The sequence below is a fragment of the Viridibacillus sp. FSL H8-0110 genome (assembly GCF_038003565.1).
GTDB classification, from domain to species: Bacteria; Bacillota; Bacilli; order Bacillales_A; family Planococcaceae; genus Viridibacillus; species Viridibacillus arenosi.
In genome coordinates, this window is record NZ_JBBOPJ010000001.1 from 2,133,844 (window position 1) to 2,595,216 (window position 461,373).

Here is a 461,373-nt window from a genome sequence, read left to right on the forward strand (position 1 = left end):
ATCGAGACTGTCAGAAACAATTTGTACGCCATATGCGTCAGCGATACGATTCAGTTTTTGACGATCGGACTTATTCATAATATGAATGCTTTTGGGTGATACGACACCTTCTTTTACCCAACCTTGAATCATCGCTTCAGCCATTGAACCTGCACCAGCAAATACAATTGTTTGCATAATTGTCGCCTCCTGTTTTTTTCAATAAAAAAAGCCTTCCCATCCTTATATAAAAGGACGAAAACGCATGTTTCCGCGGTACCACCTTGTTTTGCTAAATGACTTTAGCACAACTCTCGATCCTTATTATCGCTAAGGGACGGCTATGTTTTCATAGCAGCTCAGAAGTAGGTTCTAAAAATTGAGCGGGTCATGTGACTTTCAGCCGGTGGTCACACTCTCTTTACACCATCAATATTTGTACTATTCTTCATCTACGCTTTTTTGTATGTGATTGCAAGTATAGTGTCTTAACAATTTTTTGTCAACATTATTAGGTGACGATTTCTAGCTAATCTTGTACAATGAAGTGAATAGCTATTCATTTTTGTAGGGGGTTTTTGAAATGTTTCATAAGATTATTACACCAACGCCATTTGCAGTAGGGACTGTAAATTCCTATTTATTAAAAGGGGACGCATTATCAATTTTTGATGTGGGTACGAAAACGCCCGAAGCGTATGAGGCATTAGAATTGGGTTTAAAAGAAGCGGGCTATCGCTTTGAAGATATAGAACAAGTTATTTTAACGCATCATCATCCAGATCATATGGGGTTAGTCGATGCATTTCCAAACGCAAAAGTGTTAGGACATGTATACAACGATGCTTGGTTACGCAGAGACCCAGTTTTCCTCGCCTCACATTTCGATTTTTATATGGACCGTTTAAAAGAAGAAGGTGTGCCAGAAGAGTATTTTAATTGGGTAAAGAAGATGACAAGGTCAACTGATTTTGTAGGGACTCGCCCATTAACCGCGATTTTACATGACGGAGACGAAGTGCCAGGGCATCCAGGACTTATAGCAATGGAGACATTAGGTCATGCGCAAAGTCATTTAGCTTTTTGGCATAATGAGAAGAAAGCGATGATAGGCGGCGATTTACTCATTGGACATGTATCGTCAAATCCATTAATTGAGCCACCACTTAATCCTAAGGCAAACCGTGCGAAATCGCTATTACAGCAAAATGCTTCATTGAAAAAGCTATTAACTTTACCGATTGATGTCCTTTATAGCGGTCATGGGGAAGAGATTCGAAATGTACATGAACTAGTAAAGGAAAGACTTGAAAAACAGCATAAGCGTGCGATGAAAGTATACGGAATGTTAGAAGGTAGCCCCAAAAATACGTTTGAACTGAATGTTGAACTGTTTCCATATGCTTATGAGAAAGAATTAGGTTTAACTTTGTCTGAAACAATTGGTCAGTTAGACTATTTAATCGATGAAGGGCTAGTTAAAGAGAAGATGAATGATAAGGGCGTCTATCTTTATGAGCAAGCATAAAACCATTCTCGTAACAGGAGCGACAAGTGGTGTTGGTAAGTGTATAGTAAACATTCTTGCGACTGAAGGGCATACAATCATTGCAACAGGGCGTTCGAAGGAAGCTTGGCAGTCTTTTACTGCTCCAAATATCCAAATGATTCAAGCTGATTTATCTACTATAGAGGGTAATCATGCTTTACTTGAAAAATTGCCCGTAATTGATATTGCCATTTTCTCTGCTGGAGTTGGAACATTTGCTTATGCAACAGACTTATCGGATGCTGAAATAGAACAAATGCTTCATGTGAATATTCAAGCACCTATCATTCTAACAAAGGCGTTATCACACCAAATGATAGAACGTAAAAATGGTCAATTTATTTTCATTGGCTCACAAGCAGGAAAGGTAGCAACACCGAAGGCTTCAGTCTATGCAGCGACAAAACATGCTATCATAGGCTTTACAAATGCACTTCGAATGGAGCTTGCCCCATTTAATGTGCAGGTGACAACGATTCACCCAGGTCCAATTGACACACCGTTTTTGGATCATGCTGATCAAACTGCTACATATCGTGATGCAATGAAAAATGTGTTATTAACACCAGAGCAAGTAGCTGAAGCGACGGTCAAAACAATTGGCCGTAATGTTAGAGAAGTGAATTTGCCGTCATATATGGCGATTTCAAGTAAACTATATGCCGTAGCACCATCCCTTGTTGAAAAATTAGGGAAGCGATTTTTTAATAAGAAGTAAAAGTCTTATGAATATACATCGATGTATAAATTGTATATCGTGACATTAGTTTTCAGATAATGGTTTATGCAGAAAAAACTGCATGGATTGTATAATTAGATTTAATCATTAAAAGGGCTATTCTAGTAGGGTATTCTACTTAGGAAAGCCCTTTTTATTATATATACAAAGGTTTAATAAGTGTTCAAACAGGTTTTGTGGGGACTTTTTAGAAACTTTAAATATTTTTTAATAATGCAAGAAAATACACTTGTGTTCATTTTTATTCCGTGATATGATAATTGCATAAATATTAAATATAAACGTATAAACATACACGACACGGAGGAATGTCACATGGCTAAAAAAGTAGTTCTTGCATATTCAGGCGGTTTAGATACATCAGTTGCGATTCAATGGTTAATCGATCAAGGTTACGAAGTAGTAGCTTGTTGCTTAGACGTAGGTGAAGGTAAAGATTTAGATTTCGTGAAAAAGAAAGCATTAGAAGTTGGTGCGATTGAATCTTACATGATCGACGCTAAAGACGAGTTCGCTGAAGAGTACGCATTAATCTCTCTTCAAGCTCACACATGGTACGAACAAAAATATCCTTTAGTATCAGCACTATCTCGTCCACTTATTTCTAAGAAATTAGTAGAAATTGCTGAACAAACAGGCGCAGTTGCAGTAGCACATGGCTGTACTGGTAAAGGAAATGACCAAGTTCGTTTCGAAGTTTCTATTAAAGCATTAAACCCAGATTTAGAAGTTCTTGCACCAGTTCGTGAATGGGCTTGGAGCCGTGAAGAGGAAATTGAATACGCAAAATCAAAGAATATTCCACTTCCTATCTCTTTAGATTCACCATTCTCAATCGACCAAAACTTATGGGGCCGTGCTAACGAATGTGGTATCTTAGAAGATCCTTGGGCTACACCACCAGAAGAAGCGTACGAGTTAACAGTATCTCTTGAAAATGCTCCAGATACTGCTGATATTATCGAAATCGAATTCGAACAAGGTGTTCCAGTAGCAATTGACGGTGTTTCTTATAAACTAGCTGACTTAATCTTAAAATTAAACGAAGTAGCTGGTAAACATGGCGTTGGCCGTATCGACCACGTTGAAAACCGTTTAGTTGGTATTAAATCACGTGAAGTTTACGAAATTCCAGGTGCACACACTTTACTATTAGCTCATAAAGAATTAGAAGATATTACACTAGTAAAAGAAATCGCTCATTACAAACCAGTAATTGAGAAAAAATTAACTGAACTTATCTATGAAGGTTTATGGTTCTCTCCATTAAGAACTGCTTTAGAAGCATTCTTAAAAGAAACACAAAAATTTGTTAATGGTACAGTTCGTGTGAAACTATTCAAAGGCCATGCAATTGTTGAAGGACGTAAATCTCCTAACTCTCTATATGACGAAAAATTAGCAACATATACAAAAGATGATGAATTCGATCATGCTTCTGCAGTAGGTTTCATCGAACTATGGGGTCTTCCAACAAAAGTGAACTCTATGGTAAACAAAGGAGAAAAGAAGGTGCAAGCATGAGTGGTAAACTATGGGGCGGACGATTCCAAAATTCTGCAGAACAATGGGTAGATGAATTCGGAGCATCCATCGGGTTTGACCAACAGCTTGTAACTGAAGATCTAGAAGGCAGTATTGCTCACGTTACGATGCTTGGTGCTTGTGGCATTTTATCACAAGATGAAGTCAACACGATAAAAGATGGTCTCCATCAACTACAACAAAAAGCTACTGAGGGCTCTCTTGAGTTCTCAATTGCTAATGAAGATATTCACTTAAATCTTGAGAAAATGCTAATCGATTTAGTTGGTCCAGTTGGCGGTAAATTACATACTGGCCGAAGTCGAAATGACCAAGTCGCAACAGATATGCACTTGTTCCTTAAAAAACGTTTGCAAGAGGTTATTTCTTTAATAGAAGCTTTCCAAAAAGCAATTGTTACGCAAGCGGAAGATAACATTGATACACTTGCACCTGGTTACACGCATTTACAGCGTGCGCAGCCAATCTCATTTGCACATCATTTGATGACGTATTTCTGGATGCTAGAACGTGATAAACAACGTTTTCAAGATTCATTGAAACGTACTGATATTTCGCCTCTTGGAGCAGGTGCTCTTGCTGGTACGACTTTCCCGATTGATCGTGAAATGAGTGCTGAGCTACTTGGTTTCTCTGCAGTTTATCAAAACAGTATGGACGCTGTAAGTGATCGTGATTTCATCGTTGAGTTCTTAAGTAACGGTTCACTTTTAATGGCGCACTTATCACGCTTTGCTGAAGAGATCATTCTGTGGTCAAGTGAGGAGTTCAAATTCATCGAGTTAGATGATGCGTTCTCTACAGGTTCAAGTATAATGCCACAAAAGAAAAATCCTGATATGGCGGAATTAATCCGTGGTAAAGCAGGTCGTGTATACGGTAATCTAATGGGCTTACTAACTGTCTTGAAAGGAATTCCATTAGCTTATAACAAAGACATGCAAGAAGATAAAGAAGGTATGTTCGATACATTGCATACAATTGTCGGCTCGCTTAAAATCTTCGAAGGAATGGTTCGTACAATGACCGTTGCAAAAGAAACATTGCATAAAGCAGTGCATCAAGATTTCTCTAATGCAACAGAACTTGCGGATTATTTAGCAACAAAAGGTATGCCTTTCCGTGAAGCACATGAGGTTACGGGGAAACTTGTATTCATTTGTATCCAACGTGGCATTTACTTGTTAGACCTATCAATTGAAGACTTGCAAGAAGCAAGTTCATTAATTGAATCAGATGTGTACGATGTATTAGCACCAGAAGCAGCAGTGCAACGTCGTCACTCTTTAGGTGGTACTGGTTTTGAGCAAGTGAAAATTCAGATTGCAAAAGCTAAAGAATGCATATAAAAAATAGATTGGAAGAACGTTCGCAGAGGGGAACTGATTCCATAAGTTATGGGCATACATATATGTTCCAGCAAAACCAACTTCCAGAGGGAAGTTGGTTTTTTGTATTTGCTAGTGAAAATCTTGCAATTTACTACTTTAGTATAACAATTAACTCAACTATTACGAACTAACTTCTAGTTTATAGATTTCTATTTTTTATGGAACTATTGATTAGTTATTACTACTTTCAAGTACCTAATAAGGTTGTATTAATGTCTAGTTATATTTCCAATTAAACTTCAGGCATACATTTTTTAAAAACTGGGCAAACTACTTAAATATTTAAGAAAGGCGTGTGGTACTTTTGAAATTTAAATTGGTCCGTACCACGAAAGTTGAACAGCTTATTAAAAAGTCTAATAACAAGAAAAATCAGGCTGAGCAAACCATTGAAACGTTAAAGAAAAATACACGCAATGTAGATGATGTTTTATTCAAAAAAATTCCTACAGATGAAGGCGTTGTTACTGTTATTTATTCTTCATCACTTGTAGAGAAAATGACGCTGCAATCGATGGTTTTTATACCTTTAGCTAATCATATAAATCAAATTCACCAAGTATCTGAAGTAATCGACGCTTCTGATCTCAAGGGTGTTACTGCAAAGTTAGACTCTGGCCAAACGCTATTGTATTTTCATGAAACAAATACAATATTAACTATTGATACATATAGTGCGCCAACACGTGCTATAACGAGTACGATGACAGAGTCAACGGTTATTGGACCACAAGATGCGTTTTCAGAATCATTAGAGACAAATATATCTTTAGTTAGAAGACGTATTCAAAATCCGAAGTTGAAAAATGAAGATCAAACCATTGGAACAGAAGCTAACATAAGAATTTCAATAATGTACATGGAGGATACTGTAAATAAGGAGAGTTTAGATACTTTAAAAAAGCGAATCAATAAAATTGATTATCCTTCATTTACGGATATTTCCGTGTTAAAGCAATTAATTGAAGATAATCCTTTATCACCATTCCCACAGTATTACATGAGTGTACGACCGGATAGTATTAGTCGATATCTTATTGATGGCAGAATTGTTATTTTCATGGATAATAGTCAAGCTGCAGTCGTTTGTCCTACATCATTTTTTGAAATGTTTATCTCTATTGAAGATTATTACAATCGTTGGACAACGGCTTCTTTACTTCGAATGCTGCGATTTTTTGGGTTTTTCTTAACAATCATGATGACACCTATGTATATTTCTGCATTAACTTTTCATCCCGAGATTCTTCCATATGAACTACTTCTAAATCTACAAGAATCAAGAAGCAAAGTTCCATTTCCACCACTTTTTGAAGTATTGTTTATTGAATTAATCATAGAAGTATTAAGGGAAGCTGGATCACGAATGCCCGCTAAAGTAGGGCAAACGATCGGTATCGTAGGAGGTATTGTAATTGGAACTGCAGCGGTAGAAGCCGGATTAATAAGTAATATACTTGTAGTATTGGTTGCAACTTCTGCATTACTTTCATTTCTTCCTCCAATTTTTTTAATGAGTAATACAAGTAGATTTATTCGATACTTTTTTATTTTATCTGCAGGTTTGTTTGGTTTGTTTGGACAAATGTTGGCATTTGCTTGGCTAATAACACATTTAGAAGGGTTAAAATCTTTGGGAACGCCGTATTTGGCACCCATTATTCCTAGAAAGGCTTCAGATTTGTTGGATAGTATTATAAGATTTCCGAATGCATTATTAAAAAGTAAGACGGGCATTTCAAAATCACAGAAAAAGTAAATGTTACAAAAGAATTGAGGTAGATTAAGTTGAGTACAAACAAACAGAAATTTTTAAATAGATATCATGTTATCTTTTTGGTGCAAAGCGTAATGGTTGGTACTGGAATACTCACTCTACCTCAAAAACTGAGTGCTTTAGGTTATAGTCAAACACTTTTTCCTATCCTTTTTGGGATAATTGCAAGTCTAACACTATTACCGATGATATGGATTAATAGTAAGTATCCTAATGAAAACTTATTCCGGATCAATGAAATACTATTAGGGAAATTGTTAGGGAAGTGTGTCAATTTATTTATTGTCTTGCAATTTTTGGTTTTTTCAGCAGGGATTATCAGTAGTTATTTACATCTTATACAAAGTACAGCACTTCCAGAGCAAACTATTACTGCACCTGCTTTCTTTTTTCTATTATTACTTATTTATATAGTCCGTGGAGGGATTAGATCTGTAGCAAGGTTCTGCATCTTAACTTTTTTTATAACTCTGCCTATGGTTTATTTTCTTCGTTGGGCAATTGAAAAAGGAGATGTGAGTCATTTTCTTCCTATATTCAATTTTAATAGCAAAGAATTTTATGATGCGATGAAAAAAGGTTATTTATCTATCTTAGGCTATGAATTAATTATGTTTTATTTCCCGAATATTATAGATCAAAAAAAAGCGTATAAACATGCATTAATAGGGATCTGGATAAGCATAGTTCTTTGTTTTATAACAACTGCAGTAAGTGTGATGTATTTTTCAGAATGGCAGTTAAAATATGTAGAGTTTTCGGTATTAAATTTGTTTAAAGCTGGAGAATTTTCTTTTATTGAAAGAATCGATATTATAGGAATGACACTGTGGGTATTTCTAATTTTGTCTACAGTTACAGTATATTTATGGTGCGCGAAAAGAGGCATGGATTCATTACTATCTAAAGAAAAGAAAAATTATATTTACATTCTTGCACTAATTATTTTCCTGATTGTGAAGATGCCATTTCCTCAAGAATTCCAAGAAAAATTATTTTCAGCAAGCAACTATGTTGGATATGTGATAGTAGTTTGGCCGATTTTTTTGGCCATAGTACATTTACTTAGAAAAAAGCAGGTGCAAGCATGAGCAAAAAAATTATATTGATATCTACTGTTTTTGTACTCATTTTTTTGGTAGGTTGTTCAGAGAAAGAGGTAAAAGTACCATTAGAAGAAGTAGGTATGGTTGGTATAATGGCATTTGACTATATAGACGAAGATACAACTAAATTAACCGTAGCGATTCCACAATATTCGCCAGAAGCGCAACGGAATACACAGATTTTCTCAGTGAAAACAGACTTAGTTTCTAAGGGAATTGTTAAAATTGAGAAACTTTCAGATAAAAAAGTTATTTTAAACCAATTACGTGTTGTTCTTATTAATGAGGAATATGCACGAAAGGGAAAAGTGCAGAAAGTCATTCAAAATTTATATAGAGATGCTGAAGTAGGTAATAAAGTACTTATTGCAGTAGTTAATGGAAATGGAGAAGATTTGTTAAAGGGCGAATATTTGGACAAACCAAATATCAACTTTTATTTAAATGATTTATTACTGCCTAGTATCAATACTGCTTTTAATCCGAATACCAATATTCATGATTTTATATACACGTTAACAAATCCAGTATTTGATCCGATTATTCCGATAATAGAAAAAGTCGACGATAAAATAGAGATTAAGGGAGTTGCTTTGTTCAAGAATAAAAATATGTTCGAGAGTATTACACCAAGTGAAGCACTCATTATTCAAGCATTACAAGGTAAAAAGAAACTTGCACCATTACCATTAGATTTAAATAAAGGTAATGGCAAAGAAGTAGTCATGCTCGATTTAATTGAAAGTAAGGTTAAAGTAAAAAGTAATAAAAACCATGATTCTCCAAAGCTAACTATTACATTAAATGTAAAAGGAACGCTTAGTGAATATAAAGGTAAAAGAGAGCATGAATTGAATACGCCAAAAAGTATAGCAATTCTAGAAGATGATATTGATAAACAACTGAGTAAAGACATTGAAGATTTTTTAGACAAACTTAAAGGTTTGAAGATCGACCCAATTGGTCTAAGTGAAAATTTTCGAATGTATTACAAAGGGGAATGGAATAAAAAACTGACGGAAAAAACCATTGCTAAGTTAAATGTGGATGTCCATGTTAAAACGTCTATTATTAGTACAGGTACTTTAAAATGAATTTGACACATTCTTTTGAAATTGCACATAAACGGTTTATCGTATTAAATTTAATCTACCTTTATTACACTTGAATTATTGGAATAGTTGATTCAATTGCTAATTCTGGTAGTTCAAGATGGGTTTGGTTTAAGTTTCTTCCGTAAATCTAATTGAATAAATGATGTGAAAACTATAGGTAATCCTTTATGATTTTATAAATAATAAAGGGTTATTTTTTTGTGGGCATTTTAAAATGAATTGAAAAATAAAAAAATATTTAGGAAACCGAAATTATTTTATTTTTTATCTTCAATCATTTCAGAATATTTGATAAACTGGTACTTGTGAAGAAAAGAAGGTGAATAGAGATGAAGGTATTTTTTGAATTAGGTTGGTTCTTTAAAGAGCGTAAGAAGCAATACTTAGTGGGAATTTCGCTCTTAATCATGGTGGCAATGTTACAGTTAGTACCGCCAAAAATTATTGGTGTTGTTGTCGATGAAATTGGCGGTGGCAACTTAACTGTGGGCTCGCTAGTTAAATGGTTGAGTCTATTAGCTGCTTCTGCAATATTGATGTATGTGATTCGCTATTATTGGCGGATTATGATTTTTGGATCGTCTATGACACTAGCTAAAAGGTTACGTGCAAAATTATTTCATCACTTTACGTCGATGGCACCGTCCTTTTATCAAAAACGTCGTATCGGAGATTTAATGGCACATGCCACAAATGATGTATCAGCTGTGCAACAAACAGCGGGAAATGGTGTTTTAACTCTTGTAGATTCTATTACAACAGGGGGCTTTGTAATCTTGGCAATGGCCATTACGATCGATTGGAAGCTTACGTTAATCGCTTTAATTCCAATGCCGTTTATGGCGCTGTCAACGAATTATTACGGTAAACTTTTACATGCACGTTTTCATCATGCGCAAGCCGCGTTTTCGGACTTAAATGATAAAACGCAGGAAAGTATTACTGGAATAAAAGTGATGAAGACATTTGGTCAAGACAAAGAGGATATCGCAGATTTTAAACGATTATCTGACGAAGTTGTTGCGAAAAATACACGAGTGGCAAAGGTGGATTCACTATTTGATCCAACAATTTCACTTGTTGTAGGTATATCATTTTTCTTAACGATTATATTTGGATCTAAATTTGTCGTTGCTGGCGATATGACACTTGGCGATTTAGTATCGTTTACATCATACTTAGGTCTGCTTGTGTGGCCAATGTTGGCATTTGGTTTACTTTTTAACATCATGGAGCGAGGTAGTGCATCATATGACCGAATTCAAAATCTATTATCAGAGAAAATGGATGTTGAAGATAAAGAAGATGCATTATCCATTCGACCACATGGGGATATCGAGTTTAATATTAATTCATTTACATTCCCTGGTGATGAGACACCGGCATTAAAAGATGTACAGTTCAAGTTGAAACGTGGTGAAACACTCGGTATTGTCGGCAAGACGGGAGCAGGTAAAACTGCGATATTAAAACTATTAATGCGTGAATTTGACGGCTACGATGGGGAGATTCGTTACGGAGAGCATGTCATAGGAGATTATCAAGCAATAAAATTACGCGAAGCAATTGGCTATGTGCCGCAAGAGCATTTCTTATTCTCTGCATCCTTATATCAAAATATAGCTTTTACAAACCCGGATGTTGGTGAAGATGAAGTGACAAATGCTGCGCGAATTGCACAAATTCATGATGATATATTGCGCTTTACGGAAGGTTACAATACCGTCGTCGGAGAGCGAGGAGTATCACTTTCTGGAGGACAGAAACAACGGATATCGATTGCACGAGCGTTGTTAATGAAGCCTGAACTGCTCATATTAGACGATTCTTTATCAGCAGTTGACGCAAAGACAGAAGAAGCCATTTTAGAGTCATTAAAAGAAGCTAGAACAGACGCTACGACAATTATTACGTCCCACCGATTAAGTGCACTTGTCCATGCGCATCTCATCATTGTTTTACATGATGGGGCAGTTGTAGAAAAAGGAACACATGAAAAGTTAATGGCACTTAAAGGTCGTTATTTCGAAATGTATCAATTGCAACAACTTGAACAACAGGTTGAAGAGGGGGTGAGTCAACATGAATGAAGAACAAAAAATCACCCTAACAGGTAAGGAACAGTGGCAAGTATTAAAGCGACTCCTTACATATTTGAAACCACATAAAAAGTCCATTGTGATTGCATTAATGTTGCTCTTAATTACTGTTCTCGGCGATATACTCGGACCATTGTTAATTAAAATATTTATGGATGATTATTTAACACCACGTCATTTCCCGACAAATACGTTAATCACCTTAGCTGCGGTATACATTGGCATTCAAATATTGAATTCGGTTATTAGTTATTTACAGATGCTTCGTTTCAATGTGCTAGCTCTTAAGGTAATCCAGCAGTTACGAATAGATGTCTATACAAAGGTTCATAAACTAGGTATGCGCTATTTTGATAAAACACCAGCTGGTAGTATCGTATCTCGTGTAACGAATGATACGGAAGCCATTATGGATATGTTCGTTAGTGTATTAATTGGCTTTGTACAAAGTGGCTTTTTAGTCATCGGAGTATATATTGCAATGTTTGCATTAAACTGGAAACTGGCATTAGCAACAGTTATTTTACTACCTATTCTTTTCTGTATTGTCTATATTTATAGAAAATATAGTGCCTTTTATTATATGGATATGCGTGAAAGACTGAGTCAATTAAATGCCAAACTTGCAGAATCATTATCTGGTATGTCGATTGTGCAGGCATTTCGTCAGGAAAAACGTTTCCGAGATGAGTTTGACGAGATAAATGAAAAGCATTATAAAGCAGTGATGAGTAGTATTAAACTAGATGGTTTATTATTAAGACCTGTCATTGACTTGGTGTATGCGTTTGGTCTAATTTTAATGTTGAGCTTTTTTGGGATAACATCCTTTAGTGAACCGGTAGAAATCGGTGTCATTTATGCATTTGTCAGCTATATTAATCGCTTTTTTGAACCGATTAATCAAGTCATGCAAAGACTTTCAATTTTCCAGCAAGCGATTGTTTCTGCATCACGCGTCTTTACATTATTGGACGACAAGGAATTAGATCCTCAGCAACTCGATGATTCTTCTGTGAAAATGTCAGACGGTCATATTGAATTCCGAAATGTAACATTCTCATATGATGGTAAGACTGATGTTTTGAAAAATATTTCATTTACCGTTAAACCTGGTGAAACGGTCGCGCTTGTCGGTCATACTGGGAGCGGAAAAAGTTCAATTATTAACCTATTAATGCGATTTTACGAGTTTGAAAGAGGAGAGATTTTAATAGATGGGCAGTCGATTAAAAATTTCCCGAAACAAACGTTGAGACAGCAGATGGGTCTAGTATTACAAGATCCATTCTTGTTTTACGGAAATATTGAAAGTAATATCAAACTCTTTAATGAAAACCTGTCGGAAGAAGATGTCAAAGCTGCAGCAGAGTTTGTGCAAGCAGATCAATTTATCGAATCCATGCCAAATGGCTATAAACATCAAGTGTCAGAACGTGGTTCCACATTCTCAAGTGGGCAAAGGCAGCTCATTGCATTTGCGCGAACTATTGCAACGAATCCGAAAGTGCTCGTATTAGATGAAGCAACAGCAACAATCGATACAGAAACTGAAGTAGCCATTCAAGGAAGTCTCGACAAAATGCGTCAAGGTCGTACAACAATTGCCATCGCGCATCGCCTAAGTACGATACAAGATGCCGAGCAAATATTAGTGCTCCACCATGGTGAAATTGTCGAGCGAGGAACACATCAAGAGTTACTTGCTAAAAATGGCTTGTATCATAAGATGTATCAGTTACAAAATGGATTAGTTCAAGAAGTAGGATAGTGCAAGTATAGTCTCCAGGAAGCTGCTGGTAGTTAGTGGCTTTTTGGGGATTTTTTTGTGGGGATTTTAGGAGTTGAGTAGGGGTAAGAGGTTGCGAGTAGCGCTAAAGGGCACGAGTAGCGCTAAAAGGAGCTCGAGTAGCGCTAAAGAGATTGCGAGTAGCGCTAAAAGGAGCCCGAGTAGAGCCAAAGGGATTGCGAGTAGCGCTAAAGGGCACGAGTAGAGCCAAAAGGAGCCCGAGTAGCGCTAAAGAGATTGCGAGTAGCGTTAAAGAGAGTTCAAGTAGCGCTAAAGAGCCCGAGTAGCGCTAAAGGGATTGCGAGTAGAGCCAAAAGGAGCCCGAGTAGCGCTAAAGGGTCCGAGTAGCGCTAAAGGGATTGCGAGTAGCGCTAAAGGGAGCCCGAACAGCGCTAAAGAGCACCAGTAGCGCTAAAAGGAGCCCGAGCAACGCTAAAGGGAAGCCGAGTAGCGCCAAAGAGGCACCCCAATCAAGCGAGTTTTTTCTCATAGTTATATATCATATTTTCTTAAATAGCTATCGCTATATTCATTGCATAATTTTGTCATGAAAAATTCACAGACAAAAGAAAAGATATTTCTTGAAAAGTTTGGTACGATGGGTACAGAAACTTTAAGGAGCGACAACAAATATGAATACTGATTTTAACTATTTTTTAGCATTTGGTGCAGGTATTCTTAGTTTTATCTCACCATGTACGTTGCCGCTTTATCCAGCATTTCTATCTTACATAACAGGTGTGTCATTTGATAAGTTAAAGAATGACAAAGGAATGCTTCAAAAAACGGCCATTTTGCACACATTGTTTTTCTTACTAGGATTTACAATGATCTTCCTCATTTTAGGGCTAACTACATCTTATCTTTCAGGGTTCTTCTTCAAATACGATGACTTGATTCGTCAAGTTGGTGGGATATTAATTGTTATTTTTGGACTAATGATTATTGGCGTCTTTACACCGGACTTTTTAATGAAAGATCGCAAATTCCAATTTAAAAATAGACCAGCAGGTTATATTGGTTCTTTCTTAATTGGTTTAGCGTTTGCTGCGGGGTGGACTCCCTGTACTGGACCTATCTTAGGTGGTATTCTGTCGTTAGCGGGTACAAATCCAGGATCAGGTATTTGGTATCTACTAACATATAGTCTTGGTTTCTCTATTCCATTTTTCCTTTTATCATTCTTTATGACAAAATTAAGTTGGATTCGTAATCATAGTCAGAAAATCGTTAAAATCGGCGGTTATGTGATGATAATTGTTGGGATATTATTATACTTTGATGGAATGACACTGATTATTAGATTATTACAACCAATTTTCGGTGATTTCATGGGATTTTAATTGGCTTACTACACTTATTAGTAGTATAGTATTTTTAGTTTCAAATTAGGGGTTGAGTGTTTGACGAAGGTATTAGTAGTAGATGACACGATGTTCATGCGTCATGCCATAAAAACGATGTTAGCGGATTCAAGTTATGAAGTCGTTGGCGAAGCGATTAATGGCAGAGAAGCAATTGAAAAGTATCGTGAATTATTACCAGATGTTGTAACGATGGATGTAACAATGCCGGTTATGTCGGGTTTAGATGCAACGAAAGTGATCATCGAAGAATTTCCTGATGCGAAAATTATTATAATCAGTGCATTAGGGCAGCAAAAGATGATTTTACAGGCACTCTCGCTTGGTGCTAAGGATTTTATTACGAAACCTTTTGATCAGCAACGCTTAATGTCTACGATTGTAAAAGTAGTGGAATATTAGTTATGTTAGGAGAGGGTCTATTATGTTGAGTTCAATTCCTTCTCAATATATGGTCATAGGCTCAACTGTCGCTGTTGTCTTTATGGGGATTATGGCGATGACAGTGAGAGCCAAATCGGCTAAAAAACCTGCTAGTGCTAAGAAAATCATTATCCCACCGATTGCGATGTCTACTGGTGCTTTAATGTTTTGCTTTGAATATTTCAGAGTACCTTGGACACAAGTGTTAGAAGCAATTATAGTAGGTATTATCTTTTCAACTGTATTAATCGCGACATCGAAATTTCATATTGTTGAAGATGACATCTTTTTAAAGCCGTCTAAAGCATTTTTCTTTATTTTAGCTGGTTTATTGATTGTCCGTACAGTGGCGAAAATTTATCTAAGTGGTGCATTCCATTTAGGTGAACTTGGCGGCATGTTCTGGATTTTAGCATTTTCAATGATAGTTCCATGGCGAATTGCGATGTTAGTTCGTTATAAAAAGCTTGAAAAACAATTAAATGCAAAATAAAAAAGGTTCTTCTCTATGTGAAATGGAGAAGAACCTTTTTATTTATTACCTAATCAAGAAGATGTTCGTACGGTGTTGTATCGATTTTCATTTGAGTTAATTTTTTACGTAAAAATTTATGATCTCGTTTAGGGGAGGCGATGATATATCCTCTAATAATTAAATCAAATGAAATAGATGACGCTTTTTCCTCTAATGCCAACTCTCCAATTTTGCCTGCTATTTTTTGCTTTGCAACAGGTCTAAATAAATCAGGAACAGGACTTACAAGCTCTGTTAATAAAGCTTTAGAGTCGTCACCCCATAAATGGATTGTCTCACCAACATAATGTTCTTCCCAATCCATAGCAGATTTACCATCTTCTTTAGGCATCCTTTTTAAGAACTTACGGAACATAAAGAATCCGCCAATTGCCATCAAGCCTATGAATAAAACTACCCAAATTAATATAAACCACAGAAACCAGCCAGTTAACAAACCTCTCACCTCTTCTATACTCTTCTACCATTATAAAAGGAAGTTGAAAAAAATTCACCTGTTGTCTCCTTTTCTTTTAAAAAATTCTATTTAATTAGTGAAAGGGGGGAACAACATGGCGACTTTTAATTTTAGTAACGCAACACTGCGCTTGTCATTCGTAGTAGGTACAAATGACAAGGGAGAGCCAGTAGAAAAGAAGAAAACGTATAACAATATTAAGAAAGGTGTACAAGCAGAAGCATTAGTAACAGTGTCAAATGTAATTGCCGGTTTAACAAGCAATGCTATGAGCAAAGTTGAGTTTAATGAATTACAAGAAGTACTAAGTAACTAATTTAAGAAAGGGAGGGATTATTAATGGCAAAAGTATTACAGTTACAATTTAAAACTGCAGGTGACAAAAATTATACGCTAAACGTCGATGCTCCAAAGTACTCACTGACCGAACAGGAAATTAGTGATGCGATGGTGGCTATAATCGATAGTGCTGTATTTTTAGTGCACGGCGAGCCTATAGCAACGATTAAAGGCGCTCAAATAGTAGATCGCCAAGTGACTGAATATCAAGTACAAGCATAAGCATAGTAGATTGTCTCGTTCGCCATCAAGGCTGATGGGGCAATCTTTTCTATTTGCAAAGGGGGGAATGAGATGGAGCAATGGCTGACGTTTATACAGGAAGTAGGCTTTCCTATTGTTGTATCATTTTACTTGATGCACCGTGTGGAGTCTAAACTAGAATCGATTCACGATGTGCTAGTCTCTTTAAAAACATAATCCTTCACAAATTCGTCTTAAACGAATAGTACAGCCTTCTTGTGTTATTGTATACAATTCGTTAAGATTGTTTGTATGAAGGAGTGAATCACCCATGAAAAAAAGACATTTAACATTGCCATTATTATTAATATTTGTATTAGTATTATCTGCTTGTGGCAACGGGAAGTTTAAAGCGGATACAGATTGGAAAGTAGAACCATTTGAATATACCAATCAGAACAATGAAAAAGTATCGTTAGATTCTTTAAAAGGTAAACCTTGGTTAGGTATGTTCATTTTCACAAGATGTACTACTGTATGTCCACCGATGACGATGAATATGACGGATATTCAAAAATCTTTCCAAGACAAAGGGTTAGAAGACTATAAGATTGTTGGATTTAGTGTTGATCCTGAAGTCGATAAGCCACAAGTATTAAACAAATACTTGAACAGCTACCCAGTTCCAGATAGTTCTAAATGGGAATTTTTAACTGGTTATTCACAAGATGAAATTGCAGACTTTGCTTTAAAATCATTTAAAACGTTAGTAAAAGACAATCCAGCAGATGACCAAGTGATCCACGGTACAAGCTTTTTCTTAGTTGATCAAAATGGTGTTGTTGTTAAAAACTATAGTGGTGCACAAGATGTACCTTTCGATACAATTGCCGTCGATATGGAAACAATAATTGAAGATGGTAAATAAAAAAACGAGCGATTCTTATTGAGTCGCTCGTTTTCTTGTCTATATTATGCTTGCTTGTCTTTTAATAAATCGCGAATATCTTTTAATAATTCTTCAGTAGTAGGTGCTGGTGGTGCTTCAACAACAACTTCTTCTTTTTTCTTCTTGAGGCTCAATTTAGAAATGATTCGAATGAACATGAAAATTGAGAAAGCGATGATGAAGAAATCTAGTGCACTTTGGATAAAGTTCCCGTATTTTATATCTTTGTAATGTAAGTCAGTGAATGATACTGTGCCAAGTAATAAAGAGACTATCGGAGTAATAATATCATTTACTAACGAAGTTACGATTTTTCCGAATGCCCCCCCGATTACAACCCCTACGGCTAAATCTATTACGTTGCCTTTTAAGGCGAACTTTTTAAAATCTTCCCACATATATATATGTACCTCCTAAATAATTGGGTAAACAAATTGAGAGTAAAATGGTTGTTATGTACATTTATACTAATACCCATTTTTTTATAGTATCAAACCTCTTTGTCAGAAACTAGCGGAAAATTACTCATTTAGGTAATTTTTTGTTTTCGTGTTATAATATTTTATTTAGTAGGACTGTATAACTTTTTTTAGAATTGAGGTTTTTTATGAATAAAGTATTTATTGCTGTATTACTTGCAACGGCACTTGCAGCGATTGAAGGTACCATTGTTGCAACAGCAATTCCAAGTATTACTACCGATTTGTCAGGCGTTGAGTTAATTAGTTGGATCTATTCAGCTTATTTACTGACATCAGCTATTGCGACGATTATATTCGGTAAATTAGCTGACTTATTTGGTCGAAAAAAGATGATCATCATTGGGATATCCATTTTCTTATTAGGCTCATTATTATGTGGTTTAGCACAGTCGATGGAGCAGTTAATCGTATTCCGTGCAATTCAAGGGATTGGAGCAGGTTCGATCTTACCGATCACTTTAACGATTGTCGGAGAATTATTTGACACTGAAAAAAAACGTGCAAAAGGCCAAGGTTGGATTAGTATGGTCTGGGGCGTATCGGGTGTAATAGGACCACTAGTTGGTGGCTTTATTGTTGACCAATTAACATGGCATTATATTTTCTTATTGAATATACCGTTTGGTTTAGGATCTATTTTCATGATTGCTAAATACTACGAGGAAGAAGTGCAAACTGCGAAGCGTAAAATCGATTATGCTGGAGCGCTATTTTTCTCAATTGGGATGGTTGCATTACTCTATACGATTATTGAGGGAAGCAATACACAAAATTGGTTCGGTTCTAAATCAATTATTTTATATGCAGTAGCGGCTATTGCACTAATCATATTTGTTCGAGTAGAGCTAAAGGCAGAAGAACCAATTGTACCCCTTTCTTTATTCAGAAATCGCCGCTTGAATATAGTAAATGGTTTAACGCTATTTGTAATGGCCATTGTCATTAGTATTTCGGCATACTTGCCTATTTTTGCACAGTCGGTTTTTGGTAAGAATGCTACGCAAGCTGGTTTAATGTTGACACCATTATCTGTTATGTGGACAGTAGGGGCAATTTTAGGGAGTAATTTAATAGGGCGTTTAACAACTAAAACAATTATTCAAATTGGTACAGGGTTGTTAGTAATCGCTACATTTATCTTAACTACTTTATCTGCTGATTCAAATGAAATACTTGTTTATGTTGGAACAGGGTTATTAGGTGTTGGTATGGGTTTAATAGCACCAATGTTAATCATTGCTGTACAAACTTCTGCTAAAAGAGATCAGTTGGGAACATCTATTGGCTTGAATTCCTTCATTAATACATTTAGTCAATCCGTTGGAGCCGCAATTTTTGGTATGTTGTTTAATCTAGCAACAAGTGAAAAATTAGCTAGCTTTGGTAAAGGCGACATCAATTTAAATGGTCATTTTGATACAAATATATTTTCTAGTGAAGAAATTGGTCAACTGGTCGATATAATAGCTAGCGGTATTCGTGTCGTATATTCAGGTTCTTTTGCATTTGCGATTGTCGCATTTGTGTTAGCGTTCTTTATAGCTAAAAAGAAACCAATCTAATAGTCGATAATATTCCTTAATAATGTGATGATAGGTGTTTAGAAAATGGTAAATAAAAAGAAGCAACAATTGCATATGAAATTGAAGCTCTGGCTGATCATTTTACTAATCCCGGTATCGATTGCACTTTATACAACGACAATCATCATGTGGCAGCAGTTAAAAGAGCTGCCGATTATTAAAAAACTTGGTACTGAAGATATGAAAGATATACCAGCATTTGATATTGAAATTCCGAATAAGTATATTCCGATTTATCAGAAGGCGGCAAAGAAATACCATATTCCATGGACTTTACTTGCTGCACATCACCGCATTGAAACACGATTTTCGACTATGAAAACGTTAGAATCACCCGTTGGAGCGGTAGGTCATATGCAATTTATGCCTTGTACTTTTGTTGGCTGGAATCATCCTTCTTGTAAAGACCTTGGAAAAGGCAATATTCAAAAGAAGGAATTGACTGATCCTAAAACTATTAAAAGTTATGGTGGTTATGGTGTAGATGCAAATGGGGACGGACAAGCAGACCCATATAATATTGAAGATGCTATTTATAGTGCTGCCAATTATTTAGCCGCTAGTGGCGCAGCAAATGGTAAGATAAAAAAAGCTGTATATCATTATAATCATGATGACGTATACGTAGAGAATGTACTCTATTATTACAAACTCTATGATAAACATAAAAAAGAGCTCGTTTTTAATAGTAAAATCGCTTTAGAGGCTTCAAAAAAATAGAGTTAGTAGTATTAGCTCTCTATAGAAAAAATTAAAAAGAGCACACCGCTGTTTACATAGTGGTGTGCTCTTTTGTTATTAAAGATATGAGTAAACTTATTAAGATTTAGATTGCTAAACGTGAGTATTTTATGAATGTTGAGATAGATGATTAAACTAAAAAGGATTGTTTTAGGTGAATGTCGAATGTTCTATGACTGTAGTGAGGATTGAGTAGTAAGTTACTTTATTAATAAAGAGAATTAGCAGGGGGATGTATTTTATACTGATTTAAGAAGAAGAATGCCAAATTACAGGTTGAATTCAGATGCTGATGAAATCAAGAAGAAAAATTAATAATACAAATTTGAGTGCTAAAAACGTTGCTTCAATAATTAAAGATAGGTTCAATTTATAAAATACCTTTGGAAAAACATTTGCAACTAGAGAAGATTATAAATACAAAAAGGATAGATAAGGCAAATATTGTTTGCCTCGTCTATCCTTTCATGTGCTCATTACTTGTTCATGCCTCTTAAAATTAAACTTGCGACGAAAACTAAAATCACGCCACCGATAATTGAAGGGAATACGTAGAAGCCTTGAACTTCCCAGCCCCATGAACCAAGCAATTTCCCACCAAGCCAAGAACCTAAAATCCCTGCAACCATATTACCTATGATTCCTCCGGGTATATCTTTACCTAATATTAAGCCAGCAACCCAGCCGATTAATCCACCTACGATTAAATATAAAATAACACTCATTTATGATCACTCCTTTAGATGTATATTATTCGTATAGCCCTATTGGAGTGAATTTAAACCTTTTTTATTTTTTAAAAGCAATTACCTCTGCACCAAGTGTGTTTTTGAAGTGGTTTAACGCCCATTTGTGCCCATTTTCGTCAAAGCTTGCAACACCATTTTCGTAGATATAAGTTTTGAATCCTTTGTTGTATGCATCTACTGCAGTATGTAGTACACAAATGTCTGTGCAAACACCTACTAAGTGAATTTCTCGAATGCCTCTTTCAGCTAAAAGCTGATCTAAGTTTGTACCAGCAAATGAGCTGTAGCGTGTTTTATCCATCCATAGAATGTTACTTTGATCTTGATAATCTTTGAAAATTTTTTCTAATGAACCAAAGAGTTCTCTTCCTTCAGTATCTCGAATATTATGAGGAGGGAACAGTTTAGACTCTGGATGATAGTCATCATTTGCTTCATGTAGATCACAAGAAAAAACGATGAACTCTCCATCTTTGATAAATTGTTCTGTTAGTGAAGCTATGGTTTGTTCGATTGCTTGACCAGCCTTTCCACAAGTTAAAGCGCCATCTTCCGCCACAAAATCATTCGTATAATCGATTACAAGTAAAGCTTTCTTCATATTATTATGACCTCCAAACATGCCTTTACATATATCATTACATAGAGAGGTGGAATTGTCATATTAAACTTATAAGTTTGAATTTTTGCAAAATAAGTTGTTTGTGATTATAATATGGAAAAAGAAGGGGGAAATACTTATGAATCAAACCTTAAAGAAGAAATTTAATAAACAAGGATTAGTATTTGTTCTTATACACACAATTTTCTTCTTAAATCTTACTGTGGATTTATGGGAGATTCGTTAGTCGCTGACAAGTTGAAAATGATTATGATTAGGATTATTCAAATGTCCTTTTAGCTGGAAAAGTAAAACATCATTATTAGATGGGTTCCTCGCTAAAGGGGCATTTTTTGTTTTTTTAATATATAGATAGGGTGTGAGGCAATGTCAACGTTTGATCGTGCCTTTGAACATTTAGAGTGTCCATTTGCGTGGATTGATTTAGACGCACTTGACGCAAATATTGATTTTATCAATCAACATACAAACGGGAAAAACATTCGAATTGCGACAAAATCGATTCGCTCGAAAGATCTTCTCACTTATATTGCTTCAAAATTACAATCTTTTTCGGGTTGGATGACTTTTACTGCAGAAGAGACGTTGTATTTGATAAATGAGGGGTTTGATCATTTTCTTATTGGCTACCCCATATTCGAACCGAAGAGTACTAGAAAGCTTATAACACATGTGAAAGATGGAAAGGACATTACCTTTATGGTAGATGATGTGAGACAAATTCAATTCTTGCAAGACATTGCAAGTGAATACGACACATCTTTACATATTTGTATCGATATCAATCTTTCAATGAAAACCCCCTTTATTTACTTTGGGACAAGGCGTTCATCTTTACATTCTTTACCGCTACTAACACAATTTCTATCAGAAGTAACAAAGTTTCCAAATGTTGTAGTGAAGGGCTTGATGGGATATGAGGCGCAAATTGCTGGAGTAATCGATAAACCACTTCAAAAATTGCAAGCACCGATGATCCGGTTTTTGAAAAATAACTCGAAGAAAAAGTTGGCAGTCTTTCGTAAACAAGCTGTTGAGGAGCTATTGACACGCTTTTCAACGATAGAAATTGTTAATGGAGGAGGTTCAGGGAGCTTACAATATACAGCGGCTCAAGAAGAAGTGACTGAGGTGACAGTAGGATCGGCATTTTTTGCACCAGCACTTTTTGATCACTATCATACATTGAATTTACAACCAGCAGCTGGTTTTGCGTTACGTGTCACGAGAAATCCTGAACCGAATATCGTTGTTTGTCATGGAGGAGGATATATCGCTTCTGGTTCAATAGGCAGGGACAAACAGCCAGTACCCTATGACGAACAAAATTATCGTTTTTATGATTTAGAAGGTGCTGGTGAGGTGCAAACTCCTCTTAATGTACGAAGTGGTCATCAAATAAATATTGGCGATAAAATCTATTTTCGTCATGCTAAGGCAGGAGAGTTATGTGAGCGCTTTCTTTGTCTGGAAGCGAAACGAAAAGATCGATATATAAATAGTTTTGCAACTTATAGGGGGGACGGGAAATGTTTTCTGTAAAAGATTGGATTGATCAAAAGGAATGGACAAATTGGTCAGGCAACGTGGTCAGTAAACCATCTAGATCCTTATTACCACTTTCTACTGAACATCTATCGCAGATAATAAAAAAGGTAAGTGAAAATGGTCAAACGCTTCGAGTTACTGGTGCTGGACATTCTTTTAGCCCTGTAGCAATGCCTGATGATATAGCTGTATCTTTACACAATATGAGAGGATTAATCAATGTTGATCAGGCATCAGGGGAAGTAACTTTATGGGCAGGAACTTATTTATATGAAATTGGGCCAATGCTAAAGGATTACGGACTAGCACTTCAGAATATGGGGGATATTCAGGAGCAAACAATAGCGGGAGCTGTTTCAACTGGAACACATGGTACAGGAATCACACTTGGATCCATTTCAAATCAAGTGATTGCTTGGGGGTTTGTAGACGGACTAGGAGAATATCATGAACATAAAAGGGCAGATGATGAATTGTCCAATTCCTTACATTTATCACTTGGTTTATTAGGGGTTCTTGTTCAAGTGACACTTCAAACTGTGCCATTATATAGCTTGAAATGTGTTTCAACACAATCCATATTACCAGTAGCATTACAGGATTGGTCACAAATGATACGAGAGAATCGTCATTTAGAATGGTTTTACTTCCCCGGTAGTGAGAAAGTACAAGTGAAAATGATGAACATGATTCCAATAATTGAACAATCGAAATCGTCCAAAGTGATTGAAAGCGTCAAAACTCAATTTGTGGAAAATGGTTTGTTTTATCTGATGTCAGAGCTATGCCGTAAACAGCCAAAAAGAACAGCTCTCGTCAGTAAAATTTCTGCATCAAGTGTGCCAAACGGTATGAAAACAGGACTTAGCTATGAAATTTTTCCAACACCACGTCATGTTAAGTTTTTAGAGAGTGAATATGCGATACCATTAGAACACTTTGAAGCATGTATGGAAGAGATACATTATACGTTACTATCACATCCATTCCGAGTACATTTTCCGATTGAATGCAGAACGGCGTCAGGTGAGATGGGATATCTAAGTCCTACAGGAGGAGTAGAATCAGCATTTTTAGCATTTCATATGTATAAGGGGATGGATGAGAAGCCTTATTTTAGATGGGTGCAACATCTAATGACGAAGTATAACGGTCGACCTCATTTCGGTAAAGTAAATGCATTAACCGCTGAAAGAATGCTAAAATTATATCCAAATCTGCCGAAATTTTTAGAGCAGCGTGACAAATATGATCCAAATGACGTTTTCATGACAGCTTATTTTAAGACGTTGTTTACAAAAGTAGAGTGCAAAAGTCTAATAATGTAACGCCTTCCGAGCTCCACTCCATTCATAACATAACAATGGGATGGGGCTTTTTTTTATATCTAAATTAATGCAATTTATAAATTCTTCGAAAAATTTAAAAAACGTTCATAATTCAGCTAAAACCAAACTAAAAGGGAATGAAAACGCATACACAAATAATTAAATATTTTAAATTGATAAACAATTCAAAAAATAAGGTTGACGTGGGTTCAAATACGTACTATGATAGCAACAATTTAAAAAAACGTTTGAGACAACATTCAAAAACGTGACTATGTTATTTAAAGAAAGAGTGATAGGTATGGGAAACCAGTTAATTTATCTTGATGGAGATTTTGTTAAGAAGGAAGATGCGAAAGTATCAGTTTATGACCATGGCTTTTTATATGGTGACGGAGTGTTTGAAGGTATTCGTTCATATAACGGAAATATCTTTCGTTTAGAGGAACACTTAGTAAGACTCTATGAATCAGCAAAATCCATTTTACTAGAAATTCCATACACAATCGAAGAAATGACTGAAGTAGTGAAAGAAACTATTAAAGTAAATTCTCTACAAAGTGCTTATATCCGTTTAATCGTTTCACGTGGTGTTGGTAACTTAGGGATAGATCCTAGAAGTTGTAAGCAAGCAAGTGTAATTGTAATCGCTGAGCCACTAGCTTTATTCCCAGCAGAGCTTTACGAAACTGGTATTGAAATTGTTTCAGCTTCAAGCCGTCGTAACCGTTCTGATGTATTAAGTCCAAAAACGAAAACATTAAACTATTTAAATAATATTTTAGTTAAAATAGAAGCTAACCTAGCAGGTGTATCTGAAGCGTTAATGATGAATGGTGAAGGTTATGTAGCTGAAGGCTCAAGCGACAATATCTTTATCATTAAAGACAATAAATTAATCACACCTCCAGGTTATATCGGTGCTTTAGAAGGAATTACGCGTAATGCAATCTTAGAAGTTGCTGCTAAAAAAGGTTACGAAGCAACTGAAGGTGTATTTACTAGACATGATGTATATGTAGCTGATGAAGTATTCTTAACAGGTACAGCTGTTGAAGTAATCGCTGTGGTGAAAGTAGACGGCCGTGTCATTGGCGACGGTACACCTGGTAAAGTGACGAATGACATTTTAGAGGGTTTCCGTGCAATCGTTGAACAAGATGGCGTGAAAGCTTACGACGAAAAAACTACAGTAGTGTAATGAGGGGCGTTTAATATGAGAAGTGACATGATAAAAAAGGGAGTCGATCGTGCTCCGCATAGAAGTTTACTATATGCAACAGGTGTTAAAACAAAAGATTTAGATAAACCATTTATAGGAGTTTGCAATTCTTACATTGATATTATTCCAGGTCATGTTCATCTTCAAAAGTTTGCTGAAGTTGTTAAAGAGGCGATACGAGAAGCGGGTGGGATTCCATTCGAATTCAATACAATCGGTGTAGACGATGGGATCGCTATGGGCCATATCGGAATGCGCTACTCATTACCAAGCCGAGAGCTAATCGCAGATTCTGCAGAGACAGTTATTAATGCACACTGGTTTGATGGTGTATTCTACATTCCAAACTGTGACAAAATCACACCAGGAATGTTGATGGCAGCTGTTCGTACGAATGTTCCTTCTGTATTTGTATCAGGTGGTCCTATGGAAGCTGGTGTTTCTTCTACTGGAGAGCAACTTTCATTAACTTCTGTATTTGAAGGCGTTGGTGCTTATAAAAGCGGTCAAATGACTGCAGAGCAATTAAAGGACATTGAAGATAACGCGTGCCCGACTTGTGGCTCATGCTCAGGGATGTTTACGGCAAACTCTATGAACTCTCTAATGGAAATGCTAGGAATGGCTTTACCAGGCAACGGTACGATCTTAGCAACTTCTGATGCACGTCATCAATTAATTAAAGACGCTGCAAAACATTTAGTCCAAATGATCAAGGATGATTTAAAACCACGCGATATCATTACGAAAGAAACAATCGATGATGCTTTTGCCCTTGATATGGCAATGGGAGGTTCAACTAATACTGTATTACATACATTAGCAATCGCTCATGAAGCAGAAATCGATTACAACATAGAAGATATTAATAAGGTAGCTGAACGCGTACCATATTTATCGAAAATAATGCCAGCTTCAAATTATTCAATGCATGATGTTCATCTTGCAGGTGGTGTTAGTGCAATCGTCAACGAGCTTTGTAAAATTGATGGGGCAATTCATAAAGATCGAATCACTATCACAGGTAAAACAATTGCTGAAGATGTAGCAGGACATGAAATTACAAATACAGATGTCATACGTACAAAAGATAATCCATATAGTCCTGTAGGTGGTTTATCAGTACTTTTCGGTAACATTGCTCCTGAAGGTGCTGTTATTAAAGTAGGTGCTGTTGATCCGTCTATCAAAGAATTCACAGGTGAAGCTATTGTCTTTGATTCTCAAGAGGAAGCTCAAGAAAACATCGATAATGGCACAGTTCAAGCAGGTCATGTTGTAGTCATTCGTTATGAAGGACCTAAAGGTGGACCAGGAATGCCTGAAATGCTTGCACCAACTTCTGCTATTATGGGACGTGGTCTAGGTAAAGAGGTAGCACTTATTACAGATGGTCGTTTCTCAGGTGCTTCACGAGGTATATCAATCGGGCATATTTCTCCAGAGGCGGCTGATGGTGGGCCGATTGCATTAGTAGAGAATGGTGACATAATCTCTATTGATCTAACAAACCGTACGATAGAATTACAAGTTTCCGCTGAAATTTTAGCGGAAAGAAAGCAAAATTTAAAACCATTCGAACCAAAGATTAAAAAAGGTTACTTAGCACGTTATTCGAAGCTTGTAACGAGCGCTTCTACAGGTGGCGTAATGAAAATTTAGTATGACAATTAAATATAGAAATCGTTGATGAGGTTAAAGGTTATAGATTTTAGTATTCACAGAGAGCCGGTAGTGCTGGGAGCCGGTAATACAACTATATCCGACATCCCCTCGGAGTGGGTTGCTAAACACGCAAGTAATTAGGTAACCCCGGGCGCAACCAATTGCGCTCGTTAGATAAAGAATAGATTCGTCTATTCAAGAGGTAGTCTTTTGACTATGAACAAGGGTGGTACCATGAAAAGCTTATTTTCATCCCTACGTAAAGGTTTTCTTTGCGTGCGGAGAAATGGGCTTTTTTTATATAAAAAATTAGGGAGGAGTTATATGATGAATGCACAAGTTCCACTAAAGAGTAGAGAATCAGCACCGGAAGAGGCCAAACAAGAAATTAAAAAGCAACAAAATGGTGCTGCATTGTTCATCGAATCGTTAAAAAAACAAAATGTTGAAATTATTTTCGGATATCCAGGTGGTGCTGTCTTACCATTATATGACGCACTATACAAAGATCCGATTAAACATATACTCGCCAGACATGAACAAGGGGCAATTCATGCCGCAGAAGGTTATGCTCGCGTATCAGGAAAAACAGGAGTCGTAATTGCTACGTCTGGACCTGGAGCTACAAATCTTGTAACAGGTATTACAGATGCCATGATGGATTCTCTTCCACTTGTTGTCTTTACAGGTCAGGTTGCAACAACAGTTGTTGGAACCGATGCTTTCCAAGAAGCTGATATCGTTGGCATCACTCAACCGATTACAAAGCATAACTATCAAGTGAAGAACATTAACGATATTCCAAGAATCGTAAAGGAAGCATTCCACATTGCTTCAACTGGTCGAAAAGGACCAGTACTTGTTGATATTCCAAAAGATATTGCAAATACCATCTTCGAATCGGAAGTAGATGATAATGCACCGATTAATTTACCAGGTTATCAGCCGACATTGCATCCGAACTTTTTGCAAATTCAAAAAGCAGTGAAAGCTATTGGTGAAGCAAAACAACCTTTGATCTTAGCAGGTGCTGGAATACTAGCGGCAGATGCATCAGTTGAATTAACTGAATTTGCTGAAAAACACAATATTCCGGTAACTAATACTTTACTTGGACTTGGCAGTATTAACGGTGAACACGAGCTTTTCTTAGGGATGGCAGGTATGCACGGGACATTTACGTCTAATATGGCGATTAGTAACTGTGATTTACTTATCAATATAGGGGCACGCTTCGATGATCGCCTTACAGGAGATCTAAGCAAATTCGCTCAAAAAGCGAAAATAATTCATATCGATATTGATCCAGCCGAAATTGGAAAAAACGTTCCAACTGATATTCCAATTGTTGCAGATGCAAAAGAAGCATTAAAAGCACTATTGAAACAAGAGATTGAAACACCTGATACGTTGCTATGGCACGAGTATTTGGCAGAATGCTTAGCGGAATATCCATTATGGTATGACGCAAAAGAGCCAGATACAGTTTATCCGCAACAAGCTGTGGAGCTAATAAACCGTATTACAAATGGTGAAGCGATCGTCACAACAGACGTAGGTCAACACCAAATGTGGACAGCACAATACTACAAATTTAAAACCGACCACAATTGGGTAACGTCTGGCGGACTAGGAACAATGGGCTTTGGCTTCCCAGCTGCAATTGGAGCTCAATTTGCTAAACCTGATCAAAGAGTTATCTCTATTGTAGGTGATGCAGGCTTCCAAATGACATCTCAAGAACTTGCACTATTGAAAGAATTTAACTTACCAGTGAAAATTGTTATTTTAAATAACAGCTGTTTAGGGATGGTTCGTCAATGGCAAGAAACGTTCTATGAAGAGCGTTATTCATCTTCCTTAATGCCAGTTCAGCCAGATTTCGTGAAACTAGCTGAAGCTTACGGTGTGAAGGGTTACCGCATTAATACAATCCATGAGGCTGAAAATATACTGACTGAAGCACTGTTATCAGATGAGCCAGTACTAATCGATTGTCGTGTAAAACAACTTGAAGTTGTTAATCCAATGGTAGCACCTGGTAAAGGATTAGATGAAATGATTGGGGTGAAAAAAGGATGAAAAGAGTTATTACAGTAACTGTGATCAACCAAAGTGGTGTATTAAATCGCGTCACAGGTTTACTCATGAAAAGACAGTTTAACATCGAAAGTATCACGGTTGGTCATACAGAACAACCGGGTATCTCAAAAATGACTTTCATCGTACATGTAGAGGATGAAAATAAAATTGAACAATTGGTCAAACAGCTTTCAAAACAAATTGATGTGATAAAAGTAAATGATATCACTGACAAATCAATTGTTATACGTGAGCTTGCACTAATTAAAGTTGTTGCTCCACCGAATTTGCGCATGGAGATTAACTCAATTGTCGAGCCTTTCCGTGGTTCCATTATCGATATGGGTAAAAATGTTGTAACTTATCAAATTGTTGGAAACCCAGAGAAGATTGACGCATTCATTGAATTGATCCAGCCATATGGTATTAAAGAGCTAACACGTACTGGTGCTACAGCGTTTGTACGTGATGCACAAGTAAAACCAACAGCGCAACTTTCGATTTTATAATAAAAAGCTTCTAAAAAAACTATTAAAACAATCAGGGGGAATTTAAAATGGCAAAAATGTACTATAACAACGATATCAACGAGGCAACTTTACAAGGTAAAAAAATCGCAGTAATCGGATATGGTTCACAAGGTCATGCACACGTTCAAAACCTAAATGAATCAGGCTTCGACGTTACAGTTGGTATCCGTCCAGGAAAATCTTTCGATAAAGCTGAGCAAGATGGCTTAACAGTAAAAACAGTAAAAGAAGCAGCTGCAGAAGCAGACGTTATCATGATCTTACTTCCAGACGAACGCCAAAAAGCAGTTTATGAAGAAGAAATCGCACCAGGATTACAAGCTGGAAATGCACTAGTATTTGCACATGGTTTCAATGTACACTTTGGCCAAATCGTACCACCAGCTGATGTTGACGTATTCTTAGTAGCTCCAAAAGGTCCAGGACACTTAGTACGCCGCACATACGAAGCTGGCGCAGGTGTACCAGCATTATTCGGTATTTTCCAAGATGCAACTGGTAACGCAAAAGATTTAGCACTAGCTTATGCAAAAGGTATCGGTGCAGCACGTGCTGGTGTAATCGAAACTACTTTCAAAGAAGAAACAGAAACAGATCTATTCGGGGAGCAAGCAGTTCTTTGCGGTGGTACAACAGCTCTAGTAAAAGCTGGTTTCGAAACTTTAGTAGAAGCAGGTTACCAACCAGAAATCGCTTACTTCGAATGTATGCATGAACTAAAACTAATCGTTGACTTGATGTATGAAGGCGGTCTAGCTAACATGCGCTACTCAATCTCAGATACAGCTGAATGGGGAGATTTCGTATCTGGTCCACGTGTAATCGATGCATCTGTAAAAGAACGCATGAAAGACGTTTTAACAGATATCCAAGAAGGTAAATTTGCAAAAGAATGGATCAACGAAAACGAAACAAACCGACCTAAATACAATGCAATTAAAAAAGCAGAATCTGAGCACCAAATCGAAGTAGTTGGAGATAAACTTCGTGAAATGATGCCTTTCGTAAACAACGGTAAAAAGATTGAGAAAGAAGTGGTAAACAGTGCGCAAAATTGAAATTTTTGATACTACACTACGTGATGGAGAGCAATCAGCAGGTATTAATCTAAATACCGCTGAAAAGCTTGAAATTGCGAAACAGTTAGAACGCTTTGGGGCATCTATTATTGAAGCAGGTTTTCCTGCTTCTTCCCCTGGCGATTTCGAAGCTGTACAACGTATTGCAGGTACAGTTAAAAACTCAATCGTTACAGGTCTTGCAAGAGCAATCAAAAAGGATATTGATATTACTTGGGACGCACTTAAAAAAGCAGAACAACCACATATCCATGTATTCCTTGCTACAAGTCCAATCCATATGCAATACAAACTAAACAAAACACCAGATCAAGTTGTGGAAGCTGCCGTAGAAGCTGTCAAATATGCAAAAAATACATTTCCACTAGTACAATGGTCTGCAGAAGATGCTTTCCGCTCTGACCGTGAATTTCTTGTACGTATTATAAATGAAGTAATTAAAGCTGGTGCAACTACTATTAACATTCCAGATACAGTAGGTTATGCAAGCCCTGCTGAATATGGCGCACTATTTAAATATTTAAGAGAAAATGTCACAGGTAGTGACAAAGTAAACTTCTCCGCTCACTGTCATGATGATTTAGGCATGGCCGTTGCAAACTCAATCGCAGCAATTGAAAATGGCGCCAATCAAGTTGAGGGTACAATTAATGGAATCGGTGAACGTGCTGGTAATGCAGCATTAGAAGAAATCGCTGTTGCAATGCACATTCGTAAAGACATTTACGGTATCGAAACTGGCATTAACTTGCAAGAAATTAAACGTACGAGTCAACTCGTCAGTAAACTTACAGGTGTCGTTATTCAACCAAATAAAGCAATCGTAGGTAAGAATGCCTTCGCTCATGAATCAGGTATACATCAAGACGGGATGTTAAAGAATCCTGAAACATATGAAATTATTACACCTGCTTTAATTGGAGAAAGTGCGGTTCCTCTCGTATTAGGTAAACACTCCGGAAGACACGCCTTCAAAGACCGTGCTGAAACGATGGGCTTTGACTTAAGCGACGATAAAATCAATCGCGCATTCGCGGAATTTAAAAAGTTAGCTGATCGTAAGAAGGAAATTAATGAAGAAGATTTATTAACTTTACTAACAGATCAACAAATTCAATATGAAGAAATATCAGTGTATGAGCTGAAAAGCGTTCAAGTTCAATACGGTACTGAGAACATTCCAACTGCTACCGTGCAAGTAATTCAACCAGACGGTGAAGAAGTAACAGTAGCGTCAACCGGTTCGGGTTCTGTTGAAGCAATCTTCAATACTTTGGAATTACTGATTAATTCTAAGGTTGAAATTTTAGACTACCGTGTAACTTCTGTAGGGAAAGGTCGTGATGCATTAGGTGAAGCAGTTATTAATTTAACATACAAAGACCAAAAAGTTACTGGTCGTGATGCAGCACAAGATGTTTTGGAAGCTTCAGCAAAAGCGTATTTAAACGCTATCAATAGACAGATTATTCAATCGGGTTTAAGAGCTAAAGAATTAATTCGTTAATCATATAGAGGAGGAGTTTTTATGGAAAAGAAAATTACAGTACTACCGGGTGATGGCATTGGCCCCGAAGTTGTCGCTTCGGCCGTGTCAGTATTACAATCAGTCGGTAAAAGATATCATCATACATTCCACATCGCTTATGGTGCAATAGGTGGATCAGCAATTGATCAACATAATGATCCGTTACCTCAAGAAACGATTGCCCTTTGCGAAGAAAGTGATGCAATCCTACTTGGAGCAGTTGGGGGTCCTAAGTGGGATCAAAATCCAGCTGAATTACGACCAGAAAAAGGTTTACTACGCATTCGTAAGCACTTTGATTTATTCTCAAACTTACGTCCAGTGCAAGCAATTCCGTCACTTTTGAAAGCTTCTCCTCTAAAAGAAGATATTGTGAAAGATGTTGATTTACTAATCGTTCGTGAATTAACTGGTGGTTTATATTTTGGCGAACCTCGTCAACGTACGGAAAAAGCGGCTCTAGATACATTAGTGTACACACGATTTGAGGTTGAACGTATCGTTGATAGTGCTTTCCAATTAGCACGTGTACGTAGAGGGAAATTAACGTCTGTTGATAAAGCAAACGTTCTTGAATCTTCAAGACTATGGCGCCAAATTGTAGATGAAAAGAAAGTTGGTTATCCAGATGTCGAAGTTGAACATAGTTTAGTCGATTCTACAGCAATGAAATTAATAACGAACCCAGCAGCATATGACGTTGTTGTAACGGAGAATATGTTCGGTGATATTCTAAGTGATGAAGCTTCAGTAATTACAGGTTCACTAGGTGTGTTACCTTCTGCAAGTATACGTTCTGATAATTTCGGATTATATGAGCCCGTCCATGGTTCAGCTCCTGAAATTGCAGGACTAGGCATTGCGAACCCAGCTGCAACGATTTTATCTGTCGCGATGATGTTAAAGTATTCATTTGGCTTAAATGAAGAAGCAGCTGAAATTGAACGTGCTGTAGCTGCAGTATTCGAAGATGGTTATTTCACAGGAGATCTCGCAACTCCAGGAAGTCGCGTATTAACAACAGCTGAGTGGACTGAAAAAGTCATTAATGAACTAGACACTAGCTTCGTTTCAGATAGCATTATGACATCATATATCTAAGAAAAGGTGATATTATATGGCAAAAAATATAATCGAAAAAGTATGGGATCAACATGTCGTTTATCAAGAGGACGGGAAACCGGATTTGCTTTATATCGACTTGCATTTAATTCACGAAGTAACATCTCCACAAGCCTTTGAAGGACTTCGTTTAAACAATCGTAAAGTACGTCGTCCTGACCTATGCTTTGCAACAATGGATCATAATGTGCCGACAAAGAATTTACCTACGATTAATGACCCAATCGCTAAAAAACAAATTAACACATTAGCAGAAAACTGTGCAGAATTTGGTGTTCAATTAGCAGATATGGGACATCCAGATCAAGGGATAGTTCACGTAATCGGACCACAACTCGGTTTAACACAACCGGGTAAAACAATCGTTTGTGGTGACTCACATACATCAACTCACGGTGCATTCGGTGCAATTGCGTTTGGTATCGGTACAAGTGAAGTGGAACATGTATTATCAACTCAAACCTTATGGCAAAACAAACCAAAAACGATGGATATCCGTGTCAACGGTGAACTTGGCTTTGGTGTAACTGCAAAAGATATCATTCTAGCAATCATTGCGAAGTTTGGTATTGATGTAGGTACTGGTCATATTGTTGAATTTACAGGTGATGCTATTCATCAATTATCGATGGAAGAACGAATGACAATATGTAATATGTCAATTGAAGCAGGGGCAAAAGCGGGCTTAATCAGTCCGGATCAGATCACTGTAGATTATATTAAAGGCCGCGAGTATGCTCCACAAGGCGATGCATTCGAGGAAGCAAGTGAGTACTGGCTATCATTAGCGTCAGATTCTGATGCTACATATGACCGTGTGCTTGAAATTGATTCAAATGAAATCGAACCATTTGTCACATGGGGTACAAATCCTTCAATGGGTTCGGGTATTTCAAATCACGTACCTTATGCAGCTGATTTCGAAGAAGAATCAGATAAACAAGCACATAAAAAAGCACTACAATATATGGATTTACAAGAAGGTACACCATTAACTGATATTGCTATTCAACATGTGTTTATTGGTTCATGTACGAATTCACGACTACATGACTTACGTTCTGCAGCAGCAGTTATTGAAGGTAAAAAAGTAAATGAAAATGTAAAAGCAATTGTTGTACCAGGTTCATTCACGGTTAAAAAGCAAGCAGAAGAGGAAGGGTTAGATAAAATCTTCTTGGATGCGGGCTTTGAATGGCGTGAATCAGGATGCAGTATGTGTCTTGCGATGAACGAGGACGTGGTTCCAGCTGGAGAAAGATGTGCTTCAACGTCTAATCGTAACTTCGAAGGACGCCAAGGTGCTGGTTCTCGTACGCATCTTGTGAGTCCACAAATGGCAGCAGCTGCCGCAATCGCTGGACACTTCGTAGATGTTCGCGAAATTTTAAATGTACCTGTGTAATGGAGGCGTAGAGGATGGAACCAATTAATGTAGTGAATAGCGTACTAACACCACTTAATAGAAAAAATGTTGATACCGATCAAATTATTTCTAAAGAGTTTTTAAAACGAATCGAACGTACAGGTTTTGGTCAATTTGTTTTTTACCACTGGCGCTTCGATCAAAATGATCAACCAATTGAAGATTTCGTATTAAATCAACCACAATATCAAGGCTCTAAAATTTTAGTAGCGCACGAAAACTTTGGCTGTGGATCATCACGTGAGCACGCACCATGGGCTATTTTAGATTATGGATTCAATGTAGTTATCGCACCAAGTTTTGCGGATATTTTCCATAATAACTGTTTCAAAAACGGTATTTTACCGATTAAGTTGTCTGTTTATGAAGTAGAAGAATTACTTGCAGCAGGCGAAGCTTCACCACTTGAAACAGAGGTGAATTTAGAAGCTCAAACTGTAACAGCGAATGGTAAAGTATACAATTTTGAAATTGACCCTTACTATAAACAAATGCTATTAAATGGCTGGGATGAGATTTCTTTAACATTCCAATATGATGAGCAAATTACGAAGTATGAAGCAACTCGCAAAGCGTATTAAATAAGTATAAAAACTACCTAGTGTCTAAATTGGCATTAGGTAGTTTTTAATGATTTATGGGGATATTAAATTGTTTGTTTTTTAGTTGATTTTTGAAAAGGGGTGTAACGTAATGTTTCCAATTTTAAAGACTGAACGGCTAATTTTGAGAGAACTAATAGAAGATGATGCACAGGCTATATTAGATTGCTTTTCAAATGTTGATGTATTACGTTTCTATGGGCAAAATCCACTAACAAGTTTAGATCAGGTGAAACAAATTATCGGGAATTTTTCGAGGAATTATGAGAAAAAAATAGGTATCAAATGGGGAATTGAACGAGAAGGTATGGATGGAATTATTGGAACAATTGGGTTTCAAGAATGGTCCCATGAACATAAGAGAGCAGATATAAGCTACGCACTTTCTCCTGAATACTGGGGAAGTGGATATGCAACTGAAGTTGTTAAGGAAGTAATTACTTATGGATTCGAAAAGCTTGGCATAAAGCGTATTGGAGCGGTCGTTTTTGTGGAAAATACTTCTTCGAATAAGTTATTAGAGAAATTAGGCTTTGAAAAAGAAGGCGTTTTGAGAAATTATATGTATCAAGATGGTGTTCCACATGATACTAATATTTACTCTTTACTAAATGATAAATCCATCTAGAAAACTAAACGAGGCAGGAAATAAAATTTTAGATAGTAATTTAATCGCTTTTCTAGTGGAATAAATGAGCTAACATGAGAGTTATCTTACCATATTGCCTGGGAAATCAGATATAACAGAATTGAATTTTCTGAAAATAAATCAAATACATCAAGCGAATTGATTGGTTAAGATCGATTCGTTTTTTTTTATGTGGATCTTTATACTGTGATTCGTATCTATAGTATTTACTTTAAATAGTCTTAGTCAATAGATTCAAAGGTGTCATCCAACAAGTTTTCTGTAGAGATCTTTACAGAATTATTGTTTGATTATCTCAAATTCTAAACGGTTCTTTGTTAAATTAGTTGTAAATATTGTACAATAATTAGTAATACATATAGAAAGAGTGGAGAGTAATGACCAACCATCAAAATCCAATACTGTTTTATGACGGTAGTTGCGGATTCTGTCAGTGGGCAGTTCAGTTCGTCTTAAAACATGAACGGAATCACGATATTCTTTTTGCTCCATTACAGGGTGAAACTGCAAAAAACACATTATCGCTGAATCTTACGAAGAATCTCGATTCAGTTGTAGTGAAAAGTCCAGCTGGCATATTGACTGAATCAGAGGCTGTGTTTTTTTTACTCCCTTATTTAAAAACACCTTTTTCCTTGTTCACTATTTTCAAACTAATTCCCTTATTTGCCCGAAATCCAGTATATCGTCTGGTAGCTCGCAATCGTCATAAATTAATGAAAGCACCTGCTAGTTGCCACTTACCAAGTTTAGATGAACGAAAAAGACTATTACCATAATTCGATTTGTATTCACATGTAGTCTTTCATTTAATAGAGTAAAGAAAAACCATCGAGCTTTTAACTTGATGGTTCTTCTACTTTTTCCGGACTATTGGAAGCATTTAATAAAACTACTCCGCCAATTATTAATACTATGCCAAGGAATGTCATAATGCTAAATGGATCATCCCATAACAATATACCAATAACCGCTGTTATAGCTGTCCCTATTCCTGCCCAAATAGCGTAAGCTAAACTTAATGGAATCGTTTTAAGACATAGTGATAAGCAGTAAAATGCTACGCCAAAACCAATTATTACACCAATAGAAGGGAGCAAATTTGTAAATCCTTCTGATAATTTCAACATTGTTGTGCCAAATATTTCGCTAATGATGGAAATCCCTAAAGCTATATAACCTTTCATACTATAACCCCCGAATATCTAAAGATTAATGAACGCTACCACTAGAGAGTTTTAATACAACAACTCCACCAATGATTAGCACTAATCCTAAAGCTTTTTTTAAATTAAAATTCTCTTTATACACAATTACACCTACTAAAGCGGTTAAGGCTGTCCCTACCCCTGACCAAATTGCATAAGCTGTGCCTAGTGGTATTGTTTTAAGTGATAAAGATAAGCAATAAAAAGCTGAAAACATGCCAATAATTACACCAATGGAAGGGAGCAACCTTTTAAATCCGTTTGAAACTTTTAACATAGAACTACCAAATACTTCACTAATAATGGCTACGGCCAAAATTATATATGGATTCAAGATATTGACCTCCTACTTTGTCATGCTAATTAATTTTTGAATAACATCTTCACGCAATTTTTCATCTAATGGAGCTATATTAAACAGTTCTGAATAGTATAGTCCATCTATAGCTAATCGAATAATAGTTGCTGTTACTGGATCTATACTATCTTGCTCCACTTTATTTTGCATATACTGATAGCTTTGAGACATGCTTGTTAATAAATCTGGATTTAACATAGAAGAAGCAAGTAGTCCTACATTTAACTCGGCATTGTTACTCAAATCCTCTTTTGTTGCTTCTATTAAAGCGCGGCTCCATCTACCTTTTTCTATCGAGTCATTCATAGCGTGCTCATTAAATCGAGAAGTGAAATCTTCGAAGATATATTGAGTTACTTCCAATAATAATGCTTCTTTATTGGGAAAGTGATACAATAAACCACCTTTACTAATCCCAGCTTGCTTTGCCACTGAATCTAAAGTTAGTGAGTTTATATCATTTTCCAAAATATAGTCTTTAGCAGATTTTAGAATGTGTTTGCGCTTGATTGTTGCTTTTGATTCCATGTGTAAGCCTCCCCTTGAATAAAACCGTCCAGATGGTCTTTTTTGTGTTTTTATTGTACCGTCTAGACGGTTTTTTTGTCAATATAAAATGCTATGCTTAATCGAAAAAAAGGGTGTTATAGCAGAAAAACATTTGATTTCCACTAACTGTCTTCTAATGAACTATGTGTTTTAGACACTATGTAACTGAATATAGTTAATATATAAACCTCGTTAGTCTATATTATGAACACATCACTGCTGCACAATTTTTTCATCAATCTATGTATACTTCTACCACCATTTAAATAAGAAAGAATAACACAACTTCGAAAGAAAACAATGCTTTTTATAAATTAATAACATTAACGATTTTTTGTATAACTTAAGCAAAGACAACAAACCTATTATGTATATTATCAGATGATCCACAATTATTATTTAACATTAGTTTTTAATATAGTATTTCCTTTGGTTATAATAGAATAGAGGTGACATACAATTGAACTATAAAAAGATTACCAGAAAAAAGATTTACGAAGAAGTGGCTGATATATTATTAGAAATGATTAAAGATGGTCAGTTGAAACCAGGAGATCAATTAGACTCTGTACAAGAATTGGCAGTCAATTTTCAAGTAGGAAGATCAGCAATTCGTGAAGCACTAACTTCCTTACGAGCAATGGGACTTATTGAAATGCGGCAAGGGGAAGGGACATTCGTCAAAACATTCACTGCAGATAATCTAGCTTATCCTATCCAAAGTGCAATACTTATGACGGATAAAAACATTCAAGAGTTATTAGAAGTACGACAAATTTTAGAAACGGGCATTGTCGCAAGCGCTGCTCAAAAAAGAACCGCAGAAGATTTGGAAGTGATGCGTGTTCATTTAATGGAAATGATCAATCACAAAAAAAACTCTGATCTAGGGGAGAGAGCTGACTTAGCCTTCCACTTAGCCATTGCTAAGGCTGCGAATAATGTATTACTTAGCACATTAATGCAACATGTGTCTCATCTAATGTCTGAATCTATGCGTGAAACACGTCGTATTTGTTTATATGATGAAAAAAAAACATTAGATCTATTAAACGAACAACACCATTTAATATACAAACAAATAGAAGCACAGGATGCAGAAGGTGCAGCAAAGGCGATGAAGGCACATTTGCAATTTGTGGAGTCAGTTTTAGCGCAATATATCCAAGAGGAAAATGACTAATCTATAAGTCATTCTTCTATGTTAAATTAACAGAAAAATTCGTATTTTCAATAAAAGGATTGGAAAACCATTGTTTATTCCTGTATCATTAATAAAAAACAAGTCATCAGATGACCATATCTTTTGGGGGGTATGTACATGAAAGTAACACTATTTGTAACATGTCTTGTGGATATGTTTGAAACAAATGTGGGAAAAGCAACTGTGGAGTTATTGGAGCGACTGGGTTGTGAAATTGATTTTCCTACAGCGCAAGTATGCTGTGGTCAACCGTCTTACAATTCTGGATATGTTGAGCATACAAAAGCTGCTATTAAAAAAATGATAGAAACGTTTGAAGCAGCGGAAGTTGTTGTCACACCATCAGGTTCGTGTGCAACAATGTTTCATGAATATCCAAAAATTTTAAAAGATGAACCTGGTTGGTCTGCACGTGCAAGGCTATTGGCTGAAAAAACGTACGAACTAACTGATTTTATCGTCAATGTATTAAAGGTAGAAGATGTCGGAGCTAAGTTAACTGGAGAAGCAACTTATCATCCATCATGTCATATGACACGCTTATTAGGGATAAAAGATGCACCCTATACACTTTTATCCAACGTAGAAGGCCTAGAAATGAAACCTTTACCGTATGCGTATAATTGCTGTGGTTTCGGGGGAACGTTCTCCGTGAAAATGGGGAATATTTCGGAACAAATGGTTGATGAAAAAGTTGATGCTGCAATCTCTACAAATGCGCAGATTTTAGTAGCATCTGACGGCGGTTGCATTATGAACATTGCTGGACGAATGCAACGTAGGCAGGTACCGGTGAAAGTAATGCATATTGCTGAAGTATTAAATTCACATTAAGGGGTGAGCGTATGGCTGTAAAAATTACGGATGGGAATTTTAAAGACAAAGTAAAAGATAATTTACAAGATGATTTTATGCGCGGTGCGGTGTCTGGTGCACAGGATCGCCTGCGTTCTCGCCGATTAGAAAACGCTGAGGAACTTGGGAACTGGGAAGAATGGCGCTCTCACGGGGAAGAGATTCGCCAACATGTGCTGGAAAATTTAGATTATTATTTACAAGAGTTATCTGACAACGTACAAAAGCTTGGTGGTCACGTTTTCTTTGCACAAACCGCAGATGACGCTAATCGATATATTGAAGAGGTTGTTAAAAAGAAAAATGCAAAAAAGATTGTCAAATCGAAATCTATGGTTACTGAAGAAATCGGCTTAAATGCTGTATTAGAAAAGGCTGGTTGTAATGTGATTGAGACCGATTTAGGGGAATATATTTTACAACTTGACGAACACGACCCACCATCCCATATAGTCGCACCTGCATTACATAAAAACAAAGAGCAAATTCGTAAGGTATTTGAAGAGAAAATAAACTATAAAAAATCTAACGATCCAACAGAATTGGCACGTCATGCACGTGAGACACTACGTAATGAATTTTTAACTGCAGATGTCGGTATTACAGGTTGTAACTTTGCAATTGCTGAATCTGGTTCGATTAGTTTAGTAACAAATGAAGGGAATGCTCGTCTAGCTACGACTGTTCCGAAAACGCAAATTACCGTTATGGGTATGGAGCGCATTGTACCAACGTTCGAAGAATTAGAAGTACTCGTGAGTTTATTGACACGAAGTGCTGTTGGGCAAAAACTAACGAGTTATATCACGGTATTATCAGGGCCACGCCGTGAAGGTGATGCTGATGGTCCTGAAGAATTCCATCTAGTCATCGTGGATAATGGTCGTTCAAAAATTCTAGGTACAGAATTTCAATCAGTATTGCAATGTATACGCTGTGCTGCCTGCATAAATGTCTGCCCTGTATATCGTCATATTGGAGGTCATTCATATAACTCAATCTATCCAGGACCAATAGGCGCTGTTTTGACTCCGTTACTTGCAGGATATGATGACTTTAAAGAATTACCTTACGCCTCTACATTATGTGGTGCTTGTACAGAAGCATGCCCTGTGAAGATTCCGTTGCATGATTTACTTCACAAACATCGACAAATAATAGTAGAAAAAGAAGGTAAAGCACCAATTTCTGAAGGTTTGATGATGAAGGCGTTTGGTATTGGGGCAGCCTCCAATCCGCTATATACAACAGGAACAAAACTCGCAACAAAAGTGATGAAGCCCTTTATGAAAGACAAAGAGTTTATATCTAAAGGACCGGGACCATTAAAAGAATGGACGATGATTCGCGAATTCCCTACACCAAAAAATGAACGTTTCCGCGACTGGTATAAAAACCGTGAAGGAGGAGACAATAAATGATCCAACAACGTGCACCATTTATAAAAAATATCGCAACAGCACTTGGCCGAGAAATGAATACAACAAAAAAGCCTGAACGAAACTGGAAGTACAATCCGCAAGCAAAAACACTTACTGATCTATCCCGAGATGAGCTAGTGCAAGTGTTTCAGAAACAATGTAGCAATATTCATACAGACTATATTGAAACAACTGCAGACCAATTAAAAGAAGTGTTAGCAAATCGTGTAGATTTGTATGGAGGTGGTCCTGTTTCTATTTGGAAAGATGAACGCTTTGACACATTCGGTTTACGTAATCTATTGGAAGAAGAATGGCCACAAGCTAGTATTGAAGTGAATGAATGGAATGTAGAAAATGGAGATGACAATATTATACTTGCAGAAAAAGCGAATGTGGGTATTACTTTTAGTGATATAACACTTGCCGAGTCTGCAACAGTTGTTTTATTTTCAACAGGCGGTCAAGGGCGATCAGTCAGTTTGCTTCCGCAAACCTATATTGCGATTATCCCAAAAAGCACAATTGTCCCAAGAATGACGCAAGCAGCACAAATCATCTCTGAAAAAGTGCAAAATGGTGAAACAGTGCCGCCATGTATTAATTTCATATCTGGACCAAGTAATTCAGCTGATATTGAGATGAATCTAGTAGTTGGTGTGCACGGACCAATAAAAGCAACTTATATAATAGTAGAAGATCGATAATTAAAAACATGTCTACAGTTGCTTTTGTAGACATTTTTTTAATTTCGTAAAATTTGATGTATTCTGTATTAAAATGAAAAATCAACATTTTCGAGAGTGCTTATGGCATTTGGAAAAGGTCATAAATATAACTTATCACATACTATAATATTAATGTAATTTACTTATGTATCTATTTAGTATATTATTGTTGGTGGAGAAAAGAAGCTATTATTAAAGCCTTTTCATTAGTTAATTAGAGGGGGAACCAACCTATGGCAAACAAAAACTTGCATAACAGCCGTGCTTCATTCGAGGTAAATGGTAAACAGTATAACTTCTACCGTTTAGCTGCTATCGAAGAAGCTGGTATCGCAAATGTATCACGCCTTCCTTATTCAATCAAAGTGTTATTAGAATCTGTTTTACGTCAATATGACGGCTATGTAATCAAAGAGGATCATGTTGATCAATTAGCAAAATGGGGCGCAGATGTAGACCCTAATGCTGAAGTTCCTTTCAAACCATCACGCGTAGTATTACAAGATTTCACTGGTGTACCAGTAGTAGTTGACTTAGCATCTCTACGTTCTGCTATGAAAGAAATGGGCGGAGACGCTAACGAAATTAACCCTGCAATTCCAGTTGACCTTGTAATTGACCACTCAGTACAAGTTGACAAATATGGTACTGCAACAGCTTTACAAGCTAACATGGACCTTGAATTCGAACGTAATGCTGAGCGTTACAACTTCTTAAAATGGGCTCAAACAGCTTATGACAACTTCCGTGCTGTACCTCCAGCAACTGGTATCGTTCACCAAGTTAACCTTGAGTACTTAGCTCCAGTTGTACACGTGAATGAAAATGCAGACGGAACTTTCGAAACATTCCCAGATTCAGTGGTTGGTACTGACTCACATACTACAATGATCAACGGTATCGGCGTACTTGGATGGGGTGTAGGTGGTATCGAAGCTGAAGCAGGTATGTTAGGTCAACCTTCATACTTCCCAGTTCCAGAAGTAATCGGTGTTAAATTAACAGGCGATCTTCCAAACGGAACTACAGCTACTGACTTAGCTCTTAAAGTAACTCAAGTACTACGTGCTAAAGGTGTAGTTAATAAATTTGTTGAGTTCTTCGGTCCTGGGATTCCTCAATTACCATTAGCTGACCGTGCAACAATTTCAAACATGGCTCCAGAATATGGTGCTACATGTGGTTACTTCGCAATTGATGAAGAATCGTTAAACTATATGCGTTTAACTGGTCGTGACGAAGAGCACATCCAAGTTGTTGAAAAATACTTAAAAGAAAACAACATGTTCTTTGATCCTGAATTAGAACCAGTTTACACAGACGTTGTTGAAATTAACCTTGCTGAAATCGAACCTAACTTATCAGGTCCTAAACGTCCGCAAGATTTAATTCCACTTTCAAACATGAAAAAACGTTACCACGAAGTAGTAGTAGCTCCTTCTGGTGTACAAGGTTTTGGTTTAACTGAAAAAGAATTCGATAAAACTGCAACTGCTAAATTCGCTGAAGGCGATGTAGAAATTCCTGCAGGTGCTGTAGCAATCGCTGCAATCACTTCATGTACAAATACATCTAACCCTTACGTATTAATCGCTGCTGGTTTAGTAGCTAAAAAAGCTGTTGAAAAAGGTTTAACTGTTCCTAAATGGGTTAAAACTTCATTAGCACCAGGTTCAAAAGTTGTTACTGGATACTTAAATGATTCTGGTCTAACTTCTTACTTGGACGAAATCGGTTTCAACACAGTAGGTTACGGCTGTACTACATGTATCGGTAACTCAGGTCCATTACTTCCTGAAATTGAAGAAGCGATTACTTCAAATGATTTATTCGTAACTTCTGTTCTTTCAGGTAACCGTAACTTTGAAGGTCGTGTACACCCACTAGTTAAAGCTAACTACTTAGCATCACCACCACTTGTTGTTGCTTATGCATTAGCTGGTACTGTAGATGTAGATCTTCAACATGATTCATTCGGTAAAGACAAAGATGGCAACGATGTATTCTTCGCTGATATCTGGCCTTCAACTGAAGAAATTAACAATGTTCTTAACAAAGTTGTAACTCGTGATCTATTCCAAAAAGAATATGCTCGCGTATTCGACGAGAACGAAAAATGGAATGAAATTGAAACTTCAACTGATTCTCTATATACATTTGATGAAAATTCAACTTACATTCAAAACCCACCATTCTTCCAAAACCTTGCACCAAAACCAGAAGACATTAAAGGGCTTTCTGGCTTACGTGTACTTGCGAAGTTCGGTGACTCTATCACAACTGACCACATCTCTCCTGCAGGTGCGATTGGTAAAGATACACCAGCTGGTCAATACTTACGTGCTAACGGTGTAGAACCACGTAACTTCAACTCTTACGGTTCTCGTCGTGGTAACCACGAAGTTATGATGCGCGGTACTTTCGCTAACATCCGTATCCGTAACCAAGTTGCTCCTGGTACAGAAGGTGGTTACACTACTTACTGGCCAACAGGCGAAGTTGAGTACATTTACGATGCAGCTATGAAATACGCTGAAAACGGTACTGGTTTAGCTGTACTTGCTGGAAAAGATTACGGTATGGGTTCTTCACGTGACTGGGCTGCGAAAGGCACTAACCTTTTAGGTGTTAAAACAGTTATCGCTGAATCTTACGAACGTATTCACCGTTCAAACCTAGTAATGATGGGTGTTCTTCCATTACAATATGTTGATGGACAAAGCGCTGAATCTCTAGGCTTAACTGGTAAAGAAGAAATCTCAGTTAATATTGCTGAAGGTGTTAAACCTCAAGATATCTTAACTGTAACTGCTAAAGCTGAAGATGGTTCTGTTAAAGAATTTAAAGCTCTTGCACGTTTCGACTCAGAAGTTGAAGTAGATTACTACCGTAACGGCGGTATCCTACAAATGGTACTTCGTAACAAATTAACAAAATAAGTTAGGTATGATTCTTTAAGAGTCTTCCTTGCCTTGTATACATGTGTAGCGTATCTTAATTGTATGCTACACATGTATTTTTTTATTTGAATATGGAAGATAAATGATATTTTGAGTCAAATTGAGAATAAAATAGTAGAGGTGTACCAATTGGAATTTATGAAAAAGAAGAGTTTTCAACTTTTCGCATCTTCAATTGCCTTCCTCCTTGCTCTTAATGTGCCGGTTGCATACTTAAATACAGTTCATGCAGCTCCAGTAGAGCAACAACAAGAGGACAATGAGGAAGTTGAAATAGGTGAAGCAGTTGTACCGCAAGAAGTAATTACAATAGAAAAAACATCAGATAAAGTTGAACCGGAAATACAAGAAAAACAAACCTCTGTAGAAACGCCAGAAAACCCTGAAACAACGGAAGAAGAAACGATTGTAGAATCACCAGAGGTTATTTATACATATGTAACAGTGAATGAAGATAGTTTATTATTCGAACCAAATAACACTACAAAAGCTCTATTACAATTAAATGATTCATCAACCATTTACCACGTGAATCGTACAGATAACGTAAATTGGTATGAATTATCAATTGGTCATAGTACATATTGGATTGCACGTGAAAACCTAAGTGAAGCAAACATAGAAGTTGTAGTACCTGAAGTGAAAAAGACAGTTAGTTTTACAACTAAAAAATCCTTCAAAATTTTTAACGAGCCAAGCACAAATTCGACAGTTTTGGCGACAGGAACCCAAGCAACAAAGTTAAAAACAATCAATATTGTCGACAACTACTTTGTAGTAAACATAGGAAATCAAACTGGTTATATCGCATTTAAAGATGTCGAATTATCATTTAAATCAACAGATAAGGTCGAAATTGCGAATAAATCAGTGACACTATATACAGTTACAAATAGTAAATTCAAAAAAATCGGTACATTAAAAAAAGGTGCTATTTTTAAACCGACAAAAACAACGAGTAAGTACCATTACATTAAGAAGAGTGGTAAACAATATGCCGTTCCGATTGCTGGCACAATGCCTACAAAGAAGGCAAGCTCTTTATCCACGCTGAAATCAGCAACTTATCCAATCACTTTGTATGCAGAAAAAGCCTCAGCTGTGTACGATCAAAATGGTATCAAAATCGGTTCATTAAACAAAGGACAAACTGTGCACTTAAAAGGTATATCTAAAGGTCATGGTATTATTGAATATTTAGGCCAATCAGGGTATGTCGATTTAACAAATTATTATCATAAAAACATTGTTAATCCGACAAAAAACGTCACTTATAAGGCATATTCATACTATGTAAAAGTTTTCGCTAAACTATATCCTGAATTTACATCTCTAGAGAAAATTGGTGAATCTGTAGAAGGAAGAGCAATCTATGCGTTAAGAGTTGGGAACGGTAAGAAAGAGATCTTAGTTGATGCAGCCATTCATGCTCGTGAACATATGACTACAAATGTAGTGATGGAAATGATAGATAACTACTCTTATAGCTACAACAAAAAGACAAGCTTTGCAGGCTATAATGTGCGTCAAACCCTTGATACTACAAGTATTTGGTTTGTTCCAATGATTAACCCTGATGGGGTGACATTAGTGCAAAATGGTATAAATAGTATGGCAAATAAGAACTTAATCAAGAAGATCAATAAAAGCTCAAATTACAAACGTTGGAAAGCTAATGCTCGAGGTGTCGATTTAAATCGAAATTTCGATGGTGAATGGAAATATGTACCTTTTAAACCTAAAACCTATAAAGGTTACAAAGGTCCTCGTGTATTCTCAGAACCCGAAGCGCAAGCACTCAAAGCTTTTGTCGAACGTCATAAATTCAAGTCTGACATTTCATATCACTCATCTGGTCAAATTCTATATTGGTTTAACTTCCAAAATAGCGCTAACTATAAGCGTGATTTAGCGTTAACACGTCAAATTAGCCGGGTAACTGGGTATTCAATCATCCCACCTCTGTATGCGAGAGGAAGTGGATCATCTGCTGATTGGTTTATCATGTCACAGAAAAAGCCTGGTATTACAGTTGAAATTGCACCGTATGCAGGTGAAGGTCCAGTATCTCACCGACATTGGAATAATGTATGGAAGAAAAACAAATCAATTGGTTTGTTAGCATCAAAAGAAGCAAGTAAACGATAATGAAAGGCGAAGCTAATGGCTTCGCATTTTTGTAATAGAGAAGTATAAATTCAATAGTTTGATGTCGAATTACGCTATATATAAGGCTTTTGTGAGTAATTTTAGCTAGACTTCTGTATAATAGAGTTATGAGGTGAATTAAATGTTTGTTAGTAATAAAGAGATAGAAATCCGTTATGCGGAAACAGACCAAATGGGTGTAGTATATCACTCGAATTATATCATTTGGCTTGAATTGGGACGTACACAGTTAATCCATGACTTAGGATTTTCAGTGACACAACTTGAGGCAGATGGTTATGTATCACCAGTGATGGATATTTCCATTCAATACAAAGCTTCGATGAGATATGGCCAAGTTGCGACAGTTCGAACTTGGATTGAATCCCACGGAAAGTTACGTACAGTATATGGCTATGAGGTTCTTCATGAAGATGGCACTGTAGCGGTAACTGCAAAATCAGAACACATTTTAGTGAAAAAAGATAATTTTAGACCTGTTTCTTTAGGTAGAGTAGACCCTATATGGGATGAAAAATATAAAGAAATTGAAAGAAAAGAAGCTTAATGGCATTAGGTGTCACTAGAGCTGAGCTGGAATTATGGAAAGAGCGCGTGACAGCTGGTGAAATCGCTTTTCTTACTCATTATTGGAAGGACGAGCGTTTCCCAGGTTGTAAAACTGTGACAAAAGCAGGTTGTGCTGACGTCGAAAAACTCATCAAATGGGGAGCAAACTATGGTTTAAAACCTGAGTGGATCGATTATAAGCATTACCCGCATTTCGACCTTTTTGGCGACTTTGAACGCCGGATTTTGTTAAATGAAGGGCAATTACAGCTGTACAATCGCTTTTATGCATAACAAAAGCATGGCGCACTTAGCGCCATGCTTTTCGTTTGTTTTATTAAGCTTCTTTTGTATAATCATATTTAATCTCATTAAGTGTTTCATCCACCAAGATATGTAGATCGTGATTGTCGAAAAACCACAAATCATCTTCTTCGATGTAGAAAAGTATTTTATTCTTTTCAACTTCAACTGCAGGATTCGTAGACTGTTCACGATTCATACCAAGTGAAAAACCTTCATGAAAAGGGCTAGAACCACCATAGCGAGCATAAAATCGAATTTGGTCCCCGTCATCTAAATCCATTTCTTTTTCAAACCATTCTAGTGCTTCATCTGATACGATAATTTTCATGCGATGTACACTCCTTGTAGTTTACAACCATTTTACCTTAGGCTCAGTGCCTGCTTTAATACGCACAATATTCGAACGATGTCTGTAAAAAATAAAGGCTGCTAAGATTGTAATGATGATTAATAAAAAATAGTCTTGCTCAAAGAACGTATATATAATAGCATAAACAAAAGCTACTACAGAAGCAAACATAGAAGAAAAGCTAACCATTTTGGATACTTTTAAGCAAAGTATGAATGCAATAAATAAGATGATGAAAATTGGCCAATGGTAACCTAGTACTACACCAGCTGATGTGGCTACCGCTTTACCACCACGGAATTTTGCGAATACAGGGAACATATGACCAACAACTGCTATTGCTCCAGCAATCAGTGGATGAATGCCACTATCTGCAAAGTAAGCAAGTGTAGGTAATATCGTAGCTATCGTTCCTTTTAAGATATCCATAAGTGTTACAACAATACCTGCTTTTTTACCGAGAATTCGGAAGGTATTCGTTGCACCAAGGTTTCCGCTGCCATGTTCGCGGATATCGGTTTTATAAAATAATTTACCGATCCATAAACCTGAAGGAATTGAACCTATCAAGTATGTCAAAATGATTAATAGAATCATATTCATAAAAAACTCCTTCTTTTTTAGTAGTTGGTACTAATAGTTTATCATAATAGTATGTTGGTACACAATATACTCATCTTCTTAGATTATTATCTTATTCTTATTTTGCTTTAGATTCAACGTATTGGTACAATAAACTCTATATGAAATTAAATTACCGCTTGTTGACAGTAAAAGAGAAAGTGCGTAATATAATTTTAAGTGGAACGGGTGTTTGTATTTAGGGGGAATTTTTTTGACAGATAAACAAACAGTCATGTCTTACAATGATGATGCGATACAAGTACTGGAAGGATTAGAAGCTGTTCGTAAACGTCCGGGTATGTATATCGGTTCAACTGATAGCCGAGGATTACATCATCTTGTTTATGAAATTGTCGACAATGCAGTCGATGAAGCATTAGCTGGCTTTGGTTCACATATCATTGTGAAAATTCACGAGGATCAAAGTATAAGTGTACGTGACTACGGTCGAGGCATGCCAACAGGTACGCACAAAACAGGTAAACCAACACCGGAAGTTATTTTTACCATTCTGCATGCAGGTGGTAAATTTGGACAAGGTGGCTACAAAACAAGTGGAGGATTGCACGGTGTAGGTGCTTCCGTAGTAAATGCACTATCCTCATGGCTTGAAGTCACTATTCACCGTGACGGCACAAAATATAGAATGCGCTTTGAAAATGGTGGTAAACCCGCCACTACATTAGAGAAAATCGGTACAACAAAAGAATCGGGAACATGTATACATTTCCTACCAGATGACACTATATTTTCAGCGACAAAGTATAATTTTGACACCCTTGCTGAACGGTTACGAGAATCTGCCTTTTTATTAAAAGGCTTAAAAATCGAGCTAATTGAAGAACAAACAGGCAATCATGAAACGTATCATTACGAAAACGGTATCGAGGCATTCGTTGCATACTTAAACGAAGAAAAAGACGTTCTACACCCAGTCAAGTATGTTGAAGGATCACAAGACGAAATTGCAGTCGAATTTGCGTTCCAATTCAACGATGGCTATTCAGAAACAATTTTATCTTTCGTTAACAACGTTCGTACTCGTGACGGGGGCACACATGAAACCGGTGCCAAGGCAGCTATGACACGAGTATTCAATGAATATGCACGTAAAATTGGCTTACTAAAAGAAAAAGACAAAAACTTAGACGGCTCAGATATTCGCGAAGGCTTAGCGGCTATTATTTCCGTTCGTATCCCTGAAAACTTACTACAGTTTGAAGGACAAACGAAAGGGAAGCTAGGTACTAGCGAAGCGAGAAGTGTCGTCGATTCAGTTGTGTCTGAGAAATTACTTTATGTGTTAGAGGAAAACGCTGAACTAAGTGCTTCCCTTGTACGTAAAGCAATACGTGCGCAACAGGTACGTGAAGCAGCGCGTAAAGCACGTGAAGACGCACGTAACGGTAAGAAAAACAAAAAATCTAGTGCATTATTGTCTGGAAAGCTAACTCCAGCACAATCTCGTAACGCTTCTAAAAACGAATTATATCTTGTCGAAGGTGATTCTGCGGGCGGTTCAGCAAAACAAGGCCGTGACCGTACATTCCAAGCGATTTTGCCACTGCGTGGTAAAGTCATCAACACCGAAAAAGCAAAATTACAAGATATCTTAAAAAATGAAGAAATCGCTACGATTATTCATGCAGTTGGTGCAGGAGTAGGAGCTGACTTCACTATTGATGATGCTGCATACGATAAAGTCATCATCATGACCGATGCCGATACAGATGGAGCACATATCCAAGTCCTATTATTGACATTCTTTTATCGCTATATGAAACCGTTAATTGAAGCGGGTAAAGTATATATTGCACTACCTCCACTTTATAAAGTTTCAAAAGGGGTAGGTAAAAAAGAAGTATTGGAATATGCTTGGACTGAAAAAGATTTACAACAAGCGATTGATAAAATTGGCAAAGGCTATATTTTACAACGCTATAAAGGTCTCGGTGAGATGAATGCCGACCAATTATGGGATACAACAATGAATCCAGAAACAAGAACATTAATCCGTGTTAAAATCGACGATGGTGCGCGAGCTGAACGCCGTGTTACAACACTTATGGGCGATAAAGTAGAGCCACGTCGTAAATGGATAGAATCTAACGTTGATTTTGGTCTAGAAGAAGACTCCAATATTCTTGATAATGAATTCATTCAAAATGAGGAGGACTTAGTATGACACAGACCGAAAGTTATCAAGATTTACCACTAGAAGAAGTCATCGGCGATCGGTTTGGTCGATACAGTAAGTACATTATTCAAGATCGTGCCTTACCAGATGCTCGTGACGGTTTAAAACCCGTACAACGCCGTATATTATATGCAATGTTTATGGGAGGTAATACACATGATAAACCCTTCCGTAAATCAGCAAAAACAGTCGGTAACGTAATTGGTAACTACCACCCACATGGTGATAGTTCAGTTTATGAAGCTATGGTACGTATGAGTCAAGACTGGAAAGCGCGTCATATGCTAATTGAAATGCATGGTAATAACGGTTCAGTCGACGGAGATTCAGCGGCAGCAATGCGTTATACAGAAGCGCGTCTATCTGCTATTGCAGCTGAAATGCTTCGTGATATTCAGAAAGAGACAGTGGATCTTGTACCAAACTTTGATGACCAAGATATGGAGCCTACTGTATTACCTGCTAGATTCCCAAATCTACTTGTTAACGGCTCTACTGGTATTTCCGCAGGTTACGCAACGGATATTCCTCCACATGCATTACACGAAGTATTAGACGCTGTTTTAATGCGATTGAAAAACCCAATTGCGACTGTAGATGAGCTTATGACCGTTATCAAAGGTCCAGATTTTCCAACCGGCGGTATTATCCAAGGTGTGGAAGGTATCAAAAAAGCATATGAAACAGGTAGAGGGAAAATTATTGTTCGTGCAAAAGCGGAAATTGAAGAGCTTAAAGGCGGCAAGGAGCAAATCGTTGTTACTGAAATACCATATGACGTTAATAAAGCAAACTTAGTCAAGAAAATTGATGAAATGCGTTTAGATAAACGACTTGAAGGAATTGCAGAAGTACGTGATGAATCAGACCGTACAGGTTTACGGATGGTCATTGAACTAAAAAAAGAAGTACCCGGAAAACCAATTCTGCAATATTTATATAAAAACACAGACCTTCAAATTACTTACAACTTTAATATGATTGCGATTTATAAACGTCGTCCAACGATGATGACATTGCCATTACTATTAGATGCATATATCGATCATCAGAAAGAAGTAGTAACAAGACGTTCTCAATTTGACTTGAAAAAAGCGAAAGATCGCCTACATATCGTAGAAGGATTGATGAAGGCATTATCGATTTTGGATGAAGTTATTCATACAATCCGTCAGTCAAAAGATAAAAGAGATGCTAAAAACAACTTGATGTTAAAATTCGAATTCACTGAAATTCAAGCTGAAGCAATTGTTTCATTACAGCTATATCGTTTAACTAATACCGATATTACGGAATTACGTGAAGAAGAAGAAGAACTTAAAGCGAAAATTGCTGAATTACAAAGTATTTTAGAAAGCGAAGCAAAACTAATTAGTGTAATTAGGAAAGAATTACAAGATGTGCGTAAACGTTTTGCTGAACCACGTCGCTCAATTATTGAAGCTGAAATTGAAGAAATAAAACTGAATTTAGAAGTTTTAATTCCAAGTGAAGATGTTGTGGTGACAGTTACTAAAGATGGTTATGTTAAACGTACTAGTCAACGTTCTTACAATGCTTCGAATGGTAAAGACTTTGCGATGAAGGATTCCGATCATCTATTGTACGAATCCCAAATTAATACGCAACAGCATCTATTGCTATTTACTAGCAAAGGACATTATATTTATCAACCTGTACATGAGCTACCGGATATTCGTTGGAAAGACTTAGGTCAGCACATCTCAAGTATTGTGCCAATTGATTCGGATGAAGTAATCATCAATGCACGCGGGGTAGAAACATTTGACCAGGATGTATTTGTTATGACAATCACTAAAGGTGGCCAAATTAAACGCTCACCACTGAATGAATATGTAGTTCAACGTTATTCAAAACCAATTAAAACAATGAACGTGAAAAAAGGTGACGAAGTAATTTATGCGGATCTCGTAACGATTACGGATGAAGTCATCTTGACTACTCATTTCAGTTATTCCGTTCGATTCCCAATGGAAGATGTACCCGTTACAGGTGTTAAAACAGCTGGTGTTAAAGCCATTAACTTAAAAGAAGAAGATTACATTGTAGCTGCAAATATAATCCCTGAAAATGATAAAGGTGATTTAATGCTTGTTACACATCGTGGTGCAGTGAAGAAAATGGATGTCTCTGAAATAGAAGTGAGCGGTCGTCCAAAACGCGGAGTCGTAACAGTTCGTGAGTTGAAAAAGAATCCTCACCGTGTCTTTACAGTCATTTATGTTCATAAAGGTGATTTGTTACTTTTAGAAACTGAAAAAGGTGTTCAAGAGCAAGTACATGAAGATAATTATCGTAATGCAGACCGTTACTCAAATGGTTCATTTGTAGTTGATATTGATACTGACGGTGAACTTACAAGAGTTGTGAAAATGAAGCCTACAAAATAATATATGTAACATTACAGGAAGAAAGGAGCTCATAGTAGCTCCTTTCTTTTTAAGGAGAAGAATATGTGGAAAAATCGGAATGTTTGGATTGTTTTAATTGGTGAATTAATTGCAGGACTTGGATTATGGGCGAGCATAATCGGTAATCTAGAGTTCATGCAAGAAAAGGTGCCTTCTGACTTTGTTAAGTCACTTATTCTATCAAGTGGTTTACTAGCTGGAGTGATGATGGGGCCATTAGCTGGACGTATAATCGATCAATCCCGTAAAAAAACTGTGTTAATTTACTCTAGTGTTGGGCGTGTTGTAAGTGTTGTCTTTATGTTTATAGCATTAGCGACAGGATCTATTTGGTGGATGGTTGTTTTCTTAGTACTTTTACAAATTTCTGCATCTTTTTATTTTCCAGCACTTCAAGCTACTTTGCCTTTAATTGTAGGTGAAAAGGATTTATTGCAATTAAATGGTTGGGATATGAATGTTTCTACAGTTGCTCGTGTTGCAGGGACCGCCTTAGCCGGTTTGATATTAGTATATTCGGCTATAGGTACACTTTATTTGCTCTCATTCGTCGCGTATATTGCATTGCTCTTGTTTACTTTTATGTTAAAAATCCCAGAAGAGAAACCTCAAAGCACCGCTCAACCCGAGGAAAGTACTAAAAAGGGAAGTGGCTTTAAAGAAGTATTCCCAATGCTTCAAGCAAATCTGGGTGTGAAAATGACGTTTATTTTATCGTTTATACCTCTCTTATTTTTAGGTTCATTTAATTTATTAGTCATTAAGATAAGTGAATTTCAAGATTCTGCGATGATTAAAGGGATGATTTATACTGTAGAGGGCATTTCCTTTATGGTTGGTTCCTTTGCTATCAAATATATTGGGGAGAAATGGAGGATAGAGCGAATCTTATTTGTTTGTCTCATTGTCATTGGAAGTGGGGAAATGCTGTTGTATTTTGCAGGAAGTTCGTTCCTGACATTAATAACATTTGCGCTCTTCGGATTCTCTTTAGGTTGTTTCTTCCCAACAGTAATGACGATATTTCAAAAACAAGTACCGAAAGAATACCATGGACGCTTCTTTTCTTTCAAAAATATGCTAGATCGAATTATGTTTCAAATAGTCTTATTGTCCACAGGTGCTTTACTAGATTTTATTGGCCTACAATTCATGGTGCTGGTATTTGGCGCTATCAGCGTACTGGTAACGACCTATTATTGGTTACAGATGAAACGTGTTGGGGTTCAGATTGAAGCGGAGCAAATATAACTAAAATATAAATTAATTCTCTTTATTAAAAAGGATTTTTTCTTTATTCATAGAATTCTTGAAGAAGACTACAATCTGTAAGGAGGATTACTTTGAGCCAAACATTTAGACAGTTTTTAGATAGCTATTTAGAGATTTGGAGAACATGCTCATTTGAAGAGATGAAAGCACTCATTTCCAAAGACTATCAAGCACGAGAGGTTACGCAAAATGGGATAGTCGATTATGGATATGGTGAATCATTAGAAGGTTGGGCTCAAGGGTTTAATTTTGTGAAAAGTAAGGAAGCAAAATGGGACGTTAGAGAAATAGGCATAGTTCCTTTAGGTAGAGATGAATGCATGGCCATACTATCTGCAACGATTCTACTTGAAGGTCAAAGTCCTCTACCAGCTAATCTGTTTTTTGAAACTTTCCGCTTTAAAAACAATGGTTGGAAACATGTTAGAAGCTACACTGAAACTGGTGTACCCGTTGAACAATTAAATGGTTTATCTATTAATAGAAACACTGTAATGACTGAATAATAATGTAAGTTTGAATGAGGGTATTAAAAAAAGCATTTCTGTTGAAATGCTTTTTTATATTCAAATTACGTTCAATAATATAGTTTTAATCATTTATTTCTTTTCGTGCACCTTTACATAGACAGTACCAAACAAGTTGTCATCAAAATAAGCATCCATTTTCCACATACCACTTTCCGGTAGCGACATATTCGATGGCATACTCATATCAGCACCGTTATGTGGTTTTACAGTATTTTTGCCTCCAATTAATACAATTGGATCACCACCATCTTCATGGGTAGCTAATACTTTTAATGGACGTTCTAGCTCTTCTTTCGTTCCCCAAAAATGCCACATATACTTTTGAGTTTTATCTGGATAAAACTTAACTACTTCACTATCATCGTATATAAAGCCAAGTTTTCCTTTTTCACCAATCATCGTATATCCACCAGATTCAAATAAAGAACTTTCTTTCCAAACGTCCTTCTTATTACAGCCAATAATTGTTAAGATAGTGAATATAACAAAGGTTATAATCAAACTCTTTTTTAGCACTAATATTCCACCTCCCTCATTTGATAATTATATTCTCTTCTGATTCATATAAACCTTTAATTTCCATTTTAAAATATATACGGAATTCTTATAGGCATTTTATTGTTCACTGTTAATACATATCCTATTTTTCATCAGTACCTTTGGATGGGGATACATTAAAACAAAATTCTACAAGCCTGATATATCAAACGAATATGCCCCTGTTGTTCAATAGGATGTGGTATTTGCTTTTGGATTCCCCACTAGTCTTTTTAGGCATCTTGTTTATTGAATAACCATATTATTTGGCTTCATTATCATATTGATAAAAAAATATATTAAGCCTTATTTTAAAACACGTAGTATGTAGTGATAAAACTTAATAGTTCTAACAAGATTAACCCCGTTCTAAATTAGGACGGGGTTGAAAATTTAGGTGTTTATTTGGGGATTATCTATTTTCCTTCTATAATTTCATTAAAAATTAGTCCTTCTCCATTTATTTTAATTATTTTAAGTCGATTGGTGTATTTGATATATATGGATTTGTATTGTTCTACACCGTTTTTATCTATAAGAAGAAGAACGCGTTTACCTTCGTTATCTGTTATAGTTTGAAAGTTAAATTCTTTATTATCAATTTGCTCAATAATATTATTATATTCAGGTAATGAAGTCCATTCCTCATGATTTGAACTTTCATTAGATTGATTTTGATCATTTTCTTGTCGAACTTCTTGTCCTCCCTCAGTTTGCGAGAGTTGCTCATTTTTTTCTGTAACCTCGTTATTGTTTTTATCTTCTCCTTTACTGTTACAAGCCGTTAACATGATTGCAACAGCAATTAAAGTAATAATCGTCTTGTTCATTATTTTTTTCATCTCCTGTTGATTTATTCCCCTTAATTCTAAAAACAAAACCCTATCACTCTTTAAGGGGAAATAAAAAAACTTGTTCTAGCTTAATTAATTTGTTTTAACCAATATAGAGTTTATTCAAATTCTTATTCTATTAATTGGGCAAATTGCTGAATAGATATACTTATATAAAGAATTACTCGAAGTTGATGTAACTCCGAGTAATTCATTAGCACATATTCTTAAAAGGAAAATGAAATAGTCCTTCTTGAATCGCTCAAAGAATAAAAAGCTACATTTTAAATAAAGTATCTAGAGTAAAACAGAACTTAGTAATATACCAATTACAACGGCAGAGATTGTTGAAACTAAACCAGGGAGCATAAAGCTATGGTTTAGAATATATTTTCCGATTCGAGTTGTTCCGGTACGGTCAAAGTTTATGGCTGCCACTACTGTCGGATAGTTTGGAATGAAGAAGTAACCATTAACAGCTGGGAAAATGGCAATTAATAATGCTGGATTAATACCAAGCGTTACACCAAGAGGTATTAGTGTTCGAACCGTTGCTGCTTGGCTGTATAGTAAAATAGAAAGTACAAATAATGCAATAGCAAATAACCATGGAGCTGCTGTGACTAGGCCAGAAATCGAACTGTTAATAAGTTCAGCATTACCATTGAAGAATGTGTCACCCATCCAAGCGATACCGAAAATAGCTACTACTGCTGAAGCTCCGGCTTTAAACACACTACCAGAAACAATTTCGTCAACATTTGCTTTACAACAAATAATGATTAAAGCAGCAATTGTCAGCATAACGATTTCAATGGTAACAGGCATAGACATAGGTGTAAATACGCCGTCAATATCCCAACCTGGACGTAATTTTTCAAATGAACCTAGAGCAACGATTAATACTGCGGCAAGTAAGAATAATACAACAGAAAGTTTTGAAGCATTAGTTGGAAAGAATGCTTTTTTATCTTGTTTAATTGGAGCTAAGCCTTCTTCTAAGCGTTTCAAATAAATCGGATCTTCTGGTAGCTCTTTACCTTTTCTACTAACAACAAAAGCAGCTATCATACAACCGATAAAAGTAGAAGGTATAGAGATCATTAAAATATCTAGTAAAGTAATTTCGAAATCAGCTAATAAAGCTAATAATGCTACAGTCGCTGCTGAAATAGGACTGGCTGTAATTGCTTGCTGTGATGCTATTACTGCGATTGACATTGGTCTTTCAGGACGAACACCTGATTCTCGGGCTACTTCGGCAATAACAGGTAAAACGGAGTATGCAACGTGTCCAGTTCCTGCACAAAAAGTAAAAACGTAAGTAACGATAGGAGCGATGAATGTAATCCATTTAGGATTTTTTCTTAATGCTTTCTCCGCAATATGAACGAGATATTCCATACCACCTGCGGCTTGAAGAGCTCCTGCAGCAGTAATTACTGATAAAATCATCAGCATAACATCAATAGGTGCGGAAGTAGGTTCTAGGCCGAAAAGAAATACAAAGATTGCTAATCCAACACCACCCATTACTCCAAGACCAAGTCCACCTATCCTAGCACCTATAAAGATGCAGATTAACAAAATCAAAAATTGTATCCAGAACATATCAGTTTCCTCCAATTACGAATGGTCATTTTATTACGATAAGTTTTTGATATGTAAACCTTGTTTACATTCTTTGTCGAATGATTCACAAATAGACATTTTATTAATAATAGCCATGAATAGAACTTTTAGTTTTTCATGAATGAAATTGTAGGATATCCGTTGTAAACGATTAGAGAGAAGGGTGCTTTAGGATTCAAAAGGGATGAAATTTATGAAAGATAAATTCTTAATATACATATTGTTAGTCATATCGGTTTCAATTGTTGGGAAAAGATTTAGCCGTTAGACATTATTTTAACTATTAGCCTTGGCACACCGATTTTTTCTAGTTTGGTTAAAAATACTTAAACCTATTCCTTCGGGGAAATAGAAGGAATAGGTTTTGGCCAATTTCATATTGGATTAAATATCTTTGATCAGGGGGATTTTCTTTTATTGTATGGATTATTCTTTCATATTTCCAAAATGAAAGATGTACTAACGGGGTAGCATTTTTGTAATATATGAACTGTTTAATTTTGCTAAATCAATAAACTTTGTGAAAGAATGTACGGGTGCTTTAGTAGAAGATCTTTGAGCGTTCAGACAGTTCTTTTTTCTTACTTAACAAAAGGGACAGGTTAGTTAAAGAAGAAGGAGTAGAAGACTATTTTAAATAGATTTACCATAGTGGAATTTTAAATTTCAACACTATATTGAATGAATATCTGAAATGAAATGCTCAGTAAATTGTGAACTAATATGTATATGTGGAAAGAAACGATTAAAAGGGTCACTCGTTGGCAAGTGACCCTCGATGTCAGAAAAAAGGGATGTGTAAGGCGAAATTACCTTAACTTTACAATTACTATCATGGGTTAGCTAGTAAAAGAGGCTTTGAGTTAATGTATGAAGCTAACGCCAACAATAATTAGAAGAATGAATAGGACAACGATTAAAGCGAATGAAGAATTGTTACGTCTACCATAGTCATTATAGTTTTGATTTCCCATAATAAATTCCCTCCTTTCTATAATCTAGAATATGTTTAGTTATATAAAGGATATAAGGTATTCATCTAATCAATCATTCATTTGAAAAAAATAAATAAACGTGTTACCTAGTTTGTGAAAGATTTTGGTTGGTGTGGAGCTGCATGAAATCCATTTGAAGTAGAAATTTATGAATCTATATAAAAAAGATTACTGAACACTTTGCAGAAAAAGGTCACCGAAGACAACAAACCAGGAGATTTGAGGATAAATTAGCTTTACACTACTATTACATTGAGTGATAGCTATCTAAAGCGGTTATGGAGACTAATTGATTTTAGAAAAATCATTGACAATGTTGAAGACTTTTATCCATTATTAGATAATCTGAATAGAAGCTAAAGCGTAATTTTTCACACATAAATATTGGGTGTGTTGAATTGATTAATACATGAAAGTAGTCCGACAAATTAGAATAATGAATAGAACAACAAATAGAAGGAATGTTGAATTATCTCCATATTTATTGTCTCCACAGTTACTGTTAAAATTGCACATATTTCCGGAGTATCCCATAAAAATATCCTCTTTCTTCATTATTCTATTCATCAAAGGATAGGAGGGGCAGGACAATAGGGAACTAATAAATAAGGTAATCCATTACTTATGACTAGTATCCAAGAATTTGTAAAGAACTTAAACGATTATCTTAAGTTTTCATTATTTGATAATAATGAATAACACAACATATATCTGTTCGTAAATCCATATACATACATTGATAGATAAAATTCTTCTTGGTATAAAATAAAAACGCTAAAATTTTGCGAGTGATAAAATGTGAAAAAACTTACATTTAAAATTATAAATTTTTTAATACAAAAACCTCGACTGCTATCAGTCGAGGTTTTTTGTTGCTTCAAGGAAAGAATTCTATATAGACGAAACATTATGTAAAAAACTATCTAGTTTGAATTGTTGGAGTGAATGAGGAGTAAATAATATGAATAATAAAAAGTATAATGACCTTAAATTAGGCGACTTATTCAACTAAAGGGCCAGGTTAGTTGAATAAGCCATTTGTATTTATTATATTATGCTAATTACCCCGACCATTCATATACTTATTCCTAACATGTAACATTAGCAATACAACGCTCTACATACACCAGTACTTCTTTCGAAATCGGGTATAGGCCCGTTTCCTCAGAGGGCAGTTTTCTGACTTCCCAGAACTTATCCATCAATGTCGTATCTCCTTGAAAAGTATCGTTTGATATTTCTATTAACTCGCAAGCTATTTGGTGACCTGCCTCTGATTCAGGTTTAATATTGTGTTTTATACACCACTCAATTCGTCGTAGCAAAGAAATATACTGATGTGTTGTCGAATCATTGTTGCCGAGATTTGGAATTGTCTCTTGCAAGATTACCTTTTCATCAACTTCAAAATAGTCAATCCATTTTTTAGAGCTATTTTGTGAAATTTGAATAAGTTGAGAGACACGTTCCCAAGACAAAGATTCTTCCAAGTCGATCATATTAATTAAAGATTTTGTATTAGAAATGCTTGTTTGAAGTTTGGAAAGTTCATCTTGTAGATAATTGTGATGCGAAATTAGAATTTGTTTATAGGATAGTCTATCTAATAAATCGCGAATATTTTCGAGTGGAAGTGAAAGTGATTTTAGAATGATGATTTTTTCTAATTTAAACATATCCTCTTCTGAATAATATCGTCGTCCATTATCATCTTTAAAACTTGGTGTGAGGAGATTAATCTGATCGTAATAACGAAGTGTGCGAACGGAGACATTTCGCTGCTTTGATACCTGTCCAGTAGTCCATCGTTTCATTTTATTCCCTCCTAAAAATAAAGCTTGCAGGTGACGTAACGTCATCTAATATAGTTGGATTATACCATATAAAGGAAGAGTGATGGCGGATGAAAACAAATGAAATGAACTGGAAGGAAGAAGACCGTTGGGGTTTGAAAGAATTTATATTTTTAATGTTACTTGAATTTGTATTTGTAATTGGGTGTATTAAATTCGTTGTTCACCCAATTTATTCTCACTGGCTTGATAATGTTCTATATGCTGGAACATTAATGGGATTGACAATAGCAATTATTCTAATTTTAGGTGTTTATTTTATTGCTCTCCGTCCGAAAAAACTTTCTTGGAGTGAAGTAGGGATAAAAAGATTCGCTGTTAAGGATTGGAAAATCATTGTTATATTTTCTGTTATCTTAATGGTTGGTGCCGTGATAATTGTAGTGCTTACTAGTTTTATAGGGAATTCGTGGGAGAACAGCAAAACCGAGGCAATACAGCAAAATGTAACTTTCGTTACGGTTCTAATTGCCTTTATTTCTGCGGCGGTTATCTCACCAATATACGAAGAAATTTTTTATCGCGGTTTTTTATATCGTTGGTTACGTACACGTATAGGATTTATTGGAGCAATTTTACTTAGCTCAACAATCTTTACAATTGTTCATATTCCAACATATAATGTAATGCCAGTAAATTTCTTTAGTGGTATCATTTTTGCTTTAGCGTATGAACGAACTAATTCGATCTGGCCATCAGTTATTATTCACGGTTTTACTAATGGGATTATGGTTTTGTTGACAAGTTTGGGATAAAGATGTTGTTATGAGTAGCCGGAACATACCATGCTAACTACCAGATACAAGAGCTGAAAAAGACTGCTAATAAGCAGTCTTTTTTATTATGCAGCCTGTCGGGTAGCATTCCTGTAATGAATAAAATGAATTATGTAAAATCAACAAAGTTTGTGAAATAATGTACTTAAACTAACGGTGCTTTACTTCAATAAGTAAACAATAAAATATGAACAATATTGTTTAATAAAGTCTAGTAATAGATACTCTTGTTACTAGTGTTGACTATGATTATATTCGATAGGTGTACAGTCAAAAAAGAAAAGAAGGTATTACTATTAAACGTAATGACCTTCGATTTTGTTTGTTTATTTTTTTAGTTGCAAGCAATTCCGTCTTTATTTCGATCCAACCGATGGTCTCCAAAGCCAGCTGCCTTTGACTCGTTCATAAATTTAGTTGCTTCAGAAGCGTTGCTAAAATCTGAACAATCCTTATCTATTTTAAAATTGTAAATTGTAGTAGAAGATGTTTTGGCTTTTTCATCCTTTTTAGATTCTTCTTTTTCTACTTTTCTTTTATCATATTCTTTCTTTGCCTCTTCTTGAGATTTCTTCATATCTTCTTCCATCTCTTTTACATAATTTGCGGCTTCAATTTTTCTTTGTTTTTCTTCTAATTCACTCTTCTCTAGTTCAGCTATATGTTTTTCGTAAACACAGGGGCCAATAGACCAAATTAATATTAATAATAAAATAATTAGTAAAATAACTCCTTTGGTATATGTTTTTTTTCTTTTCTTTTTATAGTAGCACCATATTGTTGTGAGAATGACTGCAAGGAATAATAAGAGGTTCCAAGTTGAACCTACAATACATTCTAAAACAAGCATAAACAAATATAGACACACAAGTATAAGCAACAATATTATTACTTTTATAGTATCCTTGTCCTTCATTTTGTTCCTCCGTTTATTTCTAGTTAATTAACACTAATCAATTTTAGTTATAAAAGCTCGATAAGTAAATGAAAATTTGGTTTGAGAAAAAGGAAGAGAATGAAAAAATTAAATATTATATATTTTATGAATATATAGTAATATTTGAAACTCTCTTTATATCTAAACGTATATATTAGAAAGGATGTTGAAATACGGATTATAAACATGTGAAAAAAAAGAGGTGTCTTTCTTTATGTACAAACAGATATTCCAAAAAATACATATCTAAAATCGCAAACGGCTAGTTATACCAAAGGTTTTTTACGGGTCAAATCATTGATATATCAACATTTATAGAGGGAGGAATAGTTATGACTAAAAAGCAAAAGATTACAATTGTTGGTGCAGGGATTGTTGGTGCGTCTATAGCTTATAATCTATCAAAGGAAAATCAGAATGTCACTTTAGTTGAGTGTCACTCAAAAGCAGGATATGGGGTAACAGAGAAATCTTTTGCTTGGATTAATCCATCAGGTCGTGTTCCAAATAACTTTCAACATTTGTATGACGAGTCACTTGCAGAATATCATGTATTGGAAAAAGAGATACCAGAATTGAAGGTAGATTGGAACGGTGCACTTACATGGGGAAATCTCACAAGCATCAATAAATCTCATGTGAAAAAAATAACTCGTCAGCAAATATCGGAGTTAGAACCTCATTTGAAAGAATATCCTGAGGAAGCTCTTTATGCTTATAAAGAAGGCGCGGTAGACCCTAATGTCCTAACGAATCTTTTGGTAAAGATAGCGGAAGAAAACGGGGTAAATATATTATTCGATACAAAAGTGACACAAATAAAAAAAGAGGGTACCAAAGTTGTTGGCATACATACTTCAAAAGGTTATATAGAATCAGATGTAATTGTATTAGCAACTGGTACAGCGTTACCTGAGCTGTGTAAACCTCTTGGTCTTGATATTCCTATTGAGTCTTCACCATCAATTATTATTCGTATGAAATCTCCAAAAAAGCTCATTCACACCTTAATTTCTAATTCAAGATTTGAGGCAAGACAACTATCCGATTATACACTTATTGCCGCTGAAGATTATTTGGATGAGTATGGAGAAAACGGACCAGAGGCGATTGGAAAAAGAGCATTTGAAACCCTTCGCTCCGATTTGGAAGAAGGGGAACATTTAGAGTTAGAAAGTATCAAAGTAGGAATGAGGCCTATGCCTAAAGACGGTTACCCCATTGTCGGTTTTCATGATCAGATAAAGGGACTTTATTTAGCAGTTATGCATTCTGCAATCACATTATCTCCTGTTATTAGTCGATTGGTTGCGAAGGAAATTGTGGATAATGTGCAGTTGGAAGAATTAGAAAGCTGTAGAATATCTAGGTTTTATCCACTAAATGATAAATCACTAATAGATAAATAAATCTTATTGATATTTTCCAAACTTTAGCAGAAGATAAAGTTGTTTTAGAAATGGACATTTTTAAAAGTCAAATGACTAAATGGTTGGCCACTTTACCTAGTTATTTCAAGCAATGCCTCGACATTTCGGGGTGCGAAAGTTGAGTAAATACTAAAAGTTCTTATTGAACAAACGAGTGCTTTAGTGGAATAAGGAGATTTAAACATCTAGCTGCATTCTCATTCTGTTTAACAAAGGCTTCGTTTTATCGCAGACTAAAGAAAATTGAGTAGGATGTTTAGAACTAATTTATAATAAATATTTTGTAATTGTAAAGGGAGAATATAATGTACTCTATAGGTAAATTTTCTGAAATATGTAATATTCCCGTTAAAACATTACGCTACTATAGCGAGATTGGATTACTAAAACCTTCTTACATAGATTCTGTAACAAACTATCGATATTATGACTATGACAAAATTCAAAACATGAAAAAAATTATGCTTCTAAAAAGCTGTCAATTCTCCTTAGCTACGATTAAGGAATTTATTGAAAGCTCTGATCAGATACAATGGAAAAGAATATTAGAACATAAAATTGATGAACTTGTGGATCAAAAAAAACAAATGTCCAAACAAATAGAAGAGATGAATAGGTTAAAAATACAAATCGAAAAAGAGGCTTCTATAATTCCAGGACCTTTTTTATCCGACTGTTCTATTGAAAATCGAAAGGAAATACTAGTTTATACGATTCGTGAGAAAATAAAGGTTAAATTTATTGATAGGTTGGTTAAAAATTTATTTGATCGAGTTTACGCTTTTAATCTCGTGATTACAGGTAAACTAATGGCTATCTTTCACGAACGAGATTTGAATCAAAAAGAGGCAGATGTAGAACTACTTCTTCCAATAAAAGCTACGAACAAAATAGACGGTTGTAGAATTTTAGCTAGTGGGAAATATGCATGTCTGACTGTTAAAGGTCCTTATTCAGAGCTGGAAGTAGGATATGAAATGTTGAAAAATTGGATAATGGAACAGAATCTAACCCATGTAGGGAAAGAGATAGAGATTTATGAAAAAGGACTTGTTCCTTCCGATTTTAACATAAAAGAGATACGACCGGATTTAAACAGACATCCCTCAGAGTTTATCACCAAAATATGTATACAGGTTATCAAGAACGATAGTTAAGTAACAGTTTTATATAGAAATAGGGTAAACTCTCCACCTACTGGAGGGTTTATTCTTTATATATACAAAGAAATAACGGAGGGAAATTACTATGTATCATCCGAGATTAAAAGGTAATGCTTACGAGGCAAGTAAGCATTATGCAGAAATCCTTTATAAAAATGGATTTCGATTCCCGATAGTAACAGAAGAAAAGTTGAAATTCGGTGAGCAATGCAAACCTATTCTTACTGAATTTGACCCTAGTATTGTGAAGGAAATACAAGGATTTGCAGAAGGTTGTCATTCTTCTTTCGAAGAAGTAAGTTCTTTTCTTTTAAGTATAGGAGTATTTGAATTGGCCGGTCAATGTAGTATTTTCTCAGCTTTTAACGGAAGCGAAATGGTTATTGGCCGTAATTATGATATGCTCTTTAATCTGAAGAATTTTACAGAGTCCTCACTAATTTGTTTTGGAGGCAAAAATAAATATGTAGGTCATTCAGATTGTTTTATTGGAAAAGTTGATGGTATAAATCAACATGGTTTATTTGTAGGAATTACATCAGTTCCTCATGTGGGAATTAAGCCAGGATTGAATTTTTATTTTGCTGTTAAATATATTTTAGAAAATTGTTGTACTGTGGGAGAAGGAATAGAAGTGTTGAAAAGATTTCCAAGTTCGGTAGCTAATAACTACTTGTTAGCAGATCCATTAGGGAGTATGGCTGTTGTAGAAGTTACCCCTAATGACTATCAAGTACGCCTTCCTACCAATAACTATATTCATTGTACCAATCACCATGAAAGTACATCATTATCTGAAAGCTGTAATTGGAGCAAATCAAAAGAACGTTTTGAAACATTAGATATACGTCTTAAAGAAAACGTCAATAAAATGACTCTTTCCATTGCACAATCAATTATGTCAGAAACCAAGGGACATGTTTGTTTAAATTTAAAAGAATATAATTTTGGTACGCTCTTCTCTGTTGTAGCAAACTTAAATACATTAGATATACTTAGAGCCGAAGGTCAACCAAACAAAGCAAAATATAAATCAGATATACGATTGACAGATGCTGTTTTAAAATAAACCCTTCATGTCTTATAAAAACACTAATCAAAAATTCGAACTTGAAAGAGACAAATATGAATTCAATTAAAGCTTCTTTTTCTTATCTTGAATAGATGAAACAAAATTACAGAACAGAAACCATTCTTTATGAATGTTTGTAAAACATTACACTTAAACTAACGAGTGCTTTAGTAGAAGATCTTGGAGCTGTTCAGACAGCTCTTTTTTTATTCATCTAAAGGGGCAGGTTAGTTGAATAAAAAAACTAAGTTAATTGGAGTTCGCTTACAGATTGGTCTAAAACTGGATTTTAGCGTATATAAATTCAAGTGGTGATTGAAAATGATTTCATTTATTCTTTTATATTTAATAGGAATACCTGTTTCAGTACTACTGTACTCATTTTCAGCAGCAGTTCCAATCGTCATGCGACATAATCTAATTGTTTATTGCCATTAATATATTCTGGGCGATTTATGATGTCTGTCAATTTGCGTTCTTGAAATGCATTTACACAAATTAGAAAAAAGAGTTATCCGATGATCATCGAACAACTCTTTTTTTTAATATTTTCAGTTTTTAATTGGATTTTTTATGAGAAATGTCAAACAAATTATACTTACATTTACTATAAGAGCAAATATAGTATTAAAATCATTTAAGGGCATTAACATAATGAAGAGTGAAAATATTGCAGAAACAAGCGGAATAAATTCCTGTAAAGTAGTAATCTCTCCATTTTTGTGAAGCTGATAAGATTTAAAAAAGAGGATTAACAAAACAATAGATGTCAGTAATAGTCCTGCATATCCCCAACCATCTTCAATAAACCAAGGTAAAAAGCGCATCCGTGATGTAAAAATAAATAAATTTAGTATTAACATACTCACTATTAAACTATTTATAAAGGTAACGGTTCTATTTCTCTTCATTTGAATCACTCTCCAAAACTTGATTTCGCATTTTTCATTTACTAATTGAATAATTTCCTTTATCAAAAATACCTCGCTTTATTTAGTGTAATTTTACACGATAAGAGAGTTTTTTGTCAATGATAATATATTATTTTGTGGTTTTAGCTAAGCTTACATTCAATTTATTAATAATAACTATAAATTCAATAATTTATATCACGAAGTGTTGTAAACCGTTGATACATGAATGTTTATAGTGAAAGTTTAGTAAAAGAAGAGTTAAATATAGTATTAGCAAGAGCAATGAAGAGGTGAAGAAGAGGAATCTGTTTCAAAGAAAGGCTTACATAACATGTTATAAAATAATTGTAGATGCTTACTAAGTAGATATAGGTGTAGGGTATGAAGAATTTTATATTACTTTAAGTTGAAATAGATTACTAATTATATATGATATTCATATTTAGACTATTTAAACAAAGTACGTACATTATAAATCAAGGAGAATCAAAGTGAAGAACTATATTATTGTATCTATTGGCTTATTATTGATTTGTGGTTGCTCTCAAACAAGTTCAAAAGAAAGTAAAGGTTTTATGGAAATAATTGGTGATATATCGGTATCTAAAATTGAAGTTATTGATGGACGAACTGGGGAAAGACATAGTACTACTGAAGATGAAAATATAGAACAGTTTTATCAGCTTCTAAGTGAAAGAGAATATAAAGAAATGAAAAATCATGAAAAAGTAAAGGGATATATATATTGCGCTGTTCTATATTCAGGAAAAAAAGATTTTAATGTAACCTTTTTAGATGATGAAATTGACATCAATGGTACTTATTATTCACTAAATAACCCAATATTAGAAGAAGATATATTCAAACTTTTAGAGTAAGGTAGACAGTTTAACGGCTGGAGGTTGATATGAGTCAATCCTGAAGTGTTTTAAAGGGTTATTCTTAGAAATTTATTATGAAAAACACATTCATAGTTAGAAAGTTTTATGTCATTTTGAACAGACTTTATTCGAAAGCTCCAATAACTTAACTTAAAAAAATTAAAATGGAACAACTAAAAAAGCATCTCCATCGGAATAATGATCTCCCTGGAAATGCTTTTTGTGTTTATGGAATTGCACTTGTAATTTGTCTTTTTTCGTTTTAGTAGTTCTTGTATGTGTGCTAAAAGCAACTTCTCCACGCTGTGTTGTTACATCCTTGCCTAAATTGCGTAATACATGCTGTCTATGACGTTTTGCTTTTGAGATAGCCAAATGATATCACTCCTTCTTTGAATTGCCTTTAGCATACATGAAGAGAGGGATAGAAGCAATACATAAAGCACCTAACAACGCATTTTAATTGAAAAGAAATCGATGAACTATCTCTTATCAGAAAATAGGATATAGTGTATGGAGTTATGAAAGATGAATTAAATTCCTAAAGGTTAGAGCCAATTAGTTTACTTTATTAAAGACTTCAATTATTATTATCTAATTGCGACAAACATTATCCAAGTTAGATTGTATTGATAATTTCCTAAGTAAATAAATCTATTCATGTATATTGAAAAATAGAAAAAAGAGGTGATATTATGCAAATGAAAAAAGGAGTGGAACAGTCTATATCGGCTATTCTTATACTCAATCTACTGCCCGATAAAGCAGTGCTACCAGGAGAAGCCATTAGTGAACAGTTAGGAACTTCCGTGACTTATTTTCGGAAATTACTAAGAAAACTAGTTTGCGCTGATTTAATCATGTCCGTTCCTGGTGTAAAGGGTGGCTTTCGTTTAAATAAAAGGCCAGAAGACATTCGAATCTACGATATATACCTTGCGATCGAGGGTCAGCAATCGCATTTTGCACCAAGTGATGTACTTGATGATGTATTGAATTTAAAGAAGAATGATAGTTGTCGTTTGATTACTGAAATCATGGATGAAGCTGAAACTGCATGGCAGTCAGTTTTGAAGAACAAAACCATTGCGAAGTTATCAGAAGAATTACAACAAGAACGTTTTGCAAAAGAAGTTGAGATGTTACAACAATGGGTAAAAGAAAAGATGGTTTTATAAGACCTAGACACCCTTTTTGGAGGAATTAAGTATGAATCATTTTCAGTCACATCAAGGATTTTCGCATTCTTTTAAGGAAAACCGATTAACACTCGGTTTAGCATTTCCTTTAGAGGCATATACAGGAAGCACTCCTCAAATGGATATCGATGATCAAATAAAGCTAGCCAAACTAGCAGAAGATTATGGATTTGCCGCACTATTTGTGAGAGACGCCCCGATTTATGATCCAAACTTTGGTGACGTCGGCTTCCTATATGATCCTCTAATGTTCTTAACATATGTCGCAGCGAATACAAAAACTATTGCACTTGGAACGGCAAGTATTGTGACACCTTTGCGAAATCCACTGCATTTAGCAAAATCAACTGCAACATTAGATCAATTGTCAAATCAACGTTTCTTGTTTGGGACGGCGACAGGTGATCGCCCAATTGAGTTTCCAGCCTTTAAAATAGAGTCAGAGAATCGATCAGCCCTTTATCAAGAGAGTATTTCCGTTATGAAGACCGTATGGAACGAGACATTTCCACAAATTCAAACTGACCACGTTGCATTGACACATGGAGATGTAGTACCAAAGCCTGCTTTACAGGATATTCCTGTATTTGGGACAGGTTATTCAGGACAGACGTTAGAATGGCTAGCAAAAAATACAGATGGCTGGCTCTTCTATGCACAAGATGTAACAAGTCAGCGCACGCTAATTCAAAAATGGCGGCTTGCTAATGACACGTTTAAGCCATTTATCCAGCCAATCACGATTGATTTGTCTGCTAATCCCAATGAAGCACCAAAACCAATTGCAGGTGGCTTCCGAGCAGGGCGGAATTTTATCATAGATTACCTTTCTGCATACGAGGCAGCAGGTGTTAATCACATTATGTTTGGAATGAAATATAGTCAGCGTCCTGCTGAGGAAGTCATTCAGGAGCTAGGGGAATTTGTTGTTCCAAAGTTCCCGGCTATTAAGTAGAATCTCAGTTTCAATGGCTTATATTGTTTCAATGAAATTCTAACGTTTTATCGAAATTAGAGCACTATGTATTTAATTAAAAATATAGTCAGTCGGATTTTAAAAAAAGAGAAAAGAGATGAAAAAAATGATACCAAGTTTAAAGCGTATTAATGAATTGGCTAAAAAGCAACGTGAGAGTGAATTGACAGCTACTGAAAAGGTAGAGCAACAAGTATTAAGAGAAGATTACTTACGTGAAATTCGTGGACAAGTACTTGAAACTTTCTCAGGTTTGAAGGTAATGGATCCACTAGGAAACGATGTAACTCCTCAAAAATTACGTTCTGAAAGAAAAATTGAATCCAACGAATAAAAGGGAGTTCTCACTATGAAATTAAGCGTATTAGACCAAGCACCTGTTACTGGGGGAAATGAAGAGAGAGACGCCGTTACAAAGGCGGTAGAACTGGCAGTCCTTGCAGATGAACTAGGATATCATCGTATGTGGATGGCTGAGCATCATAGCTCAAGGACTTTTGTCAGTGCAGCACCTGAAATTATCGTTAGCCATATTGCTTCGCGAACTAAGAATCTTAGAGTCGGTACAGGTGGGACTATGATGATGCATTACTCACCGCTAAAAATGGCTGAAGTATTTAAAACACTTAGTGCACTAACACCTGGACGTATTGATTTTGGGGCAGGGCGCGCACCGGGAGGCGATCAACTTTCGATATTAGCCTTATCTGAAGGGCGTCAGCCGATGTATCACAATATGTACGAGGAATTTGAAACGACCCTTCAATTAATTAATGATGAAGTACCTACAGAAGATTTGTATAAGCAAACAATTGCAGCACCATCAAGTATCGTATTACCCGAGGCATGGCTTTTAGGCTCTAGTGGTAATAGCGCCTTAAAAGCTGGCTCTTTAGGTGTAGGTTATTCCTTTGCACAATTTTTTAACGGCAAAATGTCGAAAGAAATTTTCGACACTTATAGAAAAAGTTTTAAACCATCTGTCTATATGGAAAAATCCGAAATAAATGTTTGTTATATGGTGACAACTGCTGAAACTCGTGAAGAAGCTGAATTTGAAGCTGGTCCCTATGATCTGTTTAGTTTATTCTTTATGCGTGGTCAGATTATACCAATGATGACGCCAGAAGAAGCACAAAATTATCAGTTGACTGAAATGGAGAAAATGCAAATTCAAGATAATCGAAGACGTCATCAGGTCGGTTCTGTAAAAGAAATCGCAACCTTTTTGGAAGAAGAACAAGCTAAGTATGGTTTTGATGAAGCGATGATCTGTAGTATTCCAAATTCGCAAGAGAAGCGTTTAGAAGTATATAGCTTATTGGCGCGTGAACTTTTATAAATAAAATGTGAATCAAATTTAAAGTTTACAGTACACTTAGCAGAAGTATTGTAAATTAAAAATGTACATTACTAAGAGTTATAGTAATGTACATTTTTTGTTTATTGAGTATTCAATTTTGATAGTACAGGAACATTTTGTACGGATGTCTCTGTACTTACTTTATTTTGAGCGCCAGTTGGATCGAATTCATTTTCTGATTTTGCTACGATAACAGTTGCAACACCGTTACCGATTAAGTTTGTTACAGCACGAGCTTCAGACATGAAGCGGTCAACTCCGATTAATAATGCAATACCTTCTACTGGAATCATCGGGAAGGCAGCTAAAGTTGCAGCTAGAGTGATAAAGCCTGAGCCTGTTACACCTGCAGCTCCTTTAGACGTTAACATTAATACCCCTAGTAACATCACTTGTTGCCAGATTGATAGAGGAACGTCATAAGCTTGTGCGATAAACATAGCAGCCATTGATAAGTAAATGGACGTACCATCAAGGTTAAAGGAATAGCCAGTTGGTACAACTAATCCAACTACTTGCTTCGAACATCCGTAGTTTTCAAGTTTCTTCATCATTGACGGTAGTGCTGATTCAGAAGATGAAGTACCTATTACTAGGAAAATTTCATCTTTAATATAGGCGATAAATTTGAAAATATTAAAACCAAAGTATTTTGCAATCGCACCTAAGATGAGAACGATGAATAAGAACATTGTAATATAAACAGATACCATAAGCAGACCTAAATTAAATAGTGATTTAACACCGAAGTTTCCAATAGTATAAGCCATTGCACCGAATGCACCGATAGGAGAGAGCTTCATCACCATACCGATAATTTTAAAGAAAATTTCTGATGTTTGTTCAAATAATTTAATAACTGGTTTTGAAGCCTCTCCAAGTGAAGCAGAAGCGACACCAAACAAAATAGCACAGAATAGAACTGGTAGTAATTGTCCAGCTGCTAGAGAGCCGAAGAAGTTATCCGGAATGATACTCATGATAAAACCAATTAAGCCTTCACTTTCAGCAGCTGCAGTTGTATATGCTGATACATCGCTGCCATTTGCTGCAGAAGTATCTAAACCTTTACCAGGTTGTACAAGGTGAACGACTAGCAATCCAATAGCTAATGCGATCGTTGATACTACCTCGAAGTAAAGTAGTGCTTTCCCTCCGATTTTACCAACCTTTTTCAAATCACCCATATTCCCTATGCCGATGACAACCGTAAGGAAGATAATTGGTGCAATTAACATTTTAATCATTTTGATGAAAATATCTGCTAAAACTTTTAACTTAGCGCCAAATTCGGGGAACACTGCTCCTACGACAACACCAAGTAGAATGGCGATAATTACTTGTACAGTTAGGTTTTTAAAATTGATTTTCAAATGTGTACCTTCTTTCTATAATGTGTTTTGATATCGCTTTCATTGCTATTATCATAAATGTAAAGAAAACGTTTTCATATATTTTGGTGATAATGTTCTTTTCGGTCGTTTTGGTCTTTTTATTTTTCGACTATTAAAAAATCTTCCAAATGTATATATGGCAAGGGTTTACAGGTTATATTTTAATCGAAGGCTATTATTTTATTTTTATAGTACAGATAATAAAAATCTTTATGTACTAGTACAGTGAATTATTTCTCCGTACAAAAAAGCCACCTGAGATAAACCCAAGTGGCTATATACGAAAGTCTTGTCTAGCAGATCGAGTGCTATATAGGACATTTGTATACTAGTTAATGTGCAGTATTTTCAGAATCCAATTCCTTTTTATAACCGTTTGTTGGATCGAATTCATTTTCCATTTTCGCAACAACTACTGTTGCAACAGAGTTACCGATAATATTCGTAATCGCACGTGCTTCACTCATAAATCTGTCTACGCCGATTAAAAGGGCAATCCCTTCGACAGGAATCATAGGAAAGGCAGCTAAGGTTGCGGCTAAAGTTATGAATCCAGACCCTGTAACACCAGCGGCCCCTTTAGATGTCAGCATTAATATACCAAGCAAAGTGATTTGTTGCCAGAAAGATAGTGGCACGTCATACGCTTGAGCGATGAACATCGCAGCCATTGATAAGTATATAGACGTACCATCAAGGTTAAAAGAATAGCCAGTCGGTACAACTAAACCGACTACTTGCTTAGAACAACCGAAGTTCTCTAACTTACGCATAATAAGCGGTAAGGCTGATTCAGATGAAGAAGTTCCAAGTACAATAAACAGTTCATCTTTAATATAATTTATAAATTTGAAAATATTAAAGCCGTAATATTTTGCTATGGAGCCTAATACGATAATGACGAACAAGAACATCGTAATATAGACTGATAACATCAGTTTACCTAATGACCACAATGATTCAAGACCAAAGTTACCGATTGTATAAGCCATGGCACCAAATGCGCCAATTGGGGACAATTTCATAATCATACTAATAATTTTAAAGAAGATATCTGCTACTTGTTCGAATAATTTAACAATCGGTTTTGCAGGGGCACCGATTGAAGCTGTAGCAACACCAAACAACACAGCACAGAATAATACAGGAAGTAATTCTCCAGCTGCAAGAGAACCAAAGAAATTCTCCGGAATTATACCCATGATAAAACTTGTAATGCCATGTTCAGATTCAGCAGCTTGTTTTGTAAATTGTGCTACATCACCTGCAGTTGCAGAAGAAGTATCTAAACCTTTCCCTGGTTGGATAATATGTACTACGATTAATCCTATTGCTAGAGCAATAGAAGATACGATTTCAAAATAGATTAAAGCTTTTCCACCAATTGAACCAACCTTTTTCAGGTTTCCCATACCTCCAATGCCAATTACGACTGTAAGGAAGATAATTGGAGCAATTAACATTTTGATTAGCTTAATGAAAATATCAGCAAGCACTTTTAATTGTGACCCGAAAGTAGGGAACAATGCGCCTACTATAATACCAAGAATGATTGCACAGATGACTTGAACTGTTAAGTTTTTAAAGTTAATTTTCATATGACTGGCCTTCTTTGTAATTTTATTTGGTATCGCTTACAACGATTCCATCATAACGCTGTTGTAAATGTTTTTAATGTTATGGTTTTAAAACTCTTTTTGATCATATTGGTCTCGAATTGTGTTAAAATTTAGATTCGCTCCAAAATGCAGTCATATCAAGGGATAAGAAAAAGCCTTGGAGTAATCCAAGACTTAAAAAAACTTAATACACAATTTTAAAAAATCCTTTTGTACTAGTACAGTTGTGTAATTGTTGTTATTTATTGTTAATTTCTTTTTCAATTTCCTGTAAAAATGTTTTACTTACTTGTTTACGATAGTTTTCGTAAATTGGTTTGAAGAGCTTTTGCCATTTTTGTTGTTCATCATATGATAAAGTTCTGATCTGAACATCGGATAATTGTTGTAAACTCTCCAAATCCTTATCATTCATGTGCTTTGAATGTTCAAAATTCCAAGAAGTAGCCTCATTAATAGCCTCTACTACTTTTTCCTGCAAATCGGTTGACAAACTATTATAAAAATCCTCATTCATCATAACAGCGTATCCAAGTACACCGTGATTTGTAATCGTTAAGTTCTTTTGGAGTTTATAAAAGCCCTTAGAGTAAATGTTGGAAATAGTGTTTTCTTGTGCATTCAATTCTTTTTTTTCAAGCTCTGTATATAATTCATCAAACGATGTTGCAACGGGGGTTGCTTGAAATATAGTAAACTGTTGTTGTAAAACCTTACTTGGCATGGCACGCACCTTAAGTCCCTTAAAATCTTCAGAGGTAAGTATCGGTTTGCCAGATGTTAGTATTTGCTTAAAACCATTATTCCAAAAAGCCAATCCTTTAATATTATAGCGTCCTAGTTGATTCAGTAACTGCTCTCCGAAAGGCCCTGTTAAAACTCGCTTCACATCATCTTCTGTATGAAATAAATAAGGTAAATCAAGCACTGACCATGTAGGCAACGTTTTTGTCATTTTTGAAAAGGATGGAGCAATCATTTCTACTTCTCCATTTTCCAATGCTTCCAATTCATTATTATCATTATAGAGCAAACCGTTTGGATAGATCACAACGCGGATACGACCATCTGTTTTTTGCTCTAATAATTCAGCGAATTTTATAGCAGTTTGACCCTTAGGTGTATTTTCCGCCACAATATGACTAAAATTGATAACGATTTGGTCATTTAAACCACCTTGTTCTTCATCGATTGGTAATGAGGAGTCTAATCCGAATTGTTGTTGATAGCCGATGATACCAATAAGTACTATTAAAGTGATGAAAGCTGTAGTAATATATAAACGCATTTATGTACTCCATAACATTTAGACTTTTTTCTTTACATTCTAACATAGTTTCTAATGTTACAATGAAGGCATTCTATAAAACATTCTAGGGGGCGCCATGAAAACAAAGCAAATATCGATGAATAGCAAAATAATGTCGCTCACCTTTTTCCTCATCGTTTTTTCATTATTAGTTGCAGGTATTTTCGTACTTGGTAACATAATGAAAACTAAAGAAAAAGAGCTAGGTACTGAAGCAATGTTAATAGCTAGAACGGTCGGAAAGCTACCGGAAATAAGGGAGCAGCTTGCTTCAAATAGATCCTTTGAGAAGAAGTCTGCTACTATCAATCAAACCGTAGAAGGTATCCGTGTCATAAATAAAGCGGATTATATTGTCGTTCTAGATATGGAGCATAGAAGGTTATCCCATCCTGTCAAAAGCATGATAGGGCAAACATCTAATACCGTTGATGAAAATGCAGCTTTTGTTGAACATTATTATATTTCCAAAGCAAAAGGTGAAATTGGTAGTGTAGTGCGTGCATTCGTTCCTGTTATGAGCGAAGAGCACAAACAAGTAGGAGTTGTAATCGTTGGTTATAGCTTACCAACTGTATTCGAGATTATTAAAAGCATTCAAAATGAAATTATTATAGCGACAATGCTGAGTCTTTTTTTTGGAGCATGGGGGGCATGGGTATTAGGCCGTCATATGAAGAAGCAGATGTTTGGCTTAGAGCCTCATGAAATTGCACGTCTTTATGTGGAACGGACAGAAACATTTAATGCAATGCATGAGGGTATTATTGCGATTGATAAAGAAAACACAGTAACCATTTTCAACAAGAAGGCTCGTCAAATTCTAGGTGTAGAGGGTGATGACTTTATCGGCAAGAAAATCTATCATATTTTACCTGATACACGTTTACCCGAAATTCTAGACTATAACGAACCTGTTTATAACAAAGAGCTCTTCATTAATCAGCACAGTATTATGAGTAATCGCGTGCCAATTGAAGTGAATAATGAAACGGTCGGGGCCATTGCTATTTTCCAAGATCGTACAGAAGTGAATAAGCTTGCAGAAGAATTAACAGGGGTTCAAGAATTTGTACAAGCACTTCGTATTCAAAATCATGAACACAAAAACAAAATGCATACTATAGCAGGCCTATTACAGCTTGGACATTACGATCAAGCACTAGCTTATATTGTAAAAGTTAAAGAACAACAAGATGATATTACGAACTTCTTAGATGAACGGATTAAAAATCAGAATATTTCCGGCCTATTATTAAGTAAAATTAATCACGGTAAAGAACTAGGCATTGAAGTTGAAATTGATATGAATAGCCAGCTGTCCTATTTACCCGAAACACTAGCATTCAATGATTTTGTAATCCTTCTAGGCAATCTAATTGAAAATGCATTTGATGCACTATTAAATGTAGAACGAGAAGAAAAGCATGTTTTAATAAGTATCGATCAAGATGAACATACCTTATCCATTTTAGTGGAGGATAATGGGGCAGGTATTCCAAATGATAAACTGGAGCAAATTTTTCAAAATGGTTTTACAACAAAAGCTCAAAAAAATCACGGTATAGGGTTATACTTAATTGATGGAATTGTGAAAAAAGGAAACGGTACTATCGATGTATCCAGTACACCTGGTGAAGGTACAAGCTTTTTCATCACTTTTTATTTGTAAAGGAGGGCTTGAGTATGCTTCCCATTTCTGTGTTATTAGTAGAAGATGACCCGATGGTGCGTCAAGTAAATCGCCAATTTATAGAGCGTGTAAAAGGGTTTCGCATAGTCGGTACTGCAGGGAACGGTATCGAAGGGATGAAACAGATTAAGCAGTTGAAGCCAGATCTAGTCGTCATGGACATTTTCATGCCAGAACAAGACGGTATTAAAACGCTGCAAAAGCTTCGTGAAAGTGATACAAAGGTGGATGTCATCACAGTGACAGCTGCTAACGATATGAAAACAATTCAACATGTGTTACAACTCGGAGTATTTGATTACATTATGAAACCATTTACATACGAACGCATTAAACACACTCTTGAAAATTACATGCACTTTAAAGAAAAAGTATCCGAGAAAAACGAATTGACTCAGCGTGAGCTAGATGAATTATTACATCATCAACAAAATACTAGAAAAGAGCCCAATAACTTACCAAAAGGTCTAAACGGTTCTACTTTAGAGAAAATTGTTTCTTATATTGAAAAACAAGAAGCAGCCATTTCTGCTGAAGAAGTTGCCAATGGTGTCGGCCTTGCACGAGTTACAGCGCGTCGTTACCTTGATTATTTAGAAAAACAGCAAAAAGTCGTCATCGATATTCAATACGGTGGCGTTGGTAGACCGATTAATCAATATCGGATTATTCATTAATGTGGTATTACCGCGATTAGTTGAATTTTGGAATTGTTGGAGTTCTACAATTTTTACAAAAAAGATGCCAAGTTAGCAGTTAATTAGAGTTGGTGAAAATATGTCCAGAAAAATAAATAAATTATTAAAAGCATTTCCAATGGAATTAAAGGAAGATGTGATTAAAGTTTTAAGTATAGTTAACCATTCAAACAAGTTAGACTTTTCATATGGTTTTGAGGTTAATTATAGGGGAAGTAAGTTGAATATTCCTGAACGCATATATATTAATGAACCTTCCTTATTACAATACAGTTCATTAACAGATAGACAACAAGTAGTATTAAATTGTGTATTTACAAGGCACCATGATGGTTTTATTAGAGAAGAAAATTTAAAAAAGTTAATTAAGCAATGCAATGACTACAATTGGATAATTCCCTATATAATTCAACTTACAGGGGAGTATGTAATCGAAATTTTACAAGTGATCAAAGATAATTTAGATAGTATTGATAAGAGTATCATAAAAGAGTTTATTGCAGAAAATGCAACATTTTATAATACAATTGAAAGTAGAGTAATCAGTTATTGGAATTGTAATTATCGAAGTAAATATCCAGCCAAAACAGATTATGTAGGTTATGAAATCATTGAATATTTCAATGCTTAAATGTTCTTTATATTGAGCTTAATTTTAATGGGGGATCCAATATTTTTTTGGAATCCCCCTAATTTTATTTGGAAAAATCAAAATGCATTTTTCGAACTCATCATCAAATGATAAAAATTCTCCTACCGAATGTGATACAACACTTCATTGATCAGATTTCTACAATAGTAGTAAAAAAGCTTGTGATTCTATAAAATCAACAAGCTCTTTTATCAACCTTTAAATATCTCGGAGTGTACCCCATACTACAGAAATATGTGGTTTCGTATTAACAATCAAATCTTTCATTAAAGAATCATTGAATGATACTTGAATAGATTCCTCGCCATTATTTTTAGTAATGACTAAAACTTCTACTTCTTCTAAATTCAATTCCATTCGTATCCTTTTTCCGTCTCTCCAAATTAATCTTAGTCGATTTATCGCAGGTTCAATAATTACTTCAAGTATTTCGTTATCTCGTCTCAATACAATGTGCTTTCGTTATAATACCAATCCAAGTCTTTGTCTAATATATCTGGTATGGATTCAAATACATCAATCAGTTCATACATTTCTGGGAAAGTTTCGATGGTATTCATCTTCTCTCTAATGATTCTATAGTCTATCAATTATTAAAACGTTTTCTATAGTATAGATTATTATTAAAATAATTATCTCGTTCTTTATAATTTAATTTTTGAAATCGCATATTTCTATGTAAAGAAGACAATTGGTTTTTTCACAAATTTATTACTGCGAATTGTATTAGAGTTCTCCTATTTTCCCAGTTAACTGCATAGATTGGTGATAGCAGACAAATAGTAGAATGAAAGATATTTTTTGTGCAACAATTTAAGATTATGTAGTTTTCATAGGGGGTATGAAGGATGAAGAAGATTATTAATCAACCTGAACAAGTGCTAGTTGATATGTTAGCTGGATACAAGCTAGTGCACGATGACGTGACGTATTTAGAAGATACTCATGTCATTACACGCGCTCAATTTACATCTAATAAAGTCGGCATCATTAGTGGTGGCGGAAGTGGGCATGAGCCTGCACATGCGGGTTTTGTTGGTCTAGGGATGCTAGATGCGGCTGTATGTGGACATGTTTTTACCTCTCCTACACCCGATCAAGTATTTAGTGCTATAAAAGCTGCAGATCAAGGCTCTGGTGTTTTCCTTGTCATTAAGAATTATAGTGGGGATTGCATGAATTTTGAAATGGCAAAGGATCTAGCAGAGTTAGAAGGTATTGCAGTAGACTACGTTATAGTCAATGATGATGTGGCTGTATTCGATAGTAGCTATACAGAGGGGCGTCGAGGAGTTGCCGGCACAATTCTAGTGCATAAAATTATCGGTGCAGCCGCAGAAAAAGGGGCTTCACTTGAAGACATTAAGACGCTAGCAGAAAGTGTCGTAGCACATCTTGCCACTGTTGGCGTTGCTATAAAACCTGCCATTGTTCCTGAGGTTGGTAAGCCTGGTTTTGACTTAGATGAGGATGAAATGGAATTTGGTATTGGGATACACGGAGAACCCGGTTATAGCCGTGAAAAAATCAAAACTTCTCGTGAAATTGCAGAAGAATTAATTCATAAAATTGAAATGGAAACCAAATGGACGACGGATCAAACTCTTGCTGTACTTATTAACGGTATGGGTGCTACGCCACTTATGGAGCAATATATTTTCGCACATGATTGTTTAAATATATTGCAAGAAAAAGGCTACAAAGTACAATTTAAAAAAGTTGGGAATTACATGACTGCTATTGATATGGCAGGTGTCTCTTTAACATTATTACAATTAGAAGATCCGAAATGGCTTGAATATTTAACTGAAAGTACACTAGCGCCTGCTTGGTAAGGGGGAGTTTCTAATGATCATCACAAAAGATTTGGCACAAAAATGGTTCACCGTATTTGCAGAAAAAGTAATTCAAGATAAAGAACAATTAAGTGAATACGATCGTATTATAGGTGATGGAGACCACGGCATGAACATGGCAAGGGGAGCGCAACAATTACTCTCTTCATGGCAAGAGTCTGTACCTCCTCATTTAGCAGATGTATTCAAGCATGCTGCGATGAAATGGATTAGTGGGGTAGGTGGAGCATCAGGGCCCCTATATGGTACAGCGTTTCTTGAAATGGCAAAAGCCATTGGCACGAAAGAAGAGTTACAGCATGATGAATTAATAAATGTAATCAAAGCTGGATTTGATGGGATAAAAAAACGAGGAAAATCAGATATCGGCCAGAAAACAATGCTAGATGTATGGGCGCCAGCTATTGAATCCTTAGAAGAAAAACAGCTAACAACAGAGATATTAGAAACAACTCTAACAAAGGTTACCGAGTTAAAGGCAACTAAAGGCAGGGCATCCTTCTTAGGGGAGAGGTCTATAAACGAAGTAGATCCAGGTGCCGCTTCCTCTAAACTGTTTTTTGAAGCACTATTAGAAGCAGGTGATTTAAATGACGACTAATATCGGCATAGTCATGGTGTCACATAGTAAGGATATCGTAAAAGGTTTGTATGACTTAATACACCAAGTTGCACCTAATGTGTCTATCACATTTGTAGGTGGAACAGTGGATGGTGATATTGGCACCAGCTTTGAAACAGTTCAACAAGCAATTGAAGAAAATACAAGTAATCAACTGTTCGCTTTTTATGATTTAGGTAGTGCCAAAATGAATCTAGAAATGGCTGCGGAACTCTCAGAGAAAGAAATTGAGATTATGGATGTCTCGTTTATTGAAGGTGTCTATTGTACAGCAGCACTATTTGAAATGAACGCGGATTTACCTGCAGTTATAAATGAGTTAGAGAAATTAATGATTAAAAGATAAGGCTAAACTAACTCTGATAGTCTATTAAAGTTCGATAAAAATCACCTCTTTCGTTTTTATTAGAGGTGATTTTTTATTGTATATTTATGTTAAAGTAAATTTGGAGATAGTGAAGAAATGTACTTAATCAAAAAGGACTTTTTGGGTAATCAAGGAGTGCATTAAAAATGTTAATTATTCTTGTAGTATTTAATTAACACTAAAAATGGGAGTGATTAATATGGGAGATACTCTATTTACCGCATTTAGTCTTTCAGGTAACAATGGATTAAGAAGCCATTTAAAAATGAGAGAGAAATCAAATCGTTTTACCCTCATTCAATCTACGGAAATATCTAATAATGTAATGCAGTATCTTTATGATCGCAATGGAATACAAATTTATAGCTATGCATTTCTCTTAGAGGACGAAAATGGCATTGATTCGTATCTTTTTATTGAAAACAATGAAATATTTGAACAATTTGTTTCTCATCTAAAGGAAAAAAACGCAGAAGAGCTTAGCGTTGACCTTTATTTAGATGTTCATAACCATGAGCAGACAGAGCAGAAGTTAAATCAATTGTTCCAAAAAGAAAATACGGAAGATGAATCGTATTTTTGTCATTTATTCGGCCAACAAATGTGGCATGGAAATGCTTATATGGTTGCGAATCGTGCTGCATTACTAGGAATAAAAGAGGCGATTGAAGTTGCTTTAGAAAATGAAGAGTCTAGAGTGACAATGTTTCCTTCTGATGGGGAAGCCTACGATTTGTTTATCAAATGTACAAATGAAGGGTTTGATTGGGAACAAATTAAACTACCTTATCATAATCCAGAGGTAATTGAAAATAACAAAGATCAAACAAAAAAACCTGCTAAATTTTTTGAAAGATTCAAAAGGATATTAGCATTTGCGGATTAATATAACTAATTCCAAGCGAAACTGCAGTGGTTGTTTTTTAATTATTAAAAATAAAATTTATTTTAAAGCTACAATTGACCCTATACAGTTAAAAAGCCAAGAAAACAGGTTTTATTCTTTCGGGATTTTTCGATTTTAAGAAATGGGATACCTCTTTTTGAACCAATCAATATAGATGTATATCCAACGGAACGATTTTTTATTGAGGGGGAAAATGGAGTCGGGAAGTCTACTCTATTAAATTTTATACTTGGAATAGAGCAGTTAGAAACTATAGGTGAATATCGAATAAGTCTACCTCGTCCTCTATCAATACTAAGTCAAAAAAACAAAGTGGATATAGATTATTTTTCAGTGCTCAATCAATTACCTACGAAAGAAGCAAAAGAAGAATATTGGCATCTATTGTATCAATTAGGAATTGAACGTTCTAGCTTTTCCGATAAATCTAGTGAAAATTGGAGCGCTGGTGAACAGAAAAAAGTCTTTTTAGCGAATGCATTATTAGGGGAAAATGAGTTGTTTATTTGGGATGAGGTAACCAACTATTTAGATATGTTCGTGATCAATCAGCTGATAGATTCTATAAAGAAATATAAACCCACTATGATTGCTGTAGACCATAATGAATATTTTGTTAATGCTATAGCTACTAAAAAGATAGAATTAAAATCTTTTTGAAAAATGATTTTGCTGTAGTAGTAAATGAAATCATTTGAAGTACAAGAAAAGGAAAGAGAGCAAATTTATTTTGCTCACCTATCCTTGCATTTTACACCCGCACAATATATAAGAATTTAGAGGTGATTTAGAAAGATGATTTCTTTTATACTTTTTTATTTAATAGGAATACCTTTCTCTGTACTGCTGCACGAAATAGGGCACGCACTAGGTGTCGTAATATCCTCAAATGAAGAAGCGCATGTTTATCTCGGTTCAAAAAATGACTCCAATAACGAAAATTTTCGAATTGGAAGAATTCACTTTCATATCAATTGGGCATATTTTGGGTTCTGTGCTGTAAATAAAAACAAGTTAACGAAAGTTCAATTTACAATAATGTCTTTAGGTGGACCCATCGTTTCTTTAATACTATTTAGTGCCTCTTACTTTTTAATGGTTGGATTATCACATTTTGAACCTAAAAACTATTTTAAAGGAATGACAATTATTAATTTCGTTCTGTTTATCAGTACGATTATTCCAATTCGCTATCCAAACTGGGTTAAACCGTATGCAGGGCTCCCATCAGATGGTTATCAAATACTTAAATTATATAAAGATAATAATAATTAATAAGAAATACTTAGAAGTGTAGTGAATAAATTGATAGAGATATAAAGTGGGGGTATAAAATGGAGAAAGTTCATGAGAAATTAAAGGAATTAGATTCAGGTGAAGAAGGAATCGAAGTATATTCTCAATTTATACAGAGGATGATTTTGTCTATAAATAGTGATTTATCTGTGTCTCTTGCTTCTTCTTCTAAACTTATCCCTCTACTTAAAGAAGGATGTCTCCTTTTTCAACGTGGGACATCCTTTTTAAAACATAGTCTTTCAATTAAAGCATTCAATATGAACACCAGGTATCCTAATGCGGGTTTTCTTTTCACACATGTAGATAGATATTTCTTAATATGTCATTATGTAGAGCCTATTTTTGAAAATGGAACTCAATGTTTATAAATGGTCCGAGTTTTTCGAAATTTTTAATTTGGATGCATGAATATTAATCTAAATTTCTTTTCTTTAATGCCTTCTTCTACAGAGAATTGAAATGTATCCAGCTTCAGAATCGAACTCACCGATCTTTAATAGATGGCTATAAAAAAACTTTTTTTATATAGATTTATTTGTACAAACATATCATCTATTAAAGACCAATCTTATCTTTCCAGTATAAAACAAAGCGCTATATATTAAAGCAATTCCTGACATAACGATAATACCTATGAAGATAGACATCTCCCAAGGAGCTAAAAACGCTCCTAATATAAGAGCACCACTACTAATCATACTCGCCCCATTGAATCCTAGCCCAGAGAGAGCAAGGTATGACCCCCTTTTATCTGCTGGTATACAATTAGCCTGCTCGGTTTGAAATACAGGGGAATACATAAGCTCGCCTAAAGTTGCTAATGCACCAAAGAGTAATAGAAGATAGAAATGATTCGAAGAGGTTAAGAAGGTATAACCCAATCCGTACACTGCAAGCCCTGATAGGATTGATTTCTTATTATTCATTGTATTTGTCCATCTTGATACTAAAAAGGTGAAACAAACTACAAGTAATGTGTTTTCAAAGCTCAGCAAGCTAAACATTCGAACGCCTTCAATTTCAAATCCGAAAATCTTCACCGATTTAAAGGTTTCCGCAAGCCGAACACTAATATATGTACTTAAAGAAAACTCCGCAGAAAAGATAAACATCATACCTAGTGTCAGTTTCACAAAACGATGATCCATTAAAGCTGTTTTATAATTACTAATTAAATCTAACAAGATATTATCATGCTGTTTTTCTATTGTTGGTATAGAATCGTCCTGCAGCCAAATAAGATATGCAATTGCGATAAAAACAGTAGTTACTGTCAAAAAGCTAAATAACATAATTTGATGATTCATATAAAGAAGTCCACCTAAAATTGCACCAAAGCTAATTGATAAATTCAAAAGCCAGTAATCAATCGCGAAGACAGCTTTCCGGTTTTCAGCTGTTGTAGAATCTAATATAATCGCCTGCATGGCTGGTCGTCCAAGATTACTAGATACAACATAAATAAGATACAACGCAGTAAACAACCAAATTAGACGTTTATTTGGAATTAAACAAAGCGTCATCAAAAATAATAGTGCGAATGTCGTAAAAGAAGTTATTAACAGCACCTTTTTTCGGCGAAAACGGTCCGCAATATAACCTCCAACTAAATTAGTAGCAAAATTAATTCCAACTGATAGAAGTAACAGTGAGCCAGCAAATACTTTATTCACTTCATGAGCAAAAAACAAAGCGATAAATGGCATAACTGCATTAAAAGCAATTCGATTAAAAAAGGATGTTATTAATCTCAATTTAATATTTTGTGGTAAATCTTTCAATTTCATATTGTCTACCTCCTAGATTTACTTTATATTAAACTGGACTAATAAGTTAAAAAAGGGACAATTTTATATATTATGTCCACTTTTAGAGGTGACTACTATGGAAGCAGCCTTACTAAAAATCTATCGATCATTTCAATCAGGGACAGTAAAACAAAAGGAGTTAGCAGAATTACTTGAATTAAGTGTGAAGCAAACATCGAGATTACTACATAGATGGGAGAAAGAAGGGTGGCTTAACTATACTCCTGGAAAGGGGAGGGGAGTTCAATCTTCTTTGAGTTGGTTACGTAATATAGAGGAATATTATGAAGGTGAAATGCAAGCTAAATTAAAAAATGAATCAGTGGAAGAAGCAGCCAAGTATTTAAACTTTGATTGGTCTGCAGGAGCAAAACAAAGACTTACAAAGATTTTTCAATCAAGATTCGGTTACGAACAAGACGGAACAGACAAATTAATCATTCCTAAAAGGCATCCCTTTATTACAATTAATCCAATAGAAGCAGCCGATGCTTATAGTGCAAATCTCGTATCAAACTTATATAACCGCCTAGTTCATGTTGATGCTAACGGTGATGTAACGTCGGAAATTGCTCATAGTTGGGAGCAGGATAACGGCAGACTACGACTTTATTTAAGAAAAGATATCCATTTTCATGACGGGTCAATACTAACTGCAAAAGACGTAGTGAATTGTCTCAATAAACTACGAAATCATCCAACCTATCAAAAAATATGGGCACCAGTAGAAGCAATTGTTTCTCCAGCACCTCTTGTGGTTGAACTGCATACGACATGTAGTTATTGTTTACAGCTTTTAGGATTAATTAGTGCAAGTATTTTCAAAGAAACCAACAATCAATTATATGGTACAGGTGCATTCTTTTTAGAAAAAAGTTCCCCTTCGATAACTATCTTAAAAGCCTTTTCAGAATATTTTCAAGAGAGGCCATTGTTAGATACTGTTGAATTTGTTACTGTTCCAAAGGATTTTGATAAAATTTACCGATCATCTCAAACCACAGTATCCACAGATACTATAGATGTGCAAAGTGATTCTGGTTTTGGAATTGTTATATTAAATATTTGTCACGAATCAGCTATACAAAATAAAGCGTTACGTCAGTTTATTCACCATATAATAGCAAGACATCGAGAAGAAATTGTAGATCTAAATCAATATCATCATAATTATTCTCCAAATCATAATGGTTTCCTAATTGGTAACAGTAAGCCATATACAATTGCAGAAGTCGAGTGTCCAAAAGTAGAAAAACCATTATTTATAGAGTATGTAAATTATACAAAGGATCTAACGATGTGGTTGAAAAACCTATTAGAACATGAAGGCATTCCGGTAGAACTGCGTTATGTGAAATTTCAAGATCAACTAAATAATCGTTGTTTAACAAATAAAGCCGATATTATCATACATGGAGAGATATTTGAGTTAAATCAACAGCTCTCATTCTTTCAATTTATGACAAGTGATAATTCTGCCGCTTCTGATGTAGTACACGCCCATCCATTAATTACTGATCTAATTCAAAAATATGTTGAAACACCATTTGAAGAGTGGACCAATCTAAATTTACAAATAGAAAGAAAATGTATTGATGAGTCTATTTTAATTCCTTTATATTATGAAAAACGTATTATTCCTTTCTCAACTGATATTCAAAATGTAACAATTAAGCATTTTGGCTATGTTGATTTCTCTAAATTGTGGATGAAACCATTAAATTCTGATTAGATTTTTTGACCTGTTTCCATAATTTTATTTCAAACAAGCATTTAAGCAATCACTGTTATATTTAGTTTAAGGAAATTTCTTAGATTTAAAAAGGATGTCTCACGTTTTAACGTGGGGCATCCTTTTATAAGTTATTAAATATTAAAAAACGACAAAAGCGACTATTAGAAATGGTTCTTCGATTTTCTAAACTAAGTAAGAGCTAAAGATCTCTTACCTTGGATAGTAAGAAAATCCTGGGAACTTAACAACAGGATATTTTACTTTTCGTAGGGCATTCAATAGTTCTGGTCCAACATGCAAATTGTCTGCTACTAGGTCAGAAGGGGTAAGCGCCATCCATTGGTTTAAAGATACATCAGCAAACCGATCACTCTTGAACATTTCCAAAAACCACAAACTTTCAGTACCGGTATTTTGAATGTAGTGTCCATTAGCAAATGGCACATAACCGACATCTCCAGCACGATAATCAAATGTTCGAGCTATACCGTTGCCACTAAATACCGTCATGCGTCCCTGTCCAGACAGGTAATACTGCCACTCGTCGTTATTTGGATGCCAATGCAGTTCTCTCATTGCTCCCGGCTCAATCTTGACAAGGGCCGCAGCGATTTTTTTTGAGATAGGAAAGTTTGAAGAGTCTACTATACGTACAGTGCCCCCAGGTATTTGCATTGGTTTTTGCGCTAATAACTTGTGCTTGAACGTTTCAGGAATTGTTCCGTAAGGGGATTGTACCTTTTCACTTTGCAGGGGACCTGGAACCTTGTCTTGAAATATATACACCTGCTTTGATGGTATATTGTCAAACGTACTAATAGGGACTCCAAAATTAGCAGACAATACATCTTTTGGCGTGTGAGCAAACCAATCTGAGATGGATAAAGTATTCAAGTCGGAAAAAGCGCCGTCATCGAAGACGAGTAGGAATTCACAGTGTTCCAACCCTTGGATTGAATGTGGTAGTCCAGGGGGGAAGTACCAAAGATCGCCTGGGCCAACATCAGCAATAAAGTTACGACCTTCTGAATCAATGGATGTAATTCGTGCATGACCTGATATCATAAAAGACCATTCTGCTTGTTGATGCCAATGTAATTCTCGAACACCACCAGCCGTCAAGCTCATGTTTACACCAGCAAGAGTAGTCGCTATGGGCAATTCTCTAACAGTAATCTCTCTTGACCACCCACCATGACTTAACGTCATAGAGGTGTCTGAGAATGAAAAATGCATATTAGGGAGTAAACCAGCATCTGTCTTCGGTGGAACTAACATATCAGGGTTTTCAAGATCTCTCATAATATCTCGGGGTCCAGTATCATATCCTCCTTCGCCGTTACTTCGAAAAGGCTGAGGTATATTTTCTTCTATATTTTCGTTCGGATTATCGATTTCATAAACTCCTCTCTTTGGATTACTCGTGGGATAAAAACATACATAATGATATATGATGAGAAATCTGTCTAAATGACTATCTACCTCAAGTAAAGGTGTTTTCTGTATTTGAAGAAGAACTCCAAAATGAATAAATCCGTCCATTTAATTTTCAATGAAGTTTCAGAAATCGCATCCAAATCATTAAGGAATAAGGGGTATGTCTACAAAGCTGCCATCGATCCAAGATCTCCTAATCCATATATTAAGATCCAGATTGACGAAACAAATGAAAAAATCAATAAAGATAATGTTGAACTTCAAAAAGAGATTAAAAAGGCTATTTTCTCGAACACAAAAATGAATTTTACAGTAACGTTAAAAGGACAAAGTGGAGATGAAATTAGAGATCAGAAATGGCAACCAATTTTCACAACTATAAGTGAAGAACTGGATAAGGAATTTGAGGAATACAGAGGATTTGCCTATTCATTTCACCCAAAACTTTTGCAAATCACTATAAAAACCGACTTGGAAAAATCTAAAGGTGAGTGGAATCCAGCTAAAAAGATAAAGAAGATTGAGGAATATGTAAATGAAATTATAAAGCTAAAAAGGGTAGAGTTATTGGTTGAAGCAGTTCCATATCAAATTATTATTAGGAGTAAGGATAACAAGAGAATGAATTAAGTAGAAGAACATAGTCAATTATTTAACTAATTTTGGCCCTTTCCTATGAAAACGGGGTCTAATATCACTGCTTTTATTCAAAAGCTCAAGTTTTCAAGGCTGCGCTAATGGCCCTTAAAGTATTTAGCGGAGAACCTGTAAAACCATGACTTTTTATTAAATAGCACCCCCTAAGGAGGTTTTTCTTGGGGGGTGCTTATGTATAAAATAATTAAAAGGAATTAACATAGTCCTTTCTCTTTTACTTTCAATATCTTATGGAATTATTTTATATGATAAATCTTGATTTGGTCGTAATTTTAATATCACGTACTTTAAGTAGGTCTTCTATTGATTTACGTGATGGATGTCCTGGATTTCCTTGGATTGTAAGGGAACTTATGTTTTTATATTTAAACATATGTAGACAATCTTCTTTTTTATGTTTCTTTAGCAGGTTTGATACGGATAAGACAGCTTTATCGTGCAGCTCTTTTGAAAATTTATTCTTCGGTACATTTCCCCAAGCTAGAACAATGATATCGCTTAATTTAATAATTTCCTTTATTTTTTTGAAATTACCCTTCATGGTTTTTTCGAATGATTGAGTATTGTTTTCTATTTCGAGATCCAATAAGTGTGAGTTTTGTTCGAAGTAGGGGAATAAGTTTAATATATTGATGACTCCGTATTGAAATTGCCTACTATCTCTGAAAAAAGAGCAAACTTTATTTACCGTTGGATCGGAATGTTCTCTACTTGCGTTATTAGGATTCATCATTATAATTGTCGCGCTTGATTTTGACTGAAGCGGCGTTTTAAGTTGCAAAAAATAACGTATAGTATTATCTGCTTCTGGATAAATATTAGAGACTATGATTTTTTCTGGGTATGAATATTTTTTATTTTTATTCATGTTTAACAATCCCTTCTTCATCTTTTGCATGTTAATATAATATACCAAAACTTAAAATTTATACATATATTGATATTTTTGATTAGTTAATGGATATCTCATTTTCTACGATTCATGACTGTGAAGGGGCACTTTAATATATACGCAAGTTTTGATTTATAAATATTGAAATCATCATTTTTTATCTTCAGGAAAATAGTAAGTAAATTTATTCTTATACAAAATTTCTTGATTTTGAATAAACATATAAATGTTAATCACTTTAATTTCATGAAATAAGTTACAATTAAAATGTAAAGTTAAGTGCAGGATAAAATTAAAAATGAAGGTGAGTATTATGAAAATAAGAAGATTAGTTGCAACAGACAATATACCAATGGATTTGTTGTTACAAGCCGATCCTTCCGAAGAGATTGTATTAGAGTATTTACAAAGAGGTGAATGCTTTGTGATGGAGGATGAAGATAGCATTATTGGTGTATATGTTTTAATCCCTACACGTCCCGAAACTGCGGAGTTAGTGAATGTTTCTATTCACGAAGACCAACAAGGAAAAGGCTTAGGTAAAATGCTAATTCAGCATTCCATTGCTACTGCCAAGTCAAAAAAATATAAAACAATAGAAGTTGGAACAGGCAATTCGAGCATTTCACAAATTGCACTTTACCAAAAATGTGGATTCCGTATCACACATGTAGATAGAGACTTCTTTATACGTCATTATTCAGAGCCAATTTTTGAAAATGGTATTCAATGTATAGATATGGTCCGACTTTCTCAAGATTTATATTAGGCAATCGGCTTTAAAATAAAACAACTTAGTGTTCTCCTGACGCTTGCTCAATTTAACGAGTGTTTCTAATACTATTCAGGAGTATTAAATACCTCAAAGGCTGCAGAATATGAACGGGAATTAATTGTTAACTTCAATTCTATAATGTCATCGGTCACTACCTATAGAGTAATCTGCCAATTTTATTACATGTTAGCATTACCTCAAATAATTGAATTGTGTTTAACTTGAACTGAGCATCCCTTGAATTTCAAGTGATGCTTTTTAAATTCAGGCTATTGTGAAATGAGAATATTACTATTCCGCAAATATCTTTGAGTATATAATTGGTGCTTTATTTTTAGAAGATACATCAATAAGAGCAACTTCTTTTATTTGACCAGATATAGTAGCATTTCTTTGTGAACAGTAATCGAATGCTTTAGATAATTTTACTGGAGACAACCTATTCGCTATAGTGCAATGCGGTATCCAACGATTAGGTATGTACAATGAATCCGGGTCATCATTAAATTGGTCAAAATTTTTATGATGGTTAGTATGTAATTCAATCAAGTCCTTTGTAACGGTAGGTGATAAGAACAATGCTCCCGAATTAAGAAATGAACCAATTGTATTAAAAGTAATATCAATCGCCTGTGTACCATCATAATAGTCATCCATTTGTTGTGTAAAAAAAGATTGGTTTAAGTCATTATAGCTTGCTAATGTAATGTGCGGTATTCTATCTTCCACTTCATATGCATAAAAGGAAATCGACTGTTCTTTTAACTCTTTCCAAATATCTTTAATAATCTGTTCTGTTTTTTCATCAAACAAAGCTATTAATCCGTACATAATAATTCCACCTCTTCGTTAGTTAAAATATTTTTGTCACAATCATTGAAATTATTTTAACATAAATATCCATTTGGAATATCAATTTATTATAAGAGAAATCTAGAGATGAAAATGATTTCAATTTAATTTTTATTAGAAATGATCAATCGCAATCTTATTAACAATAGGTACGACAGAGAGGGTAGTAGACTGTTTTAATTAGGCTAATTATCAAAAGAGCCGGTTTTCATGGTAGGCCAAGGTTAAAAAACGAGTAGTGAAGATTCTTCGCACCAGATACAGCTTAATATTTGATTTCTGTAAAAAAGTGCTTGAATTTGTATCTTACTTCCTATATATTAAAAGAGACTAAAGGGTATCTTTTTTGGAGGTTATAATGAGAAAAGGTGAATTAACAAGGCGTAATATTATTCTGAAATCTGCTACAATTTTCAACAAAAAAGGTTACATGACAACATCGATGAATGACATTATTCAGGAAACGAATATTCAAAAAGGAGGGATATATCGCCATTTTAAAGATAAAGAGCAGCTTATGGTCGAGTCTTTTCATTTTTCTACTGAAATAATGCAAAATCATTTTCAGGCGAGTGTTTCACAACACGAGAATGCCACGGACAGATTATTCGCATTTGTTGAGTCCTTTTTAGAATTAAGTTTAGGAGAACCGATAGCAGGTGGGTGTCCTATTTTTAATGCAGCTATAGAAATGGATGATTTAGACGGGAATGCGTTACTGCCATCTATCAATGAAGCAATGGATATAATGATAAATTGGTTAGTTAAAATTATAGAGGATGGTATTAGTAATCAGGAGTTGAAGCAGTCTGTAAAGCCATACGATACGGCGATATATATTGTTTCAACATTAGAAGGTGGGCTCGTATTAGACCGATTAAAGAATGATGGACAATTAACAAAGATCATAAGCAATAATTTGAAACAATATATTTCAATGATTGCGACTGAGCGGCAATAAAGCCGTCTTTTTTATAACTAAAAAGAGACTGAAAGGTATCTTTTTTAAGGGGGATTATTATGAAATATATAGTATTCATTTCTTTCGTAGTAATTATTTTATTTTTGAGGAGATATATCATACAGCATATTTTCACACCGAAAGTAAAGGTGGATAAAAAATACCCGAATTCAACTTATGAAGACATTAAAATTGAGCTGAGTATTGGAACAATGCGAGGATGGCTTATTAAAAGTGAGCGGGCAAGAGGTTGCTTTCTATTGGTACATGGATGGAGTTCTAATAAATCAGACATGTTACGATATGTCGATCCCTTATTAGCTAACGGTTTTGACGTGATAACTGTAGATGTTCTTGGTCATGGGCAAAGTGAGTCATCAGAAAAACAAGTGAGTATTGAATCGTTTGTCCAAAGTATAACAGCAACGATTGATTATTTATCGAAGAGGCCAGATATTAATAGTAAAAAAATCTATATTTTAGGGCATTCAATGGGTGGGGTAGCTGCAAGTATTGTGAATTCTACAGATTCGAGGATTAAAGCACTTATTACAGATTCAATGCCTACATCATTAAAAAGTATTAGCAATTCAATGGCTGAGAAAGTATCACTTCCATATATTCCGTTTGGATGGCTATTTGTCAGCTGGTTTCTTTTACGGGGAGGTGTTTTTTTAAAAGCTAGAAGAGAATGGTGTTTAGAAAGAATATTAAAAAACCAACAGGCTCCATCTCTTGCCGTACACTCTATTCAGGATAAAAAAGTAACGATTTCAAATGTGGATGTCCTATTAAATGATAGCAACTTTAAACAAGTAATTAAAGTTGCAACAAAAGGCCATCACAATTGTGTAAAAGATAAAAATTTTTGGGATAACGTTTTTCATTTTATAGCAAATCATGAGGGGGATACAGTAGATGAAGTATATTGATACACTTGTAATTGGTGCAGGTCCAGGAGGATATGTGGCAGCCATTCGCGCTACTCAAAAGGGGCAAAATGTTACTATTGTAGAGAGAGAGTATTTAGGAGGAGTTTGTTCGAATGTCGGTTGTATCCCATCAAAAGTGCTGATTTCAGTAGGTCACCGTTTTGAGCAAGCAAAGCATTCTGGTGATATGGGTGTTGTTGCAGAAGAAGTAAAACTTAACTGGGCAAAAGTGCAAGAATTCAAAAGCGGCGTAGTTTCTAAATTAGTAGGCGGCGTTAAAGGTCTATTAAAAGGCAACAAAATCGACATCGTGAACGGTGAAGCATACTTCGTAAATGCAAATACAGTACGTGTAATTGATGGTGGCAGTGAACAAACGTACACATTCAAAAATGCAATCATTGCAACAGGTTCTCGACCGGTTGAAATTCCAACATTTAAATTCACTAAACGAGTAATTAATTCAACTGATGCTCTTACTTTACCAGAAGTACCGGAAAAATTAGTTGTCATTGGTGGGGGTTACATCGGTACTGAACTAGGTTCTGCTTATGCGAATTTAGGTTCTCAAGTAACAATCATTGAAGGGGGGAAAGACATCTTAGCTGGTTTCGAAAAGCAAATGACACAAGTTGTGAAAAAAGGTTTAAAGAAAAAAGGCGTAGAAGTTGTGGTTGGCGCATCAGCTAAAGGCGTAGAAGAAAATGAAAACGGCGTAGTTGTAACATATGAAGCTGATGGAGAAGAAAAAACAGTTGAGGCTAACTATGTATTAGTAACTGTAGGTCGACGTCCAAATACGGATCAATTAGGTCTTGAAGCAGCAGGTATCGAATTCGCTGAACGCGGTTTACTAAAAGTAGATAAACAATGTCGTACTTCAGTACCTAACATTTATGCAATTGGAGATATCGTATCTGGTCTACAACTTGCACATAAAGCATCTTATGAAGGTAAAGTGGCTGCCGAAGCAATCGCTGGCGAAAATTCGATCGTAGATTATTTAGCAATACCTGCCGTATGCTTTACAGATCCAGAGCTTGCAACTGTTGGTTTCAATGAGGAGCAAGCAAAGGCAGAAGATATCGAAGTGAAAACAGCAAAATTCCCATTCGCTGCAAACGGCCGTGCATTAGCTTTAAATGCAACTGAAGGTTTTGTGAAACTTGTTGCACGTAAAGAAGATAATTTATTAATTGGAGCTCAAATCGTTGGTACTGGTGCATCTGATATGATTGCAGAGATGGCTCTTGCGATCGAGGCGGGTATGACTGCAGAAGATATCGCATTAACAATCCATGCTCACCCAACTTTAGGTGAGATTACAATGGAAGCAGCTGAGGTTATTATAGGGAGACCAATTCATGTTGTGAAAGCATAATGGGTATACTTCGATTATCAAAATGATCATATTGTTTTTTAATAGATTTAGAAATAGAAATACTCAAAATCAGAACCTAATTTGAGCAATCTTTGTTCAAATTAGGTTCTTTTCATATGCAGCTAAATTAATGTTTGAAAAATTATTCAATATTTATTCCAAAGCACCAGTGATAATTCTAGTTCAACTTTAAAAATACGGTTAAATTTTATTCAAAACGGTACGATTTAGTTTCAAATCTCTAACAAATCCTATCAAATCTACACGTAAATTACTCCATTTGGCTCAATAATGGAATAACTTAACTGAAGCCTTACAAATTCAACAAGCCACAGATAATATCTAAATTTAAAAATTATAAGAGAAAAATTCTAGAAATTCAGTTCTTTGTTCTCCCACTTACCTAACATAAATATAAATTAGAATATATCTCAAACAAAATTTTACAAGTTCAAATTAAGAAATCTTTAATTTGACTTAAGGTATTTTTAAGATTTCGTATTTATAATAAAGTTACTAATACACTAAAGGGTATAAACAGAATTAAAATTAATATTGAATGCTTGTTTTGGTATCTCGCACTTATACAGAAGTTTATTCTCTAATTGTAATTGATGAATAGTGGAATTAAGTAAGTTTTTTCATATGAAAGAAAAGAACAAAGAAATTACAAAAATGAGAAGTAACCTAATTTTTTTTGTTTAGGTTAATTGTATCTAAAACAGGAGAATCATTTCTCATATCAACAAAACATTAAACAAAAACACCCCTCCTTCGAAGTAGGTTTGGTAAAAACTTAATGAAGTCAAAAAAGCACCTCTTATTGAGTAATATGGTAAAATTTGTAGTGGAGGAAATTCAATTTGAAAAAGAAATATATTTATATTCTATTAACTGATACGGGTACTCTTTTTTCGAAAACCATAAAACAATATACAAAAGCTCCTTACAATCACGCATCTATCGCTTTTGATTTAAATTTAAATGAAATGTACAGTTTCGGAAGAAGGAATCCAAGAAACCCTATAAATAGTGGGTTTGTAAAAGAAGATGTATTAGAAGGTATATATAGGGCATTCCCACAAACAAAATGTGTTCTATATAAATTTGAAGTGGATGAAGAAAAAATAGAAAAAATGAAGAGCATAATAGATAAATTCGAGAAAAATAAAGAATTATATTATTATAATCTACTAGGTATAGTTGGTGTAGCATTTAATGAACCTATTGAACCCCGGAATTCCTTTTTTTGTTCACAGTTTGTGGGAGAAGTTTTAAATAGAGCTGGTGTTATTTATTGGGATAAACGCACATCATTAGTTACACCAAATGATTTTAGAAATTTACCAGGATTTGAAGTGGTATTTGAAGGAATGCTATTTGAATATGAACCTATTAAAAGTAGAATCTTAGTTCAAGAAAGTTGACATTATTCATTTTTTTAAATGTAACATACTAAAAGATTCCATTGATCTTAAAGTAAAACTTATTCATCATAGTGCAAAGATTATTTTGGAAAAGTATTTCAATGTATATTTTTGTTCAACCTTCATTTAAGCTGCCTTCTAATAAATTTTATACGGTTTACTTTTTACAGTATTTTAATATGCTATGATAAAAAGTATAATTATCAAAATATTAGGGGGCTTTAAATTGATTACATTAAAACCGATGAATCAAGAAGAGTTTAATCAGTATCTGTTTTTTGCTATTGAAGACTTTGCAAAAGACAAAGTGACTTCAGGCAATTGGAGTGAAGATGAAGCAATTGATCTCTCTAAAAAAGAATTTTCTCGTCTATTACCAAAAGATGAGAAATCAGAGCATAATCATTTATTCTCAATCTTTCACAACCAACAGTTAGTAGGAATGATTTGGATTGCTCAAACATCAACTACAAATCTAAATGAAGGCTTTATTTACGACTTTATCATTTATGAGCAACATCAAGGGCGGGGTTATGGTAAGCAAGCTATGAAAGAAACCGAAATTATTGCTAAAAAGCTAGGTATTAATAAAATTGGACTACACGTATTTGGCCATAACAAGATTGCTCGTGGATTATATGAAAAGTTAGGCTATGAAATTACGAATATATCAATGTCTAAATCCATTTAATAAAGGCATACATAGTACATTATTGTATTATTATCAAATAATTTTTTGTAAAACCAATTTAACATTTCATTGTAGAAGAAACATTTCTGAACGATTTTTGTTCAAAATAGTTTCTTTTTATTTGCTATGAAATAAAAATTCTAATTCAAAATGAATTTAATAATGTGGTACGCCTTAATTCAAACAAAAAAATCGCATTTTCATGATTAATTGATTCCGAATGCAATGTCGTTCGTCTTTTAATGAAAGGGGGGATTTGATGATGCAGGAACCGTTTAAACAACTCTATATTTTACATAGTGATGGCATTTATAAATACATATTTTTCATGGTTAATAATAAGGAACTTGCCGAAGATTTGACGCAAGAAACGTTTTTTAAAGCATTTAAGCAATTTCAAACCTTCCGGAACGAAGCTGCAATCATTACTTGGCTAAAGCGAATTGCAAGAAACCTTGTCTATGATTATTATCGCAAGAAGCGATTAATTCAATTCTTACCACTTACATTTAAGATGGAGTATCAAGACGATACACAAACGCCGGTTGAATTACTTGAAACAGCTGAGGAAATGGCGGTTCTTTATGGGGCATTAAGAAAGTTGAAATTAAATCATAGAGAAACGATTGTATTACGAAAAATTGAAGGCCTATCAGTGAAAGAAACAGCTCAATTCCTCGAATGCACTGAAGCGAAGGTTAAAAACAACACAGTTCGTGCAATCGCTGCACTAAAAAAGGTTTTACAAGAAGGGGGTCATGATGATGGAGTGTTTAGATGACAAATTACAGAAATTAAATACAATAAAGCGTTCACAACAGGAGAAGTTACATACGTTTGAAAAACTATCGGATCGGATTGACAGCCTACCCACAAGGAAAATAAATTGGCAAGTTCCTGTAGTACTTGCATCTACTGTTGTTATCTGTATCATTGTACTCCTGACGACTCTTAATAGCCCTTTACAAAAGCCATCATTAACAACAGCTACTGAACCAATAACCAATTTTACTTCTACAGTGGAACTAAAACGCATATATTATGTTGATTGGCCTAATAATATAAGTTTTGACAGCTTTCTAGCAAGAGCTTCAAAACTTTACTTGGATATGAATATAATTGAGGATAAACAACAACTTTCAACATTTAGTTATTATTTTAGTCACCTAAAAGAAGTTCAGCATATAAATAAGAGTGAACTTGAACCTATTAATGACTTCGTTTTGACAGCAAAAGACAGACGAGAATGGCGCATCAAAATTTATAAAATACCAGGTGAGTCATCAATTTTAAGAGACATGCAAACCAACAGATATTTTCAAGTCAAAGACGAAACTGGCAACTTTGACGAAAAATTACTAAATGCAGTCTTTGTACAAAAAAATATAAAAGAGTTCTATTTGAGTCTAATTGTGAACGTTATTCCATCATTAGTATTTTTAATACAATATATAGCAATCAGAAACACTTATATTCCTGCCATTCCTAAACTTCAAAGAAAAAATCGAGATCGTATAATTCAATTGGTCATTTGGATTATTAGCTTATTCACCATTATATTTCTTGCTCTTTACTATCATCCAATAAATATACTAGTACTATTATCCATCCTAACATTAGCCATTTTGAGCAAATTTTATTTCGATTGGATATTCATTCGTGAACATCATGATATAAAGTTACAACAAAAATATAAGTTGTATTTAAGTATACAAATTATTATTTACTTATTAATGATTTGTATGTTAATCGTCATCATCCACTAACCATACTCTAAATCGCCCTAATAATCTAAAATTCGACGAATAAATAATGATGAACTTCCCAATGATGTTTTTAGACATACAAAAAAGGGAAATACATGTTAATCAAGAAATTTATGATGGAGGGGGATTAAGAAATGGTAATTCTATTATTACTTGTGCTCGTGATTCTATGCATGATCCCTTTGCTTCTTTTGGATTCACGAATAGGAATGAAAGAGGCGAATATAGATCGTGCGATTGAAATACTTGAGGATGAACTTGAAACAGGTAAGTTAAAACTCTTTAAGAAACCTCAATTCAAACCTAATTTCAAATTAAGATTTGCTCATATGAAGCAAAAAACAGCTAGTAGATGGCAAGGCTTTAAAGAAAAGTCTATTCATTATAAGGATAAATTCCAATCATGGCAGCAAAGTTTAATCAATTCTTATCGTAAATAATGAGTAAATTAAAATACCTCAGCATTTAATGCTGAGGTATTTTTTTTTGTAAACGGATTAGATTTAAATCTACTCATTTAAATAACATACGAGAAGGTAAAAGAAAGTGATTAATCAGATTAAATTCATTGGCCTACAAATTACCTATTAATATTGTTATACTAAAAATAGGCACATATAATAGATTATACGTCTGAAAACCCTTATTTCTATACGTGTTTATACCCTCCTATAGGTATACGTATTCATAATCATTAAAAGAGGTGTAAGCTCATGTTATTTTTTGAACGAATTAAAATGATGGTTCCTCCTATTCCATAGCTACAAAAGATTGTAATACCTGAGATTTTCTAAGTTATAGGAGGGTTATTAGAAATGAAAAAAGTCTCAGTACCATCGTTAATGTTAATGATTATTCTTGTGGCATTTCCACAAATAAGTGAAACAATTTATACACCATCGTTACCCGATATTTCTAAAGCTTTAAACGTTAGCAGCAATGCTACTCAACTTACACTCAGTATATACTTTGCAGGATTTGCTTTAGGTGTGTTTTGTTGGGGATGGTTGTCTGATATAATAGGGCGTCGTCCTGCTATGCTGTGGGGAATTGTAACATATGGTGTAGGTAGTCTTTTATGTTTTATGGCTAACTCCATAGAATTATTATTCATAAGCCGCTTTCTTCAAGCATTTGGAGCAAGTACAGGTTCAGTCGTCACACAAACGATTCTTCGTGAAAGCGTTGATGGTCATAAACGTCATGTAATGTTTGCACAAATTTCTGCTGTCATTGCATTTACGCCAGCAGTAGGACCATTAGTTGGAGGTTGGGTTGATCAAACTTTTGGATTTAAGGCAGTATTTTTCACATTGGTTGTAATGAGTATCGGGATTTTTGTATATACATTTACAGCATTGCCTGAAACAAAAGCGTCTTCTGATACTAATAATAAAATAAGTATTTTTCTTGTATTAAAGAGGATTATTACTGATCCAAAGATAATTGCATTTGGATTGCTCATAGGAGGTACAAATGGCATATTGTTCAGCTATTATGCTGAAGCACCATTTATCTTTATTGAGTATTTTAAAATGTCGCCAGGTTTATTTGGTTTTTTAGGGATAGTCGTAGCCTTGTCTTCAATAATAGGAGCCAACTTATCAAAACGTTTACTAGCTGTTTATATACCTGAAAAAATTATATATATTGGATGTTTAGTAATGGTAGTAGGGGCAATGATCTTATCAGCTATTGTACTGACTGGAACGAATCCTACTGTATTCTACGCAGCAGCAATTCTGGTAGCAATTTTCATACTCTTATTAGGGATAGGAATTGCTCTACCAAATTGCCTCAGTTTGGCACTTGTGAATTTTCAAGATGTCGTTGGAACGGCAGGAGCATTATTTAGCTTAGGATATTATTTATTGGTTACACTGATTATTTGGGGAATGAGTCAACTGCATACAGGTTCTCTAATAATAATGCCATTGTATTTCCTTGCGCTCGTTGTCATCATGGTAATTACTAGCAGAATATTTATTTATAAAGCTAAGTATTAAAATAAATTAATAGATATAAAAAGGGCTGTCCTAAAAGTAGGTGAAAACCAACTTTTAGGACAGCCCTATGTCATTATCTAGGTTCGAATCTATACGTCGAATTCTAAATTAATGATTTTCCACTCATCCTTAACCTTTTTAAACACTAAATGTAGGAATGTCGGAGGGCTAACAAGCTCTACATTATTACTTTTATAAAATTCTCTAATGAAAATGTTAAATGTTTGATTATCATTATTATAATCGTAACCTTGAATTACCCAATCATCTAAATAGTTCTTACCGTCAAGTGTATATAATAGCCAATCTACATTATCAATGATGACATATAACCCATCAGCTTTACTTTTTAACGTTAATTCCTTTGCCAATAATGCTTGTAGTTGCTTTTGATTGCCTGTTTTTTGCGCTTGAACAAAGTCTCTAGATAAGTTACTTATAATTGCGAAGTTTTCTTTTTCTATCTTATAAACATTAATCTCTTTTTTTAGTTTTTTTATTGTTTGAGTTGAATTTTCTACTTTGTTTTCATTTTCCTTTGGTGTATCAGTATTAGCTTTAGCGTGTTGAACTTCTACAAAACCATTTGTATTTGAACAAGCTGTAAGTAACATTAAACCACAAACCAATAATACCCAAATCTTTTTTCGCATAAATTACCTCCTCAAACTTTTCTTATTAATGCTGTTTCGACGTATGTTATAATATTTCCTTTTTTACTTATAGAATTTCAACGATAATTAACATTTTTGAAATAAATCTGTCTTAAGTATAATCAAGATCAATTTTGAAATTATTATGTGAAAGATTGGAAAGAAATATTCGGAGGTGTGTCTAGATTGGAGAATTACAATTATTGAATGATTAAGAAAGTGAAAAAGTAACCCTACTAGGTTGATGGAGCTTATGAGAAGATATCACCTAAGTATTAAAGGTGATAGGAATTATTATTCCATAAGAGTAGGCACTAATTAGAAAAATAAAAAAACACCTCAAATTAGAAGGTGTTTAATAATATCTGTCAATGTAATTGAGTTTTCTTTTATATCTATAAAATAGCCATTTGTAATATACGATTATTATCCTCTTGAGTTAATAATTCCATAATATATTAGATCTTCATATCGATTTTCTTTCCTCACATGGTCTATTAATATCCCTTCTTGGTTCATTCCTAATTTCTGCAAAACTCTTCCGGAAGCTGGATTTGAACTGAAGTACCGAGCAAATAGTTTATGGTATTGTTTTTCATCAAATGCGAATTGTAATATAGCTTGCGCCGCTTCTGTAGCATATCCATTTCCCCAAAATTCTTCACCAATCCAATAGGCTATTTCACCATTATTAAACTGTTGATTGTTAGATAGTGCAATAGCTCCATATAATTCTCCTGTCTTCTTATCTGTTATAGCAAATTCATATGATTTATTAGCATTAAAATTATCATGATGGTGTTCGATCCACGATAAAGCATCCTTTATAGCATATGGATAAGGTAGGTACAATGTATTTTTATAAATATTATAATTATTACAAAGTTTAGTAACAGCTACTGCATCAGATTTTTGGAATAGTCTTAGTACAAGCCTTTTAGTGGTTATTTTTTTATTTAGATTATCAAATATCATAAGAAATCCTCCCTACATCATGTGAGATAGTACTAATATCGAGTAAGTTAATTGAACAAATAGTACTTCTCTAATTTTACGATGGTAAAAACGAGACCCCAATTAAACTAATGTAACTTTCCTAGTTCTATAATTCGACAGAAAAAAGGGATACCCTTTATTAATCTACCGCAGCCATTATCAAAGTGAGAAAACATTAATAATTATTACTCGTTCATTTATTCTTGATTTTGATAATACGAGCTAACTAATGAAAATAAGCCTTGATTTATTAATCACGGCTTATACTCAGAACCTCTATCTTTTCTTGTATCTACTTCTCAACTTTAGATAAAGTGTAGAACGGAGTGATGAATGAAAATTCGAGAATGTAGATAAAAAGGAACAAAAAAACTGAGTAGAAATTTCCCTTCAATCGTCTATAGTTAAGAAGGAGGGATTAAATGGACAAAATGTCATTTCAACAATTATATCAAACACATAATGAAGCGATTTATCAATATATATTTTATCTGGTTCAGCACAAAGAATTGGCAGAAGATTTGACACAAGAAACATTTTATAAGGCCTACAAGCAGTTTGCTACGTTTCGTGAAGAAGCCGTTGTTAAAACTTGGATAAAGCGTATTGCGAGGAATCTTGTCTATGATTATTTTCGACGCAAGCAAATTGTGAAGTTTATACCATTTGTACATAAGGATGATTTTATTGAAAAAGAGACACCTAGCGATATTCTAGAACGGGGAGAAGCAGTTGCAACTTTATATGAGGCACTTAAAGAATTAAAACTGCCGTATAGAGAAGCTCTTGTTTTACGAAAGATTGATGGGCTGACTATCAAAGAAGCGGCTGATTTTCTTGGATGCTCTGAAAAGCAAATAACAAACAATACTGCTAGAGCATTAAAGGCATTGCAGAAGATATATGAGGAAAGGGGATATACATATGTCACAGAACTATGATTCAGAATTCAACAAGCTAAAGAATCCTCCTCGTAATTTACATATACAACAAGGAAATTATGATGATTTACTACAAAGAATTGAAGAAGTCGATATAAAACCGAACTTCTGGCCACGACTCCAATATCCTCTTATCCTCATCGCGACTTGTTTTGTGCTGTTAATCACAGTACTTACATTAAGTCCAAATAATAATAGTGAAAAACCTTATTATAGTGCTTCTATGGGGTTAGAGGGGGTATCTAGTCAACAGATTGAATCAATTTATACGCTAGGTCTTGAAAATAACACAACAAATAATGATAAGTTTTATGGCAAAAGATCAAAAGCTTATATTAATGTACAAAAAGTGACCGATCCCTCATATATACATTCGATTATCACTCATATTCAAAATAATGAAAAAGCACAAATAGACAATGAACAATTATCAGCTATTGCAGATTTAATAATAGTTGTTAAAGGTCAAGAAATAAAATTAAAAATATTTGAGAATACATCTCAAGAGTTATTTGTGCAAAATTGGGAAACACGTGAAATGTTTCAACTAAATGATCTTTTTATTCTTGAAGATTTAATGAAAATCGAAGAACAAAATAATGAATGGAGAGATTTTTTTATAGCATTAGGATTAGTTTTAGTTTTTCAATATTTAATCAAAACGATTTTAATTAGAGTGTTTAACATGACCTTCCCTAAAGTGCGAGTCAAACAGAGTCCTTTTAGAATAATTGTTTCAATAGTGATAACTGTAGTTGCTCTAAGTTTAATAAATATCTATGATTCAAATATGGTAGCGATCAGCTATTTTTATTTTGGTGCTTACATCGCATTATTGTCTAGTATAGATCTATTATTTGGATGGCGTTTATATAAAGAAAATGGAGTGTTGTTAAGAAATATTTTACAGCTACTTCTTATTCCTGTATTTTTAATTATTATGGTTATTGTTAAATAATTTCAGTAAGCTGGTCATATAAATTGACCAGCTTTTTTTCTAAGAACTATTAACTTTGTGGATATCACTTCTACACAAACAAGCATTTGTTTTCGTTAAAAACTAAATAAGAAAAAGAAATCCACCAATTACTAAAAAACTTATGACAGCTAATAGTAAAACACCAGAAGAATCTTTAATAGACTCAAGTAATACTTCTTTGATAGTGACCATATATATTGTGCCCGCGGCTAAACTAATAGCAAAGGACCAAATCATTGGATTGCCAATACCGATTGAATTTCCTATGTAAGCGCCAATGCCAACTGGAAGAGAAATAATCAAAGTTAAAAAGAACAAGGTCCATACTCCAAGACCAGCTATAAATAAAGGAGTAAATACAATAATGCCCTCAGGTATATTATGAAGTAGGATAGTGTGTAACAGCGATTCCTTGACTGCTGAGTTTTGATTTGCTCCTAGCACAATTCCTATAGGTAAATTGTGAAATGTAATGCTAAGCATTAACAATATTCCAGTTTGTAGAGCACCCTTTTTCACATGATTTTTGGTTGCCCCAAATAGAATATGCAAAACTTTATGAGCAAATTGAAACAATACCACTCCTGCAAAGAAACCGAGAATGAAAGTGATCCAGTTGCCAAGAAAGATCGCTTCAGGTGCAATTTCAAAACTTAGCAAACCGAGAGTTAAACCTGCACAAATACCGTAAATGATATCAATTTTCTTTTGAACACCTTTTAATATCCACGCAATTATGCCACCTACGCTAAAGCCACCTACAGTGTACACATAACCAATAACATAAATTAAACTCACTATATCATCCTCACTCATACTAACTGATTGTCTGTCTATAAGTTAATATGAATTCAGCCATGAATTTATGAAGGGTGATCATAATGACTAGATTATGAATGCTCTCTTTGAAGAGTAGAGAGTAGCAAAAATCTCCTTTAAGTTAATGAATTGGGACGAAACTCGGTAAAACTTCCAAATTAACAGTAAAAATATTCACTAATGATTAATGCGCATTAAAAAAAGTACACTATTTAAATAGCCTAATAGTGTACTTTGTTTAATATTTTATCGAACTACAACGCCCCATTGAAGTGCATTGTACGCACGTTCAAAGTTTGACTTGCTTACCCAATATTTTTCCTTTTTACTATTTGGATCTGCTACATAGTATGAGCCGTTGCTGTTGTATCCGATGACAGTAACAACATGCATATTATCAACGATTTTCTTTGTACCTGCACTGCCCATTTTCCATTTGGCCCAAACTGGCTTTTTAAAATCCAATGTTACGTAGACAACAACTGGATTTCCTTTATCTAATTCTTTTTTGATTTGAGAAGTAGAGTAGCCTGATACATTTGCAACTTTACTGTTATATTCTTTACCATAAGTAGTTAATGGTTTTGGGAAGATGGATTGGAATACGCCATTTTGGTTTGCATAAGGATTGCCACCAGCAAAACCTTTATACGGATTACCACCCTTGTCTTTTGGCATATCATCTAAAAATGTACGTAAGCCGACTTTTGAATACCCTTTGTATTTTAAAGCCATCAATAAACTTGCTCCTTCACAGCCAAATGGAGCATTCACAGGTGATAATTGACTTACAAAAGGTACTTTCAACGTTTTACTAGAATAGTTTTTGACGACAGTACTTGAAATCCAACCTATTTTGTTATTTACCTTTACCTTATGCCAAGTTGTAGAACCTACTTTTTTTGTAGCATAAGAAGTAAAAACTTTTCCTTTTTTCGCTGAAGCAATCACTTTATATTTAGTTCCTGCATTTGCACGAACGTTTGATATGTACAAAGTTTGAATCTTCTTAACAGGTGCACTAACCTTAGTAATATGTCTATGCATTTCAGACCCAGCAGTAATTGATGTTGTTTCTGATGTTGTTGAGCTAGTTGCTGACAAGCCGCTTAATAATAAAGAAAAACTCATCGTACTAGCTACTAGAATGTTTGTTTTTTTCATTTTAAAAACCTCTCTAAGTTGTTTTTTGTTAAGGTAACTCTCCACAAAAATTCTCCATCTTTTAAAAAGTTGTCTAATTACAACGAAAACGGATAAGATACCATTAATATCATATCATGTATGTTAATTGTTTTGTAAAAGGCAGCAATCATGGAACGAAATATTACTTTAAAAGAACGATATTATTAGAACATTTTCTAAATATATTTGTTGTATATAAACATTGATTGAAATGGTTCATATTAAAAAGTAGAGAACTCCAATAATAAATAGCATGATCATTGAATGAAGTTTTTTTATATTCATATATTAAACAAAGGCAAAGAGTGAAACTAATGAAATTCTCCATTATAGACATACTTAATTGTGATAGTTAAAGGAGAGAAATAAATGACAAATGTGAAAGCAGAAAAGAATTCGCTTTGGGAATGGACAAAAGCCTTATTCATTGCAGTTGGACTAGCGTTTATATTTCGCTTCTTTCTATTTACTCCCATTATAGTAGAAGGCGAATCAATGATGCCTACTCTAGAAAGTGGGGAACGAATGATTGTTAATAAAATAGGTCACCCTGATCGTTTTGATATCATTGTGTTTCATGCAACTGAGGACAAGGATTATATTAAACGCGTAATTGGCTTACCTGGAGATCATATTGAGTATAAGAGCGATCAATTATACATTAATGGTCAGCCGCATGAAGAACCTTATCTAAATAGATATAAAAGGAGTCTATTGGATGGAGGGACACTAACTGAAGACTTTACACTTGAAGATTACACTCAAATGTCTGTTATCCCAGAAGGTTATGTCTTTGTAATGGGGGACAATCGAAGAAATAGTACTGATAGCCGAATCATTGGTTTAGTTCCAATGAATAATATAGTAGGGAACGCTAATATAACGATTTGGCCAATTGATGATATAGGGTTCATTGAAAAATACAAGTAAATAATGGGCGTATTCTGTAGATGTAATATAGGATACGCCTCTATTTTCGTTCTATTAGGAACTCAATTATTATTTATGGATGGAATTCTTGTGGATGAACTCAATTTAGGCGGAGATACGATTAGGTTCTATGTATTTATAGCGAATGTTGGCGTTAGTTTTTTAAATATTATTAGTTATTTTATAAGTAAAAATAAAGATTAGTATGATTGTTAATAAGCTGATAACAGTAAAAATCGTTTAAAATGACAAAAAAAATTTAAGAAAACCAGATGTATAACAAAAAACTAAGTTAGACTTGTTGACTAAGTCTAACTTAGTTTATTTTTATTAAGACTCCAGTTGCTTGAATTACGATTCTTCTTTTTCATTTGGATAGTCAATAGAATTAGCTATTTCAACTAAAATTTCAGTTGTCACCTTATGAGAAACCCTTTTATCTATGTTTAGCATATACTGCCACTTACCTCTTTCGAAAACAAGTACATTAAAATCTGAAACTCTCATCAACGTTGCTTCATTTCCATTCTTTAGTTTTAAAGTGTCCAATATATATTTCTTTCTTATAGGAACTTTCGCTTCGATAGGTCGAATATCGATTTTATAATGATTTTCAGAAGCCTGATCATTTATAAAAACCACTTCGAATGAGTGATCATACTCACTAAATCGTCCAAAATAATGAGTAAAACTTATTGGTGGCACTCTAAGTGGTAACTCCAGTTTTTCATTATAATGTTGTGCGAATTCGTTTGAAGCGGCTACTACGGTTTTGTAACCAATCTCAGGATATATCTTTTCATATGGACTAGGTTTATCATTTGCTATTGCAAATACAGTTAAAAAGAACAGTGAAAAAGATAAAAACAAAAGCAGGGAAAAAATCTTTTTCATATTTCACCACCTCATAATTACGTTGACTGTATTATTCCCAGTCTTATCGAAATTATAAAGTGGTAAGTCTTTGTAATAAGAGACAATTTTATAAGCAGCACTCATAAACAATGTTTAGTTTTCCATAGAGGTTGCATGATTTTAGTCGGAAATTTATGTTAAAAAAGTTATAAAATTTATAAAGAAATGTAATCACACAAACGAGACATTTTAGTGCATTAAGAAAAAGAGTTTTATACTTAAGGCGAGAAATCTTAAATAGCGGGAGATACGCTTCTATTATAAATTTGTGGGTGCAATGTTATAAAGGGAGACTGGTTTTCCTATCACGACCACTGCCAGTTCTTGTCCGAAGACTGCTACCGCCGTCATTCTCCCAACGATCAATGTCCAAGTAATCATCTTCCCAGCCTTCAGGTATTCCTCCGCCACCTGGAGGGGTTCCAGTTCCTATAACTGAAATACTCACAATATCAACAATGTCATTTTATACATCATCCTTTTTTTAATATTTCATACCTATATCTATATTATGTAATGTATATGTTTAAGTTCATTGCCTATACCAAAAAGAGTGATATTCATTGGCAATTCTTTATAGATTATCTCTTTTTAGATAAATAATCTCCTTAAATTAATGGGGAAAGCGTTGATTCAAGAAGAATAGATGATTTCAATGTTGAAGTTGTATCTGTATTAAAAAGGTATTATTAAATGTATATAGAAGTATTTATTAACAACTGTTTGAAAAGGATGATTCAAATGAGAAGATTATTATTATTATTTTTAACTGCACATGCAAAAAATTCAATTGAACGAACGCTCAATTAGCTTCGTTTTAGTTCACAAGATTTAGGAGGAATAACTAATGGGGCAATCTAGTATTATTTTTTTTGAAAGAAAATTTCCGAGTGCAAACATGATTCTTATTAAGGATCAGTTACCGATCCTAATTGATACTGGTTTTGGGAGTGATGTAAAGGAGACTGAGAAATTAATAAAAGAAGTAGGTGTTTCACCAGAAGAATTACACCTTATTGTGAATACGCACTATCATAGTGATCATGTTGGAGGTAATTTTCATTTCCAAAAAAAGTATGGTGTTACGATTGCTGCTCATAAATGGGACGCCGATTTAATTAATTCTTGTGACCCTGAATCTTGTAGTGCAGAATGGTTAGATCAACCTGTAGAACCTTATCGAGTTGATACGAAGCTCTCGGATAATGATGAGATTCATACAGGAAGTAGAATCTTGAGAGTCTTGCACACACCGGGACATACGTTAGGGCATATTTCTTTATATGAACCTGAAGAAGAGATATTAATATGCGGGGATCTCTTTCATAAAAATGACATTGGTTGGTTAAATGTTTTTCGAGAGGGCGTCTCGTCTATCCAACGATCACTTGAAAGTTTGGATCAGTTGTCCAAAATCCGGATTCAACATGCATATTCAGGACATGGATCTGAAATAGAGAATACTAAAGCTTCCATAGATGCTGCAAGGGAACGGTTCGAAAAGTGGCTCAAGATGCCAGAAAAAATTGCATGGCATGCCTGCAAAAGGATATTTTCATTCACATTAATTATAAAAAACGGTTTGGCAAAAGAAGAAGTTGGAAACTACCTACTAAAGTGTGGTTGGTTCCAAGATTTTGCACGCTACTCTTTCCAGCTTCAACCAGAAGAATTTATCCAAATCCTGCTAGATGAAATGATTCGTTCCGGAGCAGCAAGCTGGCATAATAATCATTTAATCGCCAACACTCCATTCCAAGCACCACAAAAGAAATGGATGGACAAGAACATCAAACCGAAAGAATGGAAACTTCAAGATTTTCTCAATTAATTAAAAGGGGAGATTTATATGCCATTAAAAGTAGGAGATATCATTACATTTGAACGGACTTTTACAGTAAGAGATGTTGAATTATTCACAGAAATTTCAGGTGATGAAGGGATTCATCATAGAACACCAGATGAACAGGGAAGACTTGTAATTCAAGGGTTATTAACGGCATCTCTACCAACAAAAGTAGGTGGAGATCATAACGTATTGGCTCGTAATATGAATTTCGAATTTTTAAGACCTGTGTATACGGGGGATACAATTATTTGTGAAGTGAAAATTGAAAAATACGAAGCGCAAGCAAATAATAGAACAGCTATTATCGCATCCTTTATATGTGAAAACCAAAACGAAAAAGAAGTATTAAAAGGGGATTTCTCAGGTGTAATACTTGAAGCTCTATAAACTATCTTCAACAAACAAAGGCTTTGAGTTCAATTATATAGATTTCAAAAATGCATTGGGTAGAATTTATCCAATGTTTTTTTATTAATTCGAAGAAAAGCTGTATTTATTCCTGCAATAATATACTATATGTCATTAGTTTTAAGGTGTAATAATTATATGAAAATACCTTAAAAGGAGTTTTAATATGAATATTGCATCTGTTATAATATACTGTTTTATTGTTACTTTTACACCAGGACCTACTAATATCGTTATACTATCTACAGTACATAACTTCGGGGTAAAAAAAGCCTTGGAATATACATATGGTGCAACTATTGCTTTTGGTGCCTTGCTTATTATTTCTGCAATGCTAAATACAGCACTGATAACGGTTATACCGAAAATATTAATTGTTATGCAGACGATTGGAAGTATTTATATGCTTTATCTCGCTTATCAAATTTATAAAATGGATTCATCAGACTCAAATGGAACTAAAGATGGTACCTTTATGTCAGGTTTCACTATGCAGTTTTTAAATCCTAAAGTTGTACTATTTACAATGACTGTTTTTCCTAACTTTATTTTGCCCTATTATACCTCAATGTCTGTGTTGACAATCAGTGCTTTAGTTATAACTATCATTGGATTTTTAGCATTTATTACTTGGGTACTTTTCGGTGCAATCTTTAAAAGTTTTTTGCAGAAACATGAAAAGATGGTTAATGTAATAATGACACTATTTTTAGTGTATGCTGCCATTATGATTTGGATGTAGTAGGGTGATTAGAGGTGAATAAGATGGATAAATTTATTTATAAAAAAACGGCAGGTATTACGGCGTTATCAGCAAGTCTTACGGATTTTAAGTATAAAAAGCATTGTCACGAGGAGTATGCAATAGGTGTAACATTGCGAGGAATTCAACATTACAATTTGGACGGTAGTTTACAATTATCATATAAAAATGGTGTAATGCTATTTAACCCAGAACAAGCACATGACGGAATGGCGCATGATAAGGCAGGTCTTGATTACGTAATGTTATATATTGAGCCACAATTGCTTTTAGAAGTTATTGAGAAAAAGGATATAGTACGTTTTTCTTCTCCTATTGTGTATGATTATCAACTTGAACAAAGAATATTAAGTCTTTCTAATGCAATATTAAATGAAAAAGAAGATGCTTTGTGTAGTGAATTACTCATATCCCTCACAGATAGCCTTATTCAAAGTAACCTTTCTACAGATCATAAGAAAGATAATACTTTAATTAGAAAAGCAAAGGTTATGCTCCATTCGAACTTAGAAAATGTACTTAAATTAGACGAGATATGTAATCAGCTTAATTTATCGAAATTTCAATTTATTAGATTGTTCAAAGCACATACTGGGATTACACCATATCAATACTTTCTTAACTGTAAGATAGAACGAGCAAAGCAGTTAATAGAAATGAATAGAGATATTTATTCAGCAGTAGCAGAATGTGGTTTTGTTGATTTAACACATTTAAATAAACACTTTAAAAGCGTATATGGAACAACCGCATTTGAATATATGTCTCATTTAAATTGAGAACTATTACTAAGCTTGTGGTGTTTGATTGCATTAAGATTTTTGGAAAAAGATTTGGCAAAAAGATAAAGAAGAATTATGATACACTCAAGTTGCAACTGATAAATTTAGCATTAGTTTATCTTATTTCCGGTTTATGTTAATAGCTGAACGTACCTGATTGTTGGTTTTTATAGTTTAATAGTTCAGAGAATAAGGTGGAGGATTAAATCGAATGATAATTGTTAGTTTTATAATAATTGCTTGGATACTTAGTTGGTTTAAGTTTGAGCAGATTTTTATTCAAGCATTTAAAGAACTTTTTAACAAGGAAATTTCTACGGCCAGCTACTATTTCATATTCGCATGTTTAGGCGCAATTGGCGATATAGTGGCACTATTAAATGGTAGTTATTTTGATAAAATTTAATATGTTTTCATGCTTTTAAATGTGAAGTTTTATTTTTGAATATTCATTGTATTTAATAGTTTTAAGTAGAATTAAAGTAAAAAAAGTGACGAGAATTTATATATCTCGTCACTTTTTTATTATAATTTTACAAGTGTTCTACCTTTTGCTTGCCCCTTAAGAAGGATAGGGAGAACATCTGGAAGTTGTTGTAGTGTTACTTCTTGCTGTATGAATTTTTCTATGTTTTTTGGCTTGAAATCTGTCGCTAAACGGTCCCAAACTTTCATACGTGTTTCCATAGGACAATACACAGAATCAATTCCAAGTAAATTTATTCCTCTTAAAATAAATGGGAAGACGTTTGTCGGAAGTTTAGTCCCTGCTGTTAATCCACTTACTGCTACTGAACCGCCGTATTGAATTTGGCTTAATAAAGATGCTAGTGGTTCGCCCCCAACTGAATCGACGGCTGCAGCCCATTTTTGTTTGCCTAACGCTCTAATTTTCCCATCAAATACCTCTTCACGAGAAACAATTGTAGTGGCCCCAAGGCTTTTCAAAAATTCTTGTTCAGATTCTTTACCTGTACTTGCCTCAACTTGATAACCAAGAGTTGAGAGAATAGAAACTGCAAAGCTACCAACACCTCCAGTTGCACCTGTTACAAGTATCTTACCCTTTTCTGGAGAAACACTATTTTCTTCTAATCGCAGAACGGAAAATGCCGCAGTAAAACCAGCTGTTCCAATAATCATTGCTTCTTTTATCGTAAGGCCTTTTGGAAGTGGAACTATCCAATTAGCTGGAATACGGGCATACTCACTATAGCCACCGAAATGAGAGACACCAATCTCATAGCTAGTCGCAATAACTTCATCACCTTCATGAAAGCGAAGGTCATTAGATGAAACTACGATACCTGCTAAATCAATTCCAGGAACAAAAGGATAGGTGCTAACGATATTACCATTTGGAATAGTAGCCAAACTATCTTTATAATTGATCGATGAATAGGATACTTTGATTAACACATCACCTTCGGGTAAATCTTCTAGAGTTAGATCTTTAACTTTAACCGTAAAATCATCCTCTTTATTTACTACCAATGCTTTAAATCTATCTATCATTTGAACCACCCCTGTATTATACTTCGACTTTAGAATAACAAAATTATTCTGACCGGTCAAAATAATTTTGTTAAGTTTAAATTAATGTATAATTGTTTTATTAAGTTTTACGGAGGTAACTATGAAAAAGAAAGAAGAAGTACGAAAAACACAAATAATGAAAGCAGCCTATAATGCAGTTTCGGAATTAGGTTATGATAACGTCACTCTACAGCATATTGCGGATAATGCTGGCGTATCAAAAGGGGTTGTTCATTATTATTTTAACAGCAAACAAAACATACTATTAGAGTTACTAGAATCCATCACAAACCAAATTTATAGATATGAATTAGAAGCGATTGATAAACACCAAACAGCTATTGAAAAACTTAAAGCTTATCTTGACGCAGTTTTTATTTCACCGCAAAAGAATAGAAAGTTTTACAGTGTCTATTTAGATTTTTTAGCTCAAGCAAATGGAAATGAAGACTATAAAAGAATAAACATGAACTTTTATGAGAATTGCTGGGGAATTGGGAAAGAGATAATTGAATTAGGCAAAAAAGAAGGTGTATTTAGACAAGAGAGTGACACATTAACAAATGCAAAAATGATGAGAGCCCTTATTGATGGTTCATTAATTCAATGGTTAACATGCAATGAAGAAGAGCTACATCAATTCTATAAAGATTCCTGTATAAATAGCATCTTAAATTTACTACAATATTCGAAGGAATAGGTTGAAAATGCTGTGATAAACAATTAGTAACAGTTGATGGAAACGAATTAAAAGAAGTTGTTTAAATGAAGATTTCCCGGCTAATAAGGTCTGAACTCGTTGTTGAACAGAGTTCGGGCCTTTTATTTTTTCCTTCAATATCTTTTCAACATTATAATATTGCGGTTAACTACTGAACTTAGACAACTAAGCTTATGCTATAGGTTATCTGGTGCATTATGTTTCTAATGCCATTGAAATGAAACTTTTAAAGCTAGGTTTTATAGAGTTAAAGGTGTTGTAAAAGCTAATGATGTAAATGAAGCTCTATTGGTATTAGAAAAACGTGTAATTGTTGAAAACAAAATACATATGATTATGTTTGTGTGTTGTTTAGAAATTGTTAAATTTATCGAAGTTGTATAAGAAAAACAACCAGTTGTTGTTTCTCTTTTGGAATACATTATATAAAGTCTGAAAATTCAAAACATTATACAGGTATTTATCGCGAACTAATATATAAAGACTGATTGAGGAGGCGTAGGATCATATGGAAGTATTGTGTTATGAACCAAGTAAAATACGGATAAATTCTAGAAAAACACTAATAATGGACTTTTTAGCAGGTGATATTGTGATTAAAATCAATGGTGAATTGTACTTTTTAGAGTCAACCAATGGACATTGCATAGAATTTGATATAAATAAAAATTGTATTGTAAATGATAACTCCACTTATAGGTTCACTAATAATACAGTACTTACCCTTCGAGACCTTGCTGAAAAAAGCAACCTTATTGCGGTTATTAAAACATATACAAATCGTTTCGTTACAAAATTACAAAAGTTAAATGAACCACAAATATCACCAGAAACGGATAAGCTCATTGCTGAAATTGAAAAGAAAAATTTAGAGTGGCTGATTGATATTGCATTAGACATGAGAGATAAAGAAATGTTTTTTAAATTAATAAAAGGACCATAGATTAAAAGTTGCCATATGTATTCAATTCTTAATCTAAAGTTATTTAATTATCCTAATATTTTGAATTTATTACTCGAAAAGATTTATAATAAAGAGAGAGTATTTATAAGCAATTATTAAATACACATTGGATTGGTGACTATCCAAAAAAGTCGAGTAGTGTAAATTCTTCATCATTAGGGGTGTATAAATGACTGAACAAATTAGTATTTTTACCTTAAACGGCATATCTGAAGATCCATTATTTAAAAAAATTGAGCAGTTGCTGGTCGGAGAACAGGTTATGATCCAAAGTTACATGGTGGAGCGTACAAACAAATTTTACGAAATTCAAAATGATGAGGTACATGAATGCTTTCAAACCACTCAAGAATGCTGTAACTATATTGACAATATAGACTATTGAATGTCATTAACAACATCACAGATACAAAAAGAATTAAAAGAATAGAAGTAAAGCAAATATATGTGAAGACATACCAATTTGACTAAGTACCTATATTAATGAACTGATTAAGAAAATTTTGATGAAATGATTAAAACCAATACCCTTGCAACAATGAATGAATAGGAGGGTATTGGTTTTATCATGTTGATATGAAAAAACGGTATTAGTAAACACGAATAATTTGTCTACTTGGGAGGGTGAATTCCAACAGAAGTATTTTAGGTTTTTATTTATATCTTACCTTCCGCAAGCCACGGAATAAAGCCGTCTAAAAATCTCTCTGTAGCTGGCATGAAATAAGCTCCGAAATGATAATCTGGATCTAATGTAGTGATTATTAATGTCCCTTTCGTGCTGACTTTATCAACATACATAACAGCGCCACCATCTTCGGTTGTAATTAACTTTTCAGCTCCATTTGGTGGCCAGAAAACACCGTGCTGATGCCAAGTAGCATCGGTTAATGTAAGATAATTAAACAAGTCATAGTGAGGAGCGGCTAATACTAAACCACTTTTCGCTCCTTTTTCAAGCCACCACCAGAAATTCGTTTCGCGCTCCTCCCATTTTTGGTTCGGAAGCCATTCCCAAGGCTGTGGACCAAATGCAACTACAATCCCGCCGTTATTAGCAAATGAACGTACTTTGTTTGCTGCACGCATTAATAATTTTTCGTTTAATTGAGAAGGGAAGAGGAGTACGTCAAATTCCTCTAATACTGTTTGCTCGAATTCTGGAAAATAGATTAGTTGGGTAATATATTTGTTAAATTTAGGTTCATTAAACGTTCGGTTATGGGGGGCATTGCCACTCATAATTACTGCTATTTTTCTCATATGTTTTTACTCCCTTGATGTAAAGCATTAATTTCAGAATGTATCCATTGTAGTAATTGTTCACTAATACGGTCTGTTGTTTTGTTTTGTTTGTAATACCAAATAAGGTCTTTACCTGCATGTGCTAAAATGGTGCCTTTAGTTGTATTGCGGTCAATATACGTGACAGGTTCATTGTTTGGCAATGTGACCAGTACTTCTGCATCCGTTGGTATAGGATGGTGACCACGTGCAAAGAAGCCCGATACACCTTTGTTGTATGTCATATCGTCAGGGTCAACACCTGCAAATATCCCTTGGTCTTTTATGATAGTAAGAGCGTAATCACTATGGTGATTAATGGTTTTCGGGATGAAATGACTAGCACCAGGTAACCAATCAATATACAGATGTCCACAGAAAACAATTAGTTTTTCATCATTTAAAAATTGTTCGATTAATCCTTTATGTATAGCTAGAAAGCGTTGGTCAACGAATTCAGGGATGATCAATGCTTGAATAGAAGATAAATCTGTTTTATCTAAATCATACTGATCAATCAATGTCATATTGTCATTGATAAAAGGGTTAGTTCTTCGTTCAAGTCCAAATGCATTGCCTGGATCTAAAATTAAAATCTCTTCTTTAGTTGTCATAATAATCCTCCAAAATGCTTGTGAATGGTGTATATGCCTATAATTGATTTCATCTTATCATTAATGATAATCATTATCAAATAGAATTTGAATGAATATATGCTAAAAAAGAACATATAAGAAAAAAATAACAAATGGTTACTAAGTTGGTTTGTTGAAAAATGTCGAAAAGTATTGACTCTTAGGATTAGTATCCTGTAAAGTATAAAGTGATATTGATAATCATTATCATTCGTTTATTTGAATCAAATTAATTTAGGAGAGTTGAACTTATGAATTGGAAATACCCATTATCAGCATTAGCCATTTCTGCGTTATTAGTAGGTTGTAATCAGACGGACAATGCTAATAAATCATCATCAAAAGAAACAGTAGAATCGAAAGAAGAAACTATTATAAAGGACGAATTAAATCGCGAAGTAAAAATTCCAACAAACCCTGATCGCGTTGTAGTAGGTGGCATCCTACCTTATTTTTCTACTTGGTATGTTGCTACTAATTCTACAAAAGAGATCGTGGGTATGCATCCAAACTCATTTAATGCTGCTTCGCATTCAATCTTAAAAGACATTTCACCAGATATTTTAAAAGCGGATACATCTTTTATTAAAAATGGTGAAGTGAATATAGAGGAATTGATGAAAGTTAATCCAGAAGTCTATTTTGAAATCGCATCGGACGAGAAGTCAATAAATAAGTTAGAAGAAGCAGGTGTTCCCACAGTCGCACTACAAGCAACATCAGATTCGGATGATCCATTAGAAATATTAAATCGATGGTTAACATTAACTGGGGAAATTACAGGAACAACAGATAGACCAGAGCAAATTATCGATGAAGGTAAAAAGTATCAACAAGAGATTAATGATAAGCTTGCAAATGTCAAAAAAGAAGATAAGCCAAAGGTAATGATTCTTCAATACCATAGCGATAAAGAAATATCAGTAGCAGGCTCTAATATGCATGGCAATCGATGGATTAAAGCAACTGGTGGTAAAGATGTTGCAGAGGCTGATGTTCAAGGAATTAAAGCAGTCAATATGGAACAAGTGTATAAATGGGATCCAGATATCATCTACATTACAAATTTTACCGAAACACAACCAAAGGACTTGTTCAATAACACGATTAAAGGACAAGACTGGAGTCAGTTAACAGCCGTGAAAAATAAACAAGTGTTCAAAGTACCTCTGGGCATTTATCGCTGGTATCCACCAAATGGAGATGCACCTCTTATGCTGAAATGGATGGCACAGCATAACCATCCAGAATTATTCGATTATGATATGACTGAAGAAATTCAAAAATACTACTCAAAATTCTATAACTATGATGTAACAGAAGACCAAGTAAAAGACATATTAAATCCATCTTCTGAAGCTGCAAAGTATTAAGAAAACAACAAGTGAAGGTGAATTGAAATGAGAAAAAATACTTTGAAATGGGCTATATTATTACTACTGCCAATACTATTTGGTTTCTTGTCACTTAGCATAGGTCGCTATCAGGTAGATTTAGTAGTACAAATGAAAATTTTATTATCTCATGTGTTTGATATCGAGCAAACGTGGTCACAAATGGAAGAAACAGTTGTTATGAAAATCCGTTTGCCTCGTATTCTACTTGCAATGCTAATTGGTGGCGGTTTGTCTATTGCTGGTGCAGCATTTCAAAGTATGTTTGCGAATCCATTAGTTAGTCCTGATATTCTTGGAGTTTCTGCGGGTGCAGGATTTGGTGCTTCACTTGGTATTTTGATTATTGGTCATGGCTTTACTACACAAATTTTTGCTTTAATAATGGGTATTCTAGCTATTCTATTTACATTCATAATTAGCGGTATGAAGAAGAATATGCCGATATTTATGATGGTTTTAGCAGGTGTTGTAACAAGCGCTTTGTTCCAAGCACTCATCTCATTAGTGAAATTTGTTTCAGATCCAGAAGAAAAATTACCGTCTATTACATATTGGTTAATGGGGAGTTTAGGAACAGCTTCTTACAAAGATCTATGGGTAGCTGGGCCACTCATATTAATAGGTATTATTATTTTATATGCCCTAAGATGGCGTATGAATATCTTATCTTTATCAGATGAAGAGGCACGTTCTCTTGGTGTATCCACTACGAAATTAAAATGGCTGGTTATTTTTGCTGCGACATTGATAACGGCTTCTGCTGTTTCAATCTCCGGCATTATTGGCTGGGTAGGCTTAATCATTCCACATATTGCTCGAATGATTGTTGGGAGTAATAATCAATATGTCTTGCCTGCATCAGTTTCAATCGGAGCAATTTACTTATTAGTTATTGATACACTAGCTCGTTCGATTACAGCTACCGAAATTCCTTTATCCATTTTAACAGCGATTGTAGGAGCTCCATTTTTCGCTATATTACTTAGAAAAACAGGCGGTGGCTGGCAATGATATTAGCAGTAAAAGATGGGAATTTTTATTATAGTAAAGGGAAAATTAAAGAAAAAACTCCTTTTTTGTATCATGATCCAATCAACTTTGAGTTAAAGCCAGGGGAGATTTTATCAATTTTAGGTCCAAATGGTGCAGGTAAAACAACAATGTTGAAATGTATAATGGGATTGCAGCCTTGGAAACAAGGGGCATCTTATTTAGACGGTAAACCAATGAGTTCTTTACCCCAAAAATTCATTTGGCAACAAATTGGTTATATACCTCAAGCATCCAAAATGACATTTGCTTATTCAATTTTAGATTTAGTTATAATGGGTAGGGCGATTTATATCGGGGCTTTTTCAAAACCTTCTGATATCGATCGTAAATTGGCATTTGAGGCACTCGAATCTGTAGGAATAGCTCATTTAGCAGAGCAATCTTGTAACTCAGTAAGTGGTGGAGAATTACAGCTGGCACTTATTGCACGTACTCTCGTGTCTAATCCGAAAATCCTTGTTTTGGATGAACCAGAATCTCACTTAGATATTCATAAACAGAAAATAATATTAGAAACTATTCAAAATCTTGTCCGAGAGAAGAATATTTCTTGCATTATAAATACGCATTATGCTAATCACGCAATCTATTTTGGAGATAAAGTATTATTAGTGGCGAAAAACAAACCTGTTATCACAGGAAATGTAAATGAGTTATTAAATGAAAAGAACATGTTGACTTACTTTGGTATTAAAGTGAAGAAACTACAAATGACAAATCAAAATTTAACATTTAGTGTACTGGTTCCTGAATATTTTGGAATGAAAACAATTTAATAGCAAAATGATTGTAAAAGAAAAAATCCTCTTTAAGTAGATACTGATACACTCTACCTAAGGGGGATTTTGTTATGCCATAAAAACAATAAATACTTTTACATGTCAATGAATTCAAAAAGCAGTATAGATGGGGAAAAAAAGAAGAAACCATAAAAACATCTAAGTTTTTATTTTTAGAGTAATCGCGTTCATTTGTTTGATTATTATAGTATTTATTTCCATTTTATTTAAGGCAAATAATGGGCAATATATATGTAAGCAAAAATCAATTGTACGCCTTTTATATTTTCAAATCGCTTTTGATTTATAAAATGATATTAATTATATTTATGAATCTAAATCCAATATGAAGTTAACACATTACCAAGTAATTCAGCTGTAACTTTTACACGATTGTTGCAAAATATGAGGTTTTTTTAGCAAAGGGAGTACATATTACTTATTCAATAATTGTGTAATACACTCAGGTGAAAATATATTAAAGGGAAGGAGATATTAATGGTCAAGAAAATATCTATTTTAGTTTTGTTTTTATTCATACTTGTATTAACTGGTTGTGTGAATGATGAAGCAGCAAAAGAAGAGATCATTTCAGATGAATCATTTGATGTTGAAAATGTTGATTTTTATAAAGGTAAGGCAATGGAGAGCAATCAAGTAATTGTTGAAACAGCAGACATGATGTATAGAGAGAACGCTACAGTTTTTACATTTCAAAAGGGTGATAGTAGTACGACAAAATTAAAGAAAACTAAAACCAAAGCAGAATATGACAAGATTAAAATTAGATATATACTAGAAATTGGAAAAGAAGATTTAAAAGAAATAAGTACTCGGTATAGTGATGTGATTAAAAATACGTTACCAATAGATGATCATTGAAACTGCTGTATATATAAAATAAAGATTGTTCAAAAGTAATCCGTACATCCCTAAAATAGCGCAATTAAAAAGAATTCGTTTATACAGAACGAATTCTTTTTTGTAGTGGAGAGCATATCCAAACATACTTCTGACTTATAATCCTTCTGTTATCAGCTAGTATTAAATAATAAAAACGAGGTAACTATTAAATTAAAACGTAAAAAGTGTATTTATTTAATAATATTTAGTACCAGGTGCTATAAATAAGTGTTAATATAATTATGATAAATAACTTGGAGGTTTTTTTATGTTTCAATCAAAAGCGAGAATAACAGCTATCGGTTCGTATGTACCTGAACGAACATTAACTAATACAGATTTAGAAATACTTGTTGAGACAAATGATGAATGGATAGTGCAACGTACAGGAATAAAAGAGAGAAGAATGGCGCGAGAAGATGAGTTTACAAGTGATTTAGCTTATCAGGCTGTTCTTAATTTAATGGAGCGATTCGATAAATCTGTTGAAGATGTGGATTTAATCATCGTTTGTACGATGACTCCTGATTACAAAACGCCAAGTGTCGCTTCTACGCTGCAGGCAAAGTTAGGTATAAAGAATACAGGCGCTTTTGATTTAAATACTGCATGTTCCGGCTTTACTTACGGATTATATGTAGCTAATGGGATGATCACATCAGGATTAAATAAAAAAGTCTTGGTGGTTGGGTCTGAGACTTTATCTAGAATTACTGATTATACCGATAGAGCTACATGTATTCTATTTGGAGACGGAGCTGGAGCAGTACTTTTAGAATATGATGAACAACAACCAAGTTTCATTTCTTCACATATAGGTTCTGAAGGTGAAGGTGGCAAGAGTTTATATTGTTCAAATTTATCTAACATGATGAATGGTGAAGAAATATTAGACAACGGAAAATTTGTTCAAAATGGGCGAGCGGTATATAAGTGGGCTGTCACAACAGTACCAAAAGGGATGAGAACGGTATTGCAAAATGCTTCAATGGAATTAAAAGATGTAGATTGGTTCGTCCCTCACAGCGCAAATCTAAGAATGATTGAGTCAATATGTGAGAAAAGCGACTTTCCTATTGAGCAAACATTATATAGCCTAGTGGATTATGGTAATACTTCAGCAGCAACAATACCACTATCATTAGATCAAGGTGTTCGTGAAGGCAAAGTTAAGAACGGAGATAAAATCTTATTATACGGATTTGGCGGTGGTTTGGCACACGCAGGATTACTTATCAATTGGACGGTTGAATAGAGAAGTTTAAAAGGCCAAATATTTACAAGAAAACTAAGTAGATATAGGGCAAATTTGGGTTATGTAATTATAAATTTATATATAAGATTCATAAAATTTGATATGAAGCAAGAAAGATGAGTGGCTGTGGTCACTCATCTTTTATTTTGGATGATTTCAATAGTTTTAGTAGTGAAAATTTATTAATGACAATGCATAAGTTGCATCTATTATCGATAAATATAAAATAGCATTCATTTTAGTACATACTTAAAGATTAGCAATATGAGAAGGTAAAGAAAGGTGATTAAAAATCATGATTAAGAAGACGATTATTTTACTTTTTTTTATAATGATTATCTTAATGTTACTAACTTTTTCAATAAAGCCTACTATTAATTTTGATAATAATTACTATGCTCAAAAGATTTCAGATGCACTTGATACATATATAGAAAGCGATGAGCTAATCGAATCTCTTACAATCAAAAATGGAAAAACCTTTTTTTATTCGGATATATACCGTAAAACAATTCAAATCTTTTACTTTGAAGATGGAATACTTAGTTATAACGGCAAAATGAACTATGAAGTGTGGAAGAGAAAGGACCACGAAGGCGATCCAGTAGAATGGATATATCATGAGTTAGAAAATGGTGAAAGTATTATTTGGGGAGTATCACTTACAGATGATACTATAGAGATAAATAATAAAGTAAAAGTTCAAGATTATATTCAATTAGAAAATGGAGTTAACGTCTTTTTCTCGAAAAATAAAGCAGAACTTAATTTACCTATTGAAGTGACATTGAAAAACAATCAAACACAATGAATGATTGGAAAATAGTATGCAATATTCATTCTGCAATTAATACAAATACAAAGGAACCGCTTCTTCTTTATATAAGGTGCAACTAACCTAACTAAGTTATAAATTTAAGGTTCAAATCTCATATGATTTGAACCTTTTGCTTTTGTTAATTTAATATGTTTTATTCCAATTTATATATGTAAGTTTATTATTCACCTGTATGTGTGTAAAAGTTAAAACTTGAAAGGTAACTTACATACAGACTAAAACTTTTATTTGATAAAACTAAACCTGTATTTTAGTTATTTTGACAAGTAGACAATCTGAAAAATCGAATTACTTAAACTTCCAATTCATGTATAATTAATGATATATAAGGAGTGATAGTGTTGAATAAAACAAATAAGTTGATTAGCTCATTGTTACTTAGCGGATCGATACTGACGTTAGGTTTAACAAGCTCAATCGAACCTAATGACATAGTGGATTCAAAACAAAAGATAGATGCTGCTGCCGATAATCATAGCAATATCACGATGGTTGCTGCGACAGTTAAGTACAAGGTGACCATCAATGGTAAACCTGTATCTCTTCATAATAGCTCTATTAGAATAGGCCCTAATCATATATTACCTGCAAAAAGCTTTATAAGACTCTTAAGCGGAACTACTACTTTTAATAGCAAAACTAAAGTGTTAACTATTAAAAGTGATGGTACAACTTCTACAATCAAACAAGGATCTAAAGTAGCTACTGTAAATGGCAAGAAAATAACGCTATCGACAAGTGCTCAAGCAATCAATGATGTATTCATGATCCCACATGATCTAGTGGCCAAAGCTACAGGCACAAAAGTTTCTATATCAACAAGTGCAAAGACAATTGAAATCACTCAGGCTTCACCAATAATCCCATCGCGTATCAAGACTAAATATCAAGGCCATACATATGGTGCTGATAACCAATACCAGTATGATAAAACAATGGCTTATGTTAATAATTACTTCAAGAACTACAAAAGAAGATTTGTTTTTGGTTTTTGGCAACACGAACAATATGTGGATTACTTTAAAAACGGGGTAAAAGTACCGCTTGATTATATTAGTGGAGATGATTATTATGAAGGTTTGGATGCCGCTGAGCGTTGGGGTGAAGATTTAAGAAATAATAAAGTACCTTACTCCCAGATTGTGAAAGTCGCTGAGGTTGAGCTGGAAGCTAGAGATTTTTTACGTGTCGCGCCATTTTACAGTCGTAATGTAGATGATTACGATGTATATTCTGCATACCACATCTTATACAAACGTAAAGGTGATTCAGACTCTTATGCACATGCACAACAAATTGTATTTGATATGAACGGTTATAAAACTAGAGTAGTATCTATACCACCTTTTTCATGGCTAGAAGTACAAATAAACGGAAAATGGTATATTCAATACGATGAATATTGGGGTGACACATGGAGACTTTCTACTTCATCAGGGATTCAATAGTTGTTTGCTCCGTGAATTCTATTGCAATTGAAGTTACATTCAGCGAGACATGATTTTTTTGAGGGTACTTGTTTATTTCCACTAATACTATTAGAGTGGGGTAAATATTCTCATTAGTAAATCAAGGAATAGGAACGATATTAGTTCAAGCTGTTGTAGAATTTACAAATAAAAGTGAATGCTCGATGCTAAAATTAGTTACAACGTATGATCGTATGATAAGGTGGGGAGTTTAAATGATATTCTTTATAATTATTCTGCTTCTAGTTTTTTCATATGACTTTACTAAAATGAGAAATCAAATGGATCGGATTATCGAGCAAAATGATGAAATGATTCAGCTAATGAAAAAAAGGAAAGAAGAGGAATAGATGCTATTTAGCTTAGAGAGTGAAAACATTGGTATTTGAAACATTATCAAGCCAACTTTCTGTAGTGATCACTCTAGCTTTTGGCGTATTGTTAATTGTTCTATATCCACTAATACATAAAGAAAACAGATACTTTGCTTGGTTAAGCCTTATCAGAGCATTTAGTAAACAACCGATTGAAGAGATATCTATATTTTTGAAACAGGTAGGAATGGATATGGAAGAGTGATAATAATGCACAGATAATCCCAAAGAATATATTATCAAGACAACAATAAAAAAGGCAGATAAATTAAAGGACATTATATATATTATATGTAATGTCTTTTCTTCAACTAACGATCCCTATTAGAAGAAATTTTAATCTCCAACACGTAAAAACTTTGGAGGTTTTCTCTGTACAAAATGTTTTTCAATAGACTTAAGAACTTCATCATTTCCGGGTAATGAGACTGTTTCTATCGCATCCTCAAAAGACAACCATTGATAGTCGCTATGTTCATCATTTAATTTTACATCTTGATGGTCTTCCACAAATCCAATAAATACAGGGGCAACATATATATAATTTTCTTGAGGTGAATATATTGGTCAAATTTGTTAGATGCATATAATAATACATTTGTAATCCCTGTTTCTTCATTTATTTCTCTGAAAGCAGCTTCCCAAGCCTTTTCACCTTCTTCAATACTACCACCAATATAACACCAAACATTCCGAAGAACAGAAGTATTTCTTTTTAAGAGTAACACTTTATATTCATCTTCTATCTTTTTTAATAAAACGGTCGCAATCCCTGTACATCGTATTGGGACTTCAAAATATTCTTCACTCAATCAAAACACCTCTTTGTTTTTATATCTCTTTTCACTTACAGTCCAGTGTGTTGGACGTGAAAGCAAATGCGGTAATTTTGTTTGTTCATCACCTTTTGCAGCATTAACTTGAACTTGTGTGAGAAAGATACTGCCAGTTAGATTTGCCCCTCTTAGATCGGTATCTCGGAAATCAGCTCCAATAAGGTCAGCCATGCGTAAATCTGCGTCTCGTAAGTCTGCCCCAATAAGATATGCCCCTCTTAAATTAGCTCCTCTAAAGTCCGCACCTCTAAGCTTTGCCCCCATCAAATCTGCTCCTCGACGGTCAAGTGTTTTTCTTTTTTTAGAGTCCATATGCTGAGAGATTACTTTGCTTCTTACAAGTTCACTAGTGTTTAAAAGTAAAGCATTAACTACTACTCGGTGTGATGGTACATCTAGCTTTAAAAGTTCATCTGAACTAAGTTGGCTAAGTCGTTCCGTTTCATGAAGTGCAGTGCTAAGTTTTCTATGTATTGGACTTGCTTCCTTCAAATTCAGCGCTTCAGTCAGATACCAGATCATTTCATGAAGTTGATGCATAGTTGGGAAAACATCAAACATTTTCTGCGCTATTTGTGTATTTTCGCGCCAGTCGATTCCTTTAAATGTAGTTTGAGAAACTTTTTGTCCTGCACCGAAGCAGTCAAAAACTGTACAACCTTTAAATCCCTCTTGTCTCAGATTATTATGAATGCTACATCGAAAATCCGATTGCAAATTAGAGCATGGCTTACCCGCCACTTTATCAATTGCAAAATCAACCGAAGCTGCGAAGGGGAGCGCAACACAACATAAACCAAAGCAGTTTTCACAATCTGCATGTAAATCACTGCGACTAATATCGAGTTTTGGAATAGGTAAATCACTATTATCAATCATTTAGTGTACTTCCTTTGCTTAGTATTTTAATAAATTAATATGTAATTTGAATAAATAGTTAGTTTGGTATTAAGATTAGAAAAAAACATTTTCTATTTTTTTTATGTTATCATTGTTCAAATTTACCAGTCAACTTTTGGATGTATTTACATAAATTTATTTATAGGAAATATCTTATAAATCATACGACTCAATAATATATATGGATAAATTTGCTATAATTATAAAAACGCTATAAAAACTATATGAGAAAGGAGCGACAACATGAATAAAAATGAACTAATATCACTATTCCATAAAGAACTTAGACAAGAAGCTCAAACACAAAGTTATTTAAGAGAGGAAACAGAGCATGTAGTACGACACATTTCACAGTTTGGCGAATCAGGATTCATAGTCACATCTAATGTAAATGAAGATAATGCAAGAACAATCATAAAGCAGGAGTTAGACTATTTTAGTAACCTAGGACAAGATTTTGAGTGGAAGGTGTATAGCTATGATAAGCCTGATAGTTTGAAAGATATTCTTGAACAAGAAGGCTTTAGAGTAGATACAGCAGAAGCTCTTATGGTGATGAAGCTAGATGATCAGCATCACTTGCTAAAAAACAATCAATATTTCGGTTTAAAGGAACTAACGGATGAAAAAGGCATTCAAGATATTGTTGATCTAGAAGATGCAATCTGGAATGAATCACATGCTGAGCTGGGTAAACGGCTTTGGAGAGATAAACAAAATAATCCTGAAGCCTTATATCTTTATGGGATATATGAGGAGGCTAAGCTCGTAAGTGCCGCATGGATGTACATAGAGGCCAACTCATCGTTTGCAAGTTTATGGGGAGGTTCGACGCTACCTATGTATAGAGGAAAAGGATACTATACATCTTTGCTAGCTGTTCGCGCAAAAAAGGCATTTGAAAAAGGGCATCCTTTCCTTACTGTTGATGCCAGTCCAATGAGTAGACCAATCCTTGAAAAGAGTGGTTTTCTTTGTCTAGCATACTCTTACGGTTGTCAGTCGCCTTCTAGTAAATTGTAGAACATCCTTTCAAAATTACGAGCATGTTTATTGAATAAGAAATATAAGAGTGATACATAATTTATTTAACTCCTATGTATCACCCTGTATCATTTATTACTTTAGGGATATTGATAACATATACTAGGCTAACTTTGAAATGAAGGAATCGTTTTTCTCTTTGCTAAGGAAGCACCTGATGTGCTGAAGCAGTTCTCTTTAAATAAATGATGAAATTTATTAAATGAGTAAAGCTAGTACTATGGACGGGCAATAAACCGCATCAACAGGTAGTAGTCCAGCATATAATAATTGTCATCGTCTTTGATATTCACAGCATTGGAGACAAAGACATTTGACTTCTTAGTTTATCTCCCATACTTTCTTCTGCTGCCTGTCCTTCTCTGAAAATGGCTTCGATTATTCGATAAAGACTTGCATGTGTAAATGATTTAAAAATAATCAAAAGGAATTTATGTATAATTCGAGAATTATAAGAATATAAGGTATAGATTATTTTGGAGGGGATATTCATCAATAAAAGGGTCAGAGTAATGATTAGTTTAATTAGTTGCCTGATTTTATGTGTTTTTGGGGTGTATAGTTTAATAACTGCAAGTGCATCTGTAATTCCAGCTGTCTTATTTACCATTGGTGGTTTTATTGGATTTATAGATGGAATTTATGAAATTAAAAACTTTTATATTGCATGACCGTTTGAAGTGAATGTGAATGAACTTTAAAAAGAAAACACCGTACCCTGATATTAGCAATATCAAGGTACGGTGTTTTTTACATATTTTTAAAAAAGCTCATGATGTCGTAGGGTTAAATGACGGAATTATAAGTATGACAACTGAAAACAAGTAAATAATAGTAAAACATCGGATTATTGGAGGAGGCATCATGGCTAAAAATTATCAATTTTATATAAATGGAGAATGGCGTGAAAGTCGCTCAAAAGCAAGTATAAGCATTTTATCGCCTTATTTACGTGAGGAAATTGGCCACGTTCAAGCTATTTCTCAGGATGAAGTAGATGAAGCAATAAACGGCGCAAAACTTGCCCAAAAAGAATGGTCTCAACTTTCTGTACGTGCTCGTGGTGAATATTTATATAGATGGGCTAATGAATTACTTGCAATGAAAAACGAAATTGCTCAATCTATCATGGAAGAAGTAGGTAAAACATTTAATGATGCGGTAAAGGAAGTGGAACGTACTGCAGATTTTATTCAATACACAATAGAAGAAGCAACACATATGCAAGGGGAAAGTATGTTGGGCGAAAATTTCCCAGGGGGAAATCGCTCTAAAATTGCGGTGACTCATCGTGTCCCACTTGGAGTCATTCTTGCCATTTCACCGTTTAACTATCCCGTGAACTTATCTGCCGCAAAGATTGCGCCATCTCTAATTGTGGGAAATGCAGTTATTTTCAAACCAGCAACTCAAGGTGCAATTAGTGGTGTGAAAATGATTGAAGCTCTTCACAAAACAGGCTTACCAAAAGGCGTTCTTAATCTTGTAACTGGACGAGGATCTGTTATTGGTGACTACCTTGTTGAGCATCCTGACATCGATATGATCTCATTCACAGGCGGAACAGAAACTGGACAACATATTGCAAAAATTTCGAACATGATTCCACTTGTAATGGAGCTTGGAGGAAAAGACCCAGCTATCGTTCGGGAAGACGCTGATTTAGTGTTTACTTCGAAACAAATTATTTCAGGAGCATATTCATATTCAGGCCAACGTTGTACAGCAATTAAACGTGTTCTTGTAAACGAAACTGTTGCTGATGAATTAGTATCATTATTAAAAGAAGAAATAGAATCCTTAACAGTAGGTTCTCCTGAAGAAAATAATATTATTGTACCGCTAATCGATGATAAATCTGCAGACTTTGTACAAGGTTTAATTGATGATGCATTAGAAAAAGAAGCTACATTAGTTGTGGGAAACAAACGTGAAGGAAATCTAATATACCCGACCTTACTAGACAATATTACAACAGATATGAGAGTTGCTTGGGAAGAACCGTTTGGCCCAGTACTTCCTATTATTCGAGTGAAATCAGATAAAGAAGCCATTACACTAGCAAATGCGTCGAAATTTGGTTTACAAGCAAGTGTTTTTACTAAAGACATAAATAAGGCATTTACTATAGCACCTCAAATTGAAGCAGGTTCTGTCCAGATAAACGGAAGAACAGAACGTGGACCTGACCACTTCCCATTCATAGGAATCAAAGGTTCAGGTATGGGAACACAAGGTATAAAACGGAGTATAGAAGCAATGACTCGTGAAAAAGTTACAATTATAAATATTTATGAATAATTAACTTTAGAGAATCCTCTCCACTCAAAATAAAAGGGGCGTCCACAATTCGTTATCGACTTAATGGACAGCCCCTTTTCAGTGTGCTTAAACTATTGTTATTTAAATCATCATTATTGGTAATTCATTGCAACTTTAACAAGTGTGGTACCTAATTGTACATCAATAGGTTGCTCATTTTCTGCTAATGTATTAAACGTGATGTCATTTACAAGTAAATTTTCTCTCATTAAATCTTCAAAACGAAGGATCATTTCTTTTACTTCAGTACTTGCAACAATGTTAAGAGATACATACATCTCGACTGGTAAATCTAGTTTCTTTCTTGTGTCTTGAATTGTACGAATAAGCTCTCTTATTTGTCCTTCTTCTATTAATAAAGGCGTTAATTGTACATCTAGCAATACTTTTAATTGCTGATCACCAGCTAGCTCAAAACCAGGTGTTACAGCAGATTCTACAAGAATGTGCTCAGATTTTAAAGTATAGCTGTTTTCATTTACATTAATTTGTACTTCGCCTTGAGAAAGAATTGTTTGTTTTTCTTCTTCCGGCATATTTTCTACATATTGCTTAAAGGAATTGACCGCTTTACCAAATGCAGCCCCAGCCGTTTTGAAATTCAGTTTGAAGCTAGCTGATTCATATTTAGTGATATCATTAGCAAATGTAACCGTCTTGACGTTTAATTCATCTTTTATGATATTTGTATAAGCATCTAATGAACTAGAGTCTCCATTTTGCCAAACGATGATTTGATGAAGCGGTTGCTTGGTTTTTAATGAAGTACTATTACGAATACTTCTTCCGAATTCCACTATTTTCAAAATTGTTGCCATATCTTTTTCTAGCTCCGGATTAATGACTGTTTTATCCGCTTTTGGGTAGTCTTGCAGATGTACACTACTGTTGTGTAGTTTTAAGTGAATATCCTCTGCGATATAAGGTACAAAAGGTGCTAGTAAGCGGCTAACTGTACTTAATGTCTCAAATAGGGTAGAGTAAGCTGCTTTTTTGTCTTCTGATAGACCTGAAGCCCAGAAACGATTTCTAGAACGTCTTACATACCAATTACTCACTTCATCAACTAACGCTGCAATCTCTCTTGTAGCAGCTGTAAATTGGAACTCATTCATAAACTCTTCTACAACTTTGACTGTATTATGCAAACGAGAAAGCATCCATTGATCTAAGATTGTTTTCTTGCCTGTTTGATTTGAATCATATTCAAATCCATCAATTTTCGCATACATAGCATAAAATTTATACGTATTATCTAATGTTTCAACTAGTTTTGATTTTGCATCTTGCACGGTCTTTTTCGAGAATCGTTTAGGATTCCAAGGGGAACTATCGATCAAGAATGCCCAACGTAGAGCATCAGCACCGTATTCTTGAATCAATTCAACTGGATCTAGGGCGTTGCCTTTACTCTTCGACATTTTCTGGCCGTTCTCATCTAATACATGACCTAATGATAAGACGTTTTTATATGGTGCCTGCCCAGTAAATAGGGTAGAAACTGCTAATAGGCTATAGAAGAAGCCCCGTGTTTGGTCAATACCTTCTATAATTACATCTGCAGGGAATTGTTTTTTAAACTTCTCTTTGTTATCAAATGGATAGTGGTGTTGCGCAAATGGCATTGAACCGCTGTCAAACCAAACGTCAATAACTTCTGGCGTTCGTTCCATCTGTCCATGACATTTAGGGCAAGCGCACTGGACATCATCAATATAAGGCTTATGAAGCTCTATACCATCATCTAAATTAGTTGTAGCGATCTCTTTTAATTCTTCAATGCTACCAGGAGCTACTTCATAGCCACAATCATCACAAATCCATACATTTAATGGGGTACCCCAGTAGCGGTTTCGGCTAATATTCCAATCCACTAGATTTTCAAGGAAGTTTCCAAAACGCCCGTTTTTGATATGCTCAGGATACCAAGTGACTATTTCGTTATTCGCAAGCATTTGCTCTTTCAGTGACGACATATTGATAAACCAGCTATCTGTCGCATAGTAAAGAAGCGGTGAATCGCAACGCCAGCAGTGTGGGTAGCTATGCTCATACTTTTCTTTGCTAAATAGCAGACCTTTTTCAGAAAGCATTTTAATAATATCTACATCACAGTCTTTTACAAATCTGCCCTCAAGATCAACTACCTCTGCTGTGTAACGACCTTGCAAGTCGACTATATTCACAAAAGATAAGCCATTTTGTTGAATAGTTTTATAGTCATCTTCACCATAGGCCGGTGCAATATGAACGATACCGGTACCACTGCTCTCCGTTACGTATTCAGCTAAGACAACGATATGTCCTTTTTCGACAGTTGCATAATTGAATGGAGGCAAATAACGTATCCCTTCAAATTCATGTCCTTTATGCTCACTTAGAACTTCAACATCTTCACCTAGCACTTTTTCAACTAATGATTTTGCGACAATGAAGATCTCTGATTCTTTTTTAACTCTTACATAAGTTAATTCTGAATTCATAGCAAGTGCTACGTTAGCAGGTAAAGTCCAAGGTGTTGTCGTCCAACCTAAGAAGAATTCATTTTCTTTATCAGCTAATTTGAATTTCACTGTAGCAGATAAATCTTTTACATCTTTATAGCCTTGTGCGACCTCATGTGAACTTAATGATGTTTGGCAGCTAGGGCAGTAAGGTGAAACACGATGCCCTTTATATAACAAGTTGTCTTTATGCACTTTACTCAAGATGTGCCATACACTTTCGATATAGTCATTGCTTAATGTCATATAAGGTTCATCCATATCAACCCAATAACCTAATTCTTCGGTAAATGAACGCCATTTCTTCTCGTAAGTGAAGACACTTTCCTTACATTTCTTAATAAATGGCTCTATACCATAACGTTCAATCTCTTGTTTACCCGAAATACCTAGTTGCTTTTCAACACCTAGTTCTACAGGAAGACCGTGTGTATCCCAGCCTGCTTTTCTTTCTACTTGGAATCCTTGCATCGTTTTATAACGTGCCACAACATCTTTAATCGTTCTGCCAAATGCATGGCCTACATGGGGTAGACCGTTTGCAGTTGGTGGACCTTCATAAAAAACAAACGGTGTGCTTCCTTCTCTTGCATCAACAGAAGCTTGAAAAGTATCTTGTTCTGTCCAGAGGTTACGAATGCGTTGTTCACGTTGTACTGTATTTTCTTTACCTTCAATCGAATTCATTGATATCGCTCCAATACTAAATTATATAAAAACATACAAAAAACCCCGTCCCAAGTAAGGGACGGGGTTAACCGCGATACCACCCTAATTCTATTGAAAACCGCTCAATAGCACTCAGCAACGTACAATCATACGTGTTCCTTTTAACGGCGGACACCCGGATAGACCTACTGAATCTTCAGACTATCTTCTCAGAGAGGATCTTCACATTACACTTAAACACTGACTTGCACCGATCTGTCAGCTCTCTAGGGAATAAGATGTAACGCTACTCTTTCTCATCAACGAATTTGTATGCTTTTATTGAGAATTATCGTAACAGAACAGAAAAAAATTGTCAAATTATTAAAGAAGGTATCTACACATTAAAGGAAATGAAAGAAGGGGAGGGATGATACTAGTTTATTGTTGTAGAAACCTGGATATTTAGAGTTTAGATAATGTAGATAGAGAATAGTGAAATTTAATTATACAAAAATGAAAGTTTTGTTAAATGGGATAACTGAAAATAGTGTAATCTAAAAAGTATATTATAAATTCAAAAGAATCTATAAATAAAATAGCGAATTTAATAGAAAAAGTGTGTTACACTATAACGTTTTAGAACACAGAGATACACAAATCTATTTTTCATGAACGCTCAAAGCAACCAAAATATGCGAATGAATACTTTAGAACCATTGATACATAAGCGTTTGTGAAGGTTTATTCACCTGTATTTTTATTGCAGAAACTATACATTTTAGGACGAATAAAGGAAAATTAATATAATTTTTATAAATATTTGTCACTTCTTGGAATAAGGTTTGAGTTTTGATATGTTACTATTATTTTTAACAATCTATTTTTTTCCGATAGGTAAGACAACAAATACTATTTACATTTAGTGATTAACAAATGTGAAGCGGTGATCAAAAATGAAATTTATTGAAATAGGAATTGGCAACACGTGGATTGTTAGGACAGAGATAGAATTAGAGGACGGTTCTGAATTTGAGGAACGAGGTATAATAGGACCGATTATTTTAAAATCGGTTTATCTTCGAATTTGGTTATTTAAAACGGTAGTAATCCTAGATTCAAAGGAAGGTTTAAAGAAGTTGAAAAAGAAGCGAAACTCCCTTAAGTTAGTATTGGGTATTCAAAGTAAATAAGATAAAGAAGGAAACTTCGCATTTATGTAATTAAAATTTGTGCTACAGCCGTTTACGAAGTTCTTTTAGTTCGTCACCTATTTTTTTTATTTCTTCTGTTTGCTCTAGAACATTATTATTTAATCTTCGTACAGCTTCAAATACAGCAAAAATCGCGCAAATAATTATAATCCCAATAACTCCCATTTTACACCTTCTTTCTAATTACATAATAGTACTTATCATAGCTTAATTGGACTATTATGTAAATGTTATACAGTTTATAGATAGAATAATTAGAGGATAGGTACAAATTATTTAAGAGGTGATAATGGAATGAAAAGAAATACAGTAATTTGGATAATAATCATATTAATTTTGATAGTAGTTTTGCCCCTATTAAACTGGATTTTATTAGACATTCAACCATGAGTAGCATGTTTACATAAAAGAAACTAAGGTGCATCATTTGAATTAGTTTTATAGATTCGTCTTGCTAATCAAGTCGAATGTTTCTCAACTTCTCTATTGTAGATAGACACTTAAGCATCCTGTATTGTTTATAAGCAGCAATATAGAATTCCTTATTTATTTTGTTCATTACTTGTATCGTTCAATTCATTAATCAGTCGAACTGCTTCTTCTACATGTGCCACATCAAGAATTTGCATGTTTAAATTTTGTTTCTGCTGAATTTCCAAAGCTTCTTTTCTATTTGCACTTGGAACGATCATCAATGAAAAACCGGATTTTTCAGCAATTTGCATTTTTTCTTTTAAAATCCCTATGGCTAATACGTCTCCCGTTTCGCTAATTGCCCCTGTAACAGCAATCTTTAAGTCATTTTGCAAATCGCCCCTCACAATAAGTCCTGTTAACGCTAAACCTAACCCAGCGCTACTTCCATCAATATGATCGTTATTTAAAAATTTGTTAATCCTTCCATGCTCTTGTCCTAAAAAATGATTCACGTTTTCTCTCATTTGTTCTACGCTATCTTTCCCAAGATGGAACCACTTCAATAATTGTCGGTTCTTACTTCCGTACCGGTCCGAATTGGTGATTTTAGTAATATCCAGATAGTCTATTTGTTGTTCTTTTAAAAGGTCTATAACAGCGTTTTTGTTTTCAGTAAATTGGAAATCAACTCGATTTACCCCTATTAAATAGATTCCTGAACCTTCGTATACTTCTAAAGGATCTGTATATCTGTATGCAGCATGTGTGTATGCATCATAAAATATCAGAGGTATTTCGTAACAAAATAGTAGGGCCATCAACAATGTAATTAACACGACTTTTCGTTTGATAGCACATTTTTTCCGATACACAATAAGCGCAATCGATAAAATGATTAAGCTAAGCAATAAAATAACGACAAAAGAAACTCCACTGATCACATCTTGAAGATACAATAACAGTAATAAGAAATAATAGATCATCGTAAAAAACACATTCACTATATAAGGTAAACTTCTTTTGAGTTTAATGATAATACCTTCACTCCTCACTTTAGTGCAAGTATATTTTTAATTTCTAGAAAAATGCAGATAATCCCTTTGTTTTGGAAATTATCATTTTTTTCAATTTCACATAAAAAAACCGTTTGTACGTTTGTACAGCGTAGATTAACGCTTTATAAACGTTTTTTTTTGCCTATTGAACCATTATGGAGCATTGTTTCAATCTTAAAAGAAGGAACTTTTTATACCTTACTTTAATTTATACATTGCTTTATAAGGTATGAATGTTTTATAATCTGTTTGTACCTAACAAAGCAAGGTATTGTTGAAGGAGAGAATTACGTGGAAATTGATAAGGAGATATTACGAGGTTATATAGACACAATCATTTTAAGCTTGCTTTACCATGACGATATGTATGGTTATGATCTGAGTAAAGAAGTTAAAAAACAAAGCAAGAATTCATTCGAAATAAAAGAAGGAACTTTGTATTTATCTTTTAAACGTTTAGAGAAAAATGGCTATGTAACGAGTTATTGGCAAGAAGGAAGTGCAGCGGCTAGAAGAAAGTACTATCATCTCTCGAATACAGGAAAAGAGTATTTAACCCATAAAAAAGCGGAATGGCTTTTCATGAAACAATTAATGGATCAATTTTTGGAAGGAGTCGAGTAACATGACACTAAGTAAAGAAACGAAAAACAAAATCAATCAATTCGTGAAGCAGAATACCAAGCTAAGTGTAAGTGATAGTAAAGAGCTTACATACTTTGAAGAACTTGCGATTCAAGCGAATCAAACATTAGGGGAGGCGAAGAAGACTGCTGCTAAATTTAAATGGTCTTCACAAAAGAATAATGAAGCACAAGAAGAGTTAATGAGTTATATGGACGATTATATTCAAGATTTAATGATAGAAGAAGGCATTTCTGAAGCAGATGCATTTGAAAAAGCTAAGGCATCGTTTGCAGTTGAAAATCCAGACAATCCTATGCTAGATAGAAATGCTAAATGGATGCAATATCTCGAACCAAATATTGAGGAAGCAATAGGGCTATATTACGCAGCATTTATGTTCATCGGTTTAACATTAGGTGCGTTAGTAGGGGTTATTTTACAAATGGTCGTTCTAAAAGAGAGTATTGGATTATTATTCTTTATTATCACGGGTATTGGTTTAATGATGGGGCTAGCTTTCGGGATGCTAAAAAATGCGAAAATCCGATTAAATAGCACAAATTAAAATAAAAATAAGAAAGAGCCTGTTTTGTTAGTCTTATCAAAACGAGGCTCTTTCACTTATTAATATATGTTGATATAGTTATAGAAGTAAGAAGAGGATTACGAAGCATAAACTTGTGTAATCCATTCGAGTAGAGCTTGATAGACAACATTTATAGTCAGGACAATAAATTATTACAATTAGAAATACAGGTCTTATGAATTTCTTGTTGAAAATGGAAGGTTGGACATAGAAATTGGCAATATTAGCGTCTTTGATTTTTTTAGTAACACTTGTACTAGTCATTTGGCAGCCAAAAGGATTGTCTATAGGGTGGTCTGCATGTGGTGGAGCCATCATTGCATTAATTTTAGGAGTAGTGGATTTTACTGATGTATTAGATGTTACATCGATCGTTTGGAATGCGACGTTAACTTTTATAGCAATTATCATTATTTCACTCATATAAGATGAAATAGGTTTCTTTGAATGGTCTGCACTTCATATGGCTAGGGCAGCAAAAGGAAATGGTCTTAGAATGTTTATCTATGTCACTGTTCTAGGAGCATTAGTAGCAGCATTTTTTGCAAATGATGGTGCAGCCCTTATTCTAACTCCCATTGTATTGGCTATGGTTCGAAACCTACAGTTTGACGGTAAAAAAGTATTTCCGTTTATAATAGCAAGTGGATTTATTGCTGATACAACCTCTTTGCCCTTAGTCGTAAGTAATTTGGTAAATATAGTATCGGCGGACTTTTTCAATATTAGTTTCTCTGAGTATGCATCACGAATGATTATCCCCAATTTCTTTGCACTTATTGCAAGTGTTATAGTATTGATTTTATTATTCCGTAAAGTTATTCCGAAGAATTATAACCCAACAGTATTAAAGAAACCTGTTGATGCAATTCGTGATGTCACAATGTTTCGTTTATCGTGGTACGTATTAGGAATACTGCTAATTGGTTACTTTTCAAGTGAAGCTATTGGTATTCCTGTATCATTTATTGCAATCCTTGTTGCATTGTTCTTTCTAATAATGGCTAGAAGAAGTAAAGCCGTTAATACCGGAACAGTTATTAAAGGGGCACCATGGAACATCGTTTTCTTCTCAATTGGTATGTACGTAGTTGTTTACGGTTTAAAAAATGTTGGTTTAACAAATGTTGTGTCTGATGTTATTCAATGGACAGCAAACCAAGGATTATTTGCTGCGACAATGGGTATGGGTTTCTTAGCTGCTATTCTGTCATCGGTAATGAATAATTTACCTACAGTTATGATTGACGCACTAGCTATTTCAGAGACTACTACAGACGGAGTTATACGTGAAGCATTGATTTATGCCAATGTTATTGGTTCTGATTTAGGACCAAAAATTACACCAATTGGCTCTTTAGCCACGTTACTTTGGTTACATGTTTTATCCTTAAATGAAGTCAGAATTTCATGGGGTACATATTTTAAGACAGGTATAATATTAACGATTCCCACGTTATTTCTTACATTGCTTGGTCTTTATTTATGGTTAGTAATTATTCATTAAAATGAAATTTTCAAATTAAAATACCTTCTTGCACAGTATAAACATCAAATTTACTGAGCTTGAAGGTATTTTAATTATTACGTAGTAATTAAAAGATTGACTAATCTATTTCAGTACTTTTTACTAAACTAATGTTAATACAATCGACGCATTGATTCAATCTCCACAATTCGCTCACGTCTGTCTAAAGAGTCCTCTCGGTCAATCATTTGTTCATCATGGTGAATGGGCTCGTCTATCATTGCACCTTTCTCATCAATTATTTTATCTGATTGCCCTAAATCATTAAATGGATCTTGACCAGTAACTAATATGGTTCCGCCAGCTTCTAAAATTCGTGTGTAATGTGCATTTTCTTCATCCGTTAATTTCAATTTCTTTAAACCTTCTTCAATAGCGGAGTCATCAGAAAACCATGACTTAAACTGGTCAACCCAATTGCCTGTAGGATGTCTTTTAATGTCCGAATCCCATTTTAAATTCGCAAATTTACTACTATCCTTAGTGAAAATGTGAATATTGTTGCTTATAATACCTCCTGAGCGTAATTCTTCAATTTTAGTTAATACCGCCTGAGTACCATAGACAACTACAATCTTTTGACTTAAGTTGTTTTGCATGTCAATTCCTCCTTAAATAATTATGCTCCTTAGTTCTTTACCCTTAATGGAAAAAGTATAAACGCAACCCAACTACTGTCATTTATGTACATTCTTTGTTTGAATTCTAGGTGTGCAGCCTTCAGTTAAGTACCTACTTCCTTCATTTTGTAAACATTAGAAAAGACAGGTTAAAAAAACCTGTCTTTTCTGGTGGATTATGATTTTTATCCAACAGTGTCCATAATAGCTACCTTAACAGTAGCCACCGCCACCGCCACCGTAACCACCGCAGTTCATGAAACTTGCGCCAATGATAATTAAAAGAATAAATAGAACGATAAGTAACGCGAAGCCTGATCCATTATTACGACCACCTTCGTACCCGCCATTGTCATTTCCCATATTGTACACCTCCTATACATCTGATAGTTCATTCTATGTCAAGATTGAAAGAGTGTTTGGGTTCATTGATTTAGTTTTATGAAATTATTTTAAAATTACCGAAAATAAAACCCGCAAGGTATTACACGTCTCTTTAATTATTAACTTCTTTCAGGTTGTTTCAGGCTGCTTACAGTAAATAGAAACGTTTATGCTATTGAATGTTTTATAGAAGGTGGACGACTAGTGGGCTTGTATCTTTTGAAATAGAGCATGTATTGACATAGAAATTAATAAGAAATTGCTTCATCAATAGTTGTCTATATAAAACTAATTACCAATACTTTTATTGGAAAATCAGCCCTAAATGTTATAATTATCTAAAAAACGGTGGGGATTTCATGATAAATGCTTTAAAAGCGCGTTTAATTCAAAAGAGCAATTATCTTACACAAAGTGAAATAGAGCTATTAGAAAAAGCTATTATTTTTGCTGAGAAAGCACATCATGGACAAAAGAGGGCTACGGGAGAGCCGTACATCACTCATCCCTTAGCTGTTTGCGAAATACTGTTAGAGTATAAGGCGGATATAACCTCTTTAATTTCAGCATTACTACATGATGTAGTGGAAGATACGGATATTTCTATTCATGAAATTCAACTTAACTTTGGTAAACAAGTTTCTACAATCGTAGAAGGATTGACCAAAGTTGAGAAAGGTCTACTTGAAAAAGAAGAGTACAGTGCAGTCAATACAGAAAAACTGCTAACTGCTTCTATTATTGATATTAGAGTAGCAGTTATTAAAATTGCAGATCGATTGCATAACATGAGGACTCTTTCAATAAAAAAAGTTGAAAAGAAAATCCCTTATGCAAATGAAACAATAATCTTTTTTGCGCCACTTGCTGAGCGACTAGGGTTATACAAAATTCAAGACGAGTTAGAGGCATTATCATTCAGTTATTTGAACCCACCCAAGTCTAATACAGTTCAAAAGTTAATAAACAACTACGCTAAAAAATTTAATGATATTTTTTTAATATGCTCTGATAAATTACAAAAGGAAGGTAATTCTCTAGTTATTGATTTGGATTGGGGTAAAGAACCGTTATATAGATCTTATTGTCTTTTACTAGAAGAACATGCCATATCTGATTTATTCTCCATAAAAGTAATTACAAATTTACCGCTGCATTGTTATACTGCACTTGGTATAATACATAATCTATATACACCAATAGAGGATCAATTAATGGATAATATTGCAATAGTGAAAAGTCCATTTTTAAAACATTTAAAGACCAAAGTACTTATCGACAATATCGAAGTAAACTTCATCATTCAGAGTGAGTATGATAAAAATCTAAATGATACTGGGGTATTTGCCTTATTAAAGAGTGGTTTATCAAGTAGTGAAATAACGAATTTAAGTAGAAATTTGTTAGGGGACTCTATACACACAGTAAAATCTATCTCAAATTCGCCAATCGAATTTTATGATTTAATAGCTTTCGAATTGCTTCAAAGGGTAATTACAGTGTATACACCAAAAATGGATGTGATCTCTTTACCAAAAGGCTCAACTATTATTGATTTCGCTTTTTCATTAAATTCACAATTAGCTAGGTGTATGTCTGCTGCAATAGTAAATGGTAAGCGTCGCCCCGTTTATAAAGTACTAAATGATATGGATATTGTAGAAATAGTTACGACAAACAAAGAGATGGTCAAATCTGATTGGTTAATTCATGCTCAAACTTCGAAAGCTATTAAAGAAATAAATGAATTCCTGAAAATGTAATTATTTAATGATTTTAATATTGAGTTGCTGGAGCAGCTCTTTTTTATTGACGTTTCAAGAAAAATTTTTATAATATTCCTTGGCAACCATTTAAACAATTCTTTCGTTATAAGTATTAGATTTTACGCTTTTTATAAAAATTATGAAATCTAACGGTGATTCCAACAATAAAGTAGTTACTATATATCAGAAAGATTAGGTGAATGATTATGGAAGAGAAAAAGTGGTATAAACAGAAGAAATATCAAATTATACTTGGTATTGTACTGTTATTAGTATTAGGGGTAGGTGGCTACGCATTTAGCTTATATAATTCTTTCAATTCCGCTCTTGATAATATGCATCATCCTGTAGATAAAACAGATAAGAGAGAAAATGATATATCTATAAAAAAACAAGATCCTTTCTCTGTATTATTGTTAGGTGTAGATGAGAGAGCTAACGATTCAGGTAGATCAGATACAATGATCGTATTATCAGTAAATCCAAAAGAAGAATCTGTGAAAATGTTAAGTATTCCTCGAGATACAAAGACTGAAATTGTAGGGAACGGAACAGTAGAAAAAATTAATCATGCTTATGCTCGTGGCGGAGCAGAAATGGCCATTGCAACAGTCGAAAACTTCTTAGATATACCAATTGATTATTATGTGAAAGTAAACATGGAAGGCTTTAAAGATATAATTGATACGCTGAATGGTGTCACAGTTGTAAATGATATGGATTTGACCTACAAAAACTATCACTTCCCAAAAGGCGAGATAGAGCTGAATGGTAAAGAAGCGCTAATATTCTCTCGTATCCGATATGAAGATCCTCGTGGAGACTTTGGTCGTCAAATTAGACAAAAACAACTTATTCAAGCAGTTTTAGATAAAGGAACAAATCTATCATCGCTATTAAAAATAGATGATATTCTTGGTAATTTAGGAGATAATATTAAAACGAATTTCACATTGAAAGAAATGTTAAATATTCAGAAACAATATAAATCATTGAATAAAAATATAGAGCAAATTCAATTTGAAAAAGGTAGTGGAGGAAAAGAAGCAGGGGTATGGTACTATTACCCTGATGCAAATGAGCTAAGCGAAATTAAACAAACGTTTAAAGGTCATCTTTTATTAAAATAGAACCTATGTATTAAAATCCCGTATCCTTTGTGGAATACGGGATTTTTATATTTTATTCCATAACGAATAAATTCTAAAGATACATAAGTACTTGTAGAAAAAGGTCATATCGCCATTAAAAAAACTGTATAAATTAACAAGCACATTTTTCTTTAAGACGTTGAAGATTCTCAAATTGTAAAAAAAGAGGGGGAAATCACATAGATTTTGTTAGAGACTACGCAATGTACATGGCGATTTTCGGTGTGTTTGGATCAAGCTGGTTTGGCTGGGCACAGGAAAAACCGAGAGAAAGCTGGAGAAAGTTTTTAGGAATTGCTTCTGTATTCTCGCTTTTAGTTGGATTAGGAGGCATATTTTTAAGCGTGACAAATTGGCATCAACCAAGCGCATTGTCGGAAGCGGGAGCATACAAGAGTTACTTAATCTTCTTGTATGCCGAATTCTTCGTAGCAGGGTTCGGCGCTTTCTTATTGATTAAAAATAAAAGAAAAGACTACGTGGCTCCTTGGGTTGCCTTTATCGTCGGCATACATTTTATCGGGTTAAAAAGTATCTTCGAAGACGCCAGTTTATATCTCTTAGCAACTTTACTCATAGCAATCTCAATCATCTCAATATTTCTCTCTAAAAAGCTTAAAGTAGCCAATAGCGCTATAACCGGCATCGGAGCGGGTATAGTACTGTTTTGCTATGCAATATTAGGATTAATCCGTTTTATACTTGCTAACTAAATAGAAAACCTATCAGTTTCGGCTGGACGACATTTTTTTGGAAATACAAAACCAAAAGGAAATATTCAAACAACCTCTGAAATATAGATGTATAGATAATAAAAAATATATCTGTTTTCAACAGACGAAAAACACCCTAGGAGATGATGAAATTGGAAATACAGGTGAATCAAATTGAATTAAATGGACTTACTTTTCAATATCGTGAGAGTGGGGAACCTTCTGCACCGCCGCTTGTAGCACTTCATGCGCTGGGAAAAAGTTCAGAATCTTGGGATCAAGTTGCTGCAGTATTAGGAGAGAATTACCGCATTTTAGCTTTAGATCAACGTGGGCACGGTGGGAGTGCGAGAACGAGTACATACACTTTTGAACTGATGTGCGAGGACTTGCTTCATTTTGCGAATGCTTTGAATTTAGAACGTTTTACGCTACTAGGTCATTCCATGGGGGGAACAGTATCCTATCTTTTCTCAGAGAATTTCCCAACAAGAATAGAAAAGTTGATTGTTGAAGATACTCCTCCTCCTTTTCCGGATAAGCAGATCGAGATTCCCTCTAACCCAACTAAGCACCTACCGTTTGATTGGCTAGTTGTGCCTTCTATTCTAAAACAACTTAATGAACCAAACCCCGAATGGTGGGCGCGCCTTGCGGATATTAACCAACCTACTCTTATAATAGGCGGTGGATCCAGCCATATTCCTCAAAACAAATTACTCGAAGTTTCTAAATTAATCCCGAATTGCGAATTGGTGACGATAGAAGATGCCGGTCACTTTGTCCATGATGATAATTTACCAGTCTACTTAGCTAAGGTAAAAACTTTTCTTAATGCATGATTTTCTGATTGCTTTCACTGTTACCCCTGACTCTTTTTTAACAAATGGGCATGAAATTTTAACGAAATTATTATTATATTTAAGTGCAGTGAAGTAATTACCTCAAAAATTAAATAGTTTAAAATAACCCCGTCTTTAATTAGGACGGGGGTTATTTGTGTTTGAGTTTATATTAGTACTAACACTTTGCATTTGAAGGTCCAAAAAGGTTAATTATCCAACGCCTTATATTGTCAAAAGGTTCTGATTCACAGCCTTTTTAGAAAGACCACAACAATGACAAAAAAACATTGTAATTTAGAAAAGTTAGTGACTTTACTATCCATTGAGTCGCAAAAAGACCAGATTAATTTATCAAATGCCAAAAAAGGCTTTATGAGCGTTTTTAAAGGGGTTTAATTAAAAGGGTAGGGAAGTGCTGTGTTTTAAAATTTAACATGGTTATGAATGTCCTAGCGGGCCTTAAAAGTACAGAGATATGGATAATGAGATGTTTTATCCTATTTAAAATAAATAATATTATTGTTAGGTGTTGTTAATCTTTATTAGAAATAACTTTACCTTGTGGTGTACTTATAGAATATTTTAAAAGTATTAGTTGGATAAAACTTTCTGAAAAATCTTAAGTAGATTAGAAAGGAGCATATTGGAAATCTAATGATGTTCTGGATATTCTTGCTGATAGAACTAAAGTGATCCAGAATGCCTCAGTATGTTAAATGCTTGTGAATGAGTTACTTGATCAACCGAATGCGTAAAATGTATAACTGGATAGTTTAAATGGATCTATGTATGAATTTAATGAACATCAACAAAACGCCATTTCACCATAAATTTCAAAAATATCTCACTGTTTCAAGTATACTTATGAACTGAAACGCAACTTCCTATAATGTATATTATGTTCGGGGCGTTTTGTGATTAAGAGTAAAAGTGGATTTTCATCACTCTACTCTATGTTTGTAACTCGTGTTTTTCACATCTTTTAGATCTATGTATTGTACGCTATATTCAATGACATCGTTTATATATACTTGATGTTGTTTCGCAAAAACCTTCAAAGCTTCTAAAAGATCAGCATCGTATGTTGTCTTATACTGTACTCGATCTGTCGGACGGGTTGCTTTATCATAGACGATTGTATTTTGATTTAATACTGCTTGTACACCTGATTCCAACAAGTAATTGATATGAGTATCATAATCATCAGCCATTACTTTTAGTTTTTCCAAAACCGCAGCACTTATATTCGTGCGAAATTTAACTCGGGCTATATCTGTTGCTTGAATCAATTTCCCATTTGATATTTTCCACATAAAAAACACCAACTCCTAGCTTATTTTTAATAAAAAGTGCCCTTTCCCCTAGTATACAAACAAGTGTTCTTATATGCAATAGTCAGGTTCTTATTACTACACGGAGATTTATTCAAAAAAATGGATGATACTCTGTATAGATAATGTATTTTTACACTATATAAGGTTAAATTACATTGTTTTAATGAGAAAAATGCCCTTTTTACGTGTGTAGAACATTTGTTCTTAGTAGCCAAAAAGGGCATTTTTTCTGAAAGAAATAAATGCTGAAAGATAAATTCATTACAAAAAAGCGTCTAGAAATTATATATTACCAAGTGAGTCCCTGCCCTAAATATACACCAAAGAGATTAGATGGTTTCTTTTTATCTATAAATTATTGGTACTAATTCGTTACCTCTGTTTTCTAACACTTATGACGACGTTACATATGTGCGGAGAGAAAAAGTATTTATTTTGAGTTAACCGCAAGATTCATAGATTAACAAGGGTTTAACTTATGTATTCATAAACTTTAAAGGAAAAGCTTTTAGTGAGAGAGAATATTAAAATAACTCTTAATTTGGAGGGAAGTTTATGTTTATCGTAAATGTTGAAGGTGCAATTTACAAAAATGAAAAATGGCTTTTAATAAGACGCAGCAAAAAGGAAGAACATGCTGGCGGCTTACTTTCTCTAGTTGGTGGTAAAGTTGAACTAGATAATACATAAACTGATGTATTAGAGAAAACATTAAAAAGAGAAATCTTTGAAGAAGTTGGTATTGAGGTTTCAAATCTTAGATATGTGAATAGTTCTTTTTTTGTTACGGAATCAGGATTAAACGTAATAGACATTGTTTTTCAATGCGATCACGAGTCTGGAGAAGCATATGCTAAGTGTATAGATGAGGTAGACGATGTTTATTGGATGTCGACAGAGGAGATTTTACATAACTCAGAAATACCAATTTATCTAAAGGAAAACATAAAGTTAGCTAAAAAGTTAATAGCTGTTTAAGTGACTTTATTGGTGAAAAACAGTTAGACAATGATATAAATGGCCGTCTAAGATAAAAAGTCGCTTTCCCCTTGTTGCGGTGAAAGCGACTTTAATTTATATAGACGCCCATAGAACGTTAAATTCGTATTATAGGCGGGAATCGTTGCAATTAAAACAAATCAGGCACGAGTAAATCAGTATTCGCCAAGGATTTTGACGGCTTTTTCTGTGAGTGAAGTGTCAATTGCTTTGTCGAAGTCGAACTCCCCTTGTGTTGCACCATTTGCTTTATACATATCATATTGCGCATGAATGTCATCAATACGCATTTTACCATCTGGATCAAGGCCAGTTACAAATACTTTTTCCCATAGCTTCGCATCTTTTAATGCTGTATGTTTTGTCATGATGTCGATGATTTGCTCTTTGCCCTCACCTTTGATGAACGCATCATTATAGTCACGTACCCCTTTTAAATAAGCCAACATAAAGCGAAGCGAAACGTCTTGCTCTTCTGTCATAAATTTAGGAGATGCTAATACTAATGCGATTTGAGAATCTGGCGCAAAATCTGTTGTATCTCCAAAACGTGTTAGTATGCCTTTTTCGATGCCTTGAGCGATTAATGGTTCAATACTAAGTGCAGCATCAATTGAGCCGTTGTCGAGGGCACCAAGCATGCTACCGAAGTCATTCATTAGTGTGAATTTAACATCCTTATCAGTCAATCCTGCATGTTCTAGCATTCTTTGATAGATATAGCCATCAATCGCGTTCTTTGCAGAGACGGCAATCTTTTTTCCTTTGAAATCTGAGTAGTCATTAATTTTACCTTTCATATGGTTACCAATTACAAATGAGAAATAGGATTTCCCTTGTACGTTATGCCCTTTATCTGCAATAATTTTAACGTCAATTCCCTGTGCAATTGCATTAAAGAAAGAGGCTGTTGATATTCCTCCTGCAATATCTACTTCACCCGCTGCAAGTGCAGGTAACATGTCATCACTATTTGCAAATTGAGCAAATTCTACCTCAATATTATAATCCTCGAAGTAACCTTTCTCTTTAGCGATATAAAAACCTGCCCCTGATGCCGCTCCGTCCTCGGCAATAACAACTTTCGTTTTTTTACTTAAAGCAGCCAAATCGCTTGACGGATTGTCTTTACTTATTTCGTTATTGTCTTTCGTTCCTGTAGTTCCCTTATTTCCTGTTTGTTTATCCGAACACCCCGCAACGAACATTGCAAGGATTAGGAATGGTATAAATAAACCTAACTTTAACCATTTTCGCATGTCATGCCCCCTTTTACTAACTACTTTCTTGATTTTTGCACTTCATCTTGCAGATGCTTCCAAATGTCTAAAAAATGACCTGCTGTACGTTGGTCCGCTCTTATTTGCTCTATATTTCTAGGTCTTGGTAAATCATTTTTAATCTCTTTCACAATTCTACCAGGTTGCGAACTCATTAAAAGAATTCGATCGCTTAGTAGCAACGCTTCATCAATACTATGCGTTATAAATAGCACTGTTTTCTTTGTTTCTTCCCAAATAGATAAGAGTTCTTCTTGTAATATAAATTTATTTTGCTCATCAAGTGCTGCAAATGGTTCATCCATCAGTAAGATTTCAGGATCATTGGCAAATGCACGTGCAATACTTACACGTTGCTTCATACCTCCAGAAAGTTCCTTTGGATAAAGTGTTGAAAACTTTTCTAGGCCAACTTTTTCTAAATAGTAAGATGTACGCTCTTTGATCAATTCAGCTGGTAGATGTCTCATTTTCAGACCGAATGCAACATTATCTTCCACGGAGAGCCAAGGAATAACGCCTCTTTCTTGGAAAACCATCGATTGCAGAGGTCGATTTTCTTCACTCTCCACAATCTTAAATTCACCAACACTCGTTGTTTCGAGACCGGCTAAAATACGTAGCAACGTTGTTTTACCGCAACCACTTGGACCAACGAGACATACAAATTCACCTTCTGAAATATTGAGAGAAATATGATCCAAAGCAGTGACACTACTATTTTTCTTGTAAAATACTTTCGTCATATCTTGAATTGAAATTTTAGTGTTGTCTTCCACTGCTTCACCTCCAAGATAAAATCTTATTCTGTATCGCCCTTAGCAAAAGTGAAAATAAGTAGCCGAAAAATGAAATGAGTATAAGCCCAACGAACATCTCTTTTAGCATAAAGGCTTTATAAGAGGTCCAAATTAAATAGCCTATACCTGATGTAGCGCCCATCATTTCAGCTGCCACGATCGTTAAGAGAGCAATTGCCTGACCCATTTGAATCCCTTCCATCATGACCGGTAGCGCCCCAGGGAATGCAATTTTCAAGAAAAAGTCCTTAGAGCTAGCTCCGTAATTTTTGGCGACATCTAAATAGATGGAGTCAATATTAATGACTCCTGCCGTTGTATTGATGACAACTGGGAAAAATACACTACCAGCAATCGTTACAACTTTAGAGAAGTCTCCGATTCCAAATAGGATAATGATAATGGGTAACAAGGCGAGAGTAGGAATTGGCATAAGCGCCATTACAATAGGTGAGATGAAGTGCCTAATTGGTGAATACAGACCCATCAATAGACCAATGACAACGCCTGGTATAACCCCAAGTAGGAAACCCACAATAATGCGGTAAAGGGATATGCCAATATGGTTAGCTAGCTCACCACTCATTGCCATGGAATAAAATGTACTTACGATTTCAGATGGCGGTGGAAAGAAACGTGCATCAAGCAAGTTGGTTTGGGAAAGGAACTCCCATAACAGCAAGAGAAAAATAGGTGAAGCGATTGTAAGCATCTGCTTCATACGTTCTTTCAATTGTCTTTTCTTCCATTCCTGTTGTTCGACTTCGACAGGATTGTGATTTTTATTCATTTTATCGTCCCTCATTCTTCACCACCTCTTCATACAAATGATATGTACTTTGCCCTCGAAGTGTGTCACTGGCCTATAAGAAAAGGAATAACGCCTAGTTGCTATTAGCTTGATTAAACCGCTGGAAAAGAATAAATCACATATAAACACAAAAAACCCGGAAATTAAATTCCGGGTTTGATTGCACTTATACCTTCATGATCGTTATAACTGTGACTGTCGTGATTTCGCTGAAGTTCTCAAAAGTTTGTTATGCAGAGTTACCTCTGTTTGTCCATTCACTTGAGATTTTTGACGCTTATCCCTTGCCCAGTTGTGGTGGATTTGTTGAGATTTTGGATCTAAGTGTTCCGGCCTACTCATCGTGTTCCGCCTCCTAGTCATGGTGGATTTATAAGTGAAATCGTAAATAGTATAGCTTACTTACTAATAATAATACGTATCGTTAATTGGTAATTTTTTATTCTATTTTAGTGAATACAAAGGATTATTAAAATGAAATTTGCTCATCCTATAACGTCTGAATCCACCATTTTATACTGTTCTAAAGCAATTGTTATTTGCTGCTGACGCTCATTACCAACAATCAGTAATACCATCACATTCTCCTGTCTTTTAAAGTTCCCCATTAATTTTTATATTATTAATTATTCTACACAATTTATTACCAAAATTAAACAAATTATTTACATAACACATTATTGAGTACACGCATATTATAAAGGGTTAAATATAGTTAAACAGAGGTGACTCATTGTTTATATATGTTGTGAAAGCGGGAGATTCTTTATTTTCCATTGCATCAAAATATCAAGTAAATATGGATAGTATAAGAATTACAAATGGTTTGCAAATACCAAATATAGTCCCGGGGCAAGATTTGCTAATTCCTACAAATGTGTATATTGTTCAGCCTGGAGATTCCTTATATAAAATTGGTCAAATGGCTTTAGTGCCAGTTGAAACGATTAAGCTATATAATGGTTTACACACGAATAATTTATCATTGGGAATGCGTTTATATTTGCCACCTAGAACCAAATATAGAGCAGCCAATTTCAGCTATTTAACTCCTACTACACCAGCAAGAGATATAGAGTTGATAAATCAATTTGCAGATAGCAATTCTTATTATGGTGTTTTTGAATATCATATTTCAAATGACGGTACACTAAGTCCATTGTATCTACACAGCATTAATACATTAAGTCGGCAAAAACAAGTAGCGCCAATTGCTGTCATATCAAATTTAACTGAAACAGGTTTTAGTTCAGAAGTAGCAAGAAGTATTATTAGTAATCCGACTATAAGACAGCAAGCAGTAAATAATATTTATAACGTAGTAAAAGACAATAATTTTGCTGGGGTCAATATTGATTTTGAATTGCTTAAAGATTACGATGCAGCTGATTATGTGACTTTTATCCGCATGGTGAGAAATCGTTTAAGTCCAGAAGGTTATACTACGTCTGTTGCATTACCTGCTAAGACAGATGATACTACGCCATGGACAAAAGGTTATGATTATAAAGGGATTGGTGCTGCAGCTGATTTCGTCTTTCTGATGGCCTATGATTTTCATCATGGAGGTGGTGAACCAGGACCGGTGGCACCAGTAAATGAGGTACGACAAACAATTCAATATGCTAAAAATCATATGAATGCCAATAGAATCATTTTAGGTGTTCCAAATTACGGATATGATTGGACAATGGCTGAAGATGGTTCTGTCATAAGTGCTCGAGCCATTGCAGTAGGTGATGCTGTAAATACCGCAATGTCTTATCAAGTACCTATTCAATACTCCACTCAATATCAGCAAGCTCACTTTGAGTATTGGGACGCATTAGGTAATCGACATATTGTTTGGTTTGAGGATTCAAGATCTCGTGCACGTAAACTTCAAATGGTTGTAGATTACAAAATTAAAGGTATAGGCATCTGGCAACTAGGATTATCATTCCCTCAATCAGTTCATTTAGTGAGGCATTTTTTGAGTAAAAGAATTGTTATATAAGTTGACTAGAAAAAAAGTAAAAATAATAGTTCTTAATACATTCCTATGAAAATATAAACCGCAATTTTCTAATGCAAATAGAAAATTGTGGTTTTTTGTATTATAAGTACTTGAAGGGAATATAGCTATATCTATTGAATTATTAAAAAAGTATTAGTCGCTAAAGGTGGTGGATTCATTTGATGCCGGTAACAATTATTGAATTGACTTTTATCTTTGTAATTATTTCAGTTATTGGATTATTAGCTCTTTTATTACCTAAGTGGTGGAGGAGATTTACTTGGGGTTTAGCTTGTTTGATTCTTATAATTACAATTGGTTTTTATGTATCGCGACCTTTTATTGTTCAACATCAAACAGAAAAAGCTATTGAGAATTTAAACATATATTTAAAAGTAAAATATGTAGGAGAGTCTTGGGAAATTACTGATACAGATGCGTACCGCATAAAACCAGATGCGTATCTACATGTTAGATTTGATAATGAGCGCTTCGTAACTTATAAATATCAAATTACTAAAAATCAAATAAAACAAACTGGATCCTGGATTTCTACTTCTGGTTTAACACCAGAAGAAGAAGGAGTATCTCCTATTCATGCTGAAAAATAGTATAATTAAAAATAAGAAGCACATTAATCTGTGCTTCTTATTTTCTTAACTTTACCTGCTTCCTTCCACAAAACCCTTAACAATATGAATGGCAGACCATTCACCTTCAGATGTTTCAACTATTGGATAAACTCTTGGGAATAGTTGAGCAGTTATTTCCTCTACAGACATACCTTTCTTATGCAAATTAATAATTTGCGACTGTAACACTTCTAAATGGTCAATCTTGTTTTTTATTTCCTTATGGCCATCTTCTATATATCCTGCGTGGCAGCAATACATATCTTTAAAATCATAGGTTAATAATTTCCGTAAGGATTGTAGAGTATCGACGATATTTTCTTCTGCTAAAATTACTTTCGTTTTTTCCTGAATAAACAAATCACCAGTAAACAATGCACCAGTTTCCTTGTTTAGGAACGCTAAATGATCTTGAGTATGACCAGGTGTATTAATTACATCCCAAGTCGCATTTTTTGATTGGAACGTCTCTCCGATTGCTTGGGCTTGAAATGGCTCGCTTTGTCCCCAAAAGTACTGACGATACTTTGGATAGATATATTCTTTACTACAGCGCTCGACAGAGTCTTTATGAATATAGAAAGGGATATCTCTCTGTTCTTTTATCCAAGCTGCACAACCAATATGATCCTCATGGAAATGCGTAAGCATCACTTGTTCAAAATCAGCTTGCTCGAAAAAAGAACGAAATGATGGAAGCAAAGATTGTGCTCCTGTATCAATCAATATGCCATCTACTGCAAAACTAAACACATTCATCTTCACCGGTCCAAGTGCAATTGTACTATTCGCTAGTTGTACATCATTATGTTTTGAAACATCTATCGATTGTTCTAGTTTCACCATCATATTCTCTCCTTTATGTACTATCCCTTATACTTTATCAGAAAATTAAAACTATTAAAATATAAATAGATTAATCCATTTAAGAAAAATAAAAAAGCAGGGCGGCTACCCCTGCTTCATTAAAATTCAATTGTACAAATATTATTTTTTTCCGCCGACATTAAATGCTTTTAGCTCTTTTTCAAATGTTGCTTGATTTAATACAAGCTGCATTCCCTTTGATTCATCTATTGCTAATTGCATATGCTTTTTATAATTTTCTAGATTTTTCAATTGCAGTGCAATTTCTGCTTCTACAGCATGTGTCATCCATGCTTGGTCAAAACTATAAGTGCGTGCTTTCTTATAATTTTTTTGTAAAACGTCAGCAAGTGCTAAATGGTAGCTTCTATTAGGTTCTCTTTTAATTTCCTTAGCAAACTTAATCGCATTTTCATATTGCCCTAGTCGATAGCTACGTAAAAATTCAAAGCTATTACGGAGATCTGGCTGCTTATATTTCGCAATGATACGATCTATCTCTTTCATTTCATCCTCTAACGTGCCTTCTTTTACTGCAAGAACATGTGCGAAAAGTGGATTTCTACGTTGATTACGCATCGCTCGTTCAATTTTCTTCGCATCTTTAGATAAGTACATAACAAGTACATTATTATAAATCACGGCAGCCACAGCAATTATAAAGACGACAACTATGACCCATGTAGGAGCATTAAACCATGCAAGTACGAAACCAATTACCGCTAAAAACAAATACAGTAAAACTAACCTTAAATAATACAAACTCTTCACCTCGAGCTTATTGTACATTAATTTTATAAATAAAGCTTTTGATATATATACGAAATCAATTAAAAAAGCGTAGAGTATAATACTCTACGCCGGACTTTTAAACGATTGGCACCCAAACTTCTATATCGTGTAAATCTTGGCCGATATATTTCTCAAAACTCATAGATGGACGATGTGTAACTTCCTGATTACTGAATAATTTTCGGAATGTATCTTGAATCTGGCCGATTCCACCAGCAACTTTACCGACTAAGTATCGACCTTCAGGAATCTTAACAGTCACTGCTGTAATTTCATCTGGTAGAAGATGATCGTCAATACCTGCGACGTAATCTAAACCGTCTTCATTCATTTGAATACAAACACCATATGATACGTCCTGCGATACGCTATAGCCTTCAAGGACATTCGCAAGTTCCTCCCACTTCTCGGGAATATCTGACGTTTTTCCTTGATGAATACTCAAACCTTTCACAACAAGCCCATCAATTTCTTCGATACGTGTCTGCATTCAAAACACCCCTTCTATGCTTTTTTAAGTTGCTTCTCGTACAATTCTATCCATTCATCTACTGTCATTTTACTGACGAGCTCAGCAATTAACGCATATGGTATATTCTTGGCATTCGAAAACCGTATGCAACTCTTACCCATATTGAGCTTAGTAGTCATATGTTTCGGGTATTCAGTAACAAACCAGTCAAGTAACTCCGGTTTAGAATAGATCCCCATATGATACAGAGAAAGGTGTTGCTTTTGAGCTGCTACACCTATGAATGGTAGCGGTTCATCAGGACTGCAGTGATAGCCATTCGGATATATTGACTTCGGTACTACGAAGTTCGGCATCGAATACTGCATGACCAATTCAAAACCTGGTGGTAAATTTTCTTGCACCGTTTCGAAGAGTTTTCGAAACGCCTCACGCCTGTTTTCATCAACATTTTCAATATATTCTGAGATTTCCAACTCCAGCCCTCCTTTTCCAATTATTATACGCAATAATATTGAAAATACAAACAACTAATTACTTTTTATTGGATATAGCATTATTTTATAAAAAAGAATTATCCAGTAAAAAGGATAGCTTAATCGATATCGCACTGCTGAAGGTTGAATAATAACAAATATAATATTTTTTTATTACCAACTTTCTAGGGATTTTTGTCTGTTTAAAATAGATTTTCAATGTATTTATAAATAGATTTATCTTTAAATTCGTAAAGGTTAGCATTATTTTCACTACCCTCATAATTAAAAACAGAAAAAACCTGATTATTTTCAATTCGTAATCCAAATTTTCTATCCCCAGCTATCCATATAGTAATCCAGTAAGATTCATCTATTTTGATAGAACTTTCTTTTACTTTTTTTATTTCTGCTTCGGAAATGGTAGATACAAATACATTTATGTCTTGTTCTTTAGTATAGAGTATTTGCTTACTATCCGATCCTCTAATAAGTTCTATTTGACTTATAACTCCAACATCTGCTTTTTCCCAAAATTCATTTTTGAAAGAAGCTTTACCTACTCCACTAAAGAAGATATAACAAAAAACGAATCCAATAATAATAACTAGAGATATAACAAAAACGCTCTTATTTCCTTTCATCAAATCCCCCCATCTCATCACTTTATTCCAACTTTTAGGTATTTATAAATTTTTTATGTCATTTGGTGAAATAAAAATTGAAGGTTTCGATTCAAAGAATACAAAAAGAAAGAAATGAAAGCCCAATCCTCTCAGTATTATTAATAAGAGAATTGGGCTTATTTTATGATTAGTTAATCATTATAAACGGTACAATAGGATTCAATAAACGAATGGATCATACTATCCCCTTCAGGCGTACCGATGGATTCGGGATGAAATTGCAGGCCAAAGACTGGATATATTTTGTGTTGAATAGCCATTATCTCGTTATCATCAGTAGCTGTCGCAGTTACTTTAAAGGCTTGTGATAACGTTTTAGGCTCGATCACTAGTGAATGATACCTCATAACAGAGAGCGGGCCATTAAGCGCTGAGAATAGGCCAGCTTGCTCGTAATCAACTAAAGATAATTTACCATGCATGATATTTTGTGCCTGCACGATCTTTGCACCAAAGGCTTCTGCAATCGATTGGTGACCTAGGCAAATACCGAGAATGGGAAACTCTTTATAAAGCTCTTGTACAATCTGTACAGAAATACCCGCTTCAGATGGCGTACCAGGTCCAGGTGAAATGATAATAGCCTCTGGTCGCATATGACGGATATCGTCTATAGTCAGCGCATCATTTCGCACGACTTGAACATCTTTCCCTAATGCACTCACTTGTTGATAAAGATTGTATGTGAATGAGTCATAATTATCGATTAATAGGATCATTTTCGCACCTCCAAAAGCGCTTTTGCTTTATTAAGCGTCTCCTCGTATTCGCTATCTGCAATTGAGTTATAGACAATACCAGCACCTGCTTGCACATGTGCTTGACCGTTTCGAACAACCATTGTACGAATAGCTAGGGCCATATCCATATCACCGGAAATTGAGATATAGCCTACTGCCCCGGCATATACACCACGTTTTGTCGTTTCTAACTCATTGATAATTTGCATTGCACGAATTTTAGGTGCACCTGACACAGTGCCTGCGGGCAAGCAGGTTGCTAGTACATCTAACACATGAATATCGTCTTTTAACTCGCCAGTCACTTCAGAAACAATGTGCATGACATATTTGTAGTATTCAATATCCATATATTTTGGTAGCTTCACTGAGCCAATTTTGGATAGTTTACCGATATCATTGCGTCCGAGATCGACTAACATACGATGTTCAGCAATTTCCTTTTCATCTTCAAGTAAACTTTTGGCAAGTTCAGTGTCTTCTATAGCCGTTTTACCACGAGGACGCGTTCCGGCAATCGGATTTGTGGTAACAAGTCTATTTTTAACCTTTACTAGACTTTCAGGTGAAGTACCTAAAATGATATAGTCTTCAAAATCCATATAAAACATATAAGGTGAAGGGTTAGATGTACGTAATTTTCTATATAAAGAAAATGGATTTCCTGAAAATGGCGATGAAAAACGTTGTGAAAGTACGACTTGGAATATATCACCTTGCTTTATATGTTCCTGAGCGGTTTTGACCATATCACAAAACGACACTTCATCCATTGATGATTTAAATTCTAAAGTATCTCCTTCCACTTCAGGTTGTGACACAGTTGTCATTTGTAGGCTTGTCACAATCTCTTGAATACTTGCCTTCATTTCTTCAGGACTACGACCACTATTAAACAAATCAATCGCAACAATTGATACAGTTTGTTGTAAATGATCATAAATAATAAATGAATCGTAAAAAAGCATATGCATATTCGGCATGTCTAGCTCATCTGGCAAAGAATTACCGATTTTTTCAAAATAAAAGGCAGTTTCATAACCGATATAGCCTATTGCTCCACCAAAGAAGGCAAACGGATAGTCTTCCTGATTTAATGGTAGCATTTCTTTTAAAACATCAATTGGAGAACGTTGTAATTCACTCTGCTGCACTTTTTTCAAAATTATCGTACCATTTTCCGTACTTTTTAACTCTGCGATTGGATTCAAGGCGATAAATGAATATCGACCACTTTCTTGGTGCTTAGCAGACGATTCAAAAAGCATTTTCTTTCGACCTCTTACTGCTTGATAAATGGATATCGGTGTCATCATATCCCCTTGAAGTGTTACCATCTCATACTCTCTCGTCTTAACTGTCATTTGCTCAAACTCCTTTTCTCAGCTCATCTCAAGTAACACAAAAAGCCCCCCATAGAGACTATTCTCTATGGAGGGCGGAAATTCCGCGGTACCACCTCAATTGCAGCAAAAAACGCTACCACTATAAGCGATATAACGATTCGCCAATCGAACTGCCATACTCAACTTTCAAGCAGTCACTCAAAGGTCCATTCCATCAGTTGCTACGTATCGGTTTCCACCTAACCCGACTCTCTATCCGCGCATTCCTTAAGTACTAATCCTTATCTACGAGTTCTGTTATACAATTGTGGTAAAATGTTACTTGCATTTATTATAAAGAGAAGTGTCTTAAAATTCAATCATTAATTTATGGAGACTTCTTATTGAAGTAAAACAACACTTAGGCAACTTATAAAATGCTATGGTAACAAAACTATTTCAAATTACTACATATGCTATACTTTGAACTATTAAAATATTAATAGTTCAGTATAAAGGAAGTGTCTTATGAAAAAATTCAGTATTATTTCTTCAGTAATTATCGTTATATTAGTCATTGCTTATGGCTTAGTAGGAAATTATTTTTACAATTTTGCTTTAAATGCTAATACGGAAAAAGAATTTTTAACAGGTAATCCACATTTAGCTAAATCAAAAGCTGTTTCAGCAGAAGTAGCAAAAACAAGTGAATTAGCGGATGTTGCCTTTTCCAAAGAACATCCACCTATTACAACAAGTATTGTTTCTTCAGATAAATTAACATTAAAAGGTCATTTATATGAAAACAACAATACAGATCATAAATGGGTCATTATCGATCATGGATATACTTCGAATAACACGCTGATGGTTCGATGGATACGTAATTTTTATGAAAAAGGATACAATGTGATAGCACCAGATCTTCGTGGACACGGAGAAAGCGATGGAGATTACATCGGCATGGGATGGGATGATCGAAAAGACATGCTTTTATGGATCAAGACAATTACTGATAAAGATCCAAAAGCTGAAATTGTCTTATTCGGAATTTCCATGGGAGGGGCCACTGTCATGATGACCTCTGGCGAAAAATTACCTTCAAATGTCAAAGTAATTGTTGAAGATTGTGGTTATTCATCTGTTATAGATGTATTTACATACCAGCTTGATGACTTGTTTAATTTACCTAAGTTCCCTGTTATGAACGCGGCTAACACTATAACGAAAATTCGTGCAGGGTATGATTTAACTGAAGCCTCTGCAGTCAAACAAGTGGCGAAGAGTAAAACACCTATGCTATTTATCCATGGCGATAAAGATACATTTGTCCCTTACGAAATGCTAGATGAAGTATATAACGCAGCTAATGTTGAAAAAGGAAAATTAATTATTCCAGGGGCAGGTCATGGAGAAGCTGAAAAAGTAGATCCTGAGAAGTATTGGAATACAGTCTGGGGATTTGTGAATAAATATATTGATTAATATAGAGAAACATTGATCTGGGAGTAGGTGCTCCCAGATCTTTTTTACATTAAGAAGCCAAAATCTTTACAATTATAGATTTTGGCTTCAATTCTTAACAATTTAGTTATAACCGCGCTTTTTGGCTATAACCACATTTCCTTAATATGGTAATTTCCATATGATGTGCGATTTTATGAGTTTATGCTTATACAATCAAGTTACTCATTTTATAATAAATTCAACAATTTAATCTTTTTATTTAATTTCTAACTCTTGCGGAGGCTCACCTTTTTTATTTAGAAGTGTAATTCGTTCAGGATCAATTTTCAAAATGACCATTTCTTCAGGTTTATCAAATATTAATCCTGATAGCTTACTTAGAATCTTCGTTTTCTTACTTTCATCATCAAATTGAGTGACTTTTCCTTCATACTCTACATAGGCATCGCCAAAACCGTTACCGTCATAGCCAAGTAATATGTGTGTAAAAGGATTTTCGTGCAGAGTATCATATTTAGTTGTCTCTTTACTTGTTGCTGTGTAGAGAGTCAAATCATCATTAAAAAAGGTCATGTAGCATGAATACGGTTTGTTATTATGCACTGTAGCCATTGTCCCAACTTTACTATCTTTTAAAATAGACAGAATATTATCGTTTAAATCATTCATAAAGAAAACAACTCCTTATATATTATACGTTCTAGTGTATATTTCCCTATAAGGAGATATATAAACATTATCTATTCCGATTTGTTTTGAAAAAATGCAAGCATATATCGTAAGTAATGTCGAGTCGTTGTTATTCTATCTTCTAATGATTTAGCAATGACATCATAAAATGCCGTCCCAGCGTCTGTTCCTTTTAATTTCCGTATAGTACGTCTTTCATCAGGCCAGTAACCTACGAGTAAATTCGTTTCTTCCATTTCACGTGCGATTTGATATAAATAACCGTTTGAAGGAGTCCACCCAAACACATCTTCTAGTTGTTGACCTACTTCTGCCATATAAAAGGATGATCTTGTTTGACTTAGTTTAAGTGCCAAATAGCGTACGATATCCTTTACTGATATAAGTTTTGAGAAATAAGCACGAAATTCTTCAGGAAGCGGATGGTTAGGTGCTTCTGGTTTTTCCCCATTTTTTGTTAAGGCGTAATAAAAACGATCCAATACGAGTACGATTTCATGGAATTGCTGGAAATAAAGTTTTTCATATCTGCGGAGTCGTTCAATACCTAGATCAGTAGCATGATAAAATAGACGTTTTTGTTCTTGTCTCACTTTTAAAGCCCCATCTGCTTCTAGTTGTTTAGCAATGCGTGCAACATATTCATAGCCAACTGGGCGTCCGGGGAAGTTATTTTGAAAGGTTTTATGTATTTCAACAGAATAACATTCCGTTTGTTGTGTTTTGAATAGCCAATATAGTGCTACAGTGTCCCTAATGCTAAAGCCAACAGTTTGTTGAAACGTTTTTTCTTTCATATACAACACCTTCCATTTAATAGTTTTATTTACATTTATTATAAACCTCGTTAGTCCATATGTTCAACAAAAAATATACCCCCATATATACTCCCCTCCCCTTTTATTATCAACCACTTAGATTAAGCGGTTTAAGAGGATAAGAGACCTATATGGAGGCGACTTTTTCTATGATTGCACATTAACTAAAGTACTTTTACTACGATTATGTGCTTGATCAATAGCATAAAAAGAAACAGTTGAATTTCTCTTTAACTTTTTAATTTTCAAAGTGAATTTACCTGAAGATTTCACTTCGGTTTTAGCCAATATCGTTTTCCCTTTATTCATTTCAATTATTGAAAACGGTTCAGCAGTACCCGTTATGATTGTTGAGTGACTTGTTACCTTATTTACTTTTGGCTTAGCTGGTGCCGTTTTATCTATAACTGTCAATCTTTTTACTGGGCTCGAATTGCCTTGTTTATCTGTAATATAGACGGTTAATTGACTATTAGCCTCTTGTTTTTTTATAGCAGCAATATAGCTACCATTTGATTGGACAGTAGCTTGAGCTATTTTTTTATTGCCTTTATAAATTAAAAAAGTCGTATTTGCTTCGGCAGTACCGCTTACATTTATACTCCGATCAGATACCTTTTTTACTGAAGGTGAATGTAAGACTTTCTTCAGAGGTGTTTGAATGATGATTGCTACACCTTTCGATATATTTTTAGATTCGTCTTCTGTTTTCACTTCGATTTTATACGTTTGACTAGGGTTCAGATTACGTATTGTATATGTAGATTCTTTCGTCGTAGCCACTTTTTTATTATTTACGTATATTTTAGACTGTTTATAGTCTTCGCTTGACGGCTTTCTCCAATTAATCGTTGCAGCATTAATTTTAATTGATGAAGCTATTAATTTTGTCACCTCAGCAGGGGGGCTGATGTCCTTTAACGTATGCAATTGCAGGTCTGTACCATTGGATGATCTTCCGTCTCGACTTACAACTTTCAAAGTAATCTTATAGTCTTTTGAAGCCTGTAATTTTTTCATTGTATATTTATTTGAAGTAGTGGTTGTTACTAGTTTATCATCTAAAAAAATGGCTACTTTTTTAACGTTCGTATCATTTGGTAATGAAAAACTAACAGTCGCTGTATGATCGGTTACTTTTTCAATTTGAGGATCAACCAAATCTTCAATGACTGAGTCTTCGGCTTGTGGGTATTGAACTAGACCATGCCCATATAAATTGTCAATACCTGTTATACCAAGGTCAATTGCCTGTTCATCTAATTTTGCACGTAATTCTTTCGCTGATAAAAATGGATATTGTTGTTTTAATAGTGCGAGAATCCCTGTAACATGAGGAGCTGCATAGGAAGTACCGCTAGCATAAATCAATTTGCCATCCTTATTTATCGTTGGTACAGCTTCACCTGGAGCAGTAAGATTCATTGATGACCCTGTATTTGAGAACGAACTAATCTTTTGTTTAGCACTAACAGATGAAACGGCAATAACTTGACTATATCTTGCAGGATACGTAACATTTCTGTCATTGCCATCATTTCCAGCTGATGCAACAATTAAAATACCGGCGTTATAAGCTTTTTGAATAGCATTTCGTAGTGCAGGTACATCAATATATAATCCAGATGAAATATTAATAATGTCCATTTTGTTTGCAATTGCCCAGTCAATTGATTTGACGATTTCTGTTGTAGTCCCACTCGTTGTGCCATCCGCATATTTCAAGGAATACAATTGAACATTTGGTGCAACCCCAATAACATCACTTGTTTTTTGGTCTTTTAAATAGCCACCAACTCTCGCTCCAATGACTGCAGCTACTGATGTACCGTGACCATTATTTCTTATACCTCCACGATCCACATTGTCTGATTCTTTAATGGTTGTTTCTGGCATATCCCTTACAAAGGATACTCTTCTCGCAACATTTGGCAAATCATCAATGAGGTTAATCCCTGTATCAATAATTGCTACTTTTACTTTATTGCCAAAAATACCGCTATCCCATGCTACAGGTGTATTAATTAAACTTAGATTCCAAGTAGGTACTAACAAAGGTTGAACCGGTGTATCCAAATCAGCTAAAGTCATAGGTGCTTCTTTTGTATCAACAAATTCAATGTTCGGATCTTTTTTTAGTTCAGATAATTGCTGTTCAGTTAAAGTTGCCTCAACCATTTCCACGTTATGCAGTACTTCATTGACATCTTCCACGTCACCTAACACCTTCTGCTTACCTTCTTCATTCTTATATGAGATCAACGCATTGATTGTATCTTCTTCAGCGTAAGCGGATTGATGGTTATCGGATAAGGTCCATAAAGCTGTTAAAGCAAGACATGAAATACTAATATTTTTCCATAATTTCTTCTTCACTGTTATGAGACCCCCTTTCTTCATTTTTTTAGCATAAAGTCTAATATTATGTATATTTTATTCTACTTAATAGACTTTCACAAATTTAATATATTTTTAGCTCTATGAAGATTACGTGTTTCATAAGTAAAGAATACGTGTAACCCTCCTTACTGGAAGAATTGCGATTTTCAACATAATTCCAGCAATGTTTATCTTATCCTTTTTATAAGCAAAAAAGATCTTCGAGTCCGGATGTTCGATTGTTCATTAAGTCTGTCATTGATATCGAAACAGACTTAGAAAACGAAGAATGCTGATTGAAATTGAAAGCAAGCTGTATCAAAAAAAGAACTGTTTTAAAAGTCTAGATTTACGACTTTCGAAACAGTTCTTGTTCTTTTCTAGTTGTTCAACATCCCGTATTTCACTTTTATTCGTTCTAATTTTTCACCAATCGGTTTGGCTAAAACGAGTAAAAAAACGACATTTGATACTACATAGACAATCGTAAACGGAATAGCTGTTGACATTGCAATTAAATACCTTTTCCAAGAAAACAATCCATCATAAGAAATGACCGTCCAAATGTCCATACAGAAGGAATACATTATTCCAGCAAAAACCCCATAAATAATAAGTGCTATTTTACTTTTCATCCAACCTTTTTGTCCTAATAGACCAGCGATAAAACCAAGGATTCCCCATGTAAACATTTGAAATGGCGTCCAAGGACCTTGTCCGAAAAAGATGTTCGATGCTATGGCAGATGTCGCTCCTGTAAGAAAACCTGCTTCCGCTCCGAAAGCAAATCCGGTAATGGCTGTAATGGCCGTCACTGGCTTGAAAGCTGGAATCCAAATGAATGCTGCACGACCTGCAACGGAAATAGCCGACATAACAGCTATCGTTAAAATTTCTCGTGCTTGTGGTTTTCTTCTTTCAAATGAAACAAAGAATGGCACACATGCTAATAATACGATAATCATAGATATAAGATTGTATTTACGATCATTTAAGATAGTCACTCCAATAAGCATGACGATTGGAATAACTACAAAAATGATGATACTGGAGAAAATTAGACGTTTACGGGAGTAGTTGTCTGCTCGAGCTGTTGATTTTGCTTGCATAACGAAATCACGTCCTCACTTGTCACTGCAAAATCATATAAATGACGCGACATTCGATGCGCTGCAGTTGTATAAAAATTATTTCCACTGTAAAACAGTTTTGGTTCATCCTCAGAAACAATATTGCCATCAAAGAACATTGCACAACGGTCAGAATATTGCGCTGAAAACTCAATATCATGTGTAACCATTACAACGGCCACACGACGCTTTTTAAGCGCTTGTAGTACTTCGGCGAATATTTCCTTAGAATATGCATCAATGCCCTTTGTAGGTTCGTCTAGAAGGATTATTTTAGGGTTTAGTAACAAGACTTTTGCTAAAGCAACTTTTTGTTGTTCTCCCCCGCTCAAATCATATGGATGACTATCTAATAAATGTCCGATATTAAGTGTTGTGATAATTTCATTCAACTGTACATTGGCTGCCTCTTTTGAGATGCCTAAGACGTCTATTATACTATCGAATTCAAGTTGTACTTTCTTTTCAACGAGTAGTGTTAATGGGTCCTGTGGTAAAACAGCTAAATTATTTCGATACAATTCGCCATTTGAAAACTTTTTAATGGATTTACCATTGATGAAGACTTTTCCTCGATACGGTTTATATAAACCTGACATTACACCTAGTGCAGTTGTTTTCCCTGTACCGTTCCCCCCTAAAATACTAACAATCTCCCCAGCACGTACTTGCATGGAGAAACCTCTTAATACATCTTGAGCATTCTTTTCATAACGGAACCATGCTTCTTTAACTTCCAAGACAATGTCATCAGGTGGAATCTCTGAACTCAAATTACTTTCTAAAGCTCGTAATTCATTAGTAAAGTGCTTTGTTAGCCAATTTCGACCATCTCTTATGGTTAGTGGAACAATATCATTGATTTGCAATGCATTATTAATACGCACTGGTGTTGGTAAGCCTAGCATCATTGGATGAGAGGCATCGAATGCTTTTAATTGCTGTGCAACATCCTGCGGGGAATCATTACAAATAATGCGCCCTTTTTCCATGACCACAACGCGATCTGCTATTGGGAAAACCTCTTCTAAGCGATGTTCTACAAGAATAATTGTTAATCCAAGTTCTTTATTTAACTTTTGCAAAGTACCGATGAATTCCGTAGCCGCAATTGGATCAAGCTGAGATGTCGGTTCATCTAAAATCAATAATTTGGGTTGCATTGCCATAATCGCTGCAAGATTTAGCAGTTGCTTTTGGCCGCCTGATAATTCCATCGTACTTTTTCTAAACCACTGCTGAATACCGAAGAAATTCGCCATTTCAGCCACTCTACGTCGAATTGTCATCGTGTCTAATCCTAAATTTTCTAGACCGAAAGACAACTCATGCCACACTTTATCAGTGACAATTTGATTTTCTGGATTTTGCATAACAACACCTATTTCAGAAGCTGCCACGCGATCAGGTAAATCGGCCAATGCAATACCCGCATAAAGTATAGTCCCTGATTTATCTCCATGAGGAGCTATCTCTCTTTTTAAATGTTTTAATAACGTACTTTTACCGCAGCCAGATGTACCACAAAGAACAGCAAATTCACCTTCTTCAATTATTAAATTGATATCATCTAATACTCGCTCGTGTTTATCTGGATATTGGAAATTTACATGTTGTATTTCAATGAGCGCCATTTAATTGCCTCCCGAATTTCAATCACAATAGGTATTACTAGTAAACTAGCATAAGAAATATAAAGTCCTATGCTAATTGGAGTTAAAGCTAATTCAGTAAACGTTGGATAAAAATAATACGTCGTCATACCAAAGTAACTGCCAATAATATTCGTTAAAAGAAGTGTTAATATGATCCCGAGCAAAAAACCATCTCTTTTTTCAAAAACGAATAATGAAAATGTGGAACGGTTTTTCAAGCCATAACCACGTGCTTTCATCGAATCAGCCGTCTCAATTGCATTTTCAAGCGCCCAAGTTATAAGAATGGAGATAATGCGAATCCCGCTTTTTACTCTTTGCCATGGGTTGCCGGCTGAAATATCCATGCCTATTGTTTTTTGTGCATGTGAAATAATAGTAATTTGATGTTTAAAACGCGGGACAAGACGTAATGTTAATGAAATGACCAGCGCTAGTGCGGGAGATACCTTACCGAATAAATAAAGAAATTTATCGGATGTCATTACAACGTTATAACAACCAAACCAAAAAATGACTGAACAGATCATAATCGACATCGCAAATCCATAAACAATAGCCTCTAATGTTATAGCATTATAATCTATGTAAAATAGAATGATTTCCCCATCATGACTAATAAGTGGATTAATAATTGCAGCGATAAAAAACATCGGCACGAAAAATTTTAAGCCGCTAACAAATGATTTTCTATTCAGTAATAGACTTAATGTAATTGCTCCAATACATGTAATGAGTAAATAAACTGGATGCATATAGAACATGGAAAGTCCGATGACAGATGCAAAATATGCGAAAAGGACAATGGGGTGATACGTTTCAAATGCTTTCATGATGCATAGTACTCCTCTTTAATCATTATTTACCTATGTCGCGACCTAGATCAACAGTGTATTGGAATTGAATATTGTCTCCATTTTTCACAGTAACTGCGCTAACCCCATAACTAGGGAACTGACCGTTTACAGAATACATCCAGCCACTTAGATCACCTGCATCAAATTCATATAAATGATTCATGCCTTCAATATAGACCGACCCATATTGATTTTCACCCGCTCCTTCATACTCAAGATGAATACCATGTTCATTTGTCGCACGTCTTAAAATAGACCAAACCGTTTCATCTTCGTTTAAGATTTCATATTTAGTTGACTTTAAAATAACGCCGTTTTTTGGGACGTATTTTTCACTTTGTAATGCAGGTTTTAACATATCCCAATGTGTCAGCAATGTTGTAGCACTAATGGAGATGGTCACATATTCTTTTTTCTTTTCATCTTCTTTATTAGGCTTACTTGGCTTTTGAGCGACGTTATTATTTTCGGGTTTTTTATCTTTGTCTGGCTTTTGATCTTTTGACGGTGATTTATCCTTAGATGGAGCTGGACTTTTATCTGGCTTCTCTTTATTTGAACTAGTCGAAGTATCGTTACTAGGTGTTTTCGAAGTTGGTGTTGATTCAGTTTTAGATGTGCTAGTTGGTTGATCTTTTTTTGGCGTTACCTCTGCTTCATTTTTTTGTTCCTTTTGCTTTGTTTCTGTCTTTTTCTCTTCTTCTTTATTTGGCTTTTCAGCATCTATTGTTGAATCCTTTTCTATTTCTTCCTTTGTTGATTCTTCACCTTTATCTCCTTTAACGATTACCTTAGTCTCACTTGCTCCATAAACACTTTGTTCTTGCTCAGTTTGATTATTATATTCTTCAACTGATTGAATCTTACAGCCAGTGATAATGATCAATGAGAGAATCATCATTAGCCATAATGGTATTAATTTTTTCATATATCGCACCTCTTCTTATAGATGGGAATAGGGTGCTGGAGATAAACTCCAACACCCTTCCTATATATTTCAAGTTATTTCGTTTTAACCGTTACTTTTGTCACGTTACTTTTGTTACCAGCCTTGTCTTTGGCATAGACTGTTAATTTAGTATTAGCCTTTTGATTTTTAATTTTAACAGTAAATTGCCCCTTACTATTTACAGTACCTTTACCGATAGACGTTTTACCTTTTAGTACATACACTTTTGCACCTTTTTCAGCTGTACCAGTCACTTTATTAGTCGACTTTGTTACTTTTTTAACTGATGGTGCTTTAGGAGCCGTTTTATCAGCTACTTTTAATGTGAATGCTTTGCTCTTATTTTTAGATGCATCTGTAACATAAATTTTCAATGTTGAATTAGCTTTTTGCTTTTTGATTGTTAAAGAGTATGTGCCTTTTGTAGATGCAGTAGTTGATGCTAGTAGCTTAGAGCCGTTATAAATCGTAACTTTCGCTCCTGCTTCAGCTTTGCCTTTAACAATTGTTGTTTGATCACTAACTTTATTAGCTGTTGCTACTTCAGGTGCTGTAATGTCAAATTTAAGTGACTCTGCAGCATCAGACATATCATAAATACGGTTTTTGCCTTTTACAAAGCGGTCATATGCAGCAAGTGCACGTAATCCTTGATCTGAAGACATTAAGTTTGGAATTTTAAGTGATAAACCGCTTTTTAATCCACCTGTAGCACTATCTACAAAACTTACTAGGTTAGAAACAGCCCAGTTACCATTACCTTTGACGAAACGTGGATCCGTCTTTGGATTTGTTTGATTAGACGTTAAATTGATGATGAATTGAGATACCGTTTCAGGGCTGTCACCTTTTGCCCACTCTGAGTAGAAACCACCTTGTTCACCTAGTTCTTTACCTAAATAATCATTTGCTTTTTCAACTGCTGCTTTTACCTTGTCATCCTTTGTATAAGGTGCTAAAGCCGTAGCCGTCATTGATGTTGAATCTTTATCAGATCCATAATCTAGAGCCCACGCAAATGATCCATCTTCAAATTGATCTTTTACTAAATCATTTACTAATTTAGTTCTTGTAATCTCTGCATATTTCGATTCCGTTGATAAATCATAATTTTTCGTATCAATAGCATTTAAGAAATGAAATTTATTCCCATTAGTTAATTTTTCTGCTTTTTCTGTAGCTAAATATGTATCATACATAGACTTAACTAAATCATATCCCCCAATATTACGTGGATCTTTGTTGATTGCTGTTAGTGCAATAATGACTTTTGAATATTTACCAACGTCTTCAGAGATTTTGCCATCTTTACTTTTAACCTCTTTGACTAGATTATTGTAATAAGTTTCATAGTATTTAGATGGAACTGGTACGCTAGCACGAGCGAAATCAGTTACGTAGTCTTCATCACCAAATGATGGATTCGGCACTTGTTGTAGTAAAAATGCCGCTGTTGAATTTAGAACGTTTTTATAACTGACATCTTTCGCTGGTACTTGAACTGTCGCTGACGTATTTTCTGCAGCGTTTACTGTCGACAATTGTCCTGGTAGTTGTGAAAACGCTAATAAACTTGCCATACCGATTGGTGCTGCCCATTTTCTTACCCATTTACTTTTGTACATGTTGAAATCCCCCATATCTTTTTGTGAATTATTAGTAGTTTTCACTTCAAAAGGATACAAAAAAATGTAAAAGGGCAAAAAAATATCCCTTTACACAATGCAAAGAGATTTTGGACGGCGAAATGCCAGAAAAATGTACAGTTATATACAAAAAGGCCTTCGATGCTCCAAATCTCCCCCTCGAAGATTGAAACTACATTATAAAAGCAGGTCTCCTGGCTTGTGTATCTATTTACTCTTGTTCCTTCCCAGCGCATTATACATGCACCAGTGGTTTGCAACAATTTCATCCACACTTACAGTAGCGGGGCTGCATCGGATTTACACCGATTTCCCTTTTAGCTTATGATCAACATAAGCACTCTTATAAGAACTATTTAATTGTCTATTAATCTAAAGTATTTCATAAAAGTTTTAGAATGTAAATTAATATTTTTTATTGTATTAAAATTCAGACTTTTTCGTATTAAAACAATAAAAACATAATAAAACCCTACCTGTTTTTAGCAAAGGGTAGGGTTTTTATAAAATTACTATGGCATCAGACTTCGTAATCATCGCTTCCCTTCGTATGTTGATTGAATGCGTTTAACTGCTCTACTGTTAAGTTTCTCACGTAAAGATAAAAATTCATCGACTCCATACCATAATTTTCACAAGCTAGACAATACGTTTCATAACCTTCTCTATACATTTCCATGTGGATACCCTCCTGTTATATAACAAATTAATTATTTTTTATTACTATATAACAGCCAGAGTTATCTGTCAATTGATTCATCAAAAAATATTTACCGTTTTTTCAACATAAAAACACCAAACTTTTTAATTGAAAGTTTGGTGTTTTATATTAAATAATCGATGTCCCAGTCTTAACTTTGTCCTTCGTAACAAGACTTACTACAACAAATGCTACTAAAGATAAGATAATCGGCAACGTAACCGTATGCATACCTAATACACTTGGCATTATTTGATCAATGTAGATATAAGATGAAATCCCGATAATCATCGATGCAATTGCACCGTATTTGTTTCCTGTTTTCCAGTAGAGACCAAATACAACCGGCCATAAGAATACAGATTCCAATCCACCGAAAGCAAATAAGTTCAGCCAAATAAGTAAATCTGGTGGACGTAGAGCTACTAGTACCACTGCTATCCCAATAACTGTAGTCACATAGAAACTTGCTTTTTTAATCTGTGCATCTGATGCAGTTGGTTTTATATAGTTTAAGTAAATATCCTTTACCACAGTTGAACTTACTAAAATAAGTAAAGCATTGACGGTAGACATAATGGCCGCCATTGGAGCAGCTAGAACAATTCCTGCTAAATAAGGGGGTAATACTTTTAGCGTTAGTAAAGGCATCACTTTATCGCCTATTTCTACGCCTGGTAATACTGGACGTGCTAGTACACCGATTAAATGCATGCCAAACATAACTGTAGCAAGTGCAATTGTGCCAATGATAATGGCTGTATGCATGCCTTTTGAGTTTTTATATGACATGGCACGAACGGCAATTTGAGGTAAGCCAATAACACCTATCCCAATTAAAATCCAAAATGTCGAAACATATAATGGCGTTAAACTACGATCTGCCCCATAAGGAGATACAAGGTTTGGATTTTCAGCTACTAAATCACTCATGATATTCGATATTCCACCACCAGCAATAACCGTAGCGACAAGTAAAATAACTGTCCCAATGACCATTACAGAACCTTGTACTGCATCTGTTAATGCTACTGCACGGAAACCGCCAATAATCACATAAATTAATACAGCACCTGCAAAGATAAACAATGCAGTAGAATAGTTTAAGCCTGTTAATGACTCAATTAATCGCGCTCCACCAATCCACTGAGCTGCCATAGAAGCAAATAAAAATAAAATAATACTGATTGCAGATACAATGACAACTATTTTGCTTTGATATCGTTCTCGTAAAAAATCAATTAGTGTTATTGCTTGATATTTACGTGCAATAATTGCAAATTTTTTACCGAGAATCATTAGAACGAAGTAACCTGCTGGTAACTGTGCCATGGCCAAAAGTACCCAACCGAGGCCTGTATTATAGGCAACACCTGGTCCACCAATAAAACTACCAGCACTTCCGTAAGTGGCCATCATTGTCATCGCAAGTAAGAAGCCACCCATTTCACGTCCGCCAAGGAAATATTCTTGCAAGAACGAATTTGATTGCATGACTTGGCGATTCGCCCATATCCCAATTCCAAAAATAACTACTAGAAAAACAACTAATGGAATAATCACTTGCCAATGTATCATTTGTGTTCACCCTCCTCATCGTCAAATGGCACATCTTTGAAGAGGAATTTAATGACGAAAATTATAAGGATGACCATGAAAATAGTACCTGCAATACAGCTATAGAAAAACCACGCTGGAAAACCAAGTACATATGTATAAGAAGACGGATCTCCTGATCCCATCCCATAAGCAAAGCCAAACCAAATACTAAAATTGATGATTACAAGAATCACCCCAATGATGGCTTCACGATGCGCAATCTTAAATCGCTTATCATTCATATAACAATCTCCTTTGTGAAGAATCACAACATATTAAAAATAAGTTGCTTTTATAATAATACGTTCTCATTTAAAAAATTGAAAGTATAGAGTTTAGATTACATAATATTATTATGTAAACTAAAGAAATAAGTATTATTTTTGTATAAAAACATTAAATTATAATAAATGGTAATTAATGCTATGATGGTTTATTTCCGAAGTAGCTAAGAGGAACCCTATTTACTCATTTAGGTTGAGGGGTAAAAGAAGGAATACCTTTAAAAACAACAAACTGGCAACTACAAGATGTAATTCAACGTTATCTAGAACAAGTTAGAGGTGGCATCCCATTTGGCGCTGAGCAAGCTAATTTCAAGTATAAAGTGGTTCACCACTTTATACTTGAAATATTGGACATAGATTGTGGATTTAGTGGCATAAAATAAGCTAAAGATATATAAAAAAGCGCCCTTAAGTTATGTTTCTAACTTGAGGGCGCTATAAAACTTAAAGTACGCTTAAATTATCATCTTTTAAATCACTAATGAACATGCAGCCTGGTCCGTGCGTAATCATTATAGCTGGTTTACTTTCCATCGCTACAGCTTGAGGCGTAACACCACAAGCCCAAAATACCGGAACCTCATCTTCTTTGATCGTTACAGCATCTCCAAAATCAGGAGTATTTACATCTGTAATCCCAATTCGGCTTGGATCTCCGATATGAATCGGTGCGCCATGAACATCTGGAAAGCGAGAAGTAATTTGTACAGCTCGGATTGCATCGGCATGTTTCATAGGACGCATACTAACAACCATTGGGCCTTCGAAAATACCTGCTTTTTCACATGGGATATTCGTTTTATACATAGGTACATTACAGCCTTCTTCTATATGTCTTACTGGAATACCACTTGCAAGAAGTGGTGTTTCAAAAGTGAAGCTACATCCTAGTAGGAAACATACCATATCATCTTCCCAATAATCTGTAACATCGGTTACTTCTTCAGTAAAAACACCATCACGATATATTCGATATCTCGGAATATCTTTGCGAATATCTGCATCAGATGCAATAGAGTTAGGTGTATATGACCCAATATCGGATACATCTACTAGTGGACAAGATTTTGGATTGCGTTGACAGAATAATAAGAAATCATAAGCATACTCTTTCTTTAAAATCACTAAGTTTGCTTGCGTATAGCCTTTAGCCATACCTGCTGTTGGTCCAGTCAATTCACCATTTCGAATTAATGCTCGAATAGCATCTGGAGTCATCGTATCGTATTGTGTCATCACAATTCCCCTTTCTTTTTCACTAGCTAAATAGTTTTGGTAATTCGATAATAAGTGTACGAACGCTAAGTACAGCCATAACAACTACAACAAAAATACCAGGGATGGTTAACCACATCGGATGCTTATAATTACCAACAACATCTTTTTTATATGCTGCGATCAATAACGTACCAAGTGCAAGCGGTAAGATTATTGCATTGATTGCTCCTACTAAAACTAGAATTTTCACAGGTTTACCAACGAATGCAAATGTGATAGTTGATACAACGATAAAGGCGATAATTACCCAGTTATGATATTTTTCAATTAATGGATGGAATGAACGAATAAATGATACTGATGTATATGCAGCACCTACTACAGAAGTAATAGCTGCAGCCCACATAATAACACCAAACATACGATAACCGATTTCACCTGCAGCTAATTTAAAGACAGAAGCCGGTGGGTTAGCAGGGTCAATTGCTAAACCTTGGTGTACAACACCTAATACTGCTAAAAACAGAGCTACACGCATAATACCTGTAGCAGCAATACCCGTTACAGAACTCTTTGTTACATCTGGTAAAGATTCTATACCTTTAACACCTGCATCAAGTAAGCGGTGGCCACCGGCGAATACAATGTAACCACCAACTGTTCCTCCAACTAAAGTTACGATTGATAAAATATCCAGTTTTTCAGGTGTAAATGTATTAGCTAATGCATCACCAACTGGAGGCGATGTTGTAAAAGCAACGTACATCATTAGTAAAATCATGATAAAGCCAGCTGCTTGTGCAACCTTATCCATCGCTTTACCTGCCTCTTTTACAAGGAAAATGAAAATTGCAAAAATTGCACTTATTACTGCACCCGTAATCGGATCTAAGCCGAGCATAGCATTTAATCCTAGACCAGCTCCTGCAACGTTACCAATATTAAATGCTAGACCACCAATAACAATCATGATGGCTAATACAATACCTAAACCAGGAAGTACTTTGTTGGCAATCTCTTGACCACGCATACCTGATACTGCGATGATACGCCAAACATTCATTTGAGCAAAGACATCTAAAATAAGTGAAACTAAAATAACAAAGGCAAAACTAGCACCTAATTGTTGTGTAAAGACCGTCGTTTGTGTTAAAAACCCTGGTCCAATCGCTGATGTTGCCATAAGGAAAGCAGCTCCTAATAAGACGCTGCGTCCTACTTTCTTTCTCCCTTGCCCTTGATCTAAGTTAACCTTTGTCATATGAAAACCCCTTTTTATACGTGAAATGCTTGAACGTTGATGTTGTTTTTCTCCAATGTGTTTCGAATATATTTTGCAAATGCAAGAGCATGTACTCCATCCCCATGGATACAAACAGTGTCCGCTCGCAATAATACTTTCGTTTGTTGTTGAGACTCAATATAGCCTTCTTTGACCATCGTTACGACTTGATTTACAGATTGTTCTTCGTCTGTTACTAAAGCATCTGATTGTGTACGTGAAGTAAGTGATCCATCCGCTTGATATGTACGATCAGAAAATACTTCATGAACTGTTTGGAGACCAAGTTTTTCTCCTGCCTTCGTTAACTCACTTCCAGCTAATCCAAATAACACAAGTTCAGGTGAGACATCATAGACAGCTTGTGCTATAGCCTCAGATAATGCCTGGTCTTTCGCAGCCATATTATATAAAGCTCCGTGAGGTTTTACGTGCTGCATTTTCTCTCCACAAGTAGATAAAAACCCTTGTAGTGCACCAATTTGATATACGACCATGTCATAGCCTTCTTGAGGAGTAATTTGCATTGGGCGACGTCCAAAGCCATTTAAATCTGGTAATCCAGGATGAGCACCAATTTTTACCCCTTTTGCAATAGCCATTTTAACAGTTTCCCTCATCACTGTTGGGTCTCCGGCATGGAAACCACATGCTACATTAGCTGAAGTAATATAATTTAAAATCTCTTCTTGTTCCCCTAGTTTGTATTGACCAAAACTTTCTCCTAAATCGCAATTCAAGTCTACACGAAACATTTTCTCAGCCCCTTACTAATTGAAAATCAATTTAATGTCAGTTTTTCTAACACAAAATTTATATTATCACTAAATCATTATTCTGAAAACATTTATTTTTGAACTTTCTCACTATAGTGAATTATCAAATGTAAATATCTTACTTGTCATTTACCTTTATGTATCTATATGATTATAATGTTTAAAACGCAAAATGAGGGGTTGTACACTATGGGAGAAGAATTTAAACATGTGAAATTTAAACCTTTAGGAGATTCAGCAGTGATGGTTCAAATCGGAAATACGATTGATCCATCGAACTGTACTATCTTACAAAATTTAGCATCATTGCTTGAGGAACAGCCATTTGAAGGTTTTATTGAAGCTGTTCCAGCATATACAAATATTACAATCTACTACAATCCTTACACTCTTTTTAAGGTTAATGGAAATGTAACATCATATAGCTTTGTATGTCAGTATGTGCAACAACTGATCACTCAAATGACAACAGTTAAACAACACACGCAAAGAGTAGTTGACATTCCCGTTGTCTATGGTGGTGAATACGGCCCAGATTTAGAATATGTAGCCAAAATCAATGGCTTAACGACTGATGAAGTCATTCAATTACATAGTGCGAATGAGTGTCTTGTTTATATGCTTGGTTTTGCACCTGGCTTTGCTTTTATGGGAGGCATGAATGAAGCTATAGCAACACCTCGAAAAGAAACACCTAGACTTGCCATTCCCGCACTTTCGGTTGGGATTGCAGGTAAACAAACGGGAATTTATCCATTTGAAACACCTGGTGGCTGGCAAATTATCGGTCGTACACCACTCGATTTATTTTTACCAAATGAAACACCTCCTTCTCTTTTACAAGCAGGTGATTGTATTCGCTTTAAACCAATATCAGAAAAAGAATACAAACAATTGAAGGAGACAAGATCATGACAGTTACAATCGTTAAACCTGGTTTATTAACTACCATCCAAGATTTAGGGAGATTCGGGTCACAAAAATATGGAGTCATCGTTAGTGGAGCTATGGATGCTTATTCATTAAGAATTGCGAATATTCTTGTAGGTAACCTAGAAAGTGAAGCCGTAATTGAGGTTTCATTATTTGGGACTGTATTACAATTTAATGATGACCACCTAATTGCACTTACAGGTGGAGATTTAACTGCAACGATTAATAACGAACCAACACCACTTTGGCGTCCATTTATTGTGAAAAAAGGAGACGTATTAAAGTTTAAAAGAGCCCACAAAGGTTGTCGTGCTTATGTAAGCTTTGCTGGCGGTATTCAAGTTCCTACTGTAATGAATAGTAAAAGTACATATTTAAAGGCGGGCATGGGCGGATTTGAAGGCAGAGCATTACAAAAGCAGGATGAAGTAATTATCGGACCTTATACTAAAAAAAATAAAGAAATACATCAATATGCAATACAACTAGTAGGTCCTGCTTCGTGGTCTGTAAATTACAACGAATTAATCTCATTAAATCAACAACAAACAATACGAGTGATGCCTAGTACTGAGTGGGATAGTTTTACCACTGAAAGTCAGCAGTGCTTAACAAACAACTCCTACACGCTTTCTACAGAGGCTGATCGTATGGGGTACCGCTTTGAGGGACCAGCATTATCTTTGACAGAGAAATTCGAATTATTATCAGAGGCTGTTACGTTTGGTACCGTTCAAATCCCACCTAGTGGTAAACCGATTATTTTAATGGCTGATCGCCAAACAACTGGTGGTTACCCGAAAATGGTTCAAGTCATTACTGCTGATTTAGCTAGCCTTGCACAGTTACAAACAGGTGCTAAAATTCATTTCGAACTAGTAACATTAGAAGAAGCTCAACAAGCATTAATAGCAAATGAGCAAAAAATAAAAACCATTGCTGCTGCTATTCGCTGTTCTGCAAAGCTTTCTTAATATTAAAAAGAGTGCCTTGTATTGTCCAACTAAAATATAGAAGAACAAAAAGAAAAAGCATGTTTTGAATGAAGATTATTCAAAACATGCTCTTATTGTTTTTTATTTAATCTTTTTGTTAATAGAATGATTAATCAATATACTTATAACTCTAATGTCATAAATACACTATTCGGCTCCTCAATGTAATTAGAAAATGGCCTACAATATTGAAACCCATTTTTCAAATACAGCTTCTTTGCGGGTTCAAAAGCCTCCATTGAACCTGTTTCTAAACTTAAACGCTTATAATTGCGGTGCCTAGCCTCTTCAATAATATGCTCAAGCATACGCCCTGCAACGCCTCTCCGTAAGTATAATGAAGAAGTACGCATGGATTTTATTTCACCATGGTGTGCATCCAGTTCTTTTAGTGCTCCGCAACCAATTAATGCACCGCCTTCCCATGCACTCCAGAAAGTAATTTCTGTTTTTTTCAATTCCTCGATAGTTAACGCATGTATACTTTCTGGTGGAGAATTTAGTGCCATACCTTGAAGATGCTCCTCCAACAACGCTTTAACTTCATCTCTTGATAAATCATCAATTTTAATATCCAAAGAGTTCACCTTCAGTTTCAATTATTCATTTGCTAGTATTTTTTAGATGAATATTTAAGGCAGAATAGCAAATGATCGAACTGGGAAGCCAGAAGCCTTCTCAGGTTTAGGAACGATGTTAAAGATGACAGCCCCTTTTGCAGGTAGCTGGTCTAGATTAGTAAGCAACTCTACTTGATATGTATCTTGTTCCAATACATATAGTTCACCTAGTAATGCATTGTTTTGACGGTATAAAATGCTAGAATCCGTATCAAAAGTTTCATGCCCTACTGCTTTGATATGACGCTCTTCAAACAAGAACTTAAGTGCATCTACTGACCATCCTGGTGCATGTGGATTTCCATCTGCATCAAAGTTATTAAATGCTTCAACATCAGGCCAACGTTTGCTCCAATCCGTACGAAGAGCAACAAATGTACCTGCCTCAATTTCTCCATGTTCGGCCTCAAATTTCAAAATATCTTCAACTGCAATGGTGAAATCATGATTTTCTGCTGCATCTTTAGAATGATCTATTACAACAAGGGGCAATGCAAGCTCTTTTAAATCTAATTCTTCTAAATAACGAGCATCACGAACAAAGTGAATAGGTGCATCTAAATGTGTTCCATACTGTCCAGCAAATGCAAAATTCTGAGCAAAAAAGCCATCATCATGTGAAAATAGAGTTGTTTTTTCTAACCCTTTAAATGCGTTGAAACGTGGTGTTTCTGCTCCAAAAGTATGTGTTAAATCAATCCATTTCTTTTCCTTTAACGTTTGTAGTGCATTGATTAATTCTGTTGACATATCCATCACCTCATCATTTTTTTAAAACAAAAAAACCTCTCCTTGATAAGAAGAGGTTGGCGATATGTCCATGCACTCTTCTTATCTTCAAGCATACGCTTCTGGAATTAGCACGGTACATCGTCCGTTGCTGAGATTTCATAGGGCCAGTCCCTCCACCTCTCTGGATAAGAAAAAAGTTATTTTGTTGATTCTTAATTTACAACTTTAGAAATCTATTGTCAATGAAAATTTTAGAAAATTCTTTATAATATATGACTCTTATAATCAATTATGATAACTTTTCCTTCTAAATTAAAGGCATCAGATACGATTCTAGCCTCGTTTGATACCAAATACTATCCATCTAGCATCTATATCTTCATTCACATATTTTTTATTGTTGTATTCTATATTACTTAATGAACGAACTATCTTTACATCGGAGTTAATGAATTCCTCTTGCAAATCTTCATGGTTGTTTGTGATCAAGTATGCATGGGTCCATAACCAATCTCCAATCTTTTGTCTAACCAGGTTGACAATTTTAATCCAACAATCCCTCTTCTGAATAGCATAAAAACTCATTTGCAATTTTTTATTGCAAATGAGTTTTCTTCATTGCGTGACAGCTAATCTTTACTTAAATATCACATTTTTTATATTTAATTTAATTATTTTGCTCAAGGAATTGATATATCCCCATCATCTCTCGCTTATTCAAATCACGAATACGATTGAAAATTGGAATATGAGCTACAGCCTCAAGATTTGGACTTTCAGCAACAACATCACTTACTTTGCCAGTTAACCATGTTTGCACGTCTATGCCATCTACGATTTCCTTACGCCCTTCATCATTGATGCCACTTTCATAACAACTAACACATGGTACTGATAATTTATACACACCATCATGTAGTCCATCTTCAGAAATTACTTTCTTCCCTTTACAGAAAGGACATTGATGACTTTTTTTAATCTTATTAATTTGAGTGACAATTTTTTTGTAACCAAACGCTTCATAGACATAGGTAAGCTTTTTATATTTACCATTGGTGAAATACTTATCAATGATCGTTTCTCTCGTTTCGGTAATATTGTCAAAATCACAGATGGTGATCCGATTATTCATGCTGATGGATTCGATATTGCCGCTAATACTGCCCCAAAAAGGTAGTACATTTTGTAAAACCATTTCATAATGGGCAAAGCTTCCCTGCTCCAGTTCAAACATTTTCAAAGCAACCTGTGTTCCCCTAGGTAATAAGGAGACATCTTCAGTCAAAGTCATATCACCACCGACGATAGCTTTTAGTTTTTCTAGTATCTGTAACTTACCAACTGTTTTCAACACTTGATTAATAGGCTGCTGAATAATCTTTCGAATATCCGTGTCGTCAAATTTTAGCTTTTTATGATGGTTTAGCACGGTTCCTTCACAGATTGGACAGGTAATCAACTCTTTAGATGCTTTTATTTGCTCTTTAATAATCGATTTAGATACAAATATATAGCGGCCAATGATTAAATTAAAGCCTTCCCAAATCCTCGAAGCTTTGCCTGCTTTATCATAGAATGACCTTTCCCAATACCCATATAAAAAGGTGTGTTTTTCTGCTTCCGTCATGTCATTAAAACTTTTACTTAAATCCTGACCGAGCTCATTCTTAATCTCATCAAAGAGGAATTGCAATTTTGGATATTGATAGAATTTTAAAACCTTCATTACTTCTGGATGGAATAGGCCATCCCAGAATGACACGGTTTTGTCCTGAATAACAATATCTATATCAAATTTTTCAATTAGTTGGCGCCCAGAGCAGGATGGACAATGGTTTTCTTGATTATAGAAATCAAAGCTATTCGTATTTTTATTGGTCGGATGAGCTGCCACAATATGGTTGATCAAGCCTCCCATTTCATAAAGAAAACTATATTGACTATACAAATGCCGTTCTAAATCAATAGCGATGACGGGTGCAATTGTTTCCGATTCGTATTCACCATAAATCAAACGTGCCATTGATGATAAGCTTTTTAGGATGCCACCCTTATAGACGTTTTCTGCATTTTTAAAATAGGCAATATGATTTTCTTTTAAGTAGTTAACCCCATTTTGTTGATTGAGTGTTGAAGAGATTCGTAACGGAACAACTCTGTCTTCACTGTTTTTTTGACGATAATAGTCTTCATGTCTGACAACATCTAGATGCTCTACAGGTGCAAGCTGTCTTTTACCAAAATCAACGATAAAATCAGAGTTTTCTAGCATATACGCATTATGTTCAATCATTATTATTGAGACAGTTTCATCTTGCAAAATGCTTCTCAGACTATCGATGAATTGATTTAAGATATTTTGTGATAAACCTTTTGAAGGCTCGTCAAAAATAAAAAGAGTATGTGGGTTTCTAGAGTTGGCAAACAGCTCCGAAACTAAATGGACACATTGAAATTCACCAGTCGATAAGGACTGTGTTTTTCTTTCCAACGTCAAATAACCAAGTCCAAGTTTGATCAATAAACTCAAGCGTTTATGAGCGATATCTCCTTCTGGGAGTTCATCAATAATATCTTCAATCGAGCGCTGAAAAATATCATTAATATCTTCACTATATTTTGTGAGTTTCCTTTTTATATCAAGAAACGTCGCAACTGTTGACCGACTCGTAATCGATTGGTTTCGTTCTTGCCCGACCATAACAATTTTATCTTTTGGATATCGCTTCAGAAAGTCTTTGGCCATACATTCATTAACAAGTGTCGATTTACCACATCCTGATTCACCCGTAAACGTTACAAGTCTATTTTGAGGAATCTGAATTTCTGCCATTTGAATATTACGACAGTAAAGCTCTTTGAATTGATAGTAACCTGTTGGCAATGCTTCATTTTGTTCCCAAATGATTGGTTTTGGACGTGGTGATTCTTCAACAATTTTCCCGCCGTATTTACCACTACCTGGACCAAAAAACAATTGCTCATCCGTTGCGTCAAGCACCGTGTCAGAATGATCAATGAGCCAAATTTGATTCTTATAGCCCAATTGTTTAATCTGTTCTAAAATTTTCAATAGCGTTTGGTGATCTAGACCCACAGATATTTCATCAATAATAATAACGGTATTTTCACTTGATGCCATAAATTCTGCCAAGTACAGGCGTGTTAATTCTCCGCCTGACAATGTACCCATAATGCGATTTAATGTTAAGTAACCAATATTCATATTGATCATATTTTTGAGAATATGTTGTTTACCTTCACTAATATTTAAAACTTCTGCAAGTGAAATAATAGATTCAATGCTTAAGTCGTTAATATCGGCAATATTATGTGGTTTATCAAATAATTCCATCATATATTGCTCAACTTCTTGATTATAGCGCTTCCCCTGACACTTAGGACATTCGACATTTTTAGTTGTTCCACGACCTTTACAACTTGGACACCACCCTAACTCATTATTAAATGAAAAAACTTCTGGAGACAGGTTGAATTTTTCAGCAAGAGTAACACGAATGTCTTTAAATACGCCTGTATGTGTACCAATTGTAGAACGCGGATTAGAAGAGATTGATGATTTTCCAAGGAAAAGGACTAAAGGCATTTCTTCCATCTTGATGGCACTAAAATTTGTATCCATAATTGTTGGAAATAAATACTGATATTCAGCTTTTGGCAATAAAGAAACGAGACGCTTCTTGGATTCTTCACCAATTGTTTGACAGAAAGTCGTTTTACCAGATCCAGACAAACCAGCAATTCCTAACGATTTATCTACTGGTAGTACGGCATCTAAATTGTTAATATTATTTGCAATTAATTGATTGATTTTCATAATGATGCCCTCTCGATTCTGTAAATTTAATATTGCCATAATTGTAAAACTTCAATTGAATTTGTTGTTTTTTTCGAATCGACAATCTTATACTAACTTGAGAGGAAGATTTCTAAAACCGTTTTGAAGAAACAATTTAATGGCACAATTCCAGCAATTAGTCTGCACTTATATATCAGATAATTGCTCGCTTTTTTTATATTTTTTTCCATTAAGTGCGAAATAAAAAGGGCTTCCTTCTTGCTTCAGAATTACCTCATATCATAAGAAAGAGCACAATTCTTGCTACGGAATTGCGCCCTGTTAAAGAATGGTTTATTAGTATAAACGGTTAATATTAATCCTCATCGTTTCTATTTGATTTATATATTCAAATACCTACTCAAAAGGTTGGTCCTGAACATCAGGCATCAATGAGAAAGAAGATATCATTTTTACTGTTCTGCTAGTACTTTTCCAAGCTGGGCACCCATATTGGTCCAAGCATATTTAGCTCCTTCGATAGCTCCTTGGCGTGCTTTTGTTTCTTCACTAAATCCAGTTTGATCTAGATGTAGATGGATAGTTCCATCTGAACCTTTTTTCAAAGTCCATGTAATAGTAGTGCTTTCTCCAGCACTTAACCATGTGTAAGATAATGTATGAGGCTCGTCCACTTCGAGTACCTCGCAATCTACAATTCCATCCCACCACTCATTTGGCTCAGCTCTAAATTGAAATTTATGTCCTACGATCGGTTTAAAGTCATTTTTCCATATCCATTTCGCTAGTGTATCCGGATCTGTTAAAGCGTTCCACACCTGCTCGATTGAATTTGTAAATTGAAAATCTAATGATACATCTGGTTTCATTTTTTGTTCCTCCAAAATAAGATTTAATTTGATAATTCTCTCTTTCCAGAATCCTTCGTAAAAAGATACCCAATCTTTTATTTCTTTCAACGGAGTTGCATTCAACCGATACCTTGTCTCTCTACCAACTTTTCGGGCAATTACAAGATCCGCATCTTTAAGGATAGCCAAATGCTTAGAAACTGCTGTACGCCCCATTTGAAAATGAACCGTTATCTCATGTAGGGGTAATTCTTCAACATCTGATAACATTCGAAGTAATTTTCGTCTTGTTGGATCGGCAACAGCGTCATAAACATCCCTCACTTGACCCTTTTCGTTCAAAATCACCCCCACCTTTTCATTATTATTTCCTGTAATGTCAACGATTAAACTTTAATTACCTAATAGGACACCTTTTAGTGTCTTATCGATTATAGGACACCAAAAGGTGAGGTGTCAAGTTCCTTGCTATTCCATTAACTAGGCCTTTAATGAAATAAGGTTTGATTCTTAGTGCCTTTAGATAGCTTTCTATTTTAAGAAGCTCTAGATGCTCTTAGAGGTGTTACTTATGATGATTATAGCCGCTAACAAAGTCGGTCTATCGGGTGTTGTAGAGGTCACTGGAACCCCTCTCGGTGCAACTTTCGTTCTTGCTGGCTTAACTTAATCCTATGAACTATAAACCTAACAACAACGTATTGGGATCAGATTATAAAATCCATTCAAAAAAACAAACAAAAAGGTCACCACAGCGTATAGTGGCGACCTTTTTATATGGTTTTCTTATTATAAAAAGCACTTCATTACATTCTCAAAACATATAATTCATGCAATTTTGCGGAAAATTCATCAGTCGGTAATGGCTTACTAAAGTAATATCCTTGTGCAAAGTCACATAGGTTTTCACGGACGATATACAATTCATCTTCCGTCTCTACTCCTTCAGCAACCACCTTCATATTTAATGCATGCGCTAATTTGATAATAGCAGTCACCATTGCGACATTACTAAGTCCTGTTTTTAATCCACGGATGAAAGATTGATCAATCTTCAAAACATCAATTGGAAACTGCTTTAAATAGCTGAGTGAGGAATAACCTGTTCCAAAATCATCAATCGCGATGATTACACCCAGTTCTTTTATTTGATTAAACGTTTCAATTAATTCTTCTGTTTGATGCATTAAGCTCATTTCGGTAATTTCCAACTCTAAATTTTTAGCTGGTAAACCTGTATCTCTTAATACTGCACGTAAATTGTGTACAAAATTTCTTTCCTTCAAATGAATAGGCGAAATATTAACTGAAATACGAATATCAAACCCATATTCATCAAGCCACTTCTTCATTTGTTTACAAGCTCTTTTTAATGTCCATTCACCAATAGAACTAATCAATCCGCACTCTTCTGCAAAAGGGATAAATTTAGATGGAGAGATAAAGCCGTAATCTTTATCATACCAACGAATTAAACCTTCCATTCCGATTAATTGATTTGTTTCTAAATCGATTTTCGGTTGATAATACAGTTGAATTTCATCTTGCTTTATAGCATGACGGAGTTTTGTTTCTAGCAGCAGGAATTGATTATGAGTACTATTCATCGTATTTTCATATTGTATGTAATTGCTGACTTTATTCTTTTTAGCCTCAAGCAAGGCGACATTCGCACATTTTATTAAGTCCTCTGGTGTACTTGCATCGGCTAGGCTTGAGCTTATGCCAATACTGATGGAAGAATAAAATTCAAATTGTTCAATCAAAAAACTTTCTTCAAAATTAGCCATTATTTGATGTGCTTTCCAAATAGCTTGTTCATTATTCTTCATAATAATGGCGAATTTATCACCACTATAGCGAAACAGTGATTTTTCATCGATACCTAATCTTTTCAGGCGTGTCGCTACTTCAATTAGAAATAGATCCCCTGTTAAATGACCTAATCCATCATTAATACTCTTAAAACGGTCAATATCCATCATTAAGAGTGACAATGAAAAACCTTCTTTATGTGCATTTTTGAATAGATCTGCTAAACATATATTCATCATTCGACGGTTATATAAGCCTGTCAATTCGTCATGGTAAGCAAAGAGTTTTAGCTTTTTTATATTTTTTTGTTCTGTTATATCTGTCCGAATCGATACATATTGGTAAAGTTTACCCTTTTCGTTCAAAAAAGGTATGATTGTTGTTTGCACCCAGTATAAACTACCATCCTTTGCACGATTACAAATATCACCACGCCATATTTTCCCGCTCCCAATTGTACGCCATAATTCTTTAAAAAAAGCTTTAGGATGATGACCAGAGTTCAACAAACGGTGATCTTGCCCAATTAACTCATCTTTACTGTATTTAGAAATGGTACAAAAATGATTATTTACAAATGTAATGATACCTTGATTATTTGTTATAGCAACAATAATAGATTGGTCTAATGCATGCTGAATATCTATTAATTGTTGTACTGTATACGCATCATTAAGCTGGCTAAGACCTGTCGCTTGACTATAACTTTGGTCCATTTGACCTCACTCCTAATCAGTTCGGCATTATTCGAGCAATTTCTCTCTTGTTACTATTTTATCACAACCAATATAAGGCTATTATTCAAATAAAAACAAAAGGTAAAAAGTCCTAAACTGAAAAAAGTATGAAAAAATTAAAGTTTGAATAAAAATCTCCTATTATCAAATTATTACACTATTAATATAGTATTTATAGTAATAGAGATATACTTTTTCTACATTTTATAGGTTCCTGACTGTAAAATAATTGAAAAACATCAAAAATCAAATGGGATTATCAATAATTTTAGCTAGTTCAATTGTCTGAATCTAAAAAATGAAATAGAAATTTCATAAGCTAATTTTTCTCGAATTATCTTAAAAAGATTTTACAAATAACTTTTCTAACCAAGCTTAAAATATATAAAATTCTAAATATTAGGCAATAATAACTATTAATTTTTTACCTGTATTTTTTAGTAGTTTACATAATAATATTATGTAAACTACTAAAAAAAAGACCATTCAAGATGGTCTCAACTACTTAATTTCCCATTCTTCAAGAAGAATGCTATAAACGGCATGGTCTACAAAATGATCGTATAACCACTCTGATTGACGACTAATACCTTCTAATGTCATTCCTAACCTTTCTGGAATCGCTCTACTTCTCTTATTTTCAATAGCTGCGCGAATTTCTATACGTTTTAGCTTCAAATCATGAAAGGCATGATCCATAAGCTTATGTACTGATTTGGTCATAATACCTAACCCTTCATAGTCCTTCGATAACCAATATCCGATACTTGTAGACTTGTTTTGCCAATTAATATGGTGAAAACCAATAACTCCAACTATGTTACCTTCATATACGATAGCTGTTTGGAAGCCATCATTAGCACAAAATTGCTTTATAGTTGACCGGATAAATTCCAATGCATCTTCAACAGATTTATTTGAATCTATAAAGGGCAACCACTCTCTTAAACTCTCTTTTGAACCCATCATAACTGTAAATAGCTCTTGTGCATCATGCTCTTGTAATAACTTCAGTTGCAATTTCTCATCAATCTTTACTGTAAACATATGAAACCTCCTCATAATAATGTAATAATAAGGAATTATAGTACTAATAGAGTACTGTGTAAATAGAATTAAATAAAATAAATCCGCTAACTCAATATGAGTGCGGATTTTTAAGTGAAATACATTGTTCTTATTAAATTAATTGATTAAATGGATTGTTTTCAATTACTTGTTGAATTTCTTTATCCTCTACATGCGTATAAATCTGCGTTGTAGAAACGCTAGAGTGCCCTAAAATCTGCTGTAAACTACGAATATCTGCCCCACTTTTATACATCATTGTCGCAGAAGTATGACGTAATTTATGTGGTGTTAGCTTTGTTTTATTTAATCCTGACTGCTCGTTAATCTCTTTTACTATTTTAGCAACACGTTGCCTTGTTAGGCGTGTTCCTTTCTGTGATAGAAATAGGGACTCGTTCGTATCTGAGTCTTTAATAGCATAGCGTTCTTTTTTTAAATAACGTGATAGAGCATTCTGACAAGCTTCATTTAAGAAAACGGTTCTTTCCTTATCACCTTTACCTGTAACAGTTAAATAGTCACCTTGTATGGAGGTTAAATTCAGCTTACATAGCTCTGTTACACGTATTCCTAAGTTTAAAAAGAAGGTAATCATGCAATAATTACGATAGTAATGCGTAGATTCCTTTATTCCATCTATGAAAATTCTTGCCTCTTCCATCGTCATATAAATAGGTTGTCGCTTCCCTATTTTAGGAGATTCTAACTCACTTGCAGGGTTATCTTCTATTAAGTGTCGTTTTGATTTCAAATAATTGAAAAAGGATTTTAATGTAGCACCTTTTCTTGCTCTCGCATGGGCACTATTTCGTCTTTGCTCCTCACAATACTCTAAAAACAAGTACATGTCTTCTAATGATATTTCTCGGATAAAATCGATAGTTATGTCTGATATATCTATTTTATCCACTAACTTTATTTCTATATCTTGTTGTACAGCTTTTAAGAATCTAAAAAATAATAATAAATCATATTCATATTCTTCACGTGTTCTTTTTGACTTTCCTTTAATTGCTGTTAAATAAACTAGGAAGTCTCTCATTACTTTTGGGTATGTATTTTGCAAAATTGGTCACCTCTTATACTCTTATTTTAGCATAAAAAAGGTTCCCAAATGCATATTTGGGAACCTTATTTTGAAAAACTATTTTTATCAAAACCCTCCTTCCAAAACGTTCTGTTTTCTCCCAAAAATTAGGTTGCTTCAAATTCACTCTCAGACGATTCGAGAATGCAATACACGCATCATTACAGGTCTCGAATCGCTTTTATTTTTCGAGTTTTCTCCCCTATTTTAGCAATAAATCAAAATAGAATTTGGAAAAACGCGTTATAGTAGTTAATAATTGTAATGCGAAAGTGATTACTAAAAGTGTCTTAAAAGGACGAAATTTTTTATAAATTGGAAGGAAGCTAGTGGCGGAACGCTTGAAAGTAACATTGACAAATTACAAGAAACGTACGATTCGATTAAGGTGAAGGCGATTATAATGCAGCTGAGCACACATTACTGATAACAATCTCACTTGCAACCGAGGTAGAAGATCATCGCAACTGTTAATGAAATATATGTTTTATCTGGATTTAAGAAGGTTAATAGTATGTATCCTACATTTTCGGTAAAAAGTACTTTTATTTGTATAAAAACTATAAAAATTTATTTTTATCCCTAAATTTACAATTTATTTAAATTTAATAGAAATACTATTATTGAATAATGAGGTAGAAGAAGCTTCTATTGATTTAGAAATTTTAACTAATGATTAAAATACCAATAATACTCTATTAGGCAAAAAATACAATTAAATATTATTATGTAAAAATCAAACAATAAACTTGAGAAAGACGAAGAAGCGATAGAGGGACTAATTTTATCTAAATAATTATTAGAACATTATAAATATAAAAATTATCTATAATCTTATTATCCGAAATGATTCATTTATATGAAAAGTCAAATGATACAGAAAAGTTAGAATATATTGCAATTGGGTTTGTGAAAATGCAGGAGGAATTTTCAAACAGTAGTTATGAATGGAGGACAAAACGTTTGGCAAATAAAAAGGTGTTTTAAAGCATGTAGACGAACATTCAAAATGAAGGACTAACACCAAACAAAACCCACACCCTGAATGGTGTGGGTTTTGTTATTACAGTGCTTTATAGTGCCAAACGTCATTTTGCAATGATTTCTTTAAGAGGCCACCTTCTTCTAAATAGTCTAAGTAGCCAATGACTTCTGACATAACAAGAGAAAACTCTGTATTGTACTTATGACGATATAAATCTTGTGCTATTTCTTTCGGATGGTGTATCCCTTCTTTAATAACTGAATATAAACGATTCGCTTTACGTTGCATCTTATCTAGCTTTTGCAAGATGACATTTTGATGGTCTTCAATAATTTCTTGATGCCCAGCAAAAAGGTATTCTATTTCTAATTGCTCTAGCCTTTTTAATGATTTCTCATGTTGTCTCACAGGATGTAGACGCTTACCTTTTATATCTGGATCTACAATTGCATTTGATGAAGTCGTTTTTAAAACTACATCCCCTGCAAATAACCATTGCCTTTCCTCATCATAAAAACTAATAGAATCAGCAGAATGCCCTGGGGTTTCTAATACTTTCATGCCTAAGATACGATCCCCTTCTCCTATTGGACGAATGACTGTTTGAAGAGCGAGTTCATTTTTATGTTCAATTGTCTGTTGTAATTTTTCAAGGCGAGGCTGCGCTTCTTCTATGCACCCCATCGATATGTATAGTTCAGTAAAAAATTTCTTTCTCATCACAAGAAATTCTTGTTCCACCATTAGACGAGGAATGGCTTCATGATGTGCATAAACAGGGATATCATTTCTCTGTAAAATCCAATTGACTAGGCCCACATGATCTTCATGATGATGAGTCAAAAGAATACGAGATAAATCATTTATTTGATATCCATTTTCAGACAATGTCATCGTCAATGCATCTTTGTATTTGTTTGTATTAATCCCCGCATCTATTAAAGATAATGAATCTCCGTCATTTAAAATATAGCTATTAATCGTACCTACATTACCATAACTTGTAGGCACAATGATTGGATATATTGAACGAGACTTTTTCTTTATATGAATCAAATCCATCACTTCCTATTTAAAATACTTACCTTACCGTTTATAGTATAGAACTTTTCTACTTTTGGAAACAAAAAAAGACTGCTATAGTATTTAAGCAGTCTTAGTTTATTTTTGAAAAGAGTAGTTCTTCACTACTTCTAATATTGAAAACGAAGTTGGCAAATGGATATAGGTGAAGTGATATTCCACTCAATACCTATCCGATTCACCGTACTTTTTTTAATATATATAGTTTACCCGCCTGTTCATTTAAAACAGCTACTGTAAAGTCGTACGTCTCACTTTCCATAATGTCTTGAACGGAATCGTCATTCTCATTGTTTTTAAAGTAGTATTTCCCGGTCTGTTCATCAGTTGGTAGAGCGTGTTGAATTTGCTTAGCTACTAATTGTTGAAACTCTTCACTAGCAGGTAATGGTTGCCATTTGTCATGTTCTTCAATTGATTCTTTAAATCTTTTAACTTGCTTTGGTTTCATAAGGTATTCAGCATAAAATTCTCCGTTTGTTTTGAACTGCTTGTGCCTGTCACTATTAGATACAAGTACAGCTCCTTTTGGAATTTTCGCTTCTATCATTCGCTCTGCATGCCTTGTAATATCGGAATGCACAATTAAAAAATAATACCCTACTAATACAAAAATTAATAGTGCTCCTGTTAATACGAATATTTTCTTTGACAACACAACCGCCCACCTTAAACTGACTTATTAAGTCGTTTTAATAAATTGATAATAGATCATTTCATCAGTTACTTTAAAACCTGCATCTGTAAAAACATCCAACTGTTCATCTACGTCTAGAAATAACTCAGTTTGTGTAAAAGGATGATAGGAAAAGATATGCATCAATGATTTCCTTAATAACTGAGTACGCTTTTCTTTCTGTAAGCTGCTTTGAAATGTATAATGATGAATTTCTCCTAAATAGTGCATGGGTTCAACTCTTACATATGCATACCCTGAAATGTTTTTTACTTCATCTATGTAGAAAAATAGTTTCTGTTCCTCATTTAAAGTAGATGTGAACTTAAGCCATTCATCATCTTCGATTTTCAAGAACTTACAAAACGATAAATGAAAAGGATGTACATTGGATTGTATTTCAGATGTTTCTTCATTAGCATGCTTTTCAATAGTATTTCTAAATGCCTTTGTTAAAAACATTCGTTTTATTTCATTTGCCTGTAGCTTTAATAGTAACTGACGCATGCTATAGTTACTTTCATTTACGAGAAATTCAAATATTCGCAGGTCAGTCGGCATGTCTCCATTTAGAGCCAGCCACATATCTTCAGCTAACAAAGGATATTTGTTTGGATATTTGACAAAAGGTCCACAAACTTTTGCTTTGTTTAAACTCATATAAACATCAAAACCCAGTGCTCCAATAATTTCCCCATGATCATAAGCGACTACGAATGATTCTTTTAATGGCAAATCAGAGAAATAATAAGTAAGCTTGGAATGGATAGTATGACGCTCTAAACTACAAAACCCTATATGATGTTCTTTCTGATTGTTCATCATTTCTAAAAATACTGCTAGTAATGGTATATCCGTTGGTCGTTGAATTTGTACAGTCATCTGATGTGTCCCCCATAGCGCCAATGGATATCAACTTTTTTCAACCTCTATCATTATTTTAGTAACGTAATTATCAATACCATTAACTGATACTGCATCTAAAATATATTCTTCATATGAATAGCCTTTTAATTGTAACTGATGCTCTATACTATACGCAATCAACCTATCATAAGTTTCAAAAATATTGACTTCATCGCCTATATGATATCCGACGATATAAAAGCCAGATTGTTTCGACCAAATATTCTCTCCCTGCCAACCTTTCTTCATTTTGGTGTATAAAAATGAATAATTTTCAAAATCCCTTTCCAATATTTTATCTTTGTGAAGGATTGCACCTATAGGATGGCCACTATATAACTCATAGTTGTCACTATAATTGATAAAGTTGGAAACCGATTTTAGAAACTCCTTGTCTGTAGTGTCAAGTGTGCTGTCACTTCTTAATAGCAACTCTTCTTCAGAATATACTAATGAAATACTTTCAAAGTCTGTTTGTAATGCGTTTTTTGTTATGGCTATTTTAGTATCTAGTATTTCTCGTAGATGAGTAAGATTTTCGATTTTTTTCTCGATCAATTGTGTTTGTTGTTCTAATAATTCGATTGATTCAATTGGCGTTTTATTTTGTAAAAAAGCTCTTATTTCTTTTAACGGCATTTTCAGCTCTTTTAAAAGCTCTATGACTGCAAAAACTTCATATTGTTGGTAAGAATAATATCGATATCCTTTTGCTGTTTTGATTTCAGGTGTCAATAAACCAATTTCATCATAATGAAAAAGTGTTTGTTTTTTTACATGACAGATTTTTGCAAATTCACCAGTTGTGAAGTATTTACGTAAATTTTCGCTCATTTAAGTCTTCTCCCTTGACTATACGGTTACCGTATACCTTATCATTCAAATATACCATGTGAAATGGTAAGTAAAAAGAATTTTTTTCTATTGAAGGGAACTGATAGTCATGAGTATAGAGATTCATGACGTAACGCAAGAAAATGAAAGGGCCATATTGAAATTAAGTGTGGCAAAAGAGCAAAAAGGATTTATTGAAACACCTCAAGAATGTTTGCAAGAAGCTAAAGAAGATTTACATTACCACCCTGTTGGATTATACGCAGATAGCAAGTTAGTTGGCTTTGCGATGTATGGATATTTCCCAAATGAGGATGGAGATCAAGTTTGGTTAGATCGTTTCCTTATAGATGCTAATTTCCAAGGGAAAGGGTTAGGAAAAATTATGCTTCAAGCATTAATCAAGAAATTAACAAATGAATTTAATTGTCAAAAAATATATTTAAGTGTATATGAAGATAATCCAGGTGCAATTCATTTATATAAGAAATTTGGTTTTGAATTTAATGGTGAACTAGATGTTCACAACGAGAAGGTTATGGTTAAAGCTGTATAGTTTAACCCCACATTATAAACGGAAATGTGTGCTTCTCCTTTTTAAGGAGTATTATTAATGTCAGATTCAACGTTTAAGTTACAAAATAATTCGGTTCCTAAAGTTTTTGCATCTTATTTATTCCCCTCTCTTTTAGGGATGCTTTTAATGTCTATCAATATATTAGTGGATGGCATATTTGTTAGTAATGGAATTGGTCCAGAAGCTCTTGCGGGAATAAACATTGCTGTACCTATTTTCTCTATTCTCTTGTCGATTTCTTTGTGGATCGGCATGGGAGGAGCTACGTTGTATTCCATTTCAATTGGTCAAGCAAATATCGCCAAAGCTCGTTCGATTTTTACCCAGTCATTTGTGTTAGCTATATCAATTGTCGGGATTTTAGTTGTTTTCAGCTTATGGAAGCAACAAGAAATTGCTTATTTATTTGGAGCCAGTGATGAAATTCTTCCTTATGTCGAAGATTATTTACATGTTATTTTACTATTTGGTATTGTCTATGTATTAGAGAATATTCTAAGTATTTTCATCCGTAATGATGGTAACCCAAAACTAGCTATGTTTGGATTAATTACTACTTCAGTATTAAATATCGTTTTCAACTACATTTTCATTTTCATGATGGATATGGGTGTAGCTGGAGCAGCATATGCAACAGTACTTTCTACAGTAGTTGGTGTCATCGTCTTACTGTATCATTTTGTGCGTAAAGAAAGTGTCCTACGATTTGTTAAATTCTCCGTTGATTATAAATCGATGGTAGAAATACTAAAAATCGGTTCACCGAGTTTTGTAGTTGAAGGTTCTGCCGCTATTATTGTCGTGGCTTATAATATTACATTTAGTCATTTTGTTGGTGAAATCGGTGTAACTTCTTACGCCGTAGTGAATTACTTACATGTAGTTTTCCTAATGGTTTTCTTAGGCATTGGTGCTGCCCTACAACCTATTGTGAGTTTCCATTTTGGTGCTAAACTTTATGGTCGCTTACAATCCTTTTTAAAACTTGGTTTAATAACAGGTATTGGCTTCGGTGCAGCCGTCTTACTAATTGGCTTGTTATTCGCAGATCCAATGATTGCGTTATTCGGAGTGAAGGACCCAGAGGTTATTGCTTTTACAAAAGAAGGTATTTCTTATTTCTTCATAGGGTATTTATTTTTAAGTTTCAACTTAATAATGGCCGAATATTATCAATCTATTAAGCGAATTCGATTATCTATGTTTATCATAATGGCAAGAAGTCTTGTATTATTTTTACCATTACTTTGGATATTACCTAACTATTTTGGATCCCAATTTATTTGGTTAGCTTTTCCTTTAGCTGAAGGGCTAACAATAATTGCTCTATTAATAGTTAAAAAACTTTTCCGTAATGTTTTACCGGAAAAAGAATTGGGAAATACAGTCGAAAAAACCATTATTTCATAATTAAATCTATTTATTTAGTCGCTTAAACACATATTTTCTAATATAACACTACAATAGAACTAGCATATTAAAGAATTTGTTATTTATACATGGTTTTTGATAATAAACACGCGTTATTTTTACAAATATCCTAATTTCCTCATCTTAATCAGATGTTGAAATTAGGATATTTTTGATTTATACAGAAAAAAAACAACATAATATAGAAAGTTTTTTATTTTTTCATAGAAAAAGATTGCTATTTTAGACAAATTTGAATATGATTATCTCAAGGGTTTTTGGTAATCGCTGCTAACTCTTACTTTTATAAAGGGGGAAATTTTATGGATCAAAAACTTGAAAGCGTTCTCCAAGGCGTTAAAAATTCAGATTCTTCTGAAAAAACTTCGAAGAAACGCGATAAAGAGATTACAGCTGATGCTTATGTAGCAATTGCTGAGAGTCAAGATTTTAAGAAATTGGTAAAAAAGAAGAATTCATTTATCGTACCGGTCTCAATCTTTTTTATACTCTTCTACTTTACTTTACCAGTCTTAACATCATTCACAACAGTATTAAATGTCAAAGTAATAGGTGACATTACAATGGTTTGGATTTTTGCTTTTGCTCAATTTATCATGACATGGATTTTATGTATGACTTATGTGAGTAAAGCAAACAAATTTGACAAAGAAGCAGAATCGATTATTGAGAAAGTAAAGGATGGTGAGTACTAATGGGTATGAGTGTAATCGGTATTTCTTTCTTCGTAGCAATCGTAGGTTTAACTCTATTCGTTACATACCTTGCATCGAAGCAAACAAACTCAGCTAGTGAATTTTATACAGCGGGTGGCGGATTAACTGGCTGGCAAAATGGTATTGCGATTGCTGGTGACTATTTATCAGCTGCATCATTCTTAGGGATCGCTGGTGCAATTGCTTTATTTGGATTTGACGGTTTCTTCTATAGTATTGGTTACTTAGTAGCTTACTTAGTTGTGTTATATATCGTAGCTGAGCCATTACGAAACCTTGGTCGCTACACTTTAGCAGATATGATTACTGCTCGCTTCGACCAAAAGAAAGTTCGTGGAACTGCTGCAGTAAGTACAATTGTAATTGTATTATTCTACATGATTGCACAGCTAGTTGGTGCAGGCGGACTTATTCAATTATTATTAGGTATTGATTATTGGGTTGCTGTACTTCTTGTTGGTGTTATGATGACAATCTACGTTCTTTGGGGCGGGATGGCTGCAACAAGTTGGGTTCAAATCATTAAAGCCGTTCTATTAATGATTGGTACAGTTATTATTTCGGTAATGGTACTTTGGAAATTTAACTTTAATGTTCTTGAAATGTTCAATACAATGAAAACAGCAACTCCACATGGTGAGGGTTACTTAGTTGCAGGTGCAAAATATACAAATGGCGTAGATACTATGTCTATGATGATTGCCCTAGTTCTTGGTACTGCTGGTTTACCACATATCTTAATGCGTTTCTTCACTGTTAAAGATGCAAAAACTGCTCGTAGTTCAGTTGTATATGCAACTTGGATCGTTGGTATTTTCTACATCTTAACTATATTCTTAGGCTTCGGTGCTGCTGCATTCGTTGGTTCTGAAAAAATTATCGGTGCAAATGCCGCTGGTAACATGGCTGCACCACTTCTAGCTCAAGCACTTGGTGGAGACATGTTAATGTCATTCATCTGTGCGGTTGCATTCGCAACAATCTTAGCTGTTGTAGCAGGACTTGTATTATCTGGCGCATCTGCATTCGCCCATGATATTTATGGACAAATTATCAAAAAAGGTAAAGTTACAGAAAAAGAGCAAATGAAGGCTGCTCGTCTTGCTTCTATCGGAGTATCTGTATTCTCTATCATTTTAGCTTTAGGTGCTCAAACAATGAACGTAGCGTTCTTAGTATCTTTAGCATTCTGTATCGCTGCAAGTGCAAACTTACCTGTTATCATTTACACAATCTACTACAAAAAGTTCAATACAACTGGTGCAATGGCAGCTATGATCACTGGTCTTGTAACTGCTTTAGTACTTGTAGTATTAAGCCCTAACCTTTGGAATCCAGAAGGTACTGCAATCTTCACTGGTACTGCTCTATTCCCATTAACTAACCCGGCAATTATTTCTGTTCCTGCTGGTTTCCTTGCAGGCTGGATTGGTTCATTAGTTGGTGCTAAATCTGATGCTCGTAAATATGCTGAAGTTACAGTTAAAGCAAATACTGGCATAAAATAATCTATCTTTCTACTTTCAACTTACTAAAAACTGCTTACTAGCTTGCTAGGGGCAGTTTTTTTATTGTTTGCTATATACATAATCTTAATATATCTTCAATCTTATGTATCATTGACGACTATTTCGTATTTTATTTATCTACTAAGATCATTGACTCTTCAAGATATTATATTTTATTGTGAATAATATGATATTGCCACTTTCACTCCTTTATTATCTTTTTCATCTGGTACTGATAGTATAAACTGAGTTACTACCATAGTTCACAATAGAAAGATTTATTATTATCAGTAGTATCTGTCATAATAAATAGAGTACATATTAATCGATAAAGGATTATGATCATGAACAATACAACAAAACAAGTTATACTGACTGCAATTATCGCCATTTTTGGCGTACTACTCTTTCAACTTATTCATGCCCCAGTTCCTTATTTACTTGGTCCAATGACTTCAGTATTAATTGCTACTAAGGTATTTCACTTGCAACTTAAATGGCCTAAGACTTTTCGAAATTCTGGTTTACTAGTAATTGGTTATTCACTTGGAAGTACTTTTACAACAGATATTTTAGTTGATATGGCACGACATGTACCTGTGATGTTTGGAATTACGACTGTTACTTTTATTATAAGTATAATTTTTGCATTTATCGTCGCTAAAGTTGGTCATATGGATTATCCTACTGCTTTAACAAGTAGTGTGCCAGGTGGCCTTTCTCAAATTCTTATTTATGCAGAAGAGATGGATGGTATAGATATGACGACCGTTACTTTCTTTCATACCATCCGTGTAATTATGGTTGTTTTTTTAGTGCCAATTGTTCTTCATTTGCCCTGGATACAATCCGAATCCTCTAATCATTTTATTGCAGAAACAGTTAGTGATATTAACTACGGTAATTTATCTCTATTTGCCATACTTTGCTTTTTAGGAATGCTAGCATCGAAAAAGCTACATATCCCTGCTCCTTATATACTTGGTCCAATTATAGTTACACTTCTTTGCAATGTTACATTCTTACAAGCTTCTCCTATGCCTAATGGTGTACTTAGTATTTGTCAATTACTTGTAGGAACACATATTGGTTTATTGTTAAAGCTAGAAAATTTACAGCATAAGAAGCGGATGTTTACATTAGCATTTACAAGCAGTTTATTACTAATTGCTGTTACTTTTTTATTAAGCGTTTTTGTAATGGTTAGTATAGAGAATACATCCATTATGACTGGATTTTTAAGTCTTGCACCAGGTGGTATGGATCAAATGGGTATAATCGCGCACGAAGTTGGCGCGGATGTCTCTACAATCACTATATATCAAGTTTTTCGAATGCTTTATATCTATTTACTAATTCCACCGTTTTTGACGTTTGTACTAAGACGATATCAAAATAAAAATCTGAACAGTCGATAACATATTTGGCTTATTTGAATGACGTTTAAAAATTATTTTCACTTTTTTAACAATCATTCAATTAATAACTGCAATTTATGGTTACCTTATTTGTAAGAAGCAACTTTGTAATAGACATTAGCTTCTGCAAAAAGGAGTGAAGTTTGATGGAAATCAAGAAATTTATCGGAATATTTGTTGCATCTGCCTGTATCTCGGTAGCCGTTTATGGTTCTCTAACCTATGCACCAGAAAAAAAGCTAGAAGAAGAAAAAGTTGCAACAACGGCTACACCAATAGAGTGGTCTTATGAAGGAGATACCGCTCCAAATAAATGGGCAAGTTTAGATCCTTCGTTTTCAATGTGCAGTAAAGGTACAGCACAATCTCCAATTAACATTGACCTTGAAGATGTAATGTTGGACAAAAATTTAGGAGATATAAAAATAAACTATCAGCCTACACTTTTTAAGCTGATGAATAACGGACACACTATACAAGCTACTGATGATTCCGGAAAAAACTCAATAGAAATAGATGGTGATAAATACACATTTTTAAGAATGCATTTCCATACACCGAGCGAGCACCAAATTAATGGCCAACATTTTGCTATGGAGGCACATCTTGTTCATGAAAATAGCAAAGGAGAAAAGGCGGTTATAGGAATACTCATCAATGCTGGTGATGAAAATAAATTACTAACCGATATTTGGTCAAAACTACCATCTAATATTACAGAAACAGACATTCCTTTAACCAATACTATAAACCTTGCTAAATTATTACCTACTGACAAGAAAGTATATCGATACAGTGGTTCTTTAACTACGCCACCCTGTTCTGAAGGTGTTAAATGGTCAATTATGCAGCAACCCATTGAAATGTCGAAAGAACAAATTGATGCATTTAAAGCTATAATCTCAAATAACAACAGACCTGTTCAACCTCTCAATAATAGAAAAGTGTTGAAAATGGCGGAATAAACATACGTATTATATTTCAATTTATGGACTTCTTTAATCTACTATTGTTCTGTAATAAGTTTATAATTCTTCTACAACAATAAACCCCTTACATATTTCTAACATGTAAGGGGTTTTGCATTTTACATAGACTGTTTATTTAACAACTCTGTTATTTGTTTATTATTACCATCATGAAAAGCTTGAACAATGGCACTACCTACAATGACACCATCTGCCATAGCACCGATTTCCTTCACTTGCTGTGAATTTGAAATACCAAACCCTGCAAGTACCGGTACTTGACTTACTTTTTTCAAATTAGCTAAATACTGTTCAAGTTGCTCTGTAAATTCTTGTCTCACACCAGTTGTACCATTAACAGTAACAGCATAAATAAATCCTTCTGCAGCTTTAGCGATTTTTATAATACGTTTTTGCGGACTTGTTAATGATACGAGTTGAATAAGTGCAATATCTGTATCTTGTAATTCACTTGTGATGATAGTAGATTCTTCTAACGGTAAATCAGGAATGATTAGACCACTCACTCCACTTTGTTCACATGCTTTGGTGAAATCTTGAATACCATATGCAATGATTGGGTTCAAATATGACATTACTACGAGTGGAGTATGAATTTCATCTTTAAATTTTGTAATAGTTTTTAATATATTACGTAGATTAGCACCGGCTTCTAATGCACGAAGGCCTGCCTCTTGGATAACTGGTCCATCTGCAACAGGATCTGTAAATGGAATACCCAGCTCTATTGCAGTTACACCACTATCTTGTAAAAACAATATCTGTTCGCGAAGGGAATCTAGTCCCCCGTCCCCTGCCATAATGTAAGCAACAAACGCTTTTTCACCTTGTGCTATTTTTGCTTCCATCACTTTTTGTAATGTTTTAATTGCCATTATTAATTCCTCCTAATGCATCTCGAACAGTTTGTACGTCTTTATCACCACGACCTGATAAGCAGATTACTAAAATCTCGTCTTTTTTCATTTTTTTAGCTAGTTTGGCTGCATAGAAAATAGCATGTGAACTTTCAAGTGCTGGTATTATTCCTTCAGTTCGGGATAATAATTGCAAACCTTCTAGTGCTTCTTGATCTGTTACAGCCTCGTACTTCACTCTGCCGATATCATGTAAATGGCAATGTTCCGGTCCAACAGCTGGATAGTCTAAGCCTGCAGATATAGAATGTGCTTCTTGAATAAAACCATTATCATCTTGCAGAACATACATATACGCTCCGTGCAATACGCCTTCTTTTTGATCTGCAATAGCCGCTGCATGTAAACCTGTTTCGAGTCCACTTCCTGCAGCCTCTACGCCATAAAGTTTAACGTCTTCATCATTGACAAATGGATGGAACATACCGATTGCATTACTACCTCCACCAATACATGCTACGATAGCATCAGGTAATCTACCTTCTCTTTCAACAATTTGTTTTCGTGTTTCAAGTCCAATAATACGTTGAAAATCACGTACAATTTGCGGGAATGGATGTGGTCCGAGAGCCGAACCTAAAATATAATGGGTATCTTCTACATTTGCGACCCAGTAACGAAGAGCTTCATTCACAGCATCTTTTAACGTACCAGCTCCTTGGTCGACAGAAACTACTTTTGCACCAAGTAATTCCATACGGAATACGTTTAACGCTTGTCGTCTGACATCTTCTTTTCCCATGAAAATAATACACTCTAAGTCAAACAGGGCACAAACAGTGGCAGTAGCTACACCGTGTTGACCGGCACCTGTTTCAGCAACAATTTTCTTTTTCCCCATACGCATAGCAAGTAGCGCTTGACCTAATGCATTATTAATTTTATGAGCACCTGTATGGTTAAGGTCTTCACGTTTTAAATAGATTTTCGCACCGCCAAGTTTCTTAGTTAAGCGCTCAGCGTAATATAGTGGATTTTCACGCCCTACATAATCTTTTAAATAGTAATTTAATTCTTCATAAAAAGCTGGATCTTGTTGAGCTTCCTTATAGGCATCTTCTAATTCTATTAATGCAGTCATCAATGTTTCGGGTACGTATTGACCACCAAATTTACCATAACGTCCTGCTTGCTTCTGCTCGATTGTTTTTACCATTAAGATCTCTCCTCACCTTTTGCTGCTTGAATAAATGCTTTTATTAACTCATTACTTTTACGTCCATCTACTTCTACACCGCTAGAGACATCTACCATATATGGTTGAACACGATTAATTGCATCTCCTACATTTGTAGGCGTTAGACCACCTGCTAATATGAGTCGATTTTCTGAAATGCCATGTCCTTGTAGTAGTTGCCAATCGAATGATATACCACTTCCCCCTTGGAAATCAGTTCCCGGGGCATCGAATAATAAATAATCGGTCTTATACTTTGAGCCATTCTCTATATCTTCAACCTTTTTAACTGCTAATGCTTTAATAGAAGGAAACTGACATGTCTCAATATATTCAGGTGTTTCATGTCCATGAAACTGCACATAGTCAAGTGGTACCGTATCTACAATTTGCTCTAACTCTTCAATTGTTGGATCAACAAAAACGCCTATTTTAAGTACACCTTCAGGCACGAACTTGGCAAGCTCTTTAGCTTTGTCAATTGAAATTTGGCGTTTACTCGCTGCAAATACAAAGCCAATGGCATCGGCTCCTGCTGAAACTGCCGTTTTAACATGCTCGGGTTCTTGTAAACCACAAATTTTTACTTTTGTCACTGTATTTCCACACCTTTCTCCACTTTGAAAGTTTCTATAGTTTGTGCAACCTCGCCACTTCGCATTAATGTTTCTCCGACTAAAATGGCACTCGCACCATGTTTTGCTATAATTTCTGCATCCTGTGATGATTGCATACCACTTTCACTGATTAATACTCGTTTTTCATGGAAAGGGAAAATGTCTGCAATCTCAGCAGTACGCGCTAAATCTACATCAAATGTTTTTAAATCACGATTATTAACACCTATCAATCTAGCATCCAACTTAAGAGCTTGTTGAAGTTCATCTGTATTATGTACTTCAACCAGAATTTCTAATTTAGATTTTATTGCATATTCATAGAGAGTTTGTAATCTCTCTAGTTGTAATGCCGCCACGATTAATAAGATGACAGAAGCACCTGAAGCTTTTGCCTGATCAATTTGAACTTCATGAATGATAAAATCTTTACATAAAAGCGGTATTCCAACGGCGTTAGATACTTCTTTCAAATCTTCGAATGAGCCTTTGAAAAAAGGAGTGTCAGTTAATACTGATATACAAGCTGCTCCAGCTTGCTCATAAATCCTAGCTTGCTCCACTGGATTGGCACCTTCATTTATTAACCCTTTAGAAGGAGAGGCACGTTTCATCTCAGCAATGATTTGTAGTCGTTTTTTTTGATAAAGTGCGTCGAATAGAGATGGTCTTTTAGTTGACCCTTTAATTTTTTCTGGAGGGTTTTGTAGTAATTTTAGGACTTCATTTTCTTTTTCTTTTAAAATCCGATCCAAAATCGTCATTTTATAGCCTCCTGTTTTTTACGAGCTTCACTATATGCCACTACAGCATCTAACTTTTCTAAAGCTTTACCTGATAAAATAGTATCAATTGCTAGATCGACTCCGACCTTAATGTGATCTACTATTCCGTATGCAAATAAACCAATAGCTGCATTGAAAACAACCGTATCAAAATATGCATCTCTTTTACCACCTAGTAATTTGCGCATAATGATGGCATTTTCAGTTGCATTTCCTCCACGAATTGCTTCAAAGGGTGCAGATTTTAAACCAACATCTTCAGGTGTTAATGAAAATGGTATTAAATCTTCATGATCTACTAAAACAAAATCATTTTGACCAGCGAGCGATGCTTCATCCATACCTCCAGCTCCACATACGACAATTCCGCGATCTCGACCGAGCATCTTCATAACAGCAGCATATTCCATTGTGAATTCAGGTCTATTAATTCCTGTAAACTGCGTATCTAAAGTGACTGGATTTGTTAATGGCCCTACTAAGTTGAAAATCGTTGGTTTACCGATTTGGCGTCTCACTTGACCAATTCTTTTTAGTTTCGGATGGACATTTGGTGCATATAGAAAGGCTATTCCATGTGTATTTAAAAGTTCAACTGTTTCATCAATCGTTAGATCAGTATGAATACCTAGTGCTTCAAGTACGTCAGAGCTTCCTGCAGCACTGGAGATTTTTCGATTACCATGTTTTGCAATTATCGCTCCTGCACCAGCCATCACAAATACTGCAGTTGTGCTTATATTGAAACTATTCACACCATCTCCACCCGTACCACAATTATCCATATATCTTGCAGTCGGAGCAGGTACCTCTAACGCAAAAGATTTCATAACGGTCGCAAGTGCTGCAACCTCATGAGCAGTCTCCCCTTTTTTCGCTAAAGCGATTAAAAATGTCTTAATATCATGCAAAGCTGTCTCATCTTGAAACATCAGTTTTGATGCTTGAAGCATTTCATCAAATAATAAATGTTGATTGTTCTCTACCACTTTTATAAATTGTTTCATCATGCACACTCCTCATGTAAGTTCATTCACCTTTGAAAGAGATTAATGACTTTGCCTTTGCTTCCGTCTCGTCAAACTCATTAGAAGGAATTGAATCTTTAACAATTCCTGCTCCTGCTTGAATATACGCTTTATTGTTTTTCACAAGCATAGATCGAATCGTAATAGCAAAATCTATATTTCCGTTAAAACCGATATAACCAATGGCTCCACCATATGTGCTTCTATGAGTTGTTTCAATTTCATCAATAATAGCCATTGCCAAGTGCTTTGGTTTTCCCGTCACCGTTCCTGTTGGGAATGTTGCTGAAAGGGCATCTAGAGCATGAAGTACTGGTGATAATTTGCCTTCGACATTTGACATGAGGTGCATGACGTGTTCAAATCGAATAACCTCCATGTAGTTTTTCACGCGTACTGTAGCAGGTGCACATATATGGGTTAATTCCTGTCTAGCCTCGTCAAGCAAAACATTATGCTCTGCAATTTCTTTCGGATCATTTAATAACTTTCTTGCTTGATGTTCATCTTCATCTATTGTTTGACCGCGACTAACAGTTCCCGCAATTGGATTTACCTTCACTATGTGATTGGTAACACTGACTACACATTCCGGTGAGGCACCGATTAAAATATGTTGATCAAATTCCACATAGTACATATAAGGTGAGGGGTTTTGTTTACGCAATTTTCGGTAAATTGAAAATGGATTTCCAGTCAAATCGGCAGCTAGCTGACGTGAAAGTACCACTTGCTCGACCTCACCGTTTTCTATATGTTGTAACGCTTGATTAACTTGCTTTTCAAATTTTTCTCTAGTCACATTGCTTTTAAATTTACTTAAATGGTAGTCTTCATCGATTATTTCATTGCCGGTCGAAATTTCCTGTGCAATAACTTCTAAATCTGGTATCTCTTGTTCTGGATTCACAGCAGTATGCAGAATGGTAACGATATCTTCAAAATGATCAAAAATGATAATTGTTTCATAGATTTGAAAATTCACATCTGGTAGATCCAACTTGTCATCTAATATAGAATCCATCTTTGCTGCACCGTACCCAATATAACCAACAGCCCCACCAGTAAAAGGAAAGGCAGATTTTTCTGTAATTCTAGGCATTAATCGTTTTAATTGAGTCAATAAATCACCCGTATACTCGTAGCTTTTACTTGTTGTGAATTGTTGTTCAATTAACTTTTGCCCACTACCACTATAAGATTTTAAAGGGTTCTCCCCAATAAACGAATATCGTCCTGATTCTTCGGATTTTGCTGAGCTTTCCAACAAAAATTTCCGTTGTCCTTTTAACCTATTAAATATTAATATTGGTGTTAATGTATCGCCTGCTAATTTCTTCACTGTCGTTCTATAACTTAATTTCTCTCTGCTCATAACTTAACCTCTCCTCTTCTCAACTCTTTATGAAAAATGCATAAAAAAAGTCCTCTCGAAAGGAAAATTCCTTTCAAGAGGACGATATTCACCGCGTTGCCACCTCAAGTTGAAGCATTTAATATGCTCCCACTTAGCGTATCAAAAAGATACTACCCATAACGTAGGTTAGGCGTCTATTAGTAATTAGAAGTAGGATCACTTCGGTTCTTAATAGCTCTCATAAGTCCATTCATATAGGAGATAGATCAGTTTTCACCTGCCACTGACTCTCTACACTACCACACCTATACTACTACTCTTACTCTTCAATTTCTCTGCTATGCTAATCTCAACTGTTCTAAAGGTGGTCTCGCTCCCGAAACCTGCTACCTATCCCGAACAAAATTGTTAAGCTTTATATTAAGCTTTGAAATCTGAAATGTCAAATGAAATTTAAAAGAATGCATCCACTGAAATAATTGTGATTTTCATTTTTTACTTTTATTAAAATATCAACGTAAATTATTTCACTTCCATTATAAAAAAAAGGATTAACAAATAAAATGTAGAATAGATTTTATAGCGTTAAAAAAGGAGTGATAAGTTATATGTTTGAAAGAATTGGCACTATAAGTTTTCCAATAAGTGATATTGAAAAATCTAGCACTTGGTATCAAAAATTATTAGGGTTTAAAGAAGTTTATTAAGCTGAATGCTCGAGTATTAAGTGTTGGAAATAGTGGCGTACCATTAACGATTGAGGCAGGAAATACTTCTCTTAAAAATCAAACTTATCCAATATTTTTCACAAAAGATATTAAAGCAACGCATAAGAAGTTAATGGAATATGGTGTAGATGTAGGGAGCTCAAAACTGAAGGAGTAAAGAACTTTTTTGAGTTTTTAAGATTTAGATAATAACAAATTACAAGTTTGTTATTGAAAATAGTATCAAACAGCTAAGTTATTATAGGCTTGGCTCTATTTCATTACATACCAAGCCTATTTAAGGATTATATCAACTTTATTCTTCTTTTATTCTTTTTATTATTTTTAAATATTGCACATCCCCTAAACCATAATTAGGAAACAGATGGAACAAGTTTTTCAGTAATTCACCCTGAGATATTTCTAGGTGTTTTTTTATGTAAGCTGTGATTTCATTATCTTCTTTTAAATAATCCAAATAAAGTTTAATACCTTGATAAGTGACAGGCAATACTTGAACTTTTGGTAGTTGATGTTGGATCAATACTTGTTGATATATTTCTTTGTAACCTTCTGGCATTACTTCAATCTCTTCTACATCATAGGTCAATTCATTAACCATATGGAAGAATACCTTTCCTCTATAGTTCACCTGGTCTAAATATGCCAGTATTGTTAGTAAGTTCATCTGACAGAACATGTCCTCACCAAACCATAAAACGATGCATTTGTATTGATTTACAAAAAGAGGTTTTAAAGAGTTAGTGGTAATATTCTCATAATCTTGTAAAGACACTTCATGTCCTAAAGCTCTTAACTTTTTAAATTCATCACTGAATATTGTATAACATGTATCATTTGAACACATAGCTTCATTAAAAGGAACATAATCACTTTTCCCCATTAACTGATGTTTAGAAAATTCCTCATACATCACCTGCCCATTTAAGATATTCAAAATATCTTTGTCGAATTGCTCATTCATTTTATTTTGTAAATTTTCAATCTTTAACTTCTGTGAAATATCCATCATTAAACCTCCCTTTGTGCCATTCATATTAAGTTTCACATAAGACTGTAGTGGTGAAGGATTTTTTCTAAAAGCATTTGGACTGATACCAAAAGTAGTTTTAAATGCTCTTGAAAAAGCCTCCTGAGATGAAAAACCATATTTGAATGCAATATCAATTGTTTTTTGTTCTGTTTTTTCAAGTTCAATGGCAGCTAGGTATATCTTTCTAAGTGCCCTATATCTTTTAATACTAATACCTGCCATTCGATGAAATGAAAAAGAACAGTAATAGGGTGAATAACCCATATCATTACCTAAGTTCTTTAATGAAAAATCATCAAATAAATGTTCCTCAATCCAGTCAATCATCTCCTGAATCATATTGTTCATCCTCCACTTCTGCATTTATTATAAGCGAAATGGAAAGTGATGTTTTGATATAAGTTGTGTTTACTTGTTATTTTTAATGCTAAATTGAACCGATGTGGATGCATTTTTATCAGCAAAAATTCATATAGATTCTTTACTTTTTTTATTTATCTTAGTGGCTTGTTTTTGTTTTTTTATATAGACTAGCGAGGTTTATATTTTATTAATTAATTGTCGTATATGATTATCAAGTTAAAGATTCTTATATTATTTATATAGATACTTAAAGGACCAAGAGCGATTTTATGCTCCTGGTCCTTTAGTCAATTTGTTATTTTCCCAATTTATTGAAACATGGTATTTAATGTTTTCTTTTTCCAGAATAATTGTTGATACATAGATTGAACTATGAAATTGACGATAAAGGCCATAGGATAACCTATCCATATACCATTTAACCCTAGTGTTGTGTTATGTGAAAGGAAATAAGCTACTGGTACTTCAATAATCCAAATACTAGAGATTGTAAAAATAGTCGGCCATAAAACAGTACCGGTTGCTCTCATTGTTGCTGAGATAGACTGTGTATGCCCCAATATAACATAGCTCCAAAATGAAATAAGAATTAGGTTATGTGCGATATCAATTGCTTCACCATTATCTAAAAATATTTTTAAAATTGGATTTGATAGCAAATAGACAATTAATATGAGCAATCCACCAAGAAGATAATTCAGTTTAATTCCTATTTTTTCTATTTTCTTTATTTTAGAAATATCCCCTGATCCAACAGACTGTGCTACAAATACAGATATCGCAATTGAAATGCTAATTGCAGGTATTTGTACATAGCTCGCAATTTGATTGGCAACACCATATGCTGCTGTTGCATTTGAACCATAACTATTCACAAAGGTTATAACTGCAATTTCTGACATCGCCATCGCTACCATACTTATACTTGAAGGTAGCGCTAATTTTAACAATGCTTTCAAAACTGCGCCTTTCAAATGAAAATGACGAAGAATCATTCGGTCTAATTTAAGAATGTGATTACTCTTATGCAGGTAGCCTATCAGAAGCACTAATGAGATTAGACTTGATAATACAGCAGCATAAGCCGCACCATTTAATCCGTATTCAGGTAACCCAAACCAGCCAAAAATAAGTATAGGTAGTAAAAGAAGATTTAAAATTACACTTATGATTAAAAAATAAAATGGTGTTTTGGAATCACCTACACCTCTCATAAATGTTGTATACACCATATTTATGAAAGTAATAGGTAATGTAATAAATAGAATTTGAGCATATTCTACACTTTCACCAATAATATTCTTGGGTGTTCCCATCCATTTAAGAATTTCACCCGTAAAGACACTTCCAAAAATAGCACCAACAACTGAAATCACAATCGTAAAAGCTAATGTGACTCCAACGATTTCCTTCAATTTCGTCATATTTCCCCCACCATAAGATTGCCCAATTAAAATCGAACTTCCTGAGCCTATCCCAACCGCAAAGGTGATAAGGAAAAAGAAGAGTGGAAAGAATGCAGAAAGTGCTGCTAAAGAATCCACTCCTAGTGTTTGCCCAACGATAATAATCCCGAAAACTTGGCCTAATGATTGAATAATACTAGCCAAAATCACAGGAGTAAGAAAAGCTATCATAGGCTTAGATATTGATATTGTTTTATTTTCAAAAAGTTCATTCATATAATACTAACTCCTTTATTAAAAAGAACAATAATGATAAAACTCACTTTTAAAGTACTTATTTGTTCCATCAAAATACTCTTCTTCGTTTTTTAAAAATCTTAAAGTACTGTAACTCAAAATCCTCATAACTAAGATTCATTTACTTAAATTCCAACCAATTATTAATATTGCTTGTTCTTGTTTAGTCATTCTATATTCAAGACCCCCTCTTTATTATGTTTCGTCAATCAATCTACTTATCCAAACAATAGTTAACTCTATTTACAAATAAACAAACGATATACAATTACGTTTATCTAATAACAAACATAATAGTATATCGTTTGTCATTAGTCAATATTCCTTAGTGACTTTCTCTTGTTTTTTCTTATTAGACTAGCAAGGTGTGTATTTATTTCCGAAAATGTCTGAATATAATAAAAGAAAAATGTTATAAGTATTTATATAGACAAAAATAAGACCAAGAGCGATTTTATGCCCTTGGTCATTATTAAATATCTATTTTGTATTTTAAGCCGTATATTCACTGATTTTAAGGTACAAATCCTTTGAAACTTGGTATCTATTATTAAAGCTTGTATAAAGTTTCACCATTTCCGTTAATGTAAAACCAGGAGCGACAGCATTGACGTTTATGCCTTTGCGACCAAGTTCCTTTGCCCAAGATTTAGTCATGCCAATAATACCTGCTTTAGCAGCTGCATAATTTGTTTGTCCAACATTGCCATACACACCGCTAACGGAAGTCGTATTAATAATTTTTCCATACTGATTCGCTACCATATGCAATGCTACTTCCTGCGTACAATGAAAGACACCATTTAAATTTACATTTAATACTTCTTGGAAATCTGTTTCAGTCATTTTTGTCAGCATCGCATCTCTCGTAATACCTGCATTATTTATTAAGATATCTATACGCCCAAATCGATCTATCGTTTTTTGAACCATTGCCTTAACACTTTCCCACATCCACTTCTATAAATAGTACTCGTTCTGCATTAAGTGTTTTTACAGCTTCTTCACCAGCCCATTTAGCATAGTCCGCTATCACCACCGATGCACCTTCATCAAGAAATCGTGTTACTGTTGCATAACCAATTCCATTCGCACCACCTGTTATAATGGCTACTTCTCCTTTTAAACGCATTTGATCAACCCCCTAATGGATTCATTTGAAATTTCTTTACAAAACTACCGTAACCAGTTGCTAATTGTATTGTGATTTCATAGTTTCCTTTATAGTAATTGATTCGACAATGACTCCAAAACTCCTTTGATTCCCTACATATCATCAGTTTTTTTATAAAGTCAAAAAAATTCCGAGCAGTCTCCTATTACCTATTTGAGACTGCTCGGAATTTATTATTTATATAGTTGAGGGTGATGTAAGTTTCATGATTTCATATACTTTTTCCATATCGGTATGCTTTTTTACATGCTCCGCAAGTAACTGATAAGCATCTTCACGGCGTTGTGCATCGGTTTTAACCTCTTCTGAAATAGCAGGTAAACCCTTTTCAATTCTTAAGGCATTTACTATTTCACGAGTATATTCTCGGTTATTAAAAATTCCATGGAAATATGTGCCGATAACACGCCCATCCGATGATACTGCCCCATCTAAACGGCTATCATGTAGTTTTAAAAAGGCCATTGTATTGGAATCGTGTATTTCAGTTTGACCTAGATGTATTTCAAAGCCAGTTAGCTCTTGTCCATTAGACAATAAATTTCCAGTCATTTGTTTCGTTTTCTTTGAAGTATTGAAAACCGTGGTGACTGGTAATAACCCTAATCCTTCAGAATTACGTCCATCACCTTCTACTGCTTCAGGATCTAACAATTGATCCCCTAGCATTTGGAATCCTCCACAAATACCGAAAATACGTGTCCCTTTTGCACGAAGCTTTTGAATCGCTTCCACAAAACCTTCATCTCGAAGCCATTGTAAATCATCTACAGTGTTTTTCGTGCCCGGTAATATCAGTAAATCCGGTGTACCAAGTTCACTTAATGACCGTACTAATCGAACGCCTACTTCTGGTTCATCAAAAAATGGGTCTACATCAGTGAAATTCGAAATTCTTGGTAAACGAATCATCGCTACATCGATAGCAAACTCTTGTTGTTTTGGTTTTTTAAATCGAAGTGATGATAAAGCCAATGAATCCTCTGCTTCAATATTAATTTCTATGTAAGGTACCACTGCTAACACTGGAATACCAGTTGCTTTTTCTAACCACTCAATACCATCATCTAATAACTCACGCATACCTCTAAATTTATTAATAATAATACCTTTTACACGTTTGCGCTCAGCTTCATCTAATAATGTGAGTGTGCCAATTATAGATGCAAATACACCACCACGATCAATATCAGCAACAAGAATAACAGCTGCGTCTGCTAGATGTGCCATCCGCATATTAGCAATATCTCGATCTTTTAGATTAATCTCAGCTGGGCTACCCGCTCCCTCTAAAACGATTATTTCATATTCGTCTTGAAGCTTGCGTACTGACTTTTCAACTATTGGCATTGCTTCTTGAACAAAGTCGTTGCGATATGAAGTAGCTGTCATATCTAGGAAGTGCTTACCATGCACAATAACTTCAGATACCATATCTTGCTTTGGTTTTAATAAGATTGGATTCATATCTGTCGTTGCAATAACTCTTGCTGCCTCAGCCTGCACGCCTTGTGCTCGACCAATTTCTCCTCCATCAATTGTAACGAAAGAATTCAGCGCCATATTCTGTGATTTAAACGGAACAACTTTGAATCCTTCATCTGAAAAAATACGACAAAAAGCAGTACAAATCATACTCTTTCCAACGTCAGATGCTGTTCCTTGTATCATTAACGCCTTTGTGGTCAAATTCATTCCCTCTTTCCTTAGAATTCTAATCCTTTAACTGCTGGAATACCTTCATCGTAATAATGTTTAGTCGCATCAATTGTAGAAACTAAATCTGCAAATTGGACTAGTTCCTGTTTTGCACTTCGTCCAGTAACAACCAGGTGCATTGTTTTTGGTCGATTTTGAATCGCTTCAATTACTTCTTGAAGTGGTAACACATCATCAATAGGGAATTTCGTAATTGACAATGCATTATTAAGCTCATCTAATACGAGTAAATCAATAGTTGGATCTTCAAGGGCTTCCTTTGCTTTTGTCCAAGCTAATTGTAATGCATGTCTATGTTCTTCTGGTGTTTTAGTCCAAGTAAAACCAATACCCATTTGTTCCATTTCAACACCCAATTTTCGAAGGGCCAATGCCTCTCCGTAAGTACGTTCTGGAGATTTTATAAATTGCATATACCTGACATTTAGACCACGACCTACTGCTCGTAGCGTTACTCCTAGTGATGCAGTTGTTTTACCTTTGCCATCCCCAGTATACATCAAAAATAGTCCTTGACGTGCCATTTAAATACCCCCTAATTTTCTTTATAACCACTTAGTTTTTTCTTCGTAAGAAGTACGTTTTGTAGGTGAGACTTCACGACCTTCTTCTGGATAACCAATAAAAACTGTACCAATCACTTTTTCATTTTCAGGAGAACCGATAAAATTTATCATACGATCATCATGTACTAAACCCACACCTCGTGTACGCCATACAAATCCTAACCCTAATTCTTTGGCAGCTAACCACATCGAATGAATAGCACAGCACACGGCAAATATATTATCCTCTGAATCATCAGGTTTATCTGGTATTTGATCCGCTGTTACAACAATGGCAACAGGTGTTGTTGTAACGACTTTTAAAGAGCTCTCAACTAAATGAGGTTTTGTAGGGAAACGTTCTTGTAAATAAGCTTCCGCCATTTCCTCATAACGAGTCATTGCTTCACCTTGGATTACATAAAAATTCCAAGGTTCGCGTAAGCGATCATTTGGGGCGAAAGTTGCAGCCTCTAGTAATTGTTCAATTTTCTCTTTTTCAACAGGCTTGTCCTCATAGTTACGGATAGCACGTCGCTCTTTTAAAATTTCTAAAATAGACATTTATTTATCTCCTTTTCATTACTCTCTATAACAGTTCACTATATCTTATAGCACGACAGCAGAAAGTTGTTTTTCATACCATTTAATTTTATCTCGCATTTGCACAACCTCACCAACTAATACCATCGATGGGTTATGGTATCCTTCGCTTACGACTAAATCATGAATATTTTCTAATGTCCCAGTTAATGTTCTTTGTTGATCTGTTGTTCCCCATTCTATAACTGCCACAGGTGTTTTTACATCTTTTCCATGGGCAATCAATTGAGAGCTTATATAAGCTAAATTACCGACGCTCATATAAAAGGCAATCGTATCGATTCCTTTTGCCAAAGCATCCCAGTTCAAATGGTCTTGTCCTTTATCTTCTCTACCATGTCCAGTGACAATTGCAAAGCTAGAAGCATATTCACGATGAGTAACCGGAATTCCTGCATAAGCAGGTGCAGCTATTCCTGCAGTAATACCAGGTATAATCTCGTATTCAATACCTTGTTCGGCTAGTACCTCCGCTTCTTCTGCTCCTCGACCAAAAACACAAGGGTCTCCGCCTTTTAATCTTGTAACCGTTTTTCCCTCTAATGCTTTTGAAACTAATAAATCATGAATTTGGTCTTGAATTAGGTGATGCTTCCCTGGTGACTTTCCACAGAAAATCAGTTCTGCATCCTTTTTAGCATGTTCAAGTAATTTCGGATTAACTAGTCTATCGTATGCAATAACATCAGCCTTTTGAATACATTCCAATCCATAGACTGTTATTAGTCTTGGATCACCTGGACCTGCACCTACTAAATACACTTTTCCTACTGCCATGGCGCAATCCCCCTTTGTAAATAATGTTGAAATAGCTTATCACGTTCGGCTATTTTACCTTCTTTCGTTAAGGTTAAAAATTCCGGCAGTAAAAGAGCTTCTAATATTTGCTTCTTTCTTATTTCATCTATCACATTCGTTAATACTTCCGTACGTGCACTTTGCAAAAATGCGACATACTCTTCGTAGTAGTCATCAAATTGAAGAGTTAAATCATCTTTTACTTTCTTTGCTAAGCCAGGATTGGCACCAGCCGTTGAAACTGCAATTGTTAAATCCCCTCGTCTCAATGTAGCAGGTACAATAAAATTACTACTAACTGCGTCATCGACTATATTCAAAAGTTGATGTGACATAGTACATTCTTTTACTTTTGCATTAACAGCTGGATGATTCGTTGCAGCAATAATGCAAAAAGCATCTTCTAAATCAGAAGCTTCAAATGACTTTTGAAACCATGTAATGAGATCATTTCGCCATTTTTCTTGCAGTTTTTCATGTAGAACTGGGCTAATGACAGTAACAATGGCTCCGGCATTTAATAGTGATGTTACTTTCCGATTTGCCACTTTGCCTCCACCAATGACGACACAATATTTACCCTTCAACTGAAGCATGATTGGATAATATGTCATTGTTGTTGATGTCTCACACATGCATTCACCCACTGCTCTACTAATTCAGGGTTTGATGCGAAATGGAAATGCGTATATCCAGCAACTAAATTCCCGTTTAAATAACCTTCTGCCTTTTTACCAAAACGCCCTGTTGTTTCATAAGCTGGTTGAATTTCCTCTAAAGCTGTAAAAGTGGAGTAATGGAACTCATGCCCTTTAGCCATTTGATTTTCACCAATTATGAAGTTACTTGGAGTGCCGGTAATATCACGATACCCTAGTGCAGCAAGCTTTTCTTGCATTTGTACAGCGCCAGGAATGATACCAGTCATTGGATATGTATTGCCTTTTGTATCTGTAATAGAATCTGTTAAATACATAAATCCACCACATTCTGCTAAGGTAGGCATACCACTTTTCACTGCCTGTCGTATTGAATGTTTGACAGCTTCTTGTTTTGAAAGCTCAGCCGCAAATTCTTCTGGGAATCCCCCTCCTATGTATAGTCCATCCACATTTTCTGGTACTACTTCACCATTTAGTGGTGAGAAGAAAACAAGTGATGCACCGTATGCTCTTAATAACTCTAGATTTTCTTCATAATAAAAATTAAAAGCAGCATCCTTTGCCACAGCAATTGTTACGCCTCTATCATGTCGTTGGTCAAATAATCCACTAGAGAAATGCGCAATTTCAGAGGTTTTTGCCAATTCATAAATGCGATCTATATCGACGGTTTCTGAAATGAGGAATGCAAGTTGGTCAAAGAATGGATTCAATTCACCACGTTCAATAGCAGGTATCAAACCTAATTGTCGACTTGGAATATCAATACCATTTTCACGTTTTAAATATCCTAGTACAGGAATACCACACTCTTGTTCAATGGCGGCCTTAACTATTTTATAGTGATTTACACTACCAACTTGATTGGCAATGACCCCTATAATATTTGGCGTATCCGAAAGTATTTGGAATCCTTTAACGATGGCTGCTACACTACGGGCCATACTGGCACAATTAACGATGAGTAATACGGGACTATCCGTTATGACACTTATTTCAGCTGTGGAACCGGCATCATTTAATGGGCTTTTACCATCATAAAACCCCATTACGCCTTCAATAATGGAAATATCTGCTCCTGAACTCGCACGGACTAGCATTTCCTTAACAGTTTCATGATCAAACATCCAGCTATCTAGATTACGAGAAGTACGGCCGGTTACCGCTGTGTGATATGAGGGATCTATATAATCTGGACCACATTTGAATCCTTGCACTTGATAACCTTTCTTTTGCAAAGCAGCCATTATCCCAATTGTAAAAGTCGTTTTTCCAACGCCACTTCCTGTTCCTGCAATTACTAGTCTTCTTGAACTCATCACTTATCCCCCCGAGATTGCAATTAAAACCGGCATAAACAACCGGTTTTAATTAGCAATTGATACTATTCATCATGTGAAATGACGGCAACTGAAATAGTTGTGTTACCTGATTTTTTCTTAACTAAAGCTAAATCATCTGAACCAGTATATAAGCGAACTGCTGGTTCACTTACACCATAAGCACCTGTATATTTGAACACAGTATCTGATGGTGCTTCGATTGTGGCAATATTCAATTCAGTTGGAGTGTAGTACTTAAAATCCCATCCATATTTTGCAACAGTTTGAAGGAAACCTTGCTCATCTTTTTTTAAATCGATTGTACATAGTGCTTTGACACTTTTAATCGAAATTTGAAGTTCTTGCAAAGTTTCCAAAATAACTTGTTCAATCTCTTCTGAAGATGTTCCGCGATTACAGCCCATTCCGATTACGACATTCTGCGGACGATAAACAACGCCATTTTCTAATATGGCTTCTTCAGCTTTTGTTAGCAATCGGTGCGTAATGATTAATGCCCCTTTTGGCTTTGCATCTATAGCCTTTGTAATGCTCGGATATTGTTTGATGTTTTCTGGCATAGGTGTTTGTAGATGCCACCAGTTTTTCTCACCAGACTCTTGTACAATCGCAACAGGTTCCTCATTTACTACAGATGCACTTACAGGCGTTAATTTATCTGCAGAATCCCAAACCCAGCCAAAGCGAGCACCGAAAAGGTCTACTGGAATTGTTTTTTGAACATCTGATGCAGTTGTAATAACTGCACGAGCATTTAAAGCAGAAGCTACTTCGTGTGTTAATTCATTTGCTCCACCTAAATGACCTGATAGAACACTGATGACATTTTCCGCACGGTCATCAATGACGACAACTGCAGGATCTGTCTTTTTATCTACTAAAATAGGTGCAATCATACGTACTACAGCACCAAGTGAAATTATCATGATGATACCTTTATATTGTTTGAACAGTGTTGGTAACAACATGCGTACACTTCCTGTAAATAGTTGAATATGCTTTTGTTGTTCATCACCTTGTTCAAATTTACTCATATAGTATACGTCTGAGTGTACAAATGATTGATGTAGATTACGTGCTGTTTGTACACCGTGCTTCGTTATAGCAACAATGGCATATTGATTATGTTGAACTACAATCGGTTCAATTCCTTCTTGTAATTCAATCATTGAGGTTCACACCTTTTCGGAATCCGTGAGTAAATGTTGCATCGTATAATTTTGAGCGGTACTCATCTTTATCATGAATATTAGGATCAAGCGCCCAACCTGCTAAAATCATAGCATGCTTACGAATACCATTTTTTCGCATATCTTCATCTAGATTAATAAGCGTTGTACGGACGATTTTTTGATCTGGCCAAGAAGCTCTTTGTATTACGGCAATTGGCGTATCATCGCTCCAACCAGCTGCTTGGAGTTCTTTGACAATTTTCTTTGTTAAAGTAGCACTCAAAAATAATGCAATCGTACAATGGTGGCTTGCTAAATCACGAAGTTTTTCAAATTCAGGTACTGGAGTACGGCCCTCTGCACGAGTTAAAATGAGTGTTTGTGTTAAATCTGGAATTGTTAACTCAGCACCTATAGCAGCAGCTGAAGCGAAAACCGAACTGACTCCTGGAATAACTTCTGCATGAATATCTTCCTTTTTCAGTAATGCCAGTTGTTCCATTGTCGCACCGTACATTGCAGGATCACCTGTATGGATGCGTGCTAGTGTTTTACCAGCATTCACTCGGTCAACTATGACGGCGACCATTTCTTCTAAATGCATACCTGCTGTTTTAATTACTTCAGCTTCTGGTTTTGCTTTTGCAATAAGCTCATCATTTACTAGTGAATCTGTATACATCACTACATCTGCAGTTTGTAAAATATTTAAGCCTTTTACTGTGATTAAATCTGGATCTCCAGGGCCTGCCCCAACTATGTATATTTTTTTCATTATTTGCGCACCACCATTAATGTTAAGTATTCTAGCTCTGCATCTTCTAATTCATCCATTGACCAAATGACTTCCTCATCAGAGGTAACCTTTGTCACGACAGAAGCCTTATCAAATAGATTTAAATCCTTTAACACGCGAATCATTAAATCCATTACTTTGGCTACTTTAATGAATACGACAGCATCATGATCTTCAAGTGCTTTTTTCATGGCATCATAATCATCAGTAGCTGGAATAATCGCAACATGGTCATCTCCATCTGCAAGTGCAATACCTAAACGTGAAGCTGAACCGTTGAAAGATGAAATACCAGGAACTGTTTTAATCTCTATTTCTGGGTGCAATTCTTGCATCAACTTCATCATATGGATGAATGTACTATAGAGTAGAGGATCGCCTTCAGTTACAAATGCAACATCTTTGCCTTCTTGTAATTTTTCATATACTAGTTCCACTGCTTTATTCCACTCTCGATCAAGAATCTCTTGGTCCTTTGTCATTGGGAAAACAAGTCCAAGCATATCTTTTTCGCCTGGACGGATATATACATCAACAATGCGTTGTGCATAGCTTTTACTTCCTTTACGTTTTCGCGGATAAGCGATAACTGGTGATTCCTGAATCACACGGAATGCCTTAACTGTTATAAGTTCAGGATCTCCAGGACCTACTCCTAGACCATATAAAGTACCGAAATTACTCATGGATGTCTTCCTTTCGTTTTGCCGTAATAATATAGATTGGATTCAAAGGTACAAATCGTTTCATACCTAAAATTGGTTTACTTCTTGAAATTTGTGCATGCATAATTGATGTTTCAAAACCAAACTCATCGAATGCTTCATTCGCTCGGTATAAATTTTCGATGGTCGCAGCATTTAAAACAATTCTTCCACCTTCAGTTAAACGCTCACAACATACTCTCAATAGATCCTTCATGTTACCACCTGTACCACCGATGAAAATGGCGTCTGGATTCGGGAATGTTTCAAGTCCCTCAGGCGCTTTTCCGTGAACCGCTGTTAAATCGGTACGGAATTTACGTTGATTTTGTAGACAATTTTCAAGATCACCTTCATTTTTTTCAATCGCAAATACTTGTCCTTCTGGTGCCAGCTTCGCAGATTCAATAGCCATGGAGCCCGTACATGTACCAATATCCCAAACGATACTACTACTCGTTAATTGCATAGCATATAAACTTAAAACTCGAATCTCTTTTTTCGTAATCAGCCCTTTATCGGGTTTACGTTGTGAAAATTCTTCGTCATCAATGCCTAATGTCCATTTTGGGCTTTGTCCAACTTTTTTTAGAATGACAACATTTAATGAAGAGAACTCGAGATTTTTCATGTCCTCTAATTCATACCAGCCGTATTTTTCGTCTTCACCTTGAATATTTTCTGCAACATAAGCTCGGTATTCTGTCATGCCAAAGGATAATAAATATTCTGCGATTTTACTCGGGCTATTATCAGAATCCGTTAACAATGCGATTTTCGATTTGCCATCGATTTTTTGTGCCAAGCCCTTCATACTGCGTCCATGAACACTTATTAAATAAGCATCTTGCCAACTCTCACCCATTTTTGAAAAAGCTAATTGAATGGAACTAAAGTATGGGTAAACTTCGATATCTATTTTGCTAGTTAAATAACCTCCTAGACCATAAAATAATGGGTCCCCTGATGCTAAAACAACTGTTTTACGCTTTTCATTTTTCAACTGTTCTACTAAAGGTTTCAATCCGCCTTTTACGACAATTTTTTCACCAGAATAGTGAGGAAAGAATTCAAGTAGTCTTTCTCCGCCTACCAATACTTCACTATCTTCAATCCACGATACGTATTGAGGTAATAAACTTTCTAGTCCGTTATCACCAATTCCGATCAATTTAATCGATTGAGTCAATGCCATCAGACCTCCCTAATAATTGTCCTTTCATGGAATAAATTGCTGTGTCCATGATAAGGCCTCCACGCACATGATTGAGAGAAGCTGTACAACAAGCTTCACATAAATGATTAAAAAACTGGTCAAAACCTGCTTCCATCATCATCTCACCAACTTGAGAAGCCGTATTTGCTCCCACCACTTCTTGCACTAGTTCGTCTGGTGCTCCTACGTCTTTCGCAAGTTTTGCCATAAATTCAAAATTGATGGCAGCACTTTTCGAGTGCACCATCATGACACCTTGAGCAACTTTCGAAAATTTCCCCATCATGCCTACTAACGACACTCTTTTAATACCTAAACGTTTACAATGCTTAAGTGCAAAACCGACAAAATCACCCATCTCAATGAAAGCTTCCTCAGAAAGTCCTTCATATTGTTGCATGCCATATTTTTCACTTCGCCCACCTGTTGTCAACACGACATGTTCGCAGCCCATAGCAACTGCTACACTAATCGCCTGGACAATACTTGCCATATAAGCAGAACTAGAAAACGGTACAACGGTTCCTCTAGTACCTAATATAGAAATACCACCGATAATTCCGAGTCGACCATTTAACGTTTTTTTTGCAATTTCTTCTCCATCTGGAACAGAAATGACAACCTTTACTCCACGGTCAATTTGAAATTCATCTAGCGTTTCTTGGACGGTAGTGTTCAACATTTTCCTTGGGACTGGATTAATAGCTGCTTCTCCAACAGGAACAGGAAGACCCGGCTTGGTCACTCGTCCCACGCCGACTCCTCCATCTAAAATTATTCCAGGTTGATCGCCCCAGCTGACAGTAGAAATAATCAATGCTTTATGTGTTGCATCTGGATCATCTCCGGCATCCTTTATCGTTTCACAACTTACTGAATTTCCTTCAAATGTATTTTTTTCAATAGTAAATGTCGCATCTCGGCCCACCGGCAAATGGATCGTTGCTGTTTCTTGTGCTTCACCAGTAATAAGAGCCGTTAAAGCTGCTTTCGTTACTGCTGTTGCACAAGCGCCTGTTGTATAGCCATGACGCATTTGCGATGGATCTTTTTTCTCTTTCTTTTGCATCGTTAAGCCTGATCAGCTAATAGTGAAATGGCATTAAGTGCCGCAACAGTTACGGTACTACCACCTTTACGTCCAAGGTTTGTAATAAACGGTACTTCTGTGATTTTAGCTAATTCTTCTTTCGATTCTGCAGCAGATACAAATCCAACAGGCATTCCGATTATTAAATCCGGTTTTACTACACCTTCTTTAATTAAGCGAATCAATTCTAATAATGCAGTTGGTGCATTTCCAATTGCATAAATACCACCTTCATGTAAATGAGCAGCTTTTTGCATTGACATAATAGCACGTGTAGCACCTGCCTCTTTAGCAGCTTTCGAAACATCTTCATCAGAAATATAGCAATATACATCTCCACCGTGTTTTTGGAATCGCTTATGTCCGGTACCACTTTCAATCATTTGCACATCAGCGATAACTGCTTTACCAGAACGAATAGCTCTAATACCCGCTTCAATCGCATCTGGATGAATAATTACTGAGCGACCTAAATCGAAATCCGCTGAAGCATGAATAATACGACGAATGATTTTCCATTCATCTTCCGTAAAATCATGTGGACCATATTCCTCTAAAATAGTTGCAAAACTATGTTCGTAAATTTTATCTGGATCGACTGTTAAAGGTTTAAAATCTGTTCTAAAATCCATTCTTGTTACCTCCTAAATTTGGGAAAGTTGAGTTTGTAATGCTTGAATAACATCAATAAAAGTAGAATGCACATTTTCATAAGCTACTTTCGGTCTTGCAATCATAATTGTTTCAATTCCACATTCCAGAGCTGCTGTTAATTTTTCATCAACTGAACCTACTTTGCCACTTTCTTTTGTAATCATTAAAGTGACACCGTATTGCTTATAAAGAGCTAAATTAAGCTCTTTTGAAAATGGACCTTGAATAGCAACGATATTCTTTTGTTCTACACCAAGCTCTGCGCATTTTTCCATATTGTCTAAACGTGGTAGCATACGGGCAATGACTCTTGTATCCTCTAATCCTAATAACTTCTCAGTAAATGTACCAAGTGTTTTACTGCCAGTTGTCAGCATGATGACACCGCGTTTTTTAGCCGCCAGATTTGCCGCTTCCTCGTAGTTTTTTACTAAGATTAATTTGTCATTTTCGAATTGCTGACTTTCACGTTCATAGCGGATATATGGAACACTTGCTAATCTTGCACCTTCTAGTGCATTTTTTGATGCCTCTTCTGCAAATGGATGAGATGCATCTACTACAGCTTGTAAGTTTTTTGATTGAATAAATCGAGCCATATCTTCAGCTGTTAGACGACCAATATGCGTTTCTATATTTGCTTCAACTAAACTTTTTGCAGCTGATTCAGTGACAACAGTTGCAAAAACTGGGTATCCAGTTTGTTGTAACTCTATCGCCAATGCTCTGGCATCGCTCGTACCTGCTAAAAACAAAATCATTTTGCAGTACCAGCATGTTCGTGATCGTGTTCATGGTGGTGATGGTCATGATCGTGGTGATGATGGCCGTGGTCGTGGTCATGATCATGGTCATGATGGTGATGATGCTCTACAAATTCCATTGCATTGATACGGTATTGGCAAGTATCACAGTTCATTTTCACATTACCTTGAAGTGATTCTTCAACTCGATCTGCTAATACTGTTTTTAGTTCAGCGTGGTAACCAAAGTAAGACGCTAATTTTACTTCTAATTCAGGGTACTTAGTTTGGTAACTTAAGACCATTTGTTCCATACGTTCCATCAGAATACCTGTGAATAGGAAGTAAGGCAGCATAATTACTTTTTTAGCTCCTAACTGCTGACATCTTTCAATACCTTCCTCAACTGTTGGGTAAGTTACACCCATAAATGCACATTCTACTGTACGAACATTTAACTGTTCCCAAAGCATACGGGCAATTTTATAAAAGTCGCTATTAGCATCTGGGTCACTACCACCACGTGCGATTAATAAAATAGCTGTATCTTTATTTTCCGCTTCATGATTGAAACCGGCATCTGTTAAACGTTCTTTTAAAATTGAGAAAATGGATTCATGTACACCTAGTGGACGACCATATGTAATTTGTACAGTAGGATATTTTTCTTTACCTTCATCAATCGCTGCTGGAATATGAATTTTCGAATGTCCTGCTTGCAATAAAATAATCGGAATAACATGGATTTCTGTAGCACCTTTAACGACACAGTTATCAATCCCTTGTGCAATGTTTGGTGATGCAAATTCTAAAAAACAAGATTCCACTAGTAATTGACCATCTAATGTTGGCTTTAATTGCTCTACAAATTTATTAACCTCTGCATTACCCTCTGCTAAACGACTACCATGCCCGACGAATAATATAGCTTTCATAAATATAGTTCCCCCTAAGTTTTAATCCCCGCAAGGAGCAGGTTCAATTTCAATTTTCGGTGACATATCTTGATAGTTAAATCCTTGAATTCGCTTCACACGTTTGAAGTATTTGAACAAGCGCTCGTTCGGATGTGCATTTTGACGATATTCTTCAACGATATTACTGACAACTTCTACAATCTTTTCTGGCTCAATGCCCTCTGCAACTGGTTGTCCTGGGTGAGCCGTTCTACCAACTGGCTTCGCACCTACAAAAAGATCAAATTTACCTTTTCGATAGACGATTCCGACGTCTTCCATTACAGCTTTATAACATGCCATACCACAGCCATTAAAACCGATATTAAATTCTTTAGGCATGTTCAGACCTCCAAGTTTTTCTTGAAGTTCCTCAGCATAAGGAATTCCGCCCGTTTTCTCGCCATCACAGAAATCACATGCTTTTATTGTGACAACATCACCAACTGGTGACAGAATAAAGTTTGCATCTTGCAGTCTAGCTGTAATAAAATCTGGTTTTGTTGTTGGGATTTTCAAAAGAATATTATGGTTTGGTGTATATTCCATAGTGCCTTTATCTCCAACTACATCAGCTAATGTCATCATTTGTTTTGGTGTAAACCTTTTATTTGCAACCCCAGGGCTTACGGCTAATTCGAAAATAGATTCCATTTCTTGCTGTACAAAAGTAGTTTGAGTTTCCACTTGCTGACCCGTTACACGAGTTAATGCATCTAATGCCATTTCAAATGAGCCAATTTTAGGTTTTGGTTCTGTTTTTACAACTGACGGTTGCTTAGCTCTTACTAAAGCAGGTGCACTATCAATAATTTGACTACGCTGAATGCCGGTTTCTTGGTCCATTGCCCACGGTTCTGCCTCTTCTTTCAAACGTTGATGTGGTTTTAGTGGTTGTTTTTCAGCATTCAATGTGTATTTTCTTTGGTAACCACGAGGCGTAATCATTTTATTATCATACAAAAATGTCGATGAATTACCGATGACAACTGTCGTTAACATACCAATATCATGATTTAACATATCTTTTAAATTAGTGATGATGATATTTTGTCGATCACGATAAGCGCTTTTCACTAAACCTACTGGTGTTTCAGGTGAACGATACTGTAATAAAATACGTTGCGTTTCGACAATTTGTCGTGTACGACGACCACTCCGTGGGTTGTAAAGAGCTATTACAAAATCCGCCATTGCCGCAGCTTCCACACGTTTTGCTATTAAATCCCATGGAGTTAGGTGGTCACTTAAGCTGATCGTACATGAATCATGCATGACCGGTGCGCCAAGTAAAGAAGCACAAGAGTTAATAGCGGAAATGCCAGGAATAACTTCAATTTCAACACCGGTTGCTTCTGTCCATCCCTTTTCTATTAACACTTCATAAACTAGTCCGGCCATACCGTACACACCTGAGTCACCACTTGAAATGACCGCTACTTTTTTACCATTTTCAGCTTGTCTTACGGCTTCTTGAGCCCGAGAAACTTCTTCAGTCATACCGGTACTGATGACAGATGTATTACTATCAATTAGATCTTGAATGAGTTCAACGTACGTTTTATAACCGATAATAAAATCACTTTCTTGCAGTGCTTCAACTGCCCTAGTTGTAATATGTTTAAAATCTCCTGGACCAAAACCAACTACATAAAGTTTGCCAAGTTGCGACATTCAAACATCTCCTTTTCGTTACATCTAACTATTTGTTTTTCGAAATACCTTTAATCGCTCCTGATGTAGGGTTTTTCGTCATGTTGCCATTTAATGTTTGGTAGACGACATGAGGTGCAACTTGCTGATTCATACAATCGCGAACAATTTGACGGCCAATTTCAGGAGATTCTGCTTGATACCAAGTACCTTGTGGATACGCAATAACGACACAGGCATCTTTGCAACGTCCATTACAGCGAGTTCGAGTTGTATGTATTTGTTCGTCTACCCCAAGCCTAGCAATCTCATCCCTTACTGCCAGCGTTACTTCTTCGCCGCCCTTTTTCAAACAGCTACTACCATTACAAATGAGCAAATGGCTTTTCATTCTTTCTAAATTCCAAGTTGTCATCGTGATCCTCCCATACTGTGTTCATCATTTTTTATGAAAAATCTATGGAAATAGGGTAAATTGGCAACTAGTTATTTATTTTGGTAAATAAAAAAACCTTAATTCAAAGAATTAAGGTTTAAAAACTAGATTATTCAGACAACACATCAAAATAAATAAGCATCGTCCACTGTAGCCTTCACCTTTCCCTCCGAAAAGTATCGTTCATAATTATAAAAGCAGGTTTCCTGGCTTACGCGTCACTTTACTTTGATCTCTTCCCAGTATTTTACCAGTGAGTGTTATCATTTCATCAGCGTTACAGTAGCGGGGGCTGCATCGGATTCTAACCGATTTCCCTATTATCCTACATGTTCAATAAACCAAACATGTCGGCACTTTTAAATTTGATATTCAATTGTATTATTCAGTAAATTCTAAATCTGTAACTATCATATACTAAATTTTACTAGATTCAAATAGATTTTTTTATGAATATTATCTTGACATAATTTAAATTCTACATTTACACCTATATAAAGTTATTAAAAACAGTTATATCTACCTTACTACTCAATTTCAATATTTTTGAAAATTCCATAAAAAAATCTAGTAGAAAGAAAATTCTCATGATACACTATATTCTGAAATCAAACAATTCAATAAACTTTATGGTGTTAAATTAGCGTTTAACTTAAAAGGGAAGTCGGTGTTAATCCGACGCGGTCCCGCCACTGTGTTGAGGAGTTTTGCTACATTATGTCACTGTCAATAGACGGGAAGGCTGTAGCAAAATGAGGATTCTAAGCCAGGAGACCTGCCATAAAGTGAGGAACTGTTTCAACCTACGAGGATGGGTGTGAAAGTGAGTAAGTCTTATTTTTTGATGACTTTTCCTTCACGCACTTCTTTCTATGAAAGAAGTGCTTTTTTATTTGCAAACTGGCTGTACGCCCTATCCAGAGAGGTATTTCATAGGAGGTGTTATTTGTATATAACTGTATATCTAGTAAAAATACATAAATAAAAGGGAGAATAATATGAATAAGTTAAAATCAATATTTAACTGGAAAATGATTTATTTTTTAGCATTTGTCATGATTGTTCCAAATCAAGCATTTGCCATGCACATTATGGAGGGATTCTTACCTGTAGAATGGGCTATCTTCTGGTGGGCAGTAACAATTCCATTTTTGATAATTGGATTCCGTTCAATACGTAAAACAATTAAGGAAAATCCAGATACTAAAATGATGCTTGGCTTATCTGGTGCTTTTGCTTTTGTTTTATCCGCACTTAAAATCCCATCTGTAACTGGTAGTTGTTCTCACCCTACTGGTGTAGGTTTAGGAACTGTATTATTTGGGCCATTTGCAATGAGTATTGTAGGTTTTATTGTTCTTTTATTCCAATCATTGCTTTTAGCTCATGGTGGCTTAACAACACTTGGTGCTAACGCATTTTCAATGGCAGTCGTTGGTCCACTAATTGCTTACGCTGTTTACAAAGGGGCTTCTAAAGCAGGTTTATCCTTTGCATTTGCTGTATTTTTGGCTGCAACTTTAGGTGATCTTGGTACTTACCTTGTCACTTCTATTCAATTAGCACTTGCATTCCCTTCTGAAATCGGTGGAATCTCTGCCTCTTTCACTAAATTTAGTAGTATTTTTGCTTTAACGCAAATTCCTTTAGCTATTTCTGAAGGTATTTTAACTGTGGTCATTATGAATTTCTTAAAAAAATACAACGTAGCTGAGCTAAAAGCACTTCGCGTCTTCACAAAAGGAGCTGAACAACGATGAAAAAGAATTTAATACTAATCTCAATCGTTGTCATTCTTGCTATTTTCCCTCTTTTCATTCAAAAAGGGGCTGAATTTGGAGGAGCTGATGGTGAAGCTGAAGCTGCCATTGGCGAAATTAATGCTTCGTATGAGCCTTGGTTCTCAAGTATTTGGGAGCCACCAAGTGGTGAAATCGAAAGTCTATTATTCTGCCTTCAAGCAGCCATTGGTGCTGGTTTTATCGGTTACTTTGTTGGTCTAACAAGAGGTAAATACAAACGCAAAGATAATGTGAATAACAAAGAGGGTCAAATATAAGATGCTTCTTATTGATAAATATGCTTATATGAATCGTTGGCAGCATATTCATCCAATAGAAAAAATGGTATTCACCTTTTTTCTGATGTTATTTTCGTTAACTGTGAAAGATACACTTGTATCACTCATCACATTCACTGTGATGAGTGCTTTTACAATTTTAGGTGCGAAAATTCCTTTTAAATATTATTTCAAGTTATTATTAGTGCCTAGTTTTTTCCTATTATCGAGTATGCTTACAATATTAATTTCAGTTTCAAGCAATCATAGCTTAAGCCCCTCTTCACTTTGGACAACTGAATTTTTAGGATTTCATATTTTTATTACAGAAAATAGTGTAGAGACAGCAATCCAATTATTTTTTACAGTGCTAAGTAGTATTAGTTGCTTATATTTCTTAACATTGACTACACCCATCCATGATATTTTACATGTATTACGTAAGCTGAAAGTACCAGCATTATTAATCGAATTAACTGAAATAACATATCGCTTCATTTTCGTTTTTTTAGAAACATCACTTAAAATTCATCAAGCACAAAATTCTCGTCTTGGTTATTTTACTGTGAAACAAAGTATCCACTCATTAGGTTTACTTGTTTCCACTTTATTTGTCCATGTATTTCAACGTTCTAAAGAATTAATAATTGCAATGAATTCTCGGTGCTATACGGAAGATATAAAATTATTAGAGGGTGAGTATTCATTTTCTAAAAGAAACTGGGTATTAATTGGACTCATTTCTTTTAGCATTGTCTCTGTTTATATTCAGTTTGGAGGAAGTCTAAATGGATGAGCTTTTTTTTGACATACAACATCTTACACATAGCTATCAAGATGGGACGATTGCATTAAACGAGCTTTCTCTTTCAATAAAAAAAGGTAAGAAAATTGCACTACTCGGTAATAACGGAGCTGGTAAATCTACATTATTTCAGCATTTAAATGGGATATTGCAACCCACTTCAGGTGAGATATATTTTAAAGGAGAACGGATGGAGTATGGGCGCAAATCTTTATTACAGTTACGAGAGCAAGTAGGCATCGTATTTCAAGATCCAGATTCTCAATTATTTTCTGGCACTGTAAAACAGGATATCTCGTTTGGTCCAATTAATCTTGGCTGGTCTAAAGAAAAAGTAGTTGAACAAATTGACTGGGCGATGCAAGAAACTGAAGTTATCGCCCTACAACAAAAACCAATTCATTTTTTAAGTTTAGGACAGAAAAAACGTGTTGCTATTGCTGGAGTTTTAGCAATGAATCCCGATGTCTTAATATTAGATGAACCATCTGCAGGTCTCGATGCATATTATTCTAAACAAATCATGTCACTTTTAAATACGATTCATAAACCGCATAAAACTATTATTTTATCGACACATGATGTGCATTTTGCATATGAATGGGCTGATGAGATCATTGTCATGAGTGATGGACAAATTCTATATCATGGTGATCCTGTCTCCGTTTTTAAACAACCTAACTTACTTTCAAAAGCTCATCTTGAGAAGCCATGGGTATTTGAAACGGCAGAGCAATTACTGCAAAACGGCATGTTAGCAATTGATGTCCCCTTCCCTCGAAATAGGGAGCAATTATTTCAACAATTTAAGGCAGACATAACAGTAAAGTAACAATTATTATTCTTAAACCATACTAGTATTTTTCTAGTATGGTTTTTATTTTCTCTTAGACGCTGGATTTTGATCTTATCTATATAGACTACCGAGGTTTATACTTAATCAATATTTATTCATACGATAATATTATAGTTATTACTATTTACAATTAATATAGAAATAAACAAAGCCACGAGCGACTTTTTACCATGGCTTTGTTTATTTTTCTTCTATTTAATTTTTTGCTTGTTCTAAAGTGGTTTTTTCTATTTAGTATCCGCTTTTTTTTATACTACAAATCAGCCAGCACCTTTTTTAATAGAATTATTTGAATATATAAAAGAAAATTCCGACTTCATGAATGTCATTCTTGGTCCAACTTCTGCTCATTTAGTAGTTATTCAACAATGGTTAGATAGTGGTATGAAACAAACACCCTATGAAATATCATTAATACTTTTCAATTTGACGGTTCAAGGACCTAGATCTTCTATTGGACTCTGAATTAAAGGCAGGATTATAAACTTTTCATCTTTTTATCAAAAGCAAACAGTCAGTTGATGAGATTGTAATGGCAGCTGGCTGTTTCTTCAAATACATGCTTTACAGGAATCTCAGCTAATTTCATCTTAATTGCCTTCATTTTCATTTATTCTAGATAACTGGTTCTTGTCCCCATAGAAAAAACACCTCCACGTTGATTTTTAGAAGTAGGATACCCAATTTTTCAACGAAAGGTGTTTTTATTTGTCTCATTTTTCTATGTCAGTACATAATTTTTCTCGTAGCATTTAAAATATAGTTAAGAAATTTGTTCTTTTAAGAAAGTGACTAAGTCTAAGTGATTAGCTGGTGTAACACCATGTCCGTCTGGATAGCTCTTAAACGTGACAGCTGCACCTAATGACTCAAAGAAGTCCTTACTTTCAAGACCCCATTGATGCGGTAGAACATAATCATATTCACCATGAGAGATGAAAATTGGCATATGTTCCACTGATTGTTTATGATATTCGTTTTTCACAAAATCAGGAATATAACCACTTAAAGCGACAACTGCTGTCAACTTATCGCCTAAAACAAATGCTAGTGACTGTGCTAAAATAGCTCCTTGGCTGAAGCCCATTAATACAACTTTCTCTACATCAATATTATAAACGAAAGAAGCTTCATCTATAAATTCTCGGATAAAATGAACTACTTTATCAAAAACTGGACGATCTGGTTCCCCTATATCTTGAATTGTAAAGAAGGCATAACCAGGTTTATGTGTAATAGGGCCACGCAAACTAAAAATATGACAACTATCTTTAAATTCAGCTACTAATCCAGGTAAATCTTGCTCATTACTCCCCATTCCATGTAATAAGAAAATGGCTGGGTATTTTTTAGATGGATCCATATTTTTTGGTTCTGTATGAATAAATGTAAAAGGTGAGTTCATTAATTGTCTTCCCTTCGAGATAAACTATATTTATAATAGCATAAAGTATGCTTTGTTGGTGCTCACCTTTAGATTTTAATAGAAAATGGTCTTTACTTATAAAGAGTATCTACAAAAAAAGAAAATGCCCTATGCTATTTTACTAATAGAATAGAGCATTTATTTATATTATTCCCACTCAAATGGTGTTTCTTGGTACACATAGTAGTTCAGCCAGTTAGAGAACAATAAATGCGTATGTGAACGCCAAGTATTATATGGCTGTTTTGCTGGATCATCATTTGGAAAATAATTTTGAGGAACTTCTATATTCAACCCTTTTGCAACGTCACGTGAATATTCGTCTGCCAAAGTATGAGCATCGTATTCTAAATGCCCAGTTATCATGATGTGCTTTTCATCTTCTGACATGACAATAAATACTCCAGCATCATCAGAGGCTGAAAGTAGTTTGAGCTTTGGATGAGCTTCAACTTCTTCAATAGATACAGATGTATTCCGTGAGTGTGGTGCAGTGAATATATCATTAAAACCTCGAACAAGCTTTACAGTTGGATCTTTGATTGTATGATCATAAATTCCTGAGCATTTCTTCGCAAGTGGGAATTTCCCAATACCATAATGATGATAAAGTGCTGCTTGTGCACCCCAACAGATATGTAACACAGAAGTGACATTTGTTTTAGTCCAATCCATAATACTGACGATTTCTTTCCAAAAATCAACATCTTCAAACTCCATTAATTCAATCGGTGCACCCGTTATAATCATGCCGTCAAAGCGTCGGTGCTTAACATGTTCAAACGTCGTATAAAATGATTCTAAATGTGTTTTACTAACATTTTTTGAAACATACGTTGCAGTATTTAAAAACGTTACGTTTACTTGTAGAGGTGTATTACCAAGTAGACGTAATAATTGAAGCTCAGTTTTCTCTTTTTCTGGCATTAAATTCAAAATTAATATATTTAAAGGACGAATATTTTGGCTTTTTGAACGGTCCTCTTCCATTACGAAGATTTTTTCCTCTTTTAGTAATTCCGTTGCTGGAAGGTTTTTCGGAATATTAATTGGCATAGCTATTTCTCTCCTTTTTGTCTATTATGTACACGCATATAAAAAGCCCTCATTCTAAGGATAAGAATGAGGGCTAACTTAACACGCTCGTTTCTTATCTTCCAAGACTTTTGTCTTGTAGGACTTAGCACCTTTCTGATTAAATCAGAGGTTGCTGAAGCTTCACAGGGCCTTATCCCTCTGCTTCTCTTGATAAGAATATGTAATTGATTTAATCCTATCATTAAATTGTCAGATAAGCAAACATTTCTGTCAATTTAACCATAGGAAATAAGCCCTCATAGTTTTCCTATAGGGCTTTAGAAAAGTATTTTAAAACAGGGTAATTCAGTATGTTTAATACAGTATAAATCATATTCCATTTTTATGCAACAATTACAAATCAGTTATATATAACAACTGATTTTCTGCTACATTCCTTACCTTATAACCATTTGGATTATTCCTTTGCCATCTCCAAGCATCTCGACACATATCTTCCAAAGTTTTTTCTGCTACCCAATTCAGTTGTTGTTTTGCTTTTGTCGCATCTGCATAGCTAATGGTAACATCACCTTCACGTCGATCACTTATTAGGTATTTAATTGGAATACCTGAGACATATTCAAATGTTTTTACAACTTGTAGGACGCTATATCCTTCACCAGTACCTAGATTAAATACTCTCCATCCATACTTTCCTTTTAAACTTTCTAACGCTTTTACATGACCTTTTGCCAAGTCTACTACGTGAATATAATCACGAATACCGGTTCCATCAAGCGTTGGATAGTCATTTCCATATATATTTAAAAAAGGTAATTTACCCGTTGCCACTTGCGTAATATAAGGCATCAAATTATTCGGAACGGAAAAAGGATCTTCTCCTATCATGCCACTTTCATGTGCTCCAATTGGATTAAAATATCGTAATGAAACAATGGAAAAAGAATGATTGGATTGTGCAAATTCATATAAGAATTTTTCAACAGCTAGCTTTGTTGTTCCATAGGGATTCGTTGTATTTAAGGTTGCAGTTTCAGGGATAGGACATTGTTCTGGGGTGCCATAGACAGTTGCTGATGAACTGAAAACGAGTTGACGTACTTTATACTTATTCATTAGTTCGACTAACTGGATTGTGCTTACCAAATTCTGCAAGTAGTATTTAATTGGATTGTGGAGGGATTCTGAAACAGATTTGGAACCTGCTAAATGAATGACGCTATCGATTGAATAGTTTTGAAACACCTTTTCTAAATCTTCTTTATGACTAATATCTACGGAGAGACATGTTATTTTTTTCTTTGTGATTGCTTGCATACGATTGATTACTTCTTTATTACTATTAATAAAATTATCTACAATAATGATTTCATGACCAGCTTGGATTAACTCGATACATATATGTGAGCCAATATATCCTGCTCCACCAGTTACTAGAATGTTCAATGCTTCTCTCCATTTCTTAACTTCTTTGAATTACTTATTACATTCTTCCTCCTAGAACGAGATGTCTTTAGGATAATCGCCTCCTTTAATACAAATCCGTTTGTAACTTGTCTAAATTTAAAAATCTAGAGAATTGCTAATAAAAACTTAGTGATGATCAAGTATTGTTACATCTATTATCTGTTTCTTTTCATTTTGAGCCTGTAAATACTGACTCACTGTTTTGTCATACATAGAATGAAATGAGAATCTATCTTCAAAATAACGGCAACCTGCATGACCAAGTTGCAGCCTTAAGTCGCTATTCTCTAGTAATTGAATCAACTTGTCTTTAATAACTTGTATATCATGATTTACTATATACCCTGTTTCATTATCGATAATGAGTTCTTGTACACCCCCTACATTCGAAGCGATAACTGGTAACTGAGCTCTCATTGCCTCCAAGATAGAAATAGGTAGTCCTTCAAAATTAGACAAAAGGACAAAGATGTCAGCCTGTTGTAGTTGTGTTTCTATATCATCACGAGAACCTAGAAATGTAACGCGGTGGTCGATACCATTTTGTAGCGTTAACGTTTTTGCAGCTTCCATCTCTTTTCCATCACCTATGAAAACTAGCTGCCACTCATTTTCTTTCATTGAGGAAAGAACTTCAATCAAAAGATCTTGACGCTTAGGTTGCTCAAATCTTGCTACCATAACGATTTTTGATATTTTATTTTGAGGAAAGCTATGTTTATTACTATTCTGAATACCATTATGAATCGTCGTCATTTTTTCTTTTTTGCCAACTTTTTTTTTGATAGCAAGTGCGTAATCATAATTTGAAACAGTAATAATTCTAGTCGTTTTTCTCGCAAATGCCCTCTCGATTTGTTGATAAATCCAACGTTTTATTGGTTTTACTCCTTCAGTAAATGCCCAACCATGTGCAGTAAAGACAGTTGGTATATTTAAAGAAAAAGCTGCTAACCTACCAACTACACCCGCTTTTGATGAATGAAGAGCTACTACATCTGGATTAATACGACGTAATATGGAACGTATTTCAAAAAATGCACGAATATCAGCTACAAGGTGAATAGCCCATTTTAAATTTTGAAGTTGAATAATGCTTATATTCTTTTCATTTAACGGCTTAAAAATGAGTTCTCCTTTTGAAGTGAGTATTGTTACTTCATGTCCATCTAAAGCAAGTTGTTTTGTGAGAGCAAGTACATGTGTTTGAGCTCCGCCAGTTGTATCTAATTTCGTGATTATTTGAACAATTTTCATTAACTCACCTTTCTTTGATCTTTGTGTTTGCCAATATACGCTGATTAATGAAACTGTTCTCCATATGACCAATTTATTTACCTTGAAACCACCATTAACGAATGCTTATGATTACACAAATACTTTGCTGCAATTATCTGGTTTTTAATATGGAATTAATAGCCGCTGTTAACAGTCAAACATTACTGCCTGTAATACAGTTACAAATACTAAAAACCTTCTAAGAATCTATTATGTATAAGTGAAATAAGCTATTATTTCTTTTTACTCCATCATTTTTGGCTTCACATGTCAGTTTACTGGATGATCAAACTTCATTATTTTTCGACTTGCTCGCAATACATGGCCATTTATATAGATGAAATATAACTTGAATTACATATCAATAAGCTCCTTCTCGACTAAAAACCACACGAATAGTGCGAATTAATATTTTGATATCGAGTAGTAAAGAGCAATTCTCTACGTAATCAATGTCATAATTTATTTTTCTTCCATGAGGAATATTAGAACGTCCATTTATTTGCGCCAATCCTGTAATTCCTGGTTTCATATTCAATCTTTTAGCCTGTTCTACATTATAATAAGCTGTAATTTCAGGTACTTCAGGTCTTGGTCCTACTAGACTCATTTCACCTTTTAAAACATTAATAATTTGTGGTAGTTCATCTAAGCTCAGTTTTCTTAGTAACTTCCCTATACCTGTCATCCTCGTATCCTGTGAGTTCTTAAAAACAAACTGTTCGGGGACCCCACCTTCCCAGTCAGTCACTTTACACTTCTTACTAAGATCATTACGCATCGTCCTGAACTTCCAAATTTGAAAGTTTGAGTAATTTAATCCCGTTCTCTCTTGTGTAAAGAAAATAGGTCTTCCAGATACAATTAGTAATGCAATAGCAATTATTAGCATCATAAGTACAATAATAGGCAAAAGAATACTAGAAACAACTACATCTAATAGTCTCTTTCCATATTTAGCATAAAACCTAGGTCTATACATTACATTTATATGCATATCAAACCTCCTTTTTTACCATCAATTTCGAACTACACTTATAACAAATGTATTGATTCTATTAATTGATTTAGAATACACATTCCATTTTTATCGAAAATAAAATATTTCATAGAAGATAAAAATTTGCGTCAAGTTCATTCTAAACCTTATTTTTCACGGTCTTTTCTTTAAGAAATATATGAACATATTTCTTCTTTTATGATGAAATCTAAGTTAAGTATATTTATTTTTTAAACATTTCTATATCAATGAAGGTAAAACACTAAGAAAAAGCATCATGTTATAGTTTTTTTGAAAATTTAATAAGGTTTGCAACACTTCCATAGTAAAAACCAACTTTATAATAGTTTATTTTGAAAATACATACAATTTTCCACAAAAAAATCAAATGCCTACTATAAGACATTTGATTTACCATAAAATTTTTATTTTGAACTTTTTACAGAGTTAACTAAATCCTCACTAAAGTTTGCCAATTTTTTTGATACTGTTGAGACAGATTCAATTGATGATATACCTACTTTATGACTATTCTAGTCCGAATCTGTATCATAAACTGTTACAAAATCTATTTATTAGAACTCGGAATCTTCACTCTAAAAATGATAGATGATTTATTTACTATAACCCCAAACAACAATTCGATTGTTACATTTTGTATATTTACATAATTAAAGCTACCATATAGTAGTAATATATAGATCATTTTTAGAGGCAAGCCAATATAAATATCACTTGTATTAATATATTTCACTAGTGAAGATGAACTAAAATCTCTTTTTTTAATCTTAAAACATTTATAAACATTGAACATTCAGAGAATATTTATCAAATAATATGAAATTACTAAAGTTTATCTGTTACATAATAGCTTTAGTATGTTAAAATATTTCTTAAAATTACTTTTGCAACTAAGGAGTGCTTGCATGTGAAAATCGAAAAATCAAAAAAAATGGCTATGTTTCCAAAAGCAATATTCGGTGATTTGAAAGCGGCGGCCAATGCGAAAGCAGCTGAAGGCGTTAAATTAATCGATTTAAGCTTAGGAAGCCCGGATCTTCCACCAGACGAAAAAGTACGTAAAGTATTGTCTGAGCGTAGTGCATTAGCCAGCTCATATGGTTATACACTAAGTGGTACGAAACGATTCTACGAAGCGGTAGCCCGTTATTACAAACGTCGTACTAATGTAGATTTAGATCCTAATACGGAAATTATTCAAACAATGGGTTCACAAGAAGGACTGGTCCATTTACCGATGGCCTTCTGTAATAAAGGTGACTATGTACTAACGACGAACCCAGCCTACGTAGCCTTTGATGCCGGTATTCATCTTGCAGAAGCTATTCCTTACTATATGCCTTTATTAGAAGAAAATAATTACTTACCAGATTTCGATGCAATTCCTGTAGAGGTTGCTGAAAAGGCAAAACTGATGATTCTTAACTTACCAGGAAATCCAGTTCCTGCAATGCCTAACGAAGCATTTTTCGCTAAAGCAGTTGCATTTGGCCGTAAATATAATGTCATTATTTTACATGATGCTGCCTATTCAGAATTCTATTTTGAAGGCGACCGTCCATCAAGCTTCCTTGCTACACCAGGAGCTAAAGAAGTCGGCATGGAAATCAACTCTCTTTCTAAAAGCTTTAGTTTAGCTGGTGCACGTATTGCCTACATAGCAGGAAATGCTGAGATGATCTCAATTATCCAAGAACTAAAATCTAATTTGGATTACGGAACTTTTGAGCCAATCCAAGAAGCTGGTATTGTTGCATTAGACAATGCTGAAGAAATAACAGATCGTCTTCGTGCTACATTCTCAAAACGCCACCATATTTTAATGGATGGTTTAACTAAAATTGGCTGGAACGTAACACCTTCAAAGGGTGGTATGTTCGTCTGGGCTAAATACCCAAATCAAGAAATGAACGATATCGACTTTGTATATCACGCAATTAAAGAAACAGGCGTAGTCATGGTACCAGGTATCATCTTCGGTGATGCTGGAGCTGGTTATGTACGCTTAGCACTTGTTCAAAATGAAGAATTAATAGCTGAGGCTGTTGAACGACTTGCTACATTATCAGTAGTGCACGCATAATAGCTTTTGACCGCAATAGGGTAATACCTTTTGCGGTTTTTTTGTGGTGAAGGTGATGGGAATTTTTCTTGTGATATAAAACACTCAGCTTTTCTTTCAACCTCTCGCTCTTTTTGGGCTTCCTTTTGTGCTATTATGGCTCTCTTTTAACCTATTCAGCTCTTCTTTTAACTCACTCGCTCTTTTTGGCCTTTCTTTTGTGCTACTCGAGCTCTCTTTTAACCTATTCAGATGACTCCGTTTTTTATTTGTTCAATTGGTATATTGTATTTTCCGCATAAAGGTCTATGTTTAAAAGATCTATTATTCACTTTAATTGAATGAATTACTGCTCCTAATTGAGCTTTGTTTATTACTAGAGCTCATTTAGTTTTTGGATAAATAGTGCGATTTCTTTCGACATGATGTACGGTACAGTTGTAGGTGCAGTTTTAATTACTGTACGGCTATTAGGCATAATGATTGTTTTATAAATAGGTAATTGCAGAAACTTCATGTTTTTTAACCAGCGCTCAAATGTATCTGTTGCACGAATTAATTGATTTGCGGACAATGATATGCAATGGAGTGCCCTTCAAGTTCTTGAATGAGTTGATAGGGCTGTTCTTGGAAATGTAAAGTTCCTCTCATATTTTTAATTTCAATTAATAGAATATAGCTTTGTGTGAGTAAGTCGGAATCTATTTGGGCAATACGAGTTGGAGAGAGTTGACACTCGAAGTTTGGGAAGTAAAAAAAGATTTGTTAAACGGTACTTCTAGTACCATTTGATTTACGCGACATTCACCATTAAAACCAGCTGTTACATTTTCAAGTTGGCGAATGATGTCTTCGATTTTTTGATGATCTGGGGAGAGTCGTTTAATGAGTCGCTTATGTGCAAAGATTTCACTTGGTACTTGTCGCTTAATGAATATAGGCTTCCCCCCTAAACCACCACACTTTTATTCATACCACCTTATATACAGAATAGCCAAACAATATTACTCTATATTATTGTTTCTTATATATGAAAATATTGTAGTTTAATTCAAAAGTAAATCAATTCATAAAGTAAAAAAGAATCCATTCTGATAAAATGAATTCTTTTTTATACAGGCACTTAATCATCCAACAATATAATTTTTTGCGGTGTTGTTTGTGGTGGAATGCTACGTGTACTCATTTTGAAGAATACAGCTATGTCATGTCCATCAAGCTTTTCGGTCGCAATACTTTCCCCTACTGCATCTATTATTTTCGTATTTTGACTAATATTTAGCCGTAAATCTGATTCTACTAAAGATGTTTCGGCATTGTATGTACCAACTTTGTTGCCATAGAATAAATCTTTCTCATTCACAAGCACGAGTGTTGGAGAGAATTGCGGTGGAAAGATCATCATTGCAGGTTGAAGCTCATGGACATAGGCATGAATAAAAAAGCCTCGCTTTAGTTCACTTACTAGAAGGGGCTCATATGAAGTGCTATTAAAAATAAGTGTTTCTTTCGTTAGATTAAGTATAAATGTAGAGTTGTCATCTTGTTTTTGACAAGCTAAGGCGAAATGAGATGATGTTTCCTGGAGTTCAGTGAGTATACCTTTGAAATGTATAAAGTTAGACATGTTAATTCCCCCTTTTTTACTTTTGACGAATTACATACCTGGAAGTTTCGTGTTCAACAATAAGCGAAAAGGTCCGTGAACCCATTCGCTTATATAAAACACTTTTGAAAGAGGTATAGAGTAATGAATTGCGATTCTCTGAACGCATTAATTCAAACTTATTAATCGTTAATAATATCTGCTAAGATTGCGATGGCTGCATCGATTTCTTCATGTGTTACTGTAAGAGGTGGCAGTAAACGAATGACTTCTTCACCTGCACCAACTAATAGTAAGCCTGCATCTTCAGCTTTTGTAATAAAAGGTGCTACAGCTTTGCCGCAGTCTACACCTAGCAGTAAGCCCATTCCTTTTACTGTAAACTTCTCAGCTGGTAGAGTTTTTTCTAATTGCTTTGTGAAATACTCTGATTTTTTAAGTACTTCCCCTAAAAACGACTCTTCAAACACATGATTAAGAACTGTTTGCGCAACGGCTACTGCTAGTGGGTTCCCCCCAAATGTTGTTCCGTGTGTACCCGGGCTGAATGTGTCATACATTTCAGATGTTCCAAGCATTGCACCGATTGGGAAGCCACCACCGAGTCCTTTAGCTAGGGTTAAAATATCTGGTTTCAATGCAGTTTGTTCATAAGCATAACGTGTACCTGTGCGAGAGATACCTGTTTGTACTTCATCAATAATGAGTAAGATTCCTTGTTCTTTACAGATTTTAGTAATGGCTTCACCAAATTCTTCGGAAACAGAATTGACTCCACCTTCGCCTTGCACGACTTCTAGCATAATAGCTGCTACTTCATCATTTACTACTGCTTCTAGAGCTTTCACATCGTTAAATGGAACATGGATGAATTTATTTACTAAAGGACCAAAGCCTTGTTGCACTTTTGCTTGACCTGTAGCTGACATTGCACCGAATGTTCTTCCATGAAATGAATTTTCAAAAGTGATGATTGTATGTTTACCCGTATGCTTACGAGCAAGTTTGATTGCTGCTTCATTTGCTTCAGCCCCACTATTACAAAAAAATCCATGTGCCAGATGAGTATCTTTCAGAAGAGTGGCTGCTAATTGCTCTTGTTCTGGACTTTCAAATAAATTAGAAATATGCCATAATTTTTCACTTTGCAGTTTAATGGCCTCTACTAAAATAGGATTTGCATGACCTAGACTTAGTACTGCAATGCCACTAGTAAAATCCAAATACTCTTTTCCTGCTTCATCATATACTTTCGTTCCTAGCCCTTTTACTAAATGAACTGGACGTCTGCTATAGTTCCCAAATAATGCACTCATGCGAAAACTTCCTTTCTTTGGATCGTTGTACCGACTAATTTTGAACCAACGATTTGAACAGTTGGTATACCTTCATTTAAACAATCAACGGCAGCTTGAACTTTTGGAATCATGCCTCCATATATATCGCCAGAATTAATCCATTCTTTGATCTGTTCTGGATTTACACTGATTTGAACTTCTTCCTCAATTTTTATCCCTGGTGTATCCGTCACGAGTAAAAGGCTATCAGCATTCATTGATAAAGCCACTTTACTAGCAACTGTATCACCATTAATATTCAGAGGTATCCCATCAGATGTCGCTCCAAAACAAGAAACTACTGGAATGATTTTTTCAGCAAGTAAAGTTTTTAGAAGTTCCGTATTTACTGCTTCGATATTTCCTACGTAACCATATTCTTTTTCGTCTAAGAACGAACAGTTAAATAAACTTCCATCATAACCACTTAGCCCTAACGCTTTAATACCTGCAACATTCAATTGATGCGTTAATGCTGGATTTACTTTACCAATTAATGTTGATTGTACAATTTCAACAGCTTTACTTGATGTCACTCGAATACCATTTTTAGTAGTAGTTTCAACATTAGCGCTTTTTAATGCTTGATTAATAGCAGGTCCACCGCCATGAACGATAATAATATCTATGCCAGCTTGTTGCATCTTTTTAAAGTTTTCTAAAAATTCAGCATTTAAACCTTTTAACATACTACCACCTAGTTTAATAACAATCGTTTTATGATCTGTATGTTGCATTGATTTGTACGTAGTCATATGTTAAATCACATCCCCAAGCAGTACCATAGCCTACACCTTGATTTAAGGATACTGCGATTTTCACTTCATTTTGTTTCAAATAGACAATAAGTTCTTCTTCAGAAAATGGTACTGGTTCACCCTTTTCAACAACTGTAGTTGAACCAATTTGAATTTTCACATCGGTCGGGTCAACTGTTGCACCACTGTATCCTACAGCACAAATAATTCGTCCCCAGTTTGCATCACAACCAAAAATCGCTGTTTTCACTAAAGGTGAACCTACAACTGTTTTCGCAATTTTACGTGCCTCTTCATCAGTTACAGCACCTTCAACTTTAACTTCGATTAATTTAGTTGCACCTTCACCGTCTTTTGCGATCATTTTTGAAAGGTCTTGAGATACAGCATGGAAAGCGGCTTTAAAAGTCTCCCATTCTGGATGTGCTGGCGTTAATGTGGCATTGCCTGCTAATCCGTTAGCTAATACTAAGACGGTATCATTTGTAGATGTATCGCCATCTACCGTTATCGCATTAAAAGTCACATCAGTTACTTCTTTTAATAGTTGTTGCAATGCTTGTTGATCGATATCTGCATCAGTTGTAACATAGGCAAGCATTGTAGCCATATTAGGTTCAATCATACCTGATCCTTTTGCCACACCCGCGATGACAACTTCTTTATCGTCTATAACTACGCTATATGCTGTATTTTTAGTGACCGTATCAGTAGTTAGTATTGCTTGTGCGAAATCAATTGCTCCTTCTAACGTTGCATTTGGTGTAATTTCAGCAATTCCTTTTGCAATCGGCTCCATGTTCATGATTTCTCCGATTACGCCTGTCGATGAAACCCCAACAAGTTCTTTCGCAATCCCTAATTTTTCCGCTGTTAATTGTTGCATTGTTTCAGCATCTTTATAGCCTTGAGTTCCTGTACACGCATTTGCATTACCAGAGTTGACAATAAGTGCTTGCATTTTTCCGTATTCTTTCACAACCTGCTTTGTCAGTACAAGAGGGGCTGCTTTAATAACGTTTGTTGTAAAAACACCAGCTACATTTGCAGGTACTTTACTTACTAAAATCGCTAAATCTTTTTTCTTATGTTTTACGCCGCAATGTATACCTGTTGCAGTAAACCCTTTAGGTGAAACGATATTTTTACTCGAAATTCTTTTTAAACTCTCAAATGTTGTTGTCATATAAACACTCCCTTTTTAAATGTATAATGGCACTTGCATAAGGCCGGTTGTTTCATCAAAACCAAATTGTATGTTCATATTTTGAATGGCTTGACCGGCTGCTCCTTTAACTAAATTATCAATAACCGCAATAATCGTAGCTCTGCCAGTCCTAGAATCTACTTTCACATGGATATCACAGAAATTAGAACCATAAACTTGGTTCGTTCCAAATTTTGCTGTCTCTTTTATTATTCGAACAAAAGGATTGCTTTGATATTGTTTAACTAAACAGTAATATAGTTGTTCTTCTGTTGTGCATGGAGTAATCTGCGCATAGCTTGTTGCCAGAATCCCTCGCGTCATCGGTACTAATGTTGTTGTAAATGTAATTGGTGTATCACTATTTGCGAACATTTTCATAGCTTGTTCAATTTCAGGAATATGTTGGTGTTCATGTATTTTATAGATGGCTGTATTTTCATTTGTTTCACTGAAGTGAGTCATCATACTAGGCTTATTACCCGCCCCTGAGATTCCACTTTTGGCATCAATGACTAAACCATTTGCATAAATTAAATCTTCTTTTAACAAAGGTAATAGAGAAAGTAAAACTGCCGTTGGATAACAACCTGGATTGGCAATAAGTTTTGCATCTTGAATGGCTTCTTTGTTCCATTCACTCAAACCATATACGCTTTGTTCTACTGCATCACTAGGAGCTGACTCTTTTTTGTACCATTTTTCATAATCTTCTAAATTTTTTAGTCGGAAATCACCTGATAAATCTATGAATTTCGTTGAGCTATTTAATAGAGGTGGTAGAAGCTTGCTTGAAACCCCAGAAGGAGTACTTGTAAATACAACATCTAATTCAGCTAATGTATCTTCATCAATTTTCTCTAATGGTTGATCATATAGTTTTTTTAAATGACCAAATTTTTGTGAAAAAATGGCTCCTTCATCAGAAGAAGTGAATAATTTAATTTTTTCGACTTCATTATGATTATGTAATAATCTTATTAGTTCTAACCCGCCATATCCTGTTGCACCAATAATTCCGACCTTCAACTGAATCACCTCACGTGTATGTTACAAACTATTATAAGTATGTATAAATATAAAGTCAATTGTATTTTTATTTATATTTCATTCTATTGAAAATGTACACGCTTCCATCATTGATACAAAAACATTTGATATTGTAAAAATATTTCTTCAAAAGGGATTTTTCATAACAAATTGTATTTTCATGCATAAAAAAACAGCAAATCCTTCAGTTTAAATTGAAAGAATAGCTGTTTTTCTTTATAAAATTGCATATAACCGTATTTAGATTTATTGAATTGACAAAAAACTGTTCAACTAATCATACATTTTTCCTTTCCTTAACAAAAAAAATCGGTAGCAAATGCTACCGATTATTCGTCTTTCCAGTTCTCCACTTCATATTCCATAGTAGGATCTGGTTCTTGGCGATTATAGCGTTTCTTATATAAATAGAATAAGTGTGTTACTAACACTTTGAGAACTGCGTAACCTGGTATACCTAGAACAACACCTGGTACACCGAATAACGAACCTGCAGTTAGTAATACAAATATGATGGTAATAGGGTGGACATGTAACGATTTCCCCATAACTTGTGGTGAAATAAATTTCCCTTCCACTAATTGCACGATAGTCCATACCACTGCCAGTTTGACCAACATAATTGGCGACGTTACGATAGCGATAATCGCAGCAGGTGTTATGGCAATAATAGGTCCTAAATAAGGCACAACACTTGTAACCATCGCTAAAAAACCTAGCACGATAGCATAATCCATATCGATAATTAAGAAACCAATTGTGATCATGACACCGATACAAAATGCAACAATAATTTGCCCTTGAATATATGAGCTAATTTGGCGATCAGCTTTATGGAAAAGGTGAGCCGCGTCATCTCTCATACGAGGAGGAAGCATTTTCAAAATAAATTTTGGAAGTTTTTCTCCATCTTTTAATAAGTAGAATAAGATGAATGGGACAGTTACGATTGCTAAAAGAATTCCAGTTAGAGTGGAAATAAAGCCTGTAATACCTGTCGCAATACCGCTTCCTAGTTTACCCGCTGTATCTTTAACTGTATCACTTAAATCTTTCGTTATATCTGACATTACTTGATCTAAATCAAAATTGTATTTAGACAAGAAGGAATTGAAAGTCGATCCTTGTACGAAAGATTGCGTTTTATGAAGCATTTCCATAAAGTATTGTGGGAATTCATTGATTAAATTCGTAAACTGCCCTTTTAGGAATGGGAATACTAGAATAACTAACAAAGTAATTATTCCGGCTAGCCCAAGGTAAATAATCAAAATCCCCCATACTCTCGGAATTTTCCAATTCTCAAGTATACGCAGAATAGGTCTTAATAAATAATAAGCAATTGCGGCTAAAATAACCGGGAGTACTACTGTTTGTAAAAAAACAATAATGGGATAGAAAATAAATGATACTTTATCATAGATGAAAATAATACAACCTAAAATTAATAAGGTTAATAATCCAAAAAGTAAATTTCTACCTCCTAAGAAACGAATAAATCTCGTTGAAAAAAATGATGGTTTTTCTGGTTCCATCCAATCCCCCCTTTTGACAAAAAGTGCTATATGATTAGTTTACAGGATGCATTCGTTTTGCGCTAATAATATTATACCCCTATATTACTGTTCAAAATCAAGAAATTCCTCTAAAGCTTTATTATTTAATGCACGATCAATTTCAATAACAGATCCTGCATGAGGATAATTGGCAAATGAATAGCCATGTTCAACCGGAATAGTTAGTTTTTCGATATTAAGGTCCCCACCTTTTATGATTGATGTCATAAATGATAATTCATCTTTAGTTGTCATATCAGTTTGAACATAACCTTGAAGCGCACCTAATAATTTAGGGAAGTTTTTATAATTTCCAGGTGATACAACTTCTTTTTTCAATGCCTCTAGAGCCTTTTGTTGACGATCTACACGCCCAAAGTCACCCTTTTCATCCGAACGGAACCGAGCAAAGCCTAATAATTCTTTACCATTCAACTGATGTGTTCCTTTTTTCAATTTAACTCCGATGTTTTTCGACATATCTTTGTCGACATTTACTTCTACCCCATTTGGTGCAAGAATATCTACCATTGATTCAAAGCTTTTAAAGTCAATTAATGCATAGTGATTAATTTCAACATCGAACATATTACTAATTGTATCTTTCAATAATTGAACACCATCTAAATAATAAGCTGTATTCAACTTATATGATTGATAGCCAGGGATTTCTGCATAAATATCTCGCATGAATGATACCATTTTAATGTCATTTGTGTCTTTGTTCCATGAAACAAGAATCATAGAGTCTGTTCGCGATTTTGCCTCTCCGCGAGAATCGACACCTAAAAGTAAAATATTATCTATATTTTTTGATGAAGCCTCATCACCAATAAAGTCTTCTTTTATATGTTCTTGCCCTTTCGCAAGTTCTAATCCTGCTTTATATTCAGTGTATGCATATACTCCTACCCCTACTAATAGAAGTAGTAGAAAAGTAAAGAACACACGTCCTTTTCGAAGTTTGCGTCTTTTTTTGCGCACTCGCGTTTGTTGATTTTCTTGCATGATGTATGCTCCTTTCAAGTGGGTATGTTTTTCTAGTAGTCAATGTTGTAAACTATAAGATGTACAAGATGGCACGTATTAATGACGTCTTTATACTAATGGAGGTTACAACATGGAACAAATTACAAATAAGGCTACATTTGCTGGTGGATGTTTTTGGTGCATGGTCAAGCCATTTGTCGAATATGACGGAATACATAAAGTAACTTCAGGATACATGGGTGGACATATAGAAAATCCAACATATGAAGACGTAAAAGCAGGTCAATCAGGTCACTTAGAAGTCGTTCAGATTGAATTTGATCCAGCGCTCTTTTCATACGAAAAATTACTCGAAATCTATTGGCCACAAGTCGACCCTACAGATGACGGAGGTCAATTCCAGGACCGTGGTGAATCTTATAAAGCTGCCATTTTCTATCATGATTCATTGCAACAACAATTAGCCGAAGCTTCCAAACAAGCGTTAGTTGAAAGTGGTCGTTTTAAAAAGCCAATCGTTACTGAGATTCGAGAAGCAAGTATATTCTATCCTGCTGAAGATTACCATCAGGATTATTACAAAAAAAGTGCCAAACACTATAAAGAAGACCGTGCAAAATCCGGTCGCGATGAATTTATCAATACAAATTGGAAGTAACAATAGTTAACACGTAGGTTAGTTACTACGTGTTTTTCTTTGAAAAATAAACTTTTTTTAAAATAGTATTGTCTATATTTTTTAAAGTGGAATAATAAGAAATATCTAATAAATCTAACGGAGATGATTATTTGTCATTATTTCTTATTATTTTACCGGTTCTAATAGTGTTTTCAATAGGTTTTATCGGACAAAAATGTATAGGCTTTGATATAAAATCAATTTCTACAGCAGCCCTATACTTAATGTCACCATTCCTCGCTTTTCGGACATTTTATACGACACCTTTAACTAAAGACTATTTATACATAGCGATTTTCGCAATTTTGTTAACGGTTGTACTGTTTCTCATTACATGGGCTATGTCCGCTATATTTAAGGCTTCTCAATCAGAATTTTCTGCAATGATCCTCGGAGCCGTGTTCATGAATAGTGGCAATTACGGAGCACCCGTTGTGTTATTTGCTTTAGGTGCTGCAGGTTTTGATATAGCCGTAATTATAATGGTACTTCATTCACTTCTAATGAATAGTTTAGGCATTTTCTTTGCTTCAATTGGCGGATCACAAAAAGCAACAATACAACAATCCATTCAAAAAGTTTTGCGCATGCCTTTAATCTACGCAGCACTAGCGGGTATTACTTTAGAATTTTACCATATTCCTATTCCTAAAACAGTAATGGATGGTGTTAGTTTAGTAGCTGAAGCTTCTATTCCAACAGTTATGCTCGTTTTAGGGATGCAGTTAGCTGCTATTTCTGCTAAAAAGGTAGATTATCGCTTAGTTTCAGTTGTATCAATTATCCGTATAGTTTTATCACCGATTCTAGCAGCAGTTATCTTAACTTTTATGCCCCTCAGTTCTCTAATTAAAACCGTTTTGATCATCCAATCTGCTATGCCCGCTGCTGCAAATACAACGATGATAGCACTACAGTTTGATACAGAACCTGATTTAGTATCCTTTACTACATTTGTAACTACAATTATTAGTATCGTATCAATACCGGTTGTACTTTATTTCTTAGGTATTTAAGCCTTGATTTTCTGATATATTCAAATATTATTGCAGATTAAATCAGTATGTCGAAAAAATGGATGCTATATATTTTAAAAGTGAGGTCCTTTATATGAATAGAATCCCAGCGTTTGTATTGCTACTTTTAGCAACTATTCTTTGGGGCGGCAATTTTGTCATTGGACGTGCAGTTGCCAATGATTTACCACCATTCACACTTGCATTTCTACGTTGGTGTACGGCTTTTATCGTCTTTTTACCGATAGCCTATGTTGCTTTAAAACGAGATTTCAAAGAGATGCTGAAGCATTGGTGAATTGTTTTTATTCTTGGTTTTACTGGGGTCGCTAGTTTCAACACACTCGTATACATAGCTCTACACTACACAACTTCGATTAATGCATCATTGATGAATATGTTAACACCCGTTGTCATTTACATATTATCTTTTATATTTTTAAAGGAACGTTTAACGAAAAATCAATTGATTGGTACAGCCATTTCTTTTATCGGTGTTTTATGTATCATTTCAAACGGTTCAGTAGAAACTTTACGCCATTTTCCCTTTAATAAAGGGGATATAATCGTTATTGCTGCTGTAGTTTTATGGAGTATCTATTCTTTATTAGTAAAACAATATGCAAAGCAATTACCTGGAAATTCAACATTTCTTGTTTCAATATTCGTAGGTATCATTATGTTACTACCCTTTTTCCTATATGAATCTGTTCAAACAACGTCTGTGATCCATTGGTCTGGAACAGCATTTTTCGCTATTATTTATACAGGTATATTTGCATCGATTATTGCATTTATTTCCTGGAATACTGGTGTAGTGCGTATTGGAGCCAATAAAGCCGGATTATATTTAAATTTCATACCTGTGTTTGCTTCGATTTTCGCAGTACTCTTTATTGGTGAATCCCTTACTTTATCACAAGTAATCGGAGGATTATGCGTAATTGCTGGTGTATATTGTTCAGGTAGAAAATAGTATAGCGAAAATCTTCAAATAATTTGATTTACAACACAATAATCCATATTCTATTTATATAGATAGGAGTTTAGATATAACATGACCAAACAAAATAAATATGATGAAACAAATTTCTTTTCTGCTTATGAACAAATGCCTCGCTCAGTCGAAGGTCTTGAAGCTGCAGGTGAATGGCATATATTAAAAACACTACTACCAAAACTAAAAAATAAGCGCGTACTTGATCTTGGATGCGGTTTTGGCTGGCATTGCCGATTTGCTCGTGAGCAACAAGCCAGTTCTGTAATTGGCGTTGATTTATCGAAAAAAATGTTGGAAAAAGCGCGTGAAAAAACAGATGACTCTGGCATAACCTATATTCAAGAATCGATTGAAGATATTCAATTTTCAGATGCACAATTTGATGTAGTCATAAGCTCTCTCGCTTTACACTATATTCAGTCGTTCGATACAATTTGCAAGAAAGTCTATGATTACTTAGATGATGGTGGGTCATTTGTCTTCTCTGTTGAACATCCAATCTTTACTTCTAGAAGTGAACAAGATTGGTATAACGATGAAAAAGGCAATCGTTTACACTGGCCAGTAGACAATTATCATTTTGAAGGATTACGTGAAACATCCTTTTTAAATGAAAGCGTTCAAAAATATCACCGTACGATTTCTACTTATATGAATGATTTGATTAACGCAGGTTTTAGTATTAGTGCAGTAAAAGAATCTACACCTTCTGAAGAAATGTTAAAGAATATACCTGAAATGCACGATGAAAACCGTCGACCAATGTTTTTAATGATTGCTGCAAATAAAGGTGTCTCTAAAAATTAATAATAATCTCTAACAAAAAGCGTTCCTACTTTATGTAGAAGCGCTTTTTGTTAATCCAATATCCCTTCAGACCTTTAAAACCTATGATTTAAGTAGAACATATGTAAAATAAATAACTTTTAATGCTGCATATCATTATATTGATTTATATATCGCCATACTTTCCCTGTAACTTTTCCCGTAATAATGCGAATTTAAACCATCTAATTATGAATCGATTACACTTGTAGTAGTAGGCTTTTCACAGATTAAAATCCGCTCATTCCTAGGAACAAGCGGATTATATCCAACTTATTGATGTTGCTTTCTTGTATAAAGAACCAAAATGATTAACAACAACAGCATGATGAATGAAATTAAGTTTAAAAATATATGCCCAAAATATTTTAAAAAAGGGGTAATAAAAAGTAAACATGCAAAGGCTATACAGAATAAGCCGTTGTTTTTTGCGAATTTTGATTTATTGCCTTTGAATTTTTGACCATTATATCCTGCAACTAATTCAACATCTTCTTTTTTATAGATAAATAACCCTAAGGCTAAAAAGCAGAGACTGATCAAACTTGTAATCAATATGTCGATTAAAGTAGCCAAGTTTACTCCTCCTTAGTGCTTATTTTATTTCATTTAATAAAATCTATGCATGGAAGATGTCTTGCTTTAATAATTATATCCTCTAAAAGTTAATGTTATTTAATTGTTTTGTAAATTTTCATTCATTTTATATAAAATTTATTAAGGGTATCCTTGGAAAGTAGCTTATATTCAGTGATTATATCTAATTAGGACTGATTCTTATTCATCGAATTTGAATGAGCAACTAGTATATTTTCACAAAATATTTACAAAAAACACTTTAAGTGGATAAGGTTTTTACTCACTTTTTATTTTTCTAATTTTAGCAACAATTAATAACACTAAAGGTAGTAATAAAGCAAATGTAGCTGAATATGGTATCCAGATTTCCTTATTAAACTTTAGTTGATGGACTACATCAGTATGAATCGTTTGAGAAAGAGCAACCATACTTAATCCTAAAGGTAATATTAGAGATCTATAATTCTTTAACTTGAGTAACTGTGCCGTTCCTACAACTGTCACATGAAAATAAAAATAGATTCTAACATACAGTGTAATAATCCATAAGAGAGCCATAGTGATTTCAATACGTTGAATAAAATTCCCTATAGAAATCCTTTGTGCCATTGCATAGCTAGGGAAAACTCGGTGAGCCGTATCAGTAGGACCAAGAACTAAGACACATAAAGTAATCAAGATTATTAAAATACCCCCCCAGCTATAGCACCTATATAAAACCCTTTTGTTCCAGATTTAGGAACATTAATAGCAACAGGGAATATCATTAACAATACGACCAATGGAAATGCAAATTCACTAATAAAAATCAAAATACCATTGATTAATGGTTTAGGATTCGAATTTAAAACCGGCTCTAAATGTTTTATATCTACTTGTGGAGAAATAAAAACCACTAAGAATATAAACAGTAAAAAAAATATTGGAAAGAGTATTTCCGAAGATCGTGCAAATGTTTCTATTCCTAAATAAGTACCAAACATAATCACAATCATGAATAACCCACCAAATGCTACGATAGGTGTTTCAGGCATAACTTCAGTACGCATGAAATCGCCTAAAAAATATAGAAGTCCAGTCCCAGAGAGATACGTAAATATTAGAAACAAAATTACAATAATCTTACCAACATATTTTCCAAGAACTTTTTCAATCAATTGAACTAAAGATAATTTAGGAGAAATATTTCCAACAGTGATATAAAATTTCGCTAGTAATAAACCGACCAATACTCCTAATACAGCTGCAACCCATGCATCTTGCTTCACAACTTGTGTTAAGCTTGCAGGTACAATTAAAATAGCTGCTCCTACAGAATAAAGCATTACAATTATCGTGAATTGTCTTACACTAATAATCTCTTTTCCCATAGCTTATTTCCTCTTTTACTGTTAAATTATGCCACTTTATTTAAGTGCCATCGTAATAAATTCTCCCATTGGTTTAAAGATTACAATGATTAAATCAAAAGGATTTGGTATTTTTACTTTTAAAGCTACAGCTATACATAAAGTAGTACTGATGAATAGTAATATTGAAAAGGTCCAAATTTCTTTTTTTTCACCATTCTGCTTTAGTTTTGGTAATTGAAATAACAAGATGGCAGTAAAGAGGATTAAAATCCCAATTGTTTTAAACATTCTCCATTACTCCTTTGTTTCATATAGCGGTGAATTTCTCAAAGTCCCTAATCCTTTTGTCTTAATTTTCACTTTCACATTTATTTTTGCTTTAGGAAAAAACTCTTCTTCCCATTGACCTTTTATCTTTTCCCATTCTTTTGGGTGAGAACGATACATCGTTTCCCCAAAGCCTACTACATCAACTTGATATTTGTTTTGTAATTTCTCAATTAAGCTTTTTATTCTCTTTTCAATCTGTTTGCTTTCTTTTTCATTAATTTGCTTTAATGTATTGGAATCTGTTAAGTCGATTTGACATTCCACTTCTCCAATATTTTGTTCAACATTAATATTGACATCAAATTCAGGAATATCGTTTATTAATTTTACTTTTATTTCTGTTTTAGAATTAATAACTTCTGTTGCAACATTCCCGTCATTTTTTGGACATGAGACACTTTCTATCGTACTTTCTATTTCATCTCTTAAGTAATTATAACTTTTACTTTCTTCTTCATTTAAAATACCAACTAACTTATCCTCTTTAAAAATTGATAAACCACTGTACTTCAATAATGCAGGAGTATTAACAATTTCCATATTAGTTTGCTCATTCCCGATTTGTTGGTCCCCGATTATTTCTACGGTTGATAATGCAGCACTTTTAATTTCGCTACTTAGATGGTTGATTAATTGATCTAAACGCATCTTTGATGTTATACCAATTTTTTTCTGAGAAACCTCTAATGAAGAAAACAATTTATTGGCTGGAATCTTTTCTAAAGGCGTTAAAATATTCAAGACTTCTCTTGCAGTAGATTTACTTGAAACAACAATATAAAAATTATTCCGTACTTCATGATCCCTCGCTAGGAGGTCAAGCGTCGGTTTAATCCCATCAGTTGCCATCCCCTCACCGATTACCATCATTTGAAGATGAGATAAATAGATTGCCCTTGAAGATATTAACGTCATTTTTCTTATTGCTTCAAAAATTGTTTTACCCTGTGTTGTATATGTTACTACTGCTGTTCTACTACTTGATTGTTTAATTGAAAGTTCAGAAGGATCGACAAGTTGAACAGTAACTTCATATTGATCGTCTACTCTATCTATACCCAGCGCCACTCCAATTGCTAGTTCATTTAATTCACGTTTACTCCAACATCCTGTTAATAAAAGCGTAATTGAAAGTAGAAATAGGATAAACGTTATTTTTTTTCTAACTTTCACCTAGATCACTCCTACCCTTTTTTCGTACTAGCTTCTGTTCTCTCTTGATATTCTTTTGATTAACTAAACGTGGTCTTGTTAAAAGTGAATCACGTGAAAATAGTACAATTGCATCTTTTTGGTCAGATGGTATTAATGGTGCAAATGGTGCTGTATACGGTATACCAAAAGACCTTAAACTACAAACATGAAGAATAATTGCAAAGGCACCCATCATTACTCCGTACAAACCAAACATCGCAGCTAAAATCATTAAAGGGAATCTTAGCATACGAATTGAATTTGACATTGCATACGCTGGTGATAAAAAACTACAAATGGCTGTTATTGACACAATAATAACCATTACTGCTGAAACAATCCCAGCCTCTACTGCAGCTTGCCCAATGATTAATGTCCCTACTATGGATACTGCTGGACCGATGACTCTTGGCATTCGTAGGCCGGCTTCTCTTAATATTTCAAATGCTATTTCCATAAGGATTGCTTCGATAAATGCTGGAAATGGAACTCCTTCTCGTTGAAGTGCAATACTAATCAACATGGGAGTTGGTATCATTTCTTGATGGAAAGTGGTGATTGAAATGTACAAAGAAGGAATCATTAACGAAACAAATATTCCTCCAAATCTTAAAATACGAATTAAAGTGCTAATAATTGACCGTTGATAGTAATCTTCTGCCGCATGTAAAAAAGTTGGAAACAACGCTGGAACAATCAAAACAAATGGCGAACCATCCACTATGATTGCAACTTTTCCCTCTAACAGTGCTGCAGCAATAACATCTGGTCGCTCTGAATTATAAACGGTTGGGAACGGGGTGAATTTAGAATCTTGAATTAACTCTTCAATATAGCCGCTATCCAATATGCCGTCTATCTCAATTTGGTCTAATCTTTCAAGAACTTCTTTTACGATTTTATCGTTTGCTATTCCATTGATGTACATAATCGCAACATCTGTTTGTGTTATTTCTCCAATAACACTTGATTTTATCCAAAGATTAGGATCTTTTATCTTACGACGAATAAGTGCTGTATTCGTACGGAGTGTTTCAGTAAATGACTCCTGAGGTCCTCGAATGACTGATTCCGTACTTGGTTGTGATATCGCTCGATCCTTTGAACTTTTTGTACTTGTAGCAATACCTTTTGTTTGACCTTCTAATAGAATGACTGTTTCACCATTTAAAACAGCACGATATACACTCTGTAGATCAGTAACATCTTCCACATCACCAACTGTTAAGCAAAAATTTTTCAGATATTGAATGATATCTTCTTCGCGTGTTTCTGGTGTCGACTCTATATCTAGCATAAGCGATTCCATGATAAAATCTGTAATTGCAGTTTTATCAGCAAGACCATCAGCATAAATAATTGCAATCCGTTGTTTATCTGTTTTTAAAATATCTACTTCTCGGATAATAATATCGTTACTGTTTCCCATTGCTTTTTTGATGATTTTCACATTCTCAGAAAGGCTTTTAAGAAGCGGATCCTTAGATTTATTCTTTTTGGATTCAGGAGAATTTGAATTATTATTCTTTGAAAAGCTCAATTTGAATTCCCCTTTCAAATGGACATTAGTATTAGAAAAAGTATGTACTTGTTTACAAGTCATTAAACAAAATTTGTTATTGAAAAAAGTTGATTAACTTAAAAACCCCACTTCTACCAATCGAAATAGGTGAGAGTGGGGTTTTATATATAAAAAATTTTATTAGATTATTACTAAACTTTTTGAATCGATAGTTCATTACCGTTGTTGTTTCCTGTTCTTATGAGGTAGAAGCTTGCCACATATCGATATTAACCCATAAGTTTTTGGCATATATATTTCCATCCATTTCATGACATATCAGTTCCCCTTTTTATTCCTTATGGAAAATTTATTTCCTTAAGGAAACTTTATTATAATATATTACCTATTTCCGTTTTGGTTCACTATTCATAGGGGAAATTTATATTTATACCTATTTCAGCACAAAGTATGTACAAATGACTATCACAGTTCTTAGTTCACTTAACAATTTTAGAAAACCTGATGAAGGGACATATTGTAAACAATGAGTTTAGTCCTGTTAATGAAGATAAATTATTCAGTGAATTTGTTATACTGGTAGAAGAATGATATTTCTTCAACAGGTTCTAGTTAGATAAAAAGCTCTCTATAATTAAAACGCAAGGTTTTTACACCCTGCGTTTTTTGAGGTTTAGCTGTCAAATTTAGTTTAAATAGCACGCTTTAAGAAAAATACTTTTAGCTCACCCAAGATTCTCTTAGTTTCTTTATTCGCCAAGTTCCACCTTTGTAGTGAACTGTACTTTCTACTCCAATAGCCCCTTTTGCTGATCTGTATTTCGAACCATTAAAGAAGATATTGTTTTTTACGTTAAAATTAACTTTTTGAACTGTTAGAAGTACTCCGTCTAAGGTATCCTCATTATAATATCCTTTTTCTTTTAAATCATCGAAAGTTGCGTCCATTACTTTAACTTTATATTTATCTTCGAAATAATCTAGAATTGATTTTTTCTGTTTTTCATTTAATGCATCAAAATTACTCATATCAATAGCTATAAATTTCATATCATCATTCAATGATTTGTCTGTTTCCATAATGGCATTTAAAGCAATTGTATATATTTCACTTGCATGTTCTTTTGGATTTATGTCAGTGTTGCAGGCTATAAGTAAAAACGTCAGCATAAATAGCATTGCCTTTAGTCTATTTTTCATTTGCCTCCCCCTGATAAAAATAATTACGTATACTATTAAAAATCATTATAAAATTTAACACTTAATTCAGCAGCTACTTCTAGATAATCAACTTTGAATCATTTAGCATCTTATAGTTTTTCAAGATTGTGCTAGAAACGATTTTTTCATAACTAATACCTCTTTATTAAAACATTATCATTTTTTGTAATATTTTTCTAAATATTATTAGCTTGATATAGATTAATTAATTTTTCTTCACCCGCTAAAAAATGGATAACAGATTGTGAAATCAATGTAGCTGCTGGAACTAGCATTGACTCGTCGATATCAAATTTTGGATGATGGTGTCCATAGGTTTCCCCTGGTCGCCCAATACCAATATAAGTATACATACCCGGAATGACTTCTGTATAATTAGAAAAATCCTCGCTTCCAAGTATCGGAGTAATCTCCTCTACTCTTTTTTTACCGAATAATTGAATAGCATTTTTCTTCACCATTTTATAAAGCTGGTCATCATTCACCAATGTAGGGTCCCCATGTAAATACTCCAATTGATATTTTGCACCGAATGATTCACATAATCCACTAATTATTTTATCCATCCGATTATGGATCTTCTCAGCAATTTCTTTTCCGAATTGCCGCACAGTTCCCGCTATATAGGCTGTATCTGGAATAACATTATAGTTTGTTCCAGATTTTAATTCTCCAATACTTATAACTGCCTGTTCAAGAGGATGTAATGACCTACTAACAATAGTCTGTAACTGAGTAATAAATTGAGCAGCGATAATGGTTGGGTCCACGGTTTCATTTGGCATTGAACCATGTCCTCCACTACCAAAGATAGTGAGAGTGAATTTATCACACCCCGCCATTGTAGGGCCACTACGGACGCCTATTTTACCTAACTCTAACGGTTCCCATAAATGAAAACCAAAAATTGCGTCTGCATTTTTTAAACCACCACTTTTTACGACTTCAATAGCACCTGCTGGAACATCTTCTTCGGCGTGTTGAAATAGAAAACGTATTTTCCCTACGATTTTATCAGGATTTTCTTTAAAATAATGGATCAATCCTAATAAAATTGCCATATGTCCATCATGCCCACAAGCATGCATTACTCCTTCTATTTTCGAAGAGAAGGGTAAGCCAGTTTCTTCTAATACGGGTAGAGCATCCATATCGGCTCTTATGATAACAGTTTTCCCTGGTTGTAGTCCGGCTATTTCAACAGCAACATCTTTCCCAGAAAATGTGTAAGGTTTCAATTCTAATTTCTCTAATTCTTTTATTATATAAAGTCTAGTATTGACCTCATCATAAGATACTTCTGGATATTGATGAAAATGTCTACGGTAATCAACCATAGTTTGATGTAAATTAGTTAAAGTCATATATGAACCACCTCCTACTGCTTTCTTCAGTTATTGATAATTGATTAATTGGGCAATGGTTACAAAAATAGCACCTAGAACATAATGAATAACGATCAATGGCCAAATCCACTTCACCCATTTGATCCACGAGATACCTCCTAATGCTAAACCAGCCATAAAATAGCCAGAAGTAGGTGTGAAAATATTTGAAATACCATCACCAAATTGGAAAGCTAATACTGCTGTTTGACGGGTAACCCCTAACAAGTCAGATAACGGAACCATTATTGGCATTGTTAATGCGGCTTGGCCACTACCTGATGGGACAATATAATTCACTAAACATTGCACTATATACATACCAAGTGCAGCTAGTTGAGGTGGTAGGGAGTCTACAGCAGAAGCAAGCCCATATAAAATCGTATCCATTATAAGACCTTCTCTTAAAATAATTAGAATTGCATTCGCAATACCTACAACTAAAGCACCCATTATTAAAACCTCACAGCCTTTAATAAATGCTTCAGCCATACTACTAAAATTCATTTTTGAGACAAGACCAATAAGTATACCCATTATCAAAAACAGTCCTGTCATTTGAGTTAATCCCCACTCAAATTTAATGACACCAACAGCTAGCCCTACTAACGTCCCTAATAACACAAAGAAAGCGAGTTTGTGCCGTGTAGTAAAAGGAAATGTTTGGTTTGAATCCGAACTATCTATGAGTGCATTTTTTTCACCGAACATAACACTTGCCTTTGGGTTCTTTTTTATTTTATTTGCGTATCGCATGACATACCAAATACTAACCGTTAAGAAAATGACAAAAAAGATGATTCTTAAATACATACCAGAGAAAATGGGTAATTCTGCGATTCCTTGAGCTATACCGACTGTAAACGGATTCATAAATGCAGCAGTAAATCCAGCAGATGTTCCAAGTAGTACGATTGCTGTCCCTACCATCGAGTCAAATCCAATTAGAACTGCTAATGGGATTAGAATGGTGATATAAGGAATAGTCTCCTCTGCTAATCCTAGCATAGCACCTGATAATGCAAAGAAAGTCATTAATACTGGGATTAAGAGTTGCTCTCTCCCAGCAATTTTTTTCGCCATACTATGGACTGCACCTTCTATAGCCCCAGTAGCTCGCAATATTCCAAATGCTCCACCTACTATAAAAATATAAAAAATCAGCGGTGCAGTGGCAATCATCCCTTTATGAATTGACTCAAATACATTTAAAATTGTCGTTCGATTTTCTGGGATTTCGTGATAACTTCCTGGTACCACAATCGTTCTACCATCTTGTTCGATGCGATCAAATTCTCCAGCTGGGATAATGTAAGTACAAATAGCTCCAATTATAATGACAGAAAATAAAATGACATACACATGAGGAACTCTGAACCTGCCCTTTTTCTCTGTTTGCATTTCCATAATCAACACCCCTTTTACATTTACTTTCAAAACGCCTTATTAATAGTCTGTTATTCAATCTATTTAATAATCTAGATTCTATTAAATAAATTTGATAGAGTATTTGAATTAAGCGAAAATAAAGCAAGTATAGAATTATGTTGTTAAGCTAATTCTCCTCCGTCTACGGGTATATTTTGACCTGTAATATATACCCCCTCATCAGAAGCTAGGAACGCATAAACCCCTGCAATTTCTTCAGGAGTAGCATGTCTTTTAAGTGGTATATTTTCATTAACCTGCGCTAACATTTCAGGCGAATACTCGGCAATTTGCATAGCTGTTAACACATAACCCGGACAAACTGTATTTACACGAATCGTTGGTGCAAGTTCTAAAGCCATTGTTTTTGCTAAAAGGTTTACACCAGCTTTTGACGCATTATAATCGGCGTAATATGGATGACCTGTTATTCCATTTGTAGAGGCTGTCATTAAAATAACCCCACTACCTTGTATCAACATTCGTTTAGCTGCTTCTTGTGCTGTGTAAAAAATACCATCTAAATTAATACCAATTACTTTTTTCCATTGTTCTGGAGTGATGTCTATAAATTTATTTCTTATACTAATACCTGCATTTGATATTAATATATCGATTCCATCCATTGCCTCATCAACTTCTTTAAAGGCTTCTTTCACTTCATCAGGATTACTAACATCGACTAAAATCCCGTATTTGATAGCAGAATGTTCTTCTAAAGTCTTTTTTAATTGTTCTTCATTATTATCAAATATGGCTACAATTGATCCTTCTGCAGCAAATCGAAGCGATGTGGCTAGACCAATACCACTAGCTCCCCCTGTCACTACAACACGTTTATTTTGGAGACTATCTGAATATCTTCCGAATCCCATGAAACTTCACACCCTCTGCAAAAATTTTTCAATAAAATTAGTTATCTATATCCACTTTCTACTTTTCTACTTCAACAACTTCCATTCCTAATAACTTTCTTATTACTTGATTTGTTAAATTAGGAACTACTTCCATCGTGTAAGCTAGTTCTGTACGCTCATATCGATTATGTGCATCGTATCCATATGGACCAATGTTAATAGTTGGAACATTTATTTCACGGATTGCATCATAGTTTACATAATGCTTTGTGCCCCAACTTGGATTATTTTCAATAACTGCTTTTATATCATCTTCCCCATCACTTAATGCAACACAGCTCATATCACATACATAGGGGAAATAGTTGCGTGTTACTATAGGTTTTGAATAATGAGGTTGTACAATTTCAATTGCATAGTCCAATGCCTTTATCAAATTTTGCTCTTTTTCATTTTTCCTACTCAAATCGACACGAGGTGAATAGAGTGAAGAGTAAAATAGAATGATTGCTGGACTTTTATCCTTCATCCAATTCCATTCTTCTTCGACAACTCGTGCAGAAAACATCCGAACATCAAGCGTTTCATCTAATAGTAGATTTTCTTTAAATTGCTTCATATGGTTTAAGTATCTATCTCCATGAAGCTCCACCAGCGTTTTTTGCATATCTTCATAAACAATTACTCTAGTCTTCCAAGGTAATTCTGAATATGGTTGCCCACTTATTTCACAATATTTTCGATGTCTTTCTTTCATTGTATTAATCCCGTTTTCAAAGGCGATTTCCGCTTGTTCTTTCAACAAACAAAGTACCTCTTTAGGAGACCATGATTGGATAAAAAAATTATAGTAAACGTATGCTGATAAAGCTGTTTGAATCGTATAAGTTGGCTTAAAATCAGTTTGTTTCAACGAAACTGGCGGCATAGGCGTTTCACCGAGGGATTGATCGCATAAATCTGGATTATAACTAATCTGTCTCGTTAACTCCGCTGCAATATAATTTGGATCTAATCCTTCAAAACTAGATCCTGCATGTGTTTCAGCACCTGTGATAAAGAAAGAAGGTAATAGTTTACCGACTGTTCCTTTATAGATATATCGATTAGGGTCACCTTCGTAGCGAGGGGCAACGAAATCTGAATTGATTAATGCTTGATAATCAAAAAGATGTTCTTCCCTTAATCGTTTTAAATCCTTCAGACCAGATAAAACACCATGTGAACTATCTTCTTCGTCACATTCTGCAAAGAATACTAGATTACCAATAAGCTCTTCAGGATGTTCTGAATAATACTTTAATAAGTAGAAATGACTTGCAACTCCACTCTTCATATCCAAAACACCACGTCCAAAATGCCATTCATCTGATTGTAAATGTTCTTTCACTAAATCCGGAAGTTTCTCATTTGCAAGCGCTTTCTTTAATTCACTTGGTGAACATGCTTTATCTTTCAAATGACTAAAATCATCAATTCCTACAGTATCGGTATGACCCATTAAAATAACAGTCTTATTCGACTTTGCCTTTGTACCTTTGACAAAGGCAAAAACATTGTAGCGTTCGACTTTATCATCTTCTGTACGTGACATGAATACATGGGATGGGTTACTTTTGAAATAATTTTGTGAGAAGATTAAATCAAATAACCTCTTAGCAACTTCAATCTCTCCAGTAGTATTTACGATACTTTCCACTCCTACTAATTCATCCGTTACTTTCAAAACATCATCATAACAAGTCAACATTTAAATGCACTCCTCTAAAATAAATTACGGCCTCATATTAATTACCTTTATAAAACTTGCTGTAAAAAACGGATTGTTTTTTCTTCTTTTGGATTTTTGAAAAATTCAGATGGTGGTCCTTCTTCAATAATTTTGCCATCAGCCAACATAATGACACGATCAGCTACTTCCCTAGCAAAGCCCATTTCATGGGTTACGATGACCATCGTCATTCCTTCTTTTGCTAGATTTTTCATCGTTTCTAAAACTTCTCCTACAAGCTCTGGGTCTAGAGCAGATGTAGGTTCATCAAATAACATAACTTCAGGCTCCATAGCAAGGGCTCTTGCTATCGCGACTCTCTGTTTTTGACCACCAGATAGTTGATCCGGATAAAAGTTTGCTTTATCTGCTAAACCTACTTTTTGTAAAAGTTCCTTCGCCTTTCTTGTAGCTTCTTCCTTACTCTGTTTTTTCACATGAACAGGTGCTTCTATAACATTTTGTAAAATCGATAAATGTGGGAACAAATTAAAATGTTGAAATACCATTCCCATATTTTCTCGAACTTTATTTAGGTTCTCTTTTCCAGCATCGATCAATTTTCCGTTAATCTCTATTTGACCGCCATTATTAATTTCAAGAAAATTCAGACATCTCAGCAAAGTACTTTTCCCTGAACCACTCGCACCAATTAATACGACAACTTCTGACTTCTGTATTTCTAAAGAAATATCTTTTAACACTTCTAAATCACCGAATGATTTACGCAAATTTTTCAGTTTTATCATTTTTCTTCTCTCTCCCTCCAACATCTAATTTTTTCTCCAGCTTATTGAAAAGAAGTGTGAAGATTAGAACTAAGATTAAATAATAAATACCTACTACAAAATACGTTTCAAATGGCATATAGTTAGCCGCTTGGGCAGATAGGGCATGATTAAATAGTTCAGAAACTGCAATATAAGCCACCAACGATGAATCCTTCAATCCAATGATAAATTGATTTCCTAATGCTGGTATAGCTCTTTTAAAAGCTTGAGGAAGTATGATACGTCGCATTCCTAGCATATATGGCATACCTAATGAGCGAGCTGCCTCCACCTGTCCACGGTCAATAGATTGAATAGAACCACGGAAAATTTCAGCTATATAAGCTCCTGAGTGTATTCCTAATGCTAAAGCTCCTGCAGTAAAATCTGATAATACAAAAACACTTGAAATACCATAGTATAAAAACATTAATTGAACAATTAACGGCATTCCTCGAATTAAGAATATATATATATCTGCAATTTTTCCTAGTATTTTAATATTTGAGACTTTAAAGAATGCGAATACTAAACCAATAATAGTAGCAATTATTAATGATACAAAGGTAAGTTCTACTGTAATTACTGTCGCTTTTAAAAATTCAATTCCATGAGTTTGAAATATTGAAGTAATATTGGTTAAGAAGTTCAATAACAATCTCCTCCTTTCTCATTTTGTACTATTGAAATTAAACTCTATTTTTTATCAAGAAGATTTACTCCAAACCACTTTGTGCTGATTTTTTCATATGTTCCATCTTCAACCATAGATGCTATCGCTTCATTAATTGCTTTTAATAACTCTGGATTTCCTTTATTTATTGCAACTGCAATTTCTTCAGTTTTGATTACATCATCGATTGGTTTAATTTTCAATCCTGATTCTTTAATTGCAGAAACGCCAACAATACGGTCTGTAATTACTGCATCTACACGACCTGGCGGTAAATCTTGCAATGCATATATATCACTTGGAAAGTTCTTAATTTTAGTCGTATATTTTTTTGCATCGTCTGTATAAGTACTCGCTTGCATAACACCAATCGTTTTATCCTTTAAATCCGCTTTCGCCTTTAACTCATTATTCCCCTCAGCTACAAATACTTGTGCTCCCGAAGTGTAGTAAGGATCTGAAAAGTCTACTTGTTTAGAGCGTTCTTCTGTAGCGGTCATACTGCCAATAATCGCATCATATTTTTTCCCTTTTAACCCTTGTATAATCGTTTCCCATGGATTTGTTACTGGATTAGCCTCTAATCCAATTCGTTTTGCAATCTCAGTGCCAATTTCAACATCAAACCCTACTAATTTTTCGTTCTCTTTATAGTTTAGCGGTTTTAAAAGACCACTCATTGCGAAAGTCAATTTCCCCTTATTTACAAGATCCATCTTCACTTCATTATCAGTCTTTTCGTTTCCTTTAGAATTGCTTGAAGAATTACTGCTACAAGCACTTAAAACTAAAATAACTATTAATCCAACAAAAAGAGATAATAAAGCATTTTTATTCTTCTTCATTATTCATCCACTCCTTATTTTCATTGAATATAAATCAGTTTGACTCTACTTAAAAAACTTAAGAATTTTCAATTTTCGTTTTTTTCAGGAAACAAAGGCAATCAATTCTTATCAATTGATTGCCGCTCCCTCTACTTAATAAGTTCTGGTTTTAATACTTTCTTTTGATACATCCTCCACGTAATACACCATTTCTCAGGATTATCTAAATAATCTTCTTCAACTAGTTGATGAATTGTACTATTGGATGGGGCATTTTTTACAATTTCAGGATTGTTATATGCCTCATTTGAAATTTGCTGAAGCGCATTAATGTATTCATCTAAATCCGTTTTTGAATAGGATTCAGTTGGTTCAAGTGTAAATGGTTGTGGAACGATATACGGGTGGTGACTAGTCCAGTAATGGAGACCGAAATCAGTCATCCTTCTTTGTACATCTTCTGTAGTAATACCTGTTTCATTAGCCATCTGATCCCAACTATATCGCACTTGTTCTAGTCGCTGGCCTTTAACGTATGGAGCACTTGCACCACGAATTTTTTGTACTTTATGGTATAAGTAATTATTATTTAATACTGCCGTTTGGGCTACTTCTCGTAATCCATCTGGACCTAATGCGCGTATCCATGCATAAGATCTTAAAATTGTTTGGGCTACGCCATGAAATGCACGTACTTTGCCAATTGAGTGTTGTAGATTATCATTTAATGAATAGTTTTCACCATCATATTCTACAATGGGACCTGGTAAATATTCTTTTAATGCTTCAGCAACTCCTAAAGCTCCTGTTGCTGGCCCTCCACACATATGAGGTGCAGCGAACGTTTTATGAAGGTTAAAGAAACACATATCAAAGCCCGCTTCTTTTGCTCTTGTAATACCTAATAATCCATTTGCATTTGCTTGATCGTAATAACAAATACCACCCGCTTCATGTACAATCTTTGTAAATTCTTTAATTTTAGAATTAAAGATTCCTGTATCTTCAGGATTTGCTACTACAAACCCAGCCGTTCTTTCAGAAACAACTTCTTTTAATTTCTCAATGTCCGGGAAGCCATTTTCATCTGGATGTAATGTAATCACTTTATACCCTTTCACAACAGCTGTTGCTGCTTGTGATGGATGCGAGAAAATAGTTGTGATGATTTCATCACGCTGATCTCCTTCACCACGTGTCTCATGATATTTTCTAACAATTGAAGCCATCGCAAATAATGCCTGTGTTCCGCCACCTGGCTGGAATGAAAAAGCGCCCATCCCCGAAATTTCACGCATAAACAAATCTAAATTATGAATAATTTCTAACATCCCTTGTACAGTGCTTTCTTCTTGAAGTGGATGAAGATCCATCATCTTGGGATTTCTAATTAATAATTCATTTATTTTCGGGATATATTTCATCGTACAAGTACCTTGACCGATTTCTACATTAAAATCTGATCCCAGTGTTTCTTGAGACAGTCGTAAGTAATGGCGAAGCACACGAGCTTGACCAATTTCCGGAAGATTCGGTCTATTTTTTCTATACATAGATGCAGGAATAGTAGACACACCGTCACCAATTGTTGATACCACTTCTTCATTTGCTAGTGGGACTTCAACACCTTTTTCTCCCTCTTGATGAAGTTCAAAAATAATAGGTTCATTCCATTTTGCTTGATGAAAATCGCGAGTAGCTTCAGTTCTTTTTATTGGTTTCATTCTCAAAACTCCTTTTGTAGACGTTTATTTTGTTACAATCTCTTCAAGAGCCTCTATCAAACAATCCATATCTTCTTTCGTATGAACCTCTGTCACACAAAATAGAGCACATTGTCCATACTCTGGGAACTCCTTAGAAAGATCCTTACCACCAAAAATTTTCTTTTCTAATAACAGTTCATTAATTGTTTGAACCGAGATTCCCGTTTCGTTAAAGTCCACAATAAATTCTTTAAAGAATGGTGAAACAATTCTTGAACCTTGTATACCCGCAATTTTATTCAATTTCTTTACGGTGTATTGACTATTTTGCATAATGGTTTGCCCTAATTCATACATCCCCTCAGGCCCTAGTAAAGATAAGTACACGCCAGCTGTAATACCCCATAATGCTGTTTGAGTACCAACTGATTCTTTCCCTTTTTCTCTTTGAGCGAAAGAAGTCCTTTCATACGCCACGTCACCAAATCCATATTCCCCTTCTTTTATTGTTGGCACGATACCAAATAATCGTGATGGGAACTCATTAATGAATGTTTCTTCATCACGAGTAGCGATAAAACCAGCTTGGCCACCGCTGTAATTCATATGCATACCAAGTGGTTGTAGATCTCCACAAACAATATCAGCACCATAATGACTTGGTGGTGCCAAAACACCTAATGAGATAGGATCCACCCCAACTACAAGTAGTACATCATGTTCTTTAGCAATTGCAGAAATTTCATTTCCTTGAGATTCTATAAATCCTAAATAAGATGGATTTTCAAAGTAAATCGCTGCTACTTCATCTGAAATTTTACTTTTCAAGTCATCTAAGTCCATTAAACCTGTATCAAGATCGAAAGCAATATTAGTAAATTCGAGCTCTGGTGAACCATAGTTAGCAATAATCTTTGTTCTTTCTGGAGCAACTGTAGCTGCTATCAAAACTTTTTTTCTTTCATTAATGCGAGCGGCCATTCTAATTGAAGTTGCTGCAGCCTGCCCCCAATCGAATGTAGGCACATTCACAACATCCATATCTACAAGCTCCGCTAATAGACTTTGATATTCAAATAATGACTGAAATCTACCATGATCTTCATACGGCTCTCCAGCATAAGCTGTTAGAAATTCCGACCTTTGGTTAATTTCATCGCAAACCGCTGGAACAAAATGTTGCCAACATCCGGCACCTAAAAAGTTAATATAGTCGTTTGTGCTAATATTTTTCTTCAAAAGACCCTCAATATGTCTTCGTAATTCGTATTCTGTTAATGCTTTTGGTATATTCATCTCTTCCTTCAGCTGAAGTTCTTCAGGGATACATGAATATAATTCCATACTGTTCTCTACCCCAATTACCTTCAGCATTACTTCCTTAACTTTAGGGACCATATTTGGGATGTATGGGTGCACCTTTTTTGTCATAGTATTACCTCCTAATATTTTGGTTATCGTTATGCCAAGCCGCCACCGTCAACGATTAATTCCGTTCCTGTTACCCAACTAGATAAATCGCTTGCTAAGAATAGAACTCCCTTAGCAATATCTTGCGGTGTTCCTAAGCGTGCCAATGGACGGTTCACTGCGGAATCTTTTAAGAAAGAGCCTTCTTCGAGATTTAATTGTTGTGCCTCACTTCTCAATAACGGTGTATCTGTATCCCCTGGACAGATACAATTGACACGGATATTCTGTGGTCCATGGTCAATTGCCATTGCTTTTGTCAAATTGACAACACCAGCCTTTGCCGCACAATATGACGCAGCTTTGTCACCACCTTTTAGTCCCCAACCAGATCCGGTATTGATAATACTTCCGCCTGTACCTTCAGCCATAATAGGAATGATGTATTTAGATAGAAGATAAACACCTTTTAATGAGACATCTATAACTGCATCCCATTCATGTTCTTCTAAATCCACAACAGTTTTTCGTTTAATAATACCTGCATTATTGAAAAGTACATCTATATTGCCATATGATTGTTTAATCTCCTCACTTACTGCTTGGCAATTTGCTGCACTTGTCACATCACATTTTATAAATTGCGCTTGATAACCACTCTCCAGAATTGTTCTAGCGGCTTGCATACCTTTTACTTCATCGATATCTAGTAAAATGACACGCAAACCTACTTCAGCCAATAGCTCTGCTGTAGCATATCCAATTCCAGAGGCTGCTCCTGTTACAACTGCTACTTTGTTAGTAAGCTTAAAATAATCCATTTCCATGTAAAAACCCCCTTGAGCTGTTTTACTAGTAATAAAGCAAATAGCGTGCCAACTTTCATTCGTTATAATTCCTAGCTTTTGATCAAAAGAAAATTGTCATTTTGTCATTATTGACTGAAAATTGACAATTTTAACTCTATTCATCTACAATTATGACATCTTAATTATTCCATTATGGAAAAGTACATATAATTAAAAATCCAAATTAAATAGTAGAATGGTTGATTGATATTTCGATTTCTGTGTCTAAACTTACTTTTCAGAAAAAATCACACTCTAAAAGTGGGAGGTTGTATGAATGTCATCTATTTCCTCAATTACAAAGACTATTCGAACATTTGCAGAACTTTTACAAGTCGAAATTGCTTTCTTTAATTATGAAGGTGTATTAATAGCATCCACTGAAGAATATAAAGTACAAAAAAAAGATCGAGTCTATATACCATTTTTCCAAAAACAAAACAAAGAAGCTGTTAGTTTTGTAAAAGACCCCGGACATATGAAAATGTGTAAAGGTTGCCATTTCCAATCGAACTGCCCTTCAAAAGCAGAAATTCTAATTAAAATCACAAAAAATGATAACCATTATGGCTTTCTTTCCTTTGTCAGTTTTACTTCAGAGGGACAAGAAAAGTTAATAGCACAACAAGATCAATTTAAGTACTGGTTAACACAATTAAGCGATATCATTTTAACGATATTGGTTGGTTCCGGAGAATTTAAATATATAGGGAGAGATTCGAAGGAAAATATTAATTATATTATTGGGAACAATACTCAACTAAAAAAACTAAAAGAACTTCTTTCTAGAATTGCTAACAGTACATCTTCAATCGTTATTACAGGTGAAACGGGTACAGGAAAAAGCCTTTTAGCAAAGTTCATCCATGAGCAAAGTATGTTAAGAAAAGGTAAATTCATAGAAATCAATTGTGCTGGCATTCCTGAAACATTATTTGAAAGTGAATTATTCGGATATGAGGAAGGAGCATTTACTGGGGCAAACAAAAAAGGCAAGCCAGGGTATTTTGAACTTGCAGATCGAGGAACATTATTTTTAGATGAAGTTGCAGATTTGCCTGTCCATTTACAACCAAAGTTATTAAAAGTTTTACAAGATGGGATGGTTAATCGAGTAGGCGGAATCAATCCTAAAAAAGTTAATATTCGTGTGATTGCTGCCACTAATCAACCTCTTGAGGAAATGATGGAGGCTAAACAATTCCGTTCAGACTTGTATTATAGATTAAATGTCATCCCAATCCACTTACCGGCATTAAGAGAAAGAAAAGAAGACATAGAATCATTAGTCCCTATCTTAATAGATCGTCTTCAGAATCGTACAGGAAAATTCATACAGACATGCTCAGAAGGATATTTAAAAAGTTTACAGCAATACCATTGGCCAGGAAATATTCGCGAACTTGAAAATGTCATTGAGTACAGTATGAATATGGAGAGGAGTCATCAACTAACAGAATCTTCACTTCCAGATTTCTTACATCCATCACTCGTTCAAGCACCTAAGAAGCTGCTGGAACAAAATGATTTAAAAACGATGGAAAAGGATGGAATAATCCAAGCCTTCAATCGTTATGGGTTTGATTTTGAAGGTAAGAAGTTAGTTGCCGAGCAATTAGGAATAAGTGTACGCACACTATACAGAAAAATGGAGAAATTTAATATTTCTTTTCCCGTCAGATGAATTGTCGTTAAATCGAGCACTACTTACTTTATAAAGGGCAATCAACTTGAAATGGATGTATATTAGAAATTTAATCATTTATTAAATGTGGACAAAATCCGTTAATACTAAAAAATAGTTTAATATTCCCTAAGAAACAAGGAGTGACACAAATGATAAAAGAATCCTTCATATTGCTGTGCCTACCGCATTTTTTAAAGATGAATCGTTAAACGTACAAGGTACTATAGACCATATTAAATATTTATATAATAAAGGGATAAAATCCGTTCTTGTCGGTGGGTCTACTGGAGAACAACATAGTTTAAATCTCAAAGAAAAGATGGATTTGCTTAACGCTGTTTCAATAGAAGAAGAACTCATAAACAACATGGAAATATTATTTGGTGTTTCTTCTATTAGACAGCTTGAAGCTGTTGAGTTTGGGAAGGCGATAAATAAGACAAAGATTGCAGGGATTTTACTTGGATATCCACCTTATATTCTTCCGACTCAAGAAGAAGCATTGAGATATTCTGAAAAGATTATTGAACAAACTAACAAACCTACAATAATATACAATAATCCAAAAAGAACAGGATTTGATTTATCTATAAATAACATCCTTTTCTTAAGTAAGAACGATCATGTAATAGGAATAAAAGAAGCAGGTCATAAAGATAAAATAAAAAAATTGAAGGATCAAATTAAAAATGACTTTTATTATTATGCCGGTGGAGAAATAGATTTAGAAGATAAAGTGCAAATAGGGTTTAATCGATTATCATCAATTGCAGCAAATATATCTCCTGATACAATCAAAAATTGGTTTATGAAAATGTTATCTAATCAACCGATAACTGATCATGAGAAAATAGAAATATCAAGCATAATCGAACAAATTTATACAGGTTCTACTTTAGTAAATTTAAAAGAAGGTATAAATGGAAATGAAATCGACATAGGTATTTGCAGAAGTCCTTTGTGTAATATTTAATTCATTATATTTTAATTTCCTATCCTACTAAAAGAACCACTTGTAAAATTTCAGAAGCCAATATCCTTAGTACGACAAATGAGGTTATTGGCTTCTTCTTTATTTTTAGTTTAAGCTCTCAATTAGATCATGTGTTGTGAAAGGAATTAATAGGCATTTTATTTTCTACGTTTACCAGTGCAAATCCACGGTATCTAGCGCAGTTTTACTCCCAAAATATAACTTAGACGTATCTCCTATCATATATTTCCGATATAAATATAGTAGAAAAGGAAATTATTATATACATTAACTTTGAAATAGTATATTGTATAGCTAAAAAGTAAAGCGTGTAAATTATTTAATTTTCATACAAATAATACATGACATAAAATTGGAGGACTTAAAAGTGCCTAGTATTGACAAAGTAATTGAAATACAAGAAAGTATAATACAAGCCGATTCAGCATTCATATTAATCCCTGCTGAACTGTTATGGATAATAATCGGTATATATTCACTGATGGATATCATAAAAAACAAAAAAACAATTTCATCTTCCGGCTTTATAATGAGAGGGATTTTCTTTTTGTTCACACTATCATTAGTAGTACTCTCATCTATTCATATAATGAAAGCTGATTTTTCAATGAACGAAAAACAATGGAAAGGTGATTATTTAGAGCCATACATGAATGGATTACCTGAAAACAAAACATATGTACAAGATTTTACACAAATATTAGAAATACATAAAAATCACAACAAGAAAATAAAATCAATTTATTTTAATAATAACGTTAAACCTATTTGGGTTGAATTAGATGTACTAGATAAAAATAACGCTTCTAAAACAATATCTGTTCAAACTATTATTAAAAAAGAACCTATTGAAGAACCTTATTTAACATATAAATCTATAAATAAAGATATCTCAAAAGATTATACGAAAAAAGCATATTACGAAACAATTTTACACATACCTGAGGAATATAAAGTTTTAGTTCCTGTAAAATAATATATCCAGTTATACTATTTTTAATTTTTCTTCATAGGAAAGTAAGTAGTTTGAAATTTATTCACTTAGATCAAAATACTTCTATTAAAATCTCTTTTAAATGTATTTGAGGCATGTCCAATGAAATCTATATTTTATGTAAAGAAACGTTAGTATCGTATTTAACGATACTAACGTTTTTTTAACAACTTTTAATTTTTTTCAACTTTATGGAATAGCATAAAGCTAATAATTATAAAACTTAACAAGGCTTTAAAAAACCGGGTAAACCTACCTATGATTTTATAGTGAGATTGTTCAAGTTAAGTAGTTTCCTTTTTTTCATTAATAAACCCTCATACGGTCTAAATAAAAAGACAAGTAAGAATATCCCTCCCGCTGTAGTAGCCATCATGCCTGCAATTGATGCGTCAAAGAATTTTGCGAAATAATAGCCTCCAATAGCAGACAACATTCCAATTATCATACTTAAAATAATCATTCTTTTTACAGATTTACTAAGTAAATACGCCGTAGAAGCCGGTACAATTAACATCGCAACAACTAAGACAGCACCTACACTGTCAAATGCCGCAACAGTTGTAAACGATACGAGTGTCATAAATGCATAATGTAGAAAAACGAGAGGTAGGCCAATACTCATTGCAAAGATAGGATCAAATGTTGACAGTTTTATTTCTTTATAAAACCCTAAAAGAAATAGAATATTTATCAACAACACAAACATTAACATCCATACAGCTTTCGGCATTGTTAAGTTCATAAATGTCCAAGTATTCCAAGGTACAAATGCAATTTCGCCCATTAATACATGTTCTACATCTAAATGTACATTTCCAGCAAAAAGTGTAATCAGTAATACTCCTACCGCAAATAAAGTAGTAAAAACAACTCCAATTGAAGCATCCTCTTGTAATCCATTCGATTGTAGAATTTGCACTAAATAAGCCGTTATAACCCCTGCAATTCCAGCTCCTAGCATCATCCATATACCATTTAATGACTGTGTAATAATGAATGCCATGACGATACCAAATAAAACAGTATGACTAATCGCATCTGCTATCATAGCCATTTTGCGTAATATTAAAAATACACCTGTTAAACCACAAGTAATCCCAACTAATGAACCAGTTACTAAAACCCAAAACTCATTCAAGAGGCTTGCACCTCCTGTTTTAAAACCCGCTTCGCTATTTGTCGTCTTCGTTGAATTTTCACTAACAGACCTCGTTTTGGAGAAAATATATATGAAAAAATAAATAACAAAGATGCTGTAATGACAATGATTGGTCCAGTTGATAACCCTGTCTTTAAAGAACTAATTAAAGTTCCGCATGCACCTGAAAAAGCACCAAACAAAGCACTCATAATTATCATGGTGACTAATTTATCCGACCATATTCTGGCTGTAGCCGCCGGAATGATCAGCATTGCAGACATTAATATAACACCTACAGCCTGTATACCTGTAACAATTGTTAACACTGTTATTGCTGTAAGTATAAATCTAAGAAAATTTACAGGTAAGCCAATTCCTTTAGCGAATGTAGTATCAAATATGATTAATTTCCATTCTTTATAAAAAGTTAAGCAAGTCAAAATGATTATTAAAGCACTTCCTGATAACCACACTAGGTCGCTTTTTGCCATAGTTGCTGCTTTGCCAAATATAAAATCGTTTAATCCACTTTGATTGCCAGAACTACTTTGATTAACAATTGTTAGTAAAACAATACCCGCTCCGAAGAAAACTGATAATACTATTCCAATAGCAGCATCGGACTTCAATTTGGAGCGATTAATAATACCTTGAATCAAATATACTGATATAGTTGCCGTTATTATTGCACCCAGCATTAATAATGGTAAATCCTTTTGCTGAAATATCAGAAATGAAATTGCAATACCTGGAAGTGCTGCATGAGCAGCAGCATCACCTACAAGGCTTTGCTTTTGAAGAAATGCAAATGATCCGATTAATCCAGAGGCAACTCCTAATAAAGATGCACCAGCTAGAACCCACAATAAGTTACCTGATAGCATTCAATCCTCCCCTTTCAGCAAGCGCTTCATTTTGCTTTTCATTCATAAAGAATAACTTTCCTCCATACGCTTGTTGTAAATTTTCTTTTGTAAAAATTTCCTTAGTTGGTCCATAAGAAATGATTGTTTTATTCAGTAATACGGTCCAATCAAAATAATCATTTACTGTTTGTAAATCATGGTGTACAACCAGTACTGTTTTCCCTTTTGCTTTTAATTCCTTTAAAATATTAATAATTGTAAGTTCAGTTGCTGCATCAACACCTACAAATGGTTCATCCATAAAATAAATTTCAGCTTCTTGAGCAAGTGCTCGAGCTAAAAAAACGCGTTGTTGTTGCCCACCTGATAATTGACCAATTGAACGATTTGCAAATTCCCCCATACCAACACTTTTCAGACATTTCATAGCCTTTTCTCGATCTTTAGCTTTAGGTCTATTAAATAATCCTATATGACCATAACGTCCCATTAGAACGACATCTAATGCATTTGTTGGAAAATCCCAATCTACTGCATTTCGTTGTGGAACATAACCCACAAGATGATTTTTAGGATTTAAAGAATGACCTAATATCTCCACTTTCCCAGTTTTATTAGGTAGCTGATTTAAAATTGCTTTTATCAGTGTAGATTTCCCAGCACCATTCGGACCAATAATCCCAACTAATTTTCCAACAGGTACACTTAAATTAATATCACGTAAAACAAGATTGTCTTCATATGCCACTGATAAATGGCTTACTTCAATTGCATTCATATTTTCCTCCCCCTACTTCAATGAGTTTACAATTGTATCTACATTGTGTTTATACATTCCAATATAAGTTCCTTGTTCTGTTCCTTCTTTTCCCATAGCATCTGAATATAACTCCCCGCCAATTTTCACATTTTGTCCTTTTTCTTTAGCTCCATCAATTACTGCTTTCATCGCTTTATCAGACACGCTTGATTCAATAAATACAGCTTTAATATTGTTTCCGACTAAAAAGTCAACAACGTCCCTTACATCTTTTAGACCATATTCAGACTCCGTACTTAACCCTTGTAAACCACGTACTTCTATATTCAAACTACGACCAAAATAATTAAAAGCATCATGTGCTGTTACCAGTACACGCTGATCTAAAGGTATCTCATCAATTCTTTGTTTTGCATAACTCGATAGATCATCCAATTCTTCAAAGTAGATAGCTTCATTTTCACTAAACTCTTTCTTATATTCTGGATATTTTTCACTTAATGTAGCTGTAATTTGATGGACAGCAGTTTTCCAAATATCGATATCAAACCATACGTGAGGGTCATATAACTTTGCATCCATTTCATTTCCTAACAATTTCTCTTCTTCAATTGATTCACTTATTGCATTAACAGTTTTATCATTTTCTTGCATCTTCTCAAAAACATCTAGCATCTTTCCTTCAAGATGAAGGCCACTATAAAAAATCACATCCGCACTTTCTAATTTACTCAAGTCTCCTTGTGTCGCCTTATACAAATGTGGATCTACTCCAGGTCCCATCAAAGCCTTTACTTCAACACGATCTCCAGCAATAACAGATACAGCGTCTGCAATTTGGCTAATTGTTGTTACAACAACTGGTTTATCATTTTCTTTTTTCGTTGAACATCCAGCTAAAAATAAGATTGCAGCAAAAAAAATAACTAACTTTTTCATTCTCTTCTCCCCTTTTTCCCTATGTTAATTGTTTTTCCTTAAGGAAACTTTTTAGGTAAAAAAATAATTCCTTCGCACAATTGTTTTTCCTTTAGGAAACTTTATTTTAGCTTATCGACTTTTTCCATTTATGTCAACTAATTATTTGAATTATTATTTAGTACATAAATCAAGGTTGAATTGTGCTATTGTAAAATATATACAATAAAAGCCCCGAATGACTTATTTAAAAGTCATTTGGGGCTTTCTCATTATTAAAAATAATTAAGTTTATATCTAAAACCCAACCTCATACAACCGAATACCTTGTATATACTGAATCTTTTTAGCACTCATTCTCACTTTATGGATGTAAACAATATTATTTGTTCGTTTAATCAACTTAGTCTTTCTCGTTTTACTATCATATTTTTTCAAGCCTTCTTTATCTGTAAAAATAATACTGTGAGAAGAATAGTCGATATACTGATTGCCTTCATAAATATTAATATTAGGATATTTAATACTTTTTCCTGTATTCGTGTTTAAATAATAGTACCTACCATCTCTACCACTATAATAAATGAGAACATCATTTATCGTAACACCGAAACTTCTTGCCTCAAAACCAATAGAGTTATATAAGTAATCAATCGATTTATATTTTTTTATATTTTCTCCATCTTGTTGCATCGAATACAAACTACCTTTTTTCGTATAATATATCCTTCCCGACTTTATCCAAAAACTATCTACCAATCTCTTCAGAGTCTTTTTCTTTTTTGATTTCAGATCAAATACATTTAAATCATATTCCTTCATGGACTGTTTATTATAAGTAACGTAAAACAGTTTAGAGCCCTCTATTTTATAAGGTGTGACAGTATTCGATGGGATATAATCTTTGATCACACGTTTTTTATTTTCGTTAGCTGTCATTTCATATAATTTTAGAGCATATCCTTCTGCTGGTCCATATATACTTTCAGTTCGATAGACAGGCGAAGTGAGGTAGAGTTTAGACCCTACTTTTTGCAGTTTATATATCGAACGATCAAAATCAGGAATTAGGTCACCAGATTTCGTCGATAATTTATACTGAGCTGTCATATCCTTTAATCCGAGAGATTTCTTCACCTTTTTATTAGTATTATAACGAGTAAACTTAACAACCATTTTTGCTTTGGCATTAGGTTTTGCATAATACATCCCTTTGGAAACATTTTCACTATCATTTGAAATGTAATATTCATTTGTAGATGCCATAATTTCTACTGGTGTAAGAAATGCAATGGTTGCTATAAATAATAAGAAACTAAGCATGCCCTTCTTCAAAAAATCTCTCCCCTCCCTAAAACAAATATCTATTGACTTTTGCTTGAAATTATTAGATTTATTAAATTACGATAGTATACCTTCATTCTCAATGCTAAATTCGTCATTTTTAATACGCCTCTAACCTTAATAGATATGATTAACATTAAATAAAAATAACTATTATTTATCTTTCAAATATTTCAACTGTTCAGTTATGTCAAATAGAGTTTTGTGATTTATAATAGAAAAAAGGATTGTTTACTTTTGATTGGCATTTCCTAATATCAAATTACTTTATTATTATCATAAGCTGTAATAGCTTAAGGAGAGGAGATCACATATTATGTCAACTAACTTAGCAGCTCTATTTCCTTCTATCAATCTACTAACCGAATGTCCCGTTAATACTGAAGAAAATATTCATATATTCCATAACCAATTCAACAATACTTGGATGACCGTCGACAGAAAAGAATTAACAGCTCGTGATTATGCTCTGTTAACTTCACTTTTTAAAGAGATACAACCCACTCCATTTAGTAATGATTCCATCTCAGAAAAATGGATTCAATTTTTATTACAAAGTGGTTCTTCTCCTTTAAAAGAGGATTGTGATATCCGTATTATCCAACTTCATTTTAAAGCTGACGACATCTTAAAGTCCGACTTGAATCAAGCTGTTCAAGCTTATTTTAATGATGCTATGCAACTTGTTTTTATTTCGACACATGATGCCGTCCTTATTGAACAGAAAGCTTCATATATACATACTTTTGATGACTTCTCTTCTTTTGTCGTTGCACTTGAAAGTGATTTTTTCTTAAAGGTCAAGATGTATATTGGAAAATTCTATTCGACAGCTACACCCTTTTCTAGTCATTTTATAAAAGAAAAAGAATGGTTTAAAAAAGGTCTTATAAGAAATCATTCTGAACAAATTTATACGATGGAAAAGACTTTCCCTATTAGTTTAATTGAACAAATGTCTGACGAAATGAAACAGATGATCCGCAAAGAAGTATTAGAGCCAATTGAATTTGATATGGAGTTACTGCAAACAGTTCAACTCTTTTTTGAAAATGGATTTAATGCTTCTGTTACTGCTAAAGAATTACATGTGCATAGAAATACGCTTCAATATCGCCTTACAAAGTTCCAAGATATTACTGGTATTTCTGTACGGTATTTTGACGGTGCTCTTGTTTCATATTGTGCGAGTTTGATAGCTAGTGAAGAAGAAGACAAAGCGCACAATTAATACGTCAGAAAATTGTGCACATTATACATATGATGTTTCGCCTATGATTGTTAAACTTTAATATATAAAGCGATATTAAAGGGGTGCTTAATATGGAGAAAATGGTTCTTGAAGATATTTTTAAAGTTTACGATGACGGAAGTACAGCAGTTTCTAATTTCAATTTGCGTGTGCAAGATGAAGAGTTTATCGTTCTTGTAGGTCCTTCTGGATGTGGGAAATCGACAACACTACGTATGATTGCAGGACTTGAAGAGATTTCTGAAGGGGAATTTAGCATTGATGGTAAATCTATGAATAATGTCCCTCCAAAAGAACGGGATATCGCAATGGTGTTCCAAAACTATGCACTTTATCCTCACATGACTGTATATGACAATATGGCGTTCGGATTAAAGCTAAGAAAATTCTCTAAAACGGAGATTGAAAAACGTGTGAAAAATGCAGCGAGTATTCTTGATCTTGAGCCTTATTTAGATCGTAAACCTAAAGCATTATCAGGTGGACAACGACAACGTGTTGCACTTGGTCGCGCAATTGTTCGTGATGCAAAAGTATTTTTAATGGATGAGCCTTTATCAAACTTAGATGCAAAATTGCGTGTTCAAATGCGTGCTGAAATTGCAAAATTACATAAACGTTTGAAAACGACAACAATCTATGTAACTCATGATCAAACTGAAGCGATGACTATGGCTTCACGTCTTGTTGTTATGAAAGACGGTCTAATTCAACAAATCGGAACACCAAAAGATGTTTATGAAAATCCCGAAAACGTATTTGTAGGCGGCTTTATTGGATCACCTGCAATGAACTTTTTTGAAGGTACAATCGATAGTGGTTACTTCAAAGCTGGAAGTGTATTGTTGAAAATCCCTCATGAAAAACTAGCAATCTTAAATAGTCAAGGCTATAACGGTAAAGAAATTATTCTTGGTGTTAGACCTGAGCATATTTCTGAAGATCCATTAGTACTGGCTCAACATACAGAGTCAACAGTTGAGGCAAATATTGAAGTATCTGAATTAACAGGAGCCGAATTAATGGTCTATTCTGCACTAGATGGTCAACAATATATTGCTCGATTATCTTCTGATTCACTTATCCAACCTGGACAAAAAATTAAGCTTGCATTCGATATTTCAAAAAGTCATTTCTTTGATAAAGAAAGTAAGAGTCGCATTAGATAACAAAAACCCCCACCTAGTAATCTGGATGGGGGTTAATTTTTTATCTTTTTTCTTCTATTATTGTTGAGGCAACACCACGTAATACAGCTTCGTCCTTATATATGCTTGCTTCAATACGCTCTTCTTTGCCTTTTAGTAATGGATGGCTAAGATACTTTCCGACCTCATTCTTAACTGCCTTGATCAGTTCAGGATGATGATTGAAAACACCACCTCCAAGAACGATACAGTGCGGATCTAAAAAAACCATAATATGATGTACTTCTTTAGCTAACGAAGTAACTGCCTCGTTTATGATAGAAACGGTTGCATCGTCACCTTGATAATATAATTCCATCATTTCATGTAATTTTAATGTAGTATTATTAAAATGCTTTCGTCCTTTTGATTCCAATGCAGGACCAGAAACTAGAGGTTCAAGCGTTGTCTCTGGATTGTCTGTGAGACTAAACCCAATTTCTCCTGCCATGCCTGCTCCTCGTAAAAACTCTCCTTGATGAATCGAACAACAAGAAATGCCCGTACTCAGCGTCACATAAACCATGGACTCTTTAGAATATCCTCGGTTCGTATACTCTCCCCAAGTAGCCATATACACATCATTGTCTATTTTAATCTTAGTTTCTGGAAACTCAATAGCTAGTCTATCTGATAGTGGAAAATCTCTCCATGGTAGATTATTTTGAAAAACTGCGATGCCTTTTTCTGAGTCTACAATCCCGGGAATTCCCAATGCAATCCCCATCACATCATCCATGTAAACACATGAATTCACTAGTAGATTCTTAAAAGAATCTACTAGTGAATGGAATAGTTTTTCACCGTCTTGTTTTTCACTTTGTATTACGCTCTCTTCCACAATGGTACCATCTTTGCGAAATAAAGCTGTTGCTAGTTTAGTTCCTCCAACATCGGCTGCTAAAATGTATTCCATTCTCATTCACCATCCAATTACGACAATTTAACAACTTGAGTAAGGTTACGAGGCTTATCTGGATTATATCCAAGATGAATCGCACGTTGATACGCAAGTAATTGCAGATATGGGACATAAATTCCATGTCTATTTAAATCGCTAATTTCATCCGTCAAATTTATAATATGGTCCGCTTCAAAGCCTTCAGGTGTTGGCCCAATAGTAAGAACACGGCCACCAAGTTTTTGAATATCTTTAACTAATGCTTGATCATAATCAGCTGTTTCTAGTTGAGTCATCAAGATAACAACTGTAGTTTCGTCTACAATTGAAATCGGACCGTGTCTAAATTCTAAATTAGAATAGCTTTCACATTCTGTTTGCGTCATCTCTTTTAATTTTAGTGTTGCCTCTTTCGCTATACCGTTATATGAACCAGATCCTAAGAAGATAATACGAGTTTTATTAAGATCCTCAGCAACAACTTTTATTAAGTCTTCTTTTGTTAACGCGTCTGCAACCAATTGTGGCACTTGTTTTAACTCATTTAAATTGTGAGTCGAATTTACTTGTGTTGCTGCAAATACTTGTAGGCCATACAACATATTTGAGAATGATTGTGTCATTACAACGCTCTTTTCAGAAATATGATCAAGAGCGATTACATTATCTGCTGCAGTTGCCATCGGTGTATCACCGTTACATGTAATTGCCATAGTGCTAAGGTTAGCATGGCCTTTTAAATGATCCAATGCGATAAGTATTTCAGAAGTAGTTCCTGATCTTGAAATTGCAACAATAAGATACTTTTTACCTGGTACTATACATGAAGAAGTATGAAGGAATAATTCAGATGCAGGAATTGCTGAAGCAAATACTCCTGTAACTGTTTGGAAATACTTAGCTGCTGAAGCTGCTATGTAATAGGATGTTCCGCATCCTGTAAATAAGACTTGATCTACATTTCCGATTTCAAGATTTAAATTCTCTACAATCTCAAGAGTCTTTTGAAGTTGTTCGCCTTGACCAGTTATCTCTTTATAAGTATACATATTTCTTTTCCCCTATCTATAATTTTATGATTGTAATTTGCCCCATCAATTCTTCAACTTGTTGCGAATCAATGAAACCAATTTTGCTATACATTGCGTTGACTGAACCACATGCTAATGCTCTTTTATAAGCTTCTAAAGGTTCTTCACCATTAGCTAATCCATATAACAAACCACCTACAAAAGCATCTCCACTACCTACTGTGTTAACAACCTCTACTTTCGGTGCATCTGCTTTGAAATAACCATCTTTATTGACAAAAATCGCACCTTTTTCTCCTAAACTAAAGCAGACATGCTCAACTCCATCGTCTACAAAACGTTTTCCTACATCAAGTAGATCAGTTTCATTTACTGTTGCTTTGCCGAGAATTGTAGCAATTTCAAATTCATTCGGTTTAATCGCAAAAGGTTTTGCTTTAATGCCATTTCGTAAAGCATCTCCACTTGAATCAAGAATCGCTTTTGCTCCGTTTGCATTAATAATATCAATAAGTTCAGTATAAGCCGTTGTTGGTAAACCTTTCGGCAAACTGCCAGATAGTGCAAACCAGTTCACACTTTTAGATTGTTCATCTATCCAATTGAGCATTGCTTGCCATTCTTGCTTTGTAATCTCTGGACCACTCTCTAGTAATTCTGTTACTTTACTTTTCTTTGAATCTAGCACAGTTAAGCAGACACGGCTTTCACCCTCTACTTGAATCAACTCACTTGGAATACTTTTCTTCAAAAGTAACTGACGAATTCTCTCACCATTAATACCACCTGCAAACCCACCGACAGTAACGTCTGCTCCAGAACGCTTGAGAACTTTTGCAACATTAATCCCTTTACCGCCCGCTTCTTGAATTATGGTTGAAACTCGATTCGTACCTCCAACAGCTAATGAATCAACTTCATAGACTTGATCGATTGCTGCATTTAACGTGATCGTTGTTATCATTTTTGTAAAGTAACAATCTTTGTTTTTACTAATTCAATAAGCGCTTCACGTGCAGGCATGAAATATTTGCGTGGGTCGTTTTCATTTGGATTTTCTTTAAAAAATGCTCGAACTTCTTCTGCGAACATGTCTTTTAATTCCGTTGAGAAGTTCACTTTTGCAACACCATAATCTAATGCCTTTCTTAGACTAGCATCCGGTACACCCGATGCTCCGTGCATAACTAAAGGGATATTTGTTAATTTTTGAATTTCTTCTAGTAAATCAAATTGTAACTTAGGCTCTTTTTTATAATTTCCGTGTGCCGTTCCAAAAGCAGGGGCAAATGAATAGATTCCTGTTTCTCGTACAAATCGTTCAGCAATTACCGGATCAGTGAAAAATGCTTTAGACTCTTCAAGTTCAAGATCATCTTCTACACCACCAATTGTTCCTAGTTCCGCTTCTACTGGTACATTGATAGCATTTGCTGCATCCGTTACTTTTCGAACAAGCGCAATATTTTCTTCTAATGGTAGTCTTGAACCATCGATCATAATAGATGTATAACCTGCGCGTAAACATTCCATCACAACATCATATGATTCACCATGGTCCAAATGTAGTGCTACTGGTACTTTTGCTTGTTCGGCAGCTGCTTTTGCCATTGCAATCATATATGGCATTTCTACATATTTATATGTGCTTGCAGTAGTTTGCAGAATAACTGGTGAACCTGTTGCTTCAGCGCCCGCAATTACTGCTTTAATAATTTCTAAATTGTGCGCACCGAATGCACCGATTGCATAATGATTATCGTAAGCGTCTTTTAACATTTCTTTCGTTGTAACTAATGACATAATTTCTTCCTCCTAATAGATGGGTTGTTGGGTTAACTTTAGTTATTTAAAAACTCATAGAAAATTCTATGAGTATTAATGAAGCTCAGTGTAAAATCTACAACGATCACCACGTACAATTGAAATACAAAATTCTACAGGGCAATTATTCGTGTCAAAGGCTGTTCTTTCCAATAGTAAAGCAGGTTTTCCGACTTCTGTCTCTAAAAGTACACTTTCTTCCTCTCGAATTAGAACCGGTTCAAAAGCCTCTTTCGCTCGAACAACTACCACGTTATATCGTTCAGCTAATAAATCATAAAGAGAAAACGTTCCAACTTCATGCAAAACGGACATATCTTGAATAACCGATTTTGGCAAAAATGATGATTCAAGAATAATAGGTTCGTCTTCTGCACAGCGTAATCGTTTTATTTCAACGACCATTTCACCTTCTGGAAGCTGTAGTCCTTGCCTAACAGTTGCTGATGGCTTGACTTCCTTCACTTCAAGCACATGATCTTTTGGATGTAGACCTTGTTCTTGTAAAACTCGACTAAAACTATAAAAACCACCTAGTGACTGTTCAAATTTAGGTTTCGAAACAAAAGTCCCTTTTCCTTGTACTCGATACAATGTACCTTCTTGAACTAATTCTTCAATCGCTTTTTTCGCTGTGTTTCTACTTACTTGAAACAATTCCATTAAACGATTTTCAGAATCTATTTTATCACCCGGCTTCCATTCACCTCCTCTAATGCGCGCATCTAAACGTTGCTTTAGTTGATGATATAATGGAATAATACTTTTTTGATCTAACGGTTTCATACGTTACTCATCCTCTTCTTACTTCTTCATAATTTCAATATATCATCATTTCACAAAGATTGACATTATTTGAATGCATCTTTTTGTTGAAAAGCAACTAATCCTCTACAAATTGTCAATTCGACTGCACCATTCTCCCCTAGAACTACGATGTCAGCATCTTTTCCAGCTTGAATAGATCCTTTAATATCGTATATACCTAGACGCTTAGCTTGATTAGCCGATGTGACTTGTAGTTGTTCGTGAATAGTAAGTCCTAGCCATTTTATTAGATTCAATCGTGCATTATTCATCGTGACGATACTACCTGCTAGTGATCCCGTAGAAGTTAAAATGCATTTACCAGCATTAACCGTCACCTTTTGACCACCTAGATCATAAACCCCATCGGACATTCCTTTAGCACGAATTCCATCGGTTATTACGAGCATCCTTTCAAGCCCTTTCATCTTTACAACCATTTTCAATAAGTCTGGATGAAAATGAATGCCATCAGGAATGACTTCAACAAAAATATCATCATTTAAAAGTGCACTTCCTACGACACCCGGATCACGATGATGCAATCCTCTCATTCCATTAAAAAGATGCGTAGCATGTTCAACTCCATGATTTATAGCTTGCAAACACTCATCGTAAGAACCATCTGTATGACCCATTGATGGAATAACACCGTTACTTTTAAGTTCCTTTAGCAATTCAAAATGGTTATCTAATTCAGGAGCAAATGTTAAAACTTTAATATTATCTCCAGATAGCGTTTGCCATTCTTTAAATAAACTCACTTTAGGTACTAGAATAGCATCTTCAGGTTGAGCCCCTTTTTGTTCCTTATTAATAAATGGTCCTTCAACATGAATACCTAACATCTCCGCCACACCCGAAAGATTATTCTCTTTCATATAGCTTGCTAGATTTTTAATAACCTCATTTATATGTAATATCGGATTTGTCATCGTTGTTGCAAGAAAAGAAGTTGTACCCTCTTTTGCAAGTGCATAGGCGATTTCTTCAAAAGATTCTTTAGTCGAATCCATAAAATCATATCCGGCAGCACCATGTATATGCATATCGATCATACCTGGAATAACATATTGTTTTCCGGTACAATCAAACACTTGGTCCACATCACTATTTTTCGGACATTCTTCCATCTTACCAACAGACTCAATCTTTTCCCCTTTTATATAAACAAATCCATTTGGAACAATTGTTTTTTCAAGTACAACTGTTGCGTTAATTAATATTATATTTTTCATGATAAAGTACCTTCTTCAAATTGCTGTTTATTATTTTTATCTTCTTTCTGTATAGAACCATCCGATTCGCCTTTTAATTTAAAAATTTGGGATGACATCCATGTGAGAAATAGTATCGTTACACTTATTCCAAAAAACGGAAGTAAACCTGGTATGAATAAGAAAATTCGACACAAAACATAGAGACCGATAATAGAACCAAGCATTTGGAGTGGAAATGAGATACTTAATAGAAGAGATGTCGAAAAATAACGAGAGAATGGTAGGTCGTAATGCGCAAACACTTGGAATATATTCATTACCATTACAGCATACAAAATCGTAATCATGACAATCAACGTCAACATTAAAATACTATAACTACCACTCATATTTAAAACAATTTTCAAATTGATTATTAAAAAATAACCAATACCAATTAAAATAACACCAATCTTATTTGAGTTAATAAACTCTTCTTTATATATTTTCCAATAATTTTTGATAAGTGTTTTTAAATCATCCTGACCATGTAATCTTTTTCTCATTATCGAAAATAGTCCAACAGTAGCTGGTGATACACCAAAAATAATTAGACCTAGTAAAGTTAATCCAATCCACATTAGTTGCAGCACAGCCAACATCGTCACAAATTCTACAAACCAATAGAGCTTCCCTTTCCATCCGTTCATGTTCAATTATACTACCTCCCTTAAAGGGTAAAACTCATACAAGGAGGTCCTTGTATGAGCAATTTTAAATTTACTTTTCACCTTTAGTGCGATCGTATGCTCCTTGAGCAGTTTTAAGATAATCTTGTAATTGCATTTTATCAAGAGTCTTCTTGTAGTCTTCCCACTTGCTGAAGTCTTGTTTACCTGTTATAAAGCCTGCAGCCATTTCATCAACATATGTCTGAATATCTGTCAAGATTGCACTAACTTTATCACTTTCTTCAAGTGTATAGTTCAGTCCTGGCAGAATATCTTCATCTTTAATACGATATGGGCGAACTTGCTCAGCGTTTTTAATTGTATTTTCTTTTGCTTCAGCACCTTGGAAGTATTTCTGTTTTACAATCCCAGGGTAATATCCACCTGGCCAAGTTAAAAATTCACTGATCGCTTGGTCCATATTTTTACCGTCTGGATTATCTGTAATTTCTGGTAGATATTTGAAGTTACCATCTTTATCTTCTTCATAAGTTACACCTTCGAAGCCCATGAAGAACATTTTCGTACCTTCATCACCGTAAAGGTAATCAATCCAGCGGACTAATGCTTCTGGATTTTTCGCCTTATCAGTTAAAACAAACATACCAAGGTTTCCAAGTCCATTTGTAACTGCGTTATAAGCACGTTCTCCTGAAGGACCCTCTAAAACTGGTATACCTACATAACCATCAAGTTTCAACAATTCTTTAGGGTCAACTTCATTTAACATACCATAATTACCTTTAGATGCTTCAGCAGAAAATGTTTGAGGTTCTGTAGTGAAAACATCTTTGTTAATTAAGCCTTCTGTATAAAGCTTGTTCAAGAATGTAAGTAATTCTTTATATTCATCCGTTGACGGAACAAAACGGAATTCTTCAGTTCCTTCTTTAAAGTCGAGGTTAATATTCATCGTTCCTTGTTTATTTAAGCCATACGTTCCACGTAAATAATTAATGAATTCAAGAATACCATATCCACCACCCCAAGCTTGTTCATCCGCTTTACCATTGCCATTAGGATCATTTTCCTTGAATGCTTTCAATACTTTATATAATTCATCCGTTGTTTCTGGCGCTTTTAAGTTTAATTTATCTAACCACTCTTGGTTAATCCAAGGTGTCCCAGCACGAAGCGATTCAAATTTCGGGTCATAGATTGTAGGGAAGCCGTAAATATTGCCATCTGCCATTGTAACGCCTTGTTTCACTGATGGATATTCATCCATAATTTTCTTGAAATTTGGTGCATATTCATCAATATAGTCATTTAATGGTAGAAACACTCCTTGCTGTCCGTATTTAACCAAATCTGTTTTAGGAAAAGCTGATGCAAAGAATAATTCTGGGTAATCTCCTGCTGCAAGCATTAAGTTTCTTTTCTCAGCTAAAGCCTCAGTTTGTACTGTTTTCCAGTTCACTTCAATATTTGACTTTTTCGCATACTCATCCCAAAGCATCAATTTGTTCCAATCTTGTGATGCAAAGAATTTTGCTCCAAAACCATCTACTTCGATTTTTTCTTTAGCAATAGGCATACCTGTTTTATTAACATTATCTACATTCTCGCTTTTTCCAGTTGTTCCTTCATCACTAGAGCATGCTCCTAAAATACTAGATGTTAATAATAGACTTGTCACAATACCAGCAAAATACCTCTTCTTCAATACAATCTCCCCCTCGTATATCTGTTTTCTTTGTTACCCCTTAAGTGATCCAATCATAACCCCTTTTACAAAATATCGTTGTAAAAACGGATAAAGCATAAGCATTGGCAAGTTTGCCACAATCAGTACTGCATATTTCAACCCTTCAACACTTAGTTGTTGAGCTAAAAAGCTTTCAGAAGTTGCTTTAATCATGTCATCAGTTTGACCTTGAATCAGTATTTGTCGAAGAATCAATTGAAGTGGGAACTTATCTTGATCTTGCAAATAGATTAATGCTTGGAAGTATGAATTCCAATGGCCTACTGAATAGAAAAGTACCATTACAGCTATTACAGGGAACGATAAAGGAAGTACAATACTCCAAAGAATTTTGAAATTCCCTGCACCATCAATCATTGCCGACTCCTCTAACTCATGAGGAATAGACTGGAAGAACGTACGCATTATGATAATATTCCAGACTGCAACAGCATTCGGAATGACCATAACCCAAAACGTATTTAACATTCCTAAATCACGAATAAGTAAATATGTCGGGATAAGCCCCCCACTAAAGAACATTGTGAAAACGATAAATGCCATGATGAATCCGCGTCCCTTTAAATCTCTACGTGACAACGGATATGCCGCTAAAATGGTCATGATAACATTCAGGATAGTACCAAATACTGTATATTTCAACGTGTTCACAAAACCATTAATAATATCCTCGTTCTTGAATACCTTTTCATATGCATCTAATGTAAATTCTTTAGGCCATAACCACAGCTCACCTGATAAAACATACTGTGGGTTACTAAGAGATGCACTGAGAACAAAAACCAATGGATAGATTACTAGTAAAGCGACAATTGCAAGAAATACAATGTTGAATATATTAAACGCGCGATCTGTTTTCGTTTCTCTCAATTTAGTCACCCCTTACCATAGACTTGTCTCATTCACTTTTTTCGCAATTTGATTTACCATGATGAGCATGATGAAGTTAATGAGCGAGTTGAACAGTCCAACTGCAGCTGAGAAACTATATTGAGCTTCCAAGATACCGCTTCGGTATACGAAAGTTGAGATAACATCAGACGTCGACATATTTAAATCATTTTGCATAAGATATACTTTTTCAAATCCTACTGCCATAACTGATCCTGCATTCAAAATGAATAGAATAACAATTGTAGGCATAATTGCTGGAATGTTGATATGAATAATTCTTTGGAACTTAGAAGCACCATCAATCATTGCTGCTTCGTGTTGAGCGGGATCCACCGCAGCGAGTGCTGCAATATAAATAATTGAGCTCCAACCCATTGTTTGCCATACATCAGAGAATACAAACAGCGTTTTAAACCAACCAGGCTCTGTTATAAAATCAATTGAATTGCCTCCAAATAACATAATCACTTGATTGACAAGTCCATCTGATTTCAAGAACAAGAGTAGCATCCCAACGACAACAACTGTTGATAGGAAATGCGGTGCATAAATTACTGTTTGAACAAATTTCTTATATCGTAAGCTTTTCACTTCATTTAGCATAAGAGCTAGAATGATAGGAACTGGGAATGAAACTAAAAGTGTGAATAGTCCAATTCCTACAGTGTTTTTAATAAGTCTCCAGAAATAATAACTATCAAAGAATCTCTCAAAGTGTTTAAATCCTACCCAAGGACTCCCCGTAATCCCTTTCGTCGCGATAAAATCTTTAAATGCGATCTGTAGACCATAAAGAGGAAAGTAATGAAATACAAGAAAGTATAAAATAACAGGTGTAAGTAATAGATAAAGCTCCCAGTTTTTCTTGAATGATTTTTTCCATTCAATTCGAGCGTTTTTCTTCACTTTAGGTCTATTTTTTAACGGCTTCTTTATTTCACTTTTCTTTATTTCATCTACATAACCTACACCTTCATCCAGTTTAGTCATGGTCACACCCCTTTTCTTACAAACATATTAACTGTGTACGATAGTAGATTCTTGAGAAATGTTGACTACTTTACCACCTGAACGGATAGATTCAGTAGCTGCACATCCAACTGCTACGCTCATTCTTCCAGCAAATGGAGTTGTAAGTGGTTGTTTATTGCGTAAGATTAATTCAACAAAATCTTGTGCAATTTTCGGATCTGCTCCGCCATGACTTCCTTCTTCAGGTTTCATTTCGTATGTGACATTACTAAACTCTTTCACTGTGTTAGTTTTACGTGTTTTTAGGTAAATTTTGTCGTTTACATCATCGTTCTCTATACGACCTTCTGTACCGATGAACGTATAGTTACGGTTATAATCTGGTGTAAAGTGACATTGCAGATATGATGCCTTAATGCCGCCCTCAAGTTCCATAATAAGCATATTGTTGTCTTCAACATCAATTTCTTCTCGGAATGCACATTCCGTAAATGTATGTGGAACGTACTCAGGACATGTATTCTTTAAATCACACTCTGGACATGTTAAATTGTTTGGCTTGTCCCCTCCGTAATAATCAAGTGAGCCAAATGCCGAAACTTTTGTCGCGTACTTTCCTGAAATCCAATGGATAACGTCCAGATCATGTGAACCTTTTTGTAATAGTAGAGAAGTTGTATTCTTTGAATTCCCGTGCCAATCGTGGTAATAGAAATAACCACCAAATCCTACGAAGTGACGAACCCAAATCGTTTTCAATTCGCCGATAGCACCAGAATCAATAATATCTTTCATAGTTTGGTACATACTCATATAACGCATGTTGAAACCAACCATTAAATGCTTCCCTGATTTTTCCCAAGCTTCAATAATTCGGTCACAACCTTCGACCGTAATAGCAAGTGGTTTTTCAGAATACACATGTTTTCCAGCTTCAAGAGCCGCAATTACATGTTCTTCATGTAAATAATCTGGAGACAATACTGCGATTGCATCGATATCATCACGAGTCAATAATTCTTTGTAGTCTTTTGTTAAAAATAACGGTGAGCCGATTTTTTCTTGAAACTTGTCTAATCGTTCTTGGGATAGATCAGCGAGTGCAACAACTTCTGATTCACCTTCTGGTTTGTGCCAGTATTGAGCAAGTCCACCTCGTAAACCTGCACCAATGACACCAATTCTTACTTTTTTCATTTTTACACCTCATCTATTTTTTAATTATTTAAATAACGGGGGAATATTTCCTGATTTCCGGAAAACGTTTTCCCAAAGAGTTTTAAAAATTAATTGACGATTTGTTATGTAGACTGGCGAACTAATAATTCGAATGGTAATAAGGTTTTTAACGCCATATTCGGATTATCTTCTATTTGACTCATTAACGTTTTTGCTGCAATTACACCCATTTCATATTGTGGAACCGATATAGTAGATAACGCAGGAACAATGTATTGTGCCATTTCGTTATTATCAATTCCTATGAATGCAATATCACCTGGAATATTAAGTTCAAGTTCATGTGCAGCCCTCATTGCTGCTATTGCAAGTAAATCACCTGCACAAAAAATCGCGGTAGGACGGTTATTTATTGTCTCACTTAATATTTTTTTTGCTGCCAGATAACTTTGTTCCATGCACCAATCAGAATTAATGATCCAGTGCTTTTCAATTGCTAATTCAAAATCATTCATTGCCTTTTTAAATCCTTTGAAACGTTTTTCTTTCGTCATTTCAATTCCAATTCCACCGCCGATGAAACCAATTTTTTCATGACCTCTTTTAATTAAATGTTCAACAGCTTGATACGCAGCTTCTTCCCTATCATAATCCACAGTAGAAATTGCATGATCACTATAGTTAAAGTCCACTCCAACGACTGGAATCAAATCCTTAATTTCAGTGAGTTTTTCTTCGTCAACCTCATCAATTAGTAATACACCATCTACTTCTTTTTCTCGGATTATTTGATGAAAAAGTACATCATCTTCTAAATCTTCATTGCTTATTAACAATAAAGTGTAGCCCGCGTCATTTAATGTTTCATTAATGCCTGAATAAATTTTAGAAAAGTACGGGTTAGTCTCCGCTAAACGCGGACTTGCGAGCCAAGCAATCCTCTTTGTACGTTTCTTCTCTTGAGCTGAAGATGATACGAGTTGTCTTGCATATTCATTTGGAATATAACCTAGCTCTTTAACTGCCTTCCATATTTTCTTCTTCGTATCAGGGTTCACATTCCGTGACGGATCATTTTTTATAACGCGTGAAACTGTTGTAATTGAAACACCAACATGTTCTGCTATTTCTTTTAACCTAACCATTCTATGTACCTCATTCCCTTGCAACCGTTTTCAATTCCTATTATTATACAATATATTTTATAGTAGTATAGGGAATTTTTTACGCATGCCTATATTAGGTCAACAGGTTGTAGGTACAAGTTAAATTAAAGAAATATCAATACCTTTTTTATATTCTGAAAATTGGTACTAAATACAATATATAATCCGAAATATTAATTGTCAATATATTTTTTTATTTACTTTATTAACATAATTTATCATTAAACCACTGTTTAAATGTTGAGTTTATTTAATGTTAATACAATATTATTCTAGAGCTATCAGCGTATTCATGCATATTAACAATACTTATTTTTCGTTTACCAAAACCATTAAAAAGACTGTTAAAAATTATATCTTGTACGTAATCATTTTTTCGTTTACCAAAACCATTAAAAAGACTGTTAAAAATTATATCTTGTACGTAATCATTATTGGGATTTCATGAGAATTGTAGATCGTATTTATCGATTTTAGTTTGTAAAATATATTCTTTTTATTAAATACGACGATTTAATTTAGAACAGTAAGTCTTTATATTAAGGTTAGTTTTTTTAAACATTTCTATATATTAAAAGAGCATTCTCCTGTAATAGAAATGCCCTTTAATATTTCATATTCTTATTCTCTTTTGACGAAAATTCTTTTATTATAAATCCTTTTCGTTATATTTATATACGCAAATTCTATAAGAAATATAAAACAGTAATAGTGCAATTACTGGTACAGTCAGAAAAACAAAAATGGATGGAACAGTTTCAGCTACAATTAGTAATAATAACAATGGTAATACAGAAGCACTAATTATCAATAGCACAATAATTAATATCCACTGTGCAAATTGAGTGCTTTTATTTATAACAACAGGCAGATAAAAAACAAATATAAATATAAACACACCATAACTTACTGAAGTTGCTGATATTAATAAAAATAGTGACAGCTCTTTTTCCATTAGATTGAGCAGAAACGCAATGCAAAATGTACTGATATGCGTAATTGTATTAATCCAAAAGGACATTACATAGCGAGATTTCACATACAGTTCTCTTGTAATTGGTAAAATGTTAGCGAATTGCTGCCAATTTGCTTTCTCATCAATTGCAAATGTATTTACTATAAAAAATAGCCCCATTAAAGGAGCACCAAATAATGATATTGCAAATGGCCCTTCACTGATTAATGCTATAGAAATTATTAATGTAAAAGATGCTACTATAAACCACCAATGAATCCTATTTATATACCAATCTCTCTGAAGTAATCCCCTCATTGGTACCCCCTAAAATTCCTTTTTCACATAAATTTGTACTGATAGTAGATAAGAAATAACCATAATTAATAACCCACCAATTGGCGCAAAATAGATAAAGGTTTCAATCGTTTTCATCGATGGTATCGTCCAATTAAAATAATCATCTACTAAAGGGTATACAAAAGTTGGAAGCAAGAAAATGGCGACTAAAATAATCCGCCCCATATTTGGTCCTAATTTAATAAACACAGGTAACACGATTGAAAATAGGATTAAACATAATGTCAAGATCCCTAAAAGGATAAAACTCGCTGCCTTTTTATCGTTGAGTATTGAGTCCCCTCCAATAAAAAGTAGAGGTAGAGAGAAAACTAAGCCTATTCCTGTCAATATCAATGCTAAAACATATTTACTTAATATATGCTGGTGCATTTTCACTGGCATCGTGTTTGCAAATCTTCCCCAATTTGACATGTCATCGTAAGTGAAGGCAGTCATTACTTGCATCATAATGAAGACGATAAAAGTACTGAAAAAAGCTACATTTTGAAACGAATAACTTACGATTAACATTAAACAAAACAAGCCAAGCATTACTTTCATTTGCTTTTGTATGACCATCAAATCTTTTTGAATCAATGCCATCATTTTAGAGCCCCCCCTTTCACTGTAAATAACATAACCTCTTCAATTGTCGGTTTCTCAAGAGAGAAGATAGTATTTACTTCAGATCTCTTCACCAGCGCTTCGACACTATAGGCATTTCGACGAATACCTTTAATAGCGGTTGGTGGTATCGCTTTAAGCTCCTGATCATCTCCTCGGAAAATGGCATACTCTTCAAGTAAATAGTCCTTCTCTTCACTGAACTGAATTTTACCTTCATGGATAAATGTAATATAGTCTGCAATTTTCTCTAAGTCTGTAGTGATATGTGATGAAAATAAAATACTATGAGACTTATCTTGCATAAAGTCCTGGAAAAGTTCTAATATCTCATCACGTACAATCGGATCCAAACCGCTTGTAGGTTCATCTAATATTAAAAGTTTTGGATGATGCGCTAATGCTACGGCAATGGATAGCTTCATACGCATCCCGCGTGACAGCTCTTTCATTGTTTTCTTTAGCGGTACATGGAATTTTTCTAGTAGTCCAAAATAGTAACTGACATCCCAATTTTTATATAGTTTCTTCATAAAGTGATTTATCTTAGTTGGGTTTAACGGTTCCGGAAATAAAATATCATCAAAGACTACACCGATTTCTTCTTTTATTTCAATTTCGGCTTCCTCTAATTTTTTTCCGAATAACCGTATTTCTCCTGTATCGTTTTGCAATAAATTTAAGATACATTTAATAGTAGTTGTCTTACCTGCCCCATTCTCACCGATGAAACCCATAATGACACCTCTAGGTAATGTTAGTGAAACATCCTCGATTTGAAATTCTTTATATTTCTTCGATAGGCCTTTTACTTCAATGCTATTCATGAATATTCTCCTCCCCCAAGAAATTTAGGATCTCTATTAAATCTTGACGATCGATTCCTGCTGTTTTTGCAAGATCTAACGCTTTTTGCAAGTGCGACTCAATTTCTCGTTGATATTCTTCTAACATAAACTGACGATTACGTTCTGCTACAAAAGAACCTTTCCCTGGTACTGTTTCAATAAATCCGTCCTTCTCCAAATCGGAATATGCACGTTTCGTCGTCATGACACTAATCTTCAAATCCTTTGCTAACATTCTGATGGAAGGCAATGCTTCCCCTGACTTTAAATCCCCTTTTACCATCGCATTTTTCAATTGCAACGTAATTTGTTCATAAATCGGCTTGTCACTTGCATTACTTATGATTATTTTCATGGTCACACCGCCCTGATTTCCTAACTGTATATACACAGTATATACGGATGACAATTCATTGTCTATCATTGTGTAATAAAAACCCTATAACCATTGAGTTTTTCATTTATCTACTTCAACGTGATTCATTGTCTTATGATGAATTGGGGGACATTCGGGGACTATTTTGGGGACCTATCTTGTAACACAATAAAACTATACGTCGGCAGGTGTTTTACATAATACATTAACTATATATATAGAAGAAACTCAATTAATTACGAATTAGTCATTCTATTTAAATGAAATATAAAAAGGACTATTTATCACTCTTTTCATCTTTATTGACGCTAACATCCAGTTTGTAAATTTAAAACTTTAAAACACCAACCATACAAGAAAATTTTTCAAAAAAAGAGCACCCCGAAGGATACTCTTTTATTCTTTATAGTTATGGTCTTATTGGGCAGTTACCTTTATTATTACTTTTCGTGTGGAGCAACTCCCCCTTCACCATCACCGCATTGAAGTTTATATACTACGTAAAGAGCTTCTCAACTTTTAAATCTTCAACCCACGATTATCTAACAAATCCATATGCTTCGTTAACAGGTCGAGTGCCTTTATTTTGTCAGCAAGTTTAATAGATATCCCATCACGTCCTTGCTTTGTTTCGGATTCCTTGTTAACTCTCTTTCCATAACACCATCTCGAATATATCATTGTGTCAGAGTAAAATAAAAAAGCACCCCTAAGGATGCTTCAGTTTTAGAAAGATTCGTTTTCTAGCCAAACACCATTTTCATCTGCTGGATCATAAGACGAAACTATTTGTAATTTTGCATTCATAATCGCTATTTTTTCAGAAGGAAAATTTGATAAAGATGCAATATATGATTCTGCTTGCTTACTGCCTTGATAGTAATGGCTGTTTACAAATTGAAAATGTCCATGAGCATCTTTAGTGATTCTTATTTTAATCTTCTGATCACCAATTTTAACGATAAATTGTCTAACAACTTCTTCGACACTCTCAAATGCTTCATCTTCTAAATAATCTATATCTAACATGATATTCGCCTCCCATACCAATTATAATTTGTAAAAGACTAAAAGTCTGTGATGTAAATCACAATGTTAATAAAAGAAACATTACATACGTGAATTTACTTAAACCTCACTTTGCTTCATGTTCAATAACATTGTTTCAATAAATTCCTTAAATAGAAATTAAACACATCAACGATTCTTCATAAAAAAATACATGTAGCATAAAATAGTTATGACAAAACATTGATTACTGGAGGCTAACAGTTTGAAGGGAAATAATAAAAGCATAGGGCAAGATAATGGAAACCAATTATCACTTCAGGCCGCTGAGCTAGCCGTCGTTGCTGAAGTAATATCTACACTCGGTGACACAATATCCACTATTTCAGCAATACTTGCATTAGAGGCAGAACGACAAGAAATAAATAATGATAAAAAGGATAGAGAAGATAATAAAAATATGCAAAAACAGATTGATTATTTAACTTCTGAATTAGAAAAACTAAAGTATCAAGTTAATAAACAGAAACCTTATAGGTAGTAGTTTGACTAACTCCTCTGTGTAAAATTGAAATAGTCATTCTTTTCATTTTTATTCCATGGGCTTTTGCTCAACAATAGTATCTAAATTCTAGTATAAGTGAATTATAGCGGAACTTTTCCCCCGCATTCTTGTATGTTTTCGTTAACTTTCAGTTATTCTGCAACGCTTGTAGTTCACCCATACTAGTTTGAAATTTCTCAACCTCATCTTCTTCATTTGCTTTCTTTCACTTGCAAACAGACAGAATCGATTTCATTCTCAATTTATTTCTTCGACTTCAAAGGTCCGTTACATATAGTACATAGCTCCATAGCAAACCTCCAATGCATCCTTCTTATAAATCCTAAAACGTACAGGCACCTAGTAACTCAAAAAACATATACTGTGCTGAAAGGATTGATAATTATGCCTTGGCATTATAAAATTAGGTACTTAATAGGCCAACCAGTTGGAATCTCATTCACAAATGGTCAAGGGACTTCAGGTGTTTTGTGTGGTGTATCAGGCGGAAAACTTCTTGTTACTGAATACCTATATCAAGCACAATTCGCACTCAAACAATACGACCTCCACATGATCCAAGATATCAATGGATTTCCTTCATGTCATAACCAACAGTTATATTAATAAAGCATCCATTTAGGATGTTTTTTTGTTTATAATTAAACATAGTAGGGTATTGACGATAATCACCAAATAAACGAACATTCAATAAGTATTAGTTTGAAACTCTCTTTTACCACAGTAAAAAAGCACCCCGGAGGATGCCGAGTTTTACTGTGTAATTAGAGTTTTATCATACAGTTACCTTTATTATTACATTTCGGCAGAGTTAGGTAACTTAACTAAGTTGCTCTCTATATTCCAATCCAAGTCTTTTCTTTACTTCCTCATTTACTTGATTTCGTAAAGCTACTTTAGAGTAACGTAATTCCTTGTCATTTCCTCGAGTCTTAATAGTATAAGCGACGAAATATTCGTCAATTTCCTTTGTACCTTCCAATACCTTCATGCCATGCATACCCAATGTTCGGCTCACATCTCTTAGATCTCTCGTTAAATTTTTCAACTCTTGATCAATCCACGCTTTAAAAGCAAAATTTGTTTTTAACGAATCCATATGTTTTTTATCCCGCTCTAAAGTACGTAGTGTAAGTTCTAATATGATTGCATTATGAATATGAATTTGTGGGTCTTGATGAATCATACAACAATATTCTCTTTTCGAAATACTGAACTAGTAGCAAGAACATTTTCTATTATGAAAGTTCTTTTTGCATGTTTCACAAAGCAATAATCTTGGAAAATTCCATCGGTCATTTTAATGATTTTCACACGCCTTTTAGTTATCTTTCCACCTTTCGACATATAAATTGAATCAATAATTTGATTGCGCTGCATGGCTTTGATTAGCTGCTCTTTCACTATGTTCACTCCTTTTTTATCAGTATACAGAACATTTGTTCTTATTTCAAATAAAAAAATAACCAGTTAGCTTTTAATTGCTAACTGGCCAAACTATGTATTACTTTTCTACTGCAAATTATCCGCTCTATCTTTGCTAATTCCACTTTTGTATTGTTTCTTCTATCAGGTCACCTGCTTCTAAAAGAATTGAAAGGTGATTTTCATTTTTGATTATCTGACGGATTGGTAACAAGCTGTATTCACTTTTGGCAACTCTGTAAGATCTCTGAAAAAGAAAATGAATACTGTGCCAAATTAAATTGCTCCTAATTCTTATCAAGATTATTCTCGTCATCCTACCTGTTCGTTAACACATAAATATAAAAATTATATTATTCAAAAAGCTACAATATAATAATCAATTATAACATTTACTTTTGCATATGATTTTCAATTTAATTATCCTTCATTATCGTTCTCTTGGCTTTTTTAATAATTCTACTCGTCTCCCTAGTATCTGAACCTTTCTCCCACTTTTCGCACAGGTTTATTACCCATTCTGGTTGGGTTTTACTAGCATCATTTAACCAGTTTCCAACAGAATCTTGAACATACTTAGACGAATCTGATTTGAGTAAATTAAGAATCGGTAGGGCTTGTTGAGGTTCTTGTTTTAGTGTTTCAATGTGCTTAGTCCATACACCACGTGGACGAATAGATTCTACTGAGAACCTGCGAATATTCTCATCATCACTTTTTGCCCATTCTTCTAACAAATTCACACTCATCTCTATATTTTCTGAAAGGTTTTCTCGAATAGACATCCAGGCAATTTCCCGAACACCAAAATGCGGATCTGCTGCGAATGGCTCAATATACTTCAATTTCCCTTCTAATGAGTCATTGGAATTTTTATTCATAAATGCTGCCCAACATCTTACACTATCTGACATATGAATGGAGCATTTCATTATGATTTCTTCCCTTTTTATTTCAACTTGCCCTGCCATCACTTTATCTAACAAAGCTCCTGTCATACGTATTGCTTTCATGCCAGAATGGGCTTCTTGCAGCTCTAATTCAGCTATGACAAATTCTACTTTATCCTCTAAACCAATCTCTGGCAAGATACTCTTTACTAATGAACTATGATTAATAGAAAGCCATTCCGTTAAATTTACACTCTCTATTTCACCTTGATTAAGTAATTCTAGAACTTCATTGGGGATTTCACTAGCTTTTCTAGCCCCTTTTCTGTTTAATATATCTTCACTTACAGTCATTAAACACCCTCCTTATAATCAAAACACGACCGAATTATACCTTAAATATATAAATTAGGTAATTTTCTATTCATTAATACTATTGTAAACTAAACTATTCAAAAAAATCTTATCAACACACTTCATAATTTGGAAATATTTAAATAAATAGAATATTGTAGTAAAATGATATAGATTATTATTAATTTTTTAAAATAATACATATTAAATGTAACAGGTGAAGTATTAAGCTAACACGATGAAACATTCACTTAAATAAAACGAGAATTAGTGAAAGGTGGAAAATGATGATATATCATAAAGATAATAGTGTTCTTATTCGCTCCATGATAAAAAGTGATGTAGGAAATTTTGTAACTGCGTTTGCTGAGCAAAATTGGGAGAAAGCATCTGAGTTATTTCATAACTATTTCAATCAGCAGGAGAAGAATGAAAGGGCTGTAATAATTGCTGAAGTAAACAATGCAGTTGCTGGATACGTTACATTACTTCCGAATACTGAAGTTGGTCCTTTTTCATCTAAAAACATACCGGAAATCGTCGACCTAAATGTACTTATTAAATTTCAGAATAAAGGTATAGGCAATAAAATGATGGATGTAGCAGAGAGACTTGCCAAGGAGAAAAGTAACTTTGTTTCACTAGCAGTTGGATTACATTATGGATATGGTTCAGCTCAACGAATGTATGTAAAACGAGGGTATATTCCTGATGGTTCCGGCGTTTGGTATAAGGGGGAACAATTAGAACAATATGCAAAATGTGAAAATGATGATGATTTAGTACTATATTTCCTCAAAGATTTTAAAACGAAATATTAATGACTAGATTTAATACATGATTATTTCACTGAGAAATCATGAAAAGGACCTTTATAATACCATCTGATCATTTCTATTACTACTAAATAACTGCACCATCAAGAAATGTAGAACAAGGCACTAATTCAATAAACGTTTTCTCTTTTTGTTTAACTTTAAAAGCTTCTGCATAAGCTCTTGCCTAAGATGGTTTTTCAGCCAATATAGCAATTTCCCCCATTTGACTCATCACATCTTTTTTAATATTTTTTAGCGATTTACAAAAACATAAAACTCAACTAATCTAATTAGTTGAGTTTATTATGAAATACATATTTATTATTTTACTTTAAACGATTTAAAATATCACTTTCTAAAATTCTTGTATCAGTAGCGCCTTTTAAATATTTTAAATCACCTCTAGCAAGCCAATCTATTTCTCAAGATTCATTAAAATTTGAGGAATTTGTTGCATATCTTATTGGACCAATTTTGAATAAGAAAGCGCCAATTATTATTCAGCTTTTTTCACCATAAAGCAAACGAGCATACATGGTTCACTGCTATTATTAACGCACCAGTGCTCTTCGCCAGCGGGGATTAGTGTTGCATCTCCAGCCTTTTCCACACTGTATTCACCATTACAATATGTTTCTATTTCTCCACTGAAAATATAAGAATACTCATCTTCATTATGACAGCTCATGCCTACAGTAGGAATTCGTTCGCCAGGTGTTAGAGAAATAACACTCATGCTCACTTCTTGAAAATTCCCCTGTTTTGTAAAAAGTTTCTTCATTTCATAAATTGGCATGCCAATGGGCTCGACTTGATTAATATTAATTTTTCTCATTTCATTTTACCACCTATTCTTTTTGGAGTTTTGGATCCAGGAAGTCTCGTAGACCATCCCCTACGAAGTTAGCACCTATAGAAATTGAGAAAATTGCTAGCCCTGGGAAGGTAGATACCCACCAATTTTGAATAACCTTTGCCCCATCTGATACCATTGAACCCCACTCAGGTGTAGGGGGCTGTGTTCCTAGTCCAAGGAAGCTTAATCCAGAAAACATCAAGATTGCATTCCCCAGGTCAAGTGTTGCCATAACCAATAATGGACCAAAGCTATTCGGTAAAATTTCTAAAAATAGAACTCGAATATGTGAAGCACCCATCACGCGAGAAGCAGTAACATACTCACTTTCTTTTAAGGAGATAACCATTGAACGCATTAATCTTGCATAATTTGGCCACCATATAATGGCCATTGCAATTACTGAGTTTATGATACTTGGACCAAGTGCTGCTGCGATTACCATCGCTAAAATTAGTGGTGGAAATGCCATAATAAGCTCTGAGAAACGCATCATTACTTCGTCCACTTTCCCGCCTTTATATCCTGCTATTCCCCCAAAGAAAATACCAAAAGAAAAGGCAATTATCACGGTAATAATACCTGCTGATAAAGAAATTCTAGAGCCATACATAACACGTGAGAATACATCACGCCCCAACTCATCGGTACCAAAGAAATGTGAAAAGCTTGGTGGCTGATATCGAATGGACAAATCTTGTGCAGTTGTACTATGTGTAGCGAGTAATGGTACAAAAATGACAACGAAAATCCAAAATGCACAAATGAATAATCCCAGTTTAAAAAGAAATCCTTTTTGAGAGATAAAAGAGCTAAATTTTCTCATTATTTATACCTCACCCTCGGATCAATAATCCCATAAAGGATATCAATTAGTAGATTAATAACAACATAAATAAAAGCAATTAATAATGAGACGCCGCATATAGCTGGGAAATCGAGTGAAACGGCAGATAGGTAGGCATATTGTCCAATTCCTGGCCAAGCAAAAATATTCTCAACTAGCACCATTCCACCTAGTAAATTACAAAATCCTATTCCAGCTACTGTAATGACCGGTATCATTGCATTGGAAATCGCATGTTGAACGATAATCGCAGATTCCTTCAAACCCTTAGAACGAGCTGTACGTATATAATCCATTGACAACACTTCAAGTAAATTAGATCTTGTTTGACGAGCAATTAATCCCATAGTAAAGAATCCTAACACCGTTCCTGGTAGAATCAAGTGCATAGCCACATCACCGAATAATTGAAAATTCCCACTAATAAGTGAATCTAATAGAAGTAATCCTGTTCCCCCTTCAGGAGTTGTTGCTCGTGCATCAATTCGTCCAGGTCCAGGCGTAATGCCTAAAACTGAAGAAAAAATATTGAGCATGATTAAAGCAAACCAAAAGCTTGGTATAGATACCCCACTAATAGAAACAGTACGAATGATATGATCAATAGCCTTATTTCTGAAAATGGCAGAGATTGTTCCAAATAGAATACCTAATACTAAGGCAATCACCATCGCTACTATCGATAATTCCAATGTTGCTGGGAAGAACTGCATTAAATCATCAAACACAGGTCTACCTGTTCGTATTGATGTACCCAAATCACCAGTCAATAAGTGTTGGAAGTACAGAAGTAATTGACTAAAAAGCGACTGATCTAGTCCCCACTTCTCTTTAAAAGCAGCAACAATTTCAGGATTATTCAATGCACTTTGGCTCAAATTCGCAGCAACCGGATCACTTGGCACTAAATGCGAAAGAATAAAAACGAAAAGTGCCACACCAAATAATAAGAAAAGCAGAAACAATAGACGCCTAGCAATAAATCTAAGCAATTTGAATCACACTCCCAACTAAAATACAGCTTCCTAGTAAATTTCAATAAATAGCTACAGTAGATAGTTACCTACCTACGAATAGCTGCTTGATCGTAAAAAATTATTTTGAAAGCTTTAATTCATTTAATCGTAATTTATAAAGGTCGTTATAAGTAACACCTTCAAGTTTGGTACCTATAGCAAATGATTTAGGGTGCTGTACTAAGAATGCATATGGACTATTCTCAGCAATTATTTTCTGCATTTTCCCAGAAATTTCTGCACGTTTTGTATCATCAATTTCCACTTTCGCTTGTTCAGATAAACTTACTAATTCAGCATTAGCTGAGGGTTCCCAGTTCGCACGTTTTCCTACAATATCGCCTGGAATAAATGCTAATTGGTTGCTTAGATCATAGTAGTCAGGTGACCAGTGCATAACTAGGAATGGCGTTTTCCCGTTTCTATAGTCTTCGATAACAACCCCAACATCTCCAGTTTGAATTTCCACATTAATATTAATTTTCGCAAGATCTTCTTTTACTTTTTCAGCAATTGTTACCCATGAAAGTCCTTCTGAATCGTAATTAGCAGCTGTTAGTGGTACTGTAAAGCCATTTTCATACCCTGCCTGTTTCATCAAATCCTTTGCCTTTTTTAAGTTTTGATAATTATCTGCTCTAGATTTTGCACCAACAAAACCATCTTGAACAAATGACATTGGTAATAGTGCGCCATCGCCTGCTAATTGCTGGAAGCCTTCATAGTCAAGTGCGTAACGAACAGCTTGCTGAACAAGTGGATCCGCCATTTCTTTTCCTATTTCAGTACTATTATTCATTAGTAAGAATGAAATTGTTGAAGTTGGTGAAGATACAACCTTCGAATTTCCACCCTCTTTGATATTTTTCACTTGGTCAGGTCCAACGCTTAACGCTACGTCAATTTCACCTTTTTCAAGTGCTTGAATTTGTGTATTTGGATCCGGAATTTCTTTGATGATAATCTTACTCGCATTCACAGTACCCTTATAATACGGATTCTTTTCAAGAACCATCTCTGTATTTGGAGTCCACTTCTTCAATACATATGGACCGCTGCCTGCTGATGTCCCATCAAGGTGAGTAGTAGCTGTATCAGTTGTACTTGCATCTTCTGCATCTGATCCACCTTGTTCCTTCACAACTTTGCTATCTACAATTGCAAAGGCATTACTTGTAAGTTTTGAAATAAATGATGCATCCTTTTCCTTAAGATTGACGACAACAGTCTTGTCATCTGGCGCTTCCACTTTGGCAACTCCTTCTGCAAGGGCAGAAGCATTATCTTTTAAATTTATTGTACGATTAAAACTAAATACAACATCCTCTGCAGTTACAGCATTACCACTTGAAAATTTACGACCCTCGTCTAGCTTAAATGTATACGCAAGTCCAGATTCGTCTACCGTATATTCTTTTGCAAGGGCTGGCTTTGGTGTAAGTTCTGACCCTTCCAACGTGTATAAATTCTCATATGTTGCATAGAAATAGAGATTCCCAAACACTTCATAAGCACGAGCTGGATCCAAGGTTTTCCAGTCGGAAGCAACCCCGATAACGATTGTATCCGTGTTAGATGTGCCTCCAGACTCATTTGTTTTTTCTTCATCATTACTACAGGCGAAAAGTGATAGAACCAATACCAATAAAATAGACAGTAAAGAAATTTTTTTCATCATCTACGTTCTCCTTTTATAAAAAATTTTATAGTATTACGTTGTATGCAAATGACATGCTGCAAAGTGCTTACTACCTGTTTGAATAAAGTCAGGCTCCTGTGTTTTGCAAATATCCATTGCTACAGGGCATCTTGTATGGAACCGACATCCGGCAGGCGGATTAGATGGACTTGGAACATCTCCTGTAAGAATAATCTTCTCTCGATGTTCATCGCTAACATCTGGAACAGAGGAGAGGAGCGACTTTGTGTACGGATGTTGCGTTTTTTCATATAGTTCATCACGAGTAGTCAATTCAACAATTTTACCTAAATACATAACTGCTACTCGATCACTAATATGGTGTACCACGCTTAGATCATGGGAGATAAATAGATAAGTAAGGTTCAATTGTTTCTGTAGGTCCTCTAGTAAGTTAATTACCTGTGCTTGAATTGACACATCTAAAGCTGAGACAGGTTCGTCACACACTATAAGATCTGGATTTAGTGCCAATGCTCTAGCAATTCCAACTCTTTGTTTCTGACCTCCTGACATTTCATGAGGAAATCTATCGAGGAAGCGACTTGCTAGACCAACCACATCCATTAGTTCTTTAATTTTTGCTTCACCATTTTGTATTTTATGAATTTTGAATGGTTCTAGTAAAATTTGCTTAATGGTTCTACGTGGATTTAAGCAAGCAGATGGATCTTGAAAAATCAGTTGTGCCTTTTTGGCAAAATTTTTCCGTTTTGATTTTGAGAAATTTGTAATATCCTCGCCATTAAATAAAATTTCAGATCCCTGATCAGGTGTATATAGACCAAGTAACGTCCTACCTAATGTACTTTTACCACATCCACTTTCACCGACAAGACTAAATGTTTCACCCTTTTTTATCGTAAAAGAAACATCATCTACTGCTCTAAGTAAGCCTTTTTTTCCATCTGGACTTTTAATATGAAAGGTCTTTTTTAAGTGTGAAACTTCTAAAATGTTTTCTGTGCCAATGTGGTTTGATATCGCAGCTATACTATTCGATTTATTTTGTTGCATTTACATCATCACCCTTTTTAGATCCGTCATAAATAAAGCATTTTACTTCACGACCATCTTCTAGTTGAAATAATGGTGGAGCTTTCAATTTGCATTTCTCTGTTGCATATTTACAACGAGGATGAAAACTGCAACCACTTGGCATATTCAACGCATCAGGGACAGTGCCTTCAATCGCTTCAAGTCTTTCCACTTTACTAGAGATTTTAGGTATAGCATTAAGCAATCCTCTTGTATATGGATGAAGAGGATCAGTAAATACTAACTCAGTTGGACTTTTTTCAACAATTTGGCCAGTGTACATGACTACTACTTTCTCACACATTTCTTTCACGACACCCAAATCATGGGTGATCATAATAATACTCATATCTCTTTTTTTCTTCAGACTGTTCATTAAATCTAGAATTTGCGCTTGAATAGTAACATCTAATGCAGTAGTAGGCTCATCGGCAATTAATAGTTTGGTATTACAAGCTAAAGCGATAGCTATCATAATTCTTTGTCGCATACCACCAGACATTTGATGTGGATATTCATGAAATCGCTGCTCAGGAGAAGGGATTCCTACCATTCTTAGTAATTCAATTGCATGATTTTTTGCCTCTTGTTTACTTACATCTTTTTGGTGAATCAAGATTGGTTCCATAATTTGCTTGCCACAAGTATGTAAAGGATTAAGTGAGGTCATTGGCTCTTGGAATATCATTGATATAGAATTTCCTCTAATCTTCCGCATTTCATTAGGTGAGAGTTTTAACAAATCTAAGCCATCAAAATCAATATTTCCAGTGATTTCAGTGTTAGCATTTTGTAAAAGTCCCATTATAGTAAGGGAGGTAACACTTTTGCCGCTACCACTTTCACCAACGATTCCTAATGAACTACCTTGCGCTAGTTCAAAGTTTAGTTTATCTACTGCTTTGACAACACCCTGGCGTGACTTGAATTTAATCGTCAAATCCTCCACTCTTAGTAATGTCATCAGTTTCACCTCTTTCAAAAGTATTGTTAAAAATGATTGCTAAAGAATAGATATACTACAGATATAAATAAACTTATAATTCGGAAAATTCAACATACTAATCTATAGCACAAAATTTGGCTTGGGGAACACCAAATTAACTATTGCTCGCAATCTTCCTTTAATTTTCGCCAAGTTTCTTGGATTGTCGAAAAATCAAATAATTTCTATAAGTGTTTTAATAAATCTTTAATAAATGGTTCCGTTCTGAAATTCTAACACCCATAGAGGAAATCAAATCTTAAAATCATTGGGTAGATCTTCCTTTTATTTGTTTACGGAAACCTTAAGTCTCTATGTGTTTAATTTATGAAATTTATTTGTTTAGTTAAAAATAACTGGAGTGATTACGGAAAGTAATATAGTTTCCTGATTCGTAGGATTTTCCCATATATGAGGAAGACTTGAAGGGAAATGTATTGCTTCTCCTTCACGCAGATAATATTCCGTCTGGTCAACAGTGAATAATACAGCCCCTTTTAGAACGTAATAAAACTCTTCACCCGGATGTTTAAATGGTTCATTTTCTTTTTGGTGAGGTTTTATTGTTACGAGAAATGGCTCTATTTTTCTATCTGTAAAATTATTGCTTAACCTAACATAAGTAGAATCAGAACTTTCTATTTTAAAAGGTTTTTGATCTTGCTTTTTTACTGCGTAATTTAGATTTTCTGTCTCTTCGAAGAAATGAATCATCTTCACTCCAAATGCGTCAGCAATTTTTTTTAATGATGTGATAGCTAGTGATGATGTTCCTCTCTCAATTTGGGATAAGAAACTAACAGACAAATCTGTCTTTTCACTCAATTCCTTTAAAGTCATACCTTGTTCAAATCTTAATTGCTTTATTTTTTGAAAAATTTCTTCCATAACTTAATTCCTTTCTCTTAACAGAGGAATAATTACTGTATAACTGTAATTTATTATGATTTCACCTAAAATATTCTCAATATTCACAATATAATATTATTTAAAGATTCCTTTGCTATATAGTGTCACTCTTCTATTAAATTGGTTAATGTCAAATTTAAAACGCATCCTAGGATGCGTTTCAGATTGTCAACTTATTGCCTAATACTAGTATCCTACAGGAGGTGCTGCTCGTATTAATTGCATTGTTCGAATGGGTCTTACACTATAAATTTGTTGAACAAAATTGATAGGTGATGTATAAATAGTAGCAATGCTATAATAGATTCGATGATTTTAGTCTAAGATATCCAATATAATTCCCCAAATTTAAAACCCCGTATTTCCATAGTAAAACGCATACAAAGGAGAACCTCTGTATGCGTTCTTTCATTTTACTTTTCTTTTTGCATACGATCGTATGCTTCTTGAGAAACCTCAAGATAAGTTTGTAATCCCATCTTATCAAGTGATTTCTTGTATTCATCCCATTTACCGAAATCTTGTTTACCCGTAATAAAACCGGCTGTCATTTCGTCTACATATGTTTGAACATCCGTAGTAATTGTACTAATCTTATCGTTTTCTTCCAATGTATAATTTAGCCCTGGAAGAATATCTTCATCTTTTATACGATATGGTCTCGCTTTCTCAGCATTAACTGCAGAGGCTTCTTTCCCTTCAGCACCTTGGAAATATTGCTTTCTTACGATTCCTGGATAATATCCACCTGGCCAGGTCAAGTATTCACTTACGGCCTGGTCTAAATTTTTTCCATCAGGATTGTTTGTAATACTATCTAAATACTTAACTGTCCCATCACCATTTTCTTCATATGTCACACCTTCGAAGCCCATAAAGAACATCTTATTGCCTTCTTCTCCATAAAAGTAATCCATCCAACGAACCATAGCTTCTGGATTTTTTGCTTTATCTGTTAAGACAAACATACCTAAGTTGCCAAGACCATTTGTCATTGCATTGTATGCACGCTCTCCTTTTGGCCCTTCAAGCACTGGCACACCAACATAACCATCTAGTTGAAGCAATGTTGCTGGGTCAATCTCACTTAGCATCCCATAGATCCCTTTAGACGATTCTGTAGAAAATTGCAAGGATTCAGTCGTGAATACATCTTTGTTAATTAAGCCTTCTGTATAAAGTTTGTTCAAGAATGTAAGTAATTCCTTGTACTCATCAGTAGCCGGTACAAATCGGAATTCTTTAGTACCCTCTTTAAAGTCGAGGTTTTTATTCATAGTCCCTTGTTTATTCAAACCATACGTTCCTCGTAAATAGTCAATGAATGGGGCAATACCGTCTCCTCCACCCCATCCTTGCTCATCTGCTTTTCCATTGCCATTCGGATCTTTTTCTTTAAATGCTTTTAATACTTTGTATAATTCATCAGGCGTTTCAGGTTCCTTTAACCCTACTTTGTCCAACCATTCTTGCATGATCCAAGGTGTCCCAATGTGTAAGGCTTCGAAATTCGGATCGTAAATCGCAGGGAAACCATAAATATTACCATCTGCCATAGTAATTCCTTTTCTCATCGACGGATATTCATCTAGTATTTTTTTAAAATTTGGCGCGTACTTATCGATATAGTCATTTAACGGTAAAAATACACCTTGTCGACCATATTTAATTAAATCCGTTTTTGGAAAAGCCGAAGCAAAATAAAATTCAGGATAATCCCCAGCTGCAAGCTTTAAGTTTCGCTTTTCAGACAATACCTCAGTAGAAACTGTTTCCCAGTTTACTTCAACGTTCGTCATTTTTTCATACTCTTCCCAAAGCATAAGTTTGCTCCAATCTTGTGAAGAAAAGCGCTTTGCAGCAAATCCATCAACCTCTATCTTTTCTTTCACAATTGGCATGCCCGTTTTATTTAAGTTACTTACATTATCACTTTTACCATCTGCTCCCTCATTACTTGAACAAGCTCCTAAAATACTAGTCGTTAGTAATAAACTTGTTACGATACCTGCAAAATACCCCTTCTTCAATACAATCTCCCCCTCATTTAGCTCTTTTATTTGTTCCCCTTTGAATTTTCCATTCGTAACACCTTAGAAAAGGTAACATTGTAAAACCAGGTGCAACGAATGGGTTTGCAAGTTCACCAAAACAGTAGTGCATTTTCTAGCACTTCTTCATTCTTGAGAAAAAATTTTCAAAAATTGCTATCATGATATCTGTTTGAACTTAAATATGTATGTGTCTAAGAAGTAAAAATGTTAGTATAATCTCTTTCACTAAAAAGAGAAAAATAACACTTAGCAAAATCAACATAAAGTATGTTTTGCTGTATCACCCGCAACATTGCAAACGTTTTCATTTAATGGATTATTGCACTCCTCACAACACTCATTTTCCACGTACCACTAACGGGTTGTAGGTACAAGTAAGAACAGCAAACACCCTAACCCTTAATAGTAATCTGAATATTATGACTACAGATAATATATAGTTAAATAAACCAAGTGTCAACATAATTTCCCAAATAACTAAATTAACATTTTATGCACCAGCAAAAGAATAACACTTCAGCTGGTATACCCTACAACCATATTACAAATAGCATTACAGCGTTAAATTATGTGTAACCTATACCTTTTGGTTCTTTCATAAATTACCTCAGAGAATGCAAAGAATCATATAGCGAGACATAATCGTAATTTTCATGTAGCAGTTTTAAATACTTATTATTAAAGATAATAAAGAAAGGGGCTTTATTGGATGTGGATCAGAAAACTATAGAAGTTAAAAACATATCCTACCTTTATTCTCCCTCAGCATTAAAATTGAATGGGTTGACACTACAACTTTTGGTGTTACTATTAAATTGAATATTCTAACTAATGAACTTTTGTCTTTTTGAAACTAAACAAACTGCGCATTTTAAATCAGTCTAACACTCCTGTCATTTATCATCCCTTCTTCAACCAGATTACTGATTCAACAGACTGCATTGTGAAAACGAAACTAGAAGATTTTGAAAGGATTTTTATTGAGTGGCTTTCTAAGTCTAAATCTATTTTTGAGTATTAATTTCTAGTAATTAATACTCAAGAGAGCTATATTCATTGATTAGTGATGAAGTCATTCATAGGAGCAAGATTGACAATTGATTATCAAGGAGGATACACACTATGAGTAGTAATAAACCTATATTTTCATTTTTTGTAATTAGTGATATTCAGCTTACTGAGCTTGATGTTGTGTCACAACAGAAACTTGCTTCTGCTTTACAGGATATTCATGAAGTAGATCCCCAATTGGAGGCATTAATTATTAATGGGGATCTAATAAATAATGGCGAAAGTAAGAGCTATGAAATATTCAAAAAAATAATGGATGAAAATCCTCATCCAGAAAAGACATATTATACAATTGGTAATCACGAATTCTTCAAAAATGATGGAAATAATCCTTCTATTCAACGTTTTTTGGATTTCAGTAACCTTCAAAACGTATATGGCGATGTAATGATAAACGAATATCCTTTTCTTTTTTTAGGAACGGAAAGTTGGGGACCTGTCGGTAGCCCGACAAAAGATTCAGCTGTTTTAAGCGAACAACAGTTATGCTGGTTAGAAGACAAGGTCAACGCTTTAAAACAGGATAACAAACCTGTTTTCGTATTCCTTCATCAACCGCTACCCTTTTCAACATACGAAACGGATATAGAATATTATCAAAATGGTGTTATCCAAGATAAAGAAGTAAGAAATCACTTATCAGAATTGAAACACGCTTTTCTTTTTGCGGGACATTCACATTGGGATCTTCGCAACCCGAATATGTTAGTAGAGCAAGGTACAACTTTCGTTAGTACAGGAGCAATTTACAATACTTGGGGACCTGATGGAGAAGGCGGAGACACAGTAGTAAACTCAGATGGAAGTCAAGGACTGTATGTGCAAGTATTCGACGATAGCATTCGAATAACGGGACGTGACTTTGCGAATAAGCAATGGATTCAAGAATTTGACCATAAAATATTGTTATAAGTTAACTCTTCCATCAATGGTGAGCAATCTCCAAGATGGATAGTTGGTCCAAACGGGTTTTCACATTCCAACCCCCACTTCTATGTGGAGGTTGGAATGTGAGGATCACTGCCCGTAAACTGTTTTAATAAGAAAGAAGGTTATTACATCAAATGATTGAAAATGTACCTTCGAAGAAGCCTGTTATTGTTATCGCACTCGTAATGGCTGTTTGTTTATTGGGCAACGAAATGCTTTTCATTGTCCTTCCATTGTATTGGAAATTCTTTGGGTTAACAGCATTATGGCAGGTTGGCCTACTTTTATCTGTTAATCGTTTCATCAGGATTGTCATTAATTCATTAATTGCCTGGTTCTATCGTAAAGTAAACACCCGAATGGGGATATTGTTAGCAGTCATATTAGCTGTAATCTCTACTTTTTCTTATGGATATTTAAAAGGCATATGGTTTCTTCTCATAGCGAGGTGTTTATGGGGATTCTCATGGTCTTTGTTTCGTTTAGGCGGATATTTAACCATCATTACATATAGTACCGAGAATACAAGAGGTGAATATGTAGGACTATTTAATGGTCTTTGGGGGTTAGGTACGCTAATTGGGATGCTGTTTGGAGGAATACTAGCTGAGCAAATTGGCATTCAGTCAGTTACAACAGTGTTCTCAATTATAGGCGCTTGTAGCATTCCTTTTGTTTTGAAATATATTCCAAAAACAAAAGATGAAGAGGAACCGATGAATCAGGAGAAGAAAAAGCAACAAAGTATATGGAAAAATGAACGTATCGTATTATCGTTGGCTACAGGAATAATTATTTACTTTGTCATATTTGGTGTATTTAATTCTACTTTAAGTAATTTAATCGGTATGCAAATTAAGGAAAATCTATTAGTCCTCGGGTTATCTTTAGGCGCAGCATCACTTGCAGGAATATTCCAAGCAATAAGAACTGGATGGGAACCTTTTTTAGCTCCGTTATTGGGAAAATGGTCAGATCAAAAATGGGAAAGAAGAAAAGTCTTAGTCTTTGCCTTATTGATGGCAACTGTTTGTTTTTTCATTTTACCTTTGAAATTTTCTACTATACTATTTATCTTTTTTATTTTTGTGTTCCAATTAGCTATAACACTTTTAGTTACAATGAGTGATTCAATCGCGACTGATGTGGCGACTGGAAAGTCACAAATGACTGTCCTCTCTCTTTACACATTATCTTCAGATATAGGAGCGGCATTTGGTGCATTAATAGCCTTTATCATGATGGATTTTCTAGGTATTAGTTGGCTTTATTGGATTACTGGCTCACTACTACTAATACTTGCTTTCAAATGGATGCGTACTAATAAAAAAGTGAACATCCGCGAAGATTTACTGGATGGATAGATTAATCAGAGTCAAATTTTAAGTGACCTATTCTCCCCTGTTTTATACAGACCAACAGAGGAGAATTTGTTTCAATTTTTTATGTACTCATTACCTTTATATGCAATTTAAATACAGTAATCATCTCAAATTGCTAACTTTTGAAAAGCCATCAAAACAATTTCGTAAAGTAACTTGCTTATTTATACTTCTCTTCTCATCGCTCCATGTCTAGATTTATCGACTTTATTTCCGCCTCCAAGATCCGTTGCATTTCATAAATACAATTAGATCCATCCCTCAATACATCCTTACCTACTTCTTGAAAGAAATATTATAAATTTTGTTTATCCACCATTCTTTAAGGTAATAATTAACTAACTATAGCCTTAATTAAAGGAGTGGGATTTTGAAGATTTTATTAGTCTTGTCTACCATAGTTTTACCTATTATTATGGTTTTTCTTCGGAATAAAAATAAGATGATCGTAATGCTTTTTAATATAATTGCAGTTGTTTCAACCATTATTTTTGGAAGTATCGCATCAACATCCATTTACCAAATCATCGTTGACAATGCTGTTTTTATGACTGCAATCCACAAGGTTTTTCTCAACCCTCTGTTCTTGATCAGTGGGGGGTACCTTGGCATATACATCATATATAGATTAATGATTCTTACATTGGATGAAAGATAAAATCTTCATCCTTTATCGTAACCTGATATGGCTTATGCTACATTTCTTATCTTAATCTAACTTCTTTCTATTCAAAACCCCGGCTTCATTACTCAACAAGGCTGTTCTCCCCTTTTCTACACTTCCTATATTATCCGTATATCACATTTACCACCTATTGGATTTGTAATATGGATGCATATTTTTTAAAAAACTACAGCAAGAAAAGACCGAAATTCTAAGATTTATATCTGCTAAGCTAGATAAGCTCACGATTTAGATAAAGAAACTTGTCTTCTTTGCGCTATTATACACACTTGGACTCGTAACATTCCCCTGTTACCTTACATAAAATATCCAACGAGGTGAATGGATATTGAATTATAATTCGTTACAACAACAATTACCGAACAAGTTAATAACTGATATTGCTAAAGCCATTGATGGGGAATTCACAGCTATTCGGTGTTATGAAGTATTGTCAAAACAGTCACCAAATAAAGAAATTCGAGACAGAATTTTGGAAATTAGAAGTGATGAAATGAGACATTTTCAAATTTTCTCACAAATATATTTTTCACTAACAGGGACACAGTACACTCCTAAAATGAATGTGAATTGTCCTACTAATTATCGAAGTGGCATTCTTCACGCCTTTAAAGATGAACAAGAAACTGTAGACTTTTATCATGAGGTTGCAAGAGAAGCTAATAATACATTTATACAGCAACAATTTATGCAAGCATCATTTGATGAACAAAATCACGCTGTTTGGTTTTTGTATTTTATGAACAATAGCTAATTGAAAAAGAGAGGCAATATTATTTGCCTCTCTTTTCTATTCATAAACAAAAAAACTGCCAAAAACTCGCAGCTCTTCATACTACTATTTGTTTTAACCATTATATTTTAAATTGTTTAGATGCTCTAGGCGATTTGAAAATACGATATGCCTTTGATTATCTTTAATGGTCCATTCGTGTAAGCTCGTGTCTCCACAATGAAAAATTACATTTGTATCAAATGGTAGCTTTAAAAATGATTGATATAGTTTGTTTATCATTCCCCCATGACTAACAATCGCAATGGTTGCATCATCAGGATTTTCAGAAATGATTTTAGATAGTATCTTTTCTGCTCTATATCTAAAATCTAAAATGGACTCTTGTTCATAAACAGCATCATGAAGTGCTAGATCTATAACTAAAGGATACCTTTCTTCCGCTTCTTCTCTTGACAACCCCGCTATTAGCCCATTATTCCATTCCATTAAATCTTCATCAAACTCGATTTCAATTTGCTGTTTATTGCCCAATAATAAGGCTGTTTGAGTCGCTCTTTTCAGAGTACTACTATAAATTTTATCTAATTTATAATGATTGTTTACCCATTCTGATAAAAGTATCACTTGTTGTTGTCCAACTTCTGTCAGTTCAAAATCTGCTCTTCCTTCATGTACGTTTAGAATATCTGCTTCTGATTCTCCATGTCGAATAATCAATAGTCTCATATTTATTCCTCCAATATAGTTGTTTAAAATATTAAATCGGATATAAAAGTTAGCTGTAATTCCCTTTTATCTTACACTTATTCATATATGAAAATACATACAATTATGGAGAAATCAATTATATGTATCCGATTAAGAAACAATTGTTTTTTTATATTACCAAAGGTTGAAGTTACCATTATTATTAATTTAAAGGATTTTAGAAATATTTGTTGAATAAGAACATGTTATTCATTAAAGCTTGATAAGGATTTGCATTAGCCTTATGGGAATATTTAGAATGTTAGAAGAAATTTAAATAAAGAATAAGGGGTGTAATAAGATGTTTCCTAAATTAGAGACAGAGAGATTACTATTAAAAGAAATAACAACGGATGATGCAGAAGATATTTTTGCTTATTTTTCTGATGACAATGTTACACGTTATTACGGACAAGATACTCTAAAAGATATAAAACAAGCAGAAAAATTCATCGACCTTTTTTCAAAAAACTATGCAGAAAAAAGAGGTATACGATGGGGTATTCAAAAAAAAGGATTCAAGGGCATAATTGGAACAATTGGCTTTCATGCTTGGTCGCCTAATCATAAACGAGCAGAAATAGGTTATGAAATTCACCCCGACCATTGGAGAAACGGGTATGCATTAGAAGCCTTATCTAAAATCCTTTCTTACGGTTTTGATGATATGAGTTTAACTCGTATAGGGGCTATTGTATTTGTTGATAATGTGGCCTCAAGTAAGTTACTTACTAAAGTTGGGTTTCAAAAAGAAGGCGTTCTTCGCGACTATATGTACCAAAATAATAAAGCTCATGATACATTCATTTACTCAATACTTAAAAACCAAAAATAAATAGTGTTATTTAAGTATTGACGATTTCATTAAATTATTGGGTCTCTAAATGCCATAAAAAAATAGAGTTGATTCTCCTCATGGTAGAGTCAGCTCTATTTTTTACTTCTTATAATGATTTATTTTTCGAAAGAAGTTGCAATTTCTAAAGCTTTCATAGGATCTTTTACTTGATCAATAGTATACACGACTTTTTCTTTTTGCCAAGTAATTCTGTTACCTGAGCGCTCTACGTCGAGGTGAACGAGTCCATTTGGTTTCGGGATTGGGAGTGTGTTAGTTTCTAAGAATTTTGTTGCTTCTTTCGCTAATTTTACCCCCTGCTCCCCTTTCGTTGTTAGCGAGCGAGTATTAAGTGCCCATCTTCCTTCATTCCAACTTGTAAATACTGAACCAGCTCCAGCATCCTGATACCCTGTAATGCCGTAACCCAGATCCACTTCTTGTCCTCCGAGCTTGCTATAATCTTCAAATGCAATTTGTTCACTCGATTTTGTCAAATTAGCGTACTTTTTAACGTTTAATCGAGCAATCACAGATGCTTTTTGTTTATTTTTTAACGCCTTATTATTAATAGCTATCGGCTTATCACTTTCCATAAATACCACTTCATAATAATTAGCTGATGATTTAGTTGTTGCTGTTAAATGCTTTCCCTTAGATAAAGGTAATTTGCTTGGTAATATTTTAGATAAATCCGTTTTCAACTGTGTTTTGATTGCCTTCAATACTTCCTCTTCAGATAGAGCATTATTCGTTTTGACAACTTCATTTTCTGCAGTATCATTTTGTTCAATTTCACCATTATTGTTCTTATCCTTTACCTCTTGAACTTGAGTTTTACTTTCATTAGTCTCATCATTTGTTTTTACTTCTGCCTTATCATTAGAACAGGCAAATAGTAAATTGATAATAACAAGCAGAGATGACACTTTTCCTATTGCTTTCATTATTATCTTCCTCCCTTTAACGGATTAACTACTCTTTTATATATTTTACCCTCAACTTCAACAACATAAACTTGTCGAGTTTTTGTCGTTTCCTATAGTATGAGAGATATTTTTATTTTAGCATTATTTAATAAATTTTTGTTGTATAGCTAGAATTGGCGAGTAAATATGTCATTTCCTTATCCAAATGTTAAAGACCCGAATTACTTAAATATTAAAATAAAATGATTGATAGAATAAAGTATTGATATTTTTCATAGTAATCTATATCTCTCATTTATAGGAAGGGGCATTTTAATATGGCATTGAAACCAGAGGTAAAATTATTGCTAGAACAATTAGAACAATCAGGTACTTCACCAACTCACGAATTAAGTCCAGAAGAAGCACGAAACGGTATTGCTATAGAAGAATTAGCAGGTGAGCGTGTAGAGTTAGAGAGTGTTGTCAATAGAACTCTAGACACGAATGTTGGAGAAGTTCCTGTTCGAATATATACACCAATTAAAAGCGAAGAGGCTCTACCTGTCTTTGTTTATTACCATGGTGGGGGGTGGGTCATTGGCAACCTTGACTCAGTGGATAATCCTTGTCGCCAAATTGCTTCCGAGTCGCAATGTGTTGTCGTATCAGTTGACTACCGATTAGCTCCAGAAAATAAGTTTCCAGCAGCAATTGATGATAGCTATGCGGTAATCGAATGGTTAATAGATCATGCAAAAGAATTAAATATAGATGCTTCTAGAATTGCAGTTGGCGGTGATAGTGCTGGTGGCAATATCGCAGCTGTTGTATCATTGAAAGCGCGAGATCTTGGTGTCAACAATATTATTCAACAAGTATTGGTATATCCTGTGACAGATTATAACTTAAAAACTACTTCTTATTTGGATTACGCAGATGGATACTTCTTAACAAAAGACACAATGCAATGGTTTTGGAATCATTATTTAAACAGTGACAGCGATGGAGAAAGTCCTTACGTCTCTCCTCTAAAAGCAACTAATTTAAAGGACTTACCACCTGCATTAGTTATAACCGCTGAATATGATCCTTTAAGAGATGAAGGTGAAGCCTATGCAAAAAAATTGCAAGAAGCAAACATTCCTGTACAACTAAAACGTTACGATGGTGTCATTCATGGTTTCTTCTGGATGGCTGGTCTGCTTGAAGAAGGTGTAGATGCTATTAAACTTGTATCAAGTACGCTTAGTAAAACATTTGAAATTACAACAAAAGATAGCCTAATATAAGCATTCTAAAAAAGCAGGAGTTAAGCTGTTAGCACAGCTTAACTCCTGTTTCTTATTTCACCTGAAAATCTTCAGAGTACTTACTATTAAAAAATGCAATTATTTGCTTTTTGTGATGGTTATCATGCCAAATAAAACTACTAATATAGCTATACATTGAAAAAGGCGCACCTGAATCTGGGTCAACTTCATCTCCATTGATTTTAAATTGCACATAAAATTCAGCGTCAGATTTGCCTTTTAATTCGGCGACTAGACGCTCTCTGCCTTCTACAAATTGATCTATTAAGCTCATACCAAATATACCTGATAAAGCATAGTTAGACGCCTGATTATTCAATTCTTGAAAGTCTATACTATTAATATCAGCATTCTGTTTCATATTTGGTAGTATTTCTTCTAGTACATATTTATCCCAATATGCTAAGTGCCCAATAATTTCTGCTACAGACCATTTATCTTTTGCAATAGGTTTGAAAAAATCATTCTCAGAATGCTTTTTCAAGCTAATTACCCAATCTTGTGCTTGCTCAAATTCTGTAATTAATTCATCTTTAGATAACTTTTTCTTAATAGGTACATACAAATCGACTTTGCATTTCCCCTCAGGATCATCTAAAGGGTTATTCATACTAAATTCCAAGCTAATCTTATCAACTGCAACATAGTCACTTTGAGGTATCCAATCTCCAAAAACGGCTTGATAAGCGTTTGCTAATTTATCAGGTGTATCATAGAACTGGTATAGAGCATACAGTCCCCCTGTTATTGTTTTAAAATGTATTTCCGAGTGCTCTTCTTTTACAAAATCCTTTGGTAATGTAATACAAGCATCGTGTCTACACAATTCCGGAGCTACAAATTCAGGATTATCAATAGACAATCCTATATAGTTTTGAGTGGGTGGAAACAATCCATTCCTCGCTGCCCACTCCCCTAGTCTTCCCCAATGATCACTAGGTTCAAAATAACTTCCAAAATGCCTAATATAAGCTACCTCATAGTCTGGAAGATTTTTAATCATGATTTTCATTTTCTAATAACCTCCAAAAATTCAACTTAACATTAACTTCTATATTTAATATAAATACCCTTTTTTGTTAAGATGTTTTTTCAAATTAACGTTATATTGTCGTCAATCTATGTCTATTATAATTCTTCTTATTACTAATAAATCTCTAGTATCTTGACTTTACTAACTATGGTGATCAATAATGCTATTGAAAATTAATTTTAATTATACAAAAAATTCAATAAATACGAACCAAATATTACATATTACGCTATAATTTAGTAAAGGGGGCAAGGTAAATGATCAAACAATCTATTATTGAAAACGTGCTTAATGCGGCTCTTTCTACGGGGGGTGACTTCTCTGAAATATTCATTGAAGATAAGTATGTAAATAACATTGCATTACAAAGTAACAAAATAGAAAAAAGTATATCTGGTCGTGATTTTGGAATAGGTATACGTATTTTTTCTGGTCTTCAAAGTATTTACACATATACGAATGATATATCTGAAGAAGGCTTGTTACTCGCAGCTAAGCGGGCTGCACTTGCTATAAAAGGCGGCGGAACAGGTACGATTCACCCGCTCCAAAAAGAGATATTTAACCCAATTCATCAAATCGCACAAATGCCTCAAACTGTAGAACATGCAAGGAAAGCTTCTATTATGAGACAGGCAAATGAAATTGCTAGAAATTATGATGAACGCATTCGTCAAGTTGGTATACGCTATATGGACGAAGAACAAAACATCCTCATTGCCAACTCAGAAGGAAAGTTTGTGGAAGACACTCGTGTCCACAGTAGACTAGCCATTCAAGCAACTGCTTCAGAAGGCAATGAACTGCAAACTGGTTTCTACGGACCTGGTGCTCATGCCGGATTTGAATTTATGGAAAACCTAGATTTGACTCACTATGCAGGAGAAGCAGCACGTATAGCAGTAACAATGCTACATGCAGAAGAATGCCCTAGTGGGAAATTCCCAGTAATCATTGACAATGAATTTGGTGGCGTTATTTTCCATGAGGCTTGTGGACACGGACTAGAAGCCACAGCTGTCGCAAAAAACAATTCAGTGTTCGCAAATCGAGTTGGTGAAAGAGTTGCACCGGAAATCGTCACCTACATTGATGATGGCACCCTACCAAACGAATGGGGTTCACTTAATATTGATGATGAGGGTGAGAAAACAAGAAAAAATGTCTTAATTGAAAATGGTATTTTAAAAGGTTATTTAATTGATAAATTGAATGCACGTCGTATGAAAACTGAATCAACTGGCTCTTCACGCCGCCAGTCTTATCGCTTCAGTCCGACATCACGTATGACAAATACGTATATCGCTCCAGGTATATCAACACCAGAAGATATTATCGCTTCAACAGAGTATGGCATTTACGCAAAATATATGGGTGGAGGTCAAGTTAATCCAGCTACTGGTGACTACAACTTTGCAGTTGAAGAAGCATACATCGTCAAAGATGGAAAAATTACACACCCAGTACGGGGAGCAACACTTATAGGGAACGGAGCAAAAACATTACAGTTAGTTGATCGCGTTGGGAATAACCTTGCACACGGCGCAGGTATGTGTGGAGCGATGAGTGGCAGCCTCCCAGTTAATGTCGGCCAGCCTATGATTCGTGTCAGTGAAATTACTGTCGGTGGGACAAAGGGGGAATAAGTAATGAATATCACTGAATTCCAAGAAAAACTACTACAAAAAGCAATGGATGCCGGTTTCAAAGAAGCTGAAGTATTCTATGAAAAAGCTGAATCATTTCAATGTATGATTTTTGAAGGAGAAATTGATAGCTACGAAACATCTGTGGATGGTGGACTTAGTTTACGGGGTCTTTATAACGGTAAAATGGGTTATGCCTATACAGAAAAAACCGATGAGGATTCGATATCATTTTTAATAGACAATGCAAAAGCAAATGCAGACGTGCTTGATGAGGATGATGGAACTGATATTTTCGAAGGAAGTAATGAATATACAATCTATCAATCTTATAGTGAAGAGCTTGCGAATGTACAAATCTCTGAAAAGATAAAGTTAATAAAGTCTATTGAAGAGAAAATACGTGCATACGATCCGCGTATTGTAACACTCGACTATTGTGTACTTCATGATTTCTCAGGAGAACAATCATTAGCAAACAGTAAAGGTCTTTCATTAACAGAGAAAAAGAATGGACTTATCATATTCGTTTCAACAGTCGTTAAAGACGGCGAAGAAATGAAAACAGGTAGCTTCAGGAAAATGACTCGTGATTTCCAATCGCTCGATGCTGATGAAATTGCCAAAGAAGCTGCAGAAGAAGCATTATCTAATCTCGGTGAGAAATCCATTCCGTCTGGAAAATATCCTATAATAATGCGCCATAACGCGGCTGCTTCATTACTTTCAATATTTACGCCTATCTTCTCAGCAGAGAACGCGCAAAAAGATCAGTCACTTTTAAAAGGAAAAGTGGGAACACAAGTTGCATCAAATTTAGTGACAGTACTAAATGATCCATTCCACCCAGAGGCACTGTCTGGATCAAGTTTTGACGGAGAAGGTGTTGCTACAAAAAAACAAGCAATTATTTCAAATGGAACTCTTGAAACATTACTCCATAACAGGAAATCAGCAAAATTAGAAGGCTGCGAAACAACAGGAAATGCACATAAACCTTCTTACAAAAGCACGCTCTCTATCGCACCACAAAATATGTACATTGCAACAGGTGAAAGAACTTTAGATAACTTACTCGTATCAGTATCTGAAGGAATCCTTATTACAGACTTGTCTGGTCTTCATTCAGGCACGAATACAATTTCTGGAGATTTCTCCGTTGAGGCGACTGGTTTCCATATTAAAGAAGGTAAAATTGCTTCGCCAATTAAGCAAATGACCATTGCAGGTAACTTCTATGAATTGATGAAGGATATTGAGGAAACCTGTACAGACCTTTACTTCCTTCCAGACGGCTACGGTTCCCCTTCACTACTTGTTAAGGAACTTTCCGTTACAGTTGATTAATAAGCCAACCTAATATGTAGACAAAAAATCATTAAATACAAAAAAAGCTGCCTATATCCTAGGCAGCTCCTAAATAAATCTTATTCAGTTATCGCTACTTCCTCACCGTTCAACATTAAACGATAAGTAACTTCAGCTTTCAAAGAGGCAGAAACTGCACAATACTTCTCTTCTCCAAGCTTAATTGCACGTAAGACTTTTTTGGCATCTATATCGCCTTTTACATCAAATAATAAAGTTGCTGCTGTGAAAGCCGTTGGAAGTTCTTCACGTCGTTCACCATCTACTGTAATTTCGATAGAATCGATTTTATCTAAATGTGGTTTTAAAATCATTGTAACATCTATACCAATACAACCTGCTAAAGAACTAAGTAACATTTCAGTTGGTGTAGGGGCTTTACCTTCGCCTCCATAATTAGCAGTTGCATCCATTACCATTGGGTATCCTGTTGGCCCTACTGCTTCAAAGGCACGTCCACCTTGCCATTTTGCTTTTATTTGCATATTAATCAACCTTTCTTCTATTAAAATTCATTTACTTTTGCTAAAAATTTCTGAGCACGTTCTGTCGATGGTTGGGTAAAGAATACTTTTGGTTCTGCATCTTCGACAATTTGTCCATCTGCCATAAATAATATACGGTCTGCCACATCTCTAGCGAATTTCATTTCGTGTGTAACAATCACCATCGTCATACCCTCTTCAGCAAGTTCTTTCATTACTTGTAAAACCTCACCGACTAGTTCTGGATCCAGTGCAGATGTTGGTTCATCGAATAGCATGATTTTTGGTTCCATTGCAAGTGCTCTAGCAATGGCTACACGCTGTTGCTGACCTCCTGATAATCTTGAAGGATAAGCATCTTCTTTCTCTTGTAAGCCAACACGCTTTAATAATGCAGAAGCCATTTTTTCGGCTTGTTCTTTTGATTGTTTTTTCACGACTAGTAAAGCTTCCATAACATTTTCAATAACCGTTTTATGCGGATACAGATTGAACTGTTGAAATACCATTCCTGTATCTTGTCTAATGGAGTGAATTGTTTTTTGGCGAACCTTTTTCGAGTCTGTTGCTTGCAATAAATGATTATTAACAGTAACACTACCACCAGTGATAGTTTCGAGTCCGTTTAAGCAACGCAAAAACGTACTTTTCCCTGAACCACTTGGTCCAATAACAGCAACAACTTGATGGGCAGGAATCGTCAATGAAATGTGCTTTAAGACTTCATTTTGATCGAAGCTCTTTGACAAGTCTTTTATTTGTAACATTACGTTCCCCCCTTAATAGACCGATAATCTTTTTTCGATTTTATTTAATATAAATGTAAAGACTGTACTCATAATCCAGTACATCAATCCAATTGCTAAATAGAACGGCATATATACATAATACTGTGCTACTAGTAGCTGAGCAGAACGCATAAGTTCCGTTACCGCAATGACTGAAACTAAAGATGTTTCTTTTAACATACCAACAAATGTGTTACCAAGTGGTGGAATGGCATAGCGAATCGCTTGTGGAATAACTACACGACGCATGGCCTGTGCTTCAGTCATCCCTGTTGCTAGCGCCGCTTCTGTTTGGCCAGTTGGTACAGATTGAATTGCACCACGGAATGCTTCAGAAACATAGGCACCAATATTAATACTTAAAGCAATATAAGCAGCTGTTAAAGAATCTAATTCAACCCCATAATCTACAAGCCCATAATAGACGATGACTATTTGAACAAGTGGTGGTGTTCCTCGAATAATCGATACGTAAACTCTCGCAATTCCGCGGAAGAAACGATTGCCCTTAATGCGAGCAATCGCCGTTATTAAACCGATTATTAAGCCAAAGAACATTGATACCACTGTAATTAATAGTGTATAATAAGCACCTTTTAGTAAAAAAGGAAGATTATCAATAACTATATCCATCTAAACTTCCTACTTTCCTAAATCTGCTTTTGGTTCTTCATCAAACCATTTTACGAAGATTTCTTTATATGTTCCATCTTTTTTCATATCAGCCAATGCCTTATTCATCGCTTCAACTAATTCTTTATTACCTTTTTTCACTGCAACTGCTGCTTGATCAGATTTGATTGGCTCACCGACAGCTTTCACTTTAAAACCATTCTTTTCAATGATTGGTTTTAATGCATATACATTATTAATTGTTGCGTCTACACGGCCTGCTTCTAAATCTTTTAACGTTGTGATGACATCATCATATGTGTTAATTTTGAAGTCTCCGACTTTTGGCATTAATTCATTTCGTAAAAATGCTTCGTCATTCGTACCGAGACCAACACCGATTTTTTTACCTTTGAAATCTTCTACTGCCTTAATAGAAGTATTATCCTCTTTCACAATAACTTTCACATCATTTGTAATATATGGTGCAGTAAAATCAACTTGTTTTTCACGATCTGGTGTAATCGTTACTTGACTTAGTAAAGCATCGAATTTTCCTTTTTGTAATCCTGGTATTAATCCCGAAAAATCTTGTGCTACAAATTTTGCTTTTACATCTAAGCGTTTTGCCAATTCTTTTGCAATATCGACATCAAAACCATCATATTCTTTATCTGAATTCATGAAATTATAAGGTGCATACGTTCCCATAATCCCTACTGTCATTTCACCTTTTTCTTGAATTGCGCTTAATGTATTGTTATTACTTTCTTTTTTTGTCTCACTATTGCCACATGCACCTAAAATAAGTGCCGCTGTTGCAGCTAAAGCGAAGAAAATTTTACCTTTTTTCATTATGTTTTCCTCCTTTGATTACATACCAAACAGTCCAAAAAATTCAAATTGAACGGTCTTTTCAACAAGCTGCTCTAACTCTAATTGTTGCCATTCCTCATTTTCAGATTGAAATAACCATCTTGACAATACGCCTTCCAACAAGCTCATAACAAAAACTGAATGTAATACGGGATCTACTGGACGTGGTAACATTTTCAAGGCAGAAGCTCTTCGAATATTATTTGCAAAAGCTTCTTGCATCTCTTTTTTTATCAACTCAACTTGCTGTTGCAAAATCGGTTGAGAATGGATTCCTTTAAGTAGGATTCCCATAAAATATCGATTTTTCCCCGCAAAGTGAAAAAGTTGTTCAAAAAGATTTCTTGATGATATGTATGCATCTTGAACAGAAGCTTTTTCTACTCTATACCCCATTGATATTGTATGTAAAATTGCTAACCGTCCATCGTTCAACATTTCACTAGCAATCATTTCCTTACTTTTGAAATACCAATAAAATGTTCCCTGGGATACATTAGCTTTTGCAACAATGTCAGAAATCTTTGTGTTATCGTAGCCTTGTGTTGCGAACATTTCTAAAGCAATCGAAAGTAGCTGTTGTTTACGTTCTTGTTTGCGTTTATCTTGTGTTTGAATGTTAGTCAACTCCCTCGACTGATCCATCAGTCAATTAAATCCTATAAGATTACTAAGTTTTAGTCAACTATTATTACTTAAATTATCTAGTTTTTTTATATTTTTTATTTCCCTCTAAGTATTACTTTCATTTCCCTCATAGTTTGTCCATTTATTTGTTGTCTAAAGCTAAAAAGTTTTTCAAAAAATAATACTAAATACAGAATGCTTTTAAGCAAATTACTCATTCTATAATAAAGGAGATGAGTTCAAATATGCGTAAAACGTTTATTGCACTTGGAATTTTTATTATTGCTAATTCAACACCAATACATACACTAAATAGCGCTCATGCGCAACAAGATGTTCCAACATACGTTAAGTGGGGAAAGCTCGCTTTAATAGAGACTCATTCAAAATATCCCAATGCAAAAATAATTGACTACCTTCATCAAGGTAGAGAATCGAAAAAAGATACAACAATTGAAAAGTTTAAGTTATGGTTAAAAGAGGGAAACAGAGAGTTCGGTGTTTTTGTAAAAATTGAGTTTACTACCGATACAGAAAAAGTAGTTAAAATTGAACTTCAAGAAACTTCTAAATAAGCCATCACAGTAGAGTCAAATACGCTTTATAGTTCTTCTTTCTTATAGAAAATTGTTAGATCATTCTTTAGTTTCGTTTTTAAATACATTTTGTTCTATTCTAGTTTTTGGAAGTTCAAGGCTTAAGGAGTTAGCATCTCTAACCACCGTAATACAGAAATTGTTTTTGCTTCCCTTTCCTGAATCAAGTATTAATCACTTCATTTTTGTTAAAGATAAACGAAAGAGGAGGTGTGATACTATGGCTCAACAGATTCTTTGCGAAGTGAATAACTGTACGTATTGGGGCTCTGGAAATAAATGTACTGCTGAAGCAATTTATGTAGTAAGTCAAAAGGGTAACCAAGCATCTAATAGTGAAGAAACGGATTGTAAAACATTCGATCCGGAGAAAAACTAATTTTCTTAGGGGACTGACTAATAAGTACCTAAAATAAAGGTTCTAAAGAAAAACATACTGTTTTTCTTTAGAACCTTTTACGTTTTCCTCTCAACAAATCCATATTTTTCTTTTAAAAGTTTATTAATTAGCAAAAGAAAAGCTATTTTTTATAAAAAAATTTAAAGGAATAGGGCTTCTCCCAAAATTCGATAATCATCGAATTTTTAGGAGTAGCCCCCTTCTTATTTTTGATATTTATAAGCATTAACATTTTCATTTTTAAATAATAGATAGTGAGCATTTTTCACTTTTTCTTCTATATAGTCCAACGAATAATTCCCTAAAGGATCTGTTAAGTCACCGATTGCTCGAGATAGATTGTCAATCACAGGACTCAAGGTATCAAACTGTTTCTCCTCTTTATTAGTATTTATCTCATCCATGATTTCATAGGCAAGATGCTGTATCTTCCGTAATCGTATTTTTTTTGTATGAATAATATACTCCTCCTCAATACACCAACTTATTTTGTTTCAATATATGGCAAACAATTGCATTTAATGAGTTGATACTAATAATAAATTCATTGCTTCTTTTCTTACATATATATTAATCAATTAAAACTTATACTAAAATATGGTATTAATATATTCAGAATTATGTTAATATTATTTTAACTAAGAAGGGTGGGGTTTATGATGAAAAACATTACTATTATTCAATATCATAAGAACTTAGGAGAACTGATGGGCGACTAATCAAGCATTAACTTTTATAGGCATGCTTGAATGCTCGTTCACATTATAGGAGGAGCTTCATGCTAAATAAACAAGGATTTGATTTGTGGGCAAATGATTACGATAAAACTGTACAAGTAAGCGAAGATAATAATTTATATCCATTTGCAGGATATAAAAATATATTAAGTGCTATATTTAATGAAATCATGCAGGTAAATCAAGCAAAAGTGTTAGATATAGGGTTCGGGACAGGTGTTTTAACAAATAAACTATATGAAAATGATCATCACATAGATGGATTAGACTTTTCTGCAAAGATGATTGAAATTGCACAATCTAAAATGCCGATGGCGAATCTGATGGAGTGGGATATTTCTAATGGTTTACCTGAGCAGTTACAAGGTAATAAATATGACTTTATTGTCAGCACGTATACATTACACCATCTATCAGATGATGAAAAAATGGCTTTTATTAAGAGCTTACTATCTTTGCTCTCTGAGAATGGCAAAATATTAATTGGCGATATTGCTTTTCAAACACGTGAAAATCTTGAAAATTGCAGAAAAGATAGCATTGGCTATTGGGATGATGATGAATTTTATTTTGTTTATGAAGAACTAAATTCTTCATTACTAGATGTTGCTAATTGTGAATTTCAAGCTATTTCTCACTGTGGAGGTTTATACGTAATTTCAAAGTAAATGATAATGTAATGGACGTTGCGATGCTTATCCATTCTACTATCATTGTGAATATGACTAAAGAGTATATTTACGCAATCTAAATAACACAAACAAATCCTCCAATTCGCTCAGAATTTGGAGGATTTGTTTTCAATAATTCTTAGAGATGCATCTATTCAATCATCAAAATTTCCCGAATATCTTGTTCTGTCATAGAAGTCAAGGAATCTTCGCCCGACTGAATTACTTCGTCAATGAGATGCTTCTTTTTCTGCTGAAGCTCATATATTTTCTCTTCTATCGTTCCTTTAGCCACCAAACGAATTACATGTACTTCATTTGTTTGACCCATGCGATGTGCTCGGTCTGCAGCCTGTTGCTCGACTGCAGGATTCCACCAAAGATCATAAAGTATTACCGTATCTGCACCTGTCAAATTTAAACCAGTGCCCCCAGCTTTTAAGGAAATAAGAAATATATTCCCTTCTCCATTATTAAACCGCTCACATAATTCTACGCGATTTTCCGGAGGAGTTTGTCCATCTAAGTAAAAATAGGGTATACCCTGGTAGGCTAAATAGTGTCTGATAATACTATGCATTTGAGTAAACTGTGAAAAGATCAGTACTCGTCTACCTGAAATACGGCATTCTTCAATAATTCCCTTCAATTGTTCAAACTTTGCCGATCCTCCTGCATATTCATCAACAAATAATCCAGGGTGGCAACAGATTTGACGGAGTCTTGTCAGACCAGATAAAAATTTTATACGATTTTTTTGAAAACTGCCATTTCTTAAATGTTTCAAAGCTTCATTTTTCAACTCAGCTAAATAAGCTGCATATAATGTTTTCTGCTCTTCTTGTAACTCCGAGAATTGCATAGTTTCAATTTTATTTGGCAACTCTTTCAAAACCTCTTTTTTCAAACGTCTTAATATAAATGGACGTACTCTTTTTGCTACATTTTCTCTACTTAATTCGCTAAAGGCTCTTCGATTTGGCAACAACTCTGGGAAGACGACATGAAATATTGACCACAGTTCATCCAAAGAGTTCTCTATTGGCGTTCCCGTTAGTGCAAATCGATAGTCTGCCTGAATCATTTTCACCGATTTAGCAGTCTTGGTAACTGGATTTTTAAAGGTTTGCGCCTCATCCAAGAATAATGTATGAAATTTCTCTTTGCGGTAAAGTGATACATCCATTCGTAATGAAGGATACGAAGTGATGATTACATCGGCACCAATAGACTTATTCCACAAGGAAACTCTGGTCGCTTTGTTGCCATCAATGATTTGTACTTTTATATGAGGCGTAAACTTTTCCAACTCATTTTTCCAATTATAGATGAGAGACGAAGGTGCGATGATTAATATGGGCAATTCTCGCTCTCGAACATCCGGTAGCACTGATTCGATGTAAGCAATGCTTTGTAGTGTCTTTCCAAGCCCCATATCGTCCGCAAGAATGCCACCGAATTTATATTTGGCTAGCATTTTGAACCAACTGAAACCCACTTTTTGGTAATCTCGAAGTACTGTAGTTAAAGTACTAGGTACTGTATTTTCGACCTTTTCTGGATCCTTTAAGTTTTTCATAAGCTTGGTGAAATTTTCACCCGGATTGACTAAATCACCTTGATCAATAGAATCTATTAATTGCATTCCTTTAATTAATGGGATTCTGATTTCTTCTCCAATGATATCTCTAGCAGACAGTTCCAAATCACTTACAACTTGGTAGAGTGCTAAAAATTCAGGTGTTTCCAATGATACTAACGTGCCATTTGGTATTCGGTAATACTTTCGTTTTTCCTCCAATGAAGTGAGTATCTCTTGAATTTCTGATTCTGAAATGCCCTTGATGTCGAATTGGAATGCAATCCAATCTGTTCGTTCACCTACTTCGACTTTTATCTTTGGTCCCGTATACCCTTTATGAATCCGCATTTTCACTGAAGTTGTAGCATAAATTTGAACTGATTTTTCTAATTCAGCGATGTTATGATGCAAAAATTGATACTCTGCTTCTTCATCATATAAGTAAAATCCACCTGACGTTTGAGTAAAGGAGCTTTCAAGTAGTAGCTTGATAATTTGTTCTTCTTTTGTTCGCTGTCGCTTAACCCCTGGAAAATGTGGAAAAGGTTGCTCTGCTTCTTCACAAGGATTTATAACGACTTGATCATAATGGAACTCCAAACCTGCAAGCAATCTATGCCTTACACGGTCCAGAAATAACTTGGCTCGAAGTGGTGTTTCCCCCATTCTTTTTGAAACGGATTCTGCAATATTTACCTGTCCTAGTTTCATCAAGCCAGGTATGACATTCCTCATAAAATGATCGATTTGATTTTCTGAAATAACGAGCTGGTGTTTTCCCGACTCATTCAACATTCCTTTTAATTCTGCTAATCGATGACAATCTTCCTGAAGAAGTTTGAACAATACGCCTTCTGAAAAAGCATAGCCATAAGCTTTTAAAACGTTTATCTCTTCAAGACCTTTAACATTCAAGCGGTAGTCAACTGTATTAGCTTCATCAAATTCAAAACTTAAAGGAAGATCTTGTCCAATTTGTACCCCTTTATAAATTTTATTCCCTTGCATGAATCGTACTCCCGGGGCAGCAGTTAATAAAGAAAGCAACTGCTCCCAATCAGTCGCAGAAATTAACACCAAATCATCTTGTATGTCACTATTACTTTTTACACGTTGACTTCTTATCAAAAATTGAAGGACATCATCGGATTCTCTTGGAAAGCTGTGGAGCTCAGGTACATAAACCAATCCCTGTGCATATTCAAACGGTTCTCTTAACTCTAAGTCACGAAGAAACTGGGTTACTTTCGAGATGTTATGTAATACATTAGAACCTACCCTTATCTCAATTCCAAACACATATTCCATATTAGGAAGTAAAACTGGTAAGCAAGTAAATTCAACATTAAGTGACTGTCTATTGTCAAAATGTAATCCCTGGCCACTTGGCTGCTTCAATTTATTTTCAAATAAGCCCAGCATTCTGGTAGTCAATGCATTTTCAATTTGCTGCTTCTCTTCAATAGCAAGTAGGACAGCTGCAATATGCTGACAGTACGTTTTCACAAACCCTACTGGTGGACAACTACACTGAGCTACAATTTCTCCATCGGCATCTACATTCACTGTTACGTCAAAATCAGCTCCCGCTTTTACACTAGCTTCGATTATCGAATCATCTTGTTGAAAGGTATGAAGATTTACTTTTCCAGCTTGATAATAAGATTTACCCTTTTTAAAAGCGACTTCTCCACATAAAAACTTTATCTTTTTTTCATTCATTGAAAAATCCATCTTTCGGTCCTTTCTAGACTTTCTTTAATACATTACTCACATTCATGTTTAATAACTTATTATTCATTTTCTCATACAAATCATCTGGAGCAAAACATGTTTACTTATCATACATATACGGATATAACTATTAGTAGGATTTTAATGAAATTCGATTAACAATTCCTACTCCCTTTAAGTTAATTAATAGCTTTATTAAATCTTTATGTTGTTTTGGGGTCAAAAAAAACCGCCAACAAAGTGACAGTTAGTTGTGATGTAAACCTAGAAAGTTGGCTTATTTGTAGAAGTTACAAAGACTTAGCAAGTCTGAATCCAAGGTCGTCTATGAAAAACGAAGGATGGCTACGACGTCGACATGTTGCTCCACATCCCCTTGCCTCTTCAGCCCAGCTACCTCCTCGGAAAATTCGGTAGGAGCCGTACACTTGTTCATCGTATAAATCAAAGCACCACTCCCAAACATTCCCTAACATATCATATAGTCCCCATGCATTCGGTTCCTTTCTTCCTACTTCATGGATTTTTCCTCCTGAATTTTCGTTATACCAGGCAATCTTATCAAGCTCTCCGTATCTATAACCCGTAGTCCCTGCCTTACATGCATATTGCCATTCTGCTTCTGAAGGAAGTCGAAAGCCATTTGATCCCCAATTACAAATAATGTTTTCTCCATCATTACTTTTAGAATAGCACTCTTTCAGTCCAACTTTTTGTGAAAGTAGATTACAAAAAGAAATTGCATCATACCAAGAAATATTCACAACCGGTTTTAGATTCCCGTCAAAGGAAATAGGCGATTTTGTAATAGCATTGTAAAGGTTCATAGTTACAGGGTAACTTGCAAAAAGATACGGACTTAGTTCAACATTCCATTTGCTTTTTAATCTATCGTCTCTTAATTCTATTTCTCCTCCGGGAATTTTCACCATTGGAAAGTCAATGGAATCCATTATTCTATTTGACACTTTACCTACCTCCTAATTATCTTGATACGTTAGAAATCATGGTAATTTTTTGAAAATGTTTGTCAGTTGGTTCAACTAAGAATACGTTAAACCCTGTAATATCAAGTTGTTCTCATTTAACTAAAACATGCAAAATGTTCTCGTATCTCTACTATCTAATTAGAGGGACCACAACAAATAATGCTGCAAATTTCTTTGGAGTTACTCCATTAAAGTAGCCTTCCTATTTCAGACGATTACTAAGTCATAGAAATAAAGAGAAAATGACCTACCCACGGGGCAAGTCATTTGCTTAGAGTACTGACAAGTCTATTTCATGATTAAATTGAGTAAAGGTTATTGTTGAGAATTCCATAAAATAATAATCAAAATATTTCAAGTTTCCTCATTTTATGTAATCCAATGCAATCTTATTTAACAGTCTAATTTTTCGATGGGAAGCGAATAGTTACAGTAGTTCCTTCATTTATTGAACTTTGGAATTCAATTGTTCCATTATATTTTGCTGCTATATTATAGCAAATCATCATACCTAAACCAGTCCCTTTACTTTTTAGAGAGTAAAAAGGTGTACCAAGACATTCTATTTCCGTTTCAGACATTCCATGCCCATGATCTATTACTTGAATCTCTACAAAATCTTGCTTCATTCCACCAGTTACAATAACAGACTCACCAATTTCAGAAGCCTCTATTGCATTTTTTATAATATTGATCAGTAATTGTTTTAACTCTATTTTGTTAGCTGCTATGTAACAATCTTCTTTTACTTCTAATTCGATATTATTATTATTTAATAGCCCATAAGAATTTAGTAAGTCTGTTACGCTTTGAAGAACAACTTTTAAATTCACTGATTCAATATCTTGTTTTTTATCTGGCTTTGCGATAGACAAAAATTGAGAAACCACACTTTCAGCTGTATTTAATTCATCAATCATTAAAGAAAATTTGCTTTTTACATCATCATTAAATTGAGGATCTTGTTCAAAAAACTGCAAAAAACCTTTAACAACCGTGACCGGATTTCTAATTTCATGCGCAACAGCAGCTGCTAATTGACCTGCTGTTTTCAAACGCTCTGCTTGTTTTATTTGTTCATAATATAATTCTTGTTTTTTCACACGTAGATTTGTTAGATAGAAGATAAAGTATATGAGAGCTTGACTACCTACATAGTTAAAGATATTACCTACTAAGTCTTGTTTAATATAAATATATTGATTACCGTGATCAACAAACCCAATAAAACCGAAAGTAATTAATACTAATATAGAGTTAATAATTAAAGAAAAATAAAAGAGTTTTGAATCAAAAAACATAATCGCAACTGCGGGTATAAAACAAAGGAAAATAAAATTAGACCAAGTCTCTGGATATAAAAAGAAAATGTTATAAAAATAGATGAACGCTTCAATAATAATGATTGTTCTAAAACGATGCGTTCCATACTTTGGATAGAGCAGTAAGCTTACGGAAATAATCACAACAATAGAAAGGTGGACAATAAAACCAACACCTAACTCTCCAATAAGGGGGTTCTTAATCAACAATCCCATGGTCATAATCGTTATTACTATTAATATTGTAAAATAATATAATTTCTGATTATTACTTATATAATTCTTAAACATACAAACTCCTTTTATTAATATTTCAACTTTTCTAGTAGGACGTAAAATGTCTAATCTAAACGAACACATAGAAAAAAGAAGCCTTTTTCTATGTGAAATGCATTCACCACAACAAATCACAGAAAAAATCTTCCACTTGATTAAGTTTACACCAGTTATTGTCCAAGCTCTAGTAAAAAATGAAGATATTAGGGAGTTTTTTAGTACTTAACACACGTCAAACATAATAATAAATTGAACATGCTTTCTAACAAAAATACGATAAGCTACTAGTGACTTATCGTATTTTTATATTCAGAACAATCAATCAGCTTCCACTTACACGTACACGTTTTATAAATAGAGACGAAATGAAACCAATGAAAGAGATTGCTGAAATAAAATAGAAGGTATACTTGATACCGGCAGCTAGGAATTCAGTTGGTGATGAGTCAGGAAAGTTCTCAATATAGCCTTTTTGACCACTAGTCATCAATGTTATCGCAAGTGCTGTTCCTGTTGCACCCGCAATTTGTTGTAATGTGTTCATGACTGCTGATCCGTCTCCATATAGGTTACGAGGCAATTGATTTAAGCCATTTGTTTGTGCTGGCATAATAATCATTGAGATTCCCATAAATAAAATCATGTTCGCCAAAATAATTTGCCAAATTGGTGTGTCAGCAGAGATTGTCACAGCAAATATTATACTGCCTGTTAGTGTCAATAAATAGCCAAATGGTAAAAACTTCTTCGCACCAAATTGGTCAAATAATTTCCCTACAATTGGTGACAGTAAAGCATTTAATAAACTACCAGGTAATAATACAAGACCTGCTAACGCTGCACTTAATAACAGTGTACCTTTTAAATAAATTGGTAATAAAATAGCAGTTGATAAAACAATTAACATTCCACTAAACAATAACATTGTGCCTAGTGTAAACATAGGGTATTTAAAAACTCGTAAATTAATCATAGGTTGTTCCATCTTTAATTGACGAAGGATAAATAAAACAAGTGCAATAAACCCTATAAAGAATGGTATATATACTTGTGTAGACCAAAATGATTTTTCAGCAATCGAACTAAGACTATAAATTAATCCACCGAAACCAATAGTCGAAAGACAAATTGAAAGTACATCAATTGACGGTTTCGTAATACGAGATACATTGTCAATATTTTTCAATCCAAAACCAATAAGCCCCGCATAAAGAACTAAACTAATCCAAAAGATAAATGTCCAATCCAATGTATCAACAATTACCCCCGCTACTGTCGGGCCAATTGCAGGCGCTGTAGTAATCACAAGTCCCATTAAACCCATTACAGCGCCACGTTTATGAATTGGGAAAATCAATAAAATGACATTCATCATTAAAGGTAATAAAATACCGGTACCAATTGCTTGAATCAAACGACCAATCAATAACAAAGTAAAGTTTGGTGCTAATGCTGCTAAAATGGTCCCAATAATAGAAAAAATTAAAGAGCTAACAACTAATTGCTTAGTTGTAAACCATTGAATTAGAAGTACAGATACAGGTACTAGAATACCTAATGTCAATAAATAACCTGTTGTTAACCATTGTGCTGTTGCTGTTAATATAGAGAAGTCCTCCATAATATTCGTGAGTGCCATATTTAATGCTGTCTCACTAAACAAACCGATAAAAGCACCAAACATTAATACAAATGCCATTGCTTTTGGATTTCTTACTTGTTCCATTTGTGTAGATGTTGTCAAAATAAACATCCTTTCAATTATAATTAATAGACCAGTCTATATAAAATTGATAAATAAAAGCTTCCTTACTTTTTCAGTAATAATGGAAGCATTTTTCCTACCCGATTAAGTGGTCCACCATATTTTTGTGTTAAAGATAGTGTTACCCCACCCTCAATAAGGGCATTTAATGTCGTACTAATATTTGTTGCTTGTTCATCACTGTATCCATTTGCCAACAACTTCTCTTTATATAAATTTTCCCAATATAGAAATGTATCTTCACAAACCATACGCATGTTTTCATTTACTAAAGCTGTTTCAGATGCAATGAGACCGAAAGGCACAATTGTTAAGCTATCCTCATCTTCTATATTATCAAAACGTTTTGCAATAACGTCAATATGATGTTGGAAAGCTTCAAGAGGATCTTCAATTGTATTAAGATGATCTTTAATTTCAGCTGCAATACGAGAAGCAGATATTTGAATTGCTTCAATAGCTAATTGTTCTTTACCATTTGGAAAGTGGTGATATAAAGAACCTTTAGGAGCACCTGATTCTTTAATGATCTGATTTAAACCCGTTGCATGATAGCCATTTAAATGGAATAGTCGAGTAGCTGCTTTTAAAATTCGTTCACGTGATTGATTTTTATTAGTCATAGAATCACCTCTAAATAAAAATTATAACGATTGGTCTACTTAATGAATTTAATAGAAAGAAGAACGAAAGTCAATATATAGTTTTGTAGGTTGCGTAGCAAGTATGATTTTAAAATTAAATTGTTAGTTACATAATATTGCTGTAAATCTTATAGAAATCACTTAAAATAATTAATACATGACAAGGAAAGTTAAGCAGTAATTTTTTAAAATAGTAATAATTAGCGTCTAACGTTTAAAAAGCTCACTGAAGCATTGATGTATTGGTAATTTCAAAGGATAATATACATCATCAAACGATTCATATTTATTAAAATGAGGTGAAAGTATGAAAACAAACATGTATTTAAACAATGAGAGATTAATTGCAGGAATAACCTTAAAAGATGAAACTGAACTTGAAAGCAACAACATGGCTCTTCATGCATGTGTAAACCAAGATTATGTGATGGAGAATCGTAGAAAATTAGCCGCTTCGTTGAATTGTGAGGTTGAAACTTTTGTCTGCGCCAGTCAAACACATAGTTCGAATTTGCATAAGGTAACACTTGCTGATAAAGGCCGTGGTGCAGATTGTACTGATACCGCTATTACGGATACAGACGCTCTGTATACTTATGAACCGAATCTATTATTATGTTCCTTTACTGCAGATTGTGTACCTGTGATTTTTTATAATGAAGTAACTGGTATAATCGGGGTCATTCACTCCGGATGGCAAGGTACAGTAAAAGAAATAACATTAAACGTTTTTAATCATTTAATACAAATCGAAAACTGTAATCCTAATGATTTGCATATTCATATTGGTATGGCTCTTAGCCAAGAAAAATTTGAAGTTGATGCTGATGTAAATGTAAAATTCAAAAACCTAGGCTACGCAGATGATTTTATCTATTTTAATGATAAAACTCACAAGTATCATATTGATAATCAGCAAACAGTGAAAAAACAATGTGAACTTGCTGGAATCCCGGCTGATCGAATTACAATTGATCAGACATGCACTTTTATGAGCCCCGAAGGATTCTCCTATCGTCAGGATAAACAAGCTGGCAGACATATAAGTTTTATAATGAAAAAGGACAATTAAAAAAGATAAATAATGCCGGCTCAAATTTATTACTTTAAGCCGGCTTCTTACTTTAAACTATAATATTTATCTCAAACTGAGAAATCTTATATTTCTACTTTTTTGAAATATTGATAAACTTTTTCTAATTTTTTTGTTTGTCTTCCATTTGGACTTTCCATATTCCCAAATTCGAAAAACTTCACTTTTTTGATCCCCACAAAATTAAATAACGCTTTTTTCATCAATACTTTATGTGCATTATTCAACCATAAAAGTGGATACTTTGCAGGTCCCTTCATCGTAGAAATACAGACAACAGACTTACCCTTCAAAAGCCCCTCTGGGAACAGTCCCTTTTTATCCCTGTAGGCGAAGTTCGCTGCAAATAATTGATCAATGTATCCCATAAGCATTGCTGGTGGTCTCCCCCACCAGATTGGATAGACAAAGACAATTTTGTCTGCCCAAGTAATTTGATCACGGTATTTTTCTAAAGATGGATCACGATACATATCACGTCTTCTTTTATTCTCATGAAATACTAAAAGTGGATCAAAACCTTCTTCATATAAATCTAATATCTGTAATTCTTTGATGTTAGGATTCTCTTTACTTCCTTTAATGACTTCTTGTAAAAATGCATAGTTTAAGCTTTTATGATTTGGATATGTATAAATTACCAATGTTTTCATATTGCACCTCTTCACTTATCATTTGATAACTAAAATATACAGTTGTTTCATTTTGTTGTCAAATGATAATTGTAATATGATAATATTTTTGTTATCTTCACAGTAAGAGGTGAAATTTATGGACAAAAATGCTCTGTTTAATAAATGGGTTTCATTTACAACTTCTGTTCATAGTGTGACACATGAATTAACAAAAGGCGCTAAATCTGACTCCATCACGCCAGTGCAATATAACATTTTAGAATCTATTACAGTAAGTCAAAAGCCTGTTACCCCTAGTGAAATTAGTGATTGCCAACATTTATCTATGCCAAATACAAGTCGAGAACTTAAAAAGTTAAGTGAAAAAAATCTAATCGAAAAGTTAAGTGATACAAAAGATCGACGGAAACAATATATTCGTCTTTCAAAAGATGGAGAAGCTATGATGAACGAGACATTTAAGTTAGTTGAATCTCGCTTCCTAAATCGCATAAAACATGCTTCTGAAGAAAATTTAGAGGATATTGATCGTGCATTAGACATTCTTCAGTCAAAACTGTTTTACTAACTGTAATAAAAAAATTTAGCTCCTCAATAAAAAGTTGGTCGTTAACTGCTGATCAACTTTTTATTGAGGAGCTATTTTAATAAGAACCCATGTAGATAAACGCTTTACCAAAACTACATTTCAGTGTGGTGAACTTGATTCTAGTATGGTTGAATTTTTCATTATAAATCTATAAAATGTGTAGCACGATTTCGACCATTTTCTTTAGAAACATACAGAGCTTGATCTGCCTTTTTCACGATAGAAGCTTCTGTATCATCCTCGGTAAAAGTGTCTATCCCGACACTTACTGTTAGATTCCCTGTCTCTGTCCATTCAGCTAATTCAATTGCTCTATTTAACTTCTGAGCAATTAATATTGCTTCGTCAACATCAGTATTTGGAAGAATTATTGTAAATTCTTCGCCTCCAAATCGAGCAACAATATCATCTGATCGCACCTGATTTTTTAGAATATTAGCCAATTTCACAAGTACGATATCTCCAATTTGATGACCATATGTATCATTCACTTTTTTAAAATGATCTATATCAATAATAAGTAAAGAAAATGGTTTTTCTTCTTTACGGTATATCACAATTTGCTCTTCTAGTTTTTCTTGAAAGAATCTTCTGTTGGGAATGCCAGTCAGCTTATCAGTATTCGATATTTGGACTAAACCCGAATTGATTTCCATTAGCTCAATTTGTTTCTTTTCAATTTCAATATAAATTTGTTCTAGCTTTGCTAGAGCTCGATTTTTTTCTAAATAAGCCTCTTCCATTTGTTTTTTAGTCGTGCGCAACTCTAATTCGTAGTCAATTCGCTTCTTCATTTGAACTAAAATACAGTCTATCACTTCTATGTCATCCTGCTCAAATCGTCTAGCATTCATTAAATAAGGAACGGACTCACCAGTCTGGCTTGTGAAGTTAATGAACAGTTCTTCTACATGCCCATGTAAATTAATATTAGGATAAAAATAAGAATGAAAAATCAGTTTATTGGCCATCGTCAATAACGACTCAATATGTTTCCCTACTAAATTTTCTTGTTTAAAGCCCATCCATTCAAGAAAGGTATTATTGACCTCTATTATATATCCATTGTGGTCAAAAGATATAAATCCGCAAGGTGCCTCCCTTAATCGTACATCCATAATTGAACTCCCTTACATAAATTATTTCATTAGATAATCTACTATTATTTTAGTTGTTTCTACAGGCTGACTTATATGTGGATAGTGCCCTCTAGCTTCTATAATTTGAAGCGTACTATTTTCTATACGCTTATTTAAATACTGCCCTACTTCAATTGGAACAATGCTATCATTCGAGCATTGAATAATAAGTGTTGGTACTTTTAAGAATGGTACTCTTTCTCGAAAATCTGAATAGAATGTTACTTCCGCAAACTCTCTTGCAACACGTGGGTTCGTTGAGACAAAGCTATTCTCTAGTTCATGAGTTAGCTTAGGATCTTTAGTTTGGTCCATAGCAAGTGGCGCCATATAACTAGCCCACCCTGCAAAATTCATCTCCATCATAGTAAGTAATTCTTTAATGTCATTTTGTTCAAAGCCACCATTATAACCATCTGTATCATTTAAATAACAAGGGGATGGCCCAATCATTACTAACTTATCGAAATAATCCGGTCGCTCAATCGCTGCCAGCATACCAATCATCGAACTAATAGAATGGCCGATGAACAGTATATTTTGAAGGTCCATTTCTTCAATTATATCTAATACATCCTGCTTATAGCCTTGAAGCGTACTGTATTTTTCGGATTGGTACGCTGTAATATCTGAATTTCCTGACCCTATATAGTCAAATAAAACTACACGATAATTCTCTGCAAATTTAGGCGCAATATATTGCCACATGCTCTGATCACAACCAAATCCATGGGCAAAAATAATCGTTTGCTCTCCCTGCCCCATTATCTTCACATTATTTCGAGTCATCACATCATTCATGTAACATGCCTCCTCTTCCTAATTATTTTCACTATATTCATTTTGAATGATTACAGTTTAAAAATCTAGTATAAATTTACTATCAAAATACCAAATAACTGATGATGTTTTTTATATCTCCTATTCTCTTTCCTGTTGATATAAATAAAACTGCCCTACCATTAACTATCAAGTCCTAAATTGAAACCAAATAATTAAAAGGACGTTACATATTTATATAACAGATATGTAACGCCCCTCCCTTTTTATTAAACTAACGCTTCAGTTCTATCATTCAACATGGCAAATCCACCCCGCAAAAAGCCCCGTAGAGTAAAAGCGAGTTACGCCTCGAATTCAGATTCTCCAATTAACTCCCTATTTATAGTTTAGTCTATTAATAATTGGCTAGACGTTTTTTTTTTAACCTTATCTTTCGTGGTTAAAACATATAAGTAGCGCTTGAAATCATTATAAATATTAATATTAAAATTTGTAGCATAAATACCAAATTCGATTTCCCACGTTTACGCTTCACCTGTTGAATTTGGCCGTTTGAAACTTCTTTATATTGTTCTTCTAACATTTCACTTCTACTATTCTTCTTTTTACTTTCACTTAAGGAATTAAACCAGTTTATAAACTTTTTATATTCACTAATCACTTTTTTTGCTTCATCGAACATTTTTATTTGTCCAAAATGAATCCACATCACTCTATCACAAAATGCTTCTATTTGGGACAATGAGTGACTTACAAAAATAATCGTTTTTCCTTGGCTTTTAAATTCATTTATCTTATCCAGACACTTCTTGTAGAATGTTTGATCTCCCACAGATAAGGCTTCATCTATAATTAAAATATCAGGATTAGTATGAATTGATATTGCAAAACCTAAACGAGATTTCATGCCACTTGAATAGTTTTTTACAGGTTGGTTAATAAACTTCCCTATATCTGCAAAATCTATAATAGCTGATTTTAATTGATTAATTTCAGCGCTACTTAAACCGTGCATCAAACATTTTAGCTTAATGTTTTCTAAACCTGTTAACGAATTATTTAATCCTACAGAAATAGCAATTAGTGATGTTTCTCCATTTATTTCGACCTTACCTAAACTTGGAGGTATTACTTGCGCTAATAAATTTGAAAGAGTAGATTTGCCAGAACCATTTAAACCAATAAGACCAATTGCTTCTCCTTCATTCACTTCAAAACTAATATTTCTAAGAGCGAAAAAATGATCTCTATTTTTTTTAAGAGATACGATATCAAATAGTTTTTCAGATTGCTTACTATATAAACTGAAACCTTTTGATACATTCATAAATCGAATTTTCGGATTCATTTCTTTTCCTCCGACTATAGGTAGTCAACAAATCTATCACGAAATTTTAAATGTATATAAGAACCAATTGTAAGTATTAGAATAGTTATACTCCAGAAATAAAAGGTATACGGAATATCCTCAAAAAACCATCCCCCTCCTAAGAGAGAGTACCTAAACCCTTCAATAATATAAAATAAAGGATTCAATTTCAAAATACTGACTAACAATTCTGGGAAGTTATGAACATTCCACACGATTGGTAAGAAAAACATCATTAACCGAACAATTGATTGTATTATTATCTGAATATCTCGAATAATAGTTGTAAGTGTTGATAAAAGCAGTGTCAATGCAAACAGAAATAAATACAGGCAAACTAAATAATATAGTATTTGTATTAAATATATTCCAGAGAAAATACCATATCCTAGAGTAATCCCAAAAGTTAGAATAATCATAGGTAGAAATGATATTGAATTACCAACGATTATAATAGTAGGTAGAACGCTTACGGGAAAGTTCATTTTAGCTACTAAATTTACTTTTGCGTATACACTATTTGAAGCTTGTGTAATTGTCCTACTGATATATAACCACGGTACTAACCCTATAATCAGCCATAGGAAAAACGGGGTTCCCTCAACAGGAGAACCCTTTCTTATTCCTAAACCAAAAATGAGCCAATAAACACCAATTTGAATGAATGGATTTAATATTTGCCATAAAGCACCCAAATAGTGCATTGCATACTTACCTTTTTCTTCATATATACTTAATCGAAATATCAAATTAAGATGTGAAAATTGTTCTTTTAAAATCTGCCAAACAAAATTCATACAGCAGTAGCTTTCTTTTTAGTATAGTTATAAAGGTTTCCATAATTAATATATTCAACATAATTCGGAACACGTTTCACTACATTTTTTGTATCAAAAATCCTTATATTTGACATAGTAGAAAAATCAGGATCTCCAAATTCCTTAAACTCATCATGATCTGATAATACAACGATGAGGTCAGAGTCTTTTACAGCTTGCTCTAAATCTTGTAAAACCCAATCTAATTTAACGTGTGGATCATAAGCTCGCACTTCATAATTATGCTCTGCTTGCAATTGTTTGAACACTTCAATAGCTGGACTTTCACGAATGTCATCCACATTCCCTTTATATGTGAGACCTAAAATAGTAACTACTTTTCCTTCGACATTTTTCATTAGTTTATTGATATTCTCTACTACAAAATGAGGCATAGAGGTATTAATCGTACGAGATAACTTTATTAACTGAGCAATTTCTGGTGCCTTTGCAACGATAAAGTATGGATCGACAGCTAAGCAGTGACCCCCTACACCTGGGCCTGGTGTATGTATATTGACACGTGGATGTTTATTGGCCATTTCGATAACATCTAATACATTTATCTCTAATCGATGACATACATTCGACAATTCATTTGCAAGTGCTATATTCACATCTCTAAATGTATTTTCCATCAGCTTAGACATCTCCGCTGTTCTTGCATCCGTTTTAATAATTTCACCTTTTACAAAAGTACTATAAACGATAGCCCCTGCTTCTTCACATGCAGGAGTAATTCCACCAACTATCCTATTATTAAACACTAACTCATGGAAAATCTGCCCTGGTAGTACTCTTTCAGGACAGTGTACAAGGAAAATGTCTTTTCCAACAACAAAGCCTGCTTGATCTACTAACGGTTTGATCACATCATCCATACTACGAGGAGCAATAGTCGATTCAACAATTATTATATTACCTTTTTTTATATAGGGTAATATAGATTTTATTGCATTAATAACATAGGTTAAATCACAAGATCTATATAGGTCCTGATTATTAGGTGTAGGAACAGCAATAATAAACACATCAGCCGGTTCTGGAGTAATTGACGCTCTAAAAGTACCCATTGCAATGACTTCATCAAGTGATGCTTGTAATCCAGGCTCTTCTATATGAATTTCACCATTATTCAGTGCATCTATTACGTCCTTCTTCACATCTACTCCTACTACTTCTACATTGTGTTTTGCAAACATGATAGATGTCGGCAAACCGATATACCCTAGGCCAATAGTGCATAATTTCATCATTATTTCCCTCCAATATTCATGGTAGTAAGTTCAATAGATTGATGATGTACCAATTGCAAAATAGTGACAAGTGACATTGAAATTCCTCTATTCGTATTCGCTATTTGCGAAGTAAAAGTTATCTTTTACATCTCACTTCCTTTCAAAATAATTTCAACATCTCAATTCATACTAGAAAAATATTTTATAATCTGTTTATATTTTCTTTTCTCATATAGAGCTGCAAATTTTTCTATATCCACGGATTTTTGAATTATATACTCTTTATACAATGAATATATCTTGTAGAGCGTATCAATAGCCTCTTGTTGTTCCTCATGCTTAATTTTTTTAATTCTAATGAGATACCAATTTCTAAAGTAGAAGTTAAATCTTCTTTCCATATATAAATCCAACAGGTCATTTTTTATCAAAAACGGTAGTCTTTCTTTCTCTAATGTATAATACTTTTCAAAAAACGCTTTCGTTACCGTATTCGTGACAGATCCAGACACAGCTGCATAGTAAATATGTATATCCTTATCAATCACAGCCCCTTTACTTGAATGCAACAGTAATTCTTGGAAGAATAACGTATCTTGTCCACCTGCATTTTCAACCATTCTCAAATTGTTATCGATGATGATTTCCCTTTTCACTACTAATGCCTGAATACTTTGTGTCCTTAAATCGGTATCCATTAATAGTTTTTTGGGATCATTAATAATGTCGCTACGACAAGCATTAATTACAGTTTCAAAATATTTAAAATTACCAATTTTAGAATTATTTAACTTAATCATATTTCCTATGGCTATATCTATTTCAGTATTATTTATTAATATATTTAACAATTTGTCATAACCATCATTAACAGCTTCATTGTCTGGATCTAAATACGTCACATATTCGGTAGTGGCAAGTTCTGCTCCCTTATTTCTAGCTCTAGAAGCACTCCCACTTCCTCCTTCACGATAGAAATAGGTTACGACGTTAGGATGTTCCCTAGCTATTCTATTTATTGTAGCGATCGTCTCTTTTTTTGAAGAACCATCATCTATAATGATGATCTCCATCATTTCGAAAATACTACTTCTTTTAAGACTATTAAAACACTTGTTTAACAAGTATTTTCCATTATTAAAAACAGGTACGATGACAGATAATTCATACGTTCTAACATCACTTTCTAATTGATCATTTTTAAATGCTGTATTTATTTCAAAATGATCAATACAATAGCCATTTTCTCTTATCTGTTTTTGCTTCATATTCAACAATTCATTTGCTTGAAAAGCTTCTGACCAAAATACTGTTTTATATTTATCTGTCATCTCATTTATATAAGCATGTTCAAGACCTTCGACTAGCTCGCTGCCGTGATAATAACTATTTTTTGCAATATAATCAGAATTCGTATATTTAAATCCATTTATCATATCTTCTAGGTAATACTCTTGATAATTGTATTTTGAATTAAAAAAAGCGATAAAATCATAATCTTTTTTTACTTTTTCATCAAAGTCAGCTTCAGTTATTAAATGCTTTTTTACATACGTTTGATTTTCAAAATCTCGTATAACATCATCACTCATTAAATTAGCAACAACCAGTACTTTCTTAGAATATAGTTGCCTGTTAAAACCAATACAGTCTAATAGATAATTAAATCTTTCAAACGTAGTATGAGAAGACATGACATTTCTAATGCCCACCACTTGATGTTTATACACTTCTTCATTAGTAAACCCATTCAGAATATCTTTTAACTCGTTCCGGTCATTCACTAGAAATACGTTTGGAAACTTATCATTTACCCCTACACTATAATTAGAGATAATAATATTTCCTATTGCTTGTAGTTCGTAAATTCTATTCGCAAACATTGTTTCACTAAATTTAATTGAATTTAAGTTGATAGACCAATCATATAATTTATGAACTTTTTGAAGATATTCATGTTCTATAGCTGGTGAACTATATTGTAAATACTTTGATGGAAAGAAGTAGTTAGGCTTATTTAGTTGAAAATTTCTATCGACTATTTTTAATCTTCTATTAGCCTTGATTACTCCATCAAATATTTCAATTGTTTCCTTTTGTCTTTCTGGATATTTGTTAAGCCATGATCCCGCAAAGAAAACATCACTACTTTTTTGAATATTTTTTATCCCAATTGGATTATGATAAAGTGGATTCACACCAAACTCTAATACAAAGATGTTGTTATGACGACAGTCTTTTTGATAACTTTCAATCTTCTCTACTGCTGTAGTAAATACATACTCACATTTTCTTGCTAATCCTATGAATGCTTCATAGTTAACAGGATCTTCTTTAGAGTAAAACACCGTTTGAACTTTATTCTTTTTAAAAAAATGTATTATTTTATGTGCTTCTTCTCTTTTTCGTGAAGAAGGATTCCCTAAACCTTCCCAAGCCTTATCCAAGCCCTTCCAAGTACTAACTACTAATAAAATATCTAGTTTGCTTTTATAATTTTTGTAATTAGAAAATGTGATCGGATAAAAATTTGCTACATCTTTGTAGGACTGATATAAAAACTCATCCGCTATGATTCCAACATTCACTTTATACTTTTGATAATAACGACTGCCGTTGCTATCTGGTATCATTTCAAGTAGCGGTTTTATACTTTCAAAATACTCGAAATCAGCAACTTCTTCCCTATAAGATAAATACTCTTCTTTATCCATTTTGATTGATGTATCTGTCTCGTCATTGAATAAAGAAATTGGTTCCATGGCTATATTATCAGGTAATTTGCAATTTACTAATAAGTGATTAATCTCATATTTCTCTTTTTTTATAGCATTCTCGATTAGTTCTTTTCTCGATTTGATTTGATTGATTTGCTCATCCAAATTAGCTATTTTCATTTTTCTTGCCTCGCTTAATTCTTTTCAATAATCTCCAATATGCATAAGTAACTTTTGCTAGTTTTGCATTACTGATTGCATAATGCTGGGCAGATAATTGTTTATACGACAAAAGTAACTTTTCTTCACTTTCATAAATTCTTAAAAGCTCTTCAAAAATGCTTATTTTCGACTGCTTTTCATATATTAGTCGTTTCGTTAGTTGATCCAGCTCTTCAGATGTGTCATTTGTTTTTAAATCCAAAATTAACACTCCTATTATTTTTAATGAGATATGGTTGTTTCCATCGCTAAATAACCTGATATTCTCTTTGAATAAACATTTAGGAAGCATTCTTTTTCGCTTTCCCAATTATAAATTTTACTAGCCTTTAAACTGTTTTCACTCAATTGGTTATGTAATTCCCTATCCTCTAATAGTCTATTCACTGCATCAGCAATGGCACTTGGATTATGAGAATCGATACATATTCCTGTATTTTCTCCCTCAATTACTCTTTTGATTTCAGGAAAGTCGCATGCTACTACTGGTACACCTGCCATCATATATTCAAATAATTTATTTGAAGAAGCTGAATAATGATTAAAATTTGTGTTATTTAATACTTGGAATCCGAGATAAGCGTTCTTTGTATATTTCGGTAATTCACTGAGTGGTACTTTTGGTATAAATTTTATCTTCTCTTGAAGATTCATTTCATTCACCATTTTGACTAAATCAGGTTTAATTCTACCGTCGCCAATTAATACAAGTATTCCTTCCTTAAATTTTGGAACGGCTTGTATTAATTGTTTCAAGCCCCTTCCAGCTTGTATTCCTCCCTGGTAAAGAAGTATCTTTTCATCTGCAGGTAGCTGAAGTATTTTATGAAGATTTACTCTTTCATTTAAAACTTCTGTATGCAAAAATGGATAGTTATGCACTACATTCGGATAAAATCCATATAAATCTTCATTGTATTTAGCTCTTGTATGATTTTCTACTATCATAGAATCAATTCTTTTAATAAAATGCTGCTCCACCATGCCATAAATTGGACTATCATAGCCCGTTCTACTTGTTTGTACTTCATGGGAATCATAGATAAGTGGTTTCTTTTTCAGTCGCCATTTGGAACAAATAAAGCCTTGGGGCAATGTATTTAAGTCGTTGGAATGATACAGATCATACTTTTTTTTGCTGCCCTTCATAATCATCCGACAAATTATACTCCCTCTAATAAGCACTGTTTTAACCTTTGTCTTTAAAAGAAGTAATCCCAGAAAAGTTAATGAAAGAGTTGCTAAAGGAAAAAAATAAACTGAAAACACCCAAATGAATGCCGCAACTCCTCCTGCTAATTTATACTTCAAACAAAATCTGAGACATGACTGAAGTATGGTAAAGAGAATGGGGTATCTCCGAACTCTAAAGACATTAAAGTTTTCACTTCTCTTTTCTTCAAATTTCATTTTTTTATCAGTTGGATCATGAATACAAATAAGGTCTACTTTATAGCCCTCTTCTGATAACGCGGTACATTCCCTCAGTACTCTAGCATCGTTAGTGAAATTGTTCCAAACAAACATACATACGTTTTTACTCATAATGTTAAATCCCTATCTATTTTTCTATTTAATGGCTCTATTTCTCTGAATTTATAATCACTTTCAAATAAACATGTTAGTTTTTTTATATTTTTTTCCCATAAAAAATGTTTTTTTATCAAATTCGTACTGTTATTAGCTATTTCTTGTCGTATTTCAGGATTATCTTTTAACTTCAAAATATATTCTACTATTTCAGCAGCATCTCGATTTTCAGAAACAAAGCCTGTTCGATTATTTTCTATAAGTTCTTTTGAATATCCCGAAACAGCTGCTACAACTGGCAATCCAGATGACATATAATCTATTAATTTACCTGGTAAGACTGTTTCAAATACCTCTTTATCATTTAATGCCAATACACCAACATGATGTTTTGCATTTAACTTTAAACACTCATGTCGAGTAGTAGGATTTTCGATTGTTACATTAGCCAATTTGTTATCGCTAACAAACTTGAATAGCTCATTTTTCTTTTGTCCATAGCCAACGATAGTGATCATAATATGGTTCTCGGCCAAGCGATAAACTAATTTTTTGAGAAAATCTACATCCTGAGCCAGTCCAATATTTCCTGTATAGATGACTTTAAATTGTTCATCTTTTTTGTTTACTGCATTTACCTCAAATTCTCTGGCAGCATTTGGAATGAATGTGATTTTGTTGCGGTCTACTTTTGACTTTTTCACTATATAATCCATAAAACCAATGCTATTAATGACGATGTAGTTTGCTTTTCTATATAAATAAATTTCTAATATGGAAAAAAACTTAATGATCCACTTGTTATTAAAAACTCCAACCCCTTTTAATGATTCGGGCCAAAGATCTCTAATGTCTAAAATAAATTTTGATTTATACTTAATTTTCGCTATGACTCCAACAAATGCCATAAATATAGCTGGCGATGTAACGAATACTACATCATATTTTTGTTTATCAAATAAAACAAAAAATAGCATTTTTAATGAGATTTCAATATAGTGGATTAATCTATTTAACATACTAAATGCATATTTCCTATTTTTAACATGTACTCTATGAATATTCTCATGATCATTTAACGTTTCATTATTCCAGAACTTCCTATCCTCATAAAGGTGTTTGTTTGGATAAGAAGGTTCTGTAGTCAAGACAGAGACTTCATAGTCATCTAACTGTAGTAATTGAAAAATATTATTCATTCTATTTGCGTGGCTACCAATTTCAGGATGAAAATTTTGAGTGATAATCAATACTTTAGTTTTTGACAATTAGAGTATCCTCCTAAATTAGATGGTTTTATCGAAACCGTTTTTCATTACATCTGATAGCCTGTTTATTGTAACATTTATTTTTACATTATTTGTTAATGTAATGATTCTTTATCATTAACAAATTGTAAATTTTTATTAATAAACGTAAATCATCGGGGTTTATTAATAAATTCAATACATTTTAGCATTTGTTTCATATTATCCATTATCTTCACGCTTTCTTTGGAGTTTGTAATACATAATCCATCGATTGAAAGAGTGAACATTAATCTAAAAGTTAAATAGTATTGTCATTTTATTAAATTTGTAAATGAATTGTTTATGTGTGAGCTGCAGTACGGCATACATATCATTTAAACTGGATGTACTGTTTGTCATACCTGATGATTGTAATGTAGTTTTTTTTAGCTCTCCTCAGTAAAGGAAAAATACTGGGGCTTACAAAATAAAATGCCCTCCAATAAATTTGGAGGGCATTTTAGATTATGAAATTAACTACTTAAATTAAATGACTACTTTTTTTATGTAGTGATATACTTCGCGTCATCACTTTAATTCAGTGAATAATAATTAAAAAACCAACAATCAATTTGTTCAGGCATCATAAAGTCATTTATGAAAGTTTTTCTTATGGAAACGGAATGATAGCCCAACCAACAAAAAATATGACAATCATAAAGAACACCAAAAAACATCCAAGAAAAATGCCCAAAATCCCGAGAGAACGGCTGGATTTTGAAATAATGGCAAGGATTCCGAAAGCAAATGTCAAGATAATGAAGATAGTAGAACCACTAATGAAAGGGGCACCATAACCAATGATAATCCAACTATTAATCATAATAAGAATCCATAAGCCTAAGCCAACACTAGCCCAGCCAAACAAGCTAAAAATCGATTGTTTTAACGCACCCAATTCCATAATTTAACCTCCCCAAGTTTTAAGTGTTTAATCATTGTGTTATCTTTTAACTGTTCAATCTCTGCTTTAGGTCCTGTAATGACGACAGCGTAGGTTTTCATGTCTTGTTTCTCTAAATAAGATATTCTTTCTTTCAGTTCCAAATTTTTATGTGAGGAAACAGCTGTCGCAATATCCTCATAATTAGCTAAAAAGTGAAGAATCGACAAAAAAGTTTGTTCATGAGATGTAGAATTTTTAAATGGTGACCAATTTGTATAATCTTGTTGTACAGGATAACCAATTGGCGATACAACATTACCATTAGCACTTAGCATTTTGTCTTCTACACCTGTATAGATCGCTGCCCATGTGACATCTACTTTCGGCATTTCCTGAATTACTTCTTCAACTGTAAATAAATTGTTTAAAGAAATATATGCTTCCACAACCGTCTCATCAGGTAATCCTTTTAAGACTTGCCACTCCTCAGATGTATTAAATTCAGCTTGATTTTCTGGATGAACTAACCACTGGTTTGTTATAGTCGGGTATTTTGGATACGTTTTTTCTAACTTAGAAGTAGTCGTTTTTTCTACTAAATCATTCAACATAAAGCGTGTATCATAATGTTTAATCGGGTAGACCTCATCACCAATCTGCTTATATTGCTCAAAAGATAATAGCATCGAAAAAAGTGAAAAATCCATATCAAATTCAAGTTCCTCTAACGTAGTATTAGGGTCTGTTACATAAAGTGTCTGGCTTGTAACATCCATTAATGTTGTGGATTTTGTACCAAAAGCATAATACAAAAATGTTAGCATGTAGCAAGTCGGAACAATTAAAAGTGCAATTGTTAGCGTCGTTAAAATAAGCTTCCTTTTAGATGATGCAATGGCTTTTTTTACAACATTAGTAGAAGGTGTATTTATCTTTTCACTATCCTTTGCTTGTTGTAATAATTGTTCATAAGAATCCATCTCTATTCCTCCTTCACAATAAGTGCTCGCATTTTTTTACGTCCTCGCGCTAAATGACTTTTCAATGTATTCAATTTCAAATTTAAAATGTTTGCTGCTTGTTCGTTTGTACAGTCATTCACATCACATAACAAAATAATCTGTTTTTCAATTGGTTTAATTTGTTCTAATAGGCTTAATAGTTTTAGATATGCATCTTGTTCTACAATGATTTGTTCCGGTGTAGTCGAATAGCTTTGATCAACGTTGTCTGATATCATATACCGGAGCTCTTTCCGTGTACTGTCGATATATGTATAGTAAGCTACCTTAAAAAGCCAAGGTTTGATATCTTGAATTTCTTGACCAAGCAGAGTGATATGCGCTTTTGTAAAAGTGTCCTGAAGCAAATCCTCAGCAGTAGTATGATTTTTGGTAAGTGAATATAAATAGCGATATATATCATTCATATAGGTGATATATATTGTTTCTAGCTCCATCTTTTCCCACCTTTCACCCTATCCTCGTTTAAAGACTAAAAAAAGTTGCAAAATATTTTAATAATTTCAAAATAATTATCTGATGCAATGTTGAACTATTCGCCTTCCGAATTATAAAATTTTATAGTTCTTCAATTTCAAAATTTAAAGTAATAAGATAATAAGTTATACAACTCAAATAGCCGACTATCAACTTGAATGATAGTCGGCATATTGTGTTATTGGAGATTATATTATCTCAACATACAATTGATTAGCTCTAGAGTCTTTTTCAAACATAGTGATTATTCTTATTTGCAATGTTATTTATACTAATAGGCTATTTCTCGACGGGGCGTTTTTTTCAATTTACAATCTTTTAAATTCTTCCATTTATTTCCATTCATGCTTTTCTAAGAAATACTCGGCTAACCCATTCGCCTTGTTTGTTATGCTTTGTGGATAATCCAATATTTCAAGAAGCTTAATCGCATTTTTCGTTTTTGACGGTCCAGAATGAATTGTATAATCAAAATGAACTTGACCATTTTCAATCGACTCACTGAAGTGATAATTTGTATAAGTACTTTTGGCGATTTCGGTTAATTCGATATCATGAGAAGCAATGATATTCATACCTTTATTCAAAGAAAGCCATTCCATCATAGCAGCCGATGCTGCTATCCGTTCAATCGTATTAGTTCCCTTTAGTATTTCATCAATAAATGAGATGCATGGTTTACCTTGCTCACACAGTTGGATAATACGTTTGAGTGACTTAATTTCAGCTATAAAGTAACTATCACCATCTAAAACATTATCTTGAATCGCCATTGAAGTTACAATATAGCTAGGTTTCATTGTCCAGTTTTCTGCTAACACTGTATTAATCGTTTGTGCCAAGATTGTATTAATAGCAATTGCTTTAATATACGTAGATTTCCCTGATGCATTAGACCCTGTAATGAGTGTGCTCTTGTATAGATTTGACGTGTTTTTTACTGGTTCATTGATAAGTGGATGAAACATATTTTTAAATGAAAGTTCCTCTTTCTCCATAAATGTAGGGATACAATATGTATCTAATGATTTTCTGTAAAACGCAACTGCTACCCCTGCATCCAGTTGACCAATAAGTTGCCATAAATCACGGTATTCTTCTTTATGTTTTGAAATCGTTTTAATAATATTGTTATAGGTAATAAAATCCAACAAAAATAGTATACGAATGTATTCAAAAATAATATCAAAATCTCCGTTGCCTCTTCCTATTGAAGTAATATTGCTTAAAACTAAAACTTTTTTGATTGGCTGAACTTTGACTTTGAACTCGTCCGCAAATGTTGTAAATTCCAAATGTTTGACGGATGCAAAGCGTTTACCAGTATTGATGATAGATGCTATGTACGATGTGGAGTATAAATTATTCTCTAACGCTGGTTTATTTTTATAGTATACAAATAAGTTAATTAGAAAAGATCCTACTAAACTAAAAATCCCGTACTTTAAGCTGAAAAACATCAAAATGGTTGAAGCAAATGGCATTAAAGCAAGCAATACATATATAGCTACATATTTTAAGTTACTTTGATTCACATAAAAAAAGGAAGACGAGTTTGTATAATCTTGTTTTCCAAGCCCTGATAATATGCGTAGGATGTCTTCTCTTAATCCTTGATTACTCTCCAGTAATGTGTAAAGTCTTTCTTTATCTTGTATATTTTTAAGCGATGGATCAATATCTCGAAGCTGATTAAATAAATATTCCGATCCAACAGAAGTCTGTGTGTAATTTACCTTTTTGAAAACAGTATTCATAGCAAGATCATCCCACGTCAACTGATCTATCCCGTCATATCTTTGTTCATTATTCTTTTTATTTTCCCAGTACATTGACACTGATTCATCATGTTCACTTTTTGAATTAAACTTTCCTAATTCCCATTCTTTCCTAAACTTTTTTAGTCTTTTCTTTTTTATCATTAAAATATTATAGATAAAAAAAGCGATTGCAACTATTACAAGAATTATTATTAAATTCATCATTTCTTTTATCCTCTATTTTTTGACCTTTTTTCATTTATAAGTTTGTTCGTTCTATATTAATTAGTTTAATTCTCCATATAAGAAATGCTTAAAAACCACAATTAACCACAATACATAATAATTGTAAAATATACAACAAATTAAGTAAACTAAAAAGAGTAACATATAAGTAATATTGCAAGAATTGCGATTAGGTCAAATCTTTTAGTCAGCAGTTGCAATTGTAAATAAGAATTTCAATAACATTTTCACCTATAAATCTCTATTATTCAACTATAGCAGAATAATTTAAATAAAGGATAAAATATAATATAATGGAGGAAAGTATATTGAATCTAGATGTTAATGTTTCAACATTTGAACTAGCGCAAGAATCTGTTAATTTCGTTATATTATGTCCTTTTAACTTGCCTAATGACTGTTCAGTTAAGGATATATCTCTAAAAGAAGAAACAAGAAGTTCTCGTTCTTCGATACGTTTTGAAATTTCAAGTAAAAATAGAGTAGTAAGAGTAAAACAGTTTTATTATGATTGGGGAATTCCTACTGTATATGCAGATACTAACCTTGTTTCACCTGGTAAATCTTTCGAGATTAACGGGATTGTTGGTTTTATTGGTATAGATTACAAAGGAAATCAAGCTGCTTGTTATGCTAGATGGTTCACAAATGTAGAATTATCTGTTTTAAAAGGAAGATTTGAAGAAGATGAGCTTATAAGAATTATTGAATCATTTACACCAACGGGGTCGTTTACTATTAAAAAATTGGGAGAAAAATCATATACAACTACGAGTTATACAGCAAGATATGGTATACCTAAGTGGCAAGAAGATGAGATTTCTAGGGAGAAATGGTATGAAAATAATTTCGATATCAACAAAAAAATTTCTTTGCAAAACATTTATATACCAGCATTTGAATATCAAGATTTTTTCCTGGATTCAATAGGATTCAATCAATATAAATTTGGTGTAGAAACTCATTTCCTATATAGATCAAAGGTTAATTATACTGATGGTATTTGGTTTTGGTTAGCTCCAGAAGAGATGATCGAAAATCTCTCTTATATAGAAGGAGAAAATATAGGAGTAAGACAAAGTTGGAATGTTAAAAAAGAAAAATTCTTAATAGGAAATATAGAAATAACAATATTATTACATAAACAAAATACACAATATTATGGTTGGTATGCTCATTGGAAGATTGGGAGATATATTTATCAAGTATTTAATCGTCCATCAGTAAATTTTAATATAGAAAAGTTTACTGGATTTATTAAGACATTACATGAAGTGAAATAAGAAAAATCAGTAAATATCAATTACCTTAGTTCACTAATGGCGAGCTTTAATTAAACAAATGATTTATTCAATACAAAAAAATTAAGGTTGATTTTACACGACTTAAAGCTCAAACTCTGTTTTTTTAATACCTTAGTTGCAACATTCTTTAAGAGAACGGACCAAAAAATGACCATCTCCAAAGCAAACATTTGGGATGGTCATTTTGTATTATGATCTTCAGCTAAGCGATACCCTTCTTGAAGCATAGGAATACTCAATCCGAAGGTCATTTGTAAGTGCGGATAATCTTTGAATTTCCGCCAATCTCCACCCCATTCAAATCCAAGCTCCTTTGCTAGTTCAGCAACTTCGAACCAATCAGATTGTCCATTGTGATTGCCATCATATTCAATATCCCATTCTATTCCGTCATTTGTATTCTTAATGGCATAGTCAAAGGCTAATCCATAATTATGAAAAGATTCTCCTCCCTTTGAATATGTGACGATGTTGCCTTTAGTAGATCTACCTTGGTTGTACAACTCATCCTGCTTTTCAAATGGTCTAAGCCCTTCTGTTATCATGACATCAATATCTATTTCAGCTGCTTTTTTTAATAAGATGTTTTTATTCTCTTCCACAATAGGATGTAGCTCCGTTGGGATTGGCGCCTCATCCCCAAGAAGAACATATTTGTCATCTTCTATTTGGCTAAATTTATACAATAAACTAAAGGTAATAGTAAAAATAATAATAATAATGATTCCTGTAATTAAGATGTAATTAATACTGCTCTTCATGTATAACTGTCCACCTCTATAAATAATTCCCTTTAGTATGAAGCATTCAATTTTCCCCATTCATTATAACGTAAAAAGGCAAAAATAAAATGCTTGAGCTCGGTACAATACTGAACTCAAACCCTTACAGCTCCATGATTAAGTAGTTTATTGACAATATATTCGTTTAAAAACAAGTAAACCCTTAAAAAGATGACCATAATTGGAATTTAATTACATTTTTTATTTTATCTTGTATAATATAAAGTAAGAATATTTAGATATCTCTTTTGTTTACATTCGAGCATTTTATAATTGTACATATTAAGAGATGTTACTCGTATTTATTAACTTTAAGAAAAGAGGAATAGCTATGATTCAGTTTGGAAAGCCGGATATAACAAATTTTTTACAAAATTTAACCGTTAGTGATTTTGCCGTAAGTCCTGATGAAAAGCAGATTGTATTATGTACGAATTTTAATGGTCATTTTAATCTATGGGGAATGGATGTAGAGAAAAAATTTCCATATCCACTAACTTTTAATAATCAAATCTCTAATTTTATTACATATTCGAAAACAGGTGAATTCCTTTTAGCTGGATTTGATAAAGATGGTGATGAAAATAGCCAAATTTATGCGATTGCACCTGAGGGAGGAAGCCAAGTACCTATTCGCTTTAAAGAGGGAGAGCGTCATCTCTACGCACATTTGACCGAGAACGGTAAAAATCTATATTACTCTACAACTGATGGGAATGCGAAGTATTTAAATAGTCTAGTTTATGACATTGAGAGTGGTAAGGTAAAGATACTTATAGAAGGTAGTGTTGCGCCTACTTTTATCGCTACAGTTAGCCCTGAAGAAAAATCATTTGTTTATATTAAATCGTTTGGTAATACGAATTCATTAGCATATGTACAGACCGATGTTGAGAATGTATTGCTCACACCACCAACGGATGAGCAGCATACAGTATCCGATTTTGTATATACTTCTGAAGACGAAATTTATTTTTTAACAAACTATGATGACGATCTTAGCTATTTAGCGAAATTTGACATTCAGTCGAGACAATTTAAAAAGGTGCTTCAATTAGAAAAAGAAGACTTTACAAGTATTTATTATTCAAAAAAAGAGAATGCACTATATATTGTTGGTTCTTATGGTGTAGAGGATCGGCTTTATCGTTATACAATTGCAGATGGAACAAATGAAAAAATCGAAATACCTGTAGATATTATTGAGAAAATGGTTATCATGCCAAGCGGACATTTATATTTGCTTGGGAAAACGGCTACGAAACCAAATAATATTTTTGTTTCAAAGGAAACAGGAAGTTCCTGGTTAGAGTTAACGCACTATAGAGTACCAGGTATTCGAGACGAGGATTTGGTGGAACCCGAAGTGCTGCGCTATCCATCGTTTGATGGTTTAGAAATTGAGGCACTCTTATTCAAGGCAAAGGAAGAAGATTCGAATGGTTATGTTATTTTATGGCCACATGGTGGTCCACAAGCTAATGAACGTAAATCATTTCGATCGATGTTCCAATTCCTTGTTAACCAAGGATACTCTATTTTTGCACCTAACTTTAGAGGATCATCGAATTATGGTTTAAACTTTATGAAAATGGTTGAAGGTGATTGGGGTCATGGCCCTCGTCTTGATAATATTAGGGGGATTGATTGGCTTATTGAAAAAGGCTATGCAGATCGTGATAAAATGCTGCTTTTAGGTGGAAGCTATGGAGGCTATATGGCACTTCTCCTACACGGCCGTCATGCAGATTATTTTAAAGCGGTTGTCGATGTTTTTGGTCCAAGTAATTTATTTTCATTTATTGAATCTGTTCCGGAGTTTTGGGGACCATTTATGAAGCAATGGATAGGTGATCCAGAGAAGGATAAAGATAAATTAATAGCTGATTCACCAATTACGTATTTAGACGGTATGACTAAGCCTATGTTAGTTATTCAAGGGGCGAACGATCCTCGTGTTGTACAAAAGGAATCTGACCAAATCGTAGCTGCGTTGACGGAAAAAGGACGAGAAGTGGGATATACTGTGCTAGAGGATGAGGGACATGGATTCACGAAAAAGGCGAACGAAATTTTCGTTTATAAAAAGATACTGGAATTCTTTAATACAGAAATAAATAAATAAATAAATAACTGTAAAAACCTCCTATCAAATTAATTGGTAGGAGGTTTTTACAGTTTTAAATTTATAATAAACAACTTTATTACTAAAAAACGTTTTGCCACGTTTTTAAAAATTGCAATGTGCTTTCTCTTCCAATACTGATTAAACTTTCTTTTGTTTCTTGATTTAGATCAAATTGTGTCGCGCTGTAATTTTCAACGGGTATGAAAATAATGTCCTTTTCAAGTCTACGAGAAATATATCGCTCATCATGTGCATCTTTCATAGTTGTAAAGAGTGCTTCAAATAATTGGAGTCCATTATTAATTTTTTGCGGTTCCATTTCTTCTCTAGGATGACTTAGCTTCAATCCAATAACTGGCCGTTCTTTCCAACCACTATCATCATCAAATATCCATATCGGAAAATTACTAAGTACTCCTCCATCTACTACTATTGATTCTTCATTTGCAATCTTTAGTTTGACCGGCTCAAAGAAAAAAGGAATTCCACAGCTCATTCGTAAAGCGCGTGCAACTGAAAATGACTCCCCATCTACCCCATAGTTTTTTAAATCGTCTGGGAGTACTAGCATTTTGCCATTCGTTAAATCAGAAGCGATGAGCTTTAAAGAACCGCTTGGTAAATCACCAAATGTATAAATGCCTTTAATTGCTAGTTTTTTATAAAACCATTTTTCTAGTGCTTTTCCCTGATATAATCCCATTTTAAAATATAGATTTAGCCATTTCAGAAATGACAATCCAAACAATGTTCTAGGTGGATCAAGCAACGAAGAAACATCCAGTTCATCTAACATCTTCTCTATTTCAGTTGAGGTAAATCCAGCTGCGATAAAACTTGCGAAAATAGCACCTGCACTCGTTCCAGCTACTCGATTAAAATGAATGTCCCTTTCCTCAAGCACTTGATATGCTCCTAAATATGCAAAGCCTTTAATTCCCCCACCAGAAAATACCCCATCGACAATCAATACTTTTCCCCCTTCATCCGTACTGATAACTCCGTAAGAAATGAGAGCGTTATTAAGAACTTATGTCGAAAATGCCGTGAAAATGTTTCTTATCTAAATTAATTTATTTTGATTAGATTTAGAAAAAGGAAGTATTAAGGTCATCCTACAAGGTACCATCAGTGAATAATCGTTCCATTCATTTAATAGATTTGCAGATTCTTTAGGATGAAGAAGGATATGACTTATTTATAAAATGTGTAGAAGATGACTTCGATTGGAATGACATAGAACTTCCATACCATGATAAAGAATGTTATAAACCCGATGAAACGAATGATCTATCTCCTTCTAAAGTGTTTAAAAAATATAGACTTTAAAAGGAAAAAGAGAACTTCAAAATTGAAGTCCTCTTTTTATGTACAGTTTGTATCATTAACTTTTCGAAACAAAAACTGAAATAGTTACTTTTTATAATGTGATTAGTTTTCTAGCAATGAGATGCTCACATAACGATGCTAACGGTAAGCCAACTACGTTTAAATAATCACCCTCAATACGATCGACCAAAAAGACACCTTCAGTTTGTATGCCGTAACCACCAGCTTTATCAAAAGAATCCCCAGTTGCGACATATGCTTCTAACAATGCATCAGAAACATTTTTAAAAATGACTGTCGTTTTTTCAACTAATGTTGACTCTGTCCCGTCCTCTTCAATAATTGCGACAGCTGTTAAAACTTCGTGTGCTGTATTACGTAGAGTACTAAGATGTGCCATTGCTTCGTCATGACTCTTAGGTTTATGTAGTAATTGATTGTCTTTTGCTACGATTGTATCTGCACCAATGACTACTTGACCTGGTGATAATTTCGCAACTGCGCGCGCTTTTAATAGTGCAACCTCTGTAACATATTGCGACACTTCTGACGCTTGTACACTCGTTTCTTCTACATCAGCAGTAACGATTTCGAATGGTATATTTAAACGGCCAAAAAGCTCCTTACGACGTGGTGATGCAGATGCTAAAATAAATGATCTTGTTGTTTGAAATTGCATAGTCTTCACTCCTCATTTGTATCATACAAAAGATGTCGGTATTTGCAAAGTGAAGCAACAAATCATCTACATTTTCAAGGTATCAAATCATTTCACTATTTTTTAGTATTTCTTCTAATTGTTTAAAAATATTTAATTGAAACTCATCACTTATATCTATTTCATATTCTCCATGAATTAACTTTTCGCCTATCAAATCAAATAATTTATCACCTAATTGGAATGCGCAAACATAACTACCGCTATTCAAATCAATTTCATTCAATTTTACAATTGTTGTTTCAGGAGAAATACGTTTAAATATTTTCCACACCTTACTTTCATGTCCTTGCTTTACAAATACTTCAGATAATATCCTAGCCTCATTAAAGCTTATTCTACTGACAGTAATATTTTCATTTAATGAAAAGGCATTTGTATATTTATACGGATACAATGTACTCCAAGCTTCTATATGAAATACAATTTTATCTTCTTTTAACTCGTAAGAAGTGATATTTCCTATTTCTTCAATTGCTTTTGGTGTTACTAAAGCAATTGAGCTTATTAGTCGCCAATCTATAGGTAAACCACTTTTATGAATTTCAATTTGTAGCTGCTGTTTCTTTTCTCCTAGTTCCTCGTTGGATAATGGCGTTAATAAAATATAGGAATCCTTTTCTTCTTTTAAGTTCAAGGTTGACCCTCTAGGTAAAACTCCTTCACGTTGCAATTCTTCAGCATTTTTATTTAAAAGGTTATCAATCACTTCTTCTACTAAGTGTGAGTTATTAGGAAGAAAAGGCAATCCTCCAATATTTACTTTATCGATGCTTTTATAGAGCTTATTTTCTTTGTACTGAGCGTCATCTTTCCAAGGAAACAATACATATGCACCAAATGCAGTTCTTTCATATTTACCATCTTGCTCAACAACAATTGAATCACGGTAACGATGCATTGTATTTATATCCTCATTTTTAGGACCAATATTCCCTTTACTGTCTACATCAATTTTGTATTTAGCATCAAAAATATATTGAAAGAGATAATCTTTCCCTTTCTTACCTATACTCAACATAGAATCAGGTTCTTGCGAAACAGTAGGAGATTTTTTTGTTCTGTATTGATACTGTAAGATGATTTCTTCACCTGTTAATCGATGATTGAATTTAAATGTTGAGGATTGATCCTGTTGAAGTCTTACATATAAACCACCATCATGATATTTCACGATATCCTGCTCTTTTAGATCACACTTTTCACGCAAAATTTTTCCGAGCTTGATAAATGTCCAATATTCATACAGCATCGCAATATTCTTCAAAGACATCTTGTAGAAATCGCCATATAACATTAGGCTTTGAAATACATAAGCGTATACATGAAATGCTTCTCTGTAGCCTGTTGCCATTTGTAATACAAGGCTATGTACAGAACGATCCAGCTTGCCTACTTGTTGCCACAATTTTTTATTCAAATGTAAGTCAAGCGTTTTAAACATTGTCATTAAAATTTGATGAATCTCTTTATCTGGTTCTCTTTGCTGGTCAGCACACCATCCTTCATAATGTTTAATCAGCTTTCCTATTTTTGCACTAATTCTTGTCATCGTCCATTTTATATAGCGGTTTTCATGGTTATCCACCGTCCGTTGCTTTTTTATAAGCAGACCTTTTGTCGGCATAACAGAGCGGCCATGAATAGACAAACCATTCGGTACATCAATAAAGCGATGTGCATTTTTTCTTAAGTAGTTTCTACTAACACTATCTTGCCTCCTAATCTTATCCCCACGCACTTCTTCATATATTGTTTGCAACTGTTGATGCGGCATTCGCTCAATATGTTGAATAGCTTTAATATACTCCTCAAAATGTAGCTCGATTAGGCGATAAAACTCTGTAGGGGAAGGATCCTGATAAATTTCCGCACTCGCTTTTAAGTGAGTTCTTTGAATAAAGCTATATGATAAATGATGAATTTCTTTATTAATTTCATTTACAAGCTCCCTATAATCCTTTACATAATCTAGCTTTGTAGGGAAAATCTCGATTGTAAAACCTAAAATGGTCTGATTTTCCTTGCGAACCTCTAATGTTGAAAGACCTACTTCATTCATAAAATGTAGTACACCTGAAAGGCGATTTTCATCTTCATCGACTGCAGTGATAGCTTCTCGAAAAGGAGCATATTCATGATAAAACGTATAGTTTATTTCGTTTTTCGGTCGTATATAAAGCTGATAATGGCCATTTTCAAAAAATATGGGCTTATGTTTTGCTATCTGATAAAAATCTTCAAACTGTTCTGTATCTCGATTATAAATAGTTATTCTGGCGTTACTATCGCTAATTGAAAAATTCATCTCTACATCATCCGTTACTGAAGCATGATATTTTGTATTTAAATCACCTTTTATAATGACTTTCAGCTCATCTGTTTCAATTTCAAGTAGCTTTATTGATTTATGAGATCCAGAAAGAAGTAAAGCCATCTTGCTCTAACCTCCTTAACATCTCTGCTGTTTTCTTCGCACTTAATCGATAAGGAGCTGTATCTTGCACTTCTGTTTCACGAACATATACTTTATTTGTAAATTGTTGATATAGCGCTTTTAATACATTTTCAATACGATCTCCACTACCAGAAATACGCGGTAAAATCTTTTGCATGATACAGAAATCAAATGCCTCATTTTTTGATAAAATTTGGAATTCATCGTTATACGCCATGTAAAAGCAAATTTCATCACGGACACGATAACCTACTTGAGCATGAATTTTTTCAAGTTGAGTGTTAATAGAAACTAGTTTTTCTGATAACTCAATTACAAGTAGTTCATAATTTTTCGCGCTAACATCATCTATATTTAATAAATCAATTAAATGAATATATTTTGACTGAAGCATTTCATTCGTTATACAAATTGGCTCTATCTTTTCAGTTAACGCTAAAGGTAAATTAAGTAAGTTAATTTCATTAAATTCAATTGTATTCGCACGGTCCAGAACTTTTTTACTAAATGGATGTGTTGTTTCATCCATGTTAACTGTGCCAATGATGTAAAGATTCCCAGGTAAATGAAGTGTAAAATCTTCATTTGAAATTAAGGCGAAGACGTTATTTCTCCATTTTCTCTGCTACGGCTCTCCATCACACTTAATACATCACTAAAATAGTATTCCACACGTGCTAAATTCATTTCATCTAAAAGTATAAAATGAGGAGCATTAGGGTTTTTGATTGCACGTTCAACCATTCGAGTTAGGGGCCCTTTTATAAAATCCCCTTTTAGATCCGTATATCCGATGAGATCTGAACTGTCGCTCCAATCCGGTCGTACTGGAATAAGTTTGAACTGCCCATTATCTTTAGTAGCTCCAATACTTTCCGCAAATAGTTGGACAACTTTTGTTTTCCCAGTTCCTGAAATCCCAGAAATTATTACGAATGGCTTGCTTCGTAGGGAGAGATAGAGGTTTTTGATATTATTCTCTGAATATATGAAACCTTTTGTAGAGATATAAGAACAAACGGAAGGGATAAACTCGCTTATTCTTAGCTTCTTCTCTATTGATTTATAACTAAATGCTCCATTAATATCATTGAAATATTCTTTAATATCAACATGCTCTACAAGAAGTAATCGAAATTTTTCTTTTGGATTTTTTGTCAAACATATAAAATAACCTGTACTATCTTCTTCAACAGTATACTGCCACTTTCTTGTAGTTGGATTGCCAGGAGGACTATAAATATACTTTTCATTAGTCATTTTATTTAAAAACTGCTTCAAATCTGCTATTAAAAAAACATCATAAAAGCGGATAATTAAAAAATTATTAGTAAAGTTAATCATTTTAGATCTAACACTATTAATTTTCGAAACACTAATATCAAGATATTTTGTCTTTTCTCCTTGAATACCTGGGGATAAAATTAACGTTAAATCTCTTGTTAGCAAGTTCGTATCTATTTTTGTTAAATCTAGTTCATTTACTAGAAAATCTATGTATTTATCAGCTTGACCTTTAATTGTCGCCATAATAACCTCTCCAATCCAAATCAATTGTTTCATATTTTTAAAATATTTACACACTCTAGTATTCACCAAAATAATATATTAATTAGTAGAGCTAAGCTTATCCAATGGATTCATGAATAATCTCCAAGCATCGGATTCCTCAATAATATCTATATCCCAGCAACGTACATTCTCAATACCATTTTGCTTTGATTTAACTGTAAGCCTTTTTCCAATAGAAAAAGAAGCTGTTTTTAATCCCATTCCAAATCTTCCTAATTCCGACTTACTTCTTAAAATATTAGGACTCTTAGAACCTAATCGCATGGCTAAAATTAATGTATTTAAATCCATTCCATAACAATTGTCTGTTATTTTTAAATAACTACCATCACTATCCCAATCAATCATAATATTAATTTCATTAGCATAAGCGTCTATACTGTTATCAATAATATCAGCAATTGCTGTCTCTAAACTATATCCTATTGATCTTAAAGACATAATTAATGGGGCAGCCATGCGGAACCAATATATCATAATCTTCTTCATTCATTCTTTCTCACTCCAAGAACTTATTTAATTAAACATAAAAGGACAAAAATCATTATAAATATTTGTATCATCTTGAATAAATAGTTATAACTCATTATACTGCTTAAGTAAAAAGGAACAAGAACTTAAAAAGTACAAGATTTATTCATTATCTAAGAATTGAGGTGGTTGTTGTGGAACTTTCGTTGCGCTGTTTGTAGAGTACTTCGAGGAACCATTCTACTTGTTTAGTGAAGTTGGCAAAATTAAAGACATAGACGGTGCTCAGAAGAAAGCTGGAACATATAGAGCGGAACATGCCAAACTCTTCCTAGTATATCCAGAATTCTAAGCACCTCTGATTCACTTGACTCTTCGTACGCCGAAGAATTGTTAATATAGATTATATTTAGGCTTTCAACAACTAACTTTGAAGAAATGATGGTGAAGGATTTGACTTCTACTATTTAGGTGAAATTTCTGTTGTTGAAAGCTCACCTAAAGAAGAATCTATGGTAGACAAAGATGGGAAGGAAATTCCTGTCGTAACAATGAATATGGTTCTTGAACAACCTGTACAGTACGATATTTATCATTACTTGGTAGAAGAATAATAAAAAGACTCGAAGCAAATCGCTGCTTCGAGTTTTTTATTCAACACTCTATTTAAACACATTCTTCTTATGCCACTTAAAATACTTTTTATTTGGTTCGCTTCGAACTACACGCATTTTAGGATTAACACCGTATTTCTCATAATCGCCTTCATTCAATCTGTCTGATATATGAATTTTACCTGTACCATCAAAAGCAATATAGCCTTTATCGTATAAAGCATCATGATTACAGCATAGTAACAAACCATTGTATGGATCTAACCGCTCTTCATTCGTGCTGTCTTTCCAAGGTTTTGAATAACTTGCAAGAAGCATGGCTGGTAAATCAATACCACATAATGCACATTGATGATTCCATAATGGAGCTAAAGATTCTGTATGCTTTTGCTTACCTTTACGGATTTTCACTTTCGCTTCTGCTTCTGTTTCTGCAATTATCGGAATTAAACTATTGCGCTCGTTACTTACTATTGGCCCGATCGCAAACTCTAGCTGCTCCTGATCATCCTCATATATATTTAAATCACTTATGAGTTCCAGAATTTTTATTGCTAATAGCTCGTTACATGGAAATAGATACCCCTGATTTCCATCACCATTTTCCTGAAAAGCTGAATACTTTAAAGGAAGGAGCGGCTGAATTTCTTCAAAATGCATTTTAATATTTAGTGGCTTCTCTAATTCTTCATAGACTGTCTCAACTGTAAAACCATCAACACTATTCTCACTTTTATATGGATTTATCGATTCACTGAAATCTGTTTTAGTGATACTTACTGCTACAATATCACCTTTTACATAGTGAAAAATACAGTCCCCTGCTTCTACTTCTTTCATTCGGCCCCAGAAATGCGGAGTTTGACCACTCTTATCTAACTTGTGAGACCAAATAATATTATTTTTTTTCTCTTCTTCATACGTTTGTCCTTGCATAACTATATAAAAATTCACACCAATGCACCTCTTACATTATTCTAATACAATAATACCACTATTGAACCTGTATAATGTAGAATCATGCTTTACTCTACATTTCTAATATGACAGTCTCTCCTCTACTAGGTTTCCGAAATAAACGACTTAAGCCATTTGAAAGAAAGTTTTACTGTATCATAATACCCTTCTGTAATATCATACGAAATACCAATCATTCTAAAACAAGAAAAAATGCCCACTGCATCTAAATGTGCCGTGAGCATTTCCTATATTAGTGAGGTAAGAATAGTAATTGGAATGCAAATAGAATAGCAAAAACATAAAGCATTGGATGTACTTCTTTCGCTTCACCTTTAACAATTTTCAAAACTGGGTAAGTGATAAAACCAAAAGCAATCCCTGTTGATATGCTTGAAGTTAGTGGCATAATCAAAATGATTAAGAATGCTGGGAACGCTTCTTCAAATTTACTCCATTCAATATCTTTTACAGATCCAATCATTAATGTACCAACAATGATTAAAGTTGGAGAAGTAATAGCAGCAACACCAGAAACAGCGCCCACTAATGGACCAAAGAATGAAGCAACGATGAATAGAATAGCAACAGTTAAACTAGTTAAACCTGTACGACCACCAGCAGCAACACCAGATGAAGATTCAACAAACGCTGTTGTTGGACTTGTACCAAACATAGACCCAACAGTTGTGGCAACTGAGTCAGCTAATAATGCCTGTCGTGCACGAGGTAATTTATCGCCCTTCATCAAACCTGCTTGCTTTGCGACACCAACCATTGTACCTGTTGTATCAAAGAGTGTAACTAAAATGAATGAGAATACAACGCCATATAATCCAAATGAAAAGACTTGGCTAAATGCTTCAATTGGGTTCCAAATTAAAATACCTTCTGGTAAATGAGGAAGAGCTAACACTTTTTCAATATGTAATTGATTAGTTAGCACTGCTACAATACCAGTAACAATCATACCGATAAATAATGCACCTTTGACATTACGTACCATTAAAATAACAGTGATGAATAAACCAAACAACGTTAAGAGTACACCAGGAGAAGTTAAATCACCTAGCATCACTAAGTTACTATCACTTGCGACAACCACTTTGGCCATACGTAAGCCAAGGAATGCGATAAATAAACCAATCCCTGCAGTAATTGCATGTTTTAAATTTTGCGGGATCGTCGTTATTAGTTTTTCACGTAATGGAGTCAGAGATAAAAGAATGAAAATTATCCCTGCCACGAAAACAGCAGCAAAAGCCGTTAAATAATCAATTTTACCATCAGAGGATAATACGACCGCATAAGTGAAATATGCATTCAACCCCATACCAGGAGCAATTGCGATTGGATAATTCGCACAAAGTGCCATCCATAATGTACCTATTACAGCAGAAATAATAGTTGCCATAAATACTTGATCAAGTGGTACACCTGCATCCGATAATATTATCGGGTTTACAACAACGATATATATCATAGTAAGGAATGTAGTCATTCCTGCAATAAGTTCAGTCTTAACATTCGTACCATGTTCTTTTAAACGAAACATTAATATTCCTCCTTCTTAAACACGAACATTTTTTGCAACATTAAATATAATATTCGCTTATAAGGCGAAATGCAACCCCTTTTCTCAAAGTCATTATTCTCTAAATGTTTTGATTATATTTATATAATTATTTGCTATTCCAATGATTTTCTTATTATGCAATATATCTATAGAATTAATTCTTTAATGATAGGAATTAATTCTAGTTTTCGACAAAAAATCAAGAATCCCAATATTCAAATATTTGAGCGCAAAAAAACAGACACTGCTAAGAGTGTCTGTTGAATCTTTATGATATTATTTATTTCTCACGAACAAAAGCTTATACCACTGATTCACTAAAAACGGCATAATAGACAAGCTATAAATAATACCTAATTGTCCCCCACTTAGTTTTGCAACTTCAAATACACCCGTAAGTGATGGAACAAATAGTACTAAATGTAAACTTATAAATCCGATTAAAAATGCTAGCCAAGTATATTTATTCGAGAATATACCGATTGTGAAGATCGATTCTTTTGACCTCGAGTTGAAGCCATGTACTAACCTTGACAAACATAATGTTGTAAATGCCATTGTGCTTGCTGTTAGGGTATCTCCCGTTGACAATCCCATTTGAAAAGCAATGATGGTTGAAATACCAATTAATAATCCTTCGAGCACCACTTGAGTAGTAAATTTTTTATTTAATAATGGAGTGTTAATATTTCTAGGCTTGTCCTTCATTGTTTTCTTATTATGTGGCTCTAAACCTATTGCAATAGCTGGTAAACTATCTGTAAGTAAGTTGATAAATAACAGATGAACAGGGGCAAATGGAACTGGTAAACCTAATACTGTTGCATATAAAACAACAAAAATAGCACCTGCATTACCCGACAATAAGAATAGAATGGCGTTTTTTATATTGGTATACATGCTTCTACCATTCGAAATAGCCTTGACAATCGTTGAAAAATTATCATCCGTTAAAATCATAGAGGATGCATCTTTTGCTACTTCGGTACCGGTTATCCCCATCGCTACACCGATATCTGCTTGTTTTAGGGCAGGGCCATCATTGACTCCATCTCCCGTCATCGCAACGACATTCCCTTTCTCCTGCCAAGCTTTAACGATACGTATCTTATGCTCTGGTGTTACTCGGGCGTAGACAGAAATATCTGGAACTTTTTCTTGTAGTTGTTGATCAGTTAACTCTTCAATTTCATATCCTTCAATCGCTTCTGAAGGATCATTTAAAATACCAATTTGTTTGGCAATAGCTGTTGCTGTTATTTTATGATCCCCTGTAATCATAACTGGTTTAATACCAGCCTTTATACAGTTTTCTACCGCCTCTTTTGACTCTTCTCTAGGAGGATCCATCATCGCCACTAATCCTAAAAAGGTTAAATCATTTTCGACTGAGGCATGAATCGTTTGATTTTTTCTAATTTCTTTGTAAGCAATCGCTAGTACCCGTAAACCATTCATGGAAAAGGAACGATTTACTTCTTCTATTTTTTTACGATGTGCTGCAGTAATATCAATGATGCCTTGAGATGTTTTGATCTTCACAATTTTAGCTAGAAGAACATCTAATGCTCCCTTGGTAATCAAGACATTTTGTTGATTAATATGATTCACTGTACTCATAAGCTTTCTGTCTGAATCAAAAGGGATTTCCGCCGTTCTTGGAAATTTATCTCTTACGATTAATTCGTCAAGATTGTATTGCTTCCCTAATTTTACTAGTGCAATTTCAGTAGGGTCTCCAATTTCTTTTTGATCTCTCTCCAAGGCATTATTACATAAGATCGCCTTTAAGATAAGATCCTTCTCGATTTCATTCTCTGTATGGAGTTGATTATGTGAAATAACTTTTTGATCAACATATACTTGTTGAACAATCATTTTATTTTGAGTGAGGGTTCCCGTTTTGTCTGAACAAATAACAGAAACACTACCTAGACTTTCAACTGCATATAACTTGCGTATAATGGCATTTTCCTTTGCCATTTTTTGTGTCCCAAAAGCCAACACAATAGTAACAATTGAACTTAATGCCTCTGGTATTGCAGCAACTGCAAGTGAAACAGCAAACATAAAAGATTCCACTATTTCACGGCCTCTAAAAAGATCGATAGTGAAAATAGCTAAACAGATTAGCGTAATACCTAATGCTAATTTTTCTCCAAATTGATCTAGACTTACTTGTAGAGGTGTTTTCTTCTCCTTTGCAGTATCTAGTAAATTGGCAATTTTCCCGATTTCTGTTTCCATTCCAATAGCTGTAACAATTACAATACCACGTCCATTAGTGACAAAGCTCCCAGTGAAAACCATATTTTTTTTATCACCAATAGTAATTTGATCATCTACAATGGGTACTGTGCTTTTCTCTACAGCCAACGATTCCCCTGTCAGCGAGCTTTCATTTATACGAAGATTATAGTTTTCTAATAATCTCCCGTCAGCACTTACATAGTCACCGGCTTCCAAATAGAGAAGATCACCAACCACAATATCTTCTGAATAAATTTCAACAATCTGATTATCTCTCATCACTTTTGCAACTGGAGAAGTCAGTTCTTTCAGATTGTCCAAAGACTTTTCTGCCTTCACATGCTGTACAGTGCCCAGGATTGCGTTTAAAATAACTACAATCAAAATCACAATAGTACTTCCTACTTCACCTAATAGATATGAAATGAAAGCGGCAATCATTAAAATAATGACTAATAAATCTTTAAACTGTCCGAAGAAAACGGCAATTGCGCTTGTTCTTTTTCCTGCCACCAATTCATTATAGCCGTATTCTTCTTGTCTCTTTTCGACGTCATAATCACTTAACCCTTGTTTTGTTACGTCCAACATATCCATGACTTCAGTTGATGATTGTTGATGATATTCTGACATCTGATTCTCCTTCCAGTATGAAGTTATTAGACTATCATGCTAATTAAAGAAACTTTAAACTATTATCCTATTTAACTTAGAGGCTCGCAAAACTTGAATAAATCAATTTATTGTGAAAAACAGAATAGAAATTAGTTAGTTTAAAAACGGCGGGACTATGTGTCAGTAGTTAACGAATGTATAACCTGTCAGTACAAATTTGTATGCTAGTGTTACTTAAAAAATCTGTATCGTTTGCTGTAGACCTAACTATATTCAGTAGAAAAAACTCTAGATTTCAACCCCTTCCCCCCTTTTGGAATGCCCATTCTTAAACAGTTAGTAAATTCAATTACATATATCCCCTGGAAATAGAATTTAATGAAATGCATGTCAATTTAGTTCTCTATCTTCTCGACCGCAATAATATTTTTACTTTAACAATACTATTCCTATTTACATTCCAGTATGATAATAATCGATATAGAAATTAATTTAATTGTAAAATATAAAATAGATTCACCTTTATTTTGTACTTAGTAACTTGCTCGTTCTATCCAACATAAAGCAAATGAACGCCATCTTGAAAATTAGCGGAATTTCGAAGTCGAAGTAGCGGTACACTTGTATGGACATTAATAATATCAACTTTTCAATTGGCTATTTTATTCAAAACATCATACCTAGTGGAAGAGTAGAAACATTCGATAAGAGCCGATTATCGTTCATTAGCTTTTAATCTACCTACTGCAAAATTGCGTATTTCTTTGGGCAGTCACGTATAATTGAATCAAAAAAATCCTAAAGTGACACATTTAAACGTGAGAAAACCTCACCAACATACAATTTGGTGAGGTTTTTTACTATATGTCCCTTGTCAGTTGCATTCTAACTCCAAAATTCGACATTCGCCCTGCTCTTCAATTTCTTTCCGAGAATAAATCCTTATTCTTTTGATAAGATTGGTTTGCAACTATATTCCACTCACAATTATTCTTCTTATTTAAATATCTTTACTTTCTATTAAAAAAGGCTTTCCTCAAAAGGCGGTTTTCATCGACTTTTGGAACAGCCTCTTTATATCACTTATCTATTATCCATATGCACTAAATCATGGAGGAACCTTTTTCAGTACACTTATTTTATTTCTTCCATAAATCTTCTAAAGTTTTCAACGATTTCTTTTGATTTGGTATGGTGTAAATAATGTTCTCCTTCAAGTGTCATCACTTTTCCATGTACCGAATCTTTTACTTGCTCTTCATGCAATGGTATCCATCTTTTCACACCTGTATTATTCGCCTGTATAAAGAAAATCAGGGGAAGATTTTTGGGGAATGTTAAATTTTCAGCAGCTATAAAATTAGTATTAAAATTTTCCATTTCATTTGAGGTACTGGAATTATACATATTTTTGAGAGAAAGAATTCTCATTTGTTCTTTTGTTTTGTCATCATATGGTAGTCCAGCATATGGATCATCAATTACTTTTACTACCAATCTAGCTAAACCAGATTTTTTGAGAAATTGAAACGTTTTTATTGGGAATTTAGTATCCATACCGCCTTGTGTTGGAACACTGCTATCGATTCCGACAAATGCACTTACTTCATTTTCATATTTGTTCACATAATCCAACCCGTAAATGCCTGCAATGGAATGACCCATTAAAATATATTGATTAATATTCAGGTTCTGCAATGCTTCATGAAGTTCACTTACAATATTCTCTGTGCTTCGTTCTTTTTCGGTATTGTCACTTAATCCATAACCAAAAGGCTCAACCACGACGACTCTATAATATGGAGATAGCTCATCCACTAGTGGTTTAAAATCAAGTGCAGGTGCAGCTGTTCCATATCCAGGTAGTAGCACGACAGTCTCTTCGCCTTTTCCTTGAATCAAAACATTCATATTTTTCCCATCGACTGTTACAGACTGGCCATAGGGTACTACTTTTCCTTGCTCCGATTTATTACAGACAATATTAACTATATAAACCGTTGCCAAAAAAATTCCGAACACTATAATTATTGCTCCTATTATTTTAAGTAGAATGGATGTTGCTTTACTTGTTCTCTTTCCCATTCTCATTTTCATTGTCTCTATTAGTTTCACTTTCATCTTCTCCTGTCTTCATCTGTTTATTGGGCTACCTTAACAAGCCGTTTAGGAAAGCTTATATGACGAAGATGTACTCCTTATGACGACAATATGAACTGAATATGAACTGAATATGAACAAGCAAAAAAATACTACGACATTATTTGCAAGAAAACTTGCAATAATGTCGTAGTATGGTGAATACAGAAACTACTTTTAAACAATCCATTTGATAACTTATCAATTTAACTAATCTGTTGACGTTGTTATTGGCAAGGTGACAATGATGGTCGTTCCTCTGCCCAGCTCACTTTCCACTCGAATGTTCCCTTGATGAAGCGATACAATTTGTTTGACTATGGCAAGCCCCATACCGCTACCGTCATACTTACGACTATGAGAACGATCGGCCTTAAAAAACCGCTCGAACATACGCTTCTGATCCGCGAGTGAAATACCAATGCCAGTGTCGGTTATTCGTACCATCACGTTTTTGTTATCTTGGTCGATGCTGACATTAATAACTCCACCATCCTCGGAAAATTTGATGCTATTGCCGAGTATATTCGTCCATACTTGATTTAATTGATCATAATCAGCCATTAGACGAACGGCTTTTAAATTGAGCTCGAAATGAATGTTACGAGCGAACCATTGTGGCTGGATCGCAACGATGACTCTTCTAATCTGTTCATCAAGGTTAAACGTGACCAACTGCAGTTGCTGTGACTGTGATTCAAGTAAACTCAGCTTGAGCAGGCTATCACTCATCTTAGACATCCGATCTGCTTCAGCGATGATAATATCGAGATAACGGCTTCTCTCGTTATCTGTGAGTTCTACTTGCTTGAGCGCTAAAGCATAACCGGATATCGAGGTAAGCGGCGATTGAACTTCATGCGACACGTTCGATACGAAATCCCTACGCATCTGCTCCAGTTGATGTAGATCATGAGTCATTTCTTCGAAACTGCGAGCTAAAGTACCAAGCTCACCCTTTTGTTTAATATTCAGCTTAACGTTGAAATCTCCAACTGCTATACGCCTGGTTGCTTGCGTCAGCTTTTTAATCGGCATTATTAGAAACATGGCTGCGACTAGAATTAATAAGCTTCCTGCAATCAACGAATAAGTCAAAAAAGTTAGTGCCCACTTTCTAGTGAATGCGGTGGAAGGTGGTGCTAGCGGCTCTACAAACATTGCTTTCGTTCCCATTTCCGTTTTCAGCGGTAACCCTAAGAAAAAACTAGCAACACCATTCGGATTGACTTGAACAACTTTTCCATCAAGCACTTCCTTTAGTTGTTCATTAGTTACAGTCACCGGATTGTGTCCGTTAAGCGATCCATATGACTGGAATTGCCCCGTTTCATCATAAATTCGAATATGATATGAATCAAGTTGCTTCATTCCACTTACGAATGACTCCGCTTCACGTAACGGAAGTGTTTCATAAATCCGGACAATGTCCTGACCAAAGTGAAGTAAAGGGAATTTTAAGTTTTCGTTCAATTTATCTTTAAATACCCAAGTTGACATAAAAAAAGCAATGATAGTGCCACCGATTACGGAGACCAGAAATGTCAATACAACACGTGTATATAAGGATTTGGTCATTTGTCCACCTCAAGCCTGTATCCAAGTCCACGCACAGTTTCGATACGAAAATCTGTTGTAGTAGAGAACCGTTCACGCAAACGTTTTATATGTACGTCTATCGTTCGATCATCCCCAGCGTAATCGATCCCCCAAATCTGATCTATCAACTGCGCGCGAGTATAGACCTGCCCCGGTGTTCCAGCGAGCTTATACAGCAACTCGAACTCCTTGAGTGGTAAAGTAAGCGAATCTGCCCCACTCATCACCTTATATGTCTGCCGATCAAGGATGATGTTCCCAAACTGGATCGTTTGTGTGGAGCCAATGCGGTATCGTTTCAATAGTGCCTTAACACGAGCCGTCAACTCCAACGGATCGAATGGTTTCGTCAAATAATCATCTGTTCCAAGTTCGAATCCTTTCACTTTCTCCCATGTTTCACCTCTCGCAGTGAGCATAAGTAAAGGAAGATCCGGATTGGCTCTTCGAAGCTCCTTGCATAACGTCCAACCATCCATAATCGGCATCATAATATCAAGTACTACAAGATCCACATGCTTCGAGGCGTAGACAGTCAGTGCTTCCTTACCATCCACAGCTTCAAGTGTTTCGAATCCATCGTTGCGTAAAAATAAACAAACGAGTTCGCGAATAACCGCATCGTCGTCAGCAACCAGTATAGTAGGCATCCGTTCCCTCTTTTCCATCTCATATTGAAGTAACTATTATACTATAATTAAAATTGATTTACTCCTATTCTCCCTTTATTTGCGAGAGTAAATAGAAGTCCCTTACTAAGGATAAATTACTAGACTTTAGCAATCAGGTATAAGAATATTATGATTTTCAAATGCTGCCTTCTCTGCATTTGAAATATACAATTGTTTTTTCATCTTCCCCCTCATCCTTTACATCCATAATAATTTTTGCTCACCTAAGCAAATAGTATGGTCAATTCATACACTACTCTTCTATAAGGTACATTCTAAATCAAAAAAACCAATCTCTAAAAGTAGAAACTATTACATCTATACTTTTAGTTGTAGTAAATACAAAAACTCTTTAGATAGATAAATTAGGCTTCGATTTTTTCTTTTGCCCAACATTTATCGTGCCATCAAAATCATCTCCAGTTATAGAAATTGCAAAACAGCAATCGTCCATTTTAAACGATCATTAGATGACGAATTCAAATTGATTTCATAAATAGAATAAGAAGAATTTCAAGTACAATAAACAAATAATCCCACTGGATAAGTATCCAGCGGGATTTTCTCGTCATTAAATGCTAAACAACTGTTTGACTATATATCAAGTACCGCAATACGTACGGTATGGTACTGTTGATGTAGGTACCTTGGCATATTCTGTTTGTTCTGCTGAATACTCATAAGGATTTGAAAGCACAGTCAAAAGTTGCTTCATCACACTATAGTCACCTTGCTTCACCGCTGCTTCTAGTGCAGCTTCAACCCGATGGTTTCGTGGGATTACCGCCGGATTACTATCCCGCATCAACTGATTCGATGATGCTTGAGATTGCTGTTGTCGGCTTAGCCTAGCTTGCCAGAGTTCATACCACTGAGAGAATTCTTGAGTCCCATAAAGGGCAGTTTCATCCATCGCGTCTAAAGTTAAAGCGCGAAAAGTATTAGTATAATCTACACGATACTTCTTCATCATACTTAAGAGTCCGTTAATAAGAGCTTCATCTTCGGCCTCTTCATTAAATATCCCAAGCTTAGCTCTCATTCCTTCGAGCCAATTGGTTTGATACAACTCATTAAAACCTGATAGATGATCTTGGGCCAATTCGATAGCCTGCTCCAGATTATCATGCAGTAAAGGCAATAGGGTTTCAGCAAATCGCGCAAGATTCCAACCCGCTAGAAACGGCTGATTGCCATAAGAGTAGCGCCCTTGAGTATCAATGGAACTGAATACTGTTTCTGGATCATAGACATCCATAAAAGCACAAGGACCATAATCAATGGTTTCACCACTAATGGACATGTTATCTGTGTTCATCACTCCATGAATAAAACCAACGAGTTGCCATTTGGCAATAAGCTTTGCTTGATGTTCAATCACTTCTTGAAGAAGAGAAAGATATTTGTCTTCATTAGCTTCAATATTAGGAAAATGACGCTCAATTGTATAATCAGCAAGAGTCTGGAGTTCCTCTATTGTGCCGAAGTTTGCAGCATATTGAAAGGTTCCGACACGTATATGACTAGCTGCCACACGAGTCAATACAGCACCCGGTAGTTCCGTTTCGCGTAAAACAGGTTCACCTGTTGTTACTACTGCAAGACTACGGGTAGTAGGGATTTCAAAGGCATGCATTGCTTCGCTAATGATATATTCTCGTAGCATTGGTCCTAGTGTTGCACGACCATCCCCCCCGCGGGAGTATGGTGTTCTACCTGAACCTTTAAGCTGAATATCAATTCGCTTACCATTTGGTGAAATGTGCTCACCTAACAGTATTGCTCGGCCATCTCCAAGCATATTAAAATGGCCGAATTGATGCCCTGCATAAGCTTGAGCAAGTGGCGAAGCGCCTTCAGGAATCTGATTTCCTGCAAATATTTCAATACCGTCTTCTTTTTGTAATTCTTGAACGTTTAAACCCAAAGATGTTGCCAACTCACTATTAAAAATTATCAACTCCGGCGAAATGGCCGGGGTTGGATTGATGCTTGAAAAAAATGACTTTGGCAAACGGCTATAGCTATTGTCAAAGTTCCAACCTACTTCATTATTTTTTGTCATAGTTTCTCCTTTTGGTCTTTATATATACTTTCTCTTAAATGAAGTAATAACGAAAAACACTTTATATTTTTTCGTTATCTTCTTTCTATAAAAACACAATGCATTTCTTTTAATGTTTACTTCTGCTTATTAATTATACCGTTTGCACAGTTTTAAGTGTTTTTTATTTTCAGTGTTGCGGAATTTAAGAGCCATCTTTCTTCACTTCAACTCCAATGGGTTAGACAATGCTCATAAATTTATATAACTTTAGAATTACCTCATATTATGAATTGTCATGATTATTAGTATTATTGAAATAAAATATAATATCGGTGCCTGGTTCCCTTATATATTAGTAAGTATACTTAAACATGACAACGTTAAGAAAAAGCCTAATACATACAGAAGGAGATTCCCCTCATTCCTTACAATGGATAGAATCGTGCCTAATAATAGAAATGGATATGCTAAGAGTGGTAGTAAATTAAGCAACATTTCGTTTTTCATAATGAAATCATTGATCATTTCTATAATTATGAGAAGAAAACCAATATTGAAACTTGCCAATTTTACTTTATAAGTTAAATTCTTCAGAATAGAGGTGTGTTGTCCAGTCCACTCTCCAAATAATGCTTTAATTGATATTCGATCTTCTTTACTATGTAATTTTGGATAAATAGGCTGTAAAAAAGGAGGCTTACCTTCTATTGATTCATACCCCCATGCTATTTCATTTCCATCAATGCATTCTTTTGTTACACCTTGTGAATATTCTAGGTTATCAATGTATTTCGGATCCAATAATCTTTCCGGGTCAATAGAAAATGCTAATCTTTTCCCTTCGTGATCGCCAAAATATCTTTTTTTATTTGGGAAAACTCCATAATGTATAGCTGATGATATATTTATAAATGGGTGTAAATACATTTTCATCCTCCCCATACTCGGATCAACTGGAATCCATCCTTCATTTTCAATATAAATTTCACTCCATGCATGAGGTGAAAATTTCTTAAGTATCCAAGTTCCATATAACATTCTTGCTGGAATATCGATAGCTCTACAATACGAACAGAAGATTGCACCAAACTCTCCGCAGTCACCCTTCTTCCTTTCTTTAAAAACTGCAACCCCTCTTCCAGAAAGATGTGAGGAGTACTTGTATGTTTTATAATATATAGAAATAATTTTTCAGCCTTTTCAATATCTGTACTTACTCCTTCTACAATCCTTTGTGCTTCTTTTTTATCTCTTCACTTACAGGTATTAGATTTGTAGAACGCAAAAAGAACTCCTTTTCTTCTTTTGTTATGTTAGATGTATAAGTTTTACCTCTTCTGCTACCTTGATAATCAATTGTTATTTCTAATTTTTGACCTGGCTCTAACTTGTAATACCATAGATTATTCAAAAAGGAATGCTCAGAAATTTTTTCTGGTATAAGATTAGGTTTTGTCACGATATATTATTGTGTGGAAGATTCTTTTGGTTCTGAAAACCATACTTCAACATTTCCCTTAGTAATATTTTCGTACTGATATTTCAATTTAAAATTTTGCTTCCTCATACATCACACCCCTATACTTTTTGTTTTAAAGATAACTATTAATCAACACATATTTTCAATTCACTCGATCGCCTTCACTCAAATCCATATTATAACATTTTTGTAATTTTAGTTAATTAATTACCTTTTATTAAAAAATCCCCTTAAGTCAATAAAGACTTAAGAGGAAATTTCTGTTTTAGAGTAAATGAACAATTGTTTGAAATGCAAAATACACGCTAATAATTGTTAATACAGTAGCAACAATATTCTCTACCTTACTTCCAGTTCGAGTTGTAAACGGTAATCGCACTGTGATTTTTAGTGGAAAGAATAACTTAATACCATTTTTTGTAGCCATATCAAGCAGATAATGGCTGACCATTCCAAGTAATACGCCTGCTGTGATTGATTCATTCGAAATATATGTATTCATAACAACGAACATTAATAATAAAAATAGTAAACTATGCGTGAACGATCGATGCCCAAATATCTTATTGACGACTTTTGATGTGATACGGAACGTCCGTCCTATTTTACTGCCACTGTGGCAAATATCTGGTATCAATGCTCCTATTACACTTGAACCAACGAGTATTAATGGATCGTAATTTGAAATTTGTGCAAAAGCAAGACCTGCTGTAATGCCGCCTAAGATGTGAGTATTTCCTGTCATGCTTGTAATTCTCCTTAATTCTATTAATATGTGTGCCCTTTTACATTACACTAATCGTAGTCATAATTATATATATAATAGTGTTTTTTTGATAAACAAACAAATGTTTTGTGTTATTTTACCTAAGTTCATCATCTCCTAATAAGAATCATATTCTTTGAATCAACGCTAGCATAGCTATAATTTAGTGAAAATAGTAAGCCCTACAATAAAAATGCACCCTAAATGTTATTTTTGTATAACAATTAGGGTGCATTTCTATATTAAGTTGTCTTTACTTCTTCCATAAGCTTATCTATTACATCTTATTATCTCTAAAATACAATTTAACTTATTAAAATTACCTCGAATTATCAGAAATAATAATAGGTTTATCTATGTATTACTTAGCAACTTGAAAACATGCAGTTATATCAACAACCTCTACTTCACCGCATTTACTTTTATGCAACTATATTCTTTAGGTATATAGAATTTATTGTAAACTAATGGATAATCCTCATGAATAAAAATACTCTCTAATAATAAATCACAGTCTTCTCCACCATCTACTTTATGTTTCTGTGAAGAAGAATTAACAGAAGCTGAACGCTTTATGTCAATCGTAGATCTATTTGCAAGCTTATAAATTCTAGTTTCAAGCATTTCTAATAATTGATCATTATCTTGTAAATCTAAATTCAATTCAGCTACTGCTTCAATTGCGATATTCGTAAAGGCATAGGCAACAACTTCCCCTGCACTTTTATACCACCTCTCAAACGCAACAACGGCGGCGGACTTCCTACATAATACTTGCTGGGTATATTCACTATCCAAATCAATTCTGAAACTCATCTCAACATCATCTATTTGTTTCGTATGAGATTTATACAGAGGATTCCCTATTTTTTCTATACCTATTTTTTCATTATTTATTGCTATCTTCGTAATAAAATTCCCTTTTCCATGTACCCTTTTCACCAGTCCATCATCTTGTAAAAGGGAAAGGGACTGTCTTAATGTCATTCTACTAACTCCGAACATTTTTGCTAATTCAGGTTCTGCCGGTAATTTGCTATCTAACATAAACGTTCCATTCATGATGAGTTTATATAATTCATCATACACAGTTATATACAATGGTTTTTTTCTTTCTTCCATATTTGCAATTTTGAATTCCATCTTCACACACCTATACTATTTTTAGATTATGGATCCTCATCAATTTATTTCATTAATATGTATTATAAAGTTAGTAAATCATTACATCTATTTCATAAAAAATGTGTCACAGCTTATTATCTGTGACACATTTACCTGAACTAACTTCCGTTAATTAGTTTTTTCTAATTTACTTAATAGAGTCACAAACAATCCTAAACTAACAAACGCAATAATTGAAAGAACAATTAGGATAGTTGAAATTTCTACTTTATCAAGCATCGCTGCAGTGTATGTGATACCCATAGAAGCAGCCACATTCAATGTTAAATTGTAGAAACCGATTGCTGTTCCCGATTTATCTTTTGGTATTGTTCTAATACATGTTTCAAGCATAGGTGCATACATGAAAGCAAATGAACCTGAGAATAGCATCATAGAAATAACAAAAATGACAACAGTGCTTCCAACAAATAAGCCTGGAATTAACAAGCTTGCAGCAATACCAATAAGTGCAATAGAGATTGCCTGTTTACTGCTTAAATATTTTGCAATTTTCCCAGAAAGCATACCAACGATTATTGCTGTAATGTACCCAGGGATTAATAATAATGAGATAACATCTAGTTTTAAGCCATATACTCCTTCAAGAATAAATGGGAAAGTGAAAATATAGCCTAATTGAACTGTATAAATGACAAATGCAACTGATAAAGTTCTAATGAAATTCTTATTTTTAAAGAAAGAGATATCAATTAGAGCTTTAGGGCTTTTGCTTATATACACTAAGAATAACGTCATAGCAATGATAAAACCAATTAGATACAGCCAATTAAAGTTTGAAATAAAGAGAATAACCGATGTAGCAATTGCTGCAATCAAAAATAAACCAATTACATCAACATAGCTTTTTGTAGACTTTTCTTTCGGTAGATATTTCATGATAAATGGAACAAGAGCTATTGTTACTAAAGGAATTATAAATAGAGTTGTCCAATGTAAATATGTTGAAACATATCCACCTGTTACAGAACCAATTACAAGTGACAGAGAATAACTACTTGTACTAAACCCTAAAAACTTTTTTTGCTCTGCTTTTGGCAAATGCTTTGTAACGTAAATCACATATAATGTTTCAGCAGATGCTAAACCAGCTGTTTGAATAATTCTCGAAAAAAGAATCATCGCATACGAATCTTTAAAAACGTAACCCATCACAGAACCAGCACAAATCATAATAACACCAGCAATTAAAAGCGTTCTGATATTGATTGAATCAGCTAAGGAAGCGTATACAACCGCTCCAATACCAATTACAAGACCTGCAAGAGTAGCTTGCCAACTAACAGTTGTTACTGAAATTCCAAGGTCATCTGCTATTGCTACTGAAACTAATTTAAACGAATTATCAATAGTCAATGCGAATACAAAGAAAAGTAAAATTATAGGTACTGCCTTTTTTACATTATGGTTTTGTGATGCTGATGATTTTTCACTAATTGCGACCATTTTATGGCTCCCTGTCTTAAGAAAATTTAATTTAATCTACTATTTAATATAATATTCAAGACATGGAATCTACTTCGAAATTGTGAAGCAGTTAAATACTCTTTAACTGTTTCCTCTAACTCACACTCGTTATATTCCACTTAAATAATTATTAAGCTAGCTCTAATGCAATTTCCATCATTTTTGTAAACGCTGTTTGTCTTTCTAATTGCGTTGTTTGCTCATGTTTGAAGATATGATCACTAATTGTTAAGATACAAAGAGCATTTACACCTGCTTGCGCAGCATTCATGTAAAGTGCAGCTGACTCCATTTCTGCGCATAAAATGCCCATTTTACTCCATCTTTCCAATGCTGTAGGATCAGCATTATAGAAGACATCACTAGCAAGAACATTCCCTACACGAACAGGAGATCCTTTTTCATCAGCGACCTTCTTAGCTTTCTCAAGTAACTCATATGATGCAGTAATTGAATAATGACCTGGTAAATTAAATTGGTGTGCGTAATTAGAATCTGTCGCAGATCCCATTGCAAATACGATATCATACAAGTTCAAATCATCTTGAATTGAACCTGCTGATCCAATACGGATTAAGTTTTTAACGCCGAACACGTTGATTAATTCCCATGAATAGATTCCCATGCTAGCTGTTCCCATACCTGTACCCATTACTGAGATTTTTTTCCCTTTAAAAGTACCTGTATATCCAAGCATGCCACGCACTTCATTGAACTGTACTACATCTTCTAAATAAGTTTCCGCAATAAATTTAGCTCGTAATGGATCACCTGGTAATAGAATTGTCTCTGCAATTTCTACTCCATTAGGCTTAATGTGTGGTGTTTCTTTGTGATTTGTACTCATCAAATAAGTCTCCTTTGTAATTGTTTTATAAAGTCGTTTATACATTAAAGTACTCTATTTCTTTAGAAATCTGAATGCGCTTACTTTTCAAGAAAAAATAGACAACTTATATATCTAACGAACAACTTGTATAATAAGTTGTCTAATTGATATTATATAAAAATACCACATATTCATTTCTTTTTTCAATATATTTTTTACATTTAACATTTTAATATTAAAAGATTTTCGGTTTTTATACTAGATTTGATTGAAACACCTAATTTATAAAGAAATAGACTAGTTCTTCTTAAAAAATATATAAGCACCTTCAACTAATGGCACTTAGTTTTTTGGCCCTGTTTCAACAATATGAAAAAAGGGCTGCCAAATAAGTCCAACTACAACTTACTGACACCCCTTTTTATATGATTTACTCTTTTTCATATTTCTAATAACTATCTACCTAATTCACTTTATTCACATAAATAGTCATACTATTCAAAAGTTGAATATTCGTAGATCTTAGCTCAAACCTATCAACTTTCCTAAAGCAAAACATTTATGAAAACATCATTATATTACAATAAATATTGTATTTTTTCACTGTTGTTATTAATAAATCTTCTAATGTACTCTCCATAGCATATTATTTTCTTTTTATTTTTGAACCGTATTTTTTATATCCTCGAAAACCGTTCATAAACATCATTCAACGTCTTACAACCCAATTGTTGAATTTCCGCTACATATAAGCTCCACAGTTCTGCAGTTAACTTTGCATCTCCTAATGCATGATGACGATTCACCACTGAAATACCATTTTGTTCACATAAATCCTCTAGTTTCACATTTTTTGATTTTGGTTCAACAATTTTATATAGGAAGGAAGTATCTACAATCCGGTGCTTGAAAGGTGTGCGAAATAACTTTGAGCTAGCATGTTGCATAAAATTGCGTTCATGATTAGCGTGATGTGCCACAAGCGTACAATCTCCTTTAAATTGAAGAAAATGGATGAGAACTTCGGATAAACTTGGCGCTTCTATTAATTGCTCATTTGTGATACCAGTTAGCTGAATAATTTCCTGGGGAATGTTCCGATCAAAATGAACAAGCGAGTAAAATGCCTCTTCTTCCTTAATAATTTCCCCACTCATTTTTATTGCACCAATCGAAAGTATTCCGTCTCCTTTTTCAGGAGAGAAGCCTGTTGTTTCAATATCAAAAACTACTACATTTAGTTCGTGTAAGGGCGTATTTAATGCTTTATCTTGATTCACCTCTTTTTGCAAATGCCTTAAATAAGCCATTTGCTGTGAGTTTTGAATATCACCTATTCTACCAGTGTTTCTTTTCCCTTGAATTCCTCTTAATAGTTGAATAAACGGTTCAAAAACCATTGTTAACACCCTTTTTCGATAAGTGCTATCACATAATCATGCAGCTTCTTACCATCTTTTAGAATTCTTTTTATTTCTTTGCGTTGTTCTTTTTGAAGACTTTCGATATGCAAGTAATGTGTATCTGTATAGGATTCCACTTGAAATAATGTCAGGCGATATCTTAATAGCATTAAGAAATTGTCTTCACAATCCTTTATTGCCTTTGAATATTCTTTTGTTTCCTTCAAGCATTTCATTCTATCTAATGTAGAAGTGTCATAAATTCCTTCTTTTATAGACAATACTCGAATGGCATTCACATAAGGTAAAAATGCTGCATATTTTAGATTCACACTACCTTGGTACATACCATGTTGTTCTACTAAAATTTGACCAAGTGGACCAATGACATTCTTTACATGTGTGACGTTCGCCATAAAACGCTTTAACACGGTCTGATTTTTTAATTGATATTGGTAAATAACCATTTTCAACTCTTTTACATACGATTTTTTTCCTATTAGAACCCTTGCATCATAAAATATTTGCAAGTAACGAATGGCATCCCAGCTTTCATCATCCATCCATTTTAGAAGCTGTTCTTTCCATTCATGCATCGACTTACGCCAAAGTGGATTTGAGCTCATGACATTACCTTGACAATATGGATAACCAACGATGTAGAGACCATAAGATACTTCTTCACCGAGTTTCTTAAAATAAGTATCATTATCTACATTCGATATTTCATATATCAATCCATGATCTTGGTCACTGATAACTCCTTGCTCAAACCTGCCGCCACTCCCTGTTATAAACCATGAGAATTCACAGGGGGGGCTACCCTTCTTCACGCGACTGATAGCTAAATCAAATACTTTGCACATTACTTGATCATGAAACTTATTGAGAGAAACAGAATCAGCTAGGTAGGCGGTAATATTTTTATCCCTCCATTCCTTTATAGATTCATATGTTTCAACATCTGTTTCCACAGCAACACTTCCCTTTTTACACCAAAAGCCCCTTAAAAGGGGCTTTTGACATATTAACGTTACTTAGTTTCTACTACTGGACATAAGTTCGACTCTTCTAACAACATTTGCTCAGGATAGCCGTAGTTACCATGTTCACTCATATCAAGTCCCATGATTTCCTCTTCCTCGCTAACACGAATACCACCCATCACTTTTTTCATGATATATAAGATGACAAATGATACAGCAAATGCATAAGCACCCGATGTTGCAACCCCCATTATCTGTACACCTAACTGTTCAAAACCACCGCCATAAAGTAAGCCCGGTTTACCGACTGTCGCAAGTTCAGGTGTAGCAAAGAGACCTGTTGATAATGTACCCCATATACCTGCTGTTCCGTGTACGGATAATGCGAAGATTGGATCATCAATTTTTTTCTTTTCAAAAAATCTAGTACTATAGAATACTATGACACCAGCTACAAACCCAATGACTACAGATGCCCAAACATCTACGAACGCACATGATGCTGTAATTGCTACTAAACCTGCTAGTGCACCATTTAAAATTGTTGTAATATCAGGTTTACCTAACACTACCCACGAAATTAGAGTCGCTGCCACCGCACCAGCTGCTGCAGCAAGATTGGTATTTAAAGCAACAAATCCGAAGAAAGCACCATCAACTGAAACAGTACTACCCGCATTAAATCCAAACCAACCAACCCACAGGATTAATACAGCTAAAGCAGTATAAACTTGGTTATGACCGGCAAGATTATTCGCTGAACCATCCTTATTATATTTTCCAATTCTTGGTTTCAGCAAGATAGTCGCTGCAAGAGCTGCCATTGCACCCGTTAAATGTACAACTGTTGATCCTGCAAAATCTTGTTTTCCATGCTCAGCTAGCCAGCCACCACCCCAAATCCAGTGTGCAATTACGGGATAAACTAATACTCCAAATAGAATAGTGAAGATGACGTATGCTGAAAACTTCGCACGCTCTGCAAATCCACCCAGTGCGATTGTAACTGATATACCTGCAAATGCTAGTTGGAAGACGAAAAATACAGTTGTAGCAAGTCCTGAATCTTTAACTAATTCTCCTGAATAGAAGAAATCCGACATACCGACAAAGAAATTTGTGTCACTACCAAAGATAAACCCATAGCCTAATGCCCAGAAAACTAATGATGCTAAACCAAAAGTAAAGACTGTTTTCCCTGCTACGTGACCTGCGTTTTTCATTCTTGTAGAACCAGCCTCAAGTAAGATAAATCCACCAATCATAAAGATTACTAAAATTGCTCCTAGCATCGTCCACAGGCTGTTCATCAAATACATAACATCCATCCTCAAACTCCCCTTTTCACCATGTTAGTTTTCTTATTATTTATATGTAATAAAACTTAACATGTTATTTATATCCTTTATTTTACCTCGTTTTCACTCCTTGTCAACAGAATTTTCAGAATAAAATGAAAATATGTTATAAAAACTCACATGAAAAGGATTTCATTATCGCTAAAAAAACACTTGTATCCATATTCATTAGAAAATAAAAAGAATTCATTTTGAAAAAGCATGTTCAAAATGAATTCTTTCAAAAAGTCTATGTATTTTTAAGCGTTACAGGACTTATCCAATTGAAAATCCCTTCAATAAAAGAGCCACGTTGGAAATCTCTATAATTTTTAATCGCAACAATTTATCTATTCAAATGGAATTCCTATTAAAATCATAATTCTTTTTCTTCACTACGAATAATCGGAATAGCTGCAAGAACATTTTCTATTATAAAAGTACGTTTAGCACGCTTAACAAAGCAATAAGCTTGAAAATTATCTGATGATATTTTAATGATCTTCACACGTCGTTTCGTTATGTCTCCACTGCTCGACATATAAATCATGTTCACCAATTGATTACGCTGCATTGCTTTCAATAATTGCTCTTTAACATTGTCCACTCCTTTTTATTCATCATAAAGAACATTCGTTCTTACTCAGATTAAAAAATAACTAAGCGACCAAATTAACGGTTACCCAGTTTTAAGTGTAGTATCAAAGTTAAAGAGTTATGAAAGTTAACATTAAAAATGAACTGATCTTAGTCTAAACGTTTGATTATTTTTTTAGTAGCTCTTCTTCAACTAAAGCACCCATAAATTGATAAAGATAAAACATTACTGTTTTTATGGTTTTTTATCTATAACTTTTATAAAAACCAACCTTCAAATCCTGTATTAACAATTCGAAATACAGCGTTTTATATTTAGATTCCTAAAATAAATCTGATTTTTTCAACACCATCTTTCGAGTAAATTAATTTTTATAGTTTTTTACTCAGTATTTCTCCAGGTAAACTGCCAATTTCGCAAATCCTCTCAGAGACAAATCCTTGTTTAATTAATATTTTCCTTGAAGCAATATTATCTGGGTCAATAATGGCTTTTAGTTTCTTTAATTCTGATTTTATAGCTTTTTCAATCAATACTTTCGCTATTTCACTTCCATATCCTTTACCCCAATACTCTGGCTTTATCATATAGCCGATTTCAGCTACTTCGTCGTTTTCTTCATCCAAAGTTAAATGTCCAAGTCCGATAAATTCATTGATTGAACTATCGTAGACTTTGTATGAGCCAGAATGTTCATATTTTTCATTTCGTTTTAATAACTTTTGAAAATTGGATTGAGCCTCTTCAAAAGGAATAGCGTACTCGGTAATTTGTGCCATAACTTTCTCATTAGAAACAAGACTGAAATAATCACTAAAATCAACCTCTTGAAATTTCAGTAAATTTAGATTGTGCATTGTATTCCTCCTAAACTCCCCTTTTGTTTAATAACATTTCTTATTTTTATAGTAACTTAAATCGGAAAAATTCGGTACTTTTTCGTTTGGTAACTTCTCTCGATTTTAAACAACTTAATCATCTCAGGATGTATAAATTTTAATTTAAATTCAAACTTTCTAATATACGCTTTCTAAAGTACTGTTCTCGTTTTTCCTCTCCACTTGTAGTAATTAAATTTGCTTGCCCATCCTTAAACTGCATGAAAGGATATTCATCTTTTTCATCACAAGGTATCCATTCAGATAAACTTTCCCTATTTGGATTTCCTGTTTTAATGAAGTTAGACCAATAATCTGTAATGACATCCATCATCCCACAGTCTAGTTTTCTCCATTCTCTATGAGCTCTCCCTGGCTTTAGAGAACCCATTGTAAACCATAAATCCCCAGAGTGATAGGCTCCATAAAACTCTTCATTTTTACCTGGAGCTACATGGGCAAAGGAATAAACAAAAGGTTTTTTGGCCACTTGGTTCAGCCCAGCGGATAATAACAATCTCTGTAAGCCATCATCACTGAAGGCACGTAAGAAAGAAGCATAACTTTCTTCTTTTGTTGAAGTTGAGTAAAGAGACAGGATGTCCTCTCCATGCATTGCTTTAAGTTTTGTAACTAATATCTCATTTGAGGCTGGGCTTTCTGTAGAATTAACTGCCATCAAGGATGTCATTTCATCTGTAGTTCCACCCATAATAATATCAATACCTTCAATATTTCTAGGATTCATAAGGTCAATAGACTCTTCAGTGAACACATAACCATCTAGTACCGTTCCTTGTATTCTGGCAGCTAAGTCTTCTAGAATAGTTGCGGACGGCATTACACCCTTTTCTTCAATATTTTTAGCAAATGGCGGTTTTAGGAATTCCTCCATTTCCATTTCTCGAAGTTCCTTCAATGTAACATCACGACCAAACGATTCACGGATAGCTTCTTTTGAAAGAGTGGCAGCTTCTTCTACTGTAGGAAATGGTTTTCCTGCTCCAAAAGCTTCTCCCATAGCGCCTGGATCATTTAGGAATCCAGTTAATCCACTTTGAATGATAGCGCGTTGGAAAAGACCTTTTGCAAGTGGTGAACGTAGAAGATTCATAACCTGCATAGCACCTGCAGATTGACCTCCAATAGTGACTTTATTTTTAGCCCCACCAAAGGCTTCGATATTTTCTTGAACCCATTTTAATGCAAAGATATTATCATGTACAGCGTAGTTACCACACGCACCGTGATCATTTTCTTTACACAGTTCAGGTAACGTCAACCATCCAAGGAAACCTAATCGATATTGAACTAATACAACGATTAAACCTTTTGCAGCTAGTTTGGTTGCATCAAATTTAATATCAGAAGCACTCCCATAATTACCTGCACCACCATGAATCCAAACATATACAGGTAACTTTCTTCCTTCTTGTACTTCTGGTTGATAAATATTTACTACTAGACCGTTTTCACTTACTGGTGGTCTATATTCTGAAGCATAGTTAAATTCACTAAACCAAAATGCTCCTTGGCAATTTGGATCTGGATTTTGCAGAAAACGATCTCCATAATGGTCACAACCTCTTACACCCTCCCAAGATTTTGGAGGCTGAGGAGCACGAAATCTATTTTCTTTCCCCGTGTCTGCACCAATCGGTATCCCTTTAAACACAGTTACACCTTGCGTATCGGATGGTATTCCGATTACTTTTCCATAGCGTGTTTGGATAACTTCACCGTTCATTCAAATTCCTCCAATTTATCTACTATTATCATTTATTGAAAAATGATACAAAGTTTTAAATGAATCTGGATAGACCAATATAAACATATAGACTGTTTTTTTCATTATCATTTTCCCATTACCCGAGTCATGACATCTTTAAACAGTAAATCTACCTATATATTAATTAGATAAGCTATTTTTTGTAATAATGCTTATCAAAGTACCAAAAGCCATTTTTATCTCCTCACTCATTACTGAAAAGAGATCTCGTAGCAAAAATTAGATAATTGAAAGATGACAACAATCAGCCTTTAGGAATCATCAGTCAATATACAAACAACCAGAAGGACATTGTGTTTTCGTGACATTTTGAGGTGATATAGGGCATACCTTCTTAACGGGAGGGATTATTTGTTAAAAAGGATATTGATAATTGCTGGAATACTTATAGTAGGAATAGCTTCATTTAGCCTGTTAAATCGGCCTTTAGAAGTTGATACTTCTATATCAACTAAAGAGAAACAAGAACCTTTAGCTACTAAAGAAGAAGTTCTAAATATAACTACATTGAAAAGAGTAAGTGAAAAACTTCATGAAAAATACGAGGGCTTTGTTGTAAAAATGACTTCAAAGAAAGAATTGGTGATACAAGTTGAAGCGAATGAAGAATATTTTAAATCCGTTAAAAAGGATATGGGGTCCATTGCAAAAAGTATAATTAAATCCTCAACACTAAAAGACTATACAGTTGTTGTAGAGAGGCTGGATCTATCTATCATTACAGAAGAAGTTAAAAATAGACAGAAAGAACTTAGCCTTTTAACATCGACTTTAATGGAAGGACTTAAAGATTACGACATAATTGAAAATATAAATACGGATTATCAAAAATCCATTACCATTCATACATCCATAAAGACTTTAGATAAAGATACATATAAGTTTACTATGGGACTTGAAGAGAAAATAAATGAAATCTTACATTCTAAAAAACTGAACTCAGTATCTCATATTGACTCATATGAAATAAAAATTTTAAATAACAAAGGGAAAGTAGTAAATTAGTCAGCTTATAAGGCTAAACAACATTAGCATCTCTACTTATGGGACTTTTCACAAAAGCAGATATTCGCCAAGCCTACCTGATTTAAGTGAAGTGACAATTAATCACATGGTAAATAACCTTAAGGGTAGCTCATTTTGGTAGACGGATGTCTAGCTCCTCTGGTGAAGGTGACTAGAAGATCCCATTGCAAATGAACCCACAACCGCTGCACCTTTTATATGGCTTTGTTATTCAGACCATTCCTTAAAATTCTTCAACAATAAGTAAGTCTTCGTTTTAATTTCCAATAGTAATACCTCCTTGAAGCTTTTAAAGATTTTGTATCATTATTCTTCAACTAAACTGCCCAGTTGTTTTATGTACATTTCTTTACAATCTTTATAGTGCCATTAACATAAGTATCCAATAAAAAACTCATCTCACCTCTAAGAAATCTATAGAGGTGAGATGAGTTTAATCAATCTTTTTTACAAAGCTACATTTACACTATTAATTTTTTAAACGACATTACCAAGAACCATTTCTTGTAGTCCATTTAAACCACGATTTCCGATTACAACTAAATCTACTTTGCTGTCATATACAATTCTCATAAAAAGTTTGAACACATTTATCTCAAATTAAACTAAAGCACCTCGTTAGTTTGAGAAATTTGTCGTCTATTATTCTTGAGTTTCTACATCACTTTTATATTCTAATATATCTCCTGGCTGACATTCTAAAGCCTTACAAATCGCATCTAAAGTTGATAATCGAATCGCTTTTGCCTTTCCATTTTTCAATATAGAAAGATTAGCCATTGTTATTCCAACTCTCTCGGAAAGTTCTGTGACACTCATTTTCCGTTTCGCTAACATGACGTCAATATTGATTATTATTGCCATTTTATTCACCTCAGACCGTTAAATCATTTTCAGATTTTAAAACAATCGCATCTTTTAAAAGCTTTTCAAGAACAGCAGCAAATACTGCAATTACAAGCGAAGCAAAAATAACAACCATTCCGATTACTATGATACCTGGGGCGTCGTCCATTTCCGCTATGAAATAAAAGAGTGGCATGCCTACCACATACAGAGTTGTAATTATAATTGCACAAAATTTTATATTTTTTAAAGTTCTTATAGATAGTTCCGAGAAAGCTTTGCTCTTATCAATATAGATTAAAAGTTTAAAAGCTTGATATAGAGCAAAGTAAAAAGGTATCGCCGTTAGGTAAAAATAGATTATTACAAGATATTTAATATAAGTAATATTTGGAAACAATTCTGCTGCAAACTTCGCGATCTCAGGCACTAAAAAGATGCACAAAGCAAGAATCGGAATTCCAATAAGAACAACAGCTACCTTTAAAAAGAGCGTTGATACTTGTTTCATAAAAAGCACCTCACTTATTTATTATAAATATTATCTTATCACCAAATTTATCGTTTTACAATAAATATATATCGATTTTTTTATTCATTTATTGTTATAATAATACCTTTTTAACCCCAGACAAAATAGAAGCATTCCTTATTACAAAGAAATGATCCATAACTTTATAACCTTTAATTAACATTGATACACACCCCATTCGACTTCTCTAAAATTACTTCTTCGCCTCCAAAAAAGTCCCTGCTCGTTCAACCTAACCATCTAAGTTAGTACAATATGTTCCAAACAAAAACGGTAATCCTTCTTTCCGCTCCAATATATTACAATAAAAAAGAGCGCCTAATCCCTTTTGTATCAAGGGATTAAGTACATTTTAAATATTATAATTTTAGAGTTAATTGATATTTTTCGAACAATGTAATTTTGTTGGATACTTACTCTTTTTTTCTAATTGTTGTTCTTTTTTAACTCAAACGTAACATGAATTATTGATTCATCATTTAATCCTGGCATCCATCTATTTTCGAACAATTAGTTTCTCAAAACTATAATATGATTAGTATTAATGGCATCAGCCCTCACAAGCTTCGTCATTGCTTTGCAGCGGACTTTATTCGCATTGTTGGAGACATTCTCCTTCTTCGTGATCAACTCGATCATAATGATAAAACGACTTCTCTATAAACCAACATGGCGAACTGCTTGAATTATACAGTATTAATCAGTATTTACTTCGTATATACAAGCCTACCTTATTTGCTTCGCTTTCACATTCTTTGAGATATGAAATATCAAAGCAGTAAATCGGAATATTTAATTCGTAATTACCAATTATTACAGAGTCTTCAAAAAAGAAATTAGAAAAATGTAAATGTCTTAGTGATAGCTTTGCGAAAATTTCCAAATGCTCTTGAGTCTTAATTTCAAATAAACCGTTATGAGGAACAATAGTATTTTTTATTTTTTTAAAAAGAGAGAACTCTTGCTTATCTAACACCTTCTTCAGGTATCTGAAAATATACTTCCTTTTACTTTCTAGTTCTGGGCAATATATATACACTGGAGTTTCCCCATTTTTCCTAAATAAATATCTAAAAATTTCTAAGAATTTTTCTTCTATACCAAAGAACTCTTGAGTTTCAAAATCATTTCGCGGATTAAACAATATCATTAAATTAATGCATTCCTCGTTAGTTAATAACCTATTAAAACGATCAAGATTCCCTGTAATAAAATGTTTATAAGCTAACTCATCTTCTTGAACATCTAATCTTCCAAATTTCTCTATTAATAATCGTTCAACCTCTGAAAACTCTTCTATATTCAAAACTACTTCATCTCTTTTCTATTTCATAGGTAATGCTAAAAAGCTACCATTTTCAGGATTATAAAATCTAGCTTGTGGATAATAATTTTTTGTTTCATGATCGTAATAATAACCTGCATAACGAATAGTGTTGTACTTAGCAATTTCGCCTTTTTCATCTAACACATTTCCAATCACATCATACGTATATGAACCTATTTCATTGTTACTATTATCTCGAATCGAAATAACATTACCACGTTGATTCGTCCAGTAATGGAATATTTTTTCTTTCCAATTACCTTCCGAACCTTTCTTCTTCACAATCATACCAAGCGGCGTATTACCATTCCATTGATAATATCTATATTCCAATATATTATTGTTTTCTTTAATGATTTCCAGTGTTAAATTATCATTACCATAATAATATTCGTATGATTTAGAACCCACAATCTTTTTACTCCGAAGATTTGTTTCATCATATTCATATCTAGCAATCTCTTTATCCGCTAAATCTGTCACTCGAACTTGTTGACCCAGTCCATTGTATTCATACTTAAAGTTTTCATCTTGAGTTAGATTTCCATCATCATCATAGTTGTAGGCCTGTCCATTTTTTATTTTGATTTGATTGGCTGCGTTATATTCAAAGGAATCTGTTTGTTTAATCGATATGCGTTCTTTACGATTGCCTACTGCATCGTAATCATAAGCATTTGTTGAACCATCTGGCAGTTTTTCATTTGTTAACTGACTATTTGCATCATATTCAAATTTAGATGTTCCTTTGTCACTTTCTTCTTGTCTTATATTCCCAGATTTATCATAGGTGTAATGGAATTGACTTGCTACTTGATCTTCTTGTTATACTGGATTATTTCTAAAAGATTAAATTTATTGAACTGATTGATTCGTTCAAATAAATCTGTATTAACCTTGATAGAACTTTCATTATTTGCTATATCTTCATCAACTTTGTAGCTTTGAAGCAATTTCTCTAGGGGTCATCTTTTTCAAGTTCCACTGATATCGATAGTTGTTAGTAAGCCCGAAATACAATTAATATGCGCACCTTTCCGGTACGCACGACGAATGGCCATCTATCTGAAATTTATTCAAATAGATGGCTATTTTGCACATATGGCTTGGATATTTTTCGACCAAGGCATGTAGCTATTTAAGGTGGGGGCTATTTGACGCTTACAAATTAATTGGCGACGGTGTTGCTATTCCGAGTCGTTATGCAAAAGAAGATAATAATTGGTTGAATCTATCTCGCTCCTCTAAAAAAGCGCAATGGCCGCTGTATTGGAACGGAACTAGCTTCGAATTTTTGATCAGCTTATTTGTTTCCTCAGCTTGGGTAAACGGAACGACTTTATCATGAATTCCGTGAATAATTAATGTGGGTACATCGATCTGACCAAGATCGTTGTAAACATTTTCATCTCTAAGCGTGACCATAATGGCGGAAGTCGCCCAATTCGCCGCTTGTAATCCCATTAAAACGAACCAATCGGATTTCGGTTCGGAAATATACTGAAAGAAAAAAATTCCCGTTTGGTCTTGCAGCATTTGCGGTCGGTCATGATTTGTATCTTCGATGATTTTATTTGTAAATTCTTTTGGAACGCTAGATGGAGAGGCAGCGTCAATCAGGACGAGTTTAGATACCCCATACCCTTTGTAACGAGCCATATAACGAATCGAGATTGCGCCTCCTGTAGAGTGTCCTGCCAGTGTTATGTTTTTTAACTGTAACGCTTCGATGACCATGCGGACATCATCTGCTAATCTATCGAAACTGTACCCGCTAAAAGGTTTATCCGAATTGCCATATCCCCTCCAGTCCATTCCGATACAACGATATCCAAGTGTTGGAAGGAAGTTGAACTGATATTCGAACTGGTTATGGTTTAGCGGCCATCCATGAATAAAAAGTATCGTTTTATTTCCCTTTGGATTGATGTCCTCTATAAATACGTTGACGCCTGGTTCGACAGTTACAAAGTATCCCAGGTGTATCACCCCAATTATTAAAAAGTAATTTCCCATTAAGATATTCACCCAAGGCAGCGTGTATGCCTAATTTCGGCGTTAAACTTTGTTGAGATATTGCGAAGAGGTTTCTGATGAATACTTTCTACCTTTAATTAAATAAAGAGCTGTCTGAACAACTCAAAGATCTTCTACTAAAGCACCCGTTAGCTTAATAAGGAACAATAACTGATAAACTAGGTTTAATGTATTCTCCTGTTGAAGCATTAAAGCTCGCTGCTTTCATTTCTGTCTGGTCACTATTCTAACCTATCACTAATATTAGGTTAATATTTCTCTCTGTGTCTTTTCTAAGTATAAAATTATAACCTTTCGCCCAATATTTACCAGGATAAATACTGCCCGTTTTCAGTGCTATTTTAAGCAACTCTGGTGAATCATACTTAATATCTTCCAATATTACAAACTCCTTTTTGGGATAAGGAGATGCATCATACGCTGTTAAATCATCTGCTTGATCATTTTCCCCCTTATGAATGATTACCAAAAAAACTTATTAGTATCTGGTACTCCAAAAGCAATGTTTGAAGAAAGAAAACAATTCTATCTGTGATTTCAACTTTAGAACCTGAAGTACTTAACCCATTTTCTCTACAAAAAACCAGTAGTTCTTCTTTTAACCAGTAAAAATTTCTGAAATCTTTTTCATTCAAATCCCTTGATAATATGGGTCGCATTTCATTCACCTCTTTTGTATTTAAATCCCATTATAGAATATTGGTTTCCAAATGTCCTTGCTAATATTTTTTTAAACTCTTCTTGTACTAAACTGCCTCTTTAGTTGAAGAAGGAGCTTTTTTAATTGCACTTTTACAATAAAACTACATAATTAAAGATTGGTATAATATTAATAAAATTAAATATTTTACAATTTAATATTATGTTTAAAAGGTAAATAGTGTACGTTTGTTAATTAGAAATTTGAGTTTTTTTAAACATTGAAATTAATGCCATACCAATTACTAATACAATGCCTAAGAAGAATAGTAAAAAACCAATTGGAATCAAGAAAAAGGGTTCTTCTAAGGTACCGTCTGAAGCCACGTTACTCCCTATTATTGCTTTTGCAATAAGGCAAATTACTCCTAAAAAAATTGGTGTAGATGCAATTAAATACTTTTTCATAATCATTTTCCTCCCATTAAAAATTAGTTTAATCATTTTTTTTATATTCCAAGATATCACCTGGTTGACAGTCTAATACTTCACATATTTTTTTTAAAGTTGAAAACTTGATAGCTTTTGCTTTTCTATTCTTTAATATTGAAACGTTCGCCATTGTGATACCTAGTTTTCCCGATAATTCAGTAACACTCATTTTCCTCTTTGCCAGCATTACATCAAGATTAACTATGATAACCATGTTACACCTCAAATCGTAAATTCGTTATCCTGCTTTATTTCACTTGCTCTACGCATTAAATAAGAAAGCAAAGAAGTAAATACAGAAATAACAATTGCAAAAAACAGAATAAGCAAAAGAATCATTAATAGATTAGTGTTGTAATTTCTAATGATAACGGTGTATAGCAATGCAACAGCATATAATGCCCCTTCTATCATTGCTAACACACTTATTAGCTTTAACCTTTTCGCATTTTCAACTGTAAAATCATTACCCACGCTAATATCTGAACAGATAATCCAACCTACACATAAAGCTATAAAGTATGGAACTCCAGTTATCCAAATAAACACTAAAAAAGGATTAAATAACGGCTTAAAAGATTTAGATTCTAGTAATACATTCCTTCCGATTTCTGGTCCAACGAAGATACAGAATAACAATCCAAATAATCCGCAAAAAAAAATTATTAATTTTAACCATTTTGCTAATTCCTTTTGTTTCATAATTCACCGCCTTCTCAACTTCCTATAGCTATAATAATAATTAAAAAAACATCCTTAGTCAATAATCTTTTATCGTAAAACGATAAAAGATTATTGTTACTTACATTTGTTGCAAAAAAAAGACCAGGCTCAATACCGATAATCACCTCTATTTGTTACCTGCCTCGTTAGTTCAATAAGTTCACGTTATCCTTCTTAGATCAAACCCCTCGTCTTTGTACAGCAAATAAGAAATCCCACTTCTAAATTAACAAAAAAGATCGATTCCTTTAAGGAATCGATCTTTTACTTGTTAAATGTTCGTTTGTTTTTATAACTCGTTTATTGAACTAAAGCAACCGCTAGTTTAAGTGCATTTATTCACAAACTTATACTTCTTTTTTCATTTTGGAGGGTGTTAGAGATATACGAAGTTCTACAAACTGACTGTATTTTTTAGTTTAAGAACCTTTTTATACTTTATATAGCAAGCTATTCTCCAAGGAATTAAATAACAAATAACAAGTAAGAAAATTAGCATATTGAGTGTACCTGATTCGATAGTAGAAATATGTTGTCGAAAATAATAACGTAAAGCAATCATAATGGCGAAAGTAATTATAAAAGCAGGACTTTTCTTAGCATAAATTAAACCATCATTTCGTATTTCATAATCTGACCATAAAATAAGAGGAATAGAAAAACCCACTCCTAAAAAAATTGCTATTGATAATTGAAGGTATGTGACGTGCCCAGAAGCGTTTAGAAGAAATGAAAATCCTGGTGTTAAAAATAGAATAGGAAGAATTATTCGCCCTCCTCTACCTTTTGTTGGTTTGTACATAGAACGGATTCTACGAACTAAAATGAACAATCCAATAATTAGAAACATAGAAGTAGCTGGTATTGCAGTTTGCATAAAAACCTCCCTGAATTATGTTTTAATATATCTATTATTACATAAATTTCAATAAAAACTATATTTTTACTTATACAACTAAGCTGCCCCTATAGTTCAATAAAGAAAAAAGAGCTGCATATGCAACTCAACGATCTTCAAGTAAAGCACCCGTTAGTTGAATAAGCATGTATAACAAAATATTCTTTGGTAAGTCTAAATCTGAGGTGATAAATGTGATTCGTAAAATATTATTTACGTCAATTCCTATACTTTTCCTATTTAATCTAATTATAGTAAGTGCACAAAGCACAACAAATATTGAACTTCTTGATATTCAAAAACATAAGATTATAAAAATCCCAACAAATCCCGAAATACAATTAGAGACCAAAAAAATTATTGAAGAAATTTACAATATTGTTGTAAAAATAAAACCTATTCCAGACAAAGGTTTTATAGTTAAAATCCCCTTAACTCCATCTCTTCGTATAGAAAATAAATGGGTGAATACTTTGATTGATGAAGTTATCATTATTATTCCCGAAGATGAAAAGCCTTATTTACTCATATTTGATAATGAAAGTAAGCCTCATTTTTTCACCATTAAAACAGAAATTGATACGTTACTAAAAACTTTAGATATCTCCCTTTAAAAAAGACCACTTATTGGTCTTTTTATTTTGTACTTCTTCAACTAACCTACCCCTTTAGTTGAATAAGAAAAAAGAGCTGTCTAATGTCTAAACAGCTCAATAATCTTCAAGTAAAGTGCTCAATTGCTGAAGAAATTTCTAGAATTTTAATATGAAATTACTTCTTGAATCTGGTCATGAATATTTCCCTTACTTAACCCTCCGTGGTAACAAACCACTGATTCAATGTCGAGGTCTAAGTATTTCTTCAAAGAGAGACGAGCTTCTTTTATATCCAGGACTGTCGGGGCATGAATCCCTTTAATTATTCCGTTTTCACTGTACATTGAATCCCCAGCAATCAGTGTTTTACTTTGTTCCAAATATAGGCTGATATGGCCAGGTGTATGCCCTGGAGTATGGATGATACGAATTCCACCACAATACGGCAATTCTTGACCGTCTTTCAAGGTATCGTCCACTTTGCCCTTAGGGGGGTTCTCTAGATGCCCGTCTTTTAAAAGAGATAAATCCCCTTGAATATAAGGCTTATCCAGATCGTGAGCATATACTTTAATATTACTTCCACACTCCTGTAATATCTCAGGAATACTACCTATATGATCTATATCCTGATGCGTCAATATTATGACTTTTAGTTTATCAAACGATATTCCCACCTTTTCCATTGCCACTCGTATATCTTCAATTTGTCCAGGAAATCCAGTGTCTATTAAAACAGCCATTTCTTGATTCCATAAAAGAGTTGGATGAATAATAATCCCATTAAATTCAAGATGAAGTATTTCTACTCCTTTATAAATCCCCAATAATTTAGTCCCCTTTATAATTAAATTTCGTTTATGTAAAAATAGATTTGGTTACACAAAAAATTTGAAAGAATAAAGCTAATTTTGTACGTTATCCTTACTTCTACTTTACTTCTTTCATAAATACTCTAACGTTTTTAGCGATTTCTTTGAATTTGGTATGGTGTAAATAATGTGATCCATCCATGGTTACTACTTTTCCATGTACCGAGTCTTTGATCTGCCCTTCATGCAGAGGTATCCATCCTGCTACACCTTCATTATTCGCTTGTACAAAGAGAAGAAGTGGAAGATCTTTAGGGAAGGTTAAACCTTGAGCCCCTTTAAAATTAGACGAAATATGCTCCATCTCATTCAAGGTAGTGTCATTATACATGTTTTTACTCGAAATCATTTTCATTTGCTCTACGGTTTTTTCATCAAATGCCAGTCCAGCATAGGGGTCAGCACTTATTTTCATGGTCAATCTTAAGAGACCCGATTTTTTGAGGAATGCAAACGTTTTTAATGGGAATTTGATATCCATACCTGGTTGTGTTGCAACACTGCTATCGATTCCGACAAATGCAGTCACCTCGTTTGGATATTTGTTCACATAATCAATTCCATAAATGCCTGTAATGGAGTGGCCCATGAGCATGTATCTGTTAATATTAAGCTGCTGTAGAGCTTCATGAACTTCACTTACCAAATTCTCCGTGGTTCGCTTTTTTTCAGTTTCATCACTTAATCCATAACCGAAAGGCTCTACCGCAACAACTTTGTAAAATGGAGATAATTCATCGATAAGAAGCTTAAAATCAAGCCCTGGTGTAGCTGTTCCATAACCAGGCAGGAGCACGATCGTTTCCTCGCCCTCGCCTTGAATTAACACATTCATATTTTTCCCGTCTACAGATACGTGCTGACCGTAGGGCACTATTCGTTTTTGCTCCGAATGACTACTCATCACATTAGTGATATAAACAATACCTAGAAAAAGAACAATGGCTATAACGATTGCTCCTATGATTTTAAGTAAGATGTTTCGCACTTTCTTTATTTTCGTTCCACTCCCTGTTTTGTTTTCCTCTTGTTGTGTCACTGTCATCTTCTCCTGTCCTGTCCTGATCTGTTTGTTTGGCTTCCTTAATGTACCGGTAATGAAATCTTAACCAATGAAGATGTACTCCCCATGACGATAATATGAACTGAATATGAACAAGCAAAAAATACTGCGGCATCATATCTTAGAAGCTTACACATGATGAATTCATTGGATTTCTTCCATAAACGTCCTAAAGTTTTTAACGATTTCTTTGTAATGGGAACGATATAAATAATGTCCTGCTTCCAGTAGTACCACTTTTCCATGTACAGAATCTTTTTTTTGCTTTTCATGCTCGGGTATCCATCTATCCGTTGCTGGATGATTCGCTTGGATAAAGAAAATAACAGGAAGATTTTTGGGGAATGTTGAATTTTCAGCCCTTTTAAAATTAGAATACATATTTTCAATTTCATTTAATTGGTTGGGATTATACATGTTTTTGTGCATAAGAATTCTGATTTGTTCTATTGTTTGATCATCATAGGGTAGTTCAGCATATACATCGGTATCCGGTTTCATTAGCAATCTGGTGAAACCTGATTTTTTGAGTAGTTTAACAGTTTCTATTTCTGAAGATGAAAACCTCTTCTCGCTTAGCGTTGGAACACTGCTATCGAGCCCGACAAATGCACTCACTTCATTTGGATACTTGTTCACATAATCGAGTCCGTAAATCCCTGAAATGGAGTGGCCCATTAGAATATAACGATCAATATGAAGACCCTGTAAAGCTTCATGAATTTCACTTACAATATTCTCCGTGCTTCGTTCCTTTTCGGTTAGATCACTTAATCCATAACCAAAAGATTCAACTACGACGACTTTGTAATATGGTGATAGCTCTTCTATTAGCGGCTTAAAATCAAGAGCAGGTGCTGCAGTTCCAAAACCAGGTAGTAGCACGACAGTTTCTTCGCCTTCTCCTTGAATCAGAACATTCATATTTTTCCCATCTATCGCTACATGCTGACCATAGGGCTCTAATCTTTTTTGCTCCGAATGATTACTGATGATATTAACTGTATAAACAATGGCTAGAAAAAGCACGATTGCTAGTACGATTGCTCCTATGATTTTAAGCAAAATGCTTCGTACTTTCTTTGATTTCGTTCCATTCCTCGTTTTCATTTCCTCTGTTTGTGTCACTCTCATCTTCTCCTGTTCTAATCTGTTTATTCAGCTACCTTAACGGTGCGACTAATGAAAGCTTAACCAACAAAGATGTACTCCCCATGACGACAATATGAACTGAATGTGAACTGTCAAAAAAATGCTACGGCTCATATGCAAGGAAGCTTGCATATGAGCCGTAGCATAGAGAATGAATCTAACTAATCTGTTGGTGTAGTGATTGGCAAGGTGACGATGAAGGTCGTTCCTTGACCAGGTTCACTTTCCACTCGGATGTCATCTTGATGAAGCGATACGATCTGTTTAACGATGGCGAGTCCCCATACCACTACCGTCATACTTATGGTAAGTTATCAAAATCTACTCGTTCTTTAAAAGTTGTTACTTGAGAATATTAATTCTCTCGTTTAAGAAATAGATGAATTCATCAACATCAAATTCGTTACAAGTTTTGGATACTCGTAACAGGTATTTTTGATAGTGATATAAAACTAACCAAAAACATGAATGAAGAAATTATATATAAGTATTGCAGTGGAATAACTAAAAGTTATAAAGATGTAATTCCCGGAGCGATAATGCTCATAAGTCTTAGTGTAGTTTCCAACAAACCGTTTGCTTCAACAAGTTCATCTTCCTTACTTATTTCTGGAATTAATGAAAAGGAAATACTTGAGTATATCGGTTGCATCAAACCCAACACACATTGGAGAAAAACCAATCCAATCATTATTCCAATGTCAGATCCAATCAGTAAAGAACTCATTAGTTCATTAGGTGATGTAGTTAGCATTGTACAAGAATTGATTCTTTCACTCCTTGCTAATTAAAGCGCCCTATAATTGAATGTTTTTTTATTTGTAGTATTTTGCCCATGGAAATGCTTATGTAATTTTCTTTTTAAGAATTGTTATTATTAAAGTCATAATTCCATTAAGAGCAAATATTACTACCAAACAATAGATTAATAATGCTATGTCCGGTGCGAAGAAACTAATACTTTTCCATGGGGTACCTATAACATAAACAAATAGTGGGATCAATCCCACAGCTAGGAGGAGTGAAATGATTCCAACAGTTAACGGTATTTTTTTATTTAGAACCTTCTTTCTTCTAAGACTGAAGAAATAGATTATCGTTAAAATAGCTAAGAGTAATGTAATCCCCAGTAAACTCCATTGGATACTATAGCTTTGTACAGGCAATTCATCTGGTCCTTTCCCGCTCAGGATAGATCGAATTCCATTCATTATATGAGAAACTTGAGCATCTTCTATAAAATTATATTTATTGGTTAAAAGTACTGCTGCAATATTTTCTTCAGGTATAAAAAACATTTGCGCTCTAAAATCAGATGTGGCCCCACCGTGGAAAGGGTAATGTTCTGTTTTAGAAAAATGCCAACCGTAACCGTATGTTTTACCTTCTACTGGAGGAGTTTTTAATAACTCAAGGTTTTGTTCTGATAATAAGTCTCCGCCCTCTAACATAAATTTTAAAAATTTCGCTAAATCATTTGAACTTGAAGCAATATAGCCGTAAGGTGCTCCCGCATGATCATAAAATCCATCACTTACAACTGGCTTACCAAACCATGACTCAAAACCAGGTATGTATCCTTTTTCTACCGCACTTTCATAATCAGCAGCGGAATTTTCCATACCAAGCGGGGTGAAAATATTCGTATTCAAAAAATCTGAAAAGGTTTGATTCGAAACATTTTCAACAATTGCCCCTAAGAGTAAATAGTTAGCAGAGTTATATTCATAAGCCTCTCCAGGCTCGTGAGATAACGCTACACCGCTAAGTTCTTTTATAGCTTGAGTGATTCCCCCATCTTTCGGCCTATCCTTGTCCGTCACTTTAAGACCTTCAATCTCACTAATACCACTTGTTTGTTCTAATAGATGCAAAACTGTAATTTGTTTTGAACTGTCTGTTTGATAGGTAAACGATGGGATATAGGACTGTATCGGTTCATCCAGCTTTATTTTGCCATCTTCCACTAACATCATAATAGAAAGAGATGTAATTGGTTTGCTTAAAGAACCGATAAGAAACGGTGTGTCTGCTGTTACATTTGACCCATCACTTAAAACACCCCATTGATTTTGATAAATCGTTTCTCCGTTTTCTAATATTACCAATGATGTGCCGGGAATATTATACATATCTAAGGACTCATCCATAAAATTTGTTATTTTTTGTTTAGTATCTTCCGTTTTAGCAGAAGCAGAAAAAGGGGGTAGTAGGAGTAGTAAGCTCCCTAAAAAAATGATTGCTTTTTTCATTGTTTTTCTCCTCATATGAACAATCAACATTCTATTAAACTCTAATTGTTTCTTTTTTTAAATAGGTCTCTAATAAGTCAATTAACAACTTATACGTTTGATCAAGGTCAAATTCGTCATCGAACATTTTTTGGAGGGCTAGTCCATCGAAGCAAGCCAATAAAATACCGGCAAGGGCATCAGTTTCTTTAGCTTCAAAGTTTAGGTTCTTTAAGGGATTAGAAAGACTCTCTCTCCCGTTTAGTAAAATGTTTGCTACTTCTTGTTTATATGGATCATTCTTTAATCCTAAAGAATAAAGCTCATATCTCCAACGATACCAATCAGGATCTTTTTCTACTCTTGATTTAATTTCAAACAAAACATCCAATGGATTTATTTCCGACTCTTTTTTGCCATCATATTGAATATGGTATCGTTTTTGAATATCACTCTGGACGGAGAATAACAACTCTTCCTTATTCTTAAAATAATAATGAACAAGTCCAGGAGTAATGCCAGCTTCGTGAGCAATGTCCTTTATAGAGGCACTATTGAATCCCTTCCTGCTAAAAACTTTAAATGCTGCATCAATTAATCTTTGACGTTTATCCTTAGCACTCATTTTATCTCTCCTTATTGTTTGGTCGACCAACCAAATTATATTTCGTATCGCAGCAAAAAGTCAATTGAATATTCAAAATTTTTTGCTTTTATTAATATAAAGTAGAGTTATTTCATAAAAAAGTGTGGCTGTTAAAAGAAGATTATCAACGAAAAATTCCTTTTTTTATTCAATTAAATGGCCCGATTGTTGAACAAAGAAATACTTTACAAAATAGATCTATTATCAAACTTTGTTATAAATGATCAGACTTTTTTATAAATTATTGAACTTTAATTTAAATTCACAGTATTTGTTATTCAACTAAACTGCTCCTTTAGTTGAACAAGAAAAAATGAGCTGTATGAACAGCTCATTAATCTTTTGCTAAAGCACCCGTTAGTTGAATAAGGAATCAGCTTTACTCCTTCTTGAAGTAAAGCTATCGTTATTAGGAGATTCATTAAAACTACCAAGTTAAATCATTTAAGAATGTAAGAATATCCTTATTCACGTCGTTAATGTCCGTGCCTAATGTCATTAAATGTTTAGAGTTCGGATACCCCTTCATTGTTTTTTGATTCGTCGCAGAGCTTTGAAAAATCACCTCTGCACTCTCTTTATACAAAGGATCATCTAATTCACCATATAATATACGAATTGGTGACGTTAAAAGTGCTAATTTATCCATCGTTATTTCAATTAACTGTTGGAACTCAACTAACGAATCGATAGACATATTTTGAAGTCGTTTCATTTCTAAATTTATTTGTTCTTCATTTTTCCCTTCAAATTTTTTGTATACTTTTGCATAATGAAAGACACGCTTTTGTAGAAAAAGAGCTTCCCTATGTATTGGCACTGACATTGTCACAATACCATTTACCTCCAACTCTTGACCAACTTTTAATGCAAACACACCACCAAGAGAAAGACCAATCACAGCTATTTTTTCAAAACCTTCATCCTTCAACAACTGGTAACCGTTTAGTACATCTTGCCACCAATCTGAAGGTCTATATGTGAGAAGTTCTTCGGCTGTTAAACCATGTCCACTGTATAATGGTGCATAACAAGAATAATTGTTCTTTTGCAAATACTTCCCTAACTTTTTCATATCAATTGTATTGCTTGTAAAAGAATGTAATAGTAAAACGGCTTTCTCTCCACCTTTATAGAAAAAAGGCTTAGGGGGTACTATTTTCATCATTATTTTGAATACCTCACTAACATATTCTTAGATTCTAATTAAATAGCTGAACATCTAGTTTTTATAATTCCTTTAGTATAACATCCATTCGTTATTGAACTTATTAGCTTAGATGAAATAGAACGTTGGCTAAAATGGCGTACCTCCCCTCCTACTCGGGTCAACGCAAAAGAAATACTGGCTTCACTGGATATGCAAACTTATAATCGCTGGGGCATTGTATGAAAAACACATGGAGTCATGGCAGATGATGAGATTTGGATTCGTTTTAAAGGTGAAACACTTACACATCGAGATGTCTGCTTACGTATAGATCTATACTATCCTGAGGAACCGATTCGTTCTGAACTTCAATGAGATGATTTCCTTCTTTTTGTTGATTTAGAATAAAGTTTTATTTAAGAAAAAATGATACTGCAAAAATACAATATGAACAACTCAAACAGGAATTACAAAATTAAAAAATATTACAAACATAAATATGCAAATAATAAAACTGATTTTGTTATAGCTATAATAAAAATAGGAAAAATCCCTGCTTTTCGTTCAAAAAGCAAGGATTTTTTCTATTTACTTATTTTCCCGAATTTCTTTATGGATTTTACGGAGTGCTTTTTTCGAGCCTCGTTCAATATCATGATTTAGTTTTTTTGTTTTATAATCAATGAATAAAGTATCTAAGTCATAGCCTTCTGGATATAACTCTACAGCTTTTAACTCTAGAGCCAACCGTTTTTCGTTTACCTCAATAAATTGATTTTGATAATACACAGTAATGTTATAATATTTGTCTTTTTCTTTGTACACTATTCCAAAATCGTCGTGGTCAAACAGTTTTACACGGTCTCCTTTTTGATAGTCGATATTATTTTTTGCTTTTTCAACAACTGCTTTTGGTCTCGGGATTTTACTTTCATTTAATCGTTCCAATCGATACTCTTTATTTTTCATATAATCTTCTGCTCTTTTTAGAACATTTTCTGGTACATTCATTTTTCTAGATATCCATAAGGCATTACTGTCTCCAGACTGCCCTATGAGAAGTTTAAATAATGGTTCTAATGTTTCATGATTAAATTGCATGGCAGCGTTCATAAAGTCACTATGCATTTCGGAAAAACGTTTTATTTCTCCATAATGCGTTGTCGCAACAGTAATACATCCTTTAAGATAAAACTCTTCTAAGAGGGAGATTGCTAACGCTGCTCCTTCATTTGGTTCTGTCCCACTGCCAATCTCATCAAATAGTAACAAGGTACTGTTGTTTACTGATTGAAGTATCTCTGATAAGTTCTTCATGTGAGAAGAGAACGTGCTAAGTGCATTTTCTAAACTCTGATTGTCGCCAATATCTACAAAAATGCGCTCAAATACTGCAATTTCGGTTTCTTTCGAAGCTGTAATATGAAACCCGGACATAGTAGCCAAAGTAACAAGACCAATTGTCTTAAGCACAATTGTTTTTCCTCCAGCATTAGGTCCCGTTATAATTAAGCTACGATAACTGCTTCCAATCTCAAATTGAAGTGGTATAACATGACCCGATAATAATGGATGCTTGCAATTTATTAATTTTATATTCCCATGATCATTTATGTTTGGCTCAACCCCATCCACATGTCTGCTATATTTAGCTTTAGCAAAAATAAAGTCGTACTGGGATACAAGCTCAATATTAATATTAATAGGTTGAAGATTTTCTGCCACTAGCCCAGTTAAAGTGGCTAGTATTTGATATTCTAACATTGCCTCTTCTGATTTTAATGTTGCTAATTCAACACTTAATTTTCCTACCACACTAGGTTCCATAAAGACTGTCGAACCTCTAGAAGATATTTCAATTATGTTTCCCTGTACTTGATTTTTGTATGATGCTTTTATTGGTATTGTATAGTGATCATCTTTGATACTAATTAAAAATTCCTGGATATAATTTTTATTAGCGCTGCTGTTTAAGAATTTATTTAATCTCTCCTTTATTTTTTGTTCAGTTGTTTGGATATGGTGACGAACACGTTTGAGTTCCTTGCTGGCGGACGAGTCGACCTGATTATTTTTGATAGAAAAATTAATTTCCTCTTCTACCTCCATGAATTCTGTCATGGAATTAGCATAGGCCGCTAATGTCGGAGCCAAAAGTTCTTTACTGGTCATGAAAATTTTTATTTTTCGGCAGCCTCTTAAAAAATCGGAAATACTTAAAAGATCTGATGGGTCTAAAATTATGCCTTTTTCTAATTTATCAATAATATGTTCAGTGTTGGAAACACCTATGAAAGGCACGTTTCCTCCTGCATCTAGAATGGCACGTGCTTCAGAAGTCTCGGTTAATCGATGTTTGACTACTTTTAAGTTAGAACTTGGAATTAATTTATCAAATAGTTGTTTGCCTAGTCCGCTAACGCAATAAGATTTTATGATTTCTTTTAGTTCATTGTACTGTAATTTTTCAAAAGTACTTTCATTCATGTTTTCATTCTCCTCAATGTGATTAATAGATGAGCAATGAAGAAACCTAATGGCAAAATTCCAATGAGTTGGGTATAAATATAAAAAAGCCGCGGTGGATACCGCAGCTTACGTTTACAATGCAAAAGTAAAATACATAAATAAAACCATCAATAACGATAGTCCTAATCATGAAGTGATGCGCTTGTTTGTAAAGTATGGTAGGTATCTTCATAAGTAGAAATAAGTCCACAACAAAACAAGGGGTGTAAAACTAACTTAAATCCCCTGTTGTTAAAACTTCCTTATTTCCTATAATGTTTTCTTATTTAGAAACAAACTACCGCACTCATCAAATGCACCTCTTATAAAATAATTGATATGCTCATTGAAATCGACTTTACAGGATTTATTATACTTATTGATACGGGAACTGTAAAGATATCAAACAATTTGTTAATCTAAATTAACTTTGGATAAACCAGTTAAACTTTTTCAGTAAACTCGTTGAAGCTTATAATAATTAGGATAACTTGAATACATCGGTCTTGATTAATTTTACTGTTTAGAACCATTTCTCAAAAATTCTGTTGTTTATAGGTGGCGTAATAACTCTTTTTACATAATTTTTTTCAACTAACCTGCCCCGTTAGTTCAATAAAGAATGATGAGCTGCCTATGCAACTCAATAATCCTTAATTAACTCCCATAGTTGAAGTATGTTTCTACATAAACTATAAGCCTGTCTAGTGACATAAAAAAGTGATTTTTTCTAATGAAGAATCACCCTATTGTACAATAAAACATCTAAATAATATTAGCTATTCCTTCGAAATCATACCCACAATGGAAATAACAATACTCTGGTTGTATAGACCACAAAAACATTGTATACTATTTTTGCTATTAAAAATTTCCATTTAAAGGATGATAAGATGAAAAAACCACGTATTGGCATGATAGGGTTAGGAAGTATAGCGCAAAAAGCATATTTACCGATTCTTTCTCGAGAAACAGATTGGTCATTTGTAGGTGCTTTTTCACCAAGCAAAGATAAACGAAAAATGATTTGCAATCAATATCGTATCCAAGATTTTAATAGTTTACAAACACTTGCTGCAGAGTGTGATGCTGTTTTCGTACATAGTTCCACTAGCTCACATTTTGAAGTAGTATCTTCCCTTTTAACTAAAGGAATAGATGTTTATGTAGATAAACCATTAGCGGCAACTGTTGCTGAAGCTGAAAAATTAGTAGAACTAAGCGAAAAATCAGGAAGAAAGCTTATGGTTGGATTTAATCGACGCTTTGCACCTATGTATGTACAAGCAAAACAAGAAGCTCAAAACATTGCATCAGTCCGCATTGAAAAACATAGAACAGATAGTGTGGGTCCTTACTCTTATGACTTTAGTATGTTAGATGATTATTTGCATGTAGTTGATACAGCTAGATGGTTAGCAAATGGGGATTTAGATTTGCTCCATGGAACAGTAAATCTAAGTAGTGAGAATTATCTTGTCTATGCCGGACATGCTTATAAATCTAAGGAAGGTGTTTCTATTTTTACAGACATGCATCGAAAAGCGGGAACTAACCTTGAAAAACTTGAACTATTAACAGATGGAGCAATTTTAAGTATTAAAAACATGAACACTTTAGAAATTGCATCTAAAAACAGCGTAACTACTTCGTTTTCTCCTCCTTGGGATACTACGTTAAAGCAAAGAGGTTTTGAAGATGCTGTACAACATTTTATTGACTGTATTCAAAATGATGAGAAACCACTGATTGATGGACTAGAAGGTCTGAAATCTCAATTATTTGTCACTCAGTTAATAGAAGCTGTGACTAAGTAAACTTTATCTTGTTATTAGAAGTCCACATTAGATTTTTGATCGGGAATCGAATGGTTTCGTGTTTCAACTTCAAAAATACGGCATAAGCAAAGTATTACTTGCATGTATGAACGAACACGGGACCTCCACATTTGAAATGGCAGCGATTTTTAATTTGTCTGCCGATTCAAATCTATGGCATTGAAAAAACACCTTAATTACATAAGGTTTGACGACCCTTGAATAAAAGAAAAAGAGGTGTCCATCTATGAAAAAACAGTCAATAACCAATCAAAAGACAAACTCCATCTTAAAAATCTGTAGAAGAACTAAAAGCAGAATTAGAATATTTACGTTTTGAATAATCCACATAAAATAAAGTCCACTACTTAAACTAACCTGCCTCGTTAGTTCAATAAGAAAAAGGCTCTACTCCTTATTGAAGTAAAGCCGCCTATAGTTGAAGAACATTAATTCATTGATCTTGCAATTTCTAACATTTTTTCTTTCGGTAATCTCGAACTATTCATTTCCACATACGTTCCATCTTGCGTCCATCTAAGTAAACCACCAGTAATGGTGTCTCCCTTCTCCTTGCCATTCCTTTCCAATCCTCAACACCCGCAAAACCTATCAATCGTACAAAGAAAATTATCAATGTAAAATATAAGAGCAGATTTAAAGAGTTTATCCCCAAAATGGAGGAAGCTATTGGTCCCCAAGAATTATCTTAACATAAACAGAAAAATAAAGATTATTGAAAAGGTAAATGCCCAAATGTTAATCTTTTTCGTCATTTCAGCAACTCAGCTCCTTTCCAAAAAGGGCGTTTACACATATTACCAAGTTCCGAAATAATAATTATTCATAATTCCTTAAGCAGTTATCCAACTAACCTGCATCTTTATGTAAAAAAAACGCAGATCCATCCTCTGGAAATGCGCCCGATTGTGGAAGATTTTTTTCTATTGAATAGTATCGTCGTACTGTGCAGCTGGAAAGTTGTTCTTCTAAAAGATAAGCGCCCTACAGATCAAAAAGAGATAGTGGGTTAATCCTTTACATCTTCCTTGCATTATTCCACTAACTAGCTGCCATAACGCGTTGTTTTCTTTATTTTTCGGTCCAAACCTATTACAATTTTCATATTGAGGCTTTGAATTCCTTTATTTTTTGCATTAAACCCTAATAAATTTTTCAGAGATAACTAATTATTATGTCGTTTGTTAACTTCAATCGTAATGAACTCCGGCAAATAGCTGGGAGTACATCCTTTTGCTACTATTTCATCTTTGTAAAGACCCGTTTTCTCACCAAGTTTAATACAACGTGCACGATTCTTTTCATCATAAACGCCTATCCAGCCTGCGGTGAAATTCATAGCCCATTGAACTTCCGGTTCTTCCTGCGTAATATTAGCTTCTAATGCAGATAGCAAGTCTGCGGTGTTATCAGGCGGTGTTTGTCCAGTCCATCTCAATCGCCCTTGATAATACCAGAAAGCTCGCCTTTGAAGAGCAGAAAGACTATTTTCCCATGACTCCATCAATGCAATCTTCTTCTTGTCTTTGGTGAGCTGATTAGCCATTAACCAATCCATTAAGTTATTTCGCTCATCAAAAGTGTGAGTCTGCATATCCTTATCAAGCTTATTTAGCACATCATGTGAAAGAAGTTTTTTGTCCATAATTAAGATTGCTAATAGTCTGGGCAAAAACTCTTCGGTTGACCAAAGTTCCATAGCTAGTTCGTGATCTTTTTTAATGTCCTTCGCGATTTTTCGTAAGTCGCCTAGCTTAGTTTTACTATTGATCTGAGGTAGAATGTTTTCTGCTTTTGAAGAGCGTTTTATTTCTGTATCTTTTTTTTCATCCATTTTATACAACTCCTTTATTAAAGCACTGTTTCATAATATGTCCTTGACGGGATATATCAAGGACTTAATTTCGTTATAAGTCTTATTGCAGTGGTGTGCCTCCAAAGTTTACTTTTTTAAAATTGTAGCATATATCGTATTAAAGCTTTCTCCACCTATAATAGAAGAGCAACCATCTTTAATATAAAAAAAACATTTACTTCCTTTTAATTGGATACGAAAAGAGCTTTCCTTTTTAAAGAAACGCCCCCGTTAGTTATACATAAAGACTTCCACATTAATTGCATATTATATAAATGATGTGACAATAAGTAATTATTTCTTACCTTTTAGTTCTAAAAGTATAGGTGTTATATTTAGTAAGATAGAAACAATTGTCAAAAACCATAATGCCCTTTCCATACCAGGTACTACATCCCCTAAAGCTGACCAATCTTCCACTTTTACCCACCGAGATACAAGACTATATTCTGAACAAAGTGTTAATGCTGTAAATGATAGTCCTATCGCCATAGCAAGCTTATAATCCTTTCCTGCTTTATACATATAAAGATTCATAAAAGTTGCTACTATTGTAATAATCCCAAATATTATAAACATTACTAACCTCCATATATTTTTATTTTTGTCGTGTAATAATACTAATGTGCATCATCTCAATTTTTTGTATTACTTTTTTTTAGACATTAATACGTCAAATCTTATTTTATAATAAATGCTCTTCCTTTTGTGATTTCCTATTGAACAAACCTGCTTCGTTAGTTCAAGAATGAAAGAAAAAAAGAGCTGCATATGCAACTCAATGATCTTCAAGTAAAGCATCCGTTTGTTGAATAAGACTTTTCCTTAATCATCAGGGTTTTCTTTAAGAATCCAAGGAATATTAGCTAAAAATCTGAATTTTTAATTAATTCCAAATGTAAACGTGGGTTACTTTTGTTGGTTTGGAATAAAGTTTGATCTAAAATATCCCCAAAATCCATATTTTAAGTTAAATGATAAGAACTCGTTTTGAAAAATGATTGATCAAAACGGGTTAATTCTTTGTGAAATACTATGCGATTTTTATAATAAAGTTTGATCATTTTCTACCTAGTAATTCTAAAACAATCGCTCCCTATTGCGGTATAAATATTATATTTTTGCTAAGACAGAGTTAACAAAATCGGTTTATTCTTCTGGATATTTATGTTTATTATGGGTCAAAACGTTGATACCTTACATTTCTTTCCAAGATATCCTATTCTACTAAGGATTCTGTTATTTTCCCATCTAGATTTTTAATCGCCAACATCGAATTATCCTGAATGATTCCTGTATCTACGAAACCAAATGAAGCGTATAATGTTTTAGCTATGACATTACTTGTTCGATAAAAGAGGGCTACATATTCTGCTTCTCCATCTGGCGTAGTTTCAATATCCATCAACATTTTTTCAAAAGCAAGTTTGCCATATCCTTTCCCCTGATAACTCTTTTCAATCATAATATGCCAAATAAAATAGCTCTTCTTTCCGTAAAAAACTTCATTTTCAAATGATTCATGATCCAACGTGTCATAAATATACATCAAAAATCCAACCGCAACTTCATCGACATAAATGGCAAAGGGAGTCGCTGGTATACCGTCTGCGTTCAACATATGAGCGTCTGCAAAGCTTCTGAGGTTAGTAGTTTCTAAAAAGTCTTCCTGGTTTTCTTCAACTTCAAGTGCTATTACTTCATCTATATTATCCCCGGTTATCTTTCGTAATTCAATCATTTTTTTATCTCCTCTCCTAAGACAAGCCACTTCCACAAATGGCCTAAAAAACCCCAAATATCATTTCTATAATTCTCAAAATAGGGTACACAAAATATTCACCAATGCTAACTCTTTTTCCCCTGTGATTTCTAATCCTTGTTCTGCAAAATGGCCCGTTTGTTGAATTGTCATAAACAATCTTGTCAATGCAATTGTATCAAACCTTTTTACAAATTATCGGACTTTATTATTACAAATGATCAATCTTTATTTTAAATCTACAACTTTTGGGTAATTTGCTTAGTATTTTCATTAAATTCACACCATTTATACCTTAATTTAAGAAAAATGCACAACTACCTAAATAATACCATTTTTACATTTTAAATGTATACCCTTCTTCAACTAACCTACCCCGTTAGTTCAATAAGAAAAAGGCTTTACTCCTTATTGAAGTAAAGCCTACCCTGTCTTGCTTTATCCATAGTTTAATAAGTCGAAAATAAGAAAGTCGATTGATAATCAACTACAACAGAGGATCAACGGCCAACCCAGTTATATCAATTCGTATTTGCCGGTTTCACTCTGCGAAAGTTGAGTGAATTAGTAATTTATTTTACTTCCCGTATGTGGATCATACTGATAATACATAGAATGTGTTTCCGCCACTTCCTCTAGGATGAGTTTGTCTCCCTTCCAGAACTTGGAGCGGACGTTGGTAAAGTCTGTTTGCTTTCCTTTTTCTAAATCAATGATTAACATTTTCGAATCAAGAGCGTCTGTAGAATAGTCTGCGGTTAAATAGCGTCCAGTAGCATCCAGTGCAACTTTATACATAACTCCTCCTTCAAGTGTAGCTAACAAGTTGAAGGCTTTTGTTTCACGATTGAAAGAAAATAAGGTAACTTTACTCGTTTCATCCATTCCCTGCAAACTAAAAATAACTGTTTTTTCATCATGTGTACGGAGCAAGGAACTGAATCGAATATTTTCAGTTTGAATAAAAGACTGAGGAATGTCTTGTAAAGAAAAAAGTGCCTCTCCCTTGCCATCCTTCACCAATTCAATTTCGTTCTGTTCATTTGACAGAAGTTCTGTGGCAGATAGCTCTTTCATTGTTTCAATCACATATCGCTCATTTTCCTTCATAAGGGTAAAGTCATACATGGACACTTTGTAATAAGCAAGAGATGTGTCTGTCCAATAGACTTCAGCTTTTACTGAAGTAGACTGTTCTTTTTTTGTCGTCTCCAGTATTTGAAAACCAATTTGTTTAGGATTCGAATACGTTAAAAATTCCGGTTGGTCTTTTAGTAAGCTTTTTGCAAAGTCATCATCTCGCACCATCAAAGCTTGTAAATAACTTTTCACCGTTTCAATCTCCGTACTCGATTGTTCACTCAATTCGATTTTCATAATCTTAGCAGGTCCGTTTTCACCATCGTTTCTCTTTTTCATAACATACAATGTACGTTCATCATTACCCCAAATGGGAAATTGATAACGATACATCCCTTCACCAGAAGGCTCAAAGCGTGGAGACGGATTTGTCGTGACCTTATTTTTTGTCTCTAAATCCATATCCGAAATCCATACATCTTCAAACCCAGAACGCTCTTTCACATACGAAATATAATTGCCATCGTTTGTAACAGATGGGTCCTTACCGCGATCCACAATGGTTTCTTTTCCACTCTTTACGTTATAAATAATAATTTCTCCATGGCGCTCGAAGACAAGTTTTTGTTCCTTCTCTACAAGAGAGGCCATTTCTCCGCTTGCAATGAAGGTCTCTTCCTTTGTTTGCACATTCACTTCTACAATTTGTTTTTCCTTATCCGTTACTTTTGTTAAATAGATATGGTTCTGATCCTTCCATTCTGGATAAATATAACTAGAATCTGAAGTTCCATCTAGCACTTTTTCCGACTTCGTAGTTTTCACATCAAACAAAAATACATCTCCATTATACGTAAAAAGTAGCTTCTCCCCCTTAGACGAACGGCTAAAACTATCCGCAGCATTATTTAAAACTTTTTTCAATTCATTCCCATAAACAAAAATACCTCTGCCCTCTAATGAGAGATACAAACGTCCATCATGATACGTATAGGCTGTTATCTCCCCGCTCCCAATATCGAGAAACGAAATTGCATTCGCAATCTTTAAAGAACTTGCCTTCACGTGTTGTGGTACTTGTTCATTCGACAATAAAAAAGCTAAAAACAAGCTAGCTGCAGCAAGTAAAGGAATCCAAGCATTCTTCCATTTCCTCGTCCTACTTTTCTTCACAAATGTTTTACGCAATTGTTTTTTTAAATCAGTGTCAACCTCTATCTCATTTCTTAACTCGTAAAGTGTCTTCATTATTTTTCCGTTCTCCATCATAATCCCCCCAACACTTCCTAACTAAAACACCTAACTTTTTCGTAATACGATTTGACTTCACACGAAGAGACCCTTCCTCTTTTTTCAAAATGACCGCCATATCTTTAAATTTCAAATCAGCAAAATACCGTAATTCCGTAATTTCTAAATCTTCGTCTGATAAATGCCTTAAACTTTTCTGTAAACATTCCTTCTCCGTTGTACCATCAAACGGATCTTCAAATTGAAGCTGACTCAAATACTGTTCGAATTCAACTCCCATTAACACACTCTTCTTTTTCCGATAGTAATCAATGACCGTATTCCTCGCGATGGTAAACAGCCAAGCCTTGTCATTCGGATGTCCTTCCAACATAGAAAACTTTTCAAACGCCTTCCGAAACACATCACTAACCAAATCTTCCGTATCCCATTTATTACTCGTCTTCACATACACATACCTATAAATGTCATCAAAATAAGCATCATACAAGTCAACAAACTTCACATCCAACTCACTTCCCCCATTTAATCTATCCAGTTTAATAAACGATTCATTTCTTAAAACGTAACATTCTATTAATAATTTTTTATATCCAAGTTGGGCTAACCTGTCCCAATGGTAGTAATCCACCTTCCCGTGATGGATTGCGTAAACCTAGAAGTTAACGGGAAGCCGGGCAAAGGATCATAAAGTGCTAAATAGCCACAAGTCGATAGTTTTTTCTCACTACATTGTGTTTTCTTAGCAATATCGGTGTAACACGGATCAATATATTACCTCACCAATTGTAGATGAAAGTAAGGAACCTTCTTGTACACATGTTTATGGATTTGAACCATCTCCTTCACCAAAGGAGGCATACAATGGCTTTATCGAAATAATCCAGGATTTTTTGAATATGAATATGAATAAAAATGGGATTAAATGGGCATTTCAGGAGCGATGCTGACTTGCCAAACGCAAAATTTTAAAGCGTTAGAAAATCAAGATTTTGTTCGTGGAGCATAAGTAGGTTCTACTGCCCAAATTGTCCCTTATATTAAACCAGAAAATTAACTAGTAGTTATTGGAATTACATTTGGGCTCTCTTTACAACTGGATGGTACCTATAGACCATAACAATTAAAATTCCCTACTTTGCAGTTAGTTTATAAAAGTAAATGTATTAAGGAAAAAGAGGCAGTACCCAAAATAGGTACTGTCTCTTTTTTAAGTGCTTATTCAACTAAACTGCCCGGTTAGTTCAATAAGAGAAAGGCTCTACTCCTTATTGAAGTAAAGCCCTCGTTAGTTGAAGAAGAAAAAAGAGACGCATATTCAACACTCGCACCGATAGCAGTAGACCGTTCTGCACATCTATGCTTTCCGGACAATCCTATTTTACCTAGTTCTCCTTCACTAAATTTAAAATAGAGGCCTTGCATAAAGAAATTAATTCAATTAAGCTATAGCCATTCACTACAACTAGAGCGTCTCATCCAATTTCTGAATCTTTGAGTGGGAAATTAAAAAAACATTGCCAAAAACGTCGATTTTGTCTCCCTTTACACGTACAGCGCAATCTTTGTTCGACGCATAAATATTTATTTCTTCCGATAGGAGAGATAGTTCGCTTTGAACCAGTGCAATGTTATTTTCAAGATCAAAATGAGACAGGACGGAAAAATTGTCAAGACCGATTCCGTCGTAAACAGAGCTCATTTCAACTTTATATCCAAAGTTTTTCGAGCATAACCATTTAGCGGACATGTTGATTGCACCAGCGCTTGCTCCCATCACAACGGCGCTACTTTTTTTAATCGAATCCGATAATTCATATTCCATCAAAAAACCATTTTGTTTAAGCGTATTCCCACCCAATAAGAAAATGACTGAAGCATTTTGAATTATCGTTTGGGCATCTTCCTTCTGTACGCGATAATTAATTAAATGATAATCATCAAACATAATGCCAGCCTGGTCAAGCCACGAGCGTTCAGTAGCACCATCATCTTCATAAATAGATGGATTCGAGCTAATCATAGCAAGCGATTTTCTATCAGTTATATCCTCCTTTAACACCCTGCCCAGATTCTCTGGAAATAAATTGTTAAACCAACCTAAATAATAGTGAGTTTTCATAAGTACCCCCGTAGTAAAGTGTAAATAACATTTATTCCTTGCGTCACTCATTCTGTTTTCATGTCACCAACAAAATACTCTCAATATGGCCCGATTGTTGAACACAAGTTAAACAACACTCTTCTACTAACCTGCTCCGTTACTTTAAGTACAATCATTCACATACTAAAGGAATCGTTAGTCGAATTGTTGAATTAACCTTAGAATTGATTCCAGTCTCTTTTTAACAAAGAAAAAGAGTAGTGGTCATAATACTTACCTCTAAATAAATGCTTATCTCTGTAAACCCCTTCATTCTTAAATCCTAGCTTTTCTAATAATTTTATAGAATTGATATTTTCCAAAGCTACAAATGCGTTAATTCTATTCAGCGCCATATTATTAAAGCCACTTTCGATAGCAATTTTCAATCCCTCTTTCATATATCCCTGTCCCCAATATTCGTACCATAAATCATAGCCTAGCTCCGCTATATGGTTCGTTCTATCCCAAGAATCAAATCCACACGTTCCAATTTTTTGCTGATTATTTTTTTCGACTAATATCCATCGATTAAATCCTTTTTCTTCAGGATTTGAATTCCATTCAACAAACTCTGTAGCTTCATTTCTAGTCGTAAACCATTCTTCATCATATAAAAATTCACATACTTTTTCGTTGCTGAAGTGTCGATAAATAAAGTCAATATCCTCATTTCCCACATTCCGCAAAATCAATCTGTCAGTTTCTAAATTAGGGAATTTACTATGTACAGTCAATTTAAGCACTCCTTATGATAACTAAATTAGGATCGTTTATTCTTAGATGAACAACGTTAAATCTTTACGTCTTTAATATTTCGACAGTCTTTAAAATATACCTATCGATGTCCACGCGAAAGGTTAGTGTTCCTAAAGTTCGCTAGTCGATTTTAATACTACAGCAAAGGTATAGCTCCCTATCTCAATAGCCTTTTTCTCATGCTTGCTTATCCAAGAGGCGGCTAACCCTTTTGGATATGGATGTGGTATAGCGACTGTTGTTTCAGCAACTATTGGGTTCCCTGCTAACAGTTCTACTTTATCGGCATCAGTTTTAACATAAGGTCGTATGACTAATCTTTCTGTTTCGAATGTTGGTATCATCTTATATCTACCATCCTCTTCTAATTAAAACCTAGTATTTGTAATCCTGTTTACAAATATCTTATTATAAGTGGATAATATTGTAAATCGATTTATTTAAAAGCAACAATTATTACGAAAAAAGCCAAGAAAAAAATAACACCCCATACATACGGGATAATATCAGGAGATAAAAGGGATAACCTACTGTTGTAATACCTCTTGGGATAACATAAATGCCCAGCCCACCTTCTCCATGTTTACCTTCTCTAGCTCAAAGATCTTCAACTAAAGCACCCGTTAGTTGAACAGAACTAGATAAGATTATTAAACTAAGCTTATCGTTAGTTCAATAAAACTCCAACCAAAATAACTTTTGTCCTTTAATAAAAACCAATGAAAAAGAACGGATTCCACCGCTTGGAATCCGTTCTTCTTTCATTCATTATTTTGGCTCTAACCCGTGACCACTTCACAATGCGTTGAGATAAAAACACCCATAATGGATAATTTTCCACTGTGGGTTATTTCTTATGATTTTTAATATCATGAATAATCCATTGTACTGCCTCTTTTAAATTTGGACACACTGCATTTGCTAATGGATCACTCTCACCAATAAAAACGGTTCTTGTACCTGCTTTTTCACCTGCCTGAATATCCGTATCAGTATCTCCAACCATATATGATTTTTCAAGATCAATTTTGTGTTTTTCACCTAAATCTAAAATCATTTTGCTATTTGGTTTTCTACATTCACATCCAGCCTTTGGTTTATGCGGACAATAGGCAACCTCATGAATCGTTGCTCCCTTTTTCTCCAGTTCAGCCACCATATAGTCATGAATTTTATGTAACTGCTTTTCCTTCATATAACCTAATCCAATTCCACCTTGATTTGTTACGACAAACACATAATCAAAATACTCATTTAAACTTTTAATTGCTTCTTCTACACCAGGTAAAAAATAAAATTGATTCGGTTCGTTTACAAATTTCACTCGATCAGTTAGTACTTCATTTATTACTCCATCTCGATCTAAAAAAACTGCTCTTTTCAATCTCATCACACCTTTAATTTTTAATATTACTTTTATTATGTTAAAAATTATCGGCTTTAATCAGTCTTATTTCAGATGTCCACTAATTTCCATAATAAAATCAATCCACTAAAAAATAATTTATAATCTTTTTTTCATTTTCTTATATCTTTCTTGTAAAAAAACTTTAATTTTACTTCAACGATAATTGTTTCAATAAGTGCAACTAACCATACAAATAGAAGACTTTAACATTTGTTATAGACTTCCTTTAATAACATTCTATTATATTAATTGCCCCTTCTAATACCTAATTAACCTTCTCTCTACAAACCAACTGCTCCATCAATAAATTCATTCCTTATGCATTTACCCTTCGGCAATAGAAGTACCATGTTAAGTAGGTTGGTATACGGAGCTTCAATTGATTGGAAACAAAACAGCAGTAAATCACCAGATGAGTATTTAGAAGATCAAGTTTGATAATTAGGCAGCTATTAAAGAATGAAATATCATAATGTAATTTAAAAAGCGTTATTCTAGTGGAGTAACGCTTTTATTCTACAGCTACTACCCTAACTCAATAGTTGTATTTATTAAATTGTTATTCCATTAAATGGCCCGATTGTTGAACAAAAGTTAAACAACGCTCTTCAACTAATCTGCCGGGTTAGTTGAATAAAAAAAGCCGCATAAGCAGCTCAACGAACTTTCACTAAAGCACCCCGTTAGTTGAAGAAGAACAGAGACGCTTATTAAACACTCGCGCCTAATTGTTTAATAAGTACCCAGATGGAAATATAGACATACCTACAATAGATAATAATTATGCTATCTATATATTAGGGTGAAAACTTATCTGCTCTAGGTTCGCAAATAATTGTAATTAAACCAATTATAGAAAACATCTTTTCTTCGTGGTTTTTGAGAAGTTGTGCTATATTCAAAGTGTCAGGAGTGAGTTGATGAAAAAGTTTTTAACAATTACCGCAATAATTCTTGTTTTACTCGGAGCAGCTGGCTATGCTGTGTGGCATTTTGGGACAAATATCGCTTCCGAAAAAATAATCGAAAAAGTGGAATCTACTTTAGATGACGAAAATCTAGAAGAAGTAAAATCCTATATCGAGAACGATTCGAAGGTTCAAGAAATTGTAAGCGAGGCAGCAACTATAAATCCGGATACTCTTCCCTTCCAAACTAAGGAAGAAGCGACACGTGTGTTAATAAAAAAAGTGGGCGTTAATCGTTTACTTGATATTCAGAAACAAGCGCAAAACGGTTCAATTAGTAAGGATGAAGTATTATCCGAAATTGAAGGTAAACTGTCTGAAGATGAAATTTCTGCTTTAAAATATGTTTTATATAAGGAATTGAATAAATAAAGCTAGCTAATTAAAAGTTTAAATTAAAAAATCAGAGAGGCTGAGATTCACATAAGGATTTTCAACTCAGCTATTTTTATTTACTTACACTAACTCCAACCACTCGACAGCCTCACAATGTGTCGAGTGTACGTGGCAACACATTGGTGCTGGTGGGTTTAATTATATAGGCTCGATTCCTATTTAGAGGAATCGAGTCCTTTTTTTCTTATCACTCTTCTACTGTTGCTTTATTAAACTAAAGAGCCCTTTAATGGAATAACTTTGATTTATCTTCGTTCTTAAAAACCACCTTTATGGTGCATCCAAGCCAAGTGGGCTGTTCGTGATTTAATGGAAGTTTTGCGTATGGAATCTGCCCAATTGCGTGGTCAATTCGGAAGTGGGCCAAATGCATGATCCTCTTTCTCAAAGATTCACTCGATTAAACCTGGTCGACTTATTTTCAGGAAAAAAACTCCTCCACCGTTTGAATATGCTTGTTCGTTTCGTAAAATATTCACTCTTCATACACTCCTTGATTTGCTTTTTTTAGTAAGTGGTTCAGCTGTTCGAGTTCATCTTCTGTTAAATGCGCAAATTGCGATGCTCGGAATTGTTCTTGTGCAGGGACAACTTCGTTTCGTAGTGCTACGCCTTTTGGGGTGAGTGAAATATATTTTGTCTTCCAATCTTGTTCGCGTAGAATATAGCCCGCATCTTCTAGCTTATTTAAAATTTGAGTAATATTTGAATTGGTCACCACAAGACGATTGGCTAATTCTGATTGCGTAACTCGTTCACCTTCTTTTAAATGACTAATAATATCAAACTGACCTGTTCGTAATCCCCACTTAGCTAAATGACGATTGCTACAGGTCATACTACGGTTAAAAAAACGTGTGTAACGAAACCAGGTGATATAACTTAAACGAATTCTTCTTAATGAGTATTTCATAATAATCTCCTATCACTTTATATATTAATTGATATTTGTTGTAATTGCTAAAGATTGATTTTATCCCCTATAGAAATTTTTCATAAAGGTTATTTCTTCTCCATTTTACAGTATGGGTAAGCCCAATTGGTAATGCATACGTGAAGTTGCCTTGAATTCTCGCCTGTTTGTATAAATCATAAACATTATATCAATTCCCATATAGCCAAACTATTACCACTTTATCTCAATGGAATAGTATTCAAGTTAATTCCGAAGGCGTACCACTTGAACATCTATCATTTAATATATAAAATGATAAGTGTGATGGATCTTTTTATTATTAAACTACTTTACATCGTTATCGACAAAGGGAGAAAATGATATGACTGAATTATTGACGAATGAGCATTATATTTTTTTGGGCGCTCGCATAAAACCTTTATTATTAAGTACAGAATCTGAAGGGAATTTCTCAGTGTTTGAATTTAATGAAGTAAAAGGATTAGAAGCTCCATTTCATATTCATGAAAATGAAGATGAAATTTGGCGTGTGGTTGAAGGAGAAATTACATTCTATTTAGAGGATCAAGAAATTAAGGCTGTTGCTGGTGATGTAGTCTTTGTACCAAGAGGAAAATCTCATACGTTCCGTTTAAAAACAGATACAGCAAAAGCGATTTTATCACTTACATCAACCGATTTTGAAAATGTCATTCGTGATATCGCTAGACCTGCTATTTCTGCAACTGAATTGCCAAATCAACCTATTTCAAAAGAACAAGCGGAAAAATTAATTGCTTCGGGTAAGAAAAATGGATTAACAATTTTAAAACACCAATAGTTAGACTATCAGCTATTTGGTATTTAACATGTGATTTATCAGTAAGATTAAGTATCGCTCTACTTCATATAGAGAATAGAGCGATTTTTTTGCTTTTTGCAAAAAAATATAAACATACAAAAAAACTGACCTCAAAAATCGTTATGCAACGATATTTGGGACAGCCTCAATTATAAAAGCAAAGCGTTTATTACGATTGGCTCAAGAATTTTGTCAGTGCATTAATTAAGAATCCAGGTTGTTCTTCTGCTATAATGGCCGCATTCTAGAATAGAACCACCTTCTACATGTTCCGAAATCGAGAGAATTGATTGACGTAAATAGTCCCCTGTAGATGTTTCACCGCAATACGCTAAAATAGGCATCGTCAATTTGTGTTCATTATATTGCTGATTATATTGGCCATCATCTAACAATGTACGATAATAATTAAACCCTGCACGTAATGCACCTGGTATAGAATATTGACGAATGTATTCAGTTACATCCTCTTCTTTAATTGATGTTGGGTTGTATGCTAGTTTTTTAAAGTAGTAGTTTAAGTACTGATATTCACGTCCTGTTACTAATGCTTCAGGTAAATCGTCAACCATATCTTCGTCATCTAAAAAACAAAGTGGCTCTAACTTTTTATCTTCCTTTGTAAAGGGTTCCTAGTATCTTCAATAATGACATATGCCAGCATTTTATTGTCTTTAAAGAAGGGGAGCTGCAAACATTGATTCTAGGGAAATTAAATAGCTCCCATTTTGAAAAAAGTTTGATCAAAGTGGGAGCTGTATGTAGTACTAGTCATATGTTATACAATCATGCATTTAAGTCTGTTATGGCAGGAATATTAATTTCCTTTACACATGAAACAGGCGATAAATTAATAACGCAATGGACAATGGCTACAATGTCTTGTACAGGAATACGTGTACCTTGATACAACATAATTGCCTTTTCTGCACCTTCTTCATATGGTACTTCAGCAGCAAGCTCTCCTGGATTAATACACGTTACAGAGATCATATCTTTTCTCACATGCTCTCGTAAAGCATTTGTAATACCACGTAAGCCAAATTTAGATGTGACAAATGAAACTTGTGCACTATTCGTATGATCTAAACCTGCTGTTGAACCAATTAATATAATTTTCCCATTGTCCGCCTGTCTTAAATTAGGTAAAAGCGCCTGAATATAAGTAATAGTGGAAGTTAAATTAATATTAATTATGTTCGAGATGTCCCTAACTTCATCCTTATCAAAAGTATAGTCATCTTCAAAACCACGCTTTTCCCATACTCCTACATTATAAATTAATACATCAATAGGAATGTCTTTTAAAGTTTCTTTTAAAGAAGGAATTTGTTGTTGACTAGATAAATCAATTGCGACCCATTTACGATTTACGCCATCATTTACATCTAAACTACTTGGTCGTGTCCGTGATACCACCCATACTGTATCTCCCTTAGTGGGTAAGCCTTTTACAAATGCATCGCCTAACCCATGGCTTGCTCCAAATATAATAAAGTTCTTACTCATCCTATCACCCCTTATAATAACTATACATCTAAGTATAATTATTATAAAAACATGAAACAACTAATGTGTTTTATTAGAATTAAAAGTTTTATCAATCTTTTTTATTAATTATCAAACTTTTTTATAAATAATCAATCTCTTTTAAAAAGCTACATATGTCGAACTTCGTTTAAAAAAATTCCATATAATGCGTCAACAGTAGAGTTAGCGGAATGAATTTAAGGAGTTGATACGGGAGATGATTTTTCAACACGTGATGTAACAAATTCCTTCTTCAACTAACCTGCCCCGTTAGTTCAATAATGAAAAAAGAGCTGCATATGCAACTCAATAATCTTCAAGTAAAGCACCCGTTAGTTGAAGAATTTGTTGTTTTGAAATTAAAGGGCAGTACTCATAAAGAGTTTAGGTGCTCTTCTATAAACTTTGCCTTATCATAGATCAATTTTTTTAACATTACAGGACTAATAGAAATAATTGATTGTCCAAATTTCAAAAAATAGTTAGCTATAAAATCTTCCTCACCTTTATTAAAATAGCCAGTTATTAAGAAATTTTCATTATCATTATGAATTTTCATAGAGGGGTAATTTTCCTTAGTAAAAAAATCTTTCCCTTCTTTATTAACGATGATAGTAAAATTAATGGCATCATGCTCTTTGTGAAAATCACCGATATAATTTAATAGTTCTTCTAATTTTTTAGATTTGAAATCGTTAATTTCTATTACTGAGAGGATTTTATCACATCGAAGTATTTGTATCTTCTCTGTTGTAAAGTTAAATATTTTAGCATACCATTGTCCAAATTTAGATTGTATTCGAATAAATTGTGCTATTAATTGTTTGTTTCTCTCTTTTTTTAAATAGGTTAAACGATAGACCTTTTCTGTAAAAATCCCTTGTAAAATTTCTTTTAAGTACGGACTAAAATTACTGTGATTTGTTACCTCTAATGAAAGTACTTGATTCATAATCAAAATATTATTACGCACATTTTCAGGTAATATATTACTAAATTTATTTTCTAATACGATGTTTTCTATTTCAAATGGCTTTGTTTTATACCCATTTAAAGTGAGTAAACAAAAATATAATGCATACATCTCATCTACAGTAAAAAAAATCGGTGACAATATACTACTATCTAATATCTCATATTTTCCATTTCTACCTAACTCAGAATATATAGGCATACCTATTTGTTCTAATGATTGAACATCTCGAAGGGCTGTACTTTTAGAAATAGAATACCTCTCCATTAAATCACTTAAATTAAAACTTTTCTTGTTATTCAAAAATATGAGCATATCATTTATACGTTCTGTCTTCTTCATAATTTTCTCCATAAAAGGTGTCATATATTGATACCTTTTTATCTTATACTAAGACTATTAATTAGAAAAGGAGCTAGATAGCTATGACGTTAGAGATTGCAATTTTTCTTTCAATGAATGGAAAAGCACGTGAAGCAATAGAGTTTTATAAAAAAAACTTGGAGGCAAATGAATTAATGGTTGTTACATATGAAGATTTAGCAAGAAGGGATAGTTCGTTTGAAATTACTAACGAAAACAAAAATTATATTTCTCACTCTGTTTTACAAATAGGGAAAACGAAATTAATGATTGCAGAAGATGTAATGAACCCAAAAGAAAGCTATAAAATTGGAAATAATACTTCTTTTTGTATACAAAGTGCTAATCTATCGGAAATAAAAAGATTTTATTATAATTTAACATCTGATCGTAAAGTGAATATAATCGTTCCTCTAGACAAAAATATTTTTAGTGAAGCATATGGAATTATTGAAGACCCATTTGGTATACAAATTCAATTAATGTATGATAACCGTTTAATATAAAATACTTTGGAGTTGAAAGGTTCCTCCCTTTCAACTCCAATTATTGGTTTCTTTATCTATTATTTCGCTACCTAAAATTCGCTTCCCTTCTTCAACTAAACTGCCCCGTTAGCTTAATAACTTCTGCGAAAACATGTTATAAACCTTCTTAGTTATTGTTACTCATTATAAAGTTGTCCTTACAAACTCTCTAAACTTCCCTTCTTCTTCAATAAATGGATTATGATTTGATTTCTCAAAATGATTAACTGTGATTGAGGAATAAGATCTGCTATTTCAATACCAAATTCAACGCAAATATGTAATTAGGGGGATCACCGATATATTGCAACATTAAAGTTACAAATTCCTCATCTACTCACCTTAACGAAGTTGGTATTATTCCTCCTCAATTCTTTTCAAATTCGCCATAAATTCCAGCCTTATTTCGCTCACTTTCCCATCCCCTTTAACATTAATAAAATCTCTTCTATCACAATATCAGGCTCATCATGATGTATATAATGTCCACTACGAGTAGCAATCCGGAACTTACTTGACGTTGACAGCCATTGGAATTCTGCTTGTAGACTTTGTTCAATTTCTAATATTTCTTGAGAGGGCCATCCATCTTCTCCATTATCGGGTAAACCTCTTGTAACAATTGAGAGAGGGATGTCACTTTGTCTTGAATGATCAACAATTTGCTTATAACTCTGTATTTTATCAATCTTCTCACTATTCAACATAGGATTCTCAAAATATTCCCTATTTCCTGCAAGGAGATTTTCTGGTAGAGCCTTTTCATAGGCAAGTTCTTTATATTCCGGTGCAGCGTCAACCAAAACCAAACCACAGATATCCAGCGGATAAAGACTGGTATACAATCTGGCGACCAACCCACCAAAGGAATGTCCTACCAATATATAGGGCTTATTCACGTCAAGCACTTGCAACAATTCGGAGAGCTCCTCGACAAGATCACAGCAAGTTCGCGGGACTGCTACGTCTTGACTCCTGCCAATACCCGCCCTGTCATAGGACAAGGTTGACGTTTCATCAGATATTCTGTCTTGGACTTTTTTCCATGTTTCATGGCTATCGCCTAACCCTGCAATAAAGATTACGCTTGGTGTATTTTTACGTTGATATTTATAGAACAGTATACGACTATTATAGAAATCGATTAGACTAATATCCATCGATTAAATCCTTTTTCTTTAGGATTTGAATTCCATTCAACAAACTCTGTAGCTTCATTTCTAATCGTTAACAATTCTTCATCATATAAAAAATCACATACTTTTTCGTTGCTGAAGAGTCGATAAATAAAGTCAATATCCTCATTTCTCAAATTCCGCAAAATCAATCTGTCAGTTTCTAAATTAGGGAATTTTATATGTAGAGTCAATTTAAGCACTCCTTTTGATAGCTAAATTAGGAACGTTTATTCTTAGATGAACAACGTAAATATACCTTCTTATTCAACTATCCTGCCCCGTTAGTTCAATAAGAAAAAAGCTTTACTCCTTCTTGAAGTAAAGCACCCGTTAGTTGAACAAGAAAAGTGAAGCTTTTTCAACAATCGCGCCCGTTTGCGGTATAACTTCTATCCCATTTTTAAATCATTCAGCATCGTTACCTTTTTCATATAAATCTTTTATGGGTATTACATCGGTTTTATCTTTATATTGTATAGTTACCTTATCTTCCTCCGTTAGTTTCTTCTTCTTCCCATTGTACAGTAATAGTGTGTTTTCATCTGCAAATGTGAAAGAAATGCCACTCCCATCTTTTAGGAGTTTTGCTGGGGTAGAGAAATCGTTCCTTTTTTCATACACAAATATAGTATCTGTATATCCCTCATCTGTTTTTGCATCTGTTAAAATTATATAATGATTGTCCTTTTTTGCTTTGAATAAGAGCGTAGCCATCGTGCCCTGACTCTGAATGTTTGTTTCAACATTACTGGAACTTGCTTGCCACATATTTACAAACACAAAGTAATAAGCAGTTATCAGAACAAGAAACATTGCTATAAGTGATGATACGATAACTAAGATCTTTTTTCTATTTTTGGAGCGTACCTTTTTGAAATAATCAATGTTCCTTTTATCTTTTCTTCTCTCATTTTCATCTTCTGAAAATAAATCTCCCTTCATTTTGTTTAAATAATTTCCGCATTCTTCACATTGATCCATATGTTTTTCTATCTGTTCGTTTGTTTCTTCACTTGTTAATTTATCAATGTAAGCAGGAGCCAAATCCTTAAATACACTATGTTTCATAACCTTACTCACCCTTTCTGATTTCAAGTTTTGCTCTATAAAAAGTCACTCTTGCCCAGTTTTCTGTCCTTTCAAAAATTGAACCAATTTCTTTGAACGATAAGTCACCCAACAATCTTAAAAAAAGTATTTCTCGTTTATCCTCACTGAGTTGATGAGCCTTTTTAAAAAACATAACTTTATCCTCGTTTTTTATATACTCATCTTCCAAGTCGTAAAATGTTGTGCTTTCACTTTTTAGTGAGTCCTTCAATTGTTGGTTTTTATTTTTATGGTTTAATTCTTGCAGCCATACGTTTTTAGCAATTGCACAGAGCCACGTGGAAAACTTGGCTTTACCATTATCGTGATAGTTATTAATGGATTTAATCGCTTGATAAAATGTTTCTTGAGTTAGCTCCTCAGCTAAATCAAGGTTGTTTGTCAAAGTTAACAAGTATTTAAAAATAAATTCCCCATAATCTTGATATATATTGTCCTTATCCACTGCCACCCTCCCTTTTCCGTCTGGCCATTCACCTATGTATCACAAATTTATTGATTTCGTTACAACATTTTTTAATAAAAAAAATGCATCTTTATAACAGATGCAGATATTCACTTATTAAATTAAATGGCCCGATTGTTGAACACAAGATAAACAACACTCTTCAACTAACCTGCCCCTTTCGTTGAAAAAGAAAAAAAGAGCCGTCTGTGCAGCTCAATAATCTTTTGCTAATGCACCCATTATTGAAAAAACGTTCCTACATATCGCAGCAACGCACTTCATTCAATCTAATCTAAATATACAATTTCACCATTTTCTTTTTTTGCACGAATTGTAATTTTACCTACACTAGCTGGTATTTCAGTTTGCATAAAAACCTCCCTGAATTATGTTTTAATATATCTATTATTACATAAATTTCAACAAAAGCTACATTTTTCCTTATACAACTAAACTACCCCGTTAGTTCAATAAAAAAAAAGAGCTGCATATGCAACTCAATGATCTTCAAGTAAAGCCCCCGTTTGTTTAAGTACATTTGAAACCAACAGTTATCCAAAGTGATTATGAAAACACCAAACAATAAGAATCATACTCACTATTCCCAAAGCTGTGAGACTTACTATCCACCAAATTATGGATTTAACTTTTATTGAACTTTCCTCGCCTTCCATATTTGCTGTTATACAAGCGAGCTTACTTTCCATACCTTTTTTCATAGAAGTGAGAACAACAAATCCGATTATTATGAAACCAATAGTTATCCAGAGTAGTAAGTCCACCTTTTATACCTCCTTTTTTGTGAATTACTTTCACTCCAATTTTCTTCTTCAACTAACCTGCCCCGTTAGTGAAAAAAAAGAGCTGTACGAACAGCTCAAAATCTTCTACTAAAGCACCCGTTAGTACAATAAGTTTAAAAGCCATCCCTAAAGGCAAGTTCTTTTCTGTATTTACTTCTGTAATCTTCTGACCAATAAAATATTTAAAATCAATATTACTTAATTTTTGGCTATGTTAAATCTTAATGTTGTTTTTTTGCCCCAAAAGAAAACCACCCTTTGAAAAGACGGTTAATTTAACTATCGTTACGCGTTAGTTAAATTAATTAGTTGTCTGTTTTTATTGAGTATCTTCGTCGCTTTTGTACGCCAAAATATCTCCAGGCTGACATTCTAAAGCCTTACAAATCCTCTCTAAAGTTGATAAACGAATCGCTTTTGCCTTTCCATTTTTCAATATAGAAAGGTTAGCCATTGTTATTCCAACACTCTCCGAAAGTACTGTTACGCTCATTTTTCTTTTAGCTAACATCACATCAATATTGATTATAATCGCCATGTTATTCACCTCAGACCGTCAAATCATTTTCTGATTTTATGTTAATCGCTTCTTGTAGTAGCCGTTGGAGGATAGCAGCAAAAACGGCGATAACCAACGAAGCAAAAATGATGATGAGTCCCATTAATCCAATAGGAGGGTCAACTTCCTTCGCTATAAAACGAAAGAGTGGCAAACCTAATACATACAAACCACTGATTGTAATCGCACAGCACTTTATGTTCTTTAACGCCTTTACAGATAATTCCGAGAACGCTGCGTTCTCGTCAATGTACCGTAAAAGATTGAAAGCCTGATAGAGAGCAAAGTAAAAAGGCACAGCCGCTCCATACATCACGATGAAAACGAGATATTTCATTAGGGCAATATTTGGATACAATTTTGCTGCGAAATTCGCCATATGGGGCACTAAAAATATACATAAAGCAAGAACCGGTAGTCCTATAATAAAAACAGCTATTTTTAAAAATAATGTTGTGACTTTTCTCAAAATAACACCTCACATTTTTATTTCATTTTTTTCTAGGAAATTTTTAATTGGTTTTTGAAGAACACTTACAAATGTTGCAACGATACTCGTCACTAAAATACCCATTAGACTTAATGATATAGGACCTGCAGCATCATCTCCAGTGACTTTAGCAAGTACCTTTAAGCAAACTATTCCTAACAGAATGAAGAAAATGACTGTAAAAGCACATCTTTTTATAACTTTCAAAGATTTAAGGGATAATTCAGAGAAAGCATTGTTTTTTTCGATATAGGTTAGTAGTTTAAATGCTTGACACAACGCAACAGAAAACGTAATACAGAATCCATATGCACATACTAAAAATGGGATTAGGAAGTAAGCCGTATCTGGATGTATCTTTGCATCTTTATATGCTATCTCAGGCAACCAAAAGATACATAAAGCAAGCATCGCAATTCCAATCAGAAAAATAATTACCTTTAAGATGGTGGTTGAACTTTGTTTAACATTCATTTAAAGCACCTCACTGATTTGATAATAAAATGACTTTAACACAAAATTTATCGTTATACAATAAATTAATATCGTTTTTTGTTATATTATTATTGTTATATTCATTTAGTTTTGATAAAAATAAAAAGCATTTCTTATTACAAAGAAATGCTCTTACTGCTCTTACTTTAAAATGTTAAATTTACAACTTGTTCAACAAGACTACCCGTTCAGCAAGAAGTTGTTCGGAATATTCTATTATCAACAATAAGATTTAACATAGCCTAATTTTTTATACATATTCATCCCTCCCCTAAAAAAATCACTTACTTAAACTGTAACGTTGACAACCTTGTTTGAGCACTTCTTCTTAAACTAAACTGCCCCGTTAGTTCAATAACTCCACCAAAAAAGAACGTTAATCCTACTTAGATCAACGCACCAGTTAGTTGAAGAAGAACAGTGACGCTTATTATAGTGATAGGTAAGCTTTTGAGGTTATCGCCAGGTTTTCAAGCTTTGTTGTATCTATGTTCAAACGATAGTGCATAATAAAATGAATATGAATGAAATACAGAAAAACACTTAATACATTGGTATGACAACGTTTTAAGCGTTTTATTTCGTCCCAAAACTTTAATTTGGGAACGTTATTTGAATAAAGTATTAGTTAGTAGAAGAGTGATACTAACAAATTATACAAAGAATGGATAACGATTACTGACCAAAGAGAGCCGCTTTTCTTATACACATAGCCAAATATAATGCCCAATATAAAAGCTGTTAATGACGCAGTAAAAATATAAGGGAATTCGAAAAGACCTTTATAAAACCAAATAGGAAAATGAATTGATACAAAAAGTAAAGATGTAATCGTATTAGCTATCCAAAATTTAAAAGAATCCATAAGTTTTCTTAACAAAAAACCCCTAAAGACAATTTCTTCAGTTATCCCAACTAATAGAATAGTATTAAGCCATTCGTTAAACCCTATTCGAAAATCGACATTATTATCTAAAATAGTGAAATTTAAAATTACAAAATAAGATATGAATACTAAAGATACCCAACATGCCCATTTTAAACCATTTATATAGTTATGACGTAACCCTAAATAGGAAAATGGAACACCTTTTTCCGTAATTTTAACTAATAATAAAACTGGAATTATCCAAATAACTACTTTAATAACGGCTGACGTTATAGCTCTTGGAACAGAATCCATTAAATCTAAATATTGAACTAACCATAATTCTCTGATACACCATAGGGCAAAAAATGATATGAAATATACCCAAATATAATTCTTATTTACTTTCAAATCTATCAAAAACTCCTCCTTTTCTACTTCAAGAATCCTGCTGCATTAGTTTAAGTACTTTTTCCCACAATCTTAATAGTTATTTTAACATAAATATCCATTTCAAGATTAAAGTTACCAAAATGTCGTTTGGTCACATTTCTTTACTTAGCGTTGTAAATCCCCATAATTCTGAAGGTACTCTTTGTTGCACTAAACTGCCCCTTTAGTTCAATAAGAAAAAAAGAGCTGCATTTGCAACTCAATGATCTTCAAACAAAGCACCCGTTAATTCAATATTACTTCTATTTAATTAATCATAATGCTTTCAACCGCAGAGAATAAAATGTATAACGAAATGCATAAAATGAAGATACCCCACAATAAACTCTGAGTTCTTTTATATTCTCGTAATCCCATTATAAGTAACGTTATACTCAGAAGTATGAGCATCAATGGTAGTAAGTTGTAGTTTTCCGTAACCTTACTGTAAATACTAATTAACATTACAAGGATTGCAAAAATTATTTGAAATAACATTAAAATATCAAACTTTTTTTCTTCCATTTATTTATTCCTCCCACTGATAATCTGTCACTTTCAAAAGATACCTTTTTTAAACTAAACTACCCCGTTAGTTCAATAAGAAAAAGGCTCTACTCCTTATTAAAGTAAAGCACAAGTTAGTTCAAAATGTAGCTTTAGAATAAAGTTTGATTAAAAGTATGCTATAAACATCGATTTTAAAAGAAAAGAAACCCACGAGTTTTCGGGTTTGGTTTTTGCATGAGGGAATAATTCCACATCTATTGTATAGGTAATTTGAATGTTATATATAATTTATTGTTATTATTATCCTTATCCATTTTGTACTGAGTATATTCTATCTTTTGACTTTCAAGATCAATTATAAGAGTGTTAGAAAAATCTTTTGGAGGTACTGATGAAAAAATCACTCTATTTGAAGCGAGGTTTTCTGCTTTTGGTAACTTTTCAATTATTCTAATATTAGCATCATTTTGTATAGGCAGTTCACTTTGATTATACACTGATAAATTATTTTCGGGTGTGGCAAAAACTAAAATATGTAAAGGTTTTTCGTTGAAATTATGATAACCATGCACATAGTTTGTCCATCCAAAAACAAGGTCACTTTTTTTAGCAACTATCTGCTCTTTAAATGAAACATCATAAGTCAATTCTCCTTCTAAAATTAATGCATGATCTTCTCCATAAGGGTGAAAATGTGCTTTAATTCCATTGTCTTCATTATTGATCTGAAAATACAGAACACGATGATTTTTACAAGGGCTTTCCCAAATCTTTTTAAATTTAGTTTTCGATTTCATTAACTCTTTTAAATCTAACATATATAATCACCTCATTTATAATATTATAAATTGGTTATCCTGGCTTTAAATCATACTAACGGATGAATTATCAACCCTTTTTCTAATGCCCATTTTCCCCTTTGAAAATTGGTAAAACCCATTATTATTTCTAATCCCTTATTCAACTAACCTGCCCCGTTAGTTGAAGTACATTCTTTCACAATCTCAATATTGATAGTAACAAAAATCCCCAATATAAAATCAAGCTTTTTTACAAATCTACACTTTATTCAGGTTCAACTCGAGCGAAAACCGCTTTATCTTCATTTATTCCTTCTAATTTGCTCGATTTTCAGTCGTTTTTGCGTTAATCCTTCTTTAAGTTCCAATATATCACAACAAAAAAAGCGCCTAATCCCTTTTGTATCAAGGGATTAAGCAGATTTTAAATACTATAGTTTTAGTATAGTTAAATTTCATTTTGCGAAGAATGACATTCACTCATTATTTATTTAACTCATATCAAAAAATGCAAAAAATTGTTGAACGTTATCCTTACAGTTATCCATTCGTATTCTTCCTCCAGTTCTTTTTGCACTATGTGTAGTTTACACAACATGGATCACTTTATCCCTAACCATGTTCAGCAACTGATTAAAAGCATCTTATTGAAACAGGAGCTGACTCCGATTTTTGATAATGGACTGAGCCTATTATCTGATAAAAAAGACTATGCGCCTAACAAACCATTAACGATTTTAAACTGCAATCGAAAAGTCTCAGTACGATTTTGGACGTGCTAAGGACGTATTACTTACACATTTGCGGGATCCAGCATTAAAATACCTATTTATTGAAGGAAGTGAATTCATTGATTGATTACTTGACTTTTGACGTAATGTGGATGGATGACATTATTGCCCATGTTGATTTAAAACCAGCAAATGGCGGCACCCCATATGTAATTAACAATATTGATGATTTTAACAAACAATTTTCACCGAATATGGAAGGGCATATTAGCTTAGATGAAATAGAACGTTGGCTAAAATGGCGTACCTTCCCTCCTACTCGGGTCAACGCAAAAGAATTACTGGCTTCACTGGATATGCAAACTTATAATCGCTGGGGCATTGTACGAAAAACACATGGAGTCATGGCAGATGATGAGATTTGGATTCGTTTTAAAGGTGAAACACTTACACATCGAGATGTCTGCCTACGTATAGATCTATACTATCCTGAGGAACCGATTCGTTCTAAACTTCAATGAAGTGATTTCCTTCTTTTTGTTGATTTAGAGTTTGATTATAAATCACTCTAACTCCTTGATTTTACTGTATATAAAAAAGCTTGATTATTTTAATCTCCTTATTCCACTAAAGCACCCCGTTAGTTGAAGAAGACTTAGTCCTATTAACTATTTAAAATACATCGAAATCGTTCCACACCTGGATATTTTTCACCTAAACTCGTTATCTTAAATCCATAATTTTTATAAAAATTCACAGCATCTTTATCGGTTTCAGCAAACATAAAAGATAAAGAATATTTTTCCAAAATAAAGCTAATCATTTTACTCCCAATTCCTATTCCTCTATGATTTGGAGATACTGCGATATGTTTTATTTCACAACACTTTGGGCTTAAAAATTCTATTCCAATACAACTAGCAAACTCAGATTCAAGGTCATATCCATATAACTCTCTTACTGGAGATTGCATATATAATTCATATTCTTTCTCGACATTCTTTTCAGAGGTTGCGAAGGATAAAAGTTCTCTTACATTAGGTTGAATAGATGTCGATTTAATTTCTTTCATAACACACGTCCCTTCTTGCATTAAACTGAACCGTTAGTTCAACAACTTCTTTAAATCAATTCTTGTGTAGGCTTTATTATAGGTCGTACCATCATCATTATAAAATATGGCTTTTTTTAAATATGGTTCGGAGATAGGTTCGTAACCGTGTTTGCTAATTAACTTTATCATTCTGGGATTTTCTATTGGGTCAACACTCACAAATATCTCAAAATGGCCTAAACCCTTTGCAATATTTTCTCTATACCGAATCAAATCTGAACCTATACCATTGCCCCGATAATCCTCTTTTACATATAGGTCACTTAATTTAGGAAGCAAAGAGCCTTTTAATTTAAGAACTCCAAAACCCAATATAAGTGCGTCTTGTTCAGCGATTGCCAAATATACTTCCCTTTTTGCAAATTGCTTTAAATAATTCGTGAATAAATCTTTATTATTTCTAATATCACATAAACCCGATATGTCGTTTTCATTCGCTAATCTTATTATGTAGTTCATTGTTATTTCCACTTCCTTATTCTTCAATAAATCACTATTATTAATATTCAATTCTTTCTTCAACAATCCTGCCCCGTTAGTTCCATAAGAAAAAGGCTCTACTCCTTATTGAAGTAAAGTACCCGTTAGTTTAAGTACATTTCTTCACAAGCTTTACATTTATTTTAACATAAATATCCAATAAAAAATCACCTCTAAGAAAAACTCAAGAGGTGATTTTTATCAATTTTTTTATAAAGTTACTGTAACTTAGTAATAAAGTTTGATTAAAATACAGTTGCACACGCTGTGGATTAACAAGTAAAATAATCAAAAAAACCACAGAGAAATTATTATTCTTTGTGGTTTTTAAGTTTATTTTTATCTTCTATCAGTCTTCCATATCCAGCCCTACCTCTTTCAAGTACCAAGAGATATCTTTAATCGTTTGTTCTCTAAACGCTTTGTGCCAATTGTCACGCGTAGCGTCCATCATAATCGTACTCGTGGTCATGTCAGTTGACGATTTGATGTAATCATCAATTTTTCCGCTTGTCTTACCGTACGTTTTTACTAATACATCGAACGCTTTAACATTACGGTCATAATAATCTTCCATTCTTTTTAATACTTCTTCTTTTCTTTTACTTATATCATCTTCGCTATATATACCATTCTTTATTTGTTCATCTCTGGTTTCTTCATAAAGCTTAAGTGCGCGACTTACGTTATTTCGTTGTTTTACACTTAATTTACTGTATACGTTGTCATCGTTTACTATATCGTTTAGGTATTCACCGTATTTGTTCAATTTTGTATAGGTATCTAATTCATCCAAGGACTTTATACTACTCGCGTAGCTCAACGATAGTTTTCTGTTGGCTCTAGACATATAATCAATATAATGTAACTCGGCAGGAGTAAATTTCTTTACTATATTACTACGTTTAACGTCTCCACCAAACAGTTCACTGTGCAAGAAATTCAATTCTTTTATATAAAAGGTAGTTCGTGAAGTTGCAGTATTCATTAGTTTTATGGATGAATAGGCTGAATGTATCGCTGATTTTGCATAGCGCAAATGTCGATCTACTTTTGTTCTATTAATCTTTTTCTTCTTTAGTTCCTTCTCTATTATCTTGAATTCATCAGTTACGCTTTTTGTCGGGTATTTCTTGTTTTGATCTGCAAATGATTGGTATCTATTAATAGAACCTACATTATTTACTCTATATAAATATTTCGATTTTTCAAAGCTGACATAAGGTGTAAGTTCAGTGTAATACTTTTCTCCCCTGTTTATATCTTCCTTTGGTATTTTACTGAATACTTCTTTATGCAGAGGTTTCAAATCCTTTTGCATACCATAAAATATTTGATATTTTACCTCATTTTCTTTTATACGTTTCTTATATAGTTCGATTTTTTTGTTAACAGACGAAATATACGCTTTTTGACTTACTACTTTATCGGTAATAGTACTAGCTGCTTGAACTGTAGATTTAGGACTTTCTACAACTACACTAGATAATAGTATTCCTGTACTTAATACTCCTAACAAAACGCTTTTACTAAATTTCCTCATTGTATCATCTCCTTATTAATATAAATCAGCTCTCGTTCTGCATTAGTTGTTTTTGGTTGGTTTTATCTACTCTTTATTCTTCCAAATCCATTCCTGCTTTTTTCAATAGCGAAGACATAGTTTGAATCGGTTGTGTACTCGTTACCTCGTTCCAATGGTCGTAAATATCATTAGCCAGTTGTATGTTGAACACCATGTCAGTAGCTGCTTTGTTGTATATATCAATCTTACCGCTCTTCTTACCGTTCGTATTTTTTACCTCTTCAGAGGCTTTTGAGTATACCTCGTAGTATTCTTCGGTCCTTTTTAGCATATCTTCTTTTCTTTTACTTATATCATCTTCACTGTATATACCATTATTCATCAATTCAGCTCTCGTATTTCTATAACAATCAAGTGCTGCCATTACGTTCTCTCTCTGTTTTACAGCTAATTTACTATATGCACTGGTATCGTATACAAGGTTTTTAAGGTATTCCCCGTATTTATTTAATTTTGTATAGTTCTCTAATTCATCTGTACGATTTTCAATGGAATTCCTTGTTTCCAAATAGCGAGTATTCAGAGAAGATAGCTCCACACGTTTAGTTTCCATGAGTTTAATATAATTTAATTCTATAGGAGTGAACTTCTTTACTACATTACTTCTTTCATCATTTCCACCGTACATCTCACTATGTAAGAATCTCAATTCTTTACGATCAAAGTTAACTTTTAGTACTAAATTATACGGAAAATCCATGAATGTACTGCTTGAAGGTAATGATGATTTTATATTGTCCAGAAGACTATCTACCTTTTTTCTATCTATTTTCTTCTTTTTTAACTCCAACTCTACTTTTTCGAATTCATCAAGTATCTTTCTAGACGGATATTTAGGCGAGTAATCGTCTAAAAGGTTAATTTTATTTGTATCACGTATTTTAGATATATACTTTGATCTTTCGTAACTCATATAATCTGGAACTATATAATAATGTCTCACTTCAAAGTAGTAGTCTTCGTCTTCTAAATTACCTAGTGCAGGTAAATTCTTTCGAATAGCAGTATACTCATTAAATTTAGGAATATTTTCGTCCAAGCGCTTCTTATACACACTTAATTTTTTCTTTGCGGACGAAACATACGCTTTTTGACTAACTTCCTTGCTATTATTAATAGTACTAGCTGCTTGAACAGTAGATTCAGTGTCTACTACAACTACGCTGGATAATAGTAATCCAGTACTTAACATACCTAACATAATACTTTTACTTAATTTCCCCATTTAATCATCTCCTAGTATTTAATATATACAGCAGCTCTTATTATTAAGAGTTAATTCATATAGTTTGATTGTGTTCCTCACAACCGTCTTCTGTTCTTTTCATATAATTATATCGGAATATTCTTCCTTTTTATAATAATACTATTTATCATAAACAAGCATAAAAATAAAAGACTCCAAATAGGAGTCTATAATAAAAGTTATTTTTCATTTTTATAATACATATATAAAGTCCCAGAAATATCAGAAACGTAAGCAGTATTTGATTCAACAATATTATGCTTATTTAGTAAATAAGCATAAACTTCATCAAAATACTTTTGAATTTTTCCGCTAGAATTTGTTTTGAAAATTAGTAAAGCATTAGCAACTTTGCACATACTTTTTGCTTGTGTAAGTAGTTCTTCAATCCTTTTTTGATTACGTACATTCATTATCCCAATAATATTAGACGGAGTATACTCGCGTTCACAAAAAAGCTTCTCCAAAGTTTCTTCATCTTTTTTGAAATAATTTTCACGTTCTAGGTGTAATACAAAGTCATGCCAATATTCACCATCATCATTATCCCACCACGTTAAGTCCATTGGTCTATTCTTACCGTTACAAGTGTCTTCTGTAAATGGAAAATATCCCAACATTGATCCTAACCTTGAAAAATGCTCAATTTCAGTCATAGTAAATGAGTGCTTTCCATGGTGTACTGTTAGATTAAAAGTATGATAGTTTCTAACATACCCATCAAACAATTTCATTAAATCTAATTGCATGAGAATAACCGCCTTTCAATCATAAAATCCCTTTTTTGGCGTCGTCATTTTAACAGCTTTTCAAAGCGAAACTATTATTCTAACCATGATACCAACCAGACTTACAGTTAATAGTAAAAGCACGGTGCCATTGCCCATCAAATTCAATAAACAATTGATAATAACCAGGTGCACCAGGTGACTTTTTGATCTTATATTTCTCCCCAGGTTCTAAATATCCATTCTTTATAGCGCTCTTTATTACACCCGACTTTATACCTTTTGACCACACGCGGACAATTGTGTCATTTTAGAAGTGAGACCTAAGATGTAATTATAGGCGTTTGTGTTTTCCTAATAGGGGTATTTAAGACTGCTCCAAAAATATTTTGGTTATGAGTGCTTTTTCCATTCTTTAGGTTCTTAAAGAACGTAGTAAAATTTAAAAACCAGAAAACGCCTAATAATGGAATGACAAGCAAAAGCATAAATAACATAAATTAGTCCTCTCCTTCCCATTAACAAAGTCTTATTGAACTAACCTGCCCCTTTAGTTGAATAAGAAAAAAGAGCTGTTCTGGACAGCTCTAACGATCTTGTACTAAGCACCCATTACTTTAAGTACATTTCCTTCACCTGTTGAGTTTGTTACTCTTTTTTCTTATTTGATAGTATATAAACACATCCAAGTATAACCGCAATGATTGAAGTAATTATAGAATATCTAAAAATATGAAAGAAAAACTCTGGATAAGGTGTTACAACAAATGAAGTCATCCCCTCTACATCAGTTGTACTTTCTTCTATTTGCATAAAAGCGACTAATATGAAGAAAGTAACAACAAATGAATATACCCCTGTTTTCACTAAGATTTTCTCCATTTCAAAACCCCCTAAAATGTAACTCACTTGGTCCAATAGAGGAAGTTGAACAAAATACGTTTGAGTTATTGTTTCTTTCGATTTTACTATACTTTACCACATTTATACTAATATAACTTATTCAACTAAACTGCCTCGTTAGTTGAATAAGAAAAAGGCTCTACTCCTTATTGAAGTAAAGCCCACGTTAGTGAAAATATGTATCCATCAGGTAACGCCCAATTACCAAGCAATGGTTATTAAGTCTGGTTCAACGAATTCTATTACAAATTTAGGTGTTGGGAAAATATATACTGTTGATAGGAGTCTTTTGCTGCTAGATGAGCAATATTTTCAATAACCTTTGATAGTGGCGTCTTCACCCAAGGTAATGTACTAAAAGGAGGAAGATCGTCTTGTAAGAAAAGATAAACTGAATTCTCAGTGTTTAGTTCTTTATCCTTTAAAAACGATGCCACCTTATCGTAGCACCTCTCCTCATAAGTCAGTTTCATTGGTATTCACTACAGTTTAATATAGGTCTGTTGTTGCTCCTAATGTAGCACCGCGAATCATAGATTCATCACTAAACTTTATTAAATCACTCGGTTTTCCTGTAACCACTACACCAATAATTTTAAGGTTCTGAGGTTCTAGTTTTATTTTGCCCTGATTAGTTATGCTATTAATAATTTTCTCTGCATCGCTTTGATAATTACCACCATCCTCCTTTACCATCTCTAATATCGATATAAAGTTAGATGCCGGATTAGCCTTTGGGTGTTGGTTATATTGAAAGCCATATGCTTGAAAGCCATTTACCGAAGAGTCTCTAGGAAAATTCTCATCTTCGTTAAACTTATTATCATCTTTTATGTCATCTTTACTAAAAGTATCTACCCAATACCATGCTAATTGTTCTTTAAATACTTGGTTTACTTCCTCAATTGAGTATCCATCATTAAATGAAAAAGCCATTTCTACAACAGTGTTATCGTCAATAATATTCAGTACAGTCCTATCATCAAATATTTGCTTATAGTTAACTTGTGGATGAAAAAATTCAACTACTCTTTCTCCTTGATAATATAAAGGAATTCGCTCATCCTCTATGCTGCCTGATCCAGAAGGACCATCAATAGTAATCAATCTAGATGTCCCCAAAACAGGAAAGACCTTTTCCCGTTCACCCCATGGAATTGGAACTCCTCCGACTTTTTTTACTAATTTCGTTTTTGCTGTTGCTGAAGTTAGAGAATAATTATATGTTGTACCTTGTTCTTCAATGTTGGCGCCCATAATTCCATTCCAGGTCGAATCTAAGCTGGTCTCCTTTTCCATTTTTATTTTCATCACTGTATCTCCAATAAAATATAGACCAGTTAAAACAATCAGACTAATAACTAATGAAATGAGCACCACTTTTATCATTGAACGTTTCTTTGCTTTTTTCACCAATTTCTCAAACTCAAAATCTTTTGGAAAAAACTCATTTTCCTTGTTCATTTTCATACCTCCTATATTGTTCTATAAATTCTTTTCTTGCCCTATGAAGAATAGTCTTAACAGATCCTTCTTTCATGCTATACAGCTCTGCTATCTCATTTATTTTTAATCCTGTACTATATTTTAGAAGAAGTAACTGCCTGTATTTTGGTTTTAAATTAGTTAAGATTTCATGAATATCCCTTTCTAATTCACTTTGCATGAGGGCTTTTTCAGGTGTTTCTTCCTCAAATATTTCTTGTAAGTTGAATTTCAATAATATATCTCTTCGCCTAGATTTCTTACGAGACATATCATAATATTGATTTACTGCTACTCTAAAAAGCCAACTTTGGGTATTATGGATTGAGTCTATATATTGTAAAAATTTATAAGCAGTATCTTGAATAATATCTTCTGCATCTTCCTTTGATGCACCCATTTTTATTAGGTAAGAGTAGACAAATTTTAGTATCTCATTTAGTTTTTTTCCCATCATGGAATCGTTCATTTCAAACCTCCTACCTTTAAAACGTTTCAATAATAAAAAGGTTAACAAAAAAATTACAAATTTATATTACTTATTTCTCATTAACACATATTTCTTTAGTTGTGAAATAAAAAAAGAACTTGGCAAGAAAGTTTTCGCTTCTCGCCAAATTCATTAGAAGATATAAATTAGAAAATATATTGATTACATTTAATTAATCTTCGACAGCCAATGGCTATTTATAGTTAGATCTACCCTTTGTTTCACCACTATTTGCGATACTTTTCAGCTTGTATAATGCTATACAAGTAAATATTTACTCAACAATATGGCCAGATTGTTGAACTAAAGTTAAACAACACTCTTCAACTAAACTGCCCCGTTAGTTCAATAAAGAAAAAAAGAACTGCATATGCAGCTCAATGATCTTCAAGTAAAGCCCCGTTAGTAAAAATATTACACACAAAATAATAATAATCTCTATTTCAAAAATTTCTCTAAAACTTCCAAGTCCTCGGGATATGCGTGTTGTATATTTCGTATATCTCTCAGTGACTTCCAATCAGCATCTACAATAATGTTATCGGGGTCGTTAATCCCTTCACTTTCTCCAGTTTTTTTCACTTTGAAGTAATAACTTTTTACTTTATAACCTTTAATTTCAGTTTCTTTAATAAACAGGCTATCCTCAATGACAATATCATATCCTGTTTCTTCTTTAACTTCTCTAATACAACATTCTTCTGGTGTTTCTCCTTGTTCAATACCACCCGAAGGAATAGCCCAAGATTCAGAGTTACTACCTTTTACCATCAAAACTTCTTTGTTCTCATTAATACAAATTGCTGCGGAACCAAACCATTCTTTCATCTTATCCCTCCCGCTTCTTGTTCAACAAACCTTTTCGTTAGTAAAATATCAATATGTCAATATTTCAATAGAGTTGCCAATAATCCCTTTATTAATAAATTTTTAGGAGGTATAAACAATGTTACTTTCAAAAGCATGGGAGGTAGTCTTGATTCGGGTTTATTCTATTTTTGATTAATCCTTATCATTGCCCGCAACTAGCTTACCTTGATATATCACGGCTTTTCGATGTGATCGTCTTGCTACAGCTTCAGCAGAGCAGCTTGCTTCAACAAAGACAATATTCGCTTCGTCACCAATCTTAGGCCAAACCTGTTCTCCTTTTTGATTGAGCGGTGTCTTCCCCCCCGTAATAAAGCCCAATGTCTGAGATAGCTTTTGTTCAGTACTATTTCGATATAGCTCTGCAAATAATCCTGCTTTCTCTAAATTATCACCATTACCAAATGGAGACCAATGATCGTTAATGCTGTCAGTGCCTAAATAGACAGGAACTCCACTCTCATTCAGTTCTGGTAGTGGCATAATTATCTTGCCAAAAGGAACGGTAGAGGCAACTGAAATGCCAAGTTTGGCAAAGCGACATGAGATTTCCTTAAAATCAGTTGGAGACATGTCTGCAAGTGCAAAACAATGGCTCACTGTTACTCTATCTTTCCAGCCTGCTTCCTCTGTTAAGTCAGCAAGTTTTTGTAGCGTTTTTAAACCAGCTTCTTTACCGTCATGCAGATGAATATCAATACCTGCATTTGCTTCAACAGCAAGATCCATAATTGTATTTAACGAGCGCTCAATATCGCCATCAACCGAGCTAGGATCTACACCACCTACATGGGTTGCCCCACTTCTTAGCGCCTGTCTTATTTCTTCTACCATATTTGAACGTAATAATCCATGCTGAGGGAAAGCAACAATTTCATGTGAAAGCTTATTTTGATATGTTTCAAATGCTTCAACGGTTACTTCTAAGTTTTTCAAACCAATAGATGGATCAATATTTGTATGTGCTCGTACATGTGTTGATCCGTAGTTTAGCACTGTTTCTAGCATATGGAGTGCTCTTCCTTTTGCAGTTGGCAATAGCTCAGGCAGTAGCTTTTCTTCTTCCTTAATTCGTTCAAAAATACTTGTAACAGGACGCACAGCGCGCCATGCCCCACCGAAGTAAGTTTTATCAATGTGAATATGCATTTCCTTAAAAGAAGGGAGCATTAACATACCCTTTGCATCGTAAGAGTCATAGTCACCTTCTGGCAGTACATTGGTTATTTCAGCAATTTTTCCCGCTTCAATTCGAATATGTTGGATTTTCGTTTCCGTTCCAACAACCGTATTTTCATTATAAATATATCCATTTTCCAAACGAACATTTAACAACCAGTAATTTCTCATCGTGTTTCCTCTCCCTTCGTTGAAAGGCAACCTGCAACAATATTCCCTTTGAAAATAGTGGCATGTCTCTCTGATTTTCTTGCTACAGCCTCTGCGGAACAACTTGCTGAAACCAATACCATATTTGCATCCATACCAATAGCCGGCCACACTTGTTCACCTTGCTCATTAAGTGGTGTCACACCATTTGTGATGAACTTAAGTGAAGTAGCAAGCTTTTGTTCAGTTACATAATTAAACCTTTGGGCAAATCGACCAAGTCGTTCAAGAATGTCCCCGTTTCCAAAAGGAGACCAAGAATCATATATGTTGTCACAACCAATTGCTACTTCGACTTGATGTTCATCCAGTGTAGGTAACGGAGGAACTCTATCTCCAAGAGGTACACTTGAAATGATTGCAACTTTGGCTTCTGCAAGCATGAGCATAATTTCCTTAGCTTCTTCCCCTACCATATCTGCAAGTGCAAAAGCATGACTTATCGCCACTCTTCCCTGCATTTGATATTCCACTGTCAGTCTTGCTACTTCTTTTATTGTTGTAAGACCCACTTCACCGCGGTCATGTAAATGAAGGTCAATGCCTGAATTCGTTAGATTCGCTAGATTAAATAATTCTTTCACGGACTTTTCCATATCTCCATCTACCGAGGCTGGATCTACTCCTCCTACTAGTGTCGCGCCTTTAGTCAATGCCTCTTTCACAATTTCTGAAGCATTTGTTCGAAGCAATCCATGTTGAGGAAAGGCAACAATTTCATGCGTTAATTTACCTTCATAACGAGCTAATGCCTTTTTGATCGTCTCTAAATAATTCAACCCAACCTCAGGATATAAATCCACATGTGTTCGAATATGTGTAACACCCGACTTCAACATCGTATCAATTAAAATGGAGGCGCGTTCTTCCATCGGCACTTCTAATTGTGGTAAACGTTCCTTTTCAATTTCAAATCGGTCAAATATCGAAGGGGCTGGAATATTAGCAGTCCACTTATCTCCAAGCAGAGTCTTATCTAAATGACAATGTTTTTCCACAAAAGAAGGGAGTGCCAGCAAGCCATTTGCATCCTGCTTTGGAACATCACCCTCTATTTTCGTACTTTGAGGGGTCATTTTCGTAATCTTGCCTTCCTCAATCAGAAGATGTACCAATTCTGTTTTCGTTGCTACAACATGTCCGTTTTCATAGTGAAATCCCGTTTCAAGCAATACATTCATTAACCATTGTTTTGAATCCATTTAAATTTCCCCTCTCTATATGAAGCAACACTTTTGCCTCTAGCGATTTATTTTACAAATATTTTGTCTTTATCGTATCATGAAGTTTAGTATACTAATAATATTCATTTTGTTAGTTTTACATATCTTTTTCATATATAGAAGGGAGGTTGGAAAAGTGGATATTCGCCAATTACGTTATTTTATTGCCATCGTTGAGGAAAAAACAATTTCTGCAGCTGCTACAAAGCTACACCTATCGCAACCTCCTTTGAGTCAGCAACTAAAAAACATGGAAAACCATTTGAATGTGCAGTTGTTTGAAAGACGAGGAAGAACGCTGGAGTTAACAGATGCAGGGCAAACGCTTTATAAACATGCATTGAAAATTACGAAGTATATGGAAGAATCTGAACGAGAGGTTAGGGAAACAGCAAACGGGGAACACGGAACTTTAACTCTGGGCGTAAATACTTTATCAAATGAACATTTATCTACTACTATTCAACGTTATCATCAGCAGCATCCACATATTACGTTTAAAATCCAACAAAATGATTCTGCGCAGCTATGCCAATTAGTCCGTGACCGAATACTTGAGCTAGCCATCATTCGTTTTCCTCTCGAATTGAATGACTTTTCAATCCTACATCTTAAAACGGAACCATTCTATTTCATTTGTTCTTCTAAAGAAATCTTGCCTTCTTCTACTGTAACTTACGAGGACATACATCACTACCCGCTCATCATTCCAAGCACTGAAGGCCTTGGTTTACACTATATAATCATGGAGCAATTCTCAAATTATGGTCTTGCAACCCCTCGTCTTTCTGAGTGTTCAGACATTGCTCTATTACTAGAGCTAGTCGAAAGCGGATTCTACGCTTCTGTTGTACCAGAAACCGTCATTAGACAGCAAAAGGGCTACAAAATTCATGCTGTCAAAATCAGTAACGAAGCATTAAACAGCTCTTCTGGACTTATTTGGTTAAAGGATCATTTCTTATCGAAAACCTCACAGAATTTTATTAAGCTATTAAAAGAGGAATTAGAGAAGTAGCCATTTGATGTGATGTAAAAAAAAATTTGTTCGATTGAACGATAGCCAATACCGTTCAATCGAACGATTAAATTGTTCGTTCAATAAGCCTACTTATTATTCTTTTTATCAAAATAATAGGAAATTAAATATCCTACTGTCCAACCAATGAACATCATTGCAAGTAATTTTAAATTGAACTTCCCGCTAAAAATGCTTCAATTATTAATAATCCCGTTATACTCATAATTGAAGCGTCCTAGTTTTTTATTTTCTTCAATTACTATGTCCCCTTTAAAGAATTACTTAGTTTTAACTATTACTATCTCTCTAAATTGATTTTAGGGTTCACTTTTTTCACTAACTTTATGAAACTATCCTTATCTTTTGGAGATATAAGCGCCATATTGAAATCAGAAGCATAAATGATTTCTAGACGATCTATCGATAATGCATAGGATGCTAAAGGGTTCATTGTTTGTTTCATACTTTTAATATCTGTTATTAATATCTTCTTTTTTAGAGGTCCGCTATATATGATTAAATAATCTGCCTTTACTTCATACCCCGTTTTATACCATCCACAAGCCAATAGAAATGCCAATGGAACAGTAAAAACTAATACCATATAATCTCTGCCTGCAACCAAAGCGGCAAAGCAAGCTATGGTACACCCTCAATAGATAGGATAAATCCACAAATCTTTTTTCGATGGAAAATACAAATCAGTATCGTCTAATCCTATTACCAACATAAACGCACCTAAATATAATTAGAAACTAAATAAAACCACGACAATAACTAATATAGATACTGGTATAAAAAACATACATCTACTATTTTTACCATTATTTTTAAATTCATCTATTCCTATAATTGCAATTAAAATTCCAAGCAATAAAGATGATATTGGAGCATACAAATAATCTTTTGTGATAAAGCAGTATGCTGAAATTGCCATTACAAACACAGCAAGAATCATTTTAATAATATACAATTCGATTCCCCCTTGATTAATAACACTAACCTGCTCCGTTAGTTCCATAAGAAAAAGGCTCTACTCCCTATTGAAGTAAAGCACCCCGTTAGTTTATGTACCATTTCACAAATCAATAATCTTAACAATCCTTTATAGTCCTTTTTCGCTAATCCGTTTAATGAATAATAACACTACCAAAATTGCAATACAGCCCCACCAAATGCTTAATAATGATTCATTTAATGAACCTGGATGTTCACCCTCCAATTTATAAGAGGAAAATAAGCCTTGGGTTATAAGGATGAATCCGAAAAGTATCGTACTAAACAACCAATACCACCAACGTTTCATTGCTACACCTCCACCAAAATCCTTATTTTATTATTTTTCAATAATCTGCTTCGTTAGCACAAGATGTGACTGCTCTTATTGAACAATCGCACCCCGTTAGCTCAATAAGGTTTCTCTAAATTAAAGCACCATTGTTCAAAAGTTAAATAGCATTTATCAGGGACCGACTTAGCAATCTTCATAAACCTTTCCGAGCAAAGCAAAACCTAGGTGTTTTGTATTACAAATAAATCCCCTGGAGGAAGATTTTTTACTATGTGAATTCCTTTTTTTATCATTCCAATAGAAAATCCGTGTAAATTATTATCCCTAAGATACTGAATGGCTTCCTTTGAACCAATAATTCCTCCAAGTGGTTTTATTAATCCGAAATTTTTATTAAACGTAGGTAAATAGACTCCTAAGACACTTATATCAGTTTTATGTCTTCCGCATTTAGTACATTCTTCTGAACTGCTATAAATGGTATTACTATCATATATGGAAGGTGTATTTCTATTAGAGATTTTAAACAATTTGTCCATCAATATTCCCCTTTAACTATCTTACATAAAAAAGTTTTCGCTATCTAACATTCAAAACCCTTATTCCACTAAACTGCCCCGTTAGTTCAATAAGAAAAAGGCCCTACTCCTTATTGAAGTAAAGCACCCGTTTGTTTAAGTACATTTCTTCACAATCTTACTATGTGTAATGTATGCTCATTCAACTTTTTATAAACAAAGAAAAGTATGAAAATTAAAAAATGTAAAAATGATTTGTTTTCTTTTTTAATTCAGTTTAAAAATATCGTTCGTTTGATGACGTTTTCCAATTTTATCAGAAAAAACAATAAAATGCTGTTAATTATTTTAATGTGCTATATTTTAATCACGTTTTTTACTATTTTTTCAGGAGGATGTATGAGTAAACCAAATAAAAATAAATTTTTCGCTTCATTCGTTATTATTGCCGGTTTAATATTACCTATTTTTCTACCTGCATTTATAATGATGGCTTTAGTTAAATTCGTGCCTAATGAAATTACTCATTCAGGAATAATGTCATTATTTATTTTATCTTTTGCACTATTTATAATTGCTGGTATTTTCTCTAAGATATTAAGCCTTGTAGGTTTAACAGAACAAAAGCTAGACGAATTAGGATTTCTAGGATTAATAATCTCTGTTTTGTCGTCATTTTTCTCTATAATTGTAGGATATTATTGGATGAAAACTTTCCACCTTACATCCGTTGAGTTATCTTCCATTGGAATTTTAATAATTGCAGTTATCACTACATTTGTTTTAACAGCCCTAATAAGAATGTTAGAGAAGCTATAATAAGCGCAAAAAAAAGTCTAGGCTCAAAATTAATTGAGTACCTGGGCTTTAAATTATTCAATAATGATTCATAAATCCTTCTTTACAGGAAAATTAAATCAATAAAATTTTAAAGTATGGTCATTTCCATACAACAAAAGCTCCACTTGGAGCTAAACTTTTACGTTTTAATAAAACTAAAGGTTAGTTTGTTATTGCTTTCATAGTTCATTACCTCTAATAAATAAAAATAGAGGAAGGCTTATTGACCTTCCTCAACTGCGGAAATAAACTATTCTTTCTTCAGTTAATCTGCCCCGTTAGTTCAATAAAGAAAAAAAGAGCTGCATATGCAACTCAATGATTTTCAAGTAAAGCACCCGTTGGTTGGATAAAAGTTATTTCTTCTTTCTTGTGAATGTATTTTTCCGTCAATAATCCCGCATTAAACACCGATAAAATCATGATGAAGAAAAATATTACCCGACCGGTTGGATCCCTCTTGTCAGCAATAAACTCAATACTAGAAAAATTAACATAAACAAAGCCAATAGCAACAAATATAGATAAGATAAATTGCCCTTTTAAAGACTTAATCATAAAATGCACCCCTATACATATTCTTAAACTGTCCTGACTTAGTTTAAGAAAAAAGTGCTACCCCCAGACTTGAAGTAAAGCACCCCTTTTCGTTCAATATTTAACATATATTAACTTATTCAACGCATTCGCAAAAAAACCTCTTATTCAACTAAACTGCCCCGTTAGTTTAATAAGAAAAAGAGATACTTATTAAACAATCGCGTCCGATAACGGAAGATAAAACTATTCTCTATCTTGCAAACAATTTTAATGCTTTTTTAGAAATCAAGGAAATATGGTAAAATAATAAAGCTGCCATGGTTCCAAACATAAGGGAGCCAAATGTCAATAATCCACCAGTACCCCGTCGGTTAGCAATATAATTGCAGAAAGTACTCCAACAACTAATAAACCACTTGCTACGTATACGAGAAATCCAATAATATATTTTAAAAATTCATTACGAAACTGGATATTATCAAAATATACATCTACTAAATAAGAATAAAATCCTCCTAATAAATAAATAGGAAATGAATGATCGAAATCATTTTTTTCACCTATCCAAATATGAATTTATGACCTGCAGTAATATCTATACATAATCTTTAGTCTAAACAAATTACCCTTCTAAAACTATAAAAAACGGATATTTTCTTACTGAACTAACCTGCCCCGTTAGTTGAATAAGAGAAATTTTTGATTCGATTCAATAATTAATAGAATTAGCTATCTGAACTAAAATTTCAGGAGTAATCTTTTCGGATATTTTTTTATCTATACTAAACCTATATTGCAAATTATCTTTTTCAAAAACCAATAAGTTTGAACCTCTTATACTGTCTGGACCTCTTATGCTCAAGAAGTATGCTGTGTTTCCACCCTTGAGCCTAAATTCCTTTATTAATTCTTTTTCCATTATCGTAAATTTACCCTTTTCTCCTACATTAATCAGGAACCTGTAATCTGATGATTGCTCATTGACGTACTCCATTTCAAAAAAATCACTACCATCTCCATTATTAGTTCGTGCAAATACGTGAGTGAAGACAACAGGAGGGACTCTTAATGGTAGCTGTAAATCCTGTTTATAATGGTGTTCAAAATCTCTTAAAGCTTCATCGACAGATTTATATCCAATTTCAAGGTAACTTTCTTCAATAGTTTGAGGTTGGCAGTTAGAGGTTGCATATACTTTTCCGTTATATACTCCACAAATCACGATATACATAAGTATAAGTAGAATAAACCTGTTCATTTAAATCACCCTTAATTAATTTTTGGTATTATTTTACCTATCTATCCTAATTCAAGTAAATTGCCCCTTTAGTAAAAAAAAGAGCTGTCTGAACAGCTCAATTATCTTCTACCAAGGCAATCGTTAGTTGATTTTACGGTTTGGATTACGGTCAATAAAATCCTCCACTTCATCAGCTAATCTATAAACAAGGTCGAAATATTGCTCTTCTGAAAGGGCTCCTTTGCTTCGCCATTTTTGCATCTCATTATAGTGAAGGCTTACAAAATAACTCGTTATATCCCTTCTTGAAATCCCCTGTTTCTTTCCCATATCTGCAATAGAAAACCCTTCTTTCCAACATTGTTCATATTCATCACGACTCATTCCCAAAAAATTAGATATTGCATCGTAGTCGTATTTGATATGATAAATAACAGTTCCTTTGTCACTTTCTCCTTGTTCATTTTTTTCAGCATGGACAACTAATGAACACATTAAAGTTATGGTAAATAAAAGCAGTACTCCTCTAAAAATAGACTTCACCATAGAAATAAAAACCTCCTTTTTTCTTTGCTTTATTGTGTGAATTTTTAGATATACTATGTTCAACATTAAAAAACTTCGATAGTACAACAAGTAAATAAATTCGAAAAAAAAAGCGTTTTCACTTTTGGATTTACGCCCTTATAAGAAACTTAATGGTCTTTAACTGAATTAGTTATTCAATTGAGTTAGCTATTCGAACTAAAGTTTCAGGTATTTCTATGTTGGATACGTTTTTATGAATTCCGAGTATATATTGCAAATTATTTTTTTCAAAGACTAAAAAATTTAAGTAGAGGTGTTCAAAATATATACCTTTACTCCCATCTTTAAGAGCATACTCTTTACCTTTGAAGTTTATCTTATTTTTTAATGGACGAATATCAATTTTGTAAATGTTATTTCTTATATCTTTATTAACATAAATGATTTCTAGGGAATCATTCATACTATATTTCTTATCTCGATAAAATCTTCCGAACTTATGTGTGAAAGTAATGGGAGGCATAATTGTGGGTAACTTTACATCGACTTTTAAATGATTTGCAAATTCATTAACTGACTCTTCTACTGATTTATATCCTACTTCAGTGAATTTTTCCTCAAAAGAAGGTGGAGTATCGATCGGATTTGCATTTGCTGTTCCATAATTTAACCCACAAATTAATATACCAAATAAAACCAATAGAAAAGGAAAATTTTTGTTCAATTTTATCACCCTTAATTTCTATTTAGGTTTAGTTTGTCCGATTTAGGTACAATAATCCTTTTACAATTAAACTGCCCCTTTAGTTGAATAAAAAAAGAGCTGTCTGAACAGCTCAAAGATCTTCTACTTAAGCACCCGTTAGTTGAATAAGAATATAACGCAGTAGACACAAAGTGTGCAATTATTAATTGTTACTTCATTAGGTAAAAATAAATTGCTAGTAAATAAATGATTATAAAAACCATAGCCCAAATTTTATAAAAAAACATTAAGCAACCCTTTTCATTTCTTAAGAAAACTAATACTAAAAGAGCTAGTATTACCTGCCAGATAAATAAAGGGCTGTATGTAAGTGAGCTAGTAAATTAGTCAACGGCTGTTCTGCTATATCAGTCATATTGCCTCCAAATAAAGAAAATTAGATCAACTAATTTTATCTGTATTATAAATAAGTGACAATAGAAAATTTATTGTAAAAAACGAAGCTCTGTTAGTAATAAAAAGGAGCCTAATGGATAGTTCGAACCTAGTGGCTTCTTCAACTAAACTGCTCCGTTAGTTCAATAAAGAAAAAAAGAGCTGTATTTGCAACTCAATGAACTTCAAGTAAAGCACCACGTTAGCTGAATAGCTCTCCTCTATAGGTTCTATAGGGTTAATATTCAAAAAAAGAAAATTATAATAAAGGGTTAGTTACTTAAATATTTAAGTAACTAACCCTTTTGTTTAAGTGTTTTCATTCACAATATTTCAGTGAAAAATTGAAATTCTTACTACTTCACAAAAAATCCAATAATCACTGCAATAATTAATATAACTCCACCCAAAAATTGTCCTATTCCTGAAGCTTCTCCCATTAACAGGAGATTGAATAAGTTTTTGTTTTTTTGATTTTTACCAAATAAGCCTTCATCTGTTTTCATACGATAAATACCCCAAGTTACTAAAACTACCCCAAAAATAAGTCCTATAATATACATCATTAAAATTCCTCCGTTGTTTATTTTATATGTGCATCTTTATGAAATGTTTTATCTGTCATCCTCATCAAAAATAAAAGTTTCTTCAATTGATAATTTAAAAACTGAAGCTATTTTATATGCAAGTAGTACAGATGGATTATATTTTTGTTTTTCTAATGAGATGATTGTTCTTGAAGATACACTTACTTTATCAGCTAACTCTTGTTGTGTTATTCCATCTTCTACTCGTAATTCTTTTACTCTATTTTTCATAAATTCCTCCTGATTAAAGGACATGAGTATAATATTTTCTAGATCCAAATTCAATAATCATTAAAGATATTAAAACAATAAATAATGCAGTATTTGCTGGGATTTCCACAAAATTAGTTAAAAACATAAGAATTAATATTTCAGATATCAGGATATACAAGGAAAAGCGAGCCACTTTTCCATCAATTAAAGCATCTCTTTCGTCATATTCTTTTGCTAATTCCTTTTCTAGTGATTTATTCTTTCGGGATGTAATGTTAGAAATTGTTGAGAACAATAAAATTATTCCACCTAACAATACTGTGATATAGCCATTATTAAATCCTGCTGATGTATCGAGAATTACTTGAATGAACCCAAATACCATTAGTAAGATTGAAACTAAAAGTCGCTGCATGAATAAATTTTTCAAATATACCTCTCCTAACTAACTTATCCTCTGGTAGTGAAGTTCCTTTCACATGAAGTTTGTTTCATGTGAAGTTAGTTTCATATTAACCTTTTACAAGCCAAACGTCAAGTAGTTAATAATGGTTCTTTAAATAACGAAATATTTCCTCATTTGAACCATTTTAATTATAAAAGTATTCAACTATCCTGCCCCGTTAGTTCAATAAAAAAAAGAGCTGCCGATGCAACTCAATAATCTTTAAGTAAAGCACCCGTTAATGAAATAAGGTAATCTATTTTTTATTATCTTACCAGTGTACTTGAAGTTTATTACCATTTGGGTCATAAAAATGGAAAAAGGCGTGACCATTATCTTCTTTTATATCCTCTACCTTAACTTGATTATCCATTAAGTGTTGATGAAATTTAGATAATTCTGGACTTGTAAAGCCAATGCTAAATTCTTGTTCATTATCAATTGTAAAATGTGCAAATGTTTCATCTTCGGTAGGAACTAAGATAAGTAAGAAAGGTCCTTCATTTACTTTTAAAGCCGAAAGTTCCTCAGTAATGTTTAATAACTGGAGCCCTAATACATCTCTATACCATTGTGCAGACAGTTCTAAATCTTTTACAGGAATTCTAATATAATGTACTTGTTCAATAAATGATTTACTCATAGCCTTCTCTCCTTTATTTAATCTGGTATATCAAATAGTACCCTTTCTATATCCCTTTTTCCTTCCAATTATTGAATTAACCTTCCCATGTTAGTTCAATAAAGAAAAAAAGAGCTGCATTATGCAACTCAATGTTCTTCAAGTAAAGCACCCGTTAGTTTAAGTGTGATTCTTCACAAATTCTTGGATATTCGAAATGAAAAGTGGATTACACCTTATTTATTATTATATTTTCCTTTTTGTTAATTAGCTTGTATTAAAAAGTGCTTTTATTTTCCTTTCATTTACTTTAATATCGATAAGGGCACCCAAAAAAAGAGATTGAGGTGCTAAAATGTACGGTATTATAAATTATGAAATGTTTTTACTAACAGGGATTTTACTAAATCTGATCCCTGGTGCGGACACCATGTATATTATAGGTAGAAGTATTTCACAAGGTAAAAGAGCTGGTGTTTATTCTGTGTTTGGTATTATTACTGGCTCTTTAGTTCACACGTTATTTGTTTCTTTTGGCTTATCACTCATACTGACAAAATCTATTGTATTATTTAATATCATTAAAATAATTGGTGTTATTTATCTCGTTTATCTACGGATTAAAATGATACTTGATAAGTCAAACATTGGTTTCAAAGCATCATCAAATAAATTAAACATAAGAAAAATTTATATACAAGGACTTTTAACGAGCTTAACAAATCCAAAAGTTTCTTTATTTTTTATTGCGTTTCTTCCGCAGTTTATAGATGTTCAAGCATCAGGTCCTGCTCCTTTTTTAATTTTAGGGCTTACGTTTACAGCAACTGGACTACTATGGTGTTTATTTGTTGCTTATTTCTCTTCTTACGTTACTAAAAAACTAAGAGGAAACCAAAAGGTAGGAATAATCCTGAATAAGATAACAAATCTCCTTATTCCACTAAAGCACCCGTTAGTTCAACTAGGATAGTCAGGGTAGGATGACCGTATAGAGCTGTTCTTTCTTTGATAAACTGATATCATTTGTACCAACGATAAAAGAATCTCCGTGTAAAATCACTTCTGTTAGAGTGTCACTTGGATCTAATTCGAATATAGGATACTGTACAGAGACCTTCCCCTTCAATTCATCTCTATCCTGTATCTTAAATTTTATTTCCTTTGATGAATTAGTTATAAAGAAATCGTCAAAGGTTAATTTCCATCCAACATCGTCTAGTATTCTATCCAGTTCATTTATCGAATGAACTTCATCAATTCTGTACCTATGCCGTTTGTCATCATCGTCTAAATCATCAAATTCTCTTACAAAGTTATGGATAACCTTTAGAGGAAAACAGTTATAGTTTTTCCAGAAATCAAATATAGTTGTTCCATATTCTCCGTCAACCCAATACATATATTCTGGTTTTTTTATACAATCACAAGCCCGGAAATCTATACGTTCATTTTCATACGATGTTCGGTCATCAATATTAATCATATTACTTTTTCCATCCTATTCCTTTTCATTATTCCTTTTTCTTCTTCAACTATTCTGCCCCGTTAGTTTAATAAGAACAGCTACGCTAATTCCACAATCGCACTAGGTAATGTAAAATGGTTTATTGTGGTCTCACCAAAGAATTCACGACCACCCAGAAAATACCTCGATTTCATAGTGTTCTAAATCATCGTTAGACAATTTGGCTTTTAAATACTTTTCAACTTCAGGTATATCATTTTTATCATATACATCTATCGATATAACCGGATCAGTATCACCAATTTGAGTGCTTTGTACTTCGTATTTATCCCACAATGAGTTTATAACCAGCTCTGTACTATATGGCTTTTGTTGCGCGTACCAAAATACCACAGACATAACAATAACACTCGTTAAAATTAGTGCTCCGAATTTTCTTTTAACACCCATTTTTTCTCCTCCATTACTTTAAGTACATTTCTTACAAACTTTTAGTTTACATTTTATTTGTGTTAACAGTTAGTTTTTGCTTGTAATTTCTTAACCAAACTATAACTGAAACTGTCATACTTAAAATTCCACTTATTGAAGACATCCAGAAAAAGATTCTTCCTCCAATTGTTGGCGAATTAAAAATTAAACCACTAAGTAATATACATATACAACCTGTAAATCCCCAAAAGCCTATAGCCCATTTAGAATGATGTTTTATTAGATAATAGCCAATTACACTCAGAATGTAGAGTAAACTAACTATCATAATAACAGGAAATAATGGTTGAAATTTAACTGCATAAACAAAATAATCGAGTTGGCTAATATCACGCCCATTCGTAATCTCAATGTTAAATAACTCGGTAAACGGTGATGAATACTTCCATTCCAACGAATTTTCTATAATGGCACTTCCCTCATACCAAGCTATAATTGTTGATACCGCTAAAGTAAAAATTCCAATGATGAGTTGTAACATATACTTAAACAATTTTATCCTCCCAATAATTTTATTAAGATTTCGTAAATAACTTTTCATTTCAATATAGATTACGGTGTTTCTAATGAAATTAATTAAAGTTGCTATCTTTCATAAACCTACTCAGTTAGTCCAATAACTTAATAAAAAGAACATCACTCCTTTTTACCTACTAGTCATTAAGACGAATTATATGGAATAATGTTACAATTCTTATTCGACTAAACTGCCCTTTTAGTTGAACAAGAACCTTCTCTTCTATTACGTATTTTGGTCGAACTGTGACGTAATGTTTTAACCAAAATCGCTCTCTTTTATTCGAACGTTCATTCATGTATATTTAATACATACCAATTAAAGGAGAATAAATTATGAACTCAATTGATTTAATTCTTTTAAATTTCAACGAAGTACGAAGAAGAAGTACTAAGGTTTGGACATCTATTCCCCAAGAAATACTACATTGGAAACCCGATGACGAAGCAATGACTTGTATAGAGATGATTAGGCATGTTTTAGAAAGTGAACTTTATTACCATCTAGCTATCCAAAATCAAGGTAGTCTGGCAGTCTTTGATTCTCCTTTCGAAAAACAACCTTTTACCACTGTAAATGAGGAATTGAAATTAGCAGAACCATTTAGAAATGACTTCATAGAAACTATTAAGTCATTTTCTGAAGAAGATTTAACAAGTATTAAAATTGATCGTTCTGATTCAGGTTACATAAGAAGTTTGGGAGACATGTTGCTAAGAGTCGCCTATCATGAATCAGTCCATACTGGCCAATTGCTGGATTACTTGAGAATGGCAAGGGTTCCAAGAGTACGTGTTTGGGATTAATTTATCTCAAGGTGTGATCACTTAGGTGATGCGCCTTTTCTTTTTTAGTTACTACGCATTTTGTGTCAAATGCGACATAAAAACTCTCCTTCTCTTATTCAACTAAATTGCCCCTTTTAGTTCAATAAGAAAAAAGCTTCACTCCTTCTTGAAGAAAAGCACCAGTTAGCTTAAGTACATTTATTCAAAAATTTGGTTGTAATTCTATAAAAAAAGGAACTGCTTTCACAGTTCCCCTTTTAGAAATTTTCCCAATGAACAACTAGAGCCAGTCTGCACTTTCATCAGCAAACCTTTGTAATTCATTCATAAAAACACTTGCATGATAACCATCACAAACAGCATGATGAATTTGTAACGACACAGGTAAGAACAATTCATCTTTTATTTGAGAATATTTACCCCCAGTTATTATGGGTAAGAGAAAATCTCCACCATTATTAATATTTAAATTAAATGCTGTAAAAGAACTCCAAGGGATCATAGATATCGGAATATTATTATCTGGTATAGGAGTCTTTGGAAATAAACTACCCGTACCATTGTATTCTTCTACATCTTTTTCATACTGAGAATGAAATTCAGAAAACCTACTTACATTTGGTGACCAGATGCTAGAAAATGTGTATGTCTTCTTATCAAAAATTGTATAAGAAGGCAATATTTCTGACCAATAACCTAAATTCCCTTCTGGGTTAAAACTGGTTCTAAATTCTCGATGGGAATTAACTATTTTTGTAATCATAAAAATAAACGCAGGATATAACTTATAATTCTTCTTCTTTAAGTTCTTCATAAGAACAGTAATATTAATTTCATTCGTTATACTGAATGTTGTTTGTTGTTGTAAATAGTGCTCAAAGTACTCTTTTCGATTCCAATTTTCACGATCAATTATATTAAATTTCATTACAACGCCTCCTAATATGTTTTATTGGATTTAGGAGGCTATTTCCTCTGCTTTTTTCATGACAGTCATCCTTTTGTAAACTAATTTATACCACAACATTATCCAGTATTTCTAGACTAAAATCAACTTACAGATATTACTTTCTTCAACTAACCTGCCCCGTTAGTTCAATAAAGAAAAAAGAGCTGTATATGCAACTCAATGATCTTCAAGTAAAGCACTTGTTAGTGAGTACAGACACCCACGAGGAAACTGTTCTTTCGTTCATTTATTTTGCCTCAAAGTTCTAGGGGCTTACTCACCTACCATACCGTCCTTATCATTATCTTGCATATATGGGTATAACCAATGATCACTCGTTATTGGCATACTAAAACCTGCTGCTTTTGCTTCTTTAATCGTCACCTGTCCATTACCGTTTGTATCAACACTTGAAATATCTTCAGTGCCATTCGACTTATTAGAACTAGTTGACTTATTTGAGTTAGTTGATTTACTTTCAGTTAAGCCTAGAGATTTATTTATCTCATCAGGGTTGCCGTTATCAAACTCATCTACAATCTTATTCCCTTTTAAAGTGTAAGTGTACTTATAATGAGAAGGAATATGCGTTTCCGTATTAGGATATGTGATAATTGCTTCAAAATTAGTAGCTCCACCAGCTTTACGAATGGCATCTTCCATATATGCTTGATCACCATGTCGGTTAAGCGTACTTTCTTGTGGAGTAATATTGTAAGCATTGGATACCCCCCCGAGAGAATCTGCAATGATATGTCCTTCATCTAAATCTGAACTTTCTACACCAGGAACTTTTGCTTCATCATTGTAGTATCTGCCAGACGATGTTACAGGTTCGTTATCGTCATCTTGTAGAACGATTTCGTCAGCAATGACACGGATTACTTGGCCATATTCGTTGGTGAAAGAATAGTACTTACGGTTCCCAAAACCAATGTCAACGACGACGTTAGGTTCGCGATGTCCTGACAAATC

Annotated in this window: 448 protein-coding genes, 13 pseudogenes, 5 riboswitches and 4 other annotated features (2 of these 470 cut by a window edge); of the genes and pseudogenes, 162 read left to right on the forward strand and 299 right to left on the reverse strand. The window is 34.2% G+C overall.

Going from position 1 to position 461,373, the window contains the following annotated elements; all coding sequences use genetic code 11:
- Window positions 1–177, reverse strand: partial view of a pyrroline-5-carboxylate reductase gene (proC, locus tag MHH98_RS10680; protein WP_038182070.1) — the 5' portion only. 633 nt of this gene lie to the left of the window's left edge; 177 of the gene's 810 nt are visible here — the first part of the coding sequence; the start codon lies at window positions 175–177; its stop codon lies off the left edge, out of view.
- 50 nt (window positions 178–227) lie between these two features.
- Window positions 228–443 (reverse strand) — a binding site (T-box leader).
- Window positions 444–562: 119 nt separating this feature from the next.
- Here proC and MHH98_RS10685 point away from each other — a divergent pair.
- The 12 genes from MHH98_RS10685 (at window position 563) to MHH98_RS10740 (ending at window position 15,369) form a co-directional block, all read left to right on the forward strand.
- The gene (locus MHH98_RS10685; protein WP_340712793.1) at window positions 563–1,507 is read left to right on the forward strand and encodes an MBL fold metallo-hydrolase; all 945 of its coding nucleotides are present in this window, start codon (window positions 563–565) and stop codon (window positions 1,505–1,507) included.
- Window positions 1,494–2,246 carry an SDR family NAD(P)-dependent oxidoreductase gene (locus MHH98_RS10690; RefSeq protein WP_340712795.1) on the forward strand — a complete coding sequence of 251 codons (753 nt, stop codon included), beginning with the start codon at window positions 1,494–1,496 and terminating at the stop codon, window positions 2,244–2,246. Before MHH98_RS10685 ends, MHH98_RS10690 begins: the two co-directional genes overlap by 14 nt.
- Before the next feature lie 336 nt (window positions 2,247–2,582).
- On the forward strand, window positions 2,583–3,791 hold the full coding sequence (locus tag MHH98_RS10695) for an argininosuccinate synthase (protein WP_340712797.1): 1,209 nt from the start codon (window positions 2,583–2,585) through the stop codon (window positions 3,789–3,791).
- Window positions 3,788–5,161: an argininosuccinate lyase gene (gene argH, locus MHH98_RS10700; RefSeq protein ID WP_340712799.1), complete on the forward strand. Its 1,374-nt coding sequence runs from the start codon at window positions 3,788–3,790 to the stop codon at window positions 5,159–5,161. The genes MHH98_RS10695 and argH overlap by 4 nt, the downstream gene beginning before the upstream one ends.
- 337 nt (window positions 5,162–5,498) lie before the next feature.
- Entirely contained in the window at window positions 5,499–6,962 is a 1,464-nt protein-coding gene (locus tag MHH98_RS10705; protein WP_445684005.1) for a spore germination protein, read from the forward strand.
- 29 nt (window positions 6,963–6,991) lie between these two features.
- Complete coding sequence (locus tag MHH98_RS10710; protein WP_076065006.1) at window positions 6,992–8,071, forward strand: GerAB/ArcD/ProY family transporter; 1,080 nt, start codon at window positions 6,992–6,994, stop codon at window positions 8,069–8,071.
- Entirely contained in the window at window positions 8,068–9,180 is a 1,113-nt protein-coding gene (locus MHH98_RS10715) for a Ger(x)C family spore germination protein (protein ID WP_076034839.1), read from the forward strand. Before MHH98_RS10710 ends, MHH98_RS10715 begins: the two co-directional genes overlap by 4 nt.
- A gap of 350 nt (window positions 9,181–9,530) precedes the next feature.
- Window positions 9,531–11,291, forward strand: coding sequence for an ABC transporter transmembrane domain-containing protein (locus MHH98_RS10720; protein ID WP_038182048.1), 1,761 nt, complete (start codon window positions 9,531–9,533; stop codon window positions 11,289–11,291).
- Complete coding sequence (locus tag MHH98_RS10725; RefSeq protein ID WP_340712803.1) at window positions 11,284–13,071, forward strand: ABC transporter ATP-binding protein; 1,788 nt, start codon at window positions 11,284–11,286, stop codon at window positions 13,069–13,071. The genes MHH98_RS10720 and MHH98_RS10725 overlap by 8 nt, the downstream gene beginning before the upstream one ends.
- 650 nt (window positions 13,072–13,721) lie before the next feature.
- A complete protein-coding gene (locus MHH98_RS10730) occupies window positions 13,722–14,432 on the forward strand; it encodes a cytochrome c biogenesis CcdA family protein (protein WP_038182042.1) in 711 nt (236 codons plus the stop codon).
- A 60-nt stretch (window positions 14,433–14,492) separates the two neighbouring features.
- A complete protein-coding gene (locus MHH98_RS10735; protein WP_076034842.1) occupies window positions 14,493–14,855 on the forward strand; it encodes a response regulator in 363 nt (120 codons plus the stop codon).
- A 22-nt stretch (window positions 14,856–14,877) separates the two neighbouring features.
- Complete coding sequence (locus MHH98_RS10740; protein ID WP_038182039.1) at window positions 14,878–15,369, forward strand: CcdC family protein; 492 nt, start codon at window positions 14,878–14,880, stop codon at window positions 15,367–15,369.
- A gap of 49 nt (window positions 15,370–15,418) precedes the next feature.
- Here the strand turns inward: MHH98_RS10740 and MHH98_RS10745 are convergent, their stop codons facing one another.
- The gene (locus MHH98_RS10745; RefSeq protein WP_051448632.1) at window positions 15,419–15,847 is read right to left on the reverse strand and encodes a DUF2621 domain-containing protein; all 429 of its coding nucleotides are present in this window, start codon (window positions 15,845–15,847) and stop codon (window positions 15,419–15,421) included.
- Window positions 15,848–15,962: 115 nt separating this feature from the next.
- Here MHH98_RS10745 and MHH98_RS10750 point away from each other — a divergent pair, with 115 nt between their 5' ends.
- The 4 genes from MHH98_RS10750 to MHH98_RS10765 all read left to right on the forward strand — a co-directional run bounded on the left by MHH98_RS10750 (window position 15,963) and on the right by MHH98_RS10765 (window position 17,318).
- Entirely contained in the window at window positions 15,963–16,184 is a 222-nt protein-coding gene (locus MHH98_RS10750; RefSeq protein ID WP_038182034.1) for a DUF1659 domain-containing protein, read from the forward strand.
- 23 nt (window positions 16,185–16,207) lie between these two features.
- Window positions 16,208–16,429, forward strand: coding sequence for a DUF2922 domain-containing protein (locus tag MHH98_RS10755; protein ID WP_076065010.1), 222 nt, complete (start codon window positions 16,208–16,210; stop codon window positions 16,427–16,429).
- A 72-nt stretch (window positions 16,430–16,501) separates the two neighbouring features.
- Window positions 16,502–16,627, forward strand: coding sequence for a YvrJ family protein (locus MHH98_RS10760; RefSeq protein WP_076034843.1), 126 nt, complete (start codon window positions 16,502–16,504; stop codon window positions 16,625–16,627).
- 94 nt (window positions 16,628–16,721) lie between these two features.
- Window positions 16,722–17,318, forward strand: coding sequence for an SCO family protein (locus MHH98_RS10765; protein ID WP_038182028.1), 597 nt, complete (start codon window positions 16,722–16,724; stop codon window positions 17,316–17,318).
- Between the two features lie 44 nt (window positions 17,319–17,362).
- Here MHH98_RS10765 and mscL read toward each other — a convergent pair whose 3' ends face one another.
- Entirely contained in the window at window positions 17,363–17,737 is a 375-nt protein-coding gene (mscL, locus tag MHH98_RS10770) for a large conductance mechanosensitive channel protein MscL (RefSeq protein WP_038182025.1), read from the reverse strand.
- Between the two features lie 209 nt (window positions 17,738–17,946).
- Between mscL and MHH98_RS10775 the strand changes: the two genes are divergently transcribed.
- Together MHH98_RS10775 and MHH98_RS10780 are read left to right on the forward strand one after the other, a co-directional pair.
- Window positions 17,947–19,383: an MDR family MFS transporter gene (locus MHH98_RS10775; protein WP_038182020.1), complete on the forward strand. Its 1,437-nt coding sequence runs from the start codon at window positions 17,947–17,949 to the stop codon at window positions 19,381–19,383.
- A 45-nt stretch (window positions 19,384–19,428) separates the two neighbouring features.
- A complete protein-coding gene (locus MHH98_RS10780; protein ID WP_038182017.1) occupies window positions 19,429–20,124 on the forward strand; it encodes a lytic transglycosylase domain-containing protein in 696 nt (231 codons plus the stop codon).
- A 497-nt stretch (window positions 20,125–20,621) separates the two neighbouring features.
- Here the strand turns inward: MHH98_RS10780 and MHH98_RS10785 are convergent, their stop codons facing one another.
- The gene (locus tag MHH98_RS10785) at window positions 20,622–20,870 is read right to left on the reverse strand and encodes a GlsB/YeaQ/YmgE family stress response membrane protein (protein ID WP_038182014.1); all 249 of its coding nucleotides are present in this window, start codon (window positions 20,868–20,870) and stop codon (window positions 20,622–20,624) included.
- Between the two features lie 64 nt (window positions 20,871–20,934).
- Window positions 20,935–21,495, reverse strand: coding sequence for a cysteine hydrolase family protein (locus tag MHH98_RS10790; RefSeq protein ID WP_076034845.1), 561 nt, complete (start codon window positions 21,493–21,495; stop codon window positions 20,935–20,937).
- Between the two features lie 387 nt (window positions 21,496–21,882).
- On the opposite strand from MHH98_RS10790, the gene MHH98_RS10795 reads away from it, so the two are divergent.
- The 13 genes from MHH98_RS10795 to MHH98_RS10855 all read left to right on the forward strand — a co-directional run bounded on the left by MHH98_RS10795 (window position 21,883) and on the right by MHH98_RS10855 (window position 37,076).
- Window positions 21,883–23,058 carry an alanine racemase gene (locus tag MHH98_RS10795; protein ID WP_038182010.1) on the forward strand — a complete coding sequence of 392 codons (1,176 nt, stop codon included), beginning with the start codon at window positions 21,883–21,885 and terminating at the stop codon, window positions 23,056–23,058.
- Window positions 23,046–24,392, forward strand: a complete 1,347-nt coding sequence (locus MHH98_RS10800; RefSeq protein WP_038182007.1) for a D-arabinono-1,4-lactone oxidase — start codon at window positions 23,046–23,048, stop codon at window positions 24,390–24,392. The genes MHH98_RS10795 and MHH98_RS10800 overlap by 13 nt, the downstream gene beginning before the upstream one ends.
- Before the next feature lie 301 nt (window positions 24,393–24,693).
- Window positions 24,694–25,593: a branched-chain-amino-acid transaminase gene (gene ilvE, locus MHH98_RS10805; RefSeq protein ID WP_038182004.1), complete on the forward strand. Its 900-nt coding sequence runs from the start codon at window positions 24,694–24,696 to the stop codon at window positions 25,591–25,593.
- 15 nt (window positions 25,594–25,608) lie between these two features.
- The gene (gene ilvD, locus MHH98_RS10810; protein WP_038182002.1) at window positions 25,609–27,276 is read left to right on the forward strand and encodes a dihydroxy-acid dehydratase; all 1,668 of its coding nucleotides are present in this window, start codon (window positions 25,609–25,611) and stop codon (window positions 27,274–27,276) included.
- Window positions 27,277–27,606: 330 nt separating this feature from the next.
- The gene (gene ilvB / locus MHH98_RS10815; protein WP_076065118.1) at window positions 27,607–29,361 is read left to right on the forward strand and encodes a biosynthetic-type acetolactate synthase large subunit; all 1,755 of its coding nucleotides are present in this window, start codon (window positions 27,607–27,609) and stop codon (window positions 29,359–29,361) included.
- Complete coding sequence (gene ilvN, locus MHH98_RS10820) at window positions 29,358–29,870, forward strand: acetolactate synthase small subunit (RefSeq protein ID WP_038181999.1); 513 nt, start codon at window positions 29,358–29,360, stop codon at window positions 29,868–29,870. The genes ilvB and ilvN overlap by 4 nt, the downstream gene beginning before the upstream one ends.
- A gap of 47 nt (window positions 29,871–29,917) precedes the next feature.
- Window positions 29,918–30,949 carry a ketol-acid reductoisomerase gene (gene ilvC, locus MHH98_RS10825; RefSeq protein ID WP_340712806.1) on the forward strand — a complete coding sequence of 344 codons (1,032 nt, stop codon included), beginning with the start codon at window positions 29,918–29,920 and terminating at the stop codon, window positions 30,947–30,949.
- A complete protein-coding gene (locus tag MHH98_RS10830; RefSeq protein WP_076034848.1) occupies window positions 30,936–32,477 on the forward strand; it encodes a 2-isopropylmalate synthase in 1,542 nt (513 codons plus the stop codon). Before ilvC ends, MHH98_RS10830 begins: the two co-directional genes overlap by 14 nt.
- 21 nt (window positions 32,478–32,498) lie before the next feature.
- Window positions 32,499–33,599 (forward strand): 3-isopropylmalate dehydrogenase, encoded by a 1,101-nt coding sequence (gene leuB / locus MHH98_RS10835; protein ID WP_038181991.1) that lies wholly within the window; start codon window positions 32,499–32,501, stop codon window positions 33,597–33,599.
- Between the two features lie 16 nt (window positions 33,600–33,615).
- Window positions 33,616–35,025 carry a 3-isopropylmalate dehydratase large subunit gene (leuC, locus tag MHH98_RS10840; protein ID WP_038181989.1) on the forward strand — a complete coding sequence of 470 codons (1,410 nt, stop codon included), beginning with the start codon at window positions 33,616–33,618 and terminating at the stop codon, window positions 35,023–35,025.
- Between the two features lie 14 nt (window positions 35,026–35,039).
- Window positions 35,040–35,627, forward strand: a complete 588-nt coding sequence (leuD, locus tag MHH98_RS10845) for a 3-isopropylmalate dehydratase small subunit (RefSeq protein ID WP_076065015.1) — start codon at window positions 35,040–35,042, stop codon at window positions 35,625–35,627.
- 112 nt (window positions 35,628–35,739) lie between these two features.
- Window positions 35,740–36,276 carry a GNAT family N-acetyltransferase gene (locus tag MHH98_RS10850; RefSeq protein ID WP_038181978.1) on the forward strand — a complete coding sequence of 179 codons (537 nt, stop codon included), beginning with the start codon at window positions 35,740–35,742 and terminating at the stop codon, window positions 36,274–36,276.
- Window positions 36,277–36,674: 398 nt separating this feature from the next.
- The gene (locus MHH98_RS10855; protein ID WP_340712808.1) at window positions 36,675–37,076 is read left to right on the forward strand and encodes a thiol-disulfide oxidoreductase DCC family protein; all 402 of its coding nucleotides are present in this window, start codon (window positions 36,675–36,677) and stop codon (window positions 37,074–37,076) included.
- Window positions 37,077–37,136: 60 nt separating this feature from the next.
- Here MHH98_RS10855 and MHH98_RS10860 read toward each other — a convergent pair whose 3' ends face one another.
- The 3 genes from MHH98_RS10860 to MHH98_RS10870 are packed head-to-tail and all read right to left on the reverse strand — an operon-like array spanning window position 37,137 to window position 38,391.
- Window positions 37,137–37,484 carry a DMT family transporter gene (locus tag MHH98_RS10860; protein ID WP_076065016.1) on the reverse strand — a complete coding sequence of 116 codons (348 nt, stop codon included), beginning with the start codon at window positions 37,482–37,484 and terminating at the stop codon, window positions 37,137–37,139.
- A gap of 25 nt (window positions 37,485–37,509) precedes the next feature.
- The gene (locus tag MHH98_RS10865) at window positions 37,510–37,839 is read right to left on the reverse strand and encodes a DMT family transporter (protein WP_038181931.1); all 330 of its coding nucleotides are present in this window, start codon (window positions 37,837–37,839) and stop codon (window positions 37,510–37,512) included.
- A gap of 12 nt (window positions 37,840–37,851) precedes the next feature.
- The gene (locus tag MHH98_RS10870; RefSeq protein WP_076065017.1) at window positions 37,852–38,391 is read right to left on the reverse strand and encodes a TetR/AcrR family transcriptional regulator; all 540 of its coding nucleotides are present in this window, start codon (window positions 38,389–38,391) and stop codon (window positions 37,852–37,854) included.
- A gap of 481 nt (window positions 38,392–38,872) precedes the next feature.
- On the opposite strand from MHH98_RS10870, the gene MHH98_RS10875 reads away from it, so the two are divergent.
- The 8 genes from MHH98_RS10875 to MHH98_RS10910 all read left to right on the forward strand — a co-directional run bounded on the left by MHH98_RS10875 (window position 38,873) and on the right by MHH98_RS10910 (window position 48,592).
- Window positions 38,873–39,595 (forward strand): FadR/GntR family transcriptional regulator, encoded by a 723-nt coding sequence (locus MHH98_RS10875; protein ID WP_038181926.1) that lies wholly within the window; start codon window positions 38,873–38,875, stop codon window positions 39,593–39,595.
- A 138-nt stretch (window positions 39,596–39,733) separates the two neighbouring features.
- Window positions 39,734–40,450, forward strand: coding sequence for a (Fe-S)-binding protein (locus MHH98_RS10880; protein WP_038181922.1), 717 nt, complete (start codon window positions 39,734–39,736; stop codon window positions 40,448–40,450).
- Window positions 40,451–40,461: 11 nt separating this feature from the next.
- Entirely contained in the window at window positions 40,462–41,892 is a 1,431-nt protein-coding gene (locus MHH98_RS10885; protein WP_038181919.1) for a LutB/LldF family L-lactate oxidation iron-sulfur protein, read from the forward strand.
- Complete coding sequence (locus tag MHH98_RS10890) at window positions 41,889–42,599, forward strand: LutC/YkgG family protein (protein ID WP_038181916.1); 711 nt, start codon at window positions 41,889–41,891, stop codon at window positions 42,597–42,599. The genes MHH98_RS10885 and MHH98_RS10890 overlap by 4 nt, the downstream gene beginning before the upstream one ends.
- A 254-nt stretch (window positions 42,600–42,853) precedes the next feature.
- Window positions 42,854–45,559 (forward strand): aconitate hydratase AcnA, encoded by a 2,706-nt coding sequence (gene acnA, locus MHH98_RS10895; protein ID WP_076034855.1) that lies wholly within the window; start codon window positions 42,854–42,856, stop codon window positions 45,557–45,559.
- A 159-nt stretch (window positions 45,560–45,718) separates the two neighbouring features.
- Window positions 45,719–47,728 carry a M14 family zinc carboxypeptidase gene (locus MHH98_RS10900; RefSeq protein ID WP_246832136.1) on the forward strand — a complete coding sequence of 670 codons (2,010 nt, stop codon included), beginning with the start codon at window positions 45,719–45,721 and terminating at the stop codon, window positions 47,726–47,728.
- Between the two features lie 142 nt (window positions 47,729–47,870).
- On the forward strand, window positions 47,871–48,296 hold the full coding sequence (locus MHH98_RS10905; protein ID WP_038181910.1) for an acyl-CoA thioesterase: 426 nt from the start codon (window positions 47,871–47,873) through the stop codon (window positions 48,294–48,296).
- Window positions 48,296–48,592, forward strand: a complete 297-nt coding sequence (locus MHH98_RS10910) for a hypothetical protein (RefSeq protein WP_038181907.1) — start codon at window positions 48,296–48,298, stop codon at window positions 48,590–48,592. Before MHH98_RS10905 ends, MHH98_RS10910 begins: the two co-directional genes overlap by 1 nt.
- A gap of 43 nt (window positions 48,593–48,635) precedes the next feature.
- Here MHH98_RS10910 and MHH98_RS10915 read toward each other — a convergent pair whose 3' ends face one another.
- Entirely contained in the window at window positions 48,636–48,932 is a 297-nt protein-coding gene (locus MHH98_RS10915; protein WP_038181904.1) for a HesB/YadR/YfhF family protein, read from the reverse strand.
- Between the two features lie 21 nt (window positions 48,933–48,953).
- The gene (plsY, locus tag MHH98_RS10920; RefSeq protein ID WP_340712813.1) at window positions 48,954–49,556 is read right to left on the reverse strand and encodes a glycerol-3-phosphate 1-O-acyltransferase PlsY; all 603 of its coding nucleotides are present in this window, start codon (window positions 49,554–49,556) and stop codon (window positions 48,954–48,956) included.
- Between the two features lie 253 nt (window positions 49,557–49,809).
- Here plsY and parE point away from each other — a divergent pair, with 253 nt between their 5' ends.
- From parE to MHH98_RS10940, 4 genes are all read left to right on the forward strand, one after another.
- Window positions 49,810–51,762 carry a DNA topoisomerase IV subunit B gene (gene parE / locus MHH98_RS10925; protein WP_445684013.1) on the forward strand — a complete coding sequence of 651 codons (1,953 nt, stop codon included), beginning with the start codon at window positions 49,810–49,812 and terminating at the stop codon, window positions 51,760–51,762.
- Window positions 51,759–54,185: a DNA topoisomerase IV subunit A gene (gene parC / locus MHH98_RS10930; protein WP_340712817.1), complete on the forward strand. Its 2,427-nt coding sequence runs from the start codon at window positions 51,759–51,761 to the stop codon at window positions 54,183–54,185. The genes parE and parC overlap by 4 nt, the downstream gene beginning before the upstream one ends.
- Window positions 54,186–54,248: 63 nt before the next feature.
- Window positions 54,249–55,457, forward strand: a complete 1,209-nt coding sequence (locus MHH98_RS10935) for an MFS transporter (protein WP_340712819.1) — start codon at window positions 54,249–54,251, stop codon at window positions 55,455–55,457.
- A gap of 92 nt (window positions 55,458–55,549) precedes the next feature.
- A complete protein-coding gene (locus MHH98_RS10940; protein WP_038181892.1) occupies window positions 55,550–55,984 on the forward strand; it encodes a hypothetical protein in 435 nt (144 codons plus the stop codon).
- Between the two features lie 93 nt (window positions 55,985–56,077).
- Here the strand turns inward: MHH98_RS10940 and MHH98_RS10945 are convergent, their stop codons facing one another.
- The 5 genes and pseudogenes from MHH98_RS10945 to MHH98_RS10965 all read right to left on the reverse strand — a co-directional run bounded on the left by MHH98_RS10945 (window position 56,078) and on the right by MHH98_RS10965 (window position 61,819).
- Window positions 56,078–56,524, reverse strand: a complete 447-nt coding sequence (locus MHH98_RS10945; protein WP_340712821.1) for a hypothetical protein — start codon at window positions 56,522–56,524, stop codon at window positions 56,078–56,080.
- 437 nt (window positions 56,525–56,961) lie between these two features.
- On the reverse strand, window positions 56,962–57,375 hold the full coding sequence (locus MHH98_RS10950) for a hypothetical protein (protein ID WP_076034858.1): 414 nt from the start codon (window positions 57,373–57,375) through the stop codon (window positions 56,962–56,964).
- 300 nt (window positions 57,376–57,675) lie between these two features.
- Entirely contained in the window at window positions 57,676–58,989 is a 1,314-nt protein-coding gene (locus MHH98_RS10955; protein ID WP_076034859.1) for an anaerobic C4-dicarboxylate transporter family protein, read from the reverse strand.
- Between the two features lie 884 nt (window positions 58,990–59,873).
- Window positions 59,874–59,945, reverse strand: a pseudogene (locus tag MHH98_RS22080) (YjcZ family sporulation protein); the annotation flags it as partial.
- 1,148 nt (window positions 59,946–61,093) lie between these two features.
- Window positions 61,094–61,819, reverse strand: coding sequence for a MerR family transcriptional regulator (locus MHH98_RS10965; RefSeq protein WP_340712823.1), 726 nt, complete (start codon window positions 61,817–61,819; stop codon window positions 61,094–61,096).
- An 89-nt stretch (window positions 61,820–61,908) separates the two neighbouring features.
- Between MHH98_RS10965 and MHH98_RS10970 the strand changes: the two genes are divergently transcribed.
- Window positions 61,909–62,613 (forward strand): CPBP family intramembrane glutamic endopeptidase, encoded by a 705-nt coding sequence (locus MHH98_RS10970; RefSeq protein WP_076034862.1) that lies wholly within the window; start codon window positions 61,909–61,911, stop codon window positions 62,611–62,613.
- A 355-nt stretch (window positions 62,614–62,968) separates the two neighbouring features.
- On the opposite strand, the gene MHH98_RS10975 is transcribed toward MHH98_RS10970, so the two are convergent.
- Entirely contained in the window at window positions 62,969–63,550 is a 582-nt protein-coding gene (locus tag MHH98_RS10975) for an excalibur calcium-binding domain-containing protein (protein ID WP_340712824.1), read from the reverse strand.
- Between the two features lie 353 nt (window positions 63,551–63,903).
- Between MHH98_RS10975 and MHH98_RS10980 the strand changes: the two genes are divergently transcribed.
- The 3 genes from MHH98_RS10980 to MHH98_RS10990 all read left to right on the forward strand — a co-directional run bounded on the left by MHH98_RS10980 (window position 63,904) and on the right by MHH98_RS10990 (window position 67,233).
- Complete coding sequence (locus MHH98_RS10980) at window positions 63,904–64,980, forward strand: NAD(P)/FAD-dependent oxidoreductase (RefSeq protein WP_076065023.1); 1,077 nt, start codon at window positions 63,904–63,906, stop codon at window positions 64,978–64,980.
- 326 nt (window positions 64,981–65,306) lie between these two features.
- Window positions 65,307–66,158 (forward strand): MerR family transcriptional regulator, encoded by an 852-nt coding sequence (locus MHH98_RS10985; protein ID WP_076065024.1) that lies wholly within the window; start codon window positions 65,307–65,309, stop codon window positions 66,156–66,158.
- A 91-nt stretch (window positions 66,159–66,249) separates the two neighbouring features.
- Entirely contained in the window at window positions 66,250–67,233 is a 984-nt protein-coding gene (locus MHH98_RS10990; protein WP_076065025.1) for a C45 family autoproteolytic acyltransferase/hydolase, read from the forward strand.
- A 554-nt stretch (window positions 67,234–67,787) separates the two neighbouring features.
- Here the strand turns inward: MHH98_RS10990 and MHH98_RS10995 are convergent.
- Window positions 67,788–68,147: a hypothetical protein gene (locus MHH98_RS10995; RefSeq protein WP_340712826.1), complete on the reverse strand. Its 360-nt coding sequence runs from the start codon at window positions 68,145–68,147 to the stop codon at window positions 67,788–67,790.
- A 494-nt stretch (window positions 68,148–68,641) separates the two neighbouring features.
- On the opposite strand from MHH98_RS10995, the gene MHH98_RS11000 reads away from it, so the two are divergent.
- Window positions 68,642–69,028: a hypothetical protein gene (locus MHH98_RS11000; protein WP_038181875.1), complete on the forward strand. Its 387-nt coding sequence runs from the start codon at window positions 68,642–68,644 to the stop codon at window positions 69,026–69,028.
- A gap of 162 nt (window positions 69,029–69,190) precedes the next feature.
- Here the strand turns inward: MHH98_RS11000 and MHH98_RS11005 are convergent, their stop codons facing one another.
- A complete protein-coding gene (locus tag MHH98_RS11005; RefSeq protein WP_038181871.1) occupies window positions 69,191–69,406 on the reverse strand; it encodes a hypothetical protein in 216 nt (71 codons plus the stop codon).
- A 320-nt stretch (window positions 69,407–69,726) separates the two neighbouring features.
- On the opposite strand from MHH98_RS11005, the gene MHH98_RS11010 reads away from it, so the two are divergent.
- The 4 genes from MHH98_RS11010 (at window position 69,727) to MHH98_RS11025 (ending at window position 72,548) form a co-directional block, all read left to right on the forward strand.
- Window positions 69,727–70,209 (forward strand): RrF2 family transcriptional regulator, encoded by a 483-nt coding sequence (locus MHH98_RS11010; protein ID WP_038181868.1) that lies wholly within the window; start codon window positions 69,727–69,729, stop codon window positions 70,207–70,209.
- Window positions 70,210–70,240: 31 nt separating this feature from the next.
- A complete protein-coding gene (locus MHH98_RS11015; RefSeq protein WP_038181865.1) occupies window positions 70,241–71,185 on the forward strand; it encodes an LLM class oxidoreductase in 945 nt (314 codons plus the stop codon).
- Window positions 71,186–71,312: 127 nt separating this feature from the next.
- The gene (locus MHH98_RS11020) at window positions 71,313–71,540 is read left to right on the forward strand and encodes a DUF896 domain-containing protein (protein ID WP_038183069.1); all 228 of its coding nucleotides are present in this window, start codon (window positions 71,313–71,315) and stop codon (window positions 71,538–71,540) included.
- Window positions 71,541–71,555: 15 nt separating this feature from the next.
- Window positions 71,556–72,548: an LLM class flavin-dependent oxidoreductase gene (locus MHH98_RS11025; RefSeq protein WP_340712828.1), complete on the forward strand. Its 993-nt coding sequence runs from the start codon at window positions 71,556–71,558 to the stop codon at window positions 72,546–72,548.
- A 101-nt stretch (window positions 72,549–72,649) separates the two neighbouring features.
- On the opposite strand, the gene MHH98_RS11030 is transcribed toward MHH98_RS11025, so the two are convergent.
- The 3 genes from MHH98_RS11030 to MHH98_RS11040 all read right to left on the reverse strand — a co-directional run bounded on the left by MHH98_RS11030 (window position 72,650) and on the right by MHH98_RS11040 (window position 76,870).
- On the reverse strand, window positions 72,650–73,942 hold the full coding sequence (locus MHH98_RS11030) for a dicarboxylate/amino acid:cation symporter (protein WP_038181859.1): 1,293 nt from the start codon (window positions 73,940–73,942) through the stop codon (window positions 72,650–72,652).
- Window positions 73,943–74,295: 353 nt separating this feature from the next.
- Window positions 74,296–75,561 carry a dicarboxylate/amino acid:cation symporter gene (locus tag MHH98_RS11035; protein ID WP_038181857.1) on the reverse strand — a complete coding sequence of 422 codons (1,266 nt, stop codon included), beginning with the start codon at window positions 75,559–75,561 and terminating at the stop codon, window positions 74,296–74,298.
- A 259-nt stretch (window positions 75,562–75,820) separates the two neighbouring features.
- Window positions 75,821–76,870 carry a DctP family TRAP transporter solute-binding subunit gene (locus MHH98_RS11040; protein ID WP_038181855.1) on the reverse strand — a complete coding sequence of 350 codons (1,050 nt, stop codon included), beginning with the start codon at window positions 76,868–76,870 and terminating at the stop codon, window positions 75,821–75,823.
- 97 nt (window positions 76,871–76,967) lie between these two features.
- Between MHH98_RS11040 and MHH98_RS11045 the strand changes: the two genes are divergently transcribed.
- The 3 genes from MHH98_RS11045 to MHH98_RS11055 all read left to right on the forward strand — a co-directional run bounded on the left by MHH98_RS11045 (window position 76,968) and on the right by MHH98_RS11055 (window position 79,913).
- The gene (locus tag MHH98_RS11045) at window positions 76,968–78,563 is read left to right on the forward strand and encodes an ATP-binding protein (protein ID WP_038181853.1); all 1,596 of its coding nucleotides are present in this window, start codon (window positions 76,968–76,970) and stop codon (window positions 78,561–78,563) included.
- Window positions 78,564–78,577: 14 nt separating this feature from the next.
- Window positions 78,578–79,261 (forward strand): response regulator, encoded by a 684-nt coding sequence (locus MHH98_RS11050; RefSeq protein ID WP_038181849.1) that lies wholly within the window; start codon window positions 78,578–78,580, stop codon window positions 79,259–79,261.
- A 100-nt stretch (window positions 79,262–79,361) separates the two neighbouring features.
- Entirely contained in the window at window positions 79,362–79,913 is a 552-nt protein-coding gene (locus MHH98_RS11055; protein ID WP_340712830.1) for a hypothetical protein, read from the forward strand.
- Window positions 79,914–80,132: 219 nt separating this feature from the next.
- Here MHH98_RS11055 and MHH98_RS11060 read toward each other — a convergent pair whose 3' ends face one another.
- A complete protein-coding gene (locus MHH98_RS11060) occupies window positions 80,133–80,291 on the reverse strand; it encodes a hypothetical protein (RefSeq protein ID WP_155981166.1) in 159 nt (52 codons plus the stop codon).
- A 491-nt stretch (window positions 80,292–80,782) separates the two neighbouring features.
- Between MHH98_RS11060 and dhaK the strand changes: the two genes are divergently transcribed.
- The 7 genes from dhaK (at window position 80,783) to MHH98_RS11095 (ending at window position 85,353) form a co-directional block, all read left to right on the forward strand.
- Window positions 80,783–81,769, forward strand: coding sequence for a dihydroxyacetone kinase subunit DhaK (gene dhaK / locus MHH98_RS11065; RefSeq protein ID WP_038181845.1), 987 nt, complete (start codon window positions 80,783–80,785; stop codon window positions 81,767–81,769).
- A gap of 13 nt (window positions 81,770–81,782) precedes the next feature.
- Window positions 81,783–82,391, forward strand: coding sequence for a dihydroxyacetone kinase subunit DhaL (dhaL, locus tag MHH98_RS11070; RefSeq protein ID WP_038181842.1), 609 nt, complete (start codon window positions 81,783–81,785; stop codon window positions 82,389–82,391).
- Window positions 82,381–82,758 (forward strand): dihydroxyacetone kinase phosphoryl donor subunit DhaM, encoded by a 378-nt coding sequence (dhaM, locus tag MHH98_RS11075; RefSeq protein ID WP_038181839.1) that lies wholly within the window; start codon window positions 82,381–82,383, stop codon window positions 82,756–82,758. The genes dhaL and dhaM overlap by 11 nt, the downstream gene beginning before the upstream one ends.
- Window positions 82,759–82,978: 220 nt before the next feature.
- Complete coding sequence (locus MHH98_RS11080) at window positions 82,979–83,665, forward strand: hypothetical protein (RefSeq protein WP_076034864.1); 687 nt, start codon at window positions 82,979–82,981, stop codon at window positions 83,663–83,665.
- Window positions 83,666–83,836: 171 nt separating this feature from the next.
- Window positions 83,837–84,346 carry an ATP-binding cassette domain-containing protein gene (locus MHH98_RS11085; protein ID WP_340713538.1) on the forward strand — a complete coding sequence of 170 codons (510 nt, stop codon included), beginning with the start codon at window positions 83,837–83,839 and terminating at the stop codon, window positions 84,344–84,346.
- Between the two features lie 135 nt (window positions 84,347–84,481).
- The gene (locus MHH98_RS11090) at window positions 84,482–84,961 is read left to right on the forward strand and encodes a hypothetical protein (RefSeq protein WP_038183066.1); all 480 of its coding nucleotides are present in this window, start codon (window positions 84,482–84,484) and stop codon (window positions 84,959–84,961) included.
- Between the two features lie 59 nt (window positions 84,962–85,020).
- Entirely contained in the window at window positions 85,021–85,353 is a 333-nt protein-coding gene (locus MHH98_RS11095) for a hypothetical protein (protein ID WP_340712833.1), read from the forward strand.
- Between the two features lie 180 nt (window positions 85,354–85,533).
- Here the strand turns inward: MHH98_RS11095 and MHH98_RS11100 are convergent, their stop codons facing one another.
- Window positions 85,534–86,772 carry an MDR family MFS transporter gene (locus MHH98_RS11100; protein WP_340712835.1) on the reverse strand — a complete coding sequence of 413 codons (1,239 nt, stop codon included), beginning with the start codon at window positions 86,770–86,772 and terminating at the stop codon, window positions 85,534–85,536.
- A gap of 97 nt (window positions 86,773–86,869) precedes the next feature.
- Here MHH98_RS11100 and MHH98_RS11105 point away from each other — a divergent pair, with 97 nt between their 5' ends.
- The gene (locus tag MHH98_RS11105) at window positions 86,870–88,525 is read left to right on the forward strand and encodes an ABC transporter substrate-binding protein (protein ID WP_340712837.1); all 1,656 of its coding nucleotides are present in this window, start codon (window positions 86,870–86,872) and stop codon (window positions 88,523–88,525) included.
- A 213-nt stretch (window positions 88,526–88,738) separates the two neighbouring features.
- On the opposite strand, the gene MHH98_RS11110 is transcribed toward MHH98_RS11105, so the two are convergent.
- Window positions 88,739–89,923 (reverse strand): oxalate decarboxylase family bicupin, encoded by a 1,185-nt coding sequence (locus MHH98_RS11110; RefSeq protein ID WP_038183061.1) that lies wholly within the window; start codon window positions 89,921–89,923, stop codon window positions 88,739–88,741.
- A 129-nt stretch (window positions 89,924–90,052) separates the two neighbouring features.
- Between MHH98_RS11110 and MHH98_RS11115 the strand changes: the two genes are divergently transcribed.
- The gene (locus MHH98_RS11115; protein ID WP_143691022.1) at window positions 90,053–90,595 is read left to right on the forward strand and encodes a DUF4030 domain-containing protein; all 543 of its coding nucleotides are present in this window, start codon (window positions 90,053–90,055) and stop codon (window positions 90,593–90,595) included.
- Between the two features lie 268 nt (window positions 90,596–90,863).
- On the opposite strand, the gene MHH98_RS11120 is transcribed toward MHH98_RS11115, so the two are convergent.
- On the reverse strand, window positions 90,864–91,490 hold the full coding sequence (locus MHH98_RS11120; protein ID WP_340712839.1) for a DUF1643 domain-containing protein: 627 nt from the start codon (window positions 91,488–91,490) through the stop codon (window positions 90,864–90,866).
- 337 nt (window positions 91,491–91,827) lie between these two features.
- Here MHH98_RS11120 and MHH98_RS11125 point away from each other — a divergent pair, with 337 nt between their 5' ends.
- Window positions 91,828–92,283, forward strand: coding sequence for a GNAT family N-acetyltransferase (locus MHH98_RS11125; RefSeq protein WP_038181821.1), 456 nt, complete (start codon window positions 91,828–91,830; stop codon window positions 92,281–92,283).
- 297 nt (window positions 92,284–92,580) lie between these two features.
- Here the strand turns inward: MHH98_RS11125 and MHH98_RS11130 are convergent, their stop codons facing one another.
- The gene (locus MHH98_RS11130) at window positions 92,581–93,120 is read right to left on the reverse strand and encodes a 2'-5' RNA ligase family protein (RefSeq protein ID WP_340712842.1); all 540 of its coding nucleotides are present in this window, start codon (window positions 93,118–93,120) and stop codon (window positions 92,581–92,583) included.
- 379 nt (window positions 93,121–93,499) lie between these two features.
- Between MHH98_RS11130 and MHH98_RS11135 the strand changes: the two genes are divergently transcribed.
- The 9 genes from MHH98_RS11135 to MHH98_RS11175 all read left to right on the forward strand — a co-directional run bounded on the left by MHH98_RS11135 (window position 93,500) and on the right by MHH98_RS11175 (window position 102,305).
- Window positions 93,500–94,102 (forward strand): TetR/AcrR family transcriptional regulator, encoded by a 603-nt coding sequence (locus MHH98_RS11135; protein ID WP_340712844.1) that lies wholly within the window; start codon window positions 93,500–93,502, stop codon window positions 94,100–94,102.
- A 59-nt stretch (window positions 94,103–94,161) separates the two neighbouring features.
- Window positions 94,162–95,034 (forward strand): alpha/beta hydrolase, encoded by an 873-nt coding sequence (locus MHH98_RS11140; RefSeq protein ID WP_038181815.1) that lies wholly within the window; start codon window positions 94,162–94,164, stop codon window positions 95,032–95,034.
- A complete protein-coding gene (gene lpdA / locus MHH98_RS11145; RefSeq protein WP_340712846.1) occupies window positions 95,021–96,415 on the forward strand; it encodes a dihydrolipoyl dehydrogenase in 1,395 nt (464 codons plus the stop codon). The genes MHH98_RS11140 and lpdA overlap by 14 nt, the downstream gene beginning before the upstream one ends.
- Window positions 96,416–97,278: 863 nt before the next feature.
- On the forward strand, window positions 97,279–97,842 hold the full coding sequence (locus tag MHH98_RS11150; RefSeq protein WP_038181807.1) for a hypothetical protein: 564 nt from the start codon (window positions 97,279–97,281) through the stop codon (window positions 97,840–97,842).
- Between the two features lie 226 nt (window positions 97,843–98,068).
- The gene (locus MHH98_RS11155; RefSeq protein ID WP_038181804.1) at window positions 98,069–98,533 is read left to right on the forward strand and encodes a GNAT family N-acetyltransferase; all 465 of its coding nucleotides are present in this window, start codon (window positions 98,069–98,071) and stop codon (window positions 98,531–98,533) included.
- Between the two features lie 259 nt (window positions 98,534–98,792).
- Window positions 98,793–99,314 carry an RNA polymerase sigma factor gene (locus MHH98_RS11160; protein WP_168170705.1) on the forward strand — a complete coding sequence of 174 codons (522 nt, stop codon included), beginning with the start codon at window positions 98,793–98,795 and terminating at the stop codon, window positions 99,312–99,314.
- Window positions 99,298–100,299, forward strand: coding sequence for a hypothetical protein (locus tag MHH98_RS11165; protein ID WP_340712849.1), 1,002 nt, complete (start codon window positions 99,298–99,300; stop codon window positions 100,297–100,299). Before MHH98_RS11160 ends, MHH98_RS11165 begins: the two co-directional genes overlap by 17 nt.
- Before the next feature lie 134 nt (window positions 100,300–100,433).
- Window positions 100,434–100,739, forward strand: a complete 306-nt coding sequence (locus MHH98_RS11170; protein WP_038181799.1) for a hypothetical protein — start codon at window positions 100,434–100,436, stop codon at window positions 100,737–100,739.
- A gap of 375 nt (window positions 100,740–101,114) precedes the next feature.
- The gene (locus tag MHH98_RS11175) at window positions 101,115–102,305 is read left to right on the forward strand and encodes a multidrug effflux MFS transporter (RefSeq protein ID WP_038181794.1); all 1,191 of its coding nucleotides are present in this window, start codon (window positions 101,115–101,117) and stop codon (window positions 102,303–102,305) included.
- Window positions 102,306–102,394: 89 nt separating this feature from the next.
- On the opposite strand, the gene MHH98_RS11180 is transcribed toward MHH98_RS11175, so the two are convergent.
- Together MHH98_RS11180 and MHH98_RS11185 are read right to left on the reverse strand one after the other, a co-directional pair.
- Window positions 102,395–102,958 (reverse strand): hypothetical protein, encoded by a 564-nt coding sequence (locus MHH98_RS11180; RefSeq protein WP_038181791.1) that lies wholly within the window; start codon window positions 102,956–102,958, stop codon window positions 102,395–102,397.
- A gap of 426 nt (window positions 102,959–103,384) precedes the next feature.
- The gene (locus MHH98_RS11185; protein ID WP_038181788.1) at window positions 103,385–103,933 is read right to left on the reverse strand and encodes a GNAT family N-acetyltransferase; all 549 of its coding nucleotides are present in this window, start codon (window positions 103,931–103,933) and stop codon (window positions 103,385–103,387) included.
- A gap of 443 nt (window positions 103,934–104,376) precedes the next feature.
- Here MHH98_RS11185 and MHH98_RS11190 point away from each other — a divergent pair, with 443 nt between their 5' ends.
- Both MHH98_RS11190 and MHH98_RS11195 read left to right on the forward strand, forming a co-directional pair.
- Window positions 104,377–104,895 (forward strand): RNA polymerase sigma factor, encoded by a 519-nt coding sequence (locus MHH98_RS11190; RefSeq protein WP_340712851.1) that lies wholly within the window; start codon window positions 104,377–104,379, stop codon window positions 104,893–104,895.
- Window positions 104,879–105,853 carry a hypothetical protein gene (locus MHH98_RS11195; protein WP_076035333.1) on the forward strand — a complete coding sequence of 325 codons (975 nt, stop codon included), beginning with the start codon at window positions 104,879–104,881 and terminating at the stop codon, window positions 105,851–105,853. Before MHH98_RS11190 ends, MHH98_RS11195 begins: the two co-directional genes overlap by 17 nt.
- Window positions 105,854–105,955: 102 nt before the next feature.
- Here MHH98_RS11195 and MHH98_RS11200 read toward each other — a convergent pair whose 3' ends face one another.
- Both MHH98_RS11200 and MHH98_RS11205 read right to left on the reverse strand, forming a co-directional pair.
- Window positions 105,956–106,672, reverse strand: a complete 717-nt coding sequence (locus MHH98_RS11200) for a ZIP family metal transporter (protein ID WP_083669550.1) — start codon at window positions 106,670–106,672, stop codon at window positions 105,956–105,958.
- 267 nt (window positions 106,673–106,939) lie between these two features.
- Window positions 106,940–107,857, reverse strand: a complete 918-nt coding sequence (locus MHH98_RS11205; protein WP_051448626.1) for a C39 family peptidase — start codon at window positions 107,855–107,857, stop codon at window positions 106,940–106,942.
- Window positions 107,858–108,247: 390 nt separating this feature from the next.
- Between MHH98_RS11205 and lepB the strand changes: the two genes are divergently transcribed.
- Window positions 108,248–108,808 carry a signal peptidase I gene (gene lepB / locus MHH98_RS11210; RefSeq protein WP_038181785.1) on the forward strand — a complete coding sequence of 187 codons (561 nt, stop codon included), beginning with the start codon at window positions 108,248–108,250 and terminating at the stop codon, window positions 108,806–108,808.
- A gap of 351 nt (window positions 108,809–109,159) precedes the next feature.
- On the opposite strand, the gene MHH98_RS11215 is transcribed toward lepB, so the two are convergent.
- Window positions 109,160–109,702 carry a hypothetical protein gene (locus tag MHH98_RS11215; protein WP_076035332.1) on the reverse strand — a complete coding sequence of 181 codons (543 nt, stop codon included), beginning with the start codon at window positions 109,700–109,702 and terminating at the stop codon, window positions 109,160–109,162.
- A gap of 301 nt (window positions 109,703–110,003) precedes the next feature.
- The gene (locus MHH98_RS11220) at window positions 110,004–110,171 is read right to left on the reverse strand and encodes a hypothetical protein (RefSeq protein ID WP_340712853.1); all 168 of its coding nucleotides are present in this window, start codon (window positions 110,169–110,171) and stop codon (window positions 110,004–110,006) included.
- Window positions 110,172–110,570: 399 nt separating this feature from the next.
- On the opposite strand from MHH98_RS11220, the gene MHH98_RS11225 reads away from it, so the two are divergent.
- The 5 genes from MHH98_RS11225 (at window position 110,571) to MHH98_RS11245 (ending at window position 113,931) form a co-directional block, all read left to right on the forward strand.
- Entirely contained in the window at window positions 110,571–111,554 is a 984-nt protein-coding gene (locus tag MHH98_RS11225; RefSeq protein WP_038181777.1) for an MBL fold metallo-hydrolase, read from the forward strand.
- A gap of 18 nt (window positions 111,555–111,572) precedes the next feature.
- The gene (locus MHH98_RS11230) at window positions 111,573–111,959 is read left to right on the forward strand and encodes a hotdog domain-containing protein (RefSeq protein WP_076035330.1); all 387 of its coding nucleotides are present in this window, start codon (window positions 111,573–111,575) and stop codon (window positions 111,957–111,959) included.
- 187 nt (window positions 111,960–112,146) lie between these two features.
- Window positions 112,147–112,722 (forward strand): LysE family translocator, encoded by a 576-nt coding sequence (locus MHH98_RS11235; protein ID WP_038181771.1) that lies wholly within the window; start codon window positions 112,147–112,149, stop codon window positions 112,720–112,722.
- Window positions 112,723–112,745: 23 nt separating this feature from the next.
- On the forward strand, window positions 112,746–113,522 hold the full coding sequence (locus MHH98_RS11240) for an AraC family transcriptional regulator (protein ID WP_038181768.1): 777 nt from the start codon (window positions 112,746–112,748) through the stop codon (window positions 113,520–113,522).
- A 214-nt stretch (window positions 113,523–113,736) separates the two neighbouring features.
- Window positions 113,737–113,931, forward strand: a complete 195-nt coding sequence (locus tag MHH98_RS11245) for a hypothetical protein (RefSeq protein ID WP_038181765.1) — start codon at window positions 113,737–113,739, stop codon at window positions 113,929–113,931.
- A gap of 119 nt (window positions 113,932–114,050) precedes the next feature.
- On the opposite strand, the gene MHH98_RS11250 is transcribed toward MHH98_RS11245, so the two are convergent.
- Window positions 114,051–115,040 (reverse strand): NADPH:quinone oxidoreductase family protein, encoded by a 990-nt coding sequence (locus tag MHH98_RS11250; RefSeq protein WP_340712855.1) that lies wholly within the window; start codon window positions 115,038–115,040, stop codon window positions 114,051–114,053.
- A gap of 121 nt (window positions 115,041–115,161) precedes the next feature.
- On the opposite strand from MHH98_RS11250, the gene MHH98_RS11255 reads away from it, so the two are divergent.
- The 3 genes from MHH98_RS11255 to MHH98_RS11265 all read left to right on the forward strand — a co-directional run bounded on the left by MHH98_RS11255 (window position 115,162) and on the right by MHH98_RS11265 (window position 117,131).
- Window positions 115,162–115,761, forward strand: coding sequence for a TetR/AcrR family transcriptional regulator (locus tag MHH98_RS11255; protein WP_038181762.1), 600 nt, complete (start codon window positions 115,162–115,164; stop codon window positions 115,759–115,761).
- 529 nt (window positions 115,762–116,290) lie between these two features.
- Window positions 116,291–116,725 (forward strand): IDEAL domain-containing protein, encoded by a 435-nt coding sequence (locus MHH98_RS11260; RefSeq protein ID WP_038181758.1) that lies wholly within the window; start codon window positions 116,291–116,293, stop codon window positions 116,723–116,725.
- A 190-nt stretch (window positions 116,726–116,915) separates the two neighbouring features.
- A complete protein-coding gene (locus tag MHH98_RS11265) occupies window positions 116,916–117,131 on the forward strand; it encodes a hypothetical protein (RefSeq protein ID WP_038181755.1) in 216 nt (71 codons plus the stop codon).
- A 272-nt stretch (window positions 117,132–117,403) separates the two neighbouring features.
- On the opposite strand, the gene MHH98_RS11270 is transcribed toward MHH98_RS11265, so the two are convergent.
- Window positions 117,404–118,009, reverse strand: a complete 606-nt coding sequence (locus tag MHH98_RS11270; RefSeq protein WP_038181751.1) for a hypothetical protein — start codon at window positions 118,007–118,009, stop codon at window positions 117,404–117,406.
- On the reverse strand, window positions 118,006–118,644 hold the full coding sequence (locus tag MHH98_RS11275; protein WP_038181748.1) for a hypothetical protein: 639 nt from the start codon (window positions 118,642–118,644) through the stop codon (window positions 118,006–118,008). Before MHH98_RS11275 ends, MHH98_RS11270 begins: the two co-directional genes overlap by 4 nt.
- 272 nt (window positions 118,645–118,916) lie before the next feature.
- Here MHH98_RS11275 and MHH98_RS11280 point away from each other — a divergent pair, with 272 nt between their 5' ends.
- The 9 genes from MHH98_RS11280 (at window position 118,917) to MHH98_RS11320 (ending at window position 126,938) form a co-directional block, all read left to right on the forward strand.
- Complete coding sequence (locus tag MHH98_RS11280) at window positions 118,917–120,038, forward strand: ABC transporter substrate-binding protein (protein ID WP_038181744.1); 1,122 nt, start codon at window positions 118,917–118,919, stop codon at window positions 120,036–120,038.
- A gap of 27 nt (window positions 120,039–120,065) precedes the next feature.
- Complete coding sequence (locus MHH98_RS11285; protein WP_038181740.1) at window positions 120,066–121,073, forward strand: FecCD family ABC transporter permease; 1,008 nt, start codon at window positions 120,066–120,068, stop codon at window positions 121,071–121,073.
- Entirely contained in the window at window positions 121,070–121,891 is an 822-nt protein-coding gene (locus tag MHH98_RS11290; protein ID WP_340712857.1) for an ABC transporter ATP-binding protein, read from the forward strand. The genes MHH98_RS11285 and MHH98_RS11290 overlap by 4 nt, the downstream gene beginning before the upstream one ends.
- Before the next feature lie 501 nt (window positions 121,892–122,392).
- Window positions 122,393–122,776, forward strand: coding sequence for a hypothetical protein (locus MHH98_RS11295; protein WP_038181734.1), 384 nt, complete (start codon window positions 122,393–122,395; stop codon window positions 122,774–122,776).
- A gap of 289 nt (window positions 122,777–123,065) precedes the next feature.
- A complete protein-coding gene (locus MHH98_RS11300; RefSeq protein WP_076035328.1) occupies window positions 123,066–124,052 on the forward strand; it encodes a ketoacyl-ACP synthase III in 987 nt (328 codons plus the stop codon).
- A 295-nt stretch (window positions 124,053–124,347) separates the two neighbouring features.
- Window positions 124,348–124,863, forward strand: a complete 516-nt coding sequence (locus tag MHH98_RS11305; RefSeq protein WP_038181727.1) for a hypothetical protein — start codon at window positions 124,348–124,350, stop codon at window positions 124,861–124,863.
- 368 nt (window positions 124,864–125,231) lie between these two features.
- On the forward strand, window positions 125,232–126,338 hold the full coding sequence (locus tag MHH98_RS11310) for a copper amine oxidase N-terminal domain-containing protein (protein WP_340712860.1): 1,107 nt from the start codon (window positions 125,232–125,234) through the stop codon (window positions 126,336–126,338).
- A 236-nt stretch (window positions 126,339–126,574) separates the two neighbouring features.
- On the forward strand, window positions 126,575–126,709 hold the full coding sequence (locus MHH98_RS11315) for a hypothetical protein (protein WP_268746460.1): 135 nt from the start codon (window positions 126,575–126,577) through the stop codon (window positions 126,707–126,709).
- Window positions 126,710–126,737: 28 nt separating this feature from the next.
- A complete protein-coding gene (locus MHH98_RS11320) occupies window positions 126,738–126,938 on the forward strand; it encodes a hypothetical protein (protein WP_038181719.1) in 201 nt (66 codons plus the stop codon).
- Window positions 126,939–127,221: 283 nt separating this feature from the next.
- Here MHH98_RS11320 and MHH98_RS11325 read toward each other — a convergent pair whose 3' ends face one another.
- Both MHH98_RS11325 and MHH98_RS11330 read right to left on the reverse strand, forming a co-directional pair.
- Window positions 127,222–127,545, reverse strand: coding sequence for an NUDIX domain-containing protein (locus tag MHH98_RS11325; protein WP_340712861.1), 324 nt, complete (start codon window positions 127,543–127,545; stop codon window positions 127,222–127,224).
- Window positions 127,546–128,448 carry a pentapeptide repeat-containing protein gene (locus tag MHH98_RS11330; RefSeq protein ID WP_076035326.1) on the reverse strand — a complete coding sequence of 301 codons (903 nt, stop codon included), beginning with the start codon at window positions 128,446–128,448 and terminating at the stop codon, window positions 127,546–127,548.
- A 264-nt stretch (window positions 128,449–128,712) separates the two neighbouring features.
- On the opposite strand from MHH98_RS11330, the gene MHH98_RS11335 reads away from it, so the two are divergent.
- Both MHH98_RS11335 and MHH98_RS11340 read left to right on the forward strand, forming a co-directional pair.
- Window positions 128,713–129,492: a GNAT family N-acetyltransferase gene (locus MHH98_RS11335; protein ID WP_076035325.1), complete on the forward strand. Its 780-nt coding sequence runs from the start codon at window positions 128,713–128,715 to the stop codon at window positions 129,490–129,492.
- Window positions 129,493–130,377: 885 nt separating this feature from the next.
- Window positions 130,378–131,814 (forward strand): NADP-dependent glyceraldehyde-3-phosphate dehydrogenase, encoded by a 1,437-nt coding sequence (locus MHH98_RS11340; protein WP_076035324.1) that lies wholly within the window; start codon window positions 130,378–130,380, stop codon window positions 131,812–131,814.
- A gap of 113 nt (window positions 131,815–131,927) precedes the next feature.
- On the opposite strand, the gene ileS is transcribed toward MHH98_RS11340, so the two are convergent.
- Window positions 131,928–135,026 (reverse strand): isoleucine--tRNA ligase, encoded by a 3,099-nt coding sequence (gene ileS, locus MHH98_RS11345; protein ID WP_340712863.1) that lies wholly within the window; start codon window positions 135,024–135,026, stop codon window positions 131,928–131,930.
- Window positions 135,027–135,080: 54 nt separating this feature from the next.
- Window positions 135,081–135,320, reverse strand: a binding site (T-box leader).
- 623 nt (window positions 135,321–135,943) lie between these two features.
- Here ileS and MHH98_RS11350 point away from each other — a divergent pair.
- The gene (locus tag MHH98_RS11350; RefSeq protein WP_076035322.1) at window positions 135,944–136,180 is read left to right on the forward strand and encodes a DUF3977 family protein; all 237 of its coding nucleotides are present in this window, start codon (window positions 135,944–135,946) and stop codon (window positions 136,178–136,180) included.
- 42 nt (window positions 136,181–136,222) lie between these two features.
- On the opposite strand, the gene MHH98_RS11355 is transcribed toward MHH98_RS11350, so the two are convergent.
- On the reverse strand, window positions 136,223–136,366 hold the full coding sequence (locus tag MHH98_RS11355) for a hypothetical protein (protein WP_164491921.1): 144 nt from the start codon (window positions 136,364–136,366) through the stop codon (window positions 136,223–136,225).
- A gap of 377 nt (window positions 136,367–136,743) precedes the next feature.
- Complete coding sequence (locus tag MHH98_RS11360) at window positions 136,744–137,601, reverse strand: S16 family serine protease (protein WP_076035321.1); 858 nt, start codon at window positions 137,599–137,601, stop codon at window positions 136,744–136,746.
- 363 nt (window positions 137,602–137,964) lie between these two features.
- Between MHH98_RS11360 and MHH98_RS11365 the strand changes: the two genes are divergently transcribed.
- The 3 genes and pseudogenes from MHH98_RS11365 to MHH98_RS11375 all read left to right on the forward strand — a co-directional run bounded on the left by MHH98_RS11365 (window position 137,965) and on the right by MHH98_RS11375 (window position 140,393).
- A complete protein-coding gene (locus MHH98_RS11365) occupies window positions 137,965–138,297 on the forward strand; it encodes a PadR family transcriptional regulator (protein WP_038181702.1) in 333 nt (110 codons plus the stop codon).
- A gap of 1 nt (window position 138,298) precedes the next feature.
- A complete protein-coding gene (locus MHH98_RS11370) occupies window positions 138,299–138,865 on the forward strand; it encodes a hypothetical protein (RefSeq protein ID WP_076035320.1) in 567 nt (188 codons plus the stop codon).
- 235 nt (window positions 138,866–139,100) lie between these two features.
- Window positions 139,101–140,393: pseudogene (locus tag MHH98_RS11375) on the forward strand (arsenic transporter).
- A 134-nt stretch (window positions 140,394–140,527) separates the two neighbouring features.
- Here the strand turns inward: MHH98_RS11375 and MHH98_RS11380 are convergent.
- Both MHH98_RS11380 and MHH98_RS11385 read right to left on the reverse strand, forming a co-directional pair.
- Entirely contained in the window at window positions 140,528–141,013 is a 486-nt protein-coding gene (locus tag MHH98_RS11380) for a general stress protein (RefSeq protein ID WP_076035319.1), read from the reverse strand.
- Window positions 141,014–141,247: 234 nt separating this feature from the next.
- Window positions 141,248–141,397, reverse strand: coding sequence for a YjcZ family sporulation protein (locus tag MHH98_RS11385; protein ID WP_076035318.1), 150 nt, complete (start codon window positions 141,395–141,397; stop codon window positions 141,248–141,250).
- Window positions 141,398–141,777: 380 nt separating this feature from the next.
- Between MHH98_RS11385 and MHH98_RS11390 the strand changes: the two genes are divergently transcribed.
- The 4 genes from MHH98_RS11390 to MHH98_RS11405 all read left to right on the forward strand — a co-directional run bounded on the left by MHH98_RS11390 (window position 141,778) and on the right by MHH98_RS11405 (window position 145,890).
- Window positions 141,778–143,181: an HD domain-containing protein gene (locus MHH98_RS11390; protein WP_076035317.1), complete on the forward strand. Its 1,404-nt coding sequence runs from the start codon at window positions 141,778–141,780 to the stop codon at window positions 143,179–143,181.
- A gap of 209 nt (window positions 143,182–143,390) precedes the next feature.
- Window positions 143,391–144,314, forward strand: a complete 924-nt coding sequence (locus MHH98_RS11395; protein WP_143691024.1) for an LCP family glycopolymer transferase — start codon at window positions 143,391–143,393, stop codon at window positions 144,312–144,314.
- Window positions 144,315–144,538: 224 nt separating this feature from the next.
- On the forward strand, window positions 144,539–145,048 hold the full coding sequence (locus tag MHH98_RS11400; protein WP_235175692.1) for a hypothetical protein: 510 nt from the start codon (window positions 144,539–144,541) through the stop codon (window positions 145,046–145,048).
- 152 nt (window positions 145,049–145,200) lie between these two features.
- The gene (locus MHH98_RS11405) at window positions 145,201–145,890 is read left to right on the forward strand and encodes an alpha/beta fold hydrolase (RefSeq protein ID WP_083669551.1); all 690 of its coding nucleotides are present in this window, start codon (window positions 145,201–145,203) and stop codon (window positions 145,888–145,890) included.
- A gap of 944 nt (window positions 145,891–146,834) precedes the next feature.
- Here MHH98_RS11405 and MHH98_RS11410 read toward each other — a convergent pair.
- Window positions 146,835–147,206, reverse strand: a complete 372-nt coding sequence (locus tag MHH98_RS11410; protein WP_038181682.1) for a hypothetical protein — start codon at window positions 147,204–147,206, stop codon at window positions 146,835–146,837.
- Window positions 147,207–147,782: 576 nt separating this feature from the next.
- Here MHH98_RS11410 and MHH98_RS11415 point away from each other — a divergent pair.
- Window positions 147,783–148,205: pseudogene (locus MHH98_RS11415) on the forward strand (NUDIX hydrolase).
- A 176-nt stretch (window positions 148,206–148,381) separates the two neighbouring features.
- Here MHH98_RS11415 and MHH98_RS11420 read toward each other — a convergent pair.
- The 4 genes from MHH98_RS11420 to MHH98_RS11435 all read right to left on the reverse strand — a co-directional run bounded on the left by MHH98_RS11420 (window position 148,382) and on the right by MHH98_RS11435 (window position 151,459).
- Window positions 148,382–149,485, reverse strand: coding sequence for an ABC transporter substrate-binding protein (locus tag MHH98_RS11420; RefSeq protein ID WP_076065041.1), 1,104 nt, complete (start codon window positions 149,483–149,485; stop codon window positions 148,382–148,384).
- A 20-nt stretch (window positions 149,486–149,505) separates the two neighbouring features.
- Entirely contained in the window at window positions 149,506–150,285 is a 780-nt protein-coding gene (locus MHH98_RS11425; protein WP_143691025.1) for an ABC transporter ATP-binding protein, read from the reverse strand.
- A gap of 4 nt (window positions 150,286–150,289) precedes the next feature.
- The gene (locus MHH98_RS11430; RefSeq protein ID WP_235175691.1) at window positions 150,290–151,111 is read right to left on the reverse strand and encodes an ABC transporter permease; all 822 of its coding nucleotides are present in this window, start codon (window positions 151,109–151,111) and stop codon (window positions 150,290–150,292) included.
- Window positions 151,112–151,300: 189 nt separating this feature from the next.
- Window positions 151,301–151,459 (reverse strand): YpzG family protein, encoded by a 159-nt coding sequence (locus MHH98_RS11435; RefSeq protein ID WP_076035312.1) that lies wholly within the window; start codon window positions 151,457–151,459, stop codon window positions 151,301–151,303.
- 391 nt (window positions 151,460–151,850) lie between these two features.
- On the opposite strand from MHH98_RS11435, the gene MHH98_RS11440 reads away from it, so the two are divergent.
- Together MHH98_RS11440 and MHH98_RS11445 are read left to right on the forward strand one after the other, a co-directional pair.
- On the forward strand, window positions 151,851–153,113 hold the full coding sequence (locus MHH98_RS11440; protein WP_076035311.1) for a glycosyl hydrolase family 18 protein: 1,263 nt from the start codon (window positions 151,851–151,853) through the stop codon (window positions 153,111–153,113).
- 182 nt (window positions 153,114–153,295) lie between these two features.
- Window positions 153,296–153,724: a hypothetical protein gene (locus MHH98_RS11445; protein ID WP_340712865.1), complete on the forward strand. Its 429-nt coding sequence runs from the start codon at window positions 153,296–153,298 to the stop codon at window positions 153,722–153,724.
- 51 nt (window positions 153,725–153,775) lie between these two features.
- Here MHH98_RS11445 and MHH98_RS11450 read toward each other — a convergent pair whose 3' ends face one another.
- The 7 genes from MHH98_RS11450 to trpE form a co-directional block, all read right to left on the reverse strand.
- Window positions 153,776–154,591 (reverse strand): MBL fold metallo-hydrolase, encoded by an 816-nt coding sequence (locus MHH98_RS11450; protein WP_038181664.1) that lies wholly within the window; start codon window positions 154,589–154,591, stop codon window positions 153,776–153,778.
- A gap of 141 nt (window positions 154,592–154,732) precedes the next feature.
- Complete coding sequence (locus MHH98_RS11455) at window positions 154,733–155,374, reverse strand: hypothetical protein (protein WP_038181661.1); 642 nt, start codon at window positions 155,372–155,374, stop codon at window positions 154,733–154,735.
- A gap of 106 nt (window positions 155,375–155,480) precedes the next feature.
- Window positions 155,481–155,894, reverse strand: a complete 414-nt coding sequence (locus MHH98_RS11460) for a GyrI-like domain-containing protein (protein ID WP_038181659.1) — start codon at window positions 155,892–155,894, stop codon at window positions 155,481–155,483.
- A gap of 14 nt (window positions 155,895–155,908) precedes the next feature.
- The gene (locus MHH98_RS11465; RefSeq protein WP_235175690.1) at window positions 155,909–156,352 is read right to left on the reverse strand and encodes a DUF1801 domain-containing protein; all 444 of its coding nucleotides are present in this window, start codon (window positions 156,350–156,352) and stop codon (window positions 155,909–155,911) included.
- A gap of 203 nt (window positions 156,353–156,555) precedes the next feature.
- A complete protein-coding gene (locus MHH98_RS11470) occupies window positions 156,556–156,996 on the reverse strand; it encodes a hypothetical protein (protein ID WP_076065043.1) in 441 nt (146 codons plus the stop codon).
- A 173-nt stretch (window positions 156,997–157,169) separates the two neighbouring features.
- Window positions 157,170–157,757 (reverse strand): anthranilate synthase component II, encoded by a 588-nt coding sequence (locus MHH98_RS11475; RefSeq protein WP_076035308.1) that lies wholly within the window; start codon window positions 157,755–157,757, stop codon window positions 157,170–157,172.
- Entirely contained in the window at window positions 157,754–159,142 is a 1,389-nt protein-coding gene (trpE, locus tag MHH98_RS11480) for an anthranilate synthase component I (RefSeq protein ID WP_340712867.1), read from the reverse strand. Before trpE ends, MHH98_RS11475 begins: the two co-directional genes overlap by 4 nt.
- Window positions 159,143–159,209: 67 nt before the next feature.
- Window positions 159,210–159,421: a binding site (T-box leader), on the reverse strand.
- A gap of 210 nt (window positions 159,422–159,631) precedes the next feature.
- Between trpE and MHH98_RS11485 the strand changes: the two genes are divergently transcribed.
- Window positions 159,632–160,588 carry an alpha/beta hydrolase gene (locus MHH98_RS11485; protein ID WP_038181650.1) on the forward strand — a complete coding sequence of 319 codons (957 nt, stop codon included), beginning with the start codon at window positions 159,632–159,634 and terminating at the stop codon, window positions 160,586–160,588.
- 237 nt (window positions 160,589–160,825) lie between these two features.
- Here MHH98_RS11485 and MHH98_RS11490 read toward each other — a convergent pair whose 3' ends face one another.
- The 14 genes from MHH98_RS11490 to MHH98_RS11555 form a co-directional block, all read right to left on the reverse strand.
- A complete protein-coding gene (locus tag MHH98_RS11490; protein WP_038181647.1) occupies window positions 160,826–161,239 on the reverse strand; it encodes a pyridoxamine 5'-phosphate oxidase family protein in 414 nt (137 codons plus the stop codon).
- Between the two features lie 71 nt (window positions 161,240–161,310).
- On the reverse strand, window positions 161,311–162,057 hold the full coding sequence (locus MHH98_RS11495) for a helix-turn-helix transcriptional regulator (RefSeq protein ID WP_038181644.1): 747 nt from the start codon (window positions 162,055–162,057) through the stop codon (window positions 161,311–161,313).
- A 168-nt stretch (window positions 162,058–162,225) separates the two neighbouring features.
- Window positions 162,226–164,454 (reverse strand): S8 family peptidase, encoded by a 2,229-nt coding sequence (locus MHH98_RS11500; protein WP_340712869.1) that lies wholly within the window; start codon window positions 164,452–164,454, stop codon window positions 162,226–162,228.
- A 383-nt stretch (window positions 164,455–164,837) separates the two neighbouring features.
- Window positions 164,838–165,566: an ECF transporter S component gene (locus MHH98_RS11505; protein ID WP_076065046.1), complete on the reverse strand. Its 729-nt coding sequence runs from the start codon at window positions 165,564–165,566 to the stop codon at window positions 164,838–164,840.
- The gene (locus MHH98_RS11510; protein ID WP_340712872.1) at window positions 165,515–167,221 is read right to left on the reverse strand and encodes an ABC transporter ATP-binding protein; all 1,707 of its coding nucleotides are present in this window, start codon (window positions 167,219–167,221) and stop codon (window positions 165,515–165,517) included. The genes MHH98_RS11505 and MHH98_RS11510 overlap by 52 nt, the downstream gene beginning before the upstream one ends.
- Window positions 167,194–168,075, reverse strand: a complete 882-nt coding sequence (locus MHH98_RS11515) for an energy-coupling factor transporter transmembrane component T (RefSeq protein ID WP_038181639.1) — start codon at window positions 168,073–168,075, stop codon at window positions 167,194–167,196. The genes MHH98_RS11510 and MHH98_RS11515 overlap by 28 nt, the downstream gene beginning before the upstream one ends.
- A 25-nt stretch (window positions 168,076–168,100) precedes the next feature.
- Entirely contained in the window at window positions 168,101–169,027 is a 927-nt protein-coding gene (locus MHH98_RS11520) for a DUF4430 domain-containing protein (RefSeq protein WP_051448621.1), read from the reverse strand.
- Between the two features lie 74 nt (window positions 169,028–169,101).
- Entirely contained in the window at window positions 169,102–170,673 is a 1,572-nt protein-coding gene (locus MHH98_RS11525) for an Ig-like domain-containing protein (RefSeq protein ID WP_038181636.1), read from the reverse strand.
- Between the two features lie 188 nt (window positions 170,674–170,861).
- A riboswitch (cobalamin riboswitch) is annotated at window positions 170,862–171,054 on the reverse strand.
- Window positions 171,055–171,214: 160 nt separating this feature from the next.
- Window positions 171,215–171,373 carry a hypothetical protein gene (locus tag MHH98_RS11530; protein WP_038181633.1) on the reverse strand — a complete coding sequence of 53 codons (159 nt, stop codon included), beginning with the start codon at window positions 171,371–171,373 and terminating at the stop codon, window positions 171,215–171,217.
- Between the two features lie 150 nt (window positions 171,374–171,523).
- Entirely contained in the window at window positions 171,524–172,969 is a 1,446-nt protein-coding gene (gene panF / locus MHH98_RS11535; RefSeq protein WP_179078258.1) for a sodium/pantothenate symporter, read from the reverse strand.
- Entirely contained in the window at window positions 172,969–173,235 is a 267-nt protein-coding gene (locus tag MHH98_RS11540; RefSeq protein WP_038181624.1) for a YhdT family protein, read from the reverse strand. The genes panF and MHH98_RS11540 overlap by 1 nt, the downstream gene beginning before the upstream one ends.
- Before the next feature lie 489 nt (window positions 173,236–173,724).
- Entirely contained in the window at window positions 173,725–174,516 is a 792-nt protein-coding gene (locus MHH98_RS11545) for a putative hydro-lyase (protein ID WP_038181617.1), read from the reverse strand.
- A gap of 22 nt (window positions 174,517–174,538) precedes the next feature.
- A complete protein-coding gene (locus tag MHH98_RS11550) occupies window positions 174,539–175,759 on the reverse strand; it encodes an NRAMP family divalent metal transporter (protein WP_038181616.1) in 1,221 nt (406 codons plus the stop codon).
- Between the two features lie 14 nt (window positions 175,760–175,773).
- Window positions 175,774–176,535, reverse strand: coding sequence for a LamB/YcsF family protein (locus tag MHH98_RS11555; RefSeq protein WP_038181613.1), 762 nt, complete (start codon window positions 176,533–176,535; stop codon window positions 175,774–175,776).
- A 210-nt stretch (window positions 176,536–176,745) separates the two neighbouring features.
- Between MHH98_RS11555 and pxpB the strand changes: the two genes are divergently transcribed.
- The gene (gene pxpB, locus MHH98_RS11560) at window positions 176,746–177,471 is read left to right on the forward strand and encodes a 5-oxoprolinase subunit PxpB (protein ID WP_038181611.1); all 726 of its coding nucleotides are present in this window, start codon (window positions 176,746–176,748) and stop codon (window positions 177,469–177,471) included.
- Window positions 177,468–178,463, forward strand: coding sequence for a 5-oxoprolinase subunit C family protein (locus MHH98_RS11565; protein WP_038181606.1), 996 nt, complete (start codon window positions 177,468–177,470; stop codon window positions 178,461–178,463). Before pxpB ends, MHH98_RS11565 begins: the two co-directional genes overlap by 4 nt.
- Before the next feature lie 143 nt (window positions 178,464–178,606).
- Here the strand turns inward: MHH98_RS11565 and MHH98_RS11570 are convergent, their stop codons facing one another.
- The 12 genes and pseudogenes from MHH98_RS11570 to MHH98_RS11625 all read right to left on the reverse strand — a co-directional run bounded on the left by MHH98_RS11570 (window position 178,607) and on the right by MHH98_RS11625 (window position 193,701).
- Window positions 178,607–179,062, reverse strand: coding sequence for a GNAT family N-acetyltransferase (locus tag MHH98_RS11570; RefSeq protein ID WP_038181604.1), 456 nt, complete (start codon window positions 179,060–179,062; stop codon window positions 178,607–178,609).
- Between the two features lie 54 nt (window positions 179,063–179,116).
- Window positions 179,117–179,854 (reverse strand): cyclase family protein, encoded by a 738-nt coding sequence (locus tag MHH98_RS11575; RefSeq protein ID WP_038181602.1) that lies wholly within the window; start codon window positions 179,852–179,854, stop codon window positions 179,117–179,119.
- Window positions 179,855–179,932: 78 nt separating this feature from the next.
- Window positions 179,933–180,028: riboswitch (SAM riboswitch) on the reverse strand.
- A 475-nt stretch (window positions 180,029–180,503) separates the two neighbouring features.
- On the reverse strand, window positions 180,504–183,674 hold the full coding sequence (locus MHH98_RS11580) for an ATP-binding cassette domain-containing protein (RefSeq protein ID WP_340712875.1): 3,171 nt from the start codon (window positions 183,672–183,674) through the stop codon (window positions 180,504–180,506).
- A gap of 434 nt (window positions 183,675–184,108) precedes the next feature.
- Entirely contained in the window at window positions 184,109–184,525 is a 417-nt protein-coding gene (locus MHH98_RS11585) for an SRPBCC family protein (RefSeq protein WP_038183008.1), read from the reverse strand.
- Between the two features lie 138 nt (window positions 184,526–184,663).
- A pseudogene (locus MHH98_RS11590) lies at window positions 184,664–184,777 on the reverse strand (ArsR family transcriptional regulator); the annotation flags it as partial.
- 536 nt (window positions 184,778–185,313) lie between these two features.
- Window positions 185,314–187,038, reverse strand: coding sequence for a putative bifunctional diguanylate cyclase/phosphodiesterase (locus MHH98_RS11595; protein WP_038181593.1), 1,725 nt, complete (start codon window positions 187,036–187,038; stop codon window positions 185,314–185,316).
- A 522-nt stretch (window positions 187,039–187,560) separates the two neighbouring features.
- Window positions 187,561–188,106 carry a GNAT family N-acetyltransferase gene (locus tag MHH98_RS11600; RefSeq protein WP_038181590.1) on the reverse strand — a complete coding sequence of 182 codons (546 nt, stop codon included), beginning with the start codon at window positions 188,104–188,106 and terminating at the stop codon, window positions 187,561–187,563.
- Between the two features lie 133 nt (window positions 188,107–188,239).
- Window positions 188,240–189,196, reverse strand: a complete 957-nt coding sequence (locus tag MHH98_RS11605; RefSeq protein WP_340712877.1) for a tyrosine recombinase XerC — start codon at window positions 189,194–189,196, stop codon at window positions 188,240–188,242.
- 1,084 nt (window positions 189,197–190,280) lie between these two features.
- Window positions 190,281–191,258 carry an MBL fold metallo-hydrolase gene (locus tag MHH98_RS11610; protein ID WP_051448619.1) on the reverse strand — a complete coding sequence of 326 codons (978 nt, stop codon included), beginning with the start codon at window positions 191,256–191,258 and terminating at the stop codon, window positions 190,281–190,283.
- 205 nt (window positions 191,259–191,463) lie between these two features.
- Window positions 191,464–191,940, reverse strand: coding sequence for a hypothetical protein (locus MHH98_RS11615; protein ID WP_038181580.1), 477 nt, complete (start codon window positions 191,938–191,940; stop codon window positions 191,464–191,466).
- 27 nt (window positions 191,941–191,967) lie between these two features.
- Entirely contained in the window at window positions 191,968–192,843 is an 876-nt protein-coding gene (locus MHH98_RS11620) for a hypothetical protein (RefSeq protein ID WP_038181575.1), read from the reverse strand.
- Window positions 192,844–192,873: 30 nt separating this feature from the next.
- Window positions 192,874–193,701 (reverse strand): MerR family transcriptional regulator, encoded by an 828-nt coding sequence (locus tag MHH98_RS11625; RefSeq protein WP_038181570.1) that lies wholly within the window; start codon window positions 193,699–193,701, stop codon window positions 192,874–192,876.
- A gap of 109 nt (window positions 193,702–193,810) precedes the next feature.
- On the opposite strand from MHH98_RS11625, the gene MHH98_RS11630 reads away from it, so the two are divergent.
- From MHH98_RS11630 to MHH98_RS11655, 6 genes are all read left to right on the forward strand, one after another.
- Window positions 193,811–194,257, forward strand: coding sequence for a GNAT family N-acetyltransferase (locus MHH98_RS11630; protein ID WP_038181564.1), 447 nt, complete (start codon window positions 193,811–193,813; stop codon window positions 194,255–194,257).
- 57 nt (window positions 194,258–194,314) lie between these two features.
- Window positions 194,315–195,688: an MATE family efflux transporter gene (locus tag MHH98_RS11635; RefSeq protein ID WP_051448618.1), complete on the forward strand. Its 1,374-nt coding sequence runs from the start codon at window positions 194,315–194,317 to the stop codon at window positions 195,686–195,688.
- Window positions 195,689–196,011: 323 nt separating this feature from the next.
- Window positions 196,012–196,404, forward strand: a complete 393-nt coding sequence (locus MHH98_RS11640) for a DUF485 domain-containing protein (RefSeq protein ID WP_081730042.1) — start codon at window positions 196,012–196,014, stop codon at window positions 196,402–196,404.
- Between the two features lie 5 nt (window positions 196,405–196,409).
- The gene (locus tag MHH98_RS11645; protein WP_038182993.1) at window positions 196,410–197,933 is read left to right on the forward strand and encodes a solute symporter family protein; all 1,524 of its coding nucleotides are present in this window, start codon (window positions 196,410–196,412) and stop codon (window positions 197,931–197,933) included.
- Window positions 197,934–198,277: 344 nt separating this feature from the next.
- On the forward strand, window positions 198,278–199,351 hold the full coding sequence (locus tag MHH98_RS11650; RefSeq protein WP_038181559.1) for an AbrB family transcriptional regulator: 1,074 nt from the start codon (window positions 198,278–198,280) through the stop codon (window positions 199,349–199,351).
- A 146-nt stretch (window positions 199,352–199,497) separates the two neighbouring features.
- Window positions 199,498–200,316, forward strand: a complete 819-nt coding sequence (locus MHH98_RS11655; RefSeq protein WP_038181556.1) for a carbonic anhydrase — start codon at window positions 199,498–199,500, stop codon at window positions 200,314–200,316.
- A 122-nt stretch (window positions 200,317–200,438) separates the two neighbouring features.
- On the opposite strand, the gene trpA is transcribed toward MHH98_RS11655, so the two are convergent.
- The 6 genes from trpA to MHH98_RS11685 are packed head-to-tail and all read right to left on the reverse strand — an operon-like array spanning window position 200,439 to window position 206,239.
- Window positions 200,439–201,209: a tryptophan synthase subunit alpha gene (gene trpA, locus MHH98_RS11660; RefSeq protein WP_038182989.1), complete on the reverse strand. Its 771-nt coding sequence runs from the start codon at window positions 201,207–201,209 to the stop codon at window positions 200,439–200,441.
- Complete coding sequence (gene trpB, locus MHH98_RS11665; protein WP_038181551.1) at window positions 201,205–202,413, reverse strand: tryptophan synthase subunit beta; 1,209 nt, start codon at window positions 202,411–202,413, stop codon at window positions 201,205–201,207. The genes trpA and trpB overlap by 5 nt, the downstream gene beginning before the upstream one ends.
- Window positions 202,413–203,030 carry a phosphoribosylanthranilate isomerase gene (locus tag MHH98_RS11670; RefSeq protein WP_038181548.1) on the reverse strand — a complete coding sequence of 206 codons (618 nt, stop codon included), beginning with the start codon at window positions 203,028–203,030 and terminating at the stop codon, window positions 202,413–202,415. Before MHH98_RS11670 ends, trpB begins: the two co-directional genes overlap by 1 nt.
- Complete coding sequence (gene trpC, locus MHH98_RS11675; protein ID WP_038181545.1) at window positions 203,027–203,815, reverse strand: indole-3-glycerol phosphate synthase TrpC; 789 nt, start codon at window positions 203,813–203,815, stop codon at window positions 203,027–203,029. The genes MHH98_RS11670 and trpC overlap by 4 nt, the downstream gene beginning before the upstream one ends.
- On the reverse strand, window positions 203,812–204,843 hold the full coding sequence (gene trpD / locus MHH98_RS11680; RefSeq protein ID WP_340712884.1) for an anthranilate phosphoribosyltransferase: 1,032 nt from the start codon (window positions 204,841–204,843) through the stop codon (window positions 203,812–203,814). The genes trpC and trpD overlap by 4 nt, the downstream gene beginning before the upstream one ends.
- A gap of 22 nt (window positions 204,844–204,865) precedes the next feature.
- Complete coding sequence (locus MHH98_RS11685) at window positions 204,866–206,239, reverse strand: anthranilate synthase component I family protein (RefSeq protein ID WP_340712886.1); 1,374 nt, start codon at window positions 206,237–206,239, stop codon at window positions 204,866–204,868.
- A gap of 74 nt (window positions 206,240–206,313) precedes the next feature.
- Window positions 206,314–206,557: a binding site (T-box leader), on the reverse strand.
- 272 nt (window positions 206,558–206,829) lie between these two features.
- On the opposite strand from MHH98_RS11685, the gene MHH98_RS11690 reads away from it, so the two are divergent.
- Entirely contained in the window at window positions 206,830–206,928 is a 99-nt protein-coding gene (locus tag MHH98_RS11690; protein ID WP_327192116.1) for a VOC family protein, read from the forward strand.
- A 316-nt stretch (window positions 206,929–207,244) separates the two neighbouring features.
- Here MHH98_RS11690 and MHH98_RS11695 read toward each other — a convergent pair whose 3' ends face one another.
- From MHH98_RS11695 to MHH98_RS11785, 19 genes and pseudogenes are all read right to left on the reverse strand, one after another.
- On the reverse strand, window positions 207,245–208,330 hold the full coding sequence (locus MHH98_RS11695) for a helix-turn-helix transcriptional regulator (protein WP_038181539.1): 1,086 nt from the start codon (window positions 208,328–208,330) through the stop codon (window positions 207,245–207,247).
- A gap of 323 nt (window positions 208,331–208,653) precedes the next feature.
- Complete coding sequence (locus MHH98_RS11700; protein WP_038181537.1) at window positions 208,654–210,027, reverse strand: MATE family efflux transporter; 1,374 nt, start codon at window positions 210,025–210,027, stop codon at window positions 208,654–208,656.
- A gap of 588 nt (window positions 210,028–210,615) precedes the next feature.
- Window positions 210,616–211,180, reverse strand: a pseudogene (locus MHH98_RS11705) (SDR family NAD(P)-dependent oxidoreductase); the annotation flags it as partial.
- A gap of 219 nt (window positions 211,181–211,399) precedes the next feature.
- Complete coding sequence (locus MHH98_RS11710) at window positions 211,400–212,917, reverse strand: cobyric acid synthase (RefSeq protein ID WP_038181534.1); 1,518 nt, start codon at window positions 212,915–212,917, stop codon at window positions 211,400–211,402.
- An 11-nt stretch (window positions 212,918–212,928) separates the two neighbouring features.
- On the reverse strand, window positions 212,929–213,465 hold the full coding sequence (locus MHH98_RS11715; RefSeq protein WP_038181532.1) for a cob(I)yrinic acid a,c-diamide adenosyltransferase: 537 nt from the start codon (window positions 213,463–213,465) through the stop codon (window positions 212,929–212,931).
- A gap of 21 nt (window positions 213,466–213,486) precedes the next feature.
- Window positions 213,487–214,050 carry a nitroreductase family protein gene (locus tag MHH98_RS11720; RefSeq protein WP_038181530.1) on the reverse strand — a complete coding sequence of 188 codons (564 nt, stop codon included), beginning with the start codon at window positions 214,048–214,050 and terminating at the stop codon, window positions 213,487–213,489.
- A 45-nt stretch (window positions 214,051–214,095) separates the two neighbouring features.
- Complete coding sequence (cobA, locus tag MHH98_RS11725) at window positions 214,096–214,866, reverse strand: uroporphyrinogen-III C-methyltransferase (protein ID WP_038181527.1); 771 nt, start codon at window positions 214,864–214,866, stop codon at window positions 214,096–214,098.
- Window positions 214,857–215,522, reverse strand: a complete 666-nt coding sequence (locus MHH98_RS11730; RefSeq protein ID WP_051448615.1) for a precorrin-2 dehydrogenase/sirohydrochlorin ferrochelatase family protein — start codon at window positions 215,520–215,522, stop codon at window positions 214,857–214,859. The genes cobA and MHH98_RS11730 overlap by 10 nt, the downstream gene beginning before the upstream one ends.
- Complete coding sequence (locus tag MHH98_RS11735; RefSeq protein WP_038181524.1) at window positions 215,498–216,868, reverse strand: cobyrinate a,c-diamide synthase; 1,371 nt, start codon at window positions 216,866–216,868, stop codon at window positions 215,498–215,500. The genes MHH98_RS11730 and MHH98_RS11735 overlap by 25 nt, the downstream gene beginning before the upstream one ends.
- A gap of 65 nt (window positions 216,869–216,933) precedes the next feature.
- Window positions 216,934–218,061, reverse strand: a complete 1,128-nt coding sequence (locus MHH98_RS11740) for a cobalt-precorrin 5A hydrolase (RefSeq protein ID WP_340712889.1) — start codon at window positions 218,059–218,061, stop codon at window positions 216,934–216,936.
- Window positions 218,054–218,839, reverse strand: a complete 786-nt coding sequence (gene cobM, locus MHH98_RS11745; protein ID WP_038181520.1) for a precorrin-4 C(11)-methyltransferase — start codon at window positions 218,837–218,839, stop codon at window positions 218,054–218,056. The genes MHH98_RS11740 and cobM overlap by 8 nt, the downstream gene beginning before the upstream one ends.
- Window positions 218,839–219,546 (reverse strand): precorrin-2 C(20)-methyltransferase, encoded by a 708-nt coding sequence (gene cobI / locus MHH98_RS11750; protein WP_038181518.1) that lies wholly within the window; start codon window positions 219,544–219,546, stop codon window positions 218,839–218,841. The genes cobM and cobI overlap by 1 nt, the downstream gene beginning before the upstream one ends.
- On the reverse strand, window positions 219,539–220,759 hold the full coding sequence (cbiE, locus tag MHH98_RS11755; RefSeq protein ID WP_081730041.1) for a precorrin-6y C5,15-methyltransferase (decarboxylating) subunit CbiE: 1,221 nt from the start codon (window positions 220,757–220,759) through the stop codon (window positions 219,539–219,541). The genes cobI and cbiE overlap by 8 nt, the downstream gene beginning before the upstream one ends.
- Window positions 220,737–221,849, reverse strand: coding sequence for a cobalt-precorrin-5B (C(1))-methyltransferase (locus tag MHH98_RS11760; RefSeq protein WP_038181514.1), 1,113 nt, complete (start codon window positions 221,847–221,849; stop codon window positions 220,737–220,739). The genes cbiE and MHH98_RS11760 overlap by 23 nt, the downstream gene beginning before the upstream one ends.
- Window positions 221,850–221,851: 2 nt before the next feature.
- Complete coding sequence (locus tag MHH98_RS11765; protein WP_038181511.1) at window positions 221,852–222,502, reverse strand: precorrin-8X methylmutase; 651 nt, start codon at window positions 222,500–222,502, stop codon at window positions 221,852–221,854.
- A gap of 12 nt (window positions 222,503–222,514) precedes the next feature.
- Window positions 222,515–223,285, reverse strand: coding sequence for a precorrin-6A reductase (cobK, locus tag MHH98_RS11770; RefSeq protein ID WP_038181508.1), 771 nt, complete (start codon window positions 223,283–223,285; stop codon window positions 222,515–222,517).
- Window positions 223,282–224,202, reverse strand: coding sequence for a sirohydrochlorin chelatase (locus MHH98_RS11775; RefSeq protein ID WP_038181505.1), 921 nt, complete (start codon window positions 224,200–224,202; stop codon window positions 223,282–223,284). The genes cobK and MHH98_RS11775 overlap by 4 nt, the downstream gene beginning before the upstream one ends.
- A 21-nt stretch (window positions 224,203–224,223) precedes the next feature.
- Entirely contained in the window at window positions 224,224–225,897 is a 1,674-nt protein-coding gene (cobJ, locus tag MHH98_RS11780; protein ID WP_076034936.1) for a precorrin-3B C(17)-methyltransferase, read from the reverse strand.
- A gap of 28 nt (window positions 225,898–225,925) precedes the next feature.
- Entirely contained in the window at window positions 225,926–226,291 is a 366-nt protein-coding gene (locus tag MHH98_RS11785) for a (2Fe-2S) ferredoxin domain-containing protein (protein WP_340712895.1), read from the reverse strand.
- Window positions 226,292–226,491: 200 nt separating this feature from the next.
- A riboswitch (cobalamin riboswitch) is annotated at window positions 226,492–226,681 on the reverse strand.
- Between the two features lie 244 nt (window positions 226,682–226,925).
- A riboswitch (cobalamin riboswitch) is annotated at window positions 226,926–227,109 on the forward strand.
- Between the two features lie 201 nt (window positions 227,110–227,310).
- On the opposite strand from MHH98_RS11785, the gene MHH98_RS11790 reads away from it, so the two are divergent.
- From MHH98_RS11790 to MHH98_RS11805, 4 genes are read left to right on the forward strand one after another with little or no spacing between them, the layout of a single operon-like run.
- Window positions 227,311–228,072, forward strand: coding sequence for an energy-coupling factor ABC transporter permease (locus MHH98_RS11790; protein ID WP_038181498.1), 762 nt, complete (start codon window positions 227,311–227,313; stop codon window positions 228,070–228,072).
- A complete protein-coding gene (locus tag MHH98_RS11795) occupies window positions 228,069–228,371 on the forward strand; it encodes an energy-coupling factor ABC transporter substrate-binding protein (protein ID WP_038181494.1) in 303 nt (100 codons plus the stop codon). The genes MHH98_RS11790 and MHH98_RS11795 overlap by 4 nt, the downstream gene beginning before the upstream one ends.
- A gap of 1 nt (window position 228,372) precedes the next feature.
- A complete protein-coding gene (gene cbiQ / locus MHH98_RS11800; protein WP_038181491.1) occupies window positions 228,373–229,167 on the forward strand; it encodes a cobalt ECF transporter T component CbiQ in 795 nt (264 codons plus the stop codon).
- Entirely contained in the window at window positions 229,160–230,008 is an 849-nt protein-coding gene (locus MHH98_RS11805; RefSeq protein WP_340712898.1) for an energy-coupling factor ABC transporter ATP-binding protein, read from the forward strand. Before cbiQ ends, MHH98_RS11805 begins: the two co-directional genes overlap by 8 nt.
- A 787-nt stretch (window positions 230,009–230,795) precedes the next feature.
- Here the strand turns inward: MHH98_RS11805 and MHH98_RS11810 are convergent.
- The 5 genes from MHH98_RS11810 to MHH98_RS11830 form a co-directional block, all read right to left on the reverse strand.
- On the reverse strand, window positions 230,796–231,437 hold the full coding sequence (locus MHH98_RS11810) for an alpha/beta hydrolase (RefSeq protein ID WP_038181480.1): 642 nt from the start codon (window positions 231,435–231,437) through the stop codon (window positions 230,796–230,798).
- Window positions 231,438–231,605: 168 nt separating this feature from the next.
- A complete protein-coding gene (gene metA, locus MHH98_RS11815; RefSeq protein WP_340712900.1) occupies window positions 231,606–232,514 on the reverse strand; it encodes a homoserine O-acetyltransferase MetA in 909 nt (302 codons plus the stop codon).
- Between the two features lie 91 nt (window positions 232,515–232,605).
- Window positions 232,606–232,713: riboswitch (SAM riboswitch) on the reverse strand.
- A 176-nt stretch (window positions 232,714–232,889) separates the two neighbouring features.
- Window positions 232,890–233,945 carry a UDP-glucose 4-epimerase GalE gene (galE, locus tag MHH98_RS11820; RefSeq protein ID WP_038181471.1) on the reverse strand — a complete coding sequence of 352 codons (1,056 nt, stop codon included), beginning with the start codon at window positions 233,943–233,945 and terminating at the stop codon, window positions 232,890–232,892.
- Between the two features lie 147 nt (window positions 233,946–234,092).
- The gene (locus MHH98_RS11825; protein ID WP_340712902.1) at window positions 234,093–235,223 is read right to left on the reverse strand and encodes a glycosyltransferase family 4 protein; all 1,131 of its coding nucleotides are present in this window, start codon (window positions 235,221–235,223) and stop codon (window positions 234,093–234,095) included.
- 382 nt (window positions 235,224–235,605) lie between these two features.
- Window positions 235,606–236,241 carry a sugar transferase gene (locus MHH98_RS11830; RefSeq protein WP_340712904.1) on the reverse strand — a complete coding sequence of 212 codons (636 nt, stop codon included), beginning with the start codon at window positions 236,239–236,241 and terminating at the stop codon, window positions 235,606–235,608.
- Window positions 236,242–237,172: 931 nt separating this feature from the next.
- Between MHH98_RS11830 and MHH98_RS11835 the strand changes: the two genes are divergently transcribed.
- Window positions 237,173–238,348, forward strand: coding sequence for an aminotransferase class I/II-fold pyridoxal phosphate-dependent enzyme (locus MHH98_RS11835; RefSeq protein ID WP_038181461.1), 1,176 nt, complete (start codon window positions 237,173–237,175; stop codon window positions 238,346–238,348).
- Between the two features lie 355 nt (window positions 238,349–238,703).
- Here the strand turns inward: MHH98_RS11835 and MHH98_RS11840 are convergent, their stop codons facing one another.
- From MHH98_RS11840 to MHH98_RS11875, 9 genes are all read right to left on the reverse strand, one after another.
- Window positions 238,704–238,844 (reverse strand): hypothetical protein, encoded by a 141-nt coding sequence (locus tag MHH98_RS11840; RefSeq protein ID WP_340712905.1) that lies wholly within the window; start codon window positions 238,842–238,844, stop codon window positions 238,704–238,706.
- 38 nt (window positions 238,845–238,882) lie between these two features.
- Entirely contained in the window at window positions 238,883–239,089 is a 207-nt protein-coding gene (locus MHH98_RS22085; protein WP_412104683.1) for an NERD domain-containing protein, read from the reverse strand.
- Between the two features lie 361 nt (window positions 239,090–239,450).
- Window positions 239,451–239,954: a hypothetical protein gene (locus MHH98_RS11845; protein ID WP_038181456.1), complete on the reverse strand. Its 504-nt coding sequence runs from the start codon at window positions 239,952–239,954 to the stop codon at window positions 239,451–239,453.
- A 161-nt stretch (window positions 239,955–240,115) separates the two neighbouring features.
- On the reverse strand, window positions 240,116–241,249 hold the full coding sequence (locus MHH98_RS11850; RefSeq protein WP_340712907.1) for an acetylornithine transaminase: 1,134 nt from the start codon (window positions 241,247–241,249) through the stop codon (window positions 240,116–240,118).
- A complete protein-coding gene (argB, locus tag MHH98_RS11855) occupies window positions 241,246–242,025 on the reverse strand; it encodes an acetylglutamate kinase (protein WP_340712908.1) in 780 nt (259 codons plus the stop codon). The genes MHH98_RS11850 and argB overlap by 4 nt, the downstream gene beginning before the upstream one ends.
- A complete protein-coding gene (argJ, locus tag MHH98_RS11860) occupies window positions 241,988–243,214 on the reverse strand; it encodes a bifunctional glutamate N-acetyltransferase/amino-acid acetyltransferase ArgJ (protein WP_340712910.1) in 1,227 nt (408 codons plus the stop codon). The genes argB and argJ overlap by 38 nt, the downstream gene beginning before the upstream one ends.
- A 15-nt stretch (window positions 243,215–243,229) precedes the next feature.
- On the reverse strand, window positions 243,230–244,264 hold the full coding sequence (gene argC, locus MHH98_RS11865; RefSeq protein ID WP_340711218.1) for an N-acetyl-gamma-glutamyl-phosphate reductase: 1,035 nt from the start codon (window positions 244,262–244,264) through the stop codon (window positions 243,230–243,232).
- Window positions 244,265–244,614: 350 nt separating this feature from the next.
- Complete coding sequence (locus tag MHH98_RS11870) at window positions 244,615–245,820, reverse strand: AI-2E family transporter (RefSeq protein WP_038181445.1); 1,206 nt, start codon at window positions 245,818–245,820, stop codon at window positions 244,615–244,617.
- 84 nt (window positions 245,821–245,904) lie between these two features.
- Window positions 245,905–246,849, reverse strand: a complete 945-nt coding sequence (locus MHH98_RS11875) for an LCP family protein (RefSeq protein WP_038181443.1) — start codon at window positions 246,847–246,849, stop codon at window positions 245,905–245,907.
- Window positions 246,850–246,961: 112 nt separating this feature from the next.
- Here MHH98_RS11875 and msrA point away from each other — a divergent pair, with 112 nt between their 5' ends.
- From msrA to MHH98_RS11895, 4 genes and pseudogenes are all read left to right on the forward strand, one after another.
- Entirely contained in the window at window positions 246,962–247,489 is a 528-nt protein-coding gene (gene msrA / locus MHH98_RS11880; protein ID WP_038181440.1) for a peptide-methionine (S)-S-oxide reductase MsrA, read from the forward strand.
- A 131-nt stretch (window positions 247,490–247,620) separates the two neighbouring features.
- Window positions 247,621–248,526 carry an AEC family transporter gene (locus tag MHH98_RS11885; RefSeq protein ID WP_340712913.1) on the forward strand — a complete coding sequence of 302 codons (906 nt, stop codon included), beginning with the start codon at window positions 247,621–247,623 and terminating at the stop codon, window positions 248,524–248,526.
- 94 nt (window positions 248,527–248,620) lie between these two features.
- Window positions 248,621–249,502: pseudogene (locus tag MHH98_RS11890) on the forward strand (DMT family transporter).
- Window positions 249,503–249,583: 81 nt separating this feature from the next.
- Window positions 249,584–250,333: a class I SAM-dependent methyltransferase gene (locus tag MHH98_RS11895; RefSeq protein WP_340709043.1), complete on the forward strand. Its 750-nt coding sequence runs from the start codon at window positions 249,584–249,586 to the stop codon at window positions 250,331–250,333.
- 291 nt (window positions 250,334–250,624) lie between these two features.
- Here MHH98_RS11895 and MHH98_RS11900 read toward each other — a convergent pair whose 3' ends face one another.
- The 17 genes from MHH98_RS11900 to MHH98_RS11980 all read right to left on the reverse strand — a co-directional run bounded on the left by MHH98_RS11900 (window position 250,625) and on the right by MHH98_RS11980 (window position 268,203).
- Window positions 250,625–250,927, reverse strand: a complete 303-nt coding sequence (locus MHH98_RS11900) for a DUF3784 domain-containing protein (protein WP_038181418.1) — start codon at window positions 250,925–250,927, stop codon at window positions 250,625–250,627.
- Between the two features lie 279 nt (window positions 250,928–251,206).
- Complete coding sequence (locus MHH98_RS11905; protein ID WP_340712916.1) at window positions 251,207–251,608, reverse strand: GerAB/ArcD/ProY family transporter; 402 nt, start codon at window positions 251,606–251,608, stop codon at window positions 251,207–251,209.
- Between the two features lie 5 nt (window positions 251,609–251,613).
- On the reverse strand, window positions 251,614–252,300 hold the full coding sequence (locus tag MHH98_RS11910; RefSeq protein ID WP_340712918.1) for a GerAB/ArcD/ProY family transporter: 687 nt from the start codon (window positions 252,298–252,300) through the stop codon (window positions 251,614–251,616).
- 36 nt (window positions 252,301–252,336) lie between these two features.
- A complete protein-coding gene (locus MHH98_RS11915; protein ID WP_038181413.1) occupies window positions 252,337–252,570 on the reverse strand; it encodes a hypothetical protein in 234 nt (77 codons plus the stop codon).
- A gap of 6 nt (window positions 252,571–252,576) precedes the next feature.
- Window positions 252,577–253,785 carry a Ger(x)C family spore germination protein gene (locus MHH98_RS11920; protein ID WP_038181409.1) on the reverse strand — a complete coding sequence of 403 codons (1,209 nt, stop codon included), beginning with the start codon at window positions 253,783–253,785 and terminating at the stop codon, window positions 252,577–252,579.
- On the reverse strand, window positions 253,775–255,409 hold the full coding sequence (locus tag MHH98_RS11925; RefSeq protein WP_445684006.1) for a spore germination protein: 1,635 nt from the start codon (window positions 255,407–255,409) through the stop codon (window positions 253,775–253,777). The genes MHH98_RS11920 and MHH98_RS11925 overlap by 11 nt, the downstream gene beginning before the upstream one ends.
- A 639-nt stretch (window positions 255,410–256,048) precedes the next feature.
- Window positions 256,049–256,528: a peptide ABC transporter substrate-binding protein gene (locus MHH98_RS11930; RefSeq protein WP_076034928.1), complete on the reverse strand. Its 480-nt coding sequence runs from the start codon at window positions 256,526–256,528 to the stop codon at window positions 256,049–256,051.
- A 197-nt stretch (window positions 256,529–256,725) separates the two neighbouring features.
- Window positions 256,726–257,913 carry a M20 metallopeptidase family protein gene (locus tag MHH98_RS11935; protein ID WP_038181400.1) on the reverse strand — a complete coding sequence of 396 codons (1,188 nt, stop codon included), beginning with the start codon at window positions 257,911–257,913 and terminating at the stop codon, window positions 256,726–256,728.
- A gap of 30 nt (window positions 257,914–257,943) precedes the next feature.
- The gene (locus tag MHH98_RS11940; protein WP_038181398.1) at window positions 257,944–259,341 is read right to left on the reverse strand and encodes a YfcC family protein; all 1,398 of its coding nucleotides are present in this window, start codon (window positions 259,339–259,341) and stop codon (window positions 257,944–257,946) included.
- A gap of 143 nt (window positions 259,342–259,484) precedes the next feature.
- A complete protein-coding gene (locus MHH98_RS11945) occupies window positions 259,485–260,237 on the reverse strand; it encodes an SDR family NAD(P)-dependent oxidoreductase (RefSeq protein WP_038181396.1) in 753 nt (250 codons plus the stop codon).
- A gap of 58 nt (window positions 260,238–260,295) precedes the next feature.
- Window positions 260,296–261,969 carry a M20/M25/M40 family metallo-hydrolase gene (locus MHH98_RS11950; protein WP_340712924.1) on the reverse strand — a complete coding sequence of 558 codons (1,674 nt, stop codon included), beginning with the start codon at window positions 261,967–261,969 and terminating at the stop codon, window positions 260,296–260,298.
- A gap of 47 nt (window positions 261,970–262,016) precedes the next feature.
- Window positions 262,017–262,739, reverse strand: a complete 723-nt coding sequence (locus MHH98_RS11955; protein ID WP_038181390.1) for an amino acid ABC transporter ATP-binding protein — start codon at window positions 262,737–262,739, stop codon at window positions 262,017–262,019.
- Window positions 262,714–263,394, reverse strand: a complete 681-nt coding sequence (locus MHH98_RS11960) for an amino acid ABC transporter permease (protein ID WP_412104682.1) — start codon at window positions 263,392–263,394, stop codon at window positions 262,714–262,716. The genes MHH98_RS11955 and MHH98_RS11960 overlap by 26 nt, the downstream gene beginning before the upstream one ends.
- A 62-nt stretch (window positions 263,395–263,456) precedes the next feature.
- Window positions 263,457–264,278, reverse strand: a complete 822-nt coding sequence (locus tag MHH98_RS11965) for an ABC transporter substrate-binding protein (protein ID WP_340712926.1) — start codon at window positions 264,276–264,278, stop codon at window positions 263,457–263,459.
- A 131-nt stretch (window positions 264,279–264,409) separates the two neighbouring features.
- Complete coding sequence (gene gcvPB / locus MHH98_RS11970) at window positions 264,410–265,984, reverse strand: aminomethyl-transferring glycine dehydrogenase subunit GcvPB (protein ID WP_340712928.1); 1,575 nt, start codon at window positions 265,982–265,984, stop codon at window positions 264,410–264,412.
- Between the two features lie 24 nt (window positions 265,985–266,008).
- Window positions 266,009–267,397 carry an aminomethyl-transferring glycine dehydrogenase subunit GcvPA gene (gene gcvPA / locus MHH98_RS11975; RefSeq protein WP_340712930.1) on the reverse strand — a complete coding sequence of 463 codons (1,389 nt, stop codon included), beginning with the start codon at window positions 267,395–267,397 and terminating at the stop codon, window positions 266,009–266,011.
- 29 nt (window positions 267,398–267,426) lie between these two features.
- Window positions 267,427–268,203: an SDR family NAD(P)-dependent oxidoreductase gene (locus MHH98_RS11980; RefSeq protein WP_038181377.1), complete on the reverse strand. Its 777-nt coding sequence runs from the start codon at window positions 268,201–268,203 to the stop codon at window positions 267,427–267,429.
- Between the two features lie 298 nt (window positions 268,204–268,501).
- Between MHH98_RS11980 and MHH98_RS11985 the strand changes: the two genes are divergently transcribed.
- From MHH98_RS11985 to MHH98_RS11995, 3 genes are all read left to right on the forward strand, one after another.
- On the forward strand, window positions 268,502–269,908 hold the full coding sequence (locus MHH98_RS11985) for a sigma-54 interaction domain-containing protein (RefSeq protein ID WP_051448614.1): 1,407 nt from the start codon (window positions 268,502–268,504) through the stop codon (window positions 269,906–269,908).
- A 178-nt stretch (window positions 269,909–270,086) separates the two neighbouring features.
- Window positions 270,087–270,884 (forward strand): dihydrodipicolinate synthase family protein, encoded by a 798-nt coding sequence (locus MHH98_RS11990; RefSeq protein WP_235175688.1) that lies wholly within the window; start codon window positions 270,087–270,089, stop codon window positions 270,882–270,884.
- A gap of 388 nt (window positions 270,885–271,272) precedes the next feature.
- Complete coding sequence (locus MHH98_RS11995; RefSeq protein WP_038181374.1) at window positions 271,273–271,881, forward strand: hypothetical protein; 609 nt, start codon at window positions 271,273–271,275, stop codon at window positions 271,879–271,881.
- Between the two features lie 274 nt (window positions 271,882–272,155).
- On the opposite strand, the gene MHH98_RS12000 is transcribed toward MHH98_RS11995, so the two are convergent.
- From MHH98_RS12000 to MHH98_RS12020, 5 genes are all read right to left on the reverse strand, one after another.
- The gene (locus MHH98_RS12000) at window positions 272,156–273,040 is read right to left on the reverse strand and encodes a metal ABC transporter permease (RefSeq protein ID WP_076034925.1); all 885 of its coding nucleotides are present in this window, start codon (window positions 273,038–273,040) and stop codon (window positions 272,156–272,158) included.
- Complete coding sequence (locus MHH98_RS12005) at window positions 273,037–273,927, reverse strand: metal ABC transporter permease (protein WP_340712934.1); 891 nt, start codon at window positions 273,925–273,927, stop codon at window positions 273,037–273,039. Before MHH98_RS12005 ends, MHH98_RS12000 begins: the two co-directional genes overlap by 4 nt.
- On the reverse strand, window positions 273,914–274,687 hold the full coding sequence (locus MHH98_RS12010; protein WP_076034923.1) for a metal ABC transporter ATP-binding protein: 774 nt from the start codon (window positions 274,685–274,687) through the stop codon (window positions 273,914–273,916). Before MHH98_RS12010 ends, MHH98_RS12005 begins: the two co-directional genes overlap by 14 nt.
- A 12-nt stretch (window positions 274,688–274,699) precedes the next feature.
- Complete coding sequence (locus MHH98_RS12015; protein ID WP_038181365.1) at window positions 274,700–275,608, reverse strand: metal ABC transporter solute-binding protein, Zn/Mn family; 909 nt, start codon at window positions 275,606–275,608, stop codon at window positions 274,700–274,702.
- Window positions 275,609–275,884: 276 nt separating this feature from the next.
- Window positions 275,885–276,922 (reverse strand): hypothetical protein, encoded by a 1,038-nt coding sequence (locus tag MHH98_RS12020; RefSeq protein WP_340712935.1) that lies wholly within the window; start codon window positions 276,920–276,922, stop codon window positions 275,885–275,887.
- A 325-nt stretch (window positions 276,923–277,247) separates the two neighbouring features.
- Between MHH98_RS12020 and MHH98_RS12025 the strand changes: the two genes are divergently transcribed.
- Complete coding sequence (locus tag MHH98_RS12025; protein WP_038181358.1) at window positions 277,248–278,162, forward strand: PucR family transcriptional regulator; 915 nt, start codon at window positions 277,248–277,250, stop codon at window positions 278,160–278,162.
- A gap of 92 nt (window positions 278,163–278,254) precedes the next feature.
- On the forward strand, window positions 278,255–279,352 hold the full coding sequence (locus MHH98_RS12030; RefSeq protein WP_340712936.1) for an ABC transporter ATP-binding protein: 1,098 nt from the start codon (window positions 278,255–278,257) through the stop codon (window positions 279,350–279,352).
- A 40-nt stretch (window positions 279,353–279,392) separates the two neighbouring features.
- On the opposite strand, the gene MHH98_RS12035 is transcribed toward MHH98_RS12030, so the two are convergent.
- The 18 genes from MHH98_RS12035 to MHH98_RS12120 form a co-directional block, all read right to left on the reverse strand.
- A complete protein-coding gene (locus MHH98_RS12035) occupies window positions 279,393–280,286 on the reverse strand; it encodes an ROK family protein (RefSeq protein WP_340712937.1) in 894 nt (297 codons plus the stop codon).
- 17 nt (window positions 280,287–280,303) lie between these two features.
- Window positions 280,304–281,320 carry an SIS domain-containing protein gene (locus MHH98_RS12040; protein ID WP_340712939.1) on the reverse strand — a complete coding sequence of 339 codons (1,017 nt, stop codon included), beginning with the start codon at window positions 281,318–281,320 and terminating at the stop codon, window positions 280,304–280,306.
- Window positions 281,321–281,336: 16 nt separating this feature from the next.
- Window positions 281,337–282,266: a 1-phosphofructokinase gene (pfkB, locus tag MHH98_RS12045; protein ID WP_076065071.1), complete on the reverse strand. Its 930-nt coding sequence runs from the start codon at window positions 282,264–282,266 to the stop codon at window positions 281,337–281,339.
- Window positions 282,263–283,105 (reverse strand): class II fructose-bisphosphate aldolase, encoded by an 843-nt coding sequence (locus tag MHH98_RS12050; RefSeq protein ID WP_038181347.1) that lies wholly within the window; start codon window positions 283,103–283,105, stop codon window positions 282,263–282,265. The genes pfkB and MHH98_RS12050 overlap by 4 nt, the downstream gene beginning before the upstream one ends.
- A 75-nt stretch (window positions 283,106–283,180) precedes the next feature.
- On the reverse strand, window positions 283,181–283,912 hold the full coding sequence (locus tag MHH98_RS12055) for a GntR family transcriptional regulator (protein WP_340712941.1): 732 nt from the start codon (window positions 283,910–283,912) through the stop codon (window positions 283,181–283,183).
- A 65-nt stretch (window positions 283,913–283,977) separates the two neighbouring features.
- Entirely contained in the window at window positions 283,978–285,171 is a 1,194-nt protein-coding gene (gene nagA, locus MHH98_RS12060; protein ID WP_340712943.1) for an N-acetylglucosamine-6-phosphate deacetylase, read from the reverse strand.
- Window positions 285,168–285,842, reverse strand: a complete 675-nt coding sequence (locus MHH98_RS12065; protein ID WP_340713540.1) for a YesL family protein — start codon at window positions 285,840–285,842, stop codon at window positions 285,168–285,170. The genes nagA and MHH98_RS12065 overlap by 4 nt, the downstream gene beginning before the upstream one ends.
- Before the next feature lie 70 nt (window positions 285,843–285,912).
- On the reverse strand, window positions 285,913–287,529 hold the full coding sequence (locus MHH98_RS12070; RefSeq protein ID WP_076065072.1) for an extracellular solute-binding protein: 1,617 nt from the start codon (window positions 287,527–287,529) through the stop codon (window positions 285,913–285,915).
- 33 nt (window positions 287,530–287,562) lie between these two features.
- A complete protein-coding gene (locus MHH98_RS12075; protein WP_038181336.1) occupies window positions 287,563–288,441 on the reverse strand; it encodes a carbohydrate ABC transporter permease in 879 nt (292 codons plus the stop codon).
- Between the two features lie 12 nt (window positions 288,442–288,453).
- The gene (locus MHH98_RS12080) at window positions 288,454–289,455 is read right to left on the reverse strand and encodes an ABC transporter permease (protein WP_038181333.1); all 1,002 of its coding nucleotides are present in this window, start codon (window positions 289,453–289,455) and stop codon (window positions 288,454–288,456) included.
- Window positions 289,456–289,482: 27 nt separating this feature from the next.
- The gene (locus tag MHH98_RS12085; RefSeq protein WP_340712946.1) at window positions 289,483–290,634 is read right to left on the reverse strand and encodes a Gfo/Idh/MocA family protein; all 1,152 of its coding nucleotides are present in this window, start codon (window positions 290,632–290,634) and stop codon (window positions 289,483–289,485) included.
- Between the two features lie 104 nt (window positions 290,635–290,738).
- Entirely contained in the window at window positions 290,739–291,761 is a 1,023-nt protein-coding gene (locus MHH98_RS12090; RefSeq protein WP_038181329.1) for a LacI family DNA-binding transcriptional regulator, read from the reverse strand.
- A gap of 670 nt (window positions 291,762–292,431) precedes the next feature.
- Window positions 292,432–293,055, reverse strand: coding sequence for an ABC-2 transporter permease (locus tag MHH98_RS12095; RefSeq protein WP_038181326.1), 624 nt, complete (start codon window positions 293,053–293,055; stop codon window positions 292,432–292,434).
- A gap of 9 nt (window positions 293,056–293,064) precedes the next feature.
- Entirely contained in the window at window positions 293,065–293,685 is a 621-nt protein-coding gene (locus tag MHH98_RS12100; RefSeq protein WP_340712948.1) for an ABC-2 transporter permease, read from the reverse strand.
- On the reverse strand, window positions 293,682–294,530 hold the full coding sequence (locus tag MHH98_RS12105; RefSeq protein ID WP_340712950.1) for an ABC transporter ATP-binding protein: 849 nt from the start codon (window positions 294,528–294,530) through the stop codon (window positions 293,682–293,684). The genes MHH98_RS12100 and MHH98_RS12105 overlap by 4 nt, the downstream gene beginning before the upstream one ends.
- A complete protein-coding gene (locus MHH98_RS12110) occupies window positions 294,523–294,906 on the reverse strand; it encodes a GntR family transcriptional regulator (protein ID WP_038181317.1) in 384 nt (127 codons plus the stop codon). The genes MHH98_RS12105 and MHH98_RS12110 overlap by 8 nt, the downstream gene beginning before the upstream one ends.
- A gap of 540 nt (window positions 294,907–295,446) precedes the next feature.
- Window positions 295,447–295,608 carry a terminase small subunit gene (locus MHH98_RS12115; protein ID WP_143691032.1) on the reverse strand — a complete coding sequence of 54 codons (162 nt, stop codon included), beginning with the start codon at window positions 295,606–295,608 and terminating at the stop codon, window positions 295,447–295,449.
- A 45-nt stretch (window positions 295,609–295,653) separates the two neighbouring features.
- Entirely contained in the window at window positions 295,654–295,956 is a 303-nt protein-coding gene (locus tag MHH98_RS12120; RefSeq protein WP_038181316.1) for a hypothetical protein, read from the reverse strand.
- 244 nt (window positions 295,957–296,200) lie between these two features.
- Between MHH98_RS12120 and MHH98_RS12125 the strand changes: the two genes are divergently transcribed.
- Together MHH98_RS12125 and MHH98_RS12130 are read left to right on the forward strand one after the other, a co-directional pair.
- Complete coding sequence (locus tag MHH98_RS12125) at window positions 296,201–296,476, forward strand: hypothetical protein (RefSeq protein ID WP_235175687.1); 276 nt, start codon at window positions 296,201–296,203, stop codon at window positions 296,474–296,476.
- Between the two features lie 408 nt (window positions 296,477–296,884).
- Window positions 296,885–297,106, forward strand: a complete 222-nt coding sequence (locus MHH98_RS12130) for a hypothetical protein (protein WP_038181315.1) — start codon at window positions 296,885–296,887, stop codon at window positions 297,104–297,106.
- Window positions 297,107–297,320: 214 nt separating this feature from the next.
- Here MHH98_RS12130 and MHH98_RS12135 read toward each other — a convergent pair whose 3' ends face one another.
- The 3 genes from MHH98_RS12135 to MHH98_RS12145 form a co-directional block, all read right to left on the reverse strand.
- A complete protein-coding gene (locus MHH98_RS12135; RefSeq protein WP_038181312.1) occupies window positions 297,321–297,686 on the reverse strand; it encodes a hypothetical protein in 366 nt (121 codons plus the stop codon).
- Window positions 297,683–297,904 (reverse strand): transcriptional regulator, encoded by a 222-nt coding sequence (locus MHH98_RS12140; RefSeq protein ID WP_340712953.1) that lies wholly within the window; start codon window positions 297,902–297,904, stop codon window positions 297,683–297,685. The genes MHH98_RS12135 and MHH98_RS12140 overlap by 4 nt, the downstream gene beginning before the upstream one ends.
- A gap of 437 nt (window positions 297,905–298,341) precedes the next feature.
- On the reverse strand, window positions 298,342–299,169 hold the full coding sequence (locus MHH98_RS12145; RefSeq protein ID WP_340712955.1) for a DNA alkylation repair protein: 828 nt from the start codon (window positions 299,167–299,169) through the stop codon (window positions 298,342–298,344).
- A gap of 287 nt (window positions 299,170–299,456) precedes the next feature.
- Between MHH98_RS12145 and MHH98_RS12150 the strand changes: the two genes are divergently transcribed.
- The gene (locus MHH98_RS12150) at window positions 299,457–299,990 is read left to right on the forward strand and encodes a GNAT family N-acetyltransferase (RefSeq protein ID WP_340712957.1); all 534 of its coding nucleotides are present in this window, start codon (window positions 299,457–299,459) and stop codon (window positions 299,988–299,990) included.
- Window positions 299,991–300,483: 493 nt separating this feature from the next.
- Here MHH98_RS12150 and MHH98_RS12155 read toward each other — a convergent pair whose 3' ends face one another.
- The 8 genes from MHH98_RS12155 to MHH98_RS12190 all read right to left on the reverse strand — a co-directional run bounded on the left by MHH98_RS12155 (window position 300,484) and on the right by MHH98_RS12190 (window position 309,367).
- A complete protein-coding gene (locus tag MHH98_RS12155) occupies window positions 300,484–300,822 on the reverse strand; it encodes a cupin domain-containing protein (protein WP_051448612.1) in 339 nt (112 codons plus the stop codon).
- Window positions 300,823–300,835: 13 nt separating this feature from the next.
- Complete coding sequence (locus MHH98_RS12160) at window positions 300,836–301,669, reverse strand: ABC transporter permease (RefSeq protein WP_076034915.1); 834 nt, start codon at window positions 301,667–301,669, stop codon at window positions 300,836–300,838.
- The gene (locus MHH98_RS12165) at window positions 301,669–302,682 is read right to left on the reverse strand and encodes an ABC transporter permease (protein ID WP_038181284.1); all 1,014 of its coding nucleotides are present in this window, start codon (window positions 302,680–302,682) and stop codon (window positions 301,669–301,671) included. The genes MHH98_RS12160 and MHH98_RS12165 overlap by 1 nt, the downstream gene beginning before the upstream one ends.
- A 103-nt stretch (window positions 302,683–302,785) precedes the next feature.
- Complete coding sequence (locus MHH98_RS12170; RefSeq protein WP_340712959.1) at window positions 302,786–304,384, reverse strand: ABC transporter substrate-binding protein; 1,599 nt, start codon at window positions 304,382–304,384, stop codon at window positions 302,786–302,788.
- A gap of 33 nt (window positions 304,385–304,417) precedes the next feature.
- A complete protein-coding gene (locus tag MHH98_RS12175; RefSeq protein WP_340712960.1) occupies window positions 304,418–305,422 on the reverse strand; it encodes an ABC transporter ATP-binding protein in 1,005 nt (334 codons plus the stop codon).
- Window positions 305,409–306,407 (reverse strand): ABC transporter ATP-binding protein, encoded by a 999-nt coding sequence (locus MHH98_RS12180; RefSeq protein ID WP_038181280.1) that lies wholly within the window; start codon window positions 306,405–306,407, stop codon window positions 305,409–305,411. The genes MHH98_RS12175 and MHH98_RS12180 overlap by 14 nt, the downstream gene beginning before the upstream one ends.
- Before the next feature lie 363 nt (window positions 306,408–306,770).
- Complete coding sequence (locus MHH98_RS12185) at window positions 306,771–307,316, reverse strand: helix-turn-helix domain-containing protein (RefSeq protein WP_038181277.1); 546 nt, start codon at window positions 307,314–307,316, stop codon at window positions 306,771–306,773.
- A 434-nt stretch (window positions 307,317–307,750) separates the two neighbouring features.
- Complete coding sequence (locus MHH98_RS12190) at window positions 307,751–309,367, reverse strand: extracellular solute-binding protein (protein ID WP_038181275.1); 1,617 nt, start codon at window positions 309,365–309,367, stop codon at window positions 307,751–307,753.
- A gap of 1,146 nt (window positions 309,368–310,513) precedes the next feature.
- Between MHH98_RS12190 and MHH98_RS12195 the strand changes: the two genes are divergently transcribed.
- The 3 genes from MHH98_RS12195 (at window position 310,514) to MHH98_RS12205 (ending at window position 314,213) form a co-directional block, all read left to right on the forward strand.
- Entirely contained in the window at window positions 310,514–311,374 is an 861-nt protein-coding gene (locus MHH98_RS12195; RefSeq protein ID WP_051448610.1) for a metallophosphoesterase family protein, read from the forward strand.
- A gap of 152 nt (window positions 311,375–311,526) precedes the next feature.
- The gene (locus MHH98_RS12200) at window positions 311,527–312,756 is read left to right on the forward strand and encodes an MFS transporter (protein ID WP_038181272.1); all 1,230 of its coding nucleotides are present in this window, start codon (window positions 311,527–311,529) and stop codon (window positions 312,754–312,756) included.
- 1,031 nt (window positions 312,757–313,787) lie between these two features.
- Window positions 313,788–314,213: a ferritin-like domain-containing protein gene (locus tag MHH98_RS12205; RefSeq protein ID WP_038181268.1), complete on the forward strand. Its 426-nt coding sequence runs from the start codon at window positions 313,788–313,790 to the stop codon at window positions 314,211–314,213.
- Between the two features lie 93 nt (window positions 314,214–314,306).
- Here the strand turns inward: MHH98_RS12205 and MHH98_RS12210 are convergent, their stop codons facing one another.
- Window positions 314,307–314,921 carry a histidine phosphatase family protein gene (locus MHH98_RS12210; RefSeq protein ID WP_340712965.1) on the reverse strand — a complete coding sequence of 205 codons (615 nt, stop codon included), beginning with the start codon at window positions 314,919–314,921 and terminating at the stop codon, window positions 314,307–314,309.
- Between the two features lie 322 nt (window positions 314,922–315,243).
- Here MHH98_RS12210 and MHH98_RS12215 point away from each other — a divergent pair, with 322 nt between their 5' ends.
- Window positions 315,244–315,777 carry a GNAT family N-acetyltransferase gene (locus MHH98_RS12215; RefSeq protein WP_038181263.1) on the forward strand — a complete coding sequence of 178 codons (534 nt, stop codon included), beginning with the start codon at window positions 315,244–315,246 and terminating at the stop codon, window positions 315,775–315,777.
- Window positions 315,778–315,896: 119 nt separating this feature from the next.
- On the opposite strand, the gene MHH98_RS12220 is transcribed toward MHH98_RS12215, so the two are convergent.
- Entirely contained in the window at window positions 315,897–316,727 is an 831-nt protein-coding gene (locus tag MHH98_RS12220) for a hypothetical protein (protein ID WP_076065086.1), read from the reverse strand.
- A gap of 299 nt (window positions 316,728–317,026) precedes the next feature.
- Here MHH98_RS12220 and MHH98_RS12225 point away from each other — a divergent pair, with 299 nt between their 5' ends.
- On the forward strand, window positions 317,027–317,980 hold the full coding sequence (locus MHH98_RS12225; protein ID WP_038181254.1) for an alpha/beta hydrolase: 954 nt from the start codon (window positions 317,027–317,029) through the stop codon (window positions 317,978–317,980).
- 52 nt (window positions 317,981–318,032) lie between these two features.
- On the opposite strand, the gene MHH98_RS12230 is transcribed toward MHH98_RS12225, so the two are convergent.
- Both MHH98_RS12230 and MHH98_RS12235 read right to left on the reverse strand, forming a co-directional pair.
- On the reverse strand, window positions 318,033–318,566 hold the full coding sequence (locus tag MHH98_RS12230) for a DinB family protein (RefSeq protein ID WP_244898243.1): 534 nt from the start codon (window positions 318,564–318,566) through the stop codon (window positions 318,033–318,035).
- Window positions 318,546–319,013, reverse strand: a pseudogene (locus tag MHH98_RS12235) (AraC family transcriptional regulator); the annotation flags it as partial. The pseudogene MHH98_RS12235 and the gene MHH98_RS12230, both read right to left, overlap by 21 nt.
- 278 nt (window positions 319,014–319,291) lie before the next feature.
- On the opposite strand from MHH98_RS12235, the gene MHH98_RS12240 reads away from it, so the two are divergent.
- Both MHH98_RS12240 and MHH98_RS12245 read left to right on the forward strand, forming a co-directional pair.
- A complete protein-coding gene (locus MHH98_RS12240) occupies window positions 319,292–320,680 on the forward strand; it encodes a TldD/PmbA family protein (protein WP_038181252.1) in 1,389 nt (462 codons plus the stop codon).
- Between the two features lie 3 nt (window positions 320,681–320,683).
- Window positions 320,684–322,027 (forward strand): TldD/PmbA family protein, encoded by a 1,344-nt coding sequence (locus MHH98_RS12245; protein WP_038181249.1) that lies wholly within the window; start codon window positions 320,684–320,686, stop codon window positions 322,025–322,027.
- Window positions 322,028–322,107: 80 nt separating this feature from the next.
- Here MHH98_RS12245 and MHH98_RS12250 read toward each other — a convergent pair whose 3' ends face one another.
- The 5 genes from MHH98_RS12250 to MHH98_RS12270 are packed head-to-tail and all read right to left on the reverse strand — an operon-like array spanning window position 322,108 to window position 325,454.
- Complete coding sequence (locus tag MHH98_RS12250; RefSeq protein ID WP_038181238.1) at window positions 322,108–322,533, reverse strand: OsmC family protein; 426 nt, start codon at window positions 322,531–322,533, stop codon at window positions 322,108–322,110.
- A gap of 20 nt (window positions 322,534–322,553) precedes the next feature.
- On the reverse strand, window positions 322,554–323,300 hold the full coding sequence (locus tag MHH98_RS12255) for an amino acid ABC transporter ATP-binding protein (RefSeq protein WP_038181234.1): 747 nt from the start codon (window positions 323,298–323,300) through the stop codon (window positions 322,554–322,556).
- A gap of 12 nt (window positions 323,301–323,312) precedes the next feature.
- Window positions 323,313–323,954, reverse strand: coding sequence for an amino acid ABC transporter permease (locus MHH98_RS12260; protein ID WP_038181230.1), 642 nt, complete (start codon window positions 323,952–323,954; stop codon window positions 323,313–323,315).
- A 9-nt stretch (window positions 323,955–323,963) separates the two neighbouring features.
- Window positions 323,964–324,788, reverse strand: a complete 825-nt coding sequence (locus MHH98_RS12265) for a substrate-binding periplasmic protein (protein ID WP_038181228.1) — start codon at window positions 324,786–324,788, stop codon at window positions 323,964–323,966.
- An 18-nt stretch (window positions 324,789–324,806) separates the two neighbouring features.
- The gene (locus tag MHH98_RS12270) at window positions 324,807–325,454 is read right to left on the reverse strand and encodes a TetR/AcrR family transcriptional regulator (RefSeq protein ID WP_038181225.1); all 648 of its coding nucleotides are present in this window, start codon (window positions 325,452–325,454) and stop codon (window positions 324,807–324,809) included.
- Between the two features lie 227 nt (window positions 325,455–325,681).
- Here MHH98_RS12270 and MHH98_RS12275 point away from each other — a divergent pair, with 227 nt between their 5' ends.
- Together MHH98_RS12275 and MHH98_RS12280 are read left to right on the forward strand one after the other, a co-directional pair.
- Complete coding sequence (locus MHH98_RS12275) at window positions 325,682–326,011, forward strand: DUF3889 domain-containing protein (protein WP_038181222.1); 330 nt, start codon at window positions 325,682–325,684, stop codon at window positions 326,009–326,011.
- 241 nt (window positions 326,012–326,252) lie between these two features.
- Window positions 326,253–326,411 (forward strand): DUF1540 domain-containing protein, encoded by a 159-nt coding sequence (locus tag MHH98_RS12280; protein ID WP_076034905.1) that lies wholly within the window; start codon window positions 326,253–326,255, stop codon window positions 326,409–326,411.
- A 224-nt stretch (window positions 326,412–326,635) separates the two neighbouring features.
- Here the strand turns inward: MHH98_RS12280 and MHH98_RS12285 are convergent, their stop codons facing one another.
- On the reverse strand, window positions 326,636–326,836 hold the full coding sequence (locus tag MHH98_RS12285) for a hypothetical protein (protein WP_051448608.1): 201 nt from the start codon (window positions 326,834–326,836) through the stop codon (window positions 326,636–326,638).
- A gap of 374 nt (window positions 326,837–327,210) precedes the next feature.
- On the opposite strand from MHH98_RS12285, the gene MHH98_RS12290 reads away from it, so the two are divergent.
- Complete coding sequence (locus tag MHH98_RS12290; protein WP_340712967.1) at window positions 327,211–327,837, forward strand: class I SAM-dependent methyltransferase; 627 nt, start codon at window positions 327,211–327,213, stop codon at window positions 327,835–327,837.
- Window positions 327,838–327,991: 154 nt separating this feature from the next.
- Here the strand turns inward: MHH98_RS12290 and MHH98_RS12295 are convergent, their stop codons facing one another.
- The 5 genes from MHH98_RS12295 to MHH98_RS12315 all read right to left on the reverse strand — a co-directional run bounded on the left by MHH98_RS12295 (window position 327,992) and on the right by MHH98_RS12315 (window position 336,131).
- Window positions 327,992–331,156, reverse strand: a complete 3,165-nt coding sequence (locus MHH98_RS12295; protein WP_340712969.1) for a DEAD/DEAH box helicase — start codon at window positions 331,154–331,156, stop codon at window positions 327,992–327,994.
- Between the two features lie 290 nt (window positions 331,157–331,446).
- The gene (locus tag MHH98_RS12300; RefSeq protein WP_210402657.1) at window positions 331,447–332,109 is read right to left on the reverse strand and encodes a formylglycine-generating enzyme family protein; all 663 of its coding nucleotides are present in this window, start codon (window positions 332,107–332,109) and stop codon (window positions 331,447–331,449) included.
- A gap of 437 nt (window positions 332,110–332,546) precedes the next feature.
- Window positions 332,547–333,758 (reverse strand): sensor histidine kinase, encoded by a 1,212-nt coding sequence (locus MHH98_RS12305; RefSeq protein WP_038181211.1) that lies wholly within the window; start codon window positions 333,756–333,758, stop codon window positions 332,547–332,549.
- 307 nt (window positions 333,759–334,065) lie between these two features.
- Complete coding sequence (locus MHH98_RS12310; protein ID WP_038181210.1) at window positions 334,066–335,496, reverse strand: DHA2 family efflux MFS transporter permease subunit; 1,431 nt, start codon at window positions 335,494–335,496, stop codon at window positions 334,066–334,068.
- A 56-nt stretch (window positions 335,497–335,552) separates the two neighbouring features.
- Window positions 335,553–336,131, reverse strand: a complete 579-nt coding sequence (locus MHH98_RS12315; RefSeq protein ID WP_340709065.1) for a TetR/AcrR family transcriptional regulator — start codon at window positions 336,129–336,131, stop codon at window positions 335,553–335,555.
- A gap of 328 nt (window positions 336,132–336,459) precedes the next feature.
- On the opposite strand from MHH98_RS12315, the gene pgeF reads away from it, so the two are divergent.
- Window positions 336,460–337,224: a peptidoglycan editing factor PgeF gene (gene pgeF / locus MHH98_RS12320; protein ID WP_038181204.1), complete on the forward strand. Its 765-nt coding sequence runs from the start codon at window positions 336,460–336,462 to the stop codon at window positions 337,222–337,224.
- Window positions 337,225–337,310: 86 nt separating this feature from the next.
- Here pgeF and MHH98_RS12325 read toward each other — a convergent pair whose 3' ends face one another.
- The gene (locus MHH98_RS12325) at window positions 337,311–337,898 is read right to left on the reverse strand and encodes an NAD(P)H-dependent oxidoreductase (protein WP_038181199.1); all 588 of its coding nucleotides are present in this window, start codon (window positions 337,896–337,898) and stop codon (window positions 337,311–337,313) included.
- A 118-nt stretch (window positions 337,899–338,016) separates the two neighbouring features.
- Between MHH98_RS12325 and MHH98_RS12330 the strand changes: the two genes are divergently transcribed.
- Complete coding sequence (locus MHH98_RS12330) at window positions 338,017–338,448, forward strand: MarR family winged helix-turn-helix transcriptional regulator (RefSeq protein WP_340712972.1); 432 nt, start codon at window positions 338,017–338,019, stop codon at window positions 338,446–338,448.
- Between the two features lie 161 nt (window positions 338,449–338,609).
- On the opposite strand, the gene MHH98_RS12335 is transcribed toward MHH98_RS12330, so the two are convergent.
- The 13 genes from MHH98_RS12335 to MHH98_RS12395 all read right to left on the reverse strand — a co-directional run bounded on the left by MHH98_RS12335 (window position 338,610) and on the right by MHH98_RS12395 (window position 353,944).
- The gene (locus tag MHH98_RS12335) at window positions 338,610–339,587 is read right to left on the reverse strand and encodes a sensor domain-containing diguanylate cyclase (protein WP_038181194.1); all 978 of its coding nucleotides are present in this window, start codon (window positions 339,585–339,587) and stop codon (window positions 338,610–338,612) included.
- A gap of 21 nt (window positions 339,588–339,608) precedes the next feature.
- A complete protein-coding gene (locus MHH98_RS12340; protein WP_038181191.1) occupies window positions 339,609–340,409 on the reverse strand; it encodes an alpha/beta fold hydrolase in 801 nt (266 codons plus the stop codon).
- 421 nt (window positions 340,410–340,830) lie between these two features.
- The gene (locus MHH98_RS12345; RefSeq protein ID WP_038181189.1) at window positions 340,831–341,739 is read right to left on the reverse strand and encodes an ABC transporter ATP-binding protein; all 909 of its coding nucleotides are present in this window, start codon (window positions 341,737–341,739) and stop codon (window positions 340,831–340,833) included.
- Between the two features lie 14 nt (window positions 341,740–341,753).
- Entirely contained in the window at window positions 341,754–342,557 is an 804-nt protein-coding gene (locus tag MHH98_RS12350; protein WP_038181186.1) for an ABC transporter permease, read from the reverse strand.
- Window positions 342,554–343,831, reverse strand: a complete 1,278-nt coding sequence (locus MHH98_RS12355; RefSeq protein WP_340713543.1) for a nucleotide sugar dehydrogenase — start codon at window positions 343,829–343,831, stop codon at window positions 342,554–342,556. Before MHH98_RS12355 ends, MHH98_RS12350 begins: the two co-directional genes overlap by 4 nt.
- Before the next feature lie 164 nt (window positions 343,832–343,995).
- Window positions 343,996–346,713 carry a glycosyltransferase gene (locus MHH98_RS12360; protein ID WP_340709066.1) on the reverse strand — a complete coding sequence of 906 codons (2,718 nt, stop codon included), beginning with the start codon at window positions 346,711–346,713 and terminating at the stop codon, window positions 343,996–343,998.
- Window positions 346,700–346,957: a hypothetical protein gene (locus tag MHH98_RS12365; RefSeq protein ID WP_038181180.1), complete on the reverse strand. Its 258-nt coding sequence runs from the start codon at window positions 346,955–346,957 to the stop codon at window positions 346,700–346,702. The genes MHH98_RS12360 and MHH98_RS12365 overlap by 14 nt, the downstream gene beginning before the upstream one ends.
- Before the next feature lie 20 nt (window positions 346,958–346,977).
- The gene (locus MHH98_RS12370; protein WP_164491922.1) at window positions 346,978–348,303 is read right to left on the reverse strand and encodes a glycosyltransferase; all 1,326 of its coding nucleotides are present in this window, start codon (window positions 348,301–348,303) and stop codon (window positions 346,978–346,980) included.
- Entirely contained in the window at window positions 348,297–349,553 is a 1,257-nt protein-coding gene (locus MHH98_RS12375; protein ID WP_076065096.1) for a glycosyltransferase family 4 protein, read from the reverse strand. The genes MHH98_RS12370 and MHH98_RS12375 overlap by 7 nt, the downstream gene beginning before the upstream one ends.
- Window positions 349,554–350,184: 631 nt before the next feature.
- Window positions 350,185–350,478 carry a hypothetical protein gene (locus MHH98_RS12380; protein WP_038181174.1) on the reverse strand — a complete coding sequence of 98 codons (294 nt, stop codon included), beginning with the start codon at window positions 350,476–350,478 and terminating at the stop codon, window positions 350,185–350,187.
- Window positions 350,460–351,440, reverse strand: a complete 981-nt coding sequence (locus MHH98_RS12385; RefSeq protein WP_038181172.1) for an anti-sigma factor — start codon at window positions 351,438–351,440, stop codon at window positions 350,460–350,462. Before MHH98_RS12385 ends, MHH98_RS12380 begins: the two co-directional genes overlap by 19 nt.
- 2 nt (window positions 351,441–351,442) lie before the next feature.
- Complete coding sequence (locus MHH98_RS12390; RefSeq protein WP_340712974.1) at window positions 351,443–351,919, reverse strand: sigma-70 family RNA polymerase sigma factor; 477 nt, start codon at window positions 351,917–351,919, stop codon at window positions 351,443–351,445.
- Window positions 351,920–352,291: 372 nt separating this feature from the next.
- Window positions 352,292–353,944: a MutS-related protein gene (locus MHH98_RS12395; protein WP_076065097.1), complete on the reverse strand. Its 1,653-nt coding sequence runs from the start codon at window positions 353,942–353,944 to the stop codon at window positions 352,292–352,294.
- Between the two features lie 329 nt (window positions 353,945–354,273).
- On the opposite strand from MHH98_RS12395, the gene MHH98_RS12400 reads away from it, so the two are divergent.
- Entirely contained in the window at window positions 354,274–355,248 is a 975-nt protein-coding gene (locus MHH98_RS12400) for a hypothetical protein (protein WP_340712977.1), read from the forward strand.
- Window positions 355,249–355,448: 200 nt separating this feature from the next.
- On the opposite strand, the gene MHH98_RS12405 is transcribed toward MHH98_RS12400, so the two are convergent.
- Window positions 355,449–356,030 (reverse strand): M15 family metallopeptidase, encoded by a 582-nt coding sequence (locus MHH98_RS12405; RefSeq protein ID WP_340712979.1) that lies wholly within the window; start codon window positions 356,028–356,030, stop codon window positions 355,449–355,451.
- A gap of 352 nt (window positions 356,031–356,382) precedes the next feature.
- Between MHH98_RS12405 and MHH98_RS12410 the strand changes: the two genes are divergently transcribed.
- On the forward strand, window positions 356,383–358,176 hold the full coding sequence (locus MHH98_RS12410; RefSeq protein ID WP_076065100.1) for a S9 family peptidase: 1,794 nt from the start codon (window positions 356,383–356,385) through the stop codon (window positions 358,174–358,176).
- 82 nt (window positions 358,177–358,258) lie between these two features.
- On the opposite strand, the gene MHH98_RS12415 is transcribed toward MHH98_RS12410, so the two are convergent.
- The 6 genes and pseudogenes from MHH98_RS12415 to MHH98_RS12440 all read right to left on the reverse strand — a co-directional run bounded on the left by MHH98_RS12415 (window position 358,259) and on the right by MHH98_RS12440 (window position 364,745).
- Window positions 358,259–359,149, reverse strand: coding sequence for a patatin-like phospholipase family protein (locus MHH98_RS12415; RefSeq protein WP_038181160.1), 891 nt, complete (start codon window positions 359,147–359,149; stop codon window positions 358,259–358,261).
- Between the two features lie 450 nt (window positions 359,150–359,599).
- Complete coding sequence (locus MHH98_RS12420) at window positions 359,600–360,187, reverse strand: Maf family protein (protein ID WP_076065101.1); 588 nt, start codon at window positions 360,185–360,187, stop codon at window positions 359,600–359,602.
- An 82-nt stretch (window positions 360,188–360,269) separates the two neighbouring features.
- Window positions 360,270–362,663, reverse strand: a complete 2,394-nt coding sequence (locus tag MHH98_RS12425; protein ID WP_076065102.1) for a restriction endonuclease-like protein — start codon at window positions 362,661–362,663, stop codon at window positions 360,270–360,272.
- The gene (locus MHH98_RS12430) at window positions 362,635–363,213 is read right to left on the reverse strand and encodes a hypothetical protein (protein ID WP_340712983.1); all 579 of its coding nucleotides are present in this window, start codon (window positions 363,211–363,213) and stop codon (window positions 362,635–362,637) included. The genes MHH98_RS12425 and MHH98_RS12430 overlap by 29 nt, the downstream gene beginning before the upstream one ends.
- Before the next feature lie 62 nt (window positions 363,214–363,275).
- Window positions 363,276–363,701, reverse strand: a pseudogene (locus MHH98_RS22090) (McrB family protein); the annotation flags it as partial.
- Between the two features lie 591 nt (window positions 363,702–364,292).
- Window positions 364,293–364,745 (reverse strand): ATP-binding protein, encoded by a 453-nt coding sequence (locus MHH98_RS12440; protein ID WP_076065104.1) that lies wholly within the window; start codon window positions 364,743–364,745, stop codon window positions 364,293–364,295.
- A gap of 431 nt (window positions 364,746–365,176) precedes the next feature.
- On the opposite strand from MHH98_RS12440, the pseudogene MHH98_RS12445 reads away from it, so the two are divergent.
- Window positions 365,177–365,341, forward strand: a pseudogene (locus tag MHH98_RS12445) (DUF3427 domain-containing protein); the annotation flags it as partial.
- 48 nt (window positions 365,342–365,389) lie between these two features.
- Here MHH98_RS12445 and MHH98_RS12450 read toward each other — a convergent pair.
- From MHH98_RS12450 to MHH98_RS12540, 20 genes and pseudogenes are all read right to left on the reverse strand, one after another.
- A complete protein-coding gene (locus MHH98_RS12450) occupies window positions 365,390–366,295 on the reverse strand; it encodes an HNH endonuclease (RefSeq protein WP_076065105.1) in 906 nt (301 codons plus the stop codon).
- 256 nt (window positions 366,296–366,551) lie between these two features.
- Window positions 366,552–367,853, reverse strand: coding sequence for an NCS2 family permease (locus tag MHH98_RS12455; protein WP_076034888.1), 1,302 nt, complete (start codon window positions 367,851–367,853; stop codon window positions 366,552–366,554).
- 297 nt (window positions 367,854–368,150) lie between these two features.
- Window positions 368,151–370,757: a cation-translocating P-type ATPase gene (locus MHH98_RS12460; protein ID WP_340712988.1), complete on the reverse strand. Its 2,607-nt coding sequence runs from the start codon at window positions 370,755–370,757 to the stop codon at window positions 368,151–368,153.
- A gap of 1,116 nt (window positions 370,758–371,873) precedes the next feature.
- Window positions 371,874–372,860 (reverse strand): alpha/beta fold hydrolase, encoded by a 987-nt coding sequence (locus MHH98_RS12465; RefSeq protein WP_445684007.1) that lies wholly within the window; start codon window positions 372,858–372,860, stop codon window positions 371,874–371,876.
- Between the two features lie 228 nt (window positions 372,861–373,088).
- Window positions 373,089–374,456, reverse strand: a complete 1,368-nt coding sequence (locus MHH98_RS12470) for a sensor histidine kinase (protein WP_340712990.1) — start codon at window positions 374,454–374,456, stop codon at window positions 373,089–373,091.
- Entirely contained in the window at window positions 374,453–375,127 is a 675-nt protein-coding gene (locus MHH98_RS12475) for a response regulator transcription factor (protein ID WP_076065108.1), read from the reverse strand. Before MHH98_RS12475 ends, MHH98_RS12470 begins: the two co-directional genes overlap by 4 nt.
- Window positions 375,128–375,749: 622 nt before the next feature.
- The gene (locus MHH98_RS12480; protein WP_076065109.1) at window positions 375,750–377,213 is read right to left on the reverse strand and encodes a protein adenylyltransferase SelO; all 1,464 of its coding nucleotides are present in this window, start codon (window positions 377,211–377,213) and stop codon (window positions 375,750–375,752) included.
- A gap of 327 nt (window positions 377,214–377,540) precedes the next feature.
- On the reverse strand, window positions 377,541–378,128 hold the full coding sequence (locus MHH98_RS12485) for a hypothetical protein (RefSeq protein ID WP_246832411.1): 588 nt from the start codon (window positions 378,126–378,128) through the stop codon (window positions 377,541–377,543).
- A 24-nt stretch (window positions 378,129–378,152) separates the two neighbouring features.
- Window positions 378,153–378,383: pseudogene (locus MHH98_RS22095) on the reverse strand (transglutaminase-like domain-containing protein); the annotation flags it as partial.
- 34 nt (window positions 378,384–378,417) lie between these two features.
- Entirely contained in the window at window positions 378,418–378,606 is a 189-nt protein-coding gene (locus tag MHH98_RS12490; protein ID WP_340712995.1) for a hypothetical protein, read from the reverse strand.
- Window positions 378,607–378,940: 334 nt separating this feature from the next.
- Entirely contained in the window at window positions 378,941–379,420 is a 480-nt protein-coding gene (locus MHH98_RS12495) for a metal-dependent hydrolase (protein WP_038181128.1), read from the reverse strand.
- Between the two features lie 423 nt (window positions 379,421–379,843).
- Window positions 379,844–380,584 (reverse strand): GntR family transcriptional regulator, encoded by a 741-nt coding sequence (locus MHH98_RS12500; protein ID WP_038181124.1) that lies wholly within the window; start codon window positions 380,582–380,584, stop codon window positions 379,844–379,846.
- A gap of 150 nt (window positions 380,585–380,734) precedes the next feature.
- On the reverse strand, window positions 380,735–382,072 hold the full coding sequence (locus MHH98_RS12505) for an MFS transporter (protein WP_340712996.1): 1,338 nt from the start codon (window positions 382,070–382,072) through the stop codon (window positions 380,735–380,737).
- Window positions 382,073–382,223: 151 nt separating this feature from the next.
- Window positions 382,224–382,940 (reverse strand): purine-nucleoside phosphorylase, encoded by a 717-nt coding sequence (gene deoD / locus MHH98_RS12510; RefSeq protein WP_038181119.1) that lies wholly within the window; start codon window positions 382,938–382,940, stop codon window positions 382,224–382,226.
- Between the two features lie 659 nt (window positions 382,941–383,599).
- A complete protein-coding gene (locus tag MHH98_RS12515) occupies window positions 383,600–384,322 on the reverse strand; it encodes an exonuclease domain-containing protein (RefSeq protein WP_038181116.1) in 723 nt (240 codons plus the stop codon).
- A gap of 2 nt (window positions 384,323–384,324) precedes the next feature.
- Window positions 384,325–385,299, reverse strand: a complete 975-nt coding sequence (locus tag MHH98_RS12520; protein ID WP_038181113.1) for a DUF294 nucleotidyltransferase-like domain-containing protein — start codon at window positions 385,297–385,299, stop codon at window positions 384,325–384,327.
- 59 nt (window positions 385,300–385,358) lie between these two features.
- Window positions 385,359–386,639: an ammonium transporter gene (locus MHH98_RS12525; protein WP_038181111.1), complete on the reverse strand. Its 1,281-nt coding sequence runs from the start codon at window positions 386,637–386,639 to the stop codon at window positions 385,359–385,361.
- Between the two features lie 385 nt (window positions 386,640–387,024).
- Window positions 387,025–387,255 (reverse strand): transcriptional regulator, encoded by a 231-nt coding sequence (locus MHH98_RS12530; protein ID WP_327192112.1) that lies wholly within the window; start codon window positions 387,253–387,255, stop codon window positions 387,025–387,027.
- A 362-nt stretch (window positions 387,256–387,617) separates the two neighbouring features.
- On the reverse strand, window positions 387,618–388,103 hold the full coding sequence (locus tag MHH98_RS12535; protein WP_038181109.1) for a GNAT family N-acetyltransferase: 486 nt from the start codon (window positions 388,101–388,103) through the stop codon (window positions 387,618–387,620).
- Window positions 388,104–388,242: 139 nt separating this feature from the next.
- On the reverse strand, window positions 388,243–389,871 hold the full coding sequence (locus MHH98_RS12540; protein ID WP_340712999.1) for a carboxylesterase/lipase family protein: 1,629 nt from the start codon (window positions 389,869–389,871) through the stop codon (window positions 388,243–388,245).
- A gap of 393 nt (window positions 389,872–390,264) precedes the next feature.
- Between MHH98_RS12540 and MHH98_RS12545 the strand changes: the two genes are divergently transcribed.
- Window positions 390,265–390,918, forward strand: coding sequence for a hypothetical protein (locus tag MHH98_RS12545; protein ID WP_038181087.1), 654 nt, complete (start codon window positions 390,265–390,267; stop codon window positions 390,916–390,918).
- A 663-nt stretch (window positions 390,919–391,581) separates the two neighbouring features.
- Here MHH98_RS12545 and MHH98_RS12550 read toward each other — a convergent pair.
- The 11 genes from MHH98_RS12550 to MHH98_RS12595 all read right to left on the reverse strand — a co-directional run bounded on the left by MHH98_RS12550 (window position 391,582) and on the right by MHH98_RS12595 (window position 398,412).
- Window positions 391,582–391,803, reverse strand: coding sequence for a helix-turn-helix domain-containing protein (locus MHH98_RS12550; RefSeq protein ID WP_038181085.1), 222 nt, complete (start codon window positions 391,801–391,803; stop codon window positions 391,582–391,584).
- 10 nt (window positions 391,804–391,813) lie between these two features.
- A complete protein-coding gene (locus MHH98_RS12555; protein WP_038181081.1) occupies window positions 391,814–392,296 on the reverse strand; it encodes a DUF2975 domain-containing protein in 483 nt (160 codons plus the stop codon).
- 721 nt (window positions 392,297–393,017) lie between these two features.
- Window positions 393,018–393,623 (reverse strand): hypothetical protein, encoded by a 606-nt coding sequence (locus tag MHH98_RS12560; protein WP_038181078.1) that lies wholly within the window; start codon window positions 393,621–393,623, stop codon window positions 393,018–393,020.
- An 18-nt stretch (window positions 393,624–393,641) separates the two neighbouring features.
- Window positions 393,642–394,127, reverse strand: coding sequence for an RHS repeat-associated core domain-containing protein (locus MHH98_RS12565; protein ID WP_340713001.1), 486 nt, complete (start codon window positions 394,125–394,127; stop codon window positions 393,642–393,644).
- Between the two features lie 717 nt (window positions 394,128–394,844).
- Window positions 394,845–395,624 carry an alpha/beta fold hydrolase gene (locus MHH98_RS12570; protein WP_038182935.1) on the reverse strand — a complete coding sequence of 260 codons (780 nt, stop codon included), beginning with the start codon at window positions 395,622–395,624 and terminating at the stop codon, window positions 394,845–394,847.
- A 283-nt stretch (window positions 395,625–395,907) separates the two neighbouring features.
- Window positions 395,908–396,060, reverse strand: a complete 153-nt coding sequence (locus MHH98_RS12575) for a hypothetical protein (RefSeq protein ID WP_235175685.1) — start codon at window positions 396,058–396,060, stop codon at window positions 395,908–395,910.
- Window positions 396,061–396,133: 73 nt separating this feature from the next.
- Complete coding sequence (locus MHH98_RS22100; protein ID WP_445684008.1) at window positions 396,134–396,340, reverse strand: SAP domain-containing protein; 207 nt, start codon at window positions 396,338–396,340, stop codon at window positions 396,134–396,136.
- Between the two features lie 232 nt (window positions 396,341–396,572).
- Complete coding sequence (locus MHH98_RS12580; protein ID WP_038181067.1) at window positions 396,573–396,788, reverse strand: DUF3955 domain-containing protein; 216 nt, start codon at window positions 396,786–396,788, stop codon at window positions 396,573–396,575.
- A 28-nt stretch (window positions 396,789–396,816) separates the two neighbouring features.
- Entirely contained in the window at window positions 396,817–397,026 is a 210-nt protein-coding gene (locus MHH98_RS12585; RefSeq protein ID WP_340713002.1) for a helix-turn-helix domain-containing protein, read from the reverse strand.
- 8 nt (window positions 397,027–397,034) lie between these two features.
- Entirely contained in the window at window positions 397,035–397,514 is a 480-nt protein-coding gene (locus MHH98_RS12590) for a DUF2975 domain-containing protein (protein ID WP_340713004.1), read from the reverse strand.
- A gap of 415 nt (window positions 397,515–397,929) precedes the next feature.
- Window positions 397,930–398,412 carry a CcdC family protein gene (locus tag MHH98_RS12595; RefSeq protein WP_038181063.1) on the reverse strand — a complete coding sequence of 161 codons (483 nt, stop codon included), beginning with the start codon at window positions 398,410–398,412 and terminating at the stop codon, window positions 397,930–397,932.
- Between the two features lie 215 nt (window positions 398,413–398,627).
- On the opposite strand from MHH98_RS12595, the gene MHH98_RS12600 reads away from it, so the two are divergent.
- Window positions 398,628–399,047, forward strand: a complete 420-nt coding sequence (locus MHH98_RS12600; RefSeq protein ID WP_340713006.1) for a hypothetical protein — start codon at window positions 398,628–398,630, stop codon at window positions 399,045–399,047.
- A gap of 146 nt (window positions 399,048–399,193) precedes the next feature.
- Here the strand turns inward: MHH98_RS12600 and MHH98_RS12605 are convergent, their stop codons facing one another.
- From MHH98_RS12605 to MHH98_RS22105, 4 genes and pseudogenes are all read right to left on the reverse strand, one after another.
- The gene (locus tag MHH98_RS12605; protein ID WP_340713009.1) at window positions 399,194–399,856 is read right to left on the reverse strand and encodes an MBL fold metallo-hydrolase; all 663 of its coding nucleotides are present in this window, start codon (window positions 399,854–399,856) and stop codon (window positions 399,194–399,196) included.
- Window positions 399,857–399,959: 103 nt separating this feature from the next.
- On the reverse strand, window positions 399,960–400,940 hold the full coding sequence (locus MHH98_RS12610; protein WP_340713011.1) for an alpha/beta hydrolase: 981 nt from the start codon (window positions 400,938–400,940) through the stop codon (window positions 399,960–399,962).
- 168 nt (window positions 400,941–401,108) lie between these two features.
- Complete coding sequence (locus MHH98_RS12615) at window positions 401,109–402,098, reverse strand: alpha/beta hydrolase (RefSeq protein WP_076035361.1); 990 nt, start codon at window positions 402,096–402,098, stop codon at window positions 401,109–401,111.
- A gap of 179 nt (window positions 402,099–402,277) precedes the next feature.
- Window positions 402,278–402,419, reverse strand: a pseudogene (locus MHH98_RS22105) (ATP-binding protein); the annotation flags it as partial.
- Between the two features lie 161 nt (window positions 402,420–402,580).
- On the opposite strand from MHH98_RS22105, the gene MHH98_RS12620 reads away from it, so the two are divergent.
- The gene (locus tag MHH98_RS12620) at window positions 402,581–402,907 is read left to right on the forward strand and encodes a hypothetical protein (protein WP_143691103.1); all 327 of its coding nucleotides are present in this window, start codon (window positions 402,581–402,583) and stop codon (window positions 402,905–402,907) included.
- A 54-nt stretch (window positions 402,908–402,961) separates the two neighbouring features.
- On the opposite strand, the gene MHH98_RS12625 is transcribed toward MHH98_RS12620, so the two are convergent.
- The 4 genes from MHH98_RS12625 to MHH98_RS12640 form a co-directional block, all read right to left on the reverse strand.
- Window positions 402,962–404,368: a serine hydrolase gene (locus MHH98_RS12625; protein ID WP_340713013.1), complete on the reverse strand. Its 1,407-nt coding sequence runs from the start codon at window positions 404,366–404,368 to the stop codon at window positions 402,962–402,964.
- A 34-nt stretch (window positions 404,369–404,402) separates the two neighbouring features.
- Window positions 404,403–404,972: a TetR/AcrR family transcriptional regulator gene (locus MHH98_RS12630; RefSeq protein ID WP_038191452.1), complete on the reverse strand. Its 570-nt coding sequence runs from the start codon at window positions 404,970–404,972 to the stop codon at window positions 404,403–404,405.
- Window positions 404,973–405,420: 448 nt separating this feature from the next.
- On the reverse strand, window positions 405,421–406,161 hold the full coding sequence (locus tag MHH98_RS12635) for an alpha/beta hydrolase (protein WP_038191450.1): 741 nt from the start codon (window positions 406,159–406,161) through the stop codon (window positions 405,421–405,423).
- Window positions 406,162–406,731: 570 nt separating this feature from the next.
- Window positions 406,732–408,630 carry an endonuclease MutS2 gene (locus tag MHH98_RS12640; RefSeq protein WP_340709071.1) on the reverse strand — a complete coding sequence of 633 codons (1,899 nt, stop codon included), beginning with the start codon at window positions 408,628–408,630 and terminating at the stop codon, window positions 406,732–406,734.
- A gap of 914 nt (window positions 408,631–409,544) precedes the next feature.
- Between MHH98_RS12640 and MHH98_RS12645 the strand changes: the two genes are divergently transcribed.
- The gene (locus MHH98_RS12645; RefSeq protein WP_038191446.1) at window positions 409,545–410,468 is read left to right on the forward strand and encodes a Gfo/Idh/MocA family protein; all 924 of its coding nucleotides are present in this window, start codon (window positions 409,545–409,547) and stop codon (window positions 410,466–410,468) included.
- A 449-nt stretch (window positions 410,469–410,917) separates the two neighbouring features.
- Here the strand turns inward: MHH98_RS12645 and MHH98_RS12650 are convergent, their stop codons facing one another.
- From MHH98_RS12650 to MHH98_RS12675, 6 genes are all read right to left on the reverse strand, one after another.
- On the reverse strand, window positions 410,918–411,058 hold the full coding sequence (locus tag MHH98_RS12650) for a hypothetical protein (protein ID WP_340709072.1): 141 nt from the start codon (window positions 411,056–411,058) through the stop codon (window positions 410,918–410,920).
- Between the two features lie 596 nt (window positions 411,059–411,654).
- A complete protein-coding gene (locus tag MHH98_RS12655) occupies window positions 411,655–412,323 on the reverse strand; it encodes a DNA alkylation repair protein (RefSeq protein WP_038191441.1) in 669 nt (222 codons plus the stop codon).
- Window positions 412,324–412,638: 315 nt separating this feature from the next.
- Entirely contained in the window at window positions 412,639–412,923 is a 285-nt protein-coding gene (locus tag MHH98_RS12660; protein WP_340713015.1) for a hypothetical protein, read from the reverse strand.
- A gap of 640 nt (window positions 412,924–413,563) precedes the next feature.
- Window positions 413,564–414,085, reverse strand: a complete 522-nt coding sequence (locus MHH98_RS12665; RefSeq protein ID WP_038191437.1) for a GNAT family N-acetyltransferase — start codon at window positions 414,083–414,085, stop codon at window positions 413,564–413,566.
- 585 nt (window positions 414,086–414,670) lie between these two features.
- Window positions 414,671–416,452 carry a hypothetical protein gene (locus tag MHH98_RS12670; protein ID WP_340713016.1) on the reverse strand — a complete coding sequence of 594 codons (1,782 nt, stop codon included), beginning with the start codon at window positions 416,450–416,452 and terminating at the stop codon, window positions 414,671–414,673.
- A complete protein-coding gene (locus MHH98_RS12675) occupies window positions 416,406–416,942 on the reverse strand; it encodes an RNA polymerase sigma factor (protein WP_235175794.1) in 537 nt (178 codons plus the stop codon). The genes MHH98_RS12670 and MHH98_RS12675 overlap by 47 nt, the downstream gene beginning before the upstream one ends.
- 265 nt (window positions 416,943–417,207) lie before the next feature.
- Here MHH98_RS12675 and MHH98_RS12680 point away from each other — a divergent pair.
- Window positions 417,208–417,446, forward strand: a pseudogene (locus MHH98_RS12680) (hypothetical protein); the annotation flags it as partial.
- 456 nt (window positions 417,447–417,902) lie between these two features.
- Here MHH98_RS12680 and MHH98_RS12685 read toward each other — a convergent pair.
- The 4 genes from MHH98_RS12685 to MHH98_RS12700 form a co-directional block, all read right to left on the reverse strand.
- Window positions 417,903–418,559 (reverse strand): Type 1 glutamine amidotransferase-like domain-containing protein, encoded by a 657-nt coding sequence (locus tag MHH98_RS12685; protein WP_340713018.1) that lies wholly within the window; start codon window positions 418,557–418,559, stop codon window positions 417,903–417,905.
- A 200-nt stretch (window positions 418,560–418,759) separates the two neighbouring features.
- The gene (locus MHH98_RS12690) at window positions 418,760–419,317 is read right to left on the reverse strand and encodes a GNAT family N-acetyltransferase (protein WP_340713019.1); all 558 of its coding nucleotides are present in this window, start codon (window positions 419,315–419,317) and stop codon (window positions 418,760–418,762) included.
- 132 nt (window positions 419,318–419,449) lie between these two features.
- Window positions 419,450–419,683 (reverse strand): GNAT family N-acetyltransferase, encoded by a 234-nt coding sequence (locus tag MHH98_RS12695; RefSeq protein WP_340713021.1) that lies wholly within the window; start codon window positions 419,681–419,683, stop codon window positions 419,450–419,452.
- Window positions 419,684–420,186: 503 nt separating this feature from the next.
- The gene (locus MHH98_RS12700) at window positions 420,187–420,723 is read right to left on the reverse strand and encodes a D-glycero-alpha-D-manno-heptose-1,7-bisphosphate 7-phosphatase (RefSeq protein ID WP_038191424.1); all 537 of its coding nucleotides are present in this window, start codon (window positions 420,721–420,723) and stop codon (window positions 420,187–420,189) included.
- Between the two features lie 944 nt (window positions 420,724–421,667).
- On the opposite strand from MHH98_RS12700, the gene MHH98_RS12705 reads away from it, so the two are divergent.
- Entirely contained in the window at window positions 421,668–422,087 is a 420-nt protein-coding gene (locus tag MHH98_RS12705; protein ID WP_038191422.1) for a hypothetical protein, read from the forward strand.
- A 499-nt stretch (window positions 422,088–422,586) separates the two neighbouring features.
- On the opposite strand, the gene MHH98_RS12710 is transcribed toward MHH98_RS12705, so the two are convergent.
- Window positions 422,587–423,024, reverse strand: a complete 438-nt coding sequence (locus MHH98_RS12710; protein WP_076035364.1) for a MarR family winged helix-turn-helix transcriptional regulator — start codon at window positions 423,022–423,024, stop codon at window positions 422,587–422,589.
- A 364-nt stretch (window positions 423,025–423,388) separates the two neighbouring features.
- On the opposite strand from MHH98_RS12710, the gene MHH98_RS12715 reads away from it, so the two are divergent.
- Window positions 423,389–423,847 (forward strand): cupin domain-containing protein, encoded by a 459-nt coding sequence (locus MHH98_RS12715; RefSeq protein WP_038191410.1) that lies wholly within the window; start codon window positions 423,389–423,391, stop codon window positions 423,845–423,847.
- Between the two features lie 221 nt (window positions 423,848–424,068).
- Here MHH98_RS12715 and MHH98_RS12720 read toward each other — a convergent pair whose 3' ends face one another.
- The 3 genes from MHH98_RS12720 to MHH98_RS12730 form a co-directional block, all read right to left on the reverse strand.
- Window positions 424,069–424,440: a hypothetical protein gene (locus MHH98_RS12720; RefSeq protein WP_340713024.1), complete on the reverse strand. Its 372-nt coding sequence runs from the start codon at window positions 424,438–424,440 to the stop codon at window positions 424,069–424,071.
- A 214-nt stretch (window positions 424,441–424,654) separates the two neighbouring features.
- Window positions 424,655–425,377: an SDR family NAD(P)-dependent oxidoreductase gene (locus MHH98_RS12725; RefSeq protein WP_038191408.1), complete on the reverse strand. Its 723-nt coding sequence runs from the start codon at window positions 425,375–425,377 to the stop codon at window positions 424,655–424,657.
- 394 nt (window positions 425,378–425,771) lie between these two features.
- Window positions 425,772–426,737 carry a helix-turn-helix transcriptional regulator gene (locus MHH98_RS12730; protein WP_038191406.1) on the reverse strand — a complete coding sequence of 322 codons (966 nt, stop codon included), beginning with the start codon at window positions 426,735–426,737 and terminating at the stop codon, window positions 425,772–425,774.
- A 59-nt stretch (window positions 426,738–426,796) separates the two neighbouring features.
- Here MHH98_RS12730 and MHH98_RS12735 point away from each other — a divergent pair, with 59 nt between their 5' ends.
- Complete coding sequence (locus tag MHH98_RS12735; RefSeq protein WP_038191404.1) at window positions 426,797–427,240, forward strand: VOC family protein; 444 nt, start codon at window positions 426,797–426,799, stop codon at window positions 427,238–427,240.
- 165 nt (window positions 427,241–427,405) lie between these two features.
- Here the strand turns inward: MHH98_RS12735 and MHH98_RS12740 are convergent.
- The 12 genes and pseudogenes from MHH98_RS12740 to MHH98_RS12790 all read right to left on the reverse strand — a co-directional run.
- Window positions 427,406–427,527 (reverse strand): annotated as a pseudogene (locus tag MHH98_RS12740) (alpha/beta fold hydrolase); the annotation flags it as partial.
- Window positions 427,528–427,671: 144 nt separating this feature from the next.
- Window positions 427,672–428,421 carry an alpha/beta fold hydrolase gene (locus MHH98_RS12745; protein ID WP_340713025.1) on the reverse strand — a complete coding sequence of 250 codons (750 nt, stop codon included), beginning with the start codon at window positions 428,419–428,421 and terminating at the stop codon, window positions 427,672–427,674.
- Window positions 428,406–428,630: a hypothetical protein gene (locus MHH98_RS12750; protein WP_051448896.1), complete on the reverse strand. Its 225-nt coding sequence runs from the start codon at window positions 428,628–428,630 to the stop codon at window positions 428,406–428,408. The genes MHH98_RS12745 and MHH98_RS12750 overlap by 16 nt, the downstream gene beginning before the upstream one ends.
- 214 nt (window positions 428,631–428,844) lie before the next feature.
- Window positions 428,845–429,507, reverse strand: a complete 663-nt coding sequence (locus MHH98_RS12755; RefSeq protein ID WP_340713026.1) for a zf-HC2 domain-containing protein — start codon at window positions 429,505–429,507, stop codon at window positions 428,845–428,847.
- A gap of 4 nt (window positions 429,508–429,511) precedes the next feature.
- Complete coding sequence (locus MHH98_RS12760) at window positions 429,512–429,994, reverse strand: RNA polymerase sigma factor (RefSeq protein ID WP_038191398.1); 483 nt, start codon at window positions 429,992–429,994, stop codon at window positions 429,512–429,514.
- A gap of 554 nt (window positions 429,995–430,548) precedes the next feature.
- Entirely contained in the window at window positions 430,549–430,779 is a 231-nt protein-coding gene (locus MHH98_RS12765) for a hypothetical protein (RefSeq protein WP_340713027.1), read from the reverse strand.
- A 340-nt stretch (window positions 430,780–431,119) separates the two neighbouring features.
- Window positions 431,120–431,338 carry a helix-turn-helix domain-containing protein gene (locus tag MHH98_RS12770; RefSeq protein ID WP_038191394.1) on the reverse strand — a complete coding sequence of 73 codons (219 nt, stop codon included), beginning with the start codon at window positions 431,336–431,338 and terminating at the stop codon, window positions 431,120–431,122.
- A 10-nt stretch (window positions 431,339–431,348) separates the two neighbouring features.
- On the reverse strand, window positions 431,349–431,828 hold the full coding sequence (locus MHH98_RS12775; protein WP_038191392.1) for a DUF2975 domain-containing protein: 480 nt from the start codon (window positions 431,826–431,828) through the stop codon (window positions 431,349–431,351).
- Between the two features lie 9 nt (window positions 431,829–431,837).
- Window positions 431,838–432,323 (reverse strand): DUF2975 domain-containing protein, encoded by a 486-nt coding sequence (locus MHH98_RS12780; RefSeq protein WP_340713028.1) that lies wholly within the window; start codon window positions 432,321–432,323, stop codon window positions 431,838–431,840.
- A gap of 649 nt (window positions 432,324–432,972) precedes the next feature.
- Window positions 432,973–433,632, reverse strand: a complete 660-nt coding sequence (locus MHH98_RS12785; protein ID WP_083669747.1) for a CPBP family intramembrane glutamic endopeptidase — start codon at window positions 433,630–433,632, stop codon at window positions 432,973–432,975.
- Between the two features lie 279 nt (window positions 433,633–433,911).
- The gene (locus tag MHH98_RS22110; protein ID WP_076066000.1) at window positions 433,912–434,169 is read right to left on the reverse strand and encodes a DUF3953 domain-containing protein; all 258 of its coding nucleotides are present in this window, start codon (window positions 434,167–434,169) and stop codon (window positions 433,912–433,914) included.
- A gap of 239 nt (window positions 434,170–434,408) precedes the next feature.
- Window positions 434,409–434,972 carry a hypothetical protein gene (locus MHH98_RS12790; RefSeq protein ID WP_340713029.1) on the reverse strand — a complete coding sequence of 188 codons (564 nt, stop codon included), beginning with the start codon at window positions 434,970–434,972 and terminating at the stop codon, window positions 434,409–434,411.
- Window positions 434,973–435,804: 832 nt separating this feature from the next.
- Here MHH98_RS12790 and MHH98_RS12795 point away from each other — a divergent pair.
- The gene (locus MHH98_RS12795) at window positions 435,805–436,206 is read left to right on the forward strand and encodes a hypothetical protein (RefSeq protein ID WP_038191387.1); all 402 of its coding nucleotides are present in this window, start codon (window positions 435,805–435,807) and stop codon (window positions 436,204–436,206) included.
- 143 nt (window positions 436,207–436,349) lie between these two features.
- Here the strand turns inward: MHH98_RS12795 and MHH98_RS12800 are convergent, their stop codons facing one another.
- From MHH98_RS12800 to MHH98_RS12850, 11 genes are all read right to left on the reverse strand, one after another.
- Window positions 436,350–436,757, reverse strand: a complete 408-nt coding sequence (locus MHH98_RS12800; RefSeq protein WP_038191385.1) for a GNAT family N-acetyltransferase — start codon at window positions 436,755–436,757, stop codon at window positions 436,350–436,352.
- A gap of 33 nt (window positions 436,758–436,790) precedes the next feature.
- Complete coding sequence (locus MHH98_RS12805) at window positions 436,791–437,321, reverse strand: GNAT family N-acetyltransferase (RefSeq protein WP_340713030.1); 531 nt, start codon at window positions 437,319–437,321, stop codon at window positions 436,791–436,793.
- A 307-nt stretch (window positions 437,322–437,628) separates the two neighbouring features.
- A complete protein-coding gene (locus tag MHH98_RS12810; protein ID WP_340713031.1) occupies window positions 437,629–438,822 on the reverse strand; it encodes a hypothetical protein in 1,194 nt (397 codons plus the stop codon).
- 73 nt (window positions 438,823–438,895) lie between these two features.
- Complete coding sequence (locus MHH98_RS12815; protein WP_340713033.1) at window positions 438,896–440,089, reverse strand: hypothetical protein; 1,194 nt, start codon at window positions 440,087–440,089, stop codon at window positions 438,896–438,898.
- A gap of 200 nt (window positions 440,090–440,289) precedes the next feature.
- Complete coding sequence (locus MHH98_RS12820; protein WP_340713035.1) at window positions 440,290–440,859, reverse strand: hypothetical protein; 570 nt, start codon at window positions 440,857–440,859, stop codon at window positions 440,290–440,292.
- A 627-nt stretch (window positions 440,860–441,486) separates the two neighbouring features.
- Window positions 441,487–441,720, reverse strand: a complete 234-nt coding sequence (locus MHH98_RS12825) for a hypothetical protein (protein WP_038191377.1) — start codon at window positions 441,718–441,720, stop codon at window positions 441,487–441,489.
- A 510-nt stretch (window positions 441,721–442,230) separates the two neighbouring features.
- On the reverse strand, window positions 442,231–443,205 hold the full coding sequence (locus MHH98_RS12830; RefSeq protein WP_038191371.1) for an anti sigma factor C-terminal domain-containing protein: 975 nt from the start codon (window positions 443,203–443,205) through the stop codon (window positions 442,231–442,233).
- Entirely contained in the window at window positions 443,189–443,695 is a 507-nt protein-coding gene (locus tag MHH98_RS12835; protein WP_038191368.1) for an RNA polymerase sigma factor, read from the reverse strand. Before MHH98_RS12835 ends, MHH98_RS12830 begins: the two co-directional genes overlap by 17 nt.
- Before the next feature lie 459 nt (window positions 443,696–444,154).
- Entirely contained in the window at window positions 444,155–444,544 is a 390-nt protein-coding gene (locus MHH98_RS12840) for an NUDIX hydrolase (protein WP_038191365.1), read from the reverse strand.
- Between the two features lie 174 nt (window positions 444,545–444,718).
- Window positions 444,719–445,936: an amidohydrolase gene (locus tag MHH98_RS12845; RefSeq protein WP_038191363.1), complete on the reverse strand. Its 1,218-nt coding sequence runs from the start codon at window positions 445,934–445,936 to the stop codon at window positions 444,719–444,721.
- The gene (locus MHH98_RS12850) at window positions 445,933–447,177 is read right to left on the reverse strand and encodes an amidohydrolase (RefSeq protein WP_340713037.1); all 1,245 of its coding nucleotides are present in this window, start codon (window positions 447,175–447,177) and stop codon (window positions 445,933–445,935) included. The genes MHH98_RS12845 and MHH98_RS12850 overlap by 4 nt, the downstream gene beginning before the upstream one ends.
- 157 nt (window positions 447,178–447,334) lie before the next feature.
- Between MHH98_RS12850 and MHH98_RS12855 the strand changes: the two genes are divergently transcribed.
- Window positions 447,335–448,216 (forward strand): LysR family transcriptional regulator, encoded by an 882-nt coding sequence (locus MHH98_RS12855; RefSeq protein ID WP_038191353.1) that lies wholly within the window; start codon window positions 447,335–447,337, stop codon window positions 448,214–448,216.
- Between the two features lie 301 nt (window positions 448,217–448,517).
- On the opposite strand, the gene MHH98_RS12860 is transcribed toward MHH98_RS12855, so the two are convergent.
- From MHH98_RS12860 to MHH98_RS12875, 4 genes are all read right to left on the reverse strand, one after another.
- Window positions 448,518–448,823 (reverse strand): PH domain-containing protein, encoded by a 306-nt coding sequence (locus MHH98_RS12860; RefSeq protein WP_445329611.1) that lies wholly within the window; start codon window positions 448,821–448,823, stop codon window positions 448,518–448,520.
- A 144-nt stretch (window positions 448,824–448,967) separates the two neighbouring features.
- A complete protein-coding gene (locus MHH98_RS12865) occupies window positions 448,968–449,192 on the reverse strand; it encodes a hypothetical protein (RefSeq protein WP_038191347.1) in 225 nt (74 codons plus the stop codon).
- Between the two features lie 132 nt (window positions 449,193–449,324).
- Complete coding sequence (locus tag MHH98_RS12870; protein ID WP_076035386.1) at window positions 449,325–449,525, reverse strand: hypothetical protein; 201 nt, start codon at window positions 449,523–449,525, stop codon at window positions 449,325–449,327.
- Between the two features lie 206 nt (window positions 449,526–449,731).
- Complete coding sequence (locus MHH98_RS12875; protein ID WP_340713040.1) at window positions 449,732–450,049, reverse strand: hypothetical protein; 318 nt, start codon at window positions 450,047–450,049, stop codon at window positions 449,732–449,734.
- Window positions 450,050–450,427: 378 nt separating this feature from the next.
- Here MHH98_RS12875 and MHH98_RS12880 point away from each other — a divergent pair, with 378 nt between their 5' ends.
- On the forward strand, window positions 450,428–450,847 hold the full coding sequence (locus tag MHH98_RS12880; protein WP_038191346.1) for a hypothetical protein: 420 nt from the start codon (window positions 450,428–450,430) through the stop codon (window positions 450,845–450,847).
- A 336-nt stretch (window positions 450,848–451,183) separates the two neighbouring features.
- Here the strand turns inward: MHH98_RS12880 and MHH98_RS12885 are convergent, their stop codons facing one another.
- From MHH98_RS12885 to MHH98_RS12920, 8 genes are all read right to left on the reverse strand, one after another.
- Window positions 451,184–451,426 (reverse strand): hypothetical protein, encoded by a 243-nt coding sequence (locus MHH98_RS12885; protein WP_038191344.1) that lies wholly within the window; start codon window positions 451,424–451,426, stop codon window positions 451,184–451,186.
- Between the two features lie 691 nt (window positions 451,427–452,117).
- Entirely contained in the window at window positions 452,118–452,666 is a 549-nt protein-coding gene (locus tag MHH98_RS12890; RefSeq protein WP_340713042.1) for a hypothetical protein, read from the reverse strand.
- A gap of 123 nt (window positions 452,667–452,789) precedes the next feature.
- A complete protein-coding gene (locus MHH98_RS12895) occupies window positions 452,790–453,194 on the reverse strand; it encodes a hypothetical protein (RefSeq protein ID WP_038191335.1) in 405 nt (134 codons plus the stop codon).
- Between the two features lie 172 nt (window positions 453,195–453,366).
- Window positions 453,367–453,909 carry a carbon monoxide dehydrogenase gene (locus MHH98_RS12900; RefSeq protein ID WP_340713045.1) on the reverse strand — a complete coding sequence of 181 codons (543 nt, stop codon included), beginning with the start codon at window positions 453,907–453,909 and terminating at the stop codon, window positions 453,367–453,369.
- A gap of 764 nt (window positions 453,910–454,673) precedes the next feature.
- The gene (locus MHH98_RS12905) at window positions 454,674–454,880 is read right to left on the reverse strand and encodes a hypothetical protein (protein ID WP_081730170.1); all 207 of its coding nucleotides are present in this window, start codon (window positions 454,878–454,880) and stop codon (window positions 454,674–454,676) included.
- Between the two features lie 51 nt (window positions 454,881–454,931).
- Window positions 454,932–455,135 (reverse strand): helix-turn-helix transcriptional regulator, encoded by a 204-nt coding sequence (locus tag MHH98_RS12910; protein WP_038191324.1) that lies wholly within the window; start codon window positions 455,133–455,135, stop codon window positions 454,932–454,934.
- Between the two features lie 13 nt (window positions 455,136–455,148).
- On the reverse strand, window positions 455,149–455,547 hold the full coding sequence (locus MHH98_RS12915) for a hypothetical protein (RefSeq protein ID WP_038191322.1): 399 nt from the start codon (window positions 455,545–455,547) through the stop codon (window positions 455,149–455,151).
- A 286-nt stretch (window positions 455,548–455,833) separates the two neighbouring features.
- Window positions 455,834–456,205, reverse strand: coding sequence for a VOC family protein (locus MHH98_RS12920; RefSeq protein ID WP_038191321.1), 372 nt, complete (start codon window positions 456,203–456,205; stop codon window positions 455,834–455,836).
- A gap of 334 nt (window positions 456,206–456,539) precedes the next feature.
- Here MHH98_RS12920 and MHH98_RS12925 point away from each other — a divergent pair, with 334 nt between their 5' ends.
- On the forward strand, window positions 456,540–457,157 hold the full coding sequence (locus MHH98_RS12925) for a LysE family translocator (protein WP_076066001.1): 618 nt from the start codon (window positions 456,540–456,542) through the stop codon (window positions 457,155–457,157).
- Here the strand turns inward: MHH98_RS12925 and MHH98_RS12930 are convergent, their stop codons facing one another.
- From MHH98_RS12930 to MHH98_RS12940, 3 genes are all read right to left on the reverse strand, one after another.
- Entirely contained in the window at window positions 457,158–457,670 is a 513-nt protein-coding gene (locus tag MHH98_RS12930) for a hypothetical protein (protein WP_038191316.1), read from the reverse strand.
- 144 nt (window positions 457,671–457,814) lie between these two features.
- Window positions 457,815–458,102, reverse strand: a complete 288-nt coding sequence (locus MHH98_RS12935; protein WP_038191315.1) for a hypothetical protein — start codon at window positions 458,100–458,102, stop codon at window positions 457,815–457,817.
- Between the two features lie 46 nt (window positions 458,103–458,148).
- The gene (locus MHH98_RS12940) at window positions 458,149–458,637 is read right to left on the reverse strand and encodes a YjdJ family protein (RefSeq protein WP_038191313.1); all 489 of its coding nucleotides are present in this window, start codon (window positions 458,635–458,637) and stop codon (window positions 458,149–458,151) included.
- 359 nt (window positions 458,638–458,996) lie between these two features.
- Here MHH98_RS12940 and MHH98_RS12945 point away from each other — a divergent pair, with 359 nt between their 5' ends.
- Entirely contained in the window at window positions 458,997–459,467 is a 471-nt protein-coding gene (locus tag MHH98_RS12945) for a DinB family protein (RefSeq protein ID WP_038191305.1), read from the forward strand.
- Between the two features lie 262 nt (window positions 459,468–459,729).
- On the opposite strand, the gene catA is transcribed toward MHH98_RS12945, so the two are convergent.
- Together catA and MHH98_RS12955 are read right to left on the reverse strand one after the other, a co-directional pair.
- Window positions 459,730–460,377 carry a type A chloramphenicol O-acetyltransferase gene (gene catA, locus MHH98_RS12950; protein ID WP_038191303.1) on the reverse strand — a complete coding sequence of 216 codons (648 nt, stop codon included), beginning with the start codon at window positions 460,375–460,377 and terminating at the stop codon, window positions 459,730–459,732.
- 294 nt (window positions 460,378–460,671) lie between these two features.
- Window positions 460,672–461,373 carry the 3' portion of a DNA/RNA non-specific endonuclease gene (locus tag MHH98_RS12955; RefSeq protein ID WP_340711300.1) on the reverse strand. It continues 249 nt past the right edge of the window, so the window shows 702 of its 951 coding nt (coding positions 250–951); its start codon lies off the right edge, out of view; the stop codon is at window positions 460,672–460,674.

Excerpts from the sequence above, each read along its gene's own strand:
- MHH98_RS12715 (WP_038191410.1), top strand. The coding sequence starts at position 423,389 with ATGACTGAATTATTGACGAATGAGCATTATATTTTTTTGGGCGCTCGC.
- MHH98_RS12080 (WP_038181333.1), bottom strand. The coding sequence starts at position 289,455 with ATGACTAAACTGGATGAAGGTGTAGGTTATGTAGATGAAATAAAGAAA.
- MHH98_RS12425 (WP_076065102.1), bottom strand. The coding sequence starts at position 362,663 with ATGGCTTTACTTCTTTCTGGATCTCATAAATCAATAAAGCTACTTGAA.
- MHH98_RS12590 (WP_340713004.1), bottom strand. The coding sequence starts at position 397,514 with ATGAAACAAAAGGAATTAGCAAAATGGTTAAAATTAATAATTTTTTTT.
- MHH98_RS11955 (WP_038181390.1), bottom strand. The coding sequence starts at position 262,739 with ATGATAAAACTGAAAAATTTGCGTAAATCATTCGGTGATTTAGAAGTG.
- MHH98_RS11985 (WP_051448614.1), top strand. The coding sequence starts at position 268,502 with ATGTCATCTATTTCCTCAATTACAAAGACTATTCGAACATTTGCAGAA.
- MHH98_RS12220 (WP_076065086.1), bottom strand. The coding sequence starts at position 316,727 with ATGAAAGCAATAGGAAAAGTGTCATCTCTGCTTGTTATTATCAATTTA.
- argB (WP_340712908.1), bottom strand. The coding sequence starts at position 242,025 with ATGACTACGTACAAATCAATGCAACATACAGATCATAAAACGATTGTT.
- MHH98_RS12275 (WP_038181222.1), top strand. The coding sequence starts at position 325,682 with ATGCGTAAAACGTTTATTGCACTTGGAATTTTTATTATTGCTAATTCA.
- MHH98_RS12040 (WP_340712939.1), bottom strand. The coding sequence starts at position 281,320 with ATGTATACTTATAAAGAGATAACTGGTCAAGGCGAACAACTTCAAAAG.
- MHH98_RS12905 (WP_081730170.1), bottom strand. The coding sequence starts at position 454,880 with ATGTATATTATAGGACTTATTTTTGGGGTAGTTTTAGTAACTTGGGGT.
- MHH98_RS11600 (WP_038181590.1), bottom strand. The coding sequence starts at position 188,106 with ATGTTTACAGTAAAGATTGATGAGAAATTGCAACTGAAGTTATTACAA.
- MHH98_RS12885 (WP_038191344.1), bottom strand. The coding sequence starts at position 451,426 with ATGATTAAGTCTTTAAAAGGGCAATTTATCTTATCTATATTTGTTGCT.
- MHH98_RS11690 (WP_327192116.1), top strand. The coding sequence starts at position 206,830 with ATGTTTGAAAGAATTGGCACTATAAGTTTTCCAATAAGTGATATTGAA.
- MHH98_RS10965 (WP_340712823.1), bottom strand. The coding sequence starts at position 61,819 with ATGAAACGATGGACTACTGGACAGGTATCAAAGCAGCGAAATGTCTCC.
- MHH98_RS10720 (WP_038182048.1), top strand. The coding sequence starts at position 9,531 with ATGAAGGTATTTTTTGAATTAGGTTGGTTCTTTAAAGAGCGTAAGAAG.
- MHH98_RS12875 (WP_340713040.1), bottom strand. The coding sequence starts at position 450,049 with ATGGACAAATTGTTTAAAATCTCTAATAGAAATACACCTTCCATATAT.
- MHH98_RS12595 (WP_038181063.1), bottom strand. The coding sequence starts at position 398,412 with ATGCAAACTGCAATACCAGCTACTTCTATGTTTCTAATTATTGGATTG.
- MHH98_RS11685 (WP_340712886.1), bottom strand. The coding sequence starts at position 206,239 with ATGAGCAGAGAGAAATTAAGTTATAGAACGACAGTGAAGAAATTAGCA.
- gcvPA (WP_340712930.1), bottom strand. The coding sequence starts at position 267,397 with ATGACAAAAAAGGTGCACCCATACATCCCAAATATGGTCCCTAAAGTT.
- MHH98_RS11645 (WP_038182993.1), top strand. The coding sequence starts at position 196,410 with ATGAGTGTAATCGGTATTTCTTTCTTCGTAGCAATCGTAGGTTTAACT.
- MHH98_RS11305 (WP_038181727.1), top strand. The coding sequence starts at position 124,348 with ATGATTAAGAAGACGATTATTTTACTTTTTTTTATAATGATTATCTTA.
- MHH98_RS10800 (WP_038182007.1), top strand. The coding sequence starts at position 23,046 with ATGTTTTCTGTAAAAGATTGGATTGATCAAAAGGAATGGACAAATTGG.
- MHH98_RS11115 (WP_143691022.1), top strand. The coding sequence starts at position 90,053 with ATGAATAAATCCGTCCATTTAATTTTCAATGAAGTTTCAGAAATCGCA.
- mscL (WP_038182025.1), bottom strand. The coding sequence starts at position 17,737 with ATGTGGGAAGATTTTAAAAAGTTCGCCTTAAAAGGCAACGTAATAGAT.
- MHH98_RS11260 (WP_038181758.1), top strand. The coding sequence starts at position 116,291 with ATGGAAGTATTGTGTTATGAACCAAGTAAAATACGGATAAATTCTAGA.
- metA (WP_340712900.1), bottom strand. The coding sequence starts at position 232,514 with ATGCCAATTAATATTCCGAAAAACCTTCCAGCAACGGAATTACTAAAA.
- MHH98_RS12825 (WP_038191377.1), bottom strand. The coding sequence starts at position 441,720 with ATGGAGAAAATCTTAGTGAAAACAGGGGTATATTCATTTGTTGTTACT.
- MHH98_RS11935 (WP_038181400.1), bottom strand. The coding sequence starts at position 257,913 with ATGACTTTAACTAATTTACATCAAACTATGGTTGATTACCGTAGACAT.
- MHH98_RS11170 (WP_038181799.1), top strand. The coding sequence starts at position 100,434 with ATGGTAATTCTATTATTACTTGTGCTCGTGATTCTATGCATGATCCCT.
- MHH98_RS12835 (WP_038191368.1), bottom strand. The coding sequence starts at position 443,695 with ATGAACGATTCCATGATGGGAAAAAAACTAAATGAGATACTAAAATTT.
- MHH98_RS12755 (WP_340713026.1), bottom strand. The coding sequence starts at position 429,507 with ATGAAACATAGTGTATTTAAGGATTTGGCTCCTGCTTACATTGATAAA.
- MHH98_RS12015 (WP_038181365.1), bottom strand. The coding sequence starts at position 275,608 with ATGAAAAAGTTAGTTATTTTTTTTGCTGCAATCTTATTTTTAGCTGGA.
- ilvC (WP_340712806.1), top strand. The coding sequence starts at position 29,918 with ATGGCAAAAATGTACTATAACAACGATATCAACGAGGCAACTTTACAA.
- MHH98_RS12055 (WP_340712941.1), bottom strand. The coding sequence starts at position 283,912 with ATGAAACCGTTAGATCAAAAAAGTATTATTCCATTATATCATCAACTA.
- MHH98_RS10855 (WP_340712808.1), top strand. The coding sequence starts at position 36,675 with ATGACCAACCATCAAAATCCAATACTGTTTTATGACGGTAGTTGCGGA.
- MHH98_RS11470 (WP_076065043.1), bottom strand. The coding sequence starts at position 156,996 with ATGAAAGGAAATAAGAGCGTTTTTGTTATATCTCTAGTTATTATTATT.
- cbiQ (WP_038181491.1), top strand. The coding sequence starts at position 228,373 with ATGCTTCTTATTGATAAATATGCTTATATGAATCGTTGGCAGCATATT.
- MHH98_RS11020 (WP_038183069.1), top strand. The coding sequence starts at position 71,313 with ATGATACCAAGTTTAAAGCGTATTAATGAATTGGCTAAAAAGCAACGT.
- MHH98_RS11160 (WP_168170705.1), top strand. The coding sequence starts at position 98,793 with ATGATGCAGGAACCGTTTAAACAACTCTATATTTTACATAGTGATGGC.
- trpE (WP_340712867.1), bottom strand. The coding sequence starts at position 159,142 with ATGACAGTTAAGACGAGAGAGTATGAGATGGTAACACTTCAAGGGGAT.
- MHH98_RS12265 (WP_038181228.1), bottom strand. The coding sequence starts at position 324,788 with ATGAAAAAAGGTAAAATTTTCTTCGCTTTAGCTGCAACAGCGGCACTT.
- MHH98_RS12655 (WP_038191441.1), bottom strand. The coding sequence starts at position 412,323 with ATGGATGAAAAAAAAGATACAGAAATAAAACGCTCTTCAAAAGCAGAA.
- MHH98_RS12460 (WP_340712988.1), bottom strand. The coding sequence starts at position 370,757 with ATGTCAGAATATCATCAACAATCATCAACTGAAGTCATGGATATGTTG.
- MHH98_RS12455 (WP_076034888.1), bottom strand. The coding sequence starts at position 367,853 with ATGTTTCGTTTAAAAGAACATGGTACGAATGTTAAGACTGAACTTATT.
- MHH98_RS12540 (WP_340712999.1), bottom strand. The coding sequence starts at position 389,871 with ATGAACGGTGAAGTTATCCAAACACGCTATGGAAAAGTAATCGGAATA.
- MHH98_RS10695 (WP_340712797.1), top strand. The coding sequence starts at position 2,583 with ATGGCTAAAAAAGTAGTTCTTGCATATTCAGGCGGTTTAGATACATCA.
- ilvE (WP_038182004.1), top strand. The coding sequence starts at position 24,694 with ATGGGAAACCAGTTAATTTATCTTGATGGAGATTTTGTTAAGAAGGAA.
- MHH98_RS12860 (WP_445329611.1), bottom strand. The coding sequence starts at position 448,823 with ATGGTATTAGTTTTTACTGTTCCATTGGCATTTCTATTGGCTTGTGGA.
- MHH98_RS12160 (WP_076034915.1), bottom strand. The coding sequence starts at position 301,669 with ATGAGAAAATTTAGCTCTTTTATCTCTCAAAAAGGATTTCTTTTTAAA.
- MHH98_RS10750 (WP_038182034.1), top strand. The coding sequence starts at position 15,963 with ATGGCGACTTTTAATTTTAGTAACGCAACACTGCGCTTGTCATTCGTA.
- MHH98_RS10935 (WP_340712819.1), top strand. The coding sequence starts at position 54,249 with ATGTGGAAAAATCGGAATGTTTGGATTGTTTTAATTGGTGAATTAATT.
- MHH98_RS12305 (WP_038181211.1), bottom strand. The coding sequence starts at position 333,758 with ATGTTTAAGAATTATATAAGTAATAATCAGAAATTATATTATTTTACA.
- MHH98_RS11360 (WP_076035321.1), bottom strand. The coding sequence starts at position 137,601 with ATGATCTATTATTTCTTATTACTGTTATTGTATCTTCAAGATGTGATC.
- MHH98_RS11290 (WP_340712857.1), top strand. The coding sequence starts at position 121,070 with ATGATATTAGCAGTAAAAGATGGGAATTTTTATTATAGTAAAGGGAAA.
- MHH98_RS12870 (WP_076035386.1), bottom strand. The coding sequence starts at position 449,525 with ATGAAACGTTGGTGGTATTGGTTGTTTAGTACGATACTTTTCGGATTC.
- leuB (WP_038181991.1), top strand. The coding sequence starts at position 32,499 with ATGGAAAAGAAAATTACAGTACTACCGGGTGATGGCATTGGCCCCGAA.
- MHH98_RS12300 (WP_210402657.1), bottom strand. The coding sequence starts at position 332,109 with ATGGATTCCATTGACTTTCCAATGGTGAAAATTCCCGGAGGAGAAATA.
- MHH98_RS12175 (WP_340712960.1), bottom strand. The coding sequence starts at position 305,422 with ATGCAACAAAATAAATCGAATAGTATAGCTGCGATATCAAACCACATT.
- MHH98_RS12330 (WP_340712972.1), top strand. The coding sequence starts at position 338,017 with ATGGACAAAAATGCTCTGTTTAATAAATGGGTTTCATTTACAACTTCT.
- nagA (WP_340712943.1), bottom strand. The coding sequence starts at position 285,171 with ATGAAAAATATAATATTAATTAACGCAACAGTTGTACTTGAAAAAACA.
- lepB (WP_038181785.1), top strand. The coding sequence starts at position 108,248 with ATGACAAATGTGAAAGCAGAAAAGAATTCGCTTTGGGAATGGACAAAA.
- MHH98_RS11450 (WP_038181664.1), bottom strand. The coding sequence starts at position 154,591 with ATGGTGAAACTAGAACAATCGATAGATGTTTCAAAACATAATGATGTA.
- MHH98_RS12880 (WP_038191346.1), top strand. The coding sequence starts at position 450,428 with ATGAGTAAACCAAATAAAAATAAATTTTTCGCTTCATTCGTTATTATT.
- MHH98_RS11595 (WP_038181593.1), bottom strand. The coding sequence starts at position 187,038 with ATGGACCAAAGTTATAGTCAAGCGACAGGTCTTAGCCAGCTTAATGAT.
- MHH98_RS11555 (WP_038181613.1), bottom strand. The coding sequence starts at position 176,535 with ATGTTTCGTGTAGACTTGAATTGCGATTTAGGAGAAAGTTTTGGTCAA.
- MHH98_RS11060 (WP_155981166.1), bottom strand. The coding sequence starts at position 80,291 with ATGGAATTGAATTTAGAAGAAGTAGAAGTTTTAGTCATTACTAAAAAT.
- MHH98_RS10905 (WP_038181910.1), top strand. The coding sequence starts at position 47,871 with ATGTTTGTTAGTAATAAAGAGATAGAAATCCGTTATGCGGAAACAGAC.
- MHH98_RS11330 (WP_076035326.1), bottom strand. The coding sequence starts at position 128,448 with ATGATTGATAATAGTGATTTACCTATTCCAAAACTCGATATTAGTCGC.
- MHH98_RS12815 (WP_340713033.1), bottom strand. The coding sequence starts at position 440,089 with ATGGGGAAATTAAGTAAAAGTATTATGTTAGGTATGTTAAGTACTGGA.
- MHH98_RS12830 (WP_038191371.1), bottom strand. The coding sequence starts at position 443,205 with ATGAACAAGGAAAATGAGTTTTTTCCAAAAGATTTTGAGTTTGAGAAA.
- MHH98_RS12535 (WP_038181109.1), bottom strand. The coding sequence starts at position 388,103 with ATGCACAATCTAAATTTACTGAAATTTCAAGAGGTTGATTTTAGTGAT.
- MHH98_RS11980 (WP_038181377.1), bottom strand. The coding sequence starts at position 268,203 with ATGGAAATGGATTATTTTAAGCTTACTAACAAAGTAGCAGTTGTAACA.
- MHH98_RS12120 (WP_038181316.1), bottom strand. The coding sequence starts at position 295,956 with ATGTTAGATATAGATTATTTAGAAGATGAAGCATTTGAGAGTGTCGAA.
- MHH98_RS11090 (WP_038183066.1), top strand. The coding sequence starts at position 84,482 with ATGATTTCTTTTATACTTTTTTATTTAATAGGAATACCTTTCTCTGTA.
- MHH98_RS11830 (WP_340712904.1), bottom strand. The coding sequence starts at position 236,241 with ATGCATATAAATGTAATGTATAGACCTAGGTTTTATGCTAAATATGGA.
- MHH98_RS11355 (WP_164491921.1), bottom strand. The coding sequence starts at position 136,366 with ATGGGAGTTATTGGGATTATAATTATTTGCGCGATTTTTGCTGTATTT.
- MHH98_RS11510 (WP_340712872.1), bottom strand. The coding sequence starts at position 167,221 with ATGGCGCTCATTGAAATACAACATGTAAATTTCCAATATCCAGATAAA.
- MHH98_RS11630 (WP_038181564.1), top strand. The coding sequence starts at position 193,811 with ATGAGTATAGAGATTCATGACGTAACGCAAGAAAATGAAAGGGCCATA.
- MHH98_RS11385 (WP_076035318.1), bottom strand. The coding sequence starts at position 141,397 with ATGGGAAATGACAATGGCGGGTACGAAGGTGGTCGTAATAATGGATCA.
- MHH98_RS11625 (WP_038181570.1), bottom strand. The coding sequence starts at position 193,701 with ATGAGCGAAAATTTACGTAAATACTTCACAACTGGTGAATTTGCAAAA.
- MHH98_RS10890 (WP_038181916.1), top strand. The coding sequence starts at position 41,889 with ATGATCCAACAACGTGCACCATTTATAAAAAATATCGCAACAGCACTT.
- MHH98_RS12660 (WP_340713015.1), bottom strand. The coding sequence starts at position 412,923 with ATGTTTATAATATTTGGGATTATTACAATAGTAGCAACTTTTATGAAT.
- ilvD (WP_038182002.1), top strand. The coding sequence starts at position 25,609 with ATGAGAAGTGACATGATAAAAAAGGGAGTCGATCGTGCTCCGCATAGA.
- MHH98_RS12705 (WP_038191422.1), top strand. The coding sequence starts at position 421,668 with ATGAAAAAGTTTTTAACAATTACCGCAATAATTCTTGTTTTACTCGGA.
- MHH98_RS11140 (WP_038181815.1), top strand. The coding sequence starts at position 94,162 with ATGAAATATATAGTATTCATTTCTTTCGTAGTAATTATTTTATTTTTG.
- MHH98_RS11205 (WP_051448626.1), bottom strand. The coding sequence starts at position 107,857 with ATGAAAAAAACAAACATTCTAGTAGCTAGTACGATGAGTTTTTCTTTA.
- cobK (WP_038181508.1), bottom strand. The coding sequence starts at position 223,285 with ATGATTTTGTTTTTAGCAGGTACGAGCGATGCCAGAGCATTGGCGATA.
- MHH98_RS12025 (WP_038181358.1), top strand. The coding sequence starts at position 277,248 with ATGTCAACTAACTTAGCAGCTCTATTTCCTTCTATCAATCTACTAACC.
- MHH98_RS11940 (WP_038181398.1), bottom strand. The coding sequence starts at position 259,341 with ATGGAAATGCAAACAGAGAAAAAGGGCAGGTTCAGAGTTCCTCATGTG.
- MHH98_RS12130 (WP_038181315.1), top strand. The coding sequence starts at position 296,885 with ATGCCTTGGCATTATAAAATTAGGTACTTAATAGGCCAACCAGTTGGA.
- MHH98_RS12095 (WP_038181326.1), bottom strand. The coding sequence starts at position 293,055 with ATGAGGGGATTACTTCAGAGAGATTGGTATATAAATAGGATTCATTGG.
- MHH98_RS12315 (WP_340709065.1), bottom strand. The coding sequence starts at position 336,131 with ATGACTAATAAAAATCAATCACGTGAACGAATTTTAAAAGCAGCTACT.
- MHH98_RS11545 (WP_038181617.1), bottom strand. The coding sequence starts at position 174,516 with ATGACACAATACGATACGATGACTCCAGATGCTATTCGAGCATTAATT.
- MHH98_RS12525 (WP_038181111.1), bottom strand. The coding sequence starts at position 386,639 with ATGGATGTTATGTATTTGATGAACAGCCTGTGGACGATGCTAGGAGCA.
- MHH98_RS12685 (WP_340713018.1), bottom strand. The coding sequence starts at position 418,559 with ATGAAAACTCACTATTATTTAGGTTGGTTTAACAATTTATTTCCAGAG.
- MHH98_RS12385 (WP_038181172.1), bottom strand. The coding sequence starts at position 351,440 with ATGGATTCTTATGAACAATTATTACAACAAGCAAAGGATAGTGAAAAG.
- MHH98_RS12620 (WP_143691103.1), top strand. The coding sequence starts at position 402,581 with ATGAATGAAGAAATTATATATAAGTATTGCAGTGGAATAACTAAAAGT.
- MHH98_RS11410 (WP_038181682.1), bottom strand. The coding sequence starts at position 147,206 with ATGTGGAAAATATCAAATGGGAAATTGATTCAAGCAACAGATATAGCC.
- MHH98_RS12515 (WP_038181116.1), bottom strand. The coding sequence starts at position 384,322 with ATGGTTTTTGAACCGTTTATTCAACTATTAAGAGGAATTCAAGGGAAA.
- trpC (WP_038181545.1), bottom strand. The coding sequence starts at position 203,815 with ATGACGATTTTGGATCGGATTTTAAAAGAAAAAGAAAATGAAGTCCTA.
- MHH98_RS11640 (WP_081730042.1), top strand. The coding sequence starts at position 196,012 with ATGGATCAAAAACTTGAAAGCGTTCTCCAAGGCGTTAAAAATTCAGAT.
- leuC (WP_038181989.1), top strand. The coding sequence starts at position 33,616 with ATGGCAAAAAATATAATCGAAAAAGTATGGGATCAACATGTCGTTTAT.
- MHH98_RS10740 (WP_038182039.1), top strand. The coding sequence starts at position 14,878 with ATGTTGAGTTCAATTCCTTCTCAATATATGGTCATAGGCTCAACTGTC.
- MHH98_RS11875 (WP_038181443.1), bottom strand. The coding sequence starts at position 246,849 with ATGCAAGAAAATCAACAAACGCGAGTGCGCAAAAAAAGACGCAAACTT.
- dhaL (WP_038181842.1), top strand. The coding sequence starts at position 81,783 with ATGATCATCACAAAAGATTTGGCACAAAAATGGTTCACCGTATTTGCA.
- MHH98_RS11930 (WP_076034928.1), bottom strand. The coding sequence starts at position 256,528 with ATGAAAAATAGACTAAAGGCAATGCTATTTATGCTGACGTTTTTACTT.
- MHH98_RS12580 (WP_038181067.1), bottom strand. The coding sequence starts at position 396,788 with ATGAAAAAGTATTTAATTGCATCTACACCAATTTTTTTAGGAGTAATT.
- MHH98_RS12790 (WP_340713029.1), bottom strand. The coding sequence starts at position 434,972 with ATGTTAGATTTAAAAGAGTTAATGAAATCGAAAACTAAATTTAAAAAG.
- MHH98_RS12585 (WP_340713002.1), bottom strand. The coding sequence starts at position 397,026 with ATGGTTATCATAGTTAATCTTGATGTAATGCTGGCAAAGAGGAAAATG.
- MHH98_RS12720 (WP_340713024.1), bottom strand. The coding sequence starts at position 424,440 with ATGGTTGACGATTTACCTGAAGCATTAGTAACAGGACGTGAATATCAG.
- MHH98_RS10685 (WP_340712793.1), top strand. The coding sequence starts at position 563 with ATGTTTCATAAGATTATTACACCAACGCCATTTGCAGTAGGGACTGTA.
- MHH98_RS11785 (WP_340712895.1), bottom strand. The coding sequence starts at position 226,291 with ATGACAACTTGGAATTTAGAAAGAATGAAAAGCCATTTGCTCATTTGT.
- MHH98_RS12410 (WP_076065100.1), top strand. The coding sequence starts at position 356,383 with ATGATTCAGTTTGGAAAGCCGGATATAACAAATTTTTTACAAAATTTA.
- MHH98_RS11265 (WP_038181755.1), top strand. The coding sequence starts at position 116,916 with ATGACTGAACAAATTAGTATTTTTACCTTAAACGGCATATCTGAAGAT.
- MHH98_RS12340 (WP_038181191.1), bottom strand. The coding sequence starts at position 340,409 with ATGAATGATGTGATGACTCGAAATAATGTGAAGATAATGGGGCAGGGA.
- MHH98_RS12890 (WP_340713042.1), bottom strand. The coding sequence starts at position 452,666 with ATGAACAGGTTTATTCTACTTATACTTATGTATATCGTGATTTGTGGA.
- argH (WP_340712799.1), top strand. The coding sequence starts at position 3,788 with ATGAGTGGTAAACTATGGGGCGGACGATTCCAAAATTCTGCAGAACAA.
- MHH98_RS11485 (WP_038181650.1), top strand. The coding sequence starts at position 159,632 with ATGAAAAAATTCAGTATTATTTCTTCAGTAATTATCGTTATATTAGTC.
- MHH98_RS11370 (WP_076035320.1), top strand. The coding sequence starts at position 138,299 with ATGACACTAAGTAAAGAAACGAAAAACAAAATCAATCAATTCGTGAAG.
- MHH98_RS11335 (WP_076035325.1), top strand. The coding sequence starts at position 128,713 with ATGAATAAAAATGAACTAATATCACTATTCCATAAAGAACTTAGACAA.
- MHH98_RS11175 (WP_038181794.1), top strand. The coding sequence starts at position 101,115 with ATGAAAAAAGTCTCAGTACCATCGTTAATGTTAATGATTATTCTTGTG.
- MHH98_RS11315 (WP_268746460.1), top strand. The coding sequence starts at position 126,575 with ATGATATTCTTTATAATTATTCTGCTTCTAGTTTTTTCATATGACTTT.
- leuD (WP_076065015.1), top strand. The coding sequence starts at position 35,040 with ATGGAACCAATTAATGTAGTGAATAGCGTACTAACACCACTTAATAGA.
- MHH98_RS10775 (WP_038182020.1), top strand. The coding sequence starts at position 17,947 with ATGAATAAAGTATTTATTGCTGTATTACTTGCAACGGCACTTGCAGCG.
- MHH98_RS11135 (WP_340712844.1), top strand. The coding sequence starts at position 93,500 with ATGAGAAAAGGTGAATTAACAAGGCGTAATATTATTCTGAAATCTGCT.
- catA (WP_038191303.1), bottom strand. The coding sequence starts at position 460,377 with ATGAAATTTAATATAATTGATCGTGAAAATTGGAATCGAAAAGAGTAC.
- MHH98_RS12440 (WP_076065104.1), bottom strand. The coding sequence starts at position 364,745 with ATGAAGAAGATTATGATATATTGGTTCCGCATGGCTGCCCCATTAATT.
- trpB (WP_038181551.1), bottom strand. The coding sequence starts at position 202,413 with ATGGTAAAAACAATCGAGCAGAAGCAAGCAGGACGTTATGGTAAATTT.
- MHH98_RS11895 (WP_340709043.1), top strand. The coding sequence starts at position 249,584 with ATGACCAAACAAAATAAATATGATGAAACAAATTTCTTTTCTGCTTAT.
- MHH98_RS12350 (WP_038181186.1), bottom strand. The coding sequence starts at position 342,557 with ATGAATTTTGTTTGGCAGATTTTAAAAGAACAATTTTCACATCTTAAT.
- MHH98_RS12180 (WP_038181280.1), bottom strand. The coding sequence starts at position 306,407 with ATGACATTACTAAGAGTGGAGGATTTGACGATTAAATTCAAGTCACGC.
- MHH98_RS12670 (WP_340713016.1), bottom strand. The coding sequence starts at position 416,452 with ATGGAGAACGGAAAAATAATGAAGACACTTTACGAGTTAAGAAATGAG.
- MHH98_RS10870 (WP_076065017.1), bottom strand. The coding sequence starts at position 38,391 with ATGGAATCAAAAGCAACAATCAAGCGCAAACACATTCTAAAATCTGCT.
- MHH98_RS10765 (WP_038182028.1), top strand. The coding sequence starts at position 16,722 with ATGAAAAAAAGACATTTAACATTGCCATTATTATTAATATTTGTATTA.
- MHH98_RS11215 (WP_076035332.1), bottom strand. The coding sequence starts at position 109,702 with ATGAAAAAGATTTTTTCCCTGCTTTTGTTTTTATCTTTTTCACTGTTC.
- MHH98_RS12465 (WP_445684007.1), bottom strand. The coding sequence starts at position 372,860 with ATGAAAGTGAAACTAATAGAGACAATGAAAATGAGAATGGGAAAGAGA.
- MHH98_RS11490 (WP_038181647.1), bottom strand. The coding sequence starts at position 161,239 with ATGAATGATTTAAACGATAATATTCTGTCTATTTTAAAAGATAGTAAA.
- MHH98_RS12280 (WP_076034905.1), top strand. The coding sequence starts at position 326,253 with ATGGCTCAACAGATTCTTTGCGAAGTGAATAACTGTACGTATTGGGGC.
- MHH98_RS11475 (WP_076035308.1), bottom strand. The coding sequence starts at position 157,757 with ATGATCCTATTAATCGATAATTATGACTCATTCACATACAATCTTTAT.
- MHH98_RS11080 (WP_076034864.1), top strand. The coding sequence starts at position 82,979 with ATGGGAGATACTCTATTTACCGCATTTAGTCTTTCAGGTAACAATGGA.
- MHH98_RS12405 (WP_340712979.1), bottom strand. The coding sequence starts at position 356,030 with ATGAAGAGCAGTATTAATTACATCTTAATTACAGGAATCATTATTATT.
- MHH98_RS11015 (WP_038181865.1), top strand. The coding sequence starts at position 70,241 with ATGAATCATTTTCAGTCACATCAAGGATTTTCGCATTCTTTTAAGGAA.
- MHH98_RS11520 (WP_051448621.1), bottom strand. The coding sequence starts at position 169,027 with ATGAAAAAATTAATACCATTATGGCTAATGATGATTCTCTCATTGATC.
- MHH98_RS11105 (WP_340712837.1), top strand. The coding sequence starts at position 86,870 with ATGGAAGCAGCCTTACTAAAAATCTATCGATCATTTCAATCAGGGACA.
- MHH98_RS12930 (WP_038191316.1), bottom strand. The coding sequence starts at position 457,670 with ATGATTAATATTGATGACCGAACATCGTATGAAAATGAACGTATAGAT.
- MHH98_RS12335 (WP_038181194.1), bottom strand. The coding sequence starts at position 339,587 with ATGGATGTACGATTAAGGGAGGCACCTTGCGGATTTATATCTTTTGAC.
- ileS (WP_340712863.1), bottom strand. The coding sequence starts at position 135,026 with ATGAATTCGATTGAAGGTAAAGAAAATACAGTACAACGTGAACAACGC.
- MHH98_RS11035 (WP_038181857.1), bottom strand. The coding sequence starts at position 75,561 with ATGAAAATTAACTTTAAAAACTTAACAGTTCAAGTCATCTGTGCAATC.
- deoD (WP_038181119.1), bottom strand. The coding sequence starts at position 382,940 with ATGAGTACAAATCACAAAGAAACACCACACATTAAGCCTAATGGAGTA.
- MHH98_RS11275 (WP_038181748.1), bottom strand. The coding sequence starts at position 118,644 with ATGACAACTAAAGAAGAGATTTTAATTTTAGATCCAGGCAATGCATTT.
- MHH98_RS11055 (WP_340712830.1), top strand. The coding sequence starts at position 79,362 with ATGTCCAGAAAAATAAATAAATTATTAAAAGCATTTCCAATGGAATTA.
- MHH98_RS12150 (WP_340712957.1), top strand. The coding sequence starts at position 299,457 with ATGATATATCATAAAGATAATAGTGTTCTTATTCGCTCCATGATAAAA.
- cbiE (WP_081730041.1), bottom strand. The coding sequence starts at position 220,759 with ATGGCATTGACTCAATCGATTAAATTGATCGGAATTGGTGATAACGGA.
- MHH98_RS10885 (WP_038181919.1), top strand. The coding sequence starts at position 40,462 with ATGGCTGTAAAAATTACGGATGGGAATTTTAAAGACAAAGTAAAAGAT.
- MHH98_RS10785 (WP_038182014.1), bottom strand. The coding sequence starts at position 20,870 with ATGAGTGTTATTTTATATTTAATCGTAGGTGGATTAATCGGCTGGGTT.
- MHH98_RS11710 (WP_038181534.1), bottom strand. The coding sequence starts at position 212,917 with ATGAATTTGACCACAAAGGCGTTAATGATACAAGGAACAGCATCTGAC.
- MHH98_RS10690 (WP_340712795.1), top strand. The coding sequence starts at position 1,494 with ATGAGCAAGCATAAAACCATTCTCGTAACAGGAGCGACAAGTGGTGTT.
- MHH98_RS11300 (WP_076035328.1), top strand. The coding sequence starts at position 123,066 with ATGTTTCAATCAAAAGCGAGAATAACAGCTATCGGTTCGTATGTACCT.
- MHH98_RS12030 (WP_340712936.1), top strand. The coding sequence starts at position 278,255 with ATGGAGAAAATGGTTCTTGAAGATATTTTTAAAGTTTACGATGACGGA.
- MHH98_RS10795 (WP_038182010.1), top strand. The coding sequence starts at position 21,883 with ATGTCAACGTTTGATCGTGCCTTTGAACATTTAGAGTGTCCATTTGCG.
- MHH98_RS11775 (WP_038181505.1), bottom strand. The coding sequence starts at position 224,202 with ATGAAAGCTATATTATTCGTCGGGCATGGTAGTCGTTTAGCAGAGGGT.
- MHH98_RS12395 (WP_076065097.1), bottom strand. The coding sequence starts at position 353,944 with ATGATGAATTTAATAATAATTCTTGTAATAGTTGCAATCGCTTTTTTT.
- gcvPB (WP_340712928.1), bottom strand. The coding sequence starts at position 265,984 with ATGAAACCAATAAAAAGAACTGAAGCTACTCGCGATTTTCATCAAGCA.
- MHH98_RS11620 (WP_038181575.1), bottom strand. The coding sequence starts at position 192,843 with ATGACTGTACAAATTCAACGACCAACGGATATACCATTACTAGCAGTA.
- parC (WP_340712817.1), top strand. The coding sequence starts at position 51,759 with ATGACACAGACCGAAAGTTATCAAGATTTACCACTAGAAGAAGTCATC.
- MHH98_RS12725 (WP_038191408.1), bottom strand. The coding sequence starts at position 425,377 with ATGAGTAAGAACTTTATTATATTTGGAGCAAGCCATGGGTTAGGCGAT.
- MHH98_RS11285 (WP_038181740.1), top strand. The coding sequence starts at position 120,066 with ATGAGAAAAAATACTTTGAAATGGGCTATATTATTACTACTGCCAATA.
- MHH98_RS11120 (WP_340712839.1), bottom strand. The coding sequence starts at position 91,490 with ATGAATAAAAATAAAAAATATTCATACCCAGAAAAAATCATAGTCTCT.
- MHH98_RS12710 (WP_076035364.1), bottom strand. The coding sequence starts at position 423,024 with ATGAAATACTCATTAAGAAGAATTCGTTTAAGTTATATCACCTGGTTT.
- MHH98_RS10790 (WP_076034845.1), bottom strand. The coding sequence starts at position 21,495 with ATGAAGAAAGCTTTACTTGTAATCGATTATACGAATGATTTTGTGGCG.
- MHH98_RS12485 (WP_246832411.1), bottom strand. The coding sequence starts at position 378,128 with ATGAAAATGTATTTACACCCATTTATAAATATATCATCAGCTATACAT.
- MHH98_RS12430 (WP_340712983.1), bottom strand. The coding sequence starts at position 363,213 with ATGGATGAAACAACACATCCATTTAGTAAAAAAGTTCTGGACCGTGCG.
- MHH98_RS11250 (WP_340712855.1), bottom strand. The coding sequence starts at position 115,040 with ATGATAGATAGATTTAAAGCATTGGTAGTAAATAAAGAGGATGATTTT.
- MHH98_RS11350 (WP_076035322.1), top strand. The coding sequence starts at position 135,944 with ATGAAATTTATTGAAATAGGAATTGGCAACACGTGGATTGTTAGGACA.
- MHH98_RS11255 (WP_038181762.1), top strand. The coding sequence starts at position 115,162 with ATGAAAAAGAAAGAAGAAGTACGAAAAACACAAATAATGAAAGCAGCC.
- MHH98_RS12290 (WP_340712967.1), top strand. The coding sequence starts at position 327,211 with ATGCTAAATAAACAAGGATTTGATTTGTGGGCAAATGATTACGATAAA.
- MHH98_RS11740 (WP_340712889.1), bottom strand. The coding sequence starts at position 218,061 with ATGATTGAATTACAAGAAGGAATTGAACCGATTGTAGTTCAACATAAT.
- MHH98_RS12475 (WP_076065108.1), bottom strand. The coding sequence starts at position 375,127 with ATGCCTACTATACTGGTTGCTGACGACGATGCGGTTATTCGCGAACTC.
- MHH98_RS11695 (WP_038181539.1), bottom strand. The coding sequence starts at position 208,330 with ATGAACAATATGATTCAGGAGATGATTGACTGGATTGAGGAACATTTA.
- pxpB (WP_038181611.1), top strand. The coding sequence starts at position 176,746 with ATGGGAGAAGAATTTAAACATGTGAAATTTAAACCTTTAGGAGATTCA.
- MHH98_RS12090 (WP_038181329.1), bottom strand. The coding sequence starts at position 291,761 with ATGGTTAGGTTAAAAGAAATAGCAGAACATGTTGGTGTTTCAATTACA.
- MHH98_RS11635 (WP_051448618.1), top strand. The coding sequence starts at position 194,315 with ATGTCAGATTCAACGTTTAAGTTACAAAATAATTCGGTTCCTAAAGTT.
- MHH98_RS12195 (WP_051448610.1), top strand. The coding sequence starts at position 310,514 with ATGAGTAGTAATAAACCTATATTTTCATTTTTTGTAATTAGTGATATT.
- MHH98_RS11840 (WP_340712905.1), bottom strand. The coding sequence starts at position 238,844 with ATGAAGTTTCTGCAATTACCTATTTATAAAACAATCATTATGCCTAAT.
- cobJ (WP_076034936.1), bottom strand. The coding sequence starts at position 225,897 with ATGTCGCAACTTGGCAAACTTTATGTAGTTGGTTTTGGTCCAGGAGAT.
- MHH98_RS22110 (WP_076066000.1), bottom strand. The coding sequence starts at position 434,169 with ATGGAAGAAAAAAAGTTTGATATTTTAATGTTATTTCAAATAATTTTT.
- MHH98_RS11130 (WP_340712842.1), bottom strand. The coding sequence starts at position 93,120 with ATGTACGGATTAATAGCTTTGTTTGATGAAAAAACAGAACAGATTATT.
- MHH98_RS12105 (WP_340712950.1), bottom strand. The coding sequence starts at position 294,530 with ATGAATAGCATTGAAGTAAAAGGCCTATCGAAGAAATATAAAGAATTT.
- MHH98_RS10910 (WP_038181907.1), top strand. The coding sequence starts at position 48,296 with ATGGCATTAGGTGTCACTAGAGCTGAGCTGGAATTATGGAAAGAGCGC.
- MHH98_RS10995 (WP_340712826.1), bottom strand. The coding sequence starts at position 68,147 with ATGAAGAGAAATAGAACCGTTACCTTTATAAATAGTTTAATAGTGAGT.
- MHH98_RS11945 (WP_038181396.1), bottom strand. The coding sequence starts at position 260,237 with ATGGGATTCGGAAGATATTCAGATAGTCTCCAAAATAAACGTGTTGTA.
- MHH98_RS11585 (WP_038183008.1), bottom strand. The coding sequence starts at position 184,525 with ATGAAACCAGATGTATCATTAGATTTTCAATTTACAAATTCAATCGAG.
- MHH98_RS11910 (WP_340712918.1), bottom strand. The coding sequence starts at position 252,300 with ATGGGAAAAGAGATTATTAGTGTAAGACAATTCACGATAATTGTAATG.
- MHH98_RS11915 (WP_038181413.1), bottom strand. The coding sequence starts at position 252,570 with ATGTTTAAAACAATTGGGATTTTAATCCTCTTTACTGCCATCTTGTTA.
- MHH98_RS12810 (WP_340713031.1), bottom strand. The coding sequence starts at position 438,822 with ATGAGGAAATTTAGTAAAAGCGTTTTGTTAGGAGTATTAAGTACAGGA.
- MHH98_RS12780 (WP_340713028.1), bottom strand. The coding sequence starts at position 432,323 with ATGAATGTTAAACAAAGTTCAACCACCATCTTAAAGGTAATTATTTTT.
- MHH98_RS12500 (WP_038181124.1), bottom strand. The coding sequence starts at position 380,584 with ATGGAATTCAAAATTGCAAATATGGAAGAAAGAAAAAAACCATTGTAT.
- MHH98_RS12630 (WP_038191452.1), bottom strand. The coding sequence starts at position 404,972 with ATGAGTGCTAAGGATAAACGTCAAAGATTAATTGATGCAGCATTTAAA.
- MHH98_RS11720 (WP_038181530.1), bottom strand. The coding sequence starts at position 214,050 with ATGTCTATTTTAGAAATTTTAAAAGAGCGACGTGCTATCCGTAACTAT.
- MHH98_RS10715 (WP_076034839.1), top strand. The coding sequence starts at position 8,068 with ATGAGCAAAAAAATTATATTGATATCTACTGTTTTTGTACTCATTTTT.
- MHH98_RS10880 (WP_038181922.1), top strand. The coding sequence starts at position 39,734 with ATGAAAGTAACACTATTTGTAACATGTCTTGTGGATATGTTTGAAACA.
- MHH98_RS11395 (WP_143691024.1), top strand. The coding sequence starts at position 143,391 with ATGGAAGAGAAAAAGTGGTATAAACAGAAGAAATATCAAATTATACTT.
- MHH98_RS12010 (WP_076034923.1), bottom strand. The coding sequence starts at position 274,687 with ATGAATGCAATTGAAGTAAGCCATTTATCAGTGGCATATGAAGACAAT.
- MHH98_RS11435 (WP_076035312.1), bottom strand. The coding sequence starts at position 151,459 with ATGAGTAGGCCGGAACACTTAGATCCAAAATCTCAACAAATCCACCAC.
- MHH98_RS11760 (WP_038181514.1), bottom strand. The coding sequence starts at position 221,849 with ATGCAAAAGAAAGAGAAAAAAGATCCATCGCAAATGCGTCATGGCTAT.
- MHH98_RS12920 (WP_038191321.1), bottom strand. The coding sequence starts at position 456,205 with ATGAGTAAATCATTTATTGAACAAGTACATTATATTAGAATTCCTGTA.
- MHH98_RS11805 (WP_340712898.1), top strand. The coding sequence starts at position 229,160 with ATGGATGAGCTTTTTTTTGACATACAACATCTTACACATAGCTATCAA.
- MHH98_RS12945 (WP_038191305.1), top strand. The coding sequence starts at position 458,997 with ATGAACTCAATTGATTTAATTCTTTTAAATTTCAACGAAGTACGAAGA.
- MHH98_RS12550 (WP_038181085.1), bottom strand. The coding sequence starts at position 391,803 with ATGGCAATAATAATCAATATTGACGTCATGTTAGCGAAACGGAAAATG.
- MHH98_RS11010 (WP_038181868.1), top strand. The coding sequence starts at position 69,727 with ATGCAAATGAAAAAAGGAGTGGAACAGTCTATATCGGCTATTCTTATA.
- MHH98_RS11190 (WP_340712851.1), top strand. The coding sequence starts at position 104,377 with ATGGACAAAATGTCATTTCAACAATTATATCAAACACATAATGAAGCG.
- MHH98_RS11700 (WP_038181537.1), bottom strand. The coding sequence starts at position 210,027 with ATGAATGAACTTTTTGAAAATAAAACAATATCAATATCTAAGCCTATG.
- MHH98_RS12115 (WP_143691032.1), bottom strand. The coding sequence starts at position 295,608 with ATGATATATTCGAGATGGTGTTATGGAAAGAGAGTTAACAAGGAATCC.
- MHH98_RS12735 (WP_038191404.1), top strand. The coding sequence starts at position 426,797 with ATGACGTTAGAGATTGCAATTTTTCTTTCAATGAATGGAAAAGCACGT.
- MHH98_RS12155 (WP_051448612.1), bottom strand. The coding sequence starts at position 300,822 with ATGAGAAAAATTAATATTAATCAAGTCGAGCCCATTGGCATGCCAATT.
- MHH98_RS11845 (WP_038181456.1), bottom strand. The coding sequence starts at position 239,954 with ATGTCTAACTTTATACATTTCAAAGGTATACTCACTGAACTCCAGGAA.
- MHH98_RS12170 (WP_340712959.1), bottom strand. The coding sequence starts at position 304,384 with ATGATGAAAAAAATTTCTTTACTGTCTATTTTATTGGTATTGGTTCTA.
- MHH98_RS12345 (WP_038181189.1), bottom strand. The coding sequence starts at position 341,739 with ATGAATCCGAAAATTCGATTTATGAATGTATCAAAAGGTTTCAGTTTA.
- cobA (WP_038181527.1), bottom strand. The coding sequence starts at position 214,866 with ATGGCAGTAGGAAAAGTGTATTTAGTAGGTGCAGGTCCAGGTGATCCA.
- MHH98_RS12495 (WP_038181128.1), bottom strand. The coding sequence starts at position 379,420 with ATGACAGGAAATACTCACATCTTAGGCGGCATTACAGCAGGTCTTGCT.
- MHH98_RS12480 (WP_076065109.1), bottom strand. The coding sequence starts at position 377,213 with ATGACAAAAAATAATGAAGTAGGTTGGAACTTTGACAATAGCTATAGC.
- dhaK (WP_038181845.1), top strand. The coding sequence starts at position 80,783 with ATGAAGAAGATTATTAATCAACCTGAACAAGTGCTAGTTGATATGTTA.
- MHH98_RS11430 (WP_235175691.1), bottom strand. The coding sequence starts at position 151,111 with ATGAGGGACGATAAAATGAATAAAAATCACAATCCTGTCGAAGTCGAA.
- cobI (WP_038181518.1), bottom strand. The coding sequence starts at position 219,546 with ATGAGTAATTTCGGTACTTTATATGGTCTAGGAGTAGGTCCTGGAGAT.
- MHH98_RS12820 (WP_340713035.1), bottom strand. The coding sequence starts at position 440,859 with ATGCAATTAGATTTAATGAAATTGTTTGATGGGTATGTTAGAAACTAT.
- MHH98_RS12645 (WP_038191446.1), top strand. The coding sequence starts at position 409,545 with ATGAAAAAACCACGTATTGGCATGATAGGGTTAGGAAGTATAGCGCAA.
- MHH98_RS10760 (WP_076034843.1), top strand. The coding sequence starts at position 16,502 with ATGGAGCAATGGCTGACGTTTATACAGGAAGTAGGCTTTCCTATTGTT.
- MHH98_RS10780 (WP_038182017.1), top strand. The coding sequence starts at position 19,429 with ATGGTAAATAAAAAGAAGCAACAATTGCATATGAAATTGAAGCTCTGG.
- MHH98_RS11580 (WP_340712875.1), bottom strand. The coding sequence starts at position 183,674 with ATGAAAATCAATCAATTAATTGCAAATAATATTAACAATTTAGATGCC.
- MHH98_RS12380 (WP_038181174.1), bottom strand. The coding sequence starts at position 350,478 with ATGGAATTGGGTGCGTTAAAACAATCGATTTTTAGCTTGTTTGGCTGG.
- MHH98_RS10970 (WP_076034862.1), top strand. The coding sequence starts at position 61,909 with ATGAAAACAAATGAAATGAACTGGAAGGAAGAAGACCGTTGGGGTTTG.
- MHH98_RS12215 (WP_038181263.1), top strand. The coding sequence starts at position 315,244 with ATGTTTCCTAAATTAGAGACAGAGAGATTACTATTAAAAGAAATAACA.
- MHH98_RS11280 (WP_038181744.1), top strand. The coding sequence starts at position 118,917 with ATGAATTGGAAATACCCATTATCAGCATTAGCCATTTCTGCGTTATTA.
- parE (WP_445684013.1), top strand. The coding sequence starts at position 49,810 with ATGTCTTACAATGATGATGCGATACAAGTACTGGAAGGATTAGAAGCT.
- MHH98_RS12200 (WP_038181272.1), top strand. The coding sequence starts at position 311,527 with ATGATTGAAAATGTACCTTCGAAGAAGCCTGTTATTGTTATCGCACTC.
- acnA (WP_076034855.1), top strand. The coding sequence starts at position 42,854 with ATGGCAAACAAAAACTTGCATAACAGCCGTGCTTCATTCGAGGTAAAT.
- MHH98_RS11735 (WP_038181524.1), bottom strand. The coding sequence starts at position 216,868 with ATGAGTTCAAGAAGACTAGTAATTGCAGGAACAGGAAGTGGCGTTGGA.
- MHH98_RS11925 (WP_445684006.1), bottom strand. The coding sequence starts at position 255,409 with ATGACTTGTAAACAAGTACATACTTTTTCTAATACTAATGTCCATTTG.
- MHH98_RS11525 (WP_038181636.1), bottom strand. The coding sequence starts at position 170,673 with ATGTACAAAAGTAAATGGGTAAGAAAATGGGCAGCACCAATCGGTATG.
- MHH98_RS12935 (WP_038191315.1), bottom strand. The coding sequence starts at position 458,102 with ATGGGTGTTAAAAGAAAATTCGGAGCACTAATTTTAACGAGTGTTATT.
- MHH98_RS10990 (WP_076065025.1), top strand. The coding sequence starts at position 66,250 with ATGTATCATCCGAGATTAAAAGGTAATGCTTACGAGGCAAGTAAGCAT.
- MHH98_RS11165 (WP_340712849.1), top strand. The coding sequence starts at position 99,298 with ATGGAGTGTTTAGATGACAAATTACAGAAATTAAATACAATAAAGCGT.
- MHH98_RS12730 (WP_038191406.1), bottom strand. The coding sequence starts at position 426,737 with ATGACACCTTTTATGGAGAAAATTATGAAGAAGACAGAACGTATAAAT.
- MHH98_RS11235 (WP_038181771.1), top strand. The coding sequence starts at position 112,147 with ATGAATATTGCATCTGTTATAATATACTGTTTTATTGTTACTTTTACA.
- pgeF (WP_038181204.1), top strand. The coding sequence starts at position 336,460 with ATGAAAACAAACATGTATTTAAACAATGAGAGATTAATTGCAGGAATA.
- MHH98_RS12325 (WP_038181199.1), bottom strand. The coding sequence starts at position 337,898 with ATGAAAACATTGGTAATTTATACATATCCAAATCATAAAAGCTTAAAC.
- MHH98_RS12420 (WP_076065101.1), bottom strand. The coding sequence starts at position 360,187 with ATGCAATTTCAAACAACAAGATCATTTATTTTAGCATCTGCATCACCA.
- MHH98_RS11810 (WP_038181480.1), bottom strand. The coding sequence starts at position 231,437 with ATGAACTCACCTTTTACATTTATTCATACAGAACCAAAAAATATGGAT.
- MHH98_RS10980 (WP_076065023.1), top strand. The coding sequence starts at position 63,904 with ATGACTAAAAAGCAAAAGATTACAATTGTTGGTGCAGGGATTGTTGGT.
- MHH98_RS12255 (WP_038181234.1), bottom strand. The coding sequence starts at position 323,300 with ATGTTACAAATAAAAGACTTGTCAAAGAGCTTCGATCAAAATGAAGTC.
- MHH98_RS11390 (WP_076035317.1), top strand. The coding sequence starts at position 141,778 with ATGATAAATGCTTTAAAAGCGCGTTTAATTCAAAAGAGCAATTATCTT.
- MHH98_RS12925 (WP_076066001.1), top strand. The coding sequence starts at position 456,540 with ATGTACGGTATTATAAATTATGAAATGTTTTTACTAACAGGGATTTTA.
- MHH98_RS12840 (WP_038191365.1), bottom strand. The coding sequence starts at position 444,544 with ATGAAAGAATGGTTTGGTTCCGCAGCAATTTGTATTAATGAGAACAAA.
- MHH98_RS11380 (WP_076035319.1), bottom strand. The coding sequence starts at position 141,013 with ATGCAAAACAACTTAAGTCAAAAGATTGTAGTTGTCTATGGTACTCAG.
- MHH98_RS12085 (WP_340712946.1), bottom strand. The coding sequence starts at position 290,634 with ATGAAAAAAGTAAGAATTGGTGTCATTGGTGCAGGTTTACGAGGTGGA.
- MHH98_RS12640 (WP_340709071.1), bottom strand. The coding sequence starts at position 408,630 with ATGAATGAAAGTACTTTTGAAAAATTACAGTACAATGAACTAAAAGAA.
- MHH98_RS11550 (WP_038181616.1), bottom strand. The coding sequence starts at position 175,759 with ATGACAAAGGTTAACTTAGATCAAGGGCAAGGGAGAAAGAAAGTAGGA.
- MHH98_RS10915 (WP_038181904.1), bottom strand. The coding sequence starts at position 48,932 with ATGAAAATTATCGTATCAGATGAAGCACTAGAATGGTTTGAAAAAGAA.
- MHH98_RS12210 (WP_340712965.1), bottom strand. The coding sequence starts at position 314,921 with ATGAGACTATTGATTATTCGACATGGAGAATCAGAAGCAGATATTCTA.
- MHH98_RS12100 (WP_340712948.1), bottom strand. The coding sequence starts at position 293,685 with ATGATGGCATTGATTCAAAAAGATTTGATGGTCATACAAAAGCAAATG.
- MHH98_RS11650 (WP_038181559.1), top strand. The coding sequence starts at position 198,278 with ATGAACAATACAACAAAACAAGTTATACTGACTGCAATTATCGCCATT.
- MHH98_RS11460 (WP_038181659.1), bottom strand. The coding sequence starts at position 155,894 with ATGCAGACACGTATCGAAGAAATTGATGGGCTTGTTGTGAAAGGTTTG.
- MHH98_RS12260 (WP_038181230.1), bottom strand. The coding sequence starts at position 323,954 with ATGGATATAGTTATTGATAATCTTCCTTTTTTACTAAAAGGTGCTTAT.
- MHH98_RS11850 (WP_340712907.1), bottom strand. The coding sequence starts at position 241,249 with ATGAGTGCATTATTTGGGAACTATAGCAGACGTCCAGTTCATTTAGTA.
- MHH98_RS12850 (WP_340713037.1), bottom strand. The coding sequence starts at position 447,177 with ATGGATTCAAAACAATGGTTAATGAATGTATTGCTTGAAACGGGATTT.
- MHH98_RS12770 (WP_038191394.1), bottom strand. The coding sequence starts at position 431,338 with ATGGCGATTATAATCAATATTGATGTGATGTTAGCTAAAAGAAAAATG.
- MHH98_RS11825 (WP_340712902.1), bottom strand. The coding sequence starts at position 235,223 with ATGAAAATTGTTCAAATAATCACGAAATTAGATACAACTGGCGGAGCT.
- MHH98_RS12745 (WP_340713025.1), bottom strand. The coding sequence starts at position 428,421 with ATGGATATTAGTCTAATCGATTTCTATAATAGTCGTATACTGTTCTAT.
- MHH98_RS11870 (WP_038181445.1), bottom strand. The coding sequence starts at position 245,820 with ATGGAACCAGAAAAACCATCATTTTTTTCAACGAGATTTATTCGTTTC.
- MHH98_RS11505 (WP_076065046.1), bottom strand. The coding sequence starts at position 165,566 with ATGCAAGCAAAATCAACAGCTCGAGCAGACAACTACTCCCGTAAACGT.
- MHH98_RS12625 (WP_340713013.1), bottom strand. The coding sequence starts at position 404,368 with ATGAAAAAAGCAATCATTTTTTTAGGGAGCTTACTACTCCTACTACCC.
- MHH98_RS11100 (WP_340712835.1), bottom strand. The coding sequence starts at position 86,772 with ATGAAATTGAAAGATTTACCACAAAATATTAAATTGAGATTAATAACA.
- MHH98_RS12005 (WP_340712934.1), bottom strand. The coding sequence starts at position 273,927 with ATGCTATCAGGTAACTTATTGTGGGTTCTAGCTGGTGCATCTTTATTA.
- MHH98_RS10730 (WP_038182042.1), top strand. The coding sequence starts at position 13,722 with ATGAATACTGATTTTAACTATTTTTTAGCATTTGGTGCAGGTATTCTT.
- MHH98_RS11965 (WP_340712926.1), bottom strand. The coding sequence starts at position 264,278 with ATGAAGAAGAATAAAAATGCTTTATTATCTCTTTTTGTTGGATTAATA.
- MHH98_RS11295 (WP_038181734.1), top strand. The coding sequence starts at position 122,393 with ATGGTCAAGAAAATATCTATTTTAGTTTTGTTTTTATTCATACTTGTA.
- ilvN (WP_038181999.1), top strand. The coding sequence starts at position 29,358 with ATGAAAAGAGTTATTACAGTAACTGTGATCAACCAAAGTGGTGTATTA.
- MHH98_RS11095 (WP_340712833.1), top strand. The coding sequence starts at position 85,021 with ATGGAGAAAGTTCATGAGAAATTAAAGGAATTAGATTCAGGTGAAGAA.
- MHH98_RS12310 (WP_038181210.1), bottom strand. The coding sequence starts at position 335,496 with ATGTTTATTTTGACAACATCTACACAAATGGAACAAGTAAGAAATCCA.
- MHH98_RS11795 (WP_038181494.1), top strand. The coding sequence starts at position 228,069 with ATGAAAAAGAATTTAATACTAATCTCAATCGTTGTCATTCTTGCTATT.
- MHH98_RS12225 (WP_038181254.1), top strand. The coding sequence starts at position 317,027 with ATGGCATTGAAACCAGAGGTAAAATTATTGCTAGAACAATTAGAACAA.
- MHH98_RS11400 (WP_235175692.1), top strand. The coding sequence starts at position 144,539 with ATGTACATGGCGATTTTCGGTGTGTTTGGATCAAGCTGGTTTGGCTGG.
- MHH98_RS12390 (WP_340712974.1), bottom strand. The coding sequence starts at position 351,919 with ATGGAGCTAGAAACAATATATATCACCTATATGAATGATATATATCGC.
- MHH98_RS12895 (WP_038191335.1), bottom strand. The coding sequence starts at position 453,194 with ATGGTGAAGTCTATTTTTAGAGGAGTACTGCTTTTATTTACCATAACT.
- MHH98_RS11125 (WP_038181821.1), top strand. The coding sequence starts at position 91,828 with ATGAAAATAAGAAGATTAGTTGCAACAGACAATATACCAATGGATTTG.
- MHH98_RS11575 (WP_038181602.1), bottom strand. The coding sequence starts at position 179,854 with ATGTCAACAGAATTAATCAATGCACTACAAACGTTAAAGGAAAAGAAA.
- MHH98_RS12615 (WP_076035361.1), bottom strand. The coding sequence starts at position 402,098 with ATGAGAGTGACACAAACAGAGGAAATGAAAACGAGGAATGGAACGAAA.
- MHH98_RS11565 (WP_038181606.1), top strand. The coding sequence starts at position 177,468 with ATGACAGTTACAATCGTTAAACCTGGTTTATTAACTACCATCCAAGAT.
- MHH98_RS10850 (WP_038181978.1), top strand. The coding sequence starts at position 35,740 with ATGTTTCCAATTTTAAAGACTGAACGGCTAATTTTGAGAGAACTAATA.
- MHH98_RS11540 (WP_038181624.1), bottom strand. The coding sequence starts at position 173,235 with ATGAATGATAAGCGATTTAAGATTGCGCATCGTGAAGCCATCATTGGG.
- MHH98_RS12845 (WP_038191363.1), bottom strand. The coding sequence starts at position 445,936 with ATGAGAAATTACTGGTTGTTAAATGTTCGTTTGGAAAATGGATATATT.
- MHH98_RS10860 (WP_076065016.1), bottom strand. The coding sequence starts at position 37,484 with ATGAAAGGTTATATAGCTTTAGGGATTTCCATCATTAGCGAAATATTT.
- pfkB (WP_076065071.1), bottom strand. The coding sequence starts at position 282,266 with ATGATAACAACGATCACGTTAAATGCAGCAATCGATCAAGTCTATGAA.
- MHH98_RS11515 (WP_038181639.1), bottom strand. The coding sequence starts at position 168,075 with ATGAAAGCATTTGAAACGTATCACCCCATTGTCCTTTTCGCATATTTT.
- MHH98_RS11240 (WP_038181768.1), top strand. The coding sequence starts at position 112,746 with ATGGATAAATTTATTTATAAAAAAACGGCAGGTATTACGGCGTTATCA.
- lpdA (WP_340712846.1), top strand. The coding sequence starts at position 95,021 with ATGAAGTATATTGATACACTTGTAATTGGTGCAGGTCCAGGAGGATAT.
- cobM (WP_038181520.1), bottom strand. The coding sequence starts at position 218,839 with ATGAAAAAAATATACATAGTTGGGGCAGGCCCTGGAGATCCAGATTTA.
- MHH98_RS11245 (WP_038181765.1), top strand. The coding sequence starts at position 113,737 with ATGATAATTGTTAGTTTTATAATAATTGCTTGGATACTTAGTTGGTTT.
- MHH98_RS12695 (WP_340713021.1), bottom strand. The coding sequence starts at position 419,683 with ATGATACCAACATTCGAAACAGAAAGATTAGTCATACGACCTTATGTT.
- MHH98_RS11340 (WP_076035324.1), top strand. The coding sequence starts at position 130,378 with ATGGCTAAAAATTATCAATTTTATATAAATGGAGAATGGCGTGAAAGT.
- MHH98_RS12470 (WP_340712990.1), bottom strand. The coding sequence starts at position 374,456 with ATGACCAAATCCTTATATACACGTGTTGTATTGACATTTCTGGTCTCC.
- MHH98_RS11225 (WP_038181777.1), top strand. The coding sequence starts at position 110,571 with ATGGGGCAATCTAGTATTATTTTTTTTGAAAGAAAATTTCCGAGTGCA.
- MHH98_RS12285 (WP_051448608.1), bottom strand. The coding sequence starts at position 326,836 with ATGGATGAGATAAATACTAATAAAGAGGAGAAACAGTTTGATACCTTG.
- MHH98_RS11530 (WP_038181633.1), bottom strand. The coding sequence starts at position 171,373 with ATGGAAATGTATAGAGAAGGTTATGAAACGTATTGTCTAGCTTGTGAA.
- MHH98_RS11195 (WP_076035333.1), top strand. The coding sequence starts at position 104,879 with ATGTCACAGAACTATGATTCAGAATTCAACAAGCTAAAGAATCCTCCT.
- MHH98_RS12635 (WP_038191450.1), bottom strand. The coding sequence starts at position 406,161 with ATGATGAAAATAGTACCCCCTAAGCCTTTTTTCTATAAAGGTGGAGAG.
- MHH98_RS12505 (WP_340712996.1), bottom strand. The coding sequence starts at position 382,072 with ATGGTCGCAATTAGTGAAAAATCATCAGCATCACAAAACCATAATGTA.
- MHH98_RS11765 (WP_038181511.1), bottom strand. The coding sequence starts at position 222,502 with ATGGATTTTAGAACAGATTTTAAACCTTTAACAGTCGATCCAGATAAA.
- MHH98_RS11230 (WP_076035330.1), top strand. The coding sequence starts at position 111,573 with ATGCCATTAAAAGTAGGAGATATCATTACATTTGAACGGACTTTTACA.
- MHH98_RS12135 (WP_038181312.1), bottom strand. The coding sequence starts at position 297,686 with ATGATTCATCAAGACCCACAAATTCATATTCATAATGCAATCATATTA.
- MHH98_RS12295 (WP_340712969.1), bottom strand. The coding sequence starts at position 331,156 with ATGGATTTTTCAATGAATGAAAAAAAGATAAAGTTTTTATGTGGAGAA.
- ilvB (WP_076065118.1), top strand. The coding sequence starts at position 27,607 with ATGAATGCACAAGTTCCACTAAAGAGTAGAGAATCAGCACCGGAAGAG.
- MHH98_RS12035 (WP_340712937.1), bottom strand. The coding sequence starts at position 280,286 with ATGGAATACATTTTAGCAGCCGATGTTGGAGGAACTAAACTAGCAACA.
- MHH98_RS12270 (WP_038181225.1), bottom strand. The coding sequence starts at position 325,454 with ATGGATCAGTCGAGGGAGTTGACTAACATTCAAACACAAGATAAACGC.
- MHH98_RS12185 (WP_038181277.1), bottom strand. The coding sequence starts at position 307,316 with ATGGAAGAAATTTTTCAAAAAATAAAGCAATTAAGATTTGAACAAGGT.
- MHH98_RS11420 (WP_076065041.1), bottom strand. The coding sequence starts at position 149,485 with ATGCGAAAATGGTTAAAGTTAGGTTTATTTATACCATTCCTAATCCTT.
- MHH98_RS12250 (WP_038181238.1), bottom strand. The coding sequence starts at position 322,533 with ATGCAAATAAAAGCAAAATGGCAAGGTGGACGTGCCTTTGAAGCAGTA.
- MHH98_RS11040 (WP_038181855.1), bottom strand. The coding sequence starts at position 76,870 with ATGCGTTTATATATTACTACAGCTTTCATCACTTTAATAGTACTTATT.
- MHH98_RS11730 (WP_051448615.1), bottom strand. The coding sequence starts at position 215,522 with ATGTGTGAGACATCAACAACAATGACATATTATCCAATCATGCTTCAG.
- MHH98_RS11025 (WP_340712828.1), top strand. The coding sequence starts at position 71,556 with ATGAAATTAAGCGTATTAGACCAAGCACCTGTTACTGGGGGAAATGAA.
- trpD (WP_340712884.1), bottom strand. The coding sequence starts at position 204,843 with ATGAAACAATTTATAAAAGTGGTAGAGAACAATCAACATTTATTATTT.
- MHH98_RS10900 (WP_246832136.1), top strand. The coding sequence starts at position 45,719 with ATGAAAAAGAAGAGTTTTCAACTTTTCGCATCTTCAATTGCCTTCCTC.
- MHH98_RS11790 (WP_038181498.1), top strand. The coding sequence starts at position 227,311 with ATGAATAAGTTAAAATCAATATTTAACTGGAAAATGATTTATTTTTTA.
- MHH98_RS11950 (WP_340712924.1), bottom strand. The coding sequence starts at position 261,969 with ATGTTGACTTGTTATGATGATGTTTTGAAAGTAACGGATGAATTAGTA.
- MHH98_RS10975 (WP_340712824.1), bottom strand. The coding sequence starts at position 63,550 with ATGAAGGACAAGGATACTATAAAAGTAATAATATTGTTGCTTATACTT.
- MHH98_RS10985 (WP_076065024.1), top strand. The coding sequence starts at position 65,307 with ATGTACTCTATAGGTAAATTTTCTGAAATATGTAATATTCCCGTTAAA.
- MHH98_RS11180 (WP_038181791.1), bottom strand. The coding sequence starts at position 102,958 with ATGCGAAAAAAGATTTGGGTATTATTGGTTTGTGGTTTAATGTTACTT.
- MHH98_RS12050 (WP_038181347.1), bottom strand. The coding sequence starts at position 283,105 with ATGTCATTAGTTACAACGAAAGAAATGTTAAAAGACGCTTACGATAAT.
- dhaM (WP_038181839.1), top strand. The coding sequence starts at position 82,381 with ATGACGACTAATATCGGCATAGTCATGGTGTCACATAGTAAGGATATC.
- MHH98_RS11045 (WP_038181853.1), top strand. The coding sequence starts at position 76,968 with ATGAAAACAAAGCAAATATCGATGAATAGCAAAATAATGTCGCTCACC.
- MHH98_RS12800 (WP_038191385.1), bottom strand. The coding sequence starts at position 436,757 with ATGAAAGAAATTAAATCGACATCTATTCAACCTAATGTAAGAGAACTT.
- MHH98_RS10955 (WP_076034859.1), bottom strand. The coding sequence starts at position 58,989 with ATGTTCTGGATACAATTTTTGATTTTGTTAATCTGCATCTTTATAGGT.
- MHH98_RS12910 (WP_038191324.1), bottom strand. The coding sequence starts at position 455,135 with ATGAAAAATAGAGTAAAAGAATTACGAGTAGAAGATGGAATAACACAA.
- MHH98_RS11270 (WP_038181751.1), bottom strand. The coding sequence starts at position 118,009 with ATGAGAAAAATAGCAGTAATTATGAGTGGCAATGCCCCCCATAACCGA.
- MHH98_RS11050 (WP_038181849.1), top strand. The coding sequence starts at position 78,578 with ATGCTTCCCATTTCTGTGTTATTAGTAGAAGATGACCCGATGGTGCGT.
- MHH98_RS11655 (WP_038181556.1), top strand. The coding sequence starts at position 199,498 with ATGGAAATCAAGAAATTTATCGGAATATTTGTTGCATCTGCCTGTATC.
- MHH98_RS22100 (WP_445684008.1), bottom strand. The coding sequence starts at position 396,340 with ATGCGACCCATATTATCAAGGGATTTGAATGAAAAAGATTTCAGAAAT.
- MHH98_RS12110 (WP_038181317.1), bottom strand. The coding sequence starts at position 294,906 with ATGAAAATAATCATAAGTAATGCAAGTGACAAGCCGATTTATGAACAA.
- msrA (WP_038181440.1), top strand. The coding sequence starts at position 246,962 with ATGGAACAAATTACAAATAAGGCTACATTTGCTGGTGGATGTTTTTGG.
- MHH98_RS10725 (WP_340712803.1), top strand. The coding sequence starts at position 11,284 with ATGAATGAAGAACAAAAAATCACCCTAACAGGTAAGGAACAGTGGCAA.
- plsY (WP_340712813.1), bottom strand. The coding sequence starts at position 49,556 with ATGAATATGATTCTATTAATCATTTTGACATACTTGATAGGTTCAATT.
- MHH98_RS11445 (WP_340712865.1), top strand. The coding sequence starts at position 153,296 with ATGCCGGTAACAATTATTGAATTGACTTTTATCTTTGTAATTATTTCA.
- MHH98_RS11715 (WP_038181532.1), bottom strand. The coding sequence starts at position 213,465 with ATGGCACGTCAAGGACTATTTTTGATGTATACTGGGGATGGCAAAGGT.
- MHH98_RS11185 (WP_038181788.1), bottom strand. The coding sequence starts at position 103,933 with ATGATATTTGATAATCTAAATAAAAAAATAACCACTAAAAGGCTTGTA.
- MHH98_RS11495 (WP_038181644.1), bottom strand. The coding sequence starts at position 162,057 with ATGAAAGAAAAAACGTTTCAACAAACTGTTGGCTTTAGCATTAGGGAC.
- MHH98_RS12360 (WP_340709066.1), bottom strand. The coding sequence starts at position 346,713 with ATGAAAATAGCTAATTTGGATGAGCAAATCAATCAAATCAAATCGAGA.
- MHH98_RS12065 (WP_340713540.1), bottom strand. The coding sequence starts at position 285,842 with ATGAACGGATGGAAAGGGAAGCTCTATTGGTTTGTAGAATTTGTGACG.
- MHH98_RS12145 (WP_340712955.1), bottom strand. The coding sequence starts at position 299,169 with ATGACTGTAAGTGAAGATATATTAAACAGAAAAGGGGCTAGAAAAGCT.
- MHH98_RS12665 (WP_038191437.1), bottom strand. The coding sequence starts at position 414,085 with ATGATTGAATTACGAAAGATAACCGGGGATAATATAGATGAAGTAATA.
- MHH98_RS12355 (WP_340713543.1), bottom strand. The coding sequence starts at position 343,831 with ATGAAATTATGCACTATTGGCCTAGGGTATATCGGTTTGCCGACATCT.
- MHH98_RS10755 (WP_076065010.1), top strand. The coding sequence starts at position 16,208 with ATGGCAAAAGTATTACAGTTACAATTTAAAACTGCAGGTGACAAAAAT.
- MHH98_RS12555 (WP_038181081.1), bottom strand. The coding sequence starts at position 392,296 with ATGAAACAAGTATCAACGCTCTTTTTAAAGGTAGCTGTTGTTCTTATT.
- MHH98_RS12240 (WP_038181252.1), top strand. The coding sequence starts at position 319,292 with ATGATCAAACAATCTATTATTGAAAACGTGCTTAATGCGGCTCTTTCT.
- argJ (WP_340712910.1), bottom strand. The coding sequence starts at position 243,214 with ATGACAACAACATTTGAGAGTTTAAAAAGAATTTCGAGTAAAAATATC.
- MHH98_RS12245 (WP_038181249.1), top strand. The coding sequence starts at position 320,684 with ATGAATATCACTGAATTCCAAGAAAAACTACTACAAAAAGCAATGGAT.
- MHH98_RS10950 (WP_076034858.1), bottom strand. The coding sequence starts at position 57,375 with ATGAACAAGACGATTATTACTTTAATTGCTGTTGCAATCATGTTAACG.